The organism is Streptomyces sp. G45 (genome assembly GCF_049542095.1).
GTDB lineage: Bacteria > Actinomycetota > Actinomycetes > Streptomycetales > Streptomycetaceae > Streptomyces.
This window is the reverse complement of the sequence record NZ_JBMUZU010000001.1, coordinates 1-457,181: the sequence shown is the minus strand read 5'-3', so window position 1 is coordinate 457,181 and position 457,181 is coordinate 1. Positions and strand designations below refer to the sequence as shown.

Genomic DNA, 457,181 nt, shown 5'->3' with positions numbered 1-457,181 from the left:
CCAGCAGGTCAAGCTGACCTCCTCCGGCGAGCCGACCGGCGTCAGCGTCACGTTCAGCCCGGAGACCGTCACCTCCGGCTCCAACGCCACCATGAAGATCACCGCCGCGCAGTCCGCGAAGGCCGGGACCTACCCGATCACCGTCACCGGCACCGCGGGCACCAAGACGCACACCGCCCAGTACACGCTGACGGTCGGGGACGGCGGCAACCCGACGCTGCCGCCGGACATCGACGTCGCCAAGGTGCGGGCCCACCTGACCGAGCTGAACACCATCGCCTCGCAGAACGGCGGCAACCGCCGCGCGACCGGACCCGGCTACCGCGCCTCGCTCGCGTACATCAAGGGCAAGCTGGAGGCCGCCGGTTACACGGTCACCGAGCAGCAGTGCTCCTCGGGCTGCTCCGCCGGAGCGGGCAACAACCTGATCGCCGAGTGGCCGGGCGGCGACGCGAACAGCGTCTACATGTTCGGCGCCCACCTCGACAGCGTGTCCGCCGGGCCGGGCATCAACGACAACGGCTCCGGCTCCGCCGCCATCCTGGAGGCGGCCCTCGCCCTGGCGCAGAACAACCCCACCATGAAGAACCGCGTCCGCTTCGCCTGGTGGACCGACGAGGAGCAGGGCCTCAACGGCTCGGACTTCTACACCAGGTCGCTCTCCGCCACCGAGCGCGGCAAGATCAAGGCCTACTACAACTTCGACATGATCGGCTCGACCAACGCCGGTTACTTCATCAACAACCTGAACTCGACCGCGGCGGCCCCGATGAAGGAGTACTGGAACTCCCTCAAGCTCGAACCGCAGGAGAACGTCGAGGGCCAGGGCCGCTCGGACGACTACCCGTTCCAGCAGATCGGCATCCCCACCTCCGGCTACGCCACCGGAGCGTCGGACACCAAGTCCGCCGCCGAGGCGGCCAAGTGGGGCGGCACCGCGGGCCGTCCGTACGACCCCTGCTACCACTCCGGCTGCGACACGACCGACAACATCAGCGCCACCGCGCTCGACCGCAGCACGGACGGGATCGCGTACACCATCTGGAAGACGGCGGTGAACGACAAGCCCGCCCCGGCGGACGACTTCTCCATCTCCGCCGACCCGGCGTCCGGCACGGTCGAGCCCGGCTCGTCCGCCAAGGTCACCGTCTCCACCACCACGACCAGCGGGTCCCCGCAGAAGGTGAGCCTGTCGGCCTCCGGGACCCCGGAGGGGGTGCGCGTGACCTTCGCCCCGACCTCGGTGCAGTCGGGCGAGTCGTCGACCGCCACCGTCGAGGTCGCCGCGGGCACGCCGAGCGGCACGTACACGCTGTCCCTCACCGGCGCGGGCACGGTCAGCCACGCCACCACCTACACCCTCACCGTGTCCAGCACCGGCGAGACCACCTGGGAGCTGGGTGCCACCTACGCGGCCGGGGACGTGGTGACGTACAACGGCGTCCGCTACCGCTGCATCCAGGGACACACCGCCTACCCGGGCTGGGAGCCGCCGAACGTTCCCGCCCTGTGGGAGGAGATCTGAGCGACGCGTTTGAGCGGCGGCCCTGACGGGGCACGCCGGTGAGCCGGGGCGGTGGGGTGCGCGCACCCCACCGCCCTCGGCGCCTGCCAGGGCGCGGGTCAGGCCGCGCGGGCCGGGCCCGCGCCGCCGCTCGCCATGGGCGCCGCCCGGCGGACCGCGCCGGGCGACGCGGCCAGCAGCGGCAGCCGTACGGCCGGGCTGGGAATCCGGCCCTGGGCGTGCAGCACCCCCTTGACGACGGTCGGGTTGGGCTCGGCGAACAGGGCGGCGGACAGCCGGGCGAGTTCGGCGCCGAGCGCCCGTGCGGGCGCGGCGGAGCCCCGCCGCCACAGGGAGACCAGCTCGGCGAAGTCGGCGGTGCGGACGTTGGCGGAGGCGACGATGCCGCCGTGGGCGCCCGACGCGAGCAGCGGGGACAGGACGGCATCGTCGCCGCCGAGCACGGCGAAGCCGGGCGGGGGAGAGTCGAGCAGCGCCATCGTGGTCGCGTCGATCGCGCCGGTCGCGTGCTTGATCCCCACGACCCTCGGCAGGCGGCCGAGTTCGGCGACGGCCGCCGCGCTGAGGGGCTGGGCGGTGCGGTACGGGATGTCGTACACGAGGAGGGGCAGCTCGCCGTGCTCGGACAGCGCGGCGAAGTGCGCCAGCGTGCCCGCTTCGCCGGGCCGGACGTAGGGCGGGGCCGGGACCAGCGCCGCCGCCGCGTCACCGGCGGCCGCGAGTTCGCGCAGCGACGCGATGGCGGCGGCGGTGTCGCCGGTGCCGACGCCGACGACCAGCGGGGCGCCGTGGGCCCGGCAGGCGGCGGCGCAGACACGCACCACGGTCCGCTTCTCCTCGGCGGTCAGCGTGGCGGCCTCCGCGGTGGTGCCGAGGGCGACGAGCCCGGCGGCACCGGCCTCCAGCGCCTCGTCGGCGAGGCGGGCCAGCGCGTCGGGGGCCAGCAGCAGGTCGTCGGTGAACGGGGTCACGAGGGGAACGTAGAGGCCGTGGAAGGCCGGGTGGGAGGTCATGGCTCCACCCTGACCGACAGCGGTCCGGTAGATCTATTTCAGATTTCTCACCTGATGCCTAAGCTGAACTTATGCTCGATGTGCGTCGTCTGCATCTGCTCCGCGAACTGGACCGGCGGGGCACCATCGCCGCCGTGGCCGAGGCGCTGACCTTCACCGCGTCCGCGGTCTCCCAGCAGCTGGGCGTCCTCGAACGCGAGGCGGGCGTGGCCCTCCTCGAACGCAGCGGCAGGCGCGTGGTCCTCACGCCCGCGGGCCGGACCCTCGTCGCGCACGCCGACGCCGTGCTCGAACGCCTGGAGCAGGCGGTCGCCGAACTCGCCACCGCGCGGGAGGGCATCGGCGGACCGCTGCGCATCGGCACCTTCCCCTCCGCGGGCCACACCCTCGTGCCTGCCGCGCTCGCCGAACTCGCCAGGCACCATCCCGCGCTGGAGCCGATGGTGCGGGAGATCGACTCGGCGCGCGTCTCCGATGGCCTGCGCGCCGGTGAACTCGACGTGGCGCTGGTCCACGACTACGACTTCGTGCCCGCGTCCCCGGACGCCGCGGTGGACGTCGTGCCGCTCCTCGACGAGCCCATGTACCTGGTGACCGGCGCCGGGACCGCCAGCGGCGGTGACACCCTCGCCGAGCTGCTCGGGCCCTGCGCCGAGGTGCCGTGGATCACCGCGCGGGACGGCACCACGGGCCACGCGATGGCGGTGCGCGCCTGCCAGGCGGCCGGGTTCCAGCCGAGGATCCGCCACCAGGTCAACGACTTCCGCACGGTGCTCGCCCTGGCCGCCGCCGGTCAGGGGGCCGGACTCGTACCGGAGATGGCCCTCGCGCACCGGCCCGCGGGCGTGGTGCTGACCCGGCTGCCGCTGTTCCGCCGGTCGAAGGTCGCCTTCCGCGCGGGCGGGGGCACGCATCCGGCGATCGCCGCGTTCGTGGCGGCGGCGCGGGTGGCGGTGGCGGAGGAGGAGGGGCGGGGGTGAGGCGCGGGCCCGAAGCGCGGGGGAGCGGGGTCGCGGAGGGTGCGCGGCGCGGGTGCGAGGGGCCGGGTCAGCCGGTCGGCTTCTTGTAGGCCGTGACGCCGGTCAGGATGAGGTCGATCCCGGCGACGAACTCGGCGCGGTCGTCGTGCTCGCGCAGCTGCCCGGCGACGCTTCGGGTGAACGCGTACTCGTCGGGGTCCAGTGCGGCCCAGGCCGTGGCAGTGGCGTCGAGGAACTCCGCCCGGCTCGTGCCCGGCCTGCGCTTGCGGGCGTTGGCGGCGTTCTGGCCCGCCTCTCCCAGGACGTAGTGCAGCAGCGTGGTCGCCGCGGTGAACTGGGCGGCCGGGGGCATCCCGAGGGCCTGCACCTGGCGTCCGATGCGCTCGAAGATCCGCAGCTTCGACGGCTGCGAGGGCGTCCGGGCGAGCTGCGCGCCGACCCAGGGGTGGGCGTCGATCGCGTCGAACAGGCCGAGCGCGAGGGCCTTGACCGCCTGCTGCGGCGTCGCGTCGGCGTCGTCGTCCGCCAGGGCGGTGGCGACGACGGCGTCGGTGGCGGCGGCGAGGAGTTCCGCCTTGCCCGAGACGTGCCAGTAGATCGCCCCGGGCCCGGTCGCGAGGCGCTCGGCCAGCGCGCGGAACGTGAGGCCGCCCTCGCCCACGGCGTCGAGCAGTTCCACGGCGGCGGCCACGATGCGCTCCCGGGAGAGCGGTTCCTGCCGTCGATCCGGACGGCGCGTCCTGGGTGCCATGCGCCCATCCTAGCCGACTGGAACGACGTTCCAGCTTGACAAGCGGTGGAATGTCGTTCCAGTGTGAGGGTCTGGAACGGCGTTCCAGGAGGGGGCTGTCGGACGCCCGCACAGCGGACCGCCTCCGGTCGCCCGGTCCGCCGTCAGAGCTGCCCGGGGGCGCGCTCGGGTCCGCTGGCAGGACCGCTCTCAGGCCCGCTTTCAAGTCCGCGCTCAGGTCCGCTTTCAGGTCGGCTCTCAGGTTCGCTTTCAGGGAGGAAGCACATGGCCACTCCGGTCACGATCATCGGCGCGGGGCTCGGCGGGCTGACGCTCGCCCGCGTCCTGCACGTCCACGGCATCCCGGCGGCCGTCTACGAGGCGGAGCCGTCACCACTGGCCCGTACCCAGGGCGGCCTGCTCGACATCCACGAGCGCGACGGGCAGATGGCGCTGAAGGCGGCCGGGCTCTACGACGGGTTCCTCGGCATCGTCCAGCAAGGGGCCCAGGCGTCGCGGGTCGCCGACCGGCACGGAAAGATCCTGCTGGACGAGCCCGACGACGGGACCGGCGGGCGCCCGGAGGTACCGCGCGGCGCCCTGCGGCGGCTCCTGCTCGACGCGCTGCCCGCCGACACGGTCCGATGGGGGCACAAGGCCACCGCGGTGCGGCCCCTCGGCGGCGGGCGGCACGAGGTGGTGTTCGAGGACGGGACGACGGCGGTGACCGGCCTGCTGGTCGGCGCGGACGGGGCCTGGTCGCGGGTCCGCCCGCTGCTGTCCGGCGCCACACCCGCGTACGTCGGCACGTCCCTGGTCGAGACCCAGCTGTTCGACGCCGACACCCGCCACCCGGCCAGCGCCCGGATCGTCGGCGGCGGCTCGCTGTTCGCGCTCGCCCCCGGCCAGGGCATCGCCGCCCACCGCGAGGCGGGCGGCGTCCTGCGCACCTATGTGACGCTCACCCGGCCCCGCGAATGGCTGGAGGCCCTCGACTTCACCGACACCGCCGCGGCCCTGGCGCGGGTCGCCGCGGAGTTCCACGGCTGGGCCCCGGAACTGACCGCCCTCATCGCCGACGGCGAGACCGCCCCGGTCCCGCGCACCGTCCACGCCCTGCCCGTCGACCACCGCTGGGACCGCGTGCCCGGCGTGACCCTGCTGGGCGACGCCGCCCACCTGATGCCCCCGTCCGGCGAGGGCGCCAACCTCGCCCTGTACGACGCCGCCGAACTCGGCAGCGCCCTCGCCGCCCACCCCGACGACACCGAGGCCGCGCTCGCCGCCTACGAGCAGGCGCTGTTCCCGCGCAGCGCCGCCGCTGCCGCCCTGTCCCTGCGCGCCCACACGATGTGCCTCGACGACGACGCCCCGTACAGCCTCGTCGACTTCTTCACCCGCGGCCCGCAGGCCGGGTGAAGCACCGCCGCGCTACGCCAGCGGGGGCGCGAGCCGGGTGGCCTGGCGGGCCACGGCGTGAGCCCGGTCGACGACCTCGGCCGGGGCCTTCGCCAGCGAGCCGGTGTCGAAGGGCGGCTGCGGGTCGTACTCCGTGTACAGCTGGATCGCCTGCGCGGTCACGTCGTCGGTGAGCAGCGCGACGAGCCGTACGGCCATGTCGATGCCGGAGGAGACCCCGGCCGCCGTGATGATCCGGTCCTGCCGGACGACCCGCTCGGGGGTGTAGCGGGCGCCGTGGGCCTCCAGACCGGCGGCGGCGTCCCAGTGGGTGGTCGCCGTCAGCCCGTTCAGCAGCCCGGCGGCGGCGAGCACGAGGGTGCCGGTGCAGACCGCGGTGGTGAACCGGGTGGTGCCGTGCACGCGGCGCACCCAGTCCAGGAACTCGGGGTCGCCCATCATGGTCTTGAAGCTGCCCCCGCCCGGTATCAACAGGACGTCGCAGCGCTCCACTTCGGAGTACCGGGTCGGTACGTGCACGGGCAGGGAGCCCAACACGTCCCGCACCGGGCCCGGTTCGTCGGTGACGAACGTGACGCGGGCGTCGGGCACATACGCCAGGATCTCGTACGGCCCGATCGCGTCGAGCGGCTCGAAGTGGTCGAAGAGCGGGATCACGATGTCCATGCGCGGCAGCATAATCACCGCTTGGGCGGGCCGTGCCGCGGCGCCGGGAGCGGGGTGGGGGCGGTCAGCTCAGGGGTCGGGTCGCTCAGGGGCCGGGCCGCTCAGGGGGCGGGCCGCTCAGGGGGCGGGCCGCTCAGGGGGCGGACGGCTCGATCTCGCCCGCGAAGACGATGATCTGGTCGATGAGGCTGCGCCGCAGGTGGACGACGTCCGTGCCCGCGAGGCGGGGCCCGCCGTCCGGCGTGGTGAACACCCACTGGTAGCGGGCCCACTCGTCGGGCATGTCCACCGCCGAGCAGCGCACCATCGTGCCGGTCCCCGCCGGGTGGTTGCGGATGTCCAGCACGAACCGCTCGACCGCCTCGATGCCCTCGCTGCGGCCCAGCGGCCCCCAGAAGACCACGTCCGAGGTGACGGCCTGGGAGAGCAGCGAGGTCACATAGGCGTCACTGGAGGCGTTGAACGCGGAGATGAACGTGTCGATGGCCGACTGCGCGGTCTGTTCCTGCATGCACCAGTCATACCAGCCGCCGCACGGAACGCGCGTAAGGATTCCTTCCCGGATACGCCCTGGAGACCCAGACCAAGCCGTACTCCGACTCGGCACCCGAGGGGCACGCTGCTCGTCCGTGAACTCGCCCACCAGTGGTTCGGCGACTCCGTCACGCCCCGCGCGTGGAAGGACATGTGGCTGAGCGAGGGCTTCGCCATGCACAAGGTGCGCGAGGCCGTCGGCGACAAGGCGTTCTTCGCCCTCGTCAAGGAGTGGGTGAAGCGCCACAGGCGCACCGGCCGGTCCCCGCGCCCGGTGGGCGACCGCGCCAACGGCCGTGCTGGAAGGCGCCCTTGACCGCCTTCCAGCACGGCATCCCGCCGACGCGCGGCGCCTGCCGCCCCGCGTCAGCGTCCCCCGCTCACTTGCCGAGGTAGGCGTTGCGGATCGTCAGCGACGACTTGTTGCCCTGCTTGTCCGTGACATGGGCGCGGAACGCGATGCCCTTGTCCTTCGCCGGGTTCTTCACGGAGATCCGGCCGCGGTCGACGGGCACGGCCTTCCAGCTCGCCCCGCCGTCGTAACTCACGGACACCGTCAGCGACTTCAGGTTCTGCCCGGCCGCCGAGCCCTGCACGGTCACCGGGATCTGGACCGTCCTGCCCGCCGGGGCGCGCGAGGCGAGGTCGACGGGGGCCGCGAAGCGGACCGTGGACACCGGCAGCGCCGTGGTGGCCGCGACCTTGCCGGAGCGGAACGTGAAGCTGGCGTCGACGCGGGTGGAGGCCGCGGCGACCTTCGCCGGGCGCTCGACGGTGGTCGTCAGGCGGTACTCGGCGTCGGGGGAGCCGACCGTGAAGGGCTGCCCGCCGGTCAGCGGGTCGTCGTTCTCACCGACCTTGACGCCGTCGCGGTACAGCGTCGACGTGGCCGACGCGTACGCCGAGTGCCCCCTGTGGCCCCGGCCGTCGGCGAACAGCGGCACGGACCCGACGAGCTGCTGCTCGCCCGTGGCCGGGTCGGGCGCGGTGCGGAAGACGCCGAGACCGGTGCCGAGCAGCGGCCCGACGACGCCGGTGTTGAACGTCTCCCGGTACGTCCTGCCGGTCTCGTAGCGCTTCGGCTCCGCCCTCTCGTACGCGGAGTCCAGGGACGGATAGCCGCTCTCGTCGGGCGCGCTCCACTGCTCGTACGTGGTCCGCCATGTGACGCCGTCGCCGGTGGACACGTGGAAGGTGCGCGTGCCCGGCGCGGGCTGCGCCGCCGAGAACGCGTTGCCCTCCGGGGCGCCCGGCACCTTCGGGTAGGGGAAGACGAGGGCGGTCTTCCCCGGCGCGGAGGCCCCGGCGTCGACCTTCAGCGTCGCGAACTCGTCCGCCTTCACATGCCGGGTGTAGCCGGTCGCGACCCGCTGCACCTTGCCGCCGAAGGCCACCGAGTACTGGCTGGTGGCGTCCTTGGCGAAGTGCGCGTCCCAGGTCTGGAGCAGCGAGCCGTCGGTGACGGCCGGACCCATGTGGGCGGTGCGGAAGTTGGTGAGGCTCGGCAGGACCCAGCCGTTGCCGACGCGGCCGATGTCGGTGTCGCGCTCGTAGTACGTGCCCCCGTAGTCCGCCGTGTCGAGGCCCGGCACGGTGATGTCCACCGGCTTGGCGGAGCGCGCGTCGGCGGTGACGGTGGTGTCGCCGAAGACGTCCAGCTTCGGCTGGGCGATCCAGTCGGCGCCCTTGCTGAGGTCCGACGGGTGCTGGTAGACGGCCGTGTTGTACACGTACGAGCCCTTGGGCACGCGGACCGTGTGGGTGCCCGGCTCGTTGCGGATGTCGGCCTGGAAGCCCTTGCCGGGGCCCGAGACGGCGATCAGGGAGGTGGTGAAGTTCCGCGCGTCGGAGCCGTCGCGGTCGATGGCCCTGAGCGTCACGTCGTACGACTCCGCCTCGCGGACGGCCACCGCGGCCGTACGGACCGACTGGCCCGCGCCGGTGGCGGTGACGTGGGCGGAGAACGTGCCGTCGGTGTCGCCGACCTTGGTGTCGGCGGTCACGTCGACCGAGGCCCGGCCACCGGCGGGCACGGTCACCTTGCTCGCGCCGAGCGTGAAGAACCCGGCCGGTGCGGGCTTGCCCGCGGGGTCGAGGCCGGACACCGCGAGGTCCAGGGTGACGTCGCTGGACCCGAGGTTGCGGTAGGTGACCTTCTGGGTGCGGGGCTTGTCGTCGGTGTGCGGCCAGCGCGCGACACCGAAGTTCAGCGACACCGGGTCGGCGATCACGCTCTGCGTCAGCGCCTTGTCGACCTGGACGCGGCCCGAGCCCTGCTGGTGGGCGGAGTAGTCGCCGCCCACGGTGGACGCGGTCAGGGCGCCCTTGAGTTCGGTGGACACCCAGTTTGGGTGCCGCTGCTTCAGGATCGCCGCGGCGCCCGCCACGTGCGGGGTGGCCATGGAGGTGCCGTCGATCTGGAGGTAGCCGGGCGCCGGGTGCGGGGTGTCGGGGCGGGTGTCGAGTTCGCTGCCGGGGGCCGCCGCCGCGGTGATGGCGACGCCGGGCGCGGTCACGTCCGGCTTGACGGCGCCGTCGCCGACGCGCGGGCCGACGCTGGAGAACGGCGCGAGCTTGTCGTCCTTGTCGACGGCGCCGACGGTCAGCGCGGCGTCCGCGCTGCCCGGCGAGCCCACCGTCGACGCGCCGCCCTCGCCCTCGTTGCCCGCCGCGACGGCGAACAGGACGCCCTTCTGCGCGGTCAGCCGGTTGACCGCCTCCTCCAGCGGGTCCACGCCGGGGGAGTCCGTGCTGCCCAGGCTGAGGTTGACCACGTCCGCGCCCTCGGCGGCGGCCCACTCCATGCCCGCGATGATGCCGGAGTCGTCCCCCGACCCCTGGTCGTCCAGGACCTTGCCGTTGAGCACCTTGGCGCCGGGGGCGACGCCCTTGTACTTTCCGCCCGACGCGGCGCCGGTGCCCGCGGCGATGGAGGCGACGTGGGTGCCGTGGCCGACGCGGTCGGTGGCGTCGGCGGCGGAGGAGAAGTTCTTCTCGCCGACCACCTGGGTCTTCAGGTCGTCGTGCGTCTTGTCGACGCCGGTGTCGAGTACGGCGATCTTCACGCCCTTGCCGTCGTACCCGGACTCCCACGCCTTGTCGGCGCCGATCTGCCGGGTGCTGCGGTCCAGGCGCGCGCTGCGCACCCCGTCCAGCCACACCTTGGCGATGCCGGAGGCGGCGGAGCGCACACCGCTCCCGTGCCCGTCGGTCAGCGCCTCCCACACCTTGGCCACGTCGGCCCGCGAGGTGCGGACCGCGTCGGCGTTGAGGGTGGGCAGCGTGCGCCGCAGCCGGGTGTCACCGGCTGCCCGCACCTGGGCCCGCGCGACGCTGGCGCCCTTGGCGTACCGCACGATCAGCTTCAGCCCGTCGCCGTGGCTGCGGCGCAGCCGCGGGTCGCTGAGGGCCCGGACGTCGAACAGTCGCGGGTCCAGCGTGCCCGTGGCGAGCAGGCGCTGCGCGTCGGCGGGCACCACCATCGTGCGGTCCTTGGTGCGCTGGACCTGGACGGGTACGCGCTCACGGCCCTTGGCGGCCTCGAAGCGCACCACCTGGCCCTTGGCGCCGACCACGACGTGGTCGCCCGTGATGAGCTGGATCCGCTGGCCTGCCTTGAGCCGTGCGGCGTCGGGGGTGTTCGGGGTGGCCGGGGTGGTCGTCGTGTGCGTGGCCGCCGCTGTCGTGGGGCCGGTCATGCCTGCCGCGAGGGCCACCGATGTGGCCGCCGCGACGGTGAGGGCGCGTGCTCTCTTCGCTGTTACGCGCAAGTCTCCCCCAGGAGCTCGGGATGAAGGCGAGTGGTCGTCTCGGGCGGCGGGCGTCGGGGCGCCGCCGCCTCGGCTCGAACCGCGCGACGCGCCGCCCGAGCCGCACTCGGGCGTACGGCTCGGGCGGCGCACGGGGGTTGAGCAGTCCCCATCCTGTGCGCGGCCGTGCCCCGGCACATCGTGGAATCCCACGATCCTGGCCCCGCGGTCAGGGCGCCCGCGGTGGCGGTGGCGTCAACGGGCCCGCGCCGGGGGCTCGGTGGCGAGCTGCTTGGCCAGCTGGGTGCGTCGGCGCACGCCGAGCTTGCGGAAGCTGTTGGTGAGATGGGTCTCCACGGTGCGCAGCGCCAGGTGCAGCAGCGCCGCGATCTCGGGGTTGGAGTGGCCCTGCGCGGCCAGCTCGCACACGCGGCGCTCGCTGCCGGTCAGCGCGCGGGCACCGGCCTGGCAGGCGGTGGCCCGGCGGGCTCCGGCGGCGGCGAGCAGGTCGCTGACGGCGGCTCGCGACCGGTCGGCGTCGATGCGCTGGGCGTGCCGCGCGGCCTCCCGCAGGACCTTCCGGGCGGCGGTGCGGCGCCCGGCTTCGACGAGCATCCGGCCGTACGCGACCTGGGCGGCGACCAGCTCGGGCGTGAGGTCGACCGAGCCGAGGAGGTCCACGGCCTGCTCGACGGCCCCGAGCCCGGCCCGGCCGCCCGTGGCGGTGCCGAGGGCCCGCAGGGCGCGGCCGACGCAGCGCGGCGTGTCCCAGCGGCGGGCCGCCGCCAACTCCTCGGCGGCGAGCGCGACGGCCGCGCCGGGGTGGCCGAGGAGCACCTGGCAGTCGGCGGCCGCGGACCGCCACGGCGTGACGACCGGGCTGACGACGCGCCGCTCGCCCTGCCGTCGGCCGCACTCCAGCAGATCGTCGAGGGCGGCCGCCGGTGCGCCCTCCGCAAGGCTCAACAACCCCCTGGCGTACAGGAATTCGCTCCACTCCCAGGATCCCTGGGAGCTGTCGACGGCCACGGAGTCGGCCAGGTGCCGGGCCTGTGCGGCGCGGCCCGTCTCGGTCAGCGCGATGACGGCCTGCGACAGCAGGTGGGCGTTGTCCCAGCCCGACGCGAAGGGGCGCTCGCTCGGCCCGGCGATGACGCCCCACGCGCGGCACGCCTCCAGCAGCTCCCGGTAGCGGCCGCGCATCGCCAGGCTCTCGGCGTGGACGCTCAGCAAACTCTGGTATCCGGGGTCGACCGGCGGGCCGTGGTGTCCGGCCATGCCGTCCGCGACCAGGCGGTCGGCCAGCTCCAGGTCGTCGGCCCACTGGGCGAGGGTGGCGGCGGAGGCCAGCACGTAGGTGCGGGAGTACGGCTCCAACGGCCGCGCCGTCACCTCCCGGGCGACCGCGGCGGCCTCGGCCGCCGACAACTGGCCGCTGGTGCAGTCGAATTCGGCGATCAGCGCGCGGGCCGCCGGTGCCGGACGCTGACCGGTGCCGCTGGCCAGCCTGCGCAGCCGGGCCACCGTCTCCAGCCAACTGCGCCCGTCGTGCGAGGCGATCAGCGCGGCGGCGCCCTGGACGGCGCGGGCCAGCTCCGGGTGGCCGGTGAACCGCTCGGCCAGCTCCTCCATGACCTCCAGCGCGGTCGAGGTCTGGCCGCGGGCCGCGAGCGCAGCGCCCAGAGCGTTCGCCGCCTTGAACACGCCGACGTCGGACTGCTCCTCGAGCCGTACCGACTCGGCCAGGTGGCGCACGCCCAGGGCCCGCTCGGCCGGGCCCAGCGTGACCTCGAGACTGCCGAGTTCGGTCAGCACCCCACCACGCCGGTTGGGCGGCAGGGGCTCCGCGAGGGCCCGCCGCAGGAAGGCCACCGCCTGCTCAGGGCGGCCCTCGTGCCGCGCGGTGCGGGCGGCGCACAGCAGCGTCTCGGCGGCCCAGCCGGGACCGCTGCCGCCCGCCGCCACGAGGTGCGCGGCGACCGCCTCGTCCGGTGCGCCGCTGTGGTGCAGCCGGTGGGCGGTGGCCCGGTGCCTGGCCGCGGGGGTGCTTGGTGCCGCCTGGGAGGACGGGGCAGAGGCCGTTAACTGCTGGGGACGGTCGTCGTGTTGGGCGGGGGCGGGGTCTGGTGCGGTCGGGGGAGCCCACTCAATGTCCCAGTGGTTGCCCTCGGGGTCGGCTATGGACGCCGACCGGCCGCCCGTGGGGAGGGACGCTGGTTCGGTGACCGCGGTGGCGCCCGCGGCCACGGCGGACGTGAAGGCGGCGTCCACCTGCTCGGGAGCGTCCACGGGGCAGGTCAGCGTGACGCCCGCCCCGTCGGCGCCCGCCGCCCCGGCCGCGGGGCGCAGCACGAGGAGCACCGTCCCGAGCCGGAACCGCGCCCGGCCGTCCCCGGCGGGCGGCAACTCCGGCCACCCCAGCCGACGGTAGAAGCGGCACAGCCCCGGCATGTCCCGCACACCGAGCGTCACCGCAGCAAGACGAGAAGGCACCCCACACATGATCAAGATCTTGCAGGCGCGGCACACCGCCTGACAACAAAGGCCCCCTCGACGGACGGGATCAGTCCGCCCGGCCGGTGAGGGCCACGCTGACACCCAGCGTGATCATCGCGCAGCCGCCGGTGCCGCCGACGAGGGACAGACGCCGGTCGGAGCGGGCGAACCAGCCGCGCGCCGCCGAGGCCGTCAGCCCCCACACGGTGTCCGTGACGAGGCCGATGCCGATCGGGACCAGGCCAAGGACCAGCATCTGCGCGGGCAGGGCGCCCGCGGAGTGCTCCACGAACTGCGGCAGCACGGCGGCGAAGAAGACGACGCCCTTGGGGTTCGTCACCCCCACGACCACCCCGTCGAGGACGGCCCGCAGGTCACCGCGCGCGGGCCGGGCGACCGGCTCCGCCGCGCCCATCCGCAGCCGCTCGCGGTGCCGGAACGCCTGGACGCCCAGGAAGACCAGATACGCGGCGCCCGCCAGCTTCACCGCCGTGAAGACCGTCGCGGAGCGCTCCACCAGGGAGCCGAGGCCGAGCGCGACGACGACCACCAGGAGGTACGAGCCGATCCCGTTGCCCCAGGCGGTCGCGAGCGCCGTGCGGCGGCCGTGGGCCAGGGACCGGCCGACGATGAACAGGACGCTCGGCCCCGGGATGACAATGACCAGCAGGGACGCCGCCGCGAACGCGAGCAGCCTGTCAGCGGAAACCATCGCTCTCCTCCGTGGTGCGTGGGACATTCGTGCTGTGTACGGCCTTCGTGCCGTGTGCGGCCTTCAGGCTGTGTGGGGCCTTTATGCTGTACGGAACATTCGTTGCCGTACGGGGCGTTCGTGCTGCGCGGAACCCTCGTTGCCGCGTGGGACAGAGGTCTGCGTGCTCGCCGCGGACGGCCTCCGGGTGGAAGCCCCGGGCGGCATCAGGGCGCCAGGAGTACGGCACGGCAGTCGCGCCAGGCCGCGGGGGTGAGCAGACCCTGGAGCCGGGTGAACAGGGTGAGCAGGGACGGGCCCCATGTGGCGCGGAAGGCGGGGTCGACGCTGGCGAGGTCCAGTTCGTTGGCGGCCGACAGCTCGGCGAAGTCCCGGCGCAGCGGGGGCGATGGAGTGGGGGAGCGGCCGGTGAACCGGTCGTGGACGGGCGCGTCGGGGAGGTGGAGCGCCGGATAGGTGGCCTCGCGGTCGCACGAGGCGTACAGGTACACCAGCGCCTCCGCCTCCGCGCCGATCACCGCCGTGAGGTCCGGGCGGCGGTCCAGGGGCAGCAGCGCCGTGGGAAAGCCGTCGGTGCCGTAGAAGGCGTGGCACAGACCGGCGAGTTGGAGTGCGGGGCGGGCCTCCCAGGCGGCGAGCCGGGCCCGTACGCGCTGGAGGTGGGCGAGGAGCGTGCCGCCGGGGTGGGCGACGCCGTCGGCGCCGTGCGCGCGCAGGAGCGCGAGGGCCTGGTCGGTCGCGGAGGGGCGAGCGGGCACGGTGTCGGCGTCCTTTCCATCCGGGGGGGGCGGTCCGTCCGGGGCGGCGTCTTCGTCCGGGGCGGTACCGGCGCTCCCTTCGCCCGGCCCGGAGCGGGCGGCCCGCACCCGTGGCCCCTCCGACGACCTTCCGGCACTCGCGCCGCCCGGTCAATCCCGGGCATCGCACCGCCGATCCAGCTCGCTCCGCGTACCCCGGTGCGCCCCCTCGGCCCGGCTCCCGTCGCTTTCCGGGGGCGACGGACCGCGCCATGGTGAGCGGGGACGCGCACCGGGTGCGCCAGGGGGGGCGAGCATGAGCGTAGTGACCGGGCTACGAACGCGGCGCGGGACGCGGCAGGGGCGGGACAGGGGAAGGGCGCAGCGGTCGCGGGCATGGCGGCGCGCCGTGGCGGTGTGTGCCGCGGGGCTGCTCGTCGTCGGGGTCGCGAGCGCCTGCGGGGACGCCGACGAGGACGAGAAGCCCCGGGTCATCGCGGTGGCCGCGGGCGACACGGGGCCGGACCCGTTCTTCTCCGGCGCGATCGGCCGGGACCGGCGGGGGCTGACGCCGGGGGCTGAAGGGGGCGTACGCACCGGCGACACCCCGGGCCTCTACGGCGGGACGCTCCACCAGAGCAGCTGCGACAAGGCGGCCCTGACCGGCTTCCTGACGGACACGCGCAACGCGCGCAAGGCGGCGGCCTGGTCGAAGGTCCGCGGCATCGACGTCGGGCACATCCGCCGCTACGTCCGGGGCCTGACCCCCGTCCTGCTGCGCACCGACACCCTGGTCCGGAACCATGGCTTCCGAAGGGGCGCGGCCACGGTCTTCGAGTCGCTGCTCGAAGCGGGCGTCGCGGTGCTCCTCGACCGCTTCGGCCAGCCCGTGGTCAAGTGCAACTGCGGCAACCCCCTCGCGCCGCCCGCGCTGACGCCCGACGCGGTCGACCCGGACAGCCTCCCGGACCCGGAGTGGCGCGACCGGTACGACCGGAGGAAGACCACGACCGTCAAGCCGGGCAAGAAGCCCGGGCGCATCGGCAGGTTCCGGCTGCTCGACCTCGACACCGGCAAGGGCATCGGGCGCGTGGCCGGGGCCGACGCCGCGCGGGACGTCCGGCTGCCCGCCCCGCCTCCGCTGCCACCGGCCAGCGCCGAGGCCGACACTCCGACGCCGTCGAGCACGCCGTCCGGCACCCTGCCCGGCACCACGCCGCCGGACGCCACGCCGCCGGACGCCACGCCGTCCGACACCGGCCCGTCGGGCACCACCCCATCGGGCACCACCCCGTCGGGCACCGCCTCGGAGCGCCCCGGCATCGTCGGCACCTGGGAGCTGACCGGGGCCCGGGTGCGGATCGAGCAGCGCGGCACGGACGCGTTCGTCGGCCGTACCGCCTCCGAGAACCAGGTCGGCACGGGCGGGTGTGTGGTGGAGGAGGGCCGGGAGATCTGGCGGGTGAGCGGCGGCGGACCGCGCTACACCGGCACCGCGGTGTCGCTGGACCCGAGCACCTGCCAGGAGGCGGAACGCGTCGACGCCACCTGGGAACTGACCGGTGCGGACGCGCTGAAGGTGTGCCTGAGCGTGGAAGGGCAGTCGGGCTGCACCACTCTCTCGCGCGTGGAGGACCAGGCTCCGTGAACCGCGCGCCGCACCCCTCCCGCGCCTCCCCTCGCCCCCGACCAGCCCCCGCGTCGCGGCCCGCCCCGCGCACCGGCCCGGCGTGCGCCGTCAGTCCTTGCGGCCCACGCCGCACAGCACGGCCACGTCGGTGCTGTGCTCCGGGCCCTGGTCATCGGGCCGCCACTGCGAGGTGGGCACCACGCCGGGCTCCACGAGGGTCAGGCCGTCGAAGTAGGCGGCGATCTGCTCCGGGCTGCGGTTGGTGTACGGGTGCGGGCTGCCGCTGTCCTCGTTGTACTGCCGGACGGCCTCGTTCCGTTGCGCGTGGGTGGTCGTGCCGTCGTTGACCACGAGGTAGCTGCCCCTCGGCAGGGCGTCCAGCAGGCGCCCCAGGGCGGCCAGCGCGTCGTCGTAGTCGGGGATGTTGCCGAGGATACCCAGCATCATCAGGCCGACGGGGCGGTCGAAGTCCAGGGTCTTGGCGGCTCCCGCGAGGATCTGGTCCGAGGCCCGCACATCGGCTTCGATGTAGTCGCAGGCGCCCTCGGGGCGGCTGGTCAGCAGGGCCTGGGCGTGTACGAGCACGAGGGGGTCGTTGTCGACGTAGACGATCCGTGACTCCGGGGCCACCCGCTGGGCGATCTCGTGGGTGTTGTCGGCGGTGGGCAGGCCCGTGCCGACGTCGAGGAACTGCCGGATGCCCGCCTCCCCGGCGAGGTGGCGCACGGCGCGGGCCAGGAACGCCCGGGAGTGCCGGGCGTCGTCGACGATGCCTGGGAAGACCCGCTTCACCTGGTCGGCGGCGGCGCGGTCGACCTCGTAGTGGTCCTTGCCGCCCACCCAGTAGTTCCAGATGCGTGCCGAGTGCGGCACCGATGTGTCGATCTTCGCCAGGGTCCGCCGCGCCGAGTCGGCCCCCTGCGCCGAGTCGGCCCGCTGTGCTGGATCCGCCCGCCGCGCTTGACCCGTCTGCTGCCCCGGGTCGGTCTGCTGCCTTGCGTCCGTCCGCTGCCTTGAGTCCGTCCGCCGCGCTGGGTCCGTCTGCTGCGCTGGGTCGTCATCCCTCACAGAACACGCTCCCGGTGTGTGTCCGACTGTTGCCGCACAACATACTGTCAACGGACGCTGCCGCTCAGTGAGTTCACCAGTTGGTGCCCAAGGCGGTGCGGCGACGCCGCCCGCGACTGCCGGAGGCGCGGTCCCGGAAACGAGCGGGCGGCCGCGGTCGTGCGCGTGCTGTCGCACGCCCTGACCGCGGCCGCCCCGTGTCGTCCCCGCTACAGCGTGCGCGCCGCCCTGGCTATGTCCTTGGTGAACGTGGACACCTCGGTGTACACGCCCGGCTTACCGGGGCGGGCGCAGCCGTCGCCCCAGCTCACGATGCCGACCTGGAGCCAGCGCCCCCGGTTGTCCTTGCGGAACATCGGGCCGCCGGAGTCGCCCTGGCAGGTGTCGACGCCACCGGCCTGGACGTAGCCCGCGCAGATCTCCTCCTTGGGGGTGAAGCCCCGGGGGTAGGAGCGCTTGCAGGTGGCGTCCGACACGAACGGCACCTTCGCCTTGCGCAGAAAGCGCGGGATCTGCGTCGCGCCCTCACGGGTGGTGCCCCAGCCCGCCACCGTGAACGTGTCCTTGTCGTACGACTTGTTGGTGGTGACGGGCAGCAGCTCGATCTTGCCCTTCTTCAGCTTCAGCGGCCGCTCCAGCTTGAGCAGCGCCCAGTCCTTGCCCTTGCCGATCCCCGCCCAGCCCGGGGCCTGGCGGACCTTGGTGGCCTTGACCCGGACGGCGTTCCGGTCCTTGCGGTCGATGCTGCCCGCGGTGACGGTGACACCGCGCACCGGGCCGGAGCCGTCGAAGCAGTGCGCGGCGGTCAGGACGATGTCCTTCTTGTACAGCGCGCCGCCGCAGCCCATGTTCAGCCACACGACGAACGGGAACTCACCCTTCTTGGCCTGCTCGCCGCCGACGACCTGCGGCGTCGGGGACGGCGGCGGGTCCGACGGGGTGGTGGCCTGGGCCGAGTACGCGGACAGGCTCAGGGCGATGAGCCCGGCGGCACTCACGGTGGCGAGCCTGGCGGCGGTGGTCGAACCTTGCAGCGTTCTGAACATGGGCGTCCTCTCGAAGGAGACCGGGCAGGAGGGCATCAGACTCGCAGTAACTGTTCACAGCCGTACGGGAGTTGCGTCACGCGGCCGTAACGGGGCGGGCTTGCGGAGGCGGGGACAGCGCAGCCGTGGTGCGCCCGGCGGTCTGACGTCGCGTCACGCCACCATACTGTAGGGCTGGTACGGAGCGTGGCCAGCGGTTTATGTGGGGCCCGGCGGGCGGCCGTGCCGTGCTTTCGGGCCCCCGTGCCGCCCCATGGCGGCGGGGTGCGAAGATCTGGCGGTGAACAGTGACACCGCCGTGCTCGACAACCCCGTGGCCGAGTCCCTCCGCGGACCGCACGCGCCCCTCGCCCGACGGCTGGGGCGGGCAGCCACGTACCTGCCGGGTGTCGCGACCTTCTGCGCGCTCCCGGCCGAGCCCGCCCCGTCCGACTGGTCCGACCTGGCGCGGCTGCTCGGCCCCGGCGGCTTCGCCGACATGTTCAGCAGCCCGGCCCTCCCGCCGCACGGCTGGGAGCCGGTCTTCGAACTCAAGGGCCGCCAGATGGTGTGGCCCGGCGCGGACCGCCTCGGCGATCCGCCTCCGGTGGCCGGTGCGACGGTCGTGGAGCTGGGCCCGGACGACGTGAAGGAGATGCTCGACCTCGTCGCCCTGACCGCACCCGGGCCGTTCTGGCCCCGCACCCGCGAACTCGGCACCTACCTCGGGATCCGCGTGGGGGGCCGCCTGGTGGCGATGGCCGGGGAGCGGCTGCGGCCCCCGGGCTGGACCGAGGTCAGCGCCGTGTGCACGGCCCCCGAGGCGCGCGGCCAGGGGCACGCCGCCCGCCTGGTGCGCGCGCTGACCGACCGCGTCCTCGCCCGCGGCGAGCGGCCTTTCCTGCACGTGGCCGAGGCCAACTCCGCTGCCATCGCCCTCTACGAGCGGCTCGGCTTCGAGACGCGCGCGCCCGTGACCTTCCGCGGCTTCCGCACCCCGTGACCCCCGGCTCGCGCCGCGCCTCCTGAGGGGGCCGTCGACAGGCGGGCACGGCGTCCCGTTCCAGCGTTCCAGACCTCGTACGCCTCCCCAGGCCGGAGGCGGATTCCGTGTGCTCGCGTCCCGGACTTCCCGCCCTGTGCGACGGCCGGGACACATCACCCCGCAGGCTCGGGGCGTTCCCCTGCGATCAGCGTGACCTGAGTGGTCGGCGCGCCTTGAGAGGTGTCGACGCGCCGCCTCCGCCTCGCGGCCCCGCCCGCGCAGCCCCCGCCCCCAGAGCCCTGGAGCCTCCGTGCCCTTACGGAGAGCGGTCACCGCCGAACCGATACCGTCCCATGTGTCCGCGCTCGACTACGTCATCGGCCCGGTGCTCCTGGACCTCTGGGACGTCGTGGCGGCGCGCTTCGGCACCGGCTGCGAGGCGATCGTGTCCGCCGGGCGCCTCGCGCGGGACCTCACGAGCCCCGGCCCCCGCGTCAGGGTCGTCGCACACGCCCCGCAGCCAGCGCTGCTGTGCCGCGCGGACCTGTCCGTCACCCACGGCGGGCGGGCGTCACCGCTGGACGCGGTGCAGGGCGCGACGCCCATCCTGGGCCTAAGGGTGCTCGCCGACCAGCCCGAGAACGTCGCCGCGTTCGCCCGCCGCGGCCTCGGCCGGGCGCTGGCACCCCTCACCCTCACCGAGCGGCCGGGCCGTGGGGCACCCGGCTCCGCTGGCAGGGGGCGGGGGGATGGGTGATCCTTGCGAGAAGGAGGTGCGCACGTATGGGCATCGAGGATTTCGGCGGTGGCCAGGCCCCGCAGTCCGACGTCCTGGTGGTGACCACCAACGACGTACCCGGCTACCACGTGGAGCGCGTCATCGGTGAGGTCTTCGGACTCACGGTGCGCTCCCGGCACCTCGGCTCGCAGATCGGGGCGGGTCTGAAGTCCCTGGTCGGCGGCGAGCTGAAGGGACTGACGAAGACCCTCGTCGAGACGCGCAACCAGGCGATGGAGCGGCTGACCGAACAGGCCAGGTCGCGGGGCGCGAACGCGGTGCTCATGATGCGCTTCGACGTGACGGAGGCGGCGGACGTGGGCACGGAGGTGTGCGCGTACGGCACCGCCGTGGTCCTCACCGCCCGGACGTAGCACCCGGCGGTCGCCCGCCGAGCGCCCGGCGCCCCGGCGGGGCCTCCCTCCCTCCGAGCAGGTCCTCGTGCGCCCAAGCCACGTCCTTCGGCCGCCGTGCGAGGGCCTGGGTGTAGCGGGGGCTGGTGCGGTGCCACGGCTCAAGACCGGCCACCCACATCTCCAGGGCGTCCGCGTAGCGCAGGCCGCGCCGCGTCTCGGCGGGGGACAGGCCGAGGCGGGCGCAGACCGTCGGCAGTTCGGCGCGCAGCGCGAGGAAGCGGCGGACCCGTTCGCGGATGATCTCCAGGGCCTGCCGGGTGGCTTCCTCAAGGGTGGTGTTCCCCCGCTCGCGCAGGACCAGGACGAGGTTGTCGTACTGGCCGCGCACGGTCTCCTTCTCCGCGGAGAACACGTCGTTGACGAAGCTGCCAAGGTCCTCCACGATGCGCCGCATCAGCAGCAGCTGCGGGGAGTAGTACGCCAGGGCGGGGGCTTCGAGGGACGCGGCGGGCTCCAGGATGTCGAGGAACGGGCCCATGTATCCGCTTCCGTGGCGGGTCTCGAGGAAGACGTCGTACGGCGCGGGGCCCTCGCGCAGCGTCCGGTTGAGGGTCTCGTGCGCTACGGAGATCAGGCTGGCCTCCCAGTTCCCGGCCGCGCGGCGCCACCAGATGTCCGAGGCGCGGGCACGGGAGTCCCGCAGCACCTCGGCGAACGCGTGGTGCAGGGGCCTGCTCGCACGCGGCACCTCCTCGCCTCCCGTGCGCACGATGTCCAGGAAGGGGGCGATGGCCTCGACGCACGCGCCGACGGACGCGGACTCGTCGATCTGGTCGTCGAGGAGGATGGTGACGGCGGTCATCCTGCCCGCCAGGTCCATACCGGGCCCCGGGACGGCGTGCGGATAGCAGTTGCCGACGAGGTGGGCGGTGTCCCACAGGCAGAACCAGTCGTAGGACTCCGGCGAACCCGTGAGGCCCCGCGCCCTGACCCACTCCCGCACCCGCCGCCCGCTGGCCCGGACCTGCCGCTCCGGCCGGGGACGGAAGCGGAACGACCCCAGGTCGATCGGCTTGGTGTGGTGCATCGGTACCCCCAGAGGTGTGCGGTCGGCTCCCACGGTCGATTCCCGCGGTCGGTCCCACAGCCGGTTCCCTCGGACAGGTCTCGCGGTCGCGCCCCGCGTTCACGCCCCGGCCGGGCCGCGCCTGGTCAGGCGGAGGGAGAGGCGCCGGGGTCGGTGGAAGGCCGCGAGCGGGTACGGGCGGAGGTCCGCGCCGGGGACCGGTGTGACGTCCCACCTGCTGAGGACGGTGGCGAGCGCCAGCACGCACTCCGTCGTGCCGAAGGCGTCGCCGATGCATTTGCGCGCACCGGCGCCGAAGCCCACGTAGGCCCCGCGGGGCAGGCGCGCGGCCCGGTCGGGGGTCCAGCGGTCCGGGTCGAAGGCGTCGGGGCGGTCGTACAGGGCGGCGCTGCGGTGGGTCGGAACGGGAGTGATGACGACGGTGCTGCCCGGGGGCAGGCGGAGCCCGGCGAGTTCGGTGGCGAAGGCGGTGCCTCGGGTGAACATCCAGGCGGGCGGGTGCAGCCGCACGGTCTCCTGCACGACGCGGTTGGCGTACTCCAGGCGCGGCAGGTCGTCCCCGTGCGCGGCGCGGCCGCCCAGGGCGGCGTCGGCTTCGGCCTGGAGGGTCCGCTGCTGCTCCGGGTGGGCCGCCAGGAGCTGGAGGGCCCAGGTGAGGGTGGCGGCGACCGTCTCCGTACCGCCCGCGAGGAAGTTGACGACCTGGTCGCGCACCTCGGTGTCGGTCATGGCCAGGCCCTCGTCGTCGCGGGCGGCGAGCGCGACGCCGAGCAGGTCCGCCGGGTTCTCCGGCGCGTTCGGATCGCTGCGGTATCCGGCGACGATGCGGTCGACGGTGTGCCGCAGCCGGGCCACGGCACGCCGGTGGCGCACATTGCCGGGCAGCGGAAGGCGGATGAGGGCGGGCGGCATGAACATCTGGCGGAAGACCCCGCTGAAGGCGATCTCGAAGGAGTGCCGCACCTCGTCGGCCAGGGCCGCGGCGGCGGGCTGCGCGAACAGGGTGCGGGTAGCGGTGCGCAGGGCCATGCGGTACAGCGTGGGGTAGACGTCGATGACCTGCTCGGGTCCCCAGGGGCGGATGAGGCCGTCGATCTCCTCCGCCATCACGGTGGCGTACGCGCGCAGTTGGGCGGGGTGGAACGCGCTCTGCATCAGCCGCCGCTGCCGCCGGTGGTGTGCGTGCGGGCAACTGGCCAGGCCGTTGCCCGCCATGCCGCGGACGCGCTCGTAGAAGGGGCCGCCCTTGTCGAACAGGCGGTCGTGGGTGAGGACGTCCCACAGCAGCTGCGGGTGGCAGGGCACGTACGCGGGGGTGCGGCCGAGGCGTATCTCGACCAGATCGCCGTGGCGCGGCAGGTCCGCGAGGAAGGCGAAGGGGTCGCGGAGCAGCGGCCCCACGTGCCCGGCGAGGGGCAGGGCGCCGGGCGCGCGGGCGACGGTGTACGCGGTGGTCGGGGGCACGGTTCTCACCTCGGGTCGAGCGGTCACGAGTACGGCTGCGGTCGGTCGTGCGCGGTCGTGCGCCGTCGCTGTGCCGGTCCGCCCGTTCAGGGCCTGGGTCCGGTGCGGCCGCGCACCAAGGCGGGTACGAGGGCGAGCGGTGAGGCGGTCATCTGCTGGACCTGGAGGAACGTGCGGTACAGGGCGGGGTTGCCGGGGATGCGCGCGGCCACGCCGCTGAACGCGCGCCGCGTCAACGCGGCGCGCAGCGGCGGCCGTTCCCCAGCCACCCCTGGTCCAGGCCGGTGGTCGTGGCCCAGGGCACCCGCAGGGCCCGTGCGCTGCGGCGCTGGAAGCGGGCGCAGGCCGAGGGGAGGGGGCGGCGGTCGAGTTCCTCCCCGAGCAGCACGGCTTGCAGGGCGGCGACCGTCATGCCCTGCCCGTACAGCGGGTTGAGCGAGCACACGGCGTCCCCCAGCACCGCGAGGCCGGTGGGCCAGGGCCGTATCCGGTCGTAGCGGTGCCACTGCCCGCCGAGCCCGCCGTAGCGGCGCACGGGGCCCTTCGGCGCCGCGCCGCGGGCGACCTCGCCGATGTGCGGGTTGGCCAGGGAGCAGGCGTACGCGGTGAAGCCGTCGTGGTCGGCGGGTGCCATGGTGCCGTTGGCGCCGAAGAGGCACACCAGCCACTGGGAGTCCTCGATGGCCACGGCCACGCCGCCGCGGTCGTGCGCGGGGGCGACGGGCGCCTGGAGGGACGCCTGCCAGTCGAGCGGGGCGTCGGCGGCCCGCTCGTACAGCCGGGAGGCGTAGGACAGCCGGGCGTCCATCGTCCGCACCGCTGGTGCGGGCAGCCCGGCCGCCGTGAGCCAGGTCGGCAGGGCGCTGTGCCGTCCGGTGGCGACCACGGTCAGGTCCGCGCCGTGGACCGCGCCGTCGTCCGTGCACACCCCCGCCACCCGGCCCGCGGTGTCCGTGTGGAGCCCCGCGGCCCCCGTGCCGTCCAGCTGCTTGACATTGGGCAGCGCCAGCACCCGGTCACGCACACAGGATTCGAGCAGCGAGCGGCTGAACGTCTGGAACGGCAGTCCGGTACGGTCCCGGGGCGACCAGGAGCCCTGGGGCAGGAAGAACATCAGCAGGTCCCCGAAGTCCGACAGCGGGGCCCCGCGCGCGGCCAGCTCGGACCGCAGGCCCACGAACAGGCCCTCCAGAATGTCCGCTCCCCGGGTGAGGAACCCGTGCGGGTGCGGGCTCTGCGGGGTGCCCCTGCGGAACGCGCGCCCTCGGCCCGTGTCGTCCCGCTCCACGATCGTGACGGCGTCGAAGCGGTCACTGAGCACCCGCGCCGCGACGAGCCCGGCGAACCCGCCGCCGACGACCACCGCGTGCGGGTACGTCCGCGCCGTCATCGCGCTCTCCGGGCGTACCCGCCGCCCCGCACGCCGCCCCGGTGCCGGACCGTCGGGGCTCGGCGGCGCCCTGGGCACCTCACATCGATCACCTCCATGGCCGGGGGCGGCCACCGGGCGGGCACCACCGTGCGGGGACACGGGGAGCGGTGCTGGTCGGCGCCTCGGGGCCCGGGCTTCAGCGTCCCGCTGGTCCGGGACGGGGCGACCGGCGACGGGCCGGTGCCGCTCCGCTTCAGGTGCCGAGGCGCACTGCCAGGGAAGCCAAAGCCTCAACGGGTCGCAGGCGCGCATGAGGGGGCGCTCAGGCGCGTACAGGGGCGCACGCTGGCTCGCGCGCCCCACGTGTGGGCCGGACCCTGCCGTTGTCGCTCGCGGGCTGGCGGCCCGGGGCGCTCAGGGGGTGTCGCCGCGCCAGTCCCACAGCCGCGGGTCGTCCGGCCGCGGCCCGTAGTCGGCGCGGCCGCCGTGCCCGTACCGGCCGATCTCGGTGGGGAGCAGGGCGCCTTCCGCGAGCCGCTCCGCGCTCCAGCCCGTGACGTCGATCAGCAGCCCGTCCAGCGGTCCGCCGACCAGCTCCCGATACTCCCGGCCTGGCCGGGGCCCCGGGTCCGGGTCGTCATGGTCCGCTCCGTACACGCGACGTCGTATCACCTCGTCCATGCCCTGAGCGTCGCATCCACCACTGACAACCAGCACCGGGGACGCGGCGCACGAGCCCTGCCCACGGCCGTACGGGGGGTGATGGCCCGCCGCGCAGAGCTTCGGGCCCGGGTCGACCCGGGCCGTGCCGTGCCCGCCCAGGGATTCCGCACTCGGTGGGTGCGCCCGGCCAACGGACCGCGTCGGGTGGTCCGTTACGCGCCGCGGCGCGCGGTGGCGCCGGTGCCCGCCCGCTCGCTTCTGGACGTGTCCACGTCGCCGTACAGCAGATGGTGGTCCGAGTACGAGCTGGGGTGCACGCGGTGGCCGCGCGCGGTGACGCCGCGGAGGAAGACGTAGTCGAACTTGAGGTGCCAGTCGGTGGTCGGCTCGCAGGTGTCGGCGGGGGAGGGGCGGCACTCGCGGGCTGCGTCCGTGGCCAGCTCCCACATGTCGGTCAGCTCGGGGGAGTACGGCACGGCGTTGAAGTCGCCGAGGACGATCGCGCGGTCGTGCGGGGCGACGGCCTTGGCGAGGACGTCCACCTGGCGCGCCCGCACCGCTTCCTGGCTGCGCTGGGCGAGGTGGGTGTTGAAGACGCGGACGCGCTGGCCGTCGACCGTCGTGGTCACGGCCATGTACCCGCGGTCCTCGGAGCCGCCGTCCGGATACTCCACGTTCACGCGGTCGGTCATCGGCGCCGCCGAGAGGATCGCCTGGCCGAAGCCCCCGGGGCTCCACGGCCAGCCCCCGCAGCGGCCGCGGTTGCGCAGGACCGTCCCGTACTCCACGTCGTACACAAGGCCGTACAGGTTCTCCAAATGGTCGCGGATCATCTCGACGTCCCGCACGCACGCCTCCTGCATGCCGATGACCTGGGGAGCGAAGCGGGCGATGTCCGCCGCGCGGCCCACGTTCTGCTCGCCGCTGCCGCAGGGGTTGCAGAGGTTCCACGTCATGACCCGGTTCGGTACGACGTCCCGGACGGCGTCCGCGGGCAGGTGGCGGGGGAAGCCGCTCGGCGCGCTGGGGCCGATGAGCAGCATGCAGGCCAGGGCCATCGCCCCCGCCACCACCCGCGTGCCTCGTCCGAGCACCCTCGCCTCCTCGCCGTCGCCGCGCCCGCCGTCACCTGGCCGTCCTCACGTACGCCGGGAACGTCACGTACGAGGTTATGGGACGGGTTGTCAGCGGCACGTGAGGGTGCCACGGACCTCACCGCGCCCGGTGGCGGCTCGCGGGGCGTCAGCGGGTCGCCGACGCGGGCGGGGCCGTGCCGCAGAACTCCGCGAGGAGCACGTGCGCGGCCGCGTCGGTGTCCCCGGCCCAGTCGGTGTGGAAGTGGGCCACGAGGCGGTGGCGGCCGTCGCGGGTGGTGTACGCCATGCTCTGCGAGCCGGGCATGAACCCCGTGTGCCCCCAGACTTCCTTGCCGCAGGGCAGTGTGGCGCGGAAGAGGCCCAGGCCGTCGTCCTGGCCGTCGCCGAAGTCCGGCGAGGGGACCGTGGTCAGCATCTCCCGCAGCTGGGCCTTCGGGAGCAGCCGTCCGCGCATCAGGGCGGTGAGGAAGCGGTCGAGGTCGGTGGTGCTGGAGATGATCTCACCCGCGGACCAGCCCCAGGACGGGTCGAACTCGGTGATGTCGTGGACCGTGTGCTCCGGGTCGTCGGGGAACACGGTGTACATCCGCCCGCTGGGCTGGGGGATGCGGGGCTCGGTGCCGGGCAGCGTGGTGGCGCGCAGCCCGAGCGGTGCGAAGATCCGCCGCTCGGCCTCCGTGGCGTACGGGTGGCCGGTGGCCCGTTCCACGACCATCGCGGCGATGACGTACTCCGTGGTGGTGTAGTTCCAGCCGGTGCCGGGCCGGAACGCCGGTTCGTGGTCCATGGCGAGCGCCACGAGCCGATCCGGCGTCCAGGTGTCGTAGCGGTGGTCCAGGTAGTCCTTGCCCTGGAGGTGCAGGCGGGGGTCCTCGGTGTAGTCGTAGACGCCGCTGGTGTGGTTGAGGAGCTGCCGGAGGGTGACGGCGCGGCCGTCGTGGCCGTGGCCGTGGACCACGCCCGGCAGCCACCGCTCGACGGTGTCCGAAAGGCGCAGCCTGCCCTCCGCCTCCAGCTGGAGCAGGACCGTCGCGATGAACGTCTTGGAGATGCTGCCCGCGCGGAACCGGTCGCCCGGCAGCGGCGGGCGCCGCGTGGCGAGGTCGGCGACCCCGGCGGCACCGTGCCAGGTGCCGTACGCGTCGTGCGCCTGGGCCAGCGCCCCGGGGACTCCGCCCTTGACGGCGGCCTCCAGGGCGGCCCGGGTGTGGCCGTGGCCCCGTGCCGGACCAGGGGGTTCCGCCCCGGCGGCCGCGGGGGCGGTCAGCGCGGCTGCCACGATCACGGCGGCCAGCGCCGCCCGTACCGTACGCAGGGTCATGGGTCCTCCTTCTCGCCCTCCCTCTCACCAGGGAGGACCCATGCTGCCCGGCGGCGGGTTGGCCCACCGGCACCGGAGCGCGAAGCACCCCGCCCGTGTCGCACCGCCCCGGGGCGCCGGAAGAGCGCCGCCCGCGCCCCGCGCACAGCCACCCCCGCCGCCCCTGACGTTCCGGCGGTGGACGCGGTGAGGCAGACCGGCGGGCGTCAGGGCCCGGTCACGCGGTCCCGGAACTCCTGGAAGGCGTGCCAGCCCGACGTCCGCCCCGGAGCGAGCAGGCTCCCTTCGGCGCAGTCGATCGCCCCGCACCGCAGGGACGCGGCGATGCGCAGGGCGGGCGTCAGCGCGTCGTCGCCGGATCCCCGGATGTGGAGCATGATCGAGTCCACCGGGTCGCCGGAACCGATGTTCAGCTCGATGGACCACGTGGGGCCGTGCAGTTCACCCCAAGCGGGGTCCGACAGATCGACCTCGGGAACGGCCTCGGTGACGGCCGCGAGCACCTCGTGCCGTCGGCCGAGCGGGGCCGGGGTGTGGCCGGAGGGAATCTCCTCCAGCGACGTGACGTCGTCGGGGAGGCGGAGGAGGAGCACGTCCCAGCTCATGGCGGCCTTTCGGAGCGGAGTCGAGGGGGCGGGGGCGGGTCAGGCCGGGCTGAGCCGCTCACCGGGCGGCTGCGCCAGGAGCGCTCCCCGCATGCGGTCGACGGTCGCGCGCCAGGGCTCGTCGTCCCCTTCCGCCCATAGCTCCATCAGCTCGGACGGCTCGGTCATGACCCGGTCGAGGGCCTGGAGGGCGAGATCGCGCAGGCCGGTGAGATCGGGGAGCGGCTCGTCCGGTCCATAGACCGGATGGGCGGGCTCACCCCCGGGGCACTGCGCGGCGATGAGGGCGGCGGCGGCCACGGCGTCCTCGGCCTCGGACGCGTCCAGATATCCCCGGGTACCGATCGTCCGTATGAGCGCCTCGCGCACGATGCCCTCGCGCTCGCCCGCCGCTGCCTCGTCGAGGCCGCCGCAGAAGTCCGCCGCCGTGTCGTTGTCGAAAGGACCGGTGTCCCACGTGCCCATAGTCGCTCCAGATCAGTCTCGGTCTTGGCTCGGCCATCCTGACAGGAGCCACTGACATTCGGCGGTGCGGCCTCTCCACCCAGCGGGAGCGAGGGGCACGTGGAACACGAGCGGTTCGGCCACGGCCAGTTCGTCGGGGGTGGCTGGTTCGTTGGGTGTGGCCGGTCCATGCTCAGGTGCGTAGGCTCTCGTCATCGCCGAGGACCGGGGACAGCTGGGCCGGTGTCCGCGTGCTCCACGGGGCGGCTCACGAGGAGGCGGCGGAGCGTGCGGCACCGGCGGGGATCGAGCCGTATCCGGCGGTGCCGTTGACCGTCCGGGAGGGGATGACGGCGGCCGTACCTCCCGCCCTGTGGGGCCAGCGCCGCTTGAGCCCGCCACGCCGTTGCCGTGCCAGTGGACAGCCGCCGCTCCCTTGCCGTGACGCACGTCACCGATGAGTTTCGTCGAAGGCGACGGTCTCCACTTCAGTACAGCGAACAGCGAACAGCGAACAGCGAACAGCGAACAGCGCACGGCGCCGACCCAGGAGACAGACCATGACCGCACAGTCCGAGACCCACTCGCTCGCCGTTCCCGGCGCCACCCTGCACTACGACGTGCGGGGCCGCCTCGCGGACGCCGGTGCGGACAACCCCGTCCTGCTGCTCATCGGCTCCCCGATGGACGCCGTCGGGTTCACCTCTCTCGCCGCGCAGTTCACGGACCGGATCGTCGTCACGTACGACCCGCGCGGGACCGGGCGCAGCGAGCGCACGGACGGCGGGGGCGAGCTGACGCCGCGGGACCACGCGGAGGACCTGCGCCGCCTGATCGAGGCGCTGGGGACCGGCGCGGTGGAGGTGTTCGCCAGCAGCGGCGGCGCGGTGAACGGCCTCGCCCTCGTCGCCAGCCACCCCGAACTGGTGCGGACGCTGGTCGCCCACGAGCCGCCCGCCGCGCAGGTGCTCCCGGACCGCGTCCACGCCTTGGCCGCCGTCGAGGACATCCACCAGACGTACCAGCGCTCGGGCAGGGGGCGGGCGATGGCGAAGTTCATCGCGCTGACCATGAAGAAGGGCCCGCTGACGGAGACCTACGCCGACGAGCCCGTGCCGGACCCCGCCGCCTTCGGCCTGCCGACCGAGGACGACGGCACCCGCGACGACCCGCTGCTCGGGCAGAACCTCCGCGGCTGCTGCGGCTACGCCCCGGACTTCGACGCCCTCGCCGCCGCGCCCACGCGCGTCGTCATCGCCGTCGGCAAGGAGTCCGAGGGCGAGCTCGCGGCCCGCGCGGGGGCGGCCGTCGCCGAGCGCCTGGGCAGCGCCGTCGCGGTGTTCCCCAGCCACCACGCCGGGTTCCTGGGCGGGGAGTACGGCCAGCACGGCGAGCCCGAGGCGTTCGCCGCCGAGCTGCGCCGGGTGCTCGCCGAGGGGTGACTCCCGGTCGGGGCGCGGGCGTCCTGAGGGCGGGGTGCGGGTGTGTCCTGACGTGTGCGCCCGCAGTTCTGCCTGAGCGCGTCACCCCTGCCGGAGGTGGCCACCGCCCGATGGAGGAGGCGGTGCTGGCCGCCAGGCGGGGCGCACACGGAGCGTGCGAAGTGCCGCCGTGCCGCTATGCGCCCCCGTGGCCGGAAACGGCCGAGGGCCGGTCGTTCGTCCTACCTGACAGGTCCGAGCATGCGCGGCGGGGGAGGCCGCGCGGGCGGGGGGACGGTCATGAAGCGGACAGGACAGGCACGGCACCGACGGCTGCGGGGCGCCCTCTTGGGGGTGCTGCTGCTCCTCGCGGCGGCGATGCCGTGCGCGGCCGTGGCGGACGGCGGGACGGGCCGCCCCGTGGCCGAGGCCCGGGCGGGCCAGCAGCCGGTGGCGTCGTCCGGAGCGGCGTCGTCCCGAGCGGCGTCGTCGCGGAGCCAGCCCAGCCCGGAGCCCACAGACACCAGGACGGAGGTCAGCGGGCCGCTGCCCGCCGACCCCGCACTGACACCGCCGGACCAGCCGGTGCCCCAGGGCGGGACGTTCTCCGTGACCGGCCAGGACTTCGACTGCTCCGAAGGCGCGGGCCTGGCGGGCCCGTTGACGCTGACCGTGCAGGGGCAGACCCCGGTGAGCCTGACGATCGGGGACGACGGACGCTTCGAGCACCAGGTCACGGTGGCGACGGACGCCGCCCCCGGGCGGTACGAGATCAGGGCCGTCTGCACGGCCGTGGCCGACGCGCCCACCGCGACCACCACGTTCGACGTCACGGCGGCGGCCCGCCCCGACCCGCGGATCTCCGTGTCACCCGCCGCCGGGCAACCGGAGGTACGGGTGACGGTCCAGGGCACGGGGTTCGTGTGCAACGCGGGAGCGGGAGTCGACGTCCTGTGGGACGGACAGGCCCTCACCAGCGGGGCGCCCTCCGAAGACGGGGCCGTCACCCTCACGTTCCAGGTTCCGGCCGCCGCGGCGGAGGGGACCCACCAGGTGACCGCGAGCTGCCAGGCCCCGAAGGAGGTCAGCGCCTCGGGGGCCTTCGACGTGAAACCCCGGACGGTGCCCCGGCCGCCGCCGGAACCGCGCGAGGTCACCATCCACTTGACCGGCTACCCGACCGTCTGCACTCGCGGCGCCATCGTCATCGGCGGCCGCCGACTGGACACCTGGCTGGACGCCGACTCCACCGAGGGCGGCGCGGGTCCGGGGCGCTGGGAGCTGATCGACCTCCACGCCCGCGTCCCTCAGGACATGACGGGCCGTCGGGACGTGGAGCTGGCGTGCGCGGGCCGGGACCGGGAGAAGGCCGGTGAGATCACCCTGCCACCGGCGCTCCCCCTCACGTCCTTCGCGCTGCCCCTGGGATCCACCCGGCACCCCGAGGGCGAGAAGGGCCCGATCACCCCGCCGCCCGTGCACGGCGGCACCCAGGAGCCCGGCGGCGGTTCGCAGAGCCCGACCGGCGGGACAACCGGAGGAGGGCAGGGCCCCAGGGACGAGGACGACGGCTCAGGCGCCGCCAAGGACGACAAGGGCGACGAGGACGACAAGGACGACGGCGCGTCCGCGGACAAGGACCGCGGCGCGCGCGAGCCGACCCGTGACGATCCCGCGCTCGGCCTCGTCGCGGCCCTGCGCACCCCGGCCGACGTCTCCTGGGCCCTGAAGGACCTGGCCGGATCGGTGGGCATGGCCGTCTGGTTTTTGCTCGTGGTCCTCCTCCTGGAGCGGGCCTTCCCCTCCCAGCTCGCCGACAACGCGCTGAGCCGCTGGTGGCTGCGCCGCCGGGCCAGGCGGCAGGCCCGACCGGCGAGGCTGCCCGGCGCGGTCAGGGCGTGCGTGTTCGCGCTGCTCGGCGGCTCCCTGGCCGTCTGGGCCGACGCGCGGACCGACTGGAGCCCGGCGACCGCCGTGAAGGCCGTCGGTGCCGCCGCGGGGATCCTGGTCATCCTGGTGGCGTACGAGAAGACCAAGGACTCCCTGCTGCGCCCGCGCCGCGGCAGCGTCCGGTCCGAGCTGCGAGTGGTCCCGGCGGGGTTGCTGCTCGCGGGCCTGATGACGGCGATGTCCCGGTTCCTGGAGTTCCCAGTTCCGTACGTCTACGGCCTGATCGCCGTCTACTGGGTGCTCGGGTCGCCCCGCCGCGGGTCCGGCGGCCCCGACGACGGCCTGCCGAAGGGGCAGGCGGTCCTGTTCGGAGGCATCTGCGTGCTGGCCGCCTCGGTCCTCGTCTGGGTGCTGGGAGCACCCCTGGTCGAGGCGGCACAGGAGCGGAACGACCCGCCGGGCAGCCTCCGGTACGTGATCGCGTACGCGGTCGGGCTGACGGTCGTCGCGGGAATCGAGGTGGTGGTGTTCGGCCTGCTCCCGCTGTCCGGCATGGACGGGCACGCCCTGAAGCAGTGGAACAAGCCCGCCTGGTACGCCCTGTACCTGACCGGGCTGACCTTCTTCTTCCACATCCTGCTGCACAGCCTCCACCCGGGCGTGACCAACGGCCTGGCGGTCGACGGAGACCTGCGCTGGTGGACGCTCGGCATGGCCACCGCCCTGTTCCTCGCCTTCGGGGCCGCCTCCTTGGCGCTGCGGTGGTACGTGGCGAGCGGTGAGCGGCGGCCCCAGACCGCCTGACGCCGTCGCCACGCGGACGCGGGCCCCCGGCCCCGGCGCGGCCGGGACGGCCCGTGCGGCTGGGGTGTCCCGGCGCCCAGGGACCGGGTACTGGGCGCCGGTGTCCGGGCAGCGCGCTGAACGGGGTTTGTACGGTGAGGCCATGCCGACCGGACCTGACGCCGCTGCCGCCCCCGCCCACTCCGTACGGACCCACCTCACCACCCCGGACGGCCGACGGCTGTCGTACCTGGACTTCGGCCCCGTGGAAGGGCGGCCGCTGCTCGCGTTGCACGGGCATCTCGGCGAAGGGGCCGACTTCGTGGGGCTCGCCGCCGCGCTGTGCCCTCACGGGTGGCGGGTCGTCGCCCCCGACCAGCGCGGGCACGGGGACTCGGAGCGGGCGCGGCGCTACGACCGGGACGGGTACGTCGACGATCTGCGCGTGCTGCTCGACCACGCCGGACTCGGCCGACGCGCCGTCGCCGTCCTCGGGCACTCCCTCGGTGCCGTCAACGGCTACCACCTGGCCGCGGACCGGCCCGATGCCGTCAGCGCCCTGGTCAACATCGACGGGCCCGCGTACCTGCCTGTCGTCGACCCCGCCCCGCTGTCGTTCCTGCTCGACCTGCCGTACACCGCCGCGACACGCGAGGAACTGCTCGCCGCCTGCGGCCCGTTGGCGGCCTTCCTGGAGGGCGGAGTGCGGCCCTGCCGTGACGGATGGCGGCTCGGCTGCCACCCCGAGGACATGGTCGACTCGGACACCCGGCTGCTCGGCGACCACTGGGCGCAGTGGCTGGGCACCGACTGCCCCGCGCTGCTCCTGCACGGAACCGCCAGTTCCGTACTGCCGACCGCGCAGGCCCGGGAGATGGCGAGGCGCCGCCCCGGCACCACGCTGGTCGAACTGGACGCCGACCACTGGGTCCATCTGCGGCGCCCCGAGGAATCAGCCGACGTGATCCGCCGTTTCCTTGACACCTGTCCGTGAGCCGCCCCGGTCCACCGGAGAGCCGCAGCTCAACCAGCACTCGTCACACGGGAGATGTCCACGCATGACTACGCCACCCACGTCCTCTGGAGCGGATGGAGCGGAGCGGAACGACGCGGGCGGGGCGCCCGTCCGGATCGGCGCCCTCGTCCCGCTCACCCGGCCCGGCTGGACCGAGGCGGGCCGCCATCTGCTCGCCGGACTCGAACTGGGCGTCAGTGAGGTCAACGACGTCGGCGGCATCGCCGGAAGACCGCTCGAACTGGTGGTCCGGGACACCGCCGCCGATCCGCAGCGGGCCGCGGCGGCCGTGGACGAACTGGCGGACCTGGGCGTGGCGGCCCTGGCGGGGGAGTACCACAGCGTCGTCGCCCGCGCCGCCGCCGCCCGCGCCGACGCCTTCGGCCTGCCGTTCCTGTGCTCGTCGGCGGTGCTCGACGCGCTCACCGACGAGCCGACGGAGCGGGTCGCCCGCCTCGCCCCGGCGCAGTCCCACGGCTGGCGCGCCTACGCGGACTTCCTGCTCGGCGCCGGGCACCACCGCGTCGCCGTGGCGGCCGACCCGAGCGTCTACTGGGCCTCGGGAACCCGCGTTCTGCGGGATCACCTCGCTCCGCGCGAAGGCACCGTCATCGACCTCGACATGCGCGCCCTCACCCCCGAGGCCGTGTGCGACGCACTCGTCGACCAGCGCGCCACGGCGCTCCTGCTCCTGGTCGGTCACCCGGAACCGGCCGTGCCGCTCGTCAAGGCCGTGCGCGCCGACCAGCGGCTCACCGGGGTGCTGCTGGGTGCCCCGGCCGGGCAGCCGGAGTTCCACGAGTGGGTGGCGGCGCTGGGCGTCGACGGCGCCGCGATCCCGTTCCTGCGCTACCTGCCGGAACGGCTCGCACCGCTCGGCGTACGCGCCGAAGCGGCCCTGCGCGAACGGCTGGGCGAAGCGCCCTCCTTCGTCGCCTTCGAGGGCTACGACACGGTCGCCGTCCTCGCCGACGCGCTGCGCTCCGGCGGCGCGGACCGGGCGCGCACCGCCGCGTCCTGGCCGCGCCTCGCGGTCGAGGGCACGCGCGGGCCGATCCGGTTCTCGCGCACGGGGGACATCAGCGTGTGGCAGTGGGCCTGGCCGCCGGTCCAGGTCGCGGACCGGGATCCGGCGGACCTCGACCGCTTCCGGGTGCTGCACACCGGCTGACGCACGCGCGGCGGGCCCCGGCACCGGGACGGGCGGGGTCCATCCAGGGGAGCCCGTCCAGAGGGGCCCGTCCAGACGGCCATCCCGAGGGGGCGTATCAGGGACGGCTCAGGGGCGCATCGCAGGGACACTCGGCGGCGCACTATTCGGTGGACGGCGAATCGATGGGGCATCCTGGGGGCATGGCCACGTCCTCCCGTACGCATAGCACGGTGTCCGCCGCCCGCCCCGCTGCCGCCGCTTCACCGGCCGTTCCCGCCGAGTCGCCCGCCGCCTCCGCCGAGTCGCCCGCCGCCTCCGTAGAGTCGTCCGGCCCCACAGGGGAGCCCGGCTTCGCTGAGTTGGTCGAGGTGGGTGAGGCCCCCGCGCCCGCCGCTCTTCTGGCCGGGCTCGCGGCGGCGCTGGCCGACGAGACCAGGGCGTCCATCTGCATGGCGCTCCTGGAGGGCCGGGCGTGGACGGCGGGCGAGCTGGGGCGGATGACGGGTGTCGCCCCGTCCACCGTCAGCGGCCACCTGGCGAAGCTGATCGCCGCGGGGATCTGCGTGGTCGAGCGGCAGGGGCGGTGCAGCTCCGTGCGCATCGCCGACGCGGCGACCGCGCGCCTGGTCGACGGCCTGGCCACGTACGCGGTGCCCGGCCGGGACGCCGCGCACGCGGCGCCGGTGGTGTCCGCGCCCGACCCGCTGGCCGGTGCCCGCCTCTGCTACGACCACCTCGCGGGACGGCTCGGCATGGCCGTGACCGACGCCATGGAGGCGCGCGGACTGCTGCGCACCGACGGGTTGTTCGCGCTGACGCACGAGGGCCGGGAGTGGTTCGCCCAGGCGGGGATCGGCCTCGCGCACGAGGGCCGACGGCCCGTGGCCAGCTCGTGCCTGGACTGGACCGAGCGGCGCCGCCACTTCGGAGGGGTGGCCGCAGCCCGGCTGTGCGCGCTGGCCCTGCGGTCGCGCTGGGTGGAGCGCCCGGCGGAGGGCGGCCGGGGACTCGCGGTCACCGAGGCGGGGGAGCGCGCGTTCAGGGAGTTGCTGGGCATCGACGCGAGCGGATGGGAGTGAGCGCGGGAGGGGCGTGCGGAGGAGGTGCGGAAGAGGCGTGCGGAAGAGGCGTGCGGAGGGTGTGTGGGAGGGGTATGCGGACTCCCTTCAATATTTCGGTGGACGCCGAAGTGTCTGGCTCCTAGAGTGCTGGCATGACACCTCGCCTGACCGCCTCCCCCGGCACCACCACCTCACCCGTCTCACCTGCCGTGCTCACGGTCGGCGCGGTGTGCTTCACCGTGTTCGCGTGGGCGTCCGCCTTCGTCTCGATCCGCAGCGCGGGCGCCGCCTTCTCACCCGGCGCGCTGGCCCTCGGGCGGCTGGCCGCCGCCTCCGTAGTGCTGGTCGTGCTGGTCCTCGTACGCCGCGAAGGGCTGCCACCGCGCGAGGCGTGGCGGGGGATCGCGGTGTCCGGAGTGGTCTGGTTCGGCGGGTACATGGTCGCGTTGAACTGGGGCGAGCGCCTGGTCGACGCGGGCACGGCGGCCCTGCTGGTGAACATCGGGCCGATCCTGATGGCCCTGCTCGCGGCCCGGCTCCTCGGTGAGGCCCTGCCGCCCCGGCTGATCGCGGGCATGGCCGTGTCGTTCGGCGGCGCGGTGGTCGTCGGGCTGTCGATGTCGGCGGGCTCATCGGAGTCCTCGGGCTCGACCCCGCTGCTGGGCGTCGTGCTGTGCGTGCTCGCGGCCGTGGCGTACGCGACGGGCGTGGTCGCGCAGAAGCCCGCGCTGTCGTACGGAACCCCGTTGCAGATCACCGCGTTCAGCTGCCTCACTGGTACGGTCGCCTGCCTGCCGTTCGCGGGTCAGCTCGCGGGCGAACTGCCCCGGGCCCCGGCGTCGGCGACGCTGAACATGGTGTACCTGGGCGTGGTGCCGACCGCCTTGGCGTTCACCACGTGGAGCTATGCGCTGGCCCGCACGCCCGCCGGGAAGATGGGCGCCACGACGTACGCCGTCCCGGCCATCGTGGTGATGCTGAGCTGGGCGTTCCTGGATGAGGTACCGGCCTGGCTGACCTTGGTGGGCGGTGCGCTGTGCCTGGCGGGCGTGGCGGTGTCCCGATCGCGGTCCCGTACGCGGCGGCTCGACAGCGCGGCGGGCGCAGGGGGCGGAGCGGCGGCCGACGGGACGACCGCGGACCGGGACGAGGCGGGCGCCGCGTCATCGTGAGGCGCACGCGGGCCCGCGCCGCACCGGCGCGGGCCCGGCCTCAGTCCGACGGCGTGAGAAGGCGTCGGCGTCAGCGGGAGCAGCGGCGTCAGCCCTGTTCCTTCTTCTGCTTCTCGCCCAGCTTCTCGACGAAGTCCTGCGCCTTGTCGACGGCGGTGTCGATCTTGTCGCTGTGCTTGCCGTCGGTCTTGCCGTCGATGAAGTGGCCGACCTTCTCCAGTCCGTCGGAGATCTTGTCCCCGTGAGTGCCGGACAATTCCTCCGCCTTCGCCTTGAGGTTCTTGAGGGCGTCGAACATGGGCGGGCCTGCCTCCTGAGGGTGAAGTGCCTGGTCAGGTGCCATGTTCTCATGCGGTCCGCGCGGGCTGGGGCGGGGCCCGGAGCGCTGCTCGGACGACGCGGAGAACCCGGAGAACGCAGACAACGCGGAGAACATAGACAACGCAGACAACGCGGAGGACGCAGTCAGCGCGGCGAACACGGCGTACGGAGGTCGCCTCACGCGTCGCGGCGCCGCAGCCGACGGGCGGCGATGCAGAGCAGTGCCGCGGTGTACGCGGCCACCAGCGCCAGCGAGGGCCACGCGCCGAGGGAGCCGACCGTTTCGGGGCTCGCGTCGGAGGTCTGTGTCAGTTTCTCCAGCGCCGTGGTCGGGGTGGCGCCCGCGATCCACCGCTGGGCGTCCCCGAGGAGCGGGCCGAACAGCGACGGCAGCAGCATCACGGAGATCACCGAGGTCACGGCCCCGGCCGAGTGCCGCACCAGCACCCCGGCGGCCAGGCCGAGCACGCCCACGACCGCGAACAGCCCGGCGATCCCGAGCAGCGCGGGCATCGGCTCGCCCCGCGCGTGCGCGCCGTCTTCCAGCACCGCGCCGCCCACCGCGTACGCCACCGCGCAGGCCACCAGCGACAGCCCGTACAGCACCCCCGCCAGCAGCGCCGCCTTCGCGGCGAGCACCCGCCCGCGCCGGGGCACGGCGGCGAACGTCGACGTGGCCGTGCCGCTGGCGTACTCCCCGCACATCGTCAGGGCCCCCACCACCCCGGCGATCATCAGCGACACGACGCTGAGGGTCAGGCTGCCGCCGAGGACGGTGTCATCGGCCTGGAGGCTGCCGCTCAGGCCCACGAAGACGGCACCGCACACGGTGACCAGGCCCACCGCGGCCGTCGTCCAACGGGTCGAGCGCAGGCTCGCGAACTTGGTCCACTCGAAGGCCAGCGCCGCGCGGAAGCCCGGGCGCCGCGTGAGGGGGTACTCATGGGTTCAGCTCCTCCACGTCCGGTGCGCCGCCAGGTCGTTCGCTTCGCCCGCCGCCCCGGACGGGGTCGGCTCCCGTGCTGCCGCGGTACTCCACCGAGTCCCGCGTCATCGTCGTGTAGATCTCCTCCAGGGAGGCGAAGAGCGGCGTCAACTCGTGCACGGCCAGGCGGTGTTCGCGGGCCAGTTCGCCGCCCGCGCCGCGTCCGGCCGCTGGTTCAGCGCGTCGAGCGCGAGCCCGGCCTGCACGGTCATCGCCGACACGGTGTGCGCCACCACGTTGTGCAACTCGCGGGCGATCCGCACCTGCTCCTGCTGCACCTTGCGCCGCGCCTCCCGCTCCCGCTCGGCCTCGGCGCGGGCGGCCCGGTCGGCGTACTCCCTCATCAACTCCCGCCACCCGCGCACCACTTCACCGAGCAGCAGGGGGACGAGCGGCCACAGCGTCTCCAGCAGGGGCGCGCCCCGCGGCTGCGCCACGTCGATGCCCGCGGCGAGCGACACCGCGCCGGAGACGAGGGCCGCGACCACCGCCGTGCGCAGCGTGCGCCGCCGGTTCCCCTCAACGGCCAGCGCGTACAGCGCCACCATCACCGGCAGATTCAGCAACTCCCCGATGTGCCCGTACAGCGCCCAGCCCGCGCACGCCGCGCCCGTCACCACGCTGACGGCCACCGGCCACCGGCCGCGCACGAGCAGCGCCGCGACCGAGACGCCGTACAGCAGCCACGTCAGCCAGTCGGCCTGCCGGTGGCCGGGGTCGTTGACCGCCGCGTCCGCCCCGCCGCGTCCGCCCCGACGAGAGCGGCCACGACCAGCGCAACAGCCAGATCCGTCAGGTGAGGGGACAGCGCGCGGGGCAGCGCGGGAGACACGGGCCACGGGCGCGGCGGGGGAGTCGTCACCTTCCTCGCCGTATGCGCCCGCTGCCCCCGGCACGTACGCCACAGGGAGTACCCGCCCGCGCCCCGCGCCCCACGAGGAAGCCGGGACGCGAACGCGCCGAATCCGGGGCGCGAACACCCGGTGGCGTTGCGGGCGTTGCCGCGAGACCCCATCATGGGCGGGTCATGGGGGCTCGAGGCGTTCACCGCGTTCACCGCGTTCATCGCGTTCATCGAGTTCACGCCGTCGCGGCGCCGTGCCGCGCCCGGCGCCGGGTGCCGTGGCCCGCGCGGGGCTGTTCTCCGTGCTCGCCACCTCCCTCGCCGCCACGCTCCACCACCTGGCGTTCGACTCCAGTCCCTCCCTGGCGGCCCGGGGGCTCGCCGCGCTCGTGCTGTTCGCGGCGGCGCTGCCCGGTGCCGGACGGGACCAGCCGCTGGTGCGGCACCTGGAGCTGGCCTTCGCGGGCCAGGTCCTGCTGTGCGCCTGGTTCATGTGGGCCGACGGCGCGGTGAGCGCTCCCGCGTACGAGCTGTGGTCGTCGTCGGAGCACCCGGAAGGGGCCATCGCGGCCGCCCGGGCCGCACTGACCGCGCTGAGCGCGGTGCTCCTGTACGGGCTCCGGCGGCGGGTGCTGCTCGCCGCCGGACGGCAGTGGCGGGCACTGCGCGCGCTGGTGCGGCGCCTGCTCGCCCCCGTGGGCGCCCCTCCGGAGCGGGCCGCGGCGGACGCCGAGCGGCGCACAGTGCCCGCCCCGGCGCGCGCGCCGCCGCCCCCGCTGCTGCTGGCCGACACGGTCATCCGACGTGGCCCTCCCCTTCCCCGGCCACGGTCCGCCTGAGCCCGCGCGGTGCGCGGCGCCCGGCGAACGGTGGCTTCCGGTGTGTACCGCCATACGTCCATGCCGGGACGCGGGCTCGACCCGAGCGCCGCGCCAGTGGGGAAGTCAGATGTCTCGCATGTCTCGCACGTCTCGGATGACGGCACGTCCCGTCGTCGTCATCGGGGCGGGCCCGTACGGCCTGTCCACCGCCGCGCACCTGAAGGCGCGGGGAGTGAACGTCAGGGTCTTCGGCACGCCGATGGCGTCCTGGGACCGCGCCATGCCCGTGGGGATGCTGCTCAAGTCGCCGCCGAGCGCGTCGACGCTGTCCGCGCCCAAGCCGGGTTACACCTTGGAGGACTACTTCCACATGGCGGGCGAGCCGAAGCTGAGCGGGCACGCACGCGTGCCGGTGGAGCTGTTCGCGCGCTACGGGCGGTGGTTCGCCGCACAGTTGGTCCCGGAAGTGGAGGACGTCCGGGTACTGCGGGTGGGCCGCATAGCGGGGGGCTTCCAGGTCGCGCTCGACTCCGGGGAGGAGGCCCGGGCCTCGGCCGTGGTCGTGGCCAGCGGTGTCGAAGGGTTCGCGCACCTACCGCGGGCGCTGTCGCCGCTGGTGCCCGTCGGCCTTGTCTCGCACAGCTCCCACCACGCCGACCTGCGGGTGTTCTCCGGCCGTGAGGTGGTCGTCGTGGGGGCCGGGCAGTCGGCGCTGGAGAGCGCGGCGCTGCTGCACGAGGCCGGTGCGGGCGTACGACTGCTCGCGCGCACCCGGCAGTTGGTGTTCGGCGGCGCCCCCGCGCGGCCTCCGCACTGGCGGCCGGACTCGCCGCTGGGCCGCTCGTGGGGCCTGTACGCGCTGATGCGGCACGCCGCCGCCTTCCGGTATCTGCCCGAGCAGGTGCGGACGCGGCTGGTGCGGCAGGTGCTCGGCCCGTCCGGGGCGTGGTGGCTCAAGCCGCGCCTGGAACACGTGGTGCCGACCGAACTGGGGCAGCACCTGACGGACGCCCGGTCGGTCGGCGGCGTCGCCGAGCTGACGACCGTGGACGCGCGGGGCGGCACCCGCACCCTGCGCACCCGCCATGTCCTCGCGGCCACCGGATACCGGGTGTGCGTGGACGCCCTGGGCTTCCTCGCGCCCAGCCTGCGGGCGCAGCTCGCCCGCACCGGCGGCCATCCTCGCCTGGACGCCGGGTTCGGCTCCTCGATGCCGGGCCTGTGCTTCACGGGGGTCCATGCCGCGGCGACGTTCGGACCGCTGATGCGGTTCACGTGCGGAACGGCGTTCGCGGCGCCCCGACTCGCGGCGGCCCTGGCCGCCCGGGTCGGTACGTGACCCGCGGCGGCGCGGCCCGCTGACCGGCCAGCGCACCGGCCCCGTCGCCCCTTGCGGGCGGCGGGGCCGTCCGGCGTCCGCCCTACACCCGGCTGACGTCCCCCGTGGCGTGCCGCCAGCGCACCGGATCGTGGGCGTCCGCGCCGGGCCGGGACGCGGGCAGCGGCCCGGGAGCGGAGCAGTCGAGGGTGAGGACCTCGTCGCCGCCCGGCTGGAACGCGTAGTCGACCCGGTCAAGTCGCGACGGCACGCCCAGGGCGGCGAGCCGGGCCCGCAGCCGGTCCAGGCCCGCGTAGCGGCGGTCGCTGGTGTGCAGCACCACAGGGAAGAGCCGCACCTCGCGGCGCGCCACCCGCACCAGCTCGATCAGCGCACTGGAGTGGAATTCCTCGCTCAGCCGCGCCCCGTACGAGAACAGCAGGTGCGAGCTGAGGACGAGGTCGAAGGAGCGGTCGGCGAAGGGCAGATGCGGCAGCGCGCCCGCCACGTAGCGGCCCGGGCGGGCCGCGATGTCGGTGGTGAAGGCGCGTGCCGCCCGCGCCCGCTCCCGGGTGTAGCGCTCGGGGCCGCCGAACCAGTCCCACACGAACCGCCGCGCGTTGTCGGCGACGTACGCGTGCTTGTGCTCGATCTCGCGCAGCGCGAGCGTGCCCAGCCGGTCCCGGCCCGGACCGTACTGCGGATCGACGGCGACGGCGTCCGTGCCCCGCGCCCCGGCCTCGGCCACGAAGCTCGCCGCCCCGCCGGGGCAGTCCAGGATCCGCAGCGCCAGGTCGTCGTCCGTGAGCGCGAACATGGCCCGGTACTCGTCGAAGGAGCGGGCGCTGACCAGCATCGCGTCACCCCCTGCCGACGTAGGGCATCGTCGTGGGAAGGACCGTCAGGAACTGCACGTTGGCGTCCAGCGGCATCGACGCCATCAGCAGCAGCGCCTCGGTGAACCGCTCCACCGGGATGGTCGCCTCGACGGCCATCGTGCCGTCGCCCTGCATCGACGGCGGCTGCGGACTGCCGTCCACCGGCGTCACGTTGCCCACGTCGATCTGCCCGCAGGCGATGTTGTACGGGCGGCCGTCCAGGGACAGGCCCCGGGTGATGCCGAGCACCGCGTGCTTGGCGGTGGTGTAGGCGATGGCGTGCGGGCGGGGCACGTGCGCGGACGGCGCCCCGTTGTTGATGATGCGGCCGCCCTGCGGGGACTGGTCGCGCATCATGCGGAACGCCTCCTGCGAGCACAGGAACGTGCCGGTGACGGTGGTGGCGATGATCCGGTTCCAGTCGTCGTGCGCCACGTCCGGCACCGGCCTGCGCGGCACGGCGGCGCCCGCGTTGTTGAACAGCAGGTCCAGCCGCCCGAAGTGGTCGCCCACCGCCCGGAACAGGGCCGTGACCTGCGCCGGGTCGCTGATGTCGGCGGGCACCGCGAGCACCCGGTCCGCGCCGGCGCCCGACAGCGCGGCGGTCTCCTCCAGGGTCTCCTTGCGGCGCCCGGCGAGCGCGAGGGACCAGCCCTGGTCGAGCAGGGCGAGTGCGGCGGCCCGGCCCAGGCCGCTGCCGCCGCCGGTGACCACGCCGATCCTGCCGTGGCCGCTCATCGCTCGTTCATCCAGGCCCGCAGGATGCGCCGGGCCCGCGGCCCCGGCTCGTCCACGTACGGCGAACGCCCGTGCAGCACCCGGCTGTTGCGGATCATCAGCAGGTCGCCCGCGCCGAGCTGGAGCCCGAAGGCGATCTCCGGCCGGTACAGCACCTCGTCCAGGTAGTCCAGGGCTTCGAGCCGCTGCGCGTCGAGGTCGGCCGACGCGCGCACCGTGCGGGTCTGGTAGTAGCAGCCGACCGTCCCGTCGTCCTGCGTGAACAGGATCGGCGTGGTGACGATCTGCTGCCCCGCGCGGCCGGTCCGGTCGAACCGCCACTCCTGCTGCAACAGGGCCAGCACGTCCGGGCGTTCGCGGGCGATGATGTCGTACACATGCCGCGCGCTGGCCAGCTTCGTGGTGCCGCCGCCGTCCGCGGCGGGCCGCAGACACAGCAGGACGAGCAGGTCGCAGGTGTCGCAGTGGAAGCCGAGTTCGGTGGCGCCGTCACCGTCGCGGTCGCGCAGCACGGTCCACAGGTCGCCCTGGGCGTTCTGCGGAATGGCCCCGCCGACCTCGTCCAGGACGCGGGACAGACCGGTGATGAGGTCGTCGTCGGACGCGTCCGGGGACATGACGTTGCGCACGTTCACGAATCCCACGGCGTCCAGGCTGGCGCCGATGAACGAGCGCACGGCGGTGTACGCCGCCTCGCCCGCGCCCCAGTTCCCGGCGAGGGCGTCCGCCCACAGCAGCCGCCGGTCGTCGTCGGAGACCGTCAGCGACCACACGTCGCGCGCGGACTCCAGGTACTCGCTGGTCCAGCCGATGTCGTCGATCGTGGTTCCGGTCATGGCGTGATCAGTCCTTTCGAAGAGCGTACGGGGCGTCGGGGGCCGTCGGCGTCGGGGGCCGTCAGTCGGGCCGTCAGCCGACGGCCGCGGCGACGGAGGCGGACCACAGCGCCAGCGCCTCGTCGACCTGTTCGGCGGTGACGACGAGAGCCGGGATCATCCGCACGACGTTGCCGTGCACCCCGCAGGTCAGCAGCAGCAACCCCCGCTCGGCGGCGGCCTGCTGGACGCTCCGGGCGAGCGCGGCGTCGGGGGAGCCGTCCGGGGCGCGGAACTCGCTGGCCTGCATCAGGCCCGTGCCGCGCACGTCGACGATGGCCGGGACGTCCGCGGCGGCCTTGCGCAGCCCGTCCGCGAGGCGGCGGCCCTGCTCGGCGGCGTTGTCCACCAGGCCCTCGTCGCGGATGACGTCGAGGGTGGCGAGCGCGGCGGCACAGGCCACGGCGTTGCCGCCGTACGTGCCGCCCTGCGAACCGGGCCAGGCCTTGGCCATCACCTCGACGGGCGCCGCGATCGCCGACAGCGGGAAGCCGCTGGCCAGCCCCTTGGCGGTGATCAGCACGTCCGGCACGACACCGGGGGAGTGCTGGTGCGCCCAGAACCGCCCGGTCCGCCCGAAGCCGGTCTGGATCTCGTCGACCACGAGGAGGATCCCGTGCCGGTCCGCGCGCTCCCGCAGCCCCGCGAGGAAGCCCGGCGGCGCGGGCACATAGCCGCCCTCGCCGAGGACCGGCTCGACGAACATCGCGGCGGTCTCGGCGGGCGCGCTCACCGTGGCCAGGACGTGGTCGAGGCCGCGCAGCGCGTGCTCCACGGCCGCCTCCTCGCTCAGGCCGAGCGCGAACGCGGCCGGGAACGGCGCCACCGCCACCCCGGGCATCAGCGGGCCGAAGCCCTGGCGGAAGCGGATGCCCGCCGTGCTCATCGCCGCCGCGCCCATGGTGCGCCCGTGGAAGGAGCCGTCGAACACGATCACGTTCTGACGGCCGGTGGCCTGCCGGGCGAGCCGCAGCGCCGCCTCCACCGCCTCGCTGCCCGAGTTCAGGTAGAACAGCGCGTCCAGGCCGCCGGGAAGCACCTCGCCGAGGCGCTCGGTCAGCGTGAGCAGCTGGTCGTGCAGGACGGTCGTGTACTGGCCGTGGATCAACTGCCCCGCCTGCCGCTGCACGGCCTCGACCACCCGGGGATGGCAGTGTCCGGTGTTGGTCACGCCGACCCCGGCGGTGAAGTCCAGATAGCGCCGGTCGTCGGCGTCGTACAGGTACATCCCCTCGCCACGGGTGGCGACCACGGGCGTGGCCTGCTTGAGCACGGGGGAGAGCTGGGGCATCGCGTCACTTCCTAGGGGGAGTTGATGAACTGGGGGGCGGTGAACTGAGGGGGCGAGGAACCGGCGGGGCACCGCGCGGACCGGGCCGGATGAGGGGGGATCGGTTCAGCGGGAGGGGTCGGCCGGGACCGGTGAGCGCCGCGGCAGGAAGCCGACGTCGGCGGCCCAGGACAGCGCCGCCGACCACCACTCGGCGGTCGGCTCGGCGAACCGCACCCCGAGCCGGTCGAGCACCGACTGCGTCCAGGCGCTGTCCACGACGACGTTGCGGTCACCGAGCTGGGACCAGGTCGAGGCCAGCCGCGCCACCGTCGGATGGCGCCGCTCGGCGCGGGCGAGCGCCGCGGCGAAGGCGGCGTCGTCCGTCAGGCGCACCGGATAGCCGTGCCGGGCCAGCCACCCCACCAGGTCGTCGTGGGCCACCGTGTGCGGCGACTCGACGTGGTAGACGCCCGGGGCCGCGTACGGGTGCGTGGCGAGCGCCGCGATGCCCGCCGCCACCGTGTCCACGTGGGAGAACTCGAACGTCGTCGACGGGCGGCTCGGCGCGGCACCGGCGAGGACGTAGCCGCGCACGGTCTGGTAGACGCGGTTGTCGCCGACGTTGCGCTGGAACGCCCCGGTGCGGCTGTGCGCCGCGATGTGGCCGCTGCGGTGCACAAACGCCTGGCCGCCGGACGAGGCCCAGGCGCGCACGGTTTCCTCGGCGCGGAACTTCACCCGCTCGTACGGGGTGCGGAAGCCCTGCCCGATGCGCAGGTCGGCCTCGCTGAACCGGCGCGCGGGCCCCTCGACCTCGCCCGCGACGGCCAGCGTGGACACGTGGTGGAAGCGGGCGTCGGGGGTGTGGGTGTCGATCCAGTGCAGCAGCCGCCGCACCGCCGTGTGGTTGGTCCGCTCCAGGTCGGCGGGCGAGGCCACCAGACGGACGTCCGCCGCGGCGTGCACCACCACCTGGGCCTCGCGCGCCCGGGCGAGCCCGGCGGGCGACAGGCCGAGGCCCTCCGCGGTGATGTCGCCCGCGACGACGTCCGCGCCGCCGAGCCGCCGGGCCGCGTCGGCGTCGCTGTCGCCGCGCACCAGACAGGTCACCCGGGCGCCCCGCTCGACCAGTTCGCCGAGCACGTGCCCGCCCAGGTAGCCGGTCGCGCCGGTCAGCAGCACCGGCACCGGCTCGCGCACCACGCTCCAGTGGTTCTGGGGGCCCCGCGGGACGGCGCCGGTGTGCAGGAGCTGGCCCGAGGTGGACTGCGCCGCCCTGGCGTATGGGGCGGGCTCGGCGTCCGCGGCGGCGGCCACCGCGCGGGAGAACGCGGCGACGATCCGCTCCGCGCTGCCGTGGGACAGGCGCGGCCAGGCGTACACCAGGTCGGTGATCAGGCGGCCGTCGACGATCCGGGCGGTCAGGCGCAGCCGGTACAGCGAGTCGCCGGTGGCGCAGCGGGCCACCCCGGCCTGCTCGTCCGCCACCGACCACCGCAGGGAGGGCTCGTCGGGCAGCCGGAACGTGCCGAGGAAGTTGAACGCCGCCTCGGGGCGGACCCCTTCGACGTCCATGGGGAGCTGGGGGGCTCGCCGTATGAGGTCCTCCACGCCGGACACGCGCGCCGCCGCGTCGGCCGTGCCCCCGGCGTCGACGGCGAGCCACTTGACGGCCGTGAACCAGCCCACGGTGTCCAGGTACTGCCCGGCGTCCCCGTCCGTCTCGCGGCCGTGGGTCTCCACCTCCACGCCGAGGCGCGGCTGGCCGCTCCAGGCGAGCGTGGCGTCGGCGAACGCCGCGAGCAGCACCGCCTCCAGGCGCTGGGCGCGCCCGTGGCGTGCGAGGAGCCGCCCGGTGGCCCGCTCGTCGAGGGACCAGACGAGCGTCGCCGGTGCGGTGCCGGAGGTGGCGTCGTCCACGGGGAGCCGGGGCGCGCCGGGCGGGGGCGCGGTGGCGCCCTGGGGGGCGGCCGCGGCCCACGCGTAGAAGTCGGCCGTCGGCGGCAGTTCGGGCCGCTCCCCGGCGAGCGCGGCCCGGTAGGCGGCGGCCAGGTCGTCGAGGAGGACGCGCCAGGACAGGCCGTCGACGACGAGGTGGTGGGCGATCAGCGCGATCCGGTCGTCGACGCCGGGCCCACCGGCGAACAGGTGCACCCGCAGCAGGCGCCCGGCCTCCGGGTCGAGGCCGCGGTGCAGTTCGGTGCAGACCGCGCCGACCACGTCCGCCGGTGCCTGCGCCGCCCGGATGCGCGAGTGGCTGACCGCGTCCAGGTCGGCCGCGGGCCGCAGCGGCCCGGGCCCGCCGGGGCCGAGCGGGCGGCGCAGCGCCGAGTGCCGGTGCAGCACGGCCTCCACCGCTCGCCCGAGGGCCGCCGCGTCCACGCGCTCCCGGCAGCGCAGCAGCACCGACTGGTTCCAGTGCCGGGGCTCGTCGACGGGCTGCCGGAACAGCCACCGCTGGGCGGGCGCCAGCTGGCGGGGCTCGGCGGCCAGGGCCTCGGTACGGGGCTGGGGGAGCCGCCGGGAGGATGTGGCCACCGCGGCGAGCCGGGTCGGCGTCGGGTGGTCGTAGAAGTCCTCGAACGCGACGCGGTGGCCGCGGCGGCGCAGGAACGCGATGGTGCGCATCGCCAGGATCGAGTCGCCGCCCAGGCCCAGCACGTCCGCGTGCGGATCGACCACGGGCAGGCCGAGCGCGTCCGCCCACAGTTCGCACAGCGCGTGCGCCAGCGACGCCGCCGAGCGGTCGGCGGGCCGCGCGGAGGCCGACGGCTCGGGCCGCGCGGTGCGGGCCCGGGACTCGATCAGGCCGGACACGACGGCGCTCAGGCGCGCGCGGTCGAGCTTGCCGTTGGCGCCGAAGGGCAGCTCCGGCAGGGCGAGGACCGGCTGCGGCACGGAGTAGCCCGGCAGCCGGTCGTGCAGGTGCGCGTGCAGCGCCGCGAGCGTGTCGTCCGCCTCGTCGTCGGCGCGCCCGTCGGTGAGCCGTACGGCGGCCAGGAGCTGGTTGCCCGCCGGGGTGGCGCGCACGATCACCGCGCCCTGGCCGACGCCCGGGAACTCCTCCATGGCCCGCTCGATCTCGGCCGGGTCGACGCGGAAGCCCCGCACCTTGACCTGGCGGTCCGAGCGGCCGACGAACACCAGGTTGCCGTCCGGCCTGCGGCGGCACACGTCGCCCGTGCGGTACATCCGCCGCCCCTCGTACGCGATGAAGCGGCGGGCCGTCTCGTAGGGCCGCCCGAAGTACCCGGCGCTCACGCCCCGCCCGCCGATGTGCAGTTCGCCCTCGGCGGCGTCGGGCAGCGCGTGCCCGGCGGGCGGGACCGCGGTGGACGCCAGCCGCAGCTCGGTCTCGCCGATGGCGGTGCCGATGGGCACCGTGGGCTCGTCCGCGGGCAGGTCGGCGACGGTGGCGGCGACGAAGCAGGTGGCGCCGACGGTGGTCTCGGTCGGCCCGTAGTGGTTGGCGACCCGCTCGGCCACCTTGTCCTGGAGCAGGCGCGCGGCGAGCGACCTCGGCAGCGCCTCCCCGCCCAGCAGGACGGTGCCGAGGGCGGGCGCGTCCGGGGGCCGCCCGGCGAGCAGCGCCGTCAGGTGCGAGGGCGTGGTCTTGACGACCGACACCCCGGCCTCGCGCAGCGACGCCCAGAACGCCTCCGGGTCCCGCGCCTGCGCGTCCGGCACCACGTGCACCGAACCGGCGGTGGCGAGCGCCAGCAGCCACGAGGTGTGCCCGAGGTCGGCGGCCAGGGTGGTGACGTGGGCGACGCACGGCGCGTCGGTGTCGCCGAGGCCGAGCCGGTCGCGCAGCGCCAGCGCGTAGTGCACGGCGTTGGCGTGGGTGACGGCGACGGCCTTGGGCTCGCCGCTGGAGCCGGAGGTGAACGACAGATAGGCCAGGTCGTCCGGGGCGCAGGGGGAGGTGCCGGGCGGCGCGGCGGCCGGTTCGGCCGGGTCGCTCGCGGCGAGCGCGTCGACGTCGACGCGCTCGGTGCGGTACGACTCCGGGGCGCACAGGTCGGGCGTGGTGGTGAGGACGTGCCGCACCTTGACGGCGTCGAGGCGCCGGTGCACGTCGCGGGGGCTCCACCCGGGGTCGACCAGGACGGCGACGGCTCCGGCGCGCAGCACGCCGTACAGCAGCGCGCACATGCGGGCGTCCCGGGGGCCCAGCAGCGCCACCCGGTCGCCGCGCTCGGTGCCCAGCAGGGCCAGGCGGTGGGCGATGCGCGCGGTGGCGGCGTCGAGCCCACGGTGGTCGAGGACGCGGGTCCCGTCGCTGAGAGCGCGGCGGTCCGGGTGGCGCAGGGCGTTGCGTAAGAGCAGGTCAGGCAGGGTCGTGCTGGTGGGTGCGGGGTCGGGGAGTGGGGCGTCGGGCAGCGACGCGGGGGCGCGCATCGCTCGCGTCATGGGCGGGGACCTCCGGTGGTGGCGTTCGGTGTGTCCGTGTGTCCGGCGGCCGGGGCGAGCGGGGTGAGGTCACCGGCGATGTAGGCGGTCAGCTCCTCGCGCGACGACAGGCGTCCGGCCAGCTCCCAGGCGAGCAGGCGGTGCAGGCCGTCGAGGTGGACCAGGCCGTCGTCGGTGGGCAGGTCGGCGTAGTGGTCGTGCGGGATCGGCCGGGTGGTGAGGTAGATGGAGGAGAACGCGGAGGTACGGAACAGGGCGATCTTGCCGGTGCAGACGGGGTTGGCCGCCGTGAACTCCGCTTCGTTGTCCCGCAGCAGGTCGGCGGCCTGGCCGACCGTGAGGCCGGTGCGCGGGACGAGTTCGCGCCCGCCGCCGCAGCTCAGGTGCCAGGGCAGCAGCACCGAGCGGACGTCGGCGCGCGAGAGCCGGATCGTCGACCAGGTGCCGAAGGTCGCGTCGGCCAGGCGCAGCGCGCTGTCCGCGTCCTGGTTGGTGTTGACCTCGTGGTCCCGGCCGACGGGGTGGTCCCGGTGGAAGCGGGCGCGCACGTCGTCGAAGGTCGTGGGGCCGATGATGTGCATCCGTGCCGTCCTTGTCTCACGTTCTCATGCGGATCGCTGATGCGGATCGCTCATGCCGATCGGGCGTACTCGGTGAAGTGCCGCTCCGCGAACAGCTCCGGCCACCGTCCGCCGCCGAGGTCGCGGGCGCGGGCCGTGGCGAGCATGTGCCGCCAGTACGGCTTCACGGGCCGCCAGCGCGCCCCGGTCTGGCAGTATGAGGCGTCCACGAAGTAGCGCGGTAGGGCGCCTGGCGGGCTCGGCGCGGGCCTGCGGGCGTGCAGCAGCGCGGAGTTGATGACCACGGTGGAGCCCGGCGGCAGCGTGTCGATGACCACCTCGCCGGGCAGCGGGTCGGTGCCCAGGTGGGCCAGCGCCGACTTGCTCCAGGGCTCGCGGTGGGAGCCGGGGACCACGGTGAGGGTGCCGACCGTGCCGTCGAGCCCGCCGAGGTAGTGCAGCGCGTGCACCATCACCAGGTCGCGGTCGCCCGTGTCGTTGGGCTCGTGGTCGTGGTGCCACGGCTTGCCGGGCGCGCCGGGGTTGTGCCGGTCGCTGTGCAGGTGGTGGAAGACGAAGGGGGCGCCCAGAAGGTCCGCGATGATCTGCAACAGGGGCTCGTGGGTGAGGAGTTCGCCGTGCGCGGGCAGTTCCAGCTCCATCACGGGCGGCGGATCGCCGTCGGCGCCCGGATCGACGCAGGCGGCGATCGAGCGGGACCGCAGCCCGTCGTCCACCCACCGGTCCACTTCGGGTACGAGCCGGTCGAGCAGCGCGGCGGGCAGCAGACCCGGCAGGACGAGATAGCCCGAGTCCGTGAAGTGCTCCCGCTGTGCCAGCACCGTTCCGCTGCCCTCGAAGGATAATGGCATATGCCCCACACCTTTCCGTGACCGGGAATGACGCAGTGAATGTGGATGGTAACAGTGCGACTCGTTCGGGCAGACCGGATTCGAGTCAATTCCCGCCGGTCCGACTCGGCTGCGGCGCGGGAATTACCGGCGCTCGCGCCACTTCGGCGGGAGCGGCCTCGGATCTCCCCAATGGCGAGAAACGAGTACCGAGCCAGACGAGAAACTGAAGGGCCGCGATGGCCGTGAACAAGGCGGCGACACCGAACTCCACGACCAGCCAACTGCCGAGCAGTGAACTGACCGGTACGGCGGCGAACGGAATGGCGCGTTGCAGCCCCACCACCCGGCCGAGGAATTCCGGGTCGACGGCGCCCTGCCGGTAGGTCCGCCACGGCACGATGAACGTGGAGGTCGTCGTGCCGACGACGAACCAGCAGGCGGTGAGCGCGCCGACGCCGGGCCACAGGGCGGGCAGCGTCAGGGCGAGGACCTTCACGCCCATGGCGGCGCCCATGAGCGCGCCCGCGGAGAACCGCCGCAGCAGCAGGGGCGCCGCGGCCGCGCCCAGGACGGCGCCGAGGCCTTGGGCCGCCGCGACGACCGCGAGGGAGGCGGGGACGTTCCCGTCGGGCCCGGCCACGATGTAGACGAGGTTGGCCGCCGCGGCGGGGAAGGTGAAGTTGGCGAGGGTCAGCAGGACGGTGGCCCACAGCAGCGCGCGCTGCGTGACCACCATGCGCAGCGCCGCGACCGCGTCCGGGACGAGGGAGCGGCAGGCCGCCGCGAACGACGCCCGCAGCCGCTGGCCCGCCGCGACGACGGCCGTGGCCGCGATCAGCAGCGCGGAGGCGGCGAACGACGCGGCGTTCACGAAGCTCGCGGCGGTCGGCCCGAGCAGCGTCACGACCGCGACCCCGGCGACCGGGCCCAGCATGGCGAGGGTGCCGTCCGCCCCCTGGACCCAGGCGTTCACCGCGGCCCGCCGGTGCCCGGCGACCCGCTCGCTGATGAACCCCTGGAACGCCGGGAACGAGAACGGCCGGACGCACCCCAGCAGGAAGGCCGCCGCCATCACCAGACCCGGTGGCGGGTGGACCAGGCAGAGCACGCCGATTCCGGCGACGACCGCCGCGGACGCCACATCGCAGGCGATCATCAACTGCCGCCGGTCGGCCCGGTCGGCGACGACTCCGCTGAACAGTCCGATGACCACGAAGGGAATGAATTCGACGGCGTACGTCAGCGCGGTCGAGACCGCGGAGCCAGTGAGTTGAAGCACCAGGACGGGTAACGCGAACCGGAAGATCCAGTCCCCGCTGCTGGAAATGACGAAAGCCATCCGTAACAGCCGCTCGTCCCGCCGCCGGACGTCGTCCTCCGCCGTGGATTCCGCTTCCGGGCACGCCGTCGCTTGTCGGCACAGCGCGCAGGCGGCACGCGAAGAACGCGTGATGCGTAAACGCCGCCCATGCGTGTGCACAGCTAACACGAACCCTCCCCCGCGAAGAAAGAGAAAAAAGAAGGCAGCGCACGGCGGCATCGCCGTGCGCTCTGCCCGGTGCTCATGGTTCTGGCTCGGCTCGGTCTCAGCGAAGCATAGGACGTCCCGGTTCCGCCATCCTCCGTCCTGCTATTTGAGACCATTTCACCATGTGCAACGCGAGGATTTCAGCATGTGCAACGACGGCAATTCCGGCGGTGCTTGGCGGGGGAATCTACTCGCGTCGGAATGGCGGGGCAAGCCGTTGACGGGCCCCGGTGTCGGGGGTATGGTCTACGCCACTTCGCGTGCGAATGTGCTGGTGGAGCGCTGCCCGCTCGCGTCTGACCGCCCCTGAAGCCCGTGTTCGCCCCGGCAAATTACCGTCAAGTAAAACCAGCGAGTAAACCGTCGTCGCCGCCCTATTCACGCCGATCACCCATGGAATCCGGACTGGCCGTAGGCGCACGGTCACCCATCTCCGGGATTCCCCGCATGCTTTGCGCGTGGTTTTATCAGGCCCGTGGCGGCGCCCGGCTCGAACGGCGGTGCGCCTAACCGTCCCGCAGCCGGACCGCCGCGCGCCCGGATTCCGGGTCGCGGTCCAGCACCACATAGCGGCCGAGGAAGGCGAGGGCGACGAGGCAGCCGCTCATCTCCAGGCCCTCCTCCACGAGCGTGCCCAGCATGAGGACGGTGCTGTGCCCGTGTTCCAGCGCCCAGCCGTTGAACGCCTCGGTCAGCAGCGCCCCGCCCAGATACACCCCCAGCGCGCCGAGCAGCCCGTACCGCAGGTCACGCGGCAGCTTCCGGGCCCACAGCACGGCGCACACGGTGCCCGCCACCGCGAGCAGCGCACCGGGCAGCACCCAGGCGTGCGTGGGCAGCGAACCCCCGGCCCACTCCTTCCACGACTTGCCGACCTCGCCGAGGCGCTCGTGCAGCGAGACCGTCTCGTCGACGCTCAGCAGCGCGGTCGCGGCGGCGAGCCCCAGCCAGGACAGCCGCCCCGGGCGGGCGCCGCGCCCGCTGAGCAGCGCCGCGATCAGCGCCATGCCCGCCACGGCGAGCAGCAGGGTGCTGTTCCACCAGGTGGCCAGGTTGGCCTCGACGTCGACGTTCACCAACCGGCGTATCGACGGTATGCGGTGGTAGTGGTTGACGGCGCGGGTGCCGAGGTCGGCGAGGAGTAACGCCGCGGTGCCGCCCGCGGCCAGCCACAGGACGCGACGGGTCGACGGTCTGGGAACCCCGCCCACGACCTGCTCAGGAGTCTGGAGATCGGTCATGCGTACGGAGGCTATCGGCTTGATCGCGGAACGGGGGACCGGGGCGCCCGTCGGCGAACTCTTTGAGCCAGAGCGCTTCTTACACGGTTTTGCCATCGCTCTGCCGTGCCTGTGCCGCGCGTCCCGCACCGTGGTGCCCGCAACGGAGGAACGGCCCCCACCGACCAGGGGGCCGAAGGCGAAGGAGCGGACGATGACGTACCAGGGCACAGCGCGGCGCGCGGGACTCGCGGTGACCACGATGGCGGTGCTGGCCTCGGCACTTCCGGCAGCGACCGCGGCCGCGGCCGGCGCCCGGGAGCGGCCCCGCCGCCACCGCCCCGGCGGCCCCCACTTGGTGTCCCACGGTGGACGGACACCGCGTCGACTGCGGTCAGGTGCGGCGCCCGCTGGTGGCGGGCAAGCCGGAGCTCGGCACGGTCAGGGTGAGTTACGCGGTCGTACGCCACCGCGCGCCCGGCCCGGCCCGGGGCACCGTCGCCGTCAACCCCGGCGGCCCGGGCGAGACGGCGATCAGCAAGGCCACCCTCTACGCCATGGGCATGCGGGGGCTGCTCAAGGACCGCGATCTGCTCCTGGTGGACCCGCGCGGCACCGGCGCCTCGCAGCGGATCCCGTGCGGGGTCACCGACGCCGAGTACCGCTTCGGCACCCGGGCCCAGCAGCGGGCGGCCGTCGAGCGGTGCGCCCGCACCCTCGGGCCGAGGGTCGCGGCGTACACCTCGGCGGCCACCGCCGACGACATCGACGCCGTCCGCGCCCGGCTGGGCGTCTCCCGACTCACCTTGTACGGGATGTCGTACGGCACCTACCTGATGCCGGTCTACGCCTCCCGGCACCCCCAGCGCGTGCGCGACATCGTGCTCTCCGGGGCCTACCCCCTCGCGTTCGACCCCCTGGTGCGGCCCAGCGCGCAGGCGGTGTCGCTGTCCCTGCGCCGGATCTGCGAGCGCGGGGTGCCGGTCGGGTGCGACGGGAAGCAGGCCGTCAAGGACCTGGCCACCGTGGCCGCACGGCTGCGGACGCGGCCCCTCACCGTCCCCATCACCACCCGGCACGGCGTCTACAAGAAGAAGTTCACCGAGGCCAAGCTCGCCAACCTGGCCTTCGAGGCCGCCAGCAGCGAGGTCGGCCTCGCACCGCACCAGCCCTCGCTGCTCGGCCAGCTGCCGCACGCCCTGGACCGCTTCGTCCACGGCGACACCGAGCCGCTGCGGAAGCTGGTCCAGAAGGAGGGCGGGAACGGCAGCAAGGCGGACCAGGCGCCGTACATCGCGGTCGTCTGCAACGACTACCGCCGCGCCTGGTCGACGCAGGCGTCCAGGTCCGAGCGGTGGCGGCAGTACCGCGCCGCGCTGGCCGCCACGCGCCCCGGCGAGTACGGGGCGTTCAGCGCGAAGGGCTTCACAGAGGGGAACACGGACGGCGGCGACGTGTGCATCGGCTGGCCCCGCGCGCACACGCCGCGCCCGCAGCCGACCACCCCCGCGCTGCCCGACGTGCCGGTCCTCGTCCTCTCCGGCGACCTCGACGCCAACACGCCCGACGCGAACGGCCGGAAGGCGGCCCGGCAGTTCCGCGACAGCCGCTTCTTCTCCGTCCGCAACGTGGGGCACGTGCCCGAGCAGGAGCCGAGCGGCTGCGTCACCGGTGTCTCCGCGCACTTCATCCGCACCGGCGAGCCGGGCGACACGTCCTGCCTGCGGGCGCTGCCGCCGATCCGCGTCACTCCCGTACGCGGCTGACCCCGACACACGGCCTCGGTACGCGGCCTCGGTACGCGGCCTGGGTACGCGGCCTGGGTACGCGGCCTGGGTACGCGGCCTGGGTACGCGGCCTGGGTACGCGGCCTGGGTACGCGGCTGGCGCGGCGCCCTCGGGGCGCCGCGCCAGCCGCGTCGTCACGCCGGGGCCCCGGCCTTCACGCGGCCTGCGCCACCGGCCCCGGCTCCGACTCCGCCCGCGGGACCGGCAGTTCCACCTGTCCGAAGAGCAGCGCGTACCCCTCGGGCAGCTGCGCGAGGACCCGGGCCGTGAGCGCGGGCCCGGCGATGCGCGCGACGGCGGGCAGAACGGCGCCGATGTCCCAGCGGGCGGTCGCCGGGGTGCCGCCCGTGCGCGCGGCGAAGTCCTTCACGAACCCCCAGGCGGTGAGGGTCTCGGTGGCGGGCACCTGAGCGACGAGCACACGCGCGGCCTCCTCGGGCAGGGCGCGGGCCAGGTCGACCCGCTCGTCTGCGACCAACTGGCGCCCCAGCGCGGCCAGGACGTCGCGCGTGACGGCCTCGGCGCGCTCCCGCGTGGGGTACGCGCCCTCGTAGCGCACGGTCTCCAACAGGGCGCGGAAGGACACACCGCCCGGCTCACCGGTCCGGCACTCCGTGGACACCTGCGCTCCCAGCGACTGAACCATCGGTACTGCGACTGCCTTTCTCGTGGATGCCCGACCGTCCCCGACCACCGAGGCCGCCCGACGACGGCCCATGCCGACCGGTACGGGCCGAGGGGAACAGCGGGGACCGGCGGGGACTGGTGGTGACTGGTGGTGACTGCGCGGCGGCTGACGCGGCGTGGCCCGCCCCGGCGGCGCTTGGCTCGCCTTGAGGGGGCGCGGGGCGGGAGCCGGGGGGCGGGTCCGCCGCGTGGTGCTCGCCGCTCGCGTGGTCAGCGGGTGATCTGGCGGGTGGTGTCCGCTCCGCCACCGATCTTGATCTTGCGCGGCTTGGCCTGCTCCGAGACCGGGAGGCGCACCGTCAGGACGCCCGCCTCGTACGTGGCCTGGATCGCGTCGGTGTCCAGGGTGTCGCCGAGGATGAGCTGCCGGGTGTGGACACCGGCGGGCCGCTCGGACGCGATGGTCTCGGCGCCCTCGGGGGCGGGGGAGCGGCGCTCGGCGCGCACGGTGAGGACATTGCGCTCGACGTCCAGGTCGATGGTGTCCGGGTCGACGCCGGGCAGGTCGAAGTGCGCGACCAGCTCGTCGCCGGTCCGGTAGGCGTCCATCGGCATCACGGCCGGATGTGCGGCGGTCCCCAGCATCTGCTGGGCCAGCCGGTCCAGTTCACGGAACGCGTCAGTACGCATGAGCATCACGGGTCTCTCCTTCCAGGTACGTTCTCCTGGTGACGCCCTACGGTTTCTTTATATAGCGCGACAACACAAACTTGACAAGGGGGAACTCAAGAAGGAGGGGAGGGGCGTGCGGCACCCGGCACGGCCGTCGGAGGGCGCGACCGGCCGGGCGCGGCTCAGCGGGCCCGGTAGTGCGCGTAGAGCAGCCCGCAGTCGAAGGCGCGCTCCTCGACCAGGTCGAGTTCGAGGCGCACGCCCTCGGGGAAGAACCGCGTGCCGCCGCCGACCACGCGCTAGGTGATGAACAGGTGGTACTCGTCCACCAGACCGGCCGCGATCGCCTGGGCCGCCAGGTTCGGGCCGTCGACGGTGAGGTCGCGATCGGCCTCCGCCTTGAGCTTGCGCACCGCGTCCGGGTCGAAGGCCCGCTCGATCCTGGTCCTCGCGCTGGACACCGACTCCAGCGTCGTCGAGTACACGACCTTCTCCGCCGCCTGCCAGTCGCGGGCGTACCGCAGGACGTGCGGCGGCTGGTCCGGCTGGGTGTGCGCGGTCTCCCAGTAGACCATCGTCTCGTACATGCGGCGGCCGTAGAGGTAGGTGCCAACGGGCCGGAAGAGGTCGTTGACGAAGGTGTGCACCTCCGGGTCGTCGAGTCCGGAGCCGAGGTCCCCGTCCGCCGCCTTGGCGTACCCGTCGAGCGAGGTGACCATCGAGTAGATGAGCTTGGCCATGCGTCTCCTTCAGGTCCTTCAGATCCGGGCGAGTGGACCCACCCGCGCACTCACGGGCTGTGACCCCCGCGCGGCCGGAAACTCATCGCCGCGCCGCTCACGTTCTCCGGGCGCGCGCCACCGGGGACTACGGCGTCGGCTGCTCGGACAGGAAGGCACGCACCGTGGTGGCGTACTCGGCCGGGGCGTCCTGGTGCACGACGTGTCCGGCGGGGAGTTCGGCGAGGCGGGCGGGGCCGGAGTGGCGGGTGATCATCTCCCGGGCGTGGTCGTGGGTGAGGACCGGGCTGTCCGTGCCCCGGATGAGCAGGGTCGGGCAGGCCACCGACTCCCAGTCGCTCCAGTGGTCGCCGCTGAGGGCCTGGTGGGACAGGACCGTGTCGTCGATGTCGAAGGCGCACCGCCAGCCGTCGTCGGCCTGGCGGAAGGAGCACTCGAGGTAGGGCGCCATCGCGCCGATGGCCGAGGCCAGCGCCTCACGGGTGGGCGCCCGGCGGGGCAGGCCCGCCGCGAACGACCAGTCGGCGTCGACCACGGCGCCGACGTCCTCCACGACGAGCGCCGTGACCCGGTCCGCGTGCCGCGCGGCGTACTGGTAGGCGTTCACGCCGCCCATGGAGTGGCCGATGACCGGCACCGGGCCGAGCCCCAGGTGGTGGTGGAAGGCGGCGATGTCGGCGACGTAGTCGGCCCGTTGGTAGGTCGGCGCGCGCTCCGATTCGCCGTGCCCGCGCTGGTCCAGGGCGATCACCCGCCAGCGCGGCGCCAGCGCCTCGGCCAGCGGGCCGAACACCGACGCCTCGTGGAAGTGCCCGTGGAGCGCGAGGACCGCACGCCCCGGCCCGCCGAAGTCCAGGAAGGACAGCCGCCGTTGATCGATCACGCAGGAGCCGCGCAGGACAGGCATGGCGCGCATGCTAGCGGTGCCACGCACGCACAGCGGTGCCACGTGCGGCACATCTGGACGTTTTCCGCAGCCCGCGGGCGCGGGCGGTCTTCCCGGGGTCAGCCCGGCGGCCTGCCGTCGCCCTGCGCGGCCTGGAGGTCGGCCAGGAGTTCGGCTTGACCGGCGAGGACCCCGGAGAGGATGGTCCGGGCGACGCGCAGGAGTTCCGCCACGTGGGGGCTGGTCAGGGAGTAGTAGACGGTCGAGCCCTCTTTGCGGGTGACGACGAGGTTGGCCCGGCGCAGGACCGCCAGCTGCTGGGAGAGGTGGGCGGGTTCGATGCCGACCTCGGGGAGCATCTCGGCGACCGCGTGCTCGCGTTCGCTCAGGAGCTCCAGGACGCGGATGCGGGCCGGGTGGCCGAGCGTCTTGAAGAACTCCGCCTTCAGCTGGTACAGCGGCGTACTCACGCTGCCATCACTTCCCCCGCCCCGGCCAGAACGGCCGCCGGGACCGGCTCTTGGCGCATCGCTTCCACCCATTCCACACGCACGCCGCCGTCTTTCCCGGGCCGCGACGGCGGACCGGGCCCAGCGGCGCGGAACGAACAACCTGCTGAGGTTAGCAATGCCGTCCGCTACTCGGCGGGCCACCCGGTGGTACGCCACTGCTGCCCCTCGTGTGCCGCCCCGTCGTCCTGGCCGCTGGCGGCGGCGCCGTGGGGGCGGTGCGCGGCCAGGGCCGTGGGCAGGTCGCAGTGGACGGTGATGTGCGGGCACGCGGGGTCGGGCACGAGGGAGCCGTCGGCGGGGATCGCGGCCAGCTCCAGGGCCCGCCCGGCGTCCGCGAGGCGCCGCGCCGCGTCCATGATGGCCAGCTGCCCCTCGGTGGACCAGCCGCGCAGCTCGGTCAGGTCGACGATGACGGGGCCCTCGCCGCGGGCCAGCGCCCAGCCGACCGCACCGCTGAACCGGTGCGCGGCCTGCTGGCCCAGGTGCCCGGCCACGGAGAGGATGCCGAGGTCCTGCTCGATGGTGTAGCGCCATTCGATCGTCATATGGGGGTCCTGGACTTTCTTGTACGAGGTGCCGGGCGGCCCGCGCCGTCGCGGGCGGAAGGGGGGACCAGAGGAGGGTCAGAGGGGGGTCAGAGGGGCAACGTTATCCAGATGGACTTGCCCTTGCCGTCGGCGTCAGTGCGGACGGCGGCGGTGCCGCCGAGTTCCAGGGTGAGCTCCATGACGGTGGCCAGGCCGCTCGTTCCGGCGCCCGTGGCCGCCCCGTACAGCGGCGGCTGGTAGGGGTGCCGGTCGTGGACGGCGAAGGCCAGGCAGTCCTGCCCGGCCGCGTAGACGACGGTGGTCTGCGGGGACAGGACGGTGTGCCGGACGGCGTTGGTCACCAGCTCGCTGAGGATCAGCAGGGCCGGTCCGACCGTGGGGTGGCGCAGGCTGATGCCCCACTCGGTCAGGGCCAGCTCCGCGGTCTCGCGGGCCATGCGCACGGCGGACGGCGCCGTCGGCACCGTCAGGACGTGGCGGTAGGGGAGGGCGTCCAGGTGCGGGGAGACGGGCACGGTCGGCTCAGCCCTCCGCGCGGGTCAGGCGGAATCCGGCCACGGTCTGCGGCCGGATCCGGACGACGGTGTCGTGCGGGCCGTGCGTCACGGCGGGCAGGGCGCGCCGGTAGGAGGCGGCCTCGTCGGGGTCGGTGATGACCTCGGTCGGGCCGGAGGCGGTGACGCTCCAGCCGGTGCCCGCCGCCGCGCCGAACTCGTCCACGTGGTACGTCGCGGTCGCGGGCACCGCGGCGGCCTGGACCGGGCTGCGTACGATCAGACGGCCCACGCCCCACAGGTGCCGGGCCGGGCGGACCACGGGCAGCTCCCGGCGCACGTAGACGAGCCGCCCCAGGCTGCTGCCCTCCAGGAGCCACAGCGCCTCGGCGCCGGAGATCTCGGTCATCCGCAACGGGACGTTCGTCATCGCACTGCTTCCTTGCCGACGGCGCCGGTCGGCCTCGTGGCGGGGAGGGCGGGCAGGACGCCGTCGCGCTCCAGGTGGTCCCGGGCGCCGCGAACGGCCTCGGGAGTGGTGGCGTACGAGCGGCCCTCCTGGCGCAGCAGCTCACCCGCGCCCACGGAGTCCAGGACCCGCCAGTGGTCCGCTCGGATGCCGGAGGTCAGCACGGCGATGCCGCGCCGGTGGAGCTGCTGGACGGCGTGCTTGAGGGCCAGCGCGCCGGTGGCGTCCACGGTGCTCACCCGCGCCATGCGCAGCACGACGGCCCGCACGTCGGGGACTTCGCCCAGCTCCCTGAGGAAGCGCTGGGCGGCGGCGAAGAACAGCGGCCCCTCCATGCGGTAGGCGACGATGTGCTCGGAGAGCAGCGCGTGCTCCTCGGCGCTGTGCTCCCCCCGCTCCAGGGGCACCCGCTCAAGGCGCGCCTGCTGGGCGACGGCCCGCAGCGCGAGCGCCCCGGCGACCGCCAGGCCGATGAGCACCGCGTACACCAGGTCGAGGGCGAGGGTGGCCACGGCGGTCAGCGCGAGGACGAGCGCGTCCGAACGCGTCGCCCTGGCCATGGCCCGGAGCGAGGCGACCTCGACCATGCGGACCGCGGTGGCCAGGAGCACGCCCGCGAGCGCCGCGAGGGGGATCCGGGACACCAGCGGCGCGGCGGCGAAGACGATCACGGCGAGGACGACGGCGTGGACGAGCGCGGCGAGCCGGGAGCGGGCACCGGCGCGGACGTTGACCGCGGTGCGGGCGATCGCGCCGGTGGCCGGCACGCCCCCGAAGAGCGGCGCGGCGATGTTCGCGACGCCTTGCCCGAACAGCTCGCGGTCCGGGTCGTGCCGCTGCCCCGCCGTCATGCCGTCGGCCACCGACGCGGACAGCAGCGACTCCAGCGCGGCGAGCGCGGCCACGGCCACGGCGGGCACGAGCAGCGAGCCGAGCGCGCCCGCGTCGAGGAAGGACAGCGACGGCACGGGCAGACCGGAGGGCAGCTCCCCGATGGGCCGGGCCGCGTCCAGGTCCGCGAACTGGGCGACGGCCGTGGCGGCGATGACGGCGACGAGGGAGAACGGGACCGCGGGCCGCCAGCGGGCGCCGACGAGCGTCACCGCCGCGACCGCGACGGCGATCCCCACGGCGGTCCAGTTCGGCGCCGTCACGAACTCCTCGAACGCCCGCCAGGCCACCTTGAGCACCCCGTCGCCCTCGGGCCCGGCCACGCCCAGGGCGTTCGGCACCTGCTGGAGGCCGATCACGCACGCGATGCCCAGGGTGAAGCCCTCGACGACGGGCGCGGGCACATGGCTCATGGACCGCCCGGCCCGCAGCACGGCGAGCGCGACCAGCATCACGCCCGCCAGCAGCCCCACGGTCAGCACCCCGGTCGCCCCGTACCGGTCGGCGATCGGGACGAGGACCACGGTCATCGCGCCGGTCGGGCCGGACACCTGGAGGTTCGATCCGCCGAAGACCGCGGCGAGCGCGCCCGCGACCACCGCCGTCGTGAGGCCCGCCGCCGCGCCGAGGCCGGGGAGACGCCGAAGCCCAGCGCGAGCGGCAGCGCCACGATCGTGACGGTGAGCCCGGCGAGCAGGTCGCGCCGCGGGTCGCGGCGGGCGTCCGCGAGGTCGGCGCGGGCGGGCAGCAGGGCACGAGCCGAGCGCGCGGCTCGGCTGATGAGGGTGCTCACCGCGCGGCGACCTCGGCCTCGCGCAGCTCCGCCAGGAGTTCGCCCTGCCCGGCGAGCATCTCGGTGAGGATGCGGCGCGCGGCCCGCATCAGGTCCGCCACGTCCCCGCCCGCCAGCTCGTAGACGACGGAGGAGCCCTCGCGCGCGGAGCGCACGATGCCCGAGCGGCGCAACACCGCGAGCTGCTGCGACAGCGCCGACGGCTCTATCCCGATGGCGGCGAGCAGTTCCCGCACCGGTGTCGGCCCGTCCTGGAGGAGCTCAAGGACCCGGATCCGTACGGGATGTCCCAGCATCCGGAAGAACTCGGCCTTGGCCTGGTACAGCGGAACGGACACGCCCTGACACTCCTTGCCTGACCCCGACGGAGCCCCCACCCGAGGGCAGACACAGCTGATGGCGCTGTGCCCGTGACGGCTACCGGAAGATCAGCGGGCACAGCCACCACAGCATGTAACCAATTGCAAAAATTCGCAATTCCGATAGACGGCAGCTACCGTGCGGGGGTCCCGGAGACCGAGAAAGGCCCGCACCTGTGAGCGAACACCTCCCTCCCTGCCCGAAGTGCTCGTGCGAGTACACCTACGAGATGAACGCCCTCGTGGTGTGCCCGGAGTGCGCGCACGAGTGGGTTCCCGCCGAGCAGGCCGCGGGGGACGAGGGCGCCGTGGGCGAGCGGGTGGTCAAGGACGCCGTCGGCAACGTCCTCAAGGACGGCGACGCCGTGGTCGTCGTCAAGGCGCTCAAGGTGAAGGGCAGCCCCTCGGGCATCAAGGCCGGTACCAAGGTGCGCGGCATCCGCCTCGTCGACGGAGTCGACGGCCATGACATCGACTGCAGGATCGACGGGTTCGGCGCCATGCAGCTGAAGTCCAGCGTGGTCAAGAAGGCTTGACCGGGGACCGGGTGGTTCTGGGCGGCGGCGGACGCGGCCGGGCGGCGGGGCGACGAGGCGGCTCCTGGCCCGCGCCCGCAAGGCCCTGTCACCCGTGCCTGTGAGACTTCGCCCGAACGTTCGCCCGACGGACGTCCCCTGTCGCGGTCCGGGACGGCGCGGTTCTCGGGGACGATGAACCGGCGGCCCACCGGCCCCCGCCGCAGCACGGCGGGCGAGCGCCGTGACGAGGCGCCGCACCCGCCCCGCGAACAGGACACGCATGATCACACCACGCATCGACATCGTGCACCCGGACGAGCTGACCGGCGCGGACCTCGGCCTGTGGAGCGAACTGCGGGCCGCGACCGTGACCACGGCCAACCCCTTCATGAGCGCGCAGTTCAGCCGCGCGGTCGGCCGGACGCGCCCCGACACGCGCGTGGCCGTCCTGCGCCACCGCGGCACGCCGGTCGGCTACTTCCCCTACCAGCGCAGCCCCTGGGGCCACGGCCGGGCACTCGGCCTCGGCGTCTCCGACTGCCAGGGCGCGGTCCTGCACCCCGACGTGCTCCTGGACCCGCGCCAGCTGATGCGCGCCTGCGACCTGAACGCCTGGGAGTTCAACCACCTCGAAGACGGCCAGGACCTCTTCCTGCCGTACGCCACCGGCCAGTTCGCCTCACCCGTCATCGACCTCTCGGAGGGCTTCGCGCACTACGAGAACCACCTGCGCGCGCACGCCCGCGGCTTCCTGAAGTCCGCCCGCGCGCAGGAGCGCCGCATGGGCCGCAACCTCGGCCCGGTGCGCTTCGTCTACGACGAGCGCGACCCCGCCGCCCTGCGCACGCTCATCGCGTGGAAGTCCGACCACTACCGGCGCACCGGCCGCCGGGACCCCTTCGCCAGGCCCTGGATCGCCCAGCTCGTCGACCAGTTGGCGGCGACCGGCACGCCGGACTGCTCCGGCACCCTCTCGGTGCTCTACGCCGCCGACCGGCCCGTCGCCGCCCACTTCGGCCTGCGCTCCCGCACGGTCTTCTCCTGCTGGTTCCCCTCCTACGACCGCTCCCTCGCCGCGTACTCACCCGGCCGCGTCCTCTACCTGCGGATGATCGAGGCCGCCGCCGAGTCCGGCATCCGCCTCTTCGACTTCGGCCGGGGCGAGGCGGCGTACAAGAACTCCTTCAAGACGGGCGACCTGCTCGTCCACGAAGGGGCCCTGCGCACGGTCGGCGTGGGCGCCGCCGCGCACTGGCTGCGCCGGGAGCCGGTGCGCGCGGCCCATCGGCTGCTGCGCGGCCACCCCGCCCTGAAGAACGCGGCGGTGCGCACCCTGAAGGCCGTCGGCACGCTGCGGGGGCGGAAGGACGCCGAGCGGCAGACGTGACGCCGGGTCGCGCGCCCGGCGCTAGGGCTCGGGTGCCTCGACCGCCGCCGTGAAGCGCGCGCCCACCGCCGCCACCGCCGCCCGGAGTTCGGGGCCGCCCTCGACGCGGAACCCGAACGGCATCCTGGCCAGCCACTTCTCCGCGTACATGTCCGGCGTGCCCGTGGTGCCGACCAGGACGCACCCGTCGCCCAGCGCCTCAAGGCGGCCCATGGGGGGCCTGACCCACGGCGCCACCTCGGACAGGGGAGCGTCGAACACCACGCGGGTGCGGAACTCCCAGCCCGAGCCCAGGTTCTCCTCCAGCGCCGCCACCGGGTCGAGGCCGTCGGGCGGGTCGAAGGCGCGGTCCGTCTGGTGAACCGCGCCGATCCGGTCGACGCGGTAGGTGCGGATCGCGCCCGTGCGGTGGGAGCGGCACAGCAGGTACCAGCGCCCCTGGCGGATCACCACCGCCCACGGGTCCACCTCCCGCTCCGCCTCCCGGCCCGCCTCGCTGCGGTACGCCACCCGCACGCTTCGACGGGCCGCGGACGCCGCGACCAGCGCGCTGGTGATGGCCGGGTCGGGGCGCACCGAGTGCGGGTCGGGTGCCGCCGCCGCGTGGTCGCGCAGCGTCGCCGCCTGCTGGCCGACGCGCTCCGGAAGCGCGCGGATGACCTTGTTCAGGGCCGTGCCCACGAGGTCGTCGGCGTCGTCGAGCGCCGCCATCACCAGCGCCAGCGCCTCCGGTTCGGTGAACACCACCGGCGGCAGCCGCGTCCCGCGCCCCAGCCGGTACCCGCCGTAGGGGCCGCGGTTCGACGCGATGGGGATGCCCGCCTCCCGGAGGATCCCGACGTACCGGCGCGCGGCCCGCTCCGTGACGCCCAGCGCCGCGGCCAGCTCGTCCGCGGTCGCGCCGGGGCGGTTCTGAAGGATCTCCATGGTGCGCAGCGCCCGCGCGGTGGGGCTCAGGTCGGAAGGCACGCGCCCAGACTAGGCGGCCGCCGCCGGTTCCGGCAGTGGATCGTCCGGAACCCGTCCTAGCGTGATCCACGGTCCGACCGCACGGCCGCCGTGGCCCGAGGCCCCGCGGCGCTGTCGGACGCGTGCCGTGACAGAGCGAGAGGGAGCCACCGTGTCCGACGACGCTGTATCCACCGGTCCACCGGCCACCCCCACGGGGCGGCCCCGTGTCCTGCTCGTCGGCGGCAGGCCCGACCAGGTGCGCAAGGCCCACGACCTCGGCCTTGAGGTGGTGCACGCCCAGTACCCCGACGCGTACGACCCCGCCCTTGCGCCGTACGTCGACCAGGCGCTGCTCCTCGACTACGGCGACGTCGACCGGCTGCTGCCGCTGGTGCGGGCGCTGCACGCGGCGCACCCGCTCCAGGGGGCCGTGTCGCTGTTCGAGCTGGGGCTGCTGCCCGCGGCGCGGATCAACGAGGCGCTGGGCCTCGGCGGCACCTCCGTCGCCACCGTGGAACTCCTCCTGGACAAGTGGCGGATGCGTCAGCACCTGGCCGCCAAGGGCCTCAGCCCGGTGGCCGCCGCGGTCGGCCGGTCCACGCGGGACGTCCGGGAGTTCGTCGCCGCGCACGGGCTTCCGGTCGTCGTCAAGCCGCTCCGGGAGTCGGGCAGCCTCGGGGTGTTCCTCCTCCGCGACCTGGCCGACGTGGACGCGGTCGCCGGACGGTTCCGGGCGCTCGACGACGGGCGCTGGGCGATCGGGGACCTGGCGGGCGCCGACTCCTTCGAGGAGTTCCTCATGGAGGAGTTCCTCGACGGGCCGGAGATCAGCGTGGAGACGCTGTCCTCCGGCGGGCGGCACGTGGTCGTCGCCGTCACCGACAAGGAGTGCGGCGGCCCCGGCTTCGTCGAACTGGGGCACGCGCAGCCCAGCACCTGCCCGGCCGGGACGCTGCGCGAAGTGACGCGCCTGGTGGCGCACTTCCTGGACGCGGTGGGCCTGCACGACGGCCCCGGGCACACCGAGGTCAAGCTGACCTCGCGCGGCCCGCGGATCGTCGAGTCCCACAACCGCGTCGGCGGCGACCGCATCAACGACCTGACCGAGGCCGTCTACGGCGTCGACATGGAACGCCACGCACTGGGCGTGCCGTTCGGCGCGCTGGAGCCGCTGACCGCGCCGCCCGCGCCCCGGGGCGGAGCCGCCGTCCGGTTCCTCACGCCGCCGCCCGGCCGGGTGGTGGAGGTGACCGGCGTCGACGCCGTGCGCGCGGACCCGGCGTGCGTCGACGTCCGGGTGGGGGTGGCGCCGGGCGCCGAGGTGCCGCCGCTGACCTGGAACGAGGACAAGGTCGGCCACGTCGTCGCCCGCGGCGCCACTGCCGCCGAGGCCATCGCGCACGGCCGACGCCTCGCCGCGGCGATCCGTGTACGAACGGAGCCCGGCACATCGCGTACGGACGGAGCCCGTCCATGAGGGCGACGGCGAAGGACCCGTCGGGCGTCGACGAGCAGCGGTTCCGCGACGCGCTGCGCGGACTGCCGGGCCGGGTGTGGGCGATCAGCCTCGGCATCCTGGTCAACCAGGTCGGCAACTTCCTGCCCGTGTTCATCGTGCTCTACCTGACCGACCGCGGCTACTCCGCCGGTGCCGCGGGGCTCGTCCTCGGCGCGTCCGGCGTGGGGAAGGTGCTGGGCAACGCCGTCGGCGGCCACCTCACCGACAGGGTCGGCCGCCGCTGGACCATCGTGCTGTCCTCCGTGAGCACCGCCGCCCTGACGGCGGCCATGCCGTCGCTCGGGCCGCTGCCGCTCATCGTCACCGTGGTCGGCCTCATCGGTGTTACCTCCCAGGTCTACCGGCCCGCCGCGGCCGCGGTGCTCCTCGACTCCGTGGCGGCGACCAACCAGCAGCGGCTGGCCGCCTTCGGGGTGTTCCGCTTCGCCATGAACGTCGGGGCGGCCCTGGGCGGCGTCATCGGCGGGGTGCTGGCCAGCACCTCCTACGTCGGGCTGTTCCTGGGCAACGCCGCCACGTGCCTGCTGTTCGGCGTGGTCGTGGGCGTACTGCTGCGGGACGAAACCAAGGCGCGGGATGGCCGGGGCGAGACGGGCGCACCGGCGCGAGAGCGGGTGGGCTACCGGCAGGTCCTCGCCGACCGCACCCTGATGCGCTTCCTGCTGATGACGGTGTTCGCCGAGTTCGTGTACATCCAGTCCACCGTCGGGCTGCCCCTGCACGTCAGTGACGTCGGCCTGAGCGAACGGGACTTCGGCCTCCTCATCGGCCTCAACGGCCTGCTGGTCCTCGCGCTCGAACTGCCCATCACCGGCGCGGTCGCCCGGTACCGGCCGGAGTACGTCCTGGCCGTCGGCAACCTGGTCACCGGCGTCGGCCTCGCGCTGACCGGGTTCATGAGCGGCATGGTCCCGCTGGCGGCAACGGTGCTGATCTGGTCGTTCGGCGAGATGATGACCAGCTCCATCTCCCAGGCCTACTTGGGCAGTCTGGCCCCGCCGCACCTGGTCGGGCGCTACCAGGGCCTGCACGGCGTCGCGTACACGACCGGCACGGGCGCCGCACCGCTGATCGGCGGCGCCGTGTACGCGTTCGGGCCGTGGGCACTGTGGGCCCTGGTCGCCATGGCCGGGCTCGTATCGGCGCGGCTGAGCCTGCCGCGCCGCCGCGCGGCGGCCACCGCCGCCGAGGCGGAGGCCTGACCGGGGCGGCCGTGTCCTGTGCGCCATACGGGAGCCGAAGCGTGTCCGTACCGCCCCCGGCGCCGGACAGCGGTGAAGGTGGGACGGCCCCAAAGAGCGAAGGGCCCCGCGAGGGACACAGCGAACCGAGGTGACACGAGTGCCAGAAGCAAGCGCCCTGTCGGCGTCCGAGACCGCGAGCGCCTCCCCGACCGACGCGGCCAAGCGCCGTATCTTCGCCATGCTCGACGTCGACGGCGACGGCGTGATCTCCCGGGCGGAGTACCTCGCCCGGGTGGACCGGGTGGCCGCGGCCCTGGGCCGGGACGCCCACCACCCCGTCGTCGCCACCGCCCGGGCCGCCCACGAGGCCGTCTACGAGGACATGGACGCCGACCGCGACGGCCGGGTCAGCTTCGAGGAGTACCGGATCTGGGCGGGCCATGACGCGTTCGAACGGTCCTGCCGCCCCGCCCTCGGCTCCCTGTTCGACATCGCCGACTTCGACGCCGACGGGCGCCTGAGCGAGGACGAGTTCAGCCGTCTGCGGGTGGCGGCGGGCAACGCGGGCGCGGACGTCGGCGCGGCCTTCGCCGCGCTCGACACCGACCGCGACGGGCTCGTCGACCGGGACGCCTACCTGGCGGGCATCCGCGCCTTCGTCACCACGGGCGCCTCGGCCATGGCCGCCGCCTACGGCAGCGCGCAGAGGCCCGCGGCCGAGCCGCCCGGCAGGCCCCGGTACCGTACGAGGCATGATCGCTGACACCGACGACGGGACGGTCGAGCGGATCCTCGCCTGGGCGCGGCGGCAGCCGGATCTGTGCGCCGTCCTGCGCACGGGTTCCCGGGCGCGGCGCGACGGCACCGCGGACGCCCTCTCCGACCACGACATCGAGCTGTACACCACCGACGTGGACCGGTACGAGGACGGGGCCGGGGACTGGGTGCGGGAGCTGGGCCCGGTGGTGGTCCAGGTCGGCCTCGAAGGCCCCTGGGAGAACCCGGCCCGGCTCGTGCTCTTCGAAGGCGGCGTCAAGGTCGACTTCCAGGTGGTGCCGGTGGACCGCCTGGCGAAGCTGGCCGCGGAGGGCCTGGACGACCTGCACGAGCGCGGCTACGAGGTGCTGTGGGACCGGGACGGCGCCGCCGCGTCGCTGCCCGCCGCCACGGGCACGGTCGCGGCGGAGCCGCCCGACGCCGAGGCGTTCGCCGAACTCTGCGCGGAGTTCTGGTTCGAGGTGGCGCACCTGCCGCGCTGCCTGGCCCGGGGCGAGCTGTGGGTGGCCAAGTCCCGCGACTGGACCACGAAGGAACTCCTGGAGTGCCTGATCGAGTGGCACGCCCTGACGGTCCGGGGCGCGGACCTCGACGTCTGGTACGGCGGCACGCGCATGCGCGGCTGGGCGGCGCCGGGCGTGTGGGACAGCCTGCCGGACACGTTCGGCGGCTTCACCGAGGAGGACGCGCTGCGCGCGGCGCGCGCGACGGCCGACCTGTTCGCCCGCCTCGCGAAGGAGGTGGCCGAGGCCCACGGCTTCCCCTACCCGCACGAGGCCGAGCGGGCGATCCGCCCCACCCTGGACGCACTGCCGCAGCGCTGAGCGGGCCCCGGGCGCCTGGGGACGCGGCTGTGCCTCAGGTGCGGTCGCGTGCGCTCCAGGGGCCGTCCGGTACCAGGGCGTCGAGCGTGGTGAGCAACTGCGGCGGCTCGACCGGGTCCCGCAGCGAGGCGAGACCCGACCAGGTGAACCAGGTGTGCGTGTCGAGGTTGGTCCGCTCGTCGGGCAGCAGGCCGGTCCGCGTCAGGGGCGGTCGCTCGTCGGCGAACCGGGCGACGAAGAAGTGTTCCGTCCCGGTGTGTCGCTTGCCGTTCCACCGCACGTCGCGGTCGACGAGCACGGACCGGTCGACGACGGCGGCCGGGTCGAGCCCGGTCTCCTCGGCGAGTTCGCGTCGTGCCGCCGCCAGCGGCGTCTCACCGGGCTCGACGCCGCCGCCGGGCGGCTCCCGGAGCCAGGCCCCGTCGAAGGGTCCCGCCAGCGCAGAAGCAGCAGGCGGTGGCCGGAGTCCAGGCAGATGATCCGGGTGGCGGGCCGGTGCGTCGTTTCCACCGTGCCGACGGTATGCGGTGCTTGAGATGTTGATCAAAGCTTGTGCTGGGGCGCCGGGTTCCGCCATGGACGGGCGACGGGCGCGGCTAGCGCGTCGGAGCGTTCCTGACGGCGCGGACGCGGGTAGCAGCCGACGAGCCCCGTGACTCGTCCGACGATGAGGAACCCCATGACCCCGACCACCCCCGCCGAGTCCGCCTCGGCCAAGACCGCCCCCGCCAGGACCGCCCTCGTGACCGGCGCCTCCTCCGGCATAGGCGAGGCCACCGCCCGCAAGCTGACGGGCCTCGGCTACACCGTGTACGGGGCGGCCCGCCGCGCCGAGCGCCTGCACCAGCTGGCCCGGCACGGCGTCCGCCCGCTGGTGCTGGACGTCACCGACGACGACTCCCTGCGTGACGGCGTCGACCGCGTCATCGCCGAGACCGGCCGCGTCGACGTCCTGGTCAACAACGCCGGATACGGGGCGTACGGCGCCCTGGAGGACGTCTCCCCGGACGAGGCCCGCCGCCAGTTCGACGTCAACGTCTTCGGCCCGGTCCGCCTGACCCAGATGGTCCTGCCGCACATGCGGGCCCGGCGCAGCGGGAGGGTCATCAACGTCACCTCGATCGGCGGGAAGGTCTGCACCCCTCTCGGCGGCTGGTACCACGGCACCAAGTTCGCCATCGAAGGCATCAGCGACTGCCTGCGCATGGAGCTGAAGCCCTTCGGCATCGACGTCGTCGTCATCGAACCCGGAGGCATCGCCACCGAGTGGAACGGCATCGCCGCCGACCACCTGGAGGAGTCCTCCGCCGGGGGCGCCTACGCCCGTCGGGCCGGTTCCGTCGCCGCCTTCCTGCGCTCCGAGGACACGGCCAGGCGCATGTCCCCGCCCAGTGTCGTCGCCGACGCCATCGGCAGGGCCGTCACGGCACGCCGCCCCAGGACCCGCTACGCCACCGGCCTCGGGGCGCGCCCCCTGCTCGCCCTGCGGCGCCTCCTCCCCGACCGGGCCTTCGACGCCGTGATGGCCCGGTCCATGGGGCGCGGCTAGGCCGCGGCGCGCTTCTGGAGGCGGCTGCCGCGCGGCAGGGTGACGGACATGATGTCGCTGGGTCCTTCCAGGGCCATGCGGTGCCATCGCCCACGCGGGACGACGGCCGCCGTTCCGGGCGTCAGCCTGATCTCCTCCTCCCGCTCTCCCGGCTGCTCCGGGAGGAAGAAGAGGCGTATCCCGCCGGTGAGGCAGGACACGAGTTCGTCGGCCTGGGTGTGGATCTCCCAGTGGTCGCCGTGGATGTCGGCGTCGGTCTCCACGTGGAAGGTCATCAACTGCCAGCCGTCCCGCTCGGAGTCGAACACCGTTTGCCCGGCGCGCACTTCACCGCTGGAGTCCAGGTGGATGAAGGAGGAGAAGAGGTCGATCGGTGCGGTGGTCATGCCGAGTCATCCGTTCTGCGAAGTCCGTCTGGCGGGTTGTGGGCGTGGGAGGGGATGCCTTCGGCGCGTGGCGGGGCGAGGTCCGCGGTGGGGGGGCGAAGGCTCGTGAGCGGGGCGGCCGGTCAGCCGTACATCGCCACCCGGTAGAGGGCGGCCAGGGCGTCGTCGATGGGGTGGGGCTGAGGGGTGCCGGAGGCGTCGAGCCTGTTCCACCTCTGGAGGTTCAGCGCGACGGACAGCTGCCGCTTGCCGTCGGCGCGGGTCATGGCCAGCGCCCCACCGCCCCAGACCGTGCCGCCGTGGCCCCAGAAGGTGTCCTGTCCGGGGGCCCGCATCGGGTACAGACCGAGGCCGTAGTCGATCGTCTTCCCCTCCTGGGAGACGACCGGGACCGTGTGCCGCATCTGCGCCAGCGACGACGGGCTGACGATCTCCCCGGCCAGCAGCTTGCCGTAGAAGCGGTTGACGTCGGCGACGGTCGAGATCAGGGAGGCTGACGGTCCCACCCACGACATGTCGTGGACGCTGTAGTCGCGCGGCGGGTCGATCATGCCGAACCAGGCCTCGTACAGCTTCGAGTGCGGCCCGTCGACGTGCGTTCCGGCGGGCAGGGCGGTGTCCCGGAGCCCGGCGCGCTCGATGACGTTCCGGGTGATGTACCGCTCGGCCGTGGTGCCGGTCACCTCGTTCAGGAGCTGGACGAGGAGCAGGTAGTTGGTGTTGGAGTACACCCCCGGCGTGCCCCCGGGGTGCCGACGGCAGGCGCGGTGACGCCCATCTCGATCAGCTCGGTGGGGTCGAACCGTGTGAACCGGAGGTCGTCCAGGCTCTGGGGTCCGGTCCTGGCGAGGTCGGGGAACGCCCTGAGGGAGGGGTAGGCGTACGGCAGGTACTCGGCGAGGCCGCTGGTGTGGTTGATCAGCATCCGGACGGTGATCGCGTCCCCGCGGTCCCCGGGGACCAGCTTCGGAAGGTACCGGCTGATCGGTGCGTCGAGACCGATACGGCCGCTCTCGGCCTGCTGGAGGACCGCGGCGGCGGTGAAGGTCTTGGTGATGCTGCCGACCCGGTGCCGCATGTCGGCGGTGACGGGGCGGCCGGTGACGACGTCGGCGACCCCGGCGGCGCCGCGCCAGACCTGGTCCCCGTAGCGCACCTCGGCGAACAGGCCCGGCATCCCGGCGCGGTGGACGTCCTCCAAGGCGGCATCCAGCGCCTCGGCATCCAGGTAGCTCCTCACGGCAGGTGTCCTTTCGCATGGCACGGGCCGGGCCCCACGCGGGTCACCCGCCCCGGGTGACAGGGCACGCGTGGCACGTCGGCCCGACTGCTGCCGGGTCGCTCGGCACACTCATGTCCTCATTATGCACGCGGTGCGTGCATAGCCAAGTGCAATGCTTGTGTGGATCTCTCGGGCCGGGTTCCGTGGGTGACAGTGCTCGTCGGTGGAGGAAATTCCGTACGCCGCAGCGGAGTTGCCGCGTGCGGGCGACGCGGAGCCGTGCGCCCGACGGCGCGATCCGCCCGAGTCGACCCGCACCAGCACCAGCCCGCCCGCCGTCCACGACAGCCCGAGGGCACCGCCGAGCCCGGTGATCGCGGTCAGGCTGATGCTGACGCCGACGCCGACTGGTCCCGGCTGGCGTCGATGAGGTCGTCGTCCTCTGCTGACGGTGGCCAGCACCGCCGCCGAAAGGCCAACTGGCGGAGCCGGTACAGGAAGAGCGCCGTGGAAGCCGTGGAAGAGGTCTCCGCGGCCGCGTCCGGGAACCCCTCCCGGCTTTCCGGGCGGACGTCTGCCCTCGTGTCGTGCCTGGCGAGTAACGCGGGTGCTGGATCCCAAGTACGGGACCGCGCACGGGCCTTGGCGGGTGACAGTGGCGGGGCAGGGGCGCCGGGCTAGCCGGGCGGGTCGGCCTCCCACGGCGAGGCGATGGCGCCGCCCGGCTCCCAGCCGTACCGCTCCAGGCGGTCGGCGGACTCGGCGCGGCCCGCGCGGCGCATCAGGTCGACGGCGCTGTGCAGGGCGAACACGTTGCCCGCCGCGGCGGCCCGGTGGTACCAGGCGAGGGCCTCGTCGACGCGGCCCGCCTGCGCGAGGACGTCGCTGCCCTGCCGCAGCGCGCTCGTGTCGCCCGCCTCCGCGGCCCGCTCGTACCACTCCAGGGCCTCGTCGACCCGGCCCGCCTCGTGGGACAGCTCCGCCGCCCAGCGCAGCGCGAACGTGTCGTCGGTCTCCGCCACCCTCCGGTACGCCGCGAGTGCCTCCTCGGCCCGGCCCGCCTCCCGGAGCAGGTCCCCGACGAAGGAGAGCACGAAGTCGGCGCCGTCGTCGGCCCGTTGGCGCAGCCACGCGATGGCCTCGTCCACGCGCCCGGCCTCCCGCAGCAGGAACGCCGCCCGCCACAGCGCGTCGACGTCACCGGCCTCCGCGGCGCGCCGGTACCAGGCGATCGCCCGGTCCACCCGGCCCGTCGTGTGCAGTGCGACCGCCGCCTGCCACAGCGCCTCCGCGTCCCCGGCGTCCGCCGCCCGCTCGTACCACTGGAGTGCTTCGTCGGTGCGGCCCGCCTCGCCCAGGAGGGAGGCCGCCTGGCCGAGGGCGCTGGTCTCCCCGGCGTCCGCCGCCCGCGCGTACCAGGTCAGCGCCTCGTCGATGCGGCCCGCCTCCTGCGACAGGAACGCCGCCTGCCACAGCGCGTCCACGTCCCCGGCGTCCGCGGCCCGCGCGAACCACTGCAGGGCCTCGTCCGTGCGGCCCTCCTCCTGGAGCAGGGACGCCGCCTGCGCGGGGGCGTCCGCGTCGCCCTCGGCGGCCCACGTGCCGAGCAGCGTCACCGCCTCCTCGATGCGCCCGGTGCGGCGCAGCAGCTCGACCATCTGCTCCGCCGCGTCGGGCGCCCCGGCCTCGACGCCCCGCCGGTACCAGTGCAGGGCCTCCTCGAACTGCCCGGCGCGGCGCAGCACGTCACCGGCCTGGAGCAGCGCGGAGGTCTGCCCGCTGTCGGCGGCCCTGCGGTAGCAGTCGAGGGCCTCGTCGGTGCGGCCCACCTCTTCGAGGAGCGACGCCGCCTGCCACAGCGCGTCCACGTCGCCCGCCTCGGCCCAGCCGCGCAGCCAGTCGATGGCCTCGTCCGCGCGGCCGCCCTCCAGGAGCAGGTCGGCGGCCCGGCGCCGGGCGCTCGCGTCGCCCGCCTTTGCCCAGTCGCGCAGGGCGTCGAGCGCCTGGCCGGTGTGCCGTAGCTCCACGAGCAGGTCCACCAGGACGCGCCGCGCCGCGGTGTCCCGGCGCGCGCACCAGCGCGTCAGCCAGGCGACCGCCTCGGCGTCCCGGCCCGCCTCCCGCAGCAGGCTCACCGCGCGCAGCAGGGCCGACTCGTGCCCCGCCGCGACGCGCTCGCCCAGCGCGTCCAGCGCCTCGTCGAGCCGGTCGGCCTCCCGCAGCAGCCGCACCCGCAGGTCGAAGGCGAACGCGTCGCCACTCGCGGCCAGGTCGCGCAGCCAGTCCAGCGCCTCCCCGGTGCGCCCGGCGCCTTGGAGCAGCCCCACCGCCTGCTGCACGGCGTAGGTGTCGCCGGTGTCGGCCGCGCGCCTGAACCACAGCAGCGCCTCGTCGTACGCCCCCGACTGGCGCAGGAGTTCCGCGGCGCGGCGCATCGCGTCGATGTCCCCGGCACCGGCCGCACGCCGGTACCAGGTCAGCGCCTCGCGCGCGGCCCCCGCGGTCTGCCGCTCGTAGGCGAGCCGCCGCACCGCGTCGACGTCCCCGGCCTCGGCCCGGTCGCGCAGCCAGGTCAGCGCCTCGTCGTCGCGGCCCGCCTCGCGCAGCAGGTCCACGGTCTGCTTGAGCGCCTCGGCGTCGCCGGTCTCCGCGGCGCGCTGGTACCAGCCGATCGCCGCGTCCGTACGGCCCGTCTCGCGCAGCAGCGCCGTCGTCTGCCGCAGCGCGAACGCGTCGCCCGCCTCCGCGGCCCGCTGGTACCAGCCGATCGCCTCGTCCGTGCGGCCCGCCTCCCGCAGCGCCTTCGCCGCCTGGAGCAGCGCGAACGTGTCGCCGTTGGCCGCGGCCGTCGCGAACGCCCGTACCGCCAGGCGCTTGTAGCCGCGCAACTGGGCCGAGCGGGCGATGTCGACGTGGCTGCCGCTCGCCGCGTGCTCGACGAGCGCGGTCCACAGCGGGGCGGGCGGGCTGGTCGCGCGCCGACTGGTGCGGCCCTCCTGTTCCAGGTAGTCGGCGAGCACGTAGTGCGGCTGCGCCGGATACGGGTCGCCGGGGCGGGGCCGGATGCGGGTGAGCGGGCCACGGGCGCCGTGGCACGGCGACGCCGTGTACGCGAGGGCCTGCTCCAGCCAGTCCTCGCCGAGGGTGTCCCACTGGCCGTCCGTGAGATAGCCCGGCGCGGCCGTCTCCAGCAGGGCGTGCGGCAGGGCCCGGCCGTGGCCGAGGCGCCTCGCGTCCATCGCCGTCTCGATCAGCGCCCGCGCGGCGGGCGGCGCCACCCGGTAGCGGTCGAGCAGGGACGGCGCACCGGCCAGATACTGGGTGATCTGCCCCTGCTCGGCCTGCGCCACGGCCCGCGCGAGCCGGGGGTCGTCGTCGGCCCGGTCCCGCAGCGCCCGCAGCGTCGGCCCCGTGAACGTGTCGGGGACCGGCACGATCGTCCCGGACAGCAGGGCGCTGGCCTGCGGATGCACGTCCGGGGCGCCGCCCGGGGAGGCGCCGGAGAGGGCCGCCCAGTACTCCGGCCACATCGTGCCGAGCACCAGGACGGGCCCCTTGGACGGCTCGGCGAGCAGGTCGCGCAGCCCGGCCGCGACCCGCTCCCCGACCGTGTCGGTGGGCGTGAGCAGGTAGTGCTGCGTCTCGTTGAGCCACACCACCGTGCGGGGCGCCAGCGAGCCGAGCCCGTCGAGGAGCGCCTCCGCCCGCGAGGGGGCGAGCGGATGCCACAGCCGCCAGTCGGACGGCAGCGCCTGCACGGCCTCCCAGCAGGCCCGGGTCTTGCCGGACGAGGACTCGCCGACGAGGACCACCATCGTGCTGATGCCCTCGGTGGCCCGCCGCACCGCCTCGCGCAGCCGGGCGTCGTGCTCCCGCTCGACGTACGCGGGCAGCGGCGGCAGCGGACCGCCGCCCGCCGACGGGCCGACGTCGATGGCCCGGTGCACCTCCAGCGCGAACGGATCGGACAGCTCCCGTATCGGCCGCCCCACGGCGTCGGCGCGCGGCGCGGGCACCACGGGCACCGGGGCGGGCGCTGCCGGGGCCGCCGCCTGGCCGTCCGGCGGCGGCTGCGGGGCCGTGGTGTCCCGCTGGGCGTCCATCAGCGACGACCACCAGCGGGCCTCGGGCCCTGCCACCTCCGCCCAGCGGGCGAGGACCCGGACGACCGCCATCAGCCCGTCCAGGTTGCGCGGCACGTGCCGGTGGTTGAACCAGTCGCTGATCGTCTTGACCGAGACCCCGGACTCCTCGGCCAGCCTGCTCTGTACGAGCCGCAGTTCGCGCTCGGCGAGGCGTGCCTCGGCGCGGCGGCGCAGCCGGTCCAGTTCGTCGAGCACCGCCGACCGGGTCACCCGCTGGTGTCCGGACCCCGCAGCCACGGCACCTCCTTCCACCGGCCGGATGTCCGGCTCTCGCCGCTGCTTCCCGCTCTCCCCGGGCCCCGCTCTTCCCGGGCCCCGCTCTTCCCGCCGGTCGGCCTTCCGGTTCGGAATTCCGAAGGGGCGCGCTGAGGGCAGCGTACGCAGTCGGATTCCGAACCGCTCCGAGATGGCTGGGAGTTGCCGCCGCCGGAACGTTCACTGACCGATACGGAACGAACCTGTGCCGGAAACGGCCCGAGCGGCAGAAGGAAGGCGACGCCATGCACACCCCCGACCCGCGTGGCCGCGGACGACACCCCACCCGCGGTACCGGCCGCCGACTGCGGAGGGCCGCCCTGTTCAGCGCGGTCAGGGGCGCGGCCATGACGGCCGGGTCCACCGCGGTGGCGGCGCTGGTGTGGTGGCTGCGCGGCGGATGACCCACGGGGGCGGCGGCGCCGACCGGCGCGGGCACCTGGGCGGGGCCGCCGGTCGAGTATCGTCCCCCGGCGTCAGAGGTCGAAAGGGAACGTCGGACAACGTCGGAGGTCGTAGTGGACTGCTGCCCTCCCCACGAGGAGTGAGCTGATGAGCGGTACGTCACCGACGGCGGCCGGGGTCCCGGACGAGCTGCGGCGGCGCCTCGGAGTGCCCGACGCGGTGCTGGTCGGCCTGGGGTCGATGATCGGCGCCGGGATCTTCGCCGCGCTCGCCCCGGCCGCCGCCGCGGCGGGCTCCGGGCTGCTGCTCGGCCTGGCGCTGGCCGCCGTGGTCGCCTACTGCAACGCCACCTCCTCCGCGCGGCTCGCCGCCCGCTACCCGGCCTCCGGCGGCACCTACGTCTACGGCCGCGAGCGCCTGGGCGAGTTCTGGGGCCATCTGGCGGGCTGGGCGTTCGTGGTCGGCAAGACGGCCTCCTGCGCCGCGATGGCCCTCACCGTCGGCGCGTACGTGTGGCCCGGGCAGGCGCACGCCGTCGCGGTCGCCGCGGTCGTGCTGCTGACCGGGGTCAACTACCTGGGCGTCCAGAAGTCCGCCCTGCTCACGCGTGCCATCGTCGCGCTCGTCCTGGCCGTGCTCGCGGCCGTGGTGGTCACTGTCCTGCCCTCCGACGCGGCGGACGCCGGGCGCCTGGACATCGGCGCGGACGCCAGCGCCGGTGGGGTGCTCCAGGCGGCCGGGCTGCTGTTCTTCGCTTTCGCCGGGTACGCCCGGATCGCCACCCTCGGCGAGGAGGTCCGCGACCCCGCGCGCACCATCCCCCGTGCCATCCCGCTCGCGCTCGGCATCACCCTGGTCGTCTACGCGCTCGTCGCCGTCACCGTCCTCGCGGCGCTGGGACCCCAGCGCCTGGCGGACGCCACCGCGCCGCTGTCGCAGGCGGCGACGGCCGCGGGCGCGGACTGGCTGGCGCCGGTGGTGCGGGCGGGGGCCGCGACGGCCGCCCTCGGCTCACTGCTCGCGCTGGTCCTCGGGGTGTCCCGGACCACCCTGGCGATGGCCCGCGACCGGCACCTGCCGACCGCGCTCGCCGCCGTCCACCCGAGGTTCAAGGTGCCGCACCGTGCCGAACTGGCCGTGGGCGCCGCCGTCGTGGTGCTCGTCGCGACGGTGGACGTGCGCGGGGCGATCGGCTTCTCCTCCTTCGGCGTGCTCGCCTACTACGCCGTCGCCAACGCCTCTGCCTGGACGCTCACTTCCGCGGAGGGCCGCCCGCCGCGCGCCGTCCCCGTCGTCGGGCTGCTCGGCTGCCTGGCCCTGGCCTTCGCGCTGCCGCTGTCGTCGGTGCTGTCCGGGGCGGCGGTGCTGGCGCTCGGCGCGGGCGTGTTCGCTGTCCGCCGGGTGGTGGGGGAGCAGCGGGGAGCGTAGGGGCGCCCCTCTCCCGCTTCCCGTCGGTGGAGTTGTCGGTATCGGGCCAACTTCCCCTCGGCGGAAGGGCGCTGTCCACTCCGGGGCCGAACATCATCGGGAACTCCTCCCGCCGCCCCGGTGCCGTCTCGCGCGCTGTGCCGCCCCGGAGCGACCGCCTCGTACCGTGAGGAAGTCCTATGAGGGAACAGGTGAGTTGATGTCCACGTGTCCGTTGTTCATGTGACTGATCGTTGGTGGGCGGCGTGAATTCACCTCTCCAGTGATGCTTCTGTGAATAATGTGAGAATGCCGAAGATGAACAAGTGGTGCGTCGCCGCCTCGTCTGTCGTGGCTCTGTCGGCGACCGCCGCTCTCCTCACCGTGTCCCCGGCCATCGCCGCGGAGCAGACCTCCGGGTCGTCCGCGGCCGTCAGCAGCGCCCGTCTGCAGCCTCCGTTCTTCGTGGGCGCCTCGCCCGCCACCCCCACGTCCATCCAGGTCTACTGGAGCCCGGTGAACCAGCCCGGCGTGCACTACGAGGTCCGGCGGGTCCAGCCGACCGTGACGGCGTGGGACCGCGTCGACATCCCCACCTACTCGGCGACGGGCCTCAAGCCCGGCACGCGCTACACGTTCCAGGTCCGCGCCGTGGGCAGTGACGGCTCGGTCAGCGCCCCGGTCGAGGCCAGCGCCACGACCCCCGTCTAACCCTCCCGCTCTCCCGCCAGGGATCGCAGGGCTGGGGCCGGTAGCTCCACGCGTCCGGTGCCCGGCCCGGAGAGATGCCAGGAAGGCGGGTGCGTCGGCCCTCGGGCGCGCACCCGCCCACTGGTCGCCCCGCGCCGCCGCCCGGCCGAGGGGGCGGCCACCGCGGCGGTGACATAGGGGTCCAGCCGCGCCCTCTGCTCCACCTATCCCGAGAACGCCAGGGCGTCGCGTCAGTCTGCGCGCCTCGGCCGTGATGCCGTCGACGGTCGTCCGTGGCGTGTCCGGGACCTAGCCGGGAAGCATGTCGCGATATAACGTTAGTCTTCCGCTGGCGCCGCCGCCCGTGTGGCGCGGAGACGTTCGACGGGACCGGGACGGAAGCATGTCGGGAGAGATGTCAACCACCAGGAAGCACGCCACATCCGGCTCGTCACCGGAGCTGCGCGCCTCCCACGCGGACCGGGACCGGGTGGTGGACGTGCTGAGCACCGCGGCGGGGGACGGCCTGCTGACCGCGGACGAGTTGGACGAGCGTCTGGAAGCGGCCCTGTCGGCGCGGACGTTGAGCGAGCTGACCGCGCTCACCGCCGACCTGCCGCCCGTATCGCCCACGGCCGCCGGGCTCGCGGTCAAGGACACGGTCCGGATCGAGCGTGTGCACAGCGGCCCAGTTGAGCGCGTGGGTCGCTGGGTGGTGCCGCGCAGGCTCGAACTCGCCGTGGCGTTCTGCGATGTGACGCTCGACTTCACCGACGCCGTGATCACGCACGACACGCTGCGGATCCAGGTGGAGATGGCGGGCAAGGCCCTGACGCTGGTCACGAGGCCGGGCATCGTGGTCGACACCGACGGCCTCCAGCTGGTCCACAGCAGGGTCAAGTACCGCCGGGTTCCCGCACATTCGGACGCGCCGGTCACACTGCGGGTGGAGCTGGTCGGCCAGAAGGTCCATGGCCCTGTGGTGGTCCGGCCCCCGCGTCGGACGCTCGGACAGTGGCTGCTGCGCAGGAGCGCGCCCCCCTCCACCGGCGCGTGAACATGTGACAGAGCGGCGGCGAGTGTCACAGCCGCCGGGCCGCCGGGTCGGCGGTCAGTGCAGGGGGCCACGTGACCGCCGCAGCCGTCGTCAACTGGCTTCGAACCTCACCGTGTTCACCAGGCGGGAGGCCGGGACTGGTCGCCGCCCTCGATCTCCTCCGGCCAGTCGATGGGAGCGCAGTCTGTCCTGCTCAAGATGCCGGGGTCGGGTGGAAACTCCTCGTTGTGCGGCCCGTTCCAGTAGGCCCGCCGAGTTCGCGGAAGCGGAATCTCCACCAGTCTGCCGTCGTGGATCATCCACAGTCCGAAGCAGTCGTCCTCCTCGTCGTGGATCAGTACCTGCACGGTCTCCGGTCGGGGCCATGGCAAGGACTCCAGATGCTTCAGCAGCCCGGACCGTGGGCGCATCCGTACAAACTCCGCACCCCAGCCGAACCCCCAGTTCCCACCGGGTCTCATCTCGTAGAAGGTGCCCTGCCACGCACGTGTGGCATCCGGGCGCGTCAGCGGCTCCATGACTTCGTTCGCGCCCTGCGCCAGCACGATGACTTCAGCGATTCTGCTCATACCGGAATACCAGCGCCAACCAACGCCTCACCGCAACCGAGTTCAGCCGCACCATGCTGGTCTGGCTGTGGTGGTCGCGCACCGGCGCCATCGAAGCGGACGTCGGACCTGGACGCCTGTGCTGTGGTCAGGCCACACGTCCAGGCGCTCGAAGAGGGGGTCACGTCGGCCCCTCACCCGTCGACCGCGCCCGTCCCGGCTCCAAGCACCACTTGATCGTCGACCGCCTTGGCACCCCGCTCGCCGTCACCCTCACCGGCGGCAACCGACACGACCGTCACCCAGCCTCTTGCCGCTGCTGGACGAGGTCCCATCGATCGGGGGCGGACGCCCTCGCCGCAAGCCGCGGCGCCTTTACGCCGACCGGGGCTACGACTTCGACACGTACCGCCGCCTGCTGTGGAAGCGCGGCATCAAGCCGCTGATCGCCCGACGCGGCGTCGCCCACGGTTCCGGGCTGGGCAAGGTGCGTTGGGTGGTGGAGCGCGCCTTCGCCTGGCTGCACCAGTTCAAGCGCCTCCGGATCCGCTATGAACGACGCACCGACCTCCATCAGGGCCGCTCGAACTGGCCTGCAGCCTCAGCTGCCTCCGTCGTCTGAGCACCGCACGATGAAGCGATCTGTCACAATAGGAGGATCGGATTGGTGAGTGCGGCGACGGTCCCGTCGGGGTGGCGGACCTCGAGGCGGACGAACGCCGAGTCCTCGGCTGTCGTGTACCACTGCACCAGAGCTGCTCCATCACTCGGAACGGCCGCGCGGTGAGCCTTCCCTCGATCGGTGTGGAAGCTGACGGTCGCTGCTGGCACGCCCTGTATCGCGGCGCGGACCTCGACTTGCCCACCATGAGTTGTGAGCCGCTCTCCCACTGTGGCGATGCGACCCTCCACCTGGGCCGTGAACGACACCTCCACGGCTGCCGACTCGGCGATCCAGCTCCGGCCCGAGCGGATCCCCGCCAGGATCGCCTCCGTACTCAACTCCTCAGCGAAGACCACCGTGTGAGGGATGCCGATCTGCCCCTCCAAGTGCGTGTCGCTGTTGCCCATCGCTGGCCACCACGAACCCGTCTGAATGTCGGCTGCGAGGCTCCGCCCCCATTCGTCCAGGGCAGCCTCGTTGTCAGCCTGCCAGGGCAGGTCCGAAGTCCATGGCCCGTTCCACACCTCCACCACGTCGAAGCCCTGGAAGGAGTACATGAAGCCGCCCGATGGATAGGGCGCATGCGGATGCGCCACCACGCAGAGGCCCCCCACTCGATGGACCTGGTCCAGACACTGATCGATCAGTCCGTCTCTGACCCCATAGTTCCAGGCGACGGCCTGGCCGGGGCTGAGGCCGAGCGCGAGCCAGTGCCCGGTCTTCGTGGTCACTTCCTGGCCGAGAACAATCAGGAAGTCATCAGCGGCCAGATGCCCCCATGCACCGGGGGCCGCAGCGGCTTTGTGCTCTGTCGTCGCGATGAAGTCGAGCCCGGCGGCGCGGGCTCGGAGCACCAGCTCTTCGGGAGCGAGTTCTCCTCCGTCCGAGCGCACGGAGTGGATATGGCTGTCGCCGCGGTACCAGGTTGCCCCGCGTCCGACCGCCCGCACCGGCGGGAAGCTCAAGCTCGACAAGGTTCTTCCCCCTCATAGACCTGTCGAGGCAACGTGCAAGCAGAGCGACCGGTTCCATGGCGTCACCGAGTCCCACTCGCCGAGAAGTCGAGATCACGATCTCATTCGGAAACGATCAGTTACCCTCGGACTTTTCATGTCGCCTCGGTCGTCGATCGCACAGGCGAGAGCGTAATCGTGTGTCACGCTCATCACCCTTGGATCCGGTCCTACAAGGTCCCGTGCCGCGCGAACGTGAGGTCGTGAGGTGACGCAGTTCGGGGACGCGTTGCCGGATCAGCCGGGGCGTACGGCGAACGCGCGTCGACGGGAGGGCTGTGGGTTCACGCGCGGTTGGCCCCGAGGTCCGGCAGGCACGGCGACGCGTCGAAGGCGGGGGGGGCGCGGTCGCTGAGCATGCCGCGGGGCGTGTGCGCCCGGCAGGCCAACTGCCGCCACTTGAAACGGTGGTGCGCGGTACGGCCATCTCGTTCAGCATGCCGGGCGCCCCCCTCCGGGCGGGCCCGGCCCCGGTGTCACGGGTGCTGGACGAAACCCCGCCGCCAGCCAGCGCGACGTTCCGCCCACCAGGGAGCCACCGTCGAGCCCCCCGGGGCCCCTCTACGCGGGTGTGTCCGTCAGATCGGCCACGAATTTGCGCAGGCGCCCGGAGCGTACCGGCGTGACGCCGTGGAGGACCTGCGCGCCGTAGACCAGCAGGACGCCGGGGGCGGCGTCGGTGGTCCAGCGGGTGCGCTGAGCGGCGGTGAGCCAGTTGGCCTCCCGGGAGTGTTCGTGGATGTGCGGCAGCACGCGGGTGAGCGGCGTGCCCGGGGCGAAGCCCTCGGCTTCGCCCGCCGTGTCGCCCGTCCAGAGCGCCGGGCTGCTCGTGGTCTCGACGTAGAACTCGCCGCCCGCGTCCGCCCGTTGCAGGGTCACCGCGAGCCGGGCCACGCGGCGCGGCGCCGTACCGGGGTCGGGGATGCCGTCGACGTGCGTGGCCACCCGCTGCCCTTCGCGCAGCTCGACGTACTTCCAGGCGCTGTCCTGCCGAGCGGAGGGGAACAGCCGCCGGATGGTGGGCAGCGCGCGCTCGACCGCCGCGTGCAGGATCTCCTCGGCGAGGGCGGGCGCCGGGGCGTACACGCCCATCTCCGGGGAGAACTCGGGCGGTGCGGGTTCGGTGTCGACGACCTTGCGGAGCTGGTCGAGGTCCGCGGCGCTGAGGGCATCCTCGACGGAGTGCAGGGCCAGGGTCTCGGACAGTCGGATCAGAGGGGTCACGGGAATCCTCCAGAGCGGTACGAGACACGCCGCGACGACGGCCTCGGAGAAGCGGAGAGGGGGACGGGCCTGGGCGGCGGCGGACCGCCGCACCCGGCGGCACGAAGCGGCGAGCGCACACCCGGCCGGTGGGGGCGGGGCGGCACCGGATCCGTGCGCAGGGGGACCGCTGCCGAGGCTATGACCGCTCGTGCCGCCGTGCGCGCGATGTGGGCCCTTCGGGTGACGTTCGCGCGACGGGAATCATGGGCGCTCCGGTCGGCGGCACGAGCGGGACGGGCCCGAACGGTGGGGACGCCAGGCGGTGACGGCGCGGAACCCGCCCCCGCGCGGGCCGCGCCAGGAGCACCGGCACGACATGCCCGCCCGGGACCCCCGTGGTTGCCTGGTCGGGACGGCGAGACCGGCGTGACCGACGGCGGACCGCCGCGACGGTGGAGGACTCGTGCGGTGGGACGGCATCGACGGCCTGACCGCGGTGGTGACCGGCGCGGCGGGCGGCATCGGATCGGCGGTCGTGACCGCGTTGGCCCGGGCGGGCGTCCACGTGACCGCCGTGGACCGCGCCCCCTTCACCCCGTCACGCGACCACCGCGCGCCCGAACTCCGCCACCTGGTCCGCGAGCGCACCGCCGACGTCGCCGACGAGCGGGCGGCGCGGGCCCTCCTCGACGAGACCGAGCGCGACCTGGGCCCCGTGGGGCTGTGGGTCGGGGCGGCCGGGGTGCTGCGCCACGGCCCCGCGACCGGCTGCTCCGTACAGGACTGGCAGGCGCTGCTGCACACCAACGCCACGGGTGTCTTCGTGTGGGCCCGCGCCGCGGCGGAGTGCATGGCCCGCCACGGCCGCGGCGCGATCGTGACGGTGGCCTCCAACGCGGTGGGCGTCCCCCGGGCGGGGCTGGCCGCCTACGCGGCCTCCAAGGCCGCCGCCAGCGCCTTCACGCTGGGCCTCGGCGTGGAGGTCGCCCGGCACGGGGTGCGCTGCAACGTGGTCTGCCCCGGCTCGACGGACACCCCCATGCTCCAACGGCTCACCGGCGGCGCGGACTTCGCGCCGGTCATCGACGGGGACCCGGCCGCCTTCCGCACCGGCATCCCCCTCGGCCGCGTCGCCGCACCGCGTGACATCGCCGACGCCGTGCTGTTCCTCGCCTCCGACCAAGCCCGCCACATCACCCTCCACAGTCTGTACGTCGACGGGGGCGCCGCCCTCCACGGATGACAGCCACGGACTGGCGGCCCCCGCGCGACCGCCATGGACACCGGCCCCGCGCGGCCGCCACGCCCCCGGCCAGGAGTGACCGCCACGCACCCCGGTCCCGCGCGGCCACCACGTACCCCGACCAGTCGTGACAGCCGCGATTGAGACAGGCGCGGACAACGAGCCAGGAGACACCCACCATGCCCGACCCCTTCGCCTGGTCCCCCGCCAACACCACCCTCCCCGCACCGAGTTGGCTGCTCGCTACCCCTCGCCTCACCCTCACCGCACACGGCGGCACCCCCCTGCCCACCGCGCCCGGCCCCGGACAGTTCGCCCGCCTCGCCCGCACCGCCGCCCGCCACCTGGCCCGGCAGTCACCCGGAACGATCGCCGCCGGACTCATCCCCTTCGACGAGGACACCCCGGCACACCTCTGCCTCACCCGACCCCACCGCGCACCCGGCCGCACCGCCCACCCCGCACCCGTACACCCCGACAGCACCCGACCGTTCCCGGGGCCCGCCCACGCCGAGCCACCCCCGGACGTCTACCTCGCCCACGCCGCTGCCGCCCGCGACGCGACCCTGACCGGGCCCCTCACCAAGGTCGTCCTCGCCCGCACCCTGCGCGTCCCGGTCAGCGCACTGCCCCGCGCCACCGTCCCCGCGCTGCTGGCCCGCCTGGCCGCCCAGGAGCCCGGCGCCCACCTCTTCGCGGCGACCCTGCCCGCACCCCACGACACCGCCGCCCCCTACGTGCTGCTCGGCGCCACCCCCGAGACCCTGCTCGCCCGCCGCGGCCGCCAGTTGACGCTGCGCCCGCTGGCCGGGACCGCGCCGCGCCACCCCGACCCCGCTCGCGACCGGGACCGCGCCCGCTCACTGCTCGCCTCGGCCAAGGACCGCCACGAGCACCAGATCGTCGTCGACGCCCTGCGCGCACGCCTCGCCCCGCTCTGCACCGACCTGGACGTCCCCCGCACACCGAGCCCGCACGCCACCAGCCGCCTGTGGCACCTGAGCACGACCATCCGCGCCCGGCTGCGCCCGCCGCCCCCGGACGCCCTGGCGCTCGCCGCCCTGCTCCACCCCACACCGGCCGTCTGCGGCACCCCCACCGCCGCCGCCCGCGACCTGATCCGCCACCTGGAGCCCGTACCCCGCGGCTACTACACCGGCCTCGTCGGCTGGCAGGACCAGAGCGGCGACGGGCACTGGGTGATCGCCCTGCGCTGCGGCCTCCTCACCGCCGCGCATCTGCGCCTGTACGCGGGCGCGGGCATCGTCCCCGGTTCCGACCCCGCCGCCGAACTCGCCGAGACCCAGGCCAAGTTCACCACCATGCTCGACGCGCTCACCGGCTCCGCCGCCCCCGCGCCACCGACGGCCCGCTACCGCCACCAGAAGCTGTAGGCGCGGCCGAGCGCGTCGATCGCGGACTCGTCGAGTTCGGGGTGCCGGGCGCGGACGGCGTCCTGGTAGGCGCGGGTCGCGGCCTGGAGGTCCTGGGTGGCCCAGTCGGCCTCGAACGCGTTCATCTCGGCGACCACGGCCTCGGCGTACGCGAGGAGGCGCTCGGCCGCACCCGGCTCGAACGCCTCCCGCACGGACTCCGGGCTCAGCCGCGGATGGGACCGCCCCGCGCCCAGCAGATACAGGACGACCGCCTGGCTGCGCCGGTCGTCCGTCACCGGGTCATCACCGGTGTGAGCGCTGTCCACGGCTGTAGAGCGTAGCCTCCGCGCCCGTCCGCGCGTCCACGGAGACCACCTTGGTGACCTTCGCGTTGCGCTTGAGGTTCTCGAACTCCGTGTACCAGATCGCGTTGGGCCGCACGTACGGGCCGAGGATCACATGGACGACGCCGCTCGCCTGCCGGGCGTACTCCTCCGACACCGCCGACCAGGCCACCTCGACCTTCTGCGAGCCGTCCCACGTCGGCATCGTGATGTTCCGGCGCTTCAGGAGCATGCCCAGGGTGACGCCGCGCCGCTCGGTGGCGATCCGCTCCGCGGCGTCCTCGCCGCCCGCGCCGAGACCCGACCAGAAGTACGCGGTGCCGCGCCGGGTGGAGAAGTCCCCGACGACGACCTCGGCGCCGACCTCGCGCAGCGCCGACGCGACCTGCGGCACGGCCGTCCGCGACGGATGGAAGGTGGCGTGCCGCCACTGCTCGTTCCGCGCCTGGTCGCGGTAGACCGCGATGACCGCCGTCCTGCCGCCGTCCCGCGGGGCGACGACCGCCGGTGCGCCCGCCGCGCCGACGGCGACCGCTCCGGCGGGCTGCGCGCCACCGAGCAGCAGGAAGACGGCGGCTGCGACCGCCAGGACCCGCGCCAGCCATGCTCTGACCACGACATCACATCCTTCGGCCGCACCGCGGCCCTCCGAAGGTTTCTCTTCGCGTCCGAGAGGCTACGTGGAGTGATCGGTGGTAGGGGCGGCGACACACGGGTGCCGCACCCGTACGCACCCGCAGGTAACTACGCACTTTTTTGTGCGTACTTGTGAGACGCCGGTGTCGCGCCGAGAGTGATCGCACGGCACATCACACGGCACATCACATGGCATCGCACTGCGCGAGCGGCGACGGGAGTACAGGTGGGCACCACGGCAGTCACGGTCATCGGTCTCGGCGAGATGGGGCGGGCGCTGGCGGACGCGCTGCTGACCGCGGGGCACTCCACGACCGTGTGGAACCGCAGTGCCGCCAAGGCGGACGACCTGGTGGCCCGGGGCGCGGTGCGCGCCGCGACGGTCGAGGAGGCGGTCCTCGCCAGCCCGCTGACGCTCGTCTGCCTGCTGGACTACGACGTGACGACCGCGCTCCTCGAGCCCGCCGCCGGGGCCCTGCGCGGCCGGACCCTGGTCAACCTCACCAACGGCACGCCCACGCAGGCGCGCGAGGCGGAGGCCTGGGCGGTGCAGCGGGGCGCCGCCTATCTGGACGGCGGGATCATGGCGATTCCGTCGACGGTCGCGACGCCGCAGGCGTTCGTCCTCTACAGCGGGCAGAAGGCGCCCTTCGACGCGCACCAGGCGACCCTGGAGGCCCTGGGCGCGGCCAAGTACCTCGGCGCCGACGCGGGCACCGCCGCCCTGTACGACCTGGCCCTGCTCAGCGCGATGCACGTCATGTTCGACGGCTTCTTCCACGCCGTCGCCATGGCCACATCGAACGAGGAGGGCACCGCGACCGGTTTCACGGAACTCCTCGTGCCGTGGCTGACGAACATGACCCAGGTGATGCCCGCCTTCGCCGCCGACGTGGACTCGGGCGGGGAACCGGCGCTCACACAGGGGCTCGACGTGGTGCTGGCCGGTGTGCGCAACATGGCGCGGGCGTCCCGGGACGCGGGCGTGCGCGCCGACTACTTCGAGCAGTCGGTGGCCGATCTGGAGAAGCAGGTGGCCGAGGGGGCGACCGTGTACACCGGTCCCGACGTGGTGCGGCGCCTGAGGACGTCCGGCTGAGCGGCGCCTGCCCGGCCGCGCGCCCCGCGCAAGGAGGGAGCGCCTGCCTCGCGGAGTGCGGGGCAGGCGCCGAAGGCAGGGGTCAGAGGAAGGCGACCGAGGAGGCCCGGTCGTTCATCGCGTCCCCGACGTACGAGGTGGACTGCTGGTACTCCTGGTGGAAGCCGCCCGTGGAGGGCGAGTCCCACAGCTCCAGCCAGCAGGACACCGTGGTGAGCGAACTGACGGCGTTGTTCATGCCGCCGGTGATGTCGGCCTGGTAGTCGCGGCCGTTGCCGCTCTGGCAGCCGCTGCCGGCGCTGTAGGTGACGGATGTGCCGCCGTAGTTCGAGTGCTGGTACACGATGCCGAGCTGGACGTCCTGCGCGCCTCTGGTGCGGGAGGAGTCCCTTAATCGCTCGATCAGCGTCGGGTTGATGTCCTTGGCGGACAACGGGGCGTCGGTGACGCGGCCGTTGGTCGTCGCGGCGATGGCCTGGCGGAACGTGGCGAAGCACTGGGACGTGCCGGTCTCGACGTTCACCACGCAGTTGTCGGCGGGCCGGGGCCCGGCCTGGGCGGCGTGCGCGGTGGCGGTTCCGGTGGTGGCCGCCAGCAGGGCGGTGGTACACGCGAGGGCGATGCGCGAGGTGCGTGACATGCGTGACAACACGGATGACTCCCATCGTGTGAAGTGCGGGTGTTTGAGACGTGCGTTGCTCACGTTCTCTCCTCCGGCACGAATGTCCGGAGGGCCGTACGGGCGCTCTGTGGCCGTTGACGGCCCGCGCCCCGCCCGGTGAGGGCTGCTCGTCCATTGCGACACAGAGGCGGGCGGACGGATGCGTCCATTCCCGTACGAAAAGTGACCGAATGTGACCGGCGGTGGCGCCAACGGCCCGTCGGGTGACGTGCCGGGATGGTTTCCGAGGTCCGTACTGGTCGCCCATGAGGCCCCTGGGGCCGCCCGTTTCGCGACCGCGGGAGGGGCGGCGACGAAGCGTGGGGGAGGCATGTGTGGTGCCGGGCGCGCCGTGTTCCGTCAGGCGCGTCGTGCCCGGCACGGTCGCCCTGCCGCAGGCCGTCCCGTCACAGGTCGTCGGCGGGGAGGGGAACGGTCCACTCCAGGACGGTGCCGCTGGGGGTGTTGGCGGTCAGGGCGAACGCGCCGCCGAGGTCGTGGGCGCGGGTGTCGATGTTGGCGAGGCCGCTGCGGCGCGCGGTGTCGGGGTCGATGCCCTGGCCGTTGTCGGCGACCCGCAGTCGCAGCGCGGTGTCGGTGGCCTCGGCCGTGACCTCCACCGCGGACGCCTGGGCGTGCCGTGCCGCGTTGGACAGGGCCTCGCGCAGGACCGCGAGGAGGTGCTCGCGGTGCGGTGCGGGGACGTCGGTGTCCAGCAGGCCGCTCATGCGCAGCGAGGGCGTGAAGCCGAGGGTCTCGGCGGCCTGTCCCACCTCGGTCACGAGCCGGGCGCGCAGACCGGCGGTGTCGGAGCGGTCGCGCTCGTGCAGGGCGTAGATGGTGGAGCGGACCACCTTGATGGTGTCGTCCAGGTCGTCGACGACGCGCCGGACGCGGTCGGCGACCTCGGGCCGGTCGGTGACCCGGTGGAGGACGGACTGCAGGCTCAGGCCGCTGGCGAACAGCCGCTGGATGGCAAGGTCGTGCAGGTCCCGTGCGATGCGGTCGCGGTCGTTGAGGACGAGCAGCTCCTCGGCGTCGCGGCGGTGTTCGGCGATCTCCAGGGCGAGCGCGGCGTGCCCGGCGAACCCGGTGATCATCTCGACGGTGGCGTCGGGGAACACGGGACCGCGCCTGCCGTTGGCGACCATCAGGACGGCGCGGACCCGCTCGGGCGTGCCCAGCGGGATCAGGAACGCGGGCCCCAGGTCCACCCCGGACGACCGGGCCGCCTCCGCGCGCGGATCGTCGCCCAGGGACTGGCTGACGACCGTCTCGCCGGAGTCGAAGACCTTGGCGGCCAGACTGGCGCCCTCGGGCAGGGCGAGCCCCCGCACCTGGTCGGCCCCCACCCCGTGGGCGACCTCCACGACGAGGTCGCCCGTGTCGGACACGGGCACCGACAGTGCCACCAGGTCCGCGTCCGCCAGCTCGCGGACCGTGGCCGTGAAGGAGCGCAGCGCCTCGGCGGGATCCGTCCCCGACAGCAGGGTGCGGGTCAGGTCGCTGCTCGCCGCGAGCCAGCGCTCCCGGCGGCGGGCGTCCGCGTAGAGCCGGGCGTTGTCGATCGCGACGCCCGCCGCCGCCCCCAGGGTGCGCAGCACCGCCTCGTCCTCCGCGTCGAACCGCTCCCCGCCGTGCTTCTCCGTCAGATACAGGTTGCCGAAGATCTGGTCGCGGACCTGCACCGGAGTACCGAGGAACGTCGTCATCGGAGGGTGCCCGGGAGGGAAGCCGACGGAGTCCGCGTGGTCGCCGAGGCGCGCGAGCCGCAGCGAGCGGGGCTCCCTGATGAGCAGCCCCAGGATGCCCTCGCCGCGCGGATAGTGACCGATGCGGGCGATGGTCTCCTCGTCCATGCCGACGGTGATGAACTGCTTGATGGTGCCCTCGTCGCCGAGCACGCCCAGCGCCCCGTACCGGCAGTCGACGAGCTGGACCGCGGATTCGACGATCTGCCGCAGGACCACGTCCAGGTCGAGGTCGCTGCCGATGGCGAGGACGGCCTCCAGCAGCGTGTGCACCCGGTTCTGCGTGCTGCGCATGCGCTGCACATGGGCCTGGAGTTCGTCGAGGAGGACGTCCAGGCGCAGGTGCGGGGTCGCGGCCCCCGGGCCTCGCGGGCCCTGAGGGTCGGGTGTGCTCGGGCCCATCGCGGTCTCCTGGTCGACGACTCGGTCAGGCCATCATGCCTGAACAGAGCCATCCGGAAGACCCTTCCGGCCGGTCATCCGCGCGGCTGGAACGAGCCGGTTCCTCTGGGACTCACGCCTGACGGGGTCTCGCGCCCGGGATGGGGTCTCACGCCCGGTACGGGGTCTCACGCGCGGGATGGGGTCTCACGCCCGGTACGGGGGCTCGCTCCCGACAGGGGCTCGCTCTCGACCGGCACTCACTCCCGCTGCGTGTCATCCGCCAGCCCGTCCCGGCGTGCGGCGCCCGTCGTGGCGCGCCACTCGGTGGACCGGCCGCCGCGCCAGGGCGGCGCGGCCGCGCGGCGGGCCGGGAGCCAGGCGTGGGCGGCCTTGTCCGTCCGGCGCCGCAGCCGGTCCTGGAGCTGGTCGACGGCCTCCTTGCCGGTGGCCGCCCGCGCGAGGGCGACCACCTCGTGGGTGCCGACCCGCAGCTCGGCCCTCGCCGTCCACGGGCCGTCGGCGTGCTGGGCGGCGTGCGTGACGCGGACCTCGCCCGTGACGGCGGGCAGCCCCGCCCGGCCGACCACGGCGTCGACCTTCTCGCGGGCGTAGGCCGCGGTCTCCTCGTCCACCGTGTCGCCGACGCGCAGGCGCACGGCGGGCGCTTCCGGCGTGCGGGGGACGTCTCTGGTCATGAGGACTCCTCTCGGGGGGCGGGTCAGGCCGCCGCCGGGGCGGGCAGCCACTGGTCGGGGCCGAACACCTCGTACCGGATGCGCCGCGCGGGGACCCCCGCGGCCAGCAGCTGTCCGCGGAGGTCGCGCATGAACGGCAGCGGACCGCACAGGAAGACCGTGGCGCCGTCGGGAAGTTCGACGTCGTCGAGGTCCATCAGGCCGACGCGGGCGGTGGGTTCGGCCGGGCCCGGGCGCTCGTACCAGAACACCGCGCGGGCGTCGCGCAGGCGCCCGGTGAGCGCCCGCGTCTCGGCGCGCAGGGCGTGTGCGGCCGGGGAGCGGTCGGCGTGCAGCACCAGCACGGGGCGGGGCGAGGCGGTGGCGGCCAGGTGGGCGAGCACGCTCGTCATGGGGGTGCAGCCGATGCCCGCGGAGATCAGGACGAGCGGGGTGGCGGCGTCCTGAGGGGCGTCGAGGACGATGTCACCGAAGGGCGCGGACAGCGTCAGGCCGTCGCCGACGCGGACGTGGTCGTGCAGCAGGGTGGAGACCTCACCGTCCGGGGCTCCGTCGGTGCCGGTGACCCGCTTGACGGTGATGCGCCGCACGTCGCCGCCGGGGTCCGCGGACAGACTGTACTGACGCGCCTGGAGGACCCCGTCGGCCATGCGGGCCCGCACGCTCACGTACTGGCCCGCCCGTGCGCGCGGCGCGGGCCGCCCGTCGGCGGGACGCAGCAGCAGGGACACCACGTCGGGGGTCTCGACGCGGCGCTCCACGACCGTCCACCGCCGCCAGACACGGCCCGGTTCGACGCCCGCGCCCTGGTACAGCCTCGCCTCCTGGGCGATGAGGGCCCCGGCCATCAGCCAGTACACCTCGTCCCAGGCCGCGGCCACCTCCGGCGTGACGGTGTCACCGAGGACCTCCACGATCGCGCCGAACAGGTACTTGTGCACGATCGTGTACTGGTCGTCGGTGACCCCGACGGCCGCGTGCTTGTGCGCGATCCGGGCCAGCAGCGCGTCCGGACGGGTGTCCGGGTGCTGGAGCAGCGCGGCCGCGAACCCGGCGATCGACGCCGCGAGGGCGCGCCGCTGGGCCCCGCTGGCCTGGTTGCCGCGGTTGAACATCCCGTCGAGCAACTCCGGCCGCTCGCGGAACATCGCGCCGTAGAAGCGCGCCGTGATCTCGTCGAGCGCTCCGGACACGGCGGGCAGCGTGGCGCGCACCACGGCGGCGGACTCCGCGGACAGCATGGGACCTCCCGGACAGCGGGGATGAGGGACGAAGAAGGACGAAGAACAGGGGTGGTGCCGCGCCGGAACGGGGCGGCGGCCTTCTATGTACCAGGCCCGGACGCCCCGCGAGCCGCCGTCGCGCCCCCCTCGCGGAAGAGGGGACCAACGGCTCGGCGACTCGGGCACACCGGCCCCCCAGGCCTCCGCGCGACGAGGGCCGGACGGCACCCCGAGCGGCACCTCACGGCCCTGTCCGCGGCCCTCCGCCCGCGACGAGCATCGACACCGGAGAGGTCCGCGGAGCCCCGCGGACGACCCAGCGAGCCGCAGCGGAGGCAAGCGATGACGACGGTGGCCCCGACCGACACACCGACGACCGGGCCCGCGTGGCGCGGCTTCGCCGAAGGGCGCTGGCAACGGCACATCGACGTACGCGACTTCGTACAGGCCGCCTACACGCCGTACGAGGGCAACGCGGCCTTCCTCAGCGGCCCCACGGACCGCACCCGCATGGTGTGGCGCAAGGTCAGCGCGCTGTTCCCCGAGGAGCGGCGCAAGGGCGTCTGGGACGTGGACACCGCCACCCCCTCGACGATCACCTCGCACGCGCCCGGGTACATCGACCGGGACCTGGAACTCGTCGTCGGCCTGCAGACCGACGCCCCGCTGAAGCGCGCGATCATGCCCAACGGCGGCTTGCGCATGGTGGAGAACGGGCTGCGCGCCTACGGCTACGAGCCCGACCCGTTCGTGACGAAGGTCTTCGGCACCTACCGCAAGACCCACAACGACGGCGTCTTCGACGCCTACACGCCCACGATGCGGGCCGCCCGCAAGGCCGGGATCATCACGGGCCTGCCCGACGCCTACGGCCGCGGCCGGATCATCGGCGACTACCGGCGCGTCGCCCTGTACGGCACGGACCGCCTGATCGCCGCCAAGCGCGCGGAGCGCGCCGCGCTCGACGACCGGCCGTCCACGGAGCACGTCATCCGCGACCGCGAGGAACTCGCCGAGCAGCTCCGCGCGCTGGCGGAGCTGACGCGGATGGCGGCCACCTACGGCTGCGACGTCTCCCGCCCCGCCGCCACCGCGCACGAGGCCGTGCAGTGGCTCTACCTCGGCTACCTGGCCGCCGTGAAGGAACAGAACGGCGCCGCCATGTCCCTGGGCCGCACCTCGACGTTCCTGGACGTCTACTTCGAACGGGACCTGGCCGAGGGCACCCTCGACGAGCGCCGCGCCCAGGAACTCGTCGACGACTTCGTGATCAAGCTGCGCATCGTGCGGTTCCTGCGCACCCCCGAGTACGACGCCCTGTTCTCCGGCGACCCGACCTGGGTGACGGAGTCCATCGGCGGCATCGGCGCGGACGGCCGCCCCCTGGTCACCCGCACCTCCTTCCGCTTCCTCCAGACCCTGTACAACCTCGGCCCGGCGCCCGAACCCAACCTGACCGTCCTGTGGTCGCCCCGACTGCCCGTCGGCTTCAAGGAGTTCTGCGCCCGCGTGTCCATCGACACCAGCGCCGTCCAGTACGAGTCCGACGACCTGACACGGCCGCGCACCGGCGACGACACCGCCATCGCCTGCTGCGTGTCCGCGATGGCGGTGGGGCGGCAGATGCAGTTCTTCGGCGCCCGCGTCAACCTCGCCAAGGCGCTCCTGTACGCCATCAACGGCGGCCGCGACGAGCTGACCGGCGAGCAGGTCGCACCCCCGGCGCCCGCGCTCGGCGGCACCCACCTCGACTACGGTGAACTGGCCGCGGCCTACGACCGGACGCTCGACTGGCTCGCCGAGACCTACGTCGACGCGCTGAACGTCATCCACTACATGCACGACAAGTACGCCTACGAACGCGTCGAGATGGCCCTGCACGACCACCCCGTACACCGCTTCATGGCCTGCGGCATCGCCGGGCTCTCCGTGGCCGTCGACAGCCTCTCCGCCGTCAAGTACGCCCGGGTGAGGGTGATCCGCGACGCCTCGGGCCTCGCCGTCGACTACGAGACCGAGGGCGACTTCCCCGCCTACGGCAACAACGACGACCGCGCCGACACCCTCGCCGTCGGCCTGGTGGAGTCGTTCATGGCGAAGGTGCGCAGGCACCCCGCCTACCGCGGTGCCGAACACACCCAGTCGGTGCTGACCATCACCTCCAACGTCGTCTACGGCAAGCACACCGGCAACACCCCCGACGGGCGCCGCGCCGGGCAGCCCTTCGCGCCCGGCGCCAACCCCATGAACGGTCGCGACCGGCACGGCGTGGCCGCCTCCGCGCTGTCCGTGGCGAAGCTCCCCTACGAGCAGGCCCGCGACGGCATCTCCCTCACCACCACGATCACCCCCGAGGGCCTGGGCCACCACCCCGGCGACCGCGCCGGGAACCTCGTCGGCGTCCTCGACGCCTACACCGCGTCCGGCGGATTCCACATGAACGTCAACGTCCTGGACCGGGCCACCCTGGAGGACGCCATGGACCACCCGGAGAAGTACCCGGACCTGACCGTGCGGGTCTCCGGATACGCCGTCAACTTCGTCCGCCTGACCCGTGAGCAGCAGCTCGACGTGATCAGCCGCACCTTCCACGGGTCGCTGTGACCACCACGACCGGGCAGGTAACGGGGCGCGTCCACTCCTGGGACCTGTCCACCGGAGTGGACGGCCCCGGCACGCGGTTCGTGCTGTTCGTCAGCGGCTGCCCGCTGCGCTGCCTGTACTGCGCCAACCCCGACACCTGGCGCCTGCGCGACGGGCGCGTGACGAGCGTCGACGAGACGCTGGCGGAGATCGGGAAGTACCGGGCGTTCGTGACCACCGCCGGTGGGGGAGTGACCCTCACCGGCGGTGAGCCGCTGCTCCAGCCCGCCTTCACCGGTGCCGTGCTGCGCCGCTGCAAGGAGGCGGGACTGCACACCGCCCTGGACACCTCCGGCTTCCTCGGCGACCGTGCCGACGACGCCCTGCTCGCCGACACCGACCTGGTGCTCCTGGACGTCAAGTCGTTCGACGCCGCCACCTACCGCGAGCTGACCGGCGGCCGCCTCGCCCCCACCCTCGCCTTCGCCACCCGACTCGACCGGCTGGGCGTCCCGATGTGGATCCGCTACGTCCTGGTCCCCGGCTGGACCGACGACGAGGAACACGTCGACGCGCTCGGCGCCTTCCTCGCCGGGCTCGGCACCGTCGACCGCGTCGACGTCCTGCCGTTCCACAAGCTCGGCGCCCACAAGTACGCCGCCCTCGGCATCCCGTTCCCGCTGCGCGACACGCCCGGACCGGGACCCGGCCTCGTCGAGCGGGTACGCGGGCAGTTCCGCGAGCACGGGCTGCGGGCGCACTGACGCCCGGCGCGGGCGGCCCCTCCCACGTCGCGCGGGAGGGGCCGCGTCACGCGGGAGGGGCGCTTCCGTTCACCCGTCAGGGGCGCCGTCGGTGAGCATGACGCCGGTGACCAGCTCGGGGTGGATGCGGACCGCGTAGTCCATGGCCTGCTCGACCCACGGTCGCAGCAGGGCCTGGTAGCGGGCCAGTTCCCGCGGGTCGGTGACGAGGCGGGCGTAGCCGGTCGCGACCACGCTCCAGCCCAGGTGGGTGTCCGGGTGGATGGCGTCGGCCTCGTAGGCGACGACCACGCCGGTGGGGCCGGTCTGCCGGGTGCGGGAGGTGAGCGCCGCGCCCTCGTGGGTGCGGATGACGATGTCCCCGCGGTCCAGGAGGTGATTGACCGGGCGGATCATCGGCAGCGCGTGCCGGGTGAACACCACCCGGCCCAGGGACACGGTGCCGAGCAGCCGCAGGGCCTCGCCGCTGTCGAGTTCGACACTGCGGCGCGGCCCGGGGCCGGTCGCGCGGTCACGGTCGTTTGCCATGGTCAACTTCCGGGCGGAATCAGTCGCGGGCGTCTGCTGGCGCCGCGTCGGTCGAGGATGTGTACGAGCCCCCACCGAGTGATCCCACCACCGTTCGCTCGCGCCGGGGCAGGGCCGTTCGGCCCCTGCCCCGGCCCTATGGGCCCCTGCTAGGAGCGCTCCCGCCCGGGACTCCCGTAGTAGGCCGCCCGCATGAGCTCCCGCATGTCGTCGAGCATCGGCAGGCGCGGGTTGGCGGGCGCGCACTGGTCCTCGTAGGCGTTGAGGGCCTGCTGCGGCAGGGCGTCGAGGAAGGCCCGCTCGTCGACCCCGAGGGACCGGAACGACGGCTCGATGCCCACGGCGTCACGCAGCCGCTCCACCGCCCCGGCGAGCGACTCCACCCCCTCGTCCGGGGTGGCGGCGGGCAGGCCGAGGGCCCGGGCGATGTCCTGGAAGCGCTCGGGGGCGCGGTAGTGCTCGTACTTGGGCCAGCCGGTGAGCTTGGCGGGGACGGTGCCGTTGTAGCGGATGACGTGCGGCAGCAGGACGGCGTTGGTGCGGCCGTGGGCGATGTGGAAGGTGGCGCCGAGGGTGTGGGACATGGCGTGGACGATGCCGAGGAAGGCGTTGCCGAAGGCCATGCCCGCGATGGTGCCCGCGTTGTGCATCTTCTCCCTGGCCTCCGGCTGGCGGGCGCGGTCGTTGACCGCCCCCTCGATGTGCTCGAAGATCAGCCGGATGGCGTGCAGGGCGAGCCCGTCGGTGAAGTCGTTGGCGTACACCGACACATATGCCTCGATGGCGTGGGTCAGCGCGTCGAAGCCGCTGTCGGCCGCGAGCGCCGGGGGCAGCTCCGTGGTCAGCTGCGGGTCGACGATGGCGACGCTGGGGGTGAGCGCGTAGTCGGCCAGGGGGTACTTCCTGCCGCTGGCCGGGTCGGAGATCACGGCGAACGGGGTGACCTCGGCGCCGGTGCCCGAGGTGGTGGGCACGCACACCAGGCGGGCGCGCGCGCCGAGGACGGGGAAGCGGAAGGCGCGCTTGCGGATGTCGAAGAACTTGTGCCGCATGTCGGCGAACGCGATGTCCCTGCCGTCGGCCTGCTGCTCGTACAGCAGCCACATCACCTTCGCCGCGTCCATGGGGGAGCCGCCGCCGAGCGCGATGATGGTGTCCGGGCGGAAGTCCCGCATCAGGCGTGCGCCGTGCTCGACGGAGTCGATGCTCGGCTCGGGCTCGACGGTGTCGATGACCTGCACGGTGACGGTCCCCGGGCGGCCGCGAAGCACGTGCCTGATCCGGTCGACGAAGCCGAGGCGGGTCATGGTCGCGTCGGTGACGATGGTGACGCGGTGGACGTCCGGCATGTCGGCGAGGTAGCGGATCGACTGCGGCTCGAAGTAGATCTTCGGGGGGACCTTGAACCACTGGAGGTTGTTGCGGCGCGTGGTGAGGCGCTTGACGTTCAGGAGCTGGGCGGCGGAGACGTTGTTGGACACCGACGTGCTGCCCCACGAGCCGCAGCCGAGGGTCAGCGACGGCAGCAGGCCGTTGTAGACACCGCCGATGGCGCCTTGCGAGGACGGGGCGTTGACGATGATCCGCACCGTCCGCAGCCGCCTGCCGTAGGCCTCGGCGAGGTCCGGGTCCTCGGCGTGGACGACGGCGCTGTGCCCCTGGCCGTTGAAGGCGACCATGGCGGCGGCGAGGTCGAAGCCCTCCTGCTCGGAACCCGCCCGCAGCACGGCGAGCACGGGGCAGAGCTTCTCGCGGGTCAGCGGCTCGTCCGGGCCGACCCGGTCGGCCTCGACCAGGATCAGCGAGGTCCCGGCGGGCACGCGGAAGCCCGCCTGCTCGGCGATCCACGCGGGATCCCGGCCCACGGCCGCGGAGTTGACCTTCGGCTCGCAGCCCGAGCCCGCGGCACCGGCGGGGAACAGGAACGCCTCCAGCTTCGCCTTCTCCTCGGCGGTGGCCAGATGGGCGTGGAGCGTGCGGAACTCCGCGAGCGCCGCGTCGTAGATCGCGTCGTCGAGGATCACGGCCTGCTCGGAGGCGCAGATCATGCCGTTGTCGAAGGCCTTGGACAGCACCAGGTCGTTGACGGCCCGGCGCAGGCGCGCGCTCTTGTGCACATAGGCCGGGACGTTGCCCGCGCCCACGCCCAGGGCGGGCTTGCCCGCCGAGTACGCGGCCTTGACCATGCTGTTGCCGCCGGTGGCGAGGATCAGCGCGACGCCCGGGTGGCGCATCAGCGCGCCGGTCGCCTCCAGGGACGGATCCTCGATCCACTGGACGCAGTGCTCGGGCGCGCCCGCGGCGACGGCCGCGTCCCGCACGACCCGGGCGGCCTCGGCGCTGCACCGCTGGGCCGCGGGGTGGAAGGCGAAGACCACCGGGTTGCGGGTCTTCAGGGCGAGCAGCGCCTTGAAGACCGTGGTGGAGGTGGGGTTGGTGACGGGCGTGACCGCGCAGACCACGCCCACCGGCTCGGCTATCTCCACCATGCCCTCGGTGTCGTCGCGGGCGATCACGCCGACGGTCTTCATCGGGCCCATGCTGTGCGTGACGTGCTCACAGGCGAACATGTTCTTGACGGCCTTGTCCTCGAAGACGCCGCGGCCGGTCTCGTCGACCGCGAGCCGCGCCAGTGCGGTGTGCTGGTCGAGGGCGGCCACCGAGGCCTTGGCCACGATGTGGTCGACCTGCTCCTGGGTGAGCGAGTCGTAGTCGGCCAGCGCCTTGAGCCCGGCCGTCACCAGCCGGTCCACGGCGGCGGCCGGATGCGACGGCGCGTCGGCCGGGACGATGGGCGTGCGGGGGGTGTCGTGGCGGGTCATGGGTGGGTGCCTCCGTCGTCGAGGGCCGGGCCGCCAGGGGCGGTGGTGAGAGGGGCGGTGGTGAGAGGGGCAGCCGGGGAGTACGCCCCTCTCATCAGCAGGGTCGCCCGGAACCCGGCGGCGGGCCGAGGCCCCTTCGGGCTACGACGCGGGGGCTGACGGTCCCGGATCGGCGGGGGCCGGGTGGCCCTCGCCGGGGGACGGTCCCCCGCCGGGTGCCGCCGGGCCCGCGGGGCGCAGTCGGCAGACGACCCCCACGACTCCGTCGATCCGCCAGGACCGCCGCAGCAGATGGGCGGCGTCACCGGGGTGTTCGAGGCGGCCCTCCAGGGTCACCACCCCCTCCACGACCGAGACACCCACACCGTGGTCGGGGCGGCCCGTGGTGCGGGTCACCACGCCGTGGACGTCCCGCAGGATGTCCTCGTCGGCGCGCAGGAACACACGCAGCAGGTCGCGGCGGGTGGCGATGCCGATGAGCCGGTCCTCCTCGTCCACGACGGGGAGCCGCTCGACGCGGTGGCGCTCCATCACCCGCGCGGCGTCCGCGACGCGCTGCTGCGGATGGACGGTCACCGCGGGCGAGGACATCAGGTCCCCGGCGGTGGTGGCGCGGGCGGCGGCCGCCGCGTGGCGGGCCGAGCGGCGCAGCCCGGGCAGCGGGGGAGCGGGAACCAGCGCCCGCGGCCGGGGGGCCGTCCGAGCCGCCCGCGGCCGGGTGCCGTCCGGGCCGCCTGACGCCGAATCAGATCGGTCTCGGAGATGACCCCGAGGACCTTGTCGTCGCGGTCCACCACGGGCACCCCGCTGATCCGGTGCCGGTCGAGGAGCCGGGCCACCTGCCGCAGCGACGCCTCCCGGCTCGTGCCGACGACGTCACGGGTCATCACCTCGCCGACGGTGCGGGTCATCACGTGCACTCCTTTCCTGCTCCGCCGCCCGGGGTGCCGGTGCGGCGGGTGTGCGCTGTACGGGCGGCCGGGGTACCGCCTGGTCCTGCCGCCGTGGGGACGGTCACCTGCTGTCGCTCGTGTCCGTCCCGGAGAGCGCAGCCCGCCCGGCCTCCAGGCGGGCCACCGGGACGCGGAACGGCGAGCAGGACACGTAGTCGAGTCCCGCGGTGTGGAAGAAGCGGACCGACTCGGGGTCGCCGCCGTGCTCGCCGCAGACCCCGATCTTCAGGCCGGGGCGGGCCGCCCGGCCCTCGGCGACGGCGATCCGCACCAGTCGGCCCACGCCCTCGGGGTCGATGGTCTCGAAGGGGGACACCGTGAAGATGCCCTTGTCCAGGTAGGCGGAGAAGAAGGCCGCCTCGACGTCGTCGCGGGAGAAGCCCCACGTGGTCTGGGTGAGGTCGTTGGTGCCGAAGGAGAAGAACTCGGCCTGCTCCGCGATGCGGCCCGCGGTGAGGGCGGCCCGGGGCAGCTCGATCATCGTGCCCACCGGGCACCGCACCGCGACCCCTGAGGCTTCGGAGACCTCGGCGAGCACCTGCTCCACTTCGGCGCGCACCAGGCGCAGTTCCTCGACCGTGTCGATCAGCGGCACCATGATCTCGGCCCGGGGGTCGCCGCCCGCCTCGGTGCGCCGCACGACCGCCTCGGCGATGGCCCGCACCTGCATGGCGACCAGGCCGGGCGCCACCAGTCCCAGGCGCACGCCGCGCAGGCCCAGCATCGGGTTCTCCTCGTGCATGCGGTTGACCGCGGCGAGGAGTTCGGCGTCGTGCGCGCTGGGCGGGGTGCCGTGTGCCTCGGCCGCGGCGACGCGCACGGCGAGCTCGGTGCGGTCGGGCAGGAACTCGTGCAGCGGCGGGTCCAGGAGGCGGATGGTGACCGGCAGGCCGTCCATCGCCCGCAGGATGCCGACGAAGTCCCGCCGCTGCAGCGGCAGCAGCGCGTCGAGCGCCCGCGCGCGGTCGGCGTCGGTACGGGCCAGGATCATCGCCTCGACCAGGTGCCGCCGGTCGCCGAGGAACATGTGCTCGGTGCGGCACAGACCGATCCCCTCCGCGCCGAACCGGCGGGCGCGCTCGGCGTCCTCGGGGGTGTCGGCGTTCGCCCGCACCTCCAGGCGCCGGGTGTGGTCGGCCTGCCGCAGGGCGCGGGCCACGGCGTCCACCAGGCCGCCGGAGCGCTCGCCCGTCCGGAAGTACCGCATGACCGCCGAGTCGACCAGCGGCAGCGCCCCCGCGTACACGGCGCCCTCGGAGCCGTCGACGGAGACGACCGTGCCCTCGTGCACGGTGACGCCGCCCGCGGTGAAGCGGCGCTCCCGCACGTCCACGTCCAGCCGCTCCGCGCCGCACACGCACACCTTGCCCATCCCCCGGGCGACCACGGCCGCGTGGCTGGTCTTGCCGCCGCGCGAGGTCAGCACGGCCTCGGCCGCCACCATGCCGGGCAGGTCGTCCGGGGTGGTCTCCTGCCGTACGAGGACGACCTTCTCCCCGGCCCCCGCGCGCCGGACCGCCTCCGCGCTGTCGAAGACCACGGCGCCGACGGCGGCGCCCGGCGACGCCGGGATGCCGTGCGCGAGCGCCTCACCGACGGCCGAGGCGTCGAACCGGGGGAACATCAGCCGGGCCAGCCCGTCCCCGCTGACCCGGGCCAGCGCCTCGTCGGGCGTGATCAGACCCTCGTCGGCCAGCTCCACGGCCAGGGTGAACGCGGCCTCGGCGGTGCGCTTGCCGACCCGGGTCTGCAGCATCCACAGCGTGCCGTGCTCGATGGTGAACTCGACGTCGCACAGGTCCCGGTAGTGCGTCTCCAGCGTCCGCAGATGGGCGCGGAGGCGTGCGTACGACACCGGGTCCAGACGCTCCAGGTCGGTCAGCGGGACGGTGTTGCGGATGCCCGCGACGACGTCCTCGCCCTGCGCGTTGGGCAGATAGTCGCCGTAGGGGCCGCGGCGGCCGGTGGCGGGGTCGCGGGTGAAGGCGACGCCGCTGCCCGAGTCGGGGCCGAGGTTGCCGAAGACCATGCGCTGCACGGTGACCGCGGTGCCCAGGTCGTCGGGGATGCGTTCGCGACGGCGGTAGAGCCGGGCGCGATCGCCGTTCCAGGACGCGAACACGGCGTGCACGGACCGGCGCAGCTGCTCGGCGGGGTCCTGCGGGAAGTCCCGCCCGGTCTCGGCCCTGATGACGCCCTTGTACGTCTCGACCAGGCGGGCGAGGTCGGCGGCGTCCAGGTGCAGGTCGTCGGGGACGCCCCGGGAGTCCTTGAGGCGGGCGAGCGCGCCCTCGAACAGCGCGGTGTCGACGCCCATCACCGTGCTCCCGTACATCTGGAGCAGGCGGCGGTAGGAGTCCCAGGCGAAGCGCTCGCTCCCGGACGCCTTGGCGAGGCCGCGCACGGAGTCGTCCGTGAGGCCGATGTCCAGGATCGTCTCCATCATGCCGGGCATGGAGAAGCGGGCCCCCGACCGCACGGACAGCAGCAGCGGGTCGTCGGCCTGTCCGAGCCGCCGCCCGGCCCGCCGCTCCAGGGCGGCGCGGTGCGCGTCGATCTCCTCGGCCAGGCCGTCGGGTTCGGCGCCGGTGGCGAGGTAGGCGCGGCAGGCCTCGGTGGTGACGGTGAAGCCCGGCGGCACGGGAAGGCCGAGGCGGGTCATCTCGGCGAGGTTGGCGCCCTTGCCGCCGAGCAGGTCGGCCATGTCACGGCCGCCGTCACCGAACGCGTACACGTACTGGACCATGGCGGGGTGCCTCTTTCTCGCGGGATCTCTCGCGGAGTTCGTCGAGGAGTTCAGTCGTGCGGTACGACGGCGACGGGGGCGGCGGCGTGGTGCAGCACCGCGTGCGTCACGGGGCCGATGCGCATGCCGATCACGGGGCGCCGCACGGCACGCCCGACCACCACCAGGGCGGCGCGCGCGGCGGCTTCGAGCAGGACGCCGGAGGCGTGGGCCAACTCCACGGTGACGCTGACCGGCACACGCGGGTACTTCTCGCGCCACGGCTGGAGGGCGTCGGTCAGTGACGTCCTCGCCTGCCCCGTGATGCAGCCGTCCTGAGCGGCGAGCCGGGCGACAGCGGGGCCGTAGCCGTACAGGGGCGGCAGCTTCGGCGCGTGGACGACGCGCAGGCCCGCCGCGCGGGCGTCAGCGGCCTCGAAGGCGAACTCCAGCAGCGGCGCGGGCAGTCCGCCCGGCTCCTGGACGCCGAGGACCACGTCGCCGTCCTCGTGCCCGGCGGCACGCGGTCCGCCCCGCGGTTCGCCCCGCACCATGACCACCGGGCGCGTCGCGTGCGCCAGGACCTGGTGCCCGACCGAGCCCAGCAGGAACCCGGTGACGGCTCCGTGCCCGCTGGAACCGAGCACCAGCAGCTCGGCCAGGTTGCTCTGCGCCAGCAGCGCGTCGGTGACCGTCTCCGAGACGAGCTGGGTGCTCAACGGCAGGTCCGGGTGCCGGTCGCGGACCTCCCGCTCGACGTCGTCGAGGACCCGCAGGGCCCAGCGCTTCTGCGTGCTGTGGTCGTCCCCCGCGGGCACGTCCGGCGGCCGCCAGACCCACGCCTGCACCAGGCGCAGGGGCAGGGCGCGCCGCCGGGCCTCGCGGGCGGCCCAGTCGGCGGCGGCCCGGCTCTCGGGGGAGCCGTCGACGCCGACGGTGATGGGGCGAATCATGGGGGCCTCCTCTTCCGTGTGCGGGGCGGAGACGGGACACACGCGCCGCCCGCCCTCGCTTCGAGCCTGGCCGCGAGCGGTGGGCCGCTCCAGGGGCCCTTGGGCCCCGGACCCGGCTGTCCGGCCCTGAACCACGGGGGCCCTTCGCCGAACCGGACCCGGCGGCGGGCGGATGCCGAGCCCGCGAAGGGGAAGGGAAAGCGGGAGACGCGGGAGGCAACGGGAGACGAGCACACCGCGACGGCACACGGCATATGACGATGGCGACGACGTACGACGAAGGCCGGGGCCCTGGCCGGGGCCGTGGCCGGGGCGCCGGGCAATCAGGGCCGACCGGCCCTGGCTCCGCGACCCCCGATCGCCCAGGATCAGCGACGTATGGGAGCCGGGGGACCGTGGGGGCGGCACGCACAGCGGCGCGACCGGACCGGCGGACACGACGACGCGGGAACAGAGGAGCCAGCGATGGCGGACAGCGAGCAGACCACCCCCGAGACCCCGATCCGGGTCTTCCTGCTCGACGACCACGAGGTCGTCCGGAGAGGAGTGCGCGACCTGCTGGACGACCAGCCGGGCATCACGGTCGTCGGTGAGGCCGCCACGGCCGAGCAGGCCCTGGTGCGGGTGCCCGCCCTGCGTCCGGACGTGGCCGTGCTCGACGTCCGCCTGCCCGACAGCGACGGGGTGAGCGTCTGCCGGGAGCTGCGCTCGAACCTGCCGGACCTCGCCTGTCTGATGCTGACCTCGTTCGACGACGAGGCGGCGCTGCTCGACTCGATCATGGCGGGCGCCGCCGGATACGTCCTGAAGCAGATCCAGGGCTCCGACCTGGTCTCGGCGGTCCGCACGGTGGCCGCGGGCCAGTCCCTGCTCGACGCCAGGGCCACCACGCGGCTGATGGCCCGCCTGCGCGGCGACCAGGAGAAGGAGCGGGAGCCCGACGCGCTGCCCGGCCTGACCGACCGCGAGCGCGAGATCCTCGCCCTGGTCGGCGAGGGCCTGACCAACCGCCAGATCGGGCAGCGGCTCTACCTCGCCGAGAAGACCGTCAAGAACCACATCTCCCGACTGCTGGCCAAGCTCGGCGTGGAACGGCGCATCCAGGCGGCGGTCATCGCCAGCCAGGCCCAGGACCGGCTGAAGCAGCAGGGGCGCTGAGCGGCGGCGGGGCGCGCCCCGCCGGACCGGAGCGAGGCTCAGCCGCCTGCCCGCCTGCCCGCCTGCCCGCCTGCCCGCCTGCCCGCCTGCCCGCCTGCCCGCCCGTGCGCCCGCTGTCGCCCGTGCCGCCGCCCCCACCGCCGTGCCAGCCGCACACGGGCAGCGGCGGTTCAGACGACGATGACCCGGCGCCCGCGCGTGTGCCCCGCCTGGCTGTCTATGTGCGCCGCCGCGGCCTCGGTGAGCGCGTACGCCTTCTCGACGGGGATGTGGAGCCTGCCCCGCTCGATGAGGCCGACCGCCTCGGCGAGCGCGTCCGGCACGCTCCCGGCCGTCCCGGAGAAGCGGACGCCCAGCTTCGGCGCGTCGAGATCGGCGATGGACACCACCTTCCCCGGGTCCCCGGTCAGCTCGACCAGTTCGCGGATCACGCCCGCGCCCGCCAGGTCGAGGGCCGCGTCGACCCGGCCGAGCCGCCGCACGCGCTCGGCCCATCCCTGTCCGTACGTCGTGGCGAGGGCGCCCAGTTCCCGCAGGTACTCCTGGTTCGCGGCGCTGGCCGTGCCGATGACCGTGACGCCGCGCTCGCGGGCGAGCTGGAGCACCGCCGATCCCACTCCGCCGGACGCGCCGCTGACCAGCAGCGTCTGCCCGGGCCGCACACCGACCTCGCGGAGGACGCGCAGCGCGGTCTCCACCACCGAGGGGTATCCGGCGGCCTCCTCGAACGTCAGGCCCTCGGGCATGCGGGCCCAGGCCGACAGGACGGCGAACTCGGCGTACGTGTCGGCGCCCTCACCGAACACGTGGTCGCCGACCTCGACCCCTTCGACGCCCTCCCCGACCTCGTCCACCACGCCCGCGGCGTCCAGGCCCACTCCGGTGGGCAGTTCGATCGGATGTGCCGAAAGGATCTGGCCCTCACGGATCCTCCAGTCGACGGGGTTCACACCCGCCGCCCGCACGGCGACGCGTATCTGGCCGGGGCCCGCGTGGGGCTCCTCGGCGTCTTCGAGGCGCAGGACGTCCGGACCGCCGAACTCGGCGAAGCTGACTCTCTTCATGCCGCCGACCGTAACACTAACAGTTAGTGTTTTGGAGCTGTTGCGGATATGTACCTGATAGCATCCCGGTATGACCGTGCCGCCCGGACGTCGTGAGCGGAAGAAGGCCGCGACCCGCCAGAAGATCGCCGACGCCGCGCTGAGGCTGTTCCTGGAGCGCGGGTACGACGCGGTGGGCATCCGCGAGGTGGCCGCGGAGGCCGACGTGGCCGTCACCACGCTGTTCTCCCACTTCGCCTCGAAAGAGGCCCTGGTGTTCGAGCAGGACCAGGACTTCGAGCAGCGCCTCACGCGGGCGGTCGCCGACCGGGCCCCGGACGAGCCGCTCATGCCCGCGCTGCGCCGCGAGATCCACGCCCTGGTGCGCCACTGCACGGCCGACGGCACCGCCCCCGTCTGGCGCATGATCGACGCGTCGCCCGCCCTGCGGCAGTACGAGGAGACGATGCGGCTCCGCCACGCGCGGTCACTGGCCACGGCCATCGCCACCGACCTCGGCCTGCCGGACGACACGACGGCCTGCCGGACGATCGCCCGCTTCGTGATCGACGCCTACGCGCTGTCCCGCGATGCCCCCGACCCGGCGGCCACGGTGGACGAGGTCTTCCAGATGATCGAGGCGGCCTGGGAGGCGGCGCGGCCGTCGCTCCGCGCGCGGGAGACGGCGCCCTCGGACGCGACGGCGGCCGGGCGGACCGCCCCGAGCCGCTGAACGCGCCGACCTCCCGGCACCGGGCGGTCAGTTCGGCAGGGTCAGGGTGCACTCCTCTCCGGGAGTCACCGTCACCGTGCGGTCGGGCAGGGCGATGGTGATCGGGGTCTGGTCGGAGTCGGGCAGGGCGATGCGCAGGCGGCCCGACTGGAGGAGGAGCTGGACGCCCCAGTGGCCCCGGTAGCGGATGGTGAAGCCGTACTCCTGGAGCTCGGGCAGCGGGACGGGGTCGAGGTGCAGGGCCTCACCCTGGGGACGCAGGCCGGTGAGGCCGCGCTGGACGAGGTCGAGCGTGCCCGCCATCGCCCCCAGGTGGATGCCCTCACCGGTGGTGCCGCCCTGGACGTCGGCGATGTCACCGGCCAGGGCCTCCCGCACGAACTCCCAGGCCCGCGCCCGCCGTGAGCGGGCGAGCACCCAGCCGTGGACGAGGCTGCTGAGGGTGGAGCCGTGGCTGGTGCGCCGGAGGTAGTAGTCGACGGTGCGCCGCCAGGTCGGCTCGTCGAGGTCGTGGCCCAGGCGCCGGAAGAGGGCGCGGAGCTCGGCGGGGAGAAGAGGTAGCCGAGCATCAGCACGTCGGCCTGCTTGGACGCCTGGTAGCGGTTGACCGTGTCGCCCTCGGCCTCCAGGATCCGGTCCAGGCGCCGGATGTCGCCGTAGCGGTCGCGGTAGGCCCGCCAGTCGAGTTCCGCCAGGTCGCCGTAGCCGTGGAACTGGCTGATGACCCCGTCGTGGAAGGGCACGTACAGATCGCGGGAGACGGCGTCCCACGCGTCGAGCTCCGCGGACGTCACGTCGAGGCGCTCGAACAGGTCCCGGCGGCGGAGCTCGGGCAGGCCGCGCAGCACGTCCAGCGTCCGGCTCAGGACCCAGGCCGCGGTGAGGTTCGTGTACGCGTTGTCGTCCAGGCCAGGCCGGGCCGCGCCGGGGTAGGCGTCGTGGTACTCGTCGGGACCCACGACGCCGCGGACGCGGTGGCGGCCGAGGTGCTCGTCGTGGACCGCCGCGCCCGCCCAGAAGCGGGAGATCCGGGTGAGCATCTCGGCGCCTTTGGCGCACAGGAACTCCGTGTCGCCGGTCGCCTCGGTGTAGCGCACCACGTTGTAGGCGATCGCCGAGTTGACGTGGTGCTGGAGGTGCGAGTGGTCGGGCAGCCAGCGCCCCGAGCGCGGGTTGAGGTGCAGGCGCTGGGTCTCCTCGCGGCCGTCGCTGCCGCTCTGCCACGGGTACATCGCGCCGGTGTGCCCGGCGTCGGCGGCGGCGGAGCAGGCCCGCTCCAGACGGCGGTGCCGGTAGGTGAGCAGCGCCCGGGAGACCTCGGGGAAGCGCAGGTTCAGGAAGGGCAGGACGAACAGCTCGTCCCAGAAGACGTGCCCCCGGTAGGCCTCGCCGTGCAACCCCCGGGCCGGGACGCCGGCGTCCAGGTCCGCGGTGTGCGGCGACAGGGTCTGGAGCACGTGGAAGAGGTGCAGGCGCAGTGCCGTGCCCGCCTCGCCCGGCACGTCGAGCTCGGCGCCGCGCCAGAGCTGCCGCCAGGCGGTGCGATGGGCGGACAGCAGGGCGTCGACGCCCGGCGCGCGCTGGACGCGGTCGACGGCGGCGGACAGCGGGTCGCTGATCGCCGAGTCCCGGGACGAGTGCAGGGCCACGGTCTTGTCCACCGTCACCGTGTGTCCGTCCGTGACGGGCAGGCGCAGCACGCGGGCCACCCGGCCGTCTCCGCGCCCGCTGGTGGCGGTGTGCCCGTCGGCGGCCGCCACCTCGGTCCGGGCGGCGAGGCCCACGCGGATGTCGGAGGTGGTGGTGCGGCAGCGCAGCCAGATCGTGCCGTCGGCGGTGACCCCGGTGTGCGTGTGGGTGAGGTGCTGCTGGGCGAGCGAACGGTAGCGGTCCACGCCGCCGTTGACCACCGTCCCGTCGAGCGCCGACTCGACCTCGACGGTGCCCGACCAGCCGTCCGGGGTGACCTCGGTCCGCAGCAGCGCCAGGTGCGGATCGCCCATGTGGACCGCCCGGAGCTGCCGGACGGTGAGGCGTCGGCCGTCGTCGTCCGCGTAGCGCGCGGTGCGCGTCAGCGTCGCGGACCGCAGGTCGAGGCACTGGTGGTGCCCGCGCAGCTTGTGGGTGTCCGGGGTGAGCCAACCGCCGCCGTCGGTACGGACGCGCAGCGGCAGCCAGTTGGGCAGGTTGACCATGTCCTCGTTCTCGACGCGCCGTCCGGCCACGTCCGAGGTCAGCCGGTTGTAGCATCCGGCGGCGTACGTGCCCGGGTAGTGCACGGAGTCGGCGGCGCACTCGGGGTGGGCGCCGCGGGTCGCGAAGTAGCCGTTGCCGAGGGTGCACAGGGACTCCCGCAGCCTCTCCTGTGCCGGTTCGTACCCCTCGTACTCCCAGGTCCAGTCGCGCATGCTCAGTCCTCCGACGCGAGTAGCTCGGCCAGGTCGTCGACCACCAGGTGCGCCCCGTGGTCGAGCAGTGCGGTACGGGTGCCCGGGGTGTGCGCGCGGTCCACGCCGATGACCGTGCCGAAGCCGCCGTGCCGGGCGGCCTCGACCCCGGCCAGCGCGTCCTCGACCACCGCCGCCCGCGCGGCGGCGACGCCGAGCCGGTGGGCCGCTTCGAGGAACAGGGCGGGCGAGGGCTTGCCCGGCAGGCGCAGCCGGGCGGCCTCCGCGCCGTCCACCAGCACCCGGAAGTACTCCCGCACCCCGGACCCCTCCAGCAACTCCCCGGCGTGCCGCGACGCCGAGGCCGCCGCCAGGGGCAGCCCGGCGGCGCGCAGGACCCGCAGGAGCCGCACCGTGCCCGGGTAGGCGTCGACGCCGTGCTCACGCAGCCGCGCGGTGAACAGGGACTCCTTGTCGGCGGCCACGGCGGCGACCTCCTCGGCGGTCGGCCGCAGCCGCCGGGACTCCAGGAACGCCCGCGCCCCGTCCAGGCGCGACCTGCCGTCGACGTGGGCCAGGTAGTCGTCGCGCACGTCGAAGGGGCGCTGGCCGCGCGGCGCGAGGTAGGCGTCGAAGGCCGTCTTCCACGCGGCCGCGTGCACCGCCGCCGAGTCCGTGATGACGCCGTCGGTGTCGAAGACCACGGCGTGTGTGCCCCGCAGCGCGCGGGGCACGCACGCCGTGCCGTGCCGTGCGGCGCTCATCGTCCGTCGGCCGCCAGCGCGGTGAGGTCCAGGAGCCGGTTGGAGTACCCCCACTCGTTGTCGTACCAGCCGAAGACTTTCACCAGGGTGCCGTTGACCTGGGTGAGGGCGGCGTCGAAGACGCAGGACGCCGGGTCGCCGATGACGTCGCGGGAGACGATCGGCGCCTTCGACACGCGCAGGACGCCGCGCAGCGGCCCGTCCGCCGCCTCGGTGAAGGCCTGGTTGACCTCCTCGGCCGTCGTCTCGCGGGCGAGCACCACGGCGAGGTCGGTGAGCGAGCCGTCCTCGACTGGCACCCGCACCGCGATCCCGTCCAGCGCCCCTGCCAGTTCGGGCACGACCAGCCCCACCGCACGGGCCGCCCCGGTGCTGGTCGGGATGATGCTCAGGGCCGCCGACCGGGCCCGCCGCAGGTCCTTGTGCGGGCCGTCGAGCAGGGCCTGGTCGTTGGTGTAGCCGTGGATGGTGGTCATGACGCCGCGCTCGACGCCGAAGCGCTCGTGGAGCACCTTGACCATCGGCGCCACGCAGTTGGTGGTGCAGGAGGCCGCCGACACGACGCGGTCGCGCTGGCGGTCGTACGCGTCGTCGTTGACGCCGAGCACGACGGTGGCGTCCGCGTCCTTGCCCGGGGCCGACAGGAGCACGGTGTGCGCTCCCGCCTTCAGGTGCAGCGCGGCGGACGCGCGGTCGCGGAAGCGGCCGGTGGACTCGATGACGATCCCGACCCCGTGCTCACCCCAGCGCAGGGTTGCCGGGTCGCGCTCGGCGGAGACGGCGACGCGGGTGCCGTCCACGGTGATCGACCCGTCGTCGTACCCGACGTCCCGCCCGAGGCGGCCGAACGTCGAGTCGTACTCCAGCAGGTGCGCGAGGGTGGCGGGCGGCGCGATGTCGTTGATCGCGACGACGTCGACCCGCTGGGCGCTGGACGCGGCGCGGTCCAGGGCCGCGCGCAGATAGGTGCGGCCGATGCGGCCGAATCCGTTGATGCCCACGCGTACGGTCATGAGGATGAACTCCTTTGCAGAGAAGCAGAAGTGACGGGGGGTCAGCCCGTCCAGGTCCAGTCGGCCACTTCCGGCAGGTCGGTGCCGTGTTCGCGGATCCAGGCGTGGTGGCGGGTGCGGGCGTCGGCCATCCGCTGGCGCAGCTCGGCGGCGCGGACCCCGCATCCGGGGACGCGGTCGATGACGTCCATGACGAGCCGGTAGCGGTCCATGTCGTTGCGGACGACCATGTCGAACGGCGTGGTCGTGGTGCCCATCTCCTTGTAGCCGCGCACGTGCAGGTGGGGATGGCCGGTGCGGCGGTAGGCGAGGCGGTGGATCAGCCACGGGTAGCCGTGGTATGCGAAGATCACCGGTTTGTCGGTGGTGAAGAGGCCGTCGTACTCGAAGTCGCTCATGCCGTGCGGGTGTTCCTCGCGCGGCAGCAGCCGGGCGATGTCGACGACGTTGACGACCCGCACGGCCAGCTCCGGCAGGTGGCGGCGGAGCAGGGCTGAGGCCGCCAGGGTCTCCTGGGTGGGCACGTCACCGGCGCAGGCGAGGACGACGTCGGGCTCGCGTCCGTCGCCCGCCGAGCCCGCCCACTCCCAGATCCCCGCGCCGCGCGCGCAGTGGGCGCGCGCCTGCTCCAGGGACAGCCAGTCGAAGCAGGGCTGCTTGCCCGCCACGATCACGTTCACGTAGTCGCGGCTGCGCAGCGCGTGGTCCGCCACCGACAGCAGGGTGTTGGCGTCGGGCGGGAGGTAGACCCGGACGACCTCGGGGCTCTTGTTGAGGACGTGGTCGACGAAGCCGGGGTCCTGGTGGGAGAAGCCGTTGTGGTCCTGGCGCCAGACGTGGGAGGTGAGGAGGTAGTTGAGGGAGGGGACGGGGGCGCGCCAGGGCAGGGCGCGGGAGGTCCTGAGCCATTTGATGTGCTGGTTGACCATGGAGTCCACGATGTGGACGAACGCCTCGTAGCAGGAGAAGACGCCGTGGCGGCCGGTGAGGAGGTAGCCCTCGAGCCAGCCCTGGCAGAGGTGTTCGGACAGGACCTCCATGACGCGGCCGTCGGTGGCGAGGTGCTCGTCGGTGGGCACTGTCGCGGCCTGCCAGGCCTTGCCGGTGGCGTGGAAGACGGCGCCGAGGCGGTTGGACTCGGTCTCGTCGGGGCCGACGATGCGGAAGTCACGGCGGTCGGCGGTGTCCCGCATGATCTGCTCCAGGAGGCCGCCGAGAACCCGGGTGGGTTCGTGCAGACCGGCCCCCGGCTTGTCCACGGGGACGGCGAAGCGGTCGAGCGGCGGGATGGGCAGTTCGCGGGTGAGCAGACCGCCGTTGGCGTAGGGGGTGGCGCCCAGGCGGCGCTCGCCCCGGGGGACGCAGGCCAGCACCTGATCGGCGGGGCGGCCGTGGGTGTCGAAGAGTTCCCGGGGCCGGTAGGAGCGCAGCCAGTCCTCCAGCTGGCGCAGCCGGTCGGGGTTGTCGCGCACGCCGGTCAGGGGGACTTGGTGGGCGCGCCAGGTGCCCTCGACGGGCGTGCCGTCCACGCTGGCGGGGCCGGTCCAGCCCTTGGGGGTGCGCAGCACGATCACCGGCCAGGGCTCCCGCTCGGTGTGGCCCTGGGTGCGGGCCCGGTGCTGGATGTCGGTGATGCGCTCCACGGCCTGGTCCAGGGCGCGGGCGAGGCCGCAGTGGACGGTCCGCGGGTCGTCGCCGCTGACGTGGAGGGGGTGGTGGCCGTAGCCGCGCAGCAGGGCGTCGAGTTCGGTCGGGGGGATGCGGGACAGAAGGGTGGGGTTGGCGATCTTGTAGCCGTTGAGGTGGAGGATGGGCAGGACCGCGCCGTCGTGCCGGGGGTCGAGGAACTTGGTGGCGTGCCAGGAGGCGGCCAGCGGTCCGGTCTCCGCCTCGCCGTCGCCGATGACGCAGGCCACCAGGAGGTCGGGGTGGTCGAAGGCGGCGCCGTAGGCGTGGGCGAGGGCGTAGCCGAGTTCGCCGCCCTCGTGGAGGGAGCCGGGGGTCTCGGGGGCGACGTGGGAGGGCACCCCGCCGGGGAAGGAGAACTGGCGGAACAGGCGGGCCATGCCCTCGCCGTCGCGGGTGATGTCGGGGTAGGTGCGGGTGTAGCTGCCTTCCAGCCAGGCGTTGGCCAGGACGGCGGGCCCGCCGTGTCCGGGGCCCCACACGCACAGGACGTCGCGGTCGTGGTGGGTGATGAGACGGTTGAGGTGGGTGTGGACGAGGTTGAGGCCGGGGGAGGTGCCCCAGTGGCCCAGCAGGCGGGGCTTGACGTGCTCGGGCCTGAGCGGCTCGGACAGCAGTGGGTTGGCCAGCAGGTAGATCTGCCCCACCGCCAGGTAGTTGGCAGCACGCCAGTGCGCGTCCAGGATGCGCACCTCGTCGTCGGTCAGTACGGTGCTGTTCGGGTGGTCGTCCGTGGGCATGTCGTCCGTGGGCATGGGGACTCCGAAGGTCGTCGGAAGGTCATCGGAAGTTCGTCGGACAGAGGCGGCGGCACGGCCGACAAGGCGACGGCGCTGCCGTGCGGGGTGTACGAGCGGGAGTTGCCGCCTCCGCGACGGAACTGGTCAGGATGCGGGAGTGGGTGCGTGCCGAAGGCGCCCGGCTCGTCGTGGTGTTCGAGGGCCGTGACGCCGCGGGCAAGGGCGGCGCCATCGAGCGGATCGCGGGACACCGCACCCCGCGGGTCGCATGCGTCGCGGCCCTGCCCAAGCCCACCGAGCGCGAACGCGCCCAGTGGTACGTCCAGCGGTAGCGCTTCCGGCGCCGCCTGAAGGACCCGACGCTGGAAGCTGTCGCCGATGGACCTGGAGTCCCTCACACGCTGGGAGGCGTACTCCCGGGCCAAGGACGAGATGATGGTGCACACCGACATCCCGGAGGCGCCCTGGTTCGTGGTGGAGAGCGACGACAAGCGCCGGGCCCGGCTGAACGTCATCGCCCACCTGCTGGACTCGTTGCCCTACCACGAGGTGCCGCCGCCGGTGCTCGAGCTGCCGCCGCGCCCCGCGTCGACCGGCTACGTGCGCCCGCCGCGCGACCTGCGGACCTACGTGCCGGACCACGCCGCGACGCTCTGACCCGCGCACGGCGGTCACGCCGGTTGCGGTACGACGGCGACCGGACAGGCGGAGTGGTGCAGCAGCAGGTGCGCGACCCGCCCGATCTGGAGCCCGTAGGGCCCGCGGCGCCGCTGGGCGCCGACGACGAGCAGGTCGGCGCGGGACGAGGCGTCCAGGAGCGCCGCGGGCGCGGCACCCTCGACGAGGTGCTCCAGCACGGCTACGGAGGGGTGCTCGGCGACGGTGTCCCGCAGGGCCGCGGCGAGGCCCTCCGCGGCGTGCCGCTCGTGGGAGGTGGCGGGCTGCCCGGCGACCGGGCGGTGAGCGCGGGCTCGTACAGGGAGCGACGCCAAGCGCGTACGGCCTCCAGGACGACGTGCCGCCGGTCGGCCTCGTCGAAGGCGAACCGCACCGCCGCCGCGCAGTGCGGCTCCTCGCTGACGCCCACCGCCACGCGCTGCCGCCGCCCCGCCCGCGCCTGGTTGTCGTGGCTGCCGCGCAGCACGATCACCGGGCAGTCGGCACGAGCGGCGACGCCGAGGCTGACCGAGCCGAGCAGCAGCTCCACGAGGCGGCCGCGTCCTCGCGAGGCCACCACCACCGCACAGGCGTTGCGGGCCTCGCGCAGCAGCGCGGGGACGGGGTCGTCGGTGGCGACCTCGACGGCGAGCTTCAACCCCTCCTCGCGGCGCAGGGCGCGCCGCGCCGCCTCGTCGACGACGATGTCGGCCGTCTCCTTGGCCGAGGGACGGCCCGGCCCCTCCGCGAGGGCCGCCGGGTCGTCGGCGTGCCGGGACACGGCGTGGACGAGCCGCAGCGTCACCCCGCGCAGGGCCGCCTCGTCGGCCGCCCAGTCGACGGCGCGAAGACTGTGGTCGGACCCGTCCACCCCCACGACGAGCGGGAGTTCCATGCCCCTCACCTCTCTCCAACGGTGTACGGACGTCTCCAACGGTGTACGGACGTCTCCAGCGCTGTACGGACGCGGGCGCGCGGCACTTACGCGTGGGGAACGACGGCGACGGGGCAGACGGCGCGGTGCAGCACGCCGTGCGTCACCGGTCCGACACGGGTGCCGACCGGGAAGCGTCGGCTCCGGCGGCCGACGACGATCAGCGACGCGTCCCAGGAGGCCGCCACCAGATGCGGCGCCGCGCCGCCGGGACGGACCTCGTCGACGATAGTGACGTGCGGGAACGCACGGCACCACGGGCGCAGCGTCTCGGCCACCGCGGCCGTCGGCCCCTGGCCCGCACCGGCGTGCAGGACCCGCAGGGAGGTGCGCCGACGCGCGGCCGCGTCGAACGCGAACGCCAGCACGGAGACGGGGGGTTGACCGGCATCCACCCCTACGACCACCGGGCGGCGCGCGGCACGCGAGCACGGATCACCCGCCAGGTCCTCGGCCCCTTCTCGCGCGGCCGGAACCCCGGCGCGCACCAGGACCACGGGCCGCTCGGCGTGCGCCACGGCCGCCAGGGCCACGGACCCCAGCAAGGCCCCGGCGACTCCGCCCAGACCACGCGACCCGAGGACCAGCAGGGCGCGGTCGTCCCGCGCCAGCCCCGGCAGCAGCTGCCCCGGCCGCCCCGTCAGCCACCTGAGGCCGACCTCGACGTCCGGATGGCGCACATGCAGTTCCTCGGCGTACTCCTGGGGAATCCGGTCGCTCCAGCGCTGCCGGGTCTCGGCGCCGAGGAGCGGCGCCCGCACCACCGGCTCGGGCACCGGCTCCAGGACGCAGACGAGGCTGAGCGGCAGCCCGCGCAGCCGTGCTTCCCCGGCCGCCCATTCGGCCGCCGCCCGGCTCTCGGGTGAGCCGTCGACGCCGACGATGACCGCGTGGGGCATGTCCTCCACGTCCACCACCTCCCGTCACCTCCCGTTCCGGTTGTCCTGACGTCAGCGTCGCGTGCCCCGCCTCGCGGACGCAGGGGGCCGCAGGTCCCTGGTGCGGGCCGAGGGTCCCGTCGCGCCGATGGGCCGGACGGCCGCCGCGGACCGGGCGTCAGGCGTGCGGGACGACGGCCACCGGGCAGGCGGCGTGGTGCAGCAGGGCGTGCGTGACGGCGCCGACGTGGGGCGTGGCGGCCCCGCGGCCCACCACGACGAGGGAGGCCTGCGCCGCCGCGCGCACCAGGGCGTGGGCGGCCCGCTCCTGGACGACGGTCTCGACCACCGTCACGTCGGGGAACTTCGCACACCACGGCCGCAGCGCGGCGACCACCCGGTGCTCCTGGTCCGCCAGCAGCTCCGGCCCGGACAGGGCGCTTCCGTCAGGCGCGTGCGGCGTCGCGGGCCGGAACGCGTGCAGTACCTGGAGCGCGGCGTCGTACTGGCGGGCCGCCACGAAGGCGAACTCGATCAGCTCGTCACAAGGCCGCTCGGTGTCCAGGCCGAGCACGACATCGCGGTACGGAGTCTCGGGGATCTCGTCCGGCGAGATGCCGTGCAGCGCGGGCAGGTGCTCATCGGCGGACGTCTCGCCCGCCCGCACCAGGACCACCGGGCGCGGGGAGCGGGCCACGACCCGCTGCGACACCGCGCCGACGACGAAACCGGCGACGCGGCCCAGCCCCCGGGACCCGAGGACCAGCACCTCCGCCCCCTCGGCCGCCGTGAGCAGCGCCGCGACCGCGGAGTCGGATACCAGCCGCTCGACGACGGACAGGCCGGGGTGCCCGGCGCGGATCCCGCTCGCCGCCCGGCTCAGGACCCGCTCGGCCACCTCCCTCTCGGCGGTGTCCACCGGGACCGACGACGCGGGGTGGGGGTGCCACCGCCACGCGTGCACGAGGCACAGCGCGGTTCCGCGGCGCGCGGCCTCGCGCGCCGCCCAGTGCGCGGCGGCGAAGCTCTCCGCCGAACCGTCAACTCCCGCGGTCACGTACCGAGTCATGCCGCGCACCTCCCATGGCCGGGCCTGTGTGGTGTCCTCCCGTCGACCCTCCCGCCCGCGCGGCACGGTGGGCAGGGGTCGCACGGCCTCCGCCCGCCACCCATCGGCCCCCGGAGGGCATCCCGACGCGCCAGCCCGCACGTGCGCGGGCGACGCCCTGGGTCAGGTGCTGCCCTGCGGGGAGCATCCACACCACGGGTGCCTTGAAGCCGAGCAGGATCAGCACCACGGGCAGGACAACGTCCGGCGATGTTCAGGGGACCCCTCCACACGCCGGACGTGACGCGTGACCGAGCGGCCCCCGACAGGGGCCGGATGACCCGTCCGGGGCGCGGGCGGGGCGGGGGACGATGAGGGAAGGACGAGGGGACGCACCAGGGCGACGTTCCCGGGGTGGCTGGGGCGGGTCTCGCGTAGAGGCCCGCCTTGGGGCCCGGTTCCGGTGCCTGAACGGGGCGGTGCGCTCGTCGGCGCGGCGTGCACGGGACCGCAGGGAGCCGGGTGCGCGCTCCGGGGGCCACCTGTGTCCGCGTAGGCGTCCTGTCCGCGACCACGAGCTGATCGTCGACCAGCCCTTCACGGCGGGCGGAGACGACGACGGGCCAACCCCGGTCGAGCTGTTCGTCGCCTCGCTCGCCACCTGCGCCGCCTCCTACGCGGGCCGGTTCCCGCAGCGCCACCACCTTCCGTACGACAACCCGCGCGTGCGGGCCGAGTTTGCGATGGCGGACGACCGGCCCGCACGCGTGGCGGTGGTCCGCCTGCGGCTCATGCCGCCGGTCCGGCTGAGCGAGGCCCGCAGCGCGGCACTGCGCGCGGTGGTGAGCTACCGCACGGTGCACAACACGCTGCGGCAGCCACCCGACGTGAGCACCACGGTGGGCTGAGCGGCACCAGGACGTGGCCGGGCCCGGGGCGGGCCGAGATCCGCTCCGGAGCTGTGCCGTTGACCCGGTCAGACCCCCCGGAACCTCGCATGGAAAGGCGAAAGGCCGCACGGGCGAGTTCGCGTGCTCCCTGAAAACGGGGGCGCGGTTCCCGCCCGGCTGCTGGTTCCGGGACGGCGTCGTTCCGCCGAAGCGGCGTACGCGGTTCAGGAGTTGGCGTCACGATGGGAACCCTGGCCCGCCCAGCGACTGGTGGCTCTGCGCCGCCACCCTCGCGGACGCGGCACGCTGGCCGAGGAGGCCCCCGCTGGTCGTGCCCCGGGTCATGACCGCCCTGGAGGGCTCCTCCGCCGACCCGGGGCGCCGCGCCGCGTCCGGGGCGTGGCAGGACGAGCCCCAGGGCCGGGGCGCGTTCGCCGTGCGGCGCGGCTTGAGCGGCGGCCACTCGCGGGCGCGCCCTGCGCAAGCACGGCCACGCGTGCGGACGCGTCACGCCCCGGTGCGGTCACCCGTCACGGCAGCAGCTCGGTGGTCAGTTGCTCGACCAGGGCCCTGATCTCGTCGCGGATGGGGCGCACGGCGGTGACGCCCTGCCCGGCGGGGTCGGCCAGTTTCCAGTCGAGGTAGCGCTTGCCGGGGAAGACGGGGCAGGCGTCGCCGCAGCCCATGGTGATCACGACGTCGGACGCCCGGACGGCTTCGGCGGTGAGGACCTTGGGCGTCGCGGCGGAGAGGTCGACGCCGACCTCGCGCATGGCCTCCACGACCGCGGGGTTGACGGTGTCGGCGGGCGCGGACCCGGCGGAACGCACCTCGATCCGGTCGCCCGCGAGGTGGGCGAGGAACGCGGCGGCCATCTGCGAACGCCCGGCGTTGTGCACGCAGACGAACAGGACCGAGGGCTTGGCGACCTCGGCTGCCGCCTTGGGCGCGGTGTCAGACATGGGCGGAGCCTTCCGGTGCGGCGGCCGGTGCCGCCGTGGGGGCGGGGGAGCCGGGGAAGTAACGGCGGGTGCGGAGCGCCACGTACACCAGGCCGATGAGGACGGGCACCTCGATGAGGGGCCCGACGACACCCGCCAGGGCCTGGCCCGAGGTGGCGCCGAACGTGGCGATGGCGACCGCGATGGCCAGCTCGAAGTTGTTGCCCGCGGCCGTGAACGCGAGCGTGGTGGCACGGGGGTAGTCCAGGCCGACCGCCCTGCCCAGGGCCATGGAACCGGCCCACATGACGGCGAAGTACACCAGCAGCGGCAGCGCGATCCGGGCCACGTCCAGGGGCTGGGACGTGATGGCGTCGCCCTGGAGCGCGAACAGCACGACGATCGTGAACAGCAGCCCGTACAGGGCGAACGGCCCGACGCGCGGGATCAGCCGCGTCTCGTACCAGGCGCGCCCCCTGGCCCGCTCGCCCAGGCGGCGGGTCAGGAACCCGGCGAGCAGCGGCACGCCCAGGAAGATCAGCACGCTGCGGGCGATCTCCCACACCGACACGTCCAGGGCCGTCCGCTCCAGGCCGAGCCAGCCCGGCAGCACGGACAGGTAGAACCAGCCGAGCAGGCTGAACGCGAGGACCTGGAACACGGAGTTGAGGGCGACCAGGACGGCGGCGGCCTCGCGGTCGCCGCAGGCCAGGTCGTTCCAGATGATGACCATGGCGATGCAGCGGGCCAGGCCGACGATGATCAGGCCGGTGCGGTACTCGGGCAGGTCCGGCAGGAAGACCCAGGCGAGGGCGAACATCAGCGCCGGTCCCAGCACCCAGTTCAGCAGCAGCGAGGGCAGCAGCAGGCGGCGGTCGCGGGTGACGGTGTCGAGCCGGTCGTAGCGGACCTTGGCCAGGACCGGGTACATCATCACGAGCAGACCGAGGGCGATCGGCAGCGAGACGCCCGTGACGGTGACCTCGGCCAGGGCGTCGCCGAGGCCGGGAACGAGGCGGCCGAGGCCCAGGCCCGCGGCCATCGCGGCCAGGATCCACACCGCCAGATAGCGGTCCACGAAGGACAGGCGCGCCGCGACCGGTGCGGTGGTGCCGTCGCTCACGAGGACGCCTCCGCGGTCGCGGACCGCCCCGGGCGGGTGAGGATTCCGGCGATCCTGTCGGTCGTCTCGGGCAGCAGCCAGTAGTAGACCCAGGTGCCGCGCCGCTCGCAGTCGATGAGCCCGGCCTGCCGCAGGAGCTTGAGGTGGTGGGAGATCGTCGGCTGGGAGAGGTCGAAGGCCGGGGTGAGGTCGCAGACGCAGACCTCGCCGCCCTCGCGCGAGGCGATCATCGACAGCAGGCGGAGGCGCACCGGGTCGCCGAGCGCCTTGAACACCCTGGCCAGGTCGGTGGCCTGCTCCTCGGTCAGCGGCGCGGTCAGCAGCCCCGGGCAGCACCCGCCGGCCGTGTCCTGGCCGAGCACCACACGCTCTTGTTTCGACATGCTTCTATGTTGACGAATGTCGATCCAGAGCGCAAGCTTGCGTCAAAGCTGCATCGAGGAACATCGAAGCAGCCCGCTTCGGCCCTTGTCATCCAGGAGGCACTCCATGAGCGATCAGTCCACTGACCTGCGTGAGACCGTCCGCGAGCGCTACGCTGCCGCCGCCCTCCAGGTCGCCGACAGCGGCGGCAGCGGGTGCTGCGGCCCGCGGGCGATCGAGGTCGACGACGCGTTCGGCTCCGCCCTGTACGCGGCCGAGGAGCGCGACGCGCTGCCCGCGGAGGCCGTCGCCGCGTCGCTCGGCTGCGGCAACCCCACCGCCGTCGCCGACCTCCACGAGGGTGAGCGCGTGCTCGACCTGGGCTCCGGCGGCGGCATCGACGTCCTGCTCTCCGCCCGCCGCGTCGGCCCCACCGGCAAGGCGTACGGCCTGGACATGACCGAGGAGATGCTCGCCCTCGCCCTGGCCAACCGGGACAAGGCCGGGGTGACCAACGTCGAGTTCCTCAAGGGCGCCATCGAGGCCATCCCGCTGCCCGCGGGAACGATCGACGTGGTGATCTCCAACTGCGTCATCAACCTGTCCACGGACAAGCCCGCCGTGTTCGCCGAGATGTTCCGCGTCCTGGCACCCGGTGGCCGCATCGGCGTCTCGGACGTCGTCGCCGACGACCACCTCACCCCGGCCCAGCGGGCCGAACGCGGAGACTACGTGGGCTGCATCGCGGGGGCGCTGTCCTTCGCCGAGTACCGCGCGGGCCTCGCGGCGGCCGGATTCACCGACATCGACCTCACCCCGACCCACGCCGTCGCCGACGGCATGCACTCCGCCATCGTCCGCGCCACCAAGCCCACTGCCGCCCGTCTCGGTCAGGCACCCCTCCCGGCAGCCGAGTCGACGTCCGGGGCCTGCTGCGGGGGCGGCGGCTGCTGACCCCACGAGCCCCGCGAGCCCCACGAGCCTCCAGGGCGCTGCCGGGGCCGCATGAACACGGTGGCGGCGGCCCCCACCCCGGCCGACGGCGACCTGCTGGCCGCCCTCCAGCGCGACGGCCGCGCCAGCCTCAGTGACCTCGCCCGGGCCACCGGGTGGTCGGCCGCCACTGTCGCCCGCCGCCTCGCCGACCTCCAGGCGGGCGGCGCCCTGTTCTTCGACGTCGAACTCGACCCCGCCCTGCTCGGCGTCACCACCCAGGCCATGCTGTGGATGGCCGTGGCCCCCGCCCACCTCGACCAGGTCGCCCGGACCCTGGCCGACCACCCCGAACTCGCCTACGTGGCCGCCGTCACCGGCCCCCACAACCTGGCCGCCGAGGCGCTCTGCCCCGACCCGGCCGCGTTGCACCGCTACCTCATCGACAAGCTCGGCACCCTGGAGACGATCCGCGGTCTGGAAACCGCCCCCATCCTGCACACCGTCAAAGCGGCGGGCCCACTCCCGTCAGCGGTGCGCGACACCCCGCCCCGCAGGGCCCGCCCCCGGCCGACCGGAGCCTGAGTCGGCGACACGTAGGCGGGTGGCGCAGCGGGTGGTGCGGGCGCGTCCAACGGCGCACGCCACAGCGCATGCCGGGCGAGAGCACGCGGGTGAGGCTGGTGCGGCGAGGCTTGTCGGCAGTTCGGTAACAGGGCACATCAGGGCGCTCGCAAGGGCGTGCCGGGGTGGTGCGATGCCGGGGGAGGTGCCGGTCCGATGAGACGTCCCTCGCAGTTCACCATGGTGTCGGTCTTCGTGCTGACCGTGCTGGTCATCCCCTTGGCCAGCAACATCGCCGGAAACGCCGTACCCGAGCCGGTACGCCCCTACCTGTGGCTGGCGTGGCCCGTCGCGGCCGCGGCGGCGGTGACCGCGGCGGTACTGGAAGTGCGCCGCCGCCACGAGGCAGCGGCGCTGGCCTACGTGGGAAGCGAGGGCGAGGAGCGGCTGCGCCACGCGGCACAGGAACTGGCGCTGACCGTCCACCGGCAGTGGAGCGCCGAGGCCCAGAAGCGGATGCTGCACCGGCCGCAGCCGCTCCAGGTGAGATGGTCCTCCACCGGCCGTCCGGTCACCGCGTCCGCGGCCGCCGTCCTCGGCGAGGACGCGGTGGGCGGGCGGCCGGTCCGGCTCCGCCTGCACGGCGGGATCGACGACATCACGCAGAAGTACGTACAACTGCCCAAGCGGCGACTGGTGTTGCTGGGCGCGCCAGGGGCGGGCAAGACGGTGCTGGCCGTGCTGCTGACCCTGGGGCTCGTGCAGCACCAGCGGGAACACGGAGGGCCGGTGCCCGTGCTGCTCTCCCTCTCGTCGTGGGACCCACGTGCCGAGCACGTGCACGCCTGGGTGGTCCGTCGGCTCACCGAGGACTACCCGGCACTGGTGAACTCCGAGGTCTTCGGCCCCCAGGCGGCCTCGCGGCTGGTCACCGACGGGCACGTCGTGCCGATCCTCGACGGCCTCGACGAGATCCCCGCCGAACTCCACACGGCGGCCATCGACGCGCTGGACCACATCGCGCCCGGCAGCCCCTGGGTGATCACATGCCGCAGCGAGGAGTACGAGGCAGCGGTGGCGGCTGGCGGCACGGTGCTCACCGCCGCCGCGGTGGTGGAACTGGAACCGGTCGGCGTGCGCGAGGTCACCGCGTTCCTGTCCGAGGGCGCCGCACCGGACGGCGGCCGGTGGACGCCCGTGCTGGCCCGGATGCGTGCCTGCCCCGACGGGCCGCTGGCCCGGGCGCTGTCCTCACCGCTGATGGCGGCCATGGCCCGGGTCATCTACTCCCCGCCCACGAGCGATCCCGCCGAACTAGTCGACTCCGTCCGCTTCCCCGACCAGGACGCCGTCGAGGGACACCTGCTGGACGCGTTCATCCCCTCCGCCTACGCCCAGCACCCACCGCCCCCGGACGCCCGGCCGGGCAGCGAGCCGATCCAGTATCCACCCGAACTGGTCCGCCGCTGGTTCGCGTTCCTCGCCGTGAGGATGAACCAGCACGCGACGCGTGACCTGGCCTGGTGGCAGGTGCACTGGATCGTCCCCGCCGCCGGACGGCGCCTCATGGGCATCGTCCTCGAACTGCTCACGGGCATCGTCGCGGGGCTCGGCGTGGCGCTCGGGCTCGGCCTCTCCGTCGGCGTGCTCGCCGGACTCGCGGGCGGCCTCAGCGCGGGCCTGGTGGCCATGGCCCCCTCCCGCCCCGGCTACGTCAACCTCCAGATACGCGGTCGCCAGCGACTCTTCGGCCGGAAGCTGGTCCTCGGCCTGGCCATCGGCCTCATGATGGGAGTCGGAGCCCTGTGCGCCTTCGGCCTCGCGGCGGGGCTCGGGGTCGAGACGGGCGGCGGTCTGGAGTCCGCCGCGAAGGCCGCCAGCACGGCCGGGCTCAGCGTCGGGATCACCTTCGCGGCCATGATGTGGCTCAACGCCCCGGCCGACACGATCCGTTCGCCCAGCGCCCAGGCCTCGCTGCGCGATGACCGGCTGGTCAGCGGGGTTCGGCTCGTCGTGGAGTCCTTCGGCTCGGGCCTGCTGGCCGGTCTCACCACCGGCCAGCACGGATTCGGCCTGGACGTCGACGTCACCTGGGCGCTGACCGCCGGGCTCGGCGGCGGACTCGCCGTGGGCGTGGCCGGGCGGCTCACCGGCCGCTTCCAGACCGGCCTCGCCGCCAGCACCTGGGGCTGGTACTCGCTCAGCCGCGCCTGGCTGTCCCTGCGCGGCCGTCTGCCGTGGCGGCTGATGCGCTTCCTCAACGACGCCCACGAGCGCGGCGTGCTGCGCCAGGCCGGAGCGGTCTACCAGTTCCGCCACGCTCGCCTCCAGGACCGCCTGGCCGCCCCGGCCCCGGTGCGCGACGCGCCTCGCCACGGGGGCCACCGTCCCGCACGCAGGCCCTGAACCCGCGCCGGACCGGTCACCGTACCCGCGCGATGGTCATCCCGTCGGCCACGGTCAGCATCGCGGCCTCGACGCGTGCGTCCCGGGCGACCAGGGCGTTCAACTCGCTGATCGCGCGGGTCCGTTCGTCGGTGCCGGGGCCGTCGACGACGGCTCCCTTCCACAGGACATTGTCCACGACGATCAGGGCGCCCGGCCGCATGCGGGGGACGAGTTCGGTCCAGTAGCGGGGATAGTTGACCTTGTCGGCGTCGATGAAGGCGAAGTCGAACCGGGTGCCGGTGGAGAGGCAGCGCAGGGTCTCCAGGGCCGGGGCGAGCCGCAGGTCTATCCGGTCACGGATGTTCTCGCGCCGCCAGTGCGCGTCCGCCACCGCGGTCCACTCCTCGTGGACGTCGCAGGTCATCAGGCGGCCGCCGGGCTGGAGGCCGCGGACGATGGCCAGCGCGGACAGGCCCGTGAAGGTTCCGATCTCGATGGCGTCCCGGGCGCGGGCGGTCTTCACCAGCAGCGTGAGGAACGCGCACTGCTCCGGGGCGAGCTGCATGTCGGCCCGGTCGCCCGTGACGCGCCGCGTGGTGTCGATGAGGTCCCGTGCCACCGGCCCGAGCGGCAGGGAGTGGGCCAGGACGTACGGGCGAAGCCGGGCGTCGGTCAGCGAGTGGATGCTGGGCACGGCGGTGCCTCCCCTGGGGCCGGAGCGGATGGGCGCGGCGCGCGGACGGCCAGCAGCGCCGCGATGCGGTCGGCGGCCACCACCGGTGTGACGTCGCCGTAGTTGTCGATGGCCAGATCGGGGCGCACGGGGAACTCGGCGGGGATGCCGACGCCGACGGTGTCGGCGTCCCCGCCCCGGCCGTCCGCCGGTCCGTACAGGTGCGGGCGGGCGCCGCGCAGGCGCAGCTCGTCGAGCGGCACCCTCAGCCAGACCTCCACGTACCCGGGCGCGTGCGCGCGGTTCCAGGCGTGCACCTCGTGGAAGAGCGACACCGTCGCGCAGAGCACGAGGTGCCCCTGGGTGGCGAGTTCACAGGCCAGGCGGGCGTAGAACAGGGCGAGGCGGCGGCGTTCACCGGCCGAGTGGCCCGGCCGGTACGGGAGGACGCCGCGCAGCCGGTCGCCGTCGAGCAGGACCGGCGACCGGTCCTCCAGCCGGTGCCGCAGCAGCTGTGCGACGGTGCTCTTGCCGCTGCCCGCGAGCCCCGTGATCCACACGACGCCGCCGGTCATCGGGCGACCCCGGCGGCATCGAGCCGACGTACCACGTCGAGGCCGACCTCCAGGTCCGCGGGACGGTCGAACTCGCACCACGGCCCGTCCACGGGCACGGTCATGACGGGCAGCGAGCAGGTGCGCACGAGGTGCCCGAGGGCGCCCGTCATATCGAGCCCCGCCAGGTCACCCGCGGCCCGTCGCGCCTGGAGGACCGCCCAGGCGTCGGGGGTGAACCGGAGCAGTCCGATGTACTGGCCCTGGGCGTCCTCGACGCTGTGCGCCCGGCCGCCGATGTCGATGAGGCGCCCCGAGGCGTCCTGGCGGAAGCGTTCGGCGTCCGCGAACGGGTCGTCGAGGCGTCGGCTCCACAGCGCGAGCCAGTCCGGGTCGTGGACGAGGGCCAACGGGGCCCGGGAGTGGGCCAGTCGGCGTGCGGTCGCGGCGGAGTACACGATGTCCCCGTAGCTCACCAGGACCGGCCCCGCGCTCAGCCAGGCGTCGGCGGCGGCGAGGGAGTCGACCATGGTGGTGCGCGCCCAGCGCGGGTTGTGGAACAGCCGCAGGCCGGTGGCGGCGAACGCGTCGGGCTGCCAGCCGGTGACCACCGCGACCTCGTCGGCCCCGGCGGCGCGCAGGGCGGCGACCTGCCGGTCCAGCAGGCTGCGCCCGGCGATCTCCATGAGGCACTTGGGGCGGTCAGCGGTGTACGGGCCCATGCGTGACCCGCGCCCCGCCGCGAGGACCACGGCCTTCATCGTCGCCCGCCTTCCGCCGGGACGCTCCGGTGTGCCTCGTGTTCCTCGTGCGGGACGGTGGCCCGGGGTGTCGTACCGAACAGCGTGCTGACGAGGCCGATGTCCTGCGGGGAGAAGGGGGACTCCCGCTCGGGGTGCCACATCACGCCGGTGACCGGGGCGTCGGTGTGTCCGACCGCCTCGACCACGCCGTCGCAGTGGGCGGTGGCCACCAGGGGTGCGGGCACCCGGGCGGCGGCCAGGCGGTGGTAGCTGTTGACGGCGCGCGGTCCCTCCGCGGTGAGCACGTCGTGGCGGGTGGCGACATGGCCCGCGACGGGCGAGAGCCGGGCCCCGAAGTAGTCCATGATCATCTGGGTGCCGCGGCAGACGCCGAGGACCGGCCGGTGCCCGGCGAGCGCCCAGTCGAGCAGGGCGCGCTCGGTGGCGTCACGGCCGGGTGACGTACCGCCGTACGCGGCGAGGCTGTCGCCCCCGGTGAGGATCACGCCCGCGAGCCGCAGGCCGCGCGCGGTCCGTACGGCGGTCTCCGGGTCGTTCGGCAGCGGGACCCCGGTGAGCCCGCAGGCCGTCAGGAAGGGGAACCAGCGGGCGTCGAGGCCGTAGCGCACCTCCTGGAACTCGTCGGGCGCCAGGGTGCGCTGGGTGATCCCCACCGGGACCCACGCGGCTGCGCCGAGGGGCGCGGCCGCCGTCTTCGCCGTCGTGCGCTCCGTGGTCATGGCAGCGGGGTCACCATGCCGCTCATCGCGTCGATCTCCACCATCCGGGCCCGGGACCAGAGCCGGAACACTTCCTCGCCCACGCCGATGACCGCGGGCAGGCCCAGCTCCTGGGCCCGGATCGCCATGTGCGAGTTGACCCCGCCGAAGGCCGTGACCAGTCCGGCGACGCCCCGCGCGAACATCCAGTCGTAGCCGGGGTCGGCGCTGGCGACGAACGCGATGGCGCCGTCCGGCGGGTCCCCGTCGTCGATGAGGGCCACGGGCCCCACGACCCGGCCGTCGGTGACGTAGTTCGGCTGCGCGGCGCCGGTGGCAAAGCTCCAGACGTCGCCGGGGCCGCTGACGAGCGGCGGCAGGCACACGGCCCGGCTCGCCTCCCACTCGGCCCGCCCCCGCTCCGCCGCCCGGCTCAGCGTCCCGGCGTCACGGGTGGCCGTGCCGTCGGGCCCGGTCAGGTCGTCGACGGTGGTGAAGGAGAGCGTCTCGGCGGTGAGGCCGAGCCGTTCGCCGTGCAGGGACAGGTCGGCCAGGAGGTCGCTCAGGACCCGGGTGAAGACGAACTTGGCGGCCTCCCGGCCGCGGATCACCTCGCCCGCGAAGGCGAGGAACCCCTCGGTGGAGCACTCAAGGCCCGCCCCGGCCAGGGCCCGGCCGATCGCCCGGGCCTGGGCGGGGAGGGGACGAACACCGGGGGCGGGCCGGGCGCGGGGCCGCGCGCGGACCAGTCGAAGTAGCGGTCCGGGGCCTGGTCGTAGCGGGGGACAGGACGTCGTAGGCCCGCGGGCGCAGATGGCCGTACCGCTTGAGGAACACCTCCCGCTCCAGGGTGTGGAAGTCGCGCCGCAGCTCGCCGCTGATCAGGCTCAGGCCGCGCAGGAAGGCCGTCCTGTCGTGCGGCTCCAGGGCGCCCTCGGCGACCAGGCCGTCGAGCAGGTCGGTGGCCACGAAGGCGGCGCGCGCGAGCCCGGCGAAGGGCAGTGTGCCGTGCTCGACGCACAGGGCGAGGCGCCCGGCCACGTCGGGCGCGCCGGGCGTCGCCGGGCGGGGGAGCCCCGAGGCCAGCCCGCGCAGCTGCTCCAGGTCCCGCCGCCACCGGGATCCCGTGACCATCCGCGAGGTGAGGGCGCGCAGGCTGCGGGCCAGCGCCCCGGCCCGCTCCGGGGCAGCCCGTGCCGGACGAGGTCCGCGAGCCGCCGGTGGGCCCCGGGGGCGTAGCAGGACAGCACGGCCCGGGTCTCGAACTTGTCGTGCAGCTCGGGGTGTTGGGCCAGTTCGCCGGTCCAGTGCGTGACGAGCCAGCGGGCGGTGGCGGGGGCCACGTCGGCGGGGACGAGCGAGGCGGCACTGGCCCGCACGTCGACGTAGGGCAGCCCCGCGAAGTCCACGAGCAGGGGCACGCCGCGCAGGTCGCGGTACCCGTACCGGGCCCTGGCGCGGGCCCAGGCGCGGTCGGTGATCAGCCGCCAGTACAGCGACAGGGCCAGCGGGCGCGGATGGGTGCCGATGATCTCGGCGGGATTCCAGTCGGGCATGACGCCGAAGAGCGCGGGGCGGCCGCAGCGGTCCTCCTGGTCCCGGCAGGCACGGGCCACGGCGTCGGACACCCGGGCCAGGTGCCGGTGGTGGGCGGGCGCGGACGGCTGGCGGCGGGGCGCGGCGAGCGGCCTCGCCTGAAGCAGGATCAGCTCCTCGTCCCGCGTCACGGCGAACTCCACGTCCAGGGCGTCGACACCCGTCAACTCCTCCAGTTCCCAAAGGAGTTCGACCACGGCGGCGACGCGCGGCCCCGGAGCCACCGCCCGGGGCGCCCCGGCGGCCCCGTACCAGGTGCGCAGTGCGCGGCCCCGCCCGCTGGTCACGCCGTCGGTCCGGGCCCCAGGGCCCTCGACCCAGCTCACGACCCGGTACGGGGCGCCCGTGGCGGGGTGGCGCGAGCAGGCCACTCCGCTCATGACGGGACGCGTCAACTCGGGCTGCACGAGCACCTGGTCACGGGGGAGCGGACAGTGGTACGAGCGCACCACCTCGTCGACCGCGTCGGCGAGGGCGGCCCGGCCGCGCACGCCCGCCACCGACCGGAAGCGCCCGGCCAGCGAGCCGTTCGCGGCGTCCTCGCCGTGACCGCTGCTGCGCACGATGAGCGGACCCGGCGACCACGGCTCGGCGAGGACCCGGTCCAGCACCGCCGCCCGGTCCGCGCGCCACTCGGTGAGCGTGAAGTGGACCAGCGGCAGGACCCGGGCCGAGGTGAGGACCGGAGCGAGGCGCGCGAGTGACGCGGCCTTGGTGCCGAGGCGGACGCGACCGGGCGTCACCGCTCGGTGTCCCGCTCGTGCGGGGCCGCCTCCGGCAGGCGGCGAGCGGCCCACACCCGGGTCAGATAGGGCACGTCGAGCCACTCCCCGGCTTCGCGGAGCACAAGGGCGCGGATCTCCTCGACGACCTCACCGAAGGCGGGGCCCGCGCCCCGGGCCAGATGGGCGTGCGAGTACCAGGCGTCGCACCAGCCGCGCGCGGCCACCCGGTGCACGACCTCCCCGTACAGCCGGAGCGGTTCGCCGAACACGCCGCTGGCGCGGACGAAGGGCGTCTGGTCCTCGTCCCGCACGGGCATCTCGTAGCCGGGGACGCGGGCGTGGATCAGTTCCTCGATGCGGCGCTGCAACGGGTCGTGGAGGACGCGGTGCAGGAAGGCGCAGGCGAACCAGCCGCCGGGGCGCAGGATCCGCGCGCTCTCGCGCAGGGCCCGCGGCCGGTCCGTGTGGTGGAAGGACGAGCCGAAGACCACCAGCGAGAAGCCGCCGGACGGCAGGCCGGTGTCCTCCGCCGTGGTGGCGTGCCAGGTGACGTCCGCGTACCCGGCGGTGCGGCGCAGCCCGGCGGCCCGCATGGCGGCGTTCGGCTCCACCGCGTCCAGGCGCAGCCCCCGGTCGAGCAGCGGGACCGTCAGGTGCCCCTGCCCGGCGCCGACGTCGCACACCCGGTCGCCGGGCCGCAGGGCCGTGACCGACACCAGGGCGTCCAGGACCTGGGGGACGTACGGCGGCCGGTTGCCGTAGGTCGGCGCGTACGGGGTGTAGTCGGTCGTCGTGGTCACGGGCCCTCCTCGCCAGCGCTGCGTCACCGTGCTCTGGTCACCGTCTGCGTTCCGCCCCTGCCGTCGTGGCGCGACACCCCCTGCCGTCGTGGCGCGGGGCGCCGTCACCGTGCCTCCTCGGGCGTCCCGTCACCCGGAGGCAGGTGGTAGCCGAAGCGGGCCGCCGCCGACCGCAGCCGGGGCTCGGCGAAGGCGGCGGCGAGACCGGACGCGTCGAACCACTCGCGCCACTCCCCGACCTTGCCGCGGCGCAGCAGCCGCAGGTCCCGGCCCCGGTCCGGCGCCTGGCGCGTGCTGACGGCGTCCTCGTGGGCCCGCATGGCCTCGAAGGTGCTCAGGCCCGCCGCCAGCCGGATCTCGTCCCGCGTGCGGTCGACGCCGAAGCGGGCGAGCAGCGCGGCCACCACGTCCACGGGGTCGGACTTGAGGTCCTCGAACCGCACGACCACGAACGGTTCGAAGCGCTCCGACGCCCGCCACCACCGCTCGTGGAGCTGCGTCCAGCGGTCGATCGGTGTCTCGGCGTGGATGGCGGGCCGGGCGAGGAAGTCCGCGAAGTCGTCGGGCGGTGCACCGGCCTCGGGCCACCAGAGGGGAGCGAAGTCCCGGTACCACCGGAAGAAGGAGTACACCGCGTCGCGCGGATCGCGGACCAGGAGGACGTGACCGCCCAGGGCGACACCGTCGTAGGCGTCCGGATACAGCTGGTTCTTCACGAAGCGGGGCTCACCGGAGCGGCCGCGCGCCCCCGCGGCGTCCAGCTTCGCCGTCGCGGCGAGGCGGCGCCGGTAGGCGAGGTGACCGTCCAGGACGCGGGCGCGGCCCTCCTCGTCCACCACCTCGGAGTAGGGATCGAGGTGGTCAATGCCCAACTCGATGAGGACGTTGCCGATGAGGGAGGCCCCCGAGCTGGCGTAACTCGTGATCAGAACGTCCTGGCGGCCCAGCTTCCTGGCGTTCCCGCGGTGCAGCGCCATGATGTCGAGGCCCGCGCCCGCGGCGGCCGTCGAGAGGTCTTCGGTCACGGGGGCGACAGTAGGGCGGCGCCGGGGCGGCAGGAAGGAACCGGTGGTGCCAGCACGTGCTCCGCCGCCCTCAGCGGTACCGGCAGCGCGCCTGCTGGTACCGGCGCTTCCTCCCTCCCGGGGCCGGGTGCTCCTACAGTGGGCCCCCGTCGCACCCCTCTCCCGCACCGGCGCCAACCGGCCGTGACTCCACCACACAGAGGTGATCGTGCACGTCAAGGGAGTTCCTCGGGACACGTCGCCAGCGCACCACCCCGCCGTACGAACGCGGGCCCCGCGCCCCGCCGTACAAAGCGCCGTCCAAAGCGCCGCACGAAGCACCGTGCGAGCCGTACGAGCCGTACGAGCCGTACGAGCCGTACGAGCCGTACGAAGGGAGCGTGAACGGTGAGCGCGGACACGGCGCTGCCCGACCCGCGCCAGCCGCCCGCGCCCGCGGCGGCGGATCCGGCCCGGCACCTGACCCTGGGCGCGGACTCCCTCACCAGCGGGCGCGTGGCCCGCTTCGCCCGCGCACCCGAGGAGTGGAGCATCGGGCTCGACGCGCGGGCCGCGCCGCGCATCGAGGCGTCGCGGGAGTTCAAGGACGCGCTCGTGGCCACGGGAGCGCCCCTGTACGGGGTCACGACGGGCTTCGGCGCCAGCTCCGACCAGCACGTCGGCGTCGGCCAGGCCGCGGAGCTGCAGCGCAACCTCGTGCTCTACCACCTCAACGGCACCGGGCCGACGGCCGGACCGGACGTCGTGCGCGCCACCCTGCTCATTCGCGCCAACTGCCTGGCCCGCGGCTACTCGGGTGTCCGCCGCACCGTCGTCGACCTGCTGCTCGGCTGCCTCCGGCACGACATCCTGCCGCTCGTCCCCGAGCGCGGTTCGGTCGGCGCCAGCGGGGACCTGGTCCCGCTGAGCTACCTCGCCCACGCGCTGACCGGCGCGGGCGAGGTGCTGGCCCGCGGCGTGCGGATGCCCGCGCGCGAGGCCCTGCGCCGCCACGGACTGACCGCGCTGGTACCGGAGTCCAAGGAGATCCTCGCGCTGATCAACGGCACCTCCTTCATGGCGGGCTTCGCCGTGGTCGCGCTCTGGGACGCGACGCGCATCGCGCGCGTGGCGGACCTGTGCGCCGCGATGTGCTCCGAGGCGCTGCACGGCAATCAGGGGCACTTCGATCCGGCTCTGCACCGGCACAAGCCGCATCCGGGCCAGGTGCGCTCGGCCTCCCGGATCGGCGCCTGGCTGCACGGCTCCGGGCTCTCCCGCCCCCGGGGAGGGGCACCGCCCGCCGCCGGTCCCCGGATCGGCGACCACGCCCACCGGCGGCTGTCCCGGCCCGTCCAGGACCGCTACTCGCTGCGCTGCGCGCCCCATGTCGTCGGCGTCCTGGAGGACACGCTCGACTGGGCGGGCCGCTGGCTCGACGTGGAGATCAACTCGACCAACGACAACCCGGTGTTCGACCCGGTGGCCCCCGACGCGCTGAACGGCGGCCACTTCTACGGCGGCCACGTGGCCCACGCCATGGACTCGCTGAAGGCGGCCGTCGCGAGCGTCGGCGACCTCCTCGACCGGCAGCTCTCCCTGATCGTCGACGAGAAGTTCAGCAACGGCCTGCCCGCGAACCTCGTCCCGCCGCCGGGCAGCGCGCAGGCCAACGGCAACCGCGCGGGCCTCCACCACGGCTTCAAGGGCATGCAGTTGGCGTGTGCCGCGCTGACGGCGGAGGCGCTCAAGCTCACCATGCCCGCCAGCGCCTTCTCCCGCTCCACCGAGGCCCACAACCAGGACAAGGTCAGCATGGGCACCATCGCCGCCCGCGACGCCCGCGACGCCGTCGAACTGGTCCGGGAGGCCGCGGCCATCCATGTGATCGCCCTGTGCCAGGCGCTGGAGCTGCGCGACGCCGACGGGCACCGCTCGTCGCCCGCGATCCGCGCGGCACGCCGACTCGTCCGCGCGCACGTCCCGTTCGTCACGAACGACCGCCGCATGGACCGGGACATCGCAGCCGTCGTGGCACTGATCCGCGAGGGAGCCCTCACGGACCACGCCCACGCGCCCGGCGGCAGCCCGCCCCCACCACCAGCCCCCGACCCCCACACGTGAAGGAGGGCCCGCCATGCTCTCCGCGGAACGCAACGAGACCCTCACGCGCTACGGCGCGGGCACGCCCATGGGCGAACTGCTGCGCCGCTACTGGCTGCCCGTCGCCATCACCGCCGACCTGCCCCGGCACGACCTGCGCAAGGTCCGCCTGCTGGGCGAGGACCTGGTGCTCTACCGGCTCGCCGACGGCACCGCGCACCTGCTGGAGGACCGCTGCCCGCACCGCGGCGTGGCCCTGTCGTACGGGATGCTGGAGGCGCGCGGCATCCGCTGCCCGTACCACGGCTGGATGTTCGACGGCTCGGGCCGCTGCCTGGAACAGCCGGGCGAGCCCGCCGATGCGGCGTTCGCGCGGCGGGTGCGGGCCCGCTCCTACCCGGTCAGGGAGCTGGGCGGCCTCGTCTTCGCCTACCTGGGCCCCGGCCCGGCTCCCGAGCTGCCCCGCTACGACCTGTTCTGCTGGGACGACGCGATCCGGGACGTCGGCCACGCCACCGTGCCCGCAAACTTCGCGCAGATCATGGAGAACGCCGTCGACCTCGACCACGTGGCCTGGCTGCACGGCCGCTACAGCCAGTGGCTCAGCGGCCGTGGCCTGCCGGTCGACATCCCCCGCACCTTCTCGCGGCTCAACGACGAGGTGTCCTTCGAACGCGACGAGTACGGCGTCCTCATGCGCCGCAAGCTGCAGGGACAGGCACCGGGAGGCGACGACTGGACGGTGGGCCACCCCCTGGTCTTCCCGAACATGCTCCGCGTCGGCGGTGGCGGAAGCCACAGCTTCCACCTGCGGGTGCCCGTCGACGACGAGTCCACCTGGCTGCTGTGGTACACCGCCTACCGCCCCGGCGGGGTCCCCGTCCCCGACCCCGGCCCCGTCACCTCGTACGAGGTGCCCTGGCGCACGCCCGACGGGGAGTTCCGCCTCGACCACGTCGAGGGCCAGGACATCATGGCCTGGGTCACCCAGGGCACGGTGACGGACCGGACCCGGGAGCACCTGGGCACGGTGGACCGCGGGGTGATCCTCCTGCGGAAGCTGTTCTTCGAGCAGGCCGAACGGGTGCGCCGGGGACTCGACCCGATGGGCGTGTACCGCGCCCCCGCCCCCGAGGTCATCGAACTTCCCCAGGAGCAGGAGAAGTTCGGCGACGGCCTGGGGTACGTCCGGGACGTGCTGGCGGCTTCCCAGGCCCGGTTCAGTACCCGCCTCGCGGACATCAGGCGGCGCTACGCCGAGGTCGGGCTGCCTTTGGAGGGGCACCCCGGGGCCATGGCCGGCCCGGGGCTCGCGGGCACCGTGGCGGCGCGGAAGCGGTCGCGGACCGGCACCGGGGTGGCGACGTGAGCGCGGCGGCGCACCCGCACGGCCGCGCCTGGTCGGACGCGCTGTTCCTCGACGGCCCGGACGACGAGGTCTGCCTGCGGTTCGGCGCACCGGTCAGCCGCCGTGAGCTGCGGGCCGCGGTGACCGCGCAGGCGCGGCGCCTGCGGGCGGCGGGAGTGCGGCCCGGCACGTCACTGGCCGTGTCCCTTCCCCCATCGGTCGTCTACCTGACGACGCTGCTCGCCGCATGGCGCATCGGCGCGCGCGTGATCATCCTGGACCACCGCCTCACCCGCCACGAGGTGCACGGCGCCCTCCAGGCGCTCGACCCCGAGTTCCACCTCGTGTCGACCGTCACCGATCCCACCGGGCTGCTCGGCCACGTCGCGGTGGACCCCGACCGGGACCTGCGCCTCACAGCGGTCGGCTCCGGTACGGCTCCCAGCGGTCACGCGCTGGTCATGGCGACCTCGGGAGCGACGGGACCGGCGAAGGCCGTGGGGCACCGCGTCGACGACATCACCGCCCAGGTGGCGCGGTTCGCCGCGGTTGACGGCGCGCCCCGGCAGGGCGGACGGCTCGTCCTGCTCGGCTCGCTCGTGCACGGCTTCGGCGTCTACGGGGGCCTGCTGCACAGCCTGTCCGCGCGCGTGGAGGTCGTCCGGCCGCCGCAGCTCACCGCCGACGCGGTCCTGGCCGCCCTGCGGGACGCCGACGCCCCGACCACCGTGTTCGCCGTCCCCTCCCAGATCGCTTTGCTGGCGCGAGCGGCCGACCGCCCTGTGCCGGGCCTCGCGCGGGTGGTGTGCTCGGGCGAGCCACTGCGCCAGGACGTCGCCGACGCGGCGGCGGACCGCCTCGGGGTGACGGTGGGGCAGGGGTACGGCATGACCGAAGCGGGCGTGGTCGCCGCGGACTTCCACGGCACCCACTACCCGGCCGTGGGCACACCGGCCCCGGGGTGCGCGTCCGCGTCGCCGACGGGGAACTGCTGGTCGCCCTGGAGCACAGCCCGTACGTCGGTGCGGAGCCGGACGGCCGGTACACCGATGGATGGCTGCACAGCCGCGACGCCGCCGAGCAGGACCCCGTCACCGGCGCGATCACCCTGCGGGGCCGCCTGGACGCGCAGGTGTCGATCGGCGGGCAGAAGGTGGACCTGGCCGAGGTGGAGCGGACCGTGTGCGAACTGCCGGGCGTCATCGAGGCGGTGGCCGTGTACGACGGCAGGATCCGCGTGTACGCGGTGCTGGACGGGCGGGGCACCGCGCGCACGACTCAGGAGCTGGCCGTGCGGAGGCTGGCCCCGTACAAGCGCCCCCGCGTGCACGCCGTACCGGAACTGCCGCGCACCCGAAGCGGAAAGCTCATCCGCGACCCCGGCACCCTGCGCACGCTGTCGGGCCGGAACGTGCCAGCGGGGCCGGTCGCATGACGGCCCGGGAGGCGCGGGAGCGCCGGGAGTCCCGGGAGGGCCAGGAAGTCCAGGAGGCCCGTGACGTCCGGGTCCGGCGGGCGGAGATCCTCGGCATGCTCGCGTCCCGCTCGCTGCGGGAGGCCGATCCGGCGGACTCGCTCGATCTGCTGTGGCTGCTGGACGCGGTCGGCCGCCGCTATGGAGTCGGCCTCGATCTGAGCCGGGGCGACTGGTCCGGCGTTTCGAGCATGGGCGAAGCAGCCGCGCTGATCGCCCATGAGGTGATCGCTCGTGAAGTGAGCGGCGGACCGCGCAAGCCACCACCACATAAGCCACCACCGCATAAGTCACTACCACATGAGCCACCACCACATGAGACGCGCGAAAAGGAAGGAGGCGCACCGGACCCAGCCGTCGCGCACGATGCCGGGACACCCCGTGGAATTCCTTGAGGGGTGCATCCGGTACGCACGGGAAAGCCATCCATAACCGGGCGAGAACTGAAAGGTGAGGTGCACACATGCCGGGTGAGCAGGTGGAAATACAGCAGCGCAGGCTCGGTAAGGCATTCGACCTGATGGACACCGACGGGAACGGCCAGGTGGGCATCGAGGACATCGAGGCCCTGGCGGAGCGGATCACGGGACGCTTCGGGTACGCCCCCAACTCGACGCAGCACCGCGACTTCCGGCAGGCCTGCCTCGACCTGTGGCGCTTCCTGCAGAAGGAGATCGACAAGAGCGGGGACCAGAAGGTCAGCCGACAGGAGTACATCGACTACTACGTGAACGCCGACCCGGCCACCGTGCGCAAGAGCATGGCGCCGTTCGCGGAGGCGGTCTTCACCCTCATCGACGTCGACAAGGACGGAAGGATCAGCCAGCCCGAGTACGAGCGCTACCAGCGCGGGTGGGGGTGCCGCCCGAGGACATCCAGGGCAACTTCGAGCACCTCGACGTCGACGGGAGCGGCTATCTGTCGAAGGAGGAGTTCCACCAGGGGCTCAGCGAGTTCGTGTTCAGCAACGCGCCTGACGCTCCCGGGAACTTCCTGCTCGGTTCGGTCTGACCCGCCCGGTTCGGCCCGAGCGGCCGGGCCCGCCGGGACGCCCCGCCGGGCGGGACCACGCGGCCCGCGCGACGGGCTCCCCCCGTCAGGCGGAGGCGTCAGGCGGCCCCGTCAGGCCGAGGTGTCAGGCAGAGGTGTCAGGCGAAGGAATGCGTGAGGAACTGCATCCCGGCGGGCAACCGGCAGGTGACGCCGAGCAGGTCGCGCACCCCCCGGTGCGGATGCCGCAGCCGTCGTACCCGGCAGGCCGGTGGCACCCGCAGCCGCTGCTCGCGCCACAGGCCCCGGGCCTCGCCTCCCGTCGCCATCACCTTGGACACGACGCTCCTGAGGTCCTGGTCCCACGGGCGCCGGGCGCAGTGCACCCGGAGTTCGGCGACCACCGCCGCGCGTTCCTCCGCGACGGCGGCGAAGCGCTGGGCGGCGGCGTCGCCGAAGACCCAGACGGCGAAGTTGCGGTCCTCCTCGTCGAGGGCCGAGAAGTCCTCGAACCACTCCGCCGCGGGCGTGTTCCAGGCGAGCAGGTTCCAGGACGAGTCAAGGAGCAAGGACGGGTGCGGCGACTGGCGCCGGACGAACGAGACCAGTTCCGGGGGGATGCGCAGCCCTTGGCGTGTGTCCGGGGGGTCGGAGCCGACGGTCAGGAGATACAGCCGGGAAATCTCCTCGTGGTCCATCTTGAGTACGTGCGCTATCGCGTTCAGCAGTGCCTCGTTCTGCGTTGCGCACTCTCCGCGCTCGAATGCCGCGTACCACCGGGTGCTCACCCGGCAGAGAATGGCCACGTCCTCCTGTCGAAGTCCCCGGCTGCGTCGACGCATTCCCTCCGGAAGTCCGACTTCGGCGGCGCTGACCCTGGCTCTGCACGAAGTCAGGAGTTCCTGTAATTCGCTGCGCCGGTCCAGCACAGGGGAATGCGCGGGTACCGCCACTGTCCACCCCCTGCCGTAGCCGCTATCGCACCGGGTGTGTCCGCCCCCTTCTTGCACACCCGATCCAGTATGCCCAAGAGCGCATAGGGCGTAAGTCGAAATCGAGGCAACCGAATCCCGGCGAACCCTGGCTCAAATGTGTGCATGGATCATGGATGAGGGAAGCGGGTGGACGGACTTCCGGACGCGTCCGAGCGAGGGTGATTTGACACGGCAGATCTCGGCGCCGCTCCGTTCTGGTTTCCATTCCGGCAGAACTCCACCACCAGAAACTCCAGCACCGTCGCAGCGCTTTCCCGGAGAGCTGATGCCGTCGGGGCCGCCGCCCAGTGGGCCGGAATGCGGGCTCAGGCGCGCAGGACGATGGGCCGCCACCCGCCACCCGCCACCCGCTACTCGTGGGCGACCACAGCCACCGGGCAGCCCACCTGGCGGATGGCCATGTGCGCGACGTGCCCCATGTGCGCGGCCAGCTTGCTGTGCCGCACCTCGTGGCCCAGGACGAGCAGCCCCGCGCTCCGGGCGGCGCGCAGGAGCACGGGCGCGGGCCGCCCGTGCTCCACGCTCATGTGCACCGCCACCTGCGGGTACTTGTCCTGCCACGGTTCGAGCAGCGACTCAAGGACCCACTCGGCGTCCCGTCGCGTCGCCGCGTGCCGTGGGTCGCCCGTGCCCGCCGCGCGCGCGTGGGGCGGTCGCCAGGCGTGCACGGCGTGCAGCAGCGCGGAGCGGTGCCGGGCCGTCTCGAAGGCGAAGGCGAGCAGGGAGTCACAGGAGTGCCCCGGGTCGAGCGCCACCACCACCGGGCGGTGGGAGGTCCGGGCCGAGGCCTCGCCGTCGCCGTTGGGCACATGCTCGTCGGTGGCGCCGAAGCCCGCCCGTACGAGGACCACCGGGGTGCGCGCGTGCGCCACCACCGCCATGGCCACCGATCCGGCCAGGAGACCGCCGAGGCCACCGAAGCCCTGGTTGCCGAGCACCAGCGTGTCGGCGGACTCCGCCTCCGCCAGCAGCGCGGGCACGGGCGGCCTGCGGATCTGCTCGGGGTCCAGGGACAGTTGCGGGTAGCGCTCACCCAGGCGGTCCACCGTGCCCCGCAGGATCCGCCGCGCCCAGTACCGCGGGACTCTCAACTCGGGCAGGGTCACGGGTTCCTCGTCTGGCGGCAGCCCCTCCCAGGCGTGCACCACGCGCAGCCGCAACCCGCGCCGCAGCGCTTCCCGGGCCGCCCAGTCCGCGGCGGCGACACTTTCCCGTGAGCCGTCAAGGCCCACCACGATCGGCCGGAGCATCGTCCTCACCTCCCTGTGCCGCAAGGGTCGCCCCCGTGCGCCGCGCGACACAGGGGCGCACCGGCCCTCAGCGGGAGCCGACCGGCCCCTGCACCGGGCGTCGGCCCGGTCCGACCGTGGTGCCCATGAAGGAGCGGACACGGATCGCCGTGGTGGGCGTCGGCAACGAGTACCGGCGGGACGACGGTCTGGGCCCGGCCGTCGTCGAGCGGCTGCGGCGACGGGCCGCGGCGCGACCGCTGCCCGCGGGGACGACGCTGACCACGTGCGAAGGTGAGCCCGGACGGCTGCTCGCGCTGTGGGAGGGCGCGGACCTGGCGCTGGTCGTCGACGCCGCGCACGCGCACCCCGGAACCCCCGGCCGTGTACACCGCATCGAACTGGATGCCGAACGCCTGGCGCGGCCCCCGTCCGCGACGTCCCACGGGCTCGGCCTCGGTGAGGCCGTGGAACTCGCCCGTGTGCTGGGCCGGTTGCCGGGCCGTCTGGTCGTGTACGCGGTCGAGGGCGCCGACCACTCCCTGGGCTCCGGCCCGTCACCGAGGGGCGCCGAAGTCGGACCGGTCGCCGAGTCGATCGAGGGCGAGACCGTGCGGCACCGGGACGCCGCCGCGCGGGGGTGAGACCGTGGCCCGCCAGACACGCGGCTTCGTGGTCCCTCGGGACGGTGCAGGGCGTGGGCTTCCGGCCGTTCGTGCACCGCCTCGCCCACCAGCTCGGGCTCACCGGCTGGGTCGCGAACGTGGGCGGCCACGTGGAGGGCGAGGTGGCCGGACCGGCGGACGCGGTCGCGGAGTTCGGGCGGCGGCTGCGCGCGGACGCACCGGTCCTCGCGCGCGTCCGCGACGTCGAGTGGACGGCGCCCGCCCCGCTGCTCGGCGCCCGGCCACGACGGGACGTTCCGCGTCCGGCCCAGCGGCCCGCGACGGCGAGCCGCCGCGACCCCGCGCGAGATCCCGCCCGACGCGGCGGTCCGCGCCCCCTGCCTGGAGGAGCTGTTCGCCCCACGGGACCGGCGCTACCGGTACCCGTCGCCGAAGTCGACGAAGCGGAGGCCCGCCGCACGCTCGACGTGCTGCGGTCCATGACCGAGGCGGTCGCGGGCGAACTCGGCGAGCCCCTGCCCTGAGGGCCGTTCGGCCCCCGCCCCCGGCGCCGCCCGGCCCCCCTCCGATGCCCGCCCGGCCACTGCGCCACGGCCCGCCCACGCCGGACGCTGAACACGTCGACCGACCAGACCGAAGCGCGAGGTACGCGATGACCGGCACCGCTCCCAGCTCTCCCGCACCCCGCACGACGCCCACCGCGCCGGCGCACGCCCTGCTCGCCGACGGCACCACCGTGCGCATCCGGTCCGGCGGGCCCGACGACCACGACGCCGTGCTGAGGCTGTACGAGGGCATGTCACCGGAGCACCTGCGGCTGCGGTTCTTCGCCGCGAGCCGCCGGTCGGCCGCGCAGGCCGCGGACCGTTTGCGCGGGCGTTCCGTGCCCGGCGCCCCCGCACCCGCCAGGCCCGCCGGGACCACGGGGACCACGGGGACCGCCGGGTCCGGCTACCGTGCGCTGCTCGCCGAGCACGACGGGCACCTCGTCGGCATCGCCGAGTACGAACCGGGCACCGCGCCGAGCGGCCACGGCAGCGCCGACATCGCCCTGGCCGTCGACGACCAGTGGCACCACCGCGGTGTGGGCACGCTGCTCCTGGAACACCTGGTGTCCCTGGCCCGCGCGGAGGGGATCACCGCGTTCACCGCGGACGCGCTCGCCGAGAACCACGACGTCCTCAAGGTGTTCGCGGACCTCGGCCTGAGCACGGCACGGCACTTCGACGGCGTCGAGGTGCACTGCGTCGTCCACCTCGACCAGACCGACCGCTACCTGACGTCGGTCGAGGCCCGGGGCCGCACCGCCGACGTGGCGAGCCTGCGGCCCTTGCTGCGACCGCGGTCCGTGGCGGTCATCGGCGTCGGCCGCAAACCGGGTTCGGTGGGACGCGCGGTCCTGCGCAACCTGCGCACCGGCGGGTTCACCGGCCGGGTCCTCGCGGTCAGCCCGCACGCCACCACGGTCCTGGGCGTGCACACCGCCCCCAGCGTCGCCGCGCTGCCCGAGGCGCCCGACCTCGCGGTGCTCGCCGTGCCCGCCGGGCAGGTCCCGGCCGTCGCCGAGGAGTGCGGCAAGGCGGGGGTGGGCGCCCTGGTCGTGGTCTCCTCCGGCCTCGACGCCACCACGGCGCGGGCGCTGCTCGACACCTGCCGCGCGCACGGCATGCGCCTGGTCGGACCCAACTGCCTCGGACTCGCCAACGGCGCGCCCGACGTCCGCCTCGACGCCACGTTCGCCGCCGCGCACCCCAGGCCGGGCAGCGCCGGGGTCGCCGTGCAGTCCGGCGGCGTGGGCATCGCGCTGCTCAGCGGGCTCGCCCGGCTCGGCATCGGCGTGTCCAGCTTCGTCTCGCTCGGCGACAAGTACGACGTGAGCGGCAACGACTTGCTCCAGTGGTGGGAGGGCGACGGCACCACCGACCTGGCGCTGCTGCACCTGGAGTCGTTCGGCAACCCGCGCGCCTTCTCGCGCACCGCACGGCGCGTCACCCGCGCGCTGCCCATCCTGACCGTCGACGCGGGCCGCACCGAGGCGGGCCGCGCCGCCGCGGCCTCGCACACGGCGGCGGCCGCGAGCCGCACCATGACGCGCCGCGCCCTGTTCGCCCAGGCGGGCATCACCGCCACCGACTCCGTCTTGGAACTCCTCGACGCCGCGGCCCTGCTGCACAGCCAGCCGCTGCCCGCGGGCCCCCGCGTCGCCGTGGTCACCAACGCCGGAGGCGCCGGGGTCCTGGCCGCCGACGCCTGCGTCGAGGCCGGACTGAGCCTGCCGCCGCTCGACGCCAGCCTCATCGACGACGTACTCGGCGTGCTGCCGGACGGAGCGAGCGCCACCAACCCCGTCGACGCCACCGCCGCCGTCAGCGAGGAGCAGCTCCGCGCCTGCGTGGACCGCGTCACGGCCAGCGCCTGCGTCGACGCGGTCCTCGTCGTCCTCGTCCCCACCGCGGTCGCCGCGGCGACGGGAGACGTGCTGGTCCGATCCCTCACCCACACCTCGGACCGACGCCACGCCACGCCCGTCGCCGCGGTCCTCATCGACCAGGACAAGCCAGTGCGGCTGCTGCCCGCCACCACCGGCTCCCTGCCCGCCTACGCCGAGCCGCAGGCGGCCGCCCGCGCCCTGGCCCACGCCGCCGCGCGCGCCCGCTGGCTGGCCCGTCCGCCCGGCACCATCCCCGCCCTGACCGGCGTGGACACCGGCAGGGCCCGGGAAGTCGTCGACACCTACCTGAAGCGCAACCCCGACGGGGGCTGGCTGCACCCGCGCGACGTCGCCGAGCTCCTCGACTGCTACGGCATCCCCCAACTCCCCTGGGCCTGGGCCGAGACCGAGGACGACGCGGTGCTCGCCGCCGAGCGCCTCAAGGGGCCGGACGGCCTCGTCGTCCTGAAGGCCCACTGGCCGGGCCTGCTGCACAAGGCGGAACAGCACGCCCTCCACCTCGACCTGCGCGGCGACGCCCAGGTCCGCGGCGCCTACCGGGACCTGGAGACCCGTTTCGGGCACCTGATGACCGGGGTGGTCGTCCAGCCGCTCGCCCCGCGCGGCACCGAGCTGTTCGCCGGAGTCGTCCAGGACGAGGTCTTCGGGCCGCTGGTCCTGTTCGGGCTCGGCGGCACCGCCACCGAAGTCCTCGCCGACCACGCGGCCCGCCTCGCCCCCCTCACCGACCACGACGTCCACGACCTGATCACCGCGCCGCGCTGCGCGCCGCTGCTCTTCGGACGCGGTGGCGGCGGGCCGGTCGACCTGGAAGGCCTCGAACAGCTGCTGCTGCGCCTGTCGCGGCTCGCCAGCGACCTGCCGCAGCTCGCGGAGGCCGACCTCAACCCCGTCCTGGCCCGCCCCGACCGGATCACCGCGCTCGACGTGCGGATCCGGCTGCTGCCCCGCCAGTCACGGGACCCGTACCTGCGTCAGATGCGACGGCTCGGCTGAGCCCGCGCAACGCGCCAAGGAGGCGACACACATGAAGCACAGCAAGGTCGGCACCGTCATGACGGGCGACGTCGTCACCGTCAGGCACGACACCCCGTTCAAAGAGGTCGCGCGACTCCTTGAGGAGCACCGCATCAGCGGTGTGCCGGTGGTCGAGGACGACGGCCAGGTCATCGGCGTACTCTCCGAAACCGACCTCATGGTCCGGCAGGCCGAGGCCGACGACCCCTACGAGCCCGCGCCCAGGGTGCGGTGGCGCAGGCTGCTGCCGGGGGCGCGCCAGCGTGCGGCCAAGGCCCACGCCCGTACGGCGGGACAGCTGATGTCCCGGCCCGCGCTCACCGTGTACGCCGACCACACCATCGCGGAGGCCGCCCGCACCATGGCGCGGCACCGCGTCGAACGGCTCCCCGTCGTGGACGAGGACGAGCGGCTCGTCGGCATCGTCACCCGCCGCGACCTGCTCCAGGTCTTCCTGCGGTCCGACGCCGAGATCCGCCGCGAGGTCATCGACGCCGTCCTGGTGGACACCCTGTGGCTGGCTCCGCAGACCCTGGCCGTGGAGGTCCTCGACGGCGTCGTGACCCTGCGCGGACAGGTGGAGCGGCGCAGTGAGATCCCCGTGGCGGTGCGGATGACCCAGCAGGTGGACGGCGTCGTCGACAAGCTCACCTACCGCTTCGACGACTCGCATCTGCGCCCCTCCGACGAGGCCCTCAAGGGCGTCGCCGACGACTGGCTGCGCAAGCTGTGAAGGAGGCACGGCCATGTCGCTCACGGTGCTCGTGGCCCACGGATCGACCTACGGGTCGACCGCCGAACTCGCGCGGACGGTGGGCGACACCCTGCGCGAGGCCGGTCTGGCCGTCGACGTGCGGTCCGCCGATGCCATACGGGACCTGACGCCGTACGGCGCGGTGGTCCTCGGCGGCGCCCTGTACGCCGGGCGCTGGCAGCACGGCGCCCGGCGCTTCGCCCGCCGCCACCGGCGCGCGCTGGTACGCCGTCCGGTGTGGCTGTTCAGCAGCGGCCCCCTGGACGCCTCCGCGACCGAGCGGGACGTCCCGGCGCCCCCGTCCGTGCGGCGCCTGACACTGCGCCTCGGCGCCCGCGGACACGCCACCTTCGGCGGCTGCCTCGACGAGCGGGCCCGGGGGCGCGTCGCCCAGATGATCGTCAAGTCCGGGAAGGGCGGTGACTTCCGCGACTTCGCCGCGGTGTCGGCCTGGGCCGACGGCATCGCCCGGGAGCTGCGGCCCCTGCTCAGCCAGGGGTGAGGCGATGGCCACCCACCTCAGGGCAGCCGCTCGCCGACGCGCCCCCGACGGCACCGAGCCCGGCACCCTCACGCACGCGGTGACGACGCGTGCCGGTGAACTCGTCCACATCCGGGCAGACATGCGCGAGCCCGCAGGTGCCAGGACGCCGGGTGACGACATCGCCCGGCGCGGCTTGAGCGACGCCGTCGCGGCCGATGCCTTGACACGGCTCACCGGGGCCGCGGTAGGCCGCCGCCGTGGGGCAGCCGTACGACCCGGCCGCCTCGCACCGGGCTCCCGGGCGCCGGACGACAGGGGCGGGCACCGCACCGGCCGTCCGCGCCCGCAGGGGCCCGCGCCCGACGGCGGCACGGGCCCGCGCGGCCCTCGCACCGGCATCCACCGGCCCCGTACGAATGCCGAACGGCTCCTGTCGGGTGACGCCGTCGGCCACGACGCCGCGGCGGATGTGCGAGAGCGACCCGGCGCTCGGCGCCGCCGTCGCCCCGTGGACCGACAGGGCCCTCGCACACCGGATGCGGTCGGCCCGCAGACCGAACCGCGGCCGCTGGCCGAGCGATTGCGGCGCGCCCCGCACTCGCGCCTCGACGCGCGCCGCCACCTCACCGGCTCCCTCGCCCGGTACGCGATCAGCGGACGGTGGCTGTCGCGCACGGCGGTGGAGGCCGCCCGCGAGGCGGGCCTCGGCGACCCCTACCAGGGCGCCGTCTGCCGCAACCCCTACCGGTCGATCCTGGTGCGGGCCGTCGAAGTGGTCTACGCGGTCGGCGAAGCCCTGCGGATCATCGACACGTACGAGCAGCTCACGCCCCCCTTCGTCGACGTGCCGCCCACCACGAGCACCGGCCACGGGGCGACCGAGGCCCCCCGCGGCCTGCTCTACCACCGCTACGCACTGGACGCCGACGGCACCATCACCGAGGCCCTGCTGGTACCGCCCACCGCGCAGAACCAGGGCGCGATCGAGGACGATCTGCGCCGCACCGCGACCAGGGCGATCGCCCGGGCGGGCCTGAGCGACGCGGAGCTGACGGACCTGTGCGAACGCGCGATCCGCAACCACGACCCGTGCATCTCCTGTTCCACCCACTTCCTCGACCTCACCGTCGTCCGCACCTCTGGAGGCGACCATGCCTGACACGACCGACCCGACAGCCACCGAGCAGCTGCCCGCACGCTCCCCGTACACGGTCAGCGACGTGATGACCCACACCACCGTCGCCATCGGCCGTGACGCCCCCTTCAAGGAGATCGTCGAACTCATCGAGCAGTGGCGCGTCAGCGCCCTGCCGGTACTCGAAGGGGAGGGGCGCGTCGTCGGCGTGGTGTCCGAGGCGGACCTGCTGCCCAAGGAGGAGTTCCGCGACGTCGACCCCACTCGGTACGACGTCCTGCGGCGCCTGTCCGACATGAGCAAGGCGGGCGCGGTCACCGCGGGCGAGCTGATGTCGAGCCCCGCCGTCACCGTCCACGCCGACGCGACGCTCGCCGAGGCCGCCCGCGTCATGGCGCACCGCCGCGTCAAGCGACTGCCGGTCGTCGACGCCTCCGGCCTGCTCCAGGGCATGGTGAGCCGCAGCGACCTGCTCAAGGTGTTCCTGCGGGACGACGACGCCATCGCCACCGAGGTCCGCGCCAACGTGCTGCGACCCCTGAGCGCCGCCTCCCATGTGGAGGTGCACGTCTGCCACGGCGTGGTCACGCTCGGCGGTGTCCTGCGCGACACCGCGCTCGTCCCCGTCCTGGCCCGCGCGGCCCGCGCCGTCGAAGGAGTCGTCGACGTCCGCGTGGACCTGACCCGCCCGTGAGCGGGCACTGAAGGCGCGGCGCGTACGGCGCCTCAGGGCGACACCTCGTGGCGGGCGGCGACCGCCGCGGCCCGGTCGCGCAGGGAGGCGCGCAACCACCGCGGCGCCAGGGCTTCCGCGTCCGTGGCGAGCTGCCACAGGGCCCACTCCGCGTGGCGGGCGTCCTGGTACGTCACTTCGAGGCACGGCCAGCCGTCCGCGTCGGGCTCCTCGGCACGGACGGCCAGGGCGCTGGTCACCAACTCCTCACGCCGTGCCGGGTCCACCCGCACCCGCACGGTGACCTGGTCGCTGTCGGCCAGGAACCGCGCGCAGCGCTCCCGCCAGATCCGGTCCAGGTCGACCTGGACCGGCCGCCGCGCCGGTTCGGGGAGTTCCTCGGCGGCCAGCACCCGCGACAGGCGGTAGGTGCGGTCCGCACCGGCTCGCGTGGCCAGCAAGTAGGCCCGGTCGCGCACGGTGACCAGGCCGATCGGGTCCACGGTGCGCCACCGCGGCGCCTGCTCCGCGGCCGCGTAGTGGATGCGCAGCCGGTGCCCGGCGAGCACCGCGCGCCGCACCACGACCAGGGTGGTGCCGGGCAGTTCCTCGGTGACCTGGCGGCGGGAGAGCAGGTCGGTCTCCGGGTCGATGAGCAGGCGCCGCGCGGCGTCGCCCGCGGTGGTCCGGTGCCCCTCGGGCAGCGCGTCCACCACCTTGCGCATCGCTGAGGCGAGCGCCGAGCCGAGGCCGAACACCTGCTCGCCGCGCCCCGCTCCGGCCACCAGCAGGGCGAGCGCCTCGTCGTGGTTCAGCCCGGTGAGGTCGGTCTGGAAGTCGGGCAGCAGCGCGAAGCCGCCGTGCCGCCCGCGCTCGGCGTACACCGGGATCCCGGCCGCGGACAGCGCCTCGATGTCGCGCAGCACCGTACGGGTGGACACCTCCAACTCCCGGGCCAGCTCGGTGGCGGTCATCCGACCGCGCTGACGCAGCAGCAGCACCAGGGAGATCAACCGGTCGGCACGCATGCGAGAACGCTAACGAAATACATGACGATCGGTGTCGTGATTCGCGGGGAGGCTTACCCAGGTGACGGCGAGGGCGGTGACCACCGGCCCGCCGGACACCTTCGAACGAACCGAATGGAGCTGATGTGGCGATGGAGCGAACGACGGTCAACCCCTGGACGTGGTCGGTGGAGTTGGGCTACGGCCAGGGCGAGGTCGTCTCCGGGCACACCCGGACCCTGTACTGCTCCGGGCAGGCCGCGATGAGCGGCGAGGGCAAGCCCCGGCACGCCGGTGACATGACGGCCCAACTGGCCCTGGCCCTCGACAACCTGGAGGCGGTGCTCGGCGCGGCCGACATGACCCTGAGGAACCTGGTCCGGCTGAACGTCTACACGACCGACGTCGACCGGCTCTTCGAGCACTACGGCGTGCTGGCCTCGCGTCTCGGCGCCGCCGGGGTGGCACCGACCACCACGATGCTCGGGGTGACACGGCTGGCGGTCCCCGACCTGTTGGTCGAACTTGAGGGGACCGCGGTCGCGTGAGGGGGTGGGCGGGGACGTCGGTGACCGCCCGGCTGGGCGGCGCCCGTCCCACGGGACCCGGCGCGCGTGCGGGACCGCCGTGCCCGTACCACCACGGCGTCGAGTTCGGCGGAGAGCGGCTGAGGTCACCGCAGCCACGTGTGGCGGCGTACGAACGGCAGCCTGGCCCACCATCCGCCCGCGCCGAGCGTGTCACCGGCGGAGGCGAGGGCGAGCACGATCAGCGCCACGGCGTAGATGACGTGGTAGTCGACCACCGGGTTGGTGGACATGCTCAGCGAACCGTCGGAGAGGTGCTTGGCGGGCGGCCACTCGGCGATCCACATCAGGGCCATCAGCGCGGTTCCGGCGGCGGCCGCGAGGCGCAGGCCGACACCGGCGACGAGGGCCAGGCCGACGCCGAGCAGCCCGGCCATGAACAGCCAGTCCGCCCAGGCGTCACCGGCCCAGGAGTGGAAGGTGGACTCCATCGGCCCGGCCGCCACACCGCTCAGGAAGCCCTTGGTGGGTGAGCCGCCGTCGACCCAGCCGCGCCCCGACGTCGTGGCGTAGCCGAACCCGAAGGTCTTGTCGAGGAAGGCCCACAGGAAGACGGCCCCCATCAGCAGGCGCAGGGAGGCGAAGGCGTAGGCCCACGCGGTGTGGGTCTCCACGGATGTGGCGGCCGCGTGGGCGGCGGAGCGACGCCTGGGGAACGAGGGCCAGTTCAGGCCCAGGTTTCGGTGCGGGTGGTCATGCGTGCTCATGGTGGTGCTCCCTTCGCTGACGTTCCGGTCCGGCACGGTTCACTCTGGTCACGCGGACTACGGCGCGCTGCCTGCCGAACGTCATCAGGAACGGGGCCGGAAGACCCCTGCGCCCCAGGCTGGTCGGGCCCCTTCTCGCACGCTCCGGGTGGGCCTTGTCCTTTCCACGCCTGGGCGATGGCCGGAGCGACCGCCTCGTCCTCGGCCCTGCGGGCCACCGCGCGCGCAATGACCTGAAACCGCCGCACCACCCGATTGACGGCCGCGGTGGCGCCCGTGACGCTGCTCTTACGCGGGTGCCCGGCACGGGTGTCCCGCCGCTACGTTCGCGAGCCGACGAAGCCACGCCGCACGCCACGTTCGTACGCCGGGTTCGCGAGCCGACGAAGCCCACGACGCGCGGAAGGCGGACACCATGCAGCACACACCCGACACCCCGTTACGGACGAACGAGCCGACGCCCCTCCCGGCGAAGCGCCTGTCGGTGGTCACCGCGCCCGTGGTCGACTCCGACCTGGCGACGGTGGCGGAGCAGGCCCAGGCACCGAGCCTCAGCCCGGCGCGGCTGTGCAGCGGCGGCGGCACGTGCATCGCCCTGGTCGAGATCGACTGATGACGAACGGCTCGGACGCCCGCCTGGCCACGTCCCGCTACACCTTCCGCGTGCCGCTGGCCGACGGGTACGCCCTGTTCAACGCGAGCACCGGAAGCGTGACGCGCCTGGCGGGCGCCGACGCCGAGGAGTTGGCCGCCCTGCTCAGCGGCCCTCCCCGGCCGATCCCCGAAGGCGTCCTCGACGAGGGGACCACCGACCAGCTGCGGCGCGCCGGGTTCCTCGTCGACCCGGGCCTTGACGAGGTGGCCGCGGTGCGCGAGCGCTACTGGACGGCCCGCGGCAAGGCGCCGGTGTCGCTGGTCGTGACGACCACCATGGACTGCAACCTCGGCTGCTACTACTGTTTCGAGTCACGGTCGGGGGAGCAGCTGCGCGCCGACGACGTCGGCGAACTGGTCGAGGTGGCCCGCGAGCGGCTCGGCCGCGGCGGCAAGCGCAGCCTGCACGTGGACTGGTACGGCGGCGAGCCGCTGCTGAACGTCTCCTACCTGGAGCGGGCGTCGCTCGCCCTCCAGGAGTTCTGCGCCGCCGAGGGCGTCAGCTACCACGCGTCGGTCGTCTCCAACGGGACCCGCTGGCCCGAGGACCTCGCGCCGTTCGTCGCCCGGCACCGGATCCGGCAGGTGCAGATCTCCTTCGACGGGCTGAAGGAGAACCACGACCGGCGTCGGCGCTACCGCCGTGAGTACCGCACCGCCGACGGCGTCTCGTCCTTCGAGCAGGCCGTCCGCGTCGTCGACGGACTGCTGCGGTGCACGCGGGTGGACCTCCGCTTCAACGCCGACCACGGCAATGTGGGGGACTTCCCGGGGTTCGTCGCCCTCGCCCGGGAACGAGGGTGGTTCGACGCCCCCTTCCGGTGCGTGATCATGGTCGCCAAGCTCTCGGCGTACTCCGAGCGCTCGGCCTTCATGCGCCCGCACGAACTCACCCCCGAGGAGTTCGACGCGCTCCAGGCCCTGGCGCGGGAGCTGCTTCCGGCCGAGGCGCAGGACAAGCAGGACGTCTCGGCCAACGGCTTCCCCTACCCGAAGACGTCGGTGTGCGGGGCCCTGGCGCCCGACTCGGCCGTCATCGGCGCCGACGGGCTCGAATACCGCTGCGGCCTCCAGGTCGGCGAGACGCACCACGCCGTCGGCCGGGTCCGCACGACCCTGCCCCTCGTCGCCGTCGGCACCGGCCCGGCGCCGAAGCCGACGGAGTTTCCCGAGCGGGCCTGGTGGGACGCGTTCGACCCGACCCGGCAGCCGTCGTGCTCCCGCTGCTCGTTCCTGCCCGTGTGCTGGGGCGGCTGCCCGAAGCGGCACCTGGACGCCAGCCGGGTCGACGTGGAGAACGAGGGGCACTACTGGCGCACCAACCTGCCCCGCCTGATCGCCTCCGGCTTCGGCCAGCCCGTCCCGGAGGGCTTCGCGCTCACCGAGGACGACCAGTTCCGCACCGGCCGTCCGCCCGCGCCCGCGGCAGGGTGACCGCTGGGGGCGCCGCCCGAGCCGACGGCGCCCCCACGCTCACGCCGCGCCCTCGTCCCGCACCGTCCGGCTGAGGTCGTCGAGGCGGTCGAGCCCCGCCCGGACGGCCGCCAGCTCACCGGTCAGCGCGGTCAGGGCGGTGAGGTCGACGGCGCCGCTGACCGTGTCCTAGGCGGTCTGGAGGGAGAGCAGTACGGTGCCGCGGTCGGCGGCGGCCTCCAGGCGCAGCGCGGTGGCCTCCAGGGGGGCGGTGAACAGCTCCCGCAGCCGGGTCAGGCGCCGCACAGCGGCCAGGCGTCCTCCAGCGCGGCGCCCAGGGCGAGGGCGGCGAGGGCGCCGGTGAGGTGGGCGGTGCGGTGCGGTGCGTCATCCCCGTACCCCCGTTCAGAAGTTGCTGATGACGGACGTCATCACCTTGTCGACGAGGGCGGGGTCCCGGGCGTCGTAGGAGCTGGCGCGGGAGGCCTTGGCGATCGCCGTGAGCGTGGTGGAGTCGGCCTGCTCGCCGAAGGCGACGGTGAACACGCGCACGGAGCGCTCCATCGTGCGGGCGTCGATGTCGCCGTCGGAGCGCCGCACCGGAGCCGGGACCGGCGGCGGCCCGCTGACCGCGCCACCACGACAGGGGTGCCCTGAGGCCTGGCCCGGGCGCCTCGGCGGCGGCCCGCGTGGACGATCTCCCAGGGCGGCGGTGTCTAGACTGGTGAGCCTTGGAAACGGGCGGACCGGGGTGACGGAGGCTGACGATGGCGAAGGACGCGCACGAGGTGGAGGACCCCTCCGCCGACGTACTCGCCGAGGCCGCCGCGGCGTTCGGGCTGCTGGCGTCGGCGGCACGCCTGCACATCATGTGGGCCCTCGCCCAGGGCGAGAGCGACGTGACCCACCTCGCCGACCGCGTGGGCGGGGCGCTGCCCGCGATCAGCCAGCACCTGACCAAGCTCAAGCTGGCGGGCCTCGTCCGCTCCCGGCGCGAGGGCCGCCGACAGGTGTACTTCGTCGCCGACCCCGACATCGTCACCGTGGTGCGCCTGATGGTCGGCCAGCTCTCCGACCGCGCCCGCGACGAGGCCGGGGCGCCCGTGCGGCTGCTGCACGGCACCGGTGCCTGAGCAAGCCAGCGCCGCGCACCCCGACACCGCGGCCGCCCGCACCGCCCCCACGGCCCACGGCGGCGCGGCACCGCCGACGGCGCTCCAGGTGCTGCGGGCCCTCGACAGCGGCCCGCGCGGACTGACCGAGCGCGAGGCCGAGGAGCGCCTGGCCCGCTATGGCGACAACACCCTGCCCGCCCAGTCCGTCACCCCCTGGCCCCGGCACCTCGCGCGTGGCCTGCGCGACCCGTTCACCGCCGTCCTGCTCGTCCTGGGACTCGTGTCGGCGCTCATGGCCTCCTGGGCCACCGCGGCCGTCATCACCTTCCTCGTGGCGGTCAGCTGCGTACTGCGCGCCTCCGGCGAACTGCGCGCCGACCGGTCCATGGTCCGCCTGCGGGAACTCGTCGCCACCACCGCGAGCGTGCTGCGCCGGACCGACGACGACGGCGCGCACGGGCCCCCGGCACCACGGGAGGTCCCCGTCGACCAGCTGGTGCCGGGCGACGTGATCAGCCTCGGGCCCGGGGACCTCGTCCCCGCCGACGTACGGCTGCTGCGCGCCAGCGGGCTGCGCGTGCACCAGGCGGCGCTCACGGGGGAGTCGCGGCCCGTCGAGAAGTACGCGGTCGACGCGCCCGGTAACCGCGACGGGCGGGGCCAGGGCGTGTTCGGGCAGCCGCACCTGTGCTTCCAGGGCAGCAGTGTGGCCTCCGGCAGCGGCACCGCCGTCGTCGTCGCGACCGGTGCGCGCACCGAGTTCGCGCGCGCCCACACCCGGCCCGCGCGGCGCGACGCTAGCGCCTTCGACCGCTCGGTGCACGGCGTCTCGTGGATCCTCGTCCGCTTCACACTGCTCACGCCGCCGCTCGCCCTGATGGCGAACGCCGCCGTGGACGGTCGGGGCCTGGAGACCCTGCCGTTCGCGGTGGCCGTCGCCGTCGCGCTGACCCCCGAGATGCTGCCCGTCGTCGTCACCACCTGCCTGGCCCGCGGAGCGGCGCTGCTGGCCCGCGCCCACCAGGTGATCGTCAAACGCCTCCCGGCGGTGCACGACCTTGGCGCCATGGACGTCCTGTGCCTGGACAAGACCGGCACCCTCACCCAGGACCGCCCCGTCGTCCACCGGGCCCTGGACGCGGACGGCGAGGACGCCCCCGAGGTGCTGCGCTGGGCGGCCGTCAACGCCTGGTGGACCCTCCAGCTCGCCGACCTGCCCCAGCCGGACGTGCTCGACGAGGCGCTGCTCGACGCCGTCGACGAGGCGGACCTCACCGCCCACGACCCGGTGGCGGCACTGCCCTTCGACCCCGGGCGCCGCCTGGCCACCGCCGTCGTCCGCACACCCGGCCGCCTCGGCACGCACACCCTCGTCGTCAAGGGCGCGGTCGAGGCCGTCCTGGAGCGGTGCGCGCTCGGCGACGAGGAGCGGGTGCGGCTGCACGCGCTCGCCGACCGGCAGGCCGCGAGCGGTCTGCGCCTGCTCGCCGTCGCCACCGCCGAGCGCCACGCCGGTCGGCGCGGCTACACCCCGGCCGACGAACGCGGCCTGTCCTTCCAGGGGTTCGTGACGCTCCGGGACGAGGTCACCGACACGGCGGCCGACGCCCTGCGCGACCTCGCCGGGCGCGGGGTGAGCGTGAAGGTCCTCACCGGCGACCACCCGGGCACCGCCGTCCGCGCCTGCCACGACCTCGGCCTCGGCGTCGACGGCGTCCTCACCGCCGCCGACCTGGCCCCGCTCACCGACGCCGAGCTGGCCGCCGCCGCCCGCCGCACCACCGTCTTCGCCCGTTGCTCACCCGAGGACAAGGCCCGCGTCGTGGCCGCGCTGCGCGCCGACGGGCACACCACCGGGTTCCTCGGCGACGGCGTCAACGACCTGCCCGCGCTGCACGCCGCCGACGTCGGGATCTGCCCGCGCGACGCGGTGCCCGTGGTCCGCGACGGCGCCGCCGTCGTCCTCGCCGACCGGGACAAGGACCTCACCGCCATCGGCCACGCCGTCACGGCGGGACGGCACGCCAGCGGCACCATCACGGCGTACCTGCGCGTCACCCTCTCCTCCAACCTCGGCAACGTCATCGCGATGCTCGCCGCGGGCGTGCTGCTGCCGTTCCTGCCGATGCTGCCCGCGCAGGTCCTGGCGCAGAACCTGTGCTTCGACGCCGCTCAGCTCGCCTTCGCCTACGACCGCCCCCACCCGGCCGCGCTGCGCCGCCCCGCAGCGCTGAGCCCGAGCGGGCTGCTGCGCTTCATCACCGGCTTCGGCGCCCTCAACGCCCTGGCCGACCTGGCCACGTTCGGGCTGCTCGCGCTCGCCGTCCACGGGCCGGGAAGCGGCGACGACGAGGCGGTCTTCCACTCGGGCTGGTTCACCGAGAACCTGCTCACGCAGGCGCTGGTGATGGTGCTGCTGCACACGGGCCGCCGGGGCGCCGAGGCGCGCGGCCTGAGCCCGGTGGGGTGGGCGGCCGTGGCGCTGGCCGCCGTCGGCGTGCTGCTGCCGCTGTCCCCGCTGGGACCGCCACTGGGCCTGACCGCGCTGCCGGTCGCCTACTACGCGCAGCTCGCGGGCGTGCTGACGCTGTACGCCGTGGTCCTCGCGGTCGCCGTGCGGCGCCACGAACGGCGGCGTACGGCCCCGGTGCGGGACGCCGGGAGTTCGGGTCAGCCGTAGGAGAGGTTGGAGCAGGCGTCGTCGTCGGCGGAGCGGGCGTCGTCGGCCACCCGGGAGGGCACGGAGGTCTGCTCGGGGGACGGCGCGGCCGACGGGTGGTCCGCGTACGCCGTGCCGAGGGTGACGGTGACGCCGTCGGTGGCCGCCGGTTCCAGCTCCGCCCCGGCGAAGAGCCGGGCGACGCTCTGGGCCTTGGCCTTCTGGCCGGGGCCGTACGCGATGGTGGTGGCCGTGTGGTCCTGGCGCGGCGCGTTGCCGCTGCCCGTGACCGTGAAGCCGTGCTCGGTGAGGGACTTGGCGGCACGCGAGGCGAGCCCTGAGGTGGTGGTGCCGTTGAGGACGGTCACCGCGATGCCGTCACCGGAGACCGGCGCGGACTTCCGGCTCGGCGACGGCGGGGCCTTCTCGCCGCCGCCCCGGCCGCTGGCGTCCTTGCCGTCGATCGTGCGGTCGGCCTTGAGCGCGGCCCACAGGGCGTCGGCCTCCGGCTGGACGATCGCCACGCGCGCGCCCTCGTACCGCCAGGGGATGGTGACGAACTTGGTGTTGTGCAGGTCGATCCCCTTCAGCGACATCGCGAACGACACCAGCTTGCCCGCCGAGCCAAGGCCCGGGTCGACGGTCATGGACTGCGTGGCGGCGTCCGCCAGGGGCAGCAGCTTGGTGGGCGTGAGCCCGTCGCTCTTGACCTTCTTGATCAGACCGGAGACGAACGCCTGCTGGCGCTTGATGCGGCCGATATCGGAGCCGTCGCCGATGCCGTGCCGGATGCGCACGTAGTCCAGGGCTTCGCGCCCCGAGACGCGTTGCTCGCCCTTGGCGAAGACCCGCCTGCCCCGGTCCGTCCGGTTCGGGTTGAGGTCCTTCTGGTACACGTCCTGCGGCAGGCACACGTCCACGCCGCCCACCACGTCCGTGAGCCGGGCGAAGCCCTTGAAGTCGACCACGATGGTGTGGTGCACCCGCAGGCCGGTGAGGTGCTCCACGGTGTTCTGCGTGCAGGCGGGATTGCCCCGGGCGGTCTGGCCGACCGCGAACGCGGCGTTGAACATCGTGCGGTGGCGCGTGCGGGTCCAGCTCCCGTCGGGGAGTCGGCACGGCGGTATGTCCACCAGGGTGTCGCGGGGGATGGACACGGCCACGGCGTGCTTGCCGTCGGCGTACACGTGCAGCAGCAGCGCGGTGTCGGACCGCCCGACGTCGTCCTTGTCGCCGCCGCCGAGCGCGCGGTTGCCGCCGGTGCGGGCGTCGGAGCCGATGACGAGCACGTTCTGGCCGCCGGAGGAGTCGTCCGGCCGGTCCCGTGAGATGCCGTCGGCGTCGAACGTGTCGATGTTCGCGTTCAGCCGGAAGTACACCCACCCCGCCCCCGCCACCACGAGCACCAGCAGCGACACCACGACCGCCAGCGCGACCTTCGCGCGGCTCCGCTTGCGCCGCCGACGGCTGGACGCGACCTGCTTGCGGCTGTTGGCCATCCGTGCACCCCTCGTGTGTCCGGCACTCACAAAGGGGACTGCCGACCTGACCCATGGTTGTGTAGTTGCGCAATCTAGCAATGATTGATGAGGGGCGTATTCAGGCCTTCGGGTGAGCTGCGCCACTCAGTCCTCGCCCGCTCGCCTCGCGCCGCTCGCTGGTCAACGGCGGGCGGCGTACCCTGAACCGTACTCAGTTGCGCAACTATTAAACTGTACGCATCGAGGAGCCTCTATGGCGCGATGACGGGAGCGGGGCGAACGGGCGGTGGGAGCGGAGATGGCTGATGCTGACTGACGTGGGCCCGATGAAGATGATCTCGCTGGTGATCATCGCCATCCTGCTGTTCGGCCCGGACAGGCTGCCGGAGTTGATCCAGAACGTGGCGGGCTTCCTGCGCGGGGCGCGCGAGCTCTCCGACCGCGCCAAGCGGGAGATCGGCGCCGAACTGGGCGTGAGCGCCGAGGAGTTCCGCCGCGCCCTCGACCCGGGGGAGGGGCTACGCGATGCCGCCGCCGACGCGCCCCGGCGAGCGGCGGCTCGTGGCGCCCCGGCGGAGGGGGTGGCGCCCGCGCGGGACGGGCGCCCGCGCTTCGACCCGGACGCCACGTAGGTGCCGCCTTCGCGTCAGCGCGCCGTGGCGTCACCTTCGGGGGGCGAATGCTGCCCGGCGGGTCGAACGGCGTCCGAGGTCTCGGGGGCGGCCCGCCGCGCGTCGTCATCCCTCATGGCCTTGGTCTCGCTCTTGAGGATGCGCATCGACTTGCCGAGCGACCGGGCCGCGTCGGGCAGTCTCTTCGACCCGAACAGCACGATGAACACCACGGCCACGATCAGCAGATGCCAGGGCTCAAGCCCATTGCGGAGCATCCCGCCCACCTCGTTCCCTCTTCTGTCGACCACCGGCGCCTGCTGGCCCGTTCGCCGACATGACGATTGCTGGATTGCGCAATCGTACAATGATGGGGCGGGGTACCGGCGCGGAAGGCCGCTCGGCCAGATCGACGCCGGGTCGCCCAGGCCGCCGGTAGGGGCGCGTCAGGGGCCAGGTGCGGGCCGGACGGCCTGAGGGAAGCCCAGCTCGTCCAGCAGTACGCTGAAGAGGTCCTCCGCGAAGACCTCCCGCGAGCGCAGCAGCTCTTCGATCCGGGACCGCCGCGCGGCGGCTGAGGCGCCAGCAGCCGCGGCCCAGGCGAGGGCACCCGCAGCGTCGGCTGGAACATCCACGTCGAGCTCCACGCGCCTGCGTCGCACGGCTTCCTTGAACGCGGGTGTGTCCACCCACAGGCTCACGTCGTCCAGGTCCTCCGGCTGCTCGACGAGGAGTGCCGCGGCGTTGTCCAGGTTCAGCCAGGCCTGCCAGAGCTGCCCGTTGGTCCCCATCCCGGTCACGAGGGCGACGTCGCTGTCAGAGACGTCCGCGACGCAGGCCGGTGCGCCGGTCCACCCGACCAGGGCGGGCAGGACGTCGTCCTCCCATAGCCCCTGCCCGCACTGGAGGGTCTGCCAACCGCCCGGTCGCGGCCACCACGCGTGCACGGTGTCGTTCAACTCCCGCTCGACGCTGACGAACACGGGTGCTTCCAGCAGCGGTCGCTCGCTACGGGCGAAGACCAGGTGACCCGAGAATCCCATGGGGGACCTCCTCCTTCGAGGCGTCGCGCGCACCTTATGGGCTGCCACCGACATCCCGGCGGACGAGGCGGTGTGACCGCCCGCCCCAGTGACGAGCTTGCGTTCAAGCCGGGTTGAGTTGGGAGGGTCGCCGAACCGGCCGCCGCCCACGACGCGCGGCGGGGGACGCGGAGGTGGAGTGTGGACGAAGCGTTGACCATGACCCTGACCGAGGCGGCGCGGGCGCTGCGGGACGGGGCCGTGACCAGCGTCGGGTTGACGGAGGCGGCCATCGCCGCGGCCGAGCGCGCCGACGGGGCGCTCGGCGTGTACGTGACGCGGTTCGACGAACGGGCCCGTACGGCGGCCCGGCGGGCCGACGAGGAACTGGCCCGCGGCGTCGACCGCGGACCGCTGCACGGGATCCCGGTCGGGGTCAAGGACACCGTCGCGGTGGCGGACGGGCCGACCACCGCGCAGAGCCTGGCCCACGACCCGCACTGGTGGGCCGGGCGGGACGCCCCGGTGGTGGCCCGGCTGCGGGCCGCCGGGGCGGTGCTCACCGGGAAGACGACCGCCATGGAGCACGGCTGCGGACTCCCCGAAGAGGACAAGCCGTTCCCGGTCCCACGCAACCCGTGGCGGCCCGCCTCCTGGGCCGGAGGGTCGAGTTCCGGCTCGGCCAGCGGCATCGCCGCGGGAATGTTCCTCGCTGGACTCGGCAGTGACACCGGGGGCAGCATCCGGATGCCCGCCGCGTTCTGCGGGGTCAGCGGGCTGATGCCGACGTACGGGCGCGTGCCCGCGGCCGGGTGCCTGCCGCTCGCGTACAGCCTCGACCGCGTCGGCCCCCTCGCCCGCACCGCCCGGGACTGCGCGGCCGTGCTCGACGTCATCACCGGCGCGCCCGACGGCACCCCCTCCTTCGGCGACGACCTCAGCGGACTGCGCGTCGGCGTGGTGCGCGAGCACCACGTCCCCGCGGACAGCGACCCGGCGCTGCCGGGCGCGTTCGACGCGGCCGTGGCGGTGCTCAGCGGGCTCGGCGCCTCCGTGGCGGAGGTCCGGCTGCCCTACTGGCAGGAGATGATCACCGTGACGTTCGTGACGGCGGCCAGCGAGGGCCTCGCCCACCACCGCGTCGACCTGTCCCGGCGCTGGGACGACTACGGCGTGGCCGCCCGCGGCCTGCTCGCGCGGGGCGCGCTGGTGTCGGGCGCGGACTACGTCCAGGCGCAGCGCGTGCGGACGGTGGCGCAGCGGGCCGTGGACGCGCTGTTCGAGGACGTCGACGTGGTCGTGTGCCCGACGGCGTCGATCGGGGCGCCGCCGTTCGCCGACCTGGCCGACGAGGCGGGCCACCAGGACCACGCGGGCGTGTTCGGGAAGATCTACACGCTGTACTGGAACCCGCTGGCCAACCCCGTCCTCGCCGTCCCGATGGGGCACACGGCGACCGGGCTTCCCCTGTCGATGCAGCTCGCGGGCCCGGTGGCGGGCGAGGCGACCATCCTGCGGGTCGGCGACGCCTTCCAGCAGCACACCGACTGGCACCGGCGCACCCCCGATCCGTACGCGGCGCGAGAACCGTACGTGGCAGAAGGGCCGTACGGGGCACAGAAGTCGGGCGCGGTGCGAGAACCGCGCGCGGCCCACGCGCCGCGTCCCCGACACCCCGACGCGGCGGTCGAGGTGCGGAGCCTGCTGGCCGCCGCCGGGCTGCCCGCGGGCGAGCGCGAGGCCGCCGGGTTCGTGGCGGCCCACACCGCTCAACGACCCGCCGTGGACGCCCTGTTCGACGTCCGCGCGGCACGCCACGCCCGGCCCGTGCTGCGCCCGGACGTCACCGCCGGTCCGGACGGCTTCGGCGGCGAGGTGCCCGCATGAGCTCGCGCCCCACCCTCGCGCCCGGCACGGCCGCACCCGCGCGGCGGCGCACGAGCGGCCCCGAACGGCTCGTGATGGCCCTGGCCTGCGCCGGGTCGTTCGTGGTCGTCCTGGACGCCACCATCGTGTCGGTGGCGCTGCCCGGCATCCGCGCCGACCTCGGCTTCGCACCGGCCGCCCTGCCCTGGGTGGTCAACGCGTACACCCTCGCCTTCGCGGGCTTCCTGCTGCTCGGCGGCCGGTGCGCCGACGTGTTCGGGCACCGGGCGGCACTGCTCGCGGGGACGGCGCTGTTCACCGCCGGGATGGTCGCCTGCGGCGCGGCGGTGACGGCGGAGGCGCTGCTGGCGGCGCGGGCCGCGCAGGGGCTTGGCGGGGCACTGCTGATGCCGGTGACGCTGTCGCTGCTGACCACGACGTTCACCGAACCGGACCGGCGGGCGCGGGCGTTGAGCACCTGGAGCGCGGTCGGTGCCGTCGGCGCCGCGTCCGGGCCGGTGATCGGCGGTGCCCTCACCCAGTGGGCGGGGTGGCGCTGGGTGTTCCTCGTGACCGTACCCGTCGGCGTGCTCTCCCTGGTCGTCGCCGCGCGCGGGCTGCCACGGCGGGCGCGCCCCGACCGGCCGCGCCTGGACGTCGTGGGGGCCGCGCTGGCCACGGCCGGGCTCACGAGCGTGGTGTACGGGGTGATGCGGGCGGCGGTCACGGGCTGGACGAGCCCGTCGGTGACGGGCCCGCTGGCCGGGGGATCGCGCTCCTCGCGGTGTTCGTGACGCATCAGGCGCGCTGGGCGCGGCAGCCGCTGCTGGCGCTCGACCTCTTCCGGCTGCGCGCGGTGATCAGCGCCAACGTGGTGATGTTCCTGCTGGGCCTGGGCTTCTTCGCCAGCCCGATCCTGCTGTCGCTGTACCTCCAGGACGTACACGGCTGGTCGCCGTTGCGTGCCGGGCTCGGCTATCTGCCGGTCGGGGCCGCCATGTTCGCGGGCGCGCGGGCGGCCGGGCCGCTGACGGTCCGGTTCGGGCCGCGCCGGACGTCGGTGGCCTGCTGCCTGGTGGGCGCGGCCGGGTTCGCGGGCGTGGCGGCGCTCCTCGGGGCGGACGGCTCGTACGCGCTGACGGTGGGGGTGTGCGGTGTGGTGTTCGGCTTCGGTACGGCCGCCGCGTTCACCCCGATCACGGTCGCGGCCACCGGCGGCGTCCCGGCCGCGCGCAGCGGTCTGGCCGCGGGCGTGCTCAACACGGTCCGGCAGACCAGCGGGGCCGTCGGCCTCGCCGCGATCAGCACCGTCTCCGCCGCGGCGGCGGCCGCGTGGTCGCACGCGCACCCCGGGCGTGGCGGCGCGCACGGCGCGGCCGCGCTGGCCCACGGCTACGGCGTCGCGTTCCTCGTCTGCGCCGGATGCGTGGCCGCCGCCGCGCTCGTGGCGGCCCTCGCCATGCCCCGTACGGGGTGAGCGGTCAGGGCGCGGGGACGGGGACCGTCGCCCGGAAGGACGGGCACTTCTCCAGGTCGTCGCCGTGCGGGCAGCCCAAGAGGTGGCCGAGGTAGGTGCGCGCGGCGTCGAGGCGGGCGATGTGCTCGTCGAGGGCGGCGATACGGCCCCGCACGGTCCGCTGCCACGCGCCGCCGTCGCGGCGCAGCAGGGCGGCGATCTCCTCGATGGACATCAGTCCGGTCTCGCGCCACAGCTTGACCAGCGCCAGGCGGTAGACCTGCTCGGTGTCGAAGTACCGCCGCCCGGACCGCCGGTACGGCTCCACGAGGCCCCGCCGCTCCCAGTAGTGCAGCGTCGACAGCGGCAGCCCCAACCGGTCCGCCACCTCCCGTATCGGCGTCAGCCCGCGCGCCTGCGTCAGATCGTCCATACCGCCATGCTCTCGCAGGCCCGCGCCACGCCCGCGTGGGCCTGGGGGGCCGCCCCACTCACCGGGGCGGCCCGTGCGCTCGTCGGCCGGAGCCGTCGCGCGGCGTCAGGCGGCCGGTGCCAGCGTCGGCCGCTGGGGCAGGGGAGCGGGCGGAGCGAGGGCGGGCGCGCCGTCAGGCACGGCGACCGAGGCGAAGATCGCGTCCTGCTGCGCCTGGAGTTCCCGCTTGCGCTCGGGCGTGGTGGTGGGCAGACGCTGCTCCTCGTACAGCTTGTGGGTCACCTCCTGGGCCCACTTGCTCGCGGGCGTGTGGAACTGCACCTCGAACAGCTGCCGCGAACGGGGCGCGCGCCAGCCCGAGTTGAGCCCCCGGTACCCCTTCTCGCTGCCCCAGGTGTTGCGCCACTTGGTGGTCTCGTTGCCCCAGGCGGACAGCACCTCGGTGGCGGTGGTGACCCCCGAGACGTACCGGTCGTCGGGCCACTGGAGGGTGTAGCGGACCGCGTCGGTGAGGCGGGCCAGCGCCTCCTCGACCTTCTGGCCCGGGTGCTCCTTCAGGTCGGTGGCGACCTTCCGCTTGAGGGAGTCGGGGGACTTCAGACGGTGGTCGAAGCCGACCAGTTCGGCCTGGCTCAGGTCGGCGGCGGCCCGCACCTGGGCGCTGATCCGGGGCTCGGCGGCGCGCGCCCGGCCGATGTACGCGTCGACCTTGCGGTTGTCCTCGGCGTTCAGGCGCAGCCCGTCGCCCTCCCAGCCGCCGTCCGGGTCACCGCCGTGGTGGCCCGCACCGGCGGTCGGCGCGGCGGCTCCGTGCGGGAGGGGCTTGACGGTCTTGTCGGCGGCGTGCGCGGGCAGCGCGGCAGGCGCCGTGGTCAGGGCGAGGGCGGCGGTCAGTGCGGCCAGGCCCTGGCCGAGGCGGTGCTGTCGGGTCATGCGGGGGTGGTGTCCCTTCTCGGCGCGTGGCGTCGCCCGCCTCACGTCGGGGCGGGCGATGTTCGTCGCCGGGGACAACGGGGCGGACACCGGGGGAGTACCGGGCTTCCGCCCGACCGGCGGACATGCGACGGATGTTGTCCGGATCGCTGCGGCGGGGCGGTGGCCGTCAGCGCTTGGCGCGGTGGACCTCGGTGCCCTTGGCGGTGTACACCAGCGCCGCGTAGGCGTTGACCCGGTCGGGGACGACTCCCGTGCCGGTGCTGACCGTTCGCCCGGTGCGGCCGTCGACGACGAACGTCCCGTCATCGCTGCTACCGCCCTTGCCGCCTTTACCGCTCCTGCCGCTCTTGCCGCCCTTGACGTAGAACCGGTCCCTGAACTCGGCTTCCACGGTGGCGTTCCAGCGGTGGGGGCCGCTGCCCGCCTTCCGGCGCCACAGGACCTTGCCGGTGGCGTCCACGGCGAGCGCCCCGTCCTGCTTCGAGGCGCACAGCAGGACCGTGCCGCCCTCGCCCTGGTCGCAGCTCATGCGCTTGGTGAGACCGTGCCGCTTGGGCAGGACGTACGCGCCCGTCGCGATGTCGACCAGCCGGGACTGCTCGCTGTCGTCGTCCAGTTTGGTCAGCGGCGCCCCGTTCGACTCGACCGCCCAGGTGACGCCGCCGGGCAGGTCCTTGGCCCACAGGTCACGGCCGCTGGCCGCGGCGACACCGGCCAGGGCGTGCTCGTCCTCCCCCTCGTCGCGGAACCCCAGCAGCCGGTCGCCGAAGCCGTCGGCGTGCCAGAGGTCCGCGCGCTGCCACAGCATGCGCGGTTCGTCCAGGGCCACGGCGAAGGTGCCCGCCAGGTTGCCGTCCTCCGTCCAGGTGACGGTCGCCACGTCGTCCCCGGCCCACAGGACGAGCGCGCCGAGCTTGCCGTCCGGGACGCCGTGGATGTCCACGGGCAGCCGCCAGATCACCTTGCCGTTGTCGGCTCGCGCCGCGATCACCTCGAACCCGGCCTGGGCCGAACCGCCGCGCTGCTCGGCCAGCCGCACCGGCACGACGGTGAGCATGGCCCGGGTGCGGCCGACACGGACCGGCTCGGGGGACGGCACGCGATTGAACAGCAACGCGGCCTGCTTCTTGCTCAGATCCCAGGGTTCCGGCAGGTCGTACGCGGGCTTGTTCCGGGTCCTGATGTCGGTGACCGCCCGGCCCGTGGACAACTGGTACACCCTTACGCCGGACGCGTGCGGGACCCAGGCAGCGCGCCCGTACAGCGCGATGGGCAGGCCGTCGGGGGCGGTCGGCAGGACATGGGCGGCCTTCTTCTCGAACGCCAGAGGAGCCGCCGCCCGCGGGTCGCCGCTGAGGTCCAGCGCCCTCCGGGTGGACTTCGCGGACGGCTTGCCGTCGCCCTCGTCCGTCGACCCTGTGGTGCAGGACGCCACCAGCGCCACCGCGGCCAGGGCGAGGACACCTGCGCGTACCGGACTTCTCATCCGTCTCTCCGTGTTTCTTGGACCGTGGCCTGCGAGCCGGTGGGCGCGCCTGACAGGGCCCCATTCGACGCCTCCCTGGCCGGGACCGGTCCCGGCCAGGCAGGCGTCGCGGACGCCGCGGCCCGGGCACGCGTGAGGCGTGTCCGGGCGGTTGCGCCGAGCGGGTCAGGAGGGCGCGCCTGCGCCATCTCCCCGGGGCAGCGCGAACCGGAAGCGCGTCACCAGGGCACCTCTCCCTCGTCGTTGAAGAAGCGGCCCGTCGGCCCGTCGGCCGATACGGTGGCCAGCCGGATCGCGGCGGCCGCGCCCTGCTGGGGGTGCGCACTCCGCGGAAGCCGTTGAGGTCGGTCGCCGTGAAGCCGGGGCAGACGGCGTTGATCAGGATGGGGGTGTCGGCCAGTTCCTTGGCGTACTGCACGGTGACGGCGTTGAGGAACGTCTTCGACGGGGCGTAGGCGATGGCGATGGGCCCCGTCTCGGCGCCGGGCGTGGTCTGGAGCGTGAGGGAGCCGACGCTGCTGGAGACGTTCACGATCCGCGGCGACGGCGAGCGGCGCAGCAACGGGAGCAGGGCGTTGGTGACGCGGATGACGCCGATCACGTTGGTCTCCACGGCCGCCCGTACCCGGTCCACGTCGACCGTGGTGGGCTCCTGCGGTCCGCCGCCGGTGATCCCCGCGTTGTTGACGAGCGCGTCGAGCCGCCCGGCCCGCTCCTCCACCAGCCGGGCCGCCGCTGTCACGCTGGCGTCGTCGGTCACCTCCAGCGGCACGCCGAACGCGTCGGCTCCGGCCGCGCGCAGCTCGGCCACGGCGGCCTCGCGCCGCTCCTCGTTCCGCGCGCCGACCCCGACCGTCCAGCCGAGGGCGCCGAGCCCGGCGGCGATCTCGTACCCGATGCCCTTGTTGGCCCCGGTCACCAGCGCGACCTTGGGGCGGTTCACGGTGTTCGTCTCGTTCATGGCACCGATGTTTCTCCCCGCCGGGCAGGGCGTCCAAGACCGACCGGGTGGGCGGCGATACCGCCTGGGTATCACTCCTGGCCGGGCCGGTTAGGCTGGCGGGGTGGAGACACGTGAGCTCCGGTACTTCGTCGCGGTCGCCGAAGAGCTGCACTTCGGCCGGGCCGCACAGCGCCTCGGAATCGCCCAGCCCCCGCTGTCACGGGCGATCGCCGGGCTCGAACGACGCCTGGGCGCCGCCCTGTTGGAGCGCGGCGGCCGGGGTGTCGCCCTGACCGGGGCGGGGGCGGTGCTGCTGCGGGAGGCGCGGGCGGCGCTGGACGCCGTGGAGGCCGCCGAGCGGCGCACCCGCCGGGCCGCCCTCGCGGCGACCGGCCGCCCCGCCGTGGTCCTGGCCGCGAAGGCGGGCGCGTCCGATGAACTGCTGGCCACACTGCTCGACGCCTACGCCGCCGACCCCGGCGCCGCCGCCGTGGACGTCGTGCTGTGCGGGCCGGGCGAGCAGGTCGCGGTGCTGCGCACCGGCCGGGCCGACGTGGCCCTGCTGCACCGGCCCTTCGACGACACGGCCGGTTTCGACACCGAGGACCTGCACTCCGAGGGCCAGGTCGCGCTCCTCCCCGCGGGTCACCCCCTCAGCACCCGTCCCCACCTGCGGCTCGCCGAGGTCACTGGCCTTCCCGACCTGCCGCTGCCCCGCTGGCCCCGCCTCGACGGCACCTTCCCGGACGGCCCCGGACCGCAGGTGCGCGACCACACGCAGCTCACCCAGCTCATCGCCCTCGGCCGCGCCTGCGCGGTCGTGCCGGAGTCGGGCCGCACCGGCCTGCGCGGGGGCCTCACCGCCGTACCGGTCCTCGACGCCCCCCACGTCACCACGGTCATCGCCTGGCCCCCGCACAGCCGCTCAACGGCGGTCGCGGGGCTGGTCCGCGCCGCCACGGCCCTGTGACGGATGGCGGTGAACGCCGGGGCACCGTGCGGGATTTCGGGGAGGGCGTGTGCGGTGCGGCGGCGTCCTGGGCGCCGCCAGGGGGCCCGGGCCGCAGGTCAGGCGGCGAGGGTCTGGCTCAGCGCGTCGAGTCCGTCGGCGTAGATCCCGGCGAACAGCTCCTCGACCTCGGCGGCACTGGCGCCGTCGGGCGTGAACCGGCCGGACCACTGCACCTCGGCGACGTCGTCACGGCCGTCGACCGCGTGGACGCGCAGGGTGGAGACATAGCCCGTGACGGGGAAGGGGGCTTCGAGGATGGCGTAGCTGTAGTGGCGCTCGGCCTCGTTGAAGTCCACCAGGCGCTCGACGATGACGTCGCCGTCGGGGTTGGCGAGCCTGCGGACGCGGCCGCCTTCCAGCGCGGTGCTCTCGGGGATGTAGGGGAGCCAGTCGGGCAGGGCGTCGAAGCCGCCGATGAGGCTCCAGACCTTGTCGGGGGAGGCGGGCACGGTGCGGCTGACGGAGGTGGATGCCATGGTCGTTCTCCAGACGAACGGGTGGGTGTACGGGGGAGGGGTGCGGGTCAGGCGCCGTGGGGGAGCGGGGCGGCGGGGCTGACGAGCCCGGCGGCGCGCAGGTCGGTCCAGAACGCGGCCGGGACGGTCTCGTCCAGGGCGGCGACGTCCTCGGCGATCCGGCTGGGCCGGGTGGCGCCGGGGATGACGGCGGCCGCGGCCGGGTGGGCCAGGGAGAACTGCAGGGCGGCGGCCTTGACGGAGACGCCGTGCTGGCTGGCCAGGGCCTTGAGCTTGCCGACCTTCTCGATGATCTCCGGCGGTGCCTGCTGGTACTCGAAGTGGGTGCCGCCCGCGAGGACGCCGGAGCTGTAGGGGCCGCCGACGACCATGTCGACGCCCTGCTCCTGGGCCAGGGGCAGCAGTCGCGTCAGGGCGTGCTCGTGGTCGAGGAGGGTGTAGCGCCCGGCGAGGAGGAAGCCGTCGGGCTGCGGCTCGTCCAGGGCGAGGGTCAGCTCGATCGGCTCGGTCTTGTTGACGCCCAGGCCCCAGGCCTTGATGACGCCCTCGTCACGCAGCCGCGACAGGACGCGGAAGGCGCCGGTGCGGGCCTCCTCGAACTTGCCGAGCCAGGCGTCGCCGTGGAAGTCCTGGGCGATGTCGTGGACCCAGACGATGTCGAGGCGGTCGGTGCCCAGGCGCTTGAGGCTGTCCTCGATGGAGCGCTCGGTGGCCTGAGCGGTCCACTCGTGGACGATCTTGTTCGGGTTGCCGTGCTGGAACAGGCCGCCCTTCTCGCCGAAGTCGGGGGTGGCGGTCTCGTGCTCGTCGAGGATGACCCGCCCGACCTTGGTGGACAGCACGTAGGAGTCGCGCGGCTTGGCCGACAGGACCTGGCCGAGCCGCTTCTCGGCGAGCCCCGCGCCGTAGAACGGGGCGGTGTCGAAGTAGCGGATGCCGTGGTCCCAGGCGGCCTCGACGGTGGCACGGGCCTCGTCGTCGGGGATGGCGCGGAACATGTTGCCGAGCGGGGCGGTGCCGAAGCCGAGGCGCCCGGGGAGGAGGGACGTGATGCCCATGAGGAGGATCCTTGTCTCGATGGAGATACGCGGCATCAGGGAGGTCCGATGAGGTTTCTCCCGGTCCGCGCCTCTTGCTCCATCGAGGCTAGGATCGTGAGGTCAGACTGTCCAAGACTTGCTTGGACATACTTGAGTCCTCCGGGGTCTTACATGCTTGACCTGCGACAACTTCGCTATTTCGTGACCGTGGCCGAGGAGGAGCACGTGGGGCGGGCCGCCGAGCGCCTGCACATCTCGCAGTCCCCGCTCAGCCGCCAGATCGCCCAGCTGGAGAAGAACCTGGGCCTGACGCTCTTCGAGCGCGGCCAGCAGCGCATCCGGCTCACCTCCGACGGCCGCATCTTCCTCGCCGAGGCCACCGCCCTGCTGCGGCACGCGGACCGCCTGGAGAACCTGGGCCGCCGCCTCGGCCGCGGCGACGAGGGCGGCCTGTGCATCGGGTACGTCGACGACGCCATGCACACCGGACTGCTGCCGCGGGCCCTGCGCACCCTGAACGCCGAGCGCCCCGGCGTCCACGTCGCCCTCTACGACCTGACCGCCCCGCAGCAGTTCGAGGGCCTGCGCCAGCGCAGTCTGGACATCGCCCTGGTCCCCGAGGCCCCGCCCGAAGGGGACCCCGACCTGCGCAGCACCCTGCTGTCGCGGGACCCCCTGCTGCTGGCCCTGCCGCACGGCCATCCGCTCGCCGCCGCGGACGGGATCCGCCCCGAGGACCTCGACGGCCAGCCGTGGGTCGCCGTCGAGGACAGCCACGACCACGTCTGGCGGGACGACTTCGTCGCGGCGTGCGCCGCCGCCGGATTCACCCCCGACATCCGCTTCGAGGCCCCGGAACCCCTCACCGCCCTGGGCCTGGTGGCCTCCGGCCTCGGCAGCGCTTTTGTCCAGCGGAGCATGCTGCACGGTCCCCTCACCGGCGTCACCGTCCGCGAACTGCCCTGGTTCCAGAGGTCCGTTCCCCTGTGGGCGGTGTGGCACCGGACCGACCTGCGTCCCGTCGTCGCGTCCTTCCGCGCGACGGTCCTGGCCGCCGGGACCGAGACGTAGGGCGGCACTGGGGGCTTCGGCGGCTCCGGCCCGCTGGCGCGCGCGGCGGCGGACGAAGCCCTGTTGTCAGTGCCGGGTGCGACACTGCGCGGCATGGTCGAACACCGTCCGGAAGCGGACCTGCTCAGGTATCTGCAAGACGCTCGTGACGCGCTGCTGTGGAAGCTCGACGGGCTGTCCGAGTACGACGTCCGCCGCCCCCTCACCCCCACCGGGACCAACCTGCTGGGCCTGGTCAAGCACCTCGCCAGCGTGGAGCTGGGCTATTTCGGGGACGCGTTTGGGCGGCCGTACTTCACCGAGGAGCCACCGCCCTGGTGGTACACGAACGACCCGGAGCCGACCGCGGACATGTGGGCCACCGCGGACGAGTCACGCGAAGAGATCGTCGGGCTGTACCGGGCGGCCTGGGAGCACGCGAACGGCACCGTCGAGGCGCTGGGGCTCGACGCGGTCGGCCGCGTCCCCTGGTGGCCCCAGGAGCGCAACGAGGTGACGCTGCACCACATCGTCGTACGCGTGCTCGCCGACACCCAGCGGCACGCGGGCCATGCCGACATCGTGCGGGAACTCATCGACGGAGCCGTCGGGTACGGCCAGGGCAAGGACAACATGCCGCCGGGAGACCGGGCGTGGTGGCGGGAGTACCGGAGTCGGCTGGAGCGCGTGGCGCGGGAGGCGGGCGGCGCCTGATCCCGTCCCGTACGGCCGCGGCGGCCCGGCGAGCCCAGGACCCGGCCGGATGGCGGGCCCTGTCCAGGCGGCCTAGCCTGCCCGGAGAGGGCCGTGCGCGTCGCCGTGCCCTCGCGGGCAGAAGGGTGGAGGGCACATGGGCCCGGAGCGTGCCGACCAGGAAGCCGCCGAGCAGCAGGGCGCCGACCAGCAGGGCGCCGACCGGCGGCCCCGGGTGGCCCGGGCGGGTGTCGAGGCCCACGCCGACGTCGAGGCCCGCGTGGGCCCGGCCCCGAAGGGCCCACCGGAGTTCCACCCGTACCACCACCCGGCGGCGGGCTGGGGCGCCGCGAAGAGCGTGAGCCGGTTCCTGGTCCGCGAGGGCGCCCTCCCCCTCGACGGGCCGCGCGCGATCGCGAAGATGAACCACGAGAACGGCGGGTTCGACTGCCCCGGCTGCGCCTGGCCCGACGACACCAAGGGCCTCCACCTCGACCTCTGCGAGAACGGGATCAAGCACGTCACGTGGGAGATGACCCGCAAACGGGTCGACCGCGCGTTCTTCGCCGCGCACTCCGTGACCGAGCTGGCGGAGTGGAGCGACTACGACCTGGAGAACCAGGGGCGCCTCACCGAGCCCATGGCGTACGACCCCGACACGGACCACTACGTCCCCGTCAGCTGGAAGGACGCCTTCGACCTGGTCGGCACCGCCCTGCGCGGGCTCGACGACCCGAACCAGGCCGCGTTCTACACCTCGGGCAGGCTCGGCAACGAGGCCACGTTCCTCTACCAGCTGATGGCCCGCGAACTGGGCACCAACAACCTCCCCGACTGCTCCAACATGTGCCACGAGGCCAGCGGCCGGGCCCTGAAGGCCTCCCTCGGCACCGGGAAGGGCACGGTCGACCTCAAGGACTGGGAGAGCGCCGACGCGCTGTTCGTCCTCGGCGTCAACGCCGCGTCCAACGCGCCCCGGATGCTGACCGCCCTCGCCGAGGCCCACCGCCGCGGAGCCCGGATCGTGCACGTCAACCCGCTCGTCGAGGCGGCCGCCACGCGCACGATCATCCCGCACGACTTCCTGGACATGGCCACGTTCCGCGCGACCCCCACGAGCAGCCTCAACCTCCAGCCCCGCATCGGCGGCGACATGGCCCTCGTACGCGGCATGGCCAAGGCGGTCCTGGAGCAGTCCGCCACCGACCCCAAGGCCCTCGACCGCGAGTTCGTCGAGCGGTACACCACCGGCTTCGAGGAGTACCGGGCGGTGTGCGAGGCCACGCCGTGGGAGGAACTGGAGCGGCAGTCCGGGCTGAGCCGTGCCGACATCCTCAAGGCGGCACGCGTCTACGGGGAGGCCGACCGCACCATCGTCAGCTGGTGCCTGGGCGTCACCCAGCACGAGCACGGCGTGGACACCGTCCGCGAGATCGTCAACCTGCTGCTGCTCCGCGGCAACCTGGGCCGCGAGGGCGCCGGTCCTTCCCCCGTGCGCGGCCACAGCAACGTCCAGGGCAACCGCACCTGCGGCATCGACCACCGCCCGGACGAGGCCTTCCTCGACCGCCTCGCCGAAGTCTGCGGCATCGAGCCGCCCCGCGCGCACGGCCTGGACACCGTCGGCACCATCAAGGCGATGCGCGACGGCCGGGTGCGGGTGTTCGTCGGCATGGGCGGCAACTTCGCGCTGGCGGCGCCCGACACCCCGTACACGTACGCGGCGCTGCGCGCCTGCGACCTCACCGTGCAGGTCAGCACCAAGCTCAACCGCAGCCACGTCGTGCACGGCCGCCGGGCCCTGATCCTGCCCTGCCTGGGCCGGACGGAGAAGGACCACCAGCGCACCGGCGTGCAGTCCACCTCCGTCGAGGACTCGATGAGCATGGTCCACCTGTCCGTCGGCATGAAGCGGCCCGCGTCCCCGCACCTGCTGTCCGAGCCCGCCATCATCGCGGGCATGGCCCGCGCCGCGCTGCCCGACAGCGCCACACCGTGGGAGTGGTACGTCGAGGACTACGACCGCGTCCGCGACACGATGGCCCGGGTGCTCGACGGCTTCGAGGACTTCAACCGGCGGGTCCGGCTGCCCCTCGGCTTCCGCATCAAGCAGCCCGCGCGGGAACTGGTCTTCCTCACCCCCTCGGGCAGGGCCGAGTTCTCCACGGCCCCGCTGCCCGACGTGGTCCCCGAGCCGGGCACGCTGGCGCTCGGCACCATGCGCTCCCACGGCCAGTGGAACACCACGATCTACTCCGACAACGACCGCTACCGGGGCATCAAGAACCTGCGCACGCTCGTCTTCATGAACCGCGCCGACATGCGCGAGCGCGGCATCGCCGACCTGGCGCCCGTCGACATCACCAGCACCGCGCGCGACGGCAGCACCCGCTCCCTGCGCGGCTACCTGGCCATCCCGTACGACATCCCGCCCGGCTGCGCGGCCGGATACATGCCGGAGATGAACGTGCTGTGCGCGCTGGACGACTACAGCACCCAGAGCGACCAGCCGATCATGAAGCACGTCAAGGTCGTGATCGAACCGGCCGCCGACCCCCGGTGAGCCGAGGCGTTCCGGGCCCCGGCGCCGGGCCCCCATGACTGATTCCCCCTGATCTGGTGACGCGCTGCCGGATACCGACGCCGGTGGGGTAGTGCGCGCGCTCCCAGCCCCGGCCGCACCCGACCCCGCGCCTGGGCCGGGCTGCCGTCCGGAGCCATGGCGTCCACCAGGACGGGGTGTCGGGGCCGACCCGCGCGTTGCGGTAGTTTCGGCCCGTGATCGATCTGGCTGGTCTCGACCGTCGCTTCGCCCGCCTGGCAGCGGAGTACCGCCCCCGGAGGACGGCCGCGTACGGGCTCGTCGTTCGCTGGGAGTGGTACGAGGACGCGGCGTTCGATCCGCGTCCGCTGTTCTACGAGCGGAACCTGAGCCGCCCGGGCCGTCGACTCGCGGAGCGGCCGGACCCGGCGCGAGACCACGTCCGGCTCGGGTTCGACGCCGATGACCGGGTGGTGGTCGGGCTCGAGTACAACGGATTCCTCGGCGGCAGGCTCTCCTACGAGAGCTTCCGCTCCTGTCGCCCCGGCCTCGTCGAGGAGGCCCGCTTCCACGCCGACGGCCGTCCGGTCTATCTGCACGAGTACCGCTTCGCCGCCAACCGGATCCGGTCGGCGGCGATGGTCGCCACGGGCGGCGCGAGCTATGAGACCTACGACTACACCGACGACCGGGTGACTCGCGTCGAGAACCACTACGGGCAGCGGCAGTCCGAGGGCCTGCTCCCGCTCGTGCCCTTCGCGGTCTTCGACGCCACGTACGACGGCAGCGGCCTGGCGCTCCTGCAGTCCTCGTACCCCCGGGGCCACACGGAGGTGATCTACGAACGCCCACCGACCGGCTTCACCCCCGCGGACGCCTGGCGGGCCGTTGAGCGGGAACTGCTCCGCCGCATCCCGCGGGCCGTCCGCGACCTGGAGGTCGATGGCCCCGCCTACTGCGTCGCCCTCATGTACGAGGATCCCGCCGATCCGGCGGGGTTCACCGTGCACGTCGGACTGGACGAGGACCGGCGCGCCGCGGTGGCCGACGGATCGGACCTGGACGATCTCTGGTCACCGGCGGACATGGCGTACGAGACGTCGGTGGACCTCGGCGCGGTCACCGACACCGCCCGCCTGCTGGCCCAGGAACTCGGACTGGCCCGCTCGGAGGCGGGCAGGGACCTGCTGCGGTCGATGGCGGACACCCTCGGCGCGGCGGAATGGAGCGCTGTGCTGCCGACCACGGAGGACTTCGTGGTGTACGCGGTCGACATCGAGGGGCACACCTCGACGACCTTCCCCACCGCGCTTGACCACAGCCGGTCCTGGGCGTCCTACCGCGACCCGAACTCCTCGGGCGGGTCCCGCCACGGGATGCCAGCGCGGTACGTGAACCGATCATGTCGATCAGCTGTCGCCGCCTTCGCCGTCGCCCTCGGACCCGGCGGCGTCCGCTGACGCGCGCTCGGCCCTGCGGATGGTGCAGTGCAGCGAGTCGTCCCGCACGTCGGCGACGATCGTGTCCCCGGGGTCGGCCTCGCCGCTGAGCAGCAGCGAGGCGATCCGGTTGTCTAGCTCGGTCTGGATCGTGCGGCGCAGCGGCCGGGCGCCGAACTCCGGCTGGTGGCCGTGGGCGACGAGGAGCTTCTTCGCCGCCTCGGTGACCTCCAGGGTCATGCCCTGCGCGTGGACCCGGTGCTTGCTGCGGTCCAGGAGGTGGTCGACGATCTCCGACAGGTCCTGCTCGGTGAGGCTGTGGAAGACGATGATGTCGTCGATGCGGTTGAGGAACTCGGGCAGGAACCGGCCCCGCAGGTCCTCCATCAGCTCGTCCTTCAGCTCCGCCGCGTCGCCCTCGTGGGCCAGGATGCGGTGGGCGCCGATGTTGGACGTCATGATGACCACGCAGTGCCGGAAGTCGACCGTGCGCCCCTGGCCGTCGGTGAGGCGCCCGTCGTCGAGGATCTGCAGGAGGGTGTTGAAGACATCCGGGTGCGCCTTCTCCACCTCGTCGAACAGCACGACGCTGTACGGCTGCCGACGCACCTTCTCGGTGAGCTGCCCGGCCTCCTCGTACCCCACGTATCCGGGAGGCGCGCCGACGAGGCGCGCGGCCGTGTGCTTCTCCTGGAACTCGCTCATATCGAAGCGGATCATGCGGTTCTCGTCGCCGAAGAGCAGCTCCGCCAGGGTCTTGGCCAGCTCGGTCTTGCCGACGCCCGTGGGCCCGAGGAAGAGGAACGAGCCGACCGGCCGGTTCGGGTCGCCCATGCCCGCGCGGCTGCGGCGCACCGCCTCCGACACCGCGGCGACCGCCTCGTCCTGGCCGACGATCCGGGCGTGCATCTCCTCCTCCAGCTTGAGGAGGCGCTCCTTCTCGCTGGTGGTGAGCTGGGACACGGGGATTCCGGTGCGGCGGGCGACGATGTCGGCGATGTCGCTCGCGGTCACCGAGACGACGCCCTCGCGGCGCTCCTCGATGCCCGCCAGCTCGCCCTCGACCTCGGCGATCCGCCGCTTCAGCTCGGCCGCCCGGTCGAACTCCTCGGCCGCCACCGCCTGGTCCTTCTCGCGGCGCAGCTTGGCCAGCTCGTCCTCGCGGCTGACGACCTCGGTGGAGCGGCCGGCGCCGCGCAGCCGCACCCGGGCACCGGCCTGGTCCATCAGGTCGATGGCCTTGTCGGGCAGGAAGCGGTCGCTGATGTAGCGGTCGGACAGCTCGGCGGCCGCGGCGAGGGCGCCGTCGGCGAAGCGGACCTGGTGGTGGGCCTCGTACGCGTCACGGAGGCCCTCGAGGATCTGGACGGTCTCCTCGACGGTCGGCTCCGGGATCAGGACGGGCTGGAAGCGGCGTTCGAGGGCGGCGTCCTTCTCGACGTGCTTGCGGTACTCGTCGATGGTGGTCGCGCCCACGACGTGCAGCTCGCCGCGCGCCAGAGCGGGCTTGAGCATGTTGCCCGCGTCCATGGAGCCCTCGCCGGTGGCGCCCGCGCCGACGACGGTGTGCAGCTCGTCGATGAAGAGGATGACCGCGCCCTCGGCCTTCCGCACGTCCTCGATGACCTTCTTCAGGCGTTCCTCGAACTGGCCGCGGTACTGGGCCCCGGCGACCATGGCGGACAGGTCGAGGGAGACGACCCGCTTGTCCTTGAGGGTGTCGGGCACCTCGCCCGCGACGATCCGCTGGGCGAGTCCCTCCACGATCGCGGTCTTGCCGACGCCCGGCTCGCCGATGAGCACCGGGTTGTTCTTGGAGCGCCGGGACAGGATCTCCACGGTCTGCTCGATCTCCTCGGCGCGGCCGACGACGGGGTCGAGCCGCCCGGCCCTCGCCTCCTCGGTGAGGTCACGGCCGAACTCGTCCAGCGTGCTGGCGGGCTCCTTGGCCGCGGCGGGCGCGGTGGGTGCCGCCTCGCCGCGGGCCGCCTGCTCGGTCAGGCCGCGCAGCGCGGAGACGTCGAGGTCCTCGGCGCGCAGGAAGCGGGAGGCACCCGAGTCGGCGTCCCTCAACAGGGCACCGAGGATGTGCTCGGGGCCGATGTACGAGACCCCGGCGGCCTGCGAGGTGGCGTGGGCCAGGGCCAGCGTGCGCTTGGCGGCGGGCGTGAGCCCGGGCTCCGCCGAGGGCTCGGCGGCCTCGCGGGGCAGCACCTTGGCGATGCGGTCGGCGAGCGCCTCGGGGTCGACCCCGGCCCGGGCGAGGAGCCCGCGGGTGGGCTCCACCTGGGTGGCGGCCCACAGCAGGTGCTCGGTGTCGAGGTCGGCGGTGCCGTCCTCACCGGCCTTGCGGGCGGCGGCGTTGAGCAGCCCGTGGGCCGCCTCCGTCAGCAGACGGCCGATGGGCACGCGCTGCACGGCCGGGGGCGACGACGCCGGTGACATCCCGAAGAAGCGGTTCAGCAGATCACCGAACGGATCGGACGGGCCGAAGGGAGAACCGAACGCCATCGACATGCCTGCTCCCGGGAGGTGTGAGGGGTCCCTCACACCCAAACCCGATGGCGGGCGGTCCGCAAACGGAGCGGTGCCGCGGGTCGGGCCAGCGGTGCCGCGGGCCGGGCCGCTGCCGAGCGAAGGCCCCGCCCGTGCGGCCCACGCCGTTCCGGCCGGAGGCCACGGCGGCGCTCGGCATCCGTCGCTGGGGCGGGGCCCGCGCGGCGGGTGGTTCAGCCGTGCGGGCGGGCCAGCAGGGCCCGTACGCCGTCGGCGCTCAGGGTGAGGGCGTCGGGGGAGCCCGCGTCGATGGTCAGCGAAAGACCCGGGGGCCACTGGGCGGCCAGCGCCCCCAGCGGCACCTGCTGGCAGCGCGAGACGAACGGCAGCAGCTCGTTCATGCGCAGCTCGGAGGTGAACACCGGCACCAGCGGTTCGCCGTCGGGCTGTTCGAGTACGGGGAGCGTGAGGGCCGACGAGGGCGGTGCCTGCTCGTCGTCGGTGCCGTCGGGCGCCGGGACCAGTACGTCGCTCTCGGCCAGCGTGTTCAGCGCGGCCTCGTCCCGGGTGTCGGTGGCCAGGGTGCTCAGCGCCTGCTGGGCCGCGGAGCGGCCGTTGCTGGAAGGAACGTCCATGATGTGTCGCCTCGTCGTCGTGGCGGACGGACCGCCGTGGTGCCCGGCGGTCCGGACAGGACCCACCTCGGCTACCCGGGTTCCCCGGGGCATGCCGGAGGCCGCCCGGCTGCGGATCTCCGGAGTGCCCCTGGTGGCCACGGGTACCCGCCAGGCGTCAGCACCGGGGGACGAGTGGAGAGGAGTGGCGCTGTGGGTGCTTCGTACGATGGCTGGTATGAGCGCGGTGGTCGCGACGAGCGCGGTGGTCGCGATGGTCGTGGCGCCCGGGACGACCGTGGTGTCCGAGCCGACCGTGACACCCGAGACCGCCGTAGGGGCAAGGACCGACTGCCCATGAAGGACCAACTGCCGATGGCGGAGGAGCAGGCGGTGCGGGAGTCCGGCGGTGAGCTGCCCGAGGAGGAGTTCAGGGACCGGCGCACCCGGCCCGCGCCGATTGGCAAGGGCGACACCCCGGCCGTCGCGGGCAGCGACGTGCAGCAGCCGGAGATCGCGGAGGGCCCCGTCGAGGGACTCCAGCCAGGGGAGCGGGTGGAGCGCGGCCCGTGGCGCCCGCCGACGGAGGTGGACCCTCCGGAGGGGAACGCCCTGCCGCGCGACGCAGCGGGCGAGCCGGAAGCGGTGCGCGAGCAGAAGGAGCGCGGCGGCCCCTGAGGCGCGCGTCCGCCCGCCACTCCCCGGCGGCCCACCGCCCTCGGCGGCCACCGCCCTCCGCGCCCTGGTCGCCCACCGCCGCAGTGAGAGCGACAGGGCCCCGGGGCGAGGGACGCCTCTGGCGCGAGGGACGCCCCCGGCGCGCGGGACGCGGGGACTGGGCCGGGATGCCGCGGGTACCCGGCGGCTCCCCGTCCGATCCGTACGCCGAGGAGGCCCGGATGACGTTCAACCCCCTGGAGCAGCGGGGCATCCCCCTGGAGCGGCAGTTACGCAACTGGCGCGAGCTGAACGTCGAGCCGATCGACCCCGACCACTGCGACCCGTACACCCGCTGCCGCATCATCACCATGAACGGCATCGAGGTCGAGGCGTCGATGTTCAGCCACCACTTCGCCCGGCACTGTCCCGACCCCGAGGTGCGCGGGCAGCTGGCGCAGGTGCGCTACATCGAGCAACAGCAGCAGAAGGCCGTCAACTGGCTGCTGCCCGGCCTCGCGTCGGTCCTGGAGACCACCATCGCCTACGAGCAGGTGGCGGTGGACCTCACCGCCTGGGTGGCGCGGTCCGAACCGGATCCGTATCTGAGGCAGGCGTATGAGTTCGGGGTCCTGGAGGACTTCGACCACCTGTACCGGTACGCGAACCTGTACGAGATGATCGAGCACCGCAAGGCGGAGTCCGTCGTGCAGCAGCTCACCGAGGTGATGCCGGGGCGGCCGACCAAGTTCCACCACCGGCATCCCCTGGACAACCTGCGCGAGCCCTACGACCGCGCGGCCACCAGCCCGCTGTCCAAGCTGCACGCCCTGACGGTGATGTCCGCCGAGCAGCAGACCATGAACTTCTACATGAACGTCGGCCCCCAGTACATGGAGCCCATCGCGCGGCAGCTCTACCAGGAGATCGCCCTCATCGAGGAGGAGCACGTCACGCACTACGAGTCGCTCGTGGACCCCGGCGAGACCTGGTGGGAGCAGCTCGTCAACCACGAGTACAACGAGTGCTACCTCTACCACTCCTTCATGGAGCAGGAAACGGACTCGCGGGTGCGGGCCATCTGGGAGCTCCACCTCAACATGGAACTCGAACACCTCTGGCACGCCTGCGAGTTGATGCGGCAACACGACGGCCGCGACCCCCAGGAGGTCCTCGCCCCCGAGCTGCCGCCCGTGCTCACCTTCGAACCGAACCACGCGTTCGTCCGCGGGCTGCTCGACACCCAGATCGACCTGACGACCCTCGGCAGCGGCTATGTGACCGAAGCGCACGAGCGATTCCAGCGCCTCCAGGAGCAGATCCACGGCGGTGAGGAGCCGCCCAGCGAGCGGGTGATGGCCCAGCACCGGCAGTCGCTCGGCGGCGAGTACCGCTCGCAGCCCTCCGGTGAGCACCCGGACGCCGCCTCCCGCGAGCGGAAGGGAGAAGGCCGGTGACCGCCGACGTCGTCGCCCTGCTGATGCGTCAGCACGGCGACATCCGCAACCAGTTCGACGCCGTGGAGCAGAGCACCGGCGAGGCCCGCCGGGACGCCTTCCGGCGCCTGGTGCACCTTCTCGCCGTGCACGAGACCGCCGAGGAAGAAGTGCTGCACCCCCTCGCGCGCACCGCCTTCGACGGCGCCGAGAAGGTGGTCGAGGCACGCCTGGCGGAGGAGAAGGAGGCCAAGGAACTCCTCGCCCGCCTGGACGGCATGGACACCGACGACCCGAAGTTCCTGCCCGAACTGGCCACCCTGCGCACCGAGGTGATGCGGCACGCCCGGGCGGAGGAGCGCTACGAGTTCATCCACCTGCGCCGCACCGCCAGCAGCGCCCAACTGGCCACCATGGCCCGCGCGCTGGAGGCGGCGGAGAAGACCGCGCCCACGCACCCGCGCCCCGGCACCGAGTCCGCGACCAAGAACGCACTGCTCGGCCCGCTCGCGGCGGTCGTGGACCGCACCCGCGATGCCGTGCGTAAGGCCCTGGGCCACTGACCGGCCGCTCCCGCCCCGGCGGCGGCGCCTCCTCGTCGGCGCGGGCCTCACGGCCTTCGCCGACGAGGAGGTCTTCCACCAGGTGCTGAACTGGCACCACCGCTACGACACCGCCCTCCACCGGCGCCGGGCCGGTCTCGGCCGGGATCCTCCACGCCTTCGGCTGGCTCGCGGTGGTCACCGGCCTGTTCGTGTACGCCGACCCGCGCCGCCGCGACGCGCTGCGGGCCCGGCCCTGGGGCCCGGCCCCCGCCCGGGCCGCGGCGGCTTCCGGTTGTACGACGGCACCGTCCAGCACAAGGTGCTCGGACGCCACCTTCGCCCCGACCGATCCGAGGCTCGCGGCCCAGGTCATGTACTGCGTCATGTACTACGGCACATCAGCCAGCGGCATCCGAGGGCGCGCCACCGAGTCCGCCTACGGCTCCGTCCACCGGCACAGCAGACGGAACGCCGCCAGCAGGGTGAGGGGCCACACGGCGGCGAAGGCCCAGATGACGCCGGGCTCGGAGGTGCGGATGCCGGACACCACGAGCGCCAGGGACAGCAGCGCCAGCGCCGCGACGGTGCGCCCGCGCGGCCGGTACGTGACCGTCCAGGGGGCGCCGGGTCGGCCACGGCGCGCTCGGCGCAGTCGGCGGCGCAGTCTGCGGTCGCGCCGCAGCGCCGCCTCCATCTCGTCGAGAACGCGCCGTTCGCGATCCGAGAGCCCGCTATCAGCCACGCCAGCCACCTCCCACGGCTCGCGGCGTTCGCGTTGCCGAGTGCCCCGGCGCCTGGCGGGCTAACGGAGGGACGAGCCGGACAGCGCCCTGATCAGTTCCCCCGCACGGTCCCGGACGGGAGCGTGGACGCGTGCGTCCCGGCGGCGCGGCGCCAGCGTCCTGAGTCCGAGGCGTACGGCTGCCCGCTGGAGGGCGGGCGGTGCCGACGTTCATCGCGCGGGCCGCTGCGCGGCGAGCCGATCACCGTGGCGGGCTACGGCAGCCAGACACGTTCGCTGTGCTCCGTGGACGACACCGTCACCGGTGTCCTGACCCTGGTGGCGTCGCGGCTGTCCGGGCCGGTGAACAGGGGGGCGGCCCGGGTGAGGAAATCGGCTGGAAGGGCGAACTCCCCCCGTGCTTGCATGGCTTCATGGTGTCTGCCGACCGTCTCCTCGCCTTCGCGGCCATGTCGTCCCTGCTGATCGTGATTCCCGGCCCCAGCGTGCTGTTCGTGATCGGGCGGGCGCTGGCGCAGGGGCGCCGTGCCGCGCTGACCACGGTCGCGGGGAACACGATCGGTGCCTATGTGCTCATCGTGGCCGTGGCGTGCGGCGTCGGGTCGGTGGTGGAGCGCTCCGTCGTCGTCTTCACGGTGCTCAAGCTGGCTGGTGCCGCCTACTTGGTGTACCTCGGTGTCAGAGCCTGGCGTGAGCGCGGTTCGCTCACGGCCGCCGTCACGGGCGCGGGGGCCGCGCAGGGCGGTCTGCGCACGTTCGGGGAGGGGTTCGCGGTCGGCGTGACCAACCCCAAGACCCTTGTGTTCTTCGCCGCCGTGCTGCCGCAGTTCGTTGAGCGCGAGCAGGGGCACGTCGTGGTTCAGATGCTGGTGCTCGGCCTGGTCTTCAACGTCATCGCCATCGCCTCCGACATGGCGTGGGGTCTCGTCGCGGCCACCGCTCGGGACTGGTTCGCCCGCTCACCGCAGCGGCTCTCCGTGGTCGGCGGCGTCGGCGGGCTGGCCATGATCGGCCTGGGCCTCTCCGTCGCCGCGACCGGCCGCAAGGACTGACCCCACGCGTGCCTGCCGCACGCCTCACCACCCGTGGTGTGGGGCAGCCCTTTCGGCTGCTCGCCGTGGCTCACCTTCCCACCGCCTTCCGCGACGACGACTCCTGGTGGGAGCCGGGCTCGCTGACCCGGGCCGCCGACGTCCTCGACCGGCGCCCCCAGCTCGCCGCCGCCCCGGCCCTTATCGTCGTAGAACCCCAGGGTCCCGGAGACCCCGTGGTGGCCGAGGTGCGCGACTCGCCGGTCCCGGGCCCCGACCGGCTCCCCGGACCCGCCGTGGGCTCCTTCCTCGCCGTGGCCACGATCCCGCGCACCGACACCTTCCGCGGCGCCGGGGGCTTCTCACCGCGCCTACGGCACGGCGGGCCCCGTCATGGGAAGACGACGGTCGAGTCCACCGGCATCACCAGGTGCCAGCGGACTGTCACGTCGTCGTACGGGCCGCAGGCCAGGACGCGGACGTCGATGGCGTCGGGGGCGACCAGGGGAAGTACATCGGGCGGACGTCGCCGGGAGGGGAGGGCTCCGCGGGCGTGGGGGAGTCCCACAGGGGGGCGACGCCCGGCTGGGCGCGTACCTCCTGGACGACCTCGTCGAGGCGCGCGTTGTCCGGCCAGCGCTGCCAGGCCAGGCGCAGGCGGGTGAGGAGGGGGAGCGCCCAGCGGTGCTCCCAGTCGCGTAGCTGGTAGCGGGCCTCGGGGAGAACGCCCAGGTCATGACGTTGGCGCCGGGGCGGGCGAGCCACGGGCAGTGCCGGGCGGCGACCACGTTGGCCTCGATCACGTCCCACGCCTGGTCGCACAGGTAGCTGACGTACCGCTGCTGGCGCATGAGCCGCACCAGCGCCGGGTCAAGGCCGCGGTCCGGGCGCGCGGGGCGGACCTGCGGGGGCTCGTGCCCCGTGCTCCGGTACAGGGCGGCCGCCTGGTGCGGGAGAGGTCCAGGATCCGGCAGACCCCGGCGATCATCTCGCGGCTGTAGCGGCGGTCCTCGCCCTTCTCCAAGGCCCGGTACCAGCGCTCGGAGACGCCGAGCCGGAGCGCCATGTCGAGCTGTGTGAGGTACGAGCGGTGTCCGCGCGGAGGTACGGGCCCGAGCGCCAGGGCGGGGTCCCGGGCGCGGCGCCAGGTGCGGAGCATGCGGCCGAGGTCCTCGCGGCGGGCGTCCATCATGGTAAAGGTCTCGCAAAGTCGACGGGGCTGATCAGGGGTTTCTCGGCGCGGCGGGCGCCCTGGGGCCCCTGTGGCACTGGTGGCAGGATCGCATGGCGGGGCGCGCACCGGAACGTCAGGGTTCCGGAACGGAGGCGTTCCGGCCTTGGGCGTCGCCCGGCGTTCAGGGTGGGCGCACGTCCAGGGCGGGGCGTGGCCGACGTGGTGGCAGCCGCCCACCGGCCGCGCGGGCCGGGGCCCGAGCCCCGTACCCCGCAGGCAGGCCGGATCGACTGCCCCGCGCCGCCCACCTCCGCACCACGACTCCGACCGCACGTCCTCCCGCCGCCCGAACCGAACCGGGCCCTGAGCCCCCGACCTCGCCCCCGACAGCGATCCCGACCCCCGCGCCGACCCCGCGCCGACACCGACGTCGACCCACGGAGAACGACCCATGAGCTACTTCCTGCCGGAAACCACCCCCGTGCTGACCGCCGCCCGCGGTCTCGCCCTGGCCCACCCCGGCATCGTCGAGGTCAACAGCGCCCCGCTGTACCTGCGGGCCCGCGCCGCCGACCCGGGCCGCCGGGTCGGGCTCGTGTCCGGCGGCGGCTCCGGGCACGAGCCGCTGCACACCGGGCTCCTCGGGCGCGGCGGCCTGGACGCGGTCTGTCCCGGTGAGGTCTTCGCCTCCCCGCACAACCGGCAGATCTACGAGGCGAGCGTGGCCGCCGCCAAGAGCGACGGCGTCCTGCTGATCGTCAAGAACTACACGGGCGACGTGATCAACTTCCAGATCGCGGCGGAGCGCCTGCGGCACGACGGCATCCCGGTCGCGACCGTCCTCGTCGACGACGACCTCGCCACCGATGCCGCCGACAGCGCCACGGGCCGCCGGGGCACGGCCGCGACGGTGGTCGTGGAGAAGCTCCTCGGCGCCGCCGCGGACCGGGGCGCCTCGCTGGCGGAGCTGCAGGCGCTCGGCACCCGCGTCGTGGCCCAGTCGCGCAGCGTCGCCGTCGCGGCCCGCGCCCAGACCTCGCCCACCACGACCGCCCCCGCGTTCACCCTGGAGCCCGGCGTCCTCGACTACGGCGTGGGCATCCACGGCGAGCGCGGCACCCGCACCATCGCCCGGCCCTCCGTCGACGACCTGGTGCGGCGGATGACCGACGACGTGCTCGACGCGCTGCCCGCGGGCGCCGAGGACGTCCTCGCGCTCGTCAACGGCCTCGGCGCCACCACCGAACTCGAACTCCACGCCATCACCGCGCTGCTGTACGACCGGCTCCTTGAGCGCGGCCTGCGCCCCGCCGTCACCGTCGCCGGAACGTACACCGCCGCCCTCGACATGGCCGGGTTCTCGCTCACCCTCACCCGCCTCGACGAGGGCTGGGTCGACCTGTGGACGGCACCGACCGAGACCCCGCTCACGCTGCCCCGGACCGTGCGCGCCGCGGGCGCCGAGGCCGCCGCACCGGCGGCGGCGGACCCCACGCGCCAGCCCGCCACCGCCCCCTCCGCTCCCACGGGCGCGACCGGCAGCCGGGTCGTGCTCGACCGGTACGCGGAGGTCGTGGCGCAGGTCCGCGACAACCTCACCAAGCTCGACCAGCTCGTCGGCGACGGCGACTTCGGCGACAACCTCAGCGGCGGCGTGCGGCGCGCGGTGAAGCTCGCCGACGAGACCGGCATCGGTGGCACGGCGGCGCTCGCCGAGGCGTTCCTCAACGACGTCGGCGGCACCAGCGGCCCGCTGTTCGGCCTGCTCTTCAAGGACCTGGCGTCCGCCGAGCCCGGCGACGGGCAGGCGCCGACCCTCGCGGCCCTCGCGGAGGCGGCGGGCGCCGCGAGCGCGGCCATCCACCGGGTGGGCGGGGCCCGCGTGGGCGACTGCACGCTGGTCGACGCGCTTGTTCCGGCGGCCGAGTCCCTCGCCGCCGCGGCGGACCACGCGCCGACGGGCGAGGGCGAACTGGCGCAGGCCCCGCTGACCACGGCGGCGCAGGCCGCGATCCGCGGCGCCCTGTCGACGGCGTCGCTGCGCCCGCGGCGCGGCCGCGCGAGCTACGTCGGCGACCACGCCATCGGCGTCCCGGACCCGGGCGCGCTCGCCGTCGCCCTGCTCTTCACGTCCCTGGCGGACGTCCACGAGCCGACGTGGGCCACCCGCCTCCCGGCGCCGGGTCACCTGACCGCCATCTGACCGGGCTCCGGCGCCGCCTCCGGCCCTGGTTCCGGCACCGGCCTGGATCAGGCAGGCGGCGGTCGGCCGGGCATCGCGGTCATGGCCGCGACTCGAACCGCTCGGTGGAAGGGCGTACGGCGCGGACCGCGTCACCGCTTCAGGAACTGGGTCGCCGCCAGTTCCTTGTACAGGGCGTCGGAGGCGAGGAGCTGAGGGTGGGTGCCCACGGCGCGGACCTGGCCCGCCTCCAGGACGACGATGCGGTCGGCCGTGGCGACGGTGGACAGCCGGTGGGCGATGACCAGGACGGTCGTGGTGCGTGCCGCCTCGGCCACGGTGTCGCGCAGGGCGGCCTCGTTGGCGGCGTCGAGCTGCGAGGTGGCCTCGTCCAGGAGCAGCAGCCGGGGGCGGCGCAGCAGGGCGCGGGCGATGGCCACCCGCTGCCGCTCGCCGCCCGAGAGGCGGCCCCCGCGGTGGCCGACGGGAGTGTCGAGGCCGTGGGGGAGCCGCTGGACCAGCGTGTCGAGACGCGTGCGCCGCACCACGTCGTCGAGCTGGGCGCCGGTGGCGTGCGGCACGCCGTAGAGCAGGTTGTCGCGCAGGGTGCCCGCGAGGACGGGCGCGTCCTGTTCGACGTACCCGATGGCCGCGCGCAGCGCCGTCAGGGGCCAGTGGCGCACGTCGACGCCGTCCACGAGGACCGCTCCGCTGTCGGCGTCGTGGAAGCGCTCGATCAGGGAGAACAGGGTGGTCTTGCCCGCCCCGGACGGGCCGACGACGGCGGTCGTGCCACCGGCGGGCACGGAGAAGGACACCTGGCGGTGGGCGGACGGCTGACCGTCGCGGTAGGAGAAGCACACCCGGTCGAAGGCCACCGCCGCGGGCCCGGCCACCGCCGCGGGCCCGGCCGCCGCCCGGCCCCGGGCGCGGACGGCGCCGACGGGCGCGCCCGGGGCCTCCACGGGTGCCGCCTCGACGGCCATCGCCTCGACCTCGTCGATGCGCAGCGCCGCCGCCGCGCCCATCTGGAACTGGCCCACGGCGTCGGCCAGTTGGCCGATGCGCGGAGCGAGCGAGAACAGATAGAGCAGGAAGGCGACCAGCGTCGCGACCGACGTCGCGCCGGAGGCCACCCGGGCGCCGCCGACTCCCAGCACGATCAGGAACGACAGCTGCACGGCCAGGGCGGAGGCGGTGGTCGCGGTGGACTGCCAGACCGCGGCGCTCACACCGGTGCGCCGGGCACGCTCGGCCACCGCGCGCAGCCGACGGCTCTCAAGCTCTTCGGTACCGGCGGCCTTGACCGTGCGGAAGGCCCCAAGAGCCCGTTCGAGCCCGGCCCCCATGGCGCCCACCGCCTCCTGGGTGCGGCGGGTGGCCCGGCCGATGCGCGGGGCCAGCGCGCCGACCGCGAGCCCGACCAGCGCGATGACCAGCAGTGTGACGCCGAGCAGCACGACGTCCAGTACGCCCATGAGGACGAGCGTGGCGAGCGTCATGACGGTGCCGGTGGTGGCCGCCGCCGTCGCCTCCACGGCGATCTGGCGCAGCAGCGTCGTGTCGGACGTGGCGCGGGAGATCAGGTCGCCGGGTTCGTGGCGCTCCCACTCCGGTACGCGCAGCCGCAGCAGACGGTCCGTCAGCCGCTGGCGCGTGGTGCACAGGACCGCCTCCGCGGCGCGCTCCAGCACGTAGTAGCCCACGCCGACGACGACCGCGCCGAGCAGCACCAGCGCGCCGAGCAGCAGCAGCGGCCCGGCCGTGGAGCCGCCCCGGGCGAGACCGTCCACCAGCCACTTGGCCGCCATCGGCTGGAGCAGGGCGAGCGCGCCGCCCAGGAGGTTCAGCGCGGTGCCGACGACGAGCGCGGTGCGCTGGGTGCCGAGTCCGCGCAGCAGGGCCCGGCGTCCGGCGCCGCTCCCGTCGACCGGGCCCGCCGTGCCGGTCCGTGAGGCCACGGCGCCTACTCCACGGTGAAGAAGCGCTGGTAGTAGTCGCGGGGGCAGCCCTCGCCCACGAGGACGCCCTCGGCCTCCACCCAGGCGTGGGCCGCGAACGGCGCACGGGTGCGCACTCCCACGCACCACGTCGGCCACTGGCCGCGCATCCGGCACAGCAGGACGGTGGCCAGCGACCGGGGCAGGCAGCCCCTCTGCCCCGCGCAGGCGAGACTGACGGCGACGACCGTGCTTCGCGCCGCCTCGGCCTCGCCGACCGTCGCGGGCCGTGCCCCGCGCCGCAGCCGCGCCAGCACCACCCGGATGCGGCCGGGCGGCTGGGTGGCCAGCAGCCGGGCCAGGGCCACCGCGCCGCGCGTGGCGGCACGGCTGGCCAGCGGGACGGAGCGCGGGTCGTGGGGCATCGCCTCCGGCAGCGTCATGCGTCCTCGCCCTCCACGCCCTCCACGTCCTCCACGCCCTCCTCGCCCGCCACGGTCACGAGCTGCGCCGAGCGCAGCTCGTCGACGATGCGGGCGACGTCCTTCTCGGCGACGTCGGTGCTCACGTCGTACTCCCCGGTCAGGGCGCGCGCCGTCTCGCCCGGGCTGCGCCCTTCCAGCAGGCAGGACAGGACGTGGGCGGCAGTGGGGTTGAGGGTCCAGTACACGCCGTCACGCTGGTCGAGCAGGGCCATGCCGTACTCGGTCTCGGTCAGCAGGACGGTGGGCCGCAGGGCGAGCGTCATGACCAACTCCTCGGGCGGGAACGTGGGCCTTGTCGGGAACGTGGGCCTTGTGCGGTGCGACGGGCGAGGGACCGCGGGTGCGGGCGGACGGGGTGGTCACGGGCCGACGGGGGCGGATGCGCTCTGCCGGGAGCGCAGCCACACCTCGCAGGCCAGGGTCGGGTGCAGCAGGTCGGTCTCCAGCTCCGCGGACAGCGGCCGGGCGCACCAGGCGCGCAGGACCCGCCCGTCGACCAGGCCGAGCCGGGCCAGGCGGGACTGGTCGCACAGCGCGAGGAGACAGCCGCGGTGCGCCCGCAGACCGGCCTCCTCCTCGAAGGTGGCGTTGGCCTTGGTGGTCCGGGTGCGCACGGGGTCGGGGACGGTGCCGAGCATCGCCTCGACGATCAGCGGTTTGTACTGCCACGGGGTGACGCGTTCCTGCGGTGCCACCGCCAGGCACGCCTCGACGACCCGGTCGTCGTAGTAGGGCGCGGCGAAGGTGACGCCGAGGGGCGCGGAGATCTGCGCGAGGTGCCGGGCGGTGCGGGACAGGGAGTCCATCGCGGCCAGCTCGCGGTGCTCGCCGTGCCCCCGGCCCAGCGGCCGGGCCACGGGCGCGGCCTCGCGGAGGAGTTCGCGTACGGCGGCGATCGCGTCGTCCGTCGCCCAGGGCGGCATGCGCGGCGGGCTGGCCCAGCCGAGCAGCGGCTCGTCCACGTCGGGCGGCGGGTCGGTGAGCCGGTCGGCCACGTGGCGCAGCCAGGAGCCGTAGCGGCGCCGGTCGCACAGCGCGCGCAGCACCCGCCGCCGGGGCCAGCGGTACTTCGCCGCGTAGCCGCGCAGGTGGCGCAGCGCGACGGCGGGGTGCCTGGGCAGCAGCGCGTGCAGCCGGGCGGGGGTCCCGGCCAGCAGTTCGTCGCCGCCCAGGCCGGTCAGGTGCAGGCGCGATCCGCGTGCGGCGGCCAACTCCACCAGGCGCATGCGGCGGTTGCGGTCCACGGTGATCAGACTGGGCCCGTCCAGGACGTCCGTGAGGGTGTCCAGGCCGTCGTAGGTCATCGGCACGGCCTCGGCCGGAACGACATGGTGTTCGACGTGGTCCGCCCCTTCGGTGGCACGGAGGGCCGCGACGGTGCGCCGGGCCCAGTGCACGTCGTCGCCGAGCGTGTCGTGCTGGGCCACGGTGTAGGCGACGACGGGGGCCGCGGCACGCACGGCGGTGCAGTACACGGCGGTCGAGTCAAGGCCCCCGAGGTCGGCCGTCACCACGCCGCCGCTCTGGGTGCGTACGCGCACGGCGGCGTGCAGCGCCTCCTGGAGAGCGGCGGCTCCCACGGCCAAGGGGACGCCGGGGTCCGGCGGTGACCACCAACGCGCCTGCCGCGCCGTGCCGTCGGGGAGCAGCGTCAGGCAGTGGCCGCCCGGAAGCGTCCGTACGCCGTGCCAGACGGGCTGGCCGGACAGCGGGGACAGCATGTCGAGGCTGAGCAGTTCCACCGCGAGGCGGCGTTCGTCCAGCGCGGCCCCGGCCAGGTCCGCGAGCACATCGGCCCGGTCGCAGGCCAGCGTCACCGCCTCGCCCCCGGCACCGAACCGGGCGTGGTGGACGCGGCGTACGCCGATGGCGCCGCACCGGACGCGCACCTGACCGGCGGCGGTGCTCACCAGGTGGAAGCTGCCCGGCCACGTGGCGGCACGGCGGTCGAGCGCGGCGGGGTCGCCCGCGAGGTCCGCGGCCCGGTCGGCCTCCTCGCTGGAGACGGCGTGCTCACCGACGACCGCGATCCGCGCCCGCCCGCGGCCACCGCACGTCACCGTGTCCGGCGCCCACCGGCCGAGCAGCCACGGGCGGCCGGACGGGTGGCGCAGCTGGCGCGTGGCGTGGGGCAGTGCCGCGCGGGCCGCCGGGCCCGCGGCGGGGGTGTCGGGCAGGACGAGGAACCAGGCGGGTGCCGCCCGGAGAGAGAACAGTGAGTCCACGGCATGCCCCTTCGGCCGACGGCGCGATGAGTGGGAGGGGAGGGAGGGGAGGAGCGTGGGGGGAGTGGGGCGGGGAGGGAGCGGGCTCGGGCCGGGTGGCGGCCCTGGGCCGCCACCCGGTGTCGAGGTCGGCCGTCAGGCCGACCGGTTCAGATCAGAGGAGCTGCTTGCGACCGAGAAGGTCCTTGGGGCCCCTGCTTCCGGCGCCGGTCACCTTGCGGAAGTCACCGGACCTGGCCAGGGTGGGCCGTTCGTAAGTACGCATGAGCGCGTTCCTTCCTGCTCGCTTGTGCTCGGGGACGAAACTTGCTTGCAGGTCACCTGCCGTGGAAATTACGGGATGGGAATGAGCGGTGGTGAAAGCACGCCCTCGGTTCTCACCGCGTACGGAGACCGAGCACGGTGACAGCGCACGGAGACCGCCCACAGTGACCGCGCATGGGGACTCCCCAGGGAGTCCGTGCCCGGGGACCGCGCACGGACAACACGCACCGAGAAACGCGCACTCGCGGTCATCCAGGAGCCATTCGTGCATCCAAGCGCCGCTTCGCCCGGCCCGCGCGGAATTTCTCCACCGGAAAAGCGGCGTGCTCCGGGAATTTCGCGTCCCGAATTTCCGGTGCCCCACGCTAGGGAGTCGGAGACATCAACTCAATGGCTCCCGCAGGGCGCCGCGGTGCACGGAGCGGAGTGCGCGCTCCCGCGCCCCGGGACGCGCTCTCGCGTGAGGGGCATGGGTGACAGCGGTACGGATGGCACCGCGGTGAGCCCAGGGGCGAAGACCACCGCGCTCGGTACCGACGCGGCGGACGGCACTCCTGGCTTGACCCTCACGCGGCGTGAGGCTGGAAGGTGGGGCACATGAGCGACCACTACAACGCGTTCGAGATCAGCCCCGTGCCCGCCCCCGGCCCCGACGCGGTGCCGCCGGAGCCGTTCCGCGGCATCTACGGCATGCCCGCCTTCGTGACCATCCCCACGGCCGACCTGGCGGCTTCGGTGGACTTCTGGACCCGTGGGCTCGGGTTCTTCGAGCTGTTCGGCATCCCCGGCACGCTCGTGCACCTGCGCCGGTGGGCGTTCCAGGACGTGCTCCTGCTCGCGGAGGACAACGTCCCGGAGCAGCCGTCGGCAATGAGCGTCAGCTTCTCCTGCGTACTCAGCCAGGTGGACTCCCTGGTCGAGGCCTGCCGCGCACTGCGCCCGGACGCGGTCGACGGTCCGCGGGACACGCCCTGGAACACCCGTGACGTCACGGTGATCACCCCGGAGAACGCACGGGTCGTCCTCACCGCGGCGAAGCCCTTCGACCCGGCCAGCCAGGAGGCGCGGAACCTCGAAGCCATCGGGATCACCCCGCCCGGCGTCGGCGACGGCGGCCACTGACCACTGACCATCGTCGACAATGTCACCGATGAGGAGCATGGATGACGCTACTGACGCCGATGGCCTGACCGTCGGTCAGGTCTCGGCGCGGCTGGGCGTGACGGTGCGCGCGCTGCACCACTGGGACGAGGTCGGCCTCGCGCGGCCGTCGCTGCGGACGGCCGCCGGGTACCGCCTGTACACCGCCGGTGACCTGGAACGCCTGCACCGCATCGTCGTCTACCGGGAGACCGGCCTCAGCCTGGACCGGATCCGGGCCGTCCTCGACGACGCGACCGCGGACGTGCCCGGCGCGCTGCGCGCGCAGCGCGCCCAGATCGCCGAACGGATCGAACGCCTCCAGCGGCTCGGCGCCGGGCTCGACCGGATGATCGAGGCCCACGAGCGCGGCCCCCTGCTGTCCGGCGAGGAGCAGGCCGCGATCTTCGGACCCCAGTGGAATCCGGACGGGCCCGCCAAGGCCCGGCAGCAGTACGGGGACACGACCCAGTGGCGGCAGTACGCCGAACTGTCCGCCGCTCGCGGCCCGGAGGAGTGGGCGGCCGTCGCGGCCGCCGTCGCCGACCTCGACCGCGCGCTCGGGGACGCGATGGACGCCGGTGTCACCCCCGGCAGCCCGGAGGCGAACCAGCTCGTCGAACGGCACCGCGAGGTGTTCGCCGCGTACTTCCCCCTCACCCGGCAGATGCAGGTCTGCCTCAGCCGCAAGTACGAGGCCGACCCGGGGTTCGCCGCCCACTACGACGGCATCCGCCCCGGCCTCGCCACGTGGTTCCGCCGCGTCGTCGACGCCAGCGCACGCGCCCACGGCATCGACCCCGACACCGCGACCTGGGAGTAGACGGCCGACCCGCACCGCGAGAAGCCCCCGCCAGCCAGCGCCAACGGCCTCGGCTTCACGGCGGCCTCAGCGGCCGTGGCCGAACGTCCGCGCCTCGTGGGCGGCGTACGCGGCGACGAGCGGTTCGACGACCGCGGCGGGCGGCAGCACGCGACGCTCGTCGGCGCTGGCGTAGCGCCACAGCCACGGCAGCATCCACGCGGCCAGATCAGACGGCGTGGACCGGCGGAACTCGGCCTCGGCAGCGGCGTACCGCGCGGCGCTCACCCGGTGCAGGATCACGGGGAAGAGGCGCTGCTCCTCGGCGACGACGTGGTCGATGAGCCGATCGCGCTGCTCGGCCAGGAGCGCGGCGAGCCCCGGCGCGTGGCGGGCCGGGTCCTCGGCGAAGCGCGCGGCGGCCTCGTCCCCGGAGTCCTGGAGCCGACCGAGGGCCGCGTGTTCCGCGGCGGAGGAGGACAGGTCCAGGGCCTGGCCCGCCGCGGCCGCGACCGCGGGCCACAGCAGTTCGTCCTCGCCTCGGTGCTGGTGGCGTACGGCGGCGTGGTACCGGTGGACGTACGTGGCGACGGCACCGGCCCGTGCCAGCGGCATCGCCGGAGCGCTGGCGGCGGACAGGAGCGAGGCGAGGCGCGCGATGTCGACCAGGATGGCGCGGTGGCTCAGGCGCACGGCGGTGAGGTCGGGCAGGCCGGGCAGCCCCGTCGGGCCCGGCTGGTCCGTCGGGCCCGACTGGTCCGTCGGGCCCGGTTGGTCCGTCAGGCCGGGCTGGTCCGTCAGGTCGGCCTGGTTCGTCAGGCCGGGCAGGTCGGACGCGGTGCGGGTCGACGGCGCGATGGTGCTTCTCGTCATGGCCCTCACCGTGCGGTGCGCCGGTCAATGCCAGCTCAACGGCCGCTCAACGGCCGGTTTCGGGGGCGCGTACGCGCCAGGGCGGCGCCAGGGCGGGTGTGCCGCACCGGGTGTCCGGTCAGCGGTCCGCCCAGTCCGGCACCCACGCGTCGTCCGGGGTGCGCGGCCGCGCGCCGCGCAGATGGTCGCGCAGCGCGGTCAGCACGGGGTGCTGGTCTCCGGTGCGGGTCACCAGCGCGTGCGGGTACACCGGGGTCGGTGCGCGCAGCGGGACGCGCCGCAGGTCGTGGGCCTGGGGCCACAGATAGCGGTCCCCGCTGCCGACGAGGGTGGCCAGCGAGGCCGAGTCGGCCAGCGCGTCCATCAGGGCCTCGTCGCCGAAGTGGGGGCCGAGCGCGTCGACGCTCAGGCCGAAGTCGTCGGACAGGGCCTGGTAGAACGCCGCCCACTCCGTGCCCGGTCTGATCCCCGGGATCCAGATGCGGTGGCCGACCAGGTCCGCGGGCCTGACCCACGGCGCGTCCGCCAGGGGGTGGCCGGGCCCGACCAGGAGCTCCAGGGGTGCGTCCAGGAGCCGTTCGGCGCTGATCCCGGCCGGGACCTGGTCCACCGGCAGGGCGCGGAAGGACGCGTCGATGGCGCCTTCGAGCACCGCTTGGACGGCCTGGGTGGCGTTCTCCGCGCCCAGTGTGACCGTGTCCAGGCTCGCTTCGGGGTGTGCGCGGTAGAACCGGTAGACCGCCTGGGCCGGTGCGATGCGCCGGTGGAGGACGTCGACGCGCAGGGGGCGGCTGCCGGGGCGCACGGCCCGCTCGGCCTGCTCGATGGCGGCGAGGGCCTGCTTGGCGTGGGGCAGGAGGACCTGCCCGTCCAGGCTCAGCCGGGAGCCGCGCGGGCCGCGCACCAGAAGCGTGACCTTGAGGTGCCGCTCAAGGGCCGCGATCCGCTTGGAGACCGCCTGCTGGCTGATCCCGAGCTGGTCCGCCGCCGCCTGGAACTGGCCGCTCCCGGCGATGGCCACGAACGTCCGCAGGGCTTCGACATCCACACCGGCAGCCTACTCCCACAACCACTGGTTGTGCCTGGCGGGGCGGCGGTTGTTTGATCGCCTGCGCTCCGGGGTGCTGGAATCGCCGTATGCCTACCCGAACAGAGCAGGTCATGTACGTCCAGACGCCCGAGTTCGCGCGGCACGCGGAGCGCATCGCGGAGGTGACCGACGCTACGTCCCGGCTGAACGCACTGCCGTTCAGCGACGACAGGGGCCGGACCGAACTCCTGTCGGTTGTGTTCGGCGGCCCGCTCCCGGAGTCGGTGACGATCTATCCGCCGTTCTTCACCGAGTACGGGCTGAACACGACGTTCGGTGAGAACGTCTTCGTCAACCAGGGGTGCACCTTCATGGACAAGGGCGGCATCCGCGTCGGCGACGGCGTCATGATCGCCCCGAAGGTCAGCCTGATCACCGGAGGCCACCCGCTGCCGCTCGCCGAGCGCCGCGCGTACCTCTCCTTCGCCCCGATCGTCATCGAGGACGACGTGTGGATCGGGGCGTCCGCCGTGATCCTTCAGGGGGTGACCATCGGCGCTGGCGCGGTGGTCGCCGCCGGTGCGGTGGTCAGCCGCGATGTCCCCGCCCGCACCCTGGTCGGGGGAGTCCCCGCCCGGGTGATCAAGACGATCGACTGAGCCCCCGCCCCGCCCCGCCCCGGCCCGACCCGGCTCCGGTCCGGGCGCGAGCGGCACGTGTCGGGTCCGACGCCCTGGCCGGCCGACGGCGCACTGGCGTCGGCCGGTTCCCGATCGGCCGTCTCACGCGGTGGCGGCGGCCGGGCCGACGAGTTCGGACAGGACGTCCTCCATCGTGACGAAGCCGATGACGGTGCCCTTGTCGCCGGTGACGGCGGCCAGGTGGCTGTCCATGGCGCGCAGCGCGGTGAGCGTGTCGTCGAGCGGGGTGTCGATGCTGACCCGGGTGAGCGGGTGCAGGGCCGTACGCGGGAAGGGCTGATCGCGGTCGGTGACGCCGAGGGTGTCCTTGATGTGCAGATAGCCGAGCAGCGCCCCGCCCGTGCCGGTGACCGGGAAGCGGGAGTATCCGGCCCGCGCGGCGACCTGCTGGAGACGGGCGGGCGTGACGGTGTCGTCGACGGTGCGCATGCGCGCGGCCGGGACGAGGATCTCGCCGACCGGGCGCGCGCCGAGTTCCAGGGCGTCGCGCAGCCGTTCGCCGTCGGCGGCCGACAGCAGGCCCGCCTGGCTGGAGTCCACGACCATGCGGGCGAGCTGGTCGTCGGTGAAGACGGCGTCGACCTCGTCCTTGGGCTCCACCCGCAGCAGCTTCAGCAGGGCGTTGGCGAAGGCGTTGACGCCGAAGACCACCGGCCTGAGCGCCCGCGTGAGGGCGACCAGGGGCGGGCCGAGGAACAGCGCGGTCGGTACGGGGGCGGCCAGGGCGATGTTCTTGGGGATCATCTCGCCGACCAGCATGTGCAGATACGTCGCCGCGGTCAGCGCGACGGCGAAGGCGATCGGGTGCACCAGGGCACCGGGCACGTGCGTGGCTTCGAACGCGGGCTCCAGCAGGTGGGCGATGGCCGGTTCCGCGACCGCGCCGAGCACCAGGGAGGAGACCGTGATGCCGAGCTGGGCGGTGGCCATCACGGCGGAGATGTGCTCGATGCCCCACAGCGTGATCCGGGCCCGCCGGTCGCCCGCGTGCGCTCTGGGCTCGATCTGGCTGCGGCGCACGGAGATCAGCGCGAACTCCGCGCCGACGAAGAAGGCGTTGGTCAGCAGGGTGAGGGCGCCGATGAGGAGCTGGACGGTGGTCATCGGGCGTCCTCCATGACCTGCCGCGCCGCCGGTGCGGTGATGCGGACGCGGTCGGCGCGATGGTGGTCGACCGCGAGGACGGTCAGGTGCCAGCCGTCGACGTCGACGCTGTCGTGCTGGACGGGGATGCGGGTCAGGCGGGTCGCGATCAGCCCCGCCAGGGTCTCGTACGGGCCGTCCGGCGCCGTCAGGCCGATGGCGTCGAGCTGGTCGGTGCGGACACCGCCGTCCGCCTCCCACACGGCCCGGCCGTCCTGGTTCGGTGCCGCGGGCGCCAGGTCGGGGGTCTCGACGGGGTCGTGCTCGTCGCGGACCTCGCCGACGACCTCCTCGACGATGTCCTCGACCGTGGCGACCCCGGCGGTGCCGCCGTACTCGTCGATGACGACCGCCATGGTGCGGGTGGCCCGCAGCCGCTCCAGGAGCCGGTCGGCGGGCAGGCTGTCGGGCACCAGGAGCGGCTCGCTCGCCAGGTCCGTGACGGGGGTGAGCCGCCGCTCGTCGGGGTCGAGGGCGAGGACGTCGCGGATGTGGACGGTGCCGATGACCTCGTCGAGGCTGTCGCGGTACACGGGGAAGCGGGACAGGCCGGTGGCGTACGTCAGGTTGGCCGCGTCCTGCGCCGTGGTGTGGGCTTCCAGGGCGCGCACGTCGACGCGCGGGGTCATGACGTTCTCGGCGGTCAGCTCGTTGAGGTGCAGGGTGCGCACGAACAGTTCGGCGGAGTCGTGCTCGATGGCGCCCTCGGCGGCCGAGTGCCGGGCCAGCGCGACCAACTCCTCCGGGGTGCGGGCGGAGGCCAGCTCCTCGGCGGGCTCCAGCCCGAAGCGGCGTACGAACCGGTTCGCGGTGTTGTTCAGATGGCGGATGAAGGGCCCGAAGGCGGCGGTGAAGCCGCGCTGCGGGGCGGCGACCACTTTGGCGACGGCCAGCGGCCGTGAGATCGCCCAGTTCTTCGGCACCAGCTCACCGACGACCATCAGGACGACGGTCGACACCACGACGCCCAGCACCGTGGCCACGGACGGGGCGGCCCCGCCCAGACCGGCGCTGGCCAGCGGCCCGCGCAGCAGCGCCGCCAGCGACGGCTCGGCGAGCATGCCGATCACCAGGGAGGTGACGGTGATGCCGAGCTGCGCGCCGGAGAGCTGGAAGGTCAGCCGCCGTACGGCCTTCAGGGCACCGCCCGCGCCCCGCTCTCCCGCCTCGGCGGCCCGCTCCAGGTCACCGCGCTCGACGGTGGTCAGGGAGAACTCGGCGGCCACGAAGACGGCGCAGGCGAGCGTGAGGAGGAGGGCCAGGAGCAGCAGCAGGACCTCGGTCACCGTGCCACCCCCGATCCCCGTCGTGCGGGCTGTGGGCAGGGCATGACACGGCTGGTACTGGGAGGCTCACCCATCGCGGGTCCGTGGCTCCTTCGCGTCTGTTGTCCGGTGTGTTTCGTACGCGTCCGGCGGGGGCGGGATGCGCTGCGGCAGGTGAGGCAGCGGGGCTGCCTCTCCACCTACTGTAAAGGAATCGCAAAGTGCCGTGGTTGGTCAAGGTCCACGAGGTGGGCGGGGGCGACCTGTCGTACGGGCGGGGCTTACGGGGGAGGGAGGGCTGGGGGGCGGATCCGCCCCTTTCACGCGAGATCCGGTCGTACATCATTCGTTTGTGCGTCATTCGGTTGTACGTGATCAGGGGGCGCCTTCGGGCGGGATCCGCGGCCGGACGTGTCCGCCGTATCCTCCTTCTACAGCCCTGTAGACAGGGCTTCCTGACGGAACGTCGATGAATGACAAGGAGTGGACGCCGCGATGGTGTTCAAGCGACTGCTCGGTTCGCTCGGGGTGGGCGGCCCTTCGGTGGACACGGTTCTCGAGTCCGGCGCCGTCCGGCCCGGTGAGATGCTGCGCGGGCAGGTGAACCTCCAGGGCGGCAGCGTCGACGTCAACGTCGAGCACATCACGCTCGAACTGGTGGCACGCGCGGAGGCCGAGTACGACGGCGGCGAGCACGAGGGCTATGTGGCCTTCGACCGGTTCATCGTCGGCGGCGGCTTCAGGCTCGCCGAGGGCCAGCAACACAGCGAGCCGTTCGCGATCGCCCTGCCGTGGGAGACGCCGATCACCGAGCTGTACGGACAGCGCCTGGGCATCGTCCTCGGCGTGCGGACCGAGCTGGCGGTGGCGGGCTCCAAGGACAAGGGTGACCTGGACGCGCTCGCCGTCGCCCCGCTGCCCGCCCAGGAGGCGATCCTGGAGGCGTTCGGACAGCTCGGCTTCGGCTTCAAGTCCGCCGACCTGGAGCTGGGCCGCATCGGCGGCACCGGCCAGCAGCTGCCCTTCTACCAGGAGATCGAGCTGACCCCGTCCCCGGAGTACGCGCACGCGGTCAACGAGATCGAGGTGAGCTTCCTGGCCCACCGCGACGAGCTGGAGGTGGTCCTGGAGGCCGACAAGCGCGGCGGCTTCTTCTCCTCCGGCCACGACGCGGTCACCCGCTTCACCGTCTCCCACGAGGGGGTCGCGCACCAGGACTGGAACGCGGTGGTCGACGGCTGGGTGCGCCGGATGGTCGAGCACCGTTCCTCGTACGGACACGGCGACGCGTACGGTCACGACGCCCACGGGCACGGCTTCGATCAGCACGGTCATGGTGGCCGCCACCGCTCGGGGCCGGGTGTGGGCACCGCCGTGGCGGCGGGCGCGGCCGGGCTCGCCGTGGGTGTCGTCGGCGGCATGGTCGCGGCCGAAGTCGTCGACGAGGTCGGGGACTTCTTCGAGGGCGACGAGGACGTGGAAGAGGAGTGACCGGTGGGGCGCCCTCCGGCTGACTCCTGAGTCGCAGGAGAAGCCGGACGTTGTCCGGGCCGTGTCCCCATGGCTCGGGCAACGTGCCGGATTGCGCGTGGAGTTGATCGGGCATGGCTGTGCGGTATCGGCCGACGGAACCGGTGCCGCAGGACCCGTCCGGGACGCCAGCACGCCGACGTGCACCCTTGTCGCCGAACGACCAACGCCGACCCGCTGGCTGCCGACTCGTATCTCGGCAAGGTTGGCGTGCCTGAGGAGGCAACCAAGGCGAGGAAGTGACCCGCCGAGGCCCGCGCGGTCATCCGCGTCACGGGCGGGGGCGCTGACGGCGGGCCGCTCGCCTCCGTACGAGTCCGACTACTGGCTGGCAGGCTGTCGCTGCCGACGCCGGAGCCGCCCTGTCGCGAGTCGGCGCCAGGGCCCGGCGGCGGGGGCAGCGCATGCGGTGCCCGCCGCGACGCCGGGCGCTGCCTGCGCGTCCCGCCTAGCGCGTGGCGCGGACGCCAGGCAGACGGCAGGCCGACGCGCCGCGTCATTCCGCCCGGACGACGGACCCGCGCGGTGCGGGAACTGGCGGGTGCGCTGCCGCCCTCCGCACCAGCGAAGCCAGCTTCACACGCCTACCCGGCGGCGGCTGCGGCGTGTCCCGGGGGGGGCACGGCCCGCGACACATCGACGCCGGACGGCCTTCAACGTGGGCGTAGATGAGGACCAACCCTGCACGCGCAAGGGACCAACGGTCGACCGGGTACTCGCCGGTGCCGCCGCCTGGGACCACCCCCGCACGCGCGGGGACCACATAGCGGGGCCCAGATCGGCACTCTTCATGAAGGGACCACCCCCGCACGCGCGGGGACCACTCTTCTCCGTGGCCGCGGAGAACTCCGGGTCCGGGACCACCCCCGCACGCGCGGGGACCACAACAAGGCGGTTGCGGCCTCGTTTCGGACGGCGGGACCACCCCCGCACGCGCGGGGACCACAGCGCCGCCGCGATGACCTCGAAGCGCCAGGAGGGACCACCCCCGCACGCGCGGGGACCACACCATGACAGGGTCCCTCCCTTCTTCTGTGGGGGGACCACCCCCGCACGCGCGGGGACCACGGGGAGATGGTCCTCTTCCGCGATGTCGAGCGGGGACCACCCCCGCACGCGCGGGGACCACGCCTGCGCTCTCTGCCACACACCCACCACGGAGGGACCACCCCCGCACGCGCGGGGACCACACGATCTGACCAGGCACGTTAGCGGCGGGGAAACCGGTTTTTACTTAGTTTCCGAGAAACGGACATTTCTCTCCTTGTGATCCCTGGGTGCGTAGGGCGAGTCGGGAGTCGCTATCCGCAGGGAGCTGTTCGGGAAGTCAGCGCAGGCCTCCTGCCCTGTGTCAATGTGGTCGTTCGTGAACGGCGCCTCTCAGTTCTAGCAGCTCAGGCGGGTAGCTAAGAGAGCTTCTGGTAAGCGCCGAGGCGCCAGCGGGGTAAGGGCCTCTGGCCAGTGCTTCAGGAGTGCGTCAAGCGCAAGTGCGCCCCATGGCAAGCGCGGTTACGCATCAAGCCGTGCGCGGCGAGCCGCCCGACCGGTGTGGGAAGCCTTGACGATTCCTGGCCCGGAGGGGCGCGGCGCACGGGGCGTAGCCATACGGCTACGCGGGCGGTCAGTATGCAACGCCCCGACCGGATCGGAAGGCGGTCGCGTGCGGTGGAGGCTGAACGGGGCACGGGCGGGCTCGCACGCCCTCCCGTGCGGCCGGTTGGGAGCTGCTGGGGTGGGCTTCCGCGGCCCGGCGGTAGCCGCATCCTGGTGCACTCCGCCAGCGCTCAACAGGAGGGAAAGTCGGGGTTGTTGCGGCAGCGGTCATGGGGGACACTTCTACAGGGGTGTAGAGCCCGGTGCGCTGGGTGCCGGGGCCGTATGGACCCTGGAATGAGTGGACCTGATGTTCGGCTTGAGTGAGCTGGCCCTGATTCTCCTCGTCGTCGTGGTCATCCTCGCGGTGAGGAAGCTGCCCGAGCTGACGCGGTCGGCTGGTAAGGCGACCCGCATCCTCAAGAGTGAGAAGCGCGCGCTGAAGAGCGACCGCGAAGGCTCGGATACCGTCTAGCGCCTGCGAGAGGCACAAGCGGGATGGGGGGAGGCCCTTGGCTCTCCGTCGTGTGGCGCGACCACTGCGGGCCCACTGCTGCGCGGGGGCGAAAACGCGCGCGGGCCACGGCACCCTCCCCAACGACAGCGGCAGCGGCGGACGCTGAGCCGGGGGCGCAACCGGCCCCCGTCGGTCCTCGTCCGCGCCTCCGGCGGGGCACCCGGGCCAGGCGCATCAGGATCCCGTCATCGGCGCGTGGGACGAGGGCGAGGTCCACCACGGCCGCACCGCCGTTCCACTGACGCGCCGCCCAGCTCAGGCCCCTCGGCGTACCGCGTCGTGCAGGTGGTCGACCATCCAGAACTCCGCGACGCGTTCGCTGTCACCGGTCATCGCCATGACGAGGGAGCTGATGACGTCCGGAAGCAAGTCTGCCCGGGGGATGGGCACGCCTCGACGCAGGCCGCGAGGACATCGAAGACGACGCCCTGGCGGTAGGCGAGGTGGGAGGGGCGCTCCCACTCGGGGGCGAAGTCATCGGGCTCCGCGGCTCGTAGCGCGTGGTGCAGGGTCAGGGCCCGCTCGCCCGCGGCGGCGAGGTCGTCGCGCAGCCGCTGCCTCGCGGCGGCCGGGTGGTCGTCAGCCGTCAGGGCCGCGACGGCCAGGGGGTGTTCGGACAACTCGGCGTGGGCCAGGGCCAGGTCCAGGGCGTGACGGCGCAACGGCCCCAGCAGCCCGGGCCCCACGTCCTTCAGATAGCTCACGAAGGGCTCCCGCTTGAGCAGGGGCGAGTCGACCAGCCCCTGGCCGAGCAGGTACCGCGGGACCGGTGTGATGGGAACGACGCGGTGGGGGCCTCGCACCCAGCCCTCGTCGAACCGCGCACCCGTGGCGCGCCCGACCGCCACGAGGCCCCTGCCCCAGCCGTCGTCGCCTTCGACCCCGAACGTCAGGCCCTCCAGCAGGGGTTCCCAGGCCTCGGGGCGCGCTCCACCCGGATCCCCGGGAACGACCATGTCGAATACGGACGAGACGAGTCCGTCCTCGGCCAGGCTCAGCCGGGACACCGCGTTGACGTTCCAGAAGGCGCTGGCGGCACGGCCCAGGCGGGAGAGCGGGCGCAGTACCTCCTCGCGCGACCCCTGGTAGTTGTTGTTCTCCACGACGACCAGCGCCGGTCCCGAGCGGGACACCAGGATGAGGTCCCCCTCGTAGTGCTCGCGCAGCTCCTCCAGGCCCATGGCGCGGGCCTGCCCCGGATCACCGCCGAAGAGCCGGATCACGGTGTCCTCGTCACCACCGCGTACGGCCGTGAACGTAGCTGCCTGGTCAAGGCCCAAGGCGGTGAGGAGGTCGTCGAGTTGCTGAGGTGAGGTCATGCCGGGGATTGTGGCTGCCGCCACTGACAGCGGCGCCTGACCTGCGTACCTCCGCAGCCCGGGGCCGGGGCACGCTCGCCGGCCCGGGGCCGGGTCGCGCTCGACGCGCGCCGGGTGAGGCAGGCGAGCGGTCAGAACTCGTGCAGGCAGTGCGGCGGGCGCTCGGCGCGGAAGACGGCGTCGGCGAGCGGGACGGCGTCCGGGTGGTGGGCCCGGATGTGTCCGGCGCGCACGAGGGTGCTCGGGGCGGTGCCGCCGAGGTAGATCGCGCCCAAGTCCTGGATGTCCAGGGACAGGTCGGGCTCCCGGTCCGTCGGTGCGCACTCGGCCTTGCCGTCGCGCACGGCCAGCAGATAGCGGCCGTGCTCGCCGAGGAACGGGTCGTCGACGTCGATGACCAGCTCGCCGTCCGCACACCAGCCGCGCGCGGTCAGCGCGCGCGGGACGTCGAGGAGGCGCACCCACAGCCAGTCCGTGTCGTCGCTGACCTGACCGGCGCGGAAGTCCGCGAGCTGCCAGCGCAGCGGGTGCCCGGGCGGGACGTGCTTGAACACGACCTGGCTGACCAGGTCGTGTGCGAGCACGAAGCGGGCCAGGGCGGTGAAGACGGCGTCGTCGGTGGTGACGGTCTCGTCGACGGTGAGGGTCCCGGACTCGATCGCGTAGCTGGCGTACCCGTCCGGGACGCCGTCGGTGTCCCGGTGGACGGCGATGTGGCGCGGCGCCGGGGAGACCGGGGGCTGCCCCGCACGCGTGGCCCACCAGTGGCGCGGGCGGGACAGCGCGCCGGGCTGGGCGCGGCGGTAGCGGTCGTAGACATCCTCCAGGACGTCGCCGCAGTCGGCCCGCCGCAGCACCTCGACCGTACCGGAGCACGTGCCGCCGCTACCGATGCCGCCGCCCCGGCCACTGTCCGAGCCGGTCGCCGCCTGTGCCCGGGGGTGTGCGAAGGCGGCCTGGTGGCGCGGCACCGTCAGCCGCGTGGTGTACGTCGCCGGTCCGTAGCCGAACCTGCCGTAGATCGGGGCCTGGGAGGCCAGAAGGACGGCGAGGAAGTCGCCACCGGCCCGCAGTTCGGTGAGCTGGTGCCGCATCATCGCGCTGAGCACTCCCTGGCGCCGGTGCGAGGGCAGCACACCGACGGCGGGCACCCCGGCGGCCGGAACGAGGGCCTGGCCGGGCAGGGTCAGTTCGAAGGAGTGCGTGGCGGCGGTGCCGACGGGCCGCCCGTCCGCCGTCAGGGCGAGCAGCCCGCGGTCCATGTCGAGCGCCGACCACCAGAGCCCGCCGCCGTCGACCGGGGTCTCGGGGAAGCGCCCGAAGGCGGTGTGGACGGTGTCGACGAACACGTCGAGATCCTGGCCGGTCGTGGAACGGATCCGCATCGCTGGCACTGCCTCCTGGAAGCTCCGGCACCACGGGCCGCGGTCCCGAGCCACAGTGCACCTTCCCCCTCCGGTCGGCGCAAACGAATTACGCCGGACACGCGGCCGTACACCGTCATGCCTCCGACGTCATGACGCCATAGCGATATTGCTCTTGGACGGCGGCGACGCACCCGCCCTAGCGTCGAGGTGTTCGCACACGGAGACCGCGGTCGGCCACGGCCCGCCCCCAGCGGAGCCCCACGGGCCCTGCTGATCCCAACGAATCCCCTCAACGAATCCCCTAACGAATCCCAGCCAATACCAGCCAATCCCAGCGAGGAGAACCCGTCATGGGCACCAGCCGTCCGCACACCGCCGCCGTACGCCGGAAAGGGTGGGGGAGCGGCCCCCTGCGGCCGAAGCTGATCGGGCTCTGTGCCGTCGCGCTGGCCGCCGCCGTGGTCGGGGTGGGCGCCGCCGACAGCGCGGACGCCGACGCTTCGGACGGCGGGCGCCGAGTCGAGGTCATCGACCTCACGCTTCAGAACGACCAGTACACCGCCCACGACCTCGGCCCGAAGGGGCCGAGCCTGGGCGACCTGGACGTCTACTCCGGCACCGCCATCAAGGACGGCCGCAAGGTCGGACTCGGCGGCGGCTCGTGCCAGGTCGTCCACGTCAACGGCGAGGAACCCACCACGCAGTGCGTGATCACCGTCGAGCTGAAGCGCGGCTCCGTGACGATGCAGTCGCTGTGGACGAAGGGAACCACGGGGGCGCTCGACATGGCCATCACCGGCGGTACGGGTGCCTACGACAACGCGCGGGGCACCGCCCGCTACTGGGACATCGCCACACCCAAGGAGAAGGTGCGGCTCGAGATCCTGCTCTGACCCGGGAGACATCGATGGGTACGGAGGCCAAGGGGTACGGAGGCAACCCGCCGGGGTCTATACGGCTGTTGATGAAACGTAGATGCCCGGGTGCCAAGGTTGCGACATCACACCGCACCGGGCCGGATCCCCGAGGGGATCGGCCCTCCACTACCCAGTGAAGTAGGTTCTGTCGTGCTGCGCAGCCAGAAGCCCGTGAAGCGTCGTCTGACCGTTCTCGTTCCGGCCGTCCTCGCCCTGCTCCTCGGTGTCACCGGCCCCGTGGCGGCGCGGTCCGCCGCCGCGTCGGAGCCGGTCACGACCACCAGCACGTTCCAGGCCAGCGGCGAGCCCGAGGAGTACAACAGCCAGGCATGACGGCCGGGCCGCACCGGCCCCTCGTACCGGCCCCGCAGACCGGCCCGGCCACAGCCGCTAGACCGGCGTCCGCTGCCCGGCCTCGACCAGGTGCCGGGCCTGCGCCGCCTCCGGCAGCCCGGCCCGCGTGAAGACCTCCAGGGCCTCGCGGGCATGGCCGTGGGCCTCCTCCGGGCGCCCTGCGTCGAGCGACACCCGGGCGTGGATCAGCAGGGCGTAGCCCTGGTCCCGGGCGTGGTTCGGCGCGGTCCGGTAGTAGGCCACCGCCAGGCCCGCGGCCTCCAGGGCGGGCTCGACGAGACCCAGGGCGCGGAGGGTCTCCGCGTGCCGGTAGTGGGCCTGCGCCCGCTTGGCGGGGATCCGCGCGGCCTCGCAGACCTCGACGCACTCCACGTAGCTGGCCCGCGCCTCCGCCAGCAGGCCCAGCTCGTGCAGCGCCTGGCCGCGCACGCACAGCGCGTGGGCGACGCCGTGCGGGGTCGCGAGGTCGCGCAGCGCCGCCAGCGCCGCCTCGCAGGACGGCAGCGCCTCCTCGGCGCGACCGCCGCGGATCCTCGCCAGGGCCGCGTTGAGGGTGGTGAACAGCTCGGCCGAGCGCTGGCCCTGCCCGCGGGCGAGGACCAGCGCCTGGTCGAAGTATCCGGCCGCGTCGTCGTAGTGCTGCTCGAACTGGGCGATGACGCCGAGGTCGTTGTACGCCTGCTGGAGGATGGCCCGGTCGTCGGCGCGGCGGCACGCCTCGGCCGCCAGCAGCGAGTGGGTGCGCGCCTCGACCAGCCGGGTCGCCTGAAGCGCGGCGTTGCCGCAGATGAAGTGGGCGCGACCGGCCGCCCGATGGGCTCCCTGAAGGGTCGCCGCCTCGGCGAGCGCGCGGGCGGTGACGGCCATGCGCGCGTACGAGATGTCCTGGCCGAAGGAGCTGAGCGCCACCAGCAGGTCCGCGGCCACCGACAGCAGGTCCGGGTCGGGGCGCCCCGCCTCGGTGAGCAGGAGCTGGACGGCGTGGACGGCGCAGTCGGACTCGGCGAGCACCCACTCGCGGGCCTCGGCGAGGTCGGCGAAGGGGCGGGCGCCGGGCTCCGCGGCCGTCGCCGCGATGGTGCTGTGCACCGGGTCGCCCGGCACCATCCGCTGGAACGCGGCGGCCGCCCGCCGCAGCAGGTGGTGCAGCAGCGGGCGCACCGCCGGAACGCGGTCCTGCGGCCGGGGCAGGTTCAGGGCGAAGTCACGGCCGAGGTCGTGGTACTGGTAGCGGCCCGGCTCCGGAGATTCGAGGAGTGCCGCGTCCACCAGGGCCTCCAACAGCTCCCCGGTGTCGCCCGCCGACCGCTCCAGCGCCGCCGCGGCGGCGTCGAGACCGATGGTCGGCCACGTCACCGGCGCCAGCGACCGGAACGCCAGCGCCTGGTCGGGGGCGAGCTGGTCGTAGCCGAACTCGAAGACCGCCGCCACCGCCAGGTCGTCCGCCCGCAGTTCGGCCAGGCGGCGCCGCTCGTCGGCGAGCCGCGTCACCAGGTGGGCCACCGTCCAGCTGGGCCGCGTCGCGAGGCGGGTGGCCACGATGCGGACCGCGAGCGGCAGATGGGCGCAGGCACCCACCAGCGCCACCGCCGCGGACTTCTCCCCGTCGACCCGGTCGGCGCCCGCGATGTGCCGCAGCAGGGACAGGGCCTCACCGGTGCTGAACTCGCCGAGCCGCACATGGCTGCCGGACGGCACCCCGGCGAGGCGGGCCCGGCTGGTCACCACGACCGCGCAGTGCACGGCCCCGGGCAGCAGCGGCCTGACCTGGGCCGCGTCCCGGGCGTTGTCGAGCAGCAACAGCACCCGCCGCCCGTCGAGGACCGTCCGGAACAGCCGCGCCCGGTCCTCGACCGACCCCGGGATCCGCTGGCGGGGCACGCCCAGGGCGGACAGGAAGCTGGCCAGGACCGCGGCGGGCGCCGCCGCGTCCGCGCTGGTGCCGCGCAGGTCGACGTAGAGCTGGCCGTCGGGGAAGGCGTCCTTGGCGCGGTGCGCCACCCGCAGCGCCAGGGCGCTCTTGCCGATGCCGCCCATCCCGCTGATGGTGGCGATGGCCAGCGCGGTGCGGCCCGCGTCGGTGAGGGTGGCGTGCAGCCCGTCGAGCGCGGCGGCGCGCCCGCTGAAGTCGGCGATGTCCGCGGGAAGCTGCGCCGGACGCACGAAGGCCCCGGAGTCCTGGCCCGCGCCCTCCGCCTCGGGTTCCGCCACGGGTGCCGGGGACACCGCGGGGGCCGTGGCCCGCAGCGGCGCGGCCAGTTCCGGGTCGCCCGCCAGGATGCGCTGGTGCAGCCGCTGGAGCTCCGGGCCCGGGTCGAGGCCGAGCTCCGCCGCGAGCAGATCGCGGGCCTTGGCGAACAGGGCCAGGGCGTCGGCCTGCCGCCCGGAGGCGAACAGGGCGCGCATCAGCACCCCGTAGGGCCGCTCGCGCAGCGGCTGCTCCTGGATGAACCCGGTCAGGTCCGGGATGACCTGGGCGTGGCGGCCCAGCAGCACGTCCAGGTCGAAGCGCTCCTCCAGCAGGTGCAGCCGCAGCTCGGTCAGGCGGGAGCGCTGCTGGTCCGCGAACGGCCCTGGCACCCCGGCCAGCGGCTCTCCCCGCCACAGGCCCTCCGCCTCGGCGAGCAGTTCGGCGCAGTCGTCGTACCGCTCGTCCTTGCGGGCGTGGGCCGCCTCCGTCACCAGGCGCTCGCTGCGGAGCGCGTCGACGGCGGACGGCCGCACCGCAAGGCGGTAGCCGTCGCTCGCGGAGGCCAGCACCTGGGGGTCGCCGCCGCGCTCCAGGATCTTGCGCAGCCGCCACACATAGGTGCGCAGAATCGTCACTGCGGAGCCCGGTGCCTCCTCGCCCCACACGGCACTCATCAGCTCGTGCAGCGGTATGACGTGTCCGGCGCGCAGCGCCAGCGTGGCCAGAGTCGCCTGCTGCTGGGGCGAGCCCCCTGGCACGACGGTGCCGTCGATCCGTATGCCGACGGCACCGAGCACGAAGAATTCCACAGTTCCCCCGAGCTTCATCACTCCCGCCGGGCGCGAGCCCCCCTCTGGCCAGGACGGTGGTCGGTCAATGTGATCATCATCGTAAGGGTGGGGGTGACCTGCGGGGAGTCATTCGGGTGCGGGATTCGGCCATGTCGTGGCGACTGCTCAGAGCCATCAGACCCACGACTGCTCAGACCCATCAGACCCAGCCGAGGCGCGCCGCGCGCAGGCCCGCCTCGAAGCGGCTGCGGGCGCCGAGGCGCTCGATGAGCGAGGCCATGATCCGCCGCGCGGTGCGGGCCGAGACGTGCAGCTGGACGGCGGCGGACTCGTCGGTGTGGCCCCGCGCGAGCAGCGCGAGCAGGGCCCGCTCCTGCTCGCTCGGCACATATCGGGCCTGATCTGATCCACCGCCGAGCGGGACCGCGGCCTCCCACACCTGCTCGAACAGGGCGCACAGCGCGGCGATCACGCCCGGGACGGTGAGGAACAGGGCACCCTTGCCGCTGTCGGACGGATCCACGGACACCAGGGCGAGCCTGCGGTCGACGACGGTCAGCCCGGTCGGCAGAGCGGCCGCCGTGCGGAACTGACCGCCCTGCTCGACCAGCGCGCGAGCGTGGCGCAGGGTCTCCTCGTCGTCGCGTACGCCGTCCAGGCCGACGGTGCGGACCGCCACTCCGCGCTGGAGGGCGAGGGCGTCGTTGCGCCGCGCGGCGCTCAGCGGGCCCGCTGGCCGCGGGCCGCCGGGCAGGAAGGTGAGGATCTCGCGCTCGGCCTCCAGGGCCAGCCGCTCAAGGCGCCGCTGCACCGCGTCGAGACCGGTCAGCTGCTCCACGCCGTCGGCCTTCCGGGCAGTGCCGCCCCCGCTGGCGAGGATGCGCACCAGGGCCTGCTGGCTGCTGGCCAACTGGCGCTGGCGCCGCACCAGTTCCTCGTGCTGCTGGTCGAGCAGCCGCTTCACCCCGAGCACCGGATCCACCACCGTGAACCGGCTGGGCGCCTCGAACGACGCCTGGACCAGTCGCAGGGCGAAGAGCCGGTCGAGGCAGGCGTGGATCTCGTCCTGCGGCAGGGCCAGCTCGGCCGCGAGTTCGGCCACGCCCAGAGCCGGGTGACTGAGCATCGCCTGGTACACCGTCCGGTCCAGAGCCTCCAGACCCAACGTCGTGGACATCCGCACCCCTTATTCGTCCGCTGTGCGCCCGCCGGGCCTCCCAGCGGGTCGACGGCCAGTGTGCGATCCGTCGATCTACGTGCCATAGATCCCGCGTCTACGTGGCGGGCGCCCGGCGCGGACGCTGTCCCGAAGCGGCCTGCGCGGTGCGGCGCCCACGGTGTCCCGAAGAGCTGTCCATAGAGCTGTCCCAAAGCGGCCTGGACGGTTCTGACCAGCCGGAACCCGTTCCCTGGAGGCATGCGTGCCGGTCAGGATGAGGGCATCGCCCCGGCGCCGCGCCGAACGGCCCGCCGGGCGCATCCCGGATCTCCTCGCGCCGGGAGCTTCTCCTTCCGGATCGCTCCCTTCCCGTCTCCCCTGCCGATGAGGGCACCTCCATGACTTCCTTCCTCCCGCACGCCACCGGTACGACCCCCGGCGCGGCCGCGTCCGGCCCGTACCGGGACGGAGGGACCGCCGCGTGGAGCTGACCGTCATCACCCTCGACACCGACCGCCCCCACACGATCGGCGCGGCGGACAGCGCCCGCCTCGTCGACCTGCTGTGGGCGTCGGCGGCCCCCGGTGAACGACTGGAGCACATCAGCGTCAGGACCGGCCGTCCCGGACGCCTGCACCTCGGCCTGTTCACCGTGGCCACCCCGGAGCGGACCGCCCGGTCCGTCGCCCTGACCATCTGGCGCCGCGCCTTCGCGGCATCCCCCCTCCACGGCGGCTGGCGCACCTCCACCGCCCCACCCGTACCACCTGCCCTGCCCACCTCATCTGTCTCACGAAAAGAGGACCACTCGTGACCAACCCCTTCGAGGACGAACAGGCCGTGTTCCTCGTCCTGGTGAACGAGGAGAACCAGCACTCGCTGTGGCCCGCCTCCCTCGACGTCCCGGCCGGCTGGCGCACCACGCACGGCCCCGCCACCCGCCAGGAGTGCCTGGACCACGTCGAGCGGACCTGGACCGACCTGCGCCCGGCCAGCCTGACCGCCGCCTTGCAGGAGGCCTGAACCGTGCCCACCCCGCGCACCGCCCGACCCCGGCACTACCTGATGTGCCGCCCCACCCACTTCACCGTCAGCTACCGCATCAACCCCTGGATGGACCCGGCCAAGCCGACCGACACCGGCCTCGCCGTCCTCCAGTGGGAGCGGCTGTACGCGCTCCACCAGGAACTCGGCCACACCGTCGAGCTGATCGACCCGCTGCCGGGCCTGCCCGACATGGTGTACGCCGCCAACGGCGCCACCGTCCTGGACGGGCGCGCCCTCGTCGCCTCCTTCCGCCACCCCGAGCGGGCCGCCGAGGCCCCCGCCTACCGGGACTGGTTCGAACAGCGCGGCTACCCGGTGGTGCACACCGCCCGCCACACCAACGAGGGCCAGGGCGACTACCTGGTGGCGGGCGACAGGATCCTCGCCGGAAGCGGGTTCCGCACCGACCGCGCCGCGCACGCCGAGGCGGAGCGCGTCCTCGGCGCCCCGGTGGTCGGCCTCACCCTGGTCGACCCGCGCTTCTACCACCTGGACACCGCGCTCGCCGTCCTCGACGACGACATCGCGTACTACCCGGGCGCCTTCTCGCCCGAGAGCCAGGAGACCCTGCGCGCGCTCTACCCCGACGCGCTCCTCGCCGACGAGGCCGACGCCGAGGCGTTCGGGCTCAACGCGATCTGCGACGGGCGGCACGTGCTGCTCCCGGAGACCGCGGGCAACCTCGCGGACCGGCTCGCGGACCGCGGCTTCCAGCCGATCGGCGTCGACCTGTCCGAGCTGCTGAAGGGCGGCGGCAGCGTCAAGTGCTGCACCCTGGAGCTGCACCGCGCCGAGGCGACCGCGGGCGGTGCGCGATGACGACCGCACTCCACTGGCACACCGAGCCCGGCGCGCCCGCCACCGCCGACGCGCCCGAACTCGCCGACGCGGCCGCCGCCCGCGACTGGCTCGCCGCCCACCGGGGCGAACTGCGCGCCGCGCTCCACCGGTTCGGCGCGGTCTACCTGCGCGGCCTGCCCGTCCACAGCGTGGAGGACTTCGCGCTGGTGCGCGACGAGCTGATCCCGACGGCCACCCCGTACCGGGAGAAGGCCACCCCCCGCAGCGACTACGGCAGCGGCGTCTTCTCCTCCACCGACTTGCCCGCCGCCCAGGCGATCCGCCCGCACAACGAGAACAGCTACACCCTGACCTTCCCCGGCCTGCTGCTCTTCGGCTGCCTGACCGCGCCCGAGGAGGGCGGCGCCACCCCGGTCACCGACTGCCGCGAGGTGCTGCGGCTGCTGCCGCGCGACCTGGTCGAGCGGATGCGCGCGCACGGCTGGGTGCTGACCCGCAACTACTCGCCGAACCTGTCGGTCGCCTGGCAGGCCGCGTTCGCCGCCGACTCCGCCCAGCACGTCGAGGAGTACTGCGCCGAGAACCTCATCTCCTGCCAGTGGCGCGAGGACGGCGAGCTGCGCACCGACCAGCTGCGGCCCGGCATCATCCGCCATCCGCACACCGGCGACGAGGTGTGGTTCAACCACCTCGCGTTCTGGAGCGAGTTCTCCCTGGACGAGGACATCCGCGAGGTCCTCCTCGAACAGCTCGGCCCGGACGGCCTGCCGTTCGCCACCGCCATCGCGGACGGCGTCCCGCTGACCGCCGAGGACGTGGCCGCCGTCAACGCCGCCTACGAACAGGCCACGGTGCGCCGTGCCTGGCAGCCGGGCGACCTGATGCTCGTCGACAACATCCTCTCCGCGCACGCCCGCGACCCCTTCCGCGGCGACCGGCGCATCCTGGTCGCGATGGGCGACCCGGTCGCCGTCGCCGACTGCGCGCCGACCGTCCAGCCGAGCGCCGCCGCTCCGGGGGTGTCCCGTGGCTGATCCGCAGGACCTGGTGGCGCGCTTCCTCGCCACCGCGGCGGCGGTCCCGGACCGCGTCGCGATCCACGCCCCCGACGGTTCCCTCACCTTCGCCGAGCTGAGCGAGCGCACGGCCCGCCTCGCCGGGCGGCTGCGCGCCCTGGGCGTCGGCCGCGGCGACCGGGTCGGCGTCAGCGCCCGCCGCGGCACGCACTGGGCGGTGGCGCCCCTGGCCGCCTGGCGGGCGGGCGCCGCCTATGTGCCGCTCGACCCGGCGTACCCCGACGACCGGCTCGCCTTCGTCGCCGCCGACGCGCGGCTGCGCGCGGTGGTCTGCGACACCGCGGCCCCGCCGTGGGCCGACGGCCTGCCGGTCCTCGGGCCGGACGGGACGCCGGACGGAACGGACGACTGCCGGGGCGAGGGCTCGTTCGAGGACCCGTACGGCGACCGGTCCGAGGGCCGGTACGACGACCAGGGCGGCGACCGGTACGAGGACCCGGCCGCGGCCGCGCTCGACCCGGCGTACGTCATCCACACCTCGGGCTCCACCGGCCGACCCAAGGGCGTGGAGGTCACCCGGGGCGCCGTCGCCGCGCTGGTGGCGGGACTTGAGGAACGCGGCGTCTACGCGGCCGGGCACCGGGTGGTCGCCTGGAACGCCAGCCTGTCCTTCGACGCCTCGGTGCAGCAGTGGGCCCGGATCTGCCGCGGCGACACCCTGGTGCTGCTCTCCGACGACGACCGCACCGACCCGACCCGGCTCGCGACGCTCCTGGAGGAACACGGCGTCTGTGACGTGGACTTCACGCCCTCGCACTGGCAGCTCGTCAGCTCCCGGCTGCGCGGGCGCGGGCTGCGGCTGCTGCTGGGTGGCGAGCCCGTCCCCGAGCGGATGTGGCGCACGCTCGCCGAAGGCGAGGACGCCTGGAACCTGTACGGGCCCACCGAGTGCACCGTCGACGCCACCGCCACCCCGGTCACCGGGCCCGCGCCCCACCTCGGCCACCCTCTGCGCCATGTGCGCGCCCAGGTGCTCGACGAGAAGCTGGCGCCGACCGGCACCGGCGAGCTGTACCTGGCGGGCGCCGCCGTGGCCACGGGCTACGCCGGTCAACCGGGCCGCACCGCCGAGCGGTTCGTCGCGGACCCCTTCGCGGCCGACGGCAGCCGGATGTACCGCACCGGAGACCGGGTGCGCCGCCGCCCGGACGGCACCCTGGAGTTCCTCGGCCGCACCGACCGGCAGGTCAAGGTGCGCGGCTTCCGGGTGGAGCCGGGCGAGGCGGAGGACCGGCTGCGCGAGCACCCGGAGGTCACCGCCGCCGTGGTCGCGCCGCGCACCGGACCGGAGGGCGACGCCCTGCTGGCCGCGTACTGCGTCACCGTGCCGGGGGCGACCGCCACCGACGAGGCGCTGCGCGCGCACTGCGCAGCCGTGCTGCCCGCCCATGTGGTGCCGTCGGCGTTCGTGCGGCTCGACGCGCTGCCCATGGCCCCGGGCGGCAAGGTCGACACCGCCGCGCTGCCCCCCATCACGGCGGTGCCCACGGCCGCGGGCCGGGCACCCGAGGGCGAGCTGGAACAGCTCATCGCCGGGGTGTGGGCCGAGGTGCTGGGCCGCGACAGCGTCCACGCCGACGAGAACTTCTTCGCGCTCGGCGGCCACTCGCTGGTGGCCCTGAAGGTGGTCTCCCGGCTCAAGCGGACCGCCGGGATCACACTGCCCACCAAGGACGTCTACCGGTTCCCGAAGCTGAGCGACCTGGCGCGGCACGCGGAGTCGGTCCGGCAGGGAGGCGGCTCATGAGCGCCGCAGAGCTGGGCGTTGCGGGGACCAGAGCCCCGGGCGCGGGTGGCCCGGACCTGAGTGCCGCGGGCATCGGCGCCCCGGCGGGGACCGGCGCCGACGACGTGAGCGCCGACGAAGTGAGCGCCGCCGACGTGAGCGTCGCCGACACCACCGTCGTCCGCCTCACCCAGCGCGCCGAGCCCGCCCGCACCCTGGTCTGCCTGGGCTTCTGCGGCGGCGGCACGGCCTCCTTCCACCCCTGGATCCCCGTACTGCCGGACGACACCGACCTGGTGGCGATCTGCTACCCGGGGCGCGAGGGCCGCTTTCTTGAGGACTGCGCCCAGACGTGGGACGCGCTCGCGGCGGACGCCGTGCACGCCGTCGCCTCCGTCGCCGCGAACGGCCCCTACGTCCTGTTCGGGCACAGCATGGGCGGCTGGATGGCCTTCGAGGTCACCGCCCGGCTTGCGGCGGCGGGCGCCGCGGTCCCTCAGGCCCTGGTGGTCTCCGCCTGCAACGCGCCCGACCAGGGCCTCACCGAGCGGGACCGGTTCCCCGCACAGGAGCAGCACGACGGCGAGCTGCTCGACTGGATGCGCACCCACGGCCTGTTGCCCGCACACGTCCTCGACGAACCCGAACTCACCGAGATGGCCGTGGAGTTGATGCGCGCCGACATCCGCGCCCGCGACACCTTCACCTTCGCCCCCGGCACCCGCGTCGACGTGCCCCTGCACGTCCTGTCGGGCGCGGACGACCCGGTGATCGACGCCGACGCCGGAACGCGCTGGGCGGCCCTGACCACCGGTGGATTCCGCCACGACGTGCTGCCCGGCGGGCACTTCTACACCCCCGCCGTGTGGAACGCCCTGCCCACCCGGATCGCCGCGCTCACCGCGCCCGCCCCTGCCCCCGCCACCCCCTGAGGAACGGCTCACCCATGACGTACGCACCCCTGCCTCACGCACCCACGCCTTACGCACCCGCATTCGACATCAGCCACGTCGAGTCCTACGTCGCCGACCTGGCGACCGCCGCCGCCGAACTGACCGGGGCCTACGGCTTCCGCCCGGTGGCCCGGGCGGTGAGCGAGGACGCCGAGTCCCTGGCGCTGCGCCAGGGCCGCATCACCCTCGTCCTGACCCAGGCGCGCTCACCGCGCCACCGTGGCGCCGACTACGTCCTGGCCCACGGCGACGGAGTCGGCGACATCGCGCTCGCCGTCGACGACGTGCCGTCCGCCTTCGCCGAGGCGGTCTCCCGGGGCGCGGTGCCGCTCGCCGTGCCGACCCGGCACGCGGACGGCCGCACCACCGCGGTCATCGCGGGCTTCGGCGACGTGGTGCACACCCTCGTCGAGCCCGGCCCCGACGGGCTGCCGCCGGGCTTCACCGCCCTGCCGGACGCCGCCGGGGACCTGGCCGACGACCTCCTGGAGGACCTCGACCACTTCGCGGTGTGCCTGCCCGCCGGGGAGCTGGAGCGCACGGTCGACTTCTACACCCAGGTGCTCGGCTTCCGCATGATCTTCCGCGAGCTGATCAAGGTGGGCGCGCAGGCGATGGACTCCAAGGTGGTGCAGAGCGCCACCGGCAAGGTCACGCTCACCCTGATCGAGCCCGACACCAGCGCCGAGCCCGGCCAGATCGACCGCTTCCTCGACGACCACGGCGGCCCCGGCGTGCAGCACTTGGCGTTCGCCGCCCGCGACATCGTGCGCGCGGTGGGCACCCTGCGCGAGCGCGACGTCGAGTTCCTCTCCGTACCCGACGCCTACTACACGATGCTTGCCGACCGCATGGAGCTGACCCGGCACGGCATCCCCGCCCTGCACGACCTGAACGTCCTGGTCGACGAGGACCACGACGGCCAGCTCTTCCAGATCTTCACCCGCTCCACCCACCCCCGGCGCACCCTCTTCCACGAGGTGATCGAGCGGTTCGGCGCCCGCACCTTCGGCAGCGGCAACATCAAGGCCCTGTACGAGGCCGTGGAGGCCGAACGCCTCGGCGCAGGGGAAGTGCTGCGGTGACCGCCCCCGCACCGGTGCGCACCGAGGACTTCGCCGCCCTCGCCGAGCGGAGCCTGCCCGCGCCCGTCTGGGACTTCGTCGCGGGCGGCAGCGGCGAGGAGCTGACGCTGGCCGCGAACCGCGCCGCCCTCGACCGGCTCGCCCTGGTGCCCCGGGTGCTGACCGGCGGCGCGGGCCGCACCACCGCGACCGACCTGCTCGGCACCCCGGCGGCCCTGCCCGTCGCCGTCGCCCCCATGGCGTACCAGCGGCTGTTCCACCCCGACGGCGAGGCGGCCACGGCCCGCGCGGCCCGCGCGGCCGGGGTGCCGTTCGTGCTCAGCACCCTCAGCAGCACGCCCGTCGAGGAGATCACCGCGCTCGGCGCGGACACTTGGTTCCAGCTGTACTGCCTGCGGGACCGCCCCGCCACCGCCGGACTGGTCCGCCGGGCCGAGCGCGCGGGCTGCTCGGCGCTGATGGTGACCGTGGACGTCTCCGAGATGGGGCGCCGCCTGCGGGACGTGCGCCACGGCTTCGCCCTGCCGCCGGAGGTCACGGCCGTCCACCTCGCCCCCGACTCCACGAGCGGAACCCATGACACGCGCCCCGGCAGCTCCGCCGTGGCCGTCCACACCGCCGAGGCGTTCGCGGCCGACCTCGACTGGGACGCCCTCGCCGAACTGCGCGCCGCCACCCGGCTGCCGCTGATCGTCAAGGGCCTCCTGGACCCGCGCGACGCCGCCCGGGCCGCCGCCGCGGGTGCCGACGCGGTGGTGGTCTCCAACCACGGCGGCCGCCAGCTGGACGGCGCGGTGACCAGCGTCGAGATGCTGCCCGCCGTCCGCGAGGCCGTCCCCGGCGGCTGCCGGGTCCTCTTCGACAGCGGCATCCGCGGCGGCACCGACGTCCTCAAGGCGCTGGCGCTCGGCGCGGACGGGGTGCTGCTCGGACGCCCGGTCCTGTGGGGCCTGGCCGTCGACGGCGAGAACGGCGTCCGCGAGGTCCTGCGCCTGGTGCAGGGCGAACTGCGTGCCGCCCTCGCCCTCTCCGGCTGCGCCACCCCGGCCGACGCGCGGGGCCTCGATGTCCGGGGTCTGGACGTACGGGGTCTGGACATACGGGGTGTTGACGTACGGGGTCTCGATGCGCGGGGCGCGCGGGGAGCGGCGCGTGCCGACCTGCGGAGAGCGGCGCGTGCCGACCTGCGGGGAGCCTCGCCGTCCGAGCTGAGGGGAGCGGCCCGATGACCGATCCCGTCCTGCTCGACCGCGCGGACCTGCACGCCTCGCTCGCCGATCCCGCGCTGCTGTCGATGACCTTCCTCAACGAGGTGGCGGGCCGCTACCCCGACGCGATCTCCTTCGCGCCCGGACGGCCCACCGAGGAGACCTTCGACGTCGCCGACCTGCACCGCTACCTGGACGCCTACGCCCGCTACCTGGCCGAGCACCAGGGCTACGACGCGGCACGGGTGCGGCGGGAGCTGTTCCAGTACGGGCGGACCAAGGGCGTCGTCCACGAACTGATCGCCCATCAGCTCGACCGGGACGAGGGCATCACCGTGGACCCGGAGGCCGTCGTGGTCACCGTCGGAGCCCAGGAAGCCCTGTGGCTGGTGCTGCGCGCCCTGAAGGCCGCAGAGCGGGACGTCGTGCTCGCGGTGACGCCCGCCTACGTCGGCCTGACCGGTGCCGCCCGCCTCCTCGACCTGCCGGTGCGGCCCGTCCCCGAGGGCCCGCACGGACTGCGCCCCGAGGACCTGCGCACACGGATCAAAGAGGTGCGCGCCGCGGGGGAGCGGCCCCGGGCGCTCTACCTGGTGCCCGACTTCTCCAACCCCAGCGGCCACTCCCTGGACATGGCCACCCGCCACCGCCTCCTGGAGATCGCCGCCGAGGACGACATCCTGCTCCTGGAGGACAACCCCTACGGCTACTTCACGGCCGCCGAGGGGGAGCGGCCGCCGACGCTCAAGGCCCTCGACACCGAACAGCGGGTCGTCTACCTCGGGTCGCTGGCGAAGACCTGCTTCCCCGGCGCCCGGGTGGGCTTCGCCGTGGCGGACCAGCGGATCGCGGGACCGGACGGCGGCCTGCTCGCCGACGAACTGGCCCGCGCCAAGAGCATGGTGAGCGTCAACACCTCGCCGGTGAGCCAGGCCCTGGTCGGCGGCCTGCTCCTGGAGCACGGCGGCAGCCTGCTGCGCGCCAACGAGCGGCCGATCGCCGTGTACCGCCGCAACCTCGACTGCCTCCTCAAGGGCCTCGACCGCCGCTTCGCGACGGTGCCCGGCGTGTCCTGGAACACCCCGGCGGGCGGCTTCTTCGTGGTGGTGACCGTGCCGTTCCCCGTCACCGACGCGCTCCTCGAAGCCGCGGCGGTCCGGCACGGGGTGCTCTTCACCCCGATGCGCCACTTCGGCGACGACGCCCGCTCGGCCCGCCAACTCCGGCTGTCGTGCAGCTATCTGACCACGGATCAGATCGAGCTCGGGCTCGACCGGCTGGCCGGTCTCATCGCCGAGCACGCCGGGGGAGCGCCGGATGCCTGACCGCCCGTACCGGGACCACCAAGCCCTCCACGGCCCTCAAGCCCTCCAAGACCCCCAAGAAGGGACCCCCATGACCACCGACGCGAGCGGCTCGCCCCGGTCGCTCGGCCACGCCCTGGTCGCCGCCGCGCGGCGCCACCGCACCGCGGTCGCCGTCGTCGACGACGGCACCTCCCACACGTACGCCGAACTGGACCGGCTCTCGGCCGAGATCGCGGGCGGTCTCGCCGCCCGCGGCATCGGGCCGGGCCATGTGGTCGCCGTCCACGCCCACCGGTCGTGGGCGCGCTGCGGCGCGGTGCTCGGCGTCTGGCGGGCCGGGGCGGGCGTGGTGAGTATCGACCCCGCCCTGCCCGCTCCCCGCGCCGCGAGGATCGCCCGGTTCAGCGAACTGCTGGTGCGCGCCGACGGCGCCGCGCCCACCGGCCTCGGCCCCGCCGAGTGCACGGTCGACGAGGTCCGCGGCACCCCGCTCGACGAACCGCTGGACGGGCCGGTCGGCTATGTCATCCCCACCTCCGGTTCGACGGGCGAGCCCAAGTCGGTGGCCGTGCCGCCGGGGATCCTCGCCGCGCTCGGGGAGTGGCACCGCGCCCGCTGGTCCCACGACCGCCCGCCGCACACGCTCCAGGCGGCGTCCATCGGCTTCGACGTGGGCTACGAGGAGATGGTCGCGACCTGGCTGTCCGGAGCCCGCCTGGTGGTGGTCGACGACGCGCAGCGCCAGGACCCCTTCACCCTGATCGAGGTGGTCCGCGCCCACCGGGTGGCCCGGCTCTTCCTGCCGATGGTGGGGCTGCACGCGCTGGCGACGGCTGCGTCCTTCGAGGAGGACCCGATGCCGGACCTGCGCGAGATCGCGGTGGCCGGTGAGCGGCTCGTCGTCAACGCCGAGGTGCGCGAGTTCTGCGCGGCGGGCGGCGTCACCCTGGTCAACGAGTACGGGCCCAGCGAGACCCACGTCGTCACCGAGTACCGCATGCCGCCGCAGAAGGCGGCCGACTGGCCCGACCACCCGCCGATCGGCCGGGCCGTCGCCGGAGCGGAGCTGCTGCGCCACGCCGACGGCGTCCTGCGGCCGTTCGAGCCCGGCGAGGAGGGCGAACTCATCGTCGCGGGGACTCGGTGGGCCTCGGATACCTGGGCGACCAGGAGCTGACCGACGCCAAGTTCCGCACGCTGCCGCACCAGGACGGCACCACGCGCCGGTGTTACGCCACCGGCGACCTCGTCCGGTTCGACGGCACCGACCTGCACTTCGTGGCCCGGGCCGACGACCAGGTGAAGGTGAGCGGCTACCGGGTGGAGCCCGGCGAGGTCGAGGCGGTCCTGGACGCCCTGCCGGGCGTGCGCCGGGCCGTGGTGGTGGCGGTCACGGTCGCGGGTTCCACTCGGCTGGCCGCCGCCTACACGCGGACCGGGGCCGCCGACGCGGACGCCGAGACGCTCGCCGCCGCCTGCGCGGCCCACCTGCCCGCGTACATGGTGCCCCGGCACTTCCAGGCGCTGGAGGACCTGCCCGTGACCGCCAACGGAAAGGTCGACCGGGCCCGGCTGCGCACGCTGCTCGGCACCGCGCGGACGGTCTGAGCCCCGACGCCGCCGGGCCCTCACCAGCAGGGCCGTGTCACCTCCGCCCGCAGCGGCAGGGCCACGTCACCACGGCCCGCACCAAGCGGCCGCATCCACAACGGCCCGCACCAGAAGGCCACATCGCGACGGCCGCACCAACAGGCCACATCACCCGCGGCCCCTACCAGAGGGCCGCACCACCACGGCCGACATCACCACGGCCCACAGAGGGGAACTTTCGAGTGACACCGCAGGAACAGATCCTGTGCGACGTGCTGGCCGACCTGTTCGGGAAGCCCGGCGTAGGACCCGAGGACAGCTTCGTCAAGCTGGGCGGCGACAGCATCATCGCCGTCCAGGTGGTCGGCGCCCTGCGCCGCGCGGGCTGGGCCGTCACCGTTCGTGACGTGCTCGCCCAGCCCGACGTGGCGCGCCTCGCCGCGACCGCGCGGGCCGTGGCCGGGTCCGCCCGCCCCCGCGCGGAGGACGGCGTGGGCGCCGTCGTACCCACGCCGATCATGCACTGGCTGCGTGAGCGCGGCGGCCCGGCCGACCCCTACCACCAGTTCATGGTGGTGCGCGCCCCGGCCGGACTCACGCTGCAGGACGCCCGCGCCGTGCTCCAGGCGCTCCTGGACCGCCACGACATGCTGCGGCTGCGCCTGACCGACGGCGAGCCGCAAGTGCTGCCCGTGGGCGCGGTACGGGCCGAGGACTGCCTGACCCGGGCGGTCGCGGACACGGCCGGGGACGTCGAGCGGGAGGTGCGCGCCGCCCGCGACCGGCTGAGCCTGGCCGACGGCCGGGTGGTGCGGGCGGTCTGGTGCGACGCCGGGCCCACCGCGCCCGGACGCCTCGCCTTGGTCGTCAACCACATGGTGGTCGACGGCATCTCCTGGCGGATCGTCACGGACGACCTGGCCCGCGCCTGGGAGGCCGTCGCGCAGGGGCGGGCGCCGCGCCTGGACCCCGTACCCACGTCCTTCCGTCGCTGGTCGAGGCTGCTGGCCGCGGAGGCCGAGCAGCGCCTTGGCGAACTCCCGTACTGGAGCGACGTGGTGCGCCCGGGCGCGGCGGTCATCGGCCGCCGGGACCTCGACCCCGCACGCGACCACGAGGACAACGCCGGACACCTCACGCTGACCCTGCCCGCCGCGACCACCCGGCCGCTGCTGACCGGCACGGCCGAGCGGCTGGGCGCCGACGCCAACGAGGTCCTGCTGACCGGCCTCGCGCTGGCCCTCGCCCGCTGGCTGGACGAGCCGGGCGACATCCTGGTGAACCTGGAGGGCCACGGCCGCGAGGAGATCTCCGCCGAGGCCGACCTCTCCCGCACCGTCGGCTGGTTCACCACCCTCTTCCCCACCCGCTTCGAGCTGACCGGCCTCGCGGCCCCCGAAGCCGGTGCCGACGCCCCCGTCGCCCTCGCGCTGCGCCGGGTCAAGGACCAGCTGCGCCGCATGCCCGGCAAGGGCCTCGGCTACGGGCTGCTGCGCCATCTGCACCCGGCGGGCGCGCCGCTGGCCGCCGCCGACCGGCCGCGGCTCGGCTTCAACTACCTCGGCCGCTTCCCGGGGGCGAGCGACGCCGACTGGCAGCTGCTGCCCGAGCACGGCGCCCGCCTGGACGCCCCCGGCCCCGGCATGCCCATGGCGCACGCCGTGGAGGTCAACGCCCTCGTCCTGGAGACGGCGGACGGACCGGTCCTGCACGCCGACTGGGCCTGGGCGCCGGGAGTGCTCGACGAGGCGGAGGTGCGCGCGCTCGCCGAGGACTGGTTCCGGATGCTGGCCGCGCTCGTCGCCCACGCGGACCGGCCGGACGCGGGCGGCGCCGTCGCCGCCGACCTCACGCACGCCGCGATCGACCAGGACGAGCTGGACGACCTCGTGGCCTCCCTCGAAGCCCTCTGAGCCCTCTCAGGCCTCTGACGACCCATCAGGAAGTGATCACCCCATGAACACCAGCCAGTCGGCGGTCGAGGACGTCCTGCCCCTGTCCCCCCTCCAGGAGGGCATGCTCTTCCACTCGGGGTACGACCAGGGCTCCGCCCACCTCTACATCGCCCAGTTCTCGGTCGACCTCCGCGGCGCGCTCGACGCGGCCCGGCTGCGGGAGGCGGCGGACGGCCTGCTCAGGCGCCACGCCAACCTGCGGGTCTCCCTCACCCACCGCAAGAACGGCGACCCGGTCCAGGTGGTGCGCCGCGACATGCCGCTGGCCTGGCAGGAGACCGACCTCGGCCACCTCGCGCAGGACGAGGCGCGGGCCCGCGCCGAGGAACTCACCGAGCGGGACTGGGCGCTCGGCGTCGACAGCCGACGGCCCCCGCTGCTGCGCTTCACCCTGCTGCGGCTCGGCCCCGCACACCACCGCCTGCTGGTGACGGCCCATCACATCCTGCTCGACGGCTGGTCGTTCGCCCTGCTCTTCCAGGAGCTGTTCACGCTGTACGGGACCGGGGAGCTGCCCCGGTCCGGCCCTTCCGCGCCTATCTGACCCACTGCGCGGGCCGCGACCGCACCGCCGCCGAAGCGGCCTGGCGCACGGCCCTCGCCGGGCTCGACGCGCCCACCCGGCTCGTCCCGGGCGGGACGGTGCCACCCGGCGCCACCCCCGAGGACGTCACCTTCCGGCTGACCGAGGAGCGGACGGCGGCCCTGACCGCGCGGGCCCGGGAACACGGCCTGCTGCTCACCTCCCTCATCCAGGGCGCCTGGGCGGTCCTGCTGGCCCGCACCACCGGCCAGGACGACGTCGTCTTCGGCTGCACCGTCAGCGGCCGCCCCGCCGACCTGCCCGGCGCCGACGAGATGATCGGCATGCTCATCAACACCGTGCCCGTCCGGGCCCGCGTCGAGGCCACCGCCCCGCTCGCCGACCTGTGCGACCGCATCCAGTGCCAGCGCACCGAACTGCTCGACCACGACCACATCGGACTCACCGAGATCCAGCGCCTGGCGGGCTCCCCGGCCGCGCTCTTCGACACCAACCTGGTCTTCGAGAACTTCCCCCTCGGCGACTACCGGCTCGACGTGCCCGGCCTCGACCTCGACACCCGCATCTCGTTCCGGGACACCACCCACTTCCCCGTCACCCTGGTCGTGGAGCCCGGCGCCACGCTCGGCCTGCGGCTCGGCCACCACCCGGCACTCCTCGACCGCGACCGCGCCACCGACCTCGGCGCCCGCCTCGTGCGCCTCCTGGAGCGCTGGACCGCCGACCCCGCCACCCCGCTCGCCGCCCTGGACGCCCTCACCGACGGCGACCGCCACCGCGTCCTGACGGAGTGGAACGACACCGCCGCCGACCTGCCCGCCACCACCCTGCCCGAACTCTTCGCGGCGCAGGCCGCCCGCACCCCGCACGCCACCGCCGTCGTCTACGAGGGCCAGACCCTGACCTACCGTGAACTCGACGAGCGGGCCGACCACTTGGCGTCCGTCCTGACCGCCCGCGGCATCGGCCCCGAGCACCTGGTCGCCGTCGCGCTGCCCCGCTCGCCCGACCTGGTCGTCGCCCTGTACGCGGTCCTCAAGGCGGGCGCCGCCTATCTGCCCCTGGACCCGGCGCAGCCCGACGCCCGCAACCACGGCATCCTCGCCGACGCCGACCCCGTGCTGCTGCTCAGCACCGGCTGGCAGGCGCCCGGAATCCCGACGCTGCGCCTCGACGCCCCGCTCCCCGACGTGGCACCCGCCGCGCCCCGGCCCGCCCTCCACCCCGACCACCCCGCGTACGCGATCTTCACGTCCGGCTCCACCGGCCGCCCCAAGGGCGCGCTGATCTCGCACCGCGCCATCGTCAACCGGCTCGCCTGGATGCAGCGCGCCTACCCCCTGACCGCCGACGACCGGGTGCTGCAGAAGACCCCCTGCGGGTTCGACGTGTCGGTGTGGGAGTTCTTCTGGCCCCTGCTGCACGGCGCGACCCTGGTGGTCGCCCGGCCGGAAGGGCACCAGGACCCGGCGTACCTCGCCGAGCTGATCGAGCGCGAGTCGGTCACCACCGCCCACTTCGTGCCGTCGATGCTGGACGTGTTCCTGCGCGAGCCGCGCGCCGCACGGGCCCGCTCGCTGCGCCGGGTCATCAGCAGCGGCGAGGCGCTCGCCCCGCACACTCAGGACGCGTTCTTCGCCACCCTCCCCACGGCCGAGCTGCACAATCTGTACGGCCCCACCGAGGCCGCCGTCGACGTCACCCTGTGGGCCTGCAGCCCCGGCGCCGCCACCGTCCCCATCGGCCGCCCCGCCGCCAACACCCGCGCCTACGTCCTCGACAGCCGCCTTGAGCCCGTCGCGCCCGGCACGGCCGGTGAGCTGTACCTCGCCGGGGTCCAGCTCGCCCGCGGCTACCTCGGCCGGGCCGCCCTGACCGCCGAACGCTTCGTGGCCTGCCCCTTCGCCCCGGGGGAGCGGATGTACCGCACGGGCGACCTGGTCCGCTGGAGCGCCGACGGCGTCCTCGAGTACCTCGGCCGCACCGACGACCAGGTCAAGATCCGCGGCTTCCGCGTGGAACTCGGCGACGTGCAGACGGCCGTGGCCGCCTGCCCCGGCGTCGCCCAGGCAGCCGCCGTGGTCCGCGAGGACCGGCCCGGCGACCCGCGCCTGGTCGCCTACGCCGTGCCCGCCCCCGGCGCCGAGCCCACCCCGGCGGCCCTGCGCGCCACCCTCGCCGAGCGCCTGCCCGCGCACATGGTCCCGGCCGTCGTCCTCCTCGACGCGCTTCCCGTCACTCCCAACGGCAAGCTGGACCGGCGCGCCCTGCCCGCCCCCGCCCACCACGCGGGCGGCCGCGCGCGGCGCACGGCCCACGAGGAGATCCTGACGGACCTGGTCGCCGCCGTCCTCGGCCTGCCCGACGTCGGCGTCGACGACGACTTCTTCGACCTGGGCGGCCACTCCCTGCTCGCCATGCGCCTGATCGCGCGGCTGCGCGGCGCGCTCGGCGTGGAACTGGGCGTGCGCGACCTGTTCGAGCACCCCACCGCCGCCAGCCTCGCCGCCCGCCTCGACGGGGCCCGCCGCGCCCGCCCCGCGCTGCGCCCCGCCGAGCGCCCCGCGGCCCCGCCGCTCTCCGCCGCCCAGCGGCGCCTGTGGTTCCTGCACCGCCTTGAGGGCCCCAACCCCGCCTACCACAGCGTCGTCGCCGCCCGCCTCACCGGACCGCTCGACACCGCCGCGCTGCGCGCCGCCCTCGTCGACCTGACCGCCCGGCACGAGACCCTGCGCACGGTCTACCCGGAAGCCGACGGCGAGCCGCGCCAGCGGGTCCTCGACGCCGTGGCACCCGACCTTGAGGTGCTGGCCGAGAACCGGGCCGACATCGACGAGATCGCCGCCCGCCCCTTCGACCTCGCCACCGAGCCGCCGCTGCGGGCCGCGCTGCTCACCGCGGGACCCGAACGCCACACCCTGGTCCTCGCCCTGCACCACATCGCCACCGACGGCGAGTCCTGGGGCCCCCTCCTGGGCGACCTCGCCCGCGCCTATGCGGCACGCCGACACGGCGAGGAGCCCACCTGGGCGCCGCTGCCGGTGAGCTACGTCGACTACACCCTCTGGCAGCGGCAGCTGCTGCGCGACGAGGGCGAGGACCAACTGGCCTACTGGCGCACGGCACTCGCCGGGCTCCCCGAGGAGCTGGCCCTGCCCACCGACCGCCCCCGGCCCGCCGTGGCGAGCCCGGACGGCGCGGCCCACGCCTTCGACCTGGACCCCGCCCTCACCCGCGAGCTGGCCGAGGTGGCCCGTGCGCACGGCTGCACCGTGTTCATGGTGGTGCAGGCCGCCCTCGCCGTGACGCTGTCCAAGCTGGGCGCGGGCACGGACATCCCCGTTGGCACCGTGGTGGCCGGGCGCGGCGACGAGGCCCTCGACGGCGTGGTCGGCTTCTTCGTCAACACCCTGGTGCTGCGCACCGACGTGTCCGGCGACCCGACGTTCGCCGAACTCCTCGCCCGCGTCCGCGAGGCCGACCTCGCCGCCTTCGCCCACCAGGACGTGCCCTTCGAGCAGGTCGTGGAGGCGGTCAACCCGCGGCGCTCCCTCGCCCGCCACCCCCTCTTCCAGGTCGCGCTGACCCTGCGGCGAGCGGACACCGCCGCCGCCCTCGAACTGCCCGGCCTGGAGTCGCGGACCACCGAGGTCGACGTCACCCAGAGCGAGTTCGACCTCGCCTTCCAGCTCACCGAGCGCCCCGCCGAGACCGGCGGCCTGCACACCGTCGTCAAGTACCGCACCGAACTGTTCGACGCGCGGACCGTCGAAGCCCTCGGCGAGCGGCTGCGCGCGGTCCTCACGTCCGCGGCCCGCGCACCCCGCGACCGGATCTCCCGCCTCGACGCCGTGCTGCCGACGGAGCGGGCCCGCCTGCTGGGGGAGTGGCTGCCGACCGCACCCCACCGGCCCGACGCCCCCGACACCGTGCACGGCGCGTTCGCGGCGCAGGCCGCCCGCACCCCGCACGCCCTCGCCCTGAAGTCCGGCGCCACCCGGCTGACCTACCGCGAACTCGACGCCAGGGCCGACGCGGTCGCCCGCCGCCTCACCGCGCTCGGCGTCGGCGCCGAGACCCCGGTCGGCATCCTGATGCGCCGCTCCCCGGACGTCGTGGTGGCGATGCTGGCCGTCCTGAAGGCGGGCGGCGCGTACGTGCCGCTGCACACCGGCTACCCCGCCGCGCGCCGCCAGCGGATCCTGGACACCACCGGCTGCCCGGTCCTGCTGGTGGACGAGGAGTTCCACCCCAGCGCGCCGGACGGCGTCCACGCCGTCCTCGTCAGCGCCGTCGAGGAGGGCGCCCCCGCTGTCGCCGCCCCCTCGGTCCACGCCGACCAGCTCGCCTACCTCATGCACACCTCCGGCTCCACCGGCGAGCCCAAGGGCGTCGCCGTCACCCACCGCAACCTGCTCGACCTGGCCGCCGACCGGGGCTGGCACACCGCCGACGGCCACCGCGTCCTGTTCCACGCCCCGCACGCCTTCGACAGCGCCGACTACGAAGTGTGGGTCGCCCTCCTCTCCGGCTGGGAGGTGGTCGTCGCCCCCGAACGCGACCTCACCGTCACCGCCCTGGGCGCGCTGCTGCGCGAGGAGCGGATCACCGCCGTCCACCTCACCGCCGGACTGTTCCGCGTCGTGGCCGAGGAGAACCCCGGGGTCCTCGCCCCCGTCCGCGAGGTGCTGACCGGCGGCGACGTGGTGGGGGAGACCGCCGTGCGGAACGTGCGCGCCGCCTGCCCCGGCATCGCCGTACGCCACCTGTACGGGCCGACCGAGGCCACCCTGTGCGCCACCTCCCACCTCGTCACCGCCGACGACCGCGGCCCCGTCCCCATCGGCCGCCCGCTCGACGGCACCCGCGCCTACGTCCTGGACGAGCGGCTGCGCCTGGTGCCGCCCGGCACGCCCGGCGAGCTGTACCTCGCCGGTGCCGGAGTCGCCCGCGGCTACCAGGGGCGGTCGGCGCTCACCGCCGAGCGGTTCGTCGCCGACCCCCACGGCGGCCCGGGGACACGGATGTACCGGACCGGCGACCTGGCCCGCTGGCGGGCCGACGGCCTGCTCGAATTCCTGGGCCGGGCCGACGAACAGGTCAAGATCCGCGGCTTCCGCGTCGAGCCCGGCGAGGTGGAGACGGCGCTCGCCGCCTGCCCCGGCGTCCGCCAGGCCGTGGTCACCGCGCCCACCACCGACGACGGCGAGCGCCGCCTGGTGGGCCACGTCGTCGGCGAGGCCACCGAGGCCGAACTGCGCGCCCGCCTCGCGGAGCTGCTGCCCGACTTCATGGTGCCCGCCCACCTCGTCGTCCTGGACCGGCTGCCGCTCACCCCCAACGGCAAGGTCGACTACAAGGCGCTGCCGCAGCCCACGCTCACCGCCGACACCGGACGCGCCCCCCGCACACCCCAGGAGGAGATCCTGGCGGGCCTCTTCGGGGAACTCCTCGGCCTCGACACCGTCCCCGCCGACGCCGGGTTCTTCGACCTGGGCGGACACTCGCTGCTCGCCACCCGCCTGGTCAGCCGCGTACGCACCGCGCTCGGCGTCGAACTGTCGCTGCGCGACGTCTTCCAGGCCCAGACCGTCGCCGCGCTCGCCGACCTCGCTGCCCTCGCCGCCCGCGCCGAGGGCGCCCGCCCGCCGCTGCGCCGCCACGAACTGCCCGAGCGGCCGCCGCTGTCCTTCGCCCAGCAGCGGCTGTGGTTCGTCCACCAGGCGGAGGAGCGGTCCGCCAGCTACAACGTCCCCTTCGCCTACCGGCTGCGCGGCCCCCTGGACACGGCCGCCCTGACCGCCGCCCTCGGCGACCTGACCGCCCGGCACGAGGTGCTGCGCACCGTCTTCCCGGAGGTCGACGGCGAGCCCCGCCTCCACCTGCTCACCGGCGCCGACGCGGCCGTCCCGCTGGAGACCGGGCGGATCACCGAGGCCGAGCTGACCGACGCCGTACGCAGGGCGGCCGCCCACGAGTTCGACCTCGCCGACGAACCCCCGCTGCGCGCCCACCTGTTCACGCTCGGCGCCGACGACGCCGTACTCCTCCTCGTCCTGCACCACATCGCCACCGACGGCTGGTCCTGGGGCCCCCTCCTCGCCGACCTCGCCGCGGCCTACGAGGCCCGGCGCGCGGGCCGGGCGCCGCGGCTCGCTCCGCTGCCCGTGCGGTACGCCGACTACGCGCTGTGGCAGCGGGCGACGCTGGGCGCGGAGAGCGACCCGACGAGCCTGACCGCCCGCCAGCTCGACTTCTGGCGCAAGGAACTCACCGGCGCCCCGGCGGAGCTGGCGCTGCCCTACGACCGGCCGCGCCCGCAGATCGCGACCCACGCGGGCGGATCGGCCCCCCTCGACCTGGACGCCGACCTGCACGCGCGCCTCGCGGCCGTGGCCCGCGCCCACGGCTGCACGCTGTTCATGGTTGTCCAGGCCGCCCTCGCCGCACTGCTGTCCCGGCTCGGCGCGGGCACGGACATCCCCGTCGGCACCGTGGTCGCGGGCCGCGCCGACGAGGCCCTGGACGACGTCGTCGGCTTCTTCGTCAACACCCTGGTGCTGCGCACCGACGTCTCGGGCGACCCGGCCTTCTCCGAGCTGCTGCACCGCGTCCGGGAGGCGGACCTCGCGGCCCTCGCCCACCAGGACGTGCCCTTCGAACGGGTCGTGGAGGCCCTGAACCCCGAGCGCTCCCTCGCCCGCCACCCCCTCTTCCAGGTACTGCTCCAGGTGCAGAGCGAGGCCCCGGCCCTGCCCCGGCTGCCCGGCGTCACCGCCGAGGGCTTCCCCGTCGCGTCACCGGTGTCGAAGTTCGACCTCGGCGTCGACGTCGTCGAACACCGCGCCGACGGCGGCACACCGCTCGGCCTGCGCGGTGAACTCACCTACGCCACCGAGCTGTTCGACGCGGCCACCGTCGAACGCCTCGCCCGCGACCTGACCACCGCGCTTGAGCAGTTCGCGCACCACCCCGACCTGCGGCTGAGCGCCCTCGAAGGGCTCTCCCGCCGCCCCGCGGACGCCCGGCCCACCACCACGGCCGCCCCCGCCGCGCGGCCCGGCCCGGCCGACGACGACGAGCGGCGCGTGTGCGCGCTGTACGCCGAGGTGCTCGGCCGCGACGAGGTCGGCGCCGACGACAACTTCTTCGCCCTCGGCGGCCACTCACTGCTGATCACCCGGCTGATCAGCCGCATCCGCGCGGAGTTCGGCCGGGAGCTGAAGATCCGCGACGTGTTCCGGCACCCCACCCCGGCCACCACCACCGCCCGCCTGGCCACCGCCCCCGCGGCGCGCCCCGCCCTGCGCCGCCGCGACGGATGAGCCGCCCCATGCCTCCCGCGCCCTTCCCAGGAGATCCCGTGCACCCCGTTTCCTTCGCCCAGCGACGGCTGTGGTTCCTCAGCCGGATGCCCGAGACCGGCCCGGCCTACAACTGCCCCCTGACCACCCGCCTCACCGGCAGGCTCGACTGGGTGGCGCTCGCGGCGGCCCTCGACGACGTCGCGGCCCGGCACGACGTGCTGCGGACCGTCTACCCCGAGGTCGACGGCGAGCCCGTACAGCGCGTCCTGGACCAGACCCCGGACCTCCGCATCGTCACGACCACCGAGGAGGCCCTGCCCGCCGCCCTCGCCGACGAGGCGGCCCACGTCTTCGACCTGACCGCCGAACTGCCCGTGCGGGCCCGCCTGTTCGCTCTGGGCAGCGACGAGTTCGTGCTGTCCCTGGTGATCCACCACATCGCCACCGACGGCTGGTCCTGGGGCCCCCTCCTCCGCGACCTCGCACGGGCCTACGAGGCGCGCCGCACCGGCCGCGCCCCCCGGTTCGCCCCGCTGCCGGTGCAGTACGCCGACTACGCCGCGTGGCAGCGCGAGTCCCTCGGCGACGAGGACGCCCCGGACAGCGCGCTCTCCCGGCAACTGGCCTACTGGCGTGAGGCGCTGGCCGGACTCCCGGCGGAGCTGACGCTGCCGCACGACCGGCCCCGGCCCGCGGTGGCGAGCCTCGTGGGCGGCTCGGTGCCGGTGGACCTCGACGCCGCGCTGCACGCCCGCCTCGCCGAGGTGGCCCAGGCGCACGGCTGCACCCTGTTCATGGCGCTCCAGGCCGGTCTCGCGGCCCTGCTGTCCAAGCTGGGCGCGGGCACGGACATCCCCCTCGGCACCGTCGTCGCGGGGCGCGACGACGAGGCGCTGAACGGCCTGGTCGGCTTCTTCGTCAACACCCTGGTCCTGCGCACCGACCTGTCGGGCGACCCGACGTTCGCCGAACTCCTCGACCGCGTACGGGAGTCCGACCTGGAGGCGTACGACCACCAGGACGTGCCCTTCGAGCGGGTCGTGGAGGCCCTGAACCCCGAGCGCTCCCTCGCCCGCCACCCCCTCTTCCAGGTCATGATGACCCTGGAGAGCGGCGCGGGCCCCGCGTTCGACCTGCCCGGCGTGCACTGCGCCGAACAGCAGGTCACCTGGGACATCGCCAAGTTCGACCTGACCGTGGACTTCCACGAGCGGCGCGACGCGGACGGCGCCCCAGCGGGGATCACCGGAGCGCTGGAGTACGCCACCGACCTCTTCGACCGGGAGACCGCCACCGGTATCGCCGCCGCGCTCACCCGCGTACTGAACCGGCTCGCCGCCGACCCCGCACGGCCCGTCAGCCACGCCGACGCCCTCTCCGCCGAACAGCGCCACCAGGTCCTCACCGCCTGGAACGACACCGCCGCCCCGGTCCCGGAGCAGACCCTCCCGGAGCTGTTCGAGGCGCAGGCCGCCCGCACCCCGGACGCCACCGCCCTGGTCTTCCAGGACACCGCCCTCAGCTACGCCGCCCTCGACGCGCGGGCCAACGCCCTCGCCCACCGGCTGGCCGCGCTCGGCGTCGGCGCCGACGACCTGGTCGCCCTCGCGCTGCCCCGTTCGGCGGCCTCGGTGACCGCGCTCCTCGCGGTGCTCAAGGCCGGGGCCGCGTTCGTGCCCGTCGACACCGACTACCCGGCCGAGCGCATCGCGAAGCTGCTGGCCACGGCGACGACCGTCGTCACCGACAGCGCCACCGCCCCGATGCTCCCGGCGACGGCCCCGCCCCGGATCCTCGTCGACACCGACTCAGACGCCAGCGCTGAGACCGGTGGCCTCGGCCGCGCCATCCACCCGCGCCACGCCGCGTACGTCATCCACACCTCCGGATCCACCGGCGAACCCAAGGGCGTGGTGATCGACCACGCCGGGCTGCGCAACCTCTACGCCCTCCACCGCGCCGGGGTCATCTCCCGCGCCGAGGAGCTGAACGGCGGGCGGCGGATGCGGGTGGCGCTGACCGCCGCGCTCTCCTTCGACACCTCCTGGGAGGGGCTGCTGTGGATGGTCGCGGGCCATGAGCTGCACCTCGTCGACGACGACACCCGCCGCGACGCCACCGCCCTGGTCCGGCACATCTCCACGACCGGCATCGACGTGCTCGACGTGACCCCGACGTACGCCGAACAACTCGTCGAGGAGGGACTGCTCGACGGACACGCTCGCGACCCCCTGGACGGGTCAGGTCACCGCCTAGACGGGCCAGGTCACCGCCCGAGCGTGCTCCTGCTCGGCGGCGAGGCGGCGGGCCGGGCGCTGTGGACACGGGTCCGCGCCACCGAGGGCCTGCTGTGCCGCAACCTGTACGGCCCCACCGAGTGCAGCGTCGACGCCCTGCGGTGGGACGCCGCCGACAGCGAGGAGCCGCTGGTGGGCCGCCCGGTCGCCAACACCCGCGCCTACGTCCTCGACGCCGGACTGCGCCCCGTCGGCCCGGGCGTCGCGGGCGAGCTGTACCTCACGGGACCGGGCCTGGCCCGCGGCTACCTCGACCGCCCCGCCCTCACCGCCGCCCGCTTCGTCGCCTGCCCCTACGAGCCGGGCGCCCGGATGTACCGCACCGGCGACCTGGTCCGCCGGGACCGCCACGGCCGCCTGGAGTACCTCGGCCGCGCCGACGACCAGGTCAAGATCCGCGGCTTCCGCGTCGAACCCGGAGAGGTGGAGGCCGCGCTGCGCACCTCCCCGCAGGTGGCCCAGGCCGCGGTGGTCGCCCGCGAGGACGGCCCCGGCGGCAAGCGCCTGGTGGCGTACGTCGTCCCCGCCGCGCACCGCACGGCGGAGGCCGCCGCGCTGCGCGACCACCTCGCCGAGCGGCTGCCCGACCACATGGTCCCCTCGGCCTTCGTATCCCTGAAGGCGCTCCCGATGAACCGCAACGGCAAGCTCGACCAGTCCGCGCTCCCGGCGCCCGACTACGGCCCGGCGACCACCTCCCGCGCGCCGCGCGGCCCCCGGGAGGAACTGATCGCGGGCCTGTTCGCCGAGGTCCTGGGGCTGCCCGCGGTCGGTGTCGACGACAGCTTCTTCGCCCTGGGCGGGCACTCCCTGCTGGCGTCCCGGCTGATCTCCAGGGTCCGCGCGGCCCTCGGCGTCGAGCTGGGGATCAGGGACCTGTTCCAGCACCCCACCGTCGCCGCCCTGGCCCGCGGCCACCGCCCGGCCCGCACCGGGCCCGCGCCGACCGCCCGGGAACGCCCCGCCGTGCTGCCGCTGTCCTCGGCCCAGCGGCGCATCTGGTTCCTCAGCCGCCTCGGCCAGGGCACCGACTACAACTGCCCGTTCGCCGTCCGGCTGCGCGGCCCGCTGGACCTGTCCGCGCTGCGGGCGGCGCTGGCGGACGTCGTCGCCCGCCACGAGGCGCTGCGCACCGTCTACCCCGAGGCCGACGGCGAGCCGTACCAGCGGGTGCTGCCCACCGCCGCCCCGGCGCTCGACGTCCAGGACCTCACCGGCCGCGCCCCTAACGCCACGGCGGCGGCCCTCGCGGCCCTCGCGGTGGGGGAGTTCGACCTGGGCCGCGACCTGCCGGTGCGCGCCACGGCCCTGCGGCTGGCGGCGGACGAGCACGTCCTGTCCCTGGTGGTCCACCACATCGCCACCGACGGCTGGTCCTGGGGCGTGCTGCTGCGCGACCTGTCCACGGCCTACGCCGCGCGCCTCGCGGGGGCGGCCCCCGACTTCCCGCCGCTGCCGGTCCAGTACGCCGACTACGCCCTGTGGCAGGACGATCTCCTGGGCGACGCCGAAGACCCGGGCAGCCGCGCCGCCCGGCAACTGGCCTTCTGGCGCGAACGGCTCGCCGACGCGCCTGCCGAACTGGAGCTGCCCTACGACCGCCCCCGGCCGCCCGTCGCGAGCAACGCCGGAGGCTTCCTGCCGCTCGACCTGGACAGGCCGCTGCACGCCCGCCTGGCCCAGGTGGCGCGGGACCACGGCTGCACCCTGTTCATGGTCCTCCAGACGGCCCTGGCCGCCCTGCTGTCCCGGCTGGGCGCGGGCACGGACATCGTGCTCGGCACTCCGGTCGCGGGCCGCCCGGACGAGGCGCTGGGGGACACCGTCGGCCTGTTCGTCAACACGCTGGTCCTGCGCACCGACCTGTCCGGCGACCCGACGTTCGCCGAACTCCTCACCCGCGTACGGGAGTCCGACCTGGAGGCGTACGACCACCAGGACGTGCCCTTCGAGCGGGTCGTCGAGGCGGTCAACCCCGAGCGCTCCCTCGGCCGCCACCCCCTCTTCCAGGTGATGATCCAGCTCGACGAGAGCGGCGACGGCCTCCTGGAGCTGCCGGAGGTGACGGCCGCCGAGGAGCCCGTCCCGTTCGACGTGTCGAAGTTCGACCTCAGGCTCGACCTGACCGACCGCCGCGACACCACGGGAGCCCCGGCCGGGCTCACCGGCGGCCTGGAGTACGCCACCGACCTCTTCGACCCCGCGACCGTGGACCTGCTCGGCGACCGGCTCCGCCGCGTCCTGGAGCAGCTGGCGGCCGACCCCGAGCGCCGCGTCGGCGCCGTGGACCTGCTGTCGGAGCGGGAGCGCCACCAACTCGTCGAGGGCTGGAACGACACGGCCGTCGACGTGCCCGCCCCGTGCGTGCCCGAGCTGTTCGAGTCGTACGCCGACCGGGCACCGGAGGCCGTGGCCGTCCTGGCGGGCGACGCCGCACCGCCCCACGGAGAACCGGCCGACCAGCCCCCGCACGACCTGACCTACCGCGACCTGAACGAGCGGGCCAACCGGCTCGCCCGGCACCTCATCGAGCGGGGCGCGGGCCCGGAGCACCTGGTGGCCGTCGCCCTGCCCCGCACCCCCGACCTGGTCGTGACCCTGCTCGCCGTCCTCAAGTCCGGTGCCGGATACCTCCCCTTGGACCCGGCGCAGCCCGCCGACCGGCTCGCCACGGTCCTCGGCGCGGCCGCCCCCGTCCTGACGGTGACCACCAGCGCCCTGGCGGACCGGCTGCCGGGCCGACCCCTGCTGGTGCTCGACGCCCCCGAAGCCCGCACGGCCGTGGCCCGCCACGGCGGCGGCAACCTCACCCAGGAGGAGCGCACCTCCCCGCTGACCCCGGCGACACCCGCGTACGTCATCTACACCTCCGGCTCGACCGGCGAGCCCAAGGGCGTGGTGATCGAACACCGCTCCCTCGCCCTGTACCTGGCCTGGGCCCGGCAGGCGTACCCCGCCATGGGCGGGCGCGCCCTGGTGCACTCACCGGTCGCCTTCGACCTGACGGTGACGGGCCTGTGGGGCCCGCTGACGTCGGGCGGCTCGGTGCGGCTCGTGGCGCTGGACGACCGGGAGGACGGCCCGGCCCCCGTGGCCAAGCCGACCTTCGTCAAGGCCACGCCCTCGCACCTGGCGCTGTTCGGCGTGCTCCCCGAGGAGTACGCGCCGAGCGGGCAGCTGGTGCTGGGCGGCGAGCTGCTGCTCGGCTCCGTCCTCGACGAGTGGCGGGCCCGGCACCCGGACGTGAGGGTCGTCAACGAGTACGGGCCGACGGAGACCACGGTGGGCTGCGGCGAGTTCCGCATCGAACCCGGCGCACCGCTCCCGTCCGGCGGCGTCACCATCGGCCGCCCCGTCTGGAACACCCAGTGGTACGTCCTGGACGCGGCGCTGGCCCCGGCGCCGACCGGCGTGGTCGGCGAGCTGTACATCGGCGGCGGCCTGCTGGCCCGCGGCTACCTCGGCAAGCCCGGCCTGACGGCGGGCCGCTTCGTCGCCAACCCGTTCGGCGCCCCGGGCACGCGGATGTACCGCACCGGCGACCTGGTGCGGCGGCGCCCGGACGGGCAGCTGGAGTTCACCGGCCGGGTCGACGACCAGGTGAAGGTGCGGGGCTTCCGCGTCGAGCTGGGCGAGATCGAGGCGCTGATCGCCGCCCAGCCGGGCATCACGGGCGCGGCCGTGACCGTACGCGACGGAAGCCGCCTCGCGGCGTACCTGGTGGGCCGGGACGGCGAGCGGCCCGACGTCGCCGCGGTGCGGGACCGGCTCGGCGGCGTGCTGCCGGAGTACATGGTCCCGTCGGCGTACGTCGTCCTCGACCGGCTGCCGCTGACGAAGAACGGCAAGCTGGACCGGCGGGCGCTGCCCGCGCCCGACCTCCCCGCCCCCGGCGAGGGGCGCGGCCCGCGCACCGCCCAGGAGAAGGCGCTGTGCGAGCTGTTCGCCGAGACCCTGGGCCTGCCCCGGGTGGGCGCCGAGGACAGCTTCTTCGCCCTGGGCGGGCACTCGCTGCTCGCCGCGCGCCTCGTCTCCCGCGCCCGGACCTCGCTGGGCGTCGACCTGCGGATCCAGGACGTGTTCGACGCCCCGACCGTCGCCGCCCTGGCCGCCGGACTCCAGCCGGGCGCCGGGCCCGCGGCGCCCACCGGCCTGCTCCCGCTGCGGGCGGCGGGCCGCTCCGCGCCCCTGTTCGCCGTGCACCCCGGCGCCGGAATCGGCTGGGTGTACACGGCGCTCCTCGACCACCTGGACGCCGAGCAGCCGCTGTACGCCCTCCAGTCGCGCGCCCTGCGGAACGACGAACTGCCCAAGAGCGTCGACGACATGGCCGCGGACTACGTCGAGCAGATCCGCGCCGTCCAGCCCACCGGGCCCTACCACCTGCTCGGCTGGTCCTTCGGCGCCGTCGTCGCCCACGCCATGGCGGTCCACCTGCGCGGCCTGGGCGAGGAGGTGGCCCTGCTCGCGATGCTGGACGGCTATCCGCCCGACGACACCGCCCCCGCGGACCCCGACGGCGCCGACGGCCTCGCCGAACTCCTGCTCTCCCTCGGCCACGAGCTCCCGGACCGCGCCGGACGGCCCCTGGAGATCCCCGACTTCGTCCGCCTGGCCCGCACCGGTGACGGCCCGCTGGCCGGACTCGACGACGACCTGATCCGGACGCTCGGCCGCGCCTTCGTCGGCCACGCTGCCCTCGGCAGGGAGCACGTCCCGGCCACCTACGACGGTGACGTGGTGTTCTTCAGCGCCGCGCTCGACCCGGAGCCGGGCAGCGCCGAGCCCTGGCGGCCGTACGTCACCGGCCGCCTGGAACACCACGCCGTCGCCTGTGTGCACGGCGACATGCTGCGGGCTGGGCCGTCCGCGCGGATCGGCGCGGTCCTCGCGCGCGAGCTGCGCGCGAAGCGCCCCTGACCTCCTCCGTACGCCGCCCTCACCCTCTTCCCCAGCCTTCTTCAGCACCCTCTTCCTCAGCCTTCTTCAGCCCTTCTTGATCACTTGGAGTAGTCATGTCACATGCCGTTCAGGTCACGTCACGGGAAGCCGTACCGGCGGAACCGGCCGCGCGGGCCAGCGCGGCCGAGGGGGCCAGCGGGGCCCAGGGCGCCGTCTTCACCCTGTCCCCGGCGGACGCGGCCGAGATCAGCCGGGTCGCCCAGCGCCTGGCGGCCGTCTCGGACCGGGTCGACGACGAGCGGTGGGTGGCGGCCGCCAGGACCGCCTGGGAGGACCTGCCCCGCGCCTTCCGGTGCCGGATCCGCGCCTTCCGCCGCGACTCGGGTCCGGCCGGAGCCCTCGTGGTGCGCGGACTGCCCGTCGGCGAGGGCGAGTTGCCCGACACGCCCACGGTCCGCGGGTCGGTGCAGCGGGCCACCAGCCGGTCGGCGGCGCTGCTGGTGATGACGGCCTGCGGCCTCGGCGACCCGGCCGCCTTCCGCGCCGAGAAGTCCGGGGCGCTGGTGCAGGACGTCGTGCCGGTGCCCGGACAGGAGGACTTCCAGGGCAACGCCGGGTCGGTGGACCTGCTGATGCACAACGAGAACGCCTTCCACGCGCACCGCCCCGACCACGTGATGCTGCTGTGCCTGCGCCCCGACCACGAGCGAGTCGCGGGACTGCGCACCGCGTCCGTCCGCGAGGCCCTGCCGCTGCTGTCCGAGCGGACCCGGGAGGCCCTGGCCCGGCCCGAGTTCAGCACCCAGCCGCCGCCCTCCTTCGGCTCGACCGGCGGCCCCGCCCCGGACCACCCGGTCCTGGACGGCGACCTGTCGGACCCCGACGTCCGGGTCGACTTCGCGGCCACCGAAGGGCTCACCCCGGCCGCCCGCACGGCGCTCACCGAACTGTCCGGCGCCCTCGACGAGGTGGCACGCACCGTGCTGCTGACCTCCGGCGACCTGGCCATCGTCGACAACCACGTCACGCTGCACGGGCGGACCGCGTTCCGCCCCCGCTACGACGGCGCCGACCGCTGGCTCCAGCGCAGCTTCGTCCTTGCGGACCTGCGCAGGTCGCGCGGCTTCCGCCCGGCCGACGGCTATGTGCTCGCCCCGTAGGCGCCCCGGTGCCCACCTCAGCCCTGCGCTACCGGGACTTCCGTCTGCTGTGGCTCGGCCAGACCGTCAGCATGGCGGGCAGCGCGGCCTCCCGGGTGGCCGTCCCGCTGGTCGCGGTGACCGCCCTGAACGCCTCGTCCTTCACCATGGGCCTGCTGCACGCGGCGGCCTGGGTGCCCTGGCTGGCGGTCGGCCTGCCCGCCGGGGCCTGGGTCGACCGGCTGCCGAGGCGGCCGGTGCTCTTCTGGTGCAACGCGTTCTCGGCGGTCCTGCTGCTGCTCACCACCGCCGCCGCGTGGTGGGAGTTCCTGACGATCCAGCAGCTCCTGCTCACGGCACTGCTCACCGGAGTCGCCAACGTCTTCTTCACCACCGCCTACACCGCGTACGTCCCCACGCTGCTGCCCGCCAAGGCGCTCATGGACGGCAACGCCAAGCTCCAACTGAGCGAGTCCACCGCCGACCTGGCGGCACCGGGCGCGGCGGGCCTCCTCGTCCAGGCCGGAGGCGCCACCCTCGGCTTCCTCTCCGACGGCCTGAGCTTCCTGGTCTCGGCGGCCCTGCTGAGGCGCATCAGGGCCCGGGAGGGGCCGCCCGCCGGTACCGGGCGGCGCTCGCTGGGCCGGGAGATCCGCGAGGGGATCGCCTTCCTGCGCGGCAATCCGTTCCTGCGGGCCGTCGCGTGGTGCGACGCCGGGATGAACCTCTTCCTCTCCGGCACCCAGGCCCTCGTGGTGGTCTTCCTGAGCCGGACCGTCGGGCTCACGGCGGGCGCCATCGGGCTGCTTTTCGGCCTGGTGTGCCTCGGCGGCGTGGCTGGTGCGGCCCTCGCTCCCCGGCTGTCCCGGCAGCTGGGGAGCACACCCCGGGCGTTCCTGTGGTGCGCGGTGCTCGGCACGCCGTTCGGCCTGCTGGTGCCGCTCACCAGTGGCGGAGCCGGTCTGCTGGCCTTCGTGATCGGGGACTTCTGCCTCACCGCCTCCATCGCGGCCGGGAACGTGCTCGCGGTGAGCTTCCGCCAGACGCACTGTCCGGCGGACATGCTCGGACGGGTCAGCACCAGCATGCGCTTCCTCGTCTACGGCACGATCCCGGTCGGCAGCCTCCTCGGCGGGGCGCTGGGCACCGCCTGGGGTGACCGCGGCGCGCTGTGGGTGCTCTACGGCGGCGCCACCGTCTGCGCCCTGCTGCTCCTGCGGGCGCCGATCGGACGCGGCTCCGGCAGCCCCGGCCCGACCGCCCCGGCGCGCTCGGTGCCCGCGCCGTAGCCGACCCGTGGCCGGAACCGGCCTGAGCCCAAGGCGGCTCAGGGGCGACGGGGTTGGGGGAGCGGACCCCGGGGCACGGGTGTGCTCGACCGAGCGCGCACGCGGAAGGAGCCGGGGACATTGGGCGACAAGAGTGCTGGTGAGCGCAGGGTGGACGGCGGGCGCGGCCCGGACGCGGGAGGTGCCGCACTCATCGAGGCGGCGCTCGGCTTCGTGTTCCCGGCCGCGCTCAGGGCCGCCGCCCTGGTCGGGGTGGCGGACCACCTGGCCGAAGGGCCCCGGACACCGGCCGAGCTGGCCGCCGCCACCGAGACCGACGCGGCGGCCCTGACGCGGGTGCTGCGGCTGCTCGCCACGCGCGGCCTGTTCAGCGAGGACGAGCAGGGGCGCTTCCGCCTGGAGGCGGCGGGCGAGGCACTGCGGTCCGACGTCCCCGGCTCCGTACGGGGCGGGGTGCTCATGCTCACCGACCGCACCTTCTGGCTCCCGGCGGGGCGCATGGACCACTGCCTGCGCACCGGCGGATCCGTCTTCGAGGACATCTTCGCCCAGCCGTTCTTCGACCACTTCGCCCAGGACGCGGAGACCGCCGCGGTCTTCCACGACGGCATGGCCGCCATGTCGAGCGTGGAGAACGGACCGATCGCCGACGCCTACGACTTCCCGGAGACCGGCACCGTCGTGGACGTCGGCGGCGGCCAGGGCGGACTCCTCGCCGCCGTCCTGCGCGCCCGGCCGGGCCTGACCGGCGTGCTGTACGACCGGGCCCACGTCGTGGCCGGACACCGGCTGGGCGAGGACGCGGCGCTCGCCGGGCGGTGGTCCACGGCCGAGGGCGACTTCTTCAGCGACGTACCCAAGGGCGACGTACTCGTCCTCAAGCGCATCCTGCACGACTGGGACGACGAGCAGTGCGTGCGCCTGCTGCGCGCCTGCCGCCGCGCCCTCGCGCCGGGCGGCCGGGTGCTCGTGGTCGACGCGGTCATCGCGCCGGACAACCGCCCCCATCAGGCCAAAGACCTGGACCTGCTGATGATGGCCTCGCTGGTCGGCCGCGAACGCACGCACGACGACTTCCACGCCCTGCTGGCCGAGGCGGGCCTGAGCCTGACCCGTGTCGTCCCCACGCCCACCGTCCTCAGCGTCGTCGAGGCGGAGGCGGCGGACGACGGGTCGCCCGGGGGCGCGCTCGGCGGGTGAGCGCCCGTCAGGCGCCCTGGCCGGGGCCCGCGCGGCGGCGGTCTGTCGGCGGTGGTCGCCAGGCGGCACTCCCAGAACGCGTCAGCGCGGACGCGGTGTCCGAATGCCTCGCCGAATGTCGCGTGCATGGCGATAGTGATATCCGGGCGCGGAGCCTTGAGGACAGGGTGCGGGGAAACCGGGGGAGCGCATGGAGACTTCTGAACTCGCGGCCATGGCGGTCGCGGTCATGACCGCGACGGCGACCGGCGCGGCGACCGCCGCTGGTCAGGGCGCCGGAGCCGCGGTGGCCGAGGCGTTGCACGCCCGTCTCGCCTCGACGGAGCGAGGGCGCGCGGCCCTGGACACGCTGAACCGGGCCCCGGAGGACCCGGCCGCACAGGACGCGGCCCGCTCCGTGGTCCAGGAGGAGATCGAGGCGGACCCCGAACTGCGGCAGCGGCTGCGACTGGAGCTGACCGCACCAGGAACCAACGCCACGGGCAGCCTGCTGATCACCGGCAGCCAGGTGTCCCGCAGCTCCATCGCCCTCGGCCCGCTGACCATCAACAACACCCGGGGCGGGCGGGCCGTCATCGCCTTGGTGGCCGCTCTGCTGCTGGCCCTGGTGGTGCTGGCCGTGTACGGGGGCACACGGCTGATCGTGGTCGACGACTCCCCTGAGCCGTCGCAGGACGACGGCGCACGCCGTGCCGTGCGAGCCCTGAACGTCACCGAGGTCAAGCGGGTCGTCCCCCACCTGAGCAGCATGCCCTCCGGCTGGGAGAGATCCGGGTCCCTGGCGGCTGGCAAAGAAGAGGAGAACGGGTGCTCACGCGCCCAGGCGCGTTTTCGCACGAGCAACTGGAATGACGGCGGCACCAGGACGGTCTGGGCCGAATTCATGGTGTGGTCCTGCCCCAGCGCGACGCTGACCGCGAAGGGTTTCGAGGAAACCCGGTCGGGCGTCGCGAACAACAACAAGGCGAGGGAGATCTCCTTCCCGGGCCTCGGTGACCAGCGCTCCGCGATCACCCACTACAACATCGACCTCGACGAGACGACAGCCGTCGCCCTGGTCCGTGTCGGCACCGTCCTCGTCAAGGTCGACTACGAGCCGGTGCCCGACGACTCGGGCTGGTCCAGGGAGTTCGAGCAGTTGGCCTCGGCGGTCACCGCCCGCGCTCAGCAGGTCCAGAACGCGTGACCCGCGGCCTCGCTCCTGCGAGAGCCGGTGAGGTCCTGGAAGCCCTTCCCCGTGTTCCCGTCCTCGATGGGTCGGCGGCACCCCGACGTGCGTGCGGCACGGGTGAGGTTCATCGAGGTGGCGCCTGTAGCCATGAGGTGTCCCCGCTACGCGCAGGAGGAACACCCCCACCGCCGTGAGCGGCAGGAGACCGGGGACTCTGAGGAACCCGGCGTAGCTGACGGTGAGTGAGGCGGGGCGTTCAGGTCGGGGCGCCTATCCACGACCACCCCCGCCGCCGTCCAAGGCCCCGGCGCGCGCGTCGATGCGGTAGCCGACGCCCGGCACGGTGGCGATGAGCCAGGGCTCGCCCAGGCGTTTGCGCAGCGCCGAGACGGTGATGCGCACGGCGTTGGTGAACGGGTCCGCGTTCTCGTCCCAGGCCCGCTCCAGCAGTTCCTCGGCGCTGACGACACCGCCCTCGGCGGCGACGAGGACTTCGAGCACGGCGAACTGCTTGCGGGTCAGCGCGACGAAGCGGCCGTCCCGGTAGACCTCCCTGCGGAACGGGTCCAGGCGCAGCCCCGCGATCTCCCACACCGGGGGCCTGCTGTACGCCCGCCTGCGGTTGAGCGCCCTCAGCCGCAGCGCCAGCTCCCGCATCTCGAAGGGCTTCGTCAGGTAGTCGTCGGCGCCCAGCTCGAAGCCGGAGGCCTTGTCGTCGAGCCGGTCGGCCGCGGTGAGCATCAGGATCGGCATGCCGCTGCCGGACGCGACGATGCGCTGGGCGATCTCGTCACCGGACGGCCCCGGAACATCGCGGTCCAGTACGGCGATGTCGTAGCTGTTGACATGCAGCAGCTCCAGGGCCGTACCACCGTCGCCCGCGACGTCCGCCGCGATGGCCTCCAGGCGCAGGCCGTCGCGGATGGCCTCCGCCAGATAGGGCTCGTCCTCGACAATCAACACACGCATGGCCCAACCGTACGACTGGGCGCGTATCGTCCGCGTATCGAAATCCGCATACGGGTCGGCAACGCCGCGCCGCCTTCACTGGCGGCATGACACGAATCCCGCCAGCGGCTCATACCGCCACCCGCCGGACGCGCAGGCTCCTCGTCGGCGCCCTGACCGCTGCCGTCGTGATCATCGCGGCAGTCGTCGGCTACCGGATGCTGAAGCCCTCGCCGTCGTCGGCCGAGGTTCCCTCCAAGGCACCCCCGGCCCCCTCGCCGTACGCCGACCGCGGGGAGCGGCGGGTCTCGCCGGGCGCGGCCGAGGGCGTCGTCCCCGAGGGCACGAAGGTCCTCGACGACACGCAGGCCCTCGACGACACGGTCCCGGCCCTGGCCAACCTCGACCCACGCCTGCGCGCGGCCCTCCGCGAGGCGGCATCCGACGCCGCCGCCGACGGAGTCACCCTCACGCTCAACAGCGGCTGGCGCTCCCCGAAGTACCAGAACCGGCTCCTGCGCGAAGCGATCTCCACGTACGGATCGCCGGAGGCGGCCGCCCGGTGGGTGGCCACCGCGGACACCTCACCGCACGTGGCGGGGGACGCCGTCGACATCGGAGGCGACGGCGCGGCGGCATGGCTGTCCCGCCACGGCGCCGCCCATGGCCTGTGCCGGATCTACCGCAACGAACCCTGGCACTACGAACTGCGCCCCCACGCCAGCGAACAGGGCTGCCCGCGCCCGTACGCCAACCCCACCCAGGACCCGAGGATGCAGCGGTGACCAGCACGTTTCCCACGGACACCTCCACGGACACCTCCATGGACGCCTCTTTGGACGCCCCCACGGACACCTCCACGGGTGCGCCCGCGGGCGCACCCACCGGCGGCGAGCGCGGACGGCCGACGGCGCCGGTGGACACCGCGCCCGCCGGGCCACCCGACGCCGGGGCCTGGAGGGCGCGCGCCCGCCGGGCGGTCCGCCGTCTCTCCCGGCCGGAGCCCTGGAAGCGCGGCCCGGTCCCCACGGCCCTGGCGGCACTGCTCGGCCTCACCCTGCTGCTGCACGCGCGGATCCCCGGCACCCACGGCATCGGCAGCCTGGTGGAGTCCTTCCTCCCGTGGTTCGGCCTGTTCGTCCCGGTGCTGCTGGCTGCGGCGCTGTGGCGTCGCTCCGCCTCGGCGGTGGTCGCGCTGGTCCTGCCGGTCGCGGTCTGGCTGCACCTCTTCGGCGGGCTGCTCGTCGACAAGTCCCGGCCGGGCAGCGACCTCACCGTGGTCAGCCACAACGTCAACGCCGACAACGCCGACCCGGTCGGCACCGCCCGCGACCTGGCGGCCTCGGGGGCGGACGTCCTGGCCCTGGTGGAAATGACCGAGGAGGCCCAGGTCACCTACGCGAAGGAGCTGGCGAAGGCGTACCCGCACCACACGGTGCGGGGCACGGTCGGGCTGTGGAGCAAGCTGCCGCTGTCCGGCACCCGGACGGTCGACACCGAGCGGCACCAGGGGCCGCCGACGGGTGCCAGGCCCGTCGTCTGGAGGGCGGCCGACCCGCGGGCGCTGCGCACCACGGTCGCCACGGAGCAGGGGCCCCTCGCCGTGTACGTGGCCCACCTGGGCTCCGTACGCGTGAACCCCCGAGCGGGCTTCGCCACGGCCAACCGGGACGGAGGCGCGCGGGCGCTCGCCGCGGCCGTCGCCGCCGAGCGGAACGAGCGGGTGGTACTCCTCGGCGACCTCAACGGCACCATGGACGACCGGGCGTTCGACGGGCTCACCTCGCGGCTGCGCTCCACCCAGAAGGCGGCGGGGAACGGCTTCGGCTTCAGCTGGCCCGCCAGCTTCCCCATGGTGCGCATCGACGAGATCCTGGTGCGGGGAGTGGAGCCGCGCAGCTCGTGGGTGCTGCCGCGCACCGGCAGCGACCATCTGCCGGTGGCGGCCGGGATCAGCTGGTGAGCCCCGCGGACAGGAGGCCTGAGCACGGCCGTCCGGGGCGCCCCGCCACCTGACGCGGCGGCACCGGCTACCGCCGGGCGCGGCACAGCGCGTTCGTGACCAGCCGCGTCGCCGCCCGGTGCTGGCGCAGCGTGTCCGGCACGGAGGTGGCCCACTCGGAGGACATCGCGGCGGTGACGGCGATCCGGCCGTCGTCACTCACCGCGTTGCGGCTCATGGCGCCGATCTCGTCGCCGCCGTGGCCCCAGTACCAGCCGCCGCACGGCAGCTTGTTCCGCATCAGCCCGAGCCCGTAGCGCCCGCCCGGGTAGGGCACCTGCAACGCGCCCCGCATGGGGACCGTCCGCTTCATCTCCTTGAGCTGCGCGGGCTTCAGGACCCTGCCGCCGAGGAGGGCGCGGTAGAAGCGGTTGAGGTCGGCCGTGGTGCCGATGAGGCCGAAGGCCGGGGCGGTGTCCTTGTAGAGGGTCACGTCGACGAGCCTCGGCTCCGACTCGAACCGCTGGTAGGCGCGCGCGTGCGGCTTCCGGACGGCGGGCGAGTCCCCGGATGGTAGGTGTGCCGCATCCCCAGCGGCTTCAGGAGCCGGTCCCGCACCTGGTCGTGCCAGTCGCCTCCGGTGACCTTCTCGATGACCATCGTGAGCAGGACGTAACCGGTGTTCGAGTAGCCCCAGCCCTTGCCGGGCGGGAAGTCCGGACGGTGCCGCATGGCCCGCTCGACCAACTGTCCGGGGGTGAACGGGCGGAAGCGGACCCGGTAGTACTCCTGTGCGCTGTCGATGCCGGGGTGGTCGTCGTGGATGCCGCTGGTGTGCTGGAGCAGCTGGCGGAGGGTGATCTTCCGGCCGTCGTTGCCGTGGCCGCGCACCACACCCGGCAGCCACTTCTCGACGGGGTCCGCCAGGGCCACCCGCCGCTCGCCGACGAGTTGCAGCACGACGGCGGCCACCAGGGCCTTGGTGTTGCTGGCGATCCGGAAACGGCCGTCGACGGGCACGGGACGCCCCGTGCGGAGGTCGCCGGTGCCGCTGGTCACGGTGCCGGAACCGTTCCGTCCGCCGTTCACCCGGGCTTGTACGCCGATGGCGCCGGTGTCGCGTACGGCGTCGGCGTCACGCTGGGACAGCGCGGGCCGCCCGGCTGCGGACGCCGGAACCGCGCCGTCCCGGCCGCTCTCGGCGACGGCACCCGGTGTGGCGATCGCCAGGGCGAGGGCGGCGGCGACTCCTGGCGTGGCGTGACGGCGGTGCGCGGGGACAGCCCGTCGGAACGGGGCACCTCGTCGGAACGGCACACGTCGGCGGGGCAGGTTCGGTGACACGGAATCCTCCGGTAGGGGGGGCCGCCGTCGCCCCGACCGGGCGGACCGGAACGCGCGACGCGGACGCTGTGGACGGGAGCGCCTTCGACGCTAGGGGCGGGCCCCTGAGGTGGGCGTCGTCCGCCGGGAGGGGACGGCGGGGCAACTTTCGTTGCCCGCACTGCGTCTCCCGGAACCGCCGGTCCTACGGTGACGGCCGGGCCCGGGCCGCGGGGGTGGCAGGGCGTGAGGTGAGCGGGGGCGGGATGCGTGCGGGAGCGCGAGCGGGGGCGGGCATGGGCGAGGGCTTATGGGCGTGGCAGGGAACGGAACGGTCCGAACGGGCGCCGCGGGCGCGGTCCGTGCGGGCGCGCGCCGCCGCGGTGCGCCACGCACTCGCCGGGCGCCCCGCGGACGTACTCGTCACCACCGTTCTCACCGGCGTGGCGGTGCTGATGCGCCTGCGCCAGCCGATGCCCGAGGGCGTCGGCCCCTGTGCCGCGGTCCTCGGGCCGCTCGTCGCGGCATGTGTGCCGCTGCTGTGGCGGCGTACGCGTCCGGGGCTCGTGCTCGCCGCCACGGCGGCCTGCTACCTGACCGGTGAACTCCTCGACCCGGTCGGCGACAACGCCCAGTCCGTCGGGCTGGCCTGCTACTCGGCGGCGCGGTACATGCCGGGGCCGCGCAGCCTCCTCGCCCCCCTCGTGCTCACCTCGACGCTGCTCGCACCGGACCTGGCCGCGGGGCGGCTGACCGTCTTCTCACCGGCCGACGACGCGATCGCGCCCGCCGAGTACCTGGTGGCCGCCGCGATGGCCGCCGCCGTGTGGCTGCTCGGCGCGTCCAGGCGCCGACTGTGCACGGACGCGGAGCGCCTGCGCGACCTGGCTGAACGGCTCCGCGCCGAGCAGCGGGTCAGTGCCCGGCGCGCGGCGGCCGCCGAACGCGCCCGGATCGCCCGCGACCTGCACGACGTGGTGGCCCACCACATCAGCGCGATCGCCTTGCAGGCACGCGCGGTGACCGTCGTCCTGCCCGACGACGCGCGCACCGCCGCTCAGGGCGTGGCGGCGATCGGCGAGACGGCGGACACGGCGCTGGACGAGATGCGCGGCCTGCTCCGACTGCTCGCGGAACCGCCGCCGGACAGCCAGGCGAAAGGGGCCCACAGCGCGTGGCCCGAACCGGGCGCGCCGGCGCTGCCGCCGCCGCAGCCGTCGCTGAGCCACCTGGACCAGCTCACCGCGCAGGCCGAGGCGGCGGGCTGCCCGGTCACGCTCACGGTCACCGGCCCGGTCGCCGAACTGCCGCCCGCCGTCGCGGTGTCGGCCTACCGCGTCGTCCAGGAAGCCCTGTCCAACGTCCGCAAGCACGCGGGTGCCGTTCCCGTACACATCGAACTGGCCTGCGGCGACGGCTGGTTGACGGTCGCCGTGGACAACGGCGCGCCCGACAGGGGGCGCCCGCCGATGCCCGGGTCCGGCCTCGGCCTGGTCGGCATGCGCGAGCGCACCGCACTATTCGGCGGCACGCTCCGCGCGGGACCGGTCGCGGACGGGGGCTGGCGGGTCGTGGCCACGTTCGGGGCGCGGCACGGCCGTTCGTACGCGGGGGAGGCGGAGGGGTGACCCCGCGGGTACGGGTGCTGATCGTGGACGACCAGGAACTGGTCCGGGCGGCGCTGCGGGCGATGCTGCGCCGTACCGTCGTCGACGTGGTGGGCGAGGCCGTGGACGGCGCGCGGGCCGTCGAAGCGGCGTACGAACTCCGGCCGGACGTCGTGCTGATGGACGTACGGATGCCGGGCGCGACCGGTGTGGAGGCGACGGAGCGGATCCTCCGCGACTGGCCGCACCCGGGGCCGCGGCCGCGCGTGCTGGTGCTGACGACGTTCGACCTCGACGAGTACGTGTACGCCGCGCTGCGTGCCGGGGCCAGCGGCTTCCTCCTGAAGAACACCACACCGCGGCGGCTGGTCGACGCGATCACGGAGGTCGCGGCGGGCGAGGCGACGCTCGCGCCGACCGTCACCCGACGCCTGGTCCGCGCCTTCTCCGGCCTGCCACCGCCGCTGCTGCCCGGAGGGCCGGGCGGCACGCCCGGCCCCGGGCGCCAGGACAGCCCGCTGTCCGCGCTCACCCGACGCGAAGCGGACGTCGCACACCTGGTCGCCCGCGGGCTGTCGAACGCGCACATCGCCGAGGCGCTCGGGCTCGGCGAGGCCGGGGTCAAGAGCGCCGTCAACCGCATCCTGACCAGACTCGGCCTCACCAACCGCGTACAGATCGCGATCCTCGTCCTCACGGCGGAAAACGGAGGAACACACCCAACGCGATAAACCGCCAGCGACGGCTCAGTGAATTGTCGGCGCCCGTGAGGTATTGAGGACAACCAACCAGGTCGCTGTACGAGCTGTACGAGCTGTCCGGATGGCCATTTATGCCCGGTGGCCGGAACCCGTGCTTGCCGGAATGGTTTTCCATGCACTTCTCTTCTCTGTGCGAGAAATATCCGACTCGCAGATCCTTTCTTCCTGGCTCCTGGCTCCTGGCTCCTTGCTCCTTGTCCCTGGCTTCTGGCTCCTTGTTCCTGGCTTCTGGAAACGACCGGCGATCCAAAGGAGAACGACGATGCCCCAACGTGTGACCTCGCGCGTGTCAGCGCTGGCCGGGGGAGCGGCCGCGGCTCTCGCCGTGACCGCCCTGCTCGCCGCACCGTCCCAGGCCGCCGCCGAACCGCCCCGGACGGCGGCGCTCTGGAGTACCTGGGAGAACCAGCACTACGCCAATCAGTGTCTCGACGGCAGCGTCTCTCAAGGCGTCCGTCTGAACACGTGCAATGGCGGCAATTACCAGACGTGGACCTACTTCCACGGCTACAGCGACCAGATCCAGCATTCACAGTCCGGCCGGTGCCTCGACGGCAGCGTCTCCCAAGGCGTTCGCCTGGTGGCCTGCAACGGCGGGACCTATCAGAAGTGGTATCCCGACTCCAGCACCCATGAGATCAGGCACGGGCAGTCCGGCCGGTGCCTCGACGGCAGCATCTCCCAGGGCGTCCGCCTGGTGGTGTGCAACGGAGGCACCTACCAGAAGTGGAACTAGCGGCCCGCCCCGCGACAGCCGCTGGATCGACGGTCACCGGCCCGCGCCCGCTCCCCGCGCAGGGCATCACCGTGCCGGTGACCGTCGCCACGGCCGCACCGCGCGCCGGGCCCGCCGGGATCACGTGCCGGACGACGCCAGCAGCGCGTGTCCGGCGGGGCTGACGGCGTGGCGGGCGGACCTGCCGTCGCGGGTGAGGGTGGTGAGTCCCGCCCTGCGCAGCACGCTCGCGTGTTCGCTGGCGCTGGCGGGGGAGACGCGGGCGCGGGCGGCCAGTTGGGTGGTGGTGCACCCGGTGTGTTCGGCGATCACCCATAGGACCGTGGCGCGGGTGCGGCCGAGCAGGGCCCGCAGCGACGACGGGGCTTCGGCGAGGACACCGGCGGTGACGGCGGCGGGGGCCGTGGTGGCGTGCGCGCTGTCCCGGACGGGGAAGGTGATCCAGGGCTGGCCGTCGTCCGGGAGGTCGTACGCCGGATAGTGGGAGCCGAACACGGTGGGGATCAGCAGCAGGCCGCGCCCCGCCAGGTGGATGTCCCCGTCGCGACGGGAAGCCGTCGTGAGGTGCAGCACCGGTGAAGTCCACGTGATGTAGCGGGGGTTCAGCTCGCTGAGCAGACGCTCGATGCCGTGCTCGGCCAAGTGCCCCAGGCGCAGGGCCCGGTCCGCGCCGGCGAGTTGCTCGATGCGCGGCCAGTACGGGGCGACGAGCAGCCCGTGCGCGGTGTGCACGGCCTCGGCCAGGTCGCGTACGAGCGCGGTGTCCTGTCTGAGTCGCCGGACCGACCTGGGTACGTGTGCCAGGCCCGCCGCCCAGCGGTCCAGGTCCTCGGTGAGACGGCGGACGGGGGTCGAGCAGAGCCGGTCCTGGAAGTCGTCCGGATCCTCGGCGCGGTGCAGATCGAGGAAGTCCGCGGACGCGCCCAGCGCGGGGATGAGGTCGAACAGCGGGGCCAGCCGCTGCGGCAGACGCGGCGCCGTACGCCGCCGCCAGGCGTCGAACCGCGCCGGATGGCTGCGCTCCTGGAGCAGCCGGATGCCGATGTCCAGTTCCAGCAGGGGGCGCACGCCGGAGGCCAGGCGGGTGCGGGCCAGGTCCTCGGCCGTGAAGTGGATGCGCAGGGTCACGCGTGGAGCCTCGCCGCCGAAGGTCGTTTCGGGCCAGCCCGAAACGAGTCGACCTGCGCGAGCCGCCGCCCGAAGCTGTAGGGGCAAGCACGGGGAAAACCGGCAGCCCCAAGCCCCCGCAGGACCCGGGGCTCGGGGCTGCCGGATCACCCCTATCCCTTGCCGCCGCCAACAGTGCGTACGTTGGGGGGCATGATCAACTAGTCCGAACGTGCGAGGACTTGGGCAGGCGTCGGCTCAGGTGTCACTGAGCCAGCGCGGCGGTTCGATGCTCCTGCGGGCTGATGCCGTACACCCGCTTGAACGCCGAGCTGAGGGCGAAGCCGCTGCCGTAACCGACCTGGCGGGCCACGGCGTTGAGGGTGGAGTCCGACTGGCGCAGCAGGTCGGCGGCCAGGGCGAGGCGCCACTCGGTGAGGTAGGTCATCGGCGGGGTGCCGACGGCGTTGCGGAAGCACTCCGCGAGCGTCGCGCGGGACACACCGATCTCGGCGGCGACGCCGTCCAGCGTCCAGTGGTGGGCCGGGTCCTCGTGGAACAGGCGCAGCGCCTCACCGGCCACCGGGTGGGTGTGCGCCCGGTACCAGGCCGGGGCCTCGGTCTCCGGCCGGTCGAACCACACCCGCAGCACCGAGATGAGCAGCAGGTCGAGCAGCCGGTCGAGCACGACACCCTGGGCCGGGCCCTGCTTGGTGGCCTCCCGGGCGAGCACCGGCACGAGCGTCGAGTCCCAGGTGTCGTCGGAGACGACGAGCAGCGGCGGCAGCACGTCGAGCAGCCGCTGGCCGACGGCGCCCACCTCCTCGTACACACCCAGCAGGATCTGCACGGGACCGTCCGGATTGCTGCCCCAGGTGCGCACCCCCAGGGACATCCGCTCCCGCAGCTCCACGCCGTCGGGCGTGACGCACTGCTGGCCGGGGTGCACGATGACCTGCGGCTCCAACGCCGGATCGTCACACATCACATAGGGGTCGGGGCCGCGGACGATGGCGACGTCGCCCGGGCGCAGCCGCACCAGCTCGCCGTGGTCGGGCTCGATGCACGCCTCGCCGCTGAGCATCACGGCCAGACACAGCGGCGACCTGTCCTGGACCCGGATCGACCAGGGGGGCTCCATGACGATGCGCAGGAGGAAGGCGCCGCTGGCCCGTGGTCCCTCTAAGAGCGCTGACAGTGCGTCCATTCCCCCAAGAGTAGACGCGGGGGTAGACGACCGGATATGCATTCCGGCATCTCGGCCATGGAACATCCAGATCGAGCCGCCCAGACTACTGGTATGACAACAAACAAGAACACGACGTTGGTTCTCGGTGGTACCGGCCGTGTCGGCCGCCGGGTGACGAAGAGGCTCATCGAACGAGGCGTGGACGTGCGGGTCGGCTCCCGCACCGGCGAGCCACCGTTCGACTGGGAGGACCCCACGACCTGGTCCCGCGCCGTCGCCGGAGTCAAGTCGGCCTACCTGATGTACTACCCGGAGGTCGAGTGGCCCGGCGCCAGCGAGGCGATCGGCACCGTGGCCCGCCTCGCGGTCGACGCGGGCGTGGAGCGCCTGGTCCTGCTGTCCGCCCGCAACCAGGAGGAGGCGATCCGCTGCGAGCAGGCCGTCACGGGCCTCCCGGTCGAGTGGACCATCGTCGCCCCGGCCTCGTTCAACCAGAACTTCGACGAAGGAGTGTTCCTCGAACCGCTGCGCCAGGGCGTGCTGGCCCTGCCCGCGGCGGACAACGCCGACCCGTTCGTCGACGCCGACGACATCGCCGATGTCGTGGTGGCCGCGCTCACCGAGAACCACCACGTGGGCGAGCGCTACGAGTTGACGGGCCCGCGCCTGTGGACCTTCGCCGAAGGCGTCGCCGAGATCGCCCGCGCCACCGGCCGGGAACTGCGCTACCAGCCCATCACCCGCGACGAGTTCGCGGACGCCATCGTCGCCGACGGGGCCCCGCGCTCCTTCGCCGACCCGCTGGCCACGCTCATCTCCGAGTTCTTCGACGGCCGCAACAGCTCCCTGGCCGACGGCGTCGAGCGGGCCCTGAACCGCAAGCCCCGCGACTTCGCGGACTGGGTGGCCGAAATCGCCCCCACCGGCGTGTGGAACGCCGCCTGACCAGCGACTTCGCTGGCCTCACCCGGCAGTGACGCGGGGCGGGCCTTGCGGTGGCGTTGCGGGGGCACCCGCACGATGCAGGTGTGGAACTTACCCGGCTCTGGACGTCATTCGCCCGGCAGGCGACCGCCCGCCCCGACGCTACGGCCCTCGTGACGAGGGGCCAGCACACCACCTACGGTGAGCTGGCCGTCCTCGTGGCCGACGCCTCGGCCCACCTCACCCACCTCGACACCAGCGGTGGCGAACCGATCGGCGTGCCCGCCACGAAGACACCCCGCACCATCGCCTTGGTGCTGGCGTGCCTGAGGGCGGGCCTGCCGGTGGTCCTTCCCTCCGCCGCACTGCCCGCCACCACCCTGCGACAGCTCCTGGCGCGGGCCGGGTGCCGCCACGTCATCACCAGCGATGACATCGGCCCCGCCCGGGCCACCACCGCGGTCACCCCCGCCGCGCCCGTCGGCCCCGGCGACGTCGCCTTCGTGCTCACGACGTCGGGGTCGACGGGCCTCCCCAAACTGGTGCCGCTCACCGCGGGCGCCGTGGAGCGCTTCGCCGACTGGGCCGCCGAGCGCTTCGACCTGGGGCCGGGGGCCTCGGTGCTCAACTACGCCCCGCTCAACTTCGACCTCTGCTTCCTCGACGTGTGGGCCACGCTCCACCACGGGGGCCAGGTCGTCCTCGTCGACCCCGACGCCGCCACCAACGGGCGCCATCTGCTCGACGCCATCGACGACCACGCCGTCACCGTCGTGCAGGCCGTGCCCATGGCCCACCAGCTGATGGTCGAGGCCGCCGACAGCCCGCCCCGGCAGCTCCCCACGGTCCGCCACACCCTGTTCACCGGCGACCACATGCCCGGCCGGTGCCTGGCCCGGCTGCCCGAGGTATTTCCCGGCAGCCGCTTCTACAACGTGTACGGCTGCACCGAGACCAACGACAGCTTCCTGTACGAGGTCGACCGCGACGCGCCGCCCACCGACGGCGTCCCCCTCGGCACCCCGCTGCCCGGCGTCGAGGCGCTCGTCCTCGACGACGACGGCGCCCTCGTCACGGGCCCCGGACAGGGAGAGCTGGTCGTCGCCACGCCCTTCCAGTCCACCGGCTACCTCGCCGCCGACCCCACGGCCCCCGGCCCGTTCGTGGCCGCCGCCGCGGGCCGCCCGCCGAGCGCCGCGCCCCACTTCTACCGGACGGGCGACGTCGTACGCCGCGACGACAGCGGCGTCCTGCACCTCGAAGGGCGCAACGACTTCCACGTCAAGGTGCGCGGCACCCGCGTCAACACCGCCGTGGTGGAACAGGTGCTGCTCGACCACACCGAGGTCGCCGAGGCCATGGTCCTCGCCCTCCCCGACCCCGTCGCCGGACGACTGCTGCACGCGGTCCTGCGCCGGGCACCGGGCGCGCGGGTCAACACGCTCGGCCTGCGCCAGCACTGCGCCCAGCACCTGCCCCCCGCGGCCATCCCGTCGACCTTCCGCCTGTGGGAGGACCCGCTGCCCCGGACCTCCACCGGCAAGGTCGACCGCCAGCTTCTCCGCCAGACCCTGAGGTCCCCTCGCCCGGAGGGAACCACCGCACGAGAGGAACAAGCACGATGACCAGCACGATGACGATGCCCATCAAGTCCTTCCTGATCCAGGAGTTCATGCCCGACGTCCAGGCGTCGGAGCTCGCCACCGACTACGACCTGCTCGCCAACGGCGTGGTCGACAGCCTCGGCCTGCTGAAGCTGATCGCCTGGATCGAGACCGAGTTCGCCGTCACCGTCGACGACGCGGCCCTCGACCCGGACAACTTCCGCACCATCGACGCCATCGACGCCTTCGTGGCGCGCGCGTCGGTCCCGGCGGAGGCGAGCTGAGCCGTGCACGACGCGTCCACCGCCCTGCTGGCCGGTCGCCCGGCCGACACCGCGACATGGTCGTCGTTCTGGGACCACCTGAGCGCCGACACCCTGGACCCCGGCGAACCCGCGTCCGTCCTGGCCTCACTCAGCCAGGACGCGGTCGCCCCCGCCACGCTCACCAGCCTGGTGCGGTCCCTGCACGCCCGCCGGACCGGACCCGTCCGCGCCTTCCCCGGTGCGGTCAACGTGGTCGGCACGGGCGGCGGCGCGTCGACGTTCAACGTCTCCACCGCCGCCGCCTTCGTCGCCGCCGCCCTCGGGGCCCGGGTCATCAAGACCGGGTCGCGGGCCTACTCCAGCACCTACGGCTCCATCGACCTGCTCGACCGGCTCGGCATCCCGCTCACTAAGTCCTACGACGACACGGCCACGTCACTGGCCCGCCACGGCATCGCCTTCGCCGGGTACTTCGTGTACCCCGTGGAGCTGACCGTGCTGGCCCGGCGCATCCTGCCGCTGCCCATGCGGCCGTACGGCCGACTGCTCAACACGCTGGGCCCCTTCCTGCCCGCGCTGCCCGGCACACGCCAGCTCACCGGCCTGTCCAGCCCGCGGCTGCTGCCGCTGGCCCACCAGCTGGCCGAGGCGGTCGAGGACCGCGAGGTCTGGCTGTGCACCAACGACATCGGCGCCGACGAACTGATCAGCTTCGCCAACAACGTCGTCCACCGCGGCACCGGAAAGCCCGGACTCCGCCTCGGCCGCCGCGTCCTGAACACGGCCGCGGGCACCCTGGCGGACCTGGCACCGGTGACCGACCCCGACCGCGTCGTCGAGCACTTCCTGGACGTCGTCTCCGGACGGGCGGGCGAGGTGGCCACCCAGACCGTCGCCCTCAACGCCGCCGCCCTGACGATCGCGGCCGAGCGGGAGACCGACTGGCGCACCGCCATCGCCTCGGCGACGACCGCCATGCGGGACGGCGCGGTGCGCGACCTCGTCAACGCCGTACGAGACGCCGGACCGGCACCCGCACCGCGGGTGAGCGAGGTGGCCTCCCGTGGCTGACCTGTTCCCCGCCCACCGGGCCTGGCCCTGTTCCTCAACGCCGGGGACCCGCCGTTCGACGTCCTCGACGACATCGCCGACATGCTCGACGAGCACGAGGTCGACGTCCTGGAACTGGGCGTGCCGTTCCCCGACTCCATCAGCGACGGGCCGGTGATCCGCCGGTCCGCCGACCGGGCCCTCGCGGCCGGTACCGATCTGGAGGACGCGCTCGCCTTCGTCGAGCGCTCCCGCGCCCGGCACCGCCACCTGAAGGTGGTCGTCCTCGCCGACTGGGCGCACACCGTACGCCCCCGTTCGATGGCGGAGGTCGTCACGGCCGTCGCCGCGTCGGGGGCGGCCGGGGCGCTGCTGCACGGCGCCCCGCCCCGGGCCCGCCCGGAGTTCTACGACCGGGCCGGTGCCGCCGGACTGCCCGTCGTCACCACGTGCTACGCCACCTCACCCCCCGGCGTCGTGGCCGAGGCGGGGGCGCATGCCTCGGCCTATGTGTACCTGGTGACGCACTACGGGACCAGCGGCGCCGGTCCCTCCCCGACCCGGGGGCGCTGCGCGCCCCGGTCGACGCCCTGCGGGCCCTGACCGACGCGCCGATCGCCGCCGGTTTCGGGGTGCGCACGGCGGCCGACATCGAGCGGGTGCACGCGGCCGGTGCCGACGCCGCCGTCGTCGGCAGCGCCGTCGTCGCCCGTGTCGAGGCCTCGCTGACCCAGGGCGGTGACGTCGTCGCCGACCTCGCCGCCCTCGTGACCGATCTCCGTCCCCACCACCGCTCCCGGTCCCCGCGACCGGTGGCCCACACCTGAGAGGAATCAACCCATGATCGTGCGCGCTCTGGACAACGTCACCACCATCGACTGGGGCAACGGACTCAGCCGCCGGTTCCTGCTGGAGGCCGACGGACTCGGCTACTCCGTCACCGACACCACCGTGCGGGCCGGTACGAAGTCGCTGCTCGAGTACCGCCGCCACCTGGAGGCCTGCTACTGCATCGAGGGCTCCGGCGAGGTCGTCGACCTCGACGGCACCTCGCACCGCATCACCCCGGGCACCCTCTACGCGCTCGACGAGCACGACGCCCACTACCTCATCGCCGACCCGGACGCCGACCTGCGCCTCGTGTGCGTGTTCTCGCCCGCCCTGCGGGGCGACGAGCGACACAGCCTCGACGCGTCCGGCGCCTCCGCCTACTGAGGCCGCGGTCATGCGCACCTGGGACGAGGACCAACTCGCGTTGCGCGCAGGCATGGAACAGTGGTGCCGCGACCTCGCCGACCACACCCCCGGCGGGGGAGACGGCGGCACCGGCTTCCCCTGGGACGCGTGGAAGCTGATCCGCTCGTCGGGGATACTCGGCCTGCCGTTCGACCCCGCCCGGGGCGGCGCCGGTCTCGACCTGCTCACCACCATGTTCGTGCTGGAGGCCCTGGGCCAGGGGTGCCGCGACGGAGGGCTGAGCTTCTCCGTCGCCACCACCCTGTGCAGCACGGGCGTCCCGCTCCAGCACTTCGGGACCGACGAGCAGAAGGACCGCTACCTGCCCCGGCTGTGCTCGGGCGAACTGATCGGCGCCCACGCCATCAGCGAGCCCGACACCGGCTCCGACGCCCTGAGCATGCGGACGATGGCCGTCCGCGACGGCGACCACTTCGTACTCAACGGCAGCAAGAGCTTCGTCACCAACGGCCCCGTCGCCGACGTGGTCGTCGTCTACGCCCGCACCCGGCCCGAGGGCGGCCCGCTCGGCGTCACCGCCTTCCTGGTCGACACCGACACTCCCGGCTTCACCGCGGGGCAGCCGCTCAAGAAGATGGGCCTGCACTCCTCGCCCATGAGCGAGCTGTACTTCGACGACTGCCGGGTGCCCGCCGACCGGGCCATCGGCGGCGTCGGCCGCGGGTACCTCCTGCTGGAACACGTCATGAAGTGGGAGATCCTCTGCTCCTTCATCATCAACGTGGGGGAGATGCAGCACCGGTACGAGCGCTGCCTCGAATACGCCCGCACACGGACGCAGTTCGGTCGGCCGATCGGCTCGTACCAGGCGATCTCCCACAAGCTCGTCGATATGCGCATCCGCCTGGAGACGGCGCGCCGGTGGCTCTACGACACCGCCGAACGCCTCGTCGCCGGGCAGGACGTCACGATGGACGTGGCCATCAGCAAACTGCTGACCAGTGAGGCCAACGTGGCCTCCGGGCTCGCGGCCATCCAGGTCTTCGGCGGCAACGGCTACATGTCGGAGTACGGCCTGGACCGCGAGCTTGCCAACGCCGTGGGCAGCACCCTCTACTCGGGCACCACGGAGATCCAGTACAACCGGATCTCCTCGCTCCTGGGGCTGTGACCATGCTGCTCAAGGTGTGCGGCGCCACCAGCCGCGACGACATCGCCCTGCTCAAGGCCGCGGGCGTGGACCTCATCGGCCTGTGGCACGGGGTCCCGGGCGGCCACGCCGATCTGACCACGCCCCGCTTCACCGCCCTGGCCCAGGCCTGCCGCACCGCCGATGACAGGGCGGTGCGGCGGGCCCCGGAGCCCATGCTGGTCACGTTCTCGCGGGACCCGACCGCGATCCTCACCGCCGCCCGCGCCGCCGACGTGCGGTGGCTGCAACTGCACGGCTACCAGCCGCCGGGCGTGGTGGCGGCCCTCAAGCGGGGGTGGCCGCGGGCCACCGTGGTCAAGGTCCTCCACGTCACCGGTGACACCTGCGTCGAGCGCCCGCTGCTGCCCTCGTACGAGCGGGCGGGGACCGACCTGTTCCTGTTCGACGCGACGAGCGCCGACGGGCGCGTCGGCAGCACCGGCCTGTCGCTGGAGCCCGACGTGCTCATCGACCTCGCCGAGGCGACGCGGAAGCCGTTCCTCGTCGCCGGGGGCATCTCGGCCGCCAACCGCTCGCGCTACGAGAAGGTGGCCGCCCACCCCCGCTTCTCCGGAGTGGACGTGGACACGGCGGCACGGGACGCGACGGGAGCGTTCTGCGCCGAGCGGGTCAGCGGCATCCGGCGCCACTGGCGTGCCGCCGCCGACATGGAGGAGGTCGCCTGATGTCCCAGCCGTTCATCGACGCCCTGCTGGGCTCCGGGCGTCCCGTCATCATGGAGGTGAAGCCCCGCTCCGCCGACGGTGAGGACCTGCTGCGCGGCCGGTCGCCCACCGAGATCGCGGACCGGTACGAGGCCGTCGGCGCCCCCTGCCTGTCGGTGGTCACCGGCCGCTGGTTCGGGGGCCACCTCGGCCTCCTGGCGGAGGTGACCGGACACACCCAACTGCCCGTCCTGCAGAAGGACTTCCTCACCAACGCCGACCAGCTGCGCCAGGCCAGCGACCTCGGCGCGGCCGCGGTGCTGCTCACGGCCGCGCTGCTGCCGAAGGTCGCGCTGGCCCGGCTGGCCGAGCAGGCCCTGGCGCTCGGCCTCACCCCGTTCATCGAGGTGGCCACCAGCGCCGAGGTCGACGCCCTCCCGCCGTGCGAAGGGTGCGTGGTGGCCGTCAACAACAAGGACATCCGCACCCGCGAGCGCGGGGACGCCGACCTGGACCGCAGCCGCCGACTGCTGCCCGCCGTACGGGGCACGGGATCGCCGTGCCCCGTCAGCGCCAGCGGCATCGACGACCCCCGGGTGGCCGCCCGGCTGCTCAGCGCGGGCTACGCCGGGCTGCTGGTCGGGAGTCACCTGCTGCGCGCCGATCGCCTTGAGGCGTGGTGCGCGGAGCTGGACGAGGCGCTTCTCGCGGCGCCCGTGCCTCGTCGATCGGGCTGAGCGACAGCTCGTCCCACTCGGCGGCGAGGGGGACGCCCAACTCGTGGGCGGCGGCGCTCGCCCGGACGGCGAGGTCACTGGCCTCCAGGTAGCGCCGCACCGCGACCAGGGCGCGGGCGACCCGCAGGGGCCGCTCCTGGTCGTACGGATCGAGCTCCATGGCCGATTCGAGCCGGTCGATGGCCTCCTTCATGTCGTCCGCCTCGAGGGCGGCGGTCAGCACGATGTCGATCAGGCTGAGCGCCCGTCGGCGGATGACCTCGCGGCGCTGGGTGATGCGGTCGTCGTAGAGGTCGTCGGGCAGCAGCGGCCCGGTGTAGGCGGCGAGGGCGACGCGGGCGCGGGAGACGCGCTCGTCCGCCCGCAGGGCGGCCACCGCCCGCGCCAGGTCCTCGAACGCGTGCAGGTCCACCTTGCACGTGGACAGGGACAGCATCTGGCCCGTGCGGATCACGATCGGGCCGTAGGTGGAGCGGGCCCGGGTCAGCACGTTCTTGAGGCGGCGCTGCCCGACGCCCGGCATCTCGCCCGGCCACAGCGCCTCGACCACGGTCTCGACCCGCACGGACCCGCCCGCCAGCACCAGGTGCTTCACCAGCTGGCTGGCCCGGCCGGTGCCGTGCAGCGTGGTGTGGCCCCGGCGCACCTCGAACCCGCCGAGCACCCGCACCTCGTAGCAGCCGTCGTCGGCGGGGGCCTCGGCCTCGACCGAGGGCGGCATCCGGATGACCGACCGCAGCACGCCCACCACGCGTCGCTCGCGGCGGTCCGGCAGATCGGGCTGGCCGAGGCCCGCCGCCCGGTCGCGGGCGATCAGCAGATGCCGGTGGGCGGCCTCGGTCTGGCCCGCGGCGTGCCGCACGTACCCCGTCAGAAGCTCGGCCCGCCACCGCAGGCACGGGGGGATCTCCCCGTCCTTGAGCATGCGTTGCAGCACATCGGCGGCCTCGGGGTCGCCCCGGCGGGCCCCGATGAACGCCTCGGTCAGCGCCAGGGCGACCGGCGCGTCGACGCGGTGCTCGCGGGCGGCGGCGAGCAGCCGCGCCGAGGGCGCGTCGGCCCCGACCGCGGCGCAGGCGTCGGCGGCCTCGCACAGGAACTGCAGGCCGCCCCCGTCGTGGAGCTTCTGCCCCAGGTGCGCCTCGGCCCGGGCCAGGTGGTCGAGCACCCCGGACGTGTCCTGGTCGTTGGCCGCCACGATCAGGCGCGTCCAGGCGGCGTGGCCCGTCACCCAGTCGATGCGCAGCAACTCGGCGAGGCGCAGGGCGTCGTCGAGCGCGGCGCGGGTCCGCTCGGCCTCGCCGCTGAGCGCGAGCAGCCGCGCCTCCATGACCAGGCACAGCATGCGGTCGAGCTGCGAGTCGCTGGTGGTGCCGAGCCGGTGGAGCAGCACGGCGCCCTCGCCGGTCTTGCCGAGGGTGCACAGGACCTGGGTGGCGAGGGTCCGCTGGACCGCGGCGACGCGGGCGGGCTCACCCAGCTCGCCCCAGGTGATGGCGGCCTGGCGCAGGGCGTGCTCGGCCCGGCGCAGGCTCGCCTCGTCGGGCCGCTCGGACAGGGCGACGCCGAGGGATTCGAGCAGGCTGGCCTGGGCGCGGGTGCCCTCGGCGGTCACGTCGAGCAGCCGCTCGACCTCGGCGAGCACGGCCGGGTCGCGCAGCAGCGCCCGCTGGGTCAGCCACTCGCTCTCGACCTCCACGGCGAGGTCGTGGTCGGTGTTCTGCTCGCGTACGACGCGCAGGGCCCGGCCGATGACCTCGCGCTCCTCGGCGAGCTGACCGAGGTTGCGGTGGGTGCGGGCCAGGTGCAGCAGCACTTGGGGCGCGGCGTCGGCCGCGGGTCCCAGGCGCATCATCAGGTGGATGAACTCGGTCGCGGAGAGCTGGTTGACGCGCGAGGTGGGCAGCTCGGCGATGAGCGTGGCCGCCTGCGCGGCCTCGCCGCTGTCGACCAGCAGGCTGGCCGCGGCCAGCTCCGCTCCCTGCGACATCAGCAGCGGGGCGGCCTTCTGGGCGATGGCCGGGTCGAGCGGTGCGAGCGCGGCGAGGAGTTCCTTCGACTCGGCGCACAGCCGCGCCCAGCCGTCGGCGCCGACGGCGAACGGGATGCCCGCCCGGATCAGGCGCCGCAGCAGCCCCGGCTCGCCGAGCCCCTCCACGAGGCTGTCGTTGACCAGGGGGAACGCGGCCACCTGGGTCAGCAGATAGCGGTCGGCCGGGTCGAGCGCCGCGGCGTAGTGGTCCATGAGCTGGCGGATCAGGCCGGGGTGCCGCAGCAGCCCCATGGCGGCCGTCATGCGGTCGGACTCCCTGGCGAGCCGACGCAGGATCAGCAGCAGGAGCGCCACCCAGCCGCCCGACAGGTCGTGCAGGGTGGTGGCGAGCCGCGCGCCGTCCTCGTCGCCGATCTCGACGCGGGCCAGGGCCGTGGCCTCCTCCTGGGTGAGGCGCAGGTCCTGGGTGTTGAAGCGCTCGGCGGTGCCGCGGAACTCCATGGCCGCGAGCGGGGCCGGGAGCAGTCTGCTGCTGACGAGGATGCGCGGGGAGGGCTCGCCGTCCTGCGCCAGGTCGGCGAGCCAGGCCGCGGCCTCGTCGGTGAGCGCCTCGGCGTTGTCGACGACCAGGAGGCCCGGGCCCGTCGGTGAGGCGAGCAGCTCACCGGCCCGTGCGGCGGTACCGCTGTCCGGGGTGCGCCGCTGGCCGGTGCGCAGCTCGGCCGCGTCGAGGACCACGGACGCCAACTCGTCGACCGTGACCGGGTGATCGCGCGGCAGGCGCACCTCCAGGCCGTTTCCGGCACGGGCGTGGACCTGCCTGATTAAGACACTTTTGCCAAAACCACCACCTGCCTCGATGAGGACCGAGTGCCGCGCGTTGAGTATCTCTTCCACAAGGCGCTGACGTGGGACCAAAGGCACTAGAGCCATACGAGGCTCTCCCCCTCTTATGCCAAATGCCAAGATGGAACCGGTCTTGTGCCTGGCTCAACCGGTGCCCCCCAGCAGCACAGTCGTGCCGGTTCAGGCCAACTGTACGCGCTGTTGGCTTATCTGAGCGTTTGGTCCAGGGATTCGTTTTTGGTCCTGGCTCGGCTTCCGCGTCCGTGCGGGGTGGCTCCTGAGGTGAGGCAGCGGACCCTGGGGCCGGAGGGGGCGCGGCGACGCGGTGGCGTCCTGAACTACCTTACGTCAGGGGCCTGTTGGTGAACCCATATGTTCCTGGGTGGGGCGGTCGGGGTGTGGGCGGGGGCGGGTGCGGGCGGGGGTGTGGGTGCGACGCGCGGGGCGGAGGCGCGGACTCCCAGACCGTCCGTGCCTCCGCCCCCTGTACGCCGTGCGCGCCCCGTGCTACGGCCGGTCGGCTCCGGTGCGGGAGAGCCGCTGGCCGGTGGTGCGGCCGGACGCCGTGCGCTGCCAGGAGGCCACGTGACGGCGGCGGGCGTCGCTCACCTGCTCGTCGACCGCCTGGCGTACGACGTCGTGGCGGAACTCGTAGATCGCCGGTCGGTCGGGGTGCTGGGAGCCCGCGGCGGTGACCTCGGCGAGGATCCCGGCCCGCAGCAGCGCCTCCAGCGCGTCCAGGGCCGCGAGGACGTCGAGCCCGGCGGCGCCCGCCATCGCGTCGAAGGCGACGGGCGAGCCGGTGACGGCCGCGACCTGGAGCAGCCGGGCGGCGTCCCGGCCGATGGCGGCCTGCTTGGCGGCCACCAGCCGGGCGACGGCCGGTGGTACCGCGTCGACACCCGCCTGGTGCCGCAGCATCTCCAGGAGCATGAACGGGTTTCCGCCACTGCGCGCGTACGCGTGGGGGACCGGGTCGTCCGCCGTGTCGTCGGAGGCGCCGTCGCCCAGCTCGCGCACGAGCGCCCGGGCGGCAGCGAGGTCGAGGCCGTCGAGGGCCACCTCGGTCGCGTCACCGGCGTGCTCGAACGGCAGCATCGCCTCGTCGAGGTCGGCCCGCCGGGCGGAGGCGGGCAGGTCGTTCCTGGCCGCGACGACGACGCACAGCCGGGCGTGGGCGGTGGCGCGCAGCAGGTGCCGCAGCAGCGCCACCGTCCGCGGGTCGGCCCAGTGGGCGTCGTCGATCAGCAGGGCGCAGGGCTCGTTCGCCGCCACGAGCAGCAGCTCCGTCAGGGCCGCGAACAGCACCGGCCGCGCGGGCAGTTCGCCGGGCGGGCACGGCCCGTCGAGGGAGGGGAGCAGCAGCCGCAGCACGTCCCTGGCGGCGGGGCTCACCTCGCCGAGCGGGTCGTCGGGCGAGGCGGCGACAAAGCTGTCCAGCGCCTCCACGAGGGGCTGGTACGGGACCGTCGCGCCCTCGTCGCACCGGCCGACGAGCAGCAGCCCGCCCCCGGCGGCCATCGTCGCCCCCGCCTCCCGCAGCAGCCGCGTCTTGCCGATCCCCGACTCGCCCGTGACCAGCACGAACTGCCGTCGGCCCCGTACGGCCCGGTCCCAGGCGCAGGCCAGCGTCGCCGTCGCGCGCTGGCGCCCCACGAACGGCACCGGCCGGTGCCCGGCGCTGGTGGTACCGCCCCGGGGCGCGGGCGACGCGGACGACGGGCCGAGCAGCGCCAGGTAGGCGGCCTCGGTCTCGGGGGAGGGGTCCACGCCCAGGTGTTCGGCGAGGTACCGGCGCAGCCGCTGGTACACGCGCAGGGCCTCGCCCCGGTTCCCCATGGCGCCGCGCACCGCCATGAGGCAGCGGTGGGCGCTCTCCCGTTCGGGCGCCCGGGCGGTCGCCTCCTCGGCGAGGACGACGGCCCGCCCGCGGTCCCCGGCCTCGAGCGCCGCCCGGCTGGCGACCTCCAGGGCCGTCACCAGGTACTCGGCCAGGCGCTGGCGCTGCCCGGTGACCCAGTCGCCCTCGTGCTCGGACAGGAACGGGAACCGCAGCCGGTCCGCGGCGCGGGTGGCGAGGCGGTCGGCGGCGGTCACGTCGCCGGCGTCGAGCGCCTCCTGCGCCGCGGCGACCGCGCGGGTCGCGTCGGCCACGTCCACCACCACGTCGTCGCCCAGCGTGAGGACGTAGCGCCCACCCAGTTTGACCAGCGGGTTCGTCGGCTCGGCCCGCAGCGATCCCACGAACGACCGCAGCCGACTGACCAGTGTGCGCAGAGCTGACGCCCAGGTGGGCGGGAGTTCGCCCGGCCAGATGACATCGGCCAGCTCGTCCCGCGTCACCCCCTCGGGCCCGGCGAGCACGAGCCGTGCGAACGCCACCCGGGCCTGCGCGCTCTGCAGGTGCCGCACGGTGCCGGCACACCGTACGGCCATCGGCCCGAGTATCTCGATCTCGACATCCATGAAAGTCCCCCCTGGAAATGCCTGTGGTGAACAGGTTCCGGCGCGGTGGTACCAGAGGAGTGCCGGGGCCGGTCCCCGGCCAGGGGGACCGCGCTGGTACCGCCGTGGTCCGCCGGGTGCCGAAGGCCCGGCCGGGCCGTGGGCCCCGTACACGGGAAGAGCCGGTGCGCCGCCCCTGACCGACGCGTTCACGCCAACCGCGGCCCGCGGCCTTGCGAAGCGCTTGCACCGGCGTTCGTACGGTCGGGCCGAAAGGCTGTTCACGATGACCAGGAGTGAGCCATGCAGCTTCCCACGCTCGAGGTGTCCGTCGACCGGTTGGTGGCCGTGAGCCGGGTCAAGGACTTCGACCCCGACACCCCGCTGACCACCTCCGGGGTCGACTCGCTCGACCTCATGGAGTGGGTCTACGACATGCAGCAGCGCTACCCGGACCTCGGGGTGGACGAGACCATCGTCGAGAGCATCGACGACACCGTCACCTTCCGCGGCGTCCACCAGCAGCTGCTCGCCGCCCACGACGCCGTCCCGGTCGCCTCCGCGACCGGCGACGAGTGACCGCGGAGCCACGGATGTCGGGTATCGGCATCATCGGGTGGGGCAAGTACCTGCCCGAAGGACGGCTCACCAACGCCGAACTCGCCGCCCGGTTCGGCGTCGACGACGACTGGATCGTGCAGCGCACCGGCATCCGGGAGCGGCGCGTCGTCGGACCGGGCGAGACCACCGCCTCGCTGGCCGTGGAGGCCGGTCGGCGGGCGCTCGACCACGCCGGGCTGCGGCCCGACCAGATCTCGCACCTCATCCTCGCCTCGGGCACGCCCGAGCAGCCGTCCCCGGCGACGTGCGCGTTCGTCCAGCGCGAGCTGGGCACCGCGGGCGGTGCCCACGATGTGAACGCCGAGTGCGCGAGCTTCGCGTACGGCTTCGTGGTCGCGGCCGGGCTGATGGCCATCGACCCCCGCCCCATCCTGCTCATCGGGACGGACACGCACTCGCTGGTCGTCAACCCCGAGGACCGGGACCTGGGCGTGCTCATCGGGGACGGCGCCGGGGCGGTCGTCCTGGCCCCCCACGACCGGAGCTGGCTGCGCGGCTGGGACATGGGCTGCGACGGCACCAAGGTCGACAGCCTCAGGATCCCGGCCGGTGGCAGCCGCCTCCCGGCGAGCGAGGCCACGCTCCGCGACAAGCAGCACTACGCGCAGATCAAGGGCAACGAGATCTACCTGAACGCCGTCCGGTTCACCGTGGGTTCGGTGAAGCGGACGCTCCAGGCGGCGAACCTCAAGCCCGACGACATCGACCACCTGCTGCCGCACCAGGCGAACATGCGCATCATCGACTCCATCCTCCAGCGCGGCCAGCTGCCCAAGGAGCGGCTGCTCAGCAACATCGAGTACTACGGCAACACGGGGGCGGCGTCGATGCCGATCGTCCTCGCCGAAGCCCTCGACGAGGGGCGCATCCAGCGCGGTGACCGCATCCTGTTCGCGGCGTTCGGCGCCGGGATGGTGTGGCTCACCGCGCTGATCGAGTGGGGCGCGGGCGAGCCGGTGGGGTGGGCCTCATGACCGCTCCCGCCGTGGGCGCCCGCCCCTTCGCGGCGCAGCGCCCGGAGAAGCCCGTCGCCCTCGTGACCGGCGCGTCCGGAGGGTTCGGCGCCGCCGTCGCGGTCGAGCTGGACCGGCTCGGGTGCCGTGTCGCCCTGCACTACAACAGCGCCGCGGACGGCGCCCGCGAGGTCAGCGAGCGCCTGACCAACGACTCGATCGTCGTCCAGGCCGACGTGGGCCGGTGGGACGACGTCAGCGCCCTGCACCGCCGGGTCGTCGAGGAGCTCGGCGAGGTCGACATCCTCGTGAGCAACGCGGCCGTGCGCAAGGACGCCCTGATGATGGGTCAGTCGCCCGAGGTGTGGGGCGAGGTCATCCAGACCAACCTGATGGGCACCTTCCACATGTGCCGCGTGGTGCTGCCGTCCATGGTCAAGCGGCGGTGGGGGCGGATCATCAACGTGGTGTCGCCGTCGGCCCTGGTCGCCACGTCCGGCCAGACGGCGTACGCCGCCTCCAAGTCCGGCGTCATCGCGCTCACCCGCACCCTGGCCACCGAGTGCGGCCGCCGCGGAGTGACGGTCAACGCCATCTCACCCGGGTTCATGGAGACGCGGATGACGGCGAACGCCACCGACAAGTTCCGCCAGAACCTCGCGGCGAACCTGCCGGTGCCCCGGCTGACCACCCCCGAGGAGGTCGCACCCGCCATCGGGGTCTTCCTGGACAACGACTACGTGACGGGACAGGTGCTCAGCGTCGACGGCGGGATCTCCCTCACCTGAGGGGGGCTTCCGCACCTGAGGGGGCTTGCACATGACCGCCGCCGACATCACCCCCGGCGCGGCCCGTCTGCTGCGCTGGGCGGGCGCGGACCCGGCAGGCGAACGCGCGGCCCGCGCCAGGGTCGCCGACGCGCTGCGCGCCGGGGCCCGCCCGCCCCGCCCGGTCCCGGGGCCGCTGCGGGGCGCGGTGGTCACGACGGCGGCCCGCGCCCTCGACGACCTCGCGGCCGCCCCGGTACGGCGGGTGCCGCCCGGTGGGCCCCGGCCGGTCGCGCTGCTGCTGCCCGGCCAGGGCTCCCAGCACCACGGGATGGCGACCGGCCTGTACCGCGAGGAACCCGTGTTCCGGGCGGCCGTCGACCAGGTCCTTGAGGCGTGGGAGAGCGAGGGCGAGGCGATCCGCGCCGACTGGTTCGCCGCCCGCGCCGAAGCGGCCGTCCCCATCGACGACGCGCGCCGGGCCCAGCCCCTGCTGTTCGCCGTCGACTACGGCCTCGGCCGACTGCTCCTGAGCTGGGGCGTCACGCCGACCGAGGTGCTCGGGCACAGCGCGGGCGAGGTCGTGGCGGCGGCCCTGGCCGGGGTGTTCACCGTCACCGAGGCCGTCGCGGTGGTACGCGGCCGGGTGCGGGCCGCCGCGGCGGTCCCGCCCGGCGGCATGCTCGCCGTGTCCGCGTCCCCCGACGAACTCGCCCCGTACCTGTCGGGTCAGGTCGCCGTGGCGGCCGTGAACGCCGTACGGAGAACGATGCTGGCCGGGCCGAGCGACGAACTGGCCGCCGTGGCGGCCCGCCTGGCCCGCGACGGGATGACGCTGCGGCCCGTGGCGGCCACCAGCCCGTTCCACAGCCCCGCGATGGAACCGGCCGTCGCGGCGGCCGAGCGGGCCTTCGACGCGCGGCCCCGCCCCGCCCGCTTCCCCGTCCGGTCCGGTTACACCGGGCGGCCGCTCACGGCGCGGGAGGCGGGCAGCGCGCGCTTCTGGGCCCGCCAGCTGGCCGACACCGTCCACTTCGGGCCCGCGCTGGCCGCGCTGCTCGACGGCGGGGACCGGCTGCTCGTGGAGTGCGGTCCCGGCCGCGTCCTGTCCTCCCTGGCCCTGCGGCAGCCCGCGGTGGGCGCCGGGGGAGCGCGGTCCTGACCATGCTGCCGGGCGGTGGGCCCGACCGGCGTGCCACCCTCCAGGTCGCCGCGGCCCTGTGGTGCGAGGGCCACGACCTCGCCACCGACGGCGTGCCGTCGCCGCGAGCGCTGGCGGGGGCCACCCGCCGACGCTCGGCCGCGGGGGCCGGGAGCGGCCCGGCGGTGGCGTAGCAGGGGGAGGCGCACGGCGCTGGTGCTGTACGCCTCCGTTCATGGACCCGTGGCCACCGCGGGCCGACCGACGGACGAACGCGCGCGTCCCGCCGTCGGGCATCCGCCAGATGCCCGACGGCCGGACGCGCGTTCGCGCCATGTTGCGCACCCCCCGCGCGGACCGTGACCGGCCGGTAGCGGGCCCTCCCGACGGCCCGCGACGGACCGTACGAACCCCCGTGCCGAGGTCAGGCCCCACAGCCGCCTCGGCGTCGAGCGCGCCCGTGCCGGAGCGGCCGTGCGTGGCATCCGGCCAAGCCGCCGCGCCGGGACGCGGGCGCACGGGACGGACTTGCGCTCCCCTTGCGTCCACGGGCGTACCAACGAGGCATGCATACCGAGTTGACACGCCGGAAGGTCCTGTCCGGCCTGGCCGTCGGAGCGGGCGCGACGGTCCTGGGCTGGAACCCCACCACCAGAGCATGGGCCACCGCTCCCGGTTCGACGTCAGGCATCAGGCGGGTCCCCGCCCTCGACGGAACGCTCGTCCTCCCCGCCGACCCGTCGGCGTTCACCGAGGACTTCGGCCACCTGTTCACGCGCAAGCCGAAGGCCGTCCTGACACCTGGTTCGGTGGACGACATCAGGAAGGTCGTCCGCTACGCCCGCGACAACCGGATCCCCGTGGCCGTCAACGGCCAGAGCGGAACCGGAACCGAGGGCCGCCACTCGCACTCCCACCACGGGCAGGCCCTGGTCGACGGCGGCATCGCCATCGACCCCAAGCCGCTCGGCTCGATCCACGACATCTCCCGGGGCATCGCCGACGTCGACGCCGGTGTGACCTGGTCGACGCTGGCCCTGCGCGCCCTGGAATCCGGTCAGACGCTGCCCGTCTACAACGACTTCGCCCACCTGTCGATCGGCGGCACGCTGAGCGTCGGCGGCCTCGGCGGCACCAGCCAGCGCTACGGCTCGCAGGCCGACCAGGTGGAGTGGCTCCAGGTGGTCACGGGCAACGGCGACCTGGTCCGGTGCTCCCGCGACGACAATCGCGCCCTGTTCGAGGCCGTCCTCGTCGGCGCCGGGCAGTACGGCATCATCGTGCGCGCCGGTCTCCGGCTGATCCCGGCGAAGACGACCGCCCGCTCGCTGGAGTTCACCTACACCGACCGGGCCGCCTTCCTGCGGGACTCGATGGCCGTCATGCGCGCCGGTGTGGTCGACGACCAGAACGGCTACGCCGAGCCCGCCCCCGGGGGCGGCTGGACCTACCGCCTGGCCCTCGGCCTGTTCTACTCGGCGCCCGACCAGCCCGACGTCGCCGCCGTACGGGCCGTGCTCTCGCCGCAGGCCACCGCGGGCCCCACGGCCGACCTGTCGTTCCGCGACTGGCTGCTGCGCTTCGACCCGGACTGGGCGGCCCTCAAGGCCGCCGGGTTCTGGGGCGCCAAGAAGCCCTGGCTCATGATGTTCGTCGGCCCCGAGAACACCCCCGCCTACCTCGACACCGTGCTCGGGGAGCTGACCGCCACCCAGATGGGACCCGGCCCGGTCCGGATCTCGCCGATGGACGACCGGCGCCTCAACCGGCCCAACTTCATCCTGCCCCGGCGCAGGTCCAACGAGTTCTTCGAGGTCAGCCTCATCCGGTTCCCGGCCCCGAACCACCCCGACGTCCCCGGCCTGCTGGCGCAGAACCGCCGCTTCTACGACCGGGCCGTCGGACTCGGCGCCAAGCGCTACCTCGTCGGCGCCGTGCCCTCGATGACCCGCAGCGACTGGCGGGCCCACTACGGGAGCCGCTGGACCGTGCTGCGCGCCCTGAAGCTCTACTACGACCCGGCCTCGATCCTCACACCGGGCCAGGGCATCTTCGACTGACGCGCCGCAAGACCACCCCCGCCCTTCCACCAAGGAGACCCGACCATGCCCGCACAACGACCGGAAGACATCCCCGGCCTGATCGCCGCGGCCTTCAACGCCAACGACCCGCAAGCCATGCTCGACCTGTACGAGCCGGACGGCATCCTCGTCACGCCGCCGGACGGCACCCAGAAGGTGGGGCTCGACGCCGTCGCCGAGGCCCTGCAGCCGATGTTCGCCGCCATATCGGCGGCCGCCATCACCATGACCAGCGCCCTGCGGTGCGGTGACATCGCCATGACGCACGCCGACTGGCACCTCGTGGGCAAGAACGAGGCCGGTGAGCCGATGGACCTCAGCGGCAAGGGCACCGTGGTGTCCCGCCAGCAGCCGGACGGCACCTGGCGGATCCTCTTCGACGACCCGGTCGGGGCCTGAGGGAGTCCGCATGAAGGACAACTTCACCGTCCGCGTCCAGACGCGGGGCTACGAACTCGACCAGCAGGGCCACCTCAACCAGGCCGTGTACATGCAGTACGCGGAGCACGCGCGCTGGGAGTTCCTGCACGCCGCCGGGCTCACCCCCGACGTGCTGCGGGCGGCCGGCATCGGGCCGGTGCTGCTCAAGGCCACCATCCGGTTCCAGCGCGAGCTGCGGGCCGGTGACGAGGTGGACGTGGGCTGCGCCATCAGCGGGGGACAGGGCAAGCTCATGGAACTCACCCAGCCCTTCCACACGCCCGACGGAGTCCCCGTCGCCCGGTTCGAGGGCGTGATCGGAGTGCTCGACCTGGCCACGCGCCATCTGCTCTCCGACCCGCGCGCCATCCTGCACAAGCTGGCGCCCCGGCCCGACGTGCTCGGCCTCGACCTCTGACCGAGCACGGGTGAGGCCGACGGCGACGTCCAGGCGCCGGGCATGGCCCTCGGTGACCGCCCCGCGACACGGGCGCCCGAGACCATGCCCGGCGCCGGGCCGCCGACCGGACGGCCCGGCAGGAGCACCGCGTACACCCCCCCACCACACCCACGACGCCGCTCCCACCGCCACCGCCATTGCCACCGCCACTGGCACCGCCGCCACCTGGCACCCGGCATCCGGCACGAAAGGAACGCAGCATGAAGAACCTGCAGACCGGCACGCTGCTCGCCGCCACCCTCTCCACCGGGCTGATGGCGGGACTTTTCGCGGCCTTCTCCTACGCGGTGATGCCCGGCCTGGCCCGGTCGTCCGACCGCACGCTCATCGAGACGATGCAGACCATCAACATGGCCATCCTCAACCCGGTGTTCATCCTCCCCTTCCTCGGCTCGATCCCCCTCCTCGGCCTGGCCGTCGTGCTCGCCCGGCGAGGGGAGGGCCGGGCCGCGCTGCCCTGGCTGACCGCCGCGCTCGTCCTGTACGTGGTGGCCTTCCTGGTCACCCTGGTCGGCAACGCCCCGCTGAACGTTCAGTTGGCGGACGCCGGTGACCCCGACGACATCAAGGACCTGGCCGCGGTCCGCGCGGACTTCGAGACCAAGTGGATCGTCTGGAACATCGTCCGCTCCCTGCTGCACACCGCCGCGTTCGCCTGCCTGCTCTGGGCGTTGATCGTGTACGGAGCCCACCGCCTGCACGAGTCCGGGAAGGCGAACACCTCGGCGCGGCCGCCCGCCACGATGACCATGACGGTGTGACCGGGCCGTGCGTTACCGGTGCTCGGCCTCGGACCGCTCGGCGGTGCGGTAGGCGGTCAGGACGGTGTCCAGCAGGCCGGGGAAGCGCTGCTCCAGGTCGGCCCTGCGGAGCCGGTTCATCCGCCGGTTGCCCGCAGTGCGCTGGGCGATGAGCCCGGCCTCGCGGAGCACCTTGAAGTGGTAGGAGCAGCTCGACTTGGGCAGGTGGGCCAGGCCGAAGCCACCGATGGGGATCTCGGTGTCCCGGGCGTCGAGGAGACAGACGATGTGCGCCCGGACGGGGTCGCTCAGCGCCTGGAGGACGCTGAAGATGTCGAGGTCCGCCGGGGCGGGGCCGGACAGATCCGGGCCCTGCGGGCCCGCCGCGGGTGACTGTGGGGCTTCGCTCGGCACTGCCTCCTCCTCCCCGCGTCCCGCTGGGCGCGTCGGCCGCCCCGCCTCGCGGCTCGGCTCTCTCGTTCCGTGGCCCGGCTGTCTCGCCGCGTGGCCGGGTGCCAGGATAGCCCGGAGCTGGTTCGAGAATATTTGAACAACATCCCCGTCTGCCCTACGCTCACCTGGTGCGAAATTTTTCGAACAACAGTGAACCGTGCCAGGAAGAGGTCAGCACCCCTGTGTCCACCGCCGAGACCGCTGTGTCCACCGTCGAGCCCGCCTTCCCGACGCCGCTGCGCGTGCTGTTCACGATCGGCGTGACCCGGACCTACTTCGACGCCCCCGACGACGAGACCGCCGCCGTGGGGCCCGCGCTTCACAAGGCGTTCGACGACCTTGAGGGCCGGTTCGGCATCCACGTGCTGGGGACGCTGGACGACGACCGGCTCAGGGTGGGTGACGACTCCTCGTCGCCGTGGCTGTCGTACGTCCTCGCGGACGCCCCCGACCTGGACACCGTGGCGCGCGTGTGCGACCTCGTACGGCAGACCCGCGTCGGCCCGCACCGGCTCTGGCGCTATCTGCGCATCGAGGCGAAGGTCGGCCGCCCGCTGTTCTTCGCCACCCGCTGACCCCCGCACGGAACGCGACACCATCCCAGGAGCACAAGGCATGGCAGCACAGCAGGACCTGGCCGGGCGCACGGCGCTGGTGACCGGAGCGGGGCGCGGACTCGGCGCCGCCGTCGCCCGCGCCCTCCACGACCGCGGGGCGTCGGTCGCCGCGGTCGACCGGGACGAGGACGGACTCCGCTGCCTGGCGGCGGACCTTGGCCGCGTCCTGGCCGTCCCCGTGGACCTCGCGACACCGCGAGGCGTGGACGAGGCGCACGAGCGCGCCGTCGACGGTCTCGGCCCCGTGGACATCCTGGTGAACAACGCGGCCATCGCGCCCGCCCGTTCCCTGTGGGAGATCGCAGCGGACGAGTGGGACCAGGTCTTCGCCGTCAACCTGCGGGCAGCGTTCTTCCTCACCCGGCGCGCGGCCGAGGGCATGCGGCGGCGACGGTCCGGCCGCGTCGTCAACGTGGCCTCCGTCGCCGGGCAGACCCCGCGCGGCACCAGCGCGCACTACGGCATCTCGAAGGCCGGGCTGCTCGCCATGACCAAGAACTTCGCCGCCGAACTCGCCCCGTACGACGTCACGGTCAACGCGGTGGCTCCCGCGATGATCCGTACCCCCATGGTCGGCACCGTCAGTGACGAGACGCTGCGCGAGCTGACCGAGAAGACCCCGCTGCGACGCATCGCCGAACCGGAGGAGGTCGCCGCGGTCGTCGCTTTCCTCGCCGCCGACACCGGCGCCTTCATCACCGGCGCCACCTACGACATCAACGGCGGCATCCTGATGCGCTGACCCTCCGGACCGGTCAGGCGAGGGAGCCGGTCGCGAAGGGCTCGTCGTCGGCGTGCGGCCGCCGAGCGGGCCGGGGAGCGCGAGGGCGTCGGCGCAGACGTGTTCGAGCGCGGTGATCACCTTCGAGGAGTGCCGGGTCGGCAGGCGGTGGCAGCCGCGTGGAACGACATGCAGCCGGGCGCCGGGGATCCGGGCCGCCAGGAGATGGGAGTGGGCGGGCGGAATGGTCGGGTCCAGGGCGCCGACCAGAATGTGCACCGGCACGTGCCGCAACACGTCCAGCTGGGTCGCCTGGTACCGCATCAGCGCCTTGAACCACGCGGCGGCCACGTCCATGGGCGGCTGGGTGCTCAGCCGCGGCCGCCAGAGGTTGTGCAGGCGCAGCGCGGTGCCGGGAGCGCGAAGGCACACATGGGCCATGGCGTGGCGCAACAGTCCGACCAGGCGCGTCCGCGGCGGATAGGCGGCGGAGGCGAGGTCGAGGCCGCCGCCGCTGGTGGAGGCCAGCAGGACCCCGGTGACCTTGTCGCCCAGCAGGTGGGGGTGGGCGGCGGCCAGGGCGAGGACGGCCATGCCGCCCATGGAGTGACCGGCGAGGGCGACCGGCACGTTCCCCGGGGCGGTGGCGGCGATGATCGCCTTGAGGTCCTCGGCCAGCAGCGCGATGGTCGGCCGCGCGGTGCCAGGGGTGGAGTCGCCGTGCCCGCGCTGGTCGTACCGGACGACGAGGGTGCGGGGCGGCCGAGCCCTGCCACGGTCTTGTCCCAGATCCCGGCCGTGGCCTGCCAGCCGTGGGCCAGGACGAGTACGAGGTCGGGGTCGCGCGGGCCGTGGAGATAGAGGGCGAGACGCGCGCCGTCCGGCCGCAGTACGTCGACGCGGGTGCAGGGGAGGTCGGGCACGTTCATCTCCTTCGGGCCGACGCGTACGGCGGTGTCCGGGGCGGTGGCGGCGGGGCGCGTCCCCTGCGGCAGGGGTCTGCTGGAGCATGTCCACTCGCGGGCCCCGAGGCACACGGACGGGCCCTGAGGCTCACGGACAGAAGACGCGGAAGATCGCCCGTTGGTTGTCGGCGGCCATCGGGCGGGGCAAGAGGGCAGGTCAGGCACCGTGAGGCCGGACAGGAGACCTCGGCCAGCGCTGTCGTGTGATGTGCGTCATGGGAACCTGCCACGAGCCACGAGTTCTGATAGGCTTCTCAAGTTGCAGTTGTGGTACCCATGAACCTATGTGCGCCTGACAGGAATGCTTTCCCTTCAGGCGCATTTATTGTTTTTCCGGCATCTCCGGATGGGGCCTCTGCTTGCCTACTGAAGGAGAAATGTCATGGCACAGGGAACCGTGAAGTGGTTCAACGCCGAAAAGGGCTTCGGCTTCATCGAGCAGGACGGCGGCGGCCCCGACGTCTTCGCGCACTACTCGAACATCGCGACCCAGGGCTTCCGTGAGCTCCAGGACGGCCAGCGGGTCTCCTTCGATGTCACGCAGGGCCAGAAGGGCCCGCAGGCGGAGAACATCGTCCCCGCCTGATCGCCAGCCGCGTATCCACTCACCGGGGTCCGCACTGTCACGGTGCGGACCCCGGTGTGCGCTGTTTTCCAGGAAGGCACATCACCGCGTGTCCCGCAGGCCCCAGAAGTCGAACCGGCGCGCCACCCCGCCCCGGCCGTCCACGTCGTCGCCCCAGGAATTCCGGCTGCCGGAAAACACGACACCCGCTCTTCCCGCGGTCGAGGAATTCGCCGCCCTGGACATGCCTCCGGGGCTGCTGAAGACGCTCACCGCGCAGGGGGTCACCACCCCCTTCCCCATTCAGGCCGCCACGCTGCCCAACTCGCTCGCGGGCCGTGACCTGCTGGGGCGCGGACGCACCGGCTCCGGCAAGACCCTCGCCTTCGGGCTCGCCCTCCTGGCCCGCACGGCCGGGCTGCGCGCGCAGCCCACGGCGCCCCTGGCCCTGGTCCTCGTACCCACCCGCGAGCTCGCCCAGCAGGTCACGGACGCGCTGACCCCCTACGCGACCGCCGTGAACCTGCGCCTGGCCACCGTGGTCGGCGGCCTGTCGATCACCAAGCAGGCCGCGACGCTGCGGCGCGGCGCCGAGGTGCTGGTCGCGACCCCCGGTCGGCTCAACGACCTCGTGGAGCGCGGGGACTGCGCGCTCGGCGACGTACGCATCACCGTGCTCGACGAAGCCGACCAGATGACCGACATGGGCTTCCTGCCGCAGATCACCAAGCTGATCCAGCAGGTGCGGCCCGACGGGCAGCGCATGCTCTTCTCGGCGACCCTGGACCGCAACATCGACCGCCTGGTGCAGCGGTTCCTGACCGACCCGGTGGTGCACTCCGTGGACCCGTCCGCGGGAGCGGTGACGACGATGGAGCACCACGTGCTCCACGTCCAGGACGAGACCGACAAGAAGGCCGTCACCACGCGCATCGCCGCCCGCGACGGCCGGGTCATCCTCTTCCTCGACACCAAGAGGAGCGCCGACCGCCTCGCCAAGCGCCTTCTGGCCGTCGGCGTCCGCGCCGCGGCGCTGCACGGGGGCCGCTCCCAGCCGCAGCGCAACCGCACCCTGGACCAGTTCAAGAGCGGCCATGTGACCGCGCTGGTGGCGACCAACGTCGCCGCCCGGGGCATACACGTCGACGACCTCGACCTCGTCGTGAACGTCGACCCGCCCACCGACCACAAGGACTACCTCCACCGCGGCGGCCGCACCGCCCGCGCCGGAGGTTCCGGCAGTGTGGTCACGCTGGTGCTGCCCGACCAGAAGCGGGACGTCACCCGGCTCATGTCGGACGCGGGCATCCGCCCCCGGACGGCCCGCGTCACGTCCAGCGACGCGGAGCTGGCCGCCATCACCGGCGCCCGCGAGCCGTCCGGCGTGGCCGTCACCATCGAGGTCCCCCAGCCCCCGGCGCCGCCGAAGGCGCCCCGCACGGACCAGAAGCCCAGCAGGCGCTCCGGCCGCCGCCGCGGAAAGGGCGGCGGCAGCGGAGCCGCGGCGGGCCAGGCCGCCGGAAAGGCGACGGCGCGCAACGCGACGGCGGGCAAGGCCACCGGGGGCAAGGCCACCGGGGGCAAGGCCACCGGGGGTAAGGCGACCGCGGAGAAGACGGTGGCCGGAAAGGCGACCGCCGCCCCCGGCAGGGCTGCCCGCGGCTCCGGTCGGCGCACGCCTGCGGGCGGCACGGACAGCGCGGGAGCACGCACCTCCAGCCGCCGCGGCGGCCGCCGCAGGCCCACGGCATAACGCCGCCCGCCGCACCGCGGGTCACGCAACGGCTCCGCCGCCGTGGCCCGCGGTGCGCGCTGGTCGCCGCCCTCGGCCTGCGGGTCGGTCGCCGCGCCCGCTGATCGAGGGGATCAGCGCACGCGGTCGTAGACGAGGGCGATCTCGCCCAGGTCGCCGGTCTCCTGGCGGGTGAGCTTCCACTTCGAGCCGGGCAGGCCGTCGTCGAACAGCCGCTGCCCGCCGCCGACGATCTCGGGAATGACCATGAGGTAGAGCCGGTCCAGCAGGTCGGCCGCGAGGAGCGGCTTGATGACGCTGGCGCTGCTGTTGACGAGGATGTCGCCCTCGCCGGTGGCCTTGAGGTCGGCGACGACCTCCGCGGCGGGGGCGTTCACCACGCGGCTGTGCTCCCACGGCGCCTCGGCCAGGGTGGTCGAGAAGACCACCTTCTCCGTGTCGACCAGCCACTTCGCATAGCCGCGATCACGCGGATCGGCGTTCTCGTCCGCGGCGACCGACGGCCAGAACCCCAGGAACCCCTCGGCGTTGACCCTGCCGAGCAGCGCCGTCGTGGCGCCCTCCCAGATGCGGGTGAGGTGGTCGCGTGCGACGTCGGTGGTCACGTACGGGACGAACGCGCCGAAGTCGTGGGCCCCGCCGGGGCCGTGGTAGCGCCCATCGAGGCTGAGGGCCAGGTTGGCCGTCACCCTGCGGCCGGTCGAGCGGGTCATGTCGTGCTCCCTGTGTCGGTGCGGTCGGTGCGGTCGGTGCGGTCGGTGCGGTCGGTGTTGTCGGCGCTGTTGGAGTCGTACGGGTCCGCGGCGAGGGCCGCGGCGAGTTTGTCGAGACTCTGGCCGAAGCCGATCTCGATGCCCGCGACGAAGTCGGCGGAGCCGACCGTGCTGTCCGTGAGCCGCCAGTGGACGTCGAGGTCCGTGCCGCCGGTGCCGGTCGGCGTCAGGCCGAGGTCGACACGTGCGGTGAACGCGGTGCTCCCGTCCGGCAGCACGGGAGAGAGGCGGTAGCCGAGGCGCTCACCGGGGCGCACGTCCTCGACGACGCCCTCCGCGCGGCCGACGACCGGGTCGGAGCCGTCGGTGTCCTCGGCGTCGCGGTACTCCTGGACGATCCGGCCGCCCGGGCGCGCCTCGAAGACGAGCTCGGAGACGCGCAGGTCGTCCGGCGTCCACCAGCGGGCCAGCAGGGGCGCCTCGGTGAGGTGGCGCCAGACCAGCTCGGGGCGCCCCGCCAGCGACCGGTGGAACCGGAACGCGCGACCGTCGGCCCAGCCCGGCTCCGCCGCGGCCGACCGCTCGGCGCGGAGACTGAGTCCGTACCGGTCGTAGGTCGCGTGCGAGCCGTCGACCCGGTCCGCGTCGTCGGCGAGCTGGTTCAGCGCGGCTGCCAGATCCCGCAGGGGGGCGGCCTTGAGGGCGTAGACGCGGCGCTGGCCAGCGCGCTGCGAGGTGACGATGCCCGCGCGTTCGAGGGTCTGGAGGTGCTTGGTCGTCTGCGGCTGGCGCGCCTCGGCGAGCCGGGCGAGTACGCCGACCGGGCGGGGCCGCTCGGCCAGCAGCCGTACGAGCCGCCAGCGCGCCGGGTCGGCCAGGGCGGCGAGGAGTGCGTCCATGCCCACAAGCATTCCTCACAACGAATATTCGTGTCAAGGAATATGCCGGGGATGGATACGGTGATCACGCCGCCGCGTCGACCAGGGCCTGGAGCAGGCGCTGCGGGTCCTCGGCGATGCGGTTGCAGACGGACAGCCACCACTCCGTGCCGAAGACGACGTACTCCCGGGTGGGGTGGCCTCGGCCAGCTGCTGGGCGTACGCGAGGTAGGCGGTGGCCAGGGCCGGGGCCTCGCGCCGGTGGGCGACGGCATCGGGTTCGAGGAAGGCGCCCTTGACCAGGCGGATGCGGCCGGGGCGGGACAGCAGCTCCGGCAGGTCGTCGGCGGTGCGGTACAGGCGTGCCTGGATGGTGAGGCCCACATGGTCGAACCGTTCGCACAGCGCGCCGTGCAGGGCGAGAACGTCGTCGGTCCGGTCGGAGCCCTCGGCGGAGATCATCATCTCCCGCCCGGTGTCGGCGGTGGCCTGGGCAAGGCGCGAGGCGTTGGCGAGGGCGAGATCCACGTCGACGGCGAGGCCGATGTGCGACAGGTCGAGGGAGACCGAGCACCCGGGCGGCAGCAGCCGGGCCGCGGACAGGAACGTGTCAGTTGGTGCGGGCTGGTTGGGAAGCCGGTGTTCCCGCACTGGGGGCTTCGGCGTTGTGCCGTGGGGTGTCCATTCCCGCTGGGCCGAGTCAGTAGCCGTGACCTGACCCACGGTGCCGCAGCACAGGGGGCGCACCGGGTCATGGTGTCCGTCAAGTGGACAGCGCGGCGCGCCTGTTCTCGCCGGGAGGGCTGCGACGAAGCCGTCGGCGGTGTGCGCCTGCCGGGAGTCTGTCGGCGCCGCGCGTCGACCCGGCGGAGTCAGTCGGCGGTGCGGTGCGGCGTCACGCGGCGGTACGCGGCGCGCGCGTGGCGGATGCGGCCACCGGCCGTGCCGGTGAGCGCCGCGAACAGCAGGCAGGCGATCCACAGGGGGTCGCGGTGCTCGGCCCAGGAGATCTCCCCCGTGGGGGCGGCGGCGCGGATGTTCAGCAGGGCCCAGCACAGCAGGGCCGTGCCCGGTGCGGCGGTGAAGCGCCCCCGCGCCCCCAGCGACGCGGCCAGCAGGGACAGGCCGACGAGTGCGAGTCCGGTGCTGTCGAGGGCGCCGAGCAGGTCGAGCACGATCAGCAGGACGAAGGCGCCCCCCACCGCCGCACCCCAGATCAACGGGGTGGCCACCGGCTCGGGAACCGGCCGGACGCGGTCGGCCATGAGCCACCACTGCACCACAGTGCCCCCTCCTTCACGCTGGCGCGGCCCCGTACGGACCACGGGCCTCGCCGTATTCTCGCACCAGGCCGGGGCACCTCACGGCGCTAGCCGGACCTTCGGACCGCCTTCGGGACAGCGGCGGGCGTTCCGCTCCGCGGTCCGTGGCCGTCCGCCCGCTCGGCCGTGCGGGCGATGTTGCGGGCCATGCCGCCGAAGACGACCGCGTGGAACGGGGATACGCCCCACCAGTAGGCGTGGCCGAGCAGTCCGTGCGGGTGGAACAGGGCGCGCTGGCGGTAGCGGGTGCGGCCCGCGTCGTCGGTGTCGGCGTACAGCTCCAGCCAGGCGAGGCCGGGCAGCCGCATCTCCGCGCGCAGCCGCAGCAGCCGCCCCGGCTCGACCTCCTCCACCCGCCAGAAGTCCACGGAGTCGCCGACGCGCAGCCGGTGCGCGTCCCGGCGTCCGCGGCGCAGCCCCACGCCGCCCACGAGCCGGTCGGCGACGCCGCGCACGGACCAGGCCAAGGGGAAGGAGTACCAGCCGTTGTCGCCGCCGATGCCTTCGATGACCCGCCACAGGGCCTCGGGCGGGGCGTCGACCGGGCGTTCCCGCAGGTCGGTGTAGAGGCTGCCGCCCGCCCAGGACGGGTCGGTGGGCAAGGGGTCGCTGGGGGCGCCCGGCACCGACGCGGAGGACCAGCGGGTGGCGACCTCCGCGTCCCGTACGCGCTTGAGGGCGAGCCGCACCGCCTCGTCGAAGCCGATGGGGTGGCCGGGCGGATCGGGGACGTACCGGACGATGTCGTCGTCCCGGCACACCACCTCGTACCGCAGCGACTCCGCCAGCGGCCGGGCGATGGACGCGGGGACCGGCGTGACCAGGCCCACCCAGTGGCTGGACAGGCGCGGGGTGAGCACCGGAACCGGCAGGATGACCCGGCGGGGCAGCCCGGCGACCGCCGCGTAGCGCAGCATCATGTCCCGGTACGTGAGCACGTCGGGGCCGCCGACGTCGAAGGCGCGGTTCACGTCCGCGGGCATCCCGGCGCTGCCCACCAGCAGGCGCAGCACGTCCCGGACCGCGATCGGTTGGATGCGGGTGCGCACCCAGCTCGGTGTGACCATCACCGGCAGCCGCTCGGTCAGGTACCGCAGCATCTCGAAGGACGCCGAACCGGACCCGATGATCACGGCGGCGCGCAGCACCGTCGTCGGCACCCCGCTCGCCAGCAGGATGCGCCCGACCTCGGACCGGGAGCGCAGATGCGGCGACAGCTCCCGCTCGGGCACCCCGGCAGGGGTGAGCCCGCCGAGGTAGACGACGCGGCGCACGCCCGCGCGGGCGGCCCGCGCGCCGAAGACGGTCGCGCCCCGGCGATCGGTCTCTTCGAAGCCGCGTCCCGTGCCGAGGGCGTGCACCAGGTAGTAGGCCACGGCGACGTCCCGCATCGCGTCCCCGACCGTGTCGGGGTCGGTGACGTCCCCGCGGACCACCTCCACGTCTTCGGCCCAGGGGTGGTCGCGCAGCTTCCCGGGGAGCGGGCCAGGCAGCGCACCCGGTACCCCGCGGCCAGCAGTTCGGGCACGAGCCGCCCGCCGATGTACCCGCTGGCCCCGGTCACCAGGCACAGCGGTCGGCCCGTCGTCGTCTCCATGGCTCTTCCTTCCGTCGGGGCGCGCGTTCAGGGAGTTCGGCCGTCGCCCCGCGGACGGATGCGGCCCGGCCGCTGACTCCGCTGCCCCGCACACCGGTGGCCGCCGCCTCCGCCGCGCCTTCCCGGGCGGTCAGGCCACCCGCCGTCCCGGGCGGTCAGGCCACCCAGCATGGCGCGACCTGCCGGAACCCGCAGCGTGCGCACTCTCGAAGGGGGCGCTCAGCTCCCGTACTAGGGGCCCGGTTCCTGGCAAACCGATGCAGACCCGATGCGAGTTGCCGCCCCGAGCGTACGGGCCGGACCGTGGCCGTGAGGGGAGAAGTCACCCCGGACAAGGAGCGGTCCACATGAGCGCACTCGCTGACAGCGAAGCCCGGCCGGTGCCCGTCCAGTACCCGGACGACGAGCTGTCCGCCCGGTTCGCGGCGGGCGACGAGGGCTGCGTGGAGGCGGTCTACCGCCGCTGGGCTCCGCTCGTCCTGTCGCTGGCGCGGCAGACGCTGGGCGACGGCGCGGAAGCGGAGGACGTCACCCAGACGGTGTTCCTCGCAGCCTGGCGCGGACGCCACGGCTACCGCGCGGGCCGCGGGTCGCTCCCCGGATGGCTCGTGGGCATCACCCGGCACAAGATCGCCGACGCTCTGTCCGCCCGTACCCGGCGCACCGACGCCGTCGCGGCGGCGGCACACGAGTCGCCGCCCTCGCCGGACCCGTCGTGCCCGCAGGACGCCGTCCTGAGCCGCCTGGACGTCACCCGGGAGATGCGCCGCCTCCCCGAGGCCCAGCGCAGGGTGCTGTGCCTGGCCTTCTACGGCGACCTGACGCAGACGCAGATCGCCCACGTCACCGGCTGGCCGCTGGGCACGGTCAAGAGCCACGCCCGGCGGGGCCTGCTGCGCCTGGGACAGACCATGCGGCAGACCACCGAGTAGCGGCCACGGACGAACGACGTGCGCCGCGGCCCCAGCCCGCCCCGCGGCGCCGCGACGCGGCAGCCGTTCGCGGGCATAATCGTGCGCACCCTGCTCCGGCGCACCGCGGGTCAGGGGGAGGGGAACACTTGATCGCCGTGAACTCCGCCGCACAGCCTCCCTCGAAGCCGCCCGCCGTGCCGGGCGGTGCCGGTGTCGCCACCGGTGTGCTGGCCCGTCGCCTCGGCGTGTCACCGATGACGCTGCGCTCGTGGGACCGCCGCTACGGCATCGGACCGACCGCGCGCACCGAGGGCGGGCACCGCCGCTGGACGGCCGTGGACGTGGCGACGGTCGAGGAGATGTGCCGCCTGACCGCGACCGGCATCCCACCGGCCGAGGCGGCCCGCGCCGCCCGTACGGCTCGTACGGTTCGTATGGCGCGTACGGCCGCTGTCGGCGCTCCCGGCGCTCCCGGCGCTTCCGAAGCCGCCGCCGGTCCGACGTCCGACGGGCCCACGGCACCCGCTGGCCGGTCGCGGGCCGCCGGGGCGCTGCCGCTCGGGGACGTCCGACAGGAGTGCCGCGGCCTGGCCCGCGCCGCGGTACGCCTGGACGCCCCCGCGCTGGAGCAGCACCTCACCGCCGCCGTCGAGCGGTACGGCGTGGTGGTCGCCTGGCAGGAGGTGATGGTGCCCACCCTGCACGCCGTGGGACGCCGCTGGGCCTCCTCCGGCGACCAGTACGTGGAGATCGAGCACCTGCTCTCCTGGCACGTCTCCACCGTGCTGCGCCGCACCACGCCACCCCCCGCCCCCGTGCCCTCCCCGGGGGCGGGGTGCTTCCTGCTGGCCTGCGTCCCCGGCGAACAGCACACCCTGGCCCTGGAGGCGCTGCACGCGGCGCTGAGCCGTGAGGGGCTGCCGGTGCGCATGCTGGGCGCCGCGGTGCCCGCCGGGGCGCTGGACGCGGCGGTGCGTCGGCTCGGCCCGGCGGCGGTCGTGCTGTGGGCCCAGGAGAGCGCGCGGGCCGCCCCGGCCCTGGCCCAGCGCGTCGCCGGGCTGCGCTGGGGCATGAAGGGGGCGCGGCGCGGTCCCGCGGTCATGCTGGGCGGCCCCGGCTGGAGCCGGTCCCACCCGGCAGGCTTCCTCAGGCCGACCGGTCTCGCGCAGGCCGTGGACGCGCTGCGCCCGCTGCACACCACGCGGTGAACCGGCGGACGCGACGCCCGCGCCCCCACGCCGCCGCGGGCCTCAGGCGCGCCCCCGCGCTCGCCGGAAGCGGTCCAGGCCCACCGCCAGGGACACCAGTGGCTCGGGGTAGCCGATCCGGGAGCGCTCCCGCGCCGGGAGCTTCCACGGCTCGTGCACGGCGGCGCCCTTCACGTCGGCCAACTCCTCCACCCAGCGCCGCACATAGGCGCCGTCCGGGTCGTACCGCTTGCCCTGGGTGACGGGGTTGAACACGCGGTTCGGTCGGCTGTCGGTGCCCGTGCCCGCCATCCACTGCCAGTTGAGCTGGTTGTTCGCCACGTCGCCGTCCACCAGCAGGTCCAGGAAGTGGCGGGCGCCGACCCGCCAGTCGACGTACAGCGTCTTGGTGAGGAAGCTCGCCGTGAGCAGTCGGCCCCGGTTGTGCATCCAGCCCTCGTGGCGCAGCTGCCGCATCGCCGCGTCCACCACCGGGTAGCCGGTGCGGCCCTCCCGCCACGCCTGGGTCTCCGCCTGCGCGTCCCGTCCGCGGCGCCACCGGTCGCGCTGGGTGCGGTAGTCGCGCGTGGCGGAGTCGGGGCACGCGGCGAGCACCTGGCGGTGGAAGTCGCGCCAGGCGACCTGCCGTACGAACGCCTCCGCGCCCGGGCCGCCGGTCTTGCGGGCCCGCTGCACCACCTCGACCGGGGACAGCGTGCCGAAGTGCAGGTGGGGGAGAGCCGGGAGGTGGCGTCGCCCGCCAGGTCGTCGTGACGCTGCTCGTAGGCGTGCACGCCGTAGCGCAGCCACGCGGACAGCGCGCGCCGCCCCTCCGTCTCGCCGCCCGCGCACAGCCCCGGCGCCACGCCGCCCACCCTGCCGCGCTCCGGCAGCGGGGCGGAACCCACCTCCGTCGGCACGGTGATCGTGCGTGGCGCGTCCATGACGTTCCGCAGGGCCTGCGCGGTCCAGTGGCGGTAGTACGGGGTGAACAGCGCGAAGTGGTCGGAGGCGGCGGGCGCCACCGCGCCCGGTGCGACGGCGGTGCTCACCGTCTCGTGCACGTACAGGCGCCGCCCTTCGGCCTCCAGCTCCCGGCGCAGCCGCCACTCGCGCGCCTGCGCGAAGACGCTCACGTCGCTCGCCATGTGCACCTCGTCGGCGTCCGCCTCGGCGGCCACCCGGCACACCTCCGTGACCGTGTCGCCCTCACGCAGCACCAGGCGGCCGCCGCGCTCCCGCAGCCGGGCGTCCAGGTCGCGCAGGCAGTCGGCGAGGAACGCCAGCCGGTTCGGCGCGGCGAAACCCGCCCGGTCCATGGCCGGATCCCGCACGAACAGCGGCACCACCCGGGCGCCCCCTTGCAGGGCCGCGCGCAGCGGCGGGTGGTCCGACAGACGCAGATCGCAGGTGAACACGACGACCGAGGTGTGCATGGGGCTCACTTCCGCAGTTCCGATGGGATCACTCTCGGATGCCTTCGCCCCTTCGGCCGGTGACGGATGCGGCGAGCCGGCACGAGTTCCCCGGCCGGAGGCGTGGGGGCGTCCGACCGGGCCGTGCGGGGCCGGTGTGGGGACCCGTCCCGGAGCTGCTTCGTACGCTCTTCGCGTGTCCTCGACGTGAGGGGGTCGGCCCGGTGTCAGAGCATGTCGCGCAGCGGTGGGCTGTGGTGATGACGGCGTTCGTGCTGCTGCTGGCGACCGGATGCGGCGGCGGGGACGGAGCCGAGGGCGGGGACGCTCCGCGCTGGCGGCTCGACTACGTCAGCGCCTCACGTGACGCGCACCTGCACGAGCTGGCCGCCGTGTCCGCCGACGAGGGCTGGGCCCTGGCCACGGAGACCCGGAAGAACGGCGACGAGCGCGAACTCCTGCTGCACCGCGACGGCGCCTCCTGGAGGCGTGCCCCGCTGCCGCCACCGCTGCGGGCGGAGAAGGGCGCACAACTCGGGGGAGCGCTGCTGGAGGCCTCAAGCCCTGACGACGTGTGGCTGTTCGCCAACGGGCTGGGAGCCGACGACAGCACCGCGGGGGACCCGGGGGCGATGCGCTGGGACGGCGATCGGTGGCGCAGGACCACGGTCGACTTCAGCACGCGGGACGTGGCGGTCGTGGCCCCCGACGACGCGTGGGCGCTGGACGCGTCATCGACGCGTCCCCTCGCCCACCACTGGGACGGCGTCCGCTGGACCGGCCACCACCTGCCGACCGACTACGTCTTCTCGCTGTCCGCCAGCGGCCCCGAGGACGTCTGGGCGGTGGGCGTCGACGACGAGGGCCAGCCCGCGGCCGCGCACTTCGACGGAACGACGTGGCGGCCCACCCCGGTACCCGGCTACCGCGCCCGCGACCCGAGGCCGGAACCGGAGGCGCCACTGGTCGAGGTCGTCGCCCTCGCCCCGGACAACGCCTGGGCGTTCGGCTCGCACAGCTATGAGACCGAAGCCGGTTCCCGCGTGCCCCACACCCCCTTCGCCCTGCACTGGGACGGCACGCGCTGGCGCGAGGCCCACAGGGCCGTCGACACGTCGAAGGCTCCCGCGGGCTCTGCCGTCCAGACATGCGGGGACGGCGCGGGCGGCTTCGTCCTGGGCAGCCTCCGCGGCGGCGAACAGCACCGGACCGCCAAGGGCGCGCTGCGCGTCATCCAGGACCCGGAGGCGGTCGCCGACCGCTCCGGAAAGATCACCGAGAAGCACCGGCGACACCAGCACTTCGAGGTGTACGACCTGGAACTCGTCCCCGGCACCCGTGAGATCTGGGCCGCCGGTGCCGTCGGAGTGGCCCGCCTCCACGGCGACGCGAGCTTCGCGCGCGGCGCGATCGCCTCGTACTCCATGACCGACTGACCCCGTCATCGGCTCGCCGTCGGACGCCACCGGCGGACGCCGGCCCCAGAAGTCGCCGAGGAGCAGGAGGACCAGTGAGGGAGTCCTCGGGGCGTCCGCACCCGCGCCCACCCTCGGGGCACGAGGCGAGCTCCACCCGGTCTCCGCAGGTCGGAGCCGCCTCGCATAACCTACGGGCATGACCGATACGCTGACGCCGACCCCCGACGACGCCTTCGAGACGCTGCTGGCGGGCAACCAGCGGTTCGTCACCGGCGTGCCGGAGCACCCCAACCAGGACGCTGCCCGCCGCACGGAGACCGCACCGGCACAGAGCCCCTTCGCGGTGATGTTCGGCTGCTCCGACTCCCGCCTCGCCGCCGAGATCATCTTCGACCGGGGCCTGGGCGACCTGTTCGTGGTCCGCACCGCCGGGCACGTCGTCGGCTCGGAGGTGCTCGGCAGCATCGAGTACGGGGCGAGCGTGCTGGACTGCCCGCTGGTGGTGGTCCTCGGCCACGACTCGTGCGGCGCCATCGCCGCCGCCCGCGAGGCCGCCGACGGCGGCAGGGCGCCCGCCGGGTTCGTCCGCGACGTCGTCGAGCGGGTGACCCCGAGCGTGCTGGCGGCCCGCGCCGCGGGACGCGACCAGGACGAGGAGATCCTCCACGAGCACATCCGGCACACCGTCGACCTGCTCCTCGACCGCTCCCGCGTCCTGGCCGAGCGGGTGGCCGCGGGCCGCCTGGCCGTGGTGGGCCTGTCCTACCGGCTGGCCGACGGCAGCGCCCAGGTGGTCGCCGCCCACGGCCTGACCAAGGGGTAGCCCCTCTGCCGTAGGGTTCCGCGCGGTGTCGTCGTCCGTGGCCGCGTCGTTGGGCCCCGACGAGACCACGGACCCGCGCGGAGCGGAACAGCGCGGAGCGGAACAGGGAGAGGAACGCGAGAGTGACGGCAACGACCAGCGACATCGACAAGGCGGCCATTGACGAGGCGGCCATCGACGAGGCGGCCGGAGTGCTGCGCGCCGGAGGCCTGGTGGCCCTGCCGACCGAGACCGTCTACGGCCTGGGCGCCAACGCCGAGGACGCGACCGCCGTCGCCCGCGTCTTCGAGACCAAGGGCCGCCCGCCCACCCACCCGCTGATCGTCCACATCGGCGGCGCGGAGCAGCTGGGGGACTGGGCCGAGGACGTGCCCGCGTCGGCGCGGCTGCTGGCCGAGCACTTCTGGCCGGGCCCCCTCACGCTCGTGCTGCGGCGCGGCCGCCGGGTGCCGCTCGAAGCGACCGGCGGCCTGGAGACCGTGGCGCTGCGCGTGCCCGACCACCCCGTCGCCCGCGCGCTCCTCGCGGCCTTCGGCGGCGGCATCGCCGCCCCGTCCGCCAACCGCTTCGGCTCGGTCAGCCCCACGACCGCCGACCACGTCCGCGCGGAACTCGGTGACGCCGTCGACGTCGTCCTGGACGGCGGCCCCTGCGGCGTCGGCGTCGAGTCGACCATCGTCGACGCCACGAGCGACACCCTGAGCATCCTGCGGCCCGGCGGAGTGACCCGCGAGGACCTCGAAGCGGTGCTGGGACACCCGCTCGCGGTCCCCGAGACCAGCCGCGTCCGGGTGCCGGGACAGCACCCGTCCCACTACGCGCCGCGCGCCCGCGTCGTCCTCGTCGAGCCCGACGAGGTCGTCGCCGAAGCGGAACGCGCACAGCGGCTCGGGCACCGGGTGGGCGTCTTCCTCCCGCCCGCCTTCACCGACACCCCCGTCGAGGCGCACGCCGTGGCGGCGGTCCCCGCCTCGACGGCCGCCTACGCCCGCGAGCTGTACGGCTTCCTCCGCGAGCTCGACCAGCGGGGATGCGACCTGATCATCGCGTCCGTACCGGCGGAGGAGGGCCTCGGCCTCGCCATCGCCAACCGCCTGCGCCGCGCCGCGGGACCCCGCCCCGCGACCCCGGAAGCCGCCGACGCCGCACCGGACCGCGAGACGTCAGCGTCCTGACCGTCCTGACCGCCCTGACGCTTCCCAAGAGCCCTCCGCTTCCCCACTTCCGCGGCTCCCCGCAACCCCTGCCCCGCCGCTCCACGTGTCACCTTGGTGACCGGGCCGGAGAGCTGGCGAGGGTGGAGGGCCGTGGGGAGTGCGAAGGGCGCGGGCCGAGTGGTGCTGCGGACGCTGGGGTGGACGCCAGACGAACGCGTCTCGCAGACGCGGTGGCTGGTGGAGGCCCTGGTGTGGTCCCAGGCCTGGCTGGCCTACGTGACCGGCATCGTGCCCGGCTGGCAGGCGCTCACCGTGGCGTGCCTGCTCTCTGCGGTCTACGGCGTCTCCTGGGCGTCGAGAATCCACTACAGGGCCTGGCGCCCGCGAGGCAGTGCGCACCGCAGGAGCGGCGGGGCGCACCGGAGGAACGCCGCGCGCCAGTGACCCGCTCAGCTGCCGTGCCACTGGACAGGCGGGCGGGCCCGGAGGTCCCTCCAGGGCTGGGTCCACCGGTGCGGCGGGGGCCTACGTCGGCCCGTCCAGGTGCTCGGGTTCGAGGACGAAGACCGGGATCACACGGTCGGTCTTCTTCTGGTAGTCGGTATACGCCGGGTACGCGGCGACCGCGCGCCGCCACCACTGGTCCCGCTCGTCGCCGGTGACCTCACGGGCCGTCATGACCTGGCGTGCGGGCCCGTCCTGGAGTTCCACCCGGGGGTCGGCCTTGAGGTTGAAGTACCAGACGGGGTGACGGGGAAGCCGCCCTTCGAGGCCACCGCCGCGTACCGCCCCTCGTGTTCCACGCGCATCAGGGGAACTTTGCGGATCCTGCCGCTCCGCGCCCCGCGCATCGTGACGATGACGACCGGCAGGCCCGTGTCCCAGAGCGTTGTGCCCTGGGTGCCGCCGGACCTCTCGTACAGCTCGACCTGTTCGCGCACCCACCGCGCCGGACTCGGCTCGTACTCGCCCTCAAGAGGCATCGCATGCACCCCATCGCTGTGTACGGGTTGTCCCGGGCAGTCCAGCACACGCCGCGCGCGAAGGGGAGACCGCCGCTCCCGTGCCGTCGACGACCACGCGGGCCGCGGTGGCGTGAAGGGGACGCGGTCGCGGTGACGCCGACCTCCAGGGCCGCGTCCGGGGCCTGAAGGTCGGCGTCACGCGTGGGCGTCTGGTCGGGGCGGGTCAGCGGCGCAGATACGTCAGGGCGGTGTTCATGAGCCTGGCCCGGTCGGCGGCGCCGGTGAGGTGTTCGAAGCCGACGCCGAGCAGCACGCTGTCGCGCGCGGTGACGGCCGCGTAGGGCTTGTACAGCTCTCCGGTGCGCGCCCAGTCGCCGGTGATGTTGGCGCTACCGGGCGGGGGCGGGGCGGCGGTCCAGGTGCCCAGGGAGGTCTCGAACCCCTCGGTCTCGGTCGCGGTGCCGTTGACGACGAGCTGGGCGTTGTCGGCGAACAGGCCGCGGCCGCCGTCGGAGGGGTCGGAGACCGAGCTGAGGGAGACCTCGACCTTCTTGCCCGCGTAGGCACCGAGGTCGAAGGCGACCTGCTTCCAGCCCCCGGAGGAGCCGGTGAGGCTGTTCCAGGCGCCGCTGCTGCCAGTGGCCGCGCAGTCGCTCGCGCCGCGCGTCAGATAGTGGCGCAGGAACGGGTGGGCGGTGAGGAAGAAACCGGCCGAGCACCGGGTGGGCACGGCGGTGGACGTGGCGCCGTTGCGGTCCGGCAGGGTCGTCCAGTCGTCGGCGCCCACGGTGTGCGCCTCAAGGAGGCCGTGGTCGAAGCCGGACTCCAGGTTCCAGTTCAGCGCCAGGCGCAGCTCGGGCTTGTCGGCGGCGGTGACACCGGTGAGGTCGAGGTTGCGGGTGAGGCGCTTGTAGTCCCGGTCGGCGTGTGTCGCGGAGGCCATGCCCTGGCCCGCGTACGGGGCGTAGGGGTTGGCCAGGCCGGGATAGGCGCCCGCAGCGGCGCTCTTGAACTGGGGGAACCGGTCGGCGGGCAGGTTGTCGGAGGTGACGGTGAAGCGGCCCGCCTTGTCGAGCGGGTTGCCGTCGGCGGCGCCGAGCGGACCGCCCGCGCCCGCGAGCGCGCCTGTGCCGGTGAGGCTCTGGGCGCCGGGTGCGGGCAGGCGCTCGTAGGCACCCAGGTAGTACTGCGCGAAGTCGTCCGTGAGGGCGTCACCGAGATCGACGGTGCCGCCCGCGCGCTCGCCGGACTCGATCAGCTTGCCGCCCTCGTTGAGGTAGGCGCGCAGGGCCAGTTGGGTGGGCGCGCCGGGCACGGAGTCGCCGGTGTAGTGCACGACCGTACGGAAGTGCGACAGGACGCCCAGGGGGTGCGGGACGCCCTGCTTGGCGACGTCCCAGACGGCGGCGGTGCGGCCGCTGGCCTTGACGGCGTCGACGTACGCGCGGGTCTGTGTGGCGCCCGCGCCTTCCTCGGCGACGACGAGGACGCTGGCCTTGGGGCGTTCGGCGACGGTGTACGTGAAGTGCTCGCTGCTGGTGCGGCCCTTCTGGGTGCGGCCGGTGAACCACACCTCGACCTTGTCGCCGGGGCGCGCCCCTTCGACGTCGGCGCGGTACTGGTCGAAGTACAGGTTGTCCTCACCGCCGTAGGTCTCGCCGCCCTTCCACCGCGCGAGGCCCTCGCTGCGGGTGCGGCCGTCGTTGACGCGGTAGCGGAGCTGCTTGTCGCGCACCGACTTGCGGGCGGTGACGGCGACTTCCTGGTCACCGCCGCGCGCCAGGGACGTGGTGAAGGAGTCGGGGGTGAAGTCCGGGGCGTCGACGCCGGAGACGGAGACCGGGCGGTCGGGGTGCAGCGCGGTCTCGGCGACGGCGAGCGCGAAGGGCACGTTCTTGGCGAACTCCCGCTGGATCAGCTTCTCGTCGTCGGGGAAGGTGAAGACGGACGCGCAGTCCTCGGGCTTCCAGGCGTCGTCGGGGTCGACGTTCGACGCGGTCTGGCAGGTGGACATCTCCGGTGTGAACATGGCGATGCCGTTGACGTTGCCGCCGTGGCCGTCGGCCTCGCCGTTGGTGGTGTACAGCTCGGAGGAGACCTGCGGGTGGTAGCCGGGGACGGCGGGCTTGTCGGGAGTGCCCGCGAGGGCCTTGTACAGCACGTCGTCGGGGGTGGGCGTGGCGACCTGCCAGCCGACTCCGTAGAGGATCAGCTCGGCCGCCGAGTGGTAGTTGATGGCGTACTCGAAGCCGATGCGCTTCTGGAAGCGGTCGATCGCCTTCGTCTCGGGCTCGGACATCGGCCCCGCGCCGCGGTAGGTCTCCGAGGACGGGTTCGGGGACGAACCCTCGTTGTCGTAGCCCCACTTGTAGGCGAAGTTGCGGTTCAGGTCGACGCCGTCGCCCGCGGCGATCCTGCCGTCGCCGTTGATGTCGCGGAGGTTCTTGCGCCACTGGCGGTCGCCGTCGGCGGCGTGCGTGTGGTCGTAGCCGTCGGGGTTGGCGGAGAGCACGAACCACAGCTCGGTGGAGTTCACAAGGCGGGTGACGCGCTTGTCCTTGCCGTAGTTGTCGAGGTAGTGGTGCAGCAGGCGGCGGGTCATCTCGGGGGTGATCCACTCGCGCGCGTGCTGGTTGGACATGTACAGCGTGGCGGGCTTGGCGCCGTCCTTGGACTTCTTCGCGTCCTTGGTGAGCTTCAGGGCGAGGATGTCCTTGCCCTGGAGGGTCTTGCCGATGGAGACGACCTTGGTGAGGCCGGGGTGGGCCCGCGCGGTGCGGACGATCTCCTCCTTGAGCCCGCCCTTGCCGCTGTACGGGCGGTACACGCCGTCCCCGGCCGCCTTCAGGCGCCTGGAGGCCGCCGCGGAGAGCTGGTGCTCGCGCAGGTCGATGCCCTGCCGCTCCACTGCCTCGGCCTGGGCCTTCGTGAGGTACAGCTCGACGCGGCCGGTGCCGTGGTCGGGCACCTGCCCGGCGAGTTCGTGCGCGTCCTGGCCCGCCCTGACCATGATCGGTATCTGCTTCTTGGTGACGTCGGCCCGGTAGACCCTCACGACCGCGTCGTCCTCGGCGGTGGCCTTCGCGGGGCCGCTGGCCTGTGCGTGCGGTACGGCGGCGAGCGTACCGACGAGCAGTGCGCCGCTGGCGAGGACCGATCTCGCGCGTGCTCTTCGTCTCATGAGCCCCCCTTGCAGTTGTCCGGCACGTTTGTGCGCGAACGCCAGGCTCGTCACGCTTCATGATCATGTCAATACGGTGGGTGGGGGGTCCACGGGTGCGCGCCCGCCGGGGGCACGCGGCGGCGGCCCACCCGGTCTGCGGCGCGGCCCCGGGGGCGATGCCCCTGCTCGGCCATGCGATTCCCCTGCTGCGCTCACCCCTCACTTTCGTCAACGGGCTGGCCCGCCGCGGCGACCTGGTGCGCCATCGAACGCTTCGGCGGCTTCGAACTGCCCGAGGAGGTCACCGGCTGCCCCCAGCTCCGCGTCATGCGCCAGCTGTCGTCCGACATCCTCACGCACAGCAACGACCTGCGCTACGCGGAGAACCCGGGGCCCGGACGCGCCCTGGCCCACCTGGAGGACCTGACCAGCGACCGCGCCTGACGAACCGGTGCGCGCGGTGTGAAGGCCCGGCGCGGGCCGCGCGACGCACCGAGCTGTGCGGTGCACCCGGCCCTGTGGTGCACCGGGCCGCGCGGCACACCCGGTCGTGCGCGCGCTCCCCGCGGGCGCCCGGCCGCACCAGCGCGCCGGGCTCCGCGCCCACGCCCGGACATCGCTCAGCGGGTTCGAACGACCCCTCCCATCCGGCTGTTCTTCACCTGTCCGCAGAGCCGCGGCCACCCCGGGCGCGAACGATCTGTGCGGATCTGGACAACCCCCGGGAGGGACACATGAGTTCTGCATCGCCCACGTCCTGCGGACCGGACCGGCGCCTGTTCCTGCGGGCGACCGGTGTCGGCGTCGGCGCGCTGCTCGCCGGGGCCGGGCTGGCCGGGCAGGCGGAAGCGGCGTCCGGCGCCCCGCGGCTGCGCGACGAACCGTTCCGCCTCGGCGTGGCCAGCGGCGAGCCGACGTCGGACGGCTGCGTGCTGTGGACCAGACTGGCGCCCCGGCCCCTGGCCGATGACGGGCACGGCGGGATGCCCCGCGCGGGCTACGACGTGCAGTGGCAGGTCGCCGAGGACGAACGCTTCCGCCGCGTCGCGCGCTCCGGCACCGCCCTGGCCCTGCCCGAGCTGGGACACTCCGTACACCCGCAGGTACGCGGGCTGCGGCCGGGGCGCGCGTACTTCTACCGGTTCCGCACCCAGGGCCGCACCAGCCCCGTCGGCCGGTTCCGCACCGCGCCCGCCGCCCGTTCCCGTTCCGCCTTCACCTTCGCCACCGCCTCCTGCCAGGCGTGGTACCACGGCCACTTCTCCGCGTACCGCGACATGGTCGCCCAGGACCCCGACGTGGTGTTCTTCCTCGGCGACTACATCTACGAGTACGGCATCACCGCGGCCACCATGTGGCGCGCCGCCCCGCTGCCCGGGCCCCGGCACGAGCTGGAGACCAACACCCTCGCCGACTACCGGGTGCGCTACTCCCTGTTCAAGTCCGACCCCGACCTCCAGGCGGCCCACGCGGCGGCCCCCTGGATCCTCACCCCGGACGACCACGAGGTGCAGAACGACTACGCCGACGAGACGTCGTACTACGGCCTGAGCGAGGAGGACTTCCTGCTGCGGCGGGCCGTGGCCTACCGCGCGTACTACGAGAACTGCCCGCTGCCCCCGCTCGCCCTCGCCCACGGCCCCGACGCGCGCCTCCACCGCCGACTGCGCTACGGCGGCCTCGCCACCCTGCACGTGCTCGACGCCCGCCAGTACCGCGACGCCAAGCCCGCGAACGCCGAGGAGCAGCACGCGCCCGGCCGCACGATGCTCGGCGCCGCGCAGGAGCGGTGGCTCTACCGCGGTCTGCGGACGTCCGACACCCGGTGGAACCTGCTGCTCCAGCAGGTCGGCCTGGTCAAGGTGACCGAGAGCCGCGTCGACCAGTGGGACGGCTTCCCGGCCGCGCGCCAGCGCCTGCTCGACGTGCTCGCCGAGCGCGGCGTCGCGCCCTCCGTCGTCCTCACCGGCGACTGCCACCGCTCCATCGCGGGCGACCTGCTCGCCGACTTCTCCGACCCCGGATCCGCCGTGGTGAGCAGCGAGTTCCTCGGCACCTCCATCGCCTCCGACGGCGACGGCGCGCCGAGTGACAACTACACCAAGGACTGGATGCAGCACCCCTGGATGAAGTTCTACGACGGGCGCCGCGGCTACGTCCTCGGCCGCGCCGCCGCGGACGCGATCACCGCCGAGTACCGTGCCGTGCCCTATGTGCGTGCCGACAACCAGGCGGCGGGCTTCTCCCTCGACCGGTTCCGCGTCGAGCACGGCCGCCCCGGCCTGCGGAAGGTGAGCTGATCATGACCGAAACAACGCTCCCGGCCGCGTCCGCGCTGGCCGCGGCGCCTTCGGGGCGCGGGCGCGACCGGCACCTGTCCGGCACCGTCTCCGGCCTCACCGCCACCGGCGGGCTCGCCGTCGTCGAACTGGCCTGGCACTCCTACCGGCCGCGGCGCGGGCAACTCGTCGACCACTACGAGGTGTACGTCTCCGAGCGCGCCGACCGGGCGGGCGGCCCCGGCGGCTCGGCGACCCTGCTGGGGCGCACCCTCTACCCGCACCTCACCCACTGGGTCGGCCCGGAGCCGCGGACCCGGCACTACAGCGTCGTCGCCGTCGTCGACTCGGGCGCGCGGACCCGCGCGTCCCGTCCCGTGTCGGCCGCGAGCACCCGCTCGGTCGCGGCGGGCCGGGCGGTGGCCCAGGTCGGTGAGTTCGACCACAAGGGCCTGGAGTTCGCCCTGTCCCCGGACCAGAGCGCCCGCTACCTGACGGCCTTCCCCAACGGCGTCACCTACCGGTACGGCACCTCCACGCCCGGCCGCGACTGGTGCTACCTGCACCCGGGCCCCGCCGACTCCTGGGCGGGCCGCAAGGAGCACACCTTCACGCTCCGCTTCGACCTGGCCCCGGCCCCGAAGGACGACCTGGCCTGCGCGCTGTGGCTGATCGACGCGCACGCGACCGCCGCGGGCGGCGCCGAGGTGACCCTCAACGACAGCCCCGTGCGGACCCTTGAGTTCCGCGGCGGCGCCACCCGCGGCTCGCTGGAGGGCGACGCCACCCGCCCGGGCACCGCGCTCAAGCCCTCGACCTACGAATTCCCGGTGCCCGCACGGCTGTTCAAGGCCGGGGAGAACGTCCTGAAGGTGCGCAAGACCAGCGGTTCCTGGATCGCGTACGACGCGCTGGGGGTCTTCGCGGGGGAGTGAGTGCCGGGCGCCGGTCGACGAGCTGCGAGCGGCCAGCGGCGCACGAGGTGTGGGGGCGAGCGGGGGTGCGCGGAGGGCGTGAGGCGGTCAGGGGCTTGTCCCGGGTGCTTCGAGCGCGGGCGGCCGGTGGAGTGAGCGTGCCGGTAGGGGGCCGGGGCGCGGGGGATGAGTGGTGGTAGCACCGAACCGGGAGGTCAGCGGCCCCCGCGGCGCGGTGTGCTCTCCGGTCAGCGCTCCGAACCGCCCGCGCCGCTCGCGCCGGGACGCCGTCCATCGAGGGCGAAGCGCCCTGTGGTGCTGTCGCGGGCGCCCAGGAGCCGCTGGCCTCCCACTCGGAACCCGCTTGGGGAAAGGAGCCGTTCTGATGACTCGTGTGCTGGTCACCGGGTTCGAACCGTTCATGCAGGACACGTACAACCCGTCCTGGGCGGCGGCGCAGCTGCTGCGGGAGAAGCCGCCGGAGGGCCTGGAGGTGACGGCGGTGGAGCTGCCGTGTGTCTTCTCCCGGTCCCTTCCCGCACTGCGACAGGCGGTGCTCTCCGCCGATCCGGAGATCGTGCTGTGCCTGGGCCTGTCACCGCGACGCGGGATCTCGATCGAGCGGGTCGCCATCAACGTCGACGACAGCCCCGGCCTCGACAACGACGGCGCGCAGCCGGTGGACGAGCCGATCGTGGCCGACGGTCCGGCCGCCTACTTCTCCACCCTGCCGATCAAACGGTGCGCCAAGGCCGTCCACGACGCGGGCATCCCGTCGGACGTGTCGCTGTCCGCGGGCACGTTCGTGTGCAACCACGTCTTCTACGGGCTGATGCATCTGCTGGCGACCGAGGGCAAGGGGCGGCGCGGCGGCTTCGTGCACGTGCCGCACACCCCCGAGATGCCCGCCGTGTCCGGCTACGGCATTCCGTCGATGCCGGTGGACACCACGGCGGCCGGGCTGCGTGTCCTGCTGTCGACGGCGGCGGCGCACCACACCGACATCAAGGTCCCCTGGGGCACGACCGCGTGAGCTGACGGCCCACACCCCACCGGCCACCGGCCACTGACCGCCGGTCCCGCCCGTGCCTTCCGCGGAGGAGCAGGGGCGGGACCGGTCACGGTGATACGGCCCGGAGGGGCGCGACGCCGGTGGGGAGGCGGTCAGTAGGCGTACGCGGACTTGCCGTTGGCCAGGGTGGCGACACGAGTGATGCCGCTTCCGCTGGGGAGGGCGATGACCGGCTTGTTGTCCCGGGCGGTGGTCGCGGTCGTGGTGCCGTCGCCGAGCTGGGAGGCGTCGTTGTTGCCGAGTGTCAGGACGGAGCCGTCGGGCTGGGCGGCGACGGTGAAGTCGGCGCCGCCGATGATGCTCTTGGTGCCCTTGAGCGTGTCGATGGGCACGGGGGTGGTGCGGTCGGTCGTGGTGCCGTCGCCGAGCTGTCCGAACTTGTTCCAGCCCCAGCCCTTGACGGTGCCGTCCTTCAGGATCGCGAAGTCGTGGAACGGGCCCGCGGAGATCTGCGTGACGCCCGAGAGGAGCTTGACATCGACGGGGGAGGGGCTGTCGGCCGTGGTGTCGTTGCCGAGTTGTCCGTTCTTCCCCTCTCCCCAGGACTTGACCTTGCCGTCGACGGTCAGGGCGAGGACATGGCTGCAGCCGACGGAGATGGCGGCGATGTCGGTGAGGTCCTTGATCTGCTGAGGGGTGTTCCGGGCGTCGGTGCCGCCGAGGCCGAGGCGCCCGTTGGTGCCGTCGCCCCAGGTCCACACGGTGCCGTCCTGGCGCAGGGCGGCGCTGAAGGAGCAGCCCGCGCCGACGTCCTTGACCTCGTCGAGGGCCTGGACGAGGACCGGGACCTTGGCCGGGTTCTTTTCGTCGGTGACGCCGTTGCCGAGCTGTCCCTTGGCGTTGCCGCCCCAGGCGTAGACCCGGCCCTTGCGGACGGCGAGGCCGTGGTCGAGCCCGGCGTCGACGGCGCTGATGCCGGACAGGACGGCGACCGTGCCGGGGACGGGCTGGTTGGTGGTGGTGCCGTTGCCGAGCTGGCCGGTGGCGTTCGCGCCCCAGCTCTTGACGGTGCCGTCGGCCAGCAGGGCGACGGCGAAGGCGGTTTTGTCGTCGCCGCCTCCGGACAGGGTGCGCACATCGGCGCGGGCGAGGCCGACGACGTCGCCGGGGGTGGTCTGGGGGATGGTGGTGGCGTTGCCGAGCTGGCCGACGGCGTTGGTGCCCCAGGGGCGGACCCAGGGGTCCGTCGCCGCGGAGGCGCTGGGCAGGGCGAGGCCGGTCAGGGTGAGCGAGGCGAGCAGGGTGGTGCTCAGGACACGGGTGGTGGTCATGGAAGTACCTCGTGGGGGGAGGCGCGCCGACTGGGGCGGCGCGTCGCGGGAGTTGGGGACGGCGGTGCGGCGGTGGGTGGTCCCGGCCAGGCCCGGATCAGGAGCCGGGCGAGCGAGGGGCCGTACCCGCGCTGGGAGGCGGTCCGGTCAGTGGGTGTAGGTGGTGTTGCCGCCGAGTGAGGCGGTGACGTCGGTGGTGGAGGAGTCCGAGTGCAGCACCCGCTTCATGGTGTGGCTGTCGGTGGTGCTGCCGTCGCCTAGCTGGCCGTCGGCGTTCTGGCCCCACGTGTAGACGTAGTCGTCCTTGAGGGCGACGCCGTGGAACGCGCCCGCGGCGAGCTTCGTCAGGTTCCTCAGCTCGGGGATCTCGATGGGGGCGGTCCGGTTGGTGCGGTAGGTCTCCCCGTCGAAGGTCTCGTCCTCGTCGAGGAGCTGCCCGTACTGGTTGTGGCCCCAGCCCCACACGGCGCCGCCGTTCATGACGGCGTAGTTGTGCCAGGCGCCCGCGTGGACGGTGGAGACGCCTTCGAGCCAGTCGACGTCGACGGGCGTGGCGGACGACGCGGTCGACGAGTTTCCGAGCTGGCCGTAGATGTTGTAGCCCCAGGACTTGACGACGTTCTTGCCCGCGTCGTCGCCGTCCTCGCTGGCGGTGACGGCGAGCGCGTGGTGGCAGCCCGCGGCGATGCTGGACACCTTGGGCAGGCCGGTGACCTGGCGGGGCACGGTGCTGGAGTCCCGGCTGCCGTTGCCGAGCTGGCCGTAGATGCCCCGGCCCCAGGCGTAGACCTTGCCGTTGGTGAGCAGGGCGAGGCTGAAGTCGCAACCCGAGGCGACCTGGGTGACGCCGGGCATGCCCTGGACGCGGGCGGGGACGCTGCGGTTGTCGCCGTTGCGGCCGTTGCCGAGCTGGCCGTAGGAGTTGTCGCCCCAGGACCAGACCTGGCCGTGCTCGTCGAGGGCGACGGCGTGCTCGCCGCCCGCCGCGACGTCCTTGATGGGCGGCAGGTTGGGGACCTTGACGGGGACCTTCTGGGCGGCGTGCGTGCTGTTGCCGAGCTGGCCCGAGGCGTTGTGGCCCCAGGACCGGACGGTGCCGCCGCTGCTGGCGAGGGCGAGCGCGAAGCCGTTCTCCGACGAGGTGCCGCCCGCGGAGATCTTCTTCACGTCCCCGCGCAGCAGGTCGGTGACAGCGGTGGGAGTGGCGCTGTCGGTCATGGTGCCGTTGCCGAGCTGGCCGACGATGCCCGCGCCCCAACTGGTCACGGTGGGCTGGATCTCGTCCGCGGCGGCGGGGGCGGCGGTCGGTATGGCGACGATGGCCGTGGCCACGGCCAACAGGCGCACGAGAGCGGTGCGGCGCGCTGTGGGGGACATGGTGCTCCTTAGGCGTGGGGAGAGGGCAAGCCGCTTCTCCGGCCAGGGGCGCCGCGTGGCGTCGCCGGGACCGGACAGTGGAACGGCTGTGCGACGTTTGCAGCCTGTCCCAGCCCACGAGGCGACGCGACCCGTCGGGAACGACATCACCTGAACGCCCGGCATCCGCTCAGGGGGCGCACACACAGCGCGCTCGGCCGCGCTGGAAGCCCTCGGGAAGGCGAAAAACGGTGCGGCAAGACCCCGGAAAACCAGCCCGTTCCCGAGTCATCGCAGCGAAAGGGCGTTCGTTGCCGACGGGTGATTTCCCGCCCGATCGCCGCCTAGGGGCGCACGATTCCCTCGCCTCTTCGGGCTTCCTCTAATGAGGTGACGGGAAGCGGGAGTTGGCCGCCGACGGGGCGGGACACGCCCACGTGCCGCCCTTCCGGTGAATTCCACAGCGGGGCCAGGTGGGTACGGGCGCTGGCCCCGGACTCGCGACCGGATATCGCAGAAGCCCACCTTCCTGATGACAGGACGATATGAAGAAATGATTCTCAGGTTGTTCGGGTGAATGCGCCTTTCGGTCTCAAGTATGCGTCTGTCATGTGCCAGAGCGTAGGGGCGTGCGAAGAAACGTTTCCGCGCTCTCCTTGTCGGTCCGCCGCCCGCAATCGCCTCCCTGGGAATCGGATTCGTGTTCTCAGAATGTGTTCGTGCGAAACACCTGACCGAGCGTGACCGAGCGGAGGAATGCATGTACGACACGAAGCGCGTGAGGGCCGCTGTCGTGGTCCTTGGGGCGGCGATCTGCCTGGGCGCGGCGCGGGGAGCCGCGCACGCCGTGACGGCGTACGAACGGGTCCCGTCACCGCCTGGGTACGAGGCCGCCCCGCGGGGCGGGGAGAGGCCAGGGCGTCAGCGGCCCGGGCCTACGCGGCCTGGCTGCTGGAGCGCTCCCCGGACCTGCGGGCGGCGTTGGGCGGCGGGCCTGACGCCGTGGCCGGACTGGCCGCGGCGGTGCGGGCCGCTTGGGGCGGCGCGCCCGGCGGCGAGGCCTCCGCGTCGATGTCCGGGCTGCCCACGGCGGCCGACCCGGGGGACGGTCCGTCCGCGCCGCCGATGGACATGCCGCCCTATCCCAAGGGCGATCAGCCCAAGGTGAAGCAGTCGGACCCGTGTGCCGACGGCACCACGAACCCGGCTGGCTGCGACGCCCGCAAGGGCAACCAGGACGAGATCGAGGACTGCCCGCCCGGCACCGCGGGCTGCCTGGCCAGATACGCCACGAACGGCGAGGCGACGCAGACCGACCTGAAGTCCACGGCCACGTTCGTCGACGAGCTGGCCAACAAGGACCGCTTCGCCTCCCCTGAGCAGGCGTCGGCACAAATGTGCGGGATCTTTTCCCAGCACATCAGCTTCTACCAGGCCGACCAGTACCAGTTCCCGCCCACGACCCACAACTGCCTGCCCGGGCAGTCCGGCCAGGACAACGAGAACCCCACGGTGACCCCGGTCGGCACCCTCACCCGCCTCCCCTCCACGCCACCCCAGTAAGGAGCCACGCTCGTGCGCGCAACGCCCCTGCGCCTGCCCGCCGCCTTCGTCCTGGGCGGTGTCCTCGTCCTCCCCCTCGCCGCCGCGCCCGCCCTCGCGGCGCCACCGGCCCCCGCCGCCGACCGGAAGGCCCCGTGGCGGGCCACACCGGTCCTCAACGGGGACTTCGCCGCCGACAAGCTGTCCGCCACGGCGGAGGCCAGTCAGGAGACTGTCCCCAAGGAGTGGACGGGGAAGGACGTCACCTTGTTCTCCGCCCCTCTGGCCAAGCGCTCCGACAAGCGCCAGGCCGTCTCCCTCAAGGACAGCACCGGTCCCGGCGTCCTGCGCCAGCGGCTGTGGAACGTCAACGCGGGCGCCACCGTCCGCGTGGAGTTCTCCGACTCCGCCTCCACCCTGTCCTCGTGCACCCCCGCGCGGGTCGCCGACGGCCAGCGCTACAAGGTCAGCGCCTACAAGCCGGTGGAGATCGGGCCCGACGGCAAGCCGTCGAAGGACCGCCCGGTGCACCACTCCGAGGAGTACAGGACCGACGGCTACACCAAGCCCGCCAACAAGACCGGCGACGGTTCCTGGTCGGCGAAGCCGAAGGTCTTCGAGTTCACCGCGGCCGAGGACAACCCGCTGATCGCCTTCGAGTCCCTGGAGAAGCCGACCGGCGCCGGTGACGAGGAGAAGGCCTGCGGCCCGCTGATCGCCGCCGTCACCGCCGAGCAGCAGGCGGCCGCCGTCGACTACTACGTCGAGCAGGAGAAGATGCCCTGGAAGGCCTACAAGGGCACCGACGAGATCTCCCTCGAGACGGCCCTGGAGACCTGCAAGGGGGCCAACGCCTGCCGGTTCACCGCCGACCCCGAGTACTCCTACCAGTACTACTCCAAGGTCCGCGTCATCGACTACGCGTCGATCAACTGCACGCGCAACCAGAAGACCGACAAGCGCACCCTCTCCTACACCGAGGAGGGGTTCGACAGCATCACGCAGGAACTGCGCCGCATCAAGAACGCCCAGGAAGCCGACCAGAACCTGGCCAACAGCGGCGGCGACGACAAGGGCACCGGGTCGCCGAACCTCCAGGAAGCCTTCCCGCACATGATGAAGCAGGCCGCGGCCGGTTTCCAGCGGCTCCTGGGCAACACCAACCTCGTCAACACCACTGATCCGCTCACCCCGACCCGCAGTGTGGAGAAGACGGTCGAGCAGACCGTGCAGCCCGGTGAGGCCAGTTGGTACGAGGTCCAGGCGTCCCGGGAGCGGATCTCCGGCCTCTTCCAGGGCGAGGGGGGCGTCCGCATCGACGCGATGCTCGACTACCCGTCGAACCGGGTCCCGGACCGCTTCTACCAGCGAACCGGCCCCATGACGCAGGACGAGCAGCGCCACTGCCTGACCGAGCGCCCCCTGCGGGTCACTCCCGACAACGGCGGCGTGGACGGCGGCTCGCAGGCCCGCGCCACGGCTCCGGGCGCCCAGCACGCCCCGGCCTTCGCCCCGGCGCCCGCCCCCCAGGCCGCCGCCCCGGCAGCTGGCGCGCCCGCCGTCGGTCAGGCTCCTGCCCCGGCAGCCGCGCCGCCCCCGCCGGGCTTCCACGCCGAGGTCACCACCCCGGCCTCGGCGCAGTCCCCGTCCGGCGCCGCCACCGCCCGCCTGCGGCCCCTCGTCCAGGCGCCCGCCCAGTCGGTCCGGCCCGGTCCCGCCGCGGCTCCTGCCCGCTCCGCCGATGTCCGTCCCCTCCCGCAAGGAACCGCCTCATGACCCGCTCCGCGAACCGGCGTCCATCCCCCGCCCGGCGGACCGTGCCGCTCTCCGCCTCCGCGCTCGCCCTCGCCCTGGCCGCCACCCTCGCCGCCACCCACCCCGCCCAGGCCGCCGCTCCCGAGCCGACCGTGCCCGCCGGTCAGGCCACGGACAGGATGCCGGTGCCGAAGGCGTCCCGCGACGGCCGCCCGGTTCCCGTCAAGGACGTGCTCAAGTCCTGCAAGGGCGCTGGCTGCGACTTCCGCATCGCCCAGGGCCCGGTCGAGTACCTCAGCGCCGTGACCAACGTCGGCAGCGCGATCGTCAACTGCTCGGACGCCGACATGAAGGTCGAGCGCGAGGTCACCCTCACGTCGTCGGTCACCGACAACGTCGAAGGAGAGATCTCCGGCTCCTGGACCCACGAGGGCACCGTCGACAAGACCGTCTGGGGCGAGGACCACGCCGAGCACACCGAGTCCGCCCGCCTCCAGAACACCGGCACCACCACCGTCACCGGCACCACGACCGACACCGAGACCAAGCGGGACCAGACCTCGACCAACAAGGGCACCGTCGATCACAGCGCCCCGAAGGACAAGGGCCCCAACACGGAGACCCACAACTTCAACGGCACGCAGAACGAGACCACCACCCAGAAGCAGATCCAGGGCCAGACGGAGAACTCCACCGAGACCCAGACCGAGGTGACCTCCTCCTCCATGGGTTCGGTCACCGGCCACGACGAACTGCACGTCGGCGTCAAGGAGGCCTTCACCGCGGCCTTCCGGCTGACGGCCGGGCGCGAGCTCACCCAGAGCGTCCAGGAGCGGATGATGTACACCATCACCCTCAAGCCCAAGGACATCCTCACCCTCGGCGCGCAGAACGCCATGGTCCGCACGCAGGGCACTCTCCGCGTCAACGACAGCGCGGGCGCGGCCAAGGTGGAGAACATCACGGTCAACAGCCCTTCCACCACCAACGCCAGCTCACTGATCGCCCAGACCTACACCGACGCCGGGCAGTGCGTCGGGGTGCGGCCCTCCAAGAACGCCGCCGACCCCCAGCCCGGCCCTCGCCCCGGCGCGGCCGACCCCCAGCCGGGTGCTCGCCCCGGCGCCGCCGATCCGCAGCCCGGCCCCCGCCCTGGCGCGACCGATCCGCAGTCCGGCGCCCGTACCGGCGCCGCCGACGCCCAGCCGGGTCCGGAGAAGCACGGTGCTCCAGAGGCCCCGCGCCCTGTCGAGGCCGCCCCCGGCCTGTACGAGGTCCCCGCCCCGTCCGCCGAGGCCAGCCCGCAGTCCAAGCGCGTCATCCCCCTCCCTGACGGGACCAAGGCGAGCCCATGAACCCCCGGCCTCCCGAGCCGTCTCGTGAACCCGTCGTGCGTTCACAGACCGTCCCGGTAGGCAGGCACCCGTATGTCCACTCACCCTCAACCGCTTCGAAGGAGAAGTGATGATTCGACGTACCTCGATCCTCGCCGCATGCGCCGCGACCGCCCTGACCTTCCTGGGGACCGGCACCGCCACCGCCTCCGGGGCGGCCCCCGGCGAGAGCGCCGCCACCGGCTACGCCGTCATCAACGGCGTGACCCACGTCAACCCGCAGGGCTGCTACCCCGTGGGCGGCTGGATGGTGCATGTGATCAACCACACCGACCAGACCGCGCAGGTCTTCCCCAACGCTGGCTGCTTCGGACAGGCCGAGGGCTGGCTCTCGCCCGGAGCCGAGGCGCAGCTCAACGGCGCAAGTGTGTACTTCCCCTGACCACTGCGTCCCCGGCCCCAACCGGCCCCGGAACACGGCGGGTTGGCCACCGGCACCAGCTGGGTGGCTGTGGCCCATTGGGGTGGTTCGTCGCTCGCCAGTTGTGACCACCAGGGGCCCTACGTAGCGTGAAAAAGCGGGTCAATTCGGGCCCGTGATCGATAAGGAAAGGACCGTGTCATGGCACGTCAGGCACGCGAGAACCAGCCTGAGGATCAGAGCCGCCGTTCGCGCCAGCAGGCGGGCGACAAGGCCCAGCAGCAGGCCAGCGAGAAGGCCAAGCAGGAGGCGGAGAAGAAGGCCGCCACCCGCAAGGCGGACGACAAGGGCGACGACGAGCCCCCGCAGACGCGTGCGGCGACGATCTCCGACCGCGCCCTGAAGACCGACGTCGCGGCGGTCGAGTGGTAACGGAGCCTGTCGGCCTGCGGGATGCCCGCGAGGCATCCCGCAGGCCGCCTCCCTCCGCCGCGCCCCCCGTCGCCGACTGCCCGCCGCTCAACGGGCACGACGTCCTGCGCAAGGTCGTCGAACTGCCCGTCAGTACCTGGAGGTACCGGGCCGACCCCGACGGCGTACGCCACCTCGGCCCCATGGCCCAGGACTGGTGGGACGCCTTCGGCCTGGGCGGCGACGACAGGACCATCAGCCTCGTCGACACCAACGGCGTCGCCCTCGTCTGCGTCCAGGCCCTGCACCGGCTCCTCGAGCAGAGCCAGCGGGAGATCAGTGACCTGCGCGAACAGGTCGCCCGGCTGACGGCCGCGCAGACGGCACGCTGACGTACCCCCTTCTCCAGCCACGACCCACGACCCGCGGGAACCGGATCAGTGAACGTCCATGTCTTCATCGGGCCCACCCTCCCGGCCGACACCGTCCGCGAACGGTTCCCCGCGGCCGTACTCCACGGCCCGGCCCGCCACGGCGACCTCATCCGCCTCGACCCGGGGCCCGGCGACACCGCCGTGGTCATCGACGGCCTCTACCACCACAGCCTCCCCCTGCGGCACAAGGAGATCCTGTGGGCCCTCGCCCGGGGCGCGGCCGTCATCGGCGCCGCCAGCATCGGAGCCCTGCGCGCCGCGGAACTCGACGGCTACGGCATGGTCGGCGCCGGTGAGATCTACCGCCAGTACAGGGACGGCGAGATCGACTCGGACGCCGATGTCGCCGTCACCCACACCGAGGACCCTCCCCACCGCGCCCTCTCGCTGGCGCTGGTCGACCTCCGCCACCAGCTCGGCCACCTGAGCGCGGAAGGCTTCCTCACGTCTACCGCCGCCGAGCAGATCCTGCGCACGGGCACCTCGCTGTCGTACACCCAACGGTCCTGGGCGGCCATCCGCCACCAACTCGCCCGTACGGCACCTGAGGTGGCGGCGCAGGCCGAGACCGCGGCCCGCGTCGTCGCGGACGATCCCCTGGCGCACAGCCTCAAGGCCCGCGATGCCCTGGTGGCGCTTGAGCTGGCCCACGCGCACCCCGGTAGACCGCCCGCGGTGGCATCGGGGAACTGGGCTCAGGACCCGGGGTGGAGGACGACGTTCCTCGACGAGGCGGTCACCGAGTTCCTGCCCGTCGGCCGCGACGGGTCGGGACCGGTGGCCCTCGGGGACGTGCTGCGTGAACAGCGCGTCCACGACCCCGACTTCCCCCGCCGCTGGGCCGCCTTCGTGGCGGCGCGCAGGGACGGACCGCGCCCGCCGGAACTGACCGCCGAGCAGAAGGCGGCCTGGCTGACGCCGGAGGAAGTCGAACTCCTCGGCGACGAAAGGGCCTTGGCCACCGCGCTGACCCGCGCGACCAGGCCGCCCCTGGCTCCCACCGCCGAACGCGACCGGCTCCACGCCCTGTTGGCCGACGGTCCGCAGCCCTCCGCGCCTCGCGAGGGTCGGCACTGGACCCGCCGGGACGCCCGGCTCCACCTGCACGAGGTCTGGAACGTGCCCGAGCACGACCGCGTCGGCCTGCTCGCCCGCGCCCGCGACCGGGGCTTCCCCGACGTCCCCGCCGCCGTCGACGCCGCCCTCGCCCTCCTGAGACGGCCCCACCCCACCCCGACCGGCGCCGGAGAAGCCCCATGACGACCGGCACTTCCCCCGTCCACGCCCCGGCCCCCGGGCTCGCGGCCGGACCTTTCAAGGTCTTCACCGACGGCACCCACCGCGTGCGCGACCCGCGCGACACCTGGAACCTCATCCGGCCGCGGCTCGCCGCGTACGGCATCTCGCGTGTCGCCGACGTCACCGCCCTGGACACCCTCGGCCTGCCCGTCGCCATGGCCGTCCGCCCGCTCTCCCAGACCCTCGCCGTCTCCCAGGGCAAAGGCCAGAGCCTCCTCCTCGCCAGGCTCTCCGCCGCGATGGAGGCCATCGAGCTCTGGCACGCCGAACGCGTCGCACCCGACCCCGCCCTCACCGGCGTACCGGCCACCGCGCTCGACCTGCCCTACGACGTGATGGACCTGGACCACGAGCCAGGCTCCCTCATCGTCCCCACCAGCCCGATCCCCTGGGTCATCGGTACCGACCTGATCACCGGCGAACCGGTCCCCGTGCCGCTCGACGCCGTCCGTCTGAGCCTCACCGCCGAACGCCCCTGGCAGCCCCCGGGCTTCCAGCCGTCCAGCAACGGCCTGGCCTCCGGCAACACCGTGCCCGAAGCCACGCTGCACGCCCTGTACGAGGTCATCGAACGCGACAGCCTCACCCGCCTCGACAACACCGGCCGCGACGGCCGCGTCGACATCGACCCGGCCTCGGTCACCGACCCCCTCAACGCCTCCCTCATCCGCCTGTGCCACGCCGCCGACGCGCACCTGGAGATCGCTCTCGTCCCCAACCCCTGGCAGGTGCCCTGCTACACCGCCTTCGTGTGGAGCGAGGACTTCCCCGTCTGGTCCGCCGGATCCGGCGCCCACTCCAGCCCCTCCGTCGCCCTGTCCAGGGCGATCACCGAGGCGGCCCAGAGTCGGCTCACCGCCATCACCGGCACCCGCGACGACCTCCCACCCCTGTACCGCCCCGACTCCCGCACCAGCGTCCACCCGCCCCCGCGCACGGCCGACCACACCCGCACGGTCAGCGCCTTCCGTACCGCCTTCACCAGCGTCACCGACGAACTCGCCTGGCTGTGCCGCCGCGTCCACGGCGTCAGCGGCTTCGCCCCGATCGCCGTACACCTCGCCGACCGGCCCGAGTTCGCCGTCGTCAAGGTCCTCTGCCCCACCCTGCGCTTCCACGCGCGCCACGAGATCCCCCGCCCCACCCACATCCCCTGACCCTCCACGGCCACGAGCGAAGGAGACGACCATGCCCAAAGGACTGTCCCTGCACATCGGCGTCAACGAGATCGACGAGGCCCGCTACGGCACCAAGGCCCAGCTGAAGAATCCCGAGAACGACGCCCTCGCCATGACCGACCTCGCCAAGTCCGGCGGCTACACCCCGCTGGCCACTCTCCTCACCCACGACGCCACCAGCGAGAAGCTCACCGCCGCGCTCAAGGAAGCCGCGACCCAGCTCGCCTCCGGTGACATCTTCCTCCTCACCTACGCGGGCCACGGCGCCCAGGTCCCGGACAAGAACGGCGACGAACCCGACGGCAGTGACGAGACGTGGGTCCTGTACGACCGCCAGTTCGTCGACGACGAACTCCACGCCCTGTTCGGGACCTTCGCCGACGACGTACGCGTCGTGCTGCTCTCCGACAGCTGCCACAGCGGCACCGTCGCCCGCGACCTCAGCTTCTTCCTCAACGGCCCCGAACTGGAGCGCGGCTTCGACACCAGCGAGCCCGCCGAGGTCCGCGCCCGCGTCCGCGCGCTGCCGCAGGACGCCCAGTTCCGCAACTACCAGCGCGACCAGGAGCTCTACGACGAGATCCAGCGCTCCGTACCGCCCCGGGAGCTCCAGGACATCAAGGCCGACGTCCTGCAGATCTCCGGCTGCCAGGACAACCAGACCTCCAGCGACGGCGTCGGCCCCCACGGACTGTTCACGGAGACCCTGCTCAAGATCTGGAAGAACGGCGCGTTCAAGGGCTCGTACGCCACCCTCCGCCGCCAGGTCGCCAAGGCCATGCCGCTCTACCAGAGCCCCAACCTCTTCCAGTCGGGCAGGGCCACCCGCTCCTTCCGCGCCCAGGCCCCGTTCTCCATCTGAGCCCGAGGACGCACGGCGTCACGCCAGCACCGCCTGAGCCGTGGTGCGGCCGCCCGCCGATCGATGGGCTTCGGTGGCCCTGCTGAGGGCCCCCGCGGTCACCGTCGTGCGTTGATCCGCATGCGCAGGTCGCGCGGGTGGGACACCGCGCTCTTCGCGGCGGTGACCGCTGGACCGGGGACGGGGCGCAGGGTCCATCGGGAGGCGATGGTGGCCAGGGCGAGGGTCGCCTGGGTGATGGCGAAGGTGTCGCCGATGCATGTGCGGGCGCCACTGCCGAAGGGGATGAAGCTGTCGCTCGTCGGCGGGTTCCGCTCGGGGAGCCATCGGTCGGGGTCGAAGCGGTCCGGATCGTGGTGGAGATCGGCCCGGCGATGGAGGAGGTACGGGCTGAAGACGATCGTGGTGCCTTGGGGGATCCGGTAGCCGCCGAGTTCCGTGTCGGTCGTGGTGGTGCGGGTGAGTATCCAGGTCGGCGAGTGGATCCGCAGGGTCTCGGTGATGACGCGGCCGGTCAGTTCCAGGCGTGGCAGTTCGGCCCGGGTGGCGGGCCCGCCGACGAGGACGGCGTCGACTTCGGTGTGCAGGGCGCGTTCGACATCGGGGTGGTGGGCCAGCAGGTGCAGCGCCCAGGCCAGAGTGGTGGCGGTGGTTTCGGTGCCGCCGAGGAGGAACGTCACCATCAGGTCGACGATCTCCGTGTCCGACAGGGCCGGGCTGGCTCCTTCGGTGTCGCTCGCGGTGAGGAGGGCGGACAGCAGGTCGCTGTGGTCGGCGCTGCCCGTGGCGTGAGCGATGCTGGCGCGGCGGTCGGTGACGATGGCGTGGACGTCGCGCCGCAGCCGCGCGTTGGCCCGCTGGTAGCGGCGGTTTCCCGGTGTCGGCAGCCGGTCGAGGGGCGGCGGGGTCAGCATGCGCCAGTACCAGCCGTCGAAGACGGTGGTGATGTCGTTGAGGAGCCGGGCGTGGCTGACCCCGGGCGGCAGGGAACTGGAGAACAGGTTCGCCAGGGTCACCCTGGACGTGATCCTCATCATCTCGACGTACACGTCGTCCAGGACCTGCCGGTCACGCCAGGAACGTACGGAGTCGGTGATGTGCTCGGTCATGACGTCGGCGTATCCCGGCATGCGCGCTTTATGGAAGGCGGGCTGCGACAGCCGCCGCTTGCGCCGGTGGCGACTGTGCGGGCACGTCCCCAGGCCGTCCCCCAGGACCTCCCGAAGCCGGTCGAAGAACAGCCCGCCCTTGTCGAACGTCCGGTCGTCCAGGAGGACATGGCGGGTCAGCTCCGGTGTGCACACCACGATCGCCCTGGCCGGGCCGAGGCGCACTTCGACCAGGTCGCCACTGCCGGGCAGCGAGGAAAGGAACGTGAAGGGGTCGCGGACCATCGACGGCAGGTGGCCCAGGAGCGGTACGCGCTGGGGCGCGATGGGCGGCGCGGTGCCGTGGCCAGGGGGAGCGGCGGAGGTGGGAGGCACGGTCAACTCCCTTTTCGTGAGCGGGCGGTGATCAGGTCCGTCATGAGGGCGGGCTCGTGCGGGGGGATCAGCTGCGAGTAGCGTCGGCAGGTCCGGCTCCAGCTGAGGTAGCCGGACATCGCGGAGCGCAGGCAGTCCGCGTACCGCTCCAGGACGGCGGTGGCGTCCGTGTCGGTGCTGGTCGGGTGCGCCGCGTCGAGGATGTGCTGTTCGAGGAACAGGAACTCCCGGCACCAGGCGTTGATGAGGCGGGCCACCTCGGCGAGGCTGCGCTCTCGCGAGCAGGAGTCCTCCCGCTCGATGACCAGCACCAGGTTGTGCGGGTCCCCGCGGGACTCCTCCTTCTCCAGGGAGTGAACGTCATTGAGGGTGTCGACGACGTCGGCGGTGATGTCGAGCATGCGGCGCAGATCGGGCCGTTCGTAGGCCCACTGCGGCAGTTCGAAGCCGTAGGCCCGCTGGCTGAGGTCGACCATGGCGTACACGAAACCGGAGCGGCGGCGCAGGGCGAAGTGCTCCTCGCGCGTGGGGGTCCGCCCCGGACCCGGTTCACGGCCTCCGCTCGGTACGCGTCCAGGTACCACCGCCAGTGTTCGGCGGTCCGGGCCGTCCACTCGGGCGAGGCGCCCCGGCACAGGCGGCGCCACACGTCCCCGAAGGCGGCGACAAGCGGGGCGGCCTCCTCGGGAGGGGTGCCGCCCGACCGGATCACGGACCGGAACGCCCCGCAGACCTCCTCGACCTGATCGGGGCGCGTGACGAGCGGGCTGTCGAACTGATCGTCCAGGATCGTGGCGACGACCACCGCGTCCACGATCAGGTCCAGCCGCGCACCGGTGGCCCGCGGAGCCCAGGCCGCCATCAGACCGGCGATGTCCCACCGCAGGAACCGCTCCTCGTCGACGGCGTGCTGGAGCAGCCCGCTCCGGCGACACCAGCGCAGGCTGCGTTCGCGGGCCGCGTCGCGGTCGGGGCTGACCTCCGAGGCGAAGGGCAGGGTGAGATCGACATCCTGAGGCATACCGGCACCACCGTAGGACCTCCCGGGAGCAGGAGAAGCACACACCGCATCCGTTCCCTCACCGCGCGGGCCCAGGGACCGCGCACATGTCCTGCACCCGATGTACCACCTCCCGCACCCTCAGGTCCCCTAGGGATTTCGGCCCTTTTCGCCCCTTCCAGGGCTGGGCTCGTGCGCGCCCGTCGGCTGGTGCCCCGCTACCCCCGCGACGTACGCAAACCAGCCAAAAGCCCCGAGAGTCCCATCGAGTGCGGCCGGTACGGGGCCCCGAAGGCGGGCCAGGCGCCCAATCGCGCACGTGCCGTGCGGTCGCCGGGCAGTGGCGCGCGGGCCGCGACGGGCAGGCGTACCCCCGAGTCGACGGCGACCGCTCCGGACGCCGGGCGGCGGTGAGGCGGGCGGCCGCGCGCGGCGCGCATCGGGTGGAGGCCGGGAGGGTGATCCGGGGCGGGTCCGCCCTGAGCTGTCCGTATCCACGCGGCGGCGCGAGCGTGAGCGCTCAACGTGACGGCCGTCCCCGGGCCGGTCCGCCCCGCGTCGACCGAGGCTCCGGGCGCGGACGGATCTGTCTGGATTCCTACACAACCTAGGGAGTGCATGGCCGCCTCACAGGTTGAACCACGGACCATAGGGCACAGTTGTCTAGACCACATTGCCGACATCTGAGATGGGAACCCGCATGCCCACAAGAGACCGGCTTCACCGACGACTTCTCCTGCCCGCGGGGCTCGCCCTGCTGGTCGGCGCCACGGTGGGCGCCACCGCCACCACCGGCGCGGCCGCCGGATCGAAGGCCCGCACCGCGGAGGCGTACGACCTCGTCATCCGCGGCGGCCACGTCATCGACCCGAAGAACAACGTCGACGGCGTGCGCGACGTCGCCGTGAAGGACGGGAAGATCGCCAAGGTGGCCGCGAACATAGACACCACGGCCACGAAGAAGACCGTCGACGCGGCGGGCGACTACGTCACGCCGGGTCTGATCGACCTGCACGCGCACCTGTTCCCCGGACCCGAGGACCACTACGCCAACGGCAAGAACGGCGTCGCTCCCGACGGGTTCACCTTCCGCTCCGGCGTCACCACCGCGGTCGACGCGGGATCCGCCGGAGCCGCCAACTTCGACCTCTTCAAGAAGAACACCATCGACCGCTCCAAGACCCGCGTGCTCGCCTTCCTGAACATCGTCGGCAAGGGCATGGCGGGCAACCCCGCGGAGCAGGACCTCAGCGACATGAAGCCGGGCCCGGCGGCCGCGAAGGCCCTCCAGTACCCGGGCACCATCGTCGGCATCAAGACGGCGCACTACGAGGGCCCGGAGTGGACGCCGGTCGACAACTCCATCCAGGCGGGCAAGGACGCCAACATCCCGGTCCTGGTCGACTTCGGCGAGCCCCGCCCCGAGCGCCCCCTGAAGACGCTGCTCACCGAGAAGCTGCGCCCCGGCGACATCTACTCGCACGCCTACTCCGGCAACCGCGGCGAGCTGGGCCCGGACGGCAAGCTCAACCCGGCGATGCAGCAGGGCCGCGACCGCGGCGTCCTCTACGACGTCGGCCACGGCGGCGGCAGCTTCGGCTGGCGGGTCGCGGTCCCGGCGCTGAAGGAGGGCTTCACCCCCGACGCCATCTCCACCGACCTGCACATCACGAGCATGAACTCGGGCATGAAGGACATGTCCAACGTGATGTCGAAGTTCCTCGCCCTCGGCATGCCCGTGAAGGACGTCGTCAACGCCTCCACCTGGAAGCCCGCGAAGGCGATCAAGCGGCCCGACCTGGGGAACCTGTCGGTGGGCGCGCCCGCGGACATCGCGGTGTTCGACAACCAGAAGGGCACCTTCGGGTTCGTCGACAGCTTCGGCTTCCGCCTGGACGGCACCCAGAAGCTGACCACCGAACTCACCGTCCGCGGCGGCGAGGTGGTCTGGGACCTCAACGGCAAGGCGGCGACGAAGTGGACGCCGACCGCCAAGCCGGAAGGCGGAGGAACGGGACACTGAGCGGTCACTGGCCGACTCCCCACCACGCGGTCCCTGACCGCGCCACCCCTCGCCGGGCACCGCGTCCACGCGGTGCCCGGCGTCGGGCAGTTGGGGGAGCGGGCACCCCGTGCGGTCGTGGGCGGCTCACCTGAGGCGAGGTTGCGGAAGGGGCTGTCGACGGCTCCCCGCTGCGTGCACAATCGGCCGCATGACGATCACCGCGGGCGCGCCGCCCGCGCATCACAGACCCACCGACCTCGCCGTGGACTTCCTGACGGGCGCCGTGATCGGGGCGACACTGACCGCCCTCATCAGCGGATGCGTGGCGGGGAGCGGGACGCTGATCATCCTGGGACTGGCCCTGCCCGCGGTCTACGGCCTGCTGTACGTCCTCCTCACCCGGCCGCGCCGCGCCCGCGAGGCGGCGGTCGCGCCGCGCACGGCACTCGCGATGATCGAGAGCCTGGAGGCCGTCGGCGGCGAGACCAGCGACGTACCCGTGCGCTTCGACCTGAGCGTCGCGCCGGACGACGAGCCCGGGTTCCGCGTCGAGATCCGGCAGGACATCAACCTCATCGAGCTTCGCGACTACCGGCCGCGCGGGATCGTGGTGGTCGCCTACCCGCCTGACCGGCCGTGGAAGGCGCGCATCGTGAAGCGGCCGACGCCGGAGTGGGAGGAGCGGGCGGCCGAGGCACTCCTGGACTCCGTGCCCGGCCCCGCCATGAAGAGCGACCCGCCGCAAGGCTGCGCCAGTGGCTTCCTCACCCTCCTCGGGCTGCTGCTGGGCACGGCCTGCGTGCTCGTGGTGTTCCGCGCGGACCTCTTCGACTCCGACGAGAACAGCGCCGCACCAGGCCCGTCCGCCACCACCTCCTCCTCGACGTCGTCATCGTCGTCCACGACCACCATCACCTCGGCTACCGGTACGGTCACGCTCGGGCCGGGCCAGTCGATGCTCGACCGGGGTGAACTGCGCGAGGCCGTCGAGTCGTTGCTCCAGGGCGGCGGCAGGCGCGAGGCGCTCACCGTCGTCGTGCAGGACCGCATGGTGACGGTCGCCTTCGCGCCCACCGGCGTGAAGTCCGCCGGATTCGACCCACGTTCCCTGCCGTACGACCGCGTCCCCGCGCTCGTCGAGGAGGCCAGGACCCGCCTCGGCGTCGACGCGCCGCGCAGCTGGCAGCTGACCGCCGACGGCGTCACCGGCGCGGTCACCCTGAGGGTCGTGGTCACCGGCGACGGAGGCACGGGGACGCTGGAGGCGGACGGACGGGGCAAAGTGCTGCGGCGCAACGGCAGTTGACCGCAGCGGCGGGAGGGCGGGCGCATGGGGTGGAACGAGGTCGTGGTGCTGTGGTGCGCGGGGTGGGGTGCCGTGGCGCTGGTCGGGTACGGCAGGTCGCTGGCGGGGGTGACCGAGGCGCAGCGGACGGTTCGGCTGACGGGCCGGATCGAGCGGGTGCGGGAGCCTCGGCACGGCGGCTCCCGCGTGGGCGGGATATCGGTGGTCGTCTCCTACCGCGACCCGGCCTCGGGGCAGCAGACCACGGTGACGAACGACGGCGAGCGCGGCGAGGTGATCACCGCGGCGTGGGAGGGCCGCGCGATCGGCGTGAACCATCCGCGCGGCAGGCCGCACGCCTACCGCTTCTCCCAGGCCCCCGAGGAGCCGAGCCGCGGCCTCGCCTGGCCGGGCCTCGCGGTCTTCCTCGTCTACGTCGGCCTCGTGGTGCTCGCCGCGCTCACCTGGGGATGGCCATGGGTGCTGATCGGCCTCGGCGGGCCGTCGGCGGCCTTCGCGGCCGCCCACCTGCCCGGGGCTGTACGCGCCAGGAACGCCCGCTTCGACGAGCTGGCCGCGATGGACAGCGTGCCAGGGCGGATCATCGCGGTCCTGAAGGACGTCAGCGTCGACCAGGACGACGGCCGCACCATGACCACCCTCACCCCGGTCGTGTCGTTCACCACCCAGGACGGCACGACGGTCACGGCCCACTGCGCGTCGGGGCTCCCGGACCCCGCGAACGCGTACGGCCGTGACGTGACGGTCCATCACACACCGGCCGACCCAGCCGACTTCACCCTGGACCGGGCGGCCGAGCGCCGCTCGGCGGAGCGGGACGTGACGCTCCACGCGATGGTGACCCTCGTGCTCGCGGCCGTGGCCGCGGCGGGAGCGGCGCTGCTCTGAGACGGGAACGCCCCCCCCGAGTCGTCGCTGTCGTCCCCGCTGTCGGAGGCCTCGTCCCTGTCGCCCTCGGCCTGGGACGGCGTGTGGTCGCTCATGGTCTCGCCGCTCGTGTCGGGGGATGGCGCAGTTCCCCGTGGGCGGCTCGGCGTGCCGGAACGCTCGTGCCCGGCCGGGTGTGCCGCCCCGCGCGGTGGGCACCCGGGCGCCGCCCCGGGACGACCCGCGGCGCACCCGACACAGGAGGCTTCCGTGACGGCGACGGCACCCCGCTACGACGACCAGGACGATGTGCCCCTGGGCGGTTACGCCACGCTGGCGACGACGTTCTGCGTGAGCGCCGTGCTCGTCACCCTGGTGGCCCGCCGTCGCGGCGTACGGCCACCCGCGCACATCCCGCCCCAGGACGTGGCGCTGCTGGGCACGGCCACGTTCAAGGCGTCCCGGCTGCTGGCCAAGGACAAGGTCACCAGCTTCCTGCGGGCGCCCTTCACCCGCCGGACGGAGGACGGGGAGGGCGGCGAGGTCCAGGACGAGCCGCGCGGCAGCGGCGCCCGACGAGCCGTGGGGGACCTCGTGGCCTGCCCGTTCTGCGTCTCGGCCTGGGTGGCGGGCGCGCTCGTGGCGTCGTACGCCGTCGCGCCCCGCGGCACCCGCCTGCTGTGCACGGGCCTGAGCGCGGTCACCGTGGCCGACGGGCTGCAGTACGCGTGGAGCTGGGCACAGCGCAGGGCCGACGGCTGAACGCCCGAACCGTCCCGGCCCACCGCGCGGGCGCCCGCGGCGGGCCGGGCCGTCTCGGTCCGCTCACCCGTGCGGCAGGAACACGGCACGGACGCAGCCGTCGCGCTTCTCCTCGAACTTCCGGTACCCCTCGGGCCCTTGGGACAACGGCATCGGATGCGTCGCCAGATGGCCGGTGGAGATCTCGCCCGCGGCCATGCGCTGGAGCAGCATCGGAATGTAGCGCTGCCCGTGCTGCTGCCCCATGCGGAAGGTCAGGCCCTTGTTCATGGCGGCGCCGAGCGGGAACTTGTCGAGTACGCCGCCGAAGACGCCGAGGATCGAGACCGTGCCGCCCTTGCGGCAGGCGCGGATGGCCTCGCGCAGCGCGACCGAGCGGTCCGTCTGGAGCCGCAGGCCCTGCTTGATCCGGTCGTAGGCGTACCGCGGGCCCTTCTGTGGGCCTCCATGCCCACCGCCTCCACGCACACGTCCGGGCCGCGTCCGCCGCTCAACTCCCGCAGCGCGGGCCCGACGTCGACGTCCGTGTAGTCGAGGGTGGTGGCGTCGCAGTGCCGTCGAGCCTGCTCCAGGCGCTCGGGGAGCCGGTCGATGACCACGACCCGCTCCGCGCCCAGGAGCCGGGCGGCGCGCGCCGCCATCTGCCCGACGCCACCCGCGCCCCACACCGCGACGACGTCCCCCGGGCCGACCCCGCCGAGATCCGCGCCCATCCAGCCGGTGGGCACCGCGTCGGACGCGAACACCGCTTCCTGGTCGCCGAGTTGATCGGGGACGGGGAAGGCGCCGTGATCGGCGAAGGGGACCCGGACGTACTCCGCGTGGCTTCCGGCGAACCCTCCCATGGCGTGCGAGTAGCCGAAGATACCGGCGGTCGGCTGCCCGTACGCCACCTCGGTGAGCGCGGGCTGCGGATTGGAGTTCTCGCACAGCGACCACCAGCCCTGTTCGCACGGGCGGCAGCGGCCGCATCCGAGGATCGAGCAGACGACCACGCGTTCTCCCACCCGGCGCTGGCGCACCGCGGGCCCGGTCTCCACGACCTCGCCGACGAACTCGTGGCCGATGACGTCCCCGGCGCGCATCGCGGGGACGTATCCGTTGATCAGGTGCAGGTCCGAACCGCACACCGAACTGGCGGTGACCTTCACGATCACGTCCTGGTCGTTGAGGATCGCCGGGTCCGGGACCGTCTCCACGGCCAGGTCGCCGACGCCGTTCCAGCACAGCGCCTTCACAGCAGGCCCTCCTCGCGGGCGCGGCGGGCGGCGAGGGCCACCAGGAAGCCCCCCGGCTTCCGCTTCCCGGCGGGCTGTCCGTCGGTCCGCAGCACCTCGCCCGTCTCGACGAGTTGCTTGCACTCCCGCAACGCCGCCCGGATGCGCTGGTCCCGGGAGGTGCCCGACACCCGGCGCAGGCCGTCACCGGCACCGCCGGGGCCCGTGCGCCGGGCGGCCAGCTCCGTGCCCCGCCCGCCGGGCGCGTCCGCGGCCCGGACCTCGACGCCGTCGCCCAGGGCGTCCAGCGGAGGCGGCAGCTTGCCGTCGGGCAGCAGCTCGGCGCGCGGCCGCCCCACGGTGATCACGTGCCAGGGCCCCTCCCGCGGTTCCGCTTCGCGGGCCGCACCCCGTGCTCGTACACGGGCGACGGCCATCGCCGTGCCGAGCGCGGCCGCCGCGACACCGGCCACCGCACCGCTCCGGCGGCCCACACCAGGGTGTCGACCCTTCGACGAGCCCCGAAGGCTCACGGGTGTGCGCGGCCTCCATGAATCCCTCATGCCTGGTGTCCTTCCGCTGCCGGTACGCGACCGCCCTGTGACGGGGGCTCGCAGGTGCCCGCGGACCGCCGGGGAAAACCTCGGACGGCCGGGCCGTGGCTTGTTCCGAGGGCGCCGTACGCCGTCGCAGCGGGGGCAGCGGTGCGCGCATGCCGTCCCGGCCCAGAGGCGGAGGGGCCGTCGGTCGCCGGAAGTAGGTCCCTCGCCTCATGTGCGCGCCGGGCCCGCTGGCTACGGTCGGCACTCATGCGGACCACGGGAATCGTTCGCCGCCGGACGGCGGAGCGCAGGCGGGACACTCTGGAACGGCTCGTCACCGAGCGGGATGTGTGGGTGTCGACCGCACACCCTGACCACGGGCCGCACCAGGTGCCGCTGTGGTTCCTGTGGGACGGGCGCGCCGTGTGGCTGTGCACCAGTGCCACGTCCGCGACCGCGCGGAACGTCCGCGAGGAGCCGCGGGTGCGCCTGGCGCTGCCGGACACCTCCGACGTGATGCTGCTCCAGGGCGAGGCGGAGTGCTTCCTCGACCAGGACGTGCCGCAGGGCCCGGCCGAGGCGTTCGCAGCCAAGTTCGGGTGGGACCCGCGTGCGGAGCAGGGTTCCTTCCTGTATGTGCGGGTGGTGCCGAAGAACGTGCGGGCGTGGCGCGGCGAACCGGAACTGCGCGGCAGGGTCATCATGCGCGACGGGACGTGGCTGGAGTAGCGGCCCACCTCGACCGGCGCCCTGCCTCCACCTGCGGGATCACGGTCCGCGCCTGGTGCGCTGAGCCTGCCCGCCGTGTTCCTGCCGCGGAAACGCGCCCCGAGCGCGGCTAGGTGTGGGAACTCCTCCGCTGGCGCAGCGCGGCCACCCTCCGGTACAGCTGGGTGGCCTCCGCGCCGCGTCCGAGCTGTTCCAGGCAGTGGGCCTCGTCGTGGTAACTGGCGACGGTGTCGGGGTGGTCGGCGCCGAGGACGCGGGCCCGGGCGGCGGCGACGCCGTGGTACTCGGTGAGCGCCTCGGCCCAGCGGCCCAGCCAGCCGAGGGCCACGGCGACCTCGCGTCGGCTCACCAGCGTGTCGGGGTGCTCGGGGCCCAGCGCCTGCCCGCGCAGGGCGCACACCTCGCGGGCCTCGGCCAGTGCTTCCTCCCAGCGCCCCAGGCGGCCGAGACTGACGCCGAGGCTGTGCCGGGCGCGCAGCGTCTCGGGGTGGGTCGGGCCCTGGACGCGGGTGCGGTCGCCGACGAGGTCGCGGTAGAGGCGGAGGGCCTCTTCGGCGCGGCCGAGGCGGCCGAGGGCGATGCCGGTCTCGTAGCGGGCGGCGAGGGTGTCGGGGGCGTCGGGGCCCAGGGCCCGGGAGCGGGCATCGGCGACCTCGCGGTAGGTCTCCAGGGCTTCCTCCCAGCGGCCCAACCCGCCGAGTGCATAAGCGACTTCGTAGCGGGTGAGCAGGGTGTCGGGGTGGTCGGCGCCGAGGACGCGGGCCCGCGCCGCGGCGACCTCCGCGGCCATGCGGTACGAGTCCTCCAGGCGGCCGAGCCTGCTCAGGTTGAAGGCGAGGTTGTGGCGGCAGCGCAGGGTGTCGGGGTGGTCGGCGCCCATGACGCGCTCGCGGGCGGTGAGCACGGACACGTACACCCGGTGCGCGTCGAAATGGCGGCCCAACTGCCCCAGGACGTACGCCATTTCCTGGCGGACGGCGAGCGTGTCGGGGTGGTCGGGGCCGAGGGTGCGGCTGCGGGCGCGGGCGACGCCCTTGTACTCGCGCAGGGCGTCGGCGGCGCGGCCGGTGCGGCTGAGGGCGAGGGCGACCTCGTAACGGCTGGCGAGGGTGTCGGGGTGGTCGGGGCCGAGCAGGCGCTCGCGCTCGGCCGCGACGGACCGGTGTACCTCGCCCGCGTCGGACCAGCGGCCCAACCGGCCCAGACCGCGCCCGATGTCGTGGCGCCGAGCCAGCGCGGCGAGGGCGCGCGGGGAAGGGGCGGGCGACGCCTGTGACGGCGGCTCCCGGACGCCGCCCGTGGCAGGACGCTCGGTCCACGCAGCGATCAGCCCCACCGCGGCATCCTGTGTCAGGGTGAGGGTTCCGGCGCTCACCGCCCTGGGACCGGCCGCCATGCCCCGGGCCCAGACCGGCAGCGGCAGCCCGGCGGACTCACGCCCCACCGTCACGGCCGTGCCCCGCGCCGCTACGAGCGGGGGAGGGGCGGCGGGACCGGCCGCACCGAGTCGGCGGGCCACCTCGGCGGCGTCGTTCGGGCGCTGCTCGGGCCGCTTGGCCAGGAGGTCGAGGATGATCCGCTCAAGGTGCTCCGGCAGGTCGGCGCGCTGGCTCCGTGGCGGACGGGGCGGAGTGTCCTGGTGGCTGAAGAGGATGGCCCAGGTGTCGTCGAGGTCGAACGGCGGGGCTCCGGTGGCGATCTCGTACAGGACGCACCCCAGCGAGTACAGGTCGCTGCGCTGGTCGACAGCGGAGCCGCTGATCTGCTCGGGCGACATGTAGTGCGGGGTGCCCAGGGCGATGCCGGTGGCGGTGAGGCGGGTGGAGAGGCCGATGTCGCGTTCGAGGCGCGCGATGCCGAAGTCGCAGATCTTCACTGTGCCGTCGGTGACGCGGAAGATGTTCGCCGGTTTGAGGTCCCGGTGCACGATGCCCTGCTGATGGGTGTACGCGAGCGCCTGGGCGACCTGCGTGGCGATGTCGGCGACCTCCGCGACCGGCAGTGGCCGGTTCCCGTTGTCCCGCAGCAGCTGACTGAGACTGCGGCCCTCCAGCAGCTCCATCACCAGGTACAGCAGCCCGTCGGACTCGCCGAAGTCGTGGACGACGGTCACCCCGCGGTGCTGGAGACCCGCTGCCGCCCGGGCCTCGCGGCGGAACCGCTCCCGCAGGACCCGGGTGACGGACGGGTCGTTCTGGGGCGCCAGCGGCTGGAGGCACTTCACGGCGACCTGTCGGCCCAGCGCCTCGTCGCGCGCCCGCCACACCGAGCCCATGCCGCCGCGCCCCACCAGGTCGAGCAGCCGGTACCGGCCCTGGAGGAGGACACCGGCTCCTCCCCCGGCTCGCGCGCGCCGCCACGGACCGTACCGCGCCCGGAGCCGGTGGGGCTGGCGCCCGCCCCGGCTCCGGGCGGCGCGGCGCCGGAGCGGGGGCCGGAGCCGGGAGCGGCGGGGAGCGATGACGCGCGTGCCAGCGCCAGATGCTCGGCGGCGATCGCACGGTTCTCGACGGCGGCGTGCGTCAGCGGATGGCCTTCGCCGAAGCACTGGGCCGCCCTGCCCGCCGCGGCGCCCAAGGTGTGAGCCGCGCGCTCCAGCCGGTCGAGGTCGCCGGTTCCGCGCGCGGTCTCGAACTCCGCGCACGCCAGGTCGAGCAGGACGGCGACGGTCTGCGGGTGGTCCGCGCCAAGGGTGGCCGCCGACTTGCTCGCCAGGGTTTCGAAGAGGCCGGTGAGCTGCTCCAGCCGGGGCTGCGACCGTGTCGAGCGGGCTTCGTCGAACTCCAGGGCCGCTCTGGCGGTGAGCGCGGAGATCTCCCGGTACCGCCGTCCCTCGTCGGCATCGGCGGCGGGGTGGGTGAGCGTGCCGCGGCTCGATCCGCGGAAGTCGCCGAGGGCCTGGCTGAGGCGGTCGCGGTCGTTGGCCGAGCGGGCCAGTGCCGCGTCCACCGCGGCGAGGAGACCGCGCACGTCCAGGGCCTCGACCGGCTCGGCGTCGTTTCCCGGGCCGAGGTACTGCCGAGCGCGTTGCGAGGCCACCGCGGCCTGCCGGAACTCTTCCCTCTGGGCGTGTACGGAGGCCAGATTCGCGTGCGTCCGGGCGTGCAGCAGCGCGGGGGCGGACGCCGGGATGGTCTGGATGGCCTGCCGCAGCCAGTGGGACGCCTCCTCGAGCGCGCCGAGCGAGGCCATCCTGACGGAGAGCCGATTGAGCGCGGCCGCCCGCCGGGTGATGTCCGTGCCGGGCGACGCGGGCAACGACGCCGCCGCGGTGCGCAGGATCCTCCGGGCGTCGTCGTGTCGCCTCAGCGCTTGGAGCAGCGCGGCCAAGTAGCAGGCGTCCTCGACCGAGGCCGGGTCCCGGCCGACGATGTCGGCGAGCGCCGCGTCGGTGAGGCCCGCGAGGGGCGAGCCGCCGCCCGGAATTCGGTCGGTCAACGCGGTCTCGGCCCGGCCGATCGCTTCGCTCAGCGCGTTCGTCATGACGCGTCGCCCTCGCCCCGCAGCGTGATGTCGATGACGCTCTTCGCCACATGTGCCTGGAGGTGGGTCAACTGCGCCGGGTCGAGCAGCTCTTGACTCGACCACTCCTTCAGGGCCGTCAGCAGGGCCTCGCCCTTCGCCAGGGTTTCCCCGATGTCCCGGCTCTGGCTCTCCGCCGGGGCGGCGGGGCGTGGCGGCGGGTCCTGGTCCAGCACCTTGAGGAGGTTGCCGGTCTGAAGGTGGGCGAAGCGGTCGATCACCTCGCGGATGGTGGCCGCGAACAGCACGTTGGCGGAGCGCCTGTCGTCCTGCCGGTCCGGGTACTGCTCGACGAGAATGCCGAGGACCGCCAGCTCCCGGTCCGGCGTGACGCGTTCGACGGGGCCGCCGGAGTATCCCGAGTAGTCGCCCAGGGCCTGGTCGGCGATCAGCTGGAGGGCTTCGATGCGGCCGCCGCCCTCGCACGCGTAGTCCACCGTGTGGGCGTCCACGGTGCCACCGAGATGCGGGTCGTCCAGCGAAGGGCGGTGCAGTCCGCGCCAGTCGTCCCCGCGCCGCGCCAGGTCGGCCTGCGGAAGCCGCAGCGGCAGGGCCGACGGGTCGCACACCTCGACCAGCGCGAGGTCCGCCTCCGGCACCCGCTGGCGCACCCGGCCCTCGACGACGAGGCCCCCCTCCACCTCCACGCTCACCCGGTCGTCGTGCGGGGCCAGGGACTTGAGGCAGTGGTCGGCGGTCACCACGAAGCAGCGCGTCAGCAAGAACCCCGCCCCCAACGCCAGGTCGCCCTGGCAGAGGTCCACGGCGTAGTCCTTGCCGGGCACCCCGCGCCCCTCAGGCCCGCTCGACGCTGATGGTCACTTCGAAGGACGCCTCGGCAGACGCTTTGGAAAGGATGACTCCGGCCTCGGCGGCGAGCGTCACACCGAAGGTCACCTCCAGGCCGCTCACCCGCCACCCGTCCTGGGACGGCAGCCGAGCCAGCGAGTTCTGGGCGATCTCGGAGGCCGAGACGATGGCCTGCTCCAACTCCGCGGAGCGCTCTTCCAGGGATTCCGTGTCGCGGGACCTGCTGCGGATCTGGCGGGACCCCTGGGAATCCATCTGCACGGTCTCGACGCGGACGACCGACGTAGCCATGTTCCCCCGTCTCACAGAACCATTCGTCTCACAGAACCATTGCGCGGGTGATCCGTTGGTGACCCCCCTCTGGCCACCAGCCTAGCCAGGCACGACAGTCCGCCGCAGCCCGCTTGCGGCTGTTCACCGGCTGGCGCCCTCCACGGCCAGCCCTCTCCGCGCCCGCTCGGACCACCGGCGGCCGGATCAGGTCGTACGACCGGTAGCCGGAGCATGTTCGACTCGTACGCGCAGGTCGTGGCCCACAGGAGTCCGCGGCGCTCTCGCCAGGCTGGATCAGCTGGTCGGCGGCGGCGACCCGGCCTGGTGCCGGGAAACGCCCGTCGGCTGTCAGGATGCGGGCCGCCCCTCCCGCTCATAGCGTGGCATGAGCCACCAACCCCACCAGAGGAGTGATCATGGGCGTGGACAAGGCCAAGGGCAAGGCCAAGGAAATGGTCGGCAAGGCCACCGGCAACGATCGCATGGCGGCCGAGGGCAAGGCCGACCAGGTCAAGGCCAAGGTGCGGGAAGCCAAGGAAGAGGCCCGCGAGAAGGCGCAAGGCGTCCGCGACTCCCTCCGCGACCGCGACGACCGCTGACCACCCGCCGAGGAGCCACCCCGCCGTGGAGGCGGGGTGGCTCCTCGGTGTGTGCTGTCGGCCCGCGAGCGGCACAGCCTCGCCCCGACGGCCCGCGCGGCCTCGCTCCTCGCACGCGACGCCCCCGTAGGCCCGGCGCCGCTCGGCAAGCCACTCGCCCCGCACCGCGCTCGTCGCCCCCAGCCCGACCAGGCCGTTCCGGGCTCGCCGCCGCACCCGGGGGGCGTTCACCCGTCACATATCCGTCGGCGCGTCCTCGGCCTGCTCTGAATCGGATCCTTCGGGGTACTCGCGTGCTCACGTGACGGGCCGCGCGGCCCGTCGTCATGGTTAAGAAGGGAAGACGGGAGGTGATCGTCGTGTCGACCATGCAGCCACCCCCTGCTGGCGCTGGCCGCGGTAGTGCTCACGGCACCAACGAGCCGGTGAGCGAGCTGGTGCAGCGGGCGTCCCATCAGCTGACGGAGCTGGTGCGCGGCGAACTGAGGCTGGCACAGGCGGAGATGGCGGAGAAGGGCAAGCGGTACGGCAAGGGCGGCGGGCTGTTCGGCGGCGCCGGGGTGGTCGGCTTCCTGATGCTGCAGACCCTGGTGGCCACCACGATCGCCGCCCTGGCGGTCCCGCTGCCCGTGTGGGCCGCGGCGCTGATCGTCACCGCCGTGCTGGGCGTGGTCGCCGCGGTCATGGCCCTGAGCGGCAAGAAGCAGATCGAGGAAGGCGCACCGCCCACGCCCGAGCAGACGGTCGAGAGCGTGAAGGCCGACATGGCCCAGATCAAGGAGAGTGCACAGCGATGACCCAGTCGCCCCACGACGAGCCCACCGCCTCCAGCCCGAAGGAACTCCGCGAACAGGTCGAGCAGACCCGCGAGGAACTCGGGCACACGGTCGAGGCGCTGGCGGCCAAGACGAACGTCAAGGCACGCGCCCAGCAGAAGAAGGCCGAGGTCAAGCAGCAGGCCGCCGCCAAGGCGGGGGAGCTGAAGGTGAAGGCCGCCCAGACCGCGGCCCAGGTGCAGGAGCTGAGGATCCCCGACCCGGTGAAGGACAAGGCCGCCTCCGTCGCCGGGCAGGCCCGGGCCCAGGCCGCGCAGGCCACGCACCTGCTCCAGGAGAAGGCCCCCGAACCGGTGCGGCAGAAGACGGCACAGGGTGCGCAGATGGCGCGGGACAACCGCGGGCTGCTGCTGACAGCGGCCGGTGTGGGCGTCCTGGTGTGGCTGGCGTACCGCCGTACGAGGAAGGGGTGAGCGGATGAAGGCCTCGAAGATCGCCTACAAGCCGGTCGGTCTCGCCCTGGGAGCCGTCAGCGGCATGCTCGCCGGAGCCGTGTTCAAGCAGGCGTGGAAGGCGATCGGCCACGACGAGGACGCCCCCGACGCCACCGACGAGGACCGCGCCTGGCCGGAGATCCTGCTCGCCGCCACGCTCCAGGGCGCGATCTTCGCCGGGGTCAAGGCCGCCGTCGACCGAACCGGCGCCGTGGCCACACACCGCCTGACCGGCACCTGGCCCGGCTGACCTCCGGTCCCGGCCGTCACGGCGTCACACTGACGCGGCCCCCGCCGGAGGAGGTTCCGGCCGCCGTCGGAAGCTCACGCGGGGCGGGAGCGGATCACCGGCGACAAGGGCACGTTGATCTCGACGTACGGCGGTGCGAGGGGCGCGGCCCCACGCTTCTCCGGTCTGGACGGGTTCCCGCACCTCGCGGGGCCCGTCCAGACCGATGTACGGGTGGCAGCCCTCGCAGGAGTGCCGGGACGCGGAGACGCCGAGACGCCGAGACGCCGAGACGCGGAGACGAGGAACGACACAGCGAGACGGGCGACACGAGTGGCACAGGCGGTTTGGACGAGAACGCCGACGGGTCAGGGCCGAGCACGGGACCCGGTCACGGAAGCGTCGTGACCGGATCTGAGCCGTCGCGCGGTTCGGCCGTGCGGGGCAGGGTGAGGCGCTCGATCCGCACCTGGCCCGGCGGGCGCGGGATGAACACCGTCGAGCCCACCGCCCAGTACTCCCGCCGCCGGGGCACCCGGGTGATCCCGTACATCAGGGTGGGGGAGCCGGACGCGGGGCCCCGCTCGCTCACCCAGGCCGCGCCGTCCCAGCGCAGGTAGTGGGACTGGTTCCAGTCGGGGTACGACCAGCCCGCGATGCGGTCCGGACGGTCCCGCGCGTCGCCGACGATCCCGGTGAGCTGGCCGACGGTGATGGGCAGCCGCTCGGCGTACCGCCAGGCCGTGCCGTCGTAGTGGCGCAGCTGCGCGGTGGGCGGGCGCCCGCCGGGCACGTACAGGTCGTAGCCGCACAGCCAGATGTCGTCCGGGGCGACGGGGAGCAGGCCGGTGACGTAGTGGGGGTGGTCCTCCATGGGGATCTCGTGCCACGTGCCGTCCCAGCGGGCGCACACCCCCGGACCGTAGATCCAGATCTCCCCGCGCCAGGAACGGCGCACGCCGACCAGGGGCCGCTGGTTGCCGCTCGGCAGCGGGCGCAGCCAGCGCCAGCGACGGCCGTTCCAGCGCAGTACGCGGTACGTGCCCTCGTACTGGCCGACCGCCCAGGCCTCGCCGTCGGGGGCGACCGTGACGTCGGCGACGATGGCGCCCGGCGTGCCCTCCCCGGGAAAGGGCACCCGCTCCCACCCGTCGCCGTCCCAGGCGTGCAGGTGCCACAGGCTGGCGTCGCCCTCGTACCCGATGGCCCAGGCCTCGCCGGAGGTGTTGGCGGCGACGTCCGTGAGGTAGCCGTCGAGGTCCAGGCCGGAGGTGTCGGTGCGCGACCAGGCCCGGCCGTCCCAGAGGTACGACAGCGGTCGGCCCGGGGCGCCGCCGCCGAGGCCCTCGGCGCCCACCGCCCACGCGCGGCGGCGCGAGGCGGCGGCCACGGACTGCAGCGCGGCCACCTCAAGGCCGTCGGGCACGGCGACCCTCCGCCAGCCCTCGGGGCGCGGAACGGCCCCCGCTGGCCGGGCCGACCCCAGGCCCACCGCCGTCGCGGTGCCCAGCGCGCCGGTGATGAAGCGTCTTCTGTGCATGGCGGTGCCTCCTCGGCGCGTGACGGCGGTACGAGAAGGCGAGCGTCCAGCACGGTGGCGGCAGGGGCAAGGCATGCGGGTGAGTGTTTCGGCTCCGGCCGGGGCCTTCCCCTGGTGCGCCCGGTGCGCTCGACGAAGCCGCCACGGGCCCCCGTGGATCTGAGCGAAACCGGCTGGGGGCTTGTGGACCTTGCCGCGTACCCTCGGCTCCGTGCCCCGCCATCCGAGGAAGCCCCGGCGGCTCATCGCCGACGGGCGCGCGTATCTGTGGACGCTCCGTCACAGCCACGACGTGGCGGACGGCGGCCGGTCGTGCCGCGAGACCCTGACGCTGTACCCGCAACCGGCCGGGACGGGCGGCCCCCTGCGCATCGTCTTCACCGGCGGCCCGGGCCGGTACGTCCCGGGTGACGCTCCTCTGGGCTCGGGAGACGTGGGGTACGTCCATGGCGCCGACCTGAACCTGCACGAACCCGGAGCCGTCCGGGCCCTGCTCGACGCGGCGGCCACTCGCGGGTGGGAGCCGGAGGGGCGCCCGACGGAGATCGACGGCTGGTCCCTGCTGGAGGCGGCGGCCGCCGCGCGGACCGGCGCCGCTCGCACGTGACCGACCGCGCGGGCGCCCGATCGGCGCGGCGGTACCGGCATCCTGCCGTGCGGCGACGACCAGTCATCCGCCGCGGAGTTGTCCGCGTTGTTTGACGTCTCCGAACTGCGCTTTCGAACAATTCCCCGCCGCCGCAGCATGGATGTGCGTCGGCCGCCGCCTGCGCCAGGAGCAGCACACAGCGGCGGCCGACGCCTCCGAACGGCAGGGCAGGGCCGCGCCCCGGTCGACCCGGGTCAGGTGGGCGGCGCCTGCGTCCGCTGCACGCACTCCGTGATGACGGCGCTCAGGCTGTCGGTCCGGCTGAAGAGACGCCGTTGGACGCGAGCCCCGGTGCCGGTTTCGAGGAGTCGGGCCGTCTGCTCGCGGACCAGGGTGAGGTCACCGCTGTCGGCGAGGGCGTCGGTCACGTGGTCGAGCAGGGCCCGCACCACCTCGGCGCTGGGCACCGGCCGCATCGACAGCGGATGGAGCAGGGCGTCGTCCAGGCCGGAGCGCGCGGCCCGCCACGCCGCCAGCCGCAGCAGGCTGACACTGTGCCCCAGCGGCGGTGTGCCCGCGCGCCACTCCCGCGCGGCCGTCTCGACGAGGGCCCGGGCGAGCGCGGCGATCGCGACGGTGGTGCCCGCGTCGAGGCAGACGTCCGCCACCCGGATCTCGACGGTGGGGTAGCGGTGGGACAGGCGTGCGTCGAAGTAGACCATGCCCCGGTCGTGCAGCACCCCGGAGGACACCATGTCGTCGACCTGCCGCTGGTACCGCTCGGCCGAACCGAAGAGTTCCGTGGGGCCCGCCATCGGCCAGCGCCCCCACACGCGGCTGCGGTAGCTGGCGTACTGACTGTCCTTGCCCTGCCAGAACGGCGAATTGGAACTGAGCGCGACGAGCACCGCCAGCCAGGGGCGGATCCTGTCCACCACGGCCACGCCCTCCTCGTCCGACTCCACCGACACGTGCACGTGGCAGCCGCAGGTCAGCTGCTCCTGGGTGGTGAGGCCGAACTGCTCCTCCATCCACTGGAAGCGGCCGCCCACGTTGACGGACGGGCTCGCGGGCAGGGGAGAGGTGGCCAGCGCGGCGACCGAGCCGCCGACGTCCCCGGCGTGCCGGGCCGCCTCCGCCCGCCATCGGACGATCTCGGCGCAGAGGCTGTCCATGTCCGACTGCGGACGCGTGGCGAACTCGATCTGATGGCCGTGCAGTTCCCTCTCGAAGGAGTCGTCCTGGGCACACTGGTCGTCGCTGTCGCTGTCGCCGTTCCGGGGCGCGCCGCCGCTCCCCGTCGCGCCGACGTCCTCGGCGCCGTCAGGTCTGTCATCGGCGTCCCGCGCCGCGCGGGCCAGGACGGCCGCCGACAGCGCCCGCGGCTCCCCGCTCGCACGGTCGAACAGCAGAAGCTCTTCCTCCACACCTACGGTACGCACCTGATGCCGCCTCTCCGGCCCGCCTGCCTTGGACTGTGGGGGCCACCGGTCCCCAGTACCCCGACTCCTGAGACACAGCCGTGCCCCGGCACACAGCCGTGCCTCGCCCGCGGCGGTACGTGTGGCACGGCTCCAGCATGCGGTGGCCGCGCACGACGTGCCCGCCGACGGCGCGGTCGGCGGGCGGTACGGCCGGTACGCCGAGACGGCCGGTAAGGCAGCACGGTCGGCAGGGCAGCACGGTCGAGAGGGCCGCCTGGTCGGCGGGGAAGCTGCGGCAGGCCCCCGGGCGCGCCGTCGCCGTACGGCCGGGAGAAGATCCCAGGCGTGAACTCATCCGTGGCGGAGATCTTCTCCGTCGTCCTGCTGCTGGCGGTACTGGCGTGTGCCGTCATGCGTCCCTTCGGCTGGCCCGAGGCGGTCGTCGCCGTCCCGGCCGCGGGCGTGGTGGTCGCCACCGGGGCGATCCCGCTGGCGCACGTCCGGGAGGAGGCCGAGCGGCTCGGGCCGGTCATCGGGTTCCTCGCGGCGGTCCTGGTCCTGGCGCAGCTGTGCGATGACGAGGGCCTGTTCCACACGTGCGGGGCGTGGATGGCCCGCACGGCGGCCGGGCGTCCGCGGCGTCTGCTGGCGCAGGTGTTCGCGGCCGCCTCGGTGATCACCGCGGTGCTCAGCCTGGACGCCACGGTGGTGCTGCTTACGCCGGTGGTGTTCGCCACCGCCGCCCGGCTCGGCGCCCGGCCCAAGCCGCACGTCTACGCCTGTACCCACCTGTCGAACACGGCGTCGCTGCTGCTGCCGGTCTCCAACCTCACCAACCTGCTGGCCTTCGCCGCCAGCGGTCTGAGCTTCACCCGTTTCGCCGCGCTGATGGCGTTGCCCTGGCTGGTGGCCATTACCGCCGAGTACGTGGTCTTCCGCCGGTTCTTCGCCACCGAGCTGGATGCCGGGGCCCGGGCGTCACCCGTCGCCGTGCCGGGCGAGCTGCCGGTCTTCGCCCTGGTCACGGTGGTGTGCACGCTGGCCGGGTTCGTGCTGACCTCGGCCGTGGGCGTCGATCCCGTCTGGGCGGCCCTCGCGGGCGCCGTGGTGCTCGCCGCGCGGGCCCTGGCCCGGCGACGCACCACGCCCGCCGCCCTGGTGCGCGCCACCGCGCCGTCGTTCCTCGCCTTCGTCCTGGCCCTCGGCGTGGTGGTCCGCGCGGTCGTCGACAACGGCCTGGCGAGCGGGCTGGGGCACCTCATCCCCACCGGCACGGGGCTGTGGGCGCTCCTCGGCACCGCGGCCCTGGCCGCGGTGCTGGCCAACGTCATCAACAACCTGCCCGCCGTGCTGGTGCTGCTGCCGCTGACCGCCCCGGCCGGGCCGGGCGCGGTGCTGGCGGTCCTGCTCGGGGTGAACATCGGCCCGAACCTCACCTACGCCGGATCCCTGGCCACGCTGCTGTGGCGGCGCATCGTGCGCGAACACGACACCGCCGTCGAACTCGGCGAGTTCACCCGGCTCGGTGTGCTCACCGTGCCCGCCGCCCTGGGACTGTCGGTGGTGGCACTGTGGACCTCACTCACCCTCATCGGAGGCTGACCACCATGCGCGTCCTCGCCTGGATCACCGAGGGCACCTGGCCCGCCAGCATCGACGCCGTCCGCGCCCACGCGCCCGACGGCGCCGACATCGTGCTCCTCCACGTCTCCCCGGCCGACGTCCCGGGCGCGGCCCACGGCGCGTTCGCCGGTCTGCTCGGCCGCGGCCATCGCGAACGCGACCCCGGCACCCGACTGGAGCACCTGGCCGCCGTGTCCGCCGCCCAGCTCCTCGCCGAGGCCGCGCGGCGTCTGGGCCGCCCCTGCACCCGCACCGAACGCACCGGCCGCGCCGAGCGTGAAGTCGTCGCCGAGGCCGCGTACGCCGATCTGCTCGTTCTCGCGCGCGACGGCGACCGCACCCACCTCGGGCCGCGCAGCCTCGGCCCGGCCAGCCGCTTCATCGTCGACCACGCCCCGTGCCCCGTCCTGCTGGTGTGGCCCGAGCCCGCCCCCGGGATCACCGCCCTCCCGCCCTCGCCACCTCCCTGACCTGCACTTCCTCCTGCGGCGGCGCCGCTGCGGCACACCGCCGGGCCACTGCTGCCTCAAGGGCCTACATCACGGAGATCCGGGCGGTCGGGACCTGGCCCGCGAGCACCGAACGGATGCGTCGCTCCACTACGCGCGCCCAGTCCTCCGCCGACGGGCTGTCACCCGAGCGGGGCGTGTGGACGAAGACCTCGACTGGGCCGCCCCGCACGCAGACGTTCACGAACCGGTCCGTGTCGTAGCTCAGACAGTCGTCGCCGATGCCGGACTCCTCGGGGGGAGAAGCACGACCAGAAGTCGCGCGCCCGGGTCATGCTCTCCTTCACGAGTGCGACGCGGTCCGGCGCGCCGAGCTGGGCGTCCAGGTTGTCCGAGTCGTGCGGGACCATGAGGGAGAAGTGGGCGCCGTCGCCCGTGTCCTCGTTTCCGACGCTGGAGATCAGCCCGTACTCGGAGCCGCTGAGGTCCGCGGCCTCCAGCCCCGTGGCCCCGCACGCGGTCGCGTTCCCGCCCTCCGAGACGGCATCGGCGGCGTCCCGCCACCCAACGCCTGGAGGCAGCGGCTGTTGACAGCCTTTTAGTGCCAGCCATGCTTGCGCCGACGGTGACGTGCACACTCAACCAACACGGCTGGAGGCCACCATGTCGTCGAACGCACCTTCGCCGCTGGTGTTCGGGATCTACCCAGGCGGCGACTCGGCCACGGACGCGGTGATCCCGGACGCCCCCCCGCGCATCCGAGCGGTCCTGGAAGAACTGCAAGGCCACCACTGACCGAGGTGACCCCTTCTTCACAGAGATCGGGCGGCTGGGCGGCCGCCAGCGGGCGGATGCGGTCGACTACGTCGGCCTGGACTGCTTCCCGGACGTCTGGGAGCACCCCGTCGCCCCCGACGGTCGGCCCGGAGACGTGTCCGATTCCATAATCGAGGCGGTCTCAAGCGAGGGCGGCGATCTGTTCGACCAGTTCGGGATCCTGCGGGACGACTACACCCCCAAACCCGCGTTCACTGTCTACCGTCGGCTGATCGGCGAACTCGGCGCGATGGCCCTGCCCTGACGCGTGTCTCTTTGGTGGGTTGATCAGTGGGTCGGATGTGCCTGTCCGATGAGTGATCACTGATGTGATGGGGGGGCTGGATCGAGCCGCTGGTGTCGGCCGATTGGGTCCGTGGGTGGCGGTGGGCTGACCATCGCCGCACCCTTGAGGCCATCGCGTGGAAGTACCGCACGGACTCGCCCTGGCGGGACTTGCCCGATGAGCTCGGCTCGTTCCGACGACGACATCGACTGGGCCGTGTGGGTGGACTCCACGGTTGCCGCGCCCACCAGCGCTGCTGCGGCGGGCTGAGCACCAAAGTCCACCTGGCCGCCGACGGCGGCGCACGGCCTCTGGCCTTTACCGTCACCGCAGGCCAAGCCGGTGACATCCCGTAGTCGCGTCCGCCGTAGCGGCTCGGGCAGGCCGTGAACCCGGCCCTGCGTCGTGCTGGACCAGATCGGCCACCGCCCGCGGCGAGGGCGCCAAGACGGCCGCCCGGTTTCGACCGCCAAGCGCACAAGCGGCGCAACACCGTCGAGCGGTGCATCAACCGCCTCAAGCAATGGCGCGGCCCGGCCACACGAACCGACAAACTCGCCATCGCCTACGAGGCCGCACTCCACCGCACCGGCACCCTCCTCCGAACCCGAGGCCAACCGAAAGGACAGAACCTAGTTGTGCGGGAGCAAGAGGCGGCCCGGGCCCGCGCGGTCGCCGTCCCGCGCGACCGGGGCGCGGTCCCCGTCATGTGGCGCAGGCCGTCGTAGCCGGAAGGCGGCCCGCGCGGAAGGCGGTCGGCGGCACCCCCATGAGCGTGTGGAAGTCGGCGGTCATATGGGACTGGTCCCAGTAACCGGAATCGACGGCGATCCCCGCCCAACTCGCCGAACCCGCTCCGGCCAGCACGGCGCGGACCCGCTGGACGCGGGCGAAGCGCTTGGGCGCCAGGCCGACCCGGTCGGTGAACAGGTCGCGCAGACGCCGTTCGCTGACCGACAGCCGCCGGGCGAGCGCGCCGATCCGCTCGCCCGTGGTGGACAGCGAGGCGACGGCCTCACCGAGCAGCGGGGCACACGGGTCCGCGTCCCGCGGCAGGCACGCGAGCAGGACGTCCTCGAACCCCCGCAGGACCGCGTCGGTACCGGTCAACCCGTTGAGCCGGTGTTCGAGCAGGGCGGCACGGCCCGCCCACAGCTCGGTGAGCGGCACCGCCCGGTCCCGCAGTTCACTGACCGGGACACCGAACACCGACCTGGCCACACCGGGCCGCAGCCGTGCCCGGAGGCACACGGGCAGTTCCTTCCCCGGGTGGTAGGAGGCGCGGCTGCGCGGGCCGACCACCTGCAGATCACCGTCCCGGGGGCCGGTCCTGCGGTAGACCAACGCGGTGCTGGCGTCGGGCAGATGGACCAGCGGCCGCAGCCGGTCGAGCCGCATCAGCGTCACGTCCGCGACCCAGGGCCGGAGCGCGGGCATCGGGATCGTCGCCTCCACGCCGACCACTGTACGGCCTGCCGATTCTTCCTATACCGGCCGGACGGCGGAGCGGCAGGGTGCTGCGCATGATCCTTGTGACGGGTGCGACGGGCACCATAGGCACGGAAGTGGTCCGGCTCCTGGCCGAACGGGGCGAGCGGGTCCGGGCCATGACGCGGAAACCGGAAGGCGTGAGCCTTCCGGCGGAGGTGGTACGAGGAGACTTCGACGACCGTGACTCCCTCGACGACGCGGTGGACGGGGCGGACGCGGTGTTCCTGCTGGACGCGCCGGGACCGTGGATCGAACGGCACGACCTGGCGATGCTCGACGCCGTGCGGTCCCACGGCGTCAGGCGCGTGGTCAAGCTGTCGGCCATCGGCACCGGCGAGGACACCGCGCTCAGCACCAGCGCCTGGCACCTCCCCGGCGAACGCGCGCTGCGCGCGGGCGGCACGGACTGGACGATCCTCCGACCCAGCAGCTTCGCCACCAACACCCTGCACTGGGCCGCCGACATCCGGGCCGGGCAGCCCGTCCCCAACCTGACCGGGGACGGCACACAGGGAGTGATCGACCCCCGGGACGTCGCCGAGGTGGCGGTCGCGGCCCTGACCGCGCCTGGCCACGCGGGCAGGACCTACACGCTGACCGGCCCCGAACTGCTGAGCGCGCCGGACCAGGTGGAGATCCTGCGCCAGGTGCTCGGCCGCCCGATCGAGATCGTCGACGTGCCGCTCGAAGCGGCGAAGGAACAGATGATCCGCGCGGGCCAGGACCAGGAGTTCGCCGAGGGCGCGATACGGGGCCAGCGGTTCATCGCCGAGGGCGGCAACGCCCGGCTGACCGACGACGTGACGGCTGTACTCGGCCGCGGCGCCCGCACCTACGCGACCTGGGCGACAGACCACCGGACGGCGTTCGACATGCCGGTCGCCCAAGGCGAGTTCGGCTGACGCCGACCACGGCTCTCATGGCCGCCGCGGCGGCCCTCACGGCGCTCACCGCCACCGTCGTCGCGCTGGTCATCGCGGACGACGCCGGTGGCGGCCCCGGAGACCTCCGCCGCGGGTTCTCCGCGCCGGAGGTCTTGACAACTCGATTGGTCTGGACCAACTTTGCGCGCAGCGGCGGTGGCCCCCGTCGTCGCTCACGCGCTTCACCTCGCCCCCAGGAGGCACCCCGTGGACCGTGTACGTCAGCACAGACCCGGCGTTCGCCGGAGAATCAGCGCGATGATGGCCGTCGGTGCGGCCGCCGCGCTCACCGTCACCGCACTGGCCGCGCCCGCGCAGTCGGCGGACACCGACGCGGCCGCCCCCAGGGTCGCCAGCGCCAAGGCGGCGGACGTCAACGTCGCCAAGAACGCCGGGTTCGAGGCGGACCTGAGCAACTGGACCTGCGCCGCGAACAGCGGTGCCGCCGTCACGTCCCCCGTGCACGGCGGCGCGAAGGCGCTCAAGGCCACCCCGTCCGGCCAGGGCACCGCCGAGTGCTCCCAGGTCGTCGCGGTCAAGCCGAACTCGACCTATAAGCTGAGCAGTTGGGTGCAGGGCAGCTACGCCTACCTCGGCGCCCGCGGCACCGGCACGACCGACGTGTCGACCTGGACGCCGGGCACCACGTCCTGGCAGCAGCTCTCCACCAGCTTCACCACCGGCGCGAACACCACCTCGGTCACCGTGTACACGCACGGCTGGTACGGGCAGAGCGCGTACTACGTGGACGACGTGAGCGTCTTCGGCCCCGACGGGGGCGGCGGCCCCGACCCGGAAGAGGTGCCGCCCGTCCCGACCGGCCTGGCCGCGGGCACGACGACACCCACGTCGGTGGACCTGTCGTGGACCCCGTCGTCCACGGCGACGGCGTACACCGTCTACCGCGACGGCACGAAGGTCGCCTCGTCCAGCGGCGCCTCCACGACCGTCACCGGCCTCACCCCGGAGACCACGTACAGCTTCCAGGTGAGCGCCTCGAACGCGGCGGGCGAGTCGGCGAAGTCGACGGCGGTGTCCGTACGGACCCCCAAGGGTGACGGCGGCGGCGACGGCACCGTGCCGCGGCACGCGGTGACCGGCTACTGGCAGAACTTCAACAACGGCGCGACCGTGCAGAAGCTGCGGGACGTGTCCTCGCAGTACGACATCATCGCCGTGTCGTTCGCCGACGCGACCCGCACCCCGGGCGAGATCACCTTCAACCTGGACCCGGCCGTCGGCTACGCCTCCACCGCCGACTTCAAGGCGGACATCGCCGCGAAGAAGGCCGCGGGCAAGTCCGTGATCCTCTCGGTCGGCGGCGAGAAGGGCACCATCTCCGTCAACAGCGACGCCTCCGCGACGGCGTTCGCCAACAGCGCCTACGCGCTGATGCAGGAGTACGGGTTCAACGGCGTCGACATCGACCTGGAGAACGGCATCAACCCCACGTACATGACGAAGGCGCTGCGCCAGCTCTCGGCGAAGGCGGGCCCGAAGATGGTGCTCACGATGGCCCCGCAGACCATCGACATGCAGTCCACGTCCGGTGGGTACTTCCGGACCGCGCTGAACGTGAAGGACATCCTCACGGTCGTCAACACGCAGTACTACAACAGCGGTTCGATGCTCGGCTGTGACGGCAAGGTCTACAGCCAGGGCACGGTGGACTTCCTCACCGGGCTCGCCTGCATCCAGCTGGAGGGCGGTCTCGACCCGTCGCAGGTCGGGCTCGGCGTCCCGGCGTCGACGCGCGCCGCGGGCGGCGGCTATGTGGCCCCGTCGGTCGTGAACAACGCCCTCGACTGCCTGACCCGCGGCACCGGCTGCGGCTCCTTCAAGCCGTCGAAGACGTACCCGTCGCTGCGCGGCGCCATGACGTGGTCGACGAACTGGGACGCCACCTCGGGCAACGCGTGGTCGAACGCGGTCGGCCCGAAGGTGCACAGCCTCCCGTAGCGCACCAACACCCTGGAGCAAGGGGGGCGGACGGGCCGAGCACGGTCCTTCCGCCCCCTACTCCGCCCACCGTGTCCAGCACGACATCCCCTCCGCCGAGCGCGCGAGGGATGCCGCGGCAGGCGGGGCGCGTGATCGCCACCCGACGGGGCGAGCGGCCTCACCAACGCCGCGACGAGGGGTACATCGCCCGACCCGCGCCATGTACGCACCGCCTGCCGACGTCCAGCGCTCCGGAAGGCCCAGGATGCTGCCAGAGACGACACCGGAAGACGACGGCACGACCACCCCCGCCCCTGGGCGGCGCCCGGCCGACCGCGTGACCCTGCGCACCGACCTGCGGGCCGCGATACCCGACGCGACCGCTGCCGTCGCGGTCACGGCGGCCGTCTTCGCGTTCCTGTACGCCCGCATGGAGTCGGGTGACTCGGCGACGGTCGCGGTCATGCCGTTCATGGACGACGCCAGCGCCTACTGGATGTACCTGCTCAGCCAGGCGTTCGGCTGGTCCGGTCTGCTGTGGGCCTGGGGCACCGTCATGCTCGGCCTGCTGCTGTCGGGGCCGCGCCCGGCCCGGCTGCCGGTCTCCCGGCAGGTCCTGGAGCGCTGGCACCGCACCACGAGCCTGACCACCATGGCCCTGATGCTCGCGCACGCCCTGCTGTTCGCCGCCGAACTGGTCCGCTACGAGGCGCAGTTGGCGTGGGCCGAACGGTTGTGGGCGGGGTTCGCGGACGCGTTCGTGCCCGGCTGGTACGACTCCGGCACCGGCCGCGTCGCCATCCCCCTCGGCCAGGGCGCCCTCTACCTGGCCGTTCCGCTGGGCCTGCTGTTCTACGTGCGCCAGCGCATCGGCGCGAACACCTGGCGGCGGCTGCACCGCTTCGTGATCGTCGTGTACGTACTGAGCGTGTGGCACACCCTGCTGTACGGCACCAACGTCTGGTACGGCGAGTGGCCCCGCACCGTGCTGTGGCTGCTGCAACTCCCGGTCGCGGCACTGCTCTTGCTGCGCCTGCTGCGGCCCGCCCGGCGGACCGAACGGCTGCGCGCCCCGAGGCGGGACGCGGGGGTGTCACTGCCGGGCTGGGCGGCGCGGGCCGTCGGCCGCGTGCTGGCGGCGGCCGTCGTGGTGGGGCTGGTCGTCGTGGTGGTGTCCGGCCGAGACGGCGGCCGCGAACGCCCGCCCGAGCCGCTCTCGACGAGCCCCCACGCCCACGAGCCCGAGTGATCCGGGCGGCCCGGTCGCGGGTCCCGGAACTCGGCCGTGAACCGACGGTGCCTCAGAGGGAGTTCCACACTCCCGCCCAATGCGCCCCCATCGCCACCTGTAACCGGCCCACCCCGGTGCGTAACGTATGCCGGGAATGCTCACGCGCCTGTTCGCGCCCCGTTCCTGACGGGTTCTCAGCGCTGGAGGTTGGGACAATGAAGCGCCTTCGGATCATCACCGTCCTGGGCATCGCGGCCCTCGCCACCACGGCGGTCACCGTCGCCGCTCAAGGCAGAGGCATCGACGAGCCGCGTGAGTCAGCGCCTCGGCAAGGTGAGTTCCTCCAGGTACGGGAATCGGTGACGGTCCCTCCGGGCGAGTTCCGTACGGTGACGGTCGACTGTCCGGCGGGCCGGACGCCGACCGGCGGAGGCTGGACGGCGTCGGGCGGCGTCGAAGCGAACTTCGTCATCATGGATTCCTACCCGCTCGACAGGTCCTGGACCGCGGACGGCAGGAACACCGGCACCGTCAACGCCATCCTCACCGTCGAGGCGGTCTGCGCTGTCGGATCGCCGTGACGCGACGGGCGAAGCCCCCGCGCCGAGACGGTCAGGGCACGGCCGTCAGCGCAGACCCGGCCTCAGCCGAACTCGCCGTCGCGTACGCCGTCGCGGAAGGCCGCCCACTCGTCGGCGGTGAACCGCAGGGCGCCTCGTCCGGGGTTCTTCGAGTCCCGCAGGGCGACCGCGCCACCGGGAAGTTCCGCCACCTCCACGCAGGCCCCGTCGCCGCCGCTCTTGGTGCTCTTGCGCCAGGAGACGGCCGTCAGGTCCTGCTCGTACAGCTCCTGCTTACGCATGACGATCTCCCTTCGACACCCTCCACGATGCGCCCTACTGCTCGGTTGCGCACCCAGGCGCGGAACACGGGAGAACGACGCGGGCCCCACGCCCTGGCGCAGGTCTCACCCCCTGCTACCGCTACAGGCAGCCGGTGAAGGTGTCCTCGATCCACTGGGCGTCAGTGAGGTAACGCAGGTCATGCCCCTCGGCGACGTGGCGGCTGAACGCCGGGTGTCCCGCTGCCGCGTGCTCGCGCATCAAGGCCGCGAGCGCCTTGAGCCGCGTCGCCGCGGTGGCGGGAAGCTGGGCGCGTTCTTCCGGGGACAGGCCGTACGCGTCAGCGAAGAGCCGCAGACGGCGAAGCGCCTCAGGCACCGGGATGGTCAGGTCCACCTCGTCCGGAGCGTAGAGCGGGACGAACCGGTACGCGGTGTACGCGGCGTCCCACACACGCGGAGCGGGGTGAGCGGTGTCGAAGTCGAAGAGCGCGACGGGGAGCTGTCCGCGGAAAACGGTGTTGTAAGTCGCCGCGTCACCATGGCAGATCACTTCCGATGGAGCACGCGGCGGCAGTTGCCAGACGTCGTCCGGACCCCACTCGAAACTCGCCGAGGCGTCGTGGAAGGCCCGCAGCAGACGCCCCATGGCGACCAGGGACGCGTCGCTCCTCACCTGCGGCGCGAGAAAGTCGTGCCCGACATCCCCCGGAAGGAACTCCACGTGTTCCTCCGTGCCGTCCTCGCTGAGTCCGTATGGACGCGGCGCTCCGGTGAAGCCCTCACGCCGCAGATGCGCGAGCAGGCGCTGGACCGTGGGACTCCAGGGGCCAGCGGGCCGGCGGACACGGCTGCCCTCGCGGACGACCTCATTGACGCCACCGACGAACACTTCCCGATCTTCCACGGAAGGAGGCTAACCAGTTCGGTTCCCCCTCGGCACTCGGAATTCCGGGAGAACGCCCGCGCGACGTCCATCCAGTACCCCGGCGTGCGCACGGGCAGCCCATGAGAGGGTCACTTCCAGGCGACGGCCACGACCACGGCGGCCGCCGTGAACACGCCCACGGCGTAGAAGGCCCAGGGTCTCTTGTTGCGCATGCCCACGAATGCCGTCGCCGCCACCAGGACGTCCAGGGCCAGTTTCACCCCCATCTTCGTGTGCGATACGGGCAGGTCCAGGGATATCCGGGTCCAGATGAGTCCCGCACCGGTGACCAGCTGCACGACCGCGCTGCTCAGCATGTAACTGCCCGTCACCAGGTCCTTCCCGCGCAGCTGGTAGAAGAGGCCACCGAGGATCGCGGCGAACCCGAAGAGGTGGAAGACGAGGAAGGTGTTCCGAAGGATCTCCATGCCGGTGATCGTTCCACAGCGGCCGAGCGGATTGACGGCCCTTGTGCGGGCACTTGTAGGACCGAGGGGGAGGGGCTGGTTCGCGGGCCGTCGAAGACAGCGCATCGGCGTGCGCTGACCGAACTGCTACGGCCAGGGCCCGGCGGGAGCGCCGTTCACACGCGGTCGGCGGCGATGAGCAGGTAGTGGAAGCTGCCCTCCGTGTAGGCGGTCAGGAAGGACTGCTCGATGCCGGTGGCCAGGGCGGACCGGGCGCGCAGCTCCCAGTACGGGATGGCCTGTGCGGTCAGGTCGATGACCTCGATGGGGACGAGGCCGTTGGCGGCGAGCGCGGCGAAGTAGGCGCTGCGGGGGTGGATGTTGCAGGTGTAGTGGCTGTCGATGCGGCTGACGGCCTGGGAGCGGCCGCCGGTGACGTCGTTGGAGCAGCCGGTGACGCACACGTACCGCCCGCCGCGCTCCAGCAGCCGCGCGAACTCCGCGAACGCCTCGTGCAGATCCACGTACATGGTCGTCTCGTTGGTCCACACCGCCCGCAGGGACGCGGCGGCCAGCCCGGTGTCGAGCATGTTGCGGAAGTGGAACCGCACCTGGTCGGCCACTCCGCGCCGCTCGGCCTGGGCGTTGGCGAAGCCGACCTGGTACTGGGAGATGGACACGCCGTCCACGCGGCAGCCGAAACGCTGATGGGCCATCAGGCTGGTGCCGCCGCGCCCCGAACCCGCGTCCAGGACACGCGCGTTGGGCGGTACGGGGCCGAGGTGGTCCAGGAGCAGATCGGCCTGGGCGCTCTCCAGGCGGTGCAGCTCGCCGGTGATCCGCTGCTCGCGGGAGTGCCGCGGCCCGTCGAGGACGGACGGGTCGTAGGCGCCTATGCCGTAGTGGTGGTGGTAGAGGCCGTCGACATCGCCCAGCCGCAGGTTGACGTCGTCGTGCTGGTGGGTGTCCCAGTACGCGGCCACGGCGCGCTGGTAGTCGGTGCGCAGCACCGGAGCGGTGGTGGGAGTGGTGGTGGGAGTGGTGGTCATGCCGGGTCTCCTTCGTCGCTGGTCCGCTGCCGTCTCCGCGGGGGCTGTGCCCAGGAGGAGAGGCCGGTGGGTGGGGATGAGGCGTAGCGGGGGTTGCCGTGGTGCCAGGCGTGGTTGCCGCCGCACCAGGCGCTGACGCCGACCAGGTAGCGGCGCAGTTCGGGCGGTCCGGCCAGGGCGAGCGTGGCGGCCTGCGCCTCGTAGTGGCGCATCAGCTGGTTGTGGAGGGCGGCGCCGCGTTCGATCGCCTCGGGGAGGGAGCAGTTGTCCTCGGCGGCGATGGACAGCGGCAGGTTGAAGTCCTGCCCTGTGTCGCGGGCTTCGCGGTGCACCGAGTACAGGTCGTTGAGGAGCGAGGAGGCCAGGGTCGCCGTGGTGAGGGTGTGCTGGAGGCGCGGGTCGGACCAGACGTCGTCGGCGAGCTGGTAGCCGCCGACCGCGTCGATCACCGCCAGGCAGGGGCGGAAGCTGTTGGCCTGCCGGTTGACGAGGTACTCCCACACCGCGGGCACGCGGGAGGTGGCGCGCCAGGTGGCCTCCTGGGCCATGCCGGGGAACAGGGAGGTCATGGCGTGGCGGGCGCGGGTGACTTGGGCGGGCGTGGCCACGGTGGCCAGGTGCTCCACCGCGGAGCGCACCGCCGTCAGGACGGGGTCGTCGCGTACGGCGTCGTCGAACTCGGTGGCGTAGCGGCCCGGCAGCCGCAGCCGGTCCGCGGCCGCGGCCGCCGCGGCCAGACGTGAGCCCAGGAGGTGGGGGGCCGCGCCGAGCGTGGTGTCGTCGCAGTAGTGGTCGTCCATCGCCCACGCCGCGAGGGTGCACCGCGCCGGGGCCAGGAGGCGCTCGACGTCGTCGGTGTCGGGGTAGCAGAGCATGACGAGGCGCCCGAAGTCGGCGGCGCGGATCTCTTCCAGGCGCCCCGGGTAGATGCCGACGTCCGCCGCCCAGTCGAGGAGCCGGTCGTTGACCGTCTCGCCCAGGGCCCGGTCGTCCCGCAGCGGCCCACAGGTGTGCAGCTCGGGGACGGCCTCGGCGGCGCTGTCGGGGAGGGCGGGACGACGAAGCAGGAGGCGGGCCGCTTCGGTGCCCAGACCGGTCGGTCCGGTCGGCACGGTCGGTCGGGCTGGCACGGTCGGTCCGGTCGGCACGGGGGATACGGCGGAAACAGGGGATGCGGGGATACGGGAGGCATCACCGCTCCCTGGCATCGTCGTAGTGGCCGACCTCCGCGTTCTCCAGGACGCCCAGGGCGCTGGGCAGCAGCACGGCCACCGAGAAGTAGGCGCTGACCAGGTAGGAGATGACGGCCCTGTCGTCGATGCCCATGAAGCGGACCGACAGGCTGGGCTCGTACTCGTCCGGAATGCCCGTCTGGTGCAGGCCGATCACGCCCCCGTTGTCCTCGCCCGTGCGCAGCGCGATGACCGAGCTGGTCAGCGTGTCCGATATGGGGATCTTGTTGCAGGGCAGGAACGGCACCCCGCGCCACGCGACGACGTGGTGGCCGTTGAACTCGGTGCCCGGTTCGAAGATCCCGGCGCGGGTGCACTCGCGGGCGAAGGCGGCGATGGTGCGCCGGTGGGCGAGGAAGAACGTGGTCTGCCGCCGCATGGACAGCAGTTCGTCCATGTCGTCCGGGGTGGGCGGTCCGGTGCGGGTGGAGATGCGCTGGGCGGGGTCGGCGTTGTGCAGCAGCCCGAAGTCGGGGTGGTTGACCATCTCGTGTTCCTGGCGCTCACGCACCGCCTCGATGGTCAGCCGCAGCTGCTGCTCGGTCTGGTCCATCGGCCCGTTGTAGAGGTCGGCCACGCGCGCGTGGACGCGCAGCACGCTCTGCGCGACCTGGAGCGGATACTCCCGCGGCGACGTCTCGTAGTCGACGAAGGTGCCCGCCAGTTCGGGCTCGCCGCTGTGCCCGGAGGCCACCTCGATCTCCGACTCCCCGCGCCGGTTCGTCCGCGGCCGCGGACGGGTGGCGTACGCCGTGATGTGCTCGGCGAGCCCCGGCGCGCGCTCGGTGATCCTCGCGAACTCGTCGCGGTCCAGCACCATCAGGGTGCAGGGCGTCTTCGCCGTGAACGTGAACTGCCAGGGCTGCTCGGCGGCGAGGCACTGCTCGCCGAAGTAGTCGCCGTCGGTGAGCGTGCCGTGCGAGACCTGCCCCGCGTACTCGCTCTGCCCGGCCTTGTCCACCTTGCCGTGCGCGATCACCACGACGCGGTCGGCTTGCTGCCCGGCCTCGGCGATCACCTCCCCGGCAGCGGCCTCGCGCTGCTCGAACGCTCCGGCCAGGGCGTCGAGGACCTGGCTGTCCGTGAAGTCCCGCAGCAGCGGTATCTCCCGCAACTCCTGGGGGATCACCCGGATCCGGGACCCGTTGACGTCCAGGTCGAACCGGCCGTCTCCCACGGTGTAGGTCAGGCGCTGGTTCACCCGGTACGTACCGCCCGCCACCTGCACCCACGGCAGGATCCGCAGCAGCCAGCGCGAGGAGATCCCCCGCATCTGCGGCAGGGACTTGGTCGTATGGGCGAGATTCCGCGCGGCCGTCGTACTCAGACTCGTCTGCGACAGGAAGTGCATCGGGTCCTGCGCATGCGCGACGCCCTCGCTGGAGGGCATGGATTCCGGCATAGGAGCCTGCCTTCTTCGTCACCAGCGCAGCGCTCCACCGGCCCCCTACCGGGCGCTGACACAAGCGATACCTGGATGAAGACCGCCGCCTGGCCCCGACTTCGCCCCCGGCCGGTGACGGTCCACCACAGTCAAGGGCCTTCGCGGTCGATGAGCAACCGGACAGAGCCAGTGGAGCGAACGCGCCACATCGCGCACCACCAGCGACGATCGCGACACCGTCCGGCGACGCCGGGCGCCCGCGCATGGCCGGTACCCCAGGGTGTCCAGTTGCGGTGCCGCCATCGCGCGGGTGGCTTCCCGGCCGGAGACCCGCTACGCGGGGTTGCAGTCGCACCTGGGCCCTGCCCGCCGTGCTCCGGTTGGCGGCGGCGCGTTCGTGCAGGAGCTGTGGAATCCTCCGACCTGACTCCACGTCATGAAGACAGATTGTCCAGGGAGTTAGTGGTGCCTGACCCTCGGGTTGCCGTATGGCCAGGCATGCCTGACCAGATGTCAGAAGTACCTGGTGAACGGGGAGGCGTCCACGGCGAGCATGCCCGTGAACGGATGGTCGAGCTGGTAGATCAGCAGGACCATGAAGGTGATGAGGGCGGCGAGGCCCATCACCATCACCACATGGGTCCAGCTCCGCTCCACACCGAACATGAACATGAACGCCACGCTGAGGATCCCGCCCAGGATGAGCCCCACCCACAGCGCGGGCGCCAGCCCGCCGTCCGCGTCGCCCTCCCGGCCGCGCCGGGCGTCGTCCAGAGAGCCGAGTTCGGCGAGGACCTCCTGAGCCGTCAACTGCTGTGAGGGCGCGGTATCGACGGCCGCACGGCTGGCCTCACGCACCGCAGACAGCAGGCCCCAGCCACGTTCACCGAGCGGTTCACCGGCGGCCATCGCCGGAAACTCCACGTCGACCACATGGCGCACATACGCCTCGATGCCGGAGCGCACCTCCCGCGCCTGGCGCCGGGGGAGGCCGTCGGACAGGAGGCGCACCTGGTGCGCGGCGCTCGCCTCGGTCCGGGTGTGCGCCTCGGCCGCCGAGCGGGTGTCCCACACCGACACCAGAGCGATCCCGAGCACCAGCGCGTAGAGCACACCCACCATCATCGAGATGTACTCGGCCACGTCCTCGCGCGGTTCGTCGTCCGGGCCGGGCGGCCAGAAGCGGTGCTTGGCCGCCACGCAGGCCGCGGCCAGCAGCGATACGCCGAGGATGATGGCGAGGGTTTCGAACATCGGGGCCGGGCTCCTGTCGGGACGCGGTGGGTCGAGGTGGGTCGGCTAACCCCGGCGGAACCCGAGCACGGCGGCCGCGACGGCTGCGGGGAGCAGCAGGACGAAGAGGGCCGCGAGGAGGCCGAGCCCGGTGGGGCCCGAGCCCGAACGGTAGAAGCGGCCCAGTACCGACCCTCGCTCGTCGCGCTGCGCGCGTGCCTCGGGCGGCACAGCGCCTCCGCCCGTGTCCGTGCCCGCCGCCACCTCGGCAGGCGGCTCCTCGGGGACCGCGGGCTCCCCGGCGGCTTCGGGACCGATGCCCGGGGCCGCGACACCGACCGGAAGAGGCGGCGGAGGGGGCGCCCCCACCGCCCCCGGCAGCAGCGGCACCGGCAGTGCCTCCGGAGGTACCGGTACCGGGGCGGGAAGCGGTCCCGCGGCTGCTGGAGGCCCGGCCGGTCGCGGCGCCGGGGTCGGCGGCCCGGTGGGTCTCCCGACGGGTTGCCGGGGCTCCGTCGGTCTGCTCGGCACGGGCCGGGCAGCGATCGTGAAGCGCCGGAACGCGTGCGCGGTGAGCGTCGGGGGCGCCACCGTGCCGCCCGCGAGGCCGATCGTGCGCACCCTCGCGCCCCCCGCGGCGACCCCCGCGCTGACGTACGTCCCCGGGGTCCGGCGCACCGTGGAGCGGCACGTGACGGACCGCCCCGGAGGGAGCCTGCGTACGAGGGCCCGTCCGCGTCCGCAGTCGACGCGCGCACCGGTGAGCGGCGGATCGCCGAGCCGAATGGCGTGCACCGTCAGGTTTCCCGTGTTCCGCACCCGGTACGTCACGGCCGCCCCTCGGCCCTTGACCCTCACGCCCTCCGACAGCGCGAGGCCGCCGCCGACGCCCGCGTACCCGGACCGCGCCCGGGCCACCGCGCGGGCCCGCAGGTAGGGGATGCTCCCCGAAGCCACCACCTGGCCGGTCCACACACCGGGGCGCGCCCTTGTGCGGGCCGTGCAGTGGACGAAACTGAGCCCGCGCAGCATCCGCACCCGGTCACGGCCGCCCGGGCAGCGGATCGCGACGCCCGGCAGGCCCGGGTCGACCAGCCGCACCTGATACAGGTCCGCTCCGCCCCGGTTGACGAGACGGTAGGTCTTGACGACCGGATCGCCCACGCGGACGCCCGGTCGCAACGCACCGAGCCCGGGGCGGGAGTTCACGGTCACCCGAAGCGCCAGCCCGTTCCTGCCCGCGCCGTCGGCCACGGCCGGGCCTGCCGGAACCGCGCCGATCACCACGGCCGGAACGGACGAGGCCAGCACGAACAGGACACGCCACCGCGTGCGTCGCCGTCGGCACTCCGCACGACTGTCGATGATCACATCGGCATCCTCGCGGCCGACGGCGCCCCGCGAGCCGCACGGCACGCCGGAGCGCGCGGCTCGGCGGCTGAAGATCCCCCGACTGCCATGGGCGGTGCGCCCGACCCCCGCAGCCCGCGGCCGCGCGCCTGTGCGCCGTCATCCCGCCGATGGCCAGCCCTTCGGCGGGACCTGACGGTCGCTCAGGTAGCCGTGTCCCCTACGTTCCGTACTCTCCGTAGCGGTCGGGCTCGGTGAGGCGGGTCGCGGTGAGGAGGGCCGCGTGGGCAACGGCCTGGTCCACGCGGGCGGGGCAGTAGGGCTCCTTGCCGATCCAGAGGCGGCAGCCGCAGGGCTGGTCGGCTGCCTGCCAGCTGACGAGCCAGTCGGCGGCGCGGTGGAGGGCCGTGGCGAGGGCCCGCGGTGCGCTGGCCAGGTGGTGGGCGGCGAGAGCGAGGACGGCGTACCCGGTCTCGCCCGCGGTGGCCTGCTGGCGGGCGCCCCAGCCGCCGTCGGACTTCTGGGCGCGCAGGAGGGCTTGGACGCCGCGGTGGGCACCGGGGAGTGAGGGAGGGCGATGACGACCTGGGCCGTGGTGTAGATCCAGGAGGTGTGCCATTTGTCGCCGGTCCACCGCCCGTCGGGTTGTTGCCGGTCCGCGAGGTAGCGGCGGCTGGGTTCGGCCGCGCGGGAAGGTCCGTGAGTCGGCCGAAGGCGGGCGTGGGTGGCTAGGGCGTGGACGGCGTGCGCGGTGGTGGTCAGCGAGGGCTGCAGCTCGCCGGGGTAGGTGCGGTAGTGGTCGTGGTGGCGGAAGCGGTCGAGGACGCCGAGGTCGCAGGGGCGACCGGCCAGGGTGAGGACGGCGGTGGTGGTGGCGGTGATGTCGCCGTCGGCGGTGAAGTGGTCGCTCATGCCGATGCCGACGGGGGTGAGCGAGGCATGGAGCAGGTCGAGCTGGCGCGCGCAGGCGGGGGCGAGCCCAGGGTGGTGGAGCAGCCCGGCCAGCGCCAGGGCATGGAGTGCCCAGGCGCGTTCGAAGACGTCGATGGGCCAGACGGTGGGCATCAGGGGCGGGCAGGCGGCGGTGGCCCGGGTCAGGTAGCCGTGCAGCATGTCGGTCGTCGGCGCGCCGTACGCGGCTCGGCTGAGCGCGGTCGCGGTGGCGGCGGGGCTGTGGCCGATGCCGGTGCTGCCGTCGACGGGCAGGGGAGCGTCGGGACTGCCCCAGGCTTCCCAGGAGTGCACGGCTGCGGTTCCGGGGGCGTGGGGTGCGAGGCGGGCGATGAGGCGGCGCCGCCGCGTCCCCAGGGTGCGCAGCGCCTCGTAGGGGGCGGTGGGCGCGTCGACGCGGGCGGCGCGCGCCTCGTCCAGGAGCGCGGGCAGGAGCAGTTCGAGACCGACGGGAATGTCCTGCGGCACCGGGCCGCCCCAGTGCGTGGGCGCGTGGCGCTGGAGGAACCGCGCGCCGCGTCGGGCTGCCGACCGGTGGGCGGGGTAGGAGGTGAGGGCGAGGACGGCGGCCAGGGTGGGCAGGTCCCGGGCGAGCGGCGTCAGCGGGGCGCCCCAGCCCCCGTCGGGTCGCTGCTGGCTGGTCAGCCAGCGGAGCATCTTCCCGGTGTGGGGCCGGTCGGGGAGGAGGCTGGCGACACGGGCGGTGTCGTAGACCGACGGGGTGATGAGTCCTCCATCGGTGCCGAGCTCGTCGATCAACCGGCTCAGGCGGCGTACGGCGTCGTCGCGGGCGGACTCCGTTCGGGGACTCACCGCTCGGCCCTCGCGGAGGAAGACGCGCGAGGTGGAGTGGGCGGGACGTGGTAGCGGGGGGCCGCGGCGTGCCAGGCGATGGCATCCGCGGCCAGGCGTTCCAGGTCGGTGAGGTGGCTCAGCAGGGCCGGGTGCCGCAGTCCCAGGCGAGGCAGCGCGGCCTTGAGCCTCATATAGGCGGACAGCTCGCCTTCGATGGCGTGCGCGGTGGCGTCCACGCCCTGCTGCAGGGTCAGGCCCCGCTCCGCGCACAGCACCAGCACGACGTTGACGGGGCGTTCTCCGCGCAACTCCTTGGCCAGTGAGAACAGGTCATTGACCAGGACGTGGTGGTTGACGAGGAGCTGCGACAGCGCCTGGACGAGGGGGTGGTCCAGCAGGTGGGCGGGCACGGGGACGCCGCTGGCCAGCGGCAGCAGTTCAGTCAGGGGCCGGATGCCCAGCACGTGCGGCCGCAGCTGTCGGTACTCGGCCAGGGAGGGGACCGCGCATCGGCGTTGCAGGTCGACTTCCCACAGGTGCGCGCACCAATACTCCCGCAGTGTCGTGCGGTAGCGCTGGGCGTGGTGGGACGGGCCGAAGCGGCGCAGTTCCCGGGCGACCAGTCCGGTTGCCCGGATGAGTGGGAGGTCGTGGGGGCGCGGGCGGGAGCCGTCGAAGACGGCTAGGGCCCGTTCGTAGACGGCCGCCATGTCGTCGGCGCGGTGCAACCGCCCTTCCTCGTCCCGTTCGGCGATCCAGTCCTCGTGCAGGCAGGACAGGGCGTTGTTCAGCATGATCAGCCGCAGGCCCCGCCGGGACGAGGCGGGGTGGAGGCGGCCGGTGAACTCGCCCAACCGGATCCCGGTGAGCGTACCCTCCAGGGTGTCCGGCATTCCGCCGTCCTGGAGCAGCTCCCGCACCTCCCGCTCCACCTGTTCGCTGTGGGGGTGAGGCCGGTCGGCGAAGGTCGAGGGAAACGGACAGGGGACATCCGGAAGAACGAAGGCTTCCCCGGGCATGTGGTGCGGCTCCCTTCGGCGTCCTGCGGCAGTGGCGGTCTCAGGGCCGGGTCAGCAGTTCCGCCCAGCCCCTCAGCTCCGCGGCGACCTCGGGCGCGAAGACGGCCGGGTCGACGGCGGCGAGCGCCGCAGCGCGCAGAGCGTGGATACGGTCCTCGACCAACCGGCGGGCGCCGGTCGCTTTCAGCAACTGACGGGCCTCGGCCGCCTGCTCGTCATTCAGACGACGGTTCCCGAGCAGTTCCAGGAGCCGTCCGCGCTGGGCCGGACCCGCTCGGGCCAGTGCCAACGCGGTGAGCAGCGTGCACTTGCCGTCCCGGAGGTCGTCCAGGCCCGACTTGCCGGTGGTGCCCGGATCGCCGAAGACCCCCTGGAGGTCGTTGCGGAGCTGGAAGGCATCCCCCAAGGGCAGCGCGAACGCCGACAGCCGCTTCAGGACGGCGGCCTCGGCACCGGCCAGCACGGCCCCGAGGTGCAACGGCCCCTCCACGGTGTACTTCGCCGTCTTGTCGCGCGCGATGGCCATGGCACGGCGCCTGTCCGTACTACCGGTGCCAGCGGACAGCAGATCCAGATACTGCCCGCACATGGTGGCCTCCCGCATGGTGTCCATCACCCGCCCTGCCGCGTGCAGCTGCCGCGACGGCAGGCCCGCGGAGCGCAGCATGTGATCGGACCACACCAGGGCCATGTCCCCGAGCAGGATCGCACCGCACACCCCGAGTCGGTCGGCGTCCGGACGGCCGCGGTGGACGGCGGCCAGCGCCCGGTGCGCGGTGGGCCGCCCCCGGCGCAGCGCGCTGTCGTCCATGACGTCGTCGTGCAGCAGCGCGAACGCGTGGAACATCTCCAGCGCCGCCGCTACCCGGGTCAGCGTCTCCGGCAGGCCCTGGCCGCCCGCCGCGCGCCAACCCGCCACGCACAACAGCGGACGCAGGCGCTTGCCCCCGGAGAATAGGTAACCGCCCATCACGTCCAGCAGTTCTGACGGCACGGCATGGGCCCGCGCGAGAAGCGACCGCAGGTGCGCTTCCACGGCCTGGCGGACCGCGTCCGCGCCCAACGGGTGCTCCAGACACGGGCCGTGTGCGGTGTCACTCACCACGGGCGTGGCCACGGGCCAGGACGCGCAGACGCATGCCTCTGGGAACCAGAGCCGTCTCGACCGCCACCTTCGGGGCACGGCCGACCGGCACCAGCTGCCAGCGTGACGTGATGTGCGCCAGGGTCAAGGCCATCTCGGTCACGGCGAAGCGGTCCCCGATGCACTGCCGGGCCCCCGCACCGAACGGAACGAAGGCCCCCCGCGCCCGGGGCGCCTCCCAGCGGCCGGGGAGGAAGCGGTCCGGTTCCGGGTACAGGTCCGGTCGGCGATGCATGATCCAGGCGCTGAAGGCGACCGTCGTCCCGGCCGCGATCGAGGCCGCGCCCAGGGTGGTGTCCCGGGTCGCCTGACGCGTCAGCAACCAGCCCGGCGGGAACAGCCGCAAAGTCTCGGTGATGACCTGTTCCGCCTCGGGCAGCACGGGTGGGCCCGCGCCCGGCACCTGCCCCGCGGCCAGTGCCCGAGCGGCCGCTCTGTGGACGCGGGTCTGCTCGTGCGGATGAGTGGCCAGCAGGTACAGGGCCCACGCCAGTGTGGAAGCGGTGCTCTTCGTTCCCGCGACGAAGAACGTCATCATCTGGTCGGCGACCTCCTGCTCGGTCAGCCTCAGGTCGGCATCGGAACCTGCGGCGTCAGCCGCCTGCAGCAGGGCGGACAACAGGTCTCCGTGGTCCGCCGGAGCGGCGCGCCGAGCCGCGACGATGCCGCCGATGCGGTCGCGCATCCGGCTCAACGCCCGCTCGTAGCGGTGGTTTGCCCTCGTGGGGAGGTGGTTGACCGGTTCCGGAACGATCGATCGGCGGAACATGCGCTCCACCACGACGTCCACATCGTCGATCATGCCGTCGTGAGCCCGCCCCTCTCCCGAAGCGGAGAACATCGCCCGCACCAGGATGCGCGTGGTCAGCCTGTTCGACTCGCGGGCGGCATCGATGACCTGACCGTGTCGCCAGGAGGCCGCCAAGTCGGCGGCCAGCTCGGACATCGCCCTGGCGTAGACCGCCATGCGGTCCGGCTGGAAGGACGGCTGGCTCAGGCGCCGCAGCCGCCGGTGCTCACGGGCCGGGCAGGTGGCGAGGCCGCTGCCGAGCAGCTCCCTGAGCCGGTCGTAGAGCGGGCCTCCTTTGTCGAACGTGGTCGTGTCCAGCAGGACCTGACGGGTCAGGGCCGGAGTGCACACCATGACGACGCGATGAGGGCCCAGGCCGACCCGCACCAGATCCCCATGGGCGGGCAGCGAGGACAAGAAGGCCAGAGGGTCGCGCACCATACGCAGCCCGTGTCCGACCACCGGCAGCGCGCCCGGGGCGGACGCGATGGTCCCTGAGGCGGTCATGCACCGTACTCCGGGGCACGCTTCGGTACGACGATCACGGCACCTTCGTGGGCCGGGCCAACCTGGCCGCCCACATATCGCCTCTGATGCGCTGGCCACGCTCGACTGCTCACAGCCCGCCGCCTCTCGACCTCGTCCGTCTCGTCCTCGCCCGTACACGGGTTCGCGCCGCACAAGCGTTACAGAGCCTGGATGCCCGTGGCAGGGAGCGCGTCGCGCACCTGAAGCTCCGAGTCGGCGCCAGCCTTCAGCGCTCCGCTCCCGCGCGCACCACCAAGGAGTACCGCTGAGGTCCGTGGTGCCCACGAGCACGACTGTTCCGTACGGCGTGGGCAGTGCCAGGGAGGGCGGCGGGCGGTCACGGCCCACACGTCGTGTCCCCGTAGGGTTCGCGGTGAGCGAAGGCCGGATGGCGGAAGATCGGAATGCGGCGGGGCGATGTCGTTCGTGGGTGCCACCCCGTTCGAGTTTCGGTGAAGAGGCTCCGATTATCTCCGCGATACCGGGCACCCGTTCCCGTTGCCCATGGGGCATATGTCCGATGGGCGGGCGCTCTTCAGGGGTGGGGCTAATCGAACTGGGTGCCTATGGGTGAACTGTGAGAACCCTAAAAACACGCCCGGAATCCCTCTCGGAAGGGGTTTCCGTGGTGCAGTAGCGCTAAAACCCTCCCGAGGGGCGATTTCACAATCGCGCTTGGTGTTTCATTGGGGTGCTGAACACACGGCTTTTGGGAGCCCTTGCTCGGCATTGGCCGGTGGCCCATCGGGGGTGGCTCCCCCGGCGAGGCCCCGGCCTCAACCTCTACGGATGGTTCTCCAGGTGGTGCCCTGAGGGAAGGTCCTGCCCTGCTGCGGGGGCGGGGCCCTCTCGATCTTCGGGTGCCGCGTCCTTCGGGCATCGCGTTGTCCGGGCGCCGCGAAGCTCTCGCCGCCGCGGGCTCGCCGACTCCTGGAAAACGGCGCCCGGTATTCCACGCACGGACTGTCAGGGGCTTTTTGGGCCTTGGCCCCTGACAGTTCCTGACGGCTGCTCACGGGGTCTCTGCGGGAAAATCCCTCCGGGGAGCACGAATTGTATTCGGCTCACCCTTGTGGCGTAACATTCGGGGCTATCCGGTGGCAGGCCGTTAGCCGCGGTCGCGAAGGCCACTGGTCAGAGCAAGGTTTCCCAAAAAAACCCGCGGTCGAGCTTCGGACGTCCGATCGAAGCTCGACCGCCTCTCGAAAGAGATCATGTGTTCAACGACCTCTATGCCGCGGTCGTCCTGATCTTCGGGATTGTGCTGGCCGCAGCCTGCTACGCGGTGCGGCGCCTGGAGAGCGGGCCCAGTCGAATCGCCGCCGTCCTCACGGCACTCGCGCTCCTCGTCGGGGCGCTGGTGCCGGTCATCCGCACCCTGGCCGAGTCGGCGTCCCCGCCCGCCGACGTGGTCGCGCCAGCGGCCCCGCCCACCAGAGTCGCGCCGGATGCGCCCCCGGACACCGGGGCGACGGCCACCGGCTCGGCGGCTCTTCCCCGTGCCGGGGCGAGGTGGCCATGAGTACGTCCCCCTCCACCTCCTCCGGCAGGAAGCCGGTGGAGATCAGGACCATCAGAACCCTCTTGACCGTGCGCGGTGGCCTGCCGCCCGACTCCGCGGAACTCCTCTCCCGCGTCTCCCGCCTGCGCAAGATGAACCGTGGCCGCGCCATGGTGCTCAGGGCCATGCGAACCGCGTACTTCCTTGTGGAGGGGTGCGTGGCGGAACTCGTACAGCCCGGCAAGATCCGCATGTGGCGAGAGGCGATGCTCTTTGAGGCCGTCACCGGCCCCGTGCCCTCTCCCGACCCGGGCAGCACGGAGGAACTGCTCTCGGCTCCGACGGAGGTGGCCGTCATCACCGCCATGTCGCCGTGCGTCCTCGTCGAGGTCCCCCACACCAAGCTGGCCTCGCTGGCGACCGCCGACCCCGCGATCGCCCTGATGCTCGCGCGCATGGCCGCCAAGCGGCACACCCTGACGGAACGGCTGTACGGCGCGACGCGGGCGGCCCCGGTCGCGCGCGTCGCCGCGGTGCTGAACTACCTGGCGGGGCCCACCCGGAAGAACGTCGTGAAGCCCAGGGAGGAGGACGGGGTCCTGGTCATGTCGACCACCCACGAGCTGGTGGCCTCGGGGCCGAGCCAGGCCGATATCGCCGATGCCCTCTGCCTGGGGCGGGCGACCGTCGAGAAGGCGATCGCCGAACTCCGCCAGGCCAAGGCACTCCGGTCCTTCGTCCCGGGCGAACGGGCCAACCGCTGCTACCCCATCGCGGACCAGGACCTCCTGCGACAGATCGCACTGGGAGGCTGAAGCAAGCGGCAGCACAGGCGCCCGCCCCCACCCAGGGGCGGGCGCCGCTACGTCCGGGGACGGCCTCGCCGTGGGGGAGTGGAGCCACCGGAACGGCACCCGTGCCAGCGCCGAGCTCAAGGCCGACAACGGCCGCCTGCGCAACGCCCGTTACGCGGCACGTTTCGACGCACCGCTGCCCGCGGCGACGGCCCCGCCCGCCCGCCGTACTGACCAGGCGCTGGCCAGGACGACCAGCGCGACCGCTATCAGCTGACGTGCAGTCAACTGCTCGCCCAGCAGGAGGAAACCGGCGGCCGCCGCCACGGCGGGGCTCAGCGCGAGAAGCACTCCGAAGGCGCGGACATCGATCCGCCGCAGCACCGTCATGTCCAGCGCATACGGAATCAGCGAGGACAGAACGGCCACGAGGCCGCCGGTGAGGAGCACCGCGGGGTGGGCCGCCACCGCGGCGCCGTCCGTGACGGCGGCGACCGGGGTGAGCAGGCAGGCCCCGCAGGCCAGCGCCAGCGTCAGGCCCGTCCAGTCGGAGAACAGCCGTCCGACCCGACCGCTCAGGACCACATACGCGGCCCGGCACACCGCGGCAGCGAGTCCCAGCATCAGCCCGGCGGCGGAGAGCGAAGCCCCCGGGCCCGCCAACAGCAGCACGCCCGTCAGCGCCAGCAACGCCACCGCGAGGTGCTCCAGCCGACGCGACAGAGCGATCGACAAGGCGAGCGGGCCGAGTAGTTCCACGGTCGCGGCCACGCCGATCGGCAGACGGCTGATGGCCTGGAAGTACGCCACGTTCATGGCCGCGAAGACCACGCCGAGCGACATCACCGCGCGCCACTGCGCCGCCGTGACCCGGCGCAGGGACGGCCGGACGAGCAGCCACAGGATCACGGCGGCGAAGAACAGCCGCATACCAGCCAGAGCCGACGGGCCGACGGCCGCGTACGCGCCCTTGGCGACAGCCGACCCCGCCTGCAGACTCGCGATCTGGACCAGCACCAACGTCGGTGCCGTCGCGGCCCGTTGACGTAGCAGAGGGGCGGTCTGCACCATCGTGCCTCCGAGTTGTCGTCGTCGCCGGTGTGGTCCGGCGAGCCGCGGTCGTCGAACGGCGCCTCAGCCGGTCGACCCGGTGCGGCCCGGGGCCTACGATGATGTAATGGTCTTATGCAGTTCAACCATTACGGTGGCGAGGCCGCCCGCCTCGCCGCGGACCTGGTCAACCTGACCGAGCCGCCCCACCCCACTGACCTGGAGCCGCTGCTGGCCGCGCGCGGCGTGGTGAACCGCACCCTCACCGCCGCGCAGGCCGGGACCATCTGGGCCTGGAGCCGACGGCTGGCCGCCTGCTTCGGGCGCCAGGACCTCGACGAACGGTGCGACGCGGTCAACTCGCTCCTCGCCGACGCTTCGAGCAGCCCCCGGATCTCGCTGCACGACGGACGGCCGCACCTGCACTACAGCACCGCTGGCTCGGACCCGGCCGCGCACATCCGCGCCATCACCGCCGCCGGACTCGCCTACGTCATCTGCTCCGCCGACGCCGAGCGGCTGGGCCGCTGCGCGCGACGCGGCTGCGCCCTGGCTTTCGTCGACACCTCCCGCAACGGGCGACGTACGTATTGCTCGGTGCGCTGCGCCAACAACGACGCCGTGGCCCGCCACCGCGAGCGACACCACGCGAGCGCGACGTCGGCAACCAGGCGGAGAACATCGCGCTCCTAGCGACCTGCCGCGGGTCGTCGCCCCGGCGGCGGACCGGGGACCGGGTGTTGCGGGCGCCGCCCCCCCTGCGCGCCGATCGCGCGGCCACTCATGGAGAGGGACGGCAGAGGGGCGACGCCTCCAGGACCAAGCCGCTAAGAGCCGGACGCGTGGTCGGGTCCCCGGTCAGGACGCGCTGTGCGACCTGGCCCGGTAGGTGCGCTTCTTGGCGAGGGCGCCGCAGGTCTTCATGGAGCACCAGCGGCGGGCGCCTGCCCGGGAGGAGTCGACGAACGGCGTACCGCACGCGGGGTTGCCGCAGATGCGGACGCGTGTGCGCAGGTCCGAGCGGCACAGCTCGATCAGGTCCCGGGCGACCATGGAGAGCACCGCCGCGACGCCGTCCCCGTACCAGCGTACGGAGGTCGCGTCGTCCGAGAGTTCGGGCACGGAAGGGGGCTCGGCGGCCGCGCTGTTGATGAGTGCGATGTCCTCGCGGGCGGGAGCGGCCGCGCCCGCGAGGGCCTGGCCCGTCCGCTGGATCGCCTCGCGCAGTCGCCTGGCGTGGTCCAGATCGGCTTCGGTGCAGACCGGCGCCGCCGTGGTGCAGCCGCTCTCCACGCTCCAGCGGCCCAAGTCCTCCGGCCGGGCCAGCCGTTCGAAGGGCGTGTCCGTGCCGCGGTCGGCCACCGTGCCGACGAGGGCGAAGCACAGACGCGCGTCGTCGAAGCGGAAGTCGGCCTTGGTGCGCTGGCGACCCGCGCGTCGGCCGTCCTGGTCCTTCATGTCCACCACTTTATGCGGTTGACAACGCGCAGGGCAAAAACATAGCTTCCATGTCCACCACTTCAACCAGTGGACATGCTGAGTGTCTTCGCCGTGTCACGGACCACAAGGAGGCCGCGCTCGTGCGTGCCGCAGTCATAGAAGAGCTGAACGAGCCGCTCGTCATCCGCGACGTGCCCGACCCCGCATGCCCACCGGACGGCGCGGTCCTGCGCGTCGGCGCCAACGGGATCTGCCGCACCGACTGGGCGCTGTGGGCCGGGAATTTCTGGACGGGCGGGCCGAGCGTCCAGCCCCCGTTCGTCCTCGGCCACGAGTTCGCGGGCACCGTCGTGGAGGTCGGCCGGGACGTACGGGGATGGACGGAGGGCGACCGCGTCATCTTCCCGATGAACCCCGGCGAGGGCTCCTGCGAGATGTGCCGCAGCGGCCACCAGCAGGTGTGCGAGCACGTGGACTCGCTCGTCCCCGGGGTGTCCTACTGGGGCGCCTTCGCCGAGTACGTCATGGTCCGCTTCGCCGACGTCAACCTGGTCCGGGTGCCGGACTCCGTCGGCTTCGTCGACGTCGCCGCCCTCGCCTGCCGCTATATGACCGCCTTCCACGGCGTCGTCGACCAGGCGAAGGTCCGCGGCGGGGAATGGGTCGCGGTGTACGGAGCGGGCGGCGGCATGGGCCTGTCGACGGTGGAGATCGCCGCGGCGACGGGCGCCAACGTCATCGCGATCGACATCGCGGACGAGAAGCTGGCGGCCGCCCGCGCGCTGGGCGCGGTCCACACCGTCAACGCGGCGAAGGACGAGCCCACGGAGGCGGTGAAGACCCTCACCGGGGGCGGAGCGCACGTGTCGGTCGATTCCGTCGGAATCGCCGAGGCCTGCCGCAACTCCGTCCTGTCCCTGCGGACGCGGGGCCGCCACCTCCAACTTGGGCACACCACCGCCGCGGAGAAGGGGGACGTCCCGCTGCCGATCGACGTCATGATGGTCAAGGAGCTGGAGTTCCTGAGCGCGTTCGGCATGCAGGGCCAGCGGTTCGGCACGATGCTGAACATGATCGCCGCAGGCCGCCTCGACCCCGGCCGGATCGTGACCCGCACCGTAGGCCTCCATGAGGCGAGCGGGGTGCTGGAATCCCTGGAGACGTACGGGCCGACCGGCCTGGTCGTCATCGACGAGTTCCAAGCCTGAGCCGCCCCGCCCCGGCGCGCCACCGCCCGGAACATCGCCCGGAACGGCGGCACCCCTGCCCTCCGGCGCTCGGCTCACCGCCACCGGCGCGCGCCGGGCACGGCCTGGTTCACTTCGCGCACGGCCCGGTTCACTTCGCGCACAAGGCCTTGTCGGTGAGCGCGTCGACCTTGGCGTAGGCGTCCTCGGCGGGCATCTTGTCGGCGGTGGCGGCGATCGTGGCGGCGCGGCCCTTGTCGGTGACCCCGCCGTACGTGTGGTAGCCCGGAATGTCACCGCCGTGCCCCCACATCAGGCCACCGCAGCTCAGCGGGGTGCTGATGAGCCCGAGTCCGTACCGGATCCCCTTGCCCTGCTCGTCGAAGTCGTCGGGCGTCCTGACGGTGGTGCGCATCTGGGCGAGCTGCGCGGGCTTGAGGAGCTTGCCGCCGAGCAGGGCGGAGAAGAACCGGTTCAGATCCCTCGGGGTGGAGATCATCTGCCCGGCGGCCCAGCCCCAGGAGGGATCGATCGTCGTGATGTCCTCCAACGGCGCCCCGGGCTTGGCCGCGTGGTAGCCGCGGGGGTGCGGCCCCCGGATGCTCTCGTCGCCCACCCCCGGGAAGTAGGTGCGGCGCAGCCCGGCGCGGTCGATGACCCGCTGGGTGATCTGTTCGGCCAGCGGACGGCCGGTGACCTTCTCGATGAGCAGCCCGGCGACGACGTAGTTGGTGTTGTTGTACGCCCACTTGGTGCCCGGCGCGAACTGCGCCTTGTGCTTCAGCGCGATGTCGACCAGGTCGCGGGGCTGGTAGTAGGTGTGACGGGCCTTGCCCACGATGTCCTTCATCAGGTACTCGGTGTAGTTGGGCAGTCCGCTGGTGTGCTGGAGCAACTGGCGTACGGTGATGTCGCGGCCGTCGATGCCGTCGCCGCGCAGCAGCTTCGGCAGATACCGCTCCACGGGCGCGTCCAGACTGACCCTGCCCTCACCGACCAGTTGCAGCACCACCGTCGCGGTGAACGACTTGGTGTTGCTGCCCGCCCGCACCTGCCCGTCCACCGGCACCTCGCTCCTCGTTCTCAGGTCGCCGACGCCAGCGGTGTAGTCGCGGGTACGCCCGTCGGGCCCGACCGTGGACATCAGAACGGCGGGGACCTTGGTGTCGGCCACCACGCGCTCCATGTCCTCGCGCAGCGAGTCACGCGGGCCGTGCGGCTGCGCCGCGGACGAGGGCAGCGTGCCAGCGACCCCCAGGGCGGCGGCCGTCACCGCCACCACCGCGACGGCTCGCGGCCGCCTGCCGGAACGGGGCTGGAACCTCGTGGACCGCTGCGGACGTACTGACACAGTGAACTCCCTCACAGAAGAAGGCGGATGGCCTGGGAAGACCCGACGCCCTTCATCCTCCGCACCCAAGATCTACCGAGCCATCGGGATAACCCCCCTTCCTTGGGTAGGGTCCTGCCCCCCTTTCTCGGGGAGCCCGCTCCCGCAGGCGGGGCAGCGATCCTGCTCTGTGGCGGTGGACGAGGCCGCGGCGACCGTGGTGGAGAACGGAGACACCGCACCGCTGACGCGCCCGCGCAGCGCGAACGGGACCGGACGGCTGGACGGCGGCGCCACGGGCCCGTACGCACGCGCAGCGGCACGGCCCGAGGAGCGACACATCGTTGGGGGTGGCGGTATCGGCTCAGCAGGAACCCGGAGGCACCCCGGCTCTCTCCGCTGGGCAGGTTGAGGAGCTGGCACGCCTGTCGGAGACCTACCTTCAGACGCGCGCCGACATGGTGACCACCAACCCGCCCACCTTGAGGCGCGCGAGCGTGAAGGCCACGCCTCCCATGAGGGACCGCCTTGAGGAAGAGTTCACGAAACTCAGGGCGAAGGGCAGGACGTACGAGGAGGCCGACGGGGGATACACCAAGGCCGCCGTTGACGTCACGGTCGACGACTCCTCACGGAAAGGAGACACCGCTACTCTCCGCGTCACAGAAGACGGCCGTCTCCACATGCCGTTCACGGCGGGAGAAGTGGCGGCGGGAGCCCCTGAATACGAGGAGTACTCGCTGTCGCACACGATCGAGTTCACGCGGCAGCCTGACGGCGGCTGGCTGCTCTCCTCGGACCAGGCCGATGCGGGTTCGGGCCCGACCCCCAGCACCCAACTGGCGCAGCCCGACACCGTGGACGAGTGACTTCGGCAGGACAGGTGCCGTCCGTCGGAGCCGTTGCCCGCAATCCTCGAGCGCGGCGCGCCGGGCCTTCTGATGGGGAGTCAGATCATGGATGTCCCCCCGTTCGTCGATTCGGTGCCACGCGTCAGCCCGGACACCGTGTGCCGATGGTGTCGTGGCCGCGACCGTCGCGGCTGCCAGCAGCGCCGCCCGGACGGCTCGGTGGCGCGAACAGGATTCCGCCGGGACTGGTCCTCACCGACCGCCGATGGCCCCGCGCCCAGCGTTCCCGAGAGCCGGTCTCGTCAGGCGGGCGGCCGACGTACCGAGGCCGTGCGGCTGGCTCGGCAGGGGCGTGCGATGCCAGGAGGACCGGTGGTAGCGCCGTGTTTCCAGGTGCCACTGGAAGTCACCGGCGAGCCAGTCCTTCAGGCCGCCGAGGTAGCGCCCCACAGCCTCGGCGGTGGCGCTGTCGGTGCCTTCCGCGGTGAGCACGGCGGGGATGTCCACGGCCACCAGCCGGTCGAACAGGCCCAGGCGGGCAGCGAGCAGGCGGTACGTGGCCTCGGCTGCCCGCCCCTCAGGGTCGCCGGTGTGCGCCTGGAGGACCACGACCGCGTTGCTGACCTCCTGTTCGTACTCGGTCTCCCGCCGGTAGGACACGAGGTCGTTGTGGAGGTCGATGACGTCGGCGAAGGCGTCGAGCGCCCTCACGAACACGGGACGTGCCAGCAGCTCCGCGGGCAGGTCCACATCGAGGACGTACTCGACCAGCTGCGCGGCCCAGAGGACGCCGCCAGCGGCCCGGCGCATCTGCACGTAGTCGACCGGTTCGGGGACCAGGCCGCGGGCCAGATTCTCGACCTCCCACAGCGCGTCGTCGAACAGGTTGGGGATCCGGCCGCCGAGGCGGTCGCGCCAAGCCGTGGAACGTCTCGCGGCGGTCCGTGCCCACAGGTCCGCAAGCCCGCGCTCGGCCGGATTGGCCGCCTCCGGCGGAGCGCCCGCGCCGGTCCCGGCGAAGGCCGACAGCCTGGCCAGGAACGCCCGCGCGCCGGGGACGTCGCGTGGCCGCTTGAACCGTTCCAGCATCAGGTCGTCGAGATACCAGCTCCACACGTACCAGTCGGCCATCAGGCCGAGCAGGCCCCCGTCCGCGCTGGGGTGCACCAGGCTGGCGAACGACGGCAGGTCGAAGTCGGCGAAGTCCCGCTCGTCCCAGATCCGGAAGCCGGGCTCGGCGGCCGGGCCGAGGATCCCGACCCGCCGCGCCCACCGGGCGCTGTCCGTCCGAGTCGCGGCCACGTCCGGGCTGCGCCGCACCGGATACGGCGGTTGGAAGGTCTGCCCGAGCATCTGCCCTCCGTCACTTCGTTGTGGACGGAGGCCATCGTGCCCAGGACCGGCGACAGGGACAGGCCCGTACCGCCGCATGTCACCCCATCAGGGCAACCGAGCCCCCGGCCTTGGCGAGAGCCGCGGGCACCGGCCGTGCTGGCGCGGCCGCGCGGAACCCGCACACGGCCGATGCCACGCCCCACAGGCCCGGCGGCTGACGCCCGGCGCGGAGACCTCGCCGTCTGCTCGCCTGGAAGCTCGGCGCCCGCGTGACCGGGGGCCGTCCACTCGCCGCACCGTTGGCGACGGCCCCGTCGGGAGCGGGCGTCTCGCGTCGCCTCCGCGAGGTGAGGCGAGACGCCCGGGTGTTCACCGGTCGGACTTGCGCAGGCGTTCCTCGATCAAGGGCACGATGCCGCTCAGCACCTCCGGTGTCACCATCGTGTGGTGCTTGGACTCCACGAAGTGGCAGGTGATGTCGCCGTCTATGTGGTCCCTCCAGGTGTCCGCGTCGAGGACCGAGAACGGCCGGTCGGTCGCGGCGAACAGGACCAGGTCAGTGGCGACCCGCCCGTGCCGGTGGTCGCTCGTGAGGCGCAGGAAGTGCTGGTTGCGCCGCTGCAGTGCCACCATCTCCGCCTCGGACAGGGAGCCGAGGGCGGTACCGGTGGTCCGGGCGATCTCGGCGAACTCCTCATAGGTGCCGCACGGGCCTTCCACCTCCACCCCCATCACCTCCAGGAGCACTTCGAAGGCCTGGCCCGGACGGTTCACCTCGTCCCACTCCTCCTGCCGCAGGGCCCTGGCGGGCTCGGAGTCCAGGGCGAAGACGACCTCGACCCGCTCCCCGGCGCGCGCGAGCTGCGCCGTCATGGCGTGGGCCACGATTCCGCCGAGCGAGTGGCCGAGCAGGTGGTACGGGCCCGTCGGCTGAACCCGTCGCATCGCCTCGACGCAGTCCGCGGCGATCTCCTCGACGCTCGCCGGAAGGTCCTCGGGGCTCCCCAGCATGCGGGACTGGAGCCCGTACACCGGGATGTCGGTGCTCAGCAGCGGCAGCAGGTTGGCGTAGCTCCAGCAGTCGCCGCTGCCCTGGTGCAGGCAGAACAGCGGCGGCATGTCGCCCGTGGTGCGCAGCGGCAGCAGAACGTCCACGGCGCTGTCGTCGCTGCCGTCCGTGAGGTGCCCGGCGAGCGAGGCGACGGTCGCGTGGGTGAAGACATCACGCAACGGGACGTCGACGCCCATGACCTCCCGGATACGGGAGATGAGCGTGGTCGCGAGGAGCGAGTGCCCGCCCAGCTCGAAGAAGTTGTCGTCGACACCGACCGTGCCGATCCCCAGGACCTCGGCGAACAGGGTGCCCAGGATCTCCTCCCGCGGTGAGCGCGGCGGCCGTCCCGCGGTGCCATCGGCGAGATCGGGCGCGGGCAGGGCCCGGTGGTCGATCTTCCCGTTGGGTGTGAGCGGGAGCCGGTCGAGGGTGATGAGGGTGGTCGGGACCATGTGCTCGGGGAGCCGTTCCCGCAGGCGGGTGCGGATGTCGGCGGTGGAGGGTTCGGTGCCGGGGGTCGTCGGGACGAGGTAGGCGATGAGGCGTTGGTCGCCGGGGGTGGTCTCGTGGGTGGTGATGACGGCTTGGGAGACCTGGTCGAGTGAGGTGAGTGCGGTGTGGATTTCGGCGGGTTCGATGCGGAAGCCGCGGACCTTGATCTGGTTGTCGGTGCGGCCGAGGTGGTGGAGCTGGTGGTCAGCGCTCCAGCGGACGCGGTCGCCGGTGCGGTAGAGGCGGGAGCCGGGTTGTCCGTAGGGGTTGGCGACGAAGCGGTCCGCGGTCAGCGCGGGGCGGTTGAGGTAGCCGCGGGCAAGACCCGATCCCTCGATGTACAACTCGCCGGGAACCCCGGGCGGGGCGAGGCGCAGGTGCTCGTCGAGGACGTAGAGGCGGGTGTTCGGCAGCGGCAGGCCGATGGGCACGTGGGCGGTGGACAGAGGTCGGCTGATGGTGGTGAGCGCGGTGGATTCGGTGGGGCCGTAGACGTTGTGGAAGTGGCGTTCGGGGGTGGCCCATCGGGTGACGAGGTCGGGTGGGCAGGGTTCGGCGCCGACGAGGAGGGTGCGTAGGTGGGTGAGGGTGCGGGGTGTGTCCTCGGGGAGTGTGGCGAGGACCGAGGGCGGGATGAAGGCGTGGGTGATGCGGCCTTCGGCCAGGACTCCGGCCAACTCGGCGCCTGCCAGGCGGGATTGGGTCGGGATGACGAGGGTGGCACCGGCGTGGAAGGCCATGGCGTATTCGAGGATGGAGGCGTCGAAGCTGGCCGAGGAGAGTTGTATGACCCGGCTGCCAGGCGTGACCTCCCCGCGGTCGGTGAGGGCGGTGCCCAGGCCGGTGAGGCCGGTGTGGGTGGCGGTGACGCCCTTGGGGCGGCCGGTGGAGCCGGAGGTGTAGATGACGTAGGCGGTGTGGTCGCAGGTGAGCGGTGCCGTGCGGTCGGCGTCCGTCGGATCGGTTTCGGCTGACCGGTCCCACTGCGCCCGCAGCTCAGGGTCATCGACAGCGACCAATCGCGCGGACAGGTCTCGCGACAGACCCTGGGCCGTGGCCCGGCTCGCGAGGACCAGGGCGGGCTCGGCGTCCTCGACCATGAGCCGTACGCGCTCGGCCGGGTAGTCGGGGTCGATGGGCAGGAACGCGGCGCCCGCCATGGTGATGCCGAGCACCAAAGCGACCTGCTCGGAAGAGCGGGGCAGGGCCACGCCGACAAGGTCCTCGGGGCCGAGGCCCTGGCTGATGAGCCAGTGCGCGATCCGGTTGGCGCGCTCGTTCAACTCCCGGTATGTCCAGGCGTGTTCGGCGTCCTCGATCGCGAGGGCGTCGGGAGCGGAGACGACCGCGGACTCGAACAGGGCGGACAGCGTGGCAGGCGCCACCCGCTCGGTGACCTCCGCCCGCCGGGACAGCAGCGACCGCTCCGCCGCCGTGAGCAGCTCGGCGTCGCCGACGCGCAGCTCCGGGTCGTCGACCGCGGCGGCCAGGAAGCACCGCCAGCGGTCCACGAACGCCTCGATGGTCTCCGCGTCGAACAGCTCCGTCGAGTACTCGACGTCGAGTGACATCCCCGCGGCCACGGGCCGCCCCCGTCGGCTCCCGCGAAGGTCTCGGAGAGCGTGAACAAGAGGTCGTACCGGGACGTCCCGGTACCGGTCCCCTCGGTACGGATGCTCAGGCCCGGCAGGTCGAACTGGGCGTCCTCGTTGTTCTGCAGGGCGAGCGCGACCTGGAACAGCGGATGCCGGGAGGCGGACCGCGGCGGGTTCAGCCGCTCCACCAGGCCGTCGAAAGGCACCTCCTGGTGGGTGTAGGCGGCGAGGCTGGTCTCGCGCACCTGCCGCAGGAGGCGCGCGAAGGACGGGTTCCCCGAGGTGTCGGTGCGCAGCACGAGGGTGTTCACGAAGAACCCGACGAGGCCGTCGAGGCTCGTGTCGGTGCGGCCCGCGATCGCGGTGCCCACGGGGATGTCGGTCCCCGCCCCCATGCGGGTCAGCACCGCGGCCAGCGCGGCCTGGAGCACCATCTGCACGGTGGCGCCCGAGGCCCGCGCCAGGTCGGTGATGCCCTGGTGCAGTGCGGCGTCCAGCGTGTGATGGACGAGGTCGCCGGTGTGCGTGAGGGCGGCCGGACGCGGCCGGTCGGTGGGCAGGGTGACCTGCTCGGGCAGGTCGGCCAGGTGGTGCGCCCAGTAGGCGTGCTGGCGGCTGAGGAGGCTGTCGGGGTCGGTGTCCGAGCCCAGCAGCTCGTGCTGCCACAGCGTGTAGTCGGCGTAGCTGACGGGCAGCGGCTCCCAGCCCGGAGCGCGGCCGGTCAGCCGTGCCGAGTAGGCGGCCGTCAGATCGCGGGTGAGCGGGGCCAAGGACCACCCGTCGGCCGCGATGTGATGGAACACCAGGGACAGGACCGACCGGGTGGGGCCGAGCGTGAAGAGCTGGGCGCGCAGCGGCACCTCGGCGGCCAGGTCGAAGGCGTGGCGCGCGGCGGAGGCCAGCGCCCCGGCCAATTCGTGCTCGTCGACGTGGCGCACCGGCAGGTCGAGGCCGACCTCGTCCGGCGCGAGGAGCCGCTGGTAGGGCTTGCCGTCGGCCACGGCGAAGACGGTGCGCAGCGTCTCGTGCCGGGCGACGACGTCGTCGAGCGCCGCCCTCAGCGCCGCGACGTCCAGGTCACCGGTCAGACGCAGCACGAACGGCATGTTGTACGTGGCCGAGGGGCCCTCCAGCTTGTGCAGGAACCACAGGCGCTGCTGGGCGAAGGACAGCGGCAGCCGTTCGGGCCGCCGCGCCGCCCGAGTCAGCGGCTTCCTCGCCTGCTCGGCGTCGTCGAGGTGCGCGCCGATCCCGGCCACCGTGGGATGCGCGAACAGCGTCCGCAGCAGGACCTCCACGCCCAGCGTGGCGCGTATGCGGCTGATCAGCTTCGTGGCGAGCAGCGAGTGCCCGCCCAGGTCGAAGAAGTTGTCGTCGATGGTGACGGGCGCGGGCAGCGCGAGGATCTCCGCGAACAGCGCGCACAGCGTCTCCTCGCGGGGCGTGCGCGGGGCACGGCCGTCACCGGGGGAGTGGTGGCCGGGGGCGGGCAGGGCGCGGAAGTTGACCTTGCCGTTCGGCGTGAGCGGGATCTCCGAGACGGGGATCAGAGCGGACGGCACGAGATGCCTCGGCAGCCGCTCCTTGAGGTGCTGACGCACCTCGGTCAGGACGGCCGCCGTCGCCGACGTGTTCGCGGGCGTGTTGGTGTCCGCGGGCGGCACGGTGACGGAGTCGTACGTACCGACGCGGACGCCCCCTGCCGAGGACACCGGCAGGAGCAGGGCGTCGAAGGCGTCCACGGCGTGCGCGTTCCACGTGGTGCGGGCGAGCAGGCCGTGGGCCTCGGCCCAGGCGTGCACGGTGTGCGGGTCGACCGCGGCGGGGTCGGGCCGGTCGAGGAGTTGGCGGATATGCTCCAGCGGGGTGTTGTCCGCTGTGGCCCGGTGGGCGGCGACCTCACGGGTCAGGCGCGCGTTGGGGATGCCGGTGACGCGCACCGGACCGGCCGCGGCCAGGCGTGCCAGGACGGTGTCCGGGCCCTCGCCGGGCTGGTCGTGTCCGGGCCAGGCGACGGCGGGCAGGGCGCCGAGGTCGGCCGGGTCGGGTGCGGTGTGCAGGACGACGTCGTAGCGGTGACGGGTGAGCTCGTTGTGGGCCGTGCCCCGCTTGAGGCGGATGTCGACGCCGGTGGTGCTCGGGTGACGGCGGGCGAACTCGGCGAAGTAGGCCGGGTGCACGAGGAGTTCCTCCTCGGTGAGGACCGCGCGCTGGACGCCGTCGTAGAGCGCCGACGTCGTCGCGGCGGTGAGCGCGGGAGCCTGCGCGGCGGTGTGCAGGGCGGGCAGCAGGGCGTGGTGGCGGACGTCACCGACGACGATCCGCCCGCCGGGCGCCAGATGCCGCAGCGCCTGGTCGAGGACGTCGGACAGATAGCGGCGGCCGGGGAAGTACTGGATCACCGAGTTGACGACGATCGTGTCGAAGTGCCCGGTCGGCAGCCCCGTGAAGTCGTGCGCGGGCTGGTGCCGCACGTGGACGTGGTCCCAGTGCCGGGTCTGCTCCGCGAGGCGGTCCGCGGACGCGGCGGACAGGTCGGTGGCCCAGTACGACTCCACGTGGGGTGCCAGCGGGCCGAGCAGCAGACCCGAACCGGCGCCGATCTCCAGGACGTGGCGGGGCGCGTGCTCCCGGATGAGGGCGACCGTGGCGTCCCGCCACTCCCGCATCTCCTCGACCGGGATGGCCTGCCCGGTGTACGTGCTGTTCCAGCCGTGGAAGTCGCTGCCGAGCGGCAGGGCGGGCACCTCCGTGTACACGGAGTCGTAGATGGTCTGCCACTCGGTGACGTGCTCCTGGCCCGTGGCCTCGTCGGTGGCGGGCACCACGTACGCGATGAGCTGCCGGTCACCGCTGGACGTGCCGGTGCCCGCGCCCGAGTCGTGGGTGGTGACGACGGCCCGGGCGACGGCGGGGTGGGCCGTCAGAGCGGCCTGGATCTCGCCGGGCTCCACGCGGAAGCCCCGGATCTTGATCTGCTCGTCGCTGCGGCCCAGATACTCCAACTGCCCGTCGCCGCCCCACCGCACCAGGTCGCCGGTGCGGTACATGCGGGCGCCCGGACCGCCGTACGGGTCGGCGGTGAAGCGCTCCGCGGTCAGTGCGGGCCGGTGCAGATAGCCCGGGCCAGACCGGGGCCCGTCACGTACAGCTCACCCGGGACACCCGGCGGCACGAGGCGCAGGCGGGTGTCCAGGACGTAGAGCCCGGCGTTGACGGCGGGCACCCCGATCGGCACCCGGGAGCCCCCGGCGAGGTGCGCCATCGAGGCGGCACACGTCGTCTCGGTGGGTCCGTAGCCGTTCACCAGACGCCGCCCCGGCGCCCACCGCACGGCCAGGTCGGGCGGGCAGGCCTCGCCCACCAGGGTCAGCACCCGCAGCCCGCCGAGGGCCTGCGGGGCGTCGTCCGGGAGCGTGCCGATGACACTCGGCGGCAGCGTCACGTGCGTGATCCGCCGCTGGGCCAGGGCGCTCGCCAGCTCGTCCCCGGCAACCCTGGTCTGCGCCGGAAGGACCAGGGTCGCGCCGGTGGTGAGGCTCGCCACCATGTCCCACATCGACACGTCGAAGCTGAGCGACGCGAACTGCAGGACCCGCGCGCCGGGACCGGGCCGCAGGTCCCGCAGCTGGGTGGCGCGCATCGACGCGAGCCCCGCGTGGGTGAGCGACACGCCCTTGGGGCGTCCCGTCGAGCCGGAGGTGTAGATGACGTACGCGGGGTGGGACGTGGTGAGCGCGGCGGTGCGGTCGGCGTCGGTGGGGTCGGTGGCGGCGGCCCGGTCCCAGGCCGCCCGCACCTCGGGGGAGTCCACCGCGACCAGCGGCGCGGACGTGGTGTCGGGCCACCGCTCGGCCAGGGCCCCGTCGGTGAGGACGAGCGCCGGGCGGGCGTCGTCCGCGAGGTAGGCGATGCGCTCGTCCGGGTAGTCGGGGTCGATGGGCAGGTAGGCGGCGCCCGCCTTGGTGATGCCGAGGACGGTGGCCACCTGCGTGCACGAGCGGGGCAGGGCCACGCCGACGACCTGCTCGGGGCCGATGCCCTCGCCGATGAGCCAGTGCGCGATCCGGTTCGCCCGCTCGTTCAACTCCCCGTACGTCCAGGTCTGTTCGGTGTCCTCGACGGCCGGGTCGTCCGGCGCGGCGTGCGCGACGGCCTGGAACAGGGCGGGCCAGGTGTCCTGGCGCACGTCCTGGTCGGCGCGCCCCCACCCCCGCAGGAGCTGCGCGCGCTCCGCCTCCGTCAGCAGCTCCGGATCGCCGACGCGCAGCCCGGGATCGGCCACCACGGCCCGCAGCAGCCGCTCCCAGCGGCCCACGAACGCCTCCACGGTCGCCGCGTCGAACAGCTCCGTGGAGTACTCCACCTCGACGGTCACCCCGTCCGGCGTGGTCCGGTCGCGGAAGGACTCCGAGAGGCTGAGCAGCATGTCGTAGCGGGACGTGCCGGTGCCGACGTTCACGGGGCGCACCGTCAGGCCCGGCAGGTCGAAGTGCGCCTGCTCGTTGTTCTGCAGCACGAGGGCGATCTGGAACAACGGGTGGTGGGACGTGGAGCGCTGCGGGTTGAGCTTCTCCACCAGCCCTTCGAAGGGGATGTCCTGGTGCGCGTAGGCGGCCAGGCTCGTCTCCCGCACCCGTGCGAGCAGCGCGGCGAACGTGGGGTCGCCCGAGGTGTCCGCCCGCATCACCAGGGTGTTCACGAACAGGCCGACCAGATCGCGCAGATTGTCGTCGGTGCGCCCGGCGACGCCACTGCCGATGGGGACGTCCGTGCCCGCGCCGAGCCGGGTCAGCAGGGCGGCCAGCGCGGCCTGCAACACCATGAACGGCGTGGCGCCGTGGGCGCTCGCCAGATCGCTGATGCCCCGGTGCAGCGCGGCGTCCAGGGGGAACAGCGCGATGTCGCCGGTGTACGCGAGCTGCGCGGGGCGCGGCCGGTCCGCCGGGGCGGTCACCAGCTCGGGCAGGTCCGCGAGCTGCCGGGCCCAGTAGCCGTACTGGCGGCTGAGACGGCTGTCCGGATCGGTGTCGTCGCCGAGCAGTTCGTGCTGCCACAGCGTGTAGTCGGTGTAGGCGACGGGCAGCGGCTCCCAGCCGGGCGCGGCGCCCGCCCGGCGCGCGGTGTAAGCGGTCGTGAGGTCCCGGACCAGCGGGGCGAGGGACCAGCCGTCGGCCACGATGTGGTGGACCACGAGCGCGAGGACCGACTCGGTGGGGCCGACCTGGAACAGCCAGGCCCGCAGGGACACTTCGGCCGACAGGTCGAACGGGTACCGGGCGGCCTCCTCCACCGCGGGCCACAGCTCATCGGGCGCCACCTGCCGCACCGCCAGCGCTGTCGGCGCCCGCTCCGGGTCCAGGACGTCCTGGTACGGCGACCCGTCCGCCGTGCGGAACACCGTGCGCAGCGTCTCGTGCCGGGTCACCAGGTCCTGCACGGCCGCCGTCATGGCCGCGACGTCCAACTCGCCGGTGAGCCGCAGCACGAACGGCATGTTGTGGGCCGCCGAAGGGCCTTCCAGGCGGTGCAGGAACCACAGCCGCTGCTGGGCGAAGGACAGCGGCAGCCGCTCCGGCCTCCGGGTGACGGGCACCAGCGGTACCTGCGTGGCCGACGCCGCGTCCAGGTGGGCGGCGAGCCCGGCCACCGTGGGGTGCTCGAACAGCATCCGCAGCGGCACCTCCACCCCGAGGGCGGACCGGATGCGGCTGATGAGCTTCGTCGCCAGCAGCGAGTGCCCGCCCAGCTCGAAGAAGCCGTCGTCGATGGTCACCCCGGTCGCGCCGAGCGTGTCCGCGTACAGCGCGCACAACGTCTCCTCCCGAGGCGTGCGCGGCGCCCGCCCGCCCCCGCCCGAGGCCGGACCCGGCTCCGGCAGCGCACGGTGGTCGACCTTTCCGTTGGGTGTGAGCGGGAGCTGGTCCAGCGTGACGAACGTCGTCGGGACCATGTGCTCGGGCAGTCGTTCCCGCAGGCGGGTGCGGACGTCAGCCGTGGAGAGTTCGGTGCCGGGGGTCGTCGGGACGAGGTAGGCGATGAGGCGTTGGTCCCCGGGGGTGGTCTCGTGGGTGGTGATGACGGCTTGGGAGATGTGGTCGAGTGAGGTGAGTGCGGTGTGGATTTCGGCGGGTTCGATGCGGAAGCCGCGGACCTTGATCTGGTTGTCGGTGCGGCCGAGGTGGTGGAGCTGGTGGTCGGTGTTCCAGCGGACGCGGTCGCCGGTGCGGTAGAGGCGGGTGCCGGGTTGTCCGTAGGGGTTGGCGACGAAGCGGTCCGCGGTCAGCGCGGGGCGGTTCAAGTAGCCGCGGGCAAGCCCCGAACCCTCGATGTACAACTCGCCCGGGGCACCCGGAGGAACCAGCCGCAGACGTTCGTCGAGCACATACAGACGCGTATGGGGGAGCGCGGTGCCGATGGGCACGTGCGGGCTGGTGAGGGGCTGGCTGATGGTGGTGAGCGCGGTGGACTCGGTGGGGCCGTAGACGTTGTGGAAGTGGCGTTCGGGGGTGGCCCATCGGGTGACGAGGTCGGGTGGGCAGGGTTCGGCTCCCACAAGGAGCGTGCGCAGGTGGGTGAGGGTGCGGGGTGCTTCCTCGGGGAGTGTGGCGAGGACCGAGGGCGGTATGAAGGCGTGGGTGATGCGGCCTTCGGCCAGGACACCGGCCAACTCGGCGCCCGCGAGACGCGGCTGATCCGGCAGCACCAGAGTGGCACCGGCGTGGAAGGCCATGGCGTATTCGAGGATGGAGGCGTCGAAGCTGGCGGAGGAGAGTTGTATGACGCGGCTGCTGGGGGTGACCTCTCCTCGGTGGGTGAGGGCGGTGCCCAGCCCGGTGAGGCCGGTGTGGGTGGCGGTGACGCCCTTGGGGCGGCCGGTGGAGCCGGAGGTGTAGATGATGTAGGCGGTGTGGTCGCAGGTGAGCGGTGCCGTGCGGTCGGTGTCCGTCGGATCGGTTTCGGCTGACCGGTCCCACTGCGCCCGCAACTCCGGGTCATCGACGGCGACCAGTCGCGCGGAGAGGTCTCGCGACAGACCCTGGGCCGTGGCCCGGCTCGCGAGGACCAGGGCGGGCTCGGCGTCCTCGACCATGAGCCGTACCCGCTCGGCCGGGTAGTCGGGGTCGATGGGCAGGAACGCGGCGCCCGCCTTGGTGATGCCGAGCACCAAAGCGACCTGCTCGGAAGAGCGGGGCAGGGCCACGCCGACAAGGTCCTCGGGACCGAGGCCCTGGCTGATGAGCCAGTGCGCGATGCGGTTGGCGCGCTCGTTCAACTCCCGGTACGTCCAGGCGTGGTGGGCGTCCTCGATCGCGGGGGCGTCGGGAGCGGAGGCGACCGCGGACTCGAACAGGGCCGCGAACGTCCTCGGTGCCGGGGCGGACACACCATGGCCCACCAGCAGCCGCTGCCGCTCCGCCGCCGTGAGCAGGTCGACCTCGCCGACGCGCTGGGCGGGATCAGCGGTCACGGAGATGAGGAGGCGCCGCAGCCGGGCCACGAACGCCTCCACGCCCGCCGCGTCGAACAGCTCGGTGGAGTACTCGACGTCGACGGTGACACCGGCCGCCCCACCCCGGTCGTGGAAGGCCTCGGAGAGACTGAGCAGCAGATCGTAGCGGGACGTCCCCGTGTGCAGGGCCTCGGTGCGCACCCGCAGGCCCGGCAGGTCGAACTGGGCCTCCTCGTTGTTCTGCAGGGCGAGCGCGACCTGGAACAGCGGATGCCGGGAGGCGGACCGGTGCGGATTGATCTTCTCGACGAGCACGTCGAAGGGCACGTCGTGGGTGTACGCGGACAGACTGGTCTCCCGCACCCGCCCCAACAGATCCGCGAACGTCGGGTCGTCCGAGGTGTCCGTGCGCAGCACCAGCATGTTCGTGAACATGCCGACCAGCTCACCGAGTTGCTCGTCCGTGCGCCCCGCGATACCGCTGCCGACCGCGATGTCGCTCCCGGCGCCCAAGCGCGTCAGAAGCGCCGCGAGGGCCGCCTGGAGCACCATGTGGACGGTGGCGCCCGCGCTCCGGGCCAGCTCCACAAGGCCCTGGTGGACGGCGGCGTCGAGCGTGAACACCGCGGTGTCACCGGCGTGCGTGACGGTCGCCGGACGCGGCCGGTCGGTGGGCAGGGTGACCTGGTCGGGCAGATCGGCGAGGTGGTGCGCCCAGTAGGCGTACCGGCGGCTGAGGAGGCTGTCGGGGTCGGTGTCCGAGCCCAGCAGCTCGTGCTGCCACAGCGTGTAGTCGACGTAACTCACCGGCAGCGGCGCCCACTGCGGGGCCGAACCGGCCAGGCGCGCGGTGTAGGCGGCCGTCAGGTCGCGGGTGAGCGGGGCCAGCGACCAGCCGTCGGTGGCGATGTGGTGGATCACCAGGCAGAGCACGGAGTGGGACGGGCCGAGCGTGAAGAGGCGCGCCCGCAGCGGGACCTCCTCCGCCAGGTCGAAGGCGTACCGCGCGGCGGCGGCCAGCGCGTCGCCGAGGTCCTGCCCGTCGACATGCCGCACCGGAAGGTCGATCCGGGCCTCCTCAGGAGGCAGGACGCGCTGATACGGCCTGCCGTCGGCCATGGGGAACACGGTGCGCAGCGCCTCGTGCCGGGTGACGACGTCGTCGAGCGCCGCCCGCAGCGCCGCGACGTCCAGGTCGCCGTGCAGATGGAGGGCGTACGGCATGTTGTACGTCGCCGAAGGACCCTCCAGGCGGTACAGGAACCACAGGCCCTGCTGGGCGTACGACAGCGGCGGCCGTTCGGGGCGCGGGCTGGCGGCGGCCAGCCGGGGCCGCGCCGCCGACCCGGCCGTGGCGCCCGCGAGCGCGGCGTCGAGCCGCTCGACGGTGGGGTGGGCGAAGAGGGTGCGCAGCGGCACCTCCACGCCGAGCACCGTGCGGACGCGGCTGATCAGCTTGGTGACGAGCAGCGAGTGCCCGCCCAGGTCGAAGAAGTCGTCGCCGATCCCGACGCGCTCCACGCCGAGCACCTCCGCGAACAGCGCGCACAGCGTCTCCTCGCGCGGCGAGCGCGGCGCACGGTGGGCCGCGCCCGTGACCTCCGGCCGCGGCAGCGCCGCCCGGTCCAGCTTGCCGTTGGGCGTCAGCGGCAGCCGGTCCAGGACCACGAACACCGAAGGCACCATGAACTCCGGCAGCCTGGCGGACACGAAGTCCCGCAGCCCGGCGCCGTCCTCGCCGCCGTCACGGAGGACGGCGTACGCCACCAGGCGCCGCCCGGCCGCTGAACCGTCGTCCTGGGCGACCACCACCGCCCGCTCGACGTCCGGATGGTCCGCGACGGCGGCCTCCACCTCGCCGGGCTCGACGCGGAAACCCCGTACCTTGACCTGCGCGTCGGCCCGCCCCACGTACTCCAGCTGACCGTCCGCGTTCCAGCGGGCCAGGTCACCGGTGCGGTACATGCGCGCCCCCGCAGGACCGAACGGGTCGGCGACGAAGCGGTCCGCGGTCGCGCCGGGACGGCCGAGATAGCCGCGGCCGACGCACCCGCCGACGTACAGCTCGCCCGCCACACCCGGAGGCAGCGGGGTGAGGCCAGGGCCGAGCACATACGTCCGCATGTTGCCGAGGGGCGTGCCGATGGGGGTGCTGCCCACGCCCTGCCAGTCCTCGTCGGCGGAGAGGCGGAAGACGGTGGCGTAGAAGCTCTCGCTCTGGCCGTAGGCGTTGACGACCGTCACGCCCGGCAGCGCTTCACGCACGCGGCGCACCAGGGACGCGGGCAGCGCCTCACCGGCGAACACCAGGGTCCGGTAGCCGGATCCGGCGGAGACCTGGTCCATGAGCGCGGCGAAGACCGAGGGCACCGTGCTGACCACGTCGACCGCCGGGGCGCCGGGCTCGCCGAGGGCGAGCGCGTCGCGGACGACCTCGACGGTGCCGCCCGTGGACAGCGTCGTGACGATCTCGAACACCGACACGTCGAAGTTGACCGAGGTGCCCGCGAGCATCCGCAGGCCGGAACCCACGCGCTCCGCGAGGCGCGTCACGCCGTTGACGACGCCCGCGTGCGTGATGACGACACCCTTCGGAGTGCCGGTGGAGCCGGACGTGTACATCACGTACGCGGCGTGGTCGGGCCCGAGCGCGGCGGCCGCGGCGGCGTCCGGGGCCGGGCCCGTCAGGTCCAGGTCGTCCAGGTACAGCTTCGGGACGTCCGTCTCCGGCAGCGCCGCCACCGTGTCCCTGTCGGTGAGGAGCAGCCTCGGCCGGGCCTCGGTGAGGACGAAGTCCAGGCGCCGACTGGGGTACTTGGGGTCGATCGGCAGATAGGCGGCACCGGCGGTGAGGATGCCGAGCAGGCCGGTGACGAGGTCGGCGGAGCGCGGCAGGGCCAGACCCACCACGGTCTCCGGGCCCGCGCCCAGCGCGGTCAGCTCACGCGCCAGCCGGTGCACCCGCGTGCGGAGTTCGCCGTACGTGTACGAGGTCGCGCCGCACGCCACGGCGACCGCGTCCGGCGTCGCCGCCGCCTGCCGCTCGATCAGCGCCGGGACGGTCAGGGCGGGCGTGGGCGCGGCCGTGTCGTTCAGCTCGTGGACCAGCCGCTCGCGCTCGGCGGGCACGGTGAGGTCCACGTGCCCGACGAGGCGGGCGGGGTCCGCCGCCACCTGCCGCAGGACGAGGGCGAGGCGGGCGGCCAGGTCGTCGGCCGTGGCCTGGTCGAACACGGTGCGCTGGTACTGGATGTTCAGACGCGGGTGGGCGCCGTCGGGGTACACGAACACGGTCACCGGGTAGTGGCTCGCGGTGAAGGCGCGGATGCCGGTGACTCCGATCCCCGCCGCCTCGCTCGCCTCGGCGATGCCGGAGCGGTCCAGGGGGAACGACTCGAAGCCGATGATCGTGTCGAACAGGGCCTTGAGCCCCAGGTCCTCATGGATCCGCGGCAGGCCGTGGTGATGGTGGTCGAGCAGCGCCGCCTGCCGTTCCTGGAGGTCGGCCAGGAGGTCGGCGAGCGAGGTGCCCGGAGCGCAGCGCACCCGGACCGGGACGGTGTTGAGGAACATGCCGACGACCGAGTCGACGCCCGGCAGCGTGGGCGGACGACCGGAGACCGTCGCGGAGAGGACCACGTCCTGCCGCCCCGTCAGCTGCCCCAGGAGGACGCCCCAGGCGCCCTGTACCAGGGTGTTGAGGGTGACGCCCAGCTCACCGGCCCGGCGCGCCAGCCCCGCGGCCGCGGCCGCGGGCAGGGGGACGTCGACCTGGCCGATGCCGGTGCTGTCGGTGCCGGATCCGGCTCCGGGCGCCAGCAGCGTGGGTTCGTCGACGCCGCTCAGCTCGGCCCGCCAGGCGCGCGCGGACCCCTCGTCGTCCTGCCGGGCCAGCCACTCCAGATAGTCGCGGTAAGTGTGGTCGGGGCGGTCCGGCGCGTCACCCGCGTAGCACCGCAGCAGGTCCCGCGCGATCAGCGGCAGCGACCAGCCGTCGAACAGCGCGTGGTGGGCCGTGAGGACCAGCGCGCAGCGGTCCGTGTCCCGCTTGACGAGGGACATCCGCAGCAGCGGCGGCCTCGCCGGGTCGAAGTGGACTTCCAGGTCGTCTGCCAGAAGCCGCTCGAACGCCGCGTCGGACTCCGCCCCGGCCGTCTCGGCGGCCTCAGCCGTCTCGGCGGTCCCGCTCATGTCCACGTCCCGCCACGGCAGTTCGACGCCGTCCACGACCAGCTGGATCAGGTCGCCGCCGTCCCGCCGGACGAACGCCGTGCGCAGCGCCGGGTGCCGGTCCAGGACGGCCTGCCCGGCCGCCCGCAGCCGGGACGGGTCCACCGGTCCAGCCAGTTCGAGGACGTACTGCACCTGGTAGGCGTCGAACGCCGAGCCCGACTCGGCCGTCATCATCGAGTGGAAGAGCAGCCCCGCTTGCAGGGGCGACGTGGGCCAGATGTCGGCGAGCCCCGGGAACTGCCGCTCCCAGGTCTCGATGTCGTCCTGGGCGACGTCGACGAGCGGTACGTCGGACGGGGTGAGGCCACCCGCGCCCGGTCGGCCGACGTGCCGGACGAGCCCTTCGAGAGCCGCCACCCACAGGTCGGCCAGCTCCCGTACCTCGTCCTGCGTGAGCACGCCGGACGGAGCCGTGAACAGCGCGCCCAGCCGCGACCCCTGCTCGGTGTCCGTCACCGAGGCGTTGATGTCCACTTCCGCCAGGGCGGGCATGCGCCCGTCCTGGCCCGCGTCGAGGGCTTCGAGTTCCGTGATGCCGGTGACCTGGGCGAAGCCGAGGCCGCGCAGGTCCTCGGGCATGTCCGCGGCGGCGGAGAACCGGCCCAGGTAGTTGAAGCCGACCTGCCCGAGCCCGTACGAGGCCAGGACACCGGAGGTCTCGGGGTTGAGGTGGCGCAGCAGCCCGTAGCCGATGCCCTTGTCCGGGATGGCCCGCAGCCGCTCCTTGACGGCCTTGAGCACGCGGGCGGCGGCGGGACCGCCGCGGAACGCGTCGTCCAGGTCGGCGCCCGCCAGGTCGAGGCGCACCGGGAAGACGCTGGTGAACCAGCCCACCGTACGGGACAGATCCGCGCCGGGTACGGCGGACTCCTCACGTCCGTGGCCCTCCAGACGGACCAGGGAGGACGACTCCCCGACACCGCGGGCCCGCCGCCACGCGGCGAGAGCCAGCGCAAGCGCCGCCAGCAGACCGTCGTTGACCTCGCCGTGGAACGCGGCCGGGACGGTGGTCAGCAGGGCCTCGGTGGTGGCCGCCGACACCTGGACACGGGCCTCGGTGAGGGTGGCGACGACGTCCACGGCCGGGTCGAGACGACGGGCGCCGAGGAGCGGGTCGGGTCCGTCGACGATCGACGTCCACAGCTCCAGCTCGGCGACGCGCCCGGCGTCGACCGCCTCGGCGGCCAGGGCGTGGGCCCACCGGCGCACACTCGTGGCGACCGGCGGCAGGTCCGGGGCGCGGCCCTGGCGGACGCGCCCCCACGCCGCCGCCAGATCCGGCATCAGGATGCGCCAGGAGACACCGTCGACGACCAGGTGGTGCAGGGCGACGAGCAGCCGCCCGCCGCGACCGCCGCCGTCCGGGGCGAACCACACGAACTGCGCGACGACCCCCGCCCCGGGGTTCAGGCGCGCGGCGGCCGCGTCCAGTTCCGTGTGCAGACGCTCCTGCCAGGCCTCGTCCCAGGGGCCGTCGTGCGCGACGCGGCGCACCAGGGCGGCCACGTCGACGGAACCGGCCGGGGCGACCTCCAGCGCGCCGCCGCCCTCCACGCCCTCCGCACCCTCGGCGCCCCGGGCGTTCTCGCCCGCCTCGCCCACCCCATCTGTCTCGCCCGCCTCATCCGTCTCGTCCACTTCGTCCACGAGGCGGGCGCGGAGCAGGTCGTGCCGGTCCACGACAGCGCCGAGGGTGGCGACCAGGCCCTCCTCGTCGATGTCCGCGGGCAGTTCGAGCACCATGGCTTGGAGGAACCGCTCGAACCCGGGACCCCGGCCGCGCAGCAGCCGCGCCACGGGCAGCAGCGGCATCCGTCCGACACCACCGCCCTCCCACTCCTCCAGGACGGCCGTCGGCCCGGCCCCCCGGCGGGCGATGGCGGCCTCGGCGAGCCGGGCCACGGTGCGGCACTCGAACACGTCCCGCGCGCCGAGGTCCAGGCCCTCGGGCCGGACCCGGGAGACAAGCTGGATCGACTGGATGCTGTCACCGCCGACGGCGAAGAAGTCGTCGTCGACACCGACCCGCTCCAGGCCGAGGACGGCCGCGAACGCGCCCGCGAGGACTTCTTCCTCCGGCGTGCGCGGAGCGCGGTAGACACCGCCCTTGAACTCCGGTTCGGGCAGCCGCCGCTTGTCCACCTTGCCGTTCGGTGTCAACGGCAGCTGGTCGAGGACGAGCACCGTCGCTGGCACCATGAAGTCCGGCAGGCGCCGCGCCACGAACTCGCGCACCTCGCCCGGCGTGCAGCGCGAGCCGAGGTCCAGATAGCCGGTCCCGCCGCCCTGGCCGCCCCGGCCGCCGCGCCCCGCGGTGTCCGGCGCGGCGGGGACGACGTACCCGACGAGCTGCTTGCCCGTGCCGCGGCCTTCGTGGGCCACCACCACGGCCTGCGCCACCCGCGGGTGCGCCGTGAGCGCGGCCTCGATCTCGCCGACCTCGATGCGCAGGCCGCGCACCTTGATCTGCTCGTCGCTGCGGCCGAGGTACTCCAGCTGCCCGTCGTCCCCGTACCGCACCACGTCACCGGTGCGGTACATGCGGTCCCCCGGCTTGCCGAACGGGTCGGCGAGGAACCGCGCGGAGGACAGGCCGGGGCGCCCCAGATAGCCGCGGGCCACGCCGGGACTGGCGACGTACAGCTCGCCGGGCGTGTCCCCGGACACCGGGGCAAGGCGCTCGTCGAGTACGTACACACGGGTGCCGGGGATCGCCGTGCCGATGGGAACGCGGGGCGCCGGGGTGAGCCGGGCCACGGTGGCGGCACAGGTGATCTCGGTGGGGCCGTAGGCGTTCATGACCTGCCTGCCGGGCGCCCAGTCACGGACCAGGTCCCGTGGCACGGCTTCCCCGGCGAGCGACAGGACCCGCAGGTCGGTGAGGGTGCTCGGGGCGTCGGCGGGGAGCGTGCCGACGACGCTGGGCGGCAGCGTGGCATGGGTGACGCGCTCCTGCGCGAGCGCCTCGGCGAGGTCGTCGCCGACGACGCGCTGCCGCTGCGGAAGAACGAGGGTGGCGCCCGTGGTCAGGCTCATGATCAGGTCCCAGATCGCCACGTCGAAGCTCAGCGACGCCGACTGCAGGACGCGGGAGCCCGGAGCGGCACCGAAGCGGCTCAGGTGCAGTTCGCTCAGGGCACTGATACCGGCGTGAGTGACGGCCACCCCTTTGGGGCGGCCGGTGGAGCCGGAGGTGTAGACGATGTACGCGGGGTGCGCCTCAAGGAGCGGGCTGGTGCGGTCCGCGTCTGTCGGGTCGGTGGCGGGGGAGTGCGCGCACACCGCGCGGACGTCGGGGCTGTCGACGGCGACGAGCGCGGGGGCCGCCGCCGCACCGGCGTGCGTCGACGGTCCCGTCGCCGCCAGGTCCGCGGCGAGCGGCCCCGCCGCGTCCTGCGTCGTGAGGACGAGCGTCGGCGCGGCGTCCGCGACCATGTAGCGGATGCGTTCGCCGGGATAGTCGAGGTCGATCGGGAGGTAGGCGCCGCCCGCCTTCAGGATGCCCAGGACGAACGCCACCTGCTCGGCGGAGCGGGGCAGGGCCACGCCCACCGGCCGCTCCGGACCGATGCCCTGGCCGATCAGCCAGTGCGCGACCCGGTTCGCCCGCGCGTTCAGCTCTCCGTACGACCATGAGAGGTCCCCCGAGGCGACGGCCGGAGCGTCCGGAGCCGCGGCGACCTGCTCGTGGAAGAGCCCTGGAAAGGTGGTGAGGCCACGGGGCGTGCCCGCGGGAAGACCGGCGGGGGAGGGGTCCTGAAGGTGCGTCACAAGAGCTCCCGGAACTGGGGCGGTGCGTGCGGGTGGGGGTGTCGGCGTGCGGCGGGCGTACGGTGGCTCGTCGCGACGCCGCGTGCCGTCCGTGCCCGCGGCGGGTCACGGACGGCCGACGGACATGGAGGGCCGACGGTCGTGGTCGGCCGGTGTCATGGAGGGGCGGCGGTCACGCATGACCGGAAAGCCGCTCGGTCAGACGACGCGGCGTGGGGGTTTGCTGAAGGGGCAGGGCTGGGAGAAGAACTCTCGGCGTTGTTGTACGTCTTGGAAGTTGGCCTGGGTGGAGGCGCCGGTGGCGGCGAGGAGGAGGCCGTCGGTGGAGTGGGGCCCGTCGAGGTAGGCGGCGAGGGGGCTGGCGGTGGCGCTGAGGGGGATGTGGGTGGTGCCGTGGGGGTGTGCGGTGGGGTCGGCCTGGGCGGCGTTGTCGCGCATCTTGCGTACGGTGCGGATGGCGTCGGGGGCGCCGGTGAGGGACTTGGTCTCCTGGCCGCCGAGGTTGTTGCGGGGCAGGTGCAGGTGCATGTCGCGCCAGGCGAAGATGAATACCCGCACGTTCACGCCGTGCCGCTCCAGCAGGGGCAGGAACGGGTCCTTGCAGCCCTCGTCGCGCAGCCGCGCCAGTTCCTGGCCGAACTGGTCGAACAGGTCGGTGAAGAGGTGGAAGCGCATGCTGACGGAGTGGCTGCCGCTGGTCAGGCCGAGGTTCTCGCGGATCTGGTGGTAGTCGTGGGTGCTGAGGTTGTCGACGATGGGCGGCAGGCACACCTCGACGGGGTCGAACAGTTCGCTGGCGCCGTCCAGGACGTGTACGGCGGTGGCGATGTCGCCCTTGCGGGCGTTGAGGATGGCGGCTTCGATGCGGTCGTTGATCTCCCGGACGAGTAGTTCGGGGATCTGGTGCAGGGCGCGGAACTGGGTGAAGTAGGTGTCGCCGGTCAGATGGTGCTCGTGGACGGCGTGGCGCAGCCGGTCGCTGGCGAGCAGCCGCTTGGGGGCGACGTCCGGCGCGGGGTGCGCCGACTTGGCGAGGTTGGCGCTCCACACCCGCGCGTCGTGGTTGGCCACCCGGACGCAGTGCAGCAGGCCGAACCAGGAGTCCTCCAGGCCGCGTTCGGCGATCACGGCGTCGACGTCGATGCGGCCGTCCTGGGCGAGCGCGTTCAGCTGCTGGTCGAAGCGGCGCAGGGCGGGTTCGAACTCCGCGAAGGCCGGGGTCGCGGCCACCTGCCAGCGCGGCGCGTCCCGCCACACCTCGGCGCCGCTGACCCGCAGCGCGGCGATGCTCAGCCGCACCAGGACGCGGTGGAAGCTGCGCACCCAGTGCAGGGCGGCCACGCCCCGCTCCACGTCCAGGGCCCGCAGGTGGCCGCTGGCGCGGTCCAGGAGGTCGGTCAGGTTGTACAGGGCGATCTCGGCGGACTGGTACAGGCCCACGAGCAACGCCTGCGGAGTGACAGGTTCCGCGACGGTCTCGCTCCGCGCGTCCTCAATGGCGCGCAGACTCTGCAGGGCGTAGTAGTGCTCGGCTATGACACCGCGCTCGTTGTGTGCGGCGGGGCGCCGCGGGTCGGACAGCTGGGTGACAGGTTCGAGTGGCAAGAGTCTCCCCGTCGGAGGCGATCGGCTGGGTGGAAACGTGTCCCGTCCCGTGGCCAGGACACGCGTTCTCGCGCGGTGGCCGACTGGACGCCCTGCGTGCCAACCGCGGGGTCCGCTCTACCGCGCAGCGGGGTCAACTGGCCCCGCTCCCAAACAGGTTGGCAAGATCAGGCTCGCACGACCGGGGGGCCGGGGGTATGGGTAAAAGTGCGTAGCGACAGCGGAGGGAGCAGGCACGTCAGAAGCCCATCCGGCTGAGACCGCGCCGCCTGGCCGACGTAGCGCGCGGGCCCGGCTACGCGACCCGCTGCGGTAGGTACGGTGCCCCGAACCGCGCCCACCGCTGCGGGCGGCACGGCCGCGGCCGGGACAAGGCGCTGGACCACCCCTGCCGAGCCGTGAGTGTGGGCGCAGCTACGGCCCTGCCCCCGCGCAGTGGCGTACGTAACCTGCGGGGCGGCTGCCCGCCTGACTGGCCGTACGGCACCCCGCTGCACCGCCTGGTGCACGAGGTCCTCCTAGCCAGCGCTGAGACCGACGGCCCCCGCTGTCCCGGGTCCGCCCTGCCTCTGGGTGTGCCCATCCACCAGGTGCTGATCGCCGCTGCGCTGCGCCGCACCGCGGTGCGCGGTGCGGAGGCGCCTCCACCATCCGGCCCGACCCCGGCCGTGCCGTCGGCCCTTGACGGTGGCTCGGTGTCCGCCCCCGGGCGTTGCTCACTCCGGACCGAGCCCGCGGTTGCCTGTCCCGGACCGATCCCGTGCCCTCTGCGCTGCTCTGACAGTCGGTCTGCTCGGGCCCCGCGTGTCTGGGCGGCGGAGGGCCGCGAGTCCTGCCGTCGTCCGGCGCTGCGACGCCCCGCTCCGCTGTCCGGGCACCGCCCCATCCGAGCCTGTTGGCCGTACGGCTATCCCGGGCCCGGCCGTACAGTGCTTTCGCCGGAACCGTCGAGACAGCGCGCTGCGTCCGGCTGCGGCCGCGCTCCGCTCATGTTCGCTCCCAGGACTCGCGGAGGTGTCGCCGGGGCAGGAGTGGTGTGAGCGGCTGTGGCCAGCCGCAGGGCCTCCAACTCCGGCGTCACTCGCTCACCGCCCTTTACGGCGGGGAAATCGCCGCCGATCTGTAGCCGCACCTCAGGCCACGGCGCCCCGGCCGCCAACCGGCAGCTCTCCACGAGGAAAAGGCGGAGCACGTGCGCCGCCTGGAGCGGCAAGGCGATCGGCCGCCCCCGCTCCCGGGCCCCGGCGTGCGGTGCCGCAGCGCAGGAGCGCGAGAAGCAGCGCGATCAAGCAAGGGGGGGCAAACCCGTGCTGCCACGCTCTACTGGGTGCGTCGCTCCAGGTAGATGGAGGTGAACACGGCCACCTTGGCACGCAGGGCCCACGGGTCGAAGGGCTTGCTGATGTAGTCGACGGCACCGGCCGCATACCCGCGGGCGGAGTGCTCCGAGTCCACGCCCATGGCGGTCAGGAAGATGATCGGGACGTCGCGGGTGCGGGGGCGGCGCTTGATGTGGGCGCAGGTCTCGTAGCCGTCCATCTCCGGCATCTGCACGTCCATGATGATGACCGCGAAATCGTCGTGGGCGAGCAGGGCCTTGAGTGCTTCCCGTCCGGAGGGGACGGTGACCAGCTCCTGGTCGAGAGTCGCCAGGACCGCGGTCATCGCGAGCAGGTTGTCCGGCTGGTCGTCGACGATGAGGATCTTGGGCATGCCCTGCGGCGCGGCGGGACGCGAGGCCGCCACGGCGGCCTGCTCAACGGCGTCCAGCTGGCGTTCTAGCAGGTCGCAGCGGCCCTCCGCCGCGGCGCGCTGAGCCTGCGCCTCTCGGAGAGCCGCTCCGAGCCGCTCGACTTCCGCCTGGAGCTCGTCGCGCTCCGCGATGAGGCCGGGGACGTCCGGGTGTGCCGCGGCAAGATCGTCCGCCCGCTTCTGTTCCGCGACGCGATCCGCCTCCAGCTGGTTGAGCCGGGTCTCCAGGTCGGCGATGCGCTGCGTCCGGTCCAGCAGGGCGTCGCCGAGGACGTCGCCACGGACGCTGGAGCGCCGGGAGACGCGATCGGCGTCGGCGAGCTGCCGCTCCAGGATCTCCACCGAGTGCTTGGGGGAGGACCCGGCGCCCACCGCCGAGCCGTACAGCCCTCGGACGAGCTCGATGGCCTCGGTGGTGACCGCGGTGCCCCGATGCTGCGCGACATCCGCGAAGAGGTCGGTGATCATGTGCCACGGCGGTAACCGGGTGCCGTTGAGGTAGCGCGAGACCGTACCCGGGTCGAGCTGGCGCCGCGCGGCGTACCGCCGGACGGACACGCCCAGCCCCTCGAAGAGTTCCCGCAGCGCTTGGGCCAGCGCCCGCGCGGCGTCGTTGAGGTCGTCGCCCAAGGGCCGCAGCTCAGCCACGGTGCTCCCCCTCGCTGGCGCTGCCGCCGGTGGGTATGAGCGGCTCCGCGGCTCGGCCGGAGTCGACGAGGCGGTCGAAGAAGGGGACGGCCACACCCGCGACGGCGAGGCCCGCGAGCACGCTGCGCGGCGCCCCGTCCCCAGCCAGTGCCGTCAGCCCGCCCGCCACCGCCCCGGAGAGCACGGCGAGCAGGAACACCAACGTCGATCTCAGCGACAGCAAAGGGCGGTCCACCCCGTACTCCATTCGCTCAACCCACCGCGAAACGAGGGTAGTTGTCGCCCGTCCCGCGGATTGCGGGACGGGGAATCCCAGAATGAGGGACCCGCACGGTGTTGCAGACCGCAGTCGGAGAACGGAGGCGGGCGGACCGTTCGACGGCAACGCCCCCCACCCCCTCTCGGCGGGCGTACTGCCTGGTCAAGAGACCGACGTCGCCGAACGTTGCCTCGCGTTGCGCTGCAACGGATCTGCCCCGGCAACGCGTCCCGCCCCCTGGCAGGCGTAGACGAGCGCGGCAGAGGCGGGTAAGGCGGCGCGGAAGACCGCGGACAGCACCCGGACCGCGCGGTTTCCACCGATCGCAGCTCTGCCAAGTCCAGCGTGCTGAACCGAACGTGACGCCCTGTGCGGCACCCGGGGCCGTCCGGCTCATATCCGGTCGGCCCCGGTCCAGCAACGCGTCAGCAGCTCAGGTGGCTGCTTCCCTGTCCCGGCAGCACGATGGCTCCGGTAAGGGACTGGACCTTGGTCAGTCGGTGCCTTCGACGATGCGGAAGTCGCGCTCGACGCCGTCGGAGAGGACGGCCAGCGCCTCCTGGTAGGCCGCGCTCTCGCGCGCCGCGACGGCCTGCTCGAAGCTGTCGAACTCGACCAGGACGGTGCGCTCGGCGATTCCGGCGTCATACGCCACGACCCGACCGCCACGGATGAGGGTACGGCCGCCCCACGGTTGGACGGCCTGACGGGCCAGCTCGTTGTACGCGGCCAGCTTCTCAGGGTCGGAGATGGTGCGGTAGACGCTGACCCAGTAGCCCTTGGGCATGGAACCTCCAGTGTGGGGATGAGTACATCCGGCGTACGGGTTGGTTGACTTACGGGCTGATCTCGGACGGGCGTCGGCGGGCGAGCGCGAGACTGGTCAGCGTCGTGACCGCCATGGCGCCGATGCCGACCAACGCCGCGGTGGTGTAGGCGCTGTCGTCGGGGAAGAGGTGGCCGGGGCCGGTGCCCGCGGCGAGGATCAGGCCGCCGATGGCGCTGCCCAGGGAGTACCCGACGCTGCGGACGACATAGTTGAAGCTCATGGCGCTCGAGGTCTCGCTCTGGGGGGTGACGGCCAGGATGACGCCGGGCATCGCGGCCGAGAAGCCGCCGACGCCGAAGCCGAGCACGCCCATCGCCGCGAACACTTCGGCCAGGTCCGAACGGGCCGCCGCGAACAGGGCGAACCCGCCGCCGACCACGACGGCACTACCGGCCAGGAGCAGAGGGTCGGCGATCCGTGTCCGGACCCGCGGCGTCAGCTTGCCTGCGACGAACCCCAGCACCGAGAACGGGACGAGGACCAGCCCGGCGACGAAGGTCGTCAGGCCGAAGCCGTAACCGGCGCCGTGCGGCGTCTGCGCGTACCGGGTGACGAGCGTGAGCAGGAGGTACATGCCGACCCCGCCGACGAACATGGCGAGGTTCGCCCCGGCCACCGCCGGATGCCGCACCGCCCGCACATCGACCAGGGGCGTCGTACTGCGCAGCTCGACCACGGCCCACAGGCAGAGCAGGACCACCGCGACGACGGCGAGGCCCGCCGCCACAGCGAAATGCCCACTCCACAGACTCCGCTCGCCAGCGAGGAACAGCACCAGGAGCAGAGCGGCCGCCAGGACGACCGCGCCCGCCACGTCCACGCGGGCGGAGCGGCCTTCGGGGGCCTCGGGCATGGCGCGCCACGCGAACAGGAAGGCGGCGGCGGTGACGGCCAGGCCGAGGCCGTAGGCGGCCCGTACCCCGCCGAACTCGGCGAGCAGAGCGGCCAGCGGGTAGCCGACCCCGGCCCCGATGATCGAGACCACCGAGATCAGGGCGATCACCGCCGCGCCGCGCTCCTCGGGAAGGTGGTCCCGGGCCACGCCCATCATCAGCGCCGTCAGCCCGAGCCCGACGCCCTGGGCCGCCCTGCCGACCAGCAGCCACGCGAACGGCAGCGGCAGCACGGTGAGCGCGCTACCGGCGACGACGACCGCCAGCGTGGCGAGGATCGCGGCCCGCCGGTACGGACCGGCTCCGAGCCGACCCAGGACCGGCGTGGCGACCGCCCCGCTGAGCAGCGCCACGGTCAGCGTCCACTGCGCGCTGCCGAGCGACACATGGAACGAGGCCGCCACGCTGGTGATGAGCGGCGCCCCGAGGCTGCCGACCGCCGCCACGACCAGAGCGACGAACAACAGGGCGGGGACCAGCGGCCGCGCCTCGGAACGCGCCACCGGGGACGCCTTCACCAAGCCCCCGCCGACCGGCCGCCGGGTCACTGCCGCGACCCGTCGCGGTCCTGGCTTTCGAGCTCGGCCAGATGCCTCAGCGCCCGAAGGGCCGCCACCAGTGCCTCGATCTCCTCGCCGGTGAGCTTGTCGATCAACCGCTCGAACGCGTGGACGCCCGCCTGGCGCCGCGTCCGGACATAGGCGGCGCCCGCCTCGGTCAGGCACACCAGCGTGACCCGCTTGTCGGACGCGTCGCCCCGCCGCTCGACCAGACCGGACTCCTCCAGCACCCGCACCAGGGCGGTCATCGAGGGCTGGGTGACGCCCTCGACCGCGGCCAGATCGGTGATGCGCCGCGGGCCGGTCCGGTCCAGGGTGGCCAGGGTGGCGGCGGACGTCAGGCTCATGTCCCGGGGCAGGCGTCGCGCGGCCCTGGTGGCCAGGCCGTAGAGGGCTGCGCCAACGGCGGCGGACGCGCCAGGAGCGGTGTCTTGACGACTCATGCTCAAAGCATAGCCCATCTATATTCATAGTCTATGGAAATGGTTGGCTGACGGGGGCGGCCACGATCGCTGGGAGCCGGTGACGCCTCGGCACCGGCGGCCCGCGGCCCCGTGAACCCCCGGACCAGGCGGCGCGGGCCTCGCCCGCCATCCGGCACGAGCGTCTCCTGTACGCGGATGACGCTGACGCCCGGCGGTATCGCCCCCGAGGCGGTGCTGGACGCGAGCCGGATCTGCGGGGCCGTCGCCGCTTGGGATGACGCGTGCGGCCAGGGGCAGCTATGCCGACCCGGCGCACCCGCTGGCGACCGGACCGGGGCCGTACGACAGCGACGGCGCGGCGGCGGAGTTCACCGCCGACCCCCGAGCGCGGTACGCCGCGCCACCGCTTCCCGGGACCGGCAGCGCGGCCCCGGCGACCTCCCCGCTGGGCGTCGACGGCAGCCCGTCCGACGCCACGACCTGCGACAGCGCCCCGCGCACCTGGATCTGGGCGCGATCACCAACCCCAGACCGGGCCCAGGGACGTACGAGCGCATCGCCCCCCGTGGCGTCCCGATCGGTACGGCGCCCAGAGCCAGCGCGCCGGGGGAGGGGAACCGCGACGCCGTGGGGGAGAAGGACTCGCTCCGGCCGCAGGCGTCGACGCACCGCCTTCCGGGCCCGGCGGCCATCTGGGGGATCACGTGAGCCAGTAGAAACGTCCGTGACGACGGGTGAGTTCACCACCGCCGGTCAGGAGACCGGCGCGTTTGCTTCAGGAGAGGCCGTGCCTTGTCGCTCCGTGCCTCCTCGTGGCGTGGCCTTGAGGAGGGCGGCGCCGATGACCAGGGCCGTGAGCGTGAATCCGGCGGCGGCCAGGAAGGCCACGTGGTAACCGCCGACCAGCGATTCCGCCTCGGTCTCCCCTGCGGCGGTGAGGCTGTTCGTACGCGCGCTGACGAGAGCGCTCAGCACGGTCAGGCCCATGGCGCCCCCGATCTGCTGCGTGGTGTTGAACAGTCCGGACGCGATACCGGACTCGGCGGGCGTAACCGCGGACATGCCGAGCCCCATGACCGCGGGCGCGGCGAGGCCGAAACCCACCCCCAGCACGAGACCGGCCGGGAGGAAGTCCACCAGGTAGACGCCGTTGGCGCGGGCGAACGACAGCATGACGAACGCCCCGACGATGAGGGCCAGCCCCAGCAGGAGCATCGCGCGCTGCCCGAACCTGATGACGAGCCGGGTGGAAAGGCCGAGGGACACCACCGCGATCACCACGGCGATGGGCACGAACCCCATGCCGGCCTGCAGCGAACCGTACTTCAGTACCCGCTGCAGGTAGAGCGTTCCGAAGAACAGCAGGCCGAACATGCCGCCGATCATCAGGAACTGGACGATGTTGGCCGCGGTCAGGCTCCGCGAGCGGAAGAGCCTCAGCGGCAGCAGAGGCTTGGCGGCCGTGGCCTGGCGGGCGACGAACCCGATCAGCGACAGGAGGGCCACAGGGCCGAGCAGCAGGGTTTGGGGCGCTGTCCAGCCCACACGCTCAGCGTCCACGATGGTGTACACCAAGAGCATCATGCCTGCCATGACCAGCAGGGCTCCCAGGAAGTCGGTGCCCTTGCGCATCCCCTCGCCGCGGTCCCCGGGGAGCACTCGCGCGCCGACCAGGACGAGGGCGGCACCGATCGGTGCGTTGATGAAGAAGATCCAGTGCCAGCTGAGCAGATCGGTGAGGACGCCGCCGAGCAGCGGCCCGACCGCTCCGCCGCCCGCGGAGGCGAAGCTGTAGGCAGCGATGGCCTGGGCCTGCCTGCGGCGCTCGGAGAACACGGTCGCGACCATGCCGAGGACGCAGGCGGAGGCGACTGCCCCACCGATCCCCTGGAGGAAGCGGGACGCGATCAACGCGGACTCGCTGGTCGCGACCCCGCACAGCACCGAGGAGGCGCTGAACAGCGCGATCCCGGTGAGGAAGACGGCCTTCCGCCCGATCAGGTCGCCGAGCCGCCCGGCCAGCAGCAGGAGTCCGCCGAACGGGATGACGTAGGCGTTGACCACCCAGACGAGGTTCTCCGAAGAGAACCCGAGACCGCGCTGCACCGAGGGCAGCGCCACGTTCACGATGTTCTGATCGAGGACGATCATCATCTGGCCCACGCAGAGCAGGACGACGGTCAGCCACGGCGACGCACTCACCCGGGAGTTGGGCAAGGGCATGGGTGAACCTCCCTTTGGGGAACCATTTGTTACAGCCGTCATCGTCTGTAACCATGAGTCGTCGCGGAAGGAGGCACTTTTTTGTCACGCAGTCACACGCATGTGTCCCAGGAGGTCACCGCCCAGGCGTGCCCGCTGGTCGAGGTCATTGATCATGTGGCGGGGAAGTGGAGCATCAGCATCCTGGTGGCTGCCGCGCACGGCCCCGTCAGGTTCACCGAGTTGGAGCGATCCATCGAAGGCATCAGCCGACGGATGCTCACGCTGAATCTGCGCAGACTCGAACGCGACGGCCTGCTGACGAGGACCGTTCATCCCGTGGTGCCGCCGAAGGTGGAGTACAGCCTCACTCCCATGGCCCGAGAGCTGTACTCCCACCTCGCGGGCCTCGTGGAATGGGCGGACCGGCATCGGAGTTCCATCACCGAGGCCCGCACCGCCTACGACTCCACCGTCGCGGCCGCGCAAGCCGCCGGTCAGTCTCGCCCGTAGCCGGGAGCGCGGCCCGTAACCGGGGTGCGGCAGACGCGCACCGCCTTCTCATCGCGACGTCGCGGGCGAAGCGCGGCAAGGCTGCCTTATCGTCCGGGACGGCTGGCAAGGGGGCGAGCGGAGGTTCGCCTGCCCCCGTCGGCCGGTGCGGGGAGGCTCCAGCGGCTGGTCCAGTTCCCCGGCCATCGCCAGCGCGGTGATGCGCGCCCGCTGGAGCTTTCCGCTCGGTGTCTTCGGCAGCCTGCCGAGCGGCAGCAGCCACACCTGATCCGGCCGCAGCCCGGTGCGTTCCGCGATCGCGCGTTCCACGGCGGCGGCCAGGGCGCGGCTGCGCTCCGGATCATGAGCGCCGGGACTCTCCGCCAGGACGAGGAGGGACTCGGTGCCCTTGTGGGGGTGCGGTACTCCGACTGCGGCGACCCCGCCCTGCCGGATGCCGGGGACCTCCGTGGCGGCGGCCTCCAGGGAGTACGGCAGGTAGTTCCGGCCGCCGATGATGATGAGGTCCTTGACGCGGCCCGTCACGAACAGGTCGCCGTCGGCGTAGAAGCCGAGATCGCCGATGTCGAGCCCGTCCGCACGCAGCGACGGGTCGCCCGCGCCGTTCGCCGTCAGATACCGCTCGGTGAGCGAAGGACCGCTGATGATCAGCCGTCCTTGTCGGCGCTCGGGCAGCTCGGTGCCGTCGGGGCCCTCCACCCGCACCTCGTAGCCGGGCAGTGGCCGTCCCACCGCGGTGACCTCCATGGCGTCGGGGTCACCGCGCTCGACCGCCACCACGGCGTCCGTGTCGGCCAGAGCGCTACGGCTGATGTGCAGCACCCGCGGCGGACGACCCGGCTCGGACAGCGTCACGGCGACGCCGACCTCGGCCATGCCGTAGCAGGGCTGCATGGCATGAGGTGCGAACCCCAAGGGGCCCATGCGCCGCTGCCACAGGTCCAGGGTGTCGGAGCGGACGGCCTCCGCGCCGTTGTACGCCACCCGCCAGGAGCTCAGATCGAGCCCGGCCAGCGCTGCGTCGGAGGCCCGGGACGCGCACAGGTGGTACGCGAAGTTCGGAGCGGGGGACAGGGTGCCACGGTAGTGGCTGATGGCCTGCGGCCACCGCTCGGGGCGGAAGGCGAAGGAGAGCGGCGGCATCAGAACGACGGGCACTTCGTGCAGGAACGTGGAGAAGACCGTACCCACCAGGCCCATGTCGTGGTGCAGCGGCAGCCAGCCGACCATCAAGTCGGACCGCAGATAGGGCGTGTGCCGGGCGATGGCCACGGCGTTGGCGTACAGCTGCCGGTGCGTGATGACGACGGCCTTGGCGTCCCCCGTGGTACCCGAGGTGAACTGCAGGTACGCGGGTGCGTCCGCGTCGACGGAGGCCGGGCTGAGCGGCGCGTGCTCGGGTGCCGCCGTCTGGTAGGGGGGTGCGAGCACCGGGACACCGAGGTCGGCCCCCATGCGCTCCACGGCTGCTGAGGTGTCCGAGCCCGTGATCAGGGCGCGTGGGGCGGCCACCGCGGCCATGTGCCGAAAGCGCTCGCCCCACACCGTTGCCCGCGCCTCGCTGAGGGGCGGCTCCACGACGAAAGGCACGGCTCCCAGCAGCATGCTGCCGAACAGGGCGGCGATCGCATCGGCTCCGGTGTCCGCGCACAGCGCGACGGCGTCACCAGCGCCGACGCCCAGGGCCTTGAGACCGCCTGCCGCCTTGCAGGCCCGCTCCCACAGCTCGCCGACGGTCAGCCGGGTGACGTCCCCCGCGCGGTCGTGGACGTAAGCGACGACCTGGTCGGGATCGCGCCTGCGACGTCCCGCGAGCGCGGCGCCGACGGTGGCCTCCGGCACGATGCACGCGGGTGGGCCGCCCGGTTGCCAATGTGCTCTGTCGGGATGTACCGGTCGCTCGGCTGACGGTGGCGTTTCCATATCTCGGACTTCTTCCTGGTGTGACGTGACGCCGCACCCAGCTGGGCGGCGCACTGCCGGACGGGGGCGGGACGGTGCCGGACGGTGGCGCACACTGGATGCCCGCGTGCCCGCGTGCTCAGTGAGGGCAGGCCGCTCTCCGAGGAGAGGCGGCGGCTGGAGCGCGGCGCCGGTCAGAAACGCACCAGGGCCGACTCCATGGTCAGCCCTGGACCGAACGCCATCAGCACGCCGAATTCCCCCGCGCGGGGCGCCTGACCGTGCCGTCCGGAGAGCAGCTGCTCCAGGATGAGCAGAATGGTGGCGGATGAGCAGTTGCCGCGGCTGGCCAGCACGTGCCGTGACGCGGCGAGATGCGCTTCGGTGAGTTCCAGGCGCGCCCCGATCAGATCGATGATCTTCGGGCCGCCGGGGTGGATGCCCCACTGACTGACGTCCTGCCGACGCAACCCCACGGGCCGCAACAGGTTCTCCACGAAGGTCTCGACAGCCCCGGCCAGGATCGCGGGGACGTACGCGGACAGCGTCATACGGAACGCGTCGTCCCGCACGCGCCAGGTCATGGCCTCGGGCGTGGCGTAGTGGGTCTCGGTGTGCGTGCGCACGATCGCGGGGCCGACGCCGTCGTCGGCGCCGAGCAGCACAGCGGCGGCCCCGTCGCCGAACAGGCTGTGCACCACGACCTGTTCCTTCGTCATCTCGGGCCGCACGTGCACGGAGCAGACCTCGCAGCAGCTGACGATCGCCAGCTCACCGGGGCGGGCCGCCACCGAGTCCAGGCCCACCTTGAGCGCGTTGAACGCCGCGTAGCACCCCATGTGCCCGACGAACGTACGCCGCAGATGGACCGGCAGTCCGAACCGCTTGGCGAGCAGCATCTCCGGGGTGGGCCCCGCGTACCCGGTGCAACTGGCCATCGTGAAGGAGCCGATGTCGGCGGCGTCGACGCCCTTGAGCAGCGCACCGACCGTCTCCGCGCCCAAGGCGAGCACATGCTCCTCCCACCCGTCCATGCGCTGCTGCATCCCCGGCGTGGCAGGGCCCGTGAAGTGCTCGCGTGGATCCCACGCCAGATATCGGGTGTGTACCTGGGAGGCTTTGAAGATCTTCTCGGCGTCGGGCACATCGCGGTAGAAGTCGGCGTAGAAAGTCGTGTACAGGTCGTCCTGACTGACGGGCAGGCCCGGGTGTCCAGTGCTCAAGCCCAGAATCTTGGCACCCGTGGTCGGCATCATGCGTGCTCCGGTGAGGTTGCGGGACGCCGCGCACCACTGAGTGTGGCGGAAAATGCGCCCCTTGAGTGGAATGCGAGTATCAGATCGATCGGAAAAAAGAGCCGCGTGTGATGCGGAAAGCGAACGAAAGGACAGGAGGAATGGTGGGGCTCCTCACGCCTCCCTCGCTTCGGGGTCGGCCTCGGGCCGCGTCGTCAGAACCGCGACGAGTGATCCCAGATGGTCCATGCCAGGGGTGCTCGCCCTGAGGAGCCAGGCATTCATGTCGAAGTCGGGGTAGTCGGCGGTAATACGTGCGGAGAGTTCCACGAGATCCATGGAGTCCATGCCCAGCTCCGCGGTGAGGGAAGCCTCTGGTGTAATGGCGGCTGGCTCCAAGGACGGCCTGATGGCCGCGATGTGTTCGGTCACGATATGCAATGCGTTGCTGTTGGTCGACATTACCCCTGCCGGATTCCGTGCACTGAACGAAGGCCGATGACTGACCGGTGTCTGAGGAAATCCCGGTCGGCGGGCCTCTTGATATGGCCGTACAACTTGCTGCTCCTAGCGGGGACTTGACGCTGCTACCCATCCCGGTGGATATGGCCGGTTCCAGCACGACGGCTCGACGCAGCCACCTTGATCCAACGACCCCGCGGCACCCACGTCACGCGCCCGGTGACCGCCAGCGACGTCACCGGATCGGAGCAGGGGAACGTCGCTGGGGGTCCGATGCGCACCAGGGCCATGAGGCCTCACGAACGCGTACTGCGAGCAGGCAGACCGTGGCGTCCGCGCCTGAACCGCCCCGCCGCCGCGCCGACGGCCGCACCGGGCGGAGGACGCGGGAATCCGTGCTGACCGCCGACGGCATCGGCGGAGCCGCGATCCGGCCGAGCGGCGGGCGCCGACCACTGCGCGGCAGCGGGAACTGACACGCACCTACGGCACCGTGCGCACCAAGATGTCCTGTCGGCGGTTGGTGTCGCCCGGGACGAAGGAGTCATCGCCAGCGAAGATGACCCTCCGCGCGCGGGCGTCCATCTTCGCTTGTCGGGCTATCGCGGGCTTCCCGTCCATGTTGGGCGAGACCATGACGGTGACGCCGGTCCGCAGATCACGGATGTACGCGGCGTACACATTGCGGACGGGGGAGGCGTAGAGCAGCAGCTTCGAGCCGTCGGCGGAGATGCCCCGCGTGGAGGGCCCGGGCGGGAGGCCGTCGACCCGGGTGAGCTTCCCGGTGCGCAGGTCGCGTACGAACGGGTCGGGGCCCTCCGGGTCCTCGCCGGGCAGCAGGTTGGAGGCGGCGGAGTCGAAGACGGCGGCGGAGCCGTCGAAGCTGAGCGCCGGGTTGTAGGCGGGGCGGTTGGCGGGGCTGCCGTCGTGGGTGGTGTCGACCTGGGTCCAGGCGCCGGTGAGGCGGTCGTAGACGTACACGTCGCCCCAGTCGTAGTTGGCCGAGGTGTCGAAGCGTTCGTACTGGTAGGCGACCTTCGTGCCATCGCCGCTCAGCGACGGCCAGCCGACTGCGGAGAACTTGCTGCCGGGAGTGTCGGCGAAGCTGACGCGCTCGGTGCGCCGGGCCCGCAGGTCGCGGACGTAGACGGCCGACGGCCCGCTGTGGGGGTGCTCGTTGCGGGTGAGGAAGGCGACGGTGCGGCCGTCCGCGGACAGCGAGGGCGACTCGCCGCCCGTGTGCCCCGCATCGAGCTCCACACCGGCACGTTCGGTGTGGCCGGTCCTCAAGTCCCGGACGAACACGTTGTCCTCGTCACCGTACTGCGCGTAGGCCAGATAGCGGCCGTCCGCGCTGAGCGCCGGTTCGTGTATCACGTTCCCCGGGGGCGTCTCGACGCGCTGGACCGTGCCGTGTCGCAGATCCCGCACGAATATGTCGGCCTTGCCGTTGGTGTCGCCGGGGACGAGGTTGGTGGCCTCCGAGAGGAAGGCGGCGACGTCGCCGTCGGCACTGATGACGGGGGAGTGCGACGCGCCGTCGGCCGGGCCTCCGTCGGCGGCGAAACTGATCAGTTGGGTGGTCCCCAGGGCGGGGCCCCGGGACCCGTGCGCGGGCGTGGCGACGGCCGCGGGCAGGGCCGCGGCCGTGAGTAAGACAGCGAGGACACCCCCGCCCACCGCCCGGCTGGCCGCGCTGCGTCTCTTCTTCCGCTTGGCTCCCGCCATGCTGTCTCCCAAGAAGGCGTGCGCCCCGGCCCGATGCCAGGGCCCACGCGGGATGCAAGCGCACCCCGCACCTCAGGTCAATCAGACGGAACGCGTATGGCTGGACGCTCTGTCAAACGTCCGCAGGTGTCCGGCAGCATGCCGCGCTGCGCAGCGGGCCTTGTTCGTCGAGGGACACCTGACATGTCCGATGGACTCGTTCACGGACCGAAGCGTACGGACAGCCCTCCGGTCACCGTACGGACCACCGGACACGCTGAATGAGACACCATCACCACAGGGCGCCGATCGTCCAGTCCGAAGTCCGAAGAACGTGTTTGCTCGAGGGCGTGCGCCTCCGCGAACACGCCCTCAGCCTGTCCTCCATGCTCCGGGGGAGGGGCCGCGCTGACGGCCGTTCGTGTTGATGGTCACGGTCATGGGCTGTGACTGAGCCGCTTCCTGAGTTCCCGTACCACCCTGACCCCGTCGCTACGGGCGTGGTCGTGCCCTCTGGCGCGGCCTGCACGTGCTGTGGACGGGAGCGCGGGTATGTCTACCAGGGCCCGGTCTACGCCGCCGACGAACTCGGGGGCCGACTGTGTCCGTGGTGCATCGCGGACGGCAGTGCCGCCGAGCGGTTCGACGCTCATGTCACTTCGGGAGCGTGCCGGGGTGACGACGTGTCCCTGGAGGTCTTCGCAGCGGTCGACCGCCGCACTCCGGACTTCACCGCGCGGCAGGAACCCCAGTGGTTCTTCCACTGCGCCGAGGGTGCCGTCTTCCTGGGCCGGTCGGGTCCGCCGAACTCACGGCCCACCCGGAGGCGCTGGAGATGCTTCGGCGAGAGGCGAGCGGATGGGGCTGGCCGCTGGTCGGTCTGTTCCCGCCGTTCGTCGTCGCGTCCGGCGCCCCGATAGCGCGCCGCCCGTGCCGCGCGCCTGCCCGCGGGCCGCCTGCCCGCGGGCCGCTCGGTGTCGCTTCCGGCGGAGGGGCGTGCCGCAGCCCGCTCCTGCGACGGCCCGTACTGCATAGGGGCACAAGGGGCATGAGGGGCACCTGGGAAGAGGCGGAAGCGAGGGTCAGGCACGGCGTTCTGCCAGTGGCAGAGCACGGACCGATCCGGGCTCGGCGATCACTACAGTCCAGTCTCATGACGACGATCACGACGCGTACGGTCGAGTACGCGGCCGACGGTGTGACGATGGTCGGGCACCTCGCGCTCCCCGCCGGTGTCGACCGCCGACCCGCGGTGCTGCTCGGGCCGGAGGGCATGGGACTCAGCGATGTCGAGCGCCGCCGGGCCGACGCCCTCGCCGAGCTGGGGTACGTGGCGCTGGCCTTCGACCTTCACGGCGGGCGCTACGTGAGCGACCCCGAGGAGATGCTGGCCCGTTGCCTGCCGCTGCTCGCCGACCCCGGCCGGATGCGGGGCATCGGCCATGCGGCACTCGACGTGCTGCGCGCCGAACCGCGCACCGACCCCGACCGGATCGCCGCCGTCGGCTACGGCACCGGAGGCGCCATCGGGCTGGAACTCGGCCGCGACGGCGTCAACCTGCGCGCGATCGGGACGGTCAACGGGCTGACCACGGGCCGACCCGGCGAGGCGGCGCGCATTCGCTGCCCGGTGTGGGCCGGGGTCGGGTCGGAAGACCCGATCATGCCGCCCGCGCAGCGGGACGCGTTCACCGCCGAGATGCAGTCTGCGGGCGTCGACTGGCGCCTCACGGTCTACGGCGGTGCCTTGCACGCCTTCCACCACCCGCCAGTTGACCACCCCACGGTCCCCGGCGTCGGCCACCACCCACAGCACGCGCGGCGCGCCTGGCGCGACGTCGTCGACCTGCTCGCCGAGTGCTTGCCCGTGATGGAGGGCCTGGAGGCAGCGGACCCGCTCCCGAAGCTGCCCGGATCGCCACGCAGACCCGAAGGAGAAGTGCGCCCCTGACGTGCGGGGCGTTCCCAGGCCCACCGCAGTCGGATCAGGGACACCGAGCGCGCGATGGAGACGCTTCCACAATGTGGTGCCCTGCCCGATCACCCGGCCGCTGCTTACGGCTTGGGAACAGTGCCGGGCACGGCGCCGCCTTGGCGGCGTCGCAGTGGGCGAACCGGGAGAAGTGCGCCCAGCAGGCGTCTTGGTCCAGCAGCCGGTACTTCCGGGAGAAGCCCGAGCTGAACACGCCTCCCCTGGAGGTGGAGCGGTTGGCGGGTGGCGCCCGCAGCTCACTGACGGCACCGCCCGCAGCTCACTGACGGCACGCGGACGCCGGTAGGTGGCGGGGACAGATGGGAGGACCGCTCCCATCGGGTGACACGTCGTCGACGGGCCGGAGCCATCCAGTACGGCATGCCTCCCAGCCCTGGCACGTTCGGCGACTCGGGCTCAACCTTGCTGAACCCTTGTGGACGACGTCTGATCCGAGCGGCTGCCCATGGAGGGCCTCTCACGGCCAGCCGCTCGGGTCCCCGAGGTCACATCTTGGGCATCAGGACGGTGTCGACGATGTAGACGGTGGCATTGGCGGTGGGGACGTTGCCACAGACGACCTTGGAGGTGTCGTTGACGGTGTAGGACTCGCCGGATCCCGCTGTGCTGAGCTTGCTCTTCTCAAGCGTCTCGAAGGAGCCGCTCTCCAACTGCTGTGGAGTGAGCTTCTGGCCCACGACGTGGTAGGTCAGGGTCTTGGTGAGTGTCGCCTTGTCGTTCAGGACCCTGTCGAGGTCGGCCTTGGGGATCTTGGCGAAGGCGTCGTTGGCCGGGGCGAACACCGTGATGTTCTTGGCGTTGTTGAGGGTGTCGACCAGCCCCGCCTTCTTCACCGCCGACACCAGGGTGGACAGGGCGGGGTTGTGGGAGGCCGCGGTGGCGACCGGGTCCTTGGCCATGCCGTCGAAGCTGCCCGCACCGTCCTTCGGAACGGAGGCGCAAGCCGGACCGAACGGACCAGCCATCGGGTCTGCGGTCGGCTTCTCTTCGGCACTCCTGGTCGCCTCACGGGTCTTGTCCGCCGCCTGTTCGCCGCTGTCACTGTCCGAGCAGGCGGCCAGGGACAGCGGCAGGACAAGGGCGGCGGTCGCGGCCACAGTGATGCGGCGCAGGCGGACGGTGGGGTTCATGGTGGTTCTCCTTCGGCAGGGGGCCCGGATTGCCAGGCCTGTTGTGGAGGGGTGTGGGGGGCAAGGGCGCGGGGTCAGGTCACGTTGACCACCACCGCATGCCTGCCGGAAGCGCCGTCCGGAATCGTCCGGGTGCGCTTGTCGGTCTGCGTGTAGCCGGTGCCGTCGGTCGCGCGGACCTGGAGGGTGTGGGAGCCGGGGGTGGCGGGCCACTCCCAGCTCCACTGCCGCCAGGTGTCCAAGGGGCCTTCGTCCGCCAGGCGGGCGTCCCGCCAGGGCCCGTCGTCGACACGGACCTCGACGCGGTCGATGCCCTTGTGCTGAGCCCAGGCCACCCCGGCCACGACGACCGTCCCGGACCTGGGCCGGGCGAAGGGCTTGGGGGTGTCGATACGGGACTGGGTCTTGACGGGTGCCTCGCGGGCCCAGTCGCGCTTGACCCAGTAGGCGTCGTACTCGTCGAACGTGGTCAGTTCGAGGTCCTGGAGCCACTTGCAGGCCGACACGTATCCGTACAGGCCGGGCACCAGCATCCGGACCGGGAAGCCGTGCTCGAAGGGCAACGGCTCGCCGTTCATCCCGACGGCCAGCATGGCGTCCCGGCCGTCCATGACGGTCTCGACCGGGCTGCCGAGCGTCATGCCGTCGACGGACCGGGCGACAAGCTGGTCGGCGGGGCCGCCCTGGGACGGCGGCCGCACGCCAGCTTCTTCGAGCAGCTTCCGCAGCGGTACGCCAAGCCAGCGGGCGGAGCCCACGTAAGGACCGCCGACTTCGTTGGAGACGCAGGTCATGGTGATGTCGCGCTCGATCAGGTCCCGGCCCAACAAGTCGGCGAAGCCGACGTCGAGAGGGGAGCCGACTCCCTTGCCGTGCACGCGAAGCCGCCAGCGGTCCGCGTCCAGGCGGGGCACGGCCAAGGCGGTGTCCACGCGGTAGAAGTCCCGGTTCGGCGTGGTGAACGGAGCCACCCCCGGCACCCCCACCTGTACGCCGCGCGGCAGTTGAGGCGCCGACGAGGCGGGAGCGGGAAGGCGGACCGCCGAGCGGGACGCCGCGGCACGGGCCGCCGCCGTGGCGTTGAGGTGCCGACTGAGCAGGCCGACCCCGGTCGACGCGGCCGCGACACCGGCCGTGGCCAGGATGAAGGGGCGGCGGCCCATGGGCCTGCCGGATCCGTCAGTGGCCCGCCCGGCATCCCCACCGCCGTCGTTCGGAGCTGCCGGGGAGAGAGCGAGCCCGGACAGGCAGAAGAGAACCGCGGCTCCGGCGAGCGCGCCGACCAGCGACGGCACGGCATCGAGCGTGCTGGTCGAGTCGGGCCTGCCCGTAGCGGCGACCGCTCCGATCACGCCGAACACCAGCGTTCCGGCAGCGGCGACTCGTCGGTGACGCAGGGCCAGCAGCCCCATGGCCACGGCGAACGCGGCGAGCGCCGTGAGGATACCGAGCCGCAGGACGAGTTTGTCGTCGGTCCCGAACTGGCGGATCGCCCAGTCCTTGACCGCGGACGGGGTCCGGTCGATCACCGCTCCGCCGACCGCGGTCACCGGACCGGCCTCCGGCCGGACGGCCACGGCGACCACTTCCGCGACGGTCAGGGCCGCGTAACCGGCCACGAGACCGCTCAGCGCGGCCGACGCGCCCTTCACTGCAGTAGTCCTTGGTGTCCTCACACCCATGATTCGAAGCTGCTCGGGAAACGGCTTGCCCGTTCACCCGATCGGATCACTACTCCTGGCGTTCACGCAGGTCACGCCCGCCCTAGGTGACCGCAGCGCCACCCTCCCCGGGGAACAGGTGCGGAGGGCCGCCCGCAGACCGGATGAAGGCGCGCGGGGAAGAACGACGGCGCGCGCTGCGGGCGGGCAGCCGACACCGCACCACGGTGATGGGCGGCGCCATAGCGGGCCTGACCGCCGTCCGCGTCCTCGGCCCCGCACACGACGTCGCTCCGCAGGCGGCGGACGGACCGGATCAGCGGCCAGGCGCACCCCCAGAACGCCGCGGCCTCCAGCAGGAAGGCGCGCCAGGTGGACACCGGATGCTGTGCCGTCGGACGCTTCCCCGACCGCCCTGCTGTTAGACCGCCGTGGGCCGGGTGCCGGCCAGCAACGCCACGAACCGGCGACGACGGCTCCATGCCCTTGAGGCGTACGTCGTCACGCTGGACGCCGACCGCAGGTCCCGCTGCGCCGGTTGCCCGCGACCACACGGAGCGCCCGTCGCGGTCCTGCTCCTAGGCAGGGAAGGGCATGAGACCGAGGGGAGCCGTCGTGGGCTGCTCGGAGCCACCTGCTGGCTCAACGGTGACGCCCATGCCGGAGGCGTTGCCCAGAGGGCCGTCGAGCAGAGTCGCGCTGCTCGTGTCCGGGTCGCGCACAAGACCGGCCGCCCGCATCTTCCCTCCGTCGTCGAACCACAGCTGGTAGACCTTGCCGTCCGGCAGTGCGGGCAGCTTCGAGGCGAGGAAGGCGGCGCGGTCCATGGACCGCGACACCACGACGGTGCCGGTCGCCCCGTCCGTGAGCTTGCCGGTGCTGGTCCGCGCGTCGGGCGCCGCGAGCACGGCGGTCAGCTCGGCGGCCTGCTCACGGGTCTGGCGGGCCTGATCCTGTGCGTCCTGGGCCGACCGGTACTGCCACACGGCCACTCCGCCAAGGGTCACGGCCGCCGCGAGGCAGGCCGCGAGCGCCATTCGAGGCAGGGCTCGGGCCCACCGGCCCGCCCGCCCGCGCACCGAGGTCCGCGGCGGCTCCTGGCGCACCGTGGCGATCCTCCGCAGCACCTGCTCCCGCAGATGAACCGGCGGCGCGGCGGCGACCGCGAGGCCCAGGCGCTCCGCGGTGGCGGCCAGCTCCCGCACTTCCTGGGCGCAGGGGTCGCAGGCGGCCAGGTGCCGCTCGAATCGCGCGCGCTCGGCGGGCCCCAGGGCGTGCAGGACGTAGGCGCCGGTGGCGGTGTGCAGGTCCGCGGTGGTCATACGGACACCCCCAGGCAGTCGCGCAGCCGGATCAGACCGTCACGCAGGCGGGTCTTGACGGTGCCCAGCGGCAGCGTCAAGAGCTGGGTCACCTCGCGATAGGTCAGGCCCCGGTAGTACGCGAGGGTCACCGCCTCCCGCTGCAGTGCCGTGAGGGCGCCCAGACAGCGGCGGACGCGCTGCTGTTCCAGCCGCGTCTCGACCTGCTCGGCCACCTCGTCGTACGCGGGCAACTGGTCCAGCAGCGCCGCCTTGTGCTCGCGTGCGGCACCGGTCTGGGCCGAACGCACTCGGTCCACCGCCCGCCGGTGCGCCAGAGTCATCACCCAGGTCATGGCGCTTCCCTTCTCGGGCCGGAACCGGGCAGCCGTACGCCAGACCTCCACCAGGACCTCCTGCGTCACCTCCTCGGACTGCGCCGGGTCCCGCAGCACGCTGCGCACCAGGCCGAGGACCGGCCCGCACACCGCGTCATAGACCGCGGTGAAGGCGTCCTGATCACCTCGGGCCACCTTCACCAGCCGGGCATCCAGGTCAGGGACCGGACCGAGCGGCGAAGTGGAATCGGCATTCCGCGTCGGCCTCATGCGACTGCCTCGTCGACCATCTGGAGCCTTCCTCGTCACGTGGCGGCCCCGGTCCGGGGCTGGACACCATGCGGTGATCGCCGTTTCACCGGTGATTCGGAGCCCGGACGACCTTGGATTGGTCCGCGCGGAAGACCGATGCGACCTTCTCGAACGGGTCTACCGCGCCTTGGTTCAGCACGCATGCCGAGGGCGGCCGTCGGCCCGGCTGGTTCGCGCCGCCACCGCGGGCTCCGCCCAGGCGCGAGGGCCGGTCGTACGGTGCCGGTCGCCGATACGTCGCGCAGCGGCAGTCTGCCCGTCCCGCGCCCGCCTGGGCGACCGCTGGCTTGAGCACGGTGGAGCCACTGCTCCGGGCGCACGTGTTCCAGCCGGGGGAGCCTGCGGGTACGGGAGCGCCACGCTCGCTTTGAAGTCGCCGGGGCCGCCCGGCCCGGCGCCGCGTGCACCCCTCTGGGCCCGCTGTCGTGCGCTTCGCTGTCCGTCGACGGGGCGAGGAGGAGGGACCGTATGGAGTTCCGGCCGGTCGAGCGGGTCTCGGGAGCGTTTCAGCAATCGTTGCCTGCTGAGGAGGTCGAAGCGGTCTGCCACCGGGCCTTCGGCGGCGATGCGGCGGCCGAGTCGGTGGCCGGTCTGGGCCATGCCATGTGGAGCAGCGCGGTGATCGAGTCGCTCGGGGAGAGCGCCGCCGACCCTGGACAGCGTTTGGGCTGGGCTCCGCGGACGTGCGCAAGGCCGCGGCCGTGGCTGCCCCTGACCGCGCGGTGCTTGACGAGGTCACGGGGCCCAGGCTGCTGACCGGGGACTTGCGGGCGATCAACGGCCTGCTGCTCTCCCAGGCCCCGGCCGGTGATCACCGGAGTGAGGGACTTCGACCGCACGGAGTTCGGGGACGCACAGCCGGACCGGACGCTCTGGACGGCGGCGATCACGCAGGATGAGCGAGAGGCGTGCCGGGAGCCCTACGGCGCGCTGGAGCGCTCCCCGGCGGCCAGGTGGCGGGCCAGGACCTGCCAGGCCCGCCACCTGGCCGCGATCCGCCTTGAGCGCCACCGGCTCGCCAAGCCCAACGAGGCGATCGGCAGAGCTAGCTAAGAGGCGATGAGCCGAGGCCCTGTGCGCCGCCCGTTCCCACTGACCGAGCGTTTCACCGGGCGCGGATGCGTCACGGGCACGGCCCGGGGCCTCGGGCAGCGCCCTGTTCGGGTCAGCCGAGCGCGCGGACCACCGACCACAGCAGGCCCACGTTCTCCAGTGCCGCGCCGCCTGGGTAGGCATGGCGGCGGCGGGTGTAGGCGTACGCGTAGCCCTGGCGCGGATCGGCGAAGGCGAGCGAGCCCGCGGCGCCGCTGTGGCCGAAGGCACCGGCGGCGACGGAGTCGAAGTTTCCCGTGATGGTGTTGAAGCCCAGGCCGAACTGCTTCACGGAGTCGCTGACCAAGTCGGTGCCCGCGGAGTGGACGCGGGCGAACTCGGCGGCGGTGTCCGGTTCCAGGAGCGGATGGTCGCCGTTCAGCCCGAACGCGGCCGCCGCGTACATCCCGGCCAGCCCGCGCGCGGTGCCGATACCGCCGCACGACGCCTGGCCCTTCGCGCGCACCAGGCGCGCGTTCACGAAGTCCTGGAGTTCAACGGCGTCGGGCGCGTGCTCGTTGAACGCGATGCCGCCCAGGCTGTACTTGCTGTACGGAGCGGCGTCGATCTCGGCCTGCTGCTCGGGGGTCGTCAGCATCGGCAGCGTGGACAAGAAGCGCGGCTCCTCGGACTCCGGCAGGCCCAGCCACAGGTCCAGACCGTACGGAGCGCGGATCCGCTCCTCGTACCACTCCTGCAGCGTGCGCCCCGTCGCCCGGACGATCACCTCGCCGACCAGCGCTCCGATCACATAGCCGTGGTAGCCGAAGAACTGCCCCGGCTGCCAGAACGGGCGCTGCTCGGCCAGCAGCCGCGCGATCACCCGGTCGTCGGCCAGCTCCTCGAGCGTGAAGCCGCGGTCGAGGCCGACCACACCGGCCCGGTGCGCGAGCACCTCGCGCAGAGTGATCGCCCCCTTGCCCTTGGCGGCGAACTCCGGCCAGTACGAAGCCACGGTGCGGTCCAGATCGAGGACGCCGTCCTGCACCAGCAGCGCACACACCAGGGCCATCGCGCCCTTGGTGGACGAGAAGACCCCGAGCAGCGCGTCGCCCGTCACACCCGCCGACCACACATCCACGACCCGCTCGCCGCCCCGGTACACGACCAACTGCGCGCCCGGATCGTTCTCCTCGCGCTCCAAGAACGCGGCGAACTCCTCCCGTACGCCCTCGAAACCGGCGGCCACCGTGCCGTGGACTGCCATGAACCCTCCCGAACTGCCTTACGGATCTTGTGCGTGCCAGAACTGTACGATCGCTGCGCCACACGTGCCGCGTCGGTCGCGGCGGATCCTTCCAGCTCCGCTGACTTGTCCTGCCGGGGAAGCCCGCCCGCGAAGGGGTGCACCTGTTGCCGCACATCGAGTTCGACATTCCGTTCCCGTTGACGGACACGAGGTGCGTCGCTGCTTCCCGCGACGGCCTGTGCAGCGGGGAGGCCACTCGCTGGACCAGACACTGGCCCGCGCGCGGCGCCGTAGCCGACCTGGAGCGTGAGTTCGCGCGGACCGAGGAACCGGTCAGGAGAGGGGACGTCGGCGCTCCGTCACCTCCACAGACCGGGACGCCTTCCTGGCTGGCGCCGCCCATGCCGCCCGCCTCCGGACCGCCGTGCCGCCGGAGGACGGCCACTGCCGGGCAGGGGCCGCCGCGGCTGGTTCCGTCGGCGGCGCGGAGAAAGGGTCCTGGCCCGTGGGCCGGAGGCGATTCTGCGGGTCTGTTCCTTCGCTGGCGGTGTCGCCTATACCGGGTATACCGGGCTGCGAACGTAGCGGCCAGCGACGTCCACGAAAGCATCATGCGCGGCCACCGCGGCCAAGCGTGCCGATGTCAGCCCGTCCCTGGTGGACCACGCGCCGTGCATCTCGTACGTCAGCGCGATCATGCGGTCTGCGGCGGCGCGCACGCCCTGATCCTCGATGAGGACGCGCAGCGTGGTCAGCGGATGAGCGACCAGAGCGCGGGTGTCATGCCCCCTGGTGCGCAGGTCAGCGATCCGCTCGTCGCTGGCGCGCTGGAGAACGGCGTCTCCCCGCTTCCAGATCGCTGTGCGGTGGGTGCTGACCGTACAAGCCAGCTCCGTGACCGCCCTGAGCTGTTCGCGGCGGATGGTCGCGTCGTGGGTGGCGCGCACCGCGCGCTCCGCGGCGCGCTCCTGGAACCGGCCGCTGACGACCGAACCCAGCAGGGTGGCGACGATCGCCACGGCGGCAGTGATGAGCGTCGTTAACATGGGCGCAGTCCCTCCGCGGCAGAATCACGGCCGGAACACAGAGCCTGCAGATGGGAAGGGAGCTCCGGCCCGCCCGATACCGGCATGCTCCGCCCCTCTGACCTGTCCCGCAAAGGCGCACAGACACGGCGCGCGGGAGCACCCGGAAGCTCTCCGCATCACCGCTGACGGGCCACTGCGCAAAGGGCTGTGGAGGCGGAGTGTCGGGTGGGCACCGCCACGCAACTGCATCAGGACGTGACGGCTGAGGCATGAGAGCGGGTGCACGAGTGGACTGCGGCAGGACGCCGCTGCTCATGTACGTGTCGAAGCCGCGGCCCTCGTCGGTGCTACGGCCGTCGCGGCGACGCTATCGCGACCGGCCTCACGACCTGGCTAGGGCAGGAGCAGCCGCCGCCCCCCTTCCGTGGCCGCGCCCCCACGCCCGAGAACCCATGACCCCTGCCGTGACCCACACCCCGCACCGAAGCCGCCGCTGTGGGAGCGCGCTGGATGCCGGGAAGCCGCAACGCTTCGCTAGCGGCCTCCTCGTCTCGTACCGAGCACGGTCACGGCGGCGCTCAGCAGGCCCACCGGTACCGACGGGTCGTCGACCGGGACCACTCCGCAGAACACCCAGCTGACCGCGACGAACACCAGCGACGCGACCATCTATCTGTCCCGCAGCGGGGACCGGGTGCGGGCCACCACGCTCAGCCACCACATCCATCCGGCCAGCACGCAGAACAGCACGGCCATCAGCGGCAGCAGCACGGGCGGCGCCCACCGCGCGAGGTCGCCGTGGGGCAGCTCCTACCCGGCGAGATAGCCGACCCGCCCCTGCCACACAGAGATGCCCGGGCAAGGCCACCCCAACTTCTCACCTCAGCCCGCCCCGACGGGCGCTGCCGAGCCTCCCAGTGCCGGATACGCCCTAGTCGGCCACGGGCGTCAGCTGCTCATCCGCCCACTCGGCGAAGGTGGTGACCGGGATACCCAACTTCCGGGCGAACTCGGGCCGGGCGGGCTGGAGGACCGCGTTGTTCCACTCGTGTCCGGCTCCCCACGGCGGCATGCCCGCCTCCAGGGCCTCTTCCAGGCTCATGGAGGGTGCGGTCACGGGCACGCCCCAGGCGGCGGACAAGGTTCGCACGATCTGCTCCATCGTGCGCAGGTCACCGGCCAGTTCCAGTTCCACCTGGTGGAACCGGGCGGGGTCTCGAAGGGCGTGCGCCGCAGCCGCGCCGATGTCCCGCACGGCCACCAGGGCCAGTTCGGTCCCCGGCTTCAGTACCGTCAGCAGTCCGCCGCGCGGCCCCTTGGGGGCCAGTAGGGGCAGGTTCTCCATGAAGAAGGCGGGCTTGATCACCGTCCAGTGGGCAAATCCCGCACCACGCACCGCCTCCATGATCGCCTGCTTGGTGTGGAAGTAGTCCGCCATCGCCGCCCAGCGGCCCTCGGCCCAGCCTGTGACCCGGGTGTGCTCACCGACTCCACTGGTCGAGGACTGCACGAACTGCCGTACTCCCTCAGTCTTCGCCGCGTCCACCAGGTTCATGGCCTGGGCGAGTTCGCCCGCGAAGTCCACGCTGGTCTCGGTCATGGGCGGCCGCTGCACCGAGAACACCGCGCGGACCCCATCGACCGCCGGGCCGAGGGAGGCCCGATCGGAGAGATCCGCCCGCACCAGCTCGGCACCCAGCGCCTCGATCGCTTGGGCGGACTTCGACCGCGGATCGCGTACGAGTGCGCGTACGGGCACCTCGGCGGCCAGGAGTGCGCGGGCCGTGGCCCCGCCTTGCTGGCCGGTGGCACCGGTGACCAGGACGGTATCGCTGTCGATGGGCATGGTTGCTGCTCCTCACGGACCGGAGAGCGAAAACGGCGGGGCCCGCCGTTTTGCCTGCCGGTACGATATGGCGGGGCCCGCCGTTTAGCAATGAGGAGATCATGACCGGTCAGCGCTCGGACGCCCGACGCAACTACCAGCACATCCTCGCCGTCGCCGAAGCCGAGGTCGCCGCGCACGGCGCCGAGGTGTCCCGGGAGCAGATCGCCCGCATCGCAGGCGTCGGTTCGGCGACCGTGCGCCGTCACTTCCCCACCCGCCGTGCCCTGCTCGAAGCCGTCTTTCAGGAGCGCATCGAGGGCCTGTGCGAGCGCGCCCACCAGCTGGGTGCTGCCGAGGACGGCCGCGCTGCCCTCCTGGAGTGGCTCCACGCCCTCGTCCGCTACGCCGTCTCAGCCCGCGGATTCGCCAACACCCTCAGCTACGAGCCTCCCACCGAGGAACCCTCCCCGCACTCCTGTGGCAACAGAATCGCCGCGGCCGGAACTCCCCTGCTGCGGCGGGCCATTCGCGACAAGGCGGTCGCACCGCACGTCACCTTTCACGACCTGCTGACCCTCGCCGTCGGCATCGCCCTGGCCACCGAGCACCACAAGGACCCCGAGACCCAGGCCGACCGCCTCTTCCGCCTCGCTGTGGAAGGGCTCAGCCCCGAGCACGGCATCGCTGGGGCATCCGGGAACTGATGATCTCCGGTATGGGTGTGTACGGGTGCCTCGGTACGGGTGTACGGGTGTACGGGTGACGGAAAGTCTGCCTAACGGGCGGTTGGGGCAAGCGGGATGCCCCATCGGTGACAACCGTCGTGGCTCGACCGGTCCTCTCCGTCAGCTCACCCGGCCTCGCTGGCGGCGCTCCCCGGCGCCTGGCACGCCCGGGCTCCGCCAGCCGGTCGACCAGGCGAAGCTCGAAGCGCCGCCGCGCGCAGCGCCGTCCGCAGCGATCCGCGCCTGGGCGTTCCCGTCCTCGACGAGGAGACCCTGGAGGCCATCGGGGTACTCGACTGGGAACTGGCCACCCTGGGAGGTCCGCTGAGGGACCTCGGCGGAGCCAAAGCCCGCTGGGAGCAGGCCGACGGCGGCCGCATGACCCGGGCGACGCGCCGCCGCTGCCGCGTCCCTCATCTGCCGTCCGCCACGGCTGGGCATCCGCCGGATCACAGGACTGCGACGTCCTGTCGAGCGCGGGCCGCGCTCAGGCTTCCGCCGTCGGCCGAGTACTCACCCGCCGCGGACTGCGCGCCCCGTACCTCTCGGCAGGCACCCTCACCCGTCAGTGCGACACGACCCGCATCTCCGCCGAAGCAGCCGCCCGGCGGATCGCCCGCGAACGAGAACCACGCCGGGGAGCACCCTCGTAGTGTCGTACGTCCTCGTCACCGGTATCTCCAGTGGTACGCGGGCGGCGGCTGGGGAGGTCGGCCAGCACGGGGCGGCTCCGACGGACCACGCATCACACGCCAGTCCAGCGCCCCTCCCGTTCTCCATAACGAACCGGCCGCTTGGACACCTCGGAACCGGGGTGCCCCTTCACAGCCCTCCGGCCAGAGGGACTTCCGCTGCCCGGAGGGCGGCCACCGGCCCCGGCTCACCGCTGTTGCGTAGGTGACATCCGGCTTGTATACATGTCGCCCATGAGCAGCACACACGGCCTGCCCTCCCGGGCCGGATCGGCGCAGGACGTGACCTACCGCTGGCTGAAGCGGCACATCGCGCACATGCCTCGGCGCGAGGGGTCCTTCCTCACGGAGTCGGAGGTCGCGCAGGCGGCCGGAACCTCCCGTACCCCGGTACGGGAAGCCCTGCTGCGCCTGGAGACCGAGGGGTTCGTCCAGATCGTGCCGAAGAAGGGCGCTTTCGTCCCGCCGATCTCGGATGCCGAGGTGCGCTCGGTGATGCAGGCCCGCGAACTCGTCGAGGACTGGTGTGTCCGCCAAGTCGTCGCACGGGGACCGGAGTTCGCGGCGGAGCTGGACCGGTACGTCGAGGAGCAGGAGAGCCTCCTGGACGATCACGTCGCCTTCATCGAGTGCGACCGGGCCTTCCACCGCGCGATCGTACGGAGCGCTGGCAACCCGGTGCTCGCCGACTTCTACGAGTCGCTGCGGGACCGGCAGATCCGGATGGGGCTGCGCGCGGTCGTCGGCACCGCCGACCGGGCGCGCAATGTCCTCGCCGAGCACCGTGCCATCGTCGAGGCCGTGCGTGCCGGTGCGGCCGACAAGGCCGGGCAGGCGGTTTCCACGCATCTGGCGGGCACGCTGGCGGCGCTGAACGTCCTCGACGGCGGCGCCGACTGGGGCGGCGGAGCCGCGCCTCGCTGAGCACGACGGCGTCGGCGAGCATGCCCCGCGCCAGGGGCCGGGGTGCGCTGGTGGCGGTGTGCCGGTTGACCATGTGGATGTTCAGGCGCGGGTTGCGGCAGGGGGGGCGTCCGATGAGCTGGGCATGCGCGATCTCGACTCCTGGCGGCCGGGACCGGGGTGGTCCTGAGCGGAGGCATAGGCGGATGGCCGGGCGCCCCGGTGACCGTGTCGGCGGCCACCGGGACACGGGACCACTGGTGCCCGGGCATCCACGGAAGGGAAGAGACGGGGGAATCGAGGCGAAAGAGAGTGAAATGGGGGAGTGGGGATGAGAGCCGAGCCGTCCGGTCCGGTCAGAAGAACCACTGCGCGGGCTCGTGCCCGCGCTCGGCGATGTCGCTGAACTTGCCGCCGAGGAAGCCGAGCGGCTCACCGTCACGTTCGTAGGTGTCGAGTACCTCGCCGATGACGACGCTGTGGTCGCCAGCGACGAAGTGCCGCTCGACCGTGCACTCCAGACGAGCGAACGCGTCCGGGATGACGGGGACGTGAAGCTGCCCGTGGATGACGTCGAGTCCGGCGAAGTGGTCGGCGCCGCGCTGGGCGAAGCGCGTCGCGAGGTGTTCCTGACGGGAGGAGAGGATGTTCACCGCGAACCGCCCCGAAGCGGTGACGGCCTCGGTGGTGCGCGCGCCCGTGGTGAGGCACACCAGGAGCAGCGGCGGATCCAGCGAGACGGAGGTGAGCGAGTTGACGGTCATGCCGTGCGGCGCGCCATCGGCGCTGGTGGTGACCACTGCGACGCCGGTGGCGAAGCGGCCCATGGTGCGCCGCATCGTCAGGGGTTCCACGGCGGAGACCGGGGACTCAAGGGTGACCGGGGGTTCGGGGGTGGCCGGGGATTCGGGGGCGGCCGCCGGGGACAAGGGGGTAGCCATGGAGGGCTCCAAGGGGTCGGTTCAGGTGGTGCGGTAGCGGACCTCGAAGGTCGTGACGCCCTCGTCGGTGCGCCAGGGGCCGTGCTCCATGCCCGGCGGGCGGCAGGCGTACTGGCCCGCACTGAAGGTCTGATCGAGGGTCAGGTCGTGGAAGGAGCCCTCCAGGATGTAGACCTCCTCCCAGAAGTCGTGCTTCTGGACGCCCATCGGGGAGGAGTCGGCGCCCGGCTCGTACCGCAGGATGCGGGTGGCGACGCCGCTCTCGGGGTCCTTGGCGAGGATCCGCTCGGTGATCTTCGGATCGTCGCCGGGGCACACCGTGAGGGGTATCTCTGTGACCGGGAAGAACTCGAACTCCGGCTTGTTCATGGGAAGGTGCTCCTCAGTGCTCTGAATGGCTCGGCATGTGTCGATCGCCGCAGGGGTGTCAGGCAGGGGTGTCAGGCAGGGATGGAGTCGAGGCCGTAGCCCGACAGGAAGGCGTCGACGTCGGCGACGGGCCCGTCGAACCCGTAGTTGCGGTAGGCGTAGCCCTTCACGACGAACGGGGCGCCCGCGTAGAACAGCTCGTACTGGTGGTGGCGGCCCGCGAACTCGCTGCCCACCGCGTCCCAGGCGAGCTTGAAGAGCTTCACGCGCTCCTCTGCCTCCGCGTGGGGGCTGTGGACATAGCGGTCGATGTCGGCACGCGACTCGGGGTGGGTCATGTCGGCGACGCTGGACGGGACCTGGAGGACACCGCCGCCGACCAGGTCCCGCAGGATGGCGAGGACGCGGGGGTACAGCTCGGACTGCAGGCCCATCGCGCCGTACACCGCGCGAGCGCCGGGGCGCCACAGGCCCTGCCCGTCGGGCTCGGCGGTGTACTCGGCGGCGAGCACCCCGGACTCCACGAGCGAGGCCAGGCTGGCGAGTTCGCCGAGCTTCTCGACCACCCCGGGGAACCGGTCGACCCCGTTGACGGCGGTGACCTTGCGGGCGAGTCCGGCGAGGAACTGCAGCTTCACCGCGAAGCGGGTCTGCGCCTGCCAGTTGCCCAGGACGTGTGCGCCGGTGTCGAAGAACTGCCGCCGCAGACCGGCCACATCGCGGTAGACGAACAGCCGCTCCCACGGGATGAACACGTCGTTGAAGACGAGCAGCGCGTCGGTCTCGTCGAAGCGCGTGGTCAGCGGATAGTCGTACGCGCTGCTCGCGGCCGGAGCGTACGGGCGTCGGCAGTACAGCTTGAGGCCGTCGGCGCCCACCGGAACGGCGAAGCTCAGCGCGAAGTCGGTGTCCTCCGGGCCGAGCGGCTTGATGCAGGACACGAAGATCTCGTCGGCGACCGCACCGCCGGTGGCCAGCATCTGCGCGCCCCGGACCACGATGCCGTCGGCCCGCTCCTCGGCGACCCCGACCTGCACCAGCTCGCCGTCCCAGGCGTGCGCGGTGGTGGCCCGGGAGACCTGCGGCGGGATGATCGCGTACGAGAGGTAGAGGTCCTCGTCGACGATGCGCTGGTGGTACGCGGCGATGTTCGCGGCGAAGTCGTGCTCACCGGACTGCGCGGCGAAGGCCTCCGGGTGGGCGGCGAACGCGGCGAAGAACGCACCCACATGGTCGGGGCTGCGGCCCACCCAGCCGTGCGTCTCACGCGCCCACACGGTGGCGGCCTCCCGGTACGCGGTGAGGTCCTCGCGGCTGCGCGGCGTGGTGAACAGGCGGTTGACAGTGGCCCCGGTGCCGGGGTCGGTCCGCGCGATGCCGGACGCGGGGTCGGCGGCGGTGTCGAAGAGGCCCGCGATGGTCCGGGCGATCGGCGCGAACGCCGGATGGTGGGCGACGTCCGGTACGGGCTCGCCGTCCACGAAGACACGGCGGGCGTCCTTGAGCGAGGCGAGGTAGTCGGATCCGGTGCGCATCACACACTCCTGAGCTTGGTCTCGTAACGGTGGGTCAGAGCGGTGCCGTCGGGGAGGCCCAGGCACACGCGCCAGTGGCTGCCGTGCACGAACGCCCCGGTGAGCAGCGGGAACGTGCCGCAGAAGAGCACCAGGTCGCCGGGGATCCCGCCGAGCACGGCGGTCATCCGCTCCACGAGTTCGCCGGGATGCCGCAGCGTGGCGGCGCTGCCCTGCTGGTACGGGGTGCCGTCGACGGTGGATTCGGCGGCGACCGCGTCCCAGTCGAGGGCCGACAGGTCCGGGCCGATCTCCACGACCGTGTCGCCGACGGGCTTCGGGCAGGCGGCCTTGGCAGCGGCGATGTCGGCGCGCTCCAACTCCCGGTCCGTGTGGTCGGAGCCGACGGCCAGGAAGTACCGGCCGCCGTGCCGCACGATCACCGGCTCGACCTCGCCGGAGGTGGCGGCACCGGCCACCTCGATCACCGCGTCGGTGGTGACCAGGCGGGGGTCGAGGTCGTAGAAGGCGGGCACCGAGGAGGGCGGCGGGACGCCGATGGCGGCCAACTCGGCGATGTGATGGTCCACGGAGGCCCGGTCGCGGGCCGTGTATCCGGCGACGATCAGCCGCGCCGGGGCGATCTCCAGTCGCTCTCCGGTACGGGTGACGCGCAGGGTCGGGGGTGAGGTCGGGGCTGAGGCACGGTTGCTTCCTCGTCGTTCGGCAGGGGAGTACGGGGTTCTTCACTGGTCGGAATCGGCGTGAGCCGCGGGCCAGTTGCGGTCCGCGAGCACCGGGAACTCGGCGCGCACCGTGTCGACCAGGGCCGCGTCGACATCGCAGAACGTCACGCCCTCCGCGGTGCCCGCCTCGGCCAGGACAGTGCCCCAGGGGTCCACGACCCTGCTGTGGCCGCCGAGTTCGACGCCACCGTGCTGGAATCCGACGGCGTTGCAGGCGATGAGCAGCACCTGCTCCTCGACGGCCCGGCAGCTGGTGAACAGCCGCCAGTGCTCGCGCCGGGCGGCGGGCCAGGCCGCCGGGACGACCACCGTCTTGGCGCCGCGGTCCACGAGTCCGCGCCACAGCTCGGGGAAGCGCAAGTCGTAGCAGGTGGTGGCGCCGAGCGGGCCGAACGGGGTGTCGGTGACGTCCAACGAGGCGCCGGGCGTGAGGAGTTCGGCCTCGCGCGAGGCGTACCCGAAGACGTGCACCTTGCGGTAGGTGTGCGCGACCTTCCCTTCGGGGTCGAGCAGGACAGCCGTGTTGGAGAGGCGGCCCCGCGCGTCACGCTCCACGATGCTGCCGAGGTGGACGTACGCGCCGATGTCCCGTGCCCAGGTGCGGGCGGCCTCGACGGTGGGTCCGTCCAGGGGCTCGGCCCGCGCTGCGTAGTCATCGAAGGCGAAGTAGCCGACGGCCCACAACTCCGGCAGCACGACCAGGTCGGCGCCGCGCGCCTCGGCCACCATCCGCCCGACGCGTTCACGGCGCTGGCCCGGGGTCTCCTCGATGGGGCTGGCGACCTGGACGAGCGCGATCCTCATACGTCCGCCCTCCTCGCCCAAGCGTCCTCCTGGGTCGTCATGCGTCCTCCTTGGCCTTCTGTGCGCGGCTCACCCGGGGTAGGCCGGGTCGGCCGCGGTTGGTGAGGGTGCTGAAGAGGCGCTCTGCGCCGCCTCCGGTCGGGTGAGCTAGGCCGTGAACTCGGTTCTGGCAGTGCGAACTTGACGGTAGGAGCCGCCCTCGACGGACCCCGGTCCGACCGTGAGCCCAGGCTTGGTGCATTGCTCATGAGCGACATGTATACAAGCGGTTCATCAGGCGGACAAGGCCTGTCTCCAAAACCTCGAAAGGTGCCAATGCTACGGAGAGTAAGTGCGACAGGGCGCGCCACAGGCCCCGTTGACGGTTAAGGCGCGCAGGTGGCAAGGGGGCTGCGACCGGCGCAATCGGGGGTGCTGCGAGCCCCGTCGACCGTCGAGCTGTCACGTAAAGTTATGGCGTATGCGTCCTACTTGCTGGACGGTATAGTCCGTACACGTCCTAATCAAGAGCCCGGAGGCGGAAAACCATGGCGCCGAAGCGTGCGGACGACCGCGTCCTGCTCGAAGCGATCAGCGGGCTCGGTCCGCTGGCCCGTCAGTTGAACCAGCTCCACACCCGGCTCTGGCACGAGCAGGTGCACCGCGAACTGACCGGGCCGCAGTTCACCGTCCTGAGCCTGCTGCAGACGCGCGGCGCCATGGACCAGGGCACGCTGGGCGCCCTCGCCCGCCTCGACAAGTCGACGGCGGCCCCCCTGCTCGAACGGCTGCACAGCAAGGGCCTCGTGGACATCACCAGGGACGACAGCGACCGGCGCCGCAAGGTCGTCCGCATCACCGAAAGCGGCCGGGACCTGGCGGTCCGGCTCGCGCCCACGGTCGTCGCGGTGAGCGAGCAGATGCTCACCGGTTTCTCCCCCGAGGAGCGCGACCAGTTCCTCGGCCTCCTGCACCGGCTGGTCCAGCCGCCGCAACCCTGAGGCGCGTGACGATCGGCCCGCCGAGCAGGACCGGGGGCGTAACGTGGGCGTCCTACGGTTCACGCAGCCGGGGGCGGGGCCAGCCCAAGTACTGCTTGAACAGGCGAAATATGTGCTCCAGGGCGAACCTGCACCGGTAGCAGGATCAGGCGAAGTCGACGTAAGCCGGGTCGGCGCCGATCGCACGCCGCTGAGCTTCGAGTCCTGGCACGCCTGCGGAATGGAGCCTGACGCCGGGCGTCAGGCTCCATTCCGCAGGCGGCTGTGCCGTGCCCGGCGCAGCCCCGGATACGGGCACGGAAAACGCCCCTCGGCCACACCGGCGCTTGTCCTGTGCCACGGTTTGCAACGGTTCGAAGAGCCGGTGGTAGACGCTCGGCCGAGACCGGCTGGCCGCACCGACGGCCTGATCGCGTGCGCCGTCGCCCTGGCGTTCTAGCTGATGGACTGGTCGAGTGCCCAGATCAGCCAGACGAAGACGGCCACCAGCAGCATGATGGCCGCTATGCCGAGCGCGATACCCATCCGTGCCCGCGCGGCGTCGACGTTCGGGCGGCCCTGTACCCGGTGCAGCACGATCAGACCACAGACGATCGCGGCGATCCCCGCGGGAGCGATACCGCCCCACAGAAGGAAGCGGGTCTGATCCGGCAGCGGGGCGAACACCGGGAAGACAATCAACGCGAACGCGGCCACGCCCAGCACCAGCGACGACGTACCCCGCACCTGCGTCCGTGCCGCGCTGGCCTCGCTCATCTGCTCGGAAGTCATGCCCGGGATGCTAGGCAGCGGGCAGCAGGCACCGCCTGGGCACGCGTACCTAGATCCCCCTGAGTAGCTGCCCGCGAACCAGCCACACGCATCGCGACTCGCCCATCCACTTCTACAGCCTGACGGTGAGTGAGTCGACGCGGTCGGCGCCCGTCGACCGCTCGGCCCCGCACGGTCGGAGTGGGCGCGAGGGCCCCGTTCGGCGGTGCGGGGCAGGGGGCCGTCATCCGCCCTCCTCGGCGTCGCAGCTCCGCTCCGGGGACAGATCCCCGGGGTTCCGAAGGTGCCCGGTCGCATTCTTTGGTCGCCCGTCGCTAGACCATCGGCCGATGGCGGCGCCCGTCACCCCTCTCCATTCTTGGGTCAACTCCCAGGGAGAGGACGGTAGATGACCACCGACCAGAACGGCTCCGGCATCGACCGGCGTATGTTCCTCGGGGGGTTCGGAGCCCTCGGCGTGACGCTGGCGCTGCCGGACGCGGAGGCGTTTCCCGCGGCGGACGGCAACGCGGGCGCCACGGGGACGTCCTCCGCGTACGACCATATGGCCGAGACGTTTCGGAACCCGGGGCCGCGGCTTCGCCCCCGCGTCACCTGGTGGTGGCCCGGACCGGCCGTGCGGGACGCCGAACTCCGCGCTGAGATCAGTGAGTTGGTGAAGGCGGGCTTCGGAGGGGCGCAGTTCTTCGAGACCCCCGGCCTCGCCCACCCGAACGACCAGCGTCCGCCCGAACGGTTCCTGTGGGGCACACCCCACTGGGCCCGCCGCATCGAGGCGGCCCTGCGGGCGGCACGCGAGCACGGCTTCCGCATCGACTTCCAGGTGAGCTCGGGCTGGCCGTGGAACAGCCCCGCCGTGTCCGGCCGGTTCTCCGCCCTCGCCCAGCAGCAACTCGTCTTCGGACACCGGGAAGTGACAGGGCCCACCCGGTTCAGCGGCACCCCGCCGCGACCCGGCGACGCGGACCCGCGCGGCGCGCACCTTGTGGCCGCCGTAGCCGCCCGGCTCCAGGCCCCGCGAGTCCTGGACCCACGGCACAGCAGGGACCTCACGCCGACCCTGGACGGGCAGGGCAGGGTGCACTGGACGGTGCCCGAGGGCCGATGGGTCGTGTTCGGATTCTGGCAGGCACCCACCGGCCAGCGGTCCAACGACAGTACGAGGCCGAACGACCCGCTGGTCCTCGACCAGCTCAACCCGGACGCCACCAGGGCGGCGACCGCCGACCTCGACCGGCGCCTCCTCAAGCGCCTCGGGCCGCTCGCCGCCGAGGTCGCCGACCGCTTCCACGACGATTCGCTGGAGTTCGCGTTCGGCGGACTGCTGTGGACCGGCCGGTTCCTGGAGGAGTTCCGCGCCCGCCGGGGCTACGACCCGGCCGCCTTCCTCCCGGCGCTGGCCGTCGTCGGCTGGCACAGCATCGACTTCGAGGCCGAAGGACCGGCCTACGACTACTCCGGCAGCGTCGGCCACCGCGTCCGGCACGACTACAACGAGACACTGACGGAGCTGTGGAGGGACCACCACGTGCGCCCGGCCCGCGCCTGGGCCCGCGGGCACGGCCTCGACTTCCAGGGGCGCGGGCACATGCTGACCATGGACGTCGTCGCCATCAACCAGGAGTACGCGGCACCGGACGCCGACCCGTTCGACGGCCCGGTCGCGTTCACGCGGACCCTCAGCTCGGGCGGCCGCCTGGCCGGGCGCGAGATCGCCTCGATGGAACTCGGGGACATCACCCACGGCGACTACATGATCACCCCCGAGGCCCTGAAGTACCTCGCCGACAAGGGATTCGTCGGCGGGGCGAACGAACTGGTCCTCCACGGATACCCGTACAAGCACGCTCACGGCGCGGGCTGGCCGTCGTGGTGGCCGTGGTCGTCCGAGCACGACCTCGCCGGACGGGAGTACGGGTTCAGCGAAGGACTCACCCCGGCGCTGCCGCTGTGGCGGCACCTGCGACCGCTCACCGACTACTTCGCCCGGGCGCAGACGGTGCTCAGGACGGGGCGTCCCGTCACCGACATCGCCCTCTACCGCGACGTGCAGGGATACGGCCGCGTCGACGACCCCCGCACGGACGAGCGTGGCGAACCGCTGCTGGACGCCGCCCTGGCCGCGTCGGGATACAGCTTCGACGTCGTCGACCCCGGTTCCCTCGCCCGCGAGGACACGGCGGTGCGTGACGGGCGGCTGGTGGTGGGGGCCCCGAGCTATGGCGCCCTGGTCGTCGAGCTGGACGCGTCCAAGCACCTAGGGGTCGTCGACTGCAGCGACGCCATGTCCGCGGCCGTGGCGCGGCACCTCGTGGCCTTCGCGCGCGACGGGCTGCCGATCGTGTTCGTCGGCCGCTTCCCTGACCGGGGAGCGGGCTACCGCGACCCCCAGCGGGAGGACGCGGAGGTGCGCGACGCCGTGGCGCGGCTCCGACGCTCCCCGAGGGTCTGCCTGGTACGGGACGAGGCGGGCGTTCCCGAGGCGCTGGCACACCTCGGGGTGCGGCCCGACGTGGCGTTCGACCGTCCGCAGCGGGTGCACGGCGTGCACCGGCGGACTCCCACGGCCGACTACTGGTTCCTGTGCAACACCTCAGCCGTCCTGGACAAGACCATCCGGCTCGTCGGCGGGGCGACCGCCCGCTTCACGGCCTCCTTCGCGGTCGGCGAGCGGGCCCCTGACCTCTGGGACCTGTGGACCGGCGAGATCCGGCCACTGGGCCGCTACCGGGTCGGCGGCGGGAGGGTCGAGGTACCGATCGAGCTGGCGCCCGGCGAAAGCACGGTGATCGGTTTCGAACGGCCCGTCGGTCGGCACGCCGAGTCCACCACGGCGGACGACGTCGTCGTCCGCGAGCACCAACTGCGCCTGCGCACCACCAGAGCAGGCACGGCGACCGCCCGGCTCGACGACGGACGGACGGTCACGGTCGACTTCGGGTCCCTCCCCGGCCCTCTGGAGCCGCAGCACTGGTCGCTGCGCGTGGACGGCGCGGTCCCCAGCGGCAAGGAACGCCACACGCTCCGCCTCGCCCGCCTGGTGGACTGGCGGACCCTTCCCCGACTGCGGACGACATCAGGCACCGGCACCTACCGGACGACGGTCACGCTCGACGAGCACTGGACCGCCCCGAACCACGGCGCCTACCTCGAACTCGGCCGCGTCGAGGGCGGCGTCCAGGTCCGGGTCAACGGGCGGCACGCCCACCCGGCCAGCGTGGCCCCGCCCCGGATCGACATCGGCGCCCTGCTGCGGCAGGGCCGGAACGTCATCGAGGTCGAGGTCACCACGACGCTGAAGAACCGCCTGACCGCGCTCGCGGAGCAGGGCGTACCCGGCTACTCCCGCTTTCTCGAACGCCCCGTCAGAACACAGCCCTACGGGTTGCTCGGACCGGTACGCCTCGTCCCCTACGCCGAGCACGGCATCGAGACGTGAACCCGTCCGGCCCCGCGCACACCCAGGTGGACGAGACGTCCCCGCGATAGCCGACGACGACCGCCGGGAGGCCGACGGCAAGCCTGAGCGCCTCAGGGCCAGCCAGTACAGCCCGTACCCACCGAAGGGCGACAAGGCCACGGGCCAACTGACGGCGAGGCTCAGAATGTGGGCCCGGCGGCGACTGAGCGGCCCTCGAAGAACGTGGCCCGTACGCTGAGCGGCGTGACGGATCTTCAACGCCTCGTCGACGCCCTGGCCACCGACTACCTGCACGGCCGGTGGCAGCCGGAACCGACCGAGGAACACCGGGTGCGCACCCTGTCCGCCAACGCCAACACCAACGCCAGCGCCAACGCCAGCGCCCGCGCGGTCAGCGGCATGTCCCGTCTGGGCGAGGGCGGCATCATCACGGCCGCCGAGATCGCACAGTTCCTCCGCCCCGGGCCCGCCGAGCGGGGCGTGGACCAGTGGCGCATCGCCGAAGTCCTGCGCGCCTACCCGCACGGCGATCCCCTCGCGCAGGCCCTCGTACGACACCTCGTGCACGCGATCGCCGCCGACCAGCACCCCGGCCGCGCCCCGCACGCCGACCGCTACACCGAGGCCCCCGCCGAGCCCCCTGCCGATTCGCCCACCGTCTTCACCGCGGGCGGCATCACCGGAGCCAGAAACTGGCAGCTGTCCGCGACCCTGCAACTCCTCGCCTCCAGCCCGGCGCACGTCATCAACCCGCGCCGGGCCCACTTCGAGGTCGGCGACCCGCGGGCAGCGGTGGCACAGATCGCCTGGGAGCACTCAGCACTCGCGGCCGCGGACGTGATCCTTTTCTGGTTCCCCGCTGGCGCCGTGCAGCCCATCGCCCTGTACGAGCTCGGAGCGCACGCCGCCCGGGGCGCGGCGATCGCGGTCGGCACCGACCCCGCCTACGAGCGCCGCCTGGACGTGGTCGAACAACTCCGCCACGCCCGCCCCGAACTCACAGTCCACGACTCCCTGCCCGCCACGGTCCGCGCCGCCACCGCCCTGCTCCCTGCCACACCCGAAACGGACAGCTGACACGATGACCCGCCCCACACCTCCCGGGCGGCGACAGGCTGCACAACCTCACGCCCATGGGCGTAAGAGCCGTCGCCCGCGAGCTGGGGCACCCGGTGGGAGAGAGAGGGGTAACCCGGCCCGCGGCACGGGCTCCAGGGATCCCGCGGCTGAGGCACAGGAGGCTGGTGCCCCTGCGCCGATGCCTGGAGCGGGGGCACCAGCCTCCTCTCAGGCCCCGTACCGAAGGGTGCGCGGGAGGGTGCGCCCGTTCAGGCCCCTTGCAGGGAGAACATCATCGCCTTGTTGGAGTACTGCACGAGGAGCGCGCGTTCCTTGGCGAACTTGTCCTTCTGGATCGACACCCAGGCCCCGGAGTGCAGGACCTGCATCGCGAAGGGGCCGTTGGCGGGGTGGTGGTCGAGCCAGAACTTCTGGTTGGTGCCGATGTAGTCGCCGCAGTCGCCCTGCTGGAACGCCTGGCCGTCATCGGGCTTGTAGCCGACCATCGTGATGCACTGGTCGTTGAGCCGCGATCTGAACACCCAGTCCGTGCTCTGGGTCGGGCTCGGCCATCTACATGCCTGCCACTGCTGGTTGTGGCCTCCCCAGTACGGGTACTGGATGATGGCTCCGGGGTTCTCGGGCCCCTGGGAGATGTCGACGGCCATTCCCCCCGGCGTGTTGATGCGGTAGTAGCCGGGCTCGCAGATCCACCCGTCCCAGTTGGTGCCGGACGCGGCGGACGCGGGCGGCGCGGCGGGGAGCAGCGTCACGAGCGCCGCCGCCGCGGTGCCCAGGACGTAACGCAGTCGACGGCGGGTGGTGCGCGGTGCGCGTCGGAGCAGGTGGCTCACTCGGTTCTCCTTGGTCTGTGGGCTGTGGGTCGCGGTCGAACGGAGAGGGCGGCGGTACGAGGGCGACGGCGTGCCGCGTCGTCGGCTCGGCGTGCCCGGTGCGCGGTTCAGCACTTGCCCAGCCGGTCCTGTGCGGCGCGGCGCACGGTGCCGAGGGGCTCCAAGGCGGCGCAGTTGCGCACAACGGTGCCGATCTCAGGGGTCTCGAAGGTGGTGAAGGTGCCGTAGGCCGCGTCGCGGATGGCGTTGACCCACACGCCGGTGGTCGGCCCGGTCTGGGCGCACACGTACTTCACGTACTCGCCCTCGACCTTGCGGGTGCCCCGGTAGAGGCCGTACTGCCCCGCGCGGTTGAAGTTCCAGGTGTCGGTGATCTGATGGGTCTTCGTCGACGAGGTGGTCTTGGACACGGAGAAGCCGACCTTGGACTCGACCTTGAGGAACAGGGGGAGGCCGATGCGGTGATCTCCGTCCGCTCGTCGACAGTGGTGGTCACTGAGTCCTTCTGTTCGAGGGTCAGGGTCTTCTGGGCGGTGGTGCCCTCGGCGACCGTGACCGCCAGGAAGTCGGTGATCACCGGGGTGACCCTGGTCGTGACGTCGTAGTACATCGTGTCGACGGTCGGGTTGCACCTGCCCGTGGGGGGCGGCGGGGGTGCGGCGTGCGCGGGGGCCACGGCCAGCCCGCCGACCACTGCCGCGGCGGTGAGGGCGACGGGAACGGTGCGGCGTCTGCTGACGAGGGTGCGTTTCACGGTTCTCTCCTTGAGGTGCACGAAAAACCCTGGAATGCGTGGAGATGGGGGAGTGTGTGTCGAGGAACGAAGATGAGCATGCCAAGGAGGGACACGATTTCTTCACGGCACGGTCATGACGGCACCCGTCGGCATCGCCCTCCGGCTGCTCACCGCGTCCTCTTCCCGCACTACTGGTTTCCGCACTACTGGCGCGAATGTCCCTGGACCGCGAGGCCTGGCCCATTCAAGATGATCTTCTTGAGGGCGGCCGGATCCCGGCCGTTCCGTGTCGCTGTCCGGTGTCCACTGTCCGCGTCCGCGCAACGGAGGTCGTGTGGAGTTCAGGCTGCTGGGGCCGTTGGAGGTCCGGGTGGACGGCGAGCGCGTCGAACTCGGCGGGGCGCGTCAGCGCGGCCTGCTCGCGGCGCTTGCGCTGCGCCCGAACTGCGCCGTGCCGCTGGCACGGTTGGTCGACGCGGTGTGGGACGAGGATCCCCCGGCGACCGCCGAGCGCCAGGTCCGCAACATGGCCGGATTGCTCCGCCGCCGCCTCGCCGAGGCGCACCCGACCCGGCCGGAGGCGGCCGACGAGCCACGCCCCGCGCCCCTCATCGTCAGCGACGGGCACGGCTACCGTCTTGTCACACCGGAATCCGCCGTTGACACCCATGTGTTCACCGACGGGGTGGCCGCCGCACGCGCCGCCGAGGCCGCCGGGGACGCGGCCGACGCGGTGACCCGGCTGCGGAGCGTGCTCGCTCTGTGGCGCGGGCCCGCGCTCGACGGGCTGCCGAGCTGGCCGCTCAGATCCGCCGCCGCGGCCCTTGAGGAGCAGCGGCTGTGCGCCCTCGAACACTGCTTCGCGCTGGAGCTCTCCCTGCACCGCCATCTCGCGGTGATCCCCGAACTGTCCTCACTCGTCGCCGAGTTCCCGCTGCGTGAAGGGCTCGTACTGCACCTGATGACGGCCCTGCACCGGGCTGGGCGCCACAGCGACGGGCTGGACGTGTACCGCAGGCACGCCGCCCGGCTCGCCGACGAGACGGGCCTCGACCCCGGCTCAGAGCTGCGGGCGCTGCGAGACACGCTGCTGCGGCCAGGGTCCGAACGGCCAGCACCCGTCATGGCCCACGACGTCCGGCCCACCCCCGCCCAGCTCCCCTTTGACCTACCGACGTTCGTCGGCCGCTGCGAGGAACTGCGCTGGCTGGGATCCGCGCCGACTGCCACCGCCGCATCAGGGCAGAGCACGGCCGTCACCATCGTCTCCGGTGCGCCCGGCACCGGGAAGTCCACACTGGCGCTGCACTGGGCGCACCGCCACCGCCACCACTACCCCGACGGGCAGCTCTTCGCCGACCTGCGCGGGCACGCACCCGGTGGCCCCCGACACCCGGGCGCGGTGCTCGCCGCCTTCCTGAGAGCCCTGGGCGAGGACGCCGGGCGCATACCCACCGACCAGGACGAAGCGGCGGCGCTCTACCGCACGCTGCTGACCGACCGGCGCGTGCTGATCGTCCTGGACGACGCGCGCGACGCCCAGCAGGTCAGACCGCTGCTGCCGGGCAACGGCGACTGCGCCGTACTCGTCACCAGCAGGGAACGCCTCACGGGCCTCACCGTGCGGGACGGCGCCCGACGCCTTGACCTGACCGGGTTCACCGCCTGCGACGGCAGGGCCCTGCTCACCAGGATGCTGGGACCCAAGCGCCCCGCGGCTGAACCGCTGGAGGCCGTGAACGCGCTGCTCGCGGCCTGTGGCGGCCTGCCGCTCGCGCTCGGTATCGCGGCGGCGCGGCTGCGCGACCAGCCGCACGATTCGATCGCCGGGCTCGCCGCCGAACTGGCCGCGTCGGACGACCGGTTGGGCATCCTACGGATCGACGGCGACAGCGGTACGGGAGTACGAGCGGCGTTCGACCACTCCTACGCCGCCCTCGAACCCGCCCCGCGACGGCTGTTCCGCCGCCTCGGCCTGTTCCCCGGACCCGACATCACGCTCGAGGCCGCCGCCGCGCTGGACGGCTCCGGCACACTCGACCGGACCCTGCTGGACCGGCTGGTGCGCGCCCACCTCGTGGAAGAGCGCGGGCCCGGCCTCTACCGTCTCCACGACCTGCTGCGGATCTTCGCCGCCGAGCGTGCGGCGGCGGACGAGACGCCAGCGGCGCGGCGTGCGGCACGCTCCCGCTGGTACGCCTGGTGCCTGCACCACGCGGACGCCGCCGACCGGATCCTCGCACCCCACCGGCGTACGGTCCGGCTGCCCCCTCGGCCACAGTGGCTGACACTCTCCTTCCTCACCACGCAGAACGAGGCCGTCCGATGGTGCGGGGCACAGCGCGCGAACCTCCTGGCCACGATCCATGACGCGTATGCGCACAGAGAGGATGAGATCGCCTGGCAGTTGCCCGCGCTGTTGTGGAGCTATCTGCGCGGCCATCCCGTGCGCGAGGACCAGATCGTCGTCGGTCGCGTCTCGGTCGACGCGGCGCGCCGCATCCACGATCCGCACGCGCAGGCGCTGTCGCTCAACAACCTCGGCTCCGCCTACGACGGCCAGACCGACCCAGCCTCGGCTCTCCCTTGCCTCACCGAGGCCCTGGAGCTGATGCGCCGTACGGGCGACCGGGTCGGCGAGGCGCACGTCCTGGGCAATCTGGGCGCGCACCACGGGTACACAGGTGACGACGTCCGCGCGGTGGACTACTGGAAGGAGGCCCTGGCCGTGCTGCGTGACCTGCCTCCTCCGGGGGATCCGTGGGGGTCTCGATGTTCGAGACCAACATCGGCACCGCCCATTTGCGTGCGGGCCGCTTCGCCGAGGCACGCGACCCGCTGCGCAGGGCCATGGCACTCCACCGCTCCCTCGGCAACGAGGGGATGGTCAGCTTCTCGGTGTCCGCGCTGGGCGTCGTACGGCACGCGCTCGGTGACCCGGAGCGCGCGGTCGCATTCCACCGGCGGGCGCTGAGGATCGCCAACGCCGTCGGCTATCCGAGCCGTCGCGCCACGATCCTGGCGTGCCTGGCGGCCGCGCAGCACGCGCAGGGCGACGTCGCGAACTCCCTGCGGACCTGGGAGGAGGCGCGGGCGCTGTTCGACGCGCTGCCCGAGGCCCACTTCGTGGGGCTGCGCCCACTGTTCAAGGCGCTCGGTTACGCGCCGCCCGCCAGTGCGTGGCGAGTCGGGGGCGTATGAGCAGCGACCGGCTGTCCTCGCCGTATCTCGCTCGGACAGCAGGCCGAGCTCGCGGATGATGTTCTCGGTCAGTGCAGGTGCCATTGAAGGGAGCGGGGGCGGTGCGGCAGAGGGACTGGTTCCTGGCTATCCGAGGGCACTCAACACCCCATAGTGTCGCAAGTGAACTGAAGCGATCAGAAAGTGAAGTTCCTCGCAAGCGACTCATCCCCGTCGGCATCGGCACTTCCGTGCCTGCCCGGAAGGAAGTTCGGCATGCGCAGACGTTCACTACCTGTCTTCTTCACCATCCTCTTCGTACTTCTCGGGGCCCTGGCGGCCCCCGCCGCGGCCCAGCCGTCCCCCGCTCCCGCGCACCCCGGGCCCGCCTCCGCGTCCGCCGTGCAGAGCTGGTCCAACTGGGAGTCCCTCGGCGGCACCCTGACCTCCGGCCCGGCCGTCTCCTCGTGGAGCAACGGTCGACTGGACACGTTCGTCCGCGGCGGCGACAACGCTCTGTGGCACAAGTGGTACGACGGCAACGGCTGGTCCAACTGGGAGTCCCTCGGCGGCACCCTGACCTCCGACCCCGCCGCTGTCTCCTGGGGGCCCGGACGCATCGACGTATTCGTCCGTGGTGGCGACAACGCCCTGTGGCACAAGTGGTACAGCTCCAGCGGCTGGTCCAACTGGGAGTCGTTGGGCGGCACTTTGACGTCGGCTCCTGCTGTGTCGTCGTGGAGCAGTGGCCGGTTGGACGTGTTCGCCCGCGGTGGTGACAACGCGATGTGGCACAAGTGGTATGCCAACGGCTGGTCGGGCTGGGAGTCGTTGGGCGGCACTCTGACGTCGGCCCCCGCAGCCGTGTCCTGGGACAACGGCCGCATCGACACCTTCGTCCGTGGTGGCGACAACGCCCTGTGGCACAAGTGGTACAGCTCCAGCGGCTGGTCCAACTGGGAGTCGTTGGGTGGCACTTTGACGTCGGCTCCTGCTGTGTCGTCGTGGAGCAGTGGCCGGTTGGACGTCTTCGTCCGCGGTGGTGACAACGCGATGTGGCACAAGTGGTATGCCAACGGCTGGTCGGGCTGGGAGTCGTTGGGCGGCACTCTGACGTCGGCCCCCGCGGCCGTGTCCTGGGGATACGGGCGCATCGACACCTTCGTGCGCGGCGGTGACAACGCGATGTGGCACAAGTGGTGGTCATAGCTCCGGCACCGTGAGTACCGGCCCGTCCCTGGACTGCTGACAGCGCCGGAGACCGCTCCCGAGCGGCCCGGCCGGTCCAGCGGCCTGGGCACGGTGCGCCGTCGAGCGCTTGAGCGGCGGCGTCGGACAAGGCCGCGTCCCGCCGGGCTCGCCCGGCGGGACGCGGCGCAGGCGATTCCGATGCACCCGCGGTCAGCCCCGCCCGACCCGCGCGCCGGGGCCGAGGCACCGCCGGTGTGAAGCCGATGAGGAAGAAGGCCCTGATGTCGCCCGCCCCTCCTTCGCCCGAACGTCACCCAAACCGCCGAAGAGCCTCCCGCCCCCAAGGCCGCAGCTTCTCCGGGTTGCGGACGGCCCAGATCCGGGCGACACACCCGTCAGACACATCGAACGACGCCACGGTCATGACGACCCCGGCACGCTGAGCCACCAGCCCCGGCGCACCGTTGACCGACCGCTCCAGAAGTTCGAGCTCAGGAGCCCTGTCGGCGATGGCGACCATGTACTCGGCGATGCGCACGCCTCCCTCGACGGGCCGCAGGACGGCACCGACCATGCCACCACCGTCGGCGGTCATCACGGCGGCCGGATTGAGGAGCCCGACGAGGGCGGCGATGTCCTTGCTCTCCCACGCCTCCTTGACGTGCCGCACTACCTCGGCCTGGCCCGCGGCCGACACCGGAGGGCGCGCCACGTCCAGCCGCCGCCGCGCCGAGGCCGCCAGCTGCTTGCAGGCCGCGGGGGCCCGACCCAGAACCCCGGCGATCTCAGCGAACGGGTACCGGAAGACGTCATGCAGGACGAACGCCACCCGCTCCGCGGGCGTCATCGACTCCAGGACCACGAGGAACGCCATGGTCACCGACTCGTCCAGGACGATCAGGTCGGCGGGGTCCCCGGGCGCGGCGCCGCCCGCCCGGTCCCACTCGGTGCGGTCGGGCAACGGCTCGGGCAGCCACGCACCGACGTAGCGTTCCCGCCGGGCCCGCGCCGAGCCGAGCCGGTCCAGGCAGATGCGGCTGGTGACCGTCGTCAACCAAGCACCGGGGGAGCGGATCTCCTCCTGACGGCTGCGCGGCAGCCCATACCAGCGCGCGAACGCCTCCTGTACGGCGTCCTCGGCTTCCGTCGCCGAACCGAGCAACCGGTAGGCGACATTGATCAGTTGACGTCGCTCACCCGCGATCCCGTCCGTACCGGCCCCGACAGTCCCCATGCCCCCGGCCGCCCCCTCGCCTTACCTTTCCCAGGCCCGCGTCGTCGGGCTGGTGAGACCTTATCGATCTACTGCCCGAAGGGCGGAAAAGGGGACCCCGACATGGCCTCTGAGACGACGGCGACGGCGAACGCGCAGCGCGGCGGCACCTCGTTCCTGCGGATCGCGATCGCCGTGCAGACCCTGACCATCTTCCTGCAGGCGGTCTCCGCCGGACTGCTGATGACCTCGTCCTACGGCGAGACGCTGCACGACGTCGGCGCCCGGGTGATGTACGGGGCGTCGATGCTGTACGTGCTCGCGGCGGTGCTGGCGTGGAAGCGCGGCGGCGGCTCGCCCCGGCCCATCTGGCACGCGTCAGGCTTCCTCGTACTCGCCTCGGTCCAGGTCGTCGTCGGCATAGCGCACGTTCCCTCGGTCCACCTCCCCCTGGGCGTCCTGATGTTCGGCCTGAGCGTGCTGGCACTGGCCCGCCGCTGAAGGAAGAACGGCGGGCGCCCGCTGCGGGAGCCTTCCGGTTCCGCTCAGTCACCAGAGAGGCAGCGGTGAACACACCAAGACCCCCAGACCGCTCATTCGGGTTCGGCGGTGCACTGCGCGCTCGGCGGCCTTCCCTCGGGCCAGGCGAGCTTGTCGAACTGGATGTGCTGCCCTGGTTCGGGAGACAGCCGCACGATGGCGACGGCCTTGTCGTAGGGGGTGCCGTAGCTGTTGAGGCAGATCCAGCCGCTGGCGCCCTTGACCTTCTGACGGCCGTGGAGCCGCGGCCAGGCCGCCGCGATGCTGCGCTGGGAGGGCACCTGGTCCTTGGCGACCACCCGGTTGCGGATACCGGCGATCGCGGTCAGGGCGGAGTCGTGGGCCGTGATGGTACGTCCGTCCGCGAGGCCGGTGGGGCCGATGTCGCCGACGGGGGAGCCGCTTCGGGAGCCCCTGACGAGTCGGCCGAGCGCGTTGAAGTCGTCGGCCGAACCGCCCGTCCGCGGCGGGCGGCCGGTGGTCCAGGCGACCTCATGGGTGATCGTGGTGTACTCGACGGTCAGCCCCGCGCCGTAGGAGAAGGCACCCCAGTCCATCGAGGGGTCCAGAGCGAGAGTGGAAGCGCCCGACACGGTGACCAGCCTGAAGGGCCGGGCCGCGCAACCACGCTTGCCCAGCGCGGCGACGAGATGGCTGAGGGCGCGCGGACGGCCCGAGAAGTAGACCGTGGTCGCCTTGGAGTCGCAGAGGTTGTTCACCATCTGGACGAAGTCGTTGGCCGTGACCCGGTCCGCCTCGTACTGCTCGGGAGCGTACGGCGTCCCCTTGGTCTCGGCCCGGAACGCGGCGCGCAGCGAACGGGCGTAGAGGTCGTTCGAGGAGGTGTCCTCCACGAGGAACGTCTCCTCCGGTTTGACGCGCAGGGAGTGCGTGAGGGCCCGCGCCTGCTCCCGATTGGAAGGGACGACCTTGGCCAGGCCCGGATACCGCCGGGGGTGCCGCGCGTCGTTGGCCAGCCCGTCGGCGGTGATCGGACCGCTGACGACCGCGATGCCCTTGTCGTTGGTCAAGCGGTCGATGGTCTGCTCGGTCCGACCGACGCTGAGGTTGAAGCCGAAGACCGCACGCAGCCGGTGCTTGCGGGACGCCGACATCGCGGCGAGCTGGTCGGTGACCTCCTTCCAACGGTGCATCGTGCGCCCCGGATTGGCCAGGACGAGGCGGATCGGCGGCTCTTCCTGGCTCTCGTGGTTGGCCCGGTACTGGGCGAGGTAGGCCCCCTGCACCTCCCGCAGCACCTCGGTGCGCTCGGCCCGCTGGTCCGGCCGCTGCGTCATCGGGATCATGAGGGCGATGGTCGCGTAGGGCTTGCCGCTGTCAGTGACGCGGTCGTTCTCCTCCTTGATGCGGGCTGACACGTCGCGCAGCTCGTCGATGAAGGCGTACGAGCCGTCGGTGACGCCCGTGCACTCGTCGTCGCCGCCGCGCTCGTCGACCCCGGCGGCACAGGAGGTGTCGCTCAGCCTCAGGCCCACCCACACGCCGAGCGGGACGATGACCGCGGCGACCAGCAGCCAGTGGAGGAACCGCACGATCGGCGGCCGCGCGGTGTGCCACTGCCACCACCGAGGGAAGGGCATGCCCGTCACCCCACCCGCACGACAGGGAGATCGGGGGCCTGCACGCCGTTCACCAAGGCATCGATCCAGCCGTCGGCCGCGACGGTGTCCACGTACGCGTTGTACGCCTGATCGGGGCGCCCGCGGCGGCCGTAGTCGGTGCACAGGGCCTCCAGCGAGGCACGTACGAGGACCGCGCACCGGTCCGCGTGACCCGACGGGGGAGCGGCCGACGGCGCGGACAGCCGCCATACGGACGCCAGCAACAGCCGGATCGCGGCGTGTACCGCGGCCCCGCTGTCCTGATCGGCGCACGCCGGACACGGCGGCAGCTCATCGGCGGCGGGCGCGTGCTCGGGCGCGAAGCCGTCGTAGGCCTGAGGCGCGGCGGCGACGAGGTTGAGGTCGCACAGCCAGTCGGCGGGCGCGCTGCGCAGATAGCGGTGGTGCAACGCCCGTACGACCAGGGAGTCGAAGCAGCCAAGGGCCAGGGCGTGGTGCAGATACCGCGGGTCATGGCGGACCGAGTCGGAGTCCAGCACGTCACCGGGGTTGTAGTGGCCCGCCAGCCGGGAGTGGAGGTGCGACCAGCGCGCCGGGCCGCCCTCGGTGCGCAGCCGGTGGAGCAGGATCGCGCGCAGCGCACGGTCGGTGATCAAGGGGGCTCTGCCGTACACCTGAGGCCAGGGGCGGTGATTCCAGTGGGGCCGCTCCAGGGCACCGTCGAGGAGCCGCCTGATCTGCAGGGCGGGCGCGGGCCCGGGGAGCTGCGGTGCGGCAAGGCGCAGCAGGTCGGCCGCGGCACTCGCCTCAAGGGCGGGCGCGACCGTCAGGGCCTGGTCCCGCAGGGCGGGGTCGGGGAGGAGCTGGTCAAGGAGGGTGTCGGCCAGCGGCTGCGCGGCGTCGGAGGACGGCAGCGAAAGCAGTCCGTCCAGGTCGAGCGGGTCGGGACCCTCGATCCGCTCGACCGCCGCCTCGACCAGCAGCAGGGCGTTGCCCGCGCGGCCCCCGCTGAGTCTCTCGACGACCGCGGGAAGGGAAGCGGGATAGTCGGCGCCGTTGAGCATCGCGCGGATCTGCGGATCGCCCACGTCAGGGATGCCGAGGCGCAGCAGCCACGTCCGGGGTGGGCGGAGTTCGGGGCTGCTCCACGGCGCTTCGGCGGTGGTGGGCGTCAGCTCCGGGGCGGAGCCGCGGCCCAGAGAGGTGGCGAAGACGACGGGCAGCATGTCCCGGCTGTGCCCCGGACGCTGTCGGGCGATGTGCGCGTACCGTTCGACGAACGGCACGAGGAAGCGTTTCCGCAGAGCGTCGTCCACGTTGTCGAGGAGGATGAGCGCGGGGTGGCGGGTCTTGCGCGCCCAGGGGCCGTAGGCGCCGTCGATGTCCGCGAGGAGCGCGTCCATCAGGTGAGCCTCCACGGCCACGCGGTCCGGACCGCGGCGGCGGAACCTCTGGACGATCGTGAACAGGCGCTGCACCGCGTCGCCGTTGGCGTCGGCCAGCTGGGAGCGCCACCACGCGAGCCGGGGAGCGCGCCCCTTGCGGTCGAGGAAGGAATCCGAGGCGGACTGCAGAACGCCCTCAAGGCCCGGCACGCCCGGAAGCAGGCCCGCCACCACCGCGCCCAACGCGGCGAGCCAGCGTCTGAGGAGCGCGTCGCGGACCCGGGGGTCCGGGTGCCGCGCGGTCAGCAGTTCCCTGAGTTCCCCTTCCGCGGCCGTGAGTTCGGCCGGTGGTACGGGGCCCACAGTGGCGGCTTCCCGCCGCCACGCCGTCACCAGCAGCAGCGCGGGGGAGAGCCGCGGGAAGGCCAGGGGGCGGCCGTTCCCCTTGGGGGCGGTGGACAGCTCGTAGCACATCTGGAAGAGGAGATTGGTGACCGGCGAGGCGTTTGCCGAGTCCAGGCGCTCGCGGTCCGTCTGCCCGGCCGCCGAGAACGGCGGCTCGGCGAGGTCCAGCCGGGCCGTGGGCACATGGGCGTGGTATCCGGCGTACAGCGCGTCCAGTACGGCCGTCTTCCCCGTCGCCCGGTCACCGACGATCTCCACGACCGGCTGGCCGTGCGGGAACCCGCGCTTCGTCCACCGTCCTCCGCCGGGCGGCATCCCCAGCATCGCCGGGGCGAGCGCGTCGACCACGGCGTCGAGGTGGTACAGGTGGCGGCCCATCCCGTCCCCCCGGTGCTCGCGTCCCCGTCGGCCCGGTGCGCTCACGCCCCGTGCCATGCCTGCCGTGGCTGTGTGGACAGGACGATAGGCCAGCGTGCGCGGCGCGACAACAACTTCCCTGTGCCGTACGGAAGTTACCTTCCCCAGGCGGTTTCGCAAGCGGTTGCTGGCCGCCCTTGCGCGGCGTCGGGGCCGGGCGCGTGTCGGCGAGCATCACACGGTGCCGTGGCGCCGCGCCCACAGCCTGGTTCCGGGGGCCAGGATGTGGTGCAGCACCTCAAGGGCGTCGGGCGCGGTCGAGCATGGACTGCAACTGCCGGGTGCGTTCGCCGCGCGGGTCGTCACGGGCTTTACGGCCCTGCTGGCCGTTGCTGGACAGGGCGACGGCCAGGTGCAGGACCGCGGGGCCGTCGGGTCCGGTGATTTCGCGGGCCACTTGGGCCGCGTAGGTGCGCAGGTCTCCGGCGAGGCTCCCGGTGTGGGGCATCGGCGAGCGCGTGTTGAGGCGGGTGAGCGCCACGTCGGTGAGCAGTGACTCCAGGTCGCCCCATTGGCGGTGGACGCTGCTGTCGGCCACGCCCGCGCGGGCCGCGGCGTTGCTGGTGTGCAGCCTCGCACCGTCGGTCGGCAGGCTGGTCGCCGGTCGGGTGGTGCAGGGCATCGGGGCCGCCGGGCTGAGCCCCGCGTTGCTGACGCTGCTCGTCGCCGACCTTCCCGCTCCGCGGGAGCGGGTCAGGGTGATCGGGCTGTGGGCCGGGTTGAGCGGCGTCGGCCTGGCCGCGGGTCCCGTGGCGGGCGGCGTGCTGACAGAGGCGTTCGGCTGGCCCGCTGTGTTCCTGGTCAACCTGTCCATCGGCGTGGCCCTGCTTTCTATTGTCCTGCGCCACCTCGGTGAGTCCCGCAACCCGGGTGCTGTCGCGGTCGATGTCCCGGGCTGGGTGCTGTCCGGGCTGGGGGGCGTGCTGACGTACGGGCTGATCGAGGACGGCGGCCGTGGCAGGACCGCACCGCTGCCCTACGCCGCGGTACCCCGGGCCTCGAGTAGCGGCGGTTCCGGGGCTGGCCTTCGATCGGCAGGTGGTGTGGTCACCACAGGATAAGGACGGCACCGTTCCCTCCGGGGGCTGCGTTGTTGCCGTTCTTGCCGATCAGGCCGGGGTCGCCGCTGCCTGGCGTGCCGCCGTTGATGTTGGGCGTGCCGCCCGAGCCGCCGTCGCCGAAGGTACCGGCGTGCCCGCCGCCGCCCGCGGGGGCCGTCACGAAGGGGAGTTGGCCGATACCGGCCACCGCGACGGTGGTGTCGTTACGGGGCAGGACGGCGAGCTTCTGCTGGCCGTCGGTGCCGTCGCCGCCGCTGGAGCCGTGGTCGTTGTTCCTGGCGCCGCCCGCACCTACGCCGCCGCACGACCTGCCGGTGGTGCCCGAGTTCGGTGCGCCGACGTCGATCACCAGGGGGGACCGTTGCTGGCCGTCGGAGCAAGGGCCTGGTTGCTCTCGCGCACGGTGTACGCCTTCCCTGAGGGGGATCTCGTAGCGGCCGACCGCGGACTGCGGGACCGACTCGCGCTCAGCATCCCCGAGACCCGCATCCCCTGCCCGCCCACTACGCAGATCGGCCGCCCGGACCGGCTCGCGACCCGGTACGGATGGCCGCCAGGTGTGGCCGCATGCTGTCCGGCCCGTCGCGGCGCATCCGAAGGTGTCGCCCGTTCCGGCCTCCCGGCGATGTGTCTGAGGTCGGCCCCGGAGCGTGCTGAACGGTTCGGCCCGGTCGGCGCGCGCACGGATCCTGGCCTCCGCCGGTCTTCGGCGGGATCGGGCCGTGGGCGAAGCAGGCAGCCAGGTGCGGTAGCGGCGCAGGGCCTGCCGCTGCTGCCGCTGCTCCGCGAGCAGCGCGACCGCCGGGTGGATGGTGGGCCTGGGCTCGCTGCCGCGGACGACGCGGCGCGAAGGCCGTGATCACCGCCGAGGTACGCGAACGGGTCTGGCCCCTCATCGAGGACGGCACCGTCGCGCACGTCGTCGACCGCACCCTCCCGCTCGCCGACGCCGCAGAAGCGCACCGCCGCGCGGATATCCGCTGCTCAACTGGTATCCGTGGTTCCTGCGGAGTGCAGGATCACGCCCCCTGCAACGGTTTTGCGAACGCCAGAGCTGCGCCTTGTGGTGCGGAAGCGGCCAGTGGCGCATTCGTCGGCCCTTGACGGCCTCGGTCTGCTGTCCCAGACCCGGGGTGCGAAGCAGGCGTCTCAGTGGGCTGGGCTGCTTGCCGGGAATTGGATCTCCATCAACGGGGTTGGCGAGGGATGAACCGTTATTGGAGGGTCATGCAAGCGATTCAGGTGTACGAAGTGGGCGGTCCCGAGGTGCTGCAGGAGGCCACGGTGGACCAGCCGCGGCCGGGTCCGGGCGAGGCGGTCGTGGAGGTCGCTGCCTCCGGGGTCAACTTCCTCGACGTCTACCACCGCGAAGGCCGGTACAGTCTCCCGCTGCCCTTCACCCCGGGTACTGAGGGCGCTGGCACGGTCGTTGAAGTTGGACCCGGCGTCGCTGACGTCGCAGTGGGGGACCGGGTCGGTTGGGTGGAGATTCCCGGCACGTATGCCGAGCGGGCCGTCGTGGACTCCTCCCGGCTGGTGCCGCTGCCCGACGACATCGGCTTCGAGACCGCCGCTGCCGTGCTCCTCCAAGGCATGACCGCGCACTATCTCGTCACAGACGCCTACCCGGTCCAGCGGGGTGACACGGTGCTCGTGCACGCGGCCGCTGGTGGCATGGGGCTGCTTTTGACCCAGCTCATCACCCATCTCGGCGGCAGGGTGATCGGCACGACGTCGACCACGGCGAAGGCCGAGCTGGCGAAGCGTGCCGGGGCCGCCGAGGTGATCCTCTACTCCGCAGTCGACGATCTCGCAGCCGAGGTGAGGCGGCTCAACGGCGGCCAGGGACTGCCGGTTGTCTTCGACGGCGTCGGCGCGCACACCTTCGACGCGAGCCTCGCCAGCCTGCGAACCCGCGGCCATCTCGTGCTCTTCGGCGCGGCAAGTGGTGCCGTGCCGCCGTTTGATCCGATTCGGCTCGCCCAGGGTGGTTCGCTGACCCTGATCCGGCCCAGCCTCGGGGACTTCATCGCCGATCGGTCCGAACTGCTCCGACGGGCCGCCGATGTGTTCGAGTGGGTGCGCTCCAAGGCGCTTGAGGTGACCGTAACGGGCCGCTACGCACTGTCCGAGGCCGCCCAGGCCCACAGCGACCTGGAGGCTCGGCGTACCACCGGCAAGCTCCTCCTCGTACCCGACGCGGCCGCGATCGGCCACCACGAGGAGACACAGAGCTGATCGCGGGCAACAAGGTCGGGGATCTTGGAGGTTGAGAGGCCGAGGGCAAGGCCGACCGTCATCGCCTAGATCCCCGACAGCGTCACCTCCTCAAGCCGTGCACCACAGGCGTTGCGGCTGATGTGATCACCTGGACCGCCTCTGAGCTGCGAGCATTCCTCCCGCGCACGCGCGGAGCCCCGGAGAATGGCCGGGTACTTCGACTGCTCGGGCGAGGACATCGAGCGGGACTGGGTGGCGCGCACGGGCTGCTCCTTCGGGAGAGGCCTCGCGTTTGGTGTGCTTGGTGAGCGCCTGTGCTCTTCGGTGCCGGTGCCCAGCTCGCTCGGCCTGCAGGACGTCGAGCACGGCGGGGAACACGGCCTGGACACCTCACCTGGAGAGCAACGTGAGCCTCGACAGCCTGGGCTGCCGCGGCCTTCCAAGTTCGGCGCTCCTAGCGGATACGATCCGCCTGGCCGGGCCCAGTGTGTCAGTGGGAGCGGTAACAATCCCGCCTATGACCTCACCTCAGCGCCTTGACGAGCTTCTCACTGACATGCACTTGGAGGAGGCCGCCACGTTCACAGCCGTGCACGGCGCCGACGAGGACACCGTGATCCACCTCTTCGGCGGTACCCCCGCACGACCCAGCCCTCTGCGCCTGGAGGACTTGGGCGAGTACGACGACGGGGACGTGATACTGGTCTCCCGGTCAGGACCGGCGGTTGTCGTCGTTGAACGCAACAACTATCAGGGTGCGCGCGAGGAAGTGCTGCGCCCGCTGTCCCGCCTCGGCCGTACCGCCAGCGCCCACTGGAGCCTTAACGCGGCCTGCCGCCTGAGCCTGGCCGAGAACGGTCTGATCTCCTCTTCCTTCGACACGCTCGATCCCGAGAACGCCTACGGTGCGCGCCCCGGCGCCTGGCAGCCTCTGTTGCACGACCTCGACCTGGAAGGCAGCAGCGGCAGCGGCGCGAGCCTGGCGGCCCTTGAGCGTGCCACAGGCGCACGGTTCGACCAGGCGTGGGTACAGGGCACGCACCGCGCCGTGCAGATCACCCAGTGCCTGACTACCTGCTCGGGCAGGAGCACATCCACTCCCCCTGCTGAAGCGGGAGCCCTTCATCAGCTACCTGGCCGCTTTGGGGCCCGCCACACTGGGGCGGATGCGCCGCCACGCCTTGGACCTGGCCCTGGCCCACGCCGACCTGCGCGCGCACCCCCTGGCCCTGGCCGCCCTCACCGCGGACACCCTCCCAGTCGCGGCGCGCGAGCGGCTGCGCGAGGACCTCACGGCCGCCCACGACCAGGCGCTCCCGCGGGCGTTCGCGATGCTGGACAAGGAGCCTGAGGACGTCGAAGTCGAGTGGGAGCGTCCCTCACACCTCGTCTTCCGCCAAGCCATCGTCTTCGACGCCCTCGCCCAGTGCGTCGCCGCCCACCTGCCCACCCCGGCCCATCGCCTGCCGGACGTCCTCAGCGACCTTTCCTCGGCGATGACCGGGGATGGTGCACGGGTCCGTGAGTTCTCGATGGTCCAGCACCTCCACGACGCGGCACTGCGCACAGCATGACGTTCGGTGCACCACGGCAGCTCGGTCGACAAGCGCGCGGGCGACAGGCGGCACAGGCTGATCCGTGACCATGACGACGGCTTCCTTCGCCACCAGGACCAAGGCGTCAGCCGGTCAACGGCCCCGCGCGTATTGACGGCCGCTGCGACGAGGTACCTGGTGTCATCCGCCTCGCCGCGGGTGAGGCCAGCGCCTGCCAGTCCCGCACGCTATCGTCGGGAGCGATCGGCCGGGTCGGTCCCCCTTCCCGCTCATGCGGGAAAGCGCCACAGCTTGTCGTTCAAGGTCGGGCGGACGTCAGCTCAAGTATCAACTCGATGGCTTCGCCGAGAAGATGCGTCTCGCTCTCGTTCATTGACGGGTCGGCTGCCCGTCTCTTCCTGGCTTCCGCAAGGTATCCGGAGTCGGTGCTGCCCAGGGTGATCGCGGGGCTGAGGTGTGTCAGCAGCGAGGCGAGTACTGCCCGGGCCAGCTCCACCAGGGCCGTGTTGCCGACAGCGACCTGCGCCAGGATCAGGGCCGACATTCCCCAGTCCAGTCCGGGCGGCCCTTCCTCGGTGTTGCGCCAGTCGATCACCACGGGCCTGCCCGAGGTGAGCATCACGTTGTCCGGGTGCAGGTCGAGGTGGAGGATCCGATGGACGAGATCGGCGGAGACCCGTGCGGGAACCGAGTGCAGGCGGTGCAGCAGATCGGCGAGCCCCGCTCCTGCTTCCTCGGCCGTGATCACGCCCTGCAGCAGTGCCTGAAGCATGGACGGGCCGTGCAGCCGCTGCATCACCAGGTCGGTTCGCGGCGCCGTGCTGCCTCCGGCGCCCGCCGGGCCCCGGAGGCGGGGCACCGGATACCCGTGCTCCGCGAGGTAGGCCATCACCTCGGCTTCGGCGGTGACGTCGCCGCCGTCGCGGTATCGGCGAAGGACCCAGCGATCATCGATGGCGAACACGTCCGCGCTGCGGCCGGAGCCGAGTAACCCACCCGTCTGCATGCAGGGACCCTATCCGCCGGTGGAAACGCGTTCTTTCCCTGTGCGCCGTGGCTTGGTGCCCTTGTTGTGGTGGGCCGGGCGGGTGTATGCCTCGCCGGTGGCGACGACGCGTCCGACTTCTTGACGCGTTGCCGCATGACGGTTCTTCGAGCCCGGCGGGCGCCCGGTGCCAGGACGGGAAGGTTTGGGTGCACACGTTGGGGAGGCCATTTTCGCCCGCAGGTTCCGAAACCCTCAGCGGACGCGGGCAGGGGTGAGCCTGTTCGGCTCGGTCGGCTTCTCCCGGGGCAGCGGTCCGTCGTGGTCGAGCCAGGCCGCTCGTTTGCTGAGCCTGGGGGGCAGTCGGTCCCAGGCCCGTGCCGTCGCCTTTGCGTAGAGGCGGGTGTCGGTGACGGTCACGGCCTGCTCGGTTCCCCTGGTATCCGGGTCACCGAAGACGAACTCGCCTCCGTGCTTGGGCGGCCGACCGCCCTTGGGGTCATAAACGCAGGGCGGGGGCGGTCGGCGAAGGACGCGGTCGGAGCGCATCCGGCCGAGAATTTCGGCGGGCAGGCCCTCCAGGAGATGGGCGATGCGCGGGGCGTGGTGCCCGCATCCAGCACGATCAGGACGTACGGATCGCCGTCCGTCCACTGCCCGGCGGCGACCAGTCGTTCGACGAGGTCGTGGATCTGTGCGTGGTGACGGCAGCGACGTCCGTGCCAGGCTCCAGACTGATGGCGTCCAGCGGCGCGGTCCACGACGTGCGACCCGTCTCCAGCGCGACGATGACCGAGTACGGCCACCCTGGGGGCATCTGGTGCTTGCCCTCGCCGCGGCCGTAGGTGTGGCAGAACGAGCGGTCCGGGGCGGTGGCGGCATCCGGCCGTAGCCCGGGCGAGACATTCGCGGCCAGAACCGGGCGGCGGTGACCCGACCAAGGTGTTGTTCGAGCCGGGCCCGGTGAACGAGGAGCTGGCCGACACGGTCGCGCGGATCCGCCGACAGCGCGACCTGCCGGTGTACGCGCAGTGGGAGATCGCCCGGTTCCTGGACTCCAAGTACGCGATGAAGAACGTCACGTCGATCGAGCCCGTGATCGCATCCGACGGCACCATCACTTATCTGAGCACCGACGGCGTGGCCCAGCAGGTCGCCGAGGCCCGCAGGAAACTGCCCGGCGGCCTCGGCACCGCGTGCGTCGTCGGTTTCCGCGACCACCTCAAGCGCTGTGTGCTGACGACGAAGGACCGCGGGATGCCCGCGTTCGCGCCGCGCGGGTTCACGATGCCGAAGACGTACGATCCGCAGCAAGCTCGGGGGCTGTGTCACATCTCCTTTGTGCAGGTCAGCGGGCTGTCCGTGCGGTACTCCCACGGCCGGAGCCGTGTGTACGGTGCCGGTATGGCCGAGACGAGGGCGCCTCGGCTGCGGCTGGTGGCGTTGGTGGACGTCGGTGAAGGCCCGCGGTCGTGCTGTGGGTGCGGTGAGCCGTTGATGCCGGGGGCGAAGGCGACGGCGGTGTTCTGCTCGTCGGAGGGCCGGTGGCGGAGCTGGGGTGAGGGCCGACGGGTGCGGGCGCGGGCCGAGGCGGTGCAGGCCGGGCGAAGAGCGAGGTGCCCGCAGTGCGGGCGGGTAGGGACGGTCGGTGTCGAACGTCCTGCCTTGGCACCGTACTGCTCTCCCGGCTGTCGCAAACGGGCCTGGCATCAGCGGCGCTCGGGACAGGCCGGGAGGTGAGCCGCGCCCGGTCCGGGCGGGTGCTGCTTCACGCGCCGTGCGCGTGTGCTCTGTCCGGCGTCCGGAGGCCGTCGGATGGTGCCAAGGCGGTCCGTGGAAGGCCGCCTACGAGCGCGGGGGGGGCTGCCTGGAGACTGGCAGGAGGGGGCTCTTGCGGATGTCTTGGGACAGCGGGGCTGCCAGGGCGGGTGCGTTCTCGGTGGTGGTGACGGTTCTGGTCATGGTGTGTCCTTGGGAGGGGCGGCCGCAGGCCAGTGCCAGGCCTGCCGCTCCTGGCTGCGGGGGTCGTCGACCTGGGCCCACTGGGTGTCGATGCGCATCGTGGCCCGGCGCTCGGCGTCGTAGGCGTCCCAGCCGGGGGTGCCGGTGGTGGCGAACCGGACCCAGGTGGCGTGCATACGGGCGGCGAGATCCGCGGGGGGCTTGTCGGGGCCGAGCAGGGCGGATGGGCCGTGCAGTTGGGGGAGGTGCGCGAGGTCGAAGACGAAGGGCAGCTCGACCGCGTGGGTGGCGCCGAGCTGTTCGTCCAGAGCGTGGGAGCGCCAGGCGAACTCGTAGGCGTAGGTGGCGGACTCGGGGTGGGCGGTATGTGCGTCGGCCAGGGCCCAGCTGCCCGCGCCGAACAGTGCGTCGCCCATGATGGCGGAGCGCAGCTCGGCGAAGGACGCGTCGGGGCGTGCCTTCCGGTATGTCTCGACGAGTTGCTCCGGCTTCGGGTGCGAGCGCGCCGCCGCGGCGTCGACGTCCCCGGCGGTCGAGGTGGCGTACTTGTCCACGGGGACCAGGTAGAGGTTTCCTTCCTCGGTGTTGGTCCCGATGAGCAGGTCGACGTCGGCGCTGAGACCAGCGGCGACGGAGGCGGCGGGCTGCGCGTCGAGGACCAGGCTGAAGGGGCTGAGTCCGATCAGCGGATCGCGGTGCGTGTCGGTCTGCATGTCGATGTCCGCGAGCCGGGAGGCGGCCTCGACCAGGCGGTCGTCGCAGATGTCCGCGAAGGCGTCGGCGCGGGGCTCGATGCCCAGGGCCCGGGCCGCTGCCTGGGTGACGCGGGCGGCCTGCTCGGTGGTGAACGCCCCCAGGCCGCTGCCGCTTTGCATGATCGCCCGGCGGAAGAGGCCTGCGGCTTCGGAGGTGGCGAGGACGCCGCCGACGATGGTCGCCCCGGCCGACTGGCCGAAGAGAGTGACGTAGTGTGGGTCACCGCCGAAGGCGGCGATGTTCTCCCGCACCCAGCCCAGTGCGGCGACGACGTCGAGCAGGCCGCGGTTGGCGGGCGCGCCGGGGATGTCGAGGAACCCGGCGATGCCGAGCCGGTAGTTGAGGGTGACGAGAACGACGCCGTCGCGGGCGAAGGCGGAGCCGTCGTACAGCGCGGACCGCGTCGATCCGGCGACGAATCCGCCGCCGTGGACGAACACCATGACGGGCAGGTCGCCGCTTGCACCGGCAGGCATCCAGACGTTGACGGTGAGGTAGTCCTCGCCGCGGCTCCAACCGGTGCCGAAGTAGGGGGACATGTCCACGCTGCCGAGCTTGCGCTCGGACTGCGGTGCGTTGGGCCCCGGCACGGTGGCGTCCCGTATGCCGTCCCACGGCTCGTGCGGCTGCGGCGGCTCGAACCGGCCGGCGCCGCGGGGCGGGGCGGCGTAGGGGATGTTGAGAAAGACGGCTGTGTCGCCTTGGCGCAGGCCGCGGACGGCTCCCTGCGCCGTGGTCACGACGGGGCCAATGGGGTCGACGGGGTCGATGGGATCGGCGGGGTGGCTCATGTGTCGTGTCTTTCCGCAGGACTCAGGCCTGCTGGGGGTACGGGGCGAAGGGGGCCCAGCCCTTGATGGCGAACGTGTCTCCCTCTCGTGCCACTTCGGCGGCACCGTGGCCGCCCAGATGCGCGGGGATGACGAGTGCGTAGTTGTCGGCCGCCCAGCCCAGCACCTTGCGGCGGGTGGCGCGGGCGCGGGCGGGGTCCTCGCAGAAGCAGCTGTTGGAGTCGGGCTCGAGGATCTGCACGGGGCTGTGCAGCATGTCGCCGACGAACACCGCGCGGTCCGTCCCGGAGGTGAGGGTCAGGACGCTGGAGCCGGGGGTGTGTCCGGGAGCCGCGTCGAGGCGGAGGTCGGCGTCGATCTGGTGGCTGTTTTCCCACAGCAGCGTCTGGCCGGCCTGGTGCACCGGGGCCACGCTGTCCTCGAAGACGTTTTGGTTGCCGCGGCCGAGCCGTGGCTTGTGGTCGTTCTCGGGATTCCAGAAGTCGAAGTCGTCCTTCGGCATCAGATAGGTGGCGTTGGGAAAAGTGGGTATCCACTGTCGGCCGTTCAGATACGTGTTCCAGCCGACGTGATCGATGTGGAGATGTGTGTTGATCACGATGTCCACGTCCTCGGGCGCGACGCCGGCGCGCGCGAGATTGGCCAGGAAGCCTGTTTCGAGGCGGTTCCAGACCGGCGCGTAGGGGCGGTCCTTGTGATTGCCCACGCCGGTGTCGACGAGGATGGTCTTGCCGGTGCTGCGCAGCAGCCAGGTCTGGATCGCGGAATTGACGAGATTGGTCTCGGAATCGAGGAAATGCGGGGTCAGCCAGGATGCGCCGCGGTTCCACACTTCCTTCGGACTTTCGGGGAAGAAGGTGTCGGGCGTCATGTCGACGGAACCGAAGTACTCCCATACCCGCGTGATGGTGACATTGCCGAGCGTGATGTGTTCCATAGGGCGTCCTTGGGAATGCGCTGGTTTTCCTGGAACCGTACGAGCGGCGGCGGTGCGCGCGGTATCCGTAACGTGACTGCACCTGGCTGCGTGCATGGCCCGGGCACGGGGCCCGGCCGCTTGTAGCCTGGGCGGGCCAGGGCAAGGCGACTCCGGGCAAAAGCCGCAATTCAGCAATTCAGCAATTCCGCGATTCCGGGAGACTCCGTGGACGAGCACACAGGCGACCGCGGTGCGGTCATGGGACCGGCACCGGGACCGGATTCGGGACCGGGACCGGATCCGGGGGAGCTGATCGTCGGCCGGGACGCGGAATTGGCACGCCTCTTTCGTGGGGTGGACTCGGTGTCGGCCGACCCGGTGCTGTTGCTGGTCGGTGACATGGGCACGGGGAAGAGCGCGCTGCTGGAGCACGCGGCGTACCGGGCTGAAACCGGCGGTGCTCGCGTACTGCGGGCCGAGGGGAGTGAGTCGGAGTCGGGCCTGGCGTTCTCCGCCCTGCATCAGTTGCTGCGGCCGGTGTCGGCCGAGGTGGACGCGCTGCCAGCAAGGCAGCGCGCGGCGCTGCGGGACGCCTTCGGCCAGGGGCGGCCACGCCGGGACCCGATCTCATGCTGGTCGGCCTCGCCGTCCTGAGCCTGTTGTCGGACCTGGGCGACCACCATCGCGTGCTCGTGGTGCTGGACGATGCGCAGTGGTTCGACCGTGCTTCCCTGAACGCGCTGTCCTTCGTTGCCAGACGGTTGGAAGGCGAACCGGTCACCATGCTGATCGGTGCCCGTGGCGGCGATCACCTTCCGGGATTCGACCGTCATGTGCCGATGCTCACCCTGGGACCGCTCGACGAAGCAGCGGCCCATCAGCTGCTGGACCTGCAGCCGAAGAGCCCCACCGGGCGCACCAGGTCACGGATCCTGGACCAGGCAGGCGGCAACCCGCTGGCGCTGTTGGAACTGACGAGGACAGCCTCAGCACAGGACACGGCTGCAAGGCTGCGGCCCGCAGGGCCGCTTCCGCTCAGCGATCACCTGGAGCGGGTCTTCGCCGCTCGCCTGAACAGCCTTCCCGCCTGCACCCTGCGGGCTCTGCTGCTCCTGGCCGCCATGGACAGCGCCGACTCCGCGATCGCCGTCTCGGTGGGGCTGCCGCGCGCCGAGGACACGGCCTGGCTGCCAGCCTGGCAGGCCGGGCTGGTCCGGCAGGCAGGCCGGGACGTCCGGTTCCGCCACCCACTGGTCCGGTCCGCCGTGTATCACGCCGCGTCCTTGGGCGCCCGGCGCGAGGCTCACCTCGCGCTCGCCGAGATGCTGCGGGACGAACCGGACCGGCGTGCCTGGCATCTTGCCGCCGCCTGCCCGTACCCGGACGCGGCCGTGTCGGCGCAGCTGGAGCGGACCGCCGACCGGGCCCGCCGCCGCGGCGGCCACGCGGCGGCGGCCCAGGCCCTGCAGCGCGCCGCGGAACTCGCACCACGGCGCGAGGACAGCGCCCGGCTGCTGGTCGAAGCCGCCGCGGCGGCCGTGTTCACCGGAGACATGGCCTGGGTCGAGGAACTGGTCGCCGCGGCACGCGCGCGCACGGATGACGTAACCCTGCTGGCCTCTGCCGCCGTGCAGGCCGCACGGCTGGCGGTCCTGACCGTGCGCCACACCGTGGTCTTCTCCCGACTGGCCAAGGAAGCCGAGCAGTTGGTGGTCTCCCAGCCTGCCGCAGCGCTGGAGCTCGTGGCCTCCGCCGCCGTGGTCCGCTTCTACTCCGGAGAGGACACCCAGCGCCACCACATCCAGGACGTCCTGCGGCGCCTTCCCGAGAACGCCTCACACGCAGGTCTGCGCACCTGGGTCAGGGCCGTGTCGGACCCCTTCGACGACCGGGCCCACCTCGTCTGCTTACTGCGGCAGCTGTCGGCCGAGGCGGAAGCCCGGCCGGAGCGGCTCGCCACCGTCGGGATCATGGCGTGGCTCTTGGACGAGACCCCACAGGCCGTCCGCGCCTTCGACGAGGCCTTCGACCGCTGGGAGCTGCGGGGAGCGCTGCCCGAGGGCCTGGGCGGCGCGGTCGCCTGGGCCTACCTGGAGCGAGGGCGGTGGGAGCAGGCCCGTGAGGCCTGCGCCCGCACCATCGCAGTCGGCCGGGCCGCCGGTGTTGACCACGCCGTGGCCTGTGCGGCCACCGTGGATGCCACCGTGCTGGCCTACCAGGGCGATGTGTCCTCGGCCCGTGCCGGGGCCGAGGACGCGCTCGCCCTGATCGATCCGCTGGAAAGCCGCTCGGTCTCCGTTTACGCCCGTCGTGCGCTCGGCGCCGCGGCAGCCGCAGAAGGCGCCTACGAGACCGCGTACGGCCAACTCCGCATGGTCTTCACGGCAGACGGCGCGCCCGTGCACTACCACGCCTCCTACCCGGCCCTCGCGGATCTGGCCGCCGCCGCTGCGCGCTGCCGCCGCCATGAGGAGGCTGTCGCGATCGTCGAGCGCTCGGCATCCGCGCTGGCGGACAACGCTTCGCCTCGTCTGCGTGCGCTGATCAGCCGGGCCCGTGGCCTGCTGGCGGACCCCGACGACGCCGAACCGCACTTCCGGGCGGCCCTGGCGGATCCGGCACTGGAGTACTGGCCCTTCGAACGCGCACAGACCCTGCTCGACCTCGCCGAGTGGCTGCGCCGCCGCCGACGCATCGCAGAGGCGCGTGGGCCGCTCACCGAGGCCCTGGAAACCTTCCGGCGCCTGGGCGCACGCCCGTGGATCGAGCGGGCCCGGGCCGAATCGCGCGCCGCTGGCCTCGACGTCACAGATACGGCCCCCGACGCGCTCGCCGCACTATCCCCGCAACAGCAGCAGATCATCCGGCTCGCCGCCCGCGGGCTGACCAACCGAGAGATCGGCGAAAAGCTCTTCCTCTCCCCGCGCACGGTCAGCTCGCACCTCTACCGCAGCTTCCCCAAGCTGGGCATCACCGCCCGATCCCAGCTGCGCGACCTCATCGAGGGCACCCTTGCGATGTCCGGCCACCAGGAATAGGGCCACCCCCGGTCGTGGAAGCAGTCACCTGGTGATCCCGGGCCGCACAGGGCCCCCTCTCGCCGGGGCCGGACGGGAGCGACCGGCCCCGACCGGCCACGACGAAGGAATGGAAATCCACGGCGGCTGCGAAAGCAGCGTCGCTACGGGACCGGATTGCCACAGCTGACCCGGGGCTCCTGTCCGGTCTTGCCCGCGGCTGCGGTCCATCGCCCGCCAGCAGATCCTCGCCGAGCTCGTCGCCCGCCGCGCCCGCCGCGTCCGGCCGCACCCGCCCCGGGCCCCACCGCCCGCCGTCCTCGCGCCTACTCCGCCGTCCCCGCCGCGCACCGCGTGCTCGCCCGTCCGTCGTACCCCGGCAGGGCCTCGCTCCCGCCCCCGGGGCGCGCTCGTCCGGAACCGCCCCGGGGCCGCTGCCAGCTGCTCCCGCGCGTCGCTCGCGCGCCCCGACCGCAGCCGTGTCCTGCCACGGCCGTGGGCCTGCTGCGCGGCGCCGAAGGCCTGCGTCGCCCGCGTGCCCGTTGTGCTTCCTCCGGCCGTGCCTGGCCCGCGGTTTGGCTGCTCGGGGCGGCCGCCGTACTTCTGCCGGGCTGCGGCGTTGTGCCTGCTCGGCCTGCTCGACGCTCGTTGACGTCGACGAGCCGTCGCTGTTCGGCGTTCGGCTCGTTCTTCCCGCGCGAGGCGGCAGTGCTCTGCCGTGGGCCTGCCGGGCCCCGTCCCCGCTCGGCCGCGGCGCGGGGTGTTCGCCGAACTTCGCCGAACAAAGTGCGGGGAGGTGGCCATCGGCGTCGACGAGGTCGGCGAGGACGCGATAGGGCCGCTGTCAGTCCAGGGGCTGCAGAAGTTCCTGTCCTCATCGACCGCGGTCAACTGCTCAGCACGCTCCGCCGCGCGCTTCGGGCCCTTGCCCAGACCACCCTTGGGGGCGCAGGTTGGCCATGTGCTGGCCGATGGGCACCATCGCCTCGCCCTCGCCCCACAGTAGTTCCTTGCGGCCGGAGGGCGAGTTCGCCGATGCGCAGCGTCTTGCACTGCTGGGGGACCCATCGCCCGAGGGGAAAGTCCCTTCGTGACCCCGACCTCGACCTCCACGTCGTAGAGCACGGCGTAGACGCCGCTGATGCCGTTCTCAGCCCGCCACCGCAGCAGCGCCTGGTACCCCTCCAGCCACACCAGCGACTCCGGCCGGTACACCCGTGGACGGAGGAAGGCCGCGATGGTCGCGGCGTCGCGCGGGCTGAAGAAGTGCAGCAGCGCGGACTCGGCAGCGCCGTCGGTGTCGTCCTGGTCCTCGCTGTCACCCCCGACGATCCGCCCGTCCCCGTCCCGCCTCACGTCCATCTTGCGCTTCCCGCTGGTGAGAGCACCCGAGGCGAGCTGCTCGACCAGGCGCTCATCGTGCGAGCGCAGACCCTGCAGTACGGCTACGAGGAGGCGGAAGCTGGCGGAGGCGACCATGTCCTGCGGGTCCTCGCCGGGCTCCAGCTCCAGGAAGACAGGCACGATGACCTGGCGCCCTTGGTGGAGCCGTCCTCATTGAGGCGCAGCGCGGCCGATGTTCTGCACGATCTCCACCTGCGAGCCGCGGGTGTCGGCGAAGCAGACAGCCTCTACGCCCCGTTCGCCGGTGATGCCCGCGCCTTCCCCGAGTACGCGTACGGAGGCGAGGAGCGCTCGGTACACGCGCCGGTTGTTGGCGTTGATGCCGTTGGCGAACTGCCTCAGGGTCTCGCGCCGCTGAGCGACGAGGTGATCGCCGCACAGCCATGCCGACCGCACACGGTCCGGCGGGACGTGGCGGCCGACCTGCAGTTTCCCCGCGTCTCTCACCGCGTGTCCGTGTGCATGCGGGAGAGGCGCTTGCGGATCCGGGGATCGTCCCTCAGGCCGGACGGGAGCAGGGTGGTGTGATCCCATTGGGTCTCGAGGAGCTGGTCCGCGCTGATCCTGGCAGCCTGTTCGGAGGCCGGGGTTTCTGTGTCAGAGTCGCTTTTGACCTTGCCGCCGGTGTTGCCTTCGATGCGCAACCAGGCGCCCCGCAGGTCTGCGCCCTTTAGGTCGGCACCGAGGAGTTGTGCTCCGCGCAGGTCCGTGCCGCGCAGGTCAGCCCTTCGGAGATCGGCGCCTTCCAGTCGGGTGCCGACGAGGTGAGTTCCCGAAAGACGTGCCCGGGGCAGATGTGCGTTGGCCAGGTCGGCACCGGAGAGGTTGGCGCGCTCAAGCCTCTGCCCGTTCGCGCTTGTCTCTTCCGCCCCGGCCGGGCCTGGCCGCACACCGATGTAGCGCAGGTGGGTGTCACGCAGATCGACCCGGGCTGACTTGTCATGGACCGGGTTCCGTTGGGCGAGCGTTTCGAACGCTGCTCGCACGTCGGGGGCAGGCCGACCGCCGGCGTCCCGCTTCGTCCCGCCTCCGGCGGCTGGCGCACGCGTGCGGACATACCCCGAGAGAACGTCCACAACGGCTGGCTGATCGCGAGGCGAGTCTTCCATGATCCGCCGAAGAGCGAAGATGCCACCGAGGCGCACCTCGTCGGCCTCGTCTCCCAGGTTGCTCACCGCGGCGTTGAAACGGTCGGTGATCTGTCCCTCTTTCGTCAACGCTCTCTCTTGCCGGGCTTGATCATTGGCTTGCCGGTTCTGATCATTGGCCTGCTGCGTCTGGACACTCGAATACCAGAGGCCGGCCACCGCCACCAAAGACGCGATCAGGATCGATACCAACTCGATGCGGCGCGCCCAGTCCAGCCCTCCTGCACGATGCTGAGGGCCGGGTGCGCTCCTCGGCGGCCGAACGGGTCTGATCCCCGATCTGGGACGGGCAACAAGACGATGAGGGCGAGGTAACCGCGTGCGGCGGCGGGTAGGTGTGGAAGACATACCACCACCCGACGTCGGATGTCCGCATCACCGCAACAGTTTCCGCTTAGCGCGCAGCTCGCCCCCGGCGCGATCCGCCGCGGAGCAGGAGAGTATCGGACACCTGTGGGTTGCCGCGCTGTCCGGTAGCGGAGACGAGCGACCGTTTTCCCCGCCGCAGGGCAAGCTGGCCAGGCAAGCCCTCCCGGGCCCGCCGTTCGGGGCGCTGGCGGCGCCTCGCCCGTCATCCGCTCCTCCTCTCTGGCGGCGCCCAGCCGCGCGGCTCTAACCATCCGTGCGCACCGGCCCGTTGCTCCTACACTCAAACCAACGGCCTACAGGAGGCTTCATGACCCGCCTGACTCTCACGACGTGGCATCGCAGCACCTACAGCAACGACTCCTTCAACGCGTGTGTGGAAGTACTGGGTACGACCGCCGGGGTGCACGTTCGGGACTCCAAGGATCTGGCGCGGCCCGGCCTGGCCCTGAGCGTCCGTGCCTGGTCCGCGTTCGTCGCCTCCGCAGCCACCGACGGCCCCGCCTCCCGGCAGCTCTAGGCAGGGTCTTCAAATGGTCACTGCTGGTGGATCATGGTGTCGTGATACGTCGCCATGAACTGTCGGACGTCGAGTGGGAGTTCGTCCGGCCGCTGCTGCGCAAGTCGGTGCGAGGGCGCAAGCGGCTGGACGACCGTAGGGTCCTGAACGGGATCGTGTGGAAGTTCCGGACCGGGACGGCCTGGCGGGACGTGCCCGAGCGCTATGGTCCGTGGGCGACGCTGCATACGCGTTTTCGCAGGTGGGCGGAGGATGGAACATTCGACCGGATGCTGCGGGCCGCTCAGGCCAAGGCCGACGTGGCGGGCGATGTCGAGTGGCTGGTGTCGGTCGACTCCACGATCGTCCGGGCTCACCAGCACGCGGCCGGGGCTCGAAAGGGGGCTCGGTGCCCCGGCCCTCGGCCGGTCCCGAGGCGGCCTGACCAGCAAGATCCATCTGGCCTGTGACGGGCGGTAACACCAACGACTGCACCCGGTTCACCGCCGTGATGGAGGCGATCCGGGTGCCCCGCAGGGGACCGGGGCGGCCCGGGTCCGGCCCGACCACGTCCTGGGCGACAAGGGCTACAGTTCGAAGGCGATCCGCACCTGGCTCCGCCGCGAGGGCATCGCCCACACGATTCCCGAACGGGCCGACCAGGTCCGCAACCGGGCCCGACGAGGCAGCCGCGCAGGCCGCCCGCCGACCTTCGACCGCGTGATCTACAAGCACCGCAACGTCGTGGAACGGTGCTTCAACCGCCTGAAGCAGTGGCGTGGCATCGCCACCCGGTACGACAAGACCGCCGAGTCCTACAACGCAGCAGTCGCCCTCGCGTCACTCCTGATGTGGGCGTGACATTAGACGACAGAACCTAGCACCTTGCGGACCGCCGACGGCGGCGGCAGGCGCTCGGTAGGCACAGCGTCATAGGAGATGCCGTCGACCGGCCGGACGTGCTCGGGGGCGCGCACCCATACCCGGTACTCCGCGGCCTGGACGTCGCCGTCGGCGGTGTTGTGGTACGTGGGCAGTCCCACCTCGTACAGCCAGCCGCGCGGCGTCTCGCGCCGGGCCCACAGCCGGGCGGTAAGTTCCTGCCCGTCCGGCAGGACCACCAGCACCGGCACGGGGGCGGGCGGTCCGTCCGAGGGCGTCGTCATGCCGTCCACGGTATGCAGACCCGGCCGACCTTGCGGGTTGCCAGGCGCGGGACCCTGTCCACGGGCCCGGTCGGGCCTGATGATCACATGACTGACGACGACGTGAAGCGCGCGGCCCGGACCCGAGCCAAGATCTTGGACGGCCTCGACCGCGCGGAGCGGGCCCTGTTCACCCGGCCCGCGCCGAAATCCGCGCGAGCCCAGATGAAATTCCTTCGCACGCGGGAGAAGGGCTCCACCAAGTCCCTGGCCGAGCGTCTGGGCGTCTCCCGCAAGACGGTGCAGCGCTACCTCTCGGGCGCGTCCACCAAGCCCAACAAGCGCCTCCAAGCCGTGCTGGTGGAAGAGACCGAGTCTGTGTGGCAACCGCAGGTCAGGGCGCAGGCCAGGCAGCGGGCGGCGTCCTCGGGCGGGCTGGTCATCTCCTGCCGGGCGTACTTCGGCCTCGGTCCGGAGGGCACCTCGGACGCGGGCCGGGTACGGGACATCACGGTCGCCGTCAGCCCCTCCCCCGCGGGCGCCATCATCGCCGCACAGGAGGAAGGTGCGACGCAGAGCGATCTGCATAACGCGGTCGCGGAGGCCATCGCGGACGCCTATTTCCGTCAAGGCGGTGGCGGACGTGCGGGCCTGGAGGTGAAATTCGCAGACGTGGAGTGGCTCAACATCCGCTTTTAGCAGCGCAGAATTCCCGGCTGCGATCAACTTGTCCGTTGATCAGAAGCACGATAGGTGCCACCGAAGCAGGTAGTTGTCACCAAGATCGCGGTGCAGGCCACTTGCCTCGCCTTTCAGCGGAGAAGAATGTAAAGCAGGCAGCAGACGGCGGTGAGCACTAGCAACGGTACCAAGAGGGCGAGGCGCACCCTCCACCTCGTGTACAACGGCAGAGGGCCAAGAACGATGGATCCGGTGATCTCGGGGAGGCGGGGCGGGCCCCACCGATATGTACCGTCGTCTTGGAGAGTGCCTAGACAAAGTCCACCGGTGAGGTTGCGCTGCCAGCGGCGGCCCGACGCATCGGTAAACAGCGTAGTGATTTCGGCCAGGCGCGGCTGTTCACCTGAGGTGGGCAGCTCGACCTCATGTGTGCATTCGCCTTGCAGGTCGAAGGGCTGCGAGCAGTGCAGCACCGCAGAGCCCACGGTGTGGACCACCTGCACGTCCGTGACTGGTAGCGGGCCCCGATTGGCGACCGAGACCAGCCAAGGGCCTGGCGCACTGTCTGTGTCATCAGCGGTCGGTCTGCGAGTGAGCCTGATCTGTACGGTTCTGGCCTGCGCCACCTCCTCAGACCTTGCGCGGCTGAGCGACCGGGCCATCTCGGCGGCTTCGTCGGCGGAACGCTGCCGGTCCGCTTCGGCCTTCTCTCGTCGCTCCTTCGCGATGACCCGCCGACGGTCCGCAACGGTGATCCATAGCGCCGTCAGGCTGGTGAGTAAGCCGACGATGGCAGTCATAAGCGTGATCACCACACAAGGTTGACGGGGGCTCATTGTCCTGTCCATGGTCTGACGGAGCAGTACATCTGGTGACAACAGTCATGCTTGCGCTGCCGGTGACAGGTAGTGCGCCCGCCTGGTGACAACTACCGTGCTTCGCCGCGCCGACCCCGCTGGTCAGGGGCCACCGACAGTGACAACTATCGCGCTTCGGCACATCCGTAGCCGCCGCGTCCGACGCGCGTCGGTCGGATATCCCGTCCATTCTCCGTGACGATTGAGAGGCCCGTGTGAGCACCCCTGCGCCCCGTTCCCGCCGCCGTCCCCGCGTTCCCGCGCCCGGCGCGGCCGCGCCCCGCCAGCCGGTCGACCAAGCGAAGGGCGGCCGCAGCTCGGTCTCCCGGCGGGCAACCGGTATGACCCGCCAACGAGGCCGCCGTCACGCTCGAGGACGCCCGGCTGCAGCACATCGACCGGGATCGCGAAAACCTGGCCGACGACGAACGCGGCCCGGCCGAAGTTGCTGAGTGGCAGCGCATCGCGCAGCTGCTCGCCACCACCGGCGGCACCTACGACCCAAACGGCGACGCCGTCGTCCAGGACGAGCTCGCCGCCCACCAGCGAGCCGCGGAAGCCGAGCAGCAGCGCCTCCAGGAGCAGCAGCTCGCCGCCCGCGCCGACGAACTCGCCGCGCTCGCCCGAGCCGGCCGACTCGACCGAACCGTGAAGACCCGGCCCGGAGACGAGTTGGCCCGCGAGCTCCTGATCCACCGAGGCGACCACCACCCCGTGGTCGAGGGCTGGCTGGCGCAGGCCTTCGCCGACCGCTCCGGGCACTACGCCGACCCGGCCACGCGCACGGCCGCCGCCGACTCGCTGCCTGACCGGGTGAGGGCCCATGCCGCGCTGCTCACTGCCCTCGCTCGCACCGGCGCTCCGGTCGCCGATGGCGACCTCGAGTTCGCCGGCCGTCTCGCCCAGGCCGACCCGGACGCCACGACCGCACTCGCCGCCTGGCTCGACAACGCGGCCGCGGTGAAGGGCGGCACGGCATGAGCGCGGCGGACGAGGTAGTGGCCACCTGGAGCGAACACAGCGAGACCGGCCACCACTACGAGGACCTGCTCGCCGACGGCTCGGTCATCGCCTGGACCGAGCCACACTTCGGCGAGACGCTCTACCCCGGCGACGACGGCCCCGACTACAACCCGAGCTGCCACTGCCTGCGCGACCCGCGCCAGTTCTGTCTGGAGTGCGCCGGCTACGCCGCCTGCGGGCAGTGCACCGGCCCGCACGTCTGGCCGCCGCTACAGACCTGATCACCCCTGTCGCGCTCACCGAGCGTCACGCTTGGTTGTCACGTCCCCTTGTCACGCCGCCTGTCACGTCACCGGGAAGCTGCGTGACAGCACTCGCTCCAAAGCGAATTAATTCGGACATTCAGGTGCGAAATCGGCCCGGCTCCTCCTCCGGGCCGATTTCGCGTGACAAGACGCGACAGCGTGACACCCCACCGCTTACGCTTGCGACGTCCAAGCAGCCTGAAGTGCTCGCGCGGGGCTCGGAATTGCGATTGTTCCGTCCTGTCAGGGCTCGGTAAGCCCGACCGGCTTGCGCCGGCGCGGATGGGTTCGACTCCCATCGCGACAGGGGCGGTTCATTAGCCGTCCGTGTTCCATCAGCGGGATTTCGGAGGTGCGGACTGTGTCGAAGATCAAGAACAAGCACGGAGAACTGGTGGAGCGATTCGCCATCGCGGCGGCGGTCAAGGTCCTTTGGGGCCTGATCGTTGAACTGGTCATCCGCCCGTACAACTGATCTCGCGCAGATGGGCCCGGCCTCCGCGTCGGGCCCATCACCTGACGACCGAACACCGCATCAACCGCCCTTGCCGATGGCCTTGCAGCAGACCCCTCAACGTCACGCGGGTGACCTCAGATAGGTCTACGACCTTGCTCTCGCGTTCCAGTTGAACTGGTTGCCGCAGGCCAATGACCCAATCCAGAACCAGATCATCTGAGACAGGACACTTGCCTCGCCGAAGCACGACTAGGGCCCGGCAGGTCAGAAGCCTCGGAGCGAGGCGTCGTGGTGGCCGCCGGAGACGGGCGCGTCCATGAGGTGCAGCCAACGGAGCGGAATGGTGAGCGTGCCGACCCCGGGGGAGCTTCACGGGATCGCCCGCGGCCTCGAGCGTCCCGGTGACTTGGTAGCCGTGACCGGGCGGCAGGCCGACGGCCTCCACCTGGTCCTCGGTGAGCTCCAACGTGACGTGGGTCGTGGAGACCATCCACGGGCCTTGGGCGGTCCGGGCCTCGGTGTCGACGTCCGTGACGGACAGCGGGAAGTACGTTCCGCGCAGCCAGATCAGGGCCAATCAGGAGTCGTCCATCGTCTCCGGCCGGTACCGCCGGTGCGGCAGCGCGACCGGCACCTCGCAGCGATACGTCTGCCCCACCTGGACGTCCTTAGCGCGCATACCTCCAGCCTGCTCCAACCATGCGCCAACGCCTGAACAGCCAGCCGTGAACAGTCCGACCTGTGTCATCGAGCTCCCGTTTCCCCAGGTCGTCGCGACCACCTGTGTCACTGCTCAGCTGTGTCATCGGGTGGGTTTCGTCCGTACCCGGCTCCCGCGCCCCGCCCCGGCGATACCGTGGTGACACACGCCAGAGAGAAGCCCAGGAGCCCCGGATGAGCCAGCAGCCGGCCCCCGCGTCCGCCCGTCAGCCCCTCGACGAGCACGCCGCCGCATCGGCCCGCGCGTACGCGGCCGCGGAGCGCGCCAAGACGGACGTCCTCGCCTCGGTCCTGAGGAAGAAGGGATAGTTGCCCCCTGACTACGGTCTGCGCGAACTCCAGGCCCCACACTGGCTGTTGGGAGTCATCCCTGTAGCCCGAGACGAGAGCAGGAGAAGCCGAGCCCTGCAGCCCCACTAGATGATTGAGTCCGATGTCTTCAGTGGTCGTAGGCGATCAGGGATCGTTTGGTCTTGGTGTCGGTGGTCCAGTTGTGCCAGATAGCGGCGGCGAGGGCGAGGAGTCGTTGTCCGGTGCGGGCGAAGACTCCGGCCGGGGTTCTGCCGCCGTGCTGTTCGAGGCTGAGCTGGCCCTTGAGCGTGTCGATCACGGCTTCGATCCACTGGCGGACACGGGCGGTCTTGCCGTGCCGGAGCGGCTCGTCCTTGCGGTCGGGCCGCACCAGGTAGACGCCGAACCGATCGGTCAGCAGGGCCTCGAACTCTTTCCCGGCGAAGCCCTTGTCCGCGAGGATCACCTGTCCTTGGCGGAGGAGGTGGTGGTCGCGTTGCAGCAGGGCGGCCATCACCTCGCGTTCGCCGAGTTTGGGGTTGGCCAGGCACCAGGTGACGGGCATGCCCTCGGCGGTGGTGACCAGGTAGAGCCTCAATCCCCAGAAGAACCGGGAGTGGGAGCGGCAGTAGCCGTAGCCGCAGTGTCCCGCGAGGCTGGACCGTTTGACGGTCTCGCGGGACGCGGCGCAGGGCAGCGGGGCGGAGTCGATCAGTCGCAGATTGTCGTGCCAGGTCGGGATCTGCCGGGCCAGCGCCTCGATTGCGTGGCTGATCAGCGGGCCAGCTGCGTTCAGGCGCTTGTTGTAGGCCGATTGCTGGGGCAGATAGCGGAACAGGTGCCCCAGCCGGGCATGCGCGAAGCGGATCCAGTGGCGGGTGGAAGGGAACCCGAGCAGGACCTGGGCCACCGCCAGGCACAGCAGTTCGGCGTCTGCCAGTTTCGGAGGTCGCCCGATCCGGCGACGCGGGACCACATGGTCATCGATGAACACGTACAGTGCCGCCAGAAGGGCGTCCAGGCCAGGAATCACACCCAAGCCAACGGGCGCCCTTCGCCATGGTCGCGGCCAGCCCAAACATCGGACTCAATCATCTAGGGGTTCATCAGAGATGTGAATGGGCGGGGTTGTGGTGGTGGGTTGGTCGGCAGTGGGTTCTGAGTGGTTGATGGCTTGTTGAGCGGTATGTCTGATGGCAAGCGCTGCTGGATTGTGGCTGTCATGAGGTGATCAATTGGCTGTTATGGCATGAGAGTTCGGCTTAGCACACCTGGTCTCTGGCTGTAGTGGGGATGAGCATTCCTGTGTTCGGGTCTGGGCGGCGGGTGTGTGCTGAGGGCTATGACTGCTGAGTCGTCTCTGTCGCTGTCACCGGACTGGAAGCGCACCGCGTCGCGTTCGCGGGAGCGTGCCCTGTCCTGGCAGGTGGTGGTGCGTCGTCTTCTCGTGCTGGATGAGGCCGGGAAGCTGGAGACAGTGCACGTGCGGATCGCGGCACAGTCCGCCGGGGTATCCGCACGCACGGTATGGCGCTGGCTTGCAGCTGCGCGGGAGTCGGGTCGTATGGAGCCTGTACCACGCCGTCCCGCGTTCACGTTCACTGACGCGCTTTGGAAGCGCCTGTCCCAGGTGGGCGGGAACGTGGCCGCGTTGCACCGCTGGATGACCGACCATGTTGATGAGGTCCTGCCCGATCTGGGCAGAGAGGCACTGCCGTCGCTCGCGACGCTGCATCTGGCGGTGCGCCGTGAACACAGCCAAGGCCGCGTCCTTCAGGTCACCCGCCCTCGCTTTGCCCGCGTGGATCCCGCGGGATACGACCGTGCGCTGGCTGAGCTGGCGTTGCCGGGTACGGTCGACGAGGCTGGCCAGGCGACTGCCGATCCTGCCCCGAAGGAGGGTGCGGACAGCGCTGAGTCGGCCAGTGCCTCGCCGTTCAGCGACAGCGGTGTGCGCCTGTATGTACCGGGTGCGCATGTCGTGTCGACGAGCCAGCTCGGCGAGGTGGCTGAGGCTCTCGCCCACACCATCGCTGCGCGGGGGATCGTGTGCGTGTACGGGGACCCCGGGCACGGCAAGACCGTCGCGGTCCATCAGGCGCTGCGCCTGCTGCCACGCCGCTTTCCGGTGCACCGCGCGCTGGTGGCCGTGAAACCCGCCTTGCCGCAGCTACGGGCTGCGCTGCTCGCCGCGTTCAACCTGCCCGCCAAAGCGCTGTCGAGTCGCACGGATGCGGCTGATCGCGCGCTGCTTGAGGCATTCCGGGCCCCGGGCGTGCTGGTCACCGATGACGTGCAGCGCATCGCCGCGCCCGAACTGGACTATCTGCGTCTGCTCGTGGACGCGCCGACGACCCAGACTTCCCTCGTGCTGTGCGGTGCGGGTGCCGAACGCACCCTGGCGCGGGCTCCCGCGCTGGCCTCCCGGGTGTTGACCTGGCAGCAGGTGCCCCGCCTGGACGGGGCCCAAGTCCCCGCGGTGCTGCGCCTGTTCCATCCGCTGTGGGACGCCGCGACGGACGCTGACCTGCTGCACGCCGATGCCACGTGCGCGAAGGGGAACTTTCCATACCTGGGCGAAGATCACCTCTCACGCGTACGCGGCTCTCGCCCGCACTCCCGGGACTGTGGTGGACCGTGCCCTGTTGTCCGGGGCCTGTTCCCGTCTCGGTCCCACCCCCTGACCGACCCCACCCCACGGGCCGAAGGACATCCCTATGACCGCGACCACCCCCGACGACGACGCCCCGACGCTGTCACCACCGCTGGACGAGCCCGTGCTGGACGCCGCATCATTGACCGCGTTGCGGGCCCCGGCCGTACGCCGTCTGCTCGCGCTGCGTGCCCAGCGCCGGCTCACCCGCGGCCACGTGCGCACCACCGCCCAGTGCCTGAATGTCTCGGACCGCACCGTGTGGCGTTGACTCGCCGAAGCCACCGCCACACCCGCCTCGGCCGCCCGTCCGGGGGCACGCCGTGTCGAACGGTTCGAGATCACTGCTGAGATCCGGGCGCTGTTGGCGTACTGGCACAGGCAATGCCTCCGCGGTCCACCGTGAACTTGTCGCCCCGCGCCCGGGCCGCCACCGATCCCGAGCCGTCCGAGGAGACCGACACCCCGCCGAGCATCGACCCCGACCCGCCGCGGCCTGCCAAACCTGTTCCGGGCGGCGCCCCACCAGCTGCCGTGCCGCTGCTGGATCCTGTGCCGTCGCTGCCGACGTTCCTGCGCGCGGTGCGCCGGGATCTGACACCGGGGGAGCGGGCTGGCTACCGCTACGGCCTTGAAGTAGCCCGTGCCCGGGATGTCTTCGCCAAGCGGCCCCGCATGTGGCGTAATCACGTCTGGGAGGCCGATCACGTCCAGGCCCCGCTGCGCGTCGACGCGGACGGCGACCTCGTTCCCCCGTACGTCACGTGGTTCATCGACTGCGTGACCAAGGCCATCACCGGCCTCGCCGTCACCCCCGGCACCCCCACCCGTGCCTCGGTCCTGGCCGCGCTGCGCTCCGCCGTCCTGCGCACCGAACCCTATGGCCCCTTCGGCGGACTGCCCGAGCACGTCCGCTTCGACCGCGGCCGTGACTTCCTCCCGCACCGTCACCACCGCGCTGACCGCCCTAGACGCGAATATCACCGTCTTGCCGCCCTACACTCCCCACCTGAAGGGCAGTATCGAGAACCTCAACCACTGCGCCACCGCCATGCTGTTCACCGCCCTTCCCGGCTACGTCCCCAAGAAGCCGCGCCGCCGTCCCGACCCCCGCCCGCGAACAGCGCAGCCGCTGTCGTTCGAGGCGTTCACCGAGCACCTGCTGGCCTGGGCCCTGTGGTGGAATACCGAGCACCGTCCCGCTGAACTGCGCGGCGCCACCCCACTCGAAGCGTGGCAGACCGATCCGACCCCGCTCAACGATGTCCCTCCGGCAGACGTATGGTCGTTCATGCTTGAGGACGACGCCCGCCCCCGCACCATCACCAGCCACGGCGTACGCTTCCGCAACCGCGACTACATCGCCGACTGGATGACCGGACAAGCAGGTCTGAAGGTCACGGTGCGGTTCATGCCCCACCACACCCACGAGCTCGAACTCTGCACACCTCACGGCCGTCACCTGGGCACTGCCTATCTGGCCGATCAGGCCACCGACGAGCAACTCGCCGCACTGCGCCGTACCCGTACTCAGCGCGCCCGGCGCCTGCGCGCCGAGGCGAAGACTGCTGAACATCTGCGTCATACCCGCTTCGCCCCCGCCACCGAACCGGGTCAACCGCGCCGCCTGGATGCCATGACCGCCACCGCCGCCGCCCGTGAACTCGACCAGCCCCCAGATCTCGCAGCCCTGGCGCTGCCCGACCTGATCCCACCCGCCCCACCCCCATCCGACTGGGCCATCCCCAAGGCACTGAGGGCCCGTACCCGTCCTGCCGAACCTTCTGCCTCCAGCGAGGACACCCCATGACCGGTAGCCACCTGCCACCCGCGCCCACCGACCAGTACGTCACTCCGCCCGACGCCCGCCTGGTGAGCACCCGCGCGCTGCTCACTGCCCGGGAGAACCTCGCAGACACGATCGATGCCCGCGCGATGATGTGTGTCCACGGCGGCGCCGGATTCGGCAAGACCATGGCCGTCACCAGTTGCCTGCGCGAACTCGAACCGGACGAGGACATCCGCCGCATCACCTTCCACGCCCGCGCCACCACCCGGGCGGTGCGCCACGAACTGCACACCGCCCTCGAAATGCCGGGCCAGCCCCCGCGCTACGCCAGCGAGTTCGATCACCTCCTCAAACACACGCTGGCCAGCCACCCGCGCACGCTCGTCCTGGACGAAGCCCAGTGGCTCCAAAGCGACCAGTTGGAGTACGTCCGATACCTCTGCGGACGACCCCTACACCCAGCTCGCCGTCATCTTCGTCGGCGGCGAAGTGCCACGCCGCGCTGCGCAAGGAACCGATGCTGTCCTCCCGGATCTTCATCTGGCAGCGCTTCACTCGCCTCACTGCTGACGAGGTCCTGGAGGTTATCCCGCTCTACCACCCGATCTGGGCCGACGCAGACCCCGACGACATCGCCTACGCTGACCGCCACGCAGCGCACGGCAACTTCCGCAACTGGGCTCGGCTCACTGCCCACACCCTCACAGCCCTCGAACGGACCAGTCGCGCCAACCCTGACCAGGAAACGCTCCGCTGGGCCTTTAGCAGACTCGGGTGAAACCTGACGCCATATCAGGAAGCTGGCTCAGGTGCTGCGTTGCACGAAGCTCCGAGTTCACCCACGCGGGGGTATCAGGCACAACCTCCCCAGGCCTACCCTCTACGAAGGCCCCACAGATCCGGGCACCGGCTGCACAGACCAGTGACACCCGGGTGCCGATCCGGTGGCGCACCGCGAGGGAGCGCTCCTTCCAGAAACGATCCGCACCACATTTTGATGCATGAGGGAGACACGGCGTGAGGCGGGGTTGAGTCTTTAACCATCTCACCGCCCAATGCTTCACCACACAGACCCGAACACACCCCTCTCTGCTGTTGCCCGGGCCGCAGGCCCGTTGGACGGGCCACGCGAAGCGTGGCGCGGCCTGCTGGCGGGCGGAGCACCGCCAGGGTGAGCTGGAGCGCAGCGGAAGCCACCGGCCGGGCCGACGCCTCGGCAGCGGGCTGCGCGAAGGCGCCTGCGCTGCAGTTGACGGTGCGCGCGCAGCGCGTGCCGCCTGGCGGGGAGCAAGCGAACCGCTCGCTCACGCGGAGCGGAGGCCACCGCACAGCGGGCAGTTAGCTTCTTCGCGCGCAGCG

381 protein-coding genes, 32 pseudogenes and 1 CRISPR repeat array (1 of these 414 running past the window's edge) are annotated in these 457,181 nt (G+C 73.3%); of the genes and pseudogenes, 208 read left to right on the top strand and 205 right to left on the bottom strand.

The features are described 5' to 3' along the window. On the top strand, positions 1-1,525 hold the 3' end of the coding sequence (locus tag ACOBQU_RS02065) for a M20/M25/M40 family metallo-hydrolase (protein WP_423624044.1). 1,661 nt of this gene lie to the left of the window's left edge; 1,525 of the gene's 3,186 nt are visible here — the last part of the coding sequence; the start codon falls outside the window, past its left edge; its stop codon occupies positions 1,523-1,525. A 98-nt stretch (positions 1,526-1,623) separates the two neighbouring features. Here the strand turns inward: ACOBQU_RS02065 and ACOBQU_RS02060 are convergent, their stop codons facing one another. Further along, entirely contained in the window at positions 1,624-2,538 is a 915-nt protein-coding gene (locus ACOBQU_RS02060; protein ID WP_423624042.1) for a dihydrodipicolinate synthase family protein, read from the bottom strand. A 71-nt stretch (positions 2,539-2,609) separates the two neighbouring features. On the opposite strand from ACOBQU_RS02060, the gene ACOBQU_RS02055 reads away from it, so the two are divergent. Next, positions 2,610-3,518 carry a LysR substrate-binding domain-containing protein gene (locus tag ACOBQU_RS02055; protein WP_423624040.1) on the top strand — a complete coding sequence of 303 codons (909 nt, stop codon included), beginning with the start codon at positions 2,610-2,612 and terminating at the stop codon, positions 3,516-3,518. Between the two features lie 67 nt (positions 3,519-3,585). On the opposite strand, the gene ACOBQU_RS02050 is transcribed toward ACOBQU_RS02055, so the two are convergent. Continuing rightward, entirely contained in the window at positions 3,586-4,269 is a 684-nt protein-coding gene (locus ACOBQU_RS02050; protein WP_423624038.1) for a TetR/AcrR family transcriptional regulator, read from the bottom strand. A 264-nt stretch (positions 4,270-4,533) separates the two neighbouring features. Here ACOBQU_RS02050 and ACOBQU_RS02045 point away from each other — a divergent pair, with 264 nt between their 5' ends. Then, complete coding sequence (locus ACOBQU_RS02045; protein ID WP_423624037.1) at positions 4,534-5,667, top strand: FAD-dependent oxidoreductase; 1,134 nt, start codon at positions 4,534-4,536, stop codon at positions 5,665-5,667. Between the two features lie 12 nt (positions 5,668-5,679). Here the strand turns inward: ACOBQU_RS02045 and ACOBQU_RS02040 are convergent, their stop codons facing one another. Further along, on the bottom strand, positions 5,680-6,333 hold the full coding sequence (locus ACOBQU_RS02040) for a DJ-1/PfpI family protein (protein WP_423624035.1): 654 nt from the start codon (positions 6,331-6,333) through the stop codon (positions 5,680-5,682). A 133-nt stretch (positions 6,334-6,466) separates the two neighbouring features. Further along, a complete protein-coding gene (locus ACOBQU_RS02035; protein ID WP_423624033.1) occupies positions 6,467-6,844 on the bottom strand; it encodes a nuclear transport factor 2 family protein in 378 nt (125 codons plus the stop codon). Between ACOBQU_RS02035 and ACOBQU_RS02030 the strand changes: the two are divergent. Both ACOBQU_RS02030 and ACOBQU_RS02025 read left to right on the top strand, forming a co-directional pair. Then, positions 6,752-7,015, top strand: a pseudogene (locus tag ACOBQU_RS02030) (hypothetical protein); the annotation flags it as partial. The gene ACOBQU_RS02035 and the pseudogene ACOBQU_RS02030 sit on opposite strands and share 93 nt — an antisense overlap. 3 nt (positions 7,016-7,018) lie before the next feature. Continuing rightward, entirely contained in the window at positions 7,019-7,183 is a 165-nt protein-coding gene (locus ACOBQU_RS02025) for a hypothetical protein (RefSeq protein ID WP_423635012.1), read from the top strand. Positions 7,184-7,247: 64 nt separating this feature from the next. Here ACOBQU_RS02025 and ACOBQU_RS02020 read toward each other — a convergent pair whose 3' ends face one another. The 4 genes from ACOBQU_RS02020 to ACOBQU_RS02005 all read right to left on the bottom strand — a co-directional run bounded on the left by ACOBQU_RS02020 (position 7,248) and on the right by ACOBQU_RS02005 (position 14,582). Then, positions 7,248-10,565 (bottom strand): S8 family peptidase, encoded by a 3,318-nt coding sequence (locus ACOBQU_RS02020; RefSeq protein ID WP_423634201.1) that lies wholly within the window; start codon positions 10,563-10,565, stop codon positions 7,248-7,250. 306 nt (positions 10,566-10,871) lie between these two features. Continuing rightward, on the bottom strand, positions 10,872-13,109 hold the full coding sequence (locus tag ACOBQU_RS02015; RefSeq protein WP_423624031.1) for a LuxR C-terminal-related transcriptional regulator: 2,238 nt from the start codon (positions 13,107-13,109) through the stop codon (positions 10,872-10,874). Between the two features lie 70 nt (positions 13,110-13,179). Then, entirely contained in the window at positions 13,180-13,824 is a 645-nt protein-coding gene (locus tag ACOBQU_RS02010) for a LysE family translocator (RefSeq protein ID WP_423624030.1), read from the bottom strand. Positions 13,825-14,030: 206 nt separating this feature from the next. After that, positions 14,031-14,582, bottom strand: coding sequence for a DUF6817 domain-containing protein (locus ACOBQU_RS02005; RefSeq protein WP_423624028.1), 552 nt, complete (start codon positions 14,580-14,582; stop codon positions 14,031-14,033). 388 nt (positions 14,583-14,970) lie between these two features. Here ACOBQU_RS02005 and ACOBQU_RS02000 point away from each other — a divergent pair, with 388 nt between their 5' ends. Then, positions 14,971-16,209 carry a DUF6777 domain-containing protein gene (locus ACOBQU_RS02000; RefSeq protein WP_423624026.1) on the top strand — a complete coding sequence of 413 codons (1,239 nt, stop codon included), beginning with the start codon at positions 14,971-14,973 and terminating at the stop codon, positions 16,207-16,209. A 90-nt stretch (positions 16,210-16,299) separates the two neighbouring features. Here ACOBQU_RS02000 and ACOBQU_RS01995 read toward each other — a convergent pair whose 3' ends face one another. Both ACOBQU_RS01995 and ACOBQU_RS01990 read right to left on the bottom strand, forming a co-directional pair. Further along, positions 16,300-17,085 (bottom strand): SAM-dependent methyltransferase, encoded by a 786-nt coding sequence (locus tag ACOBQU_RS01995; protein ID WP_423634199.1) that lies wholly within the window; start codon positions 17,083-17,085, stop codon positions 16,300-16,302. A 383-nt stretch (positions 17,086-17,468) separates the two neighbouring features. Then, a complete protein-coding gene (locus ACOBQU_RS01990) occupies positions 17,469-18,305 on the bottom strand; it encodes a serine protease (RefSeq protein WP_423624025.1) in 837 nt (278 codons plus the stop codon). A 253-nt stretch (positions 18,306-18,558) separates the two neighbouring features. Here ACOBQU_RS01990 and ACOBQU_RS01985 point away from each other — a divergent pair, with 253 nt between their 5' ends. The 3 genes from ACOBQU_RS01985 to ACOBQU_RS01975 all read left to right on the top strand — a co-directional run bounded on the left by ACOBQU_RS01985 (position 18,559) and on the right by ACOBQU_RS01975 (position 20,421). Further along, positions 18,559-19,287: a GNAT family N-acetyltransferase gene (locus tag ACOBQU_RS01985; protein WP_423624023.1), complete on the top strand. Its 729-nt coding sequence runs from the start codon at positions 18,559-18,561 to the stop codon at positions 19,285-19,287. A 292-nt stretch (positions 19,288-19,579) separates the two neighbouring features. After that, a complete protein-coding gene (locus ACOBQU_RS01980; RefSeq protein WP_423624021.1) occupies positions 19,580-20,026 on the top strand; it encodes a hypothetical protein in 447 nt (148 codons plus the stop codon). A gap of 26 nt (positions 20,027-20,052) precedes the next feature. Further along, complete coding sequence (locus ACOBQU_RS01975; protein ID WP_423624019.1) at positions 20,053-20,421, top strand: YbjQ family protein; 369 nt, start codon at positions 20,053-20,055, stop codon at positions 20,419-20,421. Here the strand turns inward: ACOBQU_RS01975 and ACOBQU_RS01970 are convergent. From ACOBQU_RS01970 to ACOBQU_RS01930, 9 genes are all read right to left on the bottom strand, one after another. Further along, positions 20,405-21,490, bottom strand: coding sequence for a terpene synthase family protein (locus ACOBQU_RS01970; RefSeq protein WP_423624017.1), 1,086 nt, complete (start codon positions 21,488-21,490; stop codon positions 20,405-20,407). The genes ACOBQU_RS01975 and ACOBQU_RS01970 overlap by 17 nt on opposite strands. 99 nt (positions 21,491-21,589) lie before the next feature. Beyond that, complete coding sequence (locus ACOBQU_RS01965; RefSeq protein WP_423624015.1) at positions 21,590-22,954, bottom strand: cytochrome P450; 1,365 nt, start codon at positions 22,952-22,954, stop codon at positions 21,590-21,592. Positions 22,955-23,040: 86 nt separating this feature from the next. Continuing rightward, positions 23,041-23,166, bottom strand: a complete 126-nt coding sequence (locus ACOBQU_RS01960) for a hypothetical protein (RefSeq protein ID WP_423624013.1) — start codon at positions 23,164-23,166, stop codon at positions 23,041-23,043. Between the two features lie 20 nt (positions 23,167-23,186). After that, a complete protein-coding gene (locus tag ACOBQU_RS01955) occupies positions 23,187-24,344 on the bottom strand; it encodes an FAD-dependent oxidoreductase (RefSeq protein ID WP_423624012.1) in 1,158 nt (385 codons plus the stop codon). Between the two features lie 396 nt (positions 24,345-24,740). Then, positions 24,741-25,007 (bottom strand): hypothetical protein, encoded by a 267-nt coding sequence (locus tag ACOBQU_RS01950; protein WP_423624010.1) that lies wholly within the window; start codon positions 25,005-25,007, stop codon positions 24,741-24,743. Between the two features lie 194 nt (positions 25,008-25,201). Next, positions 25,202-26,047 carry an endonuclease/exonuclease/phosphatase family protein gene (locus ACOBQU_RS01945; RefSeq protein WP_423634197.1) on the bottom strand — a complete coding sequence of 282 codons (846 nt, stop codon included), beginning with the start codon at positions 26,045-26,047 and terminating at the stop codon, positions 25,202-25,204. Between the two features lie 184 nt (positions 26,048-26,231). Further along, positions 26,232-27,407, bottom strand: coding sequence for a serine hydrolase domain-containing protein (locus ACOBQU_RS01940; protein ID WP_423624008.1), 1,176 nt, complete (start codon positions 27,405-27,407; stop codon positions 26,232-26,234). A 206-nt stretch (positions 27,408-27,613) separates the two neighbouring features. Then, on the bottom strand, positions 27,614-28,012 hold the full coding sequence (locus tag ACOBQU_RS01935) for a hypothetical protein (RefSeq protein ID WP_423624006.1): 399 nt from the start codon (positions 28,010-28,012) through the stop codon (positions 27,614-27,616). Between the two features lie 39 nt (positions 28,013-28,051). Next, positions 28,052-28,477 carry a DUF4259 domain-containing protein gene (locus ACOBQU_RS01930; RefSeq protein ID WP_423624004.1) on the bottom strand — a complete coding sequence of 142 codons (426 nt, stop codon included), beginning with the start codon at positions 28,475-28,477 and terminating at the stop codon, positions 28,052-28,054. 539 nt (positions 28,478-29,016) lie between these two features. Here ACOBQU_RS01930 and ACOBQU_RS01925 point away from each other — a divergent pair. From ACOBQU_RS01925 to ACOBQU_RS01900, 6 genes are all read left to right on the top strand, one after another. Then, positions 29,017-29,898 (top strand): alpha/beta fold hydrolase, encoded by an 882-nt coding sequence (locus tag ACOBQU_RS01925; protein ID WP_423624002.1) that lies wholly within the window; start codon positions 29,017-29,019, stop codon positions 29,896-29,898. Positions 29,899-30,177: 279 nt separating this feature from the next. Further along, positions 30,178-32,571 (top strand): FGLLP motif-containing membrane protein, encoded by a 2,394-nt coding sequence (locus ACOBQU_RS01920; RefSeq protein WP_423624000.1) that lies wholly within the window; start codon positions 30,178-30,180, stop codon positions 32,569-32,571. Between the two features lie 142 nt (positions 32,572-32,713). After that, the gene (locus ACOBQU_RS01915; protein ID WP_423623999.1) at positions 32,714-33,544 is read left to right on the top strand and encodes an alpha/beta fold hydrolase; all 831 of its coding nucleotides are present in this window, start codon (positions 32,714-32,716) and stop codon (positions 33,542-33,544) included. Between the two features lie 64 nt (positions 33,545-33,608). Continuing rightward, positions 33,609-34,736 carry an ABC transporter substrate-binding protein gene (locus ACOBQU_RS01910; RefSeq protein WP_423623997.1) on the top strand — a complete coding sequence of 376 codons (1,128 nt, stop codon included), beginning with the start codon at positions 33,609-33,611 and terminating at the stop codon, positions 34,734-34,736. A gap of 182 nt (positions 34,737-34,918) precedes the next feature. Beyond that, positions 34,919-35,797, top strand: a complete 879-nt coding sequence (locus ACOBQU_RS01905; RefSeq protein ID WP_423623996.1) for an ArsR/SmtB family transcription factor — start codon at positions 34,919-34,921, stop codon at positions 35,795-35,797. Between the two features lie 134 nt (positions 35,798-35,931). After that, positions 35,932-36,951: a DMT family transporter gene (locus ACOBQU_RS01900; protein ID WP_423623994.1), complete on the top strand. Its 1,020-nt coding sequence runs from the start codon at positions 35,932-35,934 to the stop codon at positions 36,949-36,951. 88 nt (positions 36,952-37,039) lie between these two features. Here the strand turns inward: ACOBQU_RS01900 and ACOBQU_RS01895 are convergent, their stop codons facing one another. The 4 genes from ACOBQU_RS01895 to ACOBQU_RS01880 form a co-directional block, all read right to left on the bottom strand. Then, positions 37,040-37,249, bottom strand: coding sequence for an antitoxin (locus ACOBQU_RS01895; protein ID WP_423623992.1), 210 nt, complete (start codon positions 37,247-37,249; stop codon positions 37,040-37,042). Between the two features lie 200 nt (positions 37,250-37,449). Further along, entirely contained in the window at positions 37,450-38,115 is a 666-nt protein-coding gene (locus ACOBQU_RS01890) for an ABC transporter permease (protein ID WP_423623990.1), read from the bottom strand. A 97-nt stretch (positions 38,116-38,212) separates the two neighbouring features. Next, the gene (locus ACOBQU_RS01885) at positions 38,213-38,377 is read right to left on the bottom strand and encodes a hypothetical protein (protein ID WP_423623988.1); all 165 of its coding nucleotides are present in this window, start codon (positions 38,375-38,377) and stop codon (positions 38,213-38,215) included. Continuing rightward, positions 38,365-39,096 (bottom strand): histidine kinase dimerization/phosphoacceptor domain-containing protein, encoded by a 732-nt coding sequence (locus tag ACOBQU_RS01880; protein ID WP_423623987.1) that lies wholly within the window; start codon positions 39,094-39,096, stop codon positions 38,365-38,367. Before ACOBQU_RS01880 ends, ACOBQU_RS01885 begins: the two co-directional genes overlap by 13 nt. A gap of 283 nt (positions 39,097-39,379) precedes the next feature. Here ACOBQU_RS01880 and ACOBQU_RS01875 point away from each other — a divergent pair, with 283 nt between their 5' ends. Together ACOBQU_RS01875 and ACOBQU_RS01870 are read left to right on the top strand one after the other, a co-directional pair. Beyond that, positions 39,380-39,940: a hypothetical protein gene (locus ACOBQU_RS01875; RefSeq protein WP_423623985.1), complete on the top strand. Its 561-nt coding sequence runs from the start codon at positions 39,380-39,382 to the stop codon at positions 39,938-39,940. Between the two features lie 118 nt (positions 39,941-40,058). Beyond that, positions 40,059-41,261 carry an NAD(P)-binding domain-containing protein gene (locus tag ACOBQU_RS01870; RefSeq protein WP_423623983.1) on the top strand — a complete coding sequence of 401 codons (1,203 nt, stop codon included), beginning with the start codon at positions 40,059-40,061 and terminating at the stop codon, positions 41,259-41,261. Between the two features lie 82 nt (positions 41,262-41,343). On the opposite strand, the gene ACOBQU_RS01865 is transcribed toward ACOBQU_RS01870, so the two are convergent. The 9 genes from ACOBQU_RS01865 to ACOBQU_RS01825 all read right to left on the bottom strand — a co-directional run bounded on the left by ACOBQU_RS01865 (position 41,344) and on the right by ACOBQU_RS01825 (position 53,600). Continuing rightward, positions 41,344-42,096 carry a methyltransferase domain-containing protein gene (locus ACOBQU_RS01865; protein WP_423623981.1) on the bottom strand — a complete coding sequence of 251 codons (753 nt, stop codon included), beginning with the start codon at positions 42,094-42,096 and terminating at the stop codon, positions 41,344-41,346. A gap of 4 nt (positions 42,097-42,100) precedes the next feature. Further along, on the bottom strand, positions 42,101-42,856 hold the full coding sequence (locus tag ACOBQU_RS01860; protein WP_423623980.1) for an SDR family oxidoreductase: 756 nt from the start codon (positions 42,854-42,856) through the stop codon (positions 42,101-42,103). Further along, positions 42,853-43,692 carry a TauD/TfdA family dioxygenase gene (locus ACOBQU_RS01855; protein WP_423623979.1) on the bottom strand — a complete coding sequence of 280 codons (840 nt, stop codon included), beginning with the start codon at positions 43,690-43,692 and terminating at the stop codon, positions 42,853-42,855. The genes ACOBQU_RS01860 and ACOBQU_RS01855 overlap by 4 nt, the downstream gene beginning before the upstream one ends. Positions 43,693-43,765: 73 nt before the next feature. Then, positions 43,766-45,022 carry an aspartate aminotransferase family protein gene (locus ACOBQU_RS01850; RefSeq protein WP_423623977.1) on the bottom strand — a complete coding sequence of 419 codons (1,257 nt, stop codon included), beginning with the start codon at positions 45,020-45,022 and terminating at the stop codon, positions 43,766-43,768. A gap of 105 nt (positions 45,023-45,127) precedes the next feature. Beyond that, complete coding sequence (locus tag ACOBQU_RS01845) at positions 45,128-49,417, bottom strand: AMP-binding protein (protein ID WP_423623975.1); 4,290 nt, start codon at positions 49,415-49,417, stop codon at positions 45,128-45,130. Then, positions 49,414-49,998, bottom strand: coding sequence for a DUF6309 family protein (locus ACOBQU_RS01840; protein WP_423623973.1), 585 nt, complete (start codon positions 49,996-49,998; stop codon positions 49,414-49,416). Before ACOBQU_RS01840 ends, ACOBQU_RS01845 begins: the two co-directional genes overlap by 4 nt. Before the next feature lie 50 nt (positions 49,999-50,048). Further along, entirely contained in the window at positions 50,049-50,849 is an 801-nt protein-coding gene (locus ACOBQU_RS01835) for a phytanoyl-CoA dioxygenase family protein (protein ID WP_423623971.1), read from the bottom strand. Between the two features lie 85 nt (positions 50,850-50,934). Next, on the bottom strand, positions 50,935-52,170 hold the full coding sequence (locus ACOBQU_RS01830) for an MFS transporter (RefSeq protein WP_423623970.1): 1,236 nt from the start codon (positions 52,168-52,170) through the stop codon (positions 50,935-50,937). A 695-nt stretch (positions 52,171-52,865) separates the two neighbouring features. Beyond that, a complete protein-coding gene (locus tag ACOBQU_RS01825; RefSeq protein ID WP_423623968.1) occupies positions 52,866-53,600 on the bottom strand; it encodes a hypothetical protein in 735 nt (244 codons plus the stop codon). 347 nt (positions 53,601-53,947) lie between these two features. Between ACOBQU_RS01825 and ACOBQU_RS01820 the strand changes: the two genes are divergently transcribed. After that, positions 53,948-55,345 carry an alpha/beta fold hydrolase gene (locus ACOBQU_RS01820; RefSeq protein WP_423623966.1) on the top strand — a complete coding sequence of 466 codons (1,398 nt, stop codon included), beginning with the start codon at positions 53,948-53,950 and terminating at the stop codon, positions 55,343-55,345. A 176-nt stretch (positions 55,346-55,521) separates the two neighbouring features. Here ACOBQU_RS01820 and ACOBQU_RS01815 read toward each other — a convergent pair whose 3' ends face one another. From ACOBQU_RS01815 to ACOBQU_RS01770, 10 genes and pseudogenes are all read right to left on the bottom strand, one after another. Next, positions 55,522-56,013 carry a DUF2267 domain-containing protein gene (locus ACOBQU_RS01815; protein ID WP_423623964.1) on the bottom strand — a complete coding sequence of 164 codons (492 nt, stop codon included), beginning with the start codon at positions 56,011-56,013 and terminating at the stop codon, positions 55,522-55,524. Between the two features lie 251 nt (positions 56,014-56,264). Continuing rightward, positions 56,265-56,690 carry an Hsp20/alpha crystallin family protein gene (locus ACOBQU_RS01810; protein ID WP_423623962.1) on the bottom strand — a complete coding sequence of 142 codons (426 nt, stop codon included), beginning with the start codon at positions 56,688-56,690 and terminating at the stop codon, positions 56,265-56,267. A 158-nt stretch (positions 56,691-56,848) separates the two neighbouring features. Further along, positions 56,849-57,406, bottom strand: a pseudogene (locus ACOBQU_RS01805) (dihydrofolate reductase family protein). Positions 57,407-57,533: 127 nt separating this feature from the next. Continuing rightward, positions 57,534-58,313 (bottom strand): alpha/beta fold hydrolase, encoded by a 780-nt coding sequence (locus ACOBQU_RS01800; RefSeq protein ID WP_423623961.1) that lies wholly within the window; start codon positions 58,311-58,313, stop codon positions 57,534-57,536. Positions 58,314-58,411: 98 nt separating this feature from the next. Continuing rightward, the gene (locus tag ACOBQU_RS01795; protein WP_423623959.1) at positions 58,412-58,762 is read right to left on the bottom strand and encodes an ArsR/SmtB family transcription factor; all 351 of its coding nucleotides are present in this window, start codon (positions 58,760-58,762) and stop codon (positions 58,412-58,414) included. A 167-nt stretch (positions 58,763-58,929) separates the two neighbouring features. Beyond that, entirely contained in the window at positions 58,930-59,349 is a 420-nt protein-coding gene (locus ACOBQU_RS01790; protein WP_423623957.1) for an STAS domain-containing protein, read from the bottom strand. 89 nt (positions 59,350-59,438) lie between these two features. Next, entirely contained in the window at positions 59,439-59,789 is a 351-nt protein-coding gene (locus tag ACOBQU_RS01785; protein ID WP_423634196.1) for an ATP-binding protein, read from the bottom strand. A gap of 85 nt (positions 59,790-59,874) precedes the next feature. Next, entirely contained in the window at positions 59,875-60,276 is a 402-nt protein-coding gene (locus ACOBQU_RS01780) for a pyridoxamine 5'-phosphate oxidase family protein (RefSeq protein ID WP_423623955.1), read from the bottom strand. Continuing rightward, positions 60,273-61,999, bottom strand: a pseudogene (locus ACOBQU_RS01775) (SulP family inorganic anion transporter). Before ACOBQU_RS01775 ends, ACOBQU_RS01780 begins: the two are co-directional and overlap by 4 nt. Beyond that, positions 61,996-62,337 (bottom strand): ArsR/SmtB family transcription factor, encoded by a 342-nt coding sequence (locus tag ACOBQU_RS01770; RefSeq protein ID WP_423623953.1) that lies wholly within the window; start codon positions 62,335-62,337, stop codon positions 61,996-61,998. Before ACOBQU_RS01770 ends, ACOBQU_RS01775 begins: the two are co-directional and overlap by 4 nt. 197 nt (positions 62,338-62,534) lie before the next feature. Between ACOBQU_RS01770 and ACOBQU_RS01765 the strand changes: the two genes are divergently transcribed. Both ACOBQU_RS01765 and ACOBQU_RS01760 read left to right on the top strand, forming a co-directional pair. Continuing rightward, complete coding sequence (locus ACOBQU_RS01765) at positions 62,535-62,894, top strand: zinc ribbon domain-containing protein YjdM (RefSeq protein WP_423623951.1); 360 nt, start codon at positions 62,535-62,537, stop codon at positions 62,892-62,894. Between the two features lie 262 nt (positions 62,895-63,156). After that, positions 63,157-64,263: a GNAT family N-acetyltransferase gene (locus tag ACOBQU_RS01760; RefSeq protein ID WP_423623949.1), complete on the top strand. Its 1,107-nt coding sequence runs from the start codon at positions 63,157-63,159 to the stop codon at positions 64,261-64,263. A 21-nt stretch (positions 64,264-64,284) separates the two neighbouring features. Here the strand turns inward: ACOBQU_RS01760 and ACOBQU_RS01755 are convergent, their stop codons facing one another. Continuing rightward, positions 64,285-65,232 carry a helix-turn-helix transcriptional regulator gene (locus tag ACOBQU_RS01755; RefSeq protein ID WP_423623947.1) on the bottom strand — a complete coding sequence of 316 codons (948 nt, stop codon included), beginning with the start codon at positions 65,230-65,232 and terminating at the stop codon, positions 64,285-64,287. Between the two features lie 151 nt (positions 65,233-65,383). Here ACOBQU_RS01755 and ACOBQU_RS01750 point away from each other — a divergent pair, with 151 nt between their 5' ends. From ACOBQU_RS01750 to ACOBQU_RS01735, 4 genes are all read left to right on the top strand, one after another. After that, positions 65,384-66,691 carry an ATP-grasp domain-containing protein gene (locus tag ACOBQU_RS01750; protein WP_423623945.1) on the top strand — a complete coding sequence of 436 codons (1,308 nt, stop codon included), beginning with the start codon at positions 65,384-65,386 and terminating at the stop codon, positions 66,689-66,691. Then, entirely contained in the window at positions 66,688-67,935 is a 1,248-nt protein-coding gene (locus ACOBQU_RS01745) for an MFS transporter (protein ID WP_423623944.1), read from the top strand. The genes ACOBQU_RS01750 and ACOBQU_RS01745 overlap by 4 nt, the downstream gene beginning before the upstream one ends. Before the next feature lie 139 nt (positions 67,936-68,074). Beyond that, positions 68,075-68,680 (top strand): EF-hand domain-containing protein, encoded by a 606-nt coding sequence (locus ACOBQU_RS01740; protein WP_423623942.1) that lies wholly within the window; start codon positions 68,075-68,077, stop codon positions 68,678-68,680. Beyond that, entirely contained in the window at positions 68,670-69,518 is an 849-nt protein-coding gene (locus ACOBQU_RS01735; protein WP_423623940.1) for an aminoglycoside 6-adenylyltransferase, read from the top strand. The genes ACOBQU_RS01740 and ACOBQU_RS01735 overlap by 11 nt, the downstream gene beginning before the upstream one ends. A 34-nt stretch (positions 69,519-69,552) precedes the next feature. Here the strand turns inward: ACOBQU_RS01735 and ACOBQU_RS01730 are convergent, their stop codons facing one another. Continuing rightward, positions 69,553-70,065: an NUDIX domain-containing protein gene (locus ACOBQU_RS01730; RefSeq protein WP_423623938.1), complete on the bottom strand. Its 513-nt coding sequence runs from the start codon at positions 70,063-70,065 to the stop codon at positions 69,553-69,555. A gap of 132 nt (positions 70,066-70,197) precedes the next feature. Here ACOBQU_RS01730 and ACOBQU_RS01725 point away from each other — a divergent pair, with 132 nt between their 5' ends. Further along, the gene (locus tag ACOBQU_RS01725; RefSeq protein ID WP_423623936.1) at positions 70,198-71,067 is read left to right on the top strand and encodes an oxidoreductase; all 870 of its coding nucleotides are present in this window, start codon (positions 70,198-70,200) and stop codon (positions 71,065-71,067) included. On the opposite strand, the gene ACOBQU_RS01720 is transcribed toward ACOBQU_RS01725, so the two are convergent. The 3 genes and pseudogenes from ACOBQU_RS01720 to ACOBQU_RS01710 form a co-directional block, all read right to left on the bottom strand. Further along, positions 71,064-71,453 carry a cupin gene (locus ACOBQU_RS01720; RefSeq protein ID WP_423623935.1) on the bottom strand — a complete coding sequence of 130 codons (390 nt, stop codon included), beginning with the start codon at positions 71,451-71,453 and terminating at the stop codon, positions 71,064-71,066. The genes ACOBQU_RS01725 and ACOBQU_RS01720 overlap by 4 nt on opposite strands. 122 nt (positions 71,454-71,575) lie before the next feature. Beyond that, a pseudogene (locus ACOBQU_RS01715) lies at positions 71,576-72,630 on the bottom strand (serine hydrolase domain-containing protein). A 722-nt stretch (positions 72,631-73,352) separates the two neighbouring features. Next, positions 73,353-77,057, bottom strand: coding sequence for a tetratricopeptide repeat protein (locus ACOBQU_RS01710; RefSeq protein ID WP_423623933.1), 3,705 nt, complete (start codon positions 77,055-77,057; stop codon positions 73,353-73,355). Between the two features lie 263 nt (positions 77,058-77,320). Here ACOBQU_RS01710 and ACOBQU_RS01705 point away from each other — a divergent pair, with 263 nt between their 5' ends. The 4 genes from ACOBQU_RS01705 (at position 77,321) to ACOBQU_RS01690 (ending at position 80,634) form a co-directional block, all read left to right on the top strand. Beyond that, positions 77,321-77,479 carry a hypothetical protein gene (locus ACOBQU_RS01705; protein ID WP_423623932.1) on the top strand — a complete coding sequence of 53 codons (159 nt, stop codon included), beginning with the start codon at positions 77,321-77,323 and terminating at the stop codon, positions 77,477-77,479. Between the two features lie 148 nt (positions 77,480-77,627). Next, positions 77,628-78,908, top strand: a complete 1,281-nt coding sequence (locus tag ACOBQU_RS01700) for an APC family permease (RefSeq protein WP_423623930.1) — start codon at positions 77,628-77,630, stop codon at positions 78,906-78,908. 288 nt (positions 78,909-79,196) lie between these two features. Beyond that, positions 79,197-79,598, top strand: coding sequence for a fibronectin type III domain-containing protein (locus tag ACOBQU_RS01695; RefSeq protein WP_423623928.1), 402 nt, complete (start codon positions 79,197-79,199; stop codon positions 79,596-79,598). Positions 79,599-79,992: 394 nt separating this feature from the next. After that, entirely contained in the window at positions 79,993-80,634 is a 642-nt protein-coding gene (locus ACOBQU_RS01690; protein ID WP_423623926.1) for a DUF1707 SHOCT-like domain-containing protein, read from the top strand. A 116-nt stretch (positions 80,635-80,750) separates the two neighbouring features. Here ACOBQU_RS01690 and ACOBQU_RS01685 read toward each other — a convergent pair whose 3' ends face one another. Next, positions 80,751-81,203 carry a hypothetical protein gene (locus tag ACOBQU_RS01685; RefSeq protein ID WP_423623925.1) on the bottom strand — a complete coding sequence of 151 codons (453 nt, stop codon included), beginning with the start codon at positions 81,201-81,203 and terminating at the stop codon, positions 80,751-80,753. 155 nt (positions 81,204-81,358) lie between these two features. Between ACOBQU_RS01685 and ACOBQU_RS01680 the strand changes: the two are divergent. Further along, positions 81,359-81,818 (top strand): annotated as a pseudogene (locus ACOBQU_RS01680) (IS5 family transposase); the annotation flags it as partial. 9 nt (positions 81,819-81,827) lie between these two features. Here the strand turns inward: ACOBQU_RS01680 and ACOBQU_RS01675 are convergent. Further along, positions 81,828-82,811, bottom strand: coding sequence for a CehA/McbA family metallohydrolase (locus ACOBQU_RS01675; RefSeq protein ID WP_423623923.1), 984 nt, complete (start codon positions 82,809-82,811; stop codon positions 81,828-81,830). Between the two features lie 609 nt (positions 82,812-83,420). After that, the gene (locus tag ACOBQU_RS01670) at positions 83,421-84,083 is read right to left on the bottom strand and encodes a hypothetical protein (RefSeq protein WP_423623921.1); all 663 of its coding nucleotides are present in this window, start codon (positions 84,081-84,083) and stop codon (positions 83,421-83,423) included. 445 nt (positions 84,084-84,528) lie between these two features. On the opposite strand from ACOBQU_RS01670, the gene ACOBQU_RS01665 reads away from it, so the two are divergent. Next, positions 84,529-85,308 carry an SDR family oxidoreductase gene (locus ACOBQU_RS01665; RefSeq protein WP_423623919.1) on the top strand — a complete coding sequence of 260 codons (780 nt, stop codon included), beginning with the start codon at positions 84,529-84,531 and terminating at the stop codon, positions 85,306-85,308. A 179-nt stretch (positions 85,309-85,487) separates the two neighbouring features. Continuing rightward, positions 85,488-86,702 (top strand): isochorismate synthase, encoded by a 1,215-nt coding sequence (locus ACOBQU_RS01660; protein WP_423623917.1) that lies wholly within the window; start codon positions 85,488-85,490, stop codon positions 86,700-86,702. Here the strand turns inward: ACOBQU_RS01660 and ACOBQU_RS01655 are convergent. Continuing rightward, entirely contained in the window at positions 86,681-87,010 is a 330-nt protein-coding gene (locus tag ACOBQU_RS01655) for a hypothetical protein (RefSeq protein WP_423623915.1), read from the bottom strand. The two genes, ACOBQU_RS01660 and ACOBQU_RS01655, sit on opposite strands and share 22 nt — an antisense overlap. Further along, positions 86,988-87,644 carry a hypothetical protein gene (locus ACOBQU_RS01650; RefSeq protein WP_423623914.1) on the bottom strand — a complete coding sequence of 219 codons (657 nt, stop codon included), beginning with the start codon at positions 87,642-87,644 and terminating at the stop codon, positions 86,988-86,990. Before ACOBQU_RS01650 ends, ACOBQU_RS01655 begins: the two co-directional genes overlap by 23 nt. A gap of 246 nt (positions 87,645-87,890) precedes the next feature. Here ACOBQU_RS01650 and ACOBQU_RS01645 point away from each other — a divergent pair, with 246 nt between their 5' ends. Continuing rightward, positions 87,891-88,763, top strand: coding sequence for an NAD(P)-dependent oxidoreductase (locus ACOBQU_RS01645; RefSeq protein WP_423623912.1), 873 nt, complete (start codon positions 87,891-87,893; stop codon positions 88,761-88,763). An 82-nt stretch (positions 88,764-88,845) separates the two neighbouring features. On the opposite strand, the gene ACOBQU_RS01640 is transcribed toward ACOBQU_RS01645, so the two are convergent. The 4 genes from ACOBQU_RS01640 to ACOBQU_RS01625 form a co-directional block, all read right to left on the bottom strand. Beyond that, on the bottom strand, positions 88,846-89,403 hold the full coding sequence (locus ACOBQU_RS01640) for a hypothetical protein (RefSeq protein WP_423623911.1): 558 nt from the start codon (positions 89,401-89,403) through the stop codon (positions 88,846-88,848). Between the two features lie 428 nt (positions 89,404-89,831). Next, on the bottom strand, positions 89,832-91,577 hold the full coding sequence (locus ACOBQU_RS01635) for a GAF domain-containing protein (RefSeq protein ID WP_423623909.1): 1,746 nt from the start codon (positions 91,575-91,577) through the stop codon (positions 89,832-89,834). Between the two features lie 239 nt (positions 91,578-91,816). Further along, entirely contained in the window at positions 91,817-92,254 is a 438-nt protein-coding gene (locus ACOBQU_RS01630; protein ID WP_423623908.1) for a hypothetical protein, read from the bottom strand. Between the two features lie 23 nt (positions 92,255-92,277). Beyond that, a complete protein-coding gene (locus tag ACOBQU_RS01625) occupies positions 92,278-93,495 on the bottom strand; it encodes a globin domain-containing protein (protein ID WP_423623906.1) in 1,218 nt (405 codons plus the stop codon). A 324-nt stretch (positions 93,496-93,819) separates the two neighbouring features. Here ACOBQU_RS01625 and pflB point away from each other — a divergent pair, with 324 nt between their 5' ends. Then, complete coding sequence (pflB, locus tag ACOBQU_RS01620) at positions 93,820-96,081, top strand: formate C-acetyltransferase (RefSeq protein WP_423623904.1); 2,262 nt, start codon at positions 93,820-93,822, stop codon at positions 96,079-96,081. Continuing rightward, positions 96,078-96,824, top strand: a complete 747-nt coding sequence (gene pflA / locus ACOBQU_RS01615) for a pyruvate formate-lyase-activating protein (RefSeq protein ID WP_423623902.1) — start codon at positions 96,078-96,080, stop codon at positions 96,822-96,824. Before pflB ends, pflA begins: the two co-directional genes overlap by 4 nt. A gap of 69 nt (positions 96,825-96,893) precedes the next feature. Here pflA and ACOBQU_RS01610 read toward each other — a convergent pair whose 3' ends face one another. The 6 genes from ACOBQU_RS01610 to ACOBQU_RS01585 all read right to left on the bottom strand — a co-directional run bounded on the left by ACOBQU_RS01610 (position 96,894) and on the right by ACOBQU_RS01585 (position 104,805). Then, a complete protein-coding gene (locus ACOBQU_RS01610) occupies positions 96,894-97,352 on the bottom strand; it encodes a pyridoxamine 5'-phosphate oxidase family protein (RefSeq protein WP_423623900.1) in 459 nt (152 codons plus the stop codon). Positions 97,353-97,501: 149 nt separating this feature from the next. Next, on the bottom strand, positions 97,502-100,174 hold the full coding sequence (gene adhE / locus ACOBQU_RS01605; protein ID WP_423623898.1) for a bifunctional acetaldehyde-CoA/alcohol dehydrogenase: 2,673 nt from the start codon (positions 100,172-100,174) through the stop codon (positions 97,502-97,504). A 141-nt stretch (positions 100,175-100,315) separates the two neighbouring features. Beyond that, on the bottom strand, positions 100,316-100,765 hold the full coding sequence (locus ACOBQU_RS01600) for a CBS domain-containing protein (protein ID WP_423623896.1): 450 nt from the start codon (positions 100,763-100,765) through the stop codon (positions 100,316-100,318). Next, entirely contained in the window at positions 100,765-101,085 is a 321-nt protein-coding gene (locus ACOBQU_RS01595; RefSeq protein WP_423623894.1) for a CBS domain-containing protein, read from the bottom strand. Before ACOBQU_RS01595 ends, ACOBQU_RS01600 begins: the two co-directional genes overlap by 1 nt. Positions 101,086-101,188: 103 nt before the next feature. Beyond that, positions 101,189-103,873, bottom strand: a complete 2,685-nt coding sequence (gene ppdK / locus ACOBQU_RS01590; protein ID WP_423623893.1) for a pyruvate, phosphate dikinase — start codon at positions 103,871-103,873, stop codon at positions 101,189-101,191. 50 nt (positions 103,874-103,923) lie between these two features. Continuing rightward, complete coding sequence (locus tag ACOBQU_RS01585; protein ID WP_423623891.1) at positions 103,924-104,805, bottom strand: universal stress protein; 882 nt, start codon at positions 104,803-104,805, stop codon at positions 103,924-103,926. Positions 104,806-105,270: 465 nt separating this feature from the next. Between ACOBQU_RS01585 and ACOBQU_RS01580 the strand changes: the two genes are divergently transcribed. After that, positions 105,271-105,963 (top strand): response regulator, encoded by a 693-nt coding sequence (locus ACOBQU_RS01580; RefSeq protein ID WP_423623890.1) that lies wholly within the window; start codon positions 105,271-105,273, stop codon positions 105,961-105,963. A 170-nt stretch (positions 105,964-106,133) separates the two neighbouring features. On the opposite strand, the gene ACOBQU_RS01575 is transcribed toward ACOBQU_RS01580, so the two are convergent. Beyond that, positions 106,134-107,027, bottom strand: coding sequence for an NADP-dependent oxidoreductase (locus ACOBQU_RS01575; protein WP_423623888.1), 894 nt, complete (start codon positions 107,025-107,027; stop codon positions 106,134-106,136). A gap of 70 nt (positions 107,028-107,097) precedes the next feature. Here ACOBQU_RS01575 and ACOBQU_RS01570 point away from each other — a divergent pair, with 70 nt between their 5' ends. Next, positions 107,098-107,739 (top strand): TetR/AcrR family transcriptional regulator, encoded by a 642-nt coding sequence (locus ACOBQU_RS01570; protein ID WP_423623886.1) that lies wholly within the window; start codon positions 107,098-107,100, stop codon positions 107,737-107,739. Between the two features lie 27 nt (positions 107,740-107,766). On the opposite strand, the pseudogene ACOBQU_RS01565 reads toward ACOBQU_RS01570, so the two are convergent. From ACOBQU_RS01565 to ACOBQU_RS01550, 4 genes and pseudogenes are all read right to left on the bottom strand, one after another. Further along, positions 107,767-110,147, bottom strand: a pseudogene (locus ACOBQU_RS01565) (glycoside hydrolase family 65 protein). A gap of 2 nt (positions 110,148-110,149) precedes the next feature. Continuing rightward, positions 110,150-110,890, bottom strand: coding sequence for an HAD family hydrolase (locus tag ACOBQU_RS01560; RefSeq protein ID WP_423623884.1), 741 nt, complete (start codon positions 110,888-110,890; stop codon positions 110,150-110,152). After that, positions 110,887-111,903, bottom strand: a complete 1,017-nt coding sequence (gap, locus tag ACOBQU_RS01555; RefSeq protein ID WP_423623883.1) for a type I glyceraldehyde-3-phosphate dehydrogenase — start codon at positions 111,901-111,903, stop codon at positions 110,887-110,889. The genes ACOBQU_RS01560 and gap overlap by 4 nt, the downstream gene beginning before the upstream one ends. Positions 111,904-111,944: 41 nt before the next feature. After that, positions 111,945-114,329, bottom strand: coding sequence for a phosphoketolase family protein (locus tag ACOBQU_RS01550; protein ID WP_423634194.1), 2,385 nt, complete (start codon positions 114,327-114,329; stop codon positions 111,945-111,947). A gap of 93 nt (positions 114,330-114,422) precedes the next feature. On the opposite strand from ACOBQU_RS01550, the pseudogene ACOBQU_RS01545 reads away from it, so the two are divergent. Beyond that, a pseudogene (locus ACOBQU_RS01545) lies at positions 114,423-114,986 on the top strand (hypothetical protein). A gap of 14 nt (positions 114,987-115,000) precedes the next feature. Here the strand turns inward: ACOBQU_RS01545 and ACOBQU_RS01540 are convergent. The 3 genes and pseudogenes from ACOBQU_RS01540 to ACOBQU_RS01530 all read right to left on the bottom strand — a co-directional run bounded on the left by ACOBQU_RS01540 (position 115,001) and on the right by ACOBQU_RS01530 (position 117,867). Further along, a pseudogene (locus tag ACOBQU_RS01540) lies at positions 115,001-115,881 on the bottom strand (universal stress protein). 86 nt (positions 115,882-115,967) lie between these two features. After that, the gene (locus tag ACOBQU_RS01535) at positions 115,968-116,819 is read right to left on the bottom strand and encodes a universal stress protein (RefSeq protein WP_423634192.1); all 852 of its coding nucleotides are present in this window, start codon (positions 116,817-116,819) and stop codon (positions 115,968-115,970) included. A gap of 157 nt (positions 116,820-116,976) precedes the next feature. Continuing rightward, positions 116,977-117,867: a universal stress protein gene (locus ACOBQU_RS01530; protein WP_423623881.1), complete on the bottom strand. Its 891-nt coding sequence runs from the start codon at positions 117,865-117,867 to the stop codon at positions 116,977-116,979. A 458-nt stretch (positions 117,868-118,325) separates the two neighbouring features. On the opposite strand from ACOBQU_RS01530, the gene ACOBQU_RS01525 reads away from it, so the two are divergent. Beyond that, positions 118,326-118,754 (top strand): OsmC family protein, encoded by a 429-nt coding sequence (locus tag ACOBQU_RS01525; protein WP_423623879.1) that lies wholly within the window; start codon positions 118,326-118,328, stop codon positions 118,752-118,754. 512 nt (positions 118,755-119,266) lie between these two features. Here the strand turns inward: ACOBQU_RS01525 and ACOBQU_RS01520 are convergent. The 3 genes from ACOBQU_RS01520 to ACOBQU_RS01510 are packed head-to-tail and all read right to left on the bottom strand — an operon-like array spanning position 119,267 to position 121,183. Then, positions 119,267-119,698: an arsenate reductase ArsC gene (locus tag ACOBQU_RS01520; protein ID WP_423623878.1), complete on the bottom strand. Its 432-nt coding sequence runs from the start codon at positions 119,696-119,698 to the stop codon at positions 119,267-119,269. Beyond that, a complete protein-coding gene (arsB, locus tag ACOBQU_RS01515) occupies positions 119,691-120,800 on the bottom strand; it encodes an ACR3 family arsenite efflux transporter (RefSeq protein WP_423623876.1) in 1,110 nt (369 codons plus the stop codon). Before arsB ends, ACOBQU_RS01520 begins: the two co-directional genes overlap by 8 nt. Further along, positions 120,797-121,183, bottom strand: a complete 387-nt coding sequence (locus tag ACOBQU_RS01510) for an ArsR/SmtB family transcription factor (protein WP_423623874.1) — start codon at positions 121,181-121,183, stop codon at positions 120,797-120,799. Before ACOBQU_RS01510 ends, arsB begins: the two co-directional genes overlap by 4 nt. Positions 121,184-121,289: 106 nt before the next feature. Here ACOBQU_RS01510 and arsM point away from each other — a divergent pair, with 106 nt between their 5' ends. The 3 genes from arsM (at position 121,290) to ACOBQU_RS01495 (ending at position 125,066) form a co-directional block, all read left to right on the top strand. Next, positions 121,290-122,117: an arsenite methyltransferase gene (arsM, locus tag ACOBQU_RS01505; protein WP_423623872.1), complete on the top strand. Its 828-nt coding sequence runs from the start codon at positions 121,290-121,292 to the stop codon at positions 122,115-122,117. 51 nt (positions 122,118-122,168) lie between these two features. Beyond that, positions 122,169-122,681, top strand: coding sequence for an Lrp/AsnC family transcriptional regulator (locus ACOBQU_RS01500; protein ID WP_423623870.1), 513 nt, complete (start codon positions 122,169-122,171; stop codon positions 122,679-122,681). Between the two features lie 195 nt (positions 122,682-122,876). Beyond that, complete coding sequence (locus tag ACOBQU_RS01495; RefSeq protein WP_423623868.1) at positions 122,877-125,066, top strand: NACHT domain-containing protein; 2,190 nt, start codon at positions 122,877-122,879, stop codon at positions 125,064-125,066. A 16-nt stretch (positions 125,067-125,082) separates the two neighbouring features. Here the strand turns inward: ACOBQU_RS01495 and ACOBQU_RS01490 are convergent, their stop codons facing one another. From ACOBQU_RS01490 to ACOBQU_RS01455, 8 genes are all read right to left on the bottom strand, one after another. Beyond that, the gene (locus ACOBQU_RS01490; protein WP_423623867.1) at positions 125,083-125,742 is read right to left on the bottom strand and encodes an O-methyltransferase; all 660 of its coding nucleotides are present in this window, start codon (positions 125,740-125,742) and stop codon (positions 125,083-125,085) included. Beyond that, positions 125,721-126,296, bottom strand: a complete 576-nt coding sequence (locus ACOBQU_RS01485) for an adenylyl-sulfate kinase (protein ID WP_423623865.1) — start codon at positions 126,294-126,296, stop codon at positions 125,721-125,723. Before ACOBQU_RS01485 ends, ACOBQU_RS01490 begins: the two co-directional genes overlap by 22 nt. Then, a complete protein-coding gene (locus ACOBQU_RS01480) occupies positions 126,293-127,036 on the bottom strand; it encodes an NTP transferase domain-containing protein (protein WP_423623863.1) in 744 nt (247 codons plus the stop codon). Before ACOBQU_RS01480 ends, ACOBQU_RS01485 begins: the two co-directional genes overlap by 4 nt. Beyond that, entirely contained in the window at positions 127,033-127,758 is a 726-nt protein-coding gene (locus ACOBQU_RS01475) for a gamma-glutamyl-gamma-aminobutyrate hydrolase family protein (RefSeq protein WP_423623861.1), read from the bottom strand. The genes ACOBQU_RS01480 and ACOBQU_RS01475 overlap by 4 nt, the downstream gene beginning before the upstream one ends. Next, a complete protein-coding gene (locus ACOBQU_RS01470; protein ID WP_423623859.1) occupies positions 127,755-128,348 on the bottom strand; it encodes a PEP-utilizing enzyme in 594 nt (197 codons plus the stop codon). Before ACOBQU_RS01470 ends, ACOBQU_RS01475 begins: the two co-directional genes overlap by 4 nt. 276 nt (positions 128,349-128,624) lie before the next feature. Next, on the bottom strand, positions 128,625-130,076 hold the full coding sequence (locus ACOBQU_RS01465) for a hypothetical protein (protein ID WP_423623857.1): 1,452 nt from the start codon (positions 130,074-130,076) through the stop codon (positions 128,625-128,627). Then, on the bottom strand, positions 130,073-130,858 hold the full coding sequence (locus ACOBQU_RS01460) for a class I SAM-dependent methyltransferase (protein ID WP_423623856.1): 786 nt from the start codon (positions 130,856-130,858) through the stop codon (positions 130,073-130,075). The genes ACOBQU_RS01465 and ACOBQU_RS01460 overlap by 4 nt, the downstream gene beginning before the upstream one ends. Positions 130,859-130,962: 104 nt before the next feature. Beyond that, positions 130,963-131,883: a sulfotransferase domain-containing protein gene (locus ACOBQU_RS01455; protein WP_423623854.1), complete on the bottom strand. Its 921-nt coding sequence runs from the start codon at positions 131,881-131,883 to the stop codon at positions 130,963-130,965. Positions 131,884-132,270: 387 nt separating this feature from the next. Here ACOBQU_RS01455 and ACOBQU_RS01450 point away from each other — a divergent pair, with 387 nt between their 5' ends. The 7 genes and pseudogenes from ACOBQU_RS01450 (at position 132,271) to ACOBQU_RS01420 (ending at position 137,798) form a co-directional block, all read left to right on the top strand. Beyond that, entirely contained in the window at positions 132,271-133,986 is a 1,716-nt protein-coding gene (locus tag ACOBQU_RS01450) for an HAL/PAL/TAL family ammonia-lyase (protein ID WP_423623852.1), read from the top strand. Positions 133,987-133,999: 13 nt separating this feature from the next. Then, a complete protein-coding gene (locus ACOBQU_RS01445; protein ID WP_423623849.1) occupies positions 134,000-135,334 on the top strand; it encodes a Rieske 2Fe-2S domain-containing protein in 1,335 nt (444 codons plus the stop codon). Then, a pseudogene (locus tag ACOBQU_RS01440) lies at positions 135,331-136,218 on the top strand (AMP-binding protein); the annotation flags it as partial. The gene ACOBQU_RS01445 and the pseudogene ACOBQU_RS01440, both read left to right, overlap by 4 nt. A gap of 56 nt (positions 136,219-136,274) precedes the next feature. Next, positions 136,275-136,748 carry an AMP-binding enzyme gene (locus tag ACOBQU_RS01435; protein ID WP_423623848.1) on the top strand — a complete coding sequence of 158 codons (474 nt, stop codon included), beginning with the start codon at positions 136,275-136,277 and terminating at the stop codon, positions 136,746-136,748. A 95-nt stretch (positions 136,749-136,843) separates the two neighbouring features. Continuing rightward, positions 136,844-137,182: a hypothetical protein gene (locus ACOBQU_RS01430; protein WP_423623846.1), complete on the top strand. Its 339-nt coding sequence runs from the start codon at positions 136,844-136,846 to the stop codon at positions 137,180-137,182. A gap of 68 nt (positions 137,183-137,250) precedes the next feature. Then, positions 137,251-137,622, top strand: a pseudogene (locus ACOBQU_RS01425) (EF-hand domain-containing protein); the annotation flags it as partial. 17 nt (positions 137,623-137,639) lie between these two features. Then, positions 137,640-137,798 (top strand): hypothetical protein, encoded by a 159-nt coding sequence (locus tag ACOBQU_RS01420; protein WP_423635011.1) that lies wholly within the window; start codon positions 137,640-137,642, stop codon positions 137,796-137,798. Between the two features lie 137 nt (positions 137,799-137,935). Here ACOBQU_RS01420 and ACOBQU_RS01415 read toward each other — a convergent pair whose 3' ends face one another. Together ACOBQU_RS01415 and ACOBQU_RS01410 are read right to left on the bottom strand one after the other, a co-directional pair. Beyond that, the gene (locus tag ACOBQU_RS01415) at positions 137,936-138,619 is read right to left on the bottom strand and encodes a helix-turn-helix domain-containing protein (protein ID WP_423623844.1); all 684 of its coding nucleotides are present in this window, start codon (positions 138,617-138,619) and stop codon (positions 137,936-137,938) included. A gap of 503 nt (positions 138,620-139,122) precedes the next feature. Beyond that, positions 139,123-140,022, bottom strand: a complete 900-nt coding sequence (locus ACOBQU_RS01410) for a universal stress protein (protein ID WP_423623842.1) — start codon at positions 140,020-140,022, stop codon at positions 139,123-139,125. 125 nt (positions 140,023-140,147) lie between these two features. Here ACOBQU_RS01410 and ACOBQU_RS01405 point away from each other — a divergent pair, with 125 nt between their 5' ends. From ACOBQU_RS01405 to ACOBQU_RS01375, 7 genes are all read left to right on the top strand, one after another. Continuing rightward, complete coding sequence (locus tag ACOBQU_RS01405) at positions 140,148-140,645, top strand: hydrogenase maturation protease (RefSeq protein ID WP_423623840.1); 498 nt, start codon at positions 140,148-140,150, stop codon at positions 140,643-140,645. A 53-nt stretch (positions 140,646-140,698) separates the two neighbouring features. Beyond that, entirely contained in the window at positions 140,699-141,151 is a 453-nt protein-coding gene (locus tag ACOBQU_RS01400) for an acylphosphatase (RefSeq protein ID WP_423623838.1), read from the top strand. Positions 141,152-141,279: 128 nt separating this feature from the next. Continuing rightward, the gene (locus ACOBQU_RS01395) at positions 141,280-144,075 is read left to right on the top strand and encodes a GNAT family N-acetyltransferase (RefSeq protein WP_423623837.1); all 2,796 of its coding nucleotides are present in this window, start codon (positions 141,280-141,282) and stop codon (positions 144,073-144,075) included. 31 nt (positions 144,076-144,106) lie between these two features. Continuing rightward, positions 144,107-144,829, top strand: a complete 723-nt coding sequence (locus tag ACOBQU_RS01390; RefSeq protein ID WP_423623835.1) for a CBS domain-containing protein — start codon at positions 144,107-144,109, stop codon at positions 144,827-144,829. A gap of 13 nt (positions 144,830-144,842) precedes the next feature. After that, entirely contained in the window at positions 144,843-145,352 is a 510-nt protein-coding gene (locus ACOBQU_RS01385) for a flavodoxin domain-containing protein (RefSeq protein WP_423623833.1), read from the top strand. Between the two features lie 4 nt (positions 145,353-145,356). After that, positions 145,357-146,493, top strand: coding sequence for a nickel-dependent hydrogenase large subunit (locus ACOBQU_RS01380; RefSeq protein ID WP_423623832.1), 1,137 nt, complete (start codon positions 145,357-145,359; stop codon positions 146,491-146,493). After that, on the top strand, positions 146,486-147,163 hold the full coding sequence (locus tag ACOBQU_RS01375; RefSeq protein ID WP_423623830.1) for a CBS domain-containing protein: 678 nt from the start codon (positions 146,486-146,488) through the stop codon (positions 147,161-147,163). The genes ACOBQU_RS01380 and ACOBQU_RS01375 overlap by 8 nt, the downstream gene beginning before the upstream one ends. A 32-nt stretch (positions 147,164-147,195) precedes the next feature. Here ACOBQU_RS01375 and ACOBQU_RS01370 read toward each other — a convergent pair whose 3' ends face one another. Continuing rightward, positions 147,196-148,170, bottom strand: coding sequence for a helix-turn-helix transcriptional regulator (locus ACOBQU_RS01370; RefSeq protein ID WP_423623829.1), 975 nt, complete (start codon positions 148,168-148,170; stop codon positions 147,196-147,198). A 131-nt stretch (positions 148,171-148,301) separates the two neighbouring features. Between ACOBQU_RS01370 and ACOBQU_RS01365 the strand changes: the two genes are divergently transcribed. Beyond that, a complete protein-coding gene (locus ACOBQU_RS01365) occupies positions 148,302-148,697 on the top strand; it encodes a RidA family protein (RefSeq protein WP_423623827.1) in 396 nt (131 codons plus the stop codon). A 125-nt stretch (positions 148,698-148,822) separates the two neighbouring features. Here the strand turns inward: ACOBQU_RS01365 and ACOBQU_RS01360 are convergent, their stop codons facing one another. Next, positions 148,823-149,443: a hypothetical protein gene (locus ACOBQU_RS01360; RefSeq protein WP_423623826.1), complete on the bottom strand. Its 621-nt coding sequence runs from the start codon at positions 149,441-149,443 to the stop codon at positions 148,823-148,825. A gap of 415 nt (positions 149,444-149,858) precedes the next feature. Between ACOBQU_RS01360 and ACOBQU_RS01355 the strand changes: the two genes are divergently transcribed. Together ACOBQU_RS01355 and ACOBQU_RS01350 are read left to right on the top strand one after the other, a co-directional pair. After that, a complete protein-coding gene (locus tag ACOBQU_RS01355; protein WP_423623824.1) occupies positions 149,859-150,056 on the top strand; it encodes a hypothetical protein in 198 nt (65 codons plus the stop codon). Further along, complete coding sequence (locus ACOBQU_RS01350) at positions 150,056-151,531, top strand: radical SAM protein (RefSeq protein ID WP_423623822.1); 1,476 nt, start codon at positions 150,056-150,058, stop codon at positions 151,529-151,531. The genes ACOBQU_RS01355 and ACOBQU_RS01350 overlap by 1 nt, the downstream gene beginning before the upstream one ends. Positions 151,532-151,915: 384 nt before the next feature. On the opposite strand, the gene ACOBQU_RS01345 is transcribed toward ACOBQU_RS01350, so the two are convergent. Continuing rightward, positions 151,916-152,110: a hypothetical protein gene (locus tag ACOBQU_RS01345; protein WP_423623820.1), complete on the bottom strand. Its 195-nt coding sequence runs from the start codon at positions 152,108-152,110 to the stop codon at positions 151,916-151,918. Between the two features lie 167 nt (positions 152,111-152,277). Here ACOBQU_RS01345 and ACOBQU_RS01340 point away from each other — a divergent pair, with 167 nt between their 5' ends. Both ACOBQU_RS01340 and mgtA read left to right on the top strand, forming a co-directional pair. Continuing rightward, entirely contained in the window at positions 152,278-152,643 is a 366-nt protein-coding gene (locus tag ACOBQU_RS01340) for an ArsR/SmtB family transcription factor (RefSeq protein WP_423623818.1), read from the top strand. Then, entirely contained in the window at positions 152,636-155,305 is a 2,670-nt protein-coding gene (mgtA, locus tag ACOBQU_RS01335) for a magnesium-translocating P-type ATPase (protein WP_423623817.1), read from the top strand. The genes ACOBQU_RS01340 and mgtA overlap by 8 nt, the downstream gene beginning before the upstream one ends. On the opposite strand, the gene ACOBQU_RS01330 is transcribed toward mgtA, so the two are convergent. Further along, on the bottom strand, positions 155,296-156,783 hold the full coding sequence (locus ACOBQU_RS01330; protein ID WP_423623815.1) for an LCP family protein: 1,488 nt from the start codon (positions 156,781-156,783) through the stop codon (positions 155,296-155,298). The genes mgtA and ACOBQU_RS01330 overlap by 10 nt on opposite strands. A gap of 287 nt (positions 156,784-157,070) precedes the next feature. On the opposite strand from ACOBQU_RS01330, the gene ACOBQU_RS01325 reads away from it, so the two are divergent. After that, the gene (locus ACOBQU_RS01325) at positions 157,071-157,397 is read left to right on the top strand and encodes a twin-arginine translocase TatA/TatE family subunit (RefSeq protein WP_423623814.1); all 327 of its coding nucleotides are present in this window, start codon (positions 157,071-157,073) and stop codon (positions 157,395-157,397) included. A gap of 14 nt (positions 157,398-157,411) precedes the next feature. On the opposite strand, the gene tatA is transcribed toward ACOBQU_RS01325, so the two are convergent. Together tatA and ACOBQU_RS01315 are read right to left on the bottom strand one after the other, a co-directional pair. Next, positions 157,412-157,654 (bottom strand): Sec-independent protein translocase subunit TatA, encoded by a 243-nt coding sequence (gene tatA / locus ACOBQU_RS01320; protein ID WP_423623812.1) that lies wholly within the window; start codon positions 157,652-157,654, stop codon positions 157,412-157,414. A gap of 168 nt (positions 157,655-157,822) precedes the next feature. After that, entirely contained in the window at positions 157,823-158,419 is a 597-nt protein-coding gene (locus ACOBQU_RS01315) for a hypothetical protein (protein WP_423623811.1), read from the bottom strand. Between the two features lie 198 nt (positions 158,420-158,617). Here ACOBQU_RS01315 and ACOBQU_RS01310 point away from each other — a divergent pair, with 198 nt between their 5' ends. The 3 genes from ACOBQU_RS01310 to ACOBQU_RS01300 are packed head-to-tail and all read left to right on the top strand — an operon-like array spanning position 158,618 to position 161,741. Beyond that, the gene (locus ACOBQU_RS01310; protein WP_423623809.1) at positions 158,618-160,285 is read left to right on the top strand and encodes an amidase; all 1,668 of its coding nucleotides are present in this window, start codon (positions 158,618-158,620) and stop codon (positions 160,283-160,285) included. Continuing rightward, entirely contained in the window at positions 160,282-161,058 is a 777-nt protein-coding gene (locus ACOBQU_RS01305; protein WP_423623808.1) for an MFS transporter, read from the top strand. Before ACOBQU_RS01310 ends, ACOBQU_RS01305 begins: the two co-directional genes overlap by 4 nt. After that, positions 161,055-161,741: an MFS transporter gene (locus tag ACOBQU_RS01300; protein WP_423623806.1), complete on the top strand. Its 687-nt coding sequence runs from the start codon at positions 161,055-161,057 to the stop codon at positions 161,739-161,741. Before ACOBQU_RS01305 ends, ACOBQU_RS01300 begins: the two co-directional genes overlap by 4 nt. Positions 161,742-161,745: 4 nt before the next feature. On the opposite strand, the gene ACOBQU_RS01295 is transcribed toward ACOBQU_RS01300, so the two are convergent. The 4 genes and pseudogenes from ACOBQU_RS01295 to ACOBQU_RS01280 form a co-directional block, all read right to left on the bottom strand. Beyond that, complete coding sequence (locus ACOBQU_RS01295; RefSeq protein ID WP_423623804.1) at positions 161,746-162,153, bottom strand: MerR family transcriptional regulator; 408 nt, start codon at positions 162,151-162,153, stop codon at positions 161,746-161,748. 105 nt (positions 162,154-162,258) lie between these two features. Next, positions 162,259-163,086, bottom strand: coding sequence for an ATP nucleotide 3'-pyrophosphokinase (locus ACOBQU_RS01290; RefSeq protein ID WP_423623802.1), 828 nt, complete (start codon positions 163,084-163,086; stop codon positions 162,259-162,261). A 169-nt stretch (positions 163,087-163,255) separates the two neighbouring features. Beyond that, the gene (locus ACOBQU_RS01285; RefSeq protein WP_423623801.1) at positions 163,256-164,575 is read right to left on the bottom strand and encodes a hypothetical protein; all 1,320 of its coding nucleotides are present in this window, start codon (positions 164,573-164,575) and stop codon (positions 163,256-163,258) included. 218 nt (positions 164,576-164,793) lie between these two features. Continuing rightward, positions 164,794-165,536, bottom strand: a pseudogene (locus tag ACOBQU_RS01280) (SDR family oxidoreductase). A gap of 103 nt (positions 165,537-165,639) precedes the next feature. Between ACOBQU_RS01280 and ACOBQU_RS01275 the strand changes: the two are divergent. Continuing rightward, positions 165,640-166,488 carry a LysR family transcriptional regulator gene (locus ACOBQU_RS01275; RefSeq protein WP_423623799.1) on the top strand — a complete coding sequence of 283 codons (849 nt, stop codon included), beginning with the start codon at positions 165,640-165,642 and terminating at the stop codon, positions 166,486-166,488. Positions 166,489-166,586: 98 nt separating this feature from the next. On the opposite strand, the gene ACOBQU_RS01270 is transcribed toward ACOBQU_RS01275, so the two are convergent. Both ACOBQU_RS01270 and ACOBQU_RS01265 read right to left on the bottom strand, forming a co-directional pair. Continuing rightward, a complete protein-coding gene (locus tag ACOBQU_RS01270; protein WP_423623797.1) occupies positions 166,587-167,006 on the bottom strand; it encodes an SRPBCC family protein in 420 nt (139 codons plus the stop codon). A gap of 47 nt (positions 167,007-167,053) precedes the next feature. Next, complete coding sequence (locus tag ACOBQU_RS01265) at positions 167,054-168,064, bottom strand: aldo/keto reductase (protein ID WP_423623795.1); 1,011 nt, start codon at positions 168,062-168,064, stop codon at positions 167,054-167,056. Positions 168,065-168,217: 153 nt separating this feature from the next. Here ACOBQU_RS01265 and ACOBQU_RS01260 point away from each other — a divergent pair, with 153 nt between their 5' ends. The 4 genes from ACOBQU_RS01260 to ACOBQU_RS01245 all read left to right on the top strand — a co-directional run bounded on the left by ACOBQU_RS01260 (position 168,218) and on the right by ACOBQU_RS01245 (position 173,791). Then, positions 168,218-169,117 carry a LysR substrate-binding domain-containing protein gene (locus ACOBQU_RS01260; protein ID WP_423623793.1) on the top strand — a complete coding sequence of 300 codons (900 nt, stop codon included), beginning with the start codon at positions 168,218-168,220 and terminating at the stop codon, positions 169,115-169,117. 93 nt (positions 169,118-169,210) lie between these two features. Continuing rightward, positions 169,211-169,810: a DinB family protein gene (locus ACOBQU_RS01255; protein ID WP_423623792.1), complete on the top strand. Its 600-nt coding sequence runs from the start codon at positions 169,211-169,213 to the stop codon at positions 169,808-169,810. A gap of 136 nt (positions 169,811-169,946) precedes the next feature. After that, complete coding sequence (locus tag ACOBQU_RS01250; RefSeq protein WP_423623790.1) at positions 169,947-172,352, top strand: FdhF/YdeP family oxidoreductase; 2,406 nt, start codon at positions 169,947-169,949, stop codon at positions 172,350-172,352. A gap of 215 nt (positions 172,353-172,567) precedes the next feature. Further along, complete coding sequence (locus ACOBQU_RS01245) at positions 172,568-173,791, top strand: hypothetical protein (RefSeq protein ID WP_423623788.1); 1,224 nt, start codon at positions 172,568-172,570, stop codon at positions 173,789-173,791. On the opposite strand, the gene ACOBQU_RS01240 is transcribed toward ACOBQU_RS01245, so the two are convergent. Beyond that, a complete protein-coding gene (locus tag ACOBQU_RS01240; RefSeq protein ID WP_423623786.1) occupies positions 173,741-176,287 on the bottom strand; it encodes an ATP-dependent Clp protease ATP-binding subunit in 2,547 nt (848 codons plus the stop codon). The two genes, ACOBQU_RS01245 and ACOBQU_RS01240, sit on opposite strands and share 51 nt — an antisense overlap. 212 nt (positions 176,288-176,499) lie before the next feature. After that, complete coding sequence (locus tag ACOBQU_RS01235) at positions 176,500-176,901, bottom strand: SseB family protein (protein WP_423623784.1); 402 nt, start codon at positions 176,899-176,901, stop codon at positions 176,500-176,502. Between the two features lie 217 nt (positions 176,902-177,118). Between ACOBQU_RS01235 and ACOBQU_RS01230 the strand changes: the two genes are divergently transcribed. From ACOBQU_RS01230 to ACOBQU_RS01210, 5 genes and pseudogenes are all read left to right on the top strand, one after another. Further along, positions 177,119-177,241 carry a hypothetical protein gene (locus ACOBQU_RS01230; protein WP_423623782.1) on the top strand — a complete coding sequence of 41 codons (123 nt, stop codon included), beginning with the start codon at positions 177,119-177,121 and terminating at the stop codon, positions 177,239-177,241. Beyond that, entirely contained in the window at positions 177,238-177,558 is a 321-nt protein-coding gene (locus tag ACOBQU_RS01225) for a hypothetical protein (protein WP_423623780.1), read from the top strand. The genes ACOBQU_RS01230 and ACOBQU_RS01225 overlap by 4 nt, the downstream gene beginning before the upstream one ends. A gap of 221 nt (positions 177,559-177,779) precedes the next feature. Further along, the gene (locus ACOBQU_RS01220) at positions 177,780-178,994 is read left to right on the top strand and encodes a hypothetical protein (RefSeq protein ID WP_423623779.1); all 1,215 of its coding nucleotides are present in this window, start codon (positions 177,780-177,782) and stop codon (positions 178,992-178,994) included. 23 nt (positions 178,995-179,017) lie between these two features. After that, on the top strand, positions 179,018-179,536 hold the full coding sequence (locus tag ACOBQU_RS01215) for a hemerythrin domain-containing protein (RefSeq protein ID WP_423634190.1): 519 nt from the start codon (positions 179,018-179,020) through the stop codon (positions 179,534-179,536). Continuing rightward, a pseudogene (locus tag ACOBQU_RS01210) lies at positions 179,508-179,639 on the top strand (DUF2243 domain-containing protein); the annotation flags it as partial. The gene ACOBQU_RS01215 and the pseudogene ACOBQU_RS01210, both read left to right, overlap by 29 nt. Positions 179,640-179,954: 315 nt before the next feature. On the opposite strand, the gene ACOBQU_RS01205 reads toward ACOBQU_RS01210, so the two are convergent. After that, the gene (locus ACOBQU_RS01205; RefSeq protein ID WP_423623777.1) at positions 179,955-180,260 is read right to left on the bottom strand and encodes a DUF3040 domain-containing protein; all 306 of its coding nucleotides are present in this window, start codon (positions 180,258-180,260) and stop codon (positions 179,955-179,957) included. A 191-nt stretch (positions 180,261-180,451) separates the two neighbouring features. On the opposite strand from ACOBQU_RS01205, the pseudogene ACOBQU_RS01200 reads away from it, so the two are divergent. From ACOBQU_RS01200 to ACOBQU_RS01190, 3 genes and pseudogenes are all read left to right on the top strand, one after another. After that, positions 180,452-180,614: pseudogene (locus ACOBQU_RS01200) on the top strand (NAD-dependent epimerase/dehydratase family protein); the annotation flags it as partial. A 59-nt stretch (positions 180,615-180,673) separates the two neighbouring features. Continuing rightward, positions 180,674-181,312 carry a LysE family translocator gene (locus tag ACOBQU_RS01195; protein ID WP_423623775.1) on the top strand — a complete coding sequence of 213 codons (639 nt, stop codon included), beginning with the start codon at positions 180,674-180,676 and terminating at the stop codon, positions 181,310-181,312. Positions 181,313-181,323: 11 nt separating this feature from the next. Next, positions 181,324-181,677: pseudogene (locus ACOBQU_RS01190) on the top strand (glycosyltransferase family 2 protein); the annotation flags it as partial. A 58-nt stretch (positions 181,678-181,735) separates the two neighbouring features. Here the strand turns inward: ACOBQU_RS01190 and ACOBQU_RS01185 are convergent. Both ACOBQU_RS01185 and ACOBQU_RS01180 read right to left on the bottom strand, forming a co-directional pair. Continuing rightward, the gene (locus tag ACOBQU_RS01185) at positions 181,736-182,056 is read right to left on the bottom strand and encodes a hypothetical protein (protein WP_423635009.1); all 321 of its coding nucleotides are present in this window, start codon (positions 182,054-182,056) and stop codon (positions 181,736-181,738) included. A 34-nt stretch (positions 182,057-182,090) separates the two neighbouring features. Then, the gene (locus ACOBQU_RS01180) at positions 182,091-182,483 is read right to left on the bottom strand and encodes a helix-turn-helix domain-containing protein (protein WP_423623773.1); all 393 of its coding nucleotides are present in this window, start codon (positions 182,481-182,483) and stop codon (positions 182,091-182,093) included. Between the two features lie 433 nt (positions 182,484-182,916). Here ACOBQU_RS01180 and ACOBQU_RS01175 point away from each other — a divergent pair, with 433 nt between their 5' ends. Next, complete coding sequence (locus ACOBQU_RS01175; protein ID WP_423623771.1) at positions 182,917-184,668, top strand: dihydroxyacetone kinase family protein; 1,752 nt, start codon at positions 182,917-182,919, stop codon at positions 184,666-184,668. Positions 184,669-184,799: 131 nt separating this feature from the next. On the opposite strand, the gene ACOBQU_RS01170 is transcribed toward ACOBQU_RS01175, so the two are convergent. From ACOBQU_RS01170 to ACOBQU_RS01150, 5 genes are all read right to left on the bottom strand, one after another. Next, on the bottom strand, positions 184,800-186,608 hold the full coding sequence (locus ACOBQU_RS01170) for an ABC transporter ATP-binding protein (protein ID WP_423623769.1): 1,809 nt from the start codon (positions 186,606-186,608) through the stop codon (positions 184,800-184,802). A gap of 5 nt (positions 186,609-186,613) precedes the next feature. Next, the gene (locus ACOBQU_RS01165; protein WP_423623767.1) at positions 186,614-187,030 is read right to left on the bottom strand and encodes a lasso peptide biosynthesis B2 protein; all 417 of its coding nucleotides are present in this window, start codon (positions 187,028-187,030) and stop codon (positions 186,614-186,616) included. Beyond that, on the bottom strand, positions 187,027-187,335 hold the full coding sequence (locus ACOBQU_RS01160) for a lasso peptide biosynthesis PqqD family chaperone (RefSeq protein WP_423623765.1): 309 nt from the start codon (positions 187,333-187,335) through the stop codon (positions 187,027-187,029). The genes ACOBQU_RS01165 and ACOBQU_RS01160 overlap by 4 nt, the downstream gene beginning before the upstream one ends. A gap of 96 nt (positions 187,336-187,431) precedes the next feature. Beyond that, positions 187,432-189,297, bottom strand: a complete 1,866-nt coding sequence (locus ACOBQU_RS01155; protein WP_423623764.1) for a lasso peptide isopeptide bond-forming cyclase — start codon at positions 189,295-189,297, stop codon at positions 187,432-187,434. A gap of 154 nt (positions 189,298-189,451) precedes the next feature. Continuing rightward, positions 189,452-189,562, bottom strand: coding sequence for a keywimysin-related RiPP (locus tag ACOBQU_RS01150; RefSeq protein ID WP_423623762.1), 111 nt, complete (start codon positions 189,560-189,562; stop codon positions 189,452-189,454). A gap of 596 nt (positions 189,563-190,158) precedes the next feature. Here ACOBQU_RS01150 and ACOBQU_RS01145 point away from each other — a divergent pair. Both ACOBQU_RS01145 and ACOBQU_RS01140 read left to right on the top strand, forming a co-directional pair. Continuing rightward, positions 190,159-190,683, top strand: coding sequence for a VOC family protein (locus ACOBQU_RS01145; RefSeq protein ID WP_423623760.1), 525 nt, complete (start codon positions 190,159-190,161; stop codon positions 190,681-190,683). A 37-nt stretch (positions 190,684-190,720) separates the two neighbouring features. After that, complete coding sequence (locus ACOBQU_RS01140) at positions 190,721-191,524, top strand: MerR family transcriptional regulator (RefSeq protein WP_423623758.1); 804 nt, start codon at positions 190,721-190,723, stop codon at positions 191,522-191,524. Positions 191,525-191,590: 66 nt separating this feature from the next. On the opposite strand, the gene ACOBQU_RS01135 is transcribed toward ACOBQU_RS01140, so the two are convergent. Together ACOBQU_RS01135 and ACOBQU_RS01130 are read right to left on the bottom strand one after the other, a co-directional pair. Next, entirely contained in the window at positions 191,591-192,376 is a 786-nt protein-coding gene (locus ACOBQU_RS01135; RefSeq protein ID WP_423623757.1) for a hemerythrin domain-containing protein, read from the bottom strand. Positions 192,377-192,494: 118 nt separating this feature from the next. Further along, complete coding sequence (locus tag ACOBQU_RS01130) at positions 192,495-193,424, bottom strand: LysR family transcriptional regulator (RefSeq protein WP_423623755.1); 930 nt, start codon at positions 193,422-193,424, stop codon at positions 192,495-192,497. A 113-nt stretch (positions 193,425-193,537) separates the two neighbouring features. On the opposite strand from ACOBQU_RS01130, the gene ACOBQU_RS01125 reads away from it, so the two are divergent. Then, complete coding sequence (locus tag ACOBQU_RS01125) at positions 193,538-194,065, top strand: sugar O-acetyltransferase (protein ID WP_423634188.1); 528 nt, start codon at positions 193,538-193,540, stop codon at positions 194,063-194,065. A gap of 123 nt (positions 194,066-194,188) precedes the next feature. Here the strand turns inward: ACOBQU_RS01125 and ACOBQU_RS01120 are convergent, their stop codons facing one another. Beyond that, positions 194,189-195,211, bottom strand: a complete 1,023-nt coding sequence (locus ACOBQU_RS01120; protein ID WP_423623754.1) for a hemolysin family protein — start codon at positions 195,209-195,211, stop codon at positions 194,189-194,191. Continuing rightward, the gene (locus ACOBQU_RS01115; RefSeq protein ID WP_423623752.1) at positions 195,208-196,536 is read right to left on the bottom strand and encodes a hemolysin family protein; all 1,329 of its coding nucleotides are present in this window, start codon (positions 196,534-196,536) and stop codon (positions 195,208-195,210) included. Before ACOBQU_RS01115 ends, ACOBQU_RS01120 begins: the two co-directional genes overlap by 4 nt. A gap of 474 nt (positions 196,537-197,010) precedes the next feature. Between ACOBQU_RS01115 and ACOBQU_RS01110 the strand changes: the two genes are divergently transcribed. After that, positions 197,011-198,006, top strand: a complete 996-nt coding sequence (locus tag ACOBQU_RS01110; protein WP_423623750.1) for a sporulation protein — start codon at positions 197,011-197,013, stop codon at positions 198,004-198,006. A gap of 773 nt (positions 198,007-198,779) precedes the next feature. Next, positions 198,780-199,235: direct repeats of the CRISPR family, unit length 29 nt; unit sequence GGGACCACCCCCGCACGCGCGGGGACCAC. Between the two features lie 713 nt (positions 199,236-199,948). Continuing rightward, positions 199,949-200,113, top strand: coding sequence for a twin-arginine translocase TatA/TatE family subunit (locus ACOBQU_RS01105; RefSeq protein ID WP_423634186.1), 165 nt, complete (start codon positions 199,949-199,951; stop codon positions 200,111-200,113). A 371-nt stretch (positions 200,114-200,484) separates the two neighbouring features. On the opposite strand, the gene ACOBQU_RS01100 is transcribed toward ACOBQU_RS01105, so the two are convergent. Then, positions 200,485-201,474: a DUF6461 domain-containing protein gene (locus ACOBQU_RS01100; RefSeq protein ID WP_423623749.1), complete on the bottom strand. Its 990-nt coding sequence runs from the start codon at positions 201,472-201,474 to the stop codon at positions 200,485-200,487. Positions 201,475-201,605: 131 nt separating this feature from the next. Then, positions 201,606-202,859 carry a GNAT family N-acetyltransferase gene (locus ACOBQU_RS01095; protein ID WP_423623747.1) on the bottom strand — a complete coding sequence of 418 codons (1,254 nt, stop codon included), beginning with the start codon at positions 202,857-202,859 and terminating at the stop codon, positions 201,606-201,608. Between the two features lie 332 nt (positions 202,860-203,191). On the opposite strand from ACOBQU_RS01095, the gene ACOBQU_RS01090 reads away from it, so the two are divergent. Next, the gene (locus ACOBQU_RS01090) at positions 203,192-203,734 is read left to right on the top strand and encodes an allene oxide cyclase barrel-like domain-containing protein (protein WP_423623745.1); all 543 of its coding nucleotides are present in this window, start codon (positions 203,192-203,194) and stop codon (positions 203,732-203,734) included. A gap of 174 nt (positions 203,735-203,908) precedes the next feature. Further along, on the top strand, positions 203,909-204,091 hold the full coding sequence (locus tag ACOBQU_RS01085; RefSeq protein WP_423623743.1) for a hypothetical protein: 183 nt from the start codon (positions 203,909-203,911) through the stop codon (positions 204,089-204,091). 57 nt (positions 204,092-204,148) lie between these two features. Here ACOBQU_RS01085 and ACOBQU_RS01080 read toward each other — a convergent pair whose 3' ends face one another. Together ACOBQU_RS01080 and ACOBQU_RS01075 are read right to left on the bottom strand one after the other, a co-directional pair. After that, on the bottom strand, positions 204,149-207,112 hold the full coding sequence (locus tag ACOBQU_RS01080) for an AfsR/SARP family transcriptional regulator (RefSeq protein WP_423623741.1): 2,964 nt from the start codon (positions 207,110-207,112) through the stop codon (positions 204,149-204,151). 181 nt (positions 207,113-207,293) lie between these two features. After that, complete coding sequence (locus ACOBQU_RS01075) at positions 207,294-208,271, bottom strand: helix-turn-helix transcriptional regulator (protein ID WP_423623739.1); 978 nt, start codon at positions 208,269-208,271, stop codon at positions 207,294-207,296. 463 nt (positions 208,272-208,734) lie between these two features. Here ACOBQU_RS01075 and ACOBQU_RS01070 point away from each other — a divergent pair, with 463 nt between their 5' ends. The 19 genes from ACOBQU_RS01070 to ACOBQU_RS00980 all read left to right on the top strand — a co-directional run bounded on the left by ACOBQU_RS01070 (position 208,735) and on the right by ACOBQU_RS00980 (position 240,865). Beyond that, entirely contained in the window at positions 208,735-209,067 is a 333-nt protein-coding gene (locus ACOBQU_RS01070; protein ID WP_423623737.1) for a hypothetical protein, read from the top strand. Continuing rightward, positions 209,064-209,276 (top strand): MbtH family protein, encoded by a 213-nt coding sequence (locus tag ACOBQU_RS01065; protein WP_423623736.1) that lies wholly within the window; start codon positions 209,064-209,066, stop codon positions 209,274-209,276. Before ACOBQU_RS01070 ends, ACOBQU_RS01065 begins: the two co-directional genes overlap by 4 nt. A 3-nt stretch (positions 209,277-209,279) precedes the next feature. Beyond that, the gene (gene ddaH, locus ACOBQU_RS01060) at positions 209,280-210,119 is read left to right on the top strand and encodes a dimethylargininase (RefSeq protein WP_423623734.1); all 840 of its coding nucleotides are present in this window, start codon (positions 209,280-209,282) and stop codon (positions 210,117-210,119) included. After that, positions 210,116-211,135, top strand: a complete 1,020-nt coding sequence (locus tag ACOBQU_RS01055) for a TauD/TfdA family dioxygenase (protein WP_423623732.1) — start codon at positions 210,116-210,118, stop codon at positions 211,133-211,135. The genes ddaH and ACOBQU_RS01055 overlap by 4 nt, the downstream gene beginning before the upstream one ends. Then, the gene (locus tag ACOBQU_RS01050; RefSeq protein WP_423623730.1) at positions 211,128-212,924 is read left to right on the top strand and encodes a non-ribosomal peptide synthetase; all 1,797 of its coding nucleotides are present in this window, start codon (positions 211,128-211,130) and stop codon (positions 212,922-212,924) included. The genes ACOBQU_RS01055 and ACOBQU_RS01050 overlap by 8 nt, the downstream gene beginning before the upstream one ends. Beyond that, positions 212,921-213,835 carry a thioesterase II family protein gene (locus ACOBQU_RS01045; RefSeq protein ID WP_423623728.1) on the top strand — a complete coding sequence of 305 codons (915 nt, stop codon included), beginning with the start codon at positions 212,921-212,923 and terminating at the stop codon, positions 213,833-213,835. Before ACOBQU_RS01050 ends, ACOBQU_RS01045 begins: the two co-directional genes overlap by 4 nt. Positions 213,836-213,849: 14 nt before the next feature. Continuing rightward, complete coding sequence (gene hppD, locus ACOBQU_RS01040) at positions 213,850-214,941, top strand: 4-hydroxyphenylpyruvate dioxygenase (RefSeq protein ID WP_423623727.1); 1,092 nt, start codon at positions 213,850-213,852, stop codon at positions 214,939-214,941. After that, positions 214,938-216,170, top strand: coding sequence for an alpha-hydroxy acid oxidase (locus ACOBQU_RS01035; protein ID WP_423623725.1), 1,233 nt, complete (start codon positions 214,938-214,940; stop codon positions 216,168-216,170). Before hppD ends, ACOBQU_RS01035 begins: the two co-directional genes overlap by 4 nt. Beyond that, a complete protein-coding gene (locus ACOBQU_RS01030) occupies positions 216,167-217,474 on the top strand; it encodes a PLP-dependent aminotransferase family protein (protein WP_423623723.1) in 1,308 nt (435 codons plus the stop codon). Before ACOBQU_RS01035 ends, ACOBQU_RS01030 begins: the two co-directional genes overlap by 4 nt. Before the next feature lie 70 nt (positions 217,475-217,544). Next, positions 217,545-218,633 (top strand): AMP-binding protein, encoded by a 1,089-nt coding sequence (locus tag ACOBQU_RS01025; protein WP_423623721.1) that lies wholly within the window; start codon positions 217,545-217,547, stop codon positions 218,631-218,633. Next, positions 218,600-219,064: an AMP-binding enzyme gene (locus tag ACOBQU_RS01020; protein WP_423623719.1), complete on the top strand. Its 465-nt coding sequence runs from the start codon at positions 218,600-218,602 to the stop codon at positions 219,062-219,064. The genes ACOBQU_RS01025 and ACOBQU_RS01020 overlap by 34 nt, the downstream gene beginning before the upstream one ends. A 224-nt stretch (positions 219,065-219,288) precedes the next feature. Beyond that, positions 219,289-220,959 carry a condensation domain-containing protein gene (locus ACOBQU_RS01015; protein ID WP_423623718.1) on the top strand — a complete coding sequence of 557 codons (1,671 nt, stop codon included), beginning with the start codon at positions 219,289-219,291 and terminating at the stop codon, positions 220,957-220,959. A gap of 43 nt (positions 220,960-221,002) precedes the next feature. After that, positions 221,003-221,545, top strand: coding sequence for a condensation domain-containing protein (locus ACOBQU_RS01010; protein WP_423623717.1), 543 nt, complete (start codon positions 221,003-221,005; stop codon positions 221,543-221,545). After that, positions 221,458-228,870, top strand: coding sequence for an amino acid adenylation domain-containing protein (locus ACOBQU_RS01005; protein WP_423634184.1), 7,413 nt, complete (start codon positions 221,458-221,460; stop codon positions 228,868-228,870). The genes ACOBQU_RS01010 and ACOBQU_RS01005 overlap by 88 nt, the downstream gene beginning before the upstream one ends. A gap of 38 nt (positions 228,871-228,908) precedes the next feature. Further along, complete coding sequence (locus ACOBQU_RS01000) at positions 228,909-236,069, top strand: amino acid adenylation domain-containing protein (protein WP_423623715.1); 7,161 nt, start codon at positions 228,909-228,911, stop codon at positions 236,067-236,069. 95 nt (positions 236,070-236,164) lie between these two features. Then, on the top strand, positions 236,165-237,211 hold the full coding sequence (locus ACOBQU_RS00995; RefSeq protein ID WP_423623713.1) for a TauD/TfdA family dioxygenase: 1,047 nt from the start codon (positions 236,165-236,167) through the stop codon (positions 237,209-237,211). 8 nt (positions 237,212-237,219) lie between these two features. Further along, entirely contained in the window at positions 237,220-238,479 is a 1,260-nt protein-coding gene (locus tag ACOBQU_RS00990; RefSeq protein ID WP_423623711.1) for an MFS transporter, read from the top strand. Between the two features lie 120 nt (positions 238,480-238,599). Then, on the top strand, positions 238,600-239,679 hold the full coding sequence (locus ACOBQU_RS00985; RefSeq protein ID WP_423623709.1) for a methyltransferase: 1,080 nt from the start codon (positions 238,600-238,602) through the stop codon (positions 239,677-239,679). A gap of 190 nt (positions 239,680-239,869) precedes the next feature. Beyond that, positions 239,870-240,865, top strand: a complete 996-nt coding sequence (locus ACOBQU_RS00980) for a hypothetical protein (RefSeq protein WP_423623707.1) — start codon at positions 239,870-239,872, stop codon at positions 240,863-240,865. A 255-nt stretch (positions 240,866-241,120) separates the two neighbouring features. On the opposite strand, the gene ACOBQU_RS00975 is transcribed toward ACOBQU_RS00980, so the two are convergent. Next, a complete protein-coding gene (locus ACOBQU_RS00975; protein ID WP_423623705.1) occupies positions 241,121-241,819 on the bottom strand; it encodes a response regulator transcription factor in 699 nt (232 codons plus the stop codon). 86 nt (positions 241,820-241,905) lie between these two features. On the opposite strand from ACOBQU_RS00975, the gene ACOBQU_RS00970 reads away from it, so the two are divergent. Together ACOBQU_RS00970 and ACOBQU_RS00965 are read left to right on the top strand one after the other, a co-directional pair. Further along, positions 241,906-242,583 carry a M15 family metallopeptidase gene (locus tag ACOBQU_RS00970; RefSeq protein WP_423623703.1) on the top strand — a complete coding sequence of 226 codons (678 nt, stop codon included), beginning with the start codon at positions 241,906-241,908 and terminating at the stop codon, positions 242,581-242,583. Positions 242,584-242,621: 38 nt separating this feature from the next. Further along, positions 242,622-243,761 (top strand): endonuclease/exonuclease/phosphatase family protein, encoded by a 1,140-nt coding sequence (locus ACOBQU_RS00965; protein WP_423634182.1) that lies wholly within the window; start codon positions 242,622-242,624, stop codon positions 243,759-243,761. Between the two features lie 67 nt (positions 243,762-243,828). On the opposite strand, the pseudogene ACOBQU_RS00960 reads toward ACOBQU_RS00965, so the two are convergent. Further along, positions 243,829-244,799, bottom strand: a pseudogene (locus ACOBQU_RS00960) (serine hydrolase domain-containing protein). Between the two features lie 560 nt (positions 244,800-245,359). Between ACOBQU_RS00960 and ACOBQU_RS00955 the strand changes: the two are divergent. The 3 genes from ACOBQU_RS00955 to ACOBQU_RS00945 all read left to right on the top strand — a co-directional run bounded on the left by ACOBQU_RS00955 (position 245,360) and on the right by ACOBQU_RS00945 (position 248,167). Further along, a complete protein-coding gene (locus ACOBQU_RS00955) occupies positions 245,360-246,691 on the top strand; it encodes a sensor histidine kinase (protein WP_423623702.1) in 1,332 nt (443 codons plus the stop codon). Further along, positions 246,688-247,401 carry a response regulator transcription factor gene (locus ACOBQU_RS00950; RefSeq protein WP_423623700.1) on the top strand — a complete coding sequence of 238 codons (714 nt, stop codon included), beginning with the start codon at positions 246,688-246,690 and terminating at the stop codon, positions 247,399-247,401. Before ACOBQU_RS00955 ends, ACOBQU_RS00950 begins: the two co-directional genes overlap by 4 nt. A 355-nt stretch (positions 247,402-247,756) precedes the next feature. Beyond that, positions 247,757-248,167, top strand: coding sequence for an RICIN domain-containing protein (locus tag ACOBQU_RS00945; RefSeq protein WP_423623699.1), 411 nt, complete (start codon positions 247,757-247,759; stop codon positions 248,165-248,167). Between the two features lie 120 nt (positions 248,168-248,287). On the opposite strand, the gene ACOBQU_RS00940 is transcribed toward ACOBQU_RS00945, so the two are convergent. After that, positions 248,288-249,295, bottom strand: a complete 1,008-nt coding sequence (locus tag ACOBQU_RS00940) for an ArsR/SmtB family transcription factor (RefSeq protein WP_423623697.1) — start codon at positions 249,293-249,295, stop codon at positions 248,288-248,290. A 244-nt stretch (positions 249,296-249,539) separates the two neighbouring features. Then, positions 249,540-250,481 (bottom strand): AraC family transcriptional regulator, encoded by a 942-nt coding sequence (locus ACOBQU_RS00935; protein ID WP_423623695.1) that lies wholly within the window; start codon positions 250,479-250,481, stop codon positions 249,540-249,542. Between the two features lie 93 nt (positions 250,482-250,574). Between ACOBQU_RS00935 and ACOBQU_RS00930 the strand changes: the two genes are divergently transcribed. The 10 genes from ACOBQU_RS00930 to ACOBQU_RS00885 all read left to right on the top strand — a co-directional run bounded on the left by ACOBQU_RS00930 (position 250,575) and on the right by ACOBQU_RS00885 (position 258,098). Next, complete coding sequence (locus ACOBQU_RS00930) at positions 250,575-251,408, top strand: NmrA family transcriptional regulator (RefSeq protein WP_423623693.1); 834 nt, start codon at positions 250,575-250,577, stop codon at positions 251,406-251,408. Positions 251,409-251,491: 83 nt separating this feature from the next. Further along, positions 251,492-253,012, top strand: a complete 1,521-nt coding sequence (locus tag ACOBQU_RS00925) for an AMP-binding protein (protein WP_423623691.1) — start codon at positions 251,492-251,494, stop codon at positions 253,010-253,012. After that, positions 253,009-253,275: a phosphopantetheine-binding protein gene (locus ACOBQU_RS00920; RefSeq protein ID WP_423623689.1), complete on the top strand. Its 267-nt coding sequence runs from the start codon at positions 253,009-253,011 to the stop codon at positions 253,273-253,275. Before ACOBQU_RS00925 ends, ACOBQU_RS00920 begins: the two co-directional genes overlap by 4 nt. Positions 253,276-253,278: 3 nt before the next feature. Then, positions 253,279-254,328 (top strand): hypothetical protein, encoded by a 1,050-nt coding sequence (locus ACOBQU_RS00915; RefSeq protein ID WP_423623687.1) that lies wholly within the window; start codon positions 253,279-253,281, stop codon positions 254,326-254,328. Between the two features lie 81 nt (positions 254,329-254,409). Further along, positions 254,410-254,910, top strand: coding sequence for a tryptophan synthase subunit alpha (locus tag ACOBQU_RS00910; protein ID WP_423623685.1), 501 nt, complete (start codon positions 254,410-254,412; stop codon positions 254,908-254,910). A gap of 29 nt (positions 254,911-254,939) precedes the next feature. Further along, entirely contained in the window at positions 254,940-255,134 is a 195-nt protein-coding gene (locus tag ACOBQU_RS00905) for a hypothetical protein (RefSeq protein ID WP_423623683.1), read from the top strand. A 13-nt stretch (positions 255,135-255,147) separates the two neighbouring features. After that, positions 255,148-255,522, top strand: a complete 375-nt coding sequence (locus ACOBQU_RS00900; protein ID WP_423623681.1) for an ectoine synthase — start codon at positions 255,148-255,150, stop codon at positions 255,520-255,522. A 10-nt stretch (positions 255,523-255,532) separates the two neighbouring features. Next, positions 255,533-256,675 (top strand): acyl-CoA dehydrogenase family protein, encoded by a 1,143-nt coding sequence (locus ACOBQU_RS00895; protein ID WP_423623680.1) that lies wholly within the window; start codon positions 255,533-255,535, stop codon positions 256,673-256,675. Between the two features lie 2 nt (positions 256,676-256,677). Beyond that, positions 256,678-257,382, top strand: a complete 705-nt coding sequence (locus ACOBQU_RS00890) for a phosphoribosylanthranilate isomerase (RefSeq protein WP_423634181.1) — start codon at positions 256,678-256,680, stop codon at positions 257,380-257,382. Beyond that, on the top strand, positions 257,382-258,098 hold the full coding sequence (locus tag ACOBQU_RS00885) for an indole-3-glycerol-phosphate synthase (protein ID WP_423623678.1): 717 nt from the start codon (positions 257,382-257,384) through the stop codon (positions 258,096-258,098). The genes ACOBQU_RS00890 and ACOBQU_RS00885 overlap by 1 nt, the downstream gene beginning before the upstream one ends. 85 nt (positions 258,099-258,183) lie before the next feature. On the opposite strand, the pseudogene ACOBQU_RS00880 reads toward ACOBQU_RS00885, so the two are convergent. Together ACOBQU_RS00880 and ACOBQU_RS00875 are read right to left on the bottom strand one after the other, a co-directional pair. Next, a pseudogene (locus ACOBQU_RS00880) lies at positions 258,184-258,534 on the bottom strand (bacterial transcriptional activator domain-containing protein); the annotation flags it as partial. Between the two features lie 2,910 nt (positions 258,535-261,444). Continuing rightward, on the bottom strand, positions 261,445-263,403 hold the full coding sequence (locus ACOBQU_RS00875) for an AAA family ATPase (RefSeq protein WP_423623676.1): 1,959 nt from the start codon (positions 263,401-263,403) through the stop codon (positions 261,445-261,447). Between the two features lie 282 nt (positions 263,404-263,685). Between ACOBQU_RS00875 and ACOBQU_RS00870 the strand changes: the two genes are divergently transcribed. The 9 genes from ACOBQU_RS00870 (at position 263,686) to ACOBQU_RS00830 (ending at position 270,586) form a co-directional block, all read left to right on the top strand. Further along, the gene (locus tag ACOBQU_RS00870) at positions 263,686-263,961 is read left to right on the top strand and encodes a phosphopantetheine-binding protein (protein ID WP_423623674.1); all 276 of its coding nucleotides are present in this window, start codon (positions 263,686-263,688) and stop codon (positions 263,959-263,961) included. A gap of 14 nt (positions 263,962-263,975) precedes the next feature. Next, a complete protein-coding gene (locus tag ACOBQU_RS00865) occupies positions 263,976-264,977 on the top strand; it encodes a 3-oxoacyl-ACP synthase III family protein (RefSeq protein ID WP_423623673.1) in 1,002 nt (333 codons plus the stop codon). Then, positions 264,974-265,744, top strand: coding sequence for a 3-oxoacyl-ACP reductase family protein (locus tag ACOBQU_RS00860; protein ID WP_423623672.1), 771 nt, complete (start codon positions 264,974-264,976; stop codon positions 265,742-265,744). The genes ACOBQU_RS00865 and ACOBQU_RS00860 overlap by 4 nt, the downstream gene beginning before the upstream one ends. Before the next feature lie 31 nt (positions 265,745-265,775). Then, entirely contained in the window at positions 265,776-266,885 is a 1,110-nt protein-coding gene (locus ACOBQU_RS00855; protein ID WP_423623670.1) for an acyltransferase domain-containing protein, read from the top strand. A gap of 2 nt (positions 266,886-266,887) precedes the next feature. Beyond that, positions 266,888-267,058: a hypothetical protein gene (locus ACOBQU_RS00850; protein ID WP_423623668.1), complete on the top strand. Its 171-nt coding sequence runs from the start codon at positions 266,888-266,890 to the stop codon at positions 267,056-267,058. 372 nt (positions 267,059-267,430) lie between these two features. Continuing rightward, on the top strand, positions 267,431-268,924 hold the full coding sequence (locus ACOBQU_RS00845; protein ID WP_423623667.1) for an FAD-binding protein: 1,494 nt from the start codon (positions 267,431-267,433) through the stop codon (positions 268,922-268,924). A gap of 45 nt (positions 268,925-268,969) precedes the next feature. After that, positions 268,970-269,344 (top strand): YybH family protein, encoded by a 375-nt coding sequence (locus ACOBQU_RS00840; protein ID WP_423623665.1) that lies wholly within the window; start codon positions 268,970-268,972, stop codon positions 269,342-269,344. 10 nt (positions 269,345-269,354) lie between these two features. Beyond that, entirely contained in the window at positions 269,355-269,783 is a 429-nt protein-coding gene (locus ACOBQU_RS00835) for an acyl-CoA thioesterase (protein WP_423623663.1), read from the top strand. 242 nt (positions 269,784-270,025) lie between these two features. Further along, on the top strand, positions 270,026-270,586 hold the full coding sequence (locus tag ACOBQU_RS00830; RefSeq protein WP_423623662.1) for a DUF1772 domain-containing protein: 561 nt from the start codon (positions 270,026-270,028) through the stop codon (positions 270,584-270,586). 12 nt (positions 270,587-270,598) lie between these two features. Here the strand turns inward: ACOBQU_RS00830 and ACOBQU_RS00825 are convergent, their stop codons facing one another. Beyond that, on the bottom strand, positions 270,599-270,979 hold the full coding sequence (locus ACOBQU_RS00825) for an ArsR/SmtB family transcription factor (protein ID WP_423623660.1): 381 nt from the start codon (positions 270,977-270,979) through the stop codon (positions 270,599-270,601). 167 nt (positions 270,980-271,146) lie between these two features. Here ACOBQU_RS00825 and ACOBQU_RS00820 point away from each other — a divergent pair, with 167 nt between their 5' ends. Together ACOBQU_RS00820 and ACOBQU_RS00815 are read left to right on the top strand one after the other, a co-directional pair. Then, positions 271,147-271,593 (top strand): hypothetical protein, encoded by a 447-nt coding sequence (locus ACOBQU_RS00820; protein ID WP_423623658.1) that lies wholly within the window; start codon positions 271,147-271,149, stop codon positions 271,591-271,593. A 40-nt stretch (positions 271,594-271,633) separates the two neighbouring features. Then, positions 271,634-272,377 carry an SDR family NAD(P)-dependent oxidoreductase gene (locus ACOBQU_RS00815; RefSeq protein ID WP_423623657.1) on the top strand — a complete coding sequence of 248 codons (744 nt, stop codon included), beginning with the start codon at positions 271,634-271,636 and terminating at the stop codon, positions 272,375-272,377. 147 nt (positions 272,378-272,524) lie between these two features. Here ACOBQU_RS00815 and ACOBQU_RS00810 read toward each other — a convergent pair. After that, positions 272,525-273,367, bottom strand: a pseudogene (locus ACOBQU_RS00810) (alpha/beta fold hydrolase); the annotation flags it as partial. Positions 273,368-273,703: 336 nt separating this feature from the next. On the opposite strand from ACOBQU_RS00810, the gene ACOBQU_RS00805 reads away from it, so the two are divergent. Continuing rightward, complete coding sequence (locus tag ACOBQU_RS00805; RefSeq protein WP_240111487.1) at positions 273,704-273,907, top strand: cold-shock protein; 204 nt, start codon at positions 273,704-273,706, stop codon at positions 273,905-273,907. Continuing rightward, the gene (locus tag ACOBQU_RS00800) at positions 273,855-275,639 is read left to right on the top strand and encodes a DEAD/DEAH box helicase (RefSeq protein ID WP_423623654.1); all 1,785 of its coding nucleotides are present in this window, start codon (positions 273,855-273,857) and stop codon (positions 275,637-275,639) included. Before ACOBQU_RS00805 ends, ACOBQU_RS00800 begins: the two co-directional genes overlap by 53 nt. Positions 275,640-275,752: 113 nt before the next feature. Here the strand turns inward: ACOBQU_RS00800 and ACOBQU_RS00795 are convergent, their stop codons facing one another. The 5 genes and pseudogenes from ACOBQU_RS00795 to ACOBQU_RS00775 all read right to left on the bottom strand — a co-directional run bounded on the left by ACOBQU_RS00795 (position 275,753) and on the right by ACOBQU_RS00775 (position 280,149). Continuing rightward, a complete protein-coding gene (locus ACOBQU_RS00795; protein ID WP_423623653.1) occupies positions 275,753-276,352 on the bottom strand; it encodes a dihydrofolate reductase family protein in 600 nt (199 codons plus the stop codon). Next, the gene (locus ACOBQU_RS00790; protein ID WP_423623651.1) at positions 276,349-277,251 is read right to left on the bottom strand and encodes a metalloregulator ArsR/SmtB family transcription factor; all 903 of its coding nucleotides are present in this window, start codon (positions 277,249-277,251) and stop codon (positions 276,349-276,351) included. The genes ACOBQU_RS00795 and ACOBQU_RS00790 overlap by 4 nt, the downstream gene beginning before the upstream one ends. Before the next feature lie 33 nt (positions 277,252-277,284). Then, positions 277,285-277,881: a hypothetical protein gene (locus ACOBQU_RS00785; protein WP_423623649.1), complete on the bottom strand. Its 597-nt coding sequence runs from the start codon at positions 277,879-277,881 to the stop codon at positions 277,285-277,287. Positions 277,882-278,102: 221 nt separating this feature from the next. Beyond that, positions 278,103-278,510, bottom strand: coding sequence for a hypothetical protein (locus ACOBQU_RS00780; RefSeq protein WP_423623648.1), 408 nt, complete (start codon positions 278,508-278,510; stop codon positions 278,103-278,105). A gap of 89 nt (positions 278,511-278,599) precedes the next feature. Next, positions 278,600-280,149 (bottom strand): annotated as a pseudogene (locus ACOBQU_RS00775) (SDR family oxidoreductase). 347 nt (positions 280,150-280,496) lie between these two features. On the opposite strand from ACOBQU_RS00775, the gene ACOBQU_RS00770 reads away from it, so the two are divergent. Then, a complete protein-coding gene (locus ACOBQU_RS00770; protein ID WP_423623646.1) occupies positions 280,497-281,081 on the top strand; it encodes an RNA polymerase sigma factor in 585 nt (194 codons plus the stop codon). A gap of 137 nt (positions 281,082-281,218) precedes the next feature. After that, positions 281,219-282,271: a MerR family transcriptional regulator gene (locus ACOBQU_RS00765; protein WP_423634179.1), complete on the top strand. Its 1,053-nt coding sequence runs from the start codon at positions 281,219-281,221 to the stop codon at positions 282,269-282,271. A gap of 42 nt (positions 282,272-282,313) precedes the next feature. Here the strand turns inward: ACOBQU_RS00765 and ACOBQU_RS00760 are convergent. Then, positions 282,314-283,686: pseudogene (locus tag ACOBQU_RS00760) on the bottom strand (cryptochrome/photolyase family protein). Between the two features lie 203 nt (positions 283,687-283,889). Here ACOBQU_RS00760 and ACOBQU_RS00755 point away from each other — a divergent pair. The 4 genes from ACOBQU_RS00755 (at position 283,890) to ACOBQU_RS00740 (ending at position 287,507) form a co-directional block, all read left to right on the top strand. After that, a complete protein-coding gene (locus ACOBQU_RS00755) occupies positions 283,890-285,101 on the top strand; it encodes a hypothetical protein (protein WP_423623644.1) in 1,212 nt (403 codons plus the stop codon). Between the two features lie 178 nt (positions 285,102-285,279). Beyond that, positions 285,280-285,906: a carbonic anhydrase gene (locus ACOBQU_RS00750; RefSeq protein ID WP_423623643.1), complete on the top strand. Its 627-nt coding sequence runs from the start codon at positions 285,280-285,282 to the stop codon at positions 285,904-285,906. A gap of 122 nt (positions 285,907-286,028) precedes the next feature. After that, on the top strand, positions 286,029-287,081 hold the full coding sequence (locus ACOBQU_RS00745; protein WP_423623641.1) for an L-threonylcarbamoyladenylate synthase: 1,053 nt from the start codon (positions 286,029-286,031) through the stop codon (positions 287,079-287,081). Between the two features lie 132 nt (positions 287,082-287,213). Beyond that, complete coding sequence (locus ACOBQU_RS00740) at positions 287,214-287,507, top strand: hypothetical protein (RefSeq protein WP_423623639.1); 294 nt, start codon at positions 287,214-287,216, stop codon at positions 287,505-287,507. Between the two features lie 81 nt (positions 287,508-287,588). On the opposite strand, the pseudogene ACOBQU_RS00735 reads toward ACOBQU_RS00740, so the two are convergent. Further along, positions 287,589-288,046 (bottom strand): annotated as a pseudogene (locus ACOBQU_RS00735) (nitroreductase family deazaflavin-dependent oxidoreductase). A gap of 205 nt (positions 288,047-288,251) precedes the next feature. Then, a complete protein-coding gene (locus ACOBQU_RS00730; RefSeq protein ID WP_423623637.1) occupies positions 288,252-291,209 on the bottom strand; it encodes a M14 family zinc carboxypeptidase in 2,958 nt (985 codons plus the stop codon). 174 nt (positions 291,210-291,383) lie between these two features. Here ACOBQU_RS00730 and ACOBQU_RS00725 point away from each other — a divergent pair, with 174 nt between their 5' ends. The 4 genes from ACOBQU_RS00725 to pcp all read left to right on the top strand — a co-directional run bounded on the left by ACOBQU_RS00725 (position 291,384) and on the right by pcp (position 295,417). Next, positions 291,384-291,635 carry a terpene synthase family protein gene (locus ACOBQU_RS00725; protein WP_423623635.1) on the top strand — a complete coding sequence of 84 codons (252 nt, stop codon included), beginning with the start codon at positions 291,384-291,386 and terminating at the stop codon, positions 291,633-291,635. 290 nt (positions 291,636-291,925) lie between these two features. Then, positions 291,926-293,491, top strand: coding sequence for an alkaline phosphatase D family protein (locus ACOBQU_RS00720; protein WP_423623634.1), 1,566 nt, complete (start codon positions 291,926-291,928; stop codon positions 293,489-293,491). Between the two features lie 2 nt (positions 293,492-293,493). Continuing rightward, entirely contained in the window at positions 293,494-294,405 is a 912-nt protein-coding gene (locus ACOBQU_RS00715) for a polysaccharide lyase family protein (RefSeq protein ID WP_423623633.1), read from the top strand. A gap of 364 nt (positions 294,406-294,769) precedes the next feature. Further along, a complete protein-coding gene (gene pcp, locus ACOBQU_RS00710; RefSeq protein ID WP_423623632.1) occupies positions 294,770-295,417 on the top strand; it encodes a pyroglutamyl-peptidase I in 648 nt (215 codons plus the stop codon). A 131-nt stretch (positions 295,418-295,548) separates the two neighbouring features. Here the strand turns inward: pcp and ACOBQU_RS00705 are convergent, their stop codons facing one another. Together ACOBQU_RS00705 and ACOBQU_RS00700 are read right to left on the bottom strand one after the other, a co-directional pair. Further along, positions 295,549-296,727: an RCC1 domain-containing protein gene (locus tag ACOBQU_RS00705; protein WP_423623631.1), complete on the bottom strand. Its 1,179-nt coding sequence runs from the start codon at positions 296,725-296,727 to the stop codon at positions 295,549-295,551. 147 nt (positions 296,728-296,874) lie between these two features. Then, entirely contained in the window at positions 296,875-298,104 is a 1,230-nt protein-coding gene (locus ACOBQU_RS00700) for an RCC1 domain-containing protein (RefSeq protein WP_423623629.1), read from the bottom strand. Between the two features lie 981 nt (positions 298,105-299,085). Here ACOBQU_RS00700 and ACOBQU_RS00695 point away from each other — a divergent pair. From ACOBQU_RS00695 to ACOBQU_RS00655, 9 genes are all read left to right on the top strand, one after another. Continuing rightward, positions 299,086-299,646, top strand: a complete 561-nt coding sequence (locus ACOBQU_RS00695) for a hypothetical protein (protein WP_423623627.1) — start codon at positions 299,086-299,088, stop codon at positions 299,644-299,646. Positions 299,647-299,658: 12 nt separating this feature from the next. Continuing rightward, entirely contained in the window at positions 299,659-301,401 is a 1,743-nt protein-coding gene (locus tag ACOBQU_RS00690; protein WP_423623625.1) for a hypothetical protein, read from the top strand. Then, entirely contained in the window at positions 301,398-302,735 is a 1,338-nt protein-coding gene (locus ACOBQU_RS00685; protein ID WP_423623624.1) for a hypothetical protein, read from the top strand. Before ACOBQU_RS00690 ends, ACOBQU_RS00685 begins: the two co-directional genes overlap by 4 nt. 109 nt (positions 302,736-302,844) lie before the next feature. Further along, positions 302,845-303,156, top strand: coding sequence for a hypothetical protein (locus ACOBQU_RS00680; protein WP_423623622.1), 312 nt, complete (start codon positions 302,845-302,847; stop codon positions 303,154-303,156). A gap of 180 nt (positions 303,157-303,336) precedes the next feature. Next, positions 303,337-303,567, top strand: a complete 231-nt coding sequence (locus ACOBQU_RS00675; protein ID WP_423623621.1) for a hypothetical protein — start codon at positions 303,337-303,339, stop codon at positions 303,565-303,567. Further along, positions 303,561-303,938: a tail fiber domain-containing protein gene (locus ACOBQU_RS00670; protein ID WP_423623619.1), complete on the top strand. Its 378-nt coding sequence runs from the start codon at positions 303,561-303,563 to the stop codon at positions 303,936-303,938. Before ACOBQU_RS00675 ends, ACOBQU_RS00670 begins: the two co-directional genes overlap by 7 nt. A gap of 48 nt (positions 303,939-303,986) precedes the next feature. Beyond that, on the top strand, positions 303,987-305,240 hold the full coding sequence (locus ACOBQU_RS00665; RefSeq protein ID WP_423623618.1) for a TfuA-like protein: 1,254 nt from the start codon (positions 303,987-303,989) through the stop codon (positions 305,238-305,240). After that, complete coding sequence (locus tag ACOBQU_RS00660) at positions 305,237-306,436, top strand: YcaO-like family protein (RefSeq protein WP_423623616.1); 1,200 nt, start codon at positions 305,237-305,239, stop codon at positions 306,434-306,436. The genes ACOBQU_RS00665 and ACOBQU_RS00660 overlap by 4 nt, the downstream gene beginning before the upstream one ends. A 31-nt stretch (positions 306,437-306,467) precedes the next feature. Beyond that, positions 306,468-307,319 carry a caspase family protein gene (locus ACOBQU_RS00655; RefSeq protein WP_423623614.1) on the top strand — a complete coding sequence of 284 codons (852 nt, stop codon included), beginning with the start codon at positions 306,468-306,470 and terminating at the stop codon, positions 307,317-307,319. Positions 307,320-307,417: 98 nt separating this feature from the next. On the opposite strand, the gene ACOBQU_RS00650 is transcribed toward ACOBQU_RS00655, so the two are convergent. Together ACOBQU_RS00650 and ACOBQU_RS00645 are read right to left on the bottom strand one after the other, a co-directional pair. After that, on the bottom strand, positions 307,418-308,803 hold the full coding sequence (locus ACOBQU_RS00650; protein WP_423623612.1) for a cytochrome P450: 1,386 nt from the start codon (positions 308,801-308,803) through the stop codon (positions 307,418-307,420). Positions 308,804-308,805: 2 nt separating this feature from the next. Beyond that, a pseudogene (locus tag ACOBQU_RS00645) lies at positions 308,806-309,665 on the bottom strand (terpene synthase family protein). 838 nt (positions 309,666-310,503) lie between these two features. Between ACOBQU_RS00645 and ACOBQU_RS00640 the strand changes: the two are divergent. The 4 genes from ACOBQU_RS00640 (at position 310,504) to ACOBQU_RS00625 (ending at position 314,743) form a co-directional block, all read left to right on the top strand. Continuing rightward, a complete protein-coding gene (locus ACOBQU_RS00640; RefSeq protein WP_423623611.1) occupies positions 310,504-311,826 on the top strand; it encodes an amidohydrolase/deacetylase family metallohydrolase in 1,323 nt (440 codons plus the stop codon). A gap of 190 nt (positions 311,827-312,016) precedes the next feature. Next, positions 312,017-313,114 (top strand): hypothetical protein, encoded by a 1,098-nt coding sequence (locus ACOBQU_RS00635; protein WP_423623609.1) that lies wholly within the window; start codon positions 312,017-312,019, stop codon positions 313,112-313,114. Positions 313,115-313,138: 24 nt separating this feature from the next. Continuing rightward, positions 313,139-314,002 carry a DUF3592 domain-containing protein gene (locus tag ACOBQU_RS00630; RefSeq protein ID WP_423623608.1) on the top strand — a complete coding sequence of 288 codons (864 nt, stop codon included), beginning with the start codon at positions 313,139-313,141 and terminating at the stop codon, positions 314,000-314,002. Positions 314,003-314,251: 249 nt separating this feature from the next. After that, on the top strand, positions 314,252-314,743 hold the full coding sequence (locus ACOBQU_RS00625) for a DUF1360 domain-containing protein (protein WP_423623606.1): 492 nt from the start codon (positions 314,252-314,254) through the stop codon (positions 314,741-314,743). A 63-nt stretch (positions 314,744-314,806) separates the two neighbouring features. On the opposite strand, the gene ACOBQU_RS00620 is transcribed toward ACOBQU_RS00625, so the two are convergent. Genes ACOBQU_RS00620 through ACOBQU_RS00610 form a run of 3 tightly spaced genes read right to left on the bottom strand, consistent with a single transcriptional unit; the run spans position 314,807 to position 316,433 of the window. Next, positions 314,807-315,013, bottom strand: a complete 207-nt coding sequence (locus ACOBQU_RS00620; RefSeq protein WP_423623604.1) for a hypothetical protein — start codon at positions 315,011-315,013, stop codon at positions 314,807-314,809. Beyond that, positions 315,010-315,981, bottom strand: coding sequence for an alcohol dehydrogenase catalytic domain-containing protein (locus ACOBQU_RS00615; protein WP_423623602.1), 972 nt, complete (start codon positions 315,979-315,981; stop codon positions 315,010-315,012). Before ACOBQU_RS00615 ends, ACOBQU_RS00620 begins: the two co-directional genes overlap by 4 nt. Continuing rightward, on the bottom strand, positions 315,978-316,433 hold the full coding sequence (locus tag ACOBQU_RS00610; protein WP_423623600.1) for a hypothetical protein: 456 nt from the start codon (positions 316,431-316,433) through the stop codon (positions 315,978-315,980). Before ACOBQU_RS00610 ends, ACOBQU_RS00615 begins: the two co-directional genes overlap by 4 nt. 336 nt (positions 316,434-316,769) lie before the next feature. On the opposite strand from ACOBQU_RS00610, the gene ACOBQU_RS00605 reads away from it, so the two are divergent. Then, positions 316,770-317,231 (top strand): pyridoxamine 5'-phosphate oxidase family protein, encoded by a 462-nt coding sequence (locus tag ACOBQU_RS00605; RefSeq protein WP_423623599.1) that lies wholly within the window; start codon positions 316,770-316,772, stop codon positions 317,229-317,231. Positions 317,232-317,340: 109 nt separating this feature from the next. On the opposite strand, the gene ACOBQU_RS00600 is transcribed toward ACOBQU_RS00605, so the two are convergent. Genes ACOBQU_RS00600 through ACOBQU_RS00585 form a run of 4 tightly spaced genes read right to left on the bottom strand, consistent with a single transcriptional unit; the run spans position 317,341 to position 321,854 of the window. Next, complete coding sequence (locus ACOBQU_RS00600; RefSeq protein WP_423634177.1) at positions 317,341-319,506, bottom strand: tetratricopeptide repeat protein; 2,166 nt, start codon at positions 319,504-319,506, stop codon at positions 317,341-317,343. Continuing rightward, positions 319,452-320,714: a hypothetical protein gene (locus ACOBQU_RS00595; RefSeq protein WP_423623598.1), complete on the bottom strand. Its 1,263-nt coding sequence runs from the start codon at positions 320,712-320,714 to the stop codon at positions 319,452-319,454. Before ACOBQU_RS00595 ends, ACOBQU_RS00600 begins: the two co-directional genes overlap by 55 nt. Next, positions 320,711-321,538, bottom strand: coding sequence for a trypsin-like serine protease (locus tag ACOBQU_RS00590; RefSeq protein ID WP_423623597.1), 828 nt, complete (start codon positions 321,536-321,538; stop codon positions 320,711-320,713). The genes ACOBQU_RS00595 and ACOBQU_RS00590 overlap by 4 nt, the downstream gene beginning before the upstream one ends. A 10-nt stretch (positions 321,539-321,548) precedes the next feature. Continuing rightward, the gene (locus ACOBQU_RS00585) at positions 321,549-321,854 is read right to left on the bottom strand and encodes a CU044_2847 family protein (RefSeq protein ID WP_423623595.1); all 306 of its coding nucleotides are present in this window, start codon (positions 321,852-321,854) and stop codon (positions 321,549-321,551) included. A gap of 398 nt (positions 321,855-322,252) precedes the next feature. Between ACOBQU_RS00585 and ACOBQU_RS00580 the strand changes: the two genes are divergently transcribed. From ACOBQU_RS00580 to ACOBQU_RS00565, 4 genes are all read left to right on the top strand, one after another. After that, complete coding sequence (locus ACOBQU_RS00580; RefSeq protein ID WP_423623593.1) at positions 322,253-322,435, top strand: CsbD family protein; 183 nt, start codon at positions 322,253-322,255, stop codon at positions 322,433-322,435. Between the two features lie 368 nt (positions 322,436-322,803). Further along, the gene (locus ACOBQU_RS00575; protein WP_423634175.1) at positions 322,804-323,232 is read left to right on the top strand and encodes a phage holin family protein; all 429 of its coding nucleotides are present in this window, start codon (positions 322,804-322,806) and stop codon (positions 323,230-323,232) included. After that, the gene (locus ACOBQU_RS00570; protein WP_423623592.1) at positions 323,229-323,684 is read left to right on the top strand and encodes a DUF3618 domain-containing protein; all 456 of its coding nucleotides are present in this window, start codon (positions 323,229-323,231) and stop codon (positions 323,682-323,684) included. The genes ACOBQU_RS00575 and ACOBQU_RS00570 overlap by 4 nt, the downstream gene beginning before the upstream one ends. Positions 323,685-323,688: 4 nt before the next feature. Further along, positions 323,689-323,955: a DUF4235 domain-containing protein gene (locus ACOBQU_RS00565; protein WP_423623590.1), complete on the top strand. Its 267-nt coding sequence runs from the start codon at positions 323,689-323,691 to the stop codon at positions 323,953-323,955. 370 nt (positions 323,956-324,325) lie between these two features. On the opposite strand, the gene ACOBQU_RS00560 is transcribed toward ACOBQU_RS00565, so the two are convergent. Continuing rightward, the gene (locus ACOBQU_RS00560) at positions 324,326-325,474 is read right to left on the bottom strand and encodes a hypothetical protein (RefSeq protein WP_423623588.1); all 1,149 of its coding nucleotides are present in this window, start codon (positions 325,472-325,474) and stop codon (positions 324,326-324,328) included. A 211-nt stretch (positions 325,475-325,685) separates the two neighbouring features. On the opposite strand from ACOBQU_RS00560, the gene ACOBQU_RS00555 reads away from it, so the two are divergent. Beyond that, a complete protein-coding gene (locus ACOBQU_RS00555) occupies positions 325,686-326,081 on the top strand; it encodes a hypothetical protein (protein WP_423623586.1) in 396 nt (131 codons plus the stop codon). A gap of 236 nt (positions 326,082-326,317) precedes the next feature. On the opposite strand, the gene ACOBQU_RS00550 is transcribed toward ACOBQU_RS00555, so the two are convergent. Further along, the gene (locus ACOBQU_RS00550) at positions 326,318-327,505 is read right to left on the bottom strand and encodes a glutamate--cysteine ligase 2 (RefSeq protein WP_423623584.1); all 1,188 of its coding nucleotides are present in this window, start codon (positions 327,503-327,505) and stop codon (positions 326,318-326,320) included. A gap of 327 nt (positions 327,506-327,832) precedes the next feature. Between ACOBQU_RS00550 and ACOBQU_RS00545 the strand changes: the two genes are divergently transcribed. Both ACOBQU_RS00545 and ACOBQU_RS00540 read left to right on the top strand, forming a co-directional pair. After that, entirely contained in the window at positions 327,833-329,089 is a 1,257-nt protein-coding gene (locus ACOBQU_RS00545; protein ID WP_423623583.1) for an SLC13 family permease, read from the top strand. A gap of 5 nt (positions 329,090-329,094) precedes the next feature. After that, positions 329,095-329,580: a universal stress protein gene (locus ACOBQU_RS00540; RefSeq protein WP_423623581.1), complete on the top strand. Its 486-nt coding sequence runs from the start codon at positions 329,095-329,097 to the stop codon at positions 329,578-329,580. A gap of 64 nt (positions 329,581-329,644) precedes the next feature. Here the strand turns inward: ACOBQU_RS00540 and ACOBQU_RS00535 are convergent, their stop codons facing one another. Then, on the bottom strand, positions 329,645-329,803 hold the full coding sequence (locus tag ACOBQU_RS00535; protein ID WP_423623580.1) for a hypothetical protein: 159 nt from the start codon (positions 329,801-329,803) through the stop codon (positions 329,645-329,647). 419 nt (positions 329,804-330,222) lie between these two features. On the opposite strand from ACOBQU_RS00535, the gene ACOBQU_RS00530 reads away from it, so the two are divergent. The 3 genes and pseudogenes from ACOBQU_RS00530 to ACOBQU_RS00520 all read left to right on the top strand — a co-directional run. Continuing rightward, positions 330,223-330,354: a hypothetical protein gene (locus ACOBQU_RS00530; RefSeq protein ID WP_423623578.1), complete on the top strand. Its 132-nt coding sequence runs from the start codon at positions 330,223-330,225 to the stop codon at positions 330,352-330,354. Between the two features lie 136 nt (positions 330,355-330,490). Then, positions 330,491-330,640, top strand: a complete 150-nt coding sequence (locus tag ACOBQU_RS00525) for a hypothetical protein (protein ID WP_423623577.1) — start codon at positions 330,491-330,493, stop codon at positions 330,638-330,640. An 80-nt stretch (positions 330,641-330,720) separates the two neighbouring features. Continuing rightward, positions 330,721-331,272, top strand: a pseudogene (locus tag ACOBQU_RS00520) (IS5/IS1182 family transposase); the annotation flags it as partial. 94 nt (positions 331,273-331,366) lie between these two features. Here ACOBQU_RS00520 and ACOBQU_RS00515 read toward each other — a convergent pair. Then, a complete protein-coding gene (locus ACOBQU_RS00515) occupies positions 331,367-332,116 on the bottom strand; it encodes a helix-turn-helix domain-containing protein (protein WP_423623575.1) in 750 nt (249 codons plus the stop codon). Positions 332,117-332,184: 68 nt separating this feature from the next. Between ACOBQU_RS00515 and ACOBQU_RS00510 the strand changes: the two genes are divergently transcribed. The 4 genes from ACOBQU_RS00510 to ACOBQU_RS00495 all read left to right on the top strand — a co-directional run bounded on the left by ACOBQU_RS00510 (position 332,185) and on the right by ACOBQU_RS00495 (position 336,828). Further along, complete coding sequence (locus ACOBQU_RS00510) at positions 332,185-333,054, top strand: NAD(P)H-binding protein (protein WP_423623574.1); 870 nt, start codon at positions 332,185-332,187, stop codon at positions 333,052-333,054. Positions 333,055-333,333: 279 nt separating this feature from the next. Continuing rightward, complete coding sequence (locus ACOBQU_RS00505) at positions 333,334-335,034, top strand: chitinase (RefSeq protein WP_423623572.1); 1,701 nt, start codon at positions 333,334-333,336, stop codon at positions 335,032-335,034. Positions 335,035-335,281: 247 nt separating this feature from the next. Further along, positions 335,282-336,265 carry a ferric reductase-like transmembrane domain-containing protein gene (locus ACOBQU_RS00500; protein WP_423623570.1) on the top strand — a complete coding sequence of 328 codons (984 nt, stop codon included), beginning with the start codon at positions 335,282-335,284 and terminating at the stop codon, positions 336,263-336,265. Positions 336,266-336,462: 197 nt separating this feature from the next. Continuing rightward, on the top strand, positions 336,463-336,828 hold the full coding sequence (locus ACOBQU_RS00495) for a hypothetical protein (protein WP_423623568.1): 366 nt from the start codon (positions 336,463-336,465) through the stop codon (positions 336,826-336,828). Between the two features lie 62 nt (positions 336,829-336,890). On the opposite strand, the gene ACOBQU_RS00490 is transcribed toward ACOBQU_RS00495, so the two are convergent. The 12 genes from ACOBQU_RS00490 to ACOBQU_RS00435 form a co-directional block, all read right to left on the bottom strand. Then, entirely contained in the window at positions 336,891-337,109 is a 219-nt protein-coding gene (locus ACOBQU_RS00490; RefSeq protein WP_423623566.1) for a DUF397 domain-containing protein, read from the bottom strand. 121 nt (positions 337,110-337,230) lie between these two features. Then, positions 337,231-337,995 carry a phosphotransferase gene (locus ACOBQU_RS00485; RefSeq protein ID WP_423623565.1) on the bottom strand — a complete coding sequence of 255 codons (765 nt, stop codon included), beginning with the start codon at positions 337,993-337,995 and terminating at the stop codon, positions 337,231-337,233. Positions 337,996-338,105: 110 nt separating this feature from the next. Continuing rightward, the gene (locus ACOBQU_RS00480; RefSeq protein WP_423623564.1) at positions 338,106-338,444 is read right to left on the bottom strand and encodes a hypothetical protein; all 339 of its coding nucleotides are present in this window, start codon (positions 338,442-338,444) and stop codon (positions 338,106-338,108) included. A gap of 155 nt (positions 338,445-338,599) precedes the next feature. After that, positions 338,600-339,472: a geranyl diphosphate 2-C-methyltransferase gene (locus tag ACOBQU_RS00475; protein ID WP_423623562.1), complete on the bottom strand. Its 873-nt coding sequence runs from the start codon at positions 339,470-339,472 to the stop codon at positions 338,600-338,602. Continuing rightward, positions 339,469-340,602 carry a family 2 encapsulin nanocompartment cargo protein terpene cyclase gene (locus ACOBQU_RS00470; RefSeq protein ID WP_423623560.1) on the bottom strand — a complete coding sequence of 378 codons (1,134 nt, stop codon included), beginning with the start codon at positions 340,600-340,602 and terminating at the stop codon, positions 339,469-339,471. Before ACOBQU_RS00470 ends, ACOBQU_RS00475 begins: the two co-directional genes overlap by 4 nt. A 61-nt stretch (positions 340,603-340,663) precedes the next feature. Continuing rightward, entirely contained in the window at positions 340,664-342,094 is a 1,431-nt protein-coding gene (locus ACOBQU_RS00465; RefSeq protein WP_423623558.1) for a family 2B encapsulin nanocompartment shell protein, read from the bottom strand. Positions 342,095-342,601: 507 nt separating this feature from the next. Next, positions 342,602-343,342, bottom strand: coding sequence for a hypothetical protein (locus ACOBQU_RS00460; RefSeq protein ID WP_423623556.1), 741 nt, complete (start codon positions 343,340-343,342; stop codon positions 342,602-342,604). A gap of 45 nt (positions 343,343-343,387) precedes the next feature. Next, positions 343,388-344,692 (bottom strand): hypothetical protein, encoded by a 1,305-nt coding sequence (locus ACOBQU_RS00455; RefSeq protein ID WP_423623555.1) that lies wholly within the window; start codon positions 344,690-344,692, stop codon positions 343,388-343,390. 138 nt (positions 344,693-344,830) lie between these two features. Then, complete coding sequence (locus ACOBQU_RS00450) at positions 344,831-346,435, bottom strand: hypothetical protein (RefSeq protein WP_423623553.1); 1,605 nt, start codon at positions 346,433-346,435, stop codon at positions 344,831-344,833. Further along, on the bottom strand, positions 346,432-347,436 hold the full coding sequence (locus ACOBQU_RS00445; protein ID WP_423623552.1) for a terpene synthase family protein: 1,005 nt from the start codon (positions 347,434-347,436) through the stop codon (positions 346,432-346,434). Before ACOBQU_RS00445 ends, ACOBQU_RS00450 begins: the two co-directional genes overlap by 4 nt. A 40-nt stretch (positions 347,437-347,476) precedes the next feature. Then, positions 347,477-348,538, bottom strand: coding sequence for a polyprenyl synthetase family protein (locus ACOBQU_RS00440; protein ID WP_423623550.1), 1,062 nt, complete (start codon positions 348,536-348,538; stop codon positions 347,477-347,479). Continuing rightward, positions 348,531-349,877, bottom strand: a complete 1,347-nt coding sequence (locus ACOBQU_RS00435; protein WP_423623548.1) for a cytochrome P450 — start codon at positions 349,875-349,877, stop codon at positions 348,531-348,533. The genes ACOBQU_RS00440 and ACOBQU_RS00435 overlap by 8 nt, the downstream gene beginning before the upstream one ends. A 1,237-nt stretch (positions 349,878-351,114) precedes the next feature. Here ACOBQU_RS00435 and ACOBQU_RS00430 point away from each other — a divergent pair. Together ACOBQU_RS00430 and ACOBQU_RS00425 are read left to right on the top strand one after the other, a co-directional pair. Then, positions 351,115-351,420, top strand: a complete 306-nt coding sequence (locus ACOBQU_RS00430; RefSeq protein ID WP_423623546.1) for a hypothetical protein — start codon at positions 351,115-351,117, stop codon at positions 351,418-351,420. Further along, positions 351,417-352,214, top strand: coding sequence for a hypothetical protein (locus tag ACOBQU_RS00425; protein ID WP_423623544.1), 798 nt, complete (start codon positions 351,417-351,419; stop codon positions 352,212-352,214). Before ACOBQU_RS00430 ends, ACOBQU_RS00425 begins: the two co-directional genes overlap by 4 nt. A gap of 150 nt (positions 352,215-352,364) precedes the next feature. Here ACOBQU_RS00425 and ACOBQU_RS00420 read toward each other — a convergent pair whose 3' ends face one another. Beyond that, positions 352,365-353,264 (bottom strand): EamA family transporter, encoded by a 900-nt coding sequence (locus ACOBQU_RS00420; RefSeq protein ID WP_423623542.1) that lies wholly within the window; start codon positions 353,262-353,264, stop codon positions 352,365-352,367. A gap of 114 nt (positions 353,265-353,378) precedes the next feature. Here ACOBQU_RS00420 and ACOBQU_RS00415 point away from each other — a divergent pair, with 114 nt between their 5' ends. After that, positions 353,379-353,936 carry a CGNR zinc finger domain-containing protein gene (locus ACOBQU_RS00415; protein ID WP_423623540.1) on the top strand — a complete coding sequence of 186 codons (558 nt, stop codon included), beginning with the start codon at positions 353,379-353,381 and terminating at the stop codon, positions 353,934-353,936. 165 nt (positions 353,937-354,101) lie between these two features. Here ACOBQU_RS00415 and ACOBQU_RS00410 read toward each other — a convergent pair whose 3' ends face one another. After that, entirely contained in the window at positions 354,102-354,701 is a 600-nt protein-coding gene (locus tag ACOBQU_RS00410; protein ID WP_423623538.1) for a CGNR zinc finger domain-containing protein, read from the bottom strand. A 122-nt stretch (positions 354,702-354,823) separates the two neighbouring features. Here ACOBQU_RS00410 and ACOBQU_RS00405 point away from each other — a divergent pair, with 122 nt between their 5' ends. Beyond that, entirely contained in the window at positions 354,824-355,891 is a 1,068-nt protein-coding gene (locus tag ACOBQU_RS00405) for an alcohol dehydrogenase catalytic domain-containing protein (protein ID WP_423623536.1), read from the top strand. Between the two features lie 130 nt (positions 355,892-356,021). Here ACOBQU_RS00405 and ACOBQU_RS00400 read toward each other — a convergent pair whose 3' ends face one another. Then, complete coding sequence (locus ACOBQU_RS00400; protein WP_423623534.1) at positions 356,022-357,221, bottom strand: serine hydrolase domain-containing protein; 1,200 nt, start codon at positions 357,219-357,221, stop codon at positions 356,022-356,024. Positions 357,222-357,658: 437 nt separating this feature from the next. Between ACOBQU_RS00400 and ACOBQU_RS00395 the strand changes: the two genes are divergently transcribed. After that, on the top strand, positions 357,659-358,069 hold the full coding sequence (locus ACOBQU_RS00395; RefSeq protein WP_423623532.1) for a hypothetical protein: 411 nt from the start codon (positions 357,659-357,661) through the stop codon (positions 358,067-358,069). Positions 358,070-358,303: 234 nt separating this feature from the next. Here the strand turns inward: ACOBQU_RS00395 and ACOBQU_RS00390 are convergent, their stop codons facing one another. From ACOBQU_RS00390 to ACOBQU_RS00340, 11 genes are all read right to left on the bottom strand, one after another. Then, a complete protein-coding gene (locus ACOBQU_RS00390; RefSeq protein WP_423623531.1) occupies positions 358,304-359,404 on the bottom strand; it encodes a terpene synthase family protein in 1,101 nt (366 codons plus the stop codon). 351 nt (positions 359,405-359,755) lie between these two features. Beyond that, on the bottom strand, positions 359,756-362,317 hold the full coding sequence (locus ACOBQU_RS00385) for an amino acid adenylation domain-containing protein (protein WP_423634173.1): 2,562 nt from the start codon (positions 362,315-362,317) through the stop codon (positions 359,756-359,758). Further along, complete coding sequence (locus ACOBQU_RS00380; protein WP_423623529.1) at positions 362,212-365,577, bottom strand: condensation domain-containing protein; 3,366 nt, start codon at positions 365,575-365,577, stop codon at positions 362,212-362,214. Before ACOBQU_RS00380 ends, ACOBQU_RS00385 begins: the two co-directional genes overlap by 106 nt. A 47-nt stretch (positions 365,578-365,624) precedes the next feature. Then, positions 365,625-377,984 carry an amino acid adenylation domain-containing protein gene (locus ACOBQU_RS00375; RefSeq protein WP_423623527.1) on the bottom strand — a complete coding sequence of 4,120 codons (12,360 nt, stop codon included), beginning with the start codon at positions 377,982-377,984 and terminating at the stop codon, positions 365,625-365,627. 198 nt (positions 377,985-378,182) lie between these two features. Beyond that, positions 378,183-379,589 carry a hypothetical protein gene (locus ACOBQU_RS00370; RefSeq protein ID WP_423623526.1) on the bottom strand — a complete coding sequence of 469 codons (1,407 nt, stop codon included), beginning with the start codon at positions 379,587-379,589 and terminating at the stop codon, positions 378,183-378,185. 1,320 nt (positions 379,590-380,909) lie between these two features. Further along, a complete protein-coding gene (locus ACOBQU_RS00365; RefSeq protein ID WP_423623524.1) occupies positions 380,910-381,989 on the bottom strand; it encodes a response regulator in 1,080 nt (359 codons plus the stop codon). Then, positions 381,982-382,224: a hypothetical protein gene (locus ACOBQU_RS00360; RefSeq protein ID WP_423623522.1), complete on the bottom strand. Its 243-nt coding sequence runs from the start codon at positions 382,222-382,224 to the stop codon at positions 381,982-381,984. The genes ACOBQU_RS00365 and ACOBQU_RS00360 overlap by 8 nt, the downstream gene beginning before the upstream one ends. Positions 382,225-382,741: 517 nt before the next feature. After that, positions 382,742-383,035 (bottom strand): DUF1330 domain-containing protein, encoded by a 294-nt coding sequence (locus tag ACOBQU_RS00355; RefSeq protein ID WP_423623520.1) that lies wholly within the window; start codon positions 383,033-383,035, stop codon positions 382,742-382,744. Between the two features lie 49 nt (positions 383,036-383,084). Beyond that, on the bottom strand, positions 383,085-384,518 hold the full coding sequence (locus ACOBQU_RS00350) for an MFS transporter (protein ID WP_423623518.1): 1,434 nt from the start codon (positions 384,516-384,518) through the stop codon (positions 383,085-383,087). Then, positions 384,515-384,973, bottom strand: a complete 459-nt coding sequence (locus ACOBQU_RS00345) for a MarR family winged helix-turn-helix transcriptional regulator (protein WP_423623517.1) — start codon at positions 384,971-384,973, stop codon at positions 384,515-384,517. Before ACOBQU_RS00345 ends, ACOBQU_RS00350 begins: the two co-directional genes overlap by 4 nt. 735 nt (positions 384,974-385,708) lie before the next feature. Further along, on the bottom strand, positions 385,709-387,178 hold the full coding sequence (locus tag ACOBQU_RS00340) for a DHA2 family efflux MFS transporter permease subunit (protein ID WP_423623515.1): 1,470 nt from the start codon (positions 387,176-387,178) through the stop codon (positions 385,709-385,711). An 81-nt stretch (positions 387,179-387,259) separates the two neighbouring features. Here ACOBQU_RS00340 and ACOBQU_RS00335 point away from each other — a divergent pair, with 81 nt between their 5' ends. After that, positions 387,260-387,670, top strand: a complete 411-nt coding sequence (locus ACOBQU_RS00335; RefSeq protein ID WP_423623513.1) for a winged helix-turn-helix transcriptional regulator — start codon at positions 387,260-387,262, stop codon at positions 387,668-387,670. Between the two features lie 48 nt (positions 387,671-387,718). Here ACOBQU_RS00335 and ACOBQU_RS00330 read toward each other — a convergent pair whose 3' ends face one another. The 3 genes from ACOBQU_RS00330 to ACOBQU_RS00320 all read right to left on the bottom strand — a co-directional run bounded on the left by ACOBQU_RS00330 (position 387,719) and on the right by ACOBQU_RS00320 (position 391,269). Beyond that, on the bottom strand, positions 387,719-389,512 hold the full coding sequence (locus ACOBQU_RS00330; RefSeq protein ID WP_423623511.1) for an AMP-binding protein: 1,794 nt from the start codon (positions 389,510-389,512) through the stop codon (positions 387,719-387,721). Positions 389,513-389,766: 254 nt separating this feature from the next. After that, positions 389,767-390,825: a type III polyketide synthase gene (locus ACOBQU_RS00325; protein WP_423634171.1), complete on the bottom strand. Its 1,059-nt coding sequence runs from the start codon at positions 390,823-390,825 to the stop codon at positions 389,767-389,769. Between the two features lie 156 nt (positions 390,826-390,981). Further along, a complete protein-coding gene (locus tag ACOBQU_RS00320; RefSeq protein ID WP_423623509.1) occupies positions 390,982-391,269 on the bottom strand; it encodes an acyl carrier protein in 288 nt (95 codons plus the stop codon). Between the two features lie 326 nt (positions 391,270-391,595). Between ACOBQU_RS00320 and ACOBQU_RS00315 the strand changes: the two genes are divergently transcribed. Beyond that, positions 391,596-391,745, top strand: coding sequence for a hypothetical protein (locus ACOBQU_RS00315; RefSeq protein WP_423623507.1), 150 nt, complete (start codon positions 391,596-391,598; stop codon positions 391,743-391,745). Between the two features lie 7 nt (positions 391,746-391,752). Here the strand turns inward: ACOBQU_RS00315 and ACOBQU_RS00310 are convergent, their stop codons facing one another. Continuing rightward, positions 391,753-392,997, bottom strand: a complete 1,245-nt coding sequence (locus ACOBQU_RS00310; RefSeq protein ID WP_423623506.1) for a TolB family protein — start codon at positions 392,995-392,997, stop codon at positions 391,753-391,755. Positions 392,998-393,422: 425 nt separating this feature from the next. Here ACOBQU_RS00310 and ACOBQU_RS00305 point away from each other — a divergent pair, with 425 nt between their 5' ends. Beyond that, a complete protein-coding gene (locus tag ACOBQU_RS00305; protein WP_423623504.1) occupies positions 393,423-393,896 on the top strand; it encodes a CbrC family protein in 474 nt (157 codons plus the stop codon). A 233-nt stretch (positions 393,897-394,129) separates the two neighbouring features. Then, on the top strand, positions 394,130-394,927 hold the full coding sequence (locus tag ACOBQU_RS00300) for a dienelactone hydrolase family protein (RefSeq protein ID WP_423623503.1): 798 nt from the start codon (positions 394,130-394,132) through the stop codon (positions 394,925-394,927). A 527-nt stretch (positions 394,928-395,454) separates the two neighbouring features. On the opposite strand, the gene ACOBQU_RS00295 is transcribed toward ACOBQU_RS00300, so the two are convergent. From ACOBQU_RS00295 to ACOBQU_RS00280, 4 genes are all read right to left on the bottom strand, one after another. Then, positions 395,455-396,099 (bottom strand): fasciclin domain-containing protein, encoded by a 645-nt coding sequence (locus tag ACOBQU_RS00295; RefSeq protein ID WP_423623502.1) that lies wholly within the window; start codon positions 396,097-396,099, stop codon positions 395,455-395,457. 74 nt (positions 396,100-396,173) lie between these two features. Continuing rightward, positions 396,174-397,781, bottom strand: coding sequence for a molybdopterin-dependent oxidoreductase (locus ACOBQU_RS00290; protein WP_423623500.1), 1,608 nt, complete (start codon positions 397,779-397,781; stop codon positions 396,174-396,176). Positions 397,782-398,338: 557 nt separating this feature from the next. Beyond that, positions 398,339-399,082, bottom strand: coding sequence for an anti-sigma factor (locus ACOBQU_RS00285; protein ID WP_423623498.1), 744 nt, complete (start codon positions 399,080-399,082; stop codon positions 398,339-398,341). Next, positions 399,079-399,669 (bottom strand): sigma-70 family RNA polymerase sigma factor, encoded by a 591-nt coding sequence (locus tag ACOBQU_RS00280; protein ID WP_423623496.1) that lies wholly within the window; start codon positions 399,667-399,669, stop codon positions 399,079-399,081. Before ACOBQU_RS00280 ends, ACOBQU_RS00285 begins: the two co-directional genes overlap by 4 nt. 849 nt (positions 399,670-400,518) lie before the next feature. On the opposite strand from ACOBQU_RS00280, the gene ACOBQU_RS00275 reads away from it, so the two are divergent. Then, positions 400,519-400,764 carry a hypothetical protein gene (locus ACOBQU_RS00275; RefSeq protein ID WP_423623495.1) on the top strand — a complete coding sequence of 82 codons (246 nt, stop codon included), beginning with the start codon at positions 400,519-400,521 and terminating at the stop codon, positions 400,762-400,764. 112 nt (positions 400,765-400,876) lie between these two features. Here ACOBQU_RS00275 and ACOBQU_RS00270 read toward each other — a convergent pair whose 3' ends face one another. From ACOBQU_RS00270 to ACOBQU_RS00255, 4 genes are all read right to left on the bottom strand, one after another. Next, on the bottom strand, positions 400,877-402,010 hold the full coding sequence (locus ACOBQU_RS00270) for a serine hydrolase domain-containing protein (protein ID WP_423623494.1): 1,134 nt from the start codon (positions 402,008-402,010) through the stop codon (positions 400,877-400,879). 536 nt (positions 402,011-402,546) lie between these two features. Further along, the gene (locus tag ACOBQU_RS00265; protein WP_423623493.1) at positions 402,547-403,038 is read right to left on the bottom strand and encodes a hypothetical protein; all 492 of its coding nucleotides are present in this window, start codon (positions 403,036-403,038) and stop codon (positions 402,547-402,549) included. A 516-nt stretch (positions 403,039-403,554) separates the two neighbouring features. Further along, positions 403,555-403,689 carry a hypothetical protein gene (locus ACOBQU_RS00260; RefSeq protein WP_423623491.1) on the bottom strand — a complete coding sequence of 45 codons (135 nt, stop codon included), beginning with the start codon at positions 403,687-403,689 and terminating at the stop codon, positions 403,555-403,557. A gap of 262 nt (positions 403,690-403,951) precedes the next feature. Continuing rightward, positions 403,952-404,866, bottom strand: coding sequence for an NmrA/HSCARG family protein (locus ACOBQU_RS00255; protein WP_423623489.1), 915 nt, complete (start codon positions 404,864-404,866; stop codon positions 403,952-403,954). Between the two features lie 101 nt (positions 404,867-404,967). Here ACOBQU_RS00255 and ACOBQU_RS00250 point away from each other — a divergent pair, with 101 nt between their 5' ends. Both ACOBQU_RS00250 and ACOBQU_RS00245 read left to right on the top strand, forming a co-directional pair. Continuing rightward, a complete protein-coding gene (locus ACOBQU_RS00250; RefSeq protein WP_423623487.1) occupies positions 404,968-405,552 on the top strand; it encodes a TetR/AcrR family transcriptional regulator in 585 nt (194 codons plus the stop codon). 947 nt (positions 405,553-406,499) lie between these two features. Further along, the gene (locus ACOBQU_RS00245; RefSeq protein ID WP_423623485.1) at positions 406,500-407,189 is read left to right on the top strand and encodes a GntR family transcriptional regulator; all 690 of its coding nucleotides are present in this window, start codon (positions 406,500-406,502) and stop codon (positions 407,187-407,189) included. Between the two features lie 335 nt (positions 407,190-407,524). Here the strand turns inward: ACOBQU_RS00245 and ACOBQU_RS00240 are convergent, their stop codons facing one another. The 5 genes from ACOBQU_RS00240 to ACOBQU_RS00220 all read right to left on the bottom strand — a co-directional run bounded on the left by ACOBQU_RS00240 (position 407,525) and on the right by ACOBQU_RS00220 (position 411,542). Beyond that, positions 407,525-408,109: a flavin reductase family protein gene (locus ACOBQU_RS00240; RefSeq protein ID WP_423623483.1), complete on the bottom strand. Its 585-nt coding sequence runs from the start codon at positions 408,107-408,109 to the stop codon at positions 407,525-407,527. A 21-nt stretch (positions 408,110-408,130) separates the two neighbouring features. Next, positions 408,131-408,478: a cupin domain-containing protein gene (locus ACOBQU_RS00235; protein WP_423623481.1), complete on the bottom strand. Its 348-nt coding sequence runs from the start codon at positions 408,476-408,478 to the stop codon at positions 408,131-408,133. A 71-nt stretch (positions 408,479-408,549) separates the two neighbouring features. Further along, positions 408,550-410,013, bottom strand: coding sequence for a 4-hydroxyphenylacetate 3-hydroxylase family protein (locus ACOBQU_RS00230; protein WP_423623479.1), 1,464 nt, complete (start codon positions 410,011-410,013; stop codon positions 408,550-408,552). Beyond that, positions 410,013-410,669 carry a DUF2848 family protein gene (locus ACOBQU_RS00225; protein ID WP_423634169.1) on the bottom strand — a complete coding sequence of 219 codons (657 nt, stop codon included), beginning with the start codon at positions 410,667-410,669 and terminating at the stop codon, positions 410,013-410,015. Before ACOBQU_RS00225 ends, ACOBQU_RS00230 begins: the two co-directional genes overlap by 1 nt. Before the next feature lie 69 nt (positions 410,670-410,738). Further along, on the bottom strand, positions 410,739-411,542 hold the full coding sequence (locus ACOBQU_RS00220) for a carbon-nitrogen family hydrolase (RefSeq protein ID WP_423623477.1): 804 nt from the start codon (positions 411,540-411,542) through the stop codon (positions 410,739-410,741). A gap of 527 nt (positions 411,543-412,069) precedes the next feature. Here ACOBQU_RS00220 and ACOBQU_RS00215 point away from each other — a divergent pair. Beyond that, positions 412,070-412,522, top strand: a complete 453-nt coding sequence (locus ACOBQU_RS00215; RefSeq protein ID WP_423623475.1) for a MarR family winged helix-turn-helix transcriptional regulator — start codon at positions 412,070-412,072, stop codon at positions 412,520-412,522. A gap of 435 nt (positions 412,523-412,957) precedes the next feature. On the opposite strand, the gene ACOBQU_RS00210 is transcribed toward ACOBQU_RS00215, so the two are convergent. After that, positions 412,958-413,293 carry a hypothetical protein gene (locus tag ACOBQU_RS00210; protein ID WP_423623473.1) on the bottom strand — a complete coding sequence of 112 codons (336 nt, stop codon included), beginning with the start codon at positions 413,291-413,293 and terminating at the stop codon, positions 412,958-412,960. A 388-nt stretch (positions 413,294-413,681) separates the two neighbouring features. On the opposite strand from ACOBQU_RS00210, the gene ACOBQU_RS00205 reads away from it, so the two are divergent. Both ACOBQU_RS00205 and ACOBQU_RS00200 read left to right on the top strand, forming a co-directional pair. Continuing rightward, the gene (locus tag ACOBQU_RS00205; RefSeq protein ID WP_423623471.1) at positions 413,682-416,732 is read left to right on the top strand and encodes a glycosyl hydrolase; all 3,051 of its coding nucleotides are present in this window, start codon (positions 413,682-413,684) and stop codon (positions 416,730-416,732) included. Between the two features lie 225 nt (positions 416,733-416,957). Continuing rightward, complete coding sequence (locus ACOBQU_RS00200; protein ID WP_423623469.1) at positions 416,958-417,791, top strand: nucleoside 2-deoxyribosyltransferase domain-containing protein; 834 nt, start codon at positions 416,958-416,960, stop codon at positions 417,789-417,791. 251 nt (positions 417,792-418,042) lie between these two features. Here ACOBQU_RS00200 and ACOBQU_RS00195 read toward each other — a convergent pair whose 3' ends face one another. Together ACOBQU_RS00195 and ACOBQU_RS00190 are read right to left on the bottom strand one after the other, a co-directional pair. Beyond that, positions 418,043-418,627 carry an RICIN domain-containing protein gene (locus ACOBQU_RS00195; RefSeq protein WP_423623467.1) on the bottom strand — a complete coding sequence of 195 codons (585 nt, stop codon included), beginning with the start codon at positions 418,625-418,627 and terminating at the stop codon, positions 418,043-418,045. Between the two features lie 107 nt (positions 418,628-418,734). After that, positions 418,735-419,037: a hypothetical protein gene (locus tag ACOBQU_RS00190; RefSeq protein ID WP_423623465.1), complete on the bottom strand. Its 303-nt coding sequence runs from the start codon at positions 419,035-419,037 to the stop codon at positions 418,735-418,737. Positions 419,038-419,088: 51 nt separating this feature from the next. On the opposite strand from ACOBQU_RS00190, the gene ACOBQU_RS00185 reads away from it, so the two are divergent. The 4 genes and pseudogenes from ACOBQU_RS00185 to ACOBQU_RS00170 all read left to right on the top strand — a co-directional run bounded on the left by ACOBQU_RS00185 (position 419,089) and on the right by ACOBQU_RS00170 (position 423,752). Beyond that, positions 419,089-419,232 (top strand): hypothetical protein, encoded by a 144-nt coding sequence (locus ACOBQU_RS00185; protein ID WP_423623463.1) that lies wholly within the window; start codon positions 419,089-419,091, stop codon positions 419,230-419,232. A 657-nt stretch (positions 419,233-419,889) separates the two neighbouring features. Beyond that, positions 419,890-422,088, top strand: a pseudogene (locus tag ACOBQU_RS00180) (BTAD domain-containing putative transcriptional regulator); the annotation flags it as partial. Between the two features lie 47 nt (positions 422,089-422,135). Next, positions 422,136-422,564 (top strand): tetratricopeptide repeat protein, encoded by a 429-nt coding sequence (locus ACOBQU_RS00175; protein WP_423623461.1) that lies wholly within the window; start codon positions 422,136-422,138, stop codon positions 422,562-422,564. 255 nt (positions 422,565-422,819) lie between these two features. Then, entirely contained in the window at positions 422,820-423,752 is a 933-nt protein-coding gene (locus tag ACOBQU_RS00170) for a hypothetical protein (RefSeq protein ID WP_423623460.1), read from the top strand. Positions 423,753-424,044: 292 nt separating this feature from the next. Here the strand turns inward: ACOBQU_RS00170 and sigJ are convergent, their stop codons facing one another. Next, positions 424,045-424,968 carry an RNA polymerase sigma factor SigJ gene (gene sigJ, locus ACOBQU_RS00165; RefSeq protein WP_423623458.1) on the bottom strand — a complete coding sequence of 308 codons (924 nt, stop codon included), beginning with the start codon at positions 424,966-424,968 and terminating at the stop codon, positions 424,045-424,047. Positions 424,969-425,070: 102 nt separating this feature from the next. Here sigJ and ACOBQU_RS00160 point away from each other — a divergent pair, with 102 nt between their 5' ends. Continuing rightward, on the top strand, positions 425,071-425,448 hold the full coding sequence (locus ACOBQU_RS00160; protein WP_423623456.1) for a hypothetical protein: 378 nt from the start codon (positions 425,071-425,073) through the stop codon (positions 425,446-425,448). A 92-nt stretch (positions 425,449-425,540) separates the two neighbouring features. Here the strand turns inward: ACOBQU_RS00160 and ACOBQU_RS00155 are convergent, their stop codons facing one another. The 3 genes and pseudogenes from ACOBQU_RS00155 to ACOBQU_RS00145 form a co-directional block, all read right to left on the bottom strand. After that, on the bottom strand, positions 425,541-427,088 hold the full coding sequence (locus ACOBQU_RS00155; protein WP_423623454.1) for a hypothetical protein: 1,548 nt from the start codon (positions 427,086-427,088) through the stop codon (positions 425,541-425,543). Between the two features lie 5 nt (positions 427,089-427,093). Next, on the bottom strand, positions 427,094-429,238 hold the full coding sequence (locus ACOBQU_RS00150; RefSeq protein ID WP_423623452.1) for a hypothetical protein: 2,145 nt from the start codon (positions 429,236-429,238) through the stop codon (positions 427,094-427,096). Positions 429,239-429,490: 252 nt separating this feature from the next. Beyond that, positions 429,491-429,830, bottom strand: a pseudogene (locus ACOBQU_RS00145) (TetR/AcrR family transcriptional regulator C-terminal ligand-binding domain-containing protein); the annotation flags it as partial. Here ACOBQU_RS00145 and ACOBQU_RS00140 point away from each other — a divergent pair. Beyond that, positions 429,829-430,251, top strand: a pseudogene (locus ACOBQU_RS00140) (MFS transporter); the annotation flags it as partial. The pseudogenes ACOBQU_RS00145 and ACOBQU_RS00140 sit on opposite strands and share 2 nt — an antisense overlap. Positions 430,252-430,324: 73 nt before the next feature. On the opposite strand, the gene ACOBQU_RS00135 reads toward ACOBQU_RS00140, so the two are convergent. After that, entirely contained in the window at positions 430,325-430,687 is a 363-nt protein-coding gene (locus ACOBQU_RS00135) for a hypothetical protein (RefSeq protein WP_423623450.1), read from the bottom strand. A gap of 500 nt (positions 430,688-431,187) precedes the next feature. On the opposite strand from ACOBQU_RS00135, the pseudogene ACOBQU_RS00130 reads away from it, so the two are divergent. The 4 genes and pseudogenes from ACOBQU_RS00130 to ACOBQU_RS00115 all read left to right on the top strand — a co-directional run. Next, positions 431,188-431,304 (top strand): annotated as a pseudogene (locus ACOBQU_RS00130) (zinc-binding dehydrogenase); the annotation flags it as partial. Positions 431,305-431,565: 261 nt separating this feature from the next. Then, the gene (locus tag ACOBQU_RS00125) at positions 431,566-432,576 is read left to right on the top strand and encodes a quinone oxidoreductase family protein (RefSeq protein WP_423623449.1); all 1,011 of its coding nucleotides are present in this window, start codon (positions 431,566-431,568) and stop codon (positions 432,574-432,576) included. A 499-nt stretch (positions 432,577-433,075) separates the two neighbouring features. Continuing rightward, a pseudogene (locus tag ACOBQU_RS00120) lies at positions 433,076-433,546 on the top strand (DUF6461 domain-containing protein); the annotation flags it as partial. Between the two features lie 178 nt (positions 433,547-433,724). Then, positions 433,725-434,132 carry a hypothetical protein gene (locus ACOBQU_RS00115; protein WP_423635008.1) on the top strand — a complete coding sequence of 136 codons (408 nt, stop codon included), beginning with the start codon at positions 433,725-433,727 and terminating at the stop codon, positions 434,130-434,132. Between the two features lie 280 nt (positions 434,133-434,412). Here ACOBQU_RS00115 and ACOBQU_RS00110 read toward each other — a convergent pair whose 3' ends face one another. Further along, the gene (locus tag ACOBQU_RS00110; RefSeq protein ID WP_423623447.1) at positions 434,413-435,120 is read right to left on the bottom strand and encodes a phosphotransferase; all 708 of its coding nucleotides are present in this window, start codon (positions 435,118-435,120) and stop codon (positions 434,413-434,415) included. A gap of 9 nt (positions 435,121-435,129) precedes the next feature. Next, positions 435,130-436,042: pseudogene (locus ACOBQU_RS00105) on the bottom strand (transposase); the annotation flags it as partial. On the opposite strand from ACOBQU_RS00105, the gene ACOBQU_RS00100 reads away from it, so the two are divergent. After that, positions 436,042-436,839 (top strand): hypothetical protein, encoded by a 798-nt coding sequence (locus ACOBQU_RS00100; protein ID WP_423623445.1) that lies wholly within the window; start codon positions 436,042-436,044, stop codon positions 436,837-436,839. The pseudogene ACOBQU_RS00105 and the gene ACOBQU_RS00100 overlap by 1 nt on opposite strands. 218 nt (positions 436,840-437,057) lie before the next feature. On the opposite strand, the gene ACOBQU_RS00095 is transcribed toward ACOBQU_RS00100, so the two are convergent. Next, entirely contained in the window at positions 437,058-438,608 is a 1,551-nt protein-coding gene (locus tag ACOBQU_RS00095) for a carboxylesterase/lipase family protein (protein ID WP_423623443.1), read from the bottom strand. Positions 438,609-438,630: 22 nt separating this feature from the next. Further along, complete coding sequence (locus ACOBQU_RS00090; protein WP_423623441.1) at positions 438,631-439,545, bottom strand: MBL fold metallo-hydrolase; 915 nt, start codon at positions 439,543-439,545, stop codon at positions 438,631-438,633. A gap of 207 nt (positions 439,546-439,752) precedes the next feature. Here ACOBQU_RS00090 and ACOBQU_RS00085 point away from each other — a divergent pair. After that, positions 439,753-442,565: pseudogene (locus ACOBQU_RS00085) on the top strand (helix-turn-helix transcriptional regulator). Between the two features lie 769 nt (positions 442,566-443,334). Here the strand turns inward: ACOBQU_RS00085 and ACOBQU_RS00080 are convergent. Both ACOBQU_RS00080 and ACOBQU_RS00075 read right to left on the bottom strand, forming a co-directional pair. Then, positions 443,335-444,380 (bottom strand): annotated as a pseudogene (locus ACOBQU_RS00080) (helicase); the annotation flags it as partial. An 11-nt stretch (positions 444,381-444,391) separates the two neighbouring features. Continuing rightward, the gene (locus ACOBQU_RS00075; RefSeq protein ID WP_423623440.1) at positions 444,392-445,288 is read right to left on the bottom strand and encodes a pentapeptide repeat-containing protein; all 897 of its coding nucleotides are present in this window, start codon (positions 445,286-445,288) and stop codon (positions 444,392-444,394) included. 484 nt (positions 445,289-445,772) lie between these two features. Between ACOBQU_RS00075 and ACOBQU_RS00070 the strand changes: the two genes are divergently transcribed. Both ACOBQU_RS00070 and ACOBQU_RS00065 read left to right on the top strand, forming a co-directional pair. Continuing rightward, a complete protein-coding gene (locus ACOBQU_RS00070; protein WP_423623438.1) occupies positions 445,773-445,982 on the top strand; it encodes a DUF397 domain-containing protein in 210 nt (69 codons plus the stop codon). Between the two features lie 44 nt (positions 445,983-446,026). Beyond that, positions 446,027-446,822 (top strand): annotated as a pseudogene (locus ACOBQU_RS00065) (IS5 family transposase). Positions 446,823-446,824: 2 nt separating this feature from the next. Here the strand turns inward: ACOBQU_RS00065 and ACOBQU_RS00060 are convergent. Then, positions 446,825-447,127, bottom strand: coding sequence for a hypothetical protein (locus ACOBQU_RS00060; protein ID WP_423623436.1), 303 nt, complete (start codon positions 447,125-447,127; stop codon positions 446,825-446,827). A gap of 87 nt (positions 447,128-447,214) precedes the next feature. On the opposite strand from ACOBQU_RS00060, the gene tpg reads away from it, so the two are divergent. Continuing rightward, positions 447,215-447,805, top strand: a complete 591-nt coding sequence (gene tpg / locus ACOBQU_RS00055; RefSeq protein ID WP_423623434.1) for a telomere-protecting terminal protein Tpg — start codon at positions 447,215-447,217, stop codon at positions 447,803-447,805. 113 nt (positions 447,806-447,918) lie between these two features. Here tpg and ACOBQU_RS00050 read toward each other — a convergent pair whose 3' ends face one another. Together ACOBQU_RS00050 and ACOBQU_RS00045 are read right to left on the bottom strand one after the other, a co-directional pair. Next, complete coding sequence (locus ACOBQU_RS00050; protein WP_423623433.1) at positions 447,919-448,587, bottom strand: hypothetical protein; 669 nt, start codon at positions 448,585-448,587, stop codon at positions 447,919-447,921. Positions 448,588-448,746: 159 nt separating this feature from the next. After that, complete coding sequence (locus ACOBQU_RS00045; RefSeq protein WP_423623431.1) at positions 448,747-449,340, bottom strand: hypothetical protein; 594 nt, start codon at positions 449,338-449,340, stop codon at positions 448,747-448,749. On the opposite strand from ACOBQU_RS00045, the gene ACOBQU_RS00040 reads away from it, so the two are divergent. The 3 genes from ACOBQU_RS00040 (at position 449,317) to ACOBQU_RS00030 (ending at position 451,398) form a co-directional block, all read left to right on the top strand. After that, positions 449,317-449,625, top strand: a complete 309-nt coding sequence (locus ACOBQU_RS00040; protein ID WP_423623429.1) for a hypothetical protein — start codon at positions 449,317-449,319, stop codon at positions 449,623-449,625. The two genes, ACOBQU_RS00045 and ACOBQU_RS00040, sit on opposite strands and share 24 nt — an antisense overlap. Further along, on the top strand, positions 449,622-449,888 hold the full coding sequence (locus tag ACOBQU_RS00035; protein WP_423623427.1) for a hypothetical protein: 267 nt from the start codon (positions 449,622-449,624) through the stop codon (positions 449,886-449,888). The genes ACOBQU_RS00040 and ACOBQU_RS00035 overlap by 4 nt, the downstream gene beginning before the upstream one ends. A gap of 1,375 nt (positions 449,889-451,263) precedes the next feature. After that, positions 451,264-451,398 (top strand): hypothetical protein, encoded by a 135-nt coding sequence (locus tag ACOBQU_RS00030; protein ID WP_423623426.1) that lies wholly within the window; start codon positions 451,264-451,266, stop codon positions 451,396-451,398. 130 nt (positions 451,399-451,528) lie between these two features. On the opposite strand, the gene ACOBQU_RS00025 is transcribed toward ACOBQU_RS00030, so the two are convergent. Next, positions 451,529-452,413 (bottom strand): IS982 family transposase, encoded by an 885-nt coding sequence (locus ACOBQU_RS00025; protein ID WP_423634167.1) that lies wholly within the window; start codon positions 452,411-452,413, stop codon positions 451,529-451,531. A 309-nt stretch (positions 452,414-452,722) separates the two neighbouring features. On the opposite strand from ACOBQU_RS00025, the gene ACOBQU_RS00020 reads away from it, so the two are divergent. The 4 genes and pseudogenes from ACOBQU_RS00020 to ACOBQU_RS00005 all read left to right on the top strand — a co-directional run bounded on the left by ACOBQU_RS00020 (position 452,723) and on the right by ACOBQU_RS00005 (position 456,600). After that, the gene (locus tag ACOBQU_RS00020; RefSeq protein WP_423623424.1) at positions 452,723-454,384 is read left to right on the top strand and encodes an AAA family ATPase; all 1,662 of its coding nucleotides are present in this window, start codon (positions 452,723-452,725) and stop codon (positions 454,382-454,384) included. A 577-nt stretch (positions 454,385-454,961) separates the two neighbouring features. Continuing rightward, a complete protein-coding gene (locus tag ACOBQU_RS00015) occupies positions 454,962-455,843 on the top strand; it encodes a Mu transposase C-terminal domain-containing protein (RefSeq protein ID WP_423623423.1) in 882 nt (293 codons plus the stop codon). After that, positions 455,840-456,205, top strand: a pseudogene (locus tag ACOBQU_RS00010) (ATP-binding protein); the annotation flags it as partial. The gene ACOBQU_RS00015 and the pseudogene ACOBQU_RS00010, both read left to right, overlap by 4 nt. A gap of 134 nt (positions 456,206-456,339) precedes the next feature. Continuing rightward, positions 456,340-456,600, top strand: a complete 261-nt coding sequence (locus ACOBQU_RS00005) for a hypothetical protein (protein WP_423623421.1) — start codon at positions 456,340-456,342, stop codon at positions 456,598-456,600. Positions 456,601-457,181: the final 581 nt, after the last annotated feature.

What these genes read in the sequence shown, in the direction of transcription:
- ACOBQU_RS02060 (WP_423624042.1), bottom strand. Translation starts at nt 2,538, where the DNA reads ATGACCTCCCACCCGGCCTTCCACGGCCTCTACGTTCCCCTCGTGACC.
- ACOBQU_RS02055 (WP_423624040.1), top strand. Translation starts at nt 2,610, where the DNA reads ATGCTCGATGTGCGTCGTCTGCATCTGCTCCGCGAACTGGACCGGCGG.
- ACOBQU_RS02050 (WP_423624038.1), bottom strand. Translation starts at nt 4,269, where the DNA reads ATGGCACCCAGGACGCGCCGTCCGGATCGACGGCAGGAACCGCTCTCC.
- ACOBQU_RS02045 (WP_423624037.1), top strand. Translation starts at nt 4,534, where the DNA reads ATGGCCACTCCGGTCACGATCATCGGCGCGGGGCTCGGCGGGCTGACG.
- ACOBQU_RS02040 (WP_423624035.1), bottom strand. Translation starts at nt 6,333, where the DNA reads ATGGACATCGTGATCCCGCTCTTCGACCACTTCGAGCCGCTCGACGCG.
- ACOBQU_RS02035 (WP_423624033.1), bottom strand. Translation starts at nt 6,844, where the DNA reads ATGCAGGAACAGACCGCGCAGTCGGCCATCGACACGTTCATCTCCGCG.
- ACOBQU_RS02025 (WP_423635012.1), top strand. Translation starts at nt 7,019, where the DNA reads ATGTGGCTGAGCGAGGGCTTCGCCATGCACAAGGTGCGCGAGGCCGTC.
- ACOBQU_RS02020 (WP_423634201.1), bottom strand. Translation starts at nt 10,565, where the DNA reads ATGACCGGCCCCACGACAGCGGCGGCCACGCACACGACGACCACCCCG.
- ACOBQU_RS02010 (WP_423624030.1), bottom strand. Translation starts at nt 13,824, where the DNA reads ATGGTTTCCGCTGACAGGCTGCTCGCGTTCGCGGCGGCGTCCCTGCTG.
- ACOBQU_RS01990 (WP_423624025.1), bottom strand. Translation starts at nt 18,305, where the DNA reads ATGTTCAGAACGCTGCAAGGTTCGACCACCGCCGCCAGGCTCGCCACC.
- ACOBQU_RS01985 (WP_423624023.1), top strand. Translation starts at nt 18,559, where the DNA reads ATGGCGGCGGGGTGCGAAGATCTGGCGGTGAACAGTGACACCGCCGTG.
- ACOBQU_RS01975 (WP_423624019.1), top strand. Translation starts at nt 20,053, where the DNA reads ATGGGCATCGAGGATTTCGGCGGTGGCCAGGCCCCGCAGTCCGACGTC.
- ACOBQU_RS01970 (WP_423624017.1), bottom strand. Translation starts at nt 21,490, where the DNA reads ATGCACCACACCAAGCCGATCGACCTGGGGTCGTTCCGCTTCCGTCCC.
- ACOBQU_RS01955 (WP_423624012.1), bottom strand. Translation starts at nt 24,344, where the DNA reads ATGACGGCGCGGACGTACCCGCACGCGGTGGTCGTCGGCGGCGGGTTC.
- ACOBQU_RS01950 (WP_423624010.1), bottom strand. Translation starts at nt 25,007, where the DNA reads ATGGACGAGGTGATACGACGTCGCGTGTACGGAGCGGACCATGACGAC.
- ACOBQU_RS01945 (WP_423634197.1), bottom strand. Translation starts at nt 26,047, where the DNA reads ATGGCCCTGGCCTGCATGCTGCTCATCGGCCCCAGCGCGCCGAGCGGC.
- ACOBQU_RS01940 (WP_423624008.1), bottom strand. Translation starts at nt 27,407, where the DNA reads ATGACCCTGCGTACGGTACGGGCGGCGCTGGCCGCCGTGATCGTGGCA.
- ACOBQU_RS01935 (WP_423624006.1), bottom strand. Translation starts at nt 28,012, where the DNA reads ATGAGCTGGGACGTGCTCCTCCTCCGCCTCCCCGACGACGTCACGTCG.
- ACOBQU_RS01930 (WP_423624004.1), bottom strand. Translation starts at nt 28,477, where the DNA reads ATGGGCACGTGGGACACCGGTCCTTTCGACAACGACACGGCGGCGGAC.
- ACOBQU_RS01925 (WP_423624002.1), top strand. Translation starts at nt 29,017, where the DNA reads ATGACCGCACAGTCCGAGACCCACTCGCTCGCCGTTCCCGGCGCCACC.
- ACOBQU_RS01920 (WP_423624000.1), top strand. Translation starts at nt 30,178, where the DNA reads ATGAAGCGGACAGGACAGGCACGGCACCGACGGCTGCGGGGCGCCCTC.
- ACOBQU_RS01915 (WP_423623999.1), top strand. Translation starts at nt 32,714, where the DNA reads ATGCCGACCGGACCTGACGCCGCTGCCGCCCCCGCCCACTCCGTACGG.
- ACOBQU_RS01910 (WP_423623997.1), top strand. Translation starts at nt 33,609, where the DNA reads ATGACTACGCCACCCACGTCCTCTGGAGCGGATGGAGCGGAGCGGAAC.
- ACOBQU_RS01905 (WP_423623996.1), top strand. Translation starts at nt 34,919, where the DNA reads ATGGCCACGTCCTCCCGTACGCATAGCACGGTGTCCGCCGCCCGCCCC.
- ACOBQU_RS01900 (WP_423623994.1), top strand. Translation starts at nt 35,932, where the DNA reads ATGACACCTCGCCTGACCGCCTCCCCCGGCACCACCACCTCACCCGTC.
- ACOBQU_RS01895 (WP_423623992.1), bottom strand. Translation starts at nt 37,249, where the DNA reads ATGTTCGACGCCCTCAAGAACCTCAAGGCGAAGGCGGAGGAATTGTCC.
- ACOBQU_RS01870 (WP_423623983.1), top strand. Translation starts at nt 40,059, where the DNA reads ATGTCTCGCACGTCTCGGATGACGGCACGTCCCGTCGTCGTCATCGGG.
- ACOBQU_RS01865 (WP_423623981.1), bottom strand. Translation starts at nt 42,096, where the DNA reads ATGCTGGTCAGCGCCCGCTCCTTCGACGAGTACCGGGCCATGTTCGCG.
- ACOBQU_RS01860 (WP_423623980.1), bottom strand. Translation starts at nt 42,856, where the DNA reads ATGAGCGGCCACGGCAGGATCGGCGTGGTCACCGGCGGCGGCAGCGGC.
- ACOBQU_RS01855 (WP_423623979.1), bottom strand. Translation starts at nt 43,692, where the DNA reads ATGACCGGAACCACGATCGACGACATCGGCTGGACCAGCGAGTACCTG.
- ACOBQU_RS01850 (WP_423623977.1), bottom strand. Translation starts at nt 45,022, where the DNA reads ATGCCCCAGCTCTCCCCCGTGCTCAAGCAGGCCACGCCCGTGGTCGCC.
- ACOBQU_RS01845 (WP_423623975.1), bottom strand. Translation starts at nt 49,417, where the DNA reads ATGACGCGAGCGATGCGCGCCCCCGCGTCGCTGCCCGACGCCCCACTC.
- ACOBQU_RS01840 (WP_423623973.1), bottom strand. Translation starts at nt 49,998, where the DNA reads ATGCACATCATCGGCCCCACGACCTTCGACGACGTGCGCGCCCGCTTC.
- ACOBQU_RS01835 (WP_423623971.1), bottom strand. Translation starts at nt 50,849, where the DNA reads ATGCCATTATCCTTCGAGGGCAGCGGAACGGTGCTGGCACAGCGGGAG.
- ACOBQU_RS01830 (WP_423623970.1), bottom strand. Translation starts at nt 52,170, where the DNA reads ATGGCTTTCGTCATTTCCAGCAGCGGGGACTGGATCTTCCGGTTCGCG.
- ACOBQU_RS01825 (WP_423623968.1), bottom strand. Translation starts at nt 53,600, where the DNA reads ATGACCGATCTCCAGACTCCTGAGCAGGTCGTGGGCGGGGTTCCCAGA.
- ACOBQU_RS01815 (WP_423623964.1), bottom strand. Translation starts at nt 56,013, where the DNA reads ATGGTTCAGTCGCTGGGAGCGCAGGTGTCCACGGAGTGCCGGACCGGT.
- ACOBQU_RS01810 (WP_423623962.1), bottom strand. Translation starts at nt 56,690, where the DNA reads ATGCTCATGCGTACTGACGCGTTCCGTGAACTGGACCGGCTGGCCCAG.
- ACOBQU_RS01800 (WP_423623961.1), bottom strand. Translation starts at nt 58,313, where the DNA reads ATGCCTGTCCTGCGCGGCTCCTGCGTGATCGATCAACGGCGGCTGTCC.
- ACOBQU_RS01790 (WP_423623957.1), bottom strand. Translation starts at nt 59,349, where the DNA reads ATGACGATCGAATGGCGCTACACCATCGAGCAGGACCTCGGCATCCTC.
- ACOBQU_RS01785 (WP_423634196.1), bottom strand. Translation starts at nt 59,789, where the DNA reads ATGGCCCGCGAGACCGCGGAGCTGGCCCTGACCGAGTGGGGCATCAGC.
- ACOBQU_RS01780 (WP_423623955.1), bottom strand. Translation starts at nt 60,276, where the DNA reads ATGACGAACGTCCCGTTGCGGATGACCGAGATCTCCGGCGCCGAGGCG.
- ACOBQU_RS01760 (WP_423623949.1), top strand. Translation starts at nt 63,157, where the DNA reads ATGATCACACCACGCATCGACATCGTGCACCCGGACGAGCTGACCGGC.
- ACOBQU_RS01745 (WP_423623944.1), top strand. Translation starts at nt 66,688, where the DNA reads ATGAGGGCGACGGCGAAGGACCCGTCGGGCGTCGACGAGCAGCGGTTC.
- ACOBQU_RS01735 (WP_423623940.1), top strand. Translation starts at nt 68,670, where the DNA reads ATGATCGCTGACACCGACGACGGGACGGTCGAGCGGATCCTCGCCTGG.
- ACOBQU_RS01725 (WP_423623936.1), top strand. Translation starts at nt 70,198, where the DNA reads ATGACCCCGACCACCCCCGCCGAGTCCGCCTCGGCCAAGACCGCCCCC.
- ACOBQU_RS01720 (WP_423623935.1), bottom strand. Translation starts at nt 71,453, where the DNA reads ATGACCACCGCACCGATCGACCTCTTCTCCTCCTTCATCCACCTGGAC.
- ACOBQU_RS01705 (WP_423623932.1), top strand. Translation starts at nt 77,321, where the DNA reads ATGCACACCCCCGACCCGCGTGGCCGCGGACGACACCCCACCCGCGGT.
- ACOBQU_RS01700 (WP_423623930.1), top strand. Translation starts at nt 77,628, where the DNA reads ATGAGCGGTACGTCACCGACGGCGGCCGGGGTCCCGGACGAGCTGCGG.
- ACOBQU_RS01695 (WP_423623928.1), top strand. Translation starts at nt 79,197, where the DNA reads ATGCCGAAGATGAACAAGTGGTGCGTCGCCGCCTCGTCTGTCGTGGCT.
- ACOBQU_RS01690 (WP_423623926.1), top strand. Translation starts at nt 79,993, where the DNA reads ATGTCAACCACCAGGAAGCACGCCACATCCGGCTCGTCACCGGAGCTG.
- ACOBQU_RS01685 (WP_423623925.1), bottom strand. Translation starts at nt 81,203, where the DNA reads ATGAGCAGAATCGCTGAAGTCATCGTGCTGGCGCAGGGCGCGAACGAA.
- ACOBQU_RS01660 (WP_423623917.1), top strand. Translation starts at nt 85,488, where the DNA reads ATGCCCGACCCCTTCGCCTGGTCCCCCGCCAACACCACCCTCCCCGCA.
- ACOBQU_RS01640 (WP_423623911.1), bottom strand. Translation starts at nt 89,403, where the DNA reads ATGTCACGCACCTCGCGCATCGCCCTCGCGTGTACCACCGCCCTGCTG.
- ACOBQU_RS01635 (WP_423623909.1), bottom strand. Translation starts at nt 91,577, where the DNA reads ATGGGCCCGAGCACACCCGACCCTCAGGGCCCGCGAGGCCCGGGGGCC.
- ACOBQU_RS01630 (WP_423623908.1), bottom strand. Translation starts at nt 92,254, where the DNA reads ATGACCAGAGACGTCCCCCGCACGCCGGAAGCGCCCGCCGTGCGCCTG.
- ACOBQU_RS01625 (WP_423623906.1), bottom strand. Translation starts at nt 93,495, where the DNA reads ATGCTGTCCGCGGAGTCCGCCGCCGTGGTGCGCGCCACGCTGCCCGCC.
- pflB (WP_423623904.1), top strand. Translation starts at nt 93,820, where the DNA reads ATGACGACGGTGGCCCCGACCGACACACCGACGACCGGGCCCGCGTGG.
- ACOBQU_RS01610 (WP_423623900.1), bottom strand. Translation starts at nt 97,352, where the DNA reads ATGGCAAACGACCGTGACCGCGCGACCGGCCCCGGGCCGCGCCGCAGT.
- adhE (WP_423623898.1), bottom strand. Translation starts at nt 100,174, where the DNA reads ATGACCCGCCACGACACCCCCCGCACGCCCATCGTCCCGGCCGACGCG.
- ACOBQU_RS01600 (WP_423623896.1), bottom strand. Translation starts at nt 100,765, where the DNA reads ATGTCCTCGCCCGCGGTGACCGTCCATCCGCAGCAGCGCGTCGCGGAC.
- ACOBQU_RS01595 (WP_423623894.1), bottom strand. Translation starts at nt 101,085, where the DNA reads ATGACCCGCACCGTCGGCGAGGTGATGACCCGTGACGTCGTCGGCACG.
- ppdK (WP_423623893.1), bottom strand. Translation starts at nt 103,873, where the DNA reads ATGGTCCAGTACGTGTACGCGTTCGGTGACGGCGGCCGTGACATGGCC.
- ACOBQU_RS01585 (WP_423623891.1), bottom strand. Translation starts at nt 104,805, where the DNA reads ATGATTCGCCCCATCACCGTCGGCGTCGACGGCTCCCCCGAGAGCCGG.
- ACOBQU_RS01580 (WP_423623890.1), top strand. Translation starts at nt 105,271, where the DNA reads ATGGCGGACAGCGAGCAGACCACCCCCGAGACCCCGATCCGGGTCTTC.
- ACOBQU_RS01575 (WP_423623888.1), bottom strand. Translation starts at nt 107,027, where the DNA reads ATGAAGAGAGTCAGCTTCGCCGAGTTCGGCGGTCCGGACGTCCTGCGC.
- ACOBQU_RS01570 (WP_423623886.1), top strand. Translation starts at nt 107,098, where the DNA reads ATGACCGTGCCGCCCGGACGTCGTGAGCGGAAGAAGGCCGCGACCCGC.
- ACOBQU_RS01560 (WP_423623884.1), bottom strand. Translation starts at nt 110,890, where the DNA reads ATGAGCGCCGCACGGCACGGCACGGCGTGCGTGCCCCGCGCGCTGCGG.
- gap (WP_423623883.1), bottom strand. Translation starts at nt 111,903, where the DNA reads ATGACCGTACGCGTGGGCATCAACGGATTCGGCCGCATCGGCCGCACC.
- ACOBQU_RS01550 (WP_423634194.1), bottom strand. Translation starts at nt 114,329, where the DNA reads ATGCCCACGGACGACCACCCGAACAGCACCGTACTGACCGACGACGAG.
- ACOBQU_RS01535 (WP_423634192.1), bottom strand. Translation starts at nt 116,819, where the DNA reads ATGCCCCACGCGGTCATCGTCGGCGTCGACGGCTCACCCGAGAGCCGG.
- ACOBQU_RS01530 (WP_423623881.1), bottom strand. Translation starts at nt 117,867, where the DNA reads ATGACTCGGTACGTGACCGCGGGAGTTGACGGTTCGGCGGAGAGCTTC.
- ACOBQU_RS01520 (WP_423623878.1), bottom strand. Translation starts at nt 119,698, where the DNA reads ATGTCTGACACCGCGCCCAAGGCGGCAGCCGAGGTCGCCAAGCCCTCG.
- ACOBQU_RS01510 (WP_423623874.1), bottom strand. Translation starts at nt 121,183, where the DNA reads ATGTCGAAACAAGAGCGTGTGGTGCTCGGCCAGGACACGGCCGGCGGG.
- arsM (WP_423623872.1), top strand. Translation starts at nt 121,290, where the DNA reads ATGAGCGATCAGTCCACTGACCTGCGTGAGACCGTCCGCGAGCGCTAC.
- ACOBQU_RS01500 (WP_423623870.1), top strand. Translation starts at nt 122,169, where the DNA reads ATGAACACGGTGGCGGCGGCCCCCACCCCGGCCGACGGCGACCTGCTG.
- ACOBQU_RS01495 (WP_423623868.1), top strand. Translation starts at nt 122,877, where the DNA reads ATGAGACGTCCCTCGCAGTTCACCATGGTGTCGGTCTTCGTGCTGACC.
- ACOBQU_RS01485 (WP_423623865.1), bottom strand. Translation starts at nt 126,296, where the DNA reads ATGACCGGCGGCGTCGTGTGGATCACGGGGCTCGCGGGCAGCGGCAAG.
- ACOBQU_RS01480 (WP_423623863.1), bottom strand. Translation starts at nt 127,036, where the DNA reads ATGAAGGCCGTGGTCCTCGCGGCGGGGCGCGGGTCACGCATGGGCCCG.
- ACOBQU_RS01475 (WP_423623861.1), bottom strand. Translation starts at nt 127,758, where the DNA reads ATGACCACGGAGCGCACGACGGCGAAGACGGCGGCCGCGCCCCTCGGC.
- ACOBQU_RS01445 (WP_423623849.1), top strand. Translation starts at nt 134,000, where the DNA reads ATGCTCTCCGCGGAACGCAACGAGACCCTCACGCGCTACGGCGCGGGC.
- ACOBQU_RS01430 (WP_423623846.1), top strand. Translation starts at nt 136,844, where the DNA reads ATGCTCGCGTCCCGCTCGCTGCGGGAGGCCGATCCGGCGGACTCGCTC.
- ACOBQU_RS01415 (WP_423623844.1), bottom strand. Translation starts at nt 138,619, where the DNA reads ATGCGTCGACGCAGCCGGGGACTTCGACAGGAGGACGTGGCCATTCTC.
- ACOBQU_RS01410 (WP_423623842.1), bottom strand. Translation starts at nt 140,022, where the DNA reads ATGCTCCGGCCGATCGTGGTGGGCCTTGACGGCTCACGGGAAAGTGTC.
- ACOBQU_RS01405 (WP_423623840.1), top strand. Translation starts at nt 140,148, where the DNA reads ATGAAGGAGCGGACACGGATCGCCGTGGTGGGCGTCGGCAACGAGTAC.
- ACOBQU_RS01395 (WP_423623837.1), top strand. Translation starts at nt 141,280, where the DNA reads ATGACCGGCACCGCTCCCAGCTCTCCCGCACCCCGCACGACGCCCACC.
- ACOBQU_RS01390 (WP_423623835.1), top strand. Translation starts at nt 144,107, where the DNA reads ATGAAGCACAGCAAGGTCGGCACCGTCATGACGGGCGACGTCGTCACC.
- ACOBQU_RS01385 (WP_423623833.1), top strand. Translation starts at nt 144,843, where the DNA reads ATGTCGCTCACGGTGCTCGTGGCCCACGGATCGACCTACGGGTCGACC.
- ACOBQU_RS01380 (WP_423623832.1), top strand. Translation starts at nt 145,357, where the DNA reads ATGGCCACCCACCTCAGGGCAGCCGCTCGCCGACGCGCCCCCGACGGC.
- ACOBQU_RS01375 (WP_423623830.1), top strand. Translation starts at nt 146,486, where the DNA reads ATGCCTGACACGACCGACCCGACAGCCACCGAGCAGCTGCCCGCACGC.
- ACOBQU_RS01370 (WP_423623829.1), bottom strand. Translation starts at nt 148,170, where the DNA reads ATGCGTGCCGACCGGTTGATCTCCCTGGTGCTGCTGCTGCGTCAGCGC.
- ACOBQU_RS01365 (WP_423623827.1), top strand. Translation starts at nt 148,302, where the DNA reads ATGGAGCGAACGACGGTCAACCCCTGGACGTGGTCGGTGGAGTTGGGC.
- ACOBQU_RS01360 (WP_423623826.1), bottom strand. Translation starts at nt 149,443, where the DNA reads ATGAGCACGCATGACCACCCGCACCGAAACCTGGGCCTGAACTGGCCC.
- ACOBQU_RS01355 (WP_423623824.1), top strand. Translation starts at nt 149,859, where the DNA reads ATGCAGCACACACCCGACACCCCGTTACGGACGAACGAGCCGACGCCC.
- ACOBQU_RS01350 (WP_423623822.1), top strand. Translation starts at nt 150,056, where the DNA reads ATGACGAACGGCTCGGACGCCCGCCTGGCCACGTCCCGCTACACCTTC.
- ACOBQU_RS01340 (WP_423623818.1), top strand. Translation starts at nt 152,278, where the DNA reads ATGGCGAAGGACGCGCACGAGGTGGAGGACCCCTCCGCCGACGTACTC.
- ACOBQU_RS01330 (WP_423623815.1), bottom strand. Translation starts at nt 156,783, where the DNA reads ATGGCCAACAGCCGCAAGCAGGTCGCGTCCAGCCGTCGGCGGCGCAAG.
- ACOBQU_RS01325 (WP_423623814.1), top strand. Translation starts at nt 157,071, where the DNA reads ATGCTGACTGACGTGGGCCCGATGAAGATGATCTCGCTGGTGATCATC.
- tatA (WP_423623812.1), bottom strand. Translation starts at nt 157,654, where the DNA reads ATGCTCCGCAATGGGCTTGAGCCCTGGCATCTGCTGATCGTGGCCGTG.
- ACOBQU_RS01315 (WP_423623811.1), bottom strand. Translation starts at nt 158,419, where the DNA reads ATGGGATTCTCGGGTCACCTGGTCTTCGCCCGTAGCGAGCGACCGCTG.
- ACOBQU_RS01310 (WP_423623809.1), top strand. Translation starts at nt 158,618, where the DNA reads ATGACCCTGACCGAGGCGGCGCGGGCGCTGCGGGACGGGGCCGTGACC.
- ACOBQU_RS01305 (WP_423623808.1), top strand. Translation starts at nt 160,282, where the DNA reads ATGAGCTCGCGCCCCACCCTCGCGCCCGGCACGGCCGCACCCGCGCGG.
- ACOBQU_RS01295 (WP_423623804.1), bottom strand. Translation starts at nt 162,153, where the DNA reads ATGGACGATCTGACGCAGGCGCGCGGGCTGACGCCGATACGGGAGGTG.
- ACOBQU_RS01290 (WP_423623802.1), bottom strand. Translation starts at nt 163,086, where the DNA reads ATGACCCGACAGCACCGCCTCGGCCAGGGCCTGGCCGCACTGACCGCC.
- ACOBQU_RS01285 (WP_423623801.1), bottom strand. Translation starts at nt 164,575, where the DNA reads ATGAGAAGTCCGGTACGCGCAGGTGTCCTCGCCCTGGCCGCGGTGGCG.
- ACOBQU_RS01270 (WP_423623797.1), bottom strand. Translation starts at nt 167,006, where the DNA reads ATGGCATCCACCTCCGTCAGCCGCACCGTGCCCGCCTCCCCCGACAAG.
- ACOBQU_RS01265 (WP_423623795.1), bottom strand. Translation starts at nt 168,064, where the DNA reads ATGGGCATCACGTCCCTCCTCCCCGGGCGCCTCGGCTTCGGCACCGCC.
- ACOBQU_RS01260 (WP_423623793.1), top strand. Translation starts at nt 168,218, where the DNA reads ATGCTTGACCTGCGACAACTTCGCTATTTCGTGACCGTGGCCGAGGAG.
- ACOBQU_RS01255 (WP_423623792.1), top strand. Translation starts at nt 169,211, where the DNA reads ATGGTCGAACACCGTCCGGAAGCGGACCTGCTCAGGTATCTGCAAGAC.
- ACOBQU_RS01250 (WP_423623790.1), top strand. Translation starts at nt 169,947, where the DNA reads ATGGGCCCGGAGCGTGCCGACCAGGAAGCCGCCGAGCAGCAGGGCGCC.
- ACOBQU_RS01240 (WP_423623786.1), bottom strand. Translation starts at nt 176,287, where the DNA reads ATGTCGATGGCGTTCGGTTCTCCCTTCGGCCCGTCCGATCCGTTCGGT.
- ACOBQU_RS01235 (WP_423623784.1), bottom strand. Translation starts at nt 176,901, where the DNA reads ATGGACGTTCCTTCCAGCAACGGCCGCTCCGCGGCCCAGCAGGCGCTG.
- ACOBQU_RS01230 (WP_423623782.1), top strand. Translation starts at nt 177,119, where the DNA reads ATGAGCGCGGTGGTCGCGACGAGCGCGGTGGTCGCGATGGTCGTGGCG.
- ACOBQU_RS01225 (WP_423623780.1), top strand. Translation starts at nt 177,238, where the DNA reads ATGAAGGACCAACTGCCGATGGCGGAGGAGCAGGCGGTGCGGGAGTCC.
- ACOBQU_RS01220 (WP_423623779.1), top strand. Translation starts at nt 177,780, where the DNA reads ATGACGTTCAACCCCCTGGAGCAGCGGGGCATCCCCCTGGAGCGGCAG.
- ACOBQU_RS01215 (WP_423634190.1), top strand. Translation starts at nt 179,018, where the DNA reads ATGCGTCAGCACGGCGACATCCGCAACCAGTTCGACGCCGTGGAGCAG.
- ACOBQU_RS01195 (WP_423623775.1), top strand. Translation starts at nt 180,674, where the DNA reads ATGGTGTCTGCCGACCGTCTCCTCGCCTTCGCGGCCATGTCGTCCCTG.
- ACOBQU_RS01180 (WP_423623773.1), bottom strand. Translation starts at nt 182,483, where the DNA reads ATGATGGACGCCCGCCGCGAGGACCTCGGCCGCATGCTCCGCACCTGG.
- ACOBQU_RS01175 (WP_423623771.1), top strand. Translation starts at nt 182,917, where the DNA reads ATGAGCTACTTCCTGCCGGAAACCACCCCCGTGCTGACCGCCGCCCGC.
- ACOBQU_RS01165 (WP_423623767.1), bottom strand. Translation starts at nt 187,030, where the DNA reads ATGACGCTGCCGGAGGCGATGCCCCACGACCCGCGCTCCGTCCCGCTG.
- ACOBQU_RS01160 (WP_423623765.1), bottom strand. Translation starts at nt 187,335, where the DNA reads ATGACGCTCGCCCTGCGGCCCACCGTCCTGCTGACCGAGACCGAGTAC.
- ACOBQU_RS01150 (WP_423623762.1), bottom strand. Translation starts at nt 189,562, where the DNA reads ATGCGTACTTACGAACGGCCCACCCTGGCCAGGTCCGGTGACTTCCGC.
- ACOBQU_RS01145 (WP_423623760.1), top strand. Translation starts at nt 190,159, where the DNA reads ATGAGCGACCACTACAACGCGTTCGAGATCAGCCCCGTGCCCGCCCCC.
- ACOBQU_RS01140 (WP_423623758.1), top strand. Translation starts at nt 190,721, where the DNA reads ATGGATGACGCTACTGACGCCGATGGCCTGACCGTCGGTCAGGTCTCG.
- ACOBQU_RS01135 (WP_423623757.1), bottom strand. Translation starts at nt 192,376, where the DNA reads ATGACGAGAAGCACCATCGCGCCGTCGACCCGCACCGCGTCCGACCTG.
- ACOBQU_RS01125 (WP_423634188.1), top strand. Translation starts at nt 193,538, where the DNA reads ATGTACGTCCAGACGCCCGAGTTCGCGCGGCACGCGGAGCGCATCGCG.
- ACOBQU_RS01120 (WP_423623754.1), bottom strand. Translation starts at nt 195,211, where the DNA reads ATGACCACCGTCCAGCTCCTCATCGGCGCCCTCACCCTGCTGACCAAC.
- ACOBQU_RS01110 (WP_423623750.1), top strand. Translation starts at nt 197,011, where the DNA reads ATGGTGTTCAAGCGACTGCTCGGTTCGCTCGGGGTGGGCGGCCCTTCG.
- ACOBQU_RS01105 (WP_423634186.1), top strand. Translation starts at nt 199,949, where the DNA reads ATGTTCGGCTTGAGTGAGCTGGCCCTGATTCTCCTCGTCGTCGTGGTC.
- ACOBQU_RS01100 (WP_423623749.1), bottom strand. Translation starts at nt 201,474, where the DNA reads ATGACCTCACCTCAGCAACTCGACGACCTCCTCACCGCCTTGGGCCTT.
- ACOBQU_RS01095 (WP_423623747.1), bottom strand. Translation starts at nt 202,859, where the DNA reads ATGCGGATCCGTTCCACGACCGGCCAGGATCTCGACGTGTTCGTCGAC.
- ACOBQU_RS01090 (WP_423623745.1), top strand. Translation starts at nt 203,192, where the DNA reads ATGGGCACCAGCCGTCCGCACACCGCCGCCGTACGCCGGAAAGGGTGG.
- ACOBQU_RS01075 (WP_423623739.1), bottom strand. Translation starts at nt 208,271, where the DNA reads ATGTCCACGACGTTGGGTCTGGAGGCTCTGGACCGGACGGTGTACCAG.
- ACOBQU_RS01055 (WP_423623732.1), top strand. Translation starts at nt 210,116, where the DNA reads ATGACGACCGCACTCCACTGGCACACCGAGCCCGGCGCGCCCGCCACC.
- ACOBQU_RS01045 (WP_423623728.1), top strand. Translation starts at nt 212,921, where the DNA reads ATGAGCGCCGCAGAGCTGGGCGTTGCGGGGACCAGAGCCCCGGGCGCG.
- hppD (WP_423623727.1), top strand. Translation starts at nt 213,850, where the DNA reads ATGACGTACGCACCCCTGCCTCACGCACCCACGCCTTACGCACCCGCA.
- ACOBQU_RS01030 (WP_423623723.1), top strand. Translation starts at nt 216,167, where the DNA reads ATGACCGATCCCGTCCTGCTCGACCGCGCGGACCTGCACGCCTCGCTC.
- ACOBQU_RS01025 (WP_423623721.1), top strand. Translation starts at nt 217,545, where the DNA reads ATGACCACCGACGCGAGCGGCTCGCCCCGGTCGCTCGGCCACGCCCTG.
- ACOBQU_RS01010 (WP_423623717.1), top strand. Translation starts at nt 221,003, where the DNA reads ATGAACACCAGCCAGTCGGCGGTCGAGGACGTCCTGCCCCTGTCCCCC.
- ACOBQU_RS00995 (WP_423623713.1), top strand. Translation starts at nt 236,165, where the DNA reads ATGTCACATGCCGTTCAGGTCACGTCACGGGAAGCCGTACCGGCGGAA.
- ACOBQU_RS00980 (WP_423623707.1), top strand. Translation starts at nt 239,870, where the DNA reads ATGGAGACTTCTGAACTCGCGGCCATGGCGGTCGCGGTCATGACCGCG.
- ACOBQU_RS00975 (WP_423623705.1), bottom strand. Translation starts at nt 241,819, where the DNA reads ATGCGTGTGTTGATTGTCGAGGACGAGCCCTATCTGGCGGAGGCCATC.
- ACOBQU_RS00970 (WP_423623703.1), top strand. Translation starts at nt 241,906, where the DNA reads ATGACACGAATCCCGCCAGCGGCTCATACCGCCACCCGCCGGACGCGC.
- ACOBQU_RS00965 (WP_423634182.1), top strand. Translation starts at nt 242,622, where the DNA reads ATGGACGCCTCTTTGGACGCCCCCACGGACACCTCCACGGGTGCGCCC.
- ACOBQU_RS00955 (WP_423623702.1), top strand. Translation starts at nt 245,360, where the DNA reads ATGGGCGAGGGCTTATGGGCGTGGCAGGGAACGGAACGGTCCGAACGG.
- ACOBQU_RS00935 (WP_423623695.1), bottom strand. Translation starts at nt 250,481, where the DNA reads ATGGACGCACTGTCAGCGCTCTTAGAGGGACCACGGGCCAGCGGCGCC.
- ACOBQU_RS00930 (WP_423623693.1), top strand. Translation starts at nt 250,575, where the DNA reads ATGACAACAAACAAGAACACGACGTTGGTTCTCGGTGGTACCGGCCGT.
- ACOBQU_RS00920 (WP_423623689.1), top strand. Translation starts at nt 253,009, where the DNA reads ATGACCAGCACGATGACGATGCCCATCAAGTCCTTCCTGATCCAGGAG.
- ACOBQU_RS00910 (WP_423623685.1), top strand. Translation starts at nt 254,410, where the DNA reads ATGCTCGACGAGCACGAGGTCGACGTCCTGGAACTGGGCGTGCCGTTC.
- ACOBQU_RS00900 (WP_423623681.1), top strand. Translation starts at nt 255,148, where the DNA reads ATGATCGTGCGCGCTCTGGACAACGTCACCACCATCGACTGGGGCAAC.
- ACOBQU_RS00895 (WP_423623680.1), top strand. Translation starts at nt 255,533, where the DNA reads ATGCGCACCTGGGACGAGGACCAACTCGCGTTGCGCGCAGGCATGGAA.
- ACOBQU_RS00890 (WP_423634181.1), top strand. Translation starts at nt 256,678, where the DNA reads ATGCTGCTCAAGGTGTGCGGCGCCACCAGCCGCGACGACATCGCCCTG.
- ACOBQU_RS00885 (WP_423623678.1), top strand. Translation starts at nt 257,382, where the DNA reads ATGTCCCAGCCGTTCATCGACGCCCTGCTGGGCTCCGGGCGTCCCGTC.
- ACOBQU_RS00875 (WP_423623676.1), bottom strand. Translation starts at nt 263,403, where the DNA reads ATGGATGTCGAGATCGAGATACTCGGGCCGATGGCCGTACGGTGTGCC.
- ACOBQU_RS00870 (WP_423623674.1), top strand. Translation starts at nt 263,686, where the DNA reads ATGCAGCTTCCCACGCTCGAGGTGTCCGTCGACCGGTTGGTGGCCGTG.
- ACOBQU_RS00865 (WP_423623673.1), top strand. Translation starts at nt 263,976, where the DNA reads ATGTCGGGTATCGGCATCATCGGGTGGGGCAAGTACCTGCCCGAAGGA.
- ACOBQU_RS00860 (WP_423623672.1), top strand. Translation starts at nt 264,974, where the DNA reads ATGACCGCTCCCGCCGTGGGCGCCCGCCCCTTCGCGGCGCAGCGCCCG.
- ACOBQU_RS00855 (WP_423623670.1), top strand. Translation starts at nt 265,776, where the DNA reads ATGACCGCCGCCGACATCACCCCCGGCGCGGCCCGTCTGCTGCGCTGG.
- ACOBQU_RS00850 (WP_423623668.1), top strand. Translation starts at nt 266,888, where the DNA reads ATGCTGCCGGGCGGTGGGCCCGACCGGCGTGCCACCCTCCAGGTCGCC.
- ACOBQU_RS00845 (WP_423623667.1), top strand. Translation starts at nt 267,431, where the DNA reads ATGCATACCGAGTTGACACGCCGGAAGGTCCTGTCCGGCCTGGCCGTC.
- ACOBQU_RS00840 (WP_423623665.1), top strand. Translation starts at nt 268,970, where the DNA reads ATGCCCGCACAACGACCGGAAGACATCCCCGGCCTGATCGCCGCGGCC.
- ACOBQU_RS00835 (WP_423623663.1), top strand. Translation starts at nt 269,355, where the DNA reads ATGAAGGACAACTTCACCGTCCGCGTCCAGACGCGGGGCTACGAACTC.
- ACOBQU_RS00830 (WP_423623662.1), top strand. Translation starts at nt 270,026, where the DNA reads ATGAAGAACCTGCAGACCGGCACGCTGCTCGCCGCCACCCTCTCCACC.
- ACOBQU_RS00815 (WP_423623657.1), top strand. Translation starts at nt 271,634, where the DNA reads ATGGCAGCACAGCAGGACCTGGCCGGGCGCACGGCGCTGGTGACCGGA.
- ACOBQU_RS00805 (WP_240111487.1), top strand. Translation starts at nt 273,704, where the DNA reads ATGGCACAGGGAACCGTGAAGTGGTTCAACGCCGAAAAGGGCTTCGGC.
- ACOBQU_RS00800 (WP_423623654.1), top strand. Translation starts at nt 273,855, where the DNA reads ATGTCACGCAGGGCCAGAAGGGCCCGCAGGCGGAGAACATCGTCCCCG.
- ACOBQU_RS00795 (WP_423623653.1), bottom strand. Translation starts at nt 276,352, where the DNA reads ATGACCCGCTCGACCGGCCGCAGGGTGACGGCCAACCTGGCCCTCAGC.
- ACOBQU_RS00790 (WP_423623651.1), bottom strand. Translation starts at nt 277,251, where the DNA reads ATGGACGCACTCCTCGCCGCCCTGGCCGACCCGGCGCGCTGGCGGCTC.
- ACOBQU_RS00770 (WP_423623646.1), top strand. Translation starts at nt 280,497, where the DNA reads ATGAGCGCACTCGCTGACAGCGAAGCCCGGCCGGTGCCCGTCCAGTAC.
- ACOBQU_RS00750 (WP_423623643.1), top strand. Translation starts at nt 285,280, where the DNA reads ATGACCGATACGCTGACGCCGACCCCCGACGACGCCTTCGAGACGCTG.
- ACOBQU_RS00730 (WP_423623637.1), bottom strand. Translation starts at nt 291,209, where the DNA reads ATGAGACGAAGAGCACGCGCGAGATCGGTCCTCGCCAGCGGCGCACTG.
- ACOBQU_RS00725 (WP_423623635.1), top strand. Translation starts at nt 291,384, where the DNA reads ATGCGATTCCCCTGCTGCGCTCACCCCTCACTTTCGTCAACGGGCTGG.
- ACOBQU_RS00720 (WP_423623634.1), top strand. Translation starts at nt 291,926, where the DNA reads ATGAGTTCTGCATCGCCCACGTCCTGCGGACCGGACCGGCGCCTGTTC.
- ACOBQU_RS00715 (WP_423623633.1), top strand. Translation starts at nt 293,494, where the DNA reads ATGACCGAAACAACGCTCCCGGCCGCGTCCGCGCTGGCCGCGGCGCCT.
- pcp (WP_423623632.1), top strand. Translation starts at nt 294,770, where the DNA reads ATGACTCGTGTGCTGGTCACCGGGTTCGAACCGTTCATGCAGGACACG.
- ACOBQU_RS00705 (WP_423623631.1), bottom strand. Translation starts at nt 296,727, where the DNA reads ATGACCACCACCCGTGTCCTGAGCACCACCCTGCTCGCCTCGCTCACC.
- ACOBQU_RS00700 (WP_423623629.1), bottom strand. Translation starts at nt 298,104, where the DNA reads ATGTCCCCCACAGCGCGCCGCACCGCTCTCGTGCGCCTGTTGGCCGTG.
- ACOBQU_RS00685 (WP_423623624.1), top strand. Translation starts at nt 301,398, where the DNA reads ATGACCCGCTCCGCGAACCGGCGTCCATCCCCCGCCCGGCGGACCGTG.
- ACOBQU_RS00680 (WP_423623622.1), top strand. Translation starts at nt 302,845, where the DNA reads ATGATTCGACGTACCTCGATCCTCGCCGCATGCGCCGCGACCGCCCTG.
- ACOBQU_RS00675 (WP_423623621.1), top strand. Translation starts at nt 303,337, where the DNA reads ATGGCACGTCAGGCACGCGAGAACCAGCCTGAGGATCAGAGCCGCCGT.
- ACOBQU_RS00660 (WP_423623616.1), top strand. Translation starts at nt 305,237, where the DNA reads ATGACGACCGGCACTTCCCCCGTCCACGCCCCGGCCCCCGGGCTCGCG.
- ACOBQU_RS00655 (WP_423623614.1), top strand. Translation starts at nt 306,468, where the DNA reads ATGCCCAAAGGACTGTCCCTGCACATCGGCGTCAACGAGATCGACGAG.
- ACOBQU_RS00640 (WP_423623611.1), top strand. Translation starts at nt 310,504, where the DNA reads ATGCCCACAAGAGACCGGCTTCACCGACGACTTCTCCTGCCCGCGGGG.
- ACOBQU_RS00635 (WP_423623609.1), top strand. Translation starts at nt 312,017, where the DNA reads ATGACGATCACCGCGGGCGCGCCGCCCGCGCATCACAGACCCACCGAC.
- ACOBQU_RS00630 (WP_423623608.1), top strand. Translation starts at nt 313,139, where the DNA reads ATGGGGTGGAACGAGGTCGTGGTGCTGTGGTGCGCGGGGTGGGGTGCC.
- ACOBQU_RS00620 (WP_423623604.1), bottom strand. Translation starts at nt 315,013, where the DNA reads ATGAACAAGGGCCTGACCTTCCGCATGGGGCAGCAGCACGGGCAGCGC.
- ACOBQU_RS00605 (WP_423623599.1), top strand. Translation starts at nt 316,770, where the DNA reads ATGCGGACCACGGGAATCGTTCGCCGCCGGACGGCGGAGCGCAGGCGG.
- ACOBQU_RS00600 (WP_423634177.1), bottom strand. Translation starts at nt 319,506, where the DNA reads ATGGGCTCGGTGTGGCGGGCGCGCGACGAGGCGCTGGGCCGACAGGTC.
- ACOBQU_RS00595 (WP_423623598.1), bottom strand. Translation starts at nt 320,714, where the DNA reads ATGACGAACGCGCTGAGCGAAGCGATCGGCCGGGCCGAGACCGCGTTG.
- ACOBQU_RS00585 (WP_423623595.1), bottom strand. Translation starts at nt 321,854, where the DNA reads ATGGCTACGTCGGTCGTCCGCGTCGAGACCGTGCAGATGGATTCCCAG.
- ACOBQU_RS00580 (WP_423623593.1), top strand. Translation starts at nt 322,253, where the DNA reads ATGGGCGTGGACAAGGCCAAGGGCAAGGCCAAGGAAATGGTCGGCAAG.
- ACOBQU_RS00575 (WP_423634175.1), top strand. Translation starts at nt 322,804, where the DNA reads ATGCAGCCACCCCCTGCTGGCGCTGGCCGCGGTAGTGCTCACGGCACC.
- ACOBQU_RS00570 (WP_423623592.1), top strand. Translation starts at nt 323,229, where the DNA reads ATGACCCAGTCGCCCCACGACGAGCCCACCGCCTCCAGCCCGAAGGAA.
- ACOBQU_RS00565 (WP_423623590.1), top strand. Translation starts at nt 323,689, where the DNA reads ATGAAGGCCTCGAAGATCGCCTACAAGCCGGTCGGTCTCGCCCTGGGA.
- ACOBQU_RS00560 (WP_423623588.1), bottom strand. Translation starts at nt 325,474, where the DNA reads ATGCACAGAAGACGCTTCATCACCGGCGCGCTGGGCACCGCGACGGCG.
- ACOBQU_RS00540 (WP_423623581.1), top strand. Translation starts at nt 329,095, where the DNA reads ATGCGCGTCCTCGCCTGGATCACCGAGGGCACCTGGCCCGCCAGCATC.
- ACOBQU_RS00530 (WP_423623578.1), top strand. Translation starts at nt 330,223, where the DNA reads ATGTCGTCGAACGCACCTTCGCCGCTGGTGTTCGGGATCTACCCAGGC.
- ACOBQU_RS00510 (WP_423623574.1), top strand. Translation starts at nt 332,185, where the DNA reads ATGATCCTTGTGACGGGTGCGACGGGCACCATAGGCACGGAAGTGGTC.
- ACOBQU_RS00505 (WP_423623572.1), top strand. Translation starts at nt 333,334, where the DNA reads ATGATGGCCGTCGGTGCGGCCGCCGCGCTCACCGTCACCGCACTGGCC.
- ACOBQU_RS00500 (WP_423623570.1), top strand. Translation starts at nt 335,282, where the DNA reads ATGCTGCCAGAGACGACACCGGAAGACGACGGCACGACCACCCCCGCC.
- ACOBQU_RS00495 (WP_423623568.1), top strand. Translation starts at nt 336,463, where the DNA reads ATGAAGCGCCTTCGGATCATCACCGTCCTGGGCATCGCGGCCCTCGCC.
- ACOBQU_RS00490 (WP_423623566.1), bottom strand. Translation starts at nt 337,109, where the DNA reads ATGCGTAAGCAGGAGCTGTACGAGCAGGACCTGACGGCCGTCTCCTGG.
- ACOBQU_RS00480 (WP_423623564.1), bottom strand. Translation starts at nt 338,444, where the DNA reads ATGGAGATCCTTCGGAACACCTTCCTCGTCTTCCACCTCTTCGGGTTC.
- ACOBQU_RS00475 (WP_423623562.1), bottom strand. Translation starts at nt 339,472, where the DNA reads ATGACCACCACTCCCACCACCACTCCCACCACCGCTCCGGTGCTGCGC.
- ACOBQU_RS00465 (WP_423623558.1), bottom strand. Translation starts at nt 342,094, where the DNA reads ATGCCCTCCAGCGAGGGCGTCGCGCATGCGCAGGACCCGATGCACTTC.
- ACOBQU_RS00460 (WP_423623556.1), bottom strand. Translation starts at nt 343,342, where the DNA reads ATGTTCGAAACCCTCGCCATCATCCTCGGCGTATCGCTGCTGGCCGCG.
- ACOBQU_RS00445 (WP_423623552.1), bottom strand. Translation starts at nt 347,436, where the DNA reads ATGCCCGGGGAAGCCTTCGTTCTTCCGGATGTCCCCTGTCCGTTTCCC.
- ACOBQU_RS00435 (WP_423623548.1), bottom strand. Translation starts at nt 349,877, where the DNA reads ATGACCGCCTCAGGGACCATCGCGTCCGCCCCGGGCGCGCTGCCGGTG.
- ACOBQU_RS00425 (WP_423623544.1), top strand. Translation starts at nt 351,417, where the DNA reads ATGAGTACGTCCCCCTCCACCTCCTCCGGCAGGAAGCCGGTGGAGATC.
- ACOBQU_RS00420 (WP_423623542.1), bottom strand. Translation starts at nt 353,264, where the DNA reads ATGGTGCAGACCGCCCCTCTGCTACGTCAACGGGCCGCGACGGCACCG.
- ACOBQU_RS00415 (WP_423623540.1), top strand. Translation starts at nt 353,379, where the DNA reads ATGCAGTTCAACCATTACGGTGGCGAGGCCGCCCGCCTCGCCGCGGAC.
- ACOBQU_RS00410 (WP_423623538.1), bottom strand. Translation starts at nt 354,701, where the DNA reads ATGAAGGACCAGGACGGCCGACGCGCGGGTCGCCAGCGCACCAAGGCC.
- ACOBQU_RS00395 (WP_423623532.1), top strand. Translation starts at nt 357,659, where the DNA reads ATGGTGACCACCAACCCGCCCACCTTGAGGCGCGCGAGCGTGAAGGCC.
- ACOBQU_RS00390 (WP_423623531.1), bottom strand. Translation starts at nt 359,404, where the DNA reads ATGCTCGGGCAGACCTTCCAACCGCCGTATCCGGTGCGGCGCAGCCCG.
- ACOBQU_RS00380 (WP_423623529.1), bottom strand. Translation starts at nt 365,577, where the DNA reads ATGTACCGCACCGGCGACCTGGTGCGGTGGGGCGGCGACGGGCAGTTG.
- ACOBQU_RS00355 (WP_423623520.1), bottom strand. Translation starts at nt 383,035, where the DNA reads ATGCCCAAGGGCTACTGGGTCAGCGTCTACCGCACCATCTCCGACCCT.
- ACOBQU_RS00345 (WP_423623517.1), bottom strand. Translation starts at nt 384,973, where the DNA reads ATGAGTCGTCAAGACACCGCTCCTGGCGCGTCCGCCGCCGTTGGCGCA.
- ACOBQU_RS00340 (WP_423623515.1), bottom strand. Translation starts at nt 387,178, where the DNA reads ATGCCCTTGCCCAACTCCCGGGTGAGTGCGTCGCCGTGGCTGACCGTC.
- ACOBQU_RS00325 (WP_423634171.1), bottom strand. Translation starts at nt 390,825, where the DNA reads ATGCCGACCACGGGTGCCAAGATTCTGGGCTTGAGCACTGGACACCCG.
- ACOBQU_RS00320 (WP_423623509.1), bottom strand. Translation starts at nt 391,269, where the DNA reads ATGTCGACCAACAGCAACGCATTGCATATCGTGACCGAACACATCGCG.
- ACOBQU_RS00310 (WP_423623506.1), bottom strand. Translation starts at nt 392,997, where the DNA reads ATGGCGGGAGCCAAGCGGAAGAAGAGACGCAGCGCGGCCAGCCGGGCG.
- ACOBQU_RS00300 (WP_423623503.1), top strand. Translation starts at nt 394,130, where the DNA reads ATGACGACGATCACGACGCGTACGGTCGAGTACGCGGCCGACGGTGTG.
- ACOBQU_RS00295 (WP_423623502.1), bottom strand. Translation starts at nt 396,099, where the DNA reads ATGAACCCCACCGTCCGCCTGCGCCGCATCACTGTGGCCGCGACCGCC.
- ACOBQU_RS00290 (WP_423623500.1), bottom strand. Translation starts at nt 397,781, where the DNA reads ATGGGTGTGAGGACACCAAGGACTACTGCAGTGAAGGGCGCGTCGGCC.
- ACOBQU_RS00285 (WP_423623498.1), bottom strand. Translation starts at nt 399,082, where the DNA reads ATGACCACCGCGGACCTGCACACCGCCACCGGCGCCTACGTCCTGCAC.
- ACOBQU_RS00280 (WP_423623496.1), bottom strand. Translation starts at nt 399,669, where the DNA reads ATGAGGCCGACGCGGAATGCCGATTCCACTTCGCCGCTCGGTCCGGTC.
- ACOBQU_RS00270 (WP_423623494.1), bottom strand. Translation starts at nt 402,010, where the DNA reads ATGGCAGTCCACGGCACGGTGGCCGCCGGTTTCGAGGGCGTACGGGAG.
- ACOBQU_RS00265 (WP_423623493.1), bottom strand. Translation starts at nt 403,038, where the DNA reads ATGTTAACGACGCTCATCACTGCCGCCGTGGCGATCGTCGCCACCCTG.
- ACOBQU_RS00260 (WP_423623491.1), bottom strand. Translation starts at nt 403,689, where the DNA reads ATGGTCGCGTCGCTGGTGTTCGTCGCGGTCAGCTGGGTGTTCTGCGGA.
- ACOBQU_RS00255 (WP_423623489.1), bottom strand. Translation starts at nt 404,866, where the DNA reads ATGCCCATCGACAGCGATACCGTCCTGGTCACCGGTGCCACCGGCCAG.
- ACOBQU_RS00250 (WP_423623487.1), top strand. Translation starts at nt 404,968, where the DNA reads ATGACCGGTCAGCGCTCGGACGCCCGACGCAACTACCAGCACATCCTC.
- ACOBQU_RS00245 (WP_423623485.1), top strand. Translation starts at nt 406,500, where the DNA reads ATGAGCAGCACACACGGCCTGCCCTCCCGGGCCGGATCGGCGCAGGAC.
- ACOBQU_RS00240 (WP_423623483.1), bottom strand. Translation starts at nt 408,109, where the DNA reads ATGGCTACCCCCTTGTCCCCGGCGGCCGCCCCCGAATCCCCGGCCACC.
- ACOBQU_RS00235 (WP_423623481.1), bottom strand. Translation starts at nt 408,478, where the DNA reads ATGAACAAGCCGGAGTTCGAGTTCTTCCCGGTCACAGAGATACCCCTC.
- ACOBQU_RS00230 (WP_423623479.1), bottom strand. Translation starts at nt 410,013, where the DNA reads ATGCGCACCGGATCCGACTACCTCGCCTCGCTCAAGGACGCCCGCCGT.
- ACOBQU_RS00220 (WP_423623477.1), bottom strand. Translation starts at nt 411,542, where the DNA reads ATGAGGATCGCGCTCGTCCAGGTCGCCAGCCCCATCGAGGAGACCCCG.
- ACOBQU_RS00215 (WP_423623475.1), top strand. Translation starts at nt 412,070, where the DNA reads ATGGCGCCGAAGCGTGCGGACGACCGCGTCCTGCTCGAAGCGATCAGC.
- ACOBQU_RS00210 (WP_423623473.1), bottom strand. Translation starts at nt 413,293, where the DNA reads ATGACTTCCGAGCAGATGAGCGAGGCCAGCGCGGCACGGACGCAGGTG.
- ACOBQU_RS00205 (WP_423623471.1), top strand. Translation starts at nt 413,682, where the DNA reads ATGACCACCGACCAGAACGGCTCCGGCATCGACCGGCGTATGTTCCTC.
- ACOBQU_RS00175 (WP_423623461.1), top strand. Translation starts at nt 422,136, where the DNA reads ATGTTCGAGACCAACATCGGCACCGCCCATTTGCGTGCGGGCCGCTTC.
- ACOBQU_RS00170 (WP_423623460.1), top strand. Translation starts at nt 422,820, where the DNA reads ATGCGCAGACGTTCACTACCTGTCTTCTTCACCATCCTCTTCGTACTT.
- sigJ (WP_423623458.1), bottom strand. Translation starts at nt 424,968, where the DNA reads ATGGGGACTGTCGGGGCCGGTACGGACGGGATCGCGGGTGAGCGACGT.
- ACOBQU_RS00160 (WP_423623456.1), top strand. Translation starts at nt 425,071, where the DNA reads ATGGCCTCTGAGACGACGGCGACGGCGAACGCGCAGCGCGGCGGCACC.
- ACOBQU_RS00155 (WP_423623454.1), bottom strand. Translation starts at nt 427,088, where the DNA reads ATGCCCTTCCCTCGGTGGTGGCAGTGGCACACCGCGCGGCCGCCGATC.
- ACOBQU_RS00150 (WP_423623452.1), bottom strand. Translation starts at nt 429,238, where the DNA reads ATGGGCCGCCACCTGTACCACCTCGACGCCGTGGTCGACGCGCTCGCC.
- ACOBQU_RS00125 (WP_423623449.1), top strand. Translation starts at nt 431,566, where the DNA reads ATGCAAGCGATTCAGGTGTACGAAGTGGGCGGTCCCGAGGTGCTGCAG.
- ACOBQU_RS00115 (WP_423635008.1), top strand. Translation starts at nt 433,725, where the DNA reads ATGCGCCGCCACGCCTTGGACCTGGCCCTGGCCCACGCCGACCTGCGC.
- ACOBQU_RS00110 (WP_423623447.1), bottom strand. Translation starts at nt 435,120, where the DNA reads ATGCAGACGGGTGGGTTACTCGGCTCCGGCCGCAGCGCGGACGTGTTC.
- ACOBQU_RS00095 (WP_423623443.1), bottom strand. Translation starts at nt 438,608, where the DNA reads ATGAGCCACCCCGCCGATCCCATCGACCCCGTCGACCCCATTGGCCCC.
- ACOBQU_RS00090 (WP_423623441.1), bottom strand. Translation starts at nt 439,545, where the DNA reads ATGGAACACATCACGCTCGGCAATGTCACCATCACGCGGGTATGGGAG.
- ACOBQU_RS00070 (WP_423623438.1), top strand. Translation starts at nt 445,773, where the DNA reads ATGACCCGCCTGACTCTCACGACGTGGCATCGCAGCACCTACAGCAAC.
- ACOBQU_RS00060 (WP_423623436.1), bottom strand. Translation starts at nt 447,127, where the DNA reads ATGACGACGCCCTCGGACGGACCGCCCGCCCCCGTGCCGGTGCTGGTG.
- tpg (WP_423623434.1), top strand. Translation starts at nt 447,215, where the DNA reads ATGACTGACGACGACGTGAAGCGCGCGGCCCGGACCCGAGCCAAGATC.
- ACOBQU_RS00050 (WP_423623433.1), bottom strand. Translation starts at nt 448,587, where the DNA reads ATGACTGCCATCGTCGGCTTACTCACCAGCCTGACGGCGCTATGGATC.
- ACOBQU_RS00035 (WP_423623427.1), top strand. Translation starts at nt 449,622, where the DNA reads ATGAGCGCGGCGGACGAGGTAGTGGCCACCTGGAGCGAACACAGCGAG.
- ACOBQU_RS00030 (WP_423623426.1), top strand. Translation starts at nt 451,264, where the DNA reads ATGAGCCAGCAGCCGGCCCCCGCGTCCGCCCGTCAGCCCCTCGACGAG.
- ACOBQU_RS00020 (WP_423623424.1), top strand. Translation starts at nt 452,723, where the DNA reads ATGACTGCTGAGTCGTCTCTGTCGCTGTCACCGGACTGGAAGCGCACC.
- ACOBQU_RS00005 (WP_423623421.1), top strand. Translation starts at nt 456,340, where the DNA reads ATGCTGTCCTCCCGGATCTTCATCTGGCAGCGCTTCACTCGCCTCACT.